Source organism: Cupriavidus agavae (genome assembly GCF_004217045.1).
GTDB classification, from domain to species: domain Bacteria; phylum Pseudomonadota; class Gammaproteobacteria; order Burkholderiales; family Burkholderiaceae; genus Cupriavidus; species Cupriavidus agavae.
The window spans coordinates 56402-517774 of the sequence record NZ_SGXM01000002.1 but is presented as its reverse complement, the minus strand read 5'-3'; the positions used below and the strand labels follow the sequence as shown (position 1 = coordinate 517774).

Below are 461373 nucleotides of genomic sequence, written 5' to 3'. Positions count from 1 at the left end.
CGCAGGCCACCGCCGCCAACTCGTCCTTCGAACCAAAGTGACCGTAGAAGCCGCCATGCGTCAGCCCGGCGTCGGCCATTACCTGCGCCACCGACACACCGTGCAGGCCGTGCTGCCGGAACAAACGTGCCGACGCCTGCTCGATGGCTGTCCTATGCTGGTCAGCGACTGCCCGTGATGCCCTCGCCATGCGGCCTCTCCTTCGGATTGCAACCCCGCCAAGCGGGAAATTTCATGCTTGACCGGAGTTTAGATGACAACCATACTTTAAGCAATAGATGTCGGTCGTCATGCAAAGGACGTATCGGCAGCCCGTTGGTCCCCCGTCGTTGCATCCATCCCATCGCAAGGAGAAACCTGTCATGTTCAATCTGTTCGATCTGTCCGGCCGCGTGGCCGTCGTCACCGGCTCCACCAAGGGTATGGGCCTGGCCATGGTGCGCGCCCTGGGCCAGGCTGGCGCCCGCGTGGTGGTGTCCGGCCGCGACGCCGGGGTGTCAGAGAAAGTGGCCGCATCGCTGCGCGAGGAAGGGCTGGACGTCACCGGCATCGCCTGCGACATCGTCAACCTGGACAGCGTGCGCGCGTTTGCCGATACCGTGCTGGCAAAGTTTGGCCGCGTCGACGCGCTGGTGCTCAACGCCGCCGGCTCCACGGCGGTGGGCTCGATGCTCGACCAGGGCCCGGAGGCGTTTGACGAAGTCATGGCCGGCAACGTGCGCGGCAACCTCGTGCTCGTGAATGCGCTGGCGCCGCAAATGATCGAACGCCGCGATGGCTCGATCCTGTTCATGTCGAGCATTGCCGCGCGGCGCGGCTCGGCCATGCTGGCGCTCTACAGCATCTCGAAGGGTGCCACCGACCTGGCCATGCGCAACCTGGCGCAGACGCTCGGCCCGCACAACATCAACGTGAACAGCATCAACCCCGGCCCGGTGCGCACCGACTTCTCCCGCGATGCGCTGTGGGGCGACCCCGAGCGCGAGAAGATGCTCTCGGCCGGCATTCCGATGCGGCGCATCGCCGAGGCCACGGACGTGGCAGGGCTGGCCGTGCTGCTGGCCTCGCCGGCCGGGCGCTATATTTCGGGCCAGACGATCGGCGTGGATGGCGGGGCAACGGCCTGAGCCGGCGTGCGTGCAAGTTCGTAAGAATCCGATGTCATGCGGCGCGCAAACCGTGCGCAGTCGGTGAGGGTGTTCCGGCTGGCCGCGTGAGCCAGCCGCCCGGGCTTTCTCCCCTCGCCCGCCGCGCGGGAGAGGGGAACGCATGACTACGGCAATCCCCGGCGATTACCAGCCGTTGAACCCCGCCCCGGCCGCCGAGGTCGCGTCCTGCCGCTGGACGCGAATGTTGTTTTCCACCTCGTTCACGCCGAACGTGTTGTCCGCCATGTCCTCGATGTCGTACTTCTGGCTGCGGCGCTGCACGGTGCCGCCCAGCGTGACCTTGCCGTTCTCCACGTCCACCGTGACCTCGCTGACATCGACCCCACTCGTGAAGGTCAGCCGCTCGCAGATTTCGTCGCGGATGCGGTCGTCGGTGCGGGTGTAGCCGCGCGGGCCGCTACGGCGCTCGGTGTCGTCATCGGTGCCGAACCAGTCGCTGAACGCCTGCCCGATCCGATGGCCGATGTTGTAGAGCATGCCGTGGTCTTCGTCGTCGTCGCCGTAGCGGTCGCGGCGATCGTCGCCGTAGCGGCCGTCATCGTCGTTTCGCCAGGTTCCGCCGCGTGCGGCGTAGCCACGGGCCCCTTCATGGCGCCGGTCGTCCGACTGGGAGCCAAGGTAGTCGCGCCCATAGCTCTGCGCGCGCGATGGGCGGCTTTCGCCCCATTCGTCGGTCGACTCGGTCCAGTAGCGGGTGTCACTGCGCAAATCGTTGAAGTACGAGCCCTGCCGGCCCGATCCGCCGCCGTAGCGGGGCTCGCGCTGCTCGGCGCGGCGCAGCCATTCCTGATCGGCGTTGCCGAAGCCCTGCTGGCGCTGGCCGGACTGGCCGTAGCCACCGTAGCTGCCGCCGTAGCCAGCGTCATTGCCGTAGCTGCCGCCGGCGCCACCATGGCGGCGCACACCACCCTGGCGTTCGAAGTCGCCGCCATCGCCAAGGTCGCCGTAGTCGCCAACTTCGCTGGCGTAGCTGCGGCTCTGGTATTGCTGCCGGCTGCGCCACGCCTGATCGTCTTCCGGAGAATTGCCATAGCCGCCATTCAGGCCATAGCGCAGATCGCTGCCATATTCGTTGCCCTGGTCGCCACGGCGATAGCCGCTCGGTGCCGGTCCGCCGTCACTGGTCTGTCCCGGCGCCAGGCGCTGGCGCTGGCGGGCGTTTTCCCAGCGATCGTCTGAGGATTCGGGCAGCCAGTCGTCCTGGCCCATCCAGCGCGAGCCGCGCTCGTCGTCCCAGGGATCGCCCAGATCGTCGTCGCGGAGGTTTTCGGTAGCCCGCCAGGTGTTGCCCCGGCGATAGCGCTCGGTACGGTAATCGGCCATGTTACGCTCCTGTTGGTTACGGGTTTGCCAGGCGCCACCTCCCCGGTGGAGGCGAGCGTCGTCTCTGGCAATTCCCGAACAGGCGCAAATTCCGTACCGCGCTGCAAAGCCACCTGCCTGCTGGGCTGGCGGGAGGCGCAGAGGTAGCCGGTGTGCAAGCCTTGCGCCGATGCATGTAAAGACTGCACCAGCGCCCGGCCTTGGCCGGCTATCGGGCGTTGACGCGACGCAGGCTGGCGGGCGGCGGGGTGAGGGGTGTGCGTGGTGTGGCTTGTGATGCGCTTTCAGCGGGCGCGGCGCGGTCGCCCGGCGTAGCGCGTTCAGGCCGGACTGGCGCGATGCCTTCCACGGCATGGAATAGCTGGCTGTTCGCGTAGTCCGCCGCGACGGCATCCAGGAAATTCGGGCTGGCCGGCGGTGGCGGCAGCGCTTTGTCGGCCAGCGCGGCGGTGTGGAAGCAGAGCATCAACACCCGCAGCAGCACGATCAGGCCGCGAATGCGATAACGGATGACGGGAGGATGACTGGGACGTGGCGGCGCGACGACGCCCGGCCGCAGTTGGGGCGGGATCAACATGGCAGTTCTCCGAGAAAACAGGACGCTTCAGCAGGGCATCGGGCGGTGGCGCCACGTCCGATGCAGTCATGCGTCTATTCGCAGAGAACATGCCACCCGCCGGCGGCGGGTTAGCGGCACTTCTACAGGCAAAACAAGGGAAATACGGTGTCTTGGCCCCAACACCACGAGGCAGAACCGTCCGCCGCCAGCCAACAGCACTGGCGGCCGCGCTAGTGCGTATGGGGGTGCTCTCCGCCTCGGTGGGTGGCATGGCCATGGCCCGCGCCCGGTGGCGGCATCTGGATATCGGCACTGCAACTCGGGTGCTCGGCGTCATGCTCGTGCGGCTCCAGCGCCCCCGGCACCCGCCGGCTGCCCAGCCCCTCGGCACGCAGCCACGCCAGCGTGGCCTCTGCGGCGCGGTCGATCAGCTCGCCGCACCGCGTGTAATCGTACGGGGAGACATCGAGCGGACACAGCGGCGGCACCACGGCGATATGCGCGTGGTCGCCCCAGCGTTCCAGGTCATGCACGAGTTGCCGCGCTACGAGCAGGGACAGCGCGTTGAATGCATGCTCCATTGCGCCGCGCGGGGGACGCCGCTCGGCGCATGCAAAGCCGGCCGGCAGCACCACGATACGCGTGGCGCCAAGCCGGATTGCCGTGGAGACCGGCGTATTGTTGGCCACGCCGCCATCGATCAGCTTGCGCCCCTCGACCTCCACTGGCGGAAACACGCCCGGAATGGCCGCGCTCGCCAGCACGGCGCTGACCATGCTGCCCGACGACAGCACGACCTCCTCGCCGCTATGCATGTCGGTGGCCACCACATGGAGCGGAATGCTGGCGTTCTCGACGCGCGCATCGCCAAAGTGGCGGCTCAGCAGCCGTTTCAGGCCGAATGACTCCACCAGATGCCCCCGGTTGCCCATGATCATCCCGAACATGCTGCGCCACGACCACGGCAGGATGTCGTTACGCGTGATGGCGCGCCACAGGCTCTCCAGCCGTGCCGTGCCTTCGATATCGGGATGGCAGGCGAAATAGGCCCCGTTGATCGCACCGGCCGAGGCACCGATCACGAGATCGGGCTTGACGCCCCAATTGACCAGTTCCCGCAGCATGCCAACCTCGATGGCGCCCAGGCTGCCGCCGCCGGCGAATACGAATGCAGTCTTTTCCATGGTGTTCGTCGCGGGGGCGCTCGCCGCCCGTCAGATAGGTTGCGTGTCAGTTGCGTGTCGTCGTGCGGAGAGCATAGGCCACTTCCGGCCGGGTAAAAAGGGGGCGGGAACCCGGGGTGGGAGCCGTCAGGGCGTTGGCCCGGCGACGAGGGCCGCCAGTTCCTGCCGCATGGCCGGCAATAACCGCGCGGCACCGCGGGCCAGATTTACCTGCATGGTCGTATCGGCAATCTCGATCAGCGCCGGATCGACGTCGTAGCTGCCGCGCTCGTCCAGCCAGCGCAGTATGTCCGCCAGATGCCATACCGACGCGGCGCCTTCATGCACTGGCAGCGGGAAGGAACCCGCATGCGTGGTCATGAGCTTGCGCATGTTCTGTCGTGACACTCCGACCGTGTCTGCCACATCGGTCAGACCCACGAAATCCGGCGTGGCTTCGACGAGCCGCGCGCCATGTACGGCATCGCGCACATTGGCGAGCGCACTAATGATGGCTGCGCGCGCGCTGTCGGCCTCCCGCGTGAACATCAACGCTACCCGGCCAGGAATGCCGATACCCACCAGCGCATCATTACAGCCATGGGCATGTCGCGCACTTGGTACCGTCACCAACAAAAAACCCGGCTCGTATCTCGATACGGCGCCGGGTTGGCGGGAGTGAGGGGTGCGGAAGCCGCTGGCGGTCAGGCGGCCAGGATCTCGTTGGCGGCTGCCGGCAGCATGCTGCCGTGGTCACGGTAGTTCAGATGCCAGGAAAAAGCCTCTTCGAGCACATGAGGGGTCTGGCCGCCGCGCAGGCAGGCGCGGCGGTAGTAGTCGAGCAGGCCGTCACGGTAGGCGGGATCGGCGCAGTTCTGGATCACCTGCAGCGCGCGCTCGCGCGGGGCCAGGCCGCGCAGGTCGGCCAGGCCGTGTTCGGTGACAAGGATGTCCACGTCATGTTCGCTATTGTCCACATGCGACACCATCGGCACGATGCTCGAGATCTTGCCGTCCTTGGCCACCGACTTCGTCACGAAGACCGACAAATGGGCGTTGCGTGCGAAGTCTCCCGAGCCGCCGATGCCGTTCATCATGTGCGTGCCGCCCACATGCGTGGAGTTGACGTTGCCGTAGATGTCGCATTCGAGCGCGGTATTGATCGTGATGAGTCCTAGCCGGCGCAGCACCTCGGGGTGGTTGCTGATCTCCTGCGGGCGCAGCACCAGCTTGCGCTTGTAGTGTTCGATGTCAGCCAGCACGCGGTGGTAGACCGGTCCGGACAGGGTCATCGACGAGGCCGAGGCAAAGCGCAGCTTGCCGGCGTCGATCAGCGCGATGGTGCTGTCTTGCAGCACCTCGGAATACATGGTCAGGTCGTGGAATGGCGAATCGGCCAGGCCGTGCAGCACCGCGTTGGCGATGGTGCCGATGCCGGCCTGCAGCGGCTGCAATGACGGCGACAGGCGTCCGGCACGCACTTCGCGTTCGAGCAGGGCGTTCAGGTGGCCGGCGATCTGGCTGGTCTCGGCGTCGGGCGGCAGGGCGTTGGACGGGCTGTCGTCGCGGCCGGTGATCACGATCGCGGCAATCCGCGACGGGTCCACCGGGATGTAGGGCAGGCCGATCCGCTGTTCCACCGCGATCAGCGGAATCGGCTGGCGGTACGGGCGTTGCACCGGGAAGGCGATATCGTGCAGCCCTTCCAGCCCCACGGGCATGTTCAGGTTCAGTTCGACGATGACCTTGCCCGCCATCCGGGCGAAGCTGGCCGAGTTGCCGACCGAGGTGGTCGGCACGATCCCACCCGATTCGGTGATCGCGGCGGCCTCGATCACGGCGATGTCCACCGGGGCGATCTGCCCGCTGCGCAGTTGTTCGACCGTCTCGCCCAGATGCTGGTCGATGAACATGACCTCGCCGTCGTTGATCTTGCGGCGCAGCGTGGAATCGGACTGGAACGGCAGGCGGCGCGCCAGGACATGGCTCTCGGCCAGGATGCGGTCGGTATCGTGGCCCAGCGAGGCGCCCGTGATCAGCGTGATCTGCAGCGGATCGGCGGCGGCGCGGCGTGCCAGCGCCAGGGGCACGGCCTTGCAGTCGCCGGCGCGCGTGAAGCCGCTCATGCCCACCGTCATGCCGTTCCGGATCAGCGCGGCGGCCTGGTCGGCCGACATGATCCGGTCCTGAAGGGCGGGCAGGCGAATGCGATCGCGGTACATCTGGTCTCCTGGATGGGGGCTGTCTGATGACCCGGCGACGGCCCGGAGGCCGGCGGCAGGCGTTGCGTCTTGCAGGCGCGAGGCACAGTGTAGCCAGCGCTTAAAATTCTCACCATGATTTAAAGCGCTGGTACCCAGTCGGTTTTTTCATGGTCCGAGATGCTGCGCGGACAGGTCCGAACGCGCAGGCGCAACCTTACCCGCAGACCGTCCGCCGCTTCATGATCCCGCGCAAGAGCGGCGCAGGCGGGCCGGTCATCCGCATCCTGAAATCGTCATGGGGTTTTCATCCGGGGCGGATTACTATCAAGCCCAGTGTCTGACAAGGGGAGCGGAGCATGGCCATAGCGCAGCAGATGTCGTCGTCCGAAACCGATGCCCACGAGGCGCCCGATGGCGCGCCCGTCGAGACACCGCTCGACGCCCCCTACTCGCAGCTCGAATCGCGCCGCCACCAGATGTTTCCCACGCTGACGGCGGCCGAGGTCGAGCGGGTGCGCCGCTTCGGCACCGTGCGCACCTGGCGCGCCGGCGAGATGATCTTCCAGACCGGCGACACGGGCCGGGGCATGCATGTGATCCTGGCCGGCCGCGTGCGGATCGACCAGCTCGACGGGTTCGGCGACCGGATACCCATTACGGAGGAAGGGCCGGGACAGTTCCTGGCCGAGGTGGGCCAGCTCACCGGCAAACCGGCGCTGGTCGATGCCGAGGCGCTGGAAGACTGCACGATCCTGGTGGTGCCGCCCGACAGCCTGCGCGCGTTGCTGGTGGCCGAGGCCGATCTTGGCGAGCGCATCATGCGCGCGCTGATCCTGCGCCGCGTCGGGCTGATCGAGCAGGGCGGCGGGCCGATCCTGGTCGGCAAGGGCACCCAGCCGCTGCTGCTGGCGCTGCAGGCGTTCCTGCGCCGCAACGGGCATCCGCACCGGGTGATCGATATCGAGACCGAGCGAGATTGCACCTGCCTGCTTGATTTCAGCCACGCGCCGCAGAGCGATTTCCCGCTGGTGATCTGTCCGGACGGCAGTGTGCTGCGCGCGCCCGACGAGGGCCAGCTTGCCAGCTGCCTGGGGCTGGTGCCGGAATTCGATCCCGGCCATGTCTACGACGTCATCGTGGTGGGCGCCGGCCCGGCCGGGCTGGCTACGGCGGTCTATGCGGCGTCCGAAGGGCTGTCGGTGGCCGTGCTCGATTGCCGCTCGCCGGGCGGCCAGGCTGGCGCCAGCGCGCGTATCGAGAACTACCTGGGCTTTCCCACGGGCATCTCGGGGCAGGCGCTGGCCGGGCGCGCGTTCGTGCAGGCGCTCAAGTTCGGTGCGCACCTGGCGATTCCGTTGGAGGCGCGGGCGCTCCATTGCGGAGCCAATCCGATCGAACTGGAACTGGCCGACGGCCGGCGCATCGCCACGCGCACCGTGGTGGTGGCCAGCGGCGCCCAGTACCGGCGCGCCGAGATCGACGCGCTGGATCGCTACGAGGGGCGCGGCGTGTACTACTGGGCCTCGCCCGTGGAAGCCAAGCTGTGCAAGGACGAGCACGCGATGCTGGTGGGCGGCGGCAATTCGGCCGGCCAGGCGGCGGTGTATCTGGCCTCGCACGCGGCCGAGGTGCACATTCTGGTGCGCGGCGAGGGGCTGGAAGCCACGATGTCGCGCTACCTGATCGACCGCCTCAGGAGCCTCGACAACGTGCACCTGCACACGCATGCGCAGATCACGGCCATGGAAGGCGAGGGCTGGCTGTCGACGGTGCGGTACAAGGAGCGCGCCCAGGGGGCCGAGTGCGTGGCGGTGCCGATGCGCCATGTTTTCCTGTTCATCGGCGCGGCGCCGAATACGGAATGGCTGCGCTCGTGCAACGTGACCACCGACGACAAGGGCTTCATCCTGACCGGCTTCGATGCGCACCAGTCGTGCACGGAGCGGGCCGACTACACGCTGGAAACCAGTGTCCCGGGGGTGTTCGCCATCGGCGATGTGCGGTCGGGGTCCACCAAGCGGGTAGCCGCCGCCGTGGGCGAGGGCGCGGCGGTGGTGGCGCAGATCCACAAGTATCTGGCGAGCGTGGAGCAGACCAGCGGCCAGGCCGCAGCCCGCGGCTGATTCCCTGCCGGTGTGGCTCCCCTCTCCCGCGCGCGGGAGAGGGGAGAAAGCCAGCAGTGAGAGACAGGGCCGAGAATGAAACAACCCCGCACAGGACCGCCGTCCCACCAATTCCTGCGCGTTTTCCCCAGTCACCGGGCCTGACCCGGGACTCCCGCCTCATGTGCGCGCACGCGTCGATCTCCACAATTGGCTCCACGGTTCGGCCATCGCCGTCCGTTCTTTCTTTCGGAGTTCCAAGTTGGAGTAATTACGATGTTGAACGCAGCAAAGACCCTCTTCACCGCTTCCGCACTGACCTTCGGGCTGTCGACCGCCGCACATGCCGGCGCCTGGAGCGAGATTTTCATTCCGTCGAGCGCATCCACCCAGCACACCGCCGCGTCGGTGTGCAAGCGTGGCAGCTTCGACTCGTATTCCGAAGGTATGCGGATGGGTCCGCGCGACGCCTTTGTGGATGGCGGCAATCGCCAGGGGCCGCGCGATGCGTTCACCGATGGCGCGCGCAGTGTGGGCCAGCAGGGCGGCTGCGCCTCCCGCGCGGCCTGACCGGCCTGCCGTCCCGGACCGGACGGCTGACTGACGGCAAACTGCCCGGTGCGCATGGCGTGCCGGGCAGTTTTTTCGTCTCCGATCGGCGAGTGGCTTCCCGTGGCGTTCCTGATCCGGCGCGCGCCGCGCGTCCTGCGTCTGGCCTCGCGCACTTTGCGCAGCCGGGAGTGCGCGCCGATGTCGGCGCGATGGGGAACGTTGTCTAAGATAGGTGAGTCGCCCGGCCCGACCGGACGCGGCGCGTCCGGGCCGGCCAAGGGCCGCGGACACGCCGCATCGCACGTCTCCTGCCCCGCGCGCGACGCCGCCATGCCCATGCTCAAGCAGCAGATACGCCTTTGCACCAGCCCGGACCGCGTACGTCTGGCGTATGCGATCACCGGTAGCGGGCCGCCGCTCGTCAAGGCCGCCAACTGGATGAGCCATCTCGAATTCGACGTCGGCAGCCCGGTCTGGAGCCATATGCTGTGCGCGCTGTCCGCGCAGCACACGCTGATCCGCTACGACGAACGCGGCTGCGGCCTGTCGGACCGCCATGTGGACGATCTCTCGTTCGATGCCTGGCTGCGCGACCTGGAAACCATCGTCGATGCCATGGGCGTCGACCGCTTTCCGCTGCTGGGCATCTCGCAGGGCGCGTCGATTGCCGTGGCCTATGCCGTGGCGCATCCGGAGCGGGTCAGCCACCTGATCCTGCACGGCGGCTATGCGCGCGGCCGGCTCAAGCGCAATCCGGGGCCCGAGATGCGCGAGGAGGCCGAGTTGATGATCCGGCTGGCCGAGATCGGCTGGGGTCAGGAGAACCCGGCGTTCCGGCAGTTTTTCACGACCCAGTTCATCCCCGGTGGCACGGCCGAGCAGCACCGCTGGTTCAACGAACTGGAGCGGGTGTCCACCTCGCCGTCCAACGCGGCGCGCTTCATGCGCATCTTCAACGATATCGACGTGGTGGCGCTGCTGCCGCTGGTCACGTGCCCCACGCTCGTGCTGCACGCGGTTTGCGACGCGCGCGTGCCGTTCGACGAAGGGCGGCTGATCGCCAGCATGATTCCCAATGCCCATTTCGTCCCGCTCGACAGCGGAAACCACCTGCTGCTGGAAGCCGAGCCCGCCTGGGACCGGTGGATCGACGAGGTGCGCGCCTTTCTCCCGGCGCCCGCGCCTGCCGCCGACCCGGCATTCGGCACCCTGACCCGGCGCGAGCGCGACATCGTGGTGTTGATCGCGCAAGGCCGCGACAACGCCCAGATTGCCGCGCACCTGGGGCTATGCGAGAAAACCGTGCGCAACCACATCACCAGCATCTTCTCGAAACTCGAAGTCGAGAACCGGTCGCAGGCTATCGTCCTGGCGCGCGAATCGGGCTTCGACCGCCAGCATATCTAGGCGGCTTTTCGGGCTTTCCGGCTTTTTTCTTCCTATATTCCGTGCTTGACAAGACAGGTCTGTCTACCAACAATGATGAGACAGATCTGTATATCGTCGTTTCTCGAATTTCCCTGCTCAAGGAGAGCCTGCATGTCGAATCAGACCGAATCCCGTCCTCCCTTCCCGCCGTTCACCGCCGAGACCGCCGCCGCCAAGGTGCGCGGCGCCGAGGACGGCTGGAACTCGCGCGATCCGGCCCGCGTGGCGCTGGCCTACACCGTGGACAGCGCCTGGCGCAACCGCGCCGAGTTCGTCAACGGCCGCGAGCACATCGTGGCGTTCCTGACCCGCAAATGGCAGAAGGAACTCGATTACCGGCTGATCAAGGAGTTGTGGGCGCACGACGGCAACCGCATCGCGGTGCGCTTCGCCTACGAGTGGCACGACGACTCCGGCAACTGGTACCGGTCGTATGGCAACGAGAACTGGGAGTTCGACGAGAACGGGCTGATGCAGCGGCGCTTTGCGTGTATCAACGACGCGCCGATCAAGGAGGCGGACCGCAAGTTCCACTGGCCGCTGGGACGGCGCCCGGACGATCATCCGGGGCTGAGCGAACTGGGGCTGTAGGAATTTTTCCCCTCTCCCGCAAGCGGGAGAGGGGAGCAAGAAGCCCTTACTGCATCGCCTTCAGATTCCCCACCCGTACCAGCATCTCCGTGAACATCTGCATGTCGAGGTTCAGGTCGGAGACTTCCTTGTACTCCCTGGCGTTGTGCGCGGTGTACTTCTTGCCGGGCATGGCCGGGCCGAAGTTGATGGCGTTGGGCATCAGCTTGGCCGTGGTGCTGCCGGCGGTGGGCACGGGTTTGGCTTCGAGGCCCGTGGTGTCGCCGTAGACGTTCAGCAGCGTCGAGAGCCACGCGCCCTTGGGGTCGCGGGCCATCCAGTCGCCCTGGTCGTGCTGGATCTCCAGCGTGGTGTGGGTGCTGGCCGCCCACGCCTGCACGCGCGCGGCGATCTTCGCGCGCAGTGCGTCGGGCGTGGAACCGCGCGGCATGCGCACGTTGGCCGTGACTTCCAGCTTGCCGTTGCGCTCGCGGATCAGCGTCGGGGAGATCGTCAGCGGGCCCATGAAATCGTCGCGGTAGCCCACCTCGAGCTTTTCGCCGAGGTAGCCGGTGCCATACAGGTCAGTCAGGTAGCGGATGGCGTGCGCATAGGCGTTGTCGGCGAACTGCACGCCGGCGCCCTGCAGGAACAGCGCCAGGCGGGGTACCGGGTTCACGCCTTCCTCGGGGCGCGAGCCGTGCGCCGACGAGCCCGTGACCTTGACGTCGACGGCGTCGCCGTTGCGGGCAATGTCGATGGTGAACTTGCCTTGCGCCGCGTGCTGCGCGATGAATCCGGCGCGGGCCTTGTCCAGTGCCGCGGCGGTGGCGGCGGGATCGCCGCCCGTGATGCGCGCCGTGGCGGTCTGCGGGATGGCGTTGGCCGACGCGGCGCCGGCCATGGCGACGATGGCTGGCAGCTTGCCGTCGGTCGCCTGCACCGGAAAGCGCACCGTCAGCGCGCCCGAACCCTTCTCGGCCACCACGGCCGGGTACTTGCTGTCGAGCACGATGTTGTACTCGGGCAGCGCGGTCTTGTCGCGGTAGTACTTCATGCCGTCGCCGCCGGTCTCCTCGGTGGTTTCGATCATCAGCCGGATCGAGCGCGCCAGCGGTACGCCGCTCTCGCGCACGGTCTTCATCGCGTAGAGCGCGGCGGCAATCGATCCCTTGTCGTCGATCGTGCCGCGCCCGTAGAGGTAGTCGCCCACGCGCGTGACCTTGAACGGGTCGAGCTTCGTGCCATCGTCGAGCACCCACTCGTCGGCCACCACGGGCACCACGTCGGCGTGCGTCAGGATGCCGAACGTCTCCTTGCCCTGGCCGGGCAGCGTCACCTCGAACACGCGGTTGTCGACATTGCGGTACTGCAGGCCGAAATCCTTCGCCATGCGCTCCACGACCTTGCCGAAGTCGACGATCGCCGGGTTCTCGTGCTGCGGCACCTTCTCGTCGCGCACGGTGCGCAGCGCCACCATCTCGGTGATGCTGTCGAGCACGGCCTGGTGGTTGTGCACGCGGTTGTAGACGCCCAGCAGCCGGCCGATGTTCACGAGGTCGTCGCCCTGGAGCGGCTTTCTGGCGCGGTAGGCGCGTACGGCCGGGGCCAGCGTCGGATCGGCCTTGGCGGCGGCGTCCAGGAAGGCGGTGAAGCTGGCTGGCGGGTTGGCGGTGGTGCGCGCCACGAGCTGGTCCAGCGCCGGTTTGGCCAGCGGAGCGGCCAGCGCGCCGGGGATGCCGGCGGCAAGCAGGGCGGCGGCAAGGAGGGCGGCCAGCGGGGTGGCCACGGGCAGCGCTACGGTCAGGCGGGTCATCGGATGGTTGTCCCTTCGTCTTTTTGATGTGCCGGGAATGATAGCGATGGCCGGGCGTCGCTCCAAGCTCACCCGATAGAAAAGAACAATCGTATTTCGTCCATCGATAATAGTAATTACCAATCGAGATGGTTGAAACGATGAATTGTACAAATCACATGCCGGCCGGGAGAATGCACTCCATCGCCACCACACGTGGCACACACCCACCCTCAGGAGTCATACCCATGCTGCAAAACCGTGAAGGCCAACGCGTCCCCAATGTCACTTTCCGCGTTCGTGAAAACAACGAGTGGAAGGACGTGACCACGGCCGATCTGTTCCACGGCAAGACCGTTGCGCTGTTCTCGCTGCCGGGCGCCTTCACCCCCACCTGTTCGTCGACCCACCTGCCGCGCTACAACGAACTGGCCCCGGCCTTCCGTGCCGCCGGCGTGGACACCATCCTGTGCGTGTCGGTCAACGACACCTTCGTGATGAACGAGTGGGCCAAGGACCAGGAGTCCGAGAACATCGTGATGATTCCGGACGGCAACGGTGAGTTCACCGACGGCATGGGCATGCTCGTGGACAAGGCCGACCTGGGCTTCGGCAAGCGCAGCTGGCGCTATTCGATGCTGGTCCGGGACGGCGTGGTCGACAAGATGTTCATCGAGCCGGAAGAGCCGGGCGACCCGTTCAAGGTCTCGGACGCCGACACGATGCTGAACTACATCGCCCCGGACGCAAAGCGTCCGGACCAGGTGGTCGTGTTCTCGAAGGTCGGTTGCTCGCACTGCGCCAAGGCCAAGCAGTTGCTGTCGGACAAGGGCTTCGAGTACATCGACGTGCCGCTCGACAACAAGATCCGCGGCAAGGTGCTGGGCGCCATGGCCGGCAGCATGACCGCGCCGCAGGTGTTCATCAACGGCAAGCTGGTCGGTGGCGCCGAGGCGCTGGAGCAGTACCTGGCCGCCTGATCCGCAACGATCCCCCGCCCGGGCCCGGTTCCCCCGACCGGTGTCCTGGGCACCTTTTCCCCCGCAGCTCCCTCGCGCCCCGGCGCGAGGCGGTCACGGGCCGGCAGTCGCCGGACCCGATGGCACCGGCTTGCCGCAAGCCTGCCCGGTGCCATCCCATCCGCCGATTGGTCAGTGCAGACCACTGAAAGCAGGCATTACCCAGGAAACGCATCATGAAGACGATTCAGACCGACGTGGCAGTGATTGGAGCAGGCACCGCAGGGCTCGCGGCATACCGGGCGGCCATCGCCGCCGGCAAGCGCGCCGTGATCATCGAGGGCGGCGAGTATGGCACCACGTGTGCCCGCGTGGGCTGCATGCCGTCGAAGCTGCTGATCGCCGCGGCCGAGACGGCGCACGAGGCGCGCCATACGGCGGCGTTCGGCGTGCATGTGGACGGCCCGGTGCGGATCGACGGCCGCGCGGTGATGCAGCGGGTGCGCAGCGAGCGCGACCGCTTCGTGGGCTTCGTGGTCCGTGGCGTGGAGAACATTCCCGAGGCCGACCGCCTGCGGGGCTTCGCCCGGTTCATCGACAACACGATGCTGCAGGTGGGCGAGCATACCGAAGTGCGCGCCAGCCGCGTGGTGATTGCCACCGGCTCGCGTCCGGCCGTGCCGGCGGCGTTCGGGGTGTTCGGCGACCGCCTGGTCATCAACGACGACGTGTTCTCGTGGCAAGACCTGCCGCGCAGCGTGGCCGTGTTCGGTCCCGGCGTGATCGGGCTGGAACTGGGCCAGGCGCTGTCGCGGCTGGGGGTGCGGGTGCGCGTGTTCGGCGTGGGCGGCGGCGTGGGTCCGCTGACTGATCCGGAAATCCGCGAATATGCCGCGGAAGCCTTCAACGCCGAGTTCCCGCTGCAGCCGGATGCCACCGTGACCGATATGCGCCGGGAAGGCGACGAGGCCGTGATCTCGTTCGAGACGCCGAGCGGCAACGTGGCGACCGAGCGCTTCGAGTACGTGCTGGCCGCCACGGGCCGCCGGCCCAACGTGGACAACCTGGCCATCGACAACACCGCGCTGAAACTCGACGCGCGTGGCGTGCCCGAGTTCGATCCGGTGACGCTGCAGTGTGGCGACGCGCCCGTGTTCATCGCCGGCGATGCCAACAACGTGCTGCCGCTGCTGCACGAGGCGGCCGATGAAGGCCGCATCGCCGGCGAGAGCGCGGCGCGCTGGCCCGACGTGCGCGCCCTGACGCGCCGTGCACCGATCGCCGTGGTGTTCTCGGACCCGCAGATCGCCATGGTCGGCAAGCGCTTCGCCGACCTGACGCCGGGCAGCTTCGTGACCGGCGAGGTCAGCTTCGAAGACCAGGGCCGCAGCCGGGTGATGCTGAAGAACAAGGGACTGATGCACGTCTACGCCGACCGCGCCACGGGCCGCTTCCTGGGCGCCGAGTGGCTGGGTCCGCGCGCCGAGAACATCGCGCATCTGCTGGCCTGGGCGTATCAGCAGGACCTGACCATCGCGCAGATGCTGGCCATGCCTTACTACCACCCGGTGGTGGAAGAGGGTTTGCGGACGGCGCTGCGGGATGCCGAGGCCAAGCTGGTGCAGTTGGACGAGGCGGCTTGAGGCAGGGAGCAAATCCGCAGCGGGGCAATGTCCCAACAATACAGACCTGTCTCCTATAATCCCGGAGACAACATCCTTTCACGCCAATGAGCACGCTCTCCGCCCGCGACCGCATTCTCGATACTGCCGCCCGGCTGTTCTACCGCCAGGGTTACCGGGCGACCGGCATCGACCGCATCATCGCCGAGTCCGGCGTAGCCAAGATGTCGTTGTATCGGCACTTTCCGTCCAAGAACGATCTGATCTTCGAATACCTGCAGCGCCGGCATGATCAATGGATGGCGTGGTTCGAGACGGGTGTGCGCGGCCGGCTGGCGGAGACGGCGAACCTTGATGTGATTGCCGATACGCTTGGCGAATGGTTCGGCACCGAAGACTTCCGGGGCTGCGCGTTCATCAATATGGTGGCCGAAACCGGCTCCGGCGCGCCGGACGATCCCCGCCTGATGGCGCAGGCGGTCTCGCACAAGGCGGCGCTGGAAGATTTTGTCGCCGCGATCGCCGCAGAACTGGGTCTCGCCGATCCGGCAGCGGTGGCTGCCGAGGCCATCCTCTGCATCGAAGGCATGATCGTTCGCGCGCAAACCACACACGACACGACGATCGTGGATGCCGGACGGCGCACTTTGGCGCGCCTGCATGCTGCCTGCGCCGCCTGATACCCGGTGGCGTAACGCGCTGAAACACAGCGCTACAAGGTAAACCCTGATGTCACGGTAAGATGCTGACCGTCAGTTGCCGGCGGCCGCTATCGTGCTGCCGGCGATGTTCGGGATGCCCTTGTGAATGCAGTCAACAACGCCCGGCGCACCGAGATCGACCTGATTCGCGGCATCGCGCTGCTCTTCATCGTGGTCGATCACGTCAACGGCAGTGTGCTGGCCGACTATACGATCCGAAATTTCCAGCTGTTCGACGCCGCCGAGGTGTTCGTCTTCCTGGCCGGCTATTCGGCCGGCGCCGCCTATCTGGCGATGGAAGCGCGCGACGGTGCCAGCGCCGCGCGCAAGCGCCTGCGCCGCCGCAGCTGGGAGATCTACAAGACCTTCGTGCTGACCGGCGTGCTGATGCTGCTGTTCGGCTTTGTCCTGGCGCTGTGCAAGGTGCCGGCGCCGGCCGTGCGCGCCACCGAGGCGCTCGACTTCATGGCCCAGCCGCTGGCCACCGTGCTGCAGGTGGTGGGGCTGGTGCGCCAGCCGTTCGTGTCCGATGTCTTGCCGATGTACGCCGTCTTCATCGGCGTGGCGCCGCTGGCCATCCGCTGGGCGCGGGCTCAGCCGCTGGCGTTCATCTGCGGCAGCGTGGCGCTGTGGCTGATGTCGCCGTCGCTGCTGCCGTTCCTGCCCAGCAGCGAGCCGCGCGGCTGGAGCTTCAATCCGTTTGCGTGGCAGTTGATGTTCGCCATGGGCCTGCTGGCGCGGCTGCGTCCCGATTTCATCCTGCCGCAGCAGACCATCGTGCGCCGCGCCTTTACCGCTGGCGCGGTGGTGGTGGCACTGGTATGCATGGCGGCGGCCTACCTGTGGATGCGGCCGCATGTCTACGAGGCATGGCTGCCGGCGTGGGTGCCGACCATGGTCTTCCCGCTGCCCAAGCAGAGCCTGGCGGCGCTGCGCGTGGTCAGCTTCCTGGGGCTGGCATGGCTGGTCTACCTGGCGGTGCGCGCGGGATGGATCGGGCGCATGGCCAGCTTCATGGGCCCGGTGGTGCAGATCGGGCGCCACAGCCTGTTCTGCTTCGTGCTGGGCGCCGTGGTGTCGGTCGGCATCGAGGGGCTGACCTACGGCTTCGCGGGCGGCCGCCCCACCCGGCCGGTGGCGCTGACCGGCGACATCGTGGCCGTGGCCGTGCTGCTGCTGGCCGGCGGCTGGTACGGGCGCCGCAAGGAGGCGCGCAAGGTTGCCGCGCGCGCCAAGCCGAAGATCGTTTCCGCCTGAGCGGTCAGGGCGCCTCCGTACGCGTGCGGACCCAGGCGATGGCCCGCGCCAGTTGGGCCGAGGTGTCGCCGGCCCGGTAACTCATGATCACCGGCGAGACAAAGCCCGGTGCTTGCACCGGCACATAGCGCACATCGTCCCGATGCAGGCGCTGCACCGAGGCCGGCACGAGTGTCATCCCCAGGCCCGCCGCCACCAGCCCCAGCGCCGTCTGCAGCTCATTGGCCTCCTGTACGATCCGCGGCTGCAACCCCTGCGCCCGGAACAGCGCCAGCACGTGGTCGGCATAGCTTGGCCGGGGGCGGGCGGGGTAGAGGATCAGCGGTTGCCGCGCCAGCGTACCGGCATCGAACGGCCCTGCCGGGGACGGCGCCGCAGCCGGCATCGCGGCCACCAGCGGCTCGGCCATCACCACCTGCTGGACGATGGCCGGGTCACTGAAGCGCAGCCGGCCGAAGGCCAGGTCGATCCGGCCGGACTTCAGTGCGTCGAGCTGCTGGACGGTGATCATCTCCGTCAGCCCCACTTCGACGCCGCTGTCATCGCCGCGCAACTCGCGGATCAGGCCGGGCAGTACGCCGTACAGCACCGATGGCACGAAGCCGATGCCGAACCAGCGCTTCTCGTTGCGGCCAATGCGCCGCGTGCCTTCCAGCGTCTCTTCCAGCCGCTGGGTCAGTTGCAGCGACTGCTCCAGCAGGAAGCGGCCCGCTTCGGTCAGCCGCAGCCCGCGCCCGACCCGGTCGAACAGCGCCACGCCGATTTCTTCCTCGAACTGCCGGATCTGGCGCGAAAGCGGCGGTTGCGCCATATGCAGCTTCTCGGCAGCCCGTGTCACGTTGAGTTCCTGCGCCACGGCCTGGAAGTAGCGCAAATGCCGGAGTTCCATGGTTCCATACCTTACGGGTATCAATCGAGACATCTTCGGTCTTGGACACCCGCCACGTCAACGGCCATACTCGGTTTCACAATGAATCCGCATGGAAAAGGTATGACCGCGACGATTTCTTCCATTGAGGCCATTCTGGTGGACCTGCCCACGATCCGGGCCCATCAGCTGGCGATGGCCACGATGCAGCAGCAGACGCTGGTCATCGTGCGGATGCGCTGCAGCGACGGCGTGGAGGGCATCGGCGAAGCGACGACGATAGGCGGGCTGTCCTATGGCGACGAGAGCCCGGAAGGCATCAAGCTGACGATCGATACCTATCTGGCGCCGGCGCTGGTGGGCCAGGACGCCACCAATGTGCACGGCGCGATGGCGCGGCTCAACAAGGTGGCGCGCGGCAACCGTTTTGCGAAGTCGGCGCTGGAGACCGCCATGCTCGACGGGCAGGGCAAGCGCCTGGGCGTGCCTCTGGCCACGCTGCTGGGTGGCGCCGTGCGCGACACGCTGCCGGTGCTCTGGACACTGGCCAGCGGCGACACGGCACGCGATATCGAGGAGGCCGAGCGCCTGCTGGCCGAGCGCCGCCACAACACGTTCAAGCTCAAGATCGGCCGCCGCAGCGTGCGCGACGACGTGGCGCATGTTGCGGCCATCAAGCGTGCGCTGGGCGACCGGGCCCGCGTGACCGTGGACGTCAACCAGGCGTGGCACGAGGCCGACGCCGCCCCGGGCATCGCCATGCTCGAAGCGGCGGGCATCGACCTGATCGAGCAACCCACGCCGCGCGACCATCCCGCCGCGCTGGCCCGCCTGGCCCAGCGTTTCGTGGTGCCGATCATGGCTGACGAGTCCGTGGCCGGCCCGGCGGATGCGATGGAACTGGCGCGGCTGGGCGCCGCCGACGTGTTCGCGCTGAAGATCGCCAAGTCGGGCGGCATTTTCGGCATGCTGCGCACCGCTGCCGTGGGCGAGGCGGCCGGCATCGCGCTCTATGGCGGCACGATGCTGGAAGGCGCCGTGGGCACCATCGCCGCCGCGCATGGCTTCTGCACGCTGCCGCAACTGGCGTGGGGCACCGAACTGTTCGGCCCGCTGCTGGTGAAGGACGACATCGTGACCGAACGGCCCGTGTACCGCGACTTTGCGCTGCACCTGCCGCAAGGCCCCGGGCTGGGGCTCGGCATCGACGAAGACAAGCTCGCGCACTATCGCCGCGCCTGAGCCCGGGCCAGGACACCCGGGACACCCAGGACGCCCAACGCCCAACGCCCAAAGCATCGAAAAGACCACGGAGACAACATGAAAACCCTGCTGCCGACACTGGCCATGGCCGCCGCACTGCTCGCCGCCGCGCCGGCCCACGCCGCGTACCCCGACCACCCGATCCGCTGGGTCGTGCCGTTCCCGGCGGGCGGCGCGATGGACAACATCGCGCGCACGCTGGGCGAGGACATGGCGAAGACGCTGGGCCAGGCCATCGTCGTCGAGAACCGGCCCGGGGCCGGCGGCAACATCGGCGCCGAACTCGTGGCCCGCGCGCCGGCCGATGGCTACACCATGATCATCGTGGCCAACGGCATGGCCGTGAACCCGGCGCTGTACGGCAAGCTGGCCTACGATCCGCTCAAGGATTTCGCGCCGGTCTCGCTGCTGGCCGTGGTGCCGAACGTGCTGGTCGCCAACAAGGCCAGGACGCCCGCCAGGACCGTGGCCGAGGTGATCGCCAGCGCCAGGGCGAAGCCGGGCAAGTACACCTACGCGTCGGCCGGCAACGGTACGTCGATCCATCTGGCCGGCGAACTGTTCACGTCGATGGCGCAGGTGGACCTGCTCCATATTCCGTACAAGGGCTCGGGCCCGGCCATCACCGACCTGCTGGGCGGGCAGGTCGACTACATGTTCGACAGCATCACCTCGGCCAAGCCCCATATCGACAGCGGCAAGCTCACGCCGATTGCCGTGACCACCAGCAAGCGCTCGACGGCGCTGCCGAACGTGCCCACGGTGGCCGAGGCCGGTGTGCCCGGCTATGAGTTGTCGCCGTGGTTCGCCGCCTTCGTGCCCGCAAGGACGCCGCAGCCGGTGATCGACACGCTGAACCGCGCGATGGTGGAAGCGCTGAAGAAGCCGGCGGTGCAGCAGAAGCTGGCCGGCATCGGCGCGGAGCCGATCGGCAGCACGCCGGCCCAGTTGAAGGACCATCTGGCGAAAGAAACGGCTAAGTGGGGAACGCTGATCCGCGAGAAAGGGATACGCGGGGATTGAGTGTGGTGGCTCCCCTCTGCCGCGTTGTGGGAGAGGGGAGCCAAGCCCGGCGGGAGTCAGAAACTCAAGGCACCACGGTCAGGAACAGATACGCCGCAAAAATCACCAGGTGCACCACGCCCTGCAGGATCGTCGTGCGGCCCATGCCCAGCGTGAGCGCCGCGACGGTCATCGTCAGGAACAGCAGCAGCATTTCCTTGGCGCCGAGGCCCAGTTCCAGCGGGCGGCCCAGGAACACGAAGACGGCGGCCACGGTGGGGATGGTCAGGCCGATACTGGCCAGCGCGGAGCCCAGCGCCAGGTTCAGGCTGGTCTGGATGCGGTCGGCACGGGCGGCGCGCAGGGCCGCGAGCCCCTCGGGCAAGAGCACCAGCGCGGCGATCACCACGCCCACCACGGCCGGCGGCAGGCCGGCGTCGAACACGGCACGCTCCACGAACGGCGACAGCAGCTTGGCCAGCGCCACCACCGCCACCAGGCAGACGATCAGCAGAATCGCGCTGGCGGCGGCCACCTTCGTCGGCGGCGGCGGCGCGTGCACGTTCTCGTCGCGGCTGCCTTCCACGAGGAAGTAGTCGCGGTGGCGCACGGTCTGCACGAACACGAAGCAGCCGTAGAGCACCAGCGACATCACGCCCGCGAAGATCAGTTGCGACGATGACAGCACCGGGCCCGGCGTGGTGCTGGTGAAGTTGGGCAGGATCATCGTCAGGCCGAGCAGCGTGACCAGGATCGCCATGGCGGCATTGGCGCCCGGCGCCTGGAACGCCTGCTCGCGGTGATGCAGCGCGCCCACGAACAGGCACAGGCCGACGATGCCGTTGCAGATGATCATCACGGCGGCAAACACGGTGTCGCGCGCCAGGCCGGCTTTTTCGGGGCCCGAGGACAGCATCACCGAGACGATCAGGGCCACCTCGATCACGGTCACGGCAATCGCCAGCACCAGTGTGCCGAACGGCTCGCCGACCTTGTGGGCGACAACCTCGGCATGGTGCACCGCGGCAAACACCGCGCCGGCCAGTGCGGCGGCCATCACCGCTACGGTCCATCCCTGATCCGTCAGAAGAATACCCAGGCCGAATGCGACCCAGGCGGCCAGCGGGGACCAGATGGTCCAGGCTGGCAGCTTGTTGGAAGTTGCCATTGCTCTTGATTCCTTGTTATTGGCACCCGCGGGCGCGGGCGCGCGCGCCGCATGGCGCGGGCGCAACAGAGTCAGGCAATGGGATGGGGCCGCAGTTCCCGGCGGGGCGAAGTTTTGCCGCTTCAGTCCCGCCGCGGCGGGCTGGCGGCCGGCGCACCGGGTTCGGCGGGCCGTGGCGGCGGGGCCGGATCGAGGTCGCGCAGTGCCGGGTGGTGCCGGGCGATCCAGCGCGCGGCGACGATGATGACAATCAGAAATGCAACAAAGTATCCGACGAAAGAGACTGCATTCATTGTTCTGACCCCGAGGTTTCGGCTCTGATGGCCGGTGGCCGGTCAGTATGGGCGGCGAAGCCAGCGGCGGACACCCTCTCTCGGAGGGGCGCTCGAATCACCCGAACGGGGGGTCCGCGTGCCCGGTCAGAACAACGAAGGCTGGATGTCGTCGTCTTCGGCTGGTTTGGCGGGGGCGGCGGGAGGCTTCGCGCGGGGCGCCCGGACGATCGGCGCGGGCTCGGCCCGCATCGCACTGGCCGGAAACAGCTTCAGGAAGCTGCGTGCCACCTCGGGATCACGGGTCTGGAGCCACGCATCCCACTCGTCCGGCGGCACGATGACCACCGAGCGCTTCTCGTCGCCGGGCCGGTGCATCCTGTTCAACACCGGGTGCGAGGCCGCGTTGACCGTCAGCATCGTGAACGAGAGCGACTGGTCGGGCCATGCGCGCCACAGGCCGGCGATGCCGAACGCGGGCGCGTCGGGCAGCCAGATTTTCCAGCGCTCGGCCTTGCCCGGCCGCTCGGGCGTGCCGCCTTCGGGATAGGCGTATTCGTAGAAGGCGCTCGCCGGCACGAGGCAGAGCTGGCCCTGGCGCCATGCCGGGGCAAAGGTGGGCTTCTGGCCCACGGTCTCGCTGCGCGCGTTGGTGGTGTCGTAGCGCCGCGCGCCGGGCGGGGTGCGCTGGCGCGGCACCATGCCGAACGTGGCCAGCGCGGCATCGCGCAGCCCGTCGGCGCCGCCACGGATGATGGGCGCGGCATAGTCGGGCCAGGTTTCCTCGGGGTAGACGCCCGGAGGCGGCTCGACGCCGAAGATCTCGCGCAGGATGCGCAGCTGGATGGGGGCGTAGTTGGTACACATGGCGGGCGGGTGCCGGGGGATCGTTCCGCTATCGTCGCGGCAGCCGGCCGGGGCGGTCAACCGGAATCTGCGCGCCCACCCGGCTCAGTAGGTGATGGTGGCCGTCACCGTATCGGTGTAGGCGCCCGGTTGGGGCGTGGTCTGCGGCGGCACGCGGCCGTAGACCGTGAGCGTCTCCGCGGTGCCCAGGCCGGGGCGGGCCACCGTGGAGGTGCCGCGCGAGCCGTCGCCCCACGGCACCGTGCGATTCGAGTCGGAAAACAACTGGTAGCTGACGGTCTGGTTGCCGCCGCCGGTACGCGTCATGCGCCGGCTCGCCACGTTCGCGCCATTGCCGGTACCCGCGTTGAGCGCAATGGAATACGGCGCGCCGCTGGTGCACTGCACGGTGATCTGGCTCGTGGCATCGCGGTTGGCGGTCAGCAGCCCCACCGAGCCGAAATCGAGCGGCGTGGCGGTGATGTTGCAGTCGGCTACCACGGTGGCGCTGGCGGTGAAGGTGATGGGGATGGCGTTGCCGGTGATCTGGCTGCAGTCGGGCGGCAGCAGCAGGTATTCGAGGTAGGTGACCTGGGCGTTCAGGCCCGTGAACTGCGAGGTGTAGGTGCCGGCGCGCGCGCCGGTCTGGTTGGCCAGCACCCGGCCATAGTAATTGGCGGTGGCCGAGCCATTGCCGAGCAGCGCGCCGAAGTCGAGCATCACCGGCGGCGCCGAGGCGCCCGTGCTGCGCGAGCCCCAGACCTGCGAGCGGTCGCTGTTCGCGTAGATGTTGAAGTTCAGCGTCTGGGCGCCGTTGGCCATCACGCGCGGCACCACGGTGGTTCCGGCCGCGCCGGTGCCGATGTTGATGCAGGCCCGCACGCGCACCGATACGGCCAGGCCCGTGCAGGACACCGTGATCGTGCCCTGCACATCGGCCGGGCTGCCGCTGACCGGGCTGTAGTTGCCGAACGCCATCGACGGCGCCGTGGCCGTGCAGACCGCGCGGGCGGCCGGGCTGAAGGTCAGCAGGGCCAGCAAGGCAAGCAGGCCGGGCGGGACCAGCGCGGCGCGCATCATGGCGCGGCGGCCTGGCAGGGCACCGGGCCGAGCCGGGGCAGCGCGTCCGCGGTGGCAGCGTAGTGCAGGCGGGCCGTGCAGACGCCATCGGCGGTCTCGGCGTGGAACGTGTTCTGGTCGTTCAGCGATTCGAAGAACGCCAGGCCGTCGTAGCCCACCACGGTGCGGGTGCCGCTTTCGAGGTGGATGACGACCGTGCCGGCCGGCAGCGGCTGGCCCTCGGCATCCACCAGCACCACCTGTCCGCCGCGATACGACTCGATCGAGAACGCGGCCAGCGCGCCGGACTGCAGCGCCGGGGCGATCGACAGCCGCGTGGAGCTGAGGCGCGTGTTGACCGGCAGCGCCAGCGCGTCGATCTCGATGCGGTTGGCGTCGTAGGGCAGCAGGTTCGGCACGAGGATGTGGCCGCTGGCGTTGGTATTGCCGATGCGGCGGTTCTCCACGAGCACGGGCAGGTCCGCCACGCCGCCCGTGGACACCAGCGCGAAGCTCTGGTCGATGCGCCGGCCCGCCATGACCGTGCCGTCCATGGCCACCAGCGAGCCGCTGGCGCCGAACTGCGTGCTGACGCGCCCCTGCAGGTCCTGCACCGCGCCGTAGGCGTCGCCATAGCGGCCCCGGAAGTTGGCCTGTGCGAAGCCGCGCCATGTGCCGGCACCCTTCTGGCCGCCCAACTGCCAGCCCCAGCCGCCCTCGTACGGCGTGGCATGGCTCACGGTGCCGATCATGGTCGGCTGGCCGTCGTCGCGGCCCACCGTGGCGGAGGCCGTGGTGTCGCTGTCGATCAGGAAGGTCAGCGTCAGCGTGGCGCCGTACGACGACCCGGCCGCGAAATCGCGGTAGGCGCTGGCCGTCATCGACACGCGCCGGCTCCACTGCGAGGTCCACGCCAGCGAGCCGATGCGCGCCGCGCCGTACACGGGGTCGGAGAGATCGACGTAGCTGGCGGCGATATTGCCGTTGCGCCGCACCGGCACCGAGACCGTGGCGCGATACAGCGCATTGGGCATCGGCGCTCCCGAGCGGGCCGCCAGGTCTGTGTAGCTGCCGAACGTGCGCGTACCCTGCAGGTCGATGCTGAACCGGGGCGTGCGCCACTGGTAGCCAAGGCCGAGCTGGTTGCCGCCCGAGGCACTGACGCTGCCCGACAGGTTCAGCACGCCGGTGGCCGGCAGCTTGAACAGCACTCCGCCGCCCGCGATACCCACGCCGCGCGAGGCTTCGGCATGGCCCTCGACGGTCAGCGTGTCGTTGACGCCATAGCGCACCGAGCCATTGGCGGCCGGCGCCGAATCGTAGCGGAACGAATCCACGCCGTACTGGCTGCGCAGGAAGCCCACCTCCACCGAGTAGTCGAACAGCCCGGCCGCCAGCAGGCGGGCATCCACGTAGAGCGGCACCGTGGTGCTGATATCGCGGCCCAGCGCATCGCGCACGACGATGGTGGCCTGGCCGGCCCCGCTCAGCGCCGGCGCGTTGTTGATCACGAACGGACCGGTGGGTACCTGTCCGGAATACTGCCGCACGTTGTTGATGTAGAGGTCGACCGCGCCGGGCACGGCGGCCGAGCCGGCCAGCGCCGGCAGCGGGTAGGTGATCAGGTCGGGCCGCAGCCCGAAGTTGCGGCGCCACTGGAACCCGCCCAGGCGCACCGGGCGCGACCAGGGCAGGGCGCCGGTAATCATGTCACCCACCAGCACCGACTGCATGCCCGTGGGATCGGCATGGCTCCAGTTGGTGTCGAGCCGCACGTAGCGGGTATCGCGCCCGTAGAACGACGCCACGCCCGTGTTGCTGAAGACCCCGCCCGGATGGAAGAAGCGCTGCTCGCTCCAGAGGCCGAGGTCCTGGCCCGAATCGGGCTGGCCATAGGCCTCGTAGTTCAGCACGAAGCCGCGTCCGGGCGTGACCGGCGGCCGCACGCGGCTGCGCGCGCCAAGCTGGGTGGGCATGCGTTGGGTATCGTCGACGGTCAGGTAGACGCGCTGCATGGCCGGCTCATAGCTGTAGGCCACGCCGGGCAGGCGGTCCAGCGGCACCATGCCCTGGGCGTCGGCCAGCGCGGGGTCCGCGCGCAGGCCCAGGTCGCGCAGTTCGTCGAGCGGCGTCAGCAGTTTGCCGTCGCGGTCGGCGAAGCGGGCGACGCTTCCGGTGGACTCGCCATTGACCATGACCTCCAGGTACGCGGTGTGGCCGAGTACCTTGCCGATCCCCTGCGCATGGAGCGCGCTGGTCGCCAGTGCGGCGGTCAGCGCGGAGAGCGCCAGCACCAGGCGGCGCGGCATGGCGCGTGAGAGGGGGGAGCGGGCCGCCATGCATGTCATGTGCCCGCGTCTGGCCGGCCCGATAGCACGTTCGGCACCGGCAGCGACTGTGGCTCGCCGTTGATCGCGGTGTCGAGCCGCAGGCCGGCGGCCGGGGTGAAGCCGGGCGGCACGCGCACCTTCCAGACACGCAGCGCGCCGGGCAGCGCGTAGCCGAGCAGGCCGGCTGTCAGCGGCACGCGCTGGGCGCCGTTGACGAGCGCGGCGTCACTCACGCGCGCGTGGCGCGTGCCGCCGTTGCGCATGCCGAGCCACCACTCGCTGCCGTCGCGCCACAGCGTCAGCGCCAGCGCCGGCGGCGGCGCCTCGGTCGGCGTGCCGGCAAAGACCGGCACCGAGTAGCGCAGCTGCACGCGTACGCCGGACTGGTCCACGGGCGCATCGCGGCGGGGCAGTTCGTCGATCAGCAGGCGGTAGGCGGTCTCGCCCGGCGTCCCGGCCTTGCCAGGCCGCACCACGCGGATCATCTGCTCGGCCTGGCCGCCGATCTGCACGATGGGCGGACTGGCCACGACGTCATCGGCTGGCGCCAGCACGTCGGCGCCATCGGCCTGCGTCCAGCGGAACACGCGCACCTGCGCATGGATCGGGGTGTCGGCGGTGTTGCGCAGCGTGAGCGCGGCGGCGCCGGGGCCGGCGGGCAGGTCCACGCGCACGGGCGAGATCTGCAGCGAGGTGGCGGATGCCGGCAGGCAGCAGCCCAGCAGGGCCAGCGTTGCCGCGGCCCGGACTGGCCATGCCCGCCGCCGCCCGGAGGCGCGGCGGCGCATCAGAAGTTGATGGTGGCGGTGACCGTGGTCGTGTAGGTGCCCGCGGCCGGCGTGGTCTGCGGCGGCACGCGGCCATACATCGTCAGCGTCTGGGCCGCGCCGCTGCCGGTGCCGCCCACGGTGTCGGTGCCGGGGGTGTTGCCCCAGACCTGCGTGCGGTTGCTGTCGCGGTAGATCTGGTATTGCACCGTGGCCGCGCCGGCGTTGGTCATCAGGCGGTTGGCGATGGTGCTGCCGGCGGCGTTGCCGCCGTCGAGCCCCACCTGGTAGGGCGCGCTGGTGCTGCAGGTGACCGAGAGCGTCGAGGTCTGGTCGACGTTGGCGGCCAGCACCCCCTGCGACCCGAAATCGAGATCGCTGGCGGCGATGTTGCAGTCGGCGGTCAGCGTGAGCCGCACCGCGAACGTCGTGGTCTTGGTGGCCGCGCCGAGCCAGGTTGGCGTGAGCAGCGAGGCAAACAGCGCGAGGGAAAGTCCTTTGCGGAAGCGGGTCGTCATACCGGGCTCCATGACAGCCATGACGCCGATGGTAGCGATCACTGCGTCACTCGGCATGCATTCTTACGATGTTCAACGGCGCTTAATGCATACGCGCGTGTGACATAAACATCGCTAAAGACGGCCAGACCGGCGCAATCCCGCGCGGGACAAGCGTTTGCGGCCGGTGAGGGAAACCTTGCGGCACGTTCCTGCCATCGTCCAGGCGGCTGGTGACAGCCGTTTGAAACAGCTTTCGCAAACGCACGGAAGCGGCGCGAGGCCGCGAGGCGACGTTGGCCGGCGGCTTCCTATAATGCCTTGGCGGGCTGTGCGAACGAGCCCGCGCCATGCGTGCTTGCAGGCAGGGGCGCGCTTCCCAACCATCTCCACACCCAATGGGGAGACAACCATCATGTCCAGTAGCGAAGCGGTGCTGACGCAGGCGCGAGCCGCGTTGGCGCGTGTGCCATATCAGGGCCATCAACTCCATCCCACGATCCACCTGCGGCTGTCAGACGGGGCACTGATCCTCGAAGGCGAGGTGGCCGACATCGTCGACAAGACCCGGGCCGCGGCGCAGCTGCGCCGCGTGGACGGCGTGAGTACCGTGATCGACCACCTGCGCATTGCCAATGGCGGACCGGCGGTGGGCGACGGCGACCTGCGCACGGCGGTCTGCGAGCGGCTGCTGAACGCCATCGATTTCCGCAATTGCAAGATCTGCGCGAAGGTCAAGGGTCAGCTGGAGCCCGTGCGCGAGGCGGTGGGCGAGCGCGCCGGCTGGATCGAGGTCGCGGTGCACGAGGGCACGGTGATGCTGAGCGGGCAGGTCATCAGCCTGTCCCATATGCGCCTGGCTGGCGTGCTGGCGTGGTGGACACGCGGCTGCCGCTGCGTGGTCAACGACATCGTGATTGCGCCGGCCGAGGCCGACAGCGACGAGGAACTGAGCGAGGCGCTGCAACTGGTGCTCGAAACGGACCCGTTCGTGGATGCGTCGCGCATCCGCATCCGTACCGAGGGCCGCGTGGTGATGCTCGACGGCTATGCGTCGAGCGACGGCGCGCGCAGGCAGGTGGAGCGCGATGCCTGGTACGTGCACGGCGTGGAAAACGTGATCAACCACATCGCCCTGAGCAGCTAGGGCCACGGCATGGTGTCCGCGCCTGCCCACTTCCCCCCGAATGGCGCAGGCGCTACATTGGAGGTCCCATACCAACAAGGAGACACCATGCCGTTTTTTGTCCGCCAGCTGGCGCTTGCCGCCGCCGCGGCCCTGTCCTGCGGGGCAGCACTGGCCGCCGGCCCCGACGCCGCACTGCTCGATGCCGCCCGCAACGCCCAGCCCGCGGTGGTGCAGTCGCTCAAGGACATGGTGTCGATCGAATCGGGCAGCGCCAATATCGCGGGCCTGAACCGCATGGCGGAATACACCGCGAAGCGGCTGCAGGCGCTGGGGGCACGCGTGGAGCGTCCGCCGATGTCCACCAGCGCGGCGCCGATGGTCAGGGCCACGCTGCAGGGCACGGGCCGCGCCCGGATCATGCTGATCGCTCACCTCGACACGGTCTATCCGGATGGCATCCTGGCCACCCAGCCGATCCGCGAGGACGGCAACCGGCTGTATGGTCCCGGCATCGCCGATGACAAGGGCGGCATCGCGGTGATCCTGCACGCGCTGGAGATCCTCAAGGCGCAGGGATGGAAGGACTACGCCCAGATCACGGTGCTGTTCAATCCGGACGAGGAAATTGGCTCGGGCGGCTCGGGCGAACTGATTGCCAGGCTAGCCGAACAGCACGACGTGGTGCTGTCATGCGAGCCCAACGTGGCCAAATCCGTCGCCAAGTCCGAATCGCTGCTGCTGGCCGCCGCCGGCACCGCCACGGCGACGATGCAGGTCAAGGGCCGCGCCTCGCATGCCGGCGCCGCGCCCGACCTGGGCCGCAACGCGCTGATGGAACTGGCCTACCAGATGCAGCAGACGCGCGACCTGGCCAAATCAGTGCCCGGCTCGCAGTTGAACTGGACACGCGCCAAGGCCGACGGGCCGCTGAACCAGATTCCCGAGACCGCCAGTGCGGTGGGCGATGTGCGCATTACCGTCAGCGGCGCGGCGCAGAAGCTGCAGGCCGCGCTGCAGGAGAAGGTCCACGCCGGCCACCTGGTGCCCGATACGCAGACCACGGTGACGATGGAGGAAGGCCGGCCGGCCTACGTGGCCGACGCCCGCTCGAAGGAACTGGCCGCCCAGGCGCAGAAGATCTACGCCGAACTCGACGGCCGCCCGCTGATCCTGATCCCCGGCACGGGCGGCGGCACCGACGCCGGCTTCGCCGGCCGCTCGGGCAAGGCCGTGGTGCTGGAGAGCTTCGGGCTGTCAGGGTTTGGCTATCACGCCCGCGACGAGTATGTGGAACTGGACTCTATCGTGCCGAGGCTGTACCTGATGACGCGGATGCTGCAGGAGATCGGGAAGCGGTAGGCGGCTATCGCTATCGCGGCTATCGCGGCTGGCTGGCTTCCCTCTTTCGCTTGTGCGGAAGAGGGAAGCCTGGAGCCTCAGGCCGCCAGTTGCTGCGGCGCGGCGCCGAAGTGCGGATGCCGGGAAAAGATCTCGGCGGCCCAGTTCACGAACACACGCACCTTGGCCGACAGATGGCGGTTCTGCGGATACATCGCCGAGATCGGCAGGGTTTCCGTCTGCCAGTCGGCCATCACCTCCACCAGCCGCCCGCTGTTGACGTAGGGCTCGGCCATGGCGCGCGAGATGCGGGCAATGCCGTGTCCTTCCAGCGCGCAGCCGATGTAGACGTCGGCGTCGTTGGTCGAGATCACGGAGGGCAGCAGCACCTCGCTGGCCTCGCCGCCGCGCGACAGCGTCCACGGCATCTCGCGCCCGGTGCGGTTCGAGAGATAGTTGACGGCCTTGTGCTGCCCCAGCTCGGTCAGGTCATGGGGTGTGCCAAAACGCCGCAGGTAGATCGGCGACGCGTAGAACGCCAGTTGCACCTGGCCGATGCGCCGCGCCACCATGGCCTCGTCGAGCGTGCCCACCCGCAGCACCACGTCCACACCTTCCTTGAGCAGGTCGATCGGCTTGCCGTTGATCGTCAGTTCGAGCTTCAGCTCGGGATAGGTGTTGAAGAAATCCTGCAAGTGCGGCATCAGCACGAGCTGGGCGAGCCCGCTGGTGGTATCCACGGCCAGTGTGCCGCGCGGCGAGTTGTTGTGGCGCGTGAGCGACTGTTCGGCTTCCTCCACGTCGGCCAGGATGCGCACGCAGCGTTCGTAATAGGCGGCGCCGTCAGTGGTCACGCTGATGCGGCGCGTGGTCCGGTGCAGCAGCTTGACGCCCAGGTGCGTCTCCAGGTTCTGTATCAGCCGGGTGAGCGTGGCCTTGGGGAGGTCGAGCGACTCCGCCGCGCGCGCAAAGCTGCCGACATCCACCACCCGAGTGAATGCCTGCATTGAGACTAGACGATCCATGATGTTGCTTTCGAAAGGAGGTAAGGCCGGGGCTACGTTCCGAAGGATGGTCTGGCGAGAGTGGTCCGCTGCATGTCAAGTGCGCGGCCTGGATTTGCTGCCGGCGGTCCGCCAGTGGCGGCCGGAGCGGGGACGGGTGGAGGGCGGGGCGCCGGCGTTTGCGCTGTTTCCCCAAGTGCGCAGATGCCGGAGAGACCGGAGTGAATCACATTTCCGGTGTCCATTTCAAGCAGTGTGGATATGCTTTGGCGATTATTCCAACGCAGAAACAGTGCGTTGGCAATAGCTCGCTTTATCCCATCGCGCGCAATCACCATAATTCGCTGCATCGCAATACACCATCGACGGGCTGTATCCGCCGCCAGGAGACCATGACCAAGACCCCGAACCCCCTCGGTTCCCCCGCTGCACCGGCCGCCAGGCATGACGGGCAGGGCGAGCAGCCAGGCCAGGTTCACGTGGTCCAGCACGTGGTGCCCAGCGGCGACCGCGAGATCACGGTCTGCGTGTGCTACCCCGCAGGTTATTGGCCGGTGGCGCCCGGTGCGGCATTGTTGCCATGGCTGGTGTACCTGCATGCGGGCGGATTTGTCGATGGCGGGGTGGAAGCGGCCCAGGAACTGGCGCGGGATCTGGCGGAGTCCGTCCCGGCCGTGGTGGTGACGCCGGCGTATTCGCTGGCGCCCGAGAACCCGTTCCCGGCGGCCCCCGAGGATGCGGTCAGTACCGTGGCGTGGGTGCTGAAGCAGGCGAAGAAGCTCAAGGTCGACAAACTGCGCTTTGCGCTGGTGGGCGAGGAGGCCGGTGGCAACCTGGCCATCGCCACGGCGCAGATGCTGCGCGACCGCGGCCTGGCGCAGCCGGCCGGCCAGTGGCTGATCCGGCCCGTGACCGATCCGTGCCTGATGCACGCGTCGACCGGTGGCAAGGTGCCGATGGAGATGCTGCGCAAGCTGGCCTGCAACTATCGCGACTATCTGCCGACGCCGGCCGCCACGGTGCACCCGTATGCGGCCCCGGCGCTGGCGTCGCGGCTCGGCGGGCTGCCCGCCACGCTGGTGCAGGTGGCGGAGATGGATGCACTGCGCGCCGAGGGCGAAGCCTTCGCCGCCAAGCTCGAAAAGGCCGGCATCCCGGCGCGAGCACTGATCATGCCCGGCGCCTGTGGCGACGGGGTGGAACACTCCCATGAGGACTGTCAGGCATGGGTGACAGAAGGTGCGCGGTTCCTGCGCGATTGTTTCGCGAAGGCCGACGACGCCTCGTAATCCGGTTCGAACGCCGGCCGGTACCGGCAGCTTCTGACGGTACCGCTTCAACAGCCAGCGCCCTTTGAGGCTGGCCCCCTGTAGTTGGCTTTGCCTCGCCCATCCCGGGCGGGTGATCCCTTGTTGTTCCCGTTTTCTGGCCCCAACCGGCCGGCGGGAGGCGTTCGGCCCGAATTTTTGCTTTTCCAGTTGAAGAAAACCCGACGAAAAACGGAGTGAAGAAAGATGAATACCAAGTCTCGACGCACGCTGATCGCCTTTGCCATCGTGGCAATCCTTGGGGCGGGCGTGGCAACCTCGGTACTGCGGCCCTGGCACGGCGGGGAAGCGCAGGCCACCACCCCGCCGCCGGCCCCGGCGGTGGAAGTGGCCTCGGCAGTGGGGCAGACCATCACCGAGTGGGATGAATTCTCGGGCCGCATCGAGGCGGTGGACCGCGTGGAGATTCGTCCGCGCGTCTCCGGCACCATCGAAACGGTGCACTTCCGCGAAGGGTCGATCGTGAAGAAGGGCGACCCGCTGTTCACGATCGACCCCCGGCCGTACGCCGCCGAAGTGGCGCGTGCCGACGCGGCGGTGGCCGCCGCCCAGGTGCGGGCTTCGCTGGCGCAGTCCGAGAAGGCCCGCGCGCAGCGGCTGCTGGACGACAACGCCATCTCGAAGCGCGAGTTCGACGAGCGCATCAACGCGGCCAGCGTCTCCTCGGCCGACGTGCGCGCCGCCCAGGCCGCGCTGGAGGTGGCGAAGCTGAACCTGAGCTACACGCGCATCGTGGCGCCGGTGGCCGGCAAGGTCTCGCGCGCCGAGATCACGGTGGGCAACCTCGTGGCGGCTGGCGCGGCGTCGCCGGCGCTGACCACGGTGGTATCGGTCTCGCCGGTCTATGCGAGTTTCGACGTGGACGAGCAGAGCTACCTGCGCTACACGGCGCCGGGCGCCAGCGGCGGCAAGAACGACCTGCCGGTGTTCCTGGGCCTGGCCAACGAAGACGGCAACCCGCACCAGGGCAAGATCCACTCGGTCGACAACCGGCTCGATACGCGCAGCGGCACGATCCGCGTGCGCGCCATCTTCGACAACGCAGACGGCCGGCTGCTGCCGGGCCTGTACGCGAAGGTCAAGCTCGGTGGTGGTTCGCCGCACCCGGCCGTGCTGATCAACGACCGCGCCATTGGCACCGACCAGGGCAAGAAGTTTGTGCTGGTGGTCGACAAGGCCAACAAGCTGGCCTACCGCGAAGTGGAACTCGGACCGACGTTCGACGGACTGCGCGTGATCCGCAAGGGGCTGAAGCCCGGCGAGAACATCGTCGTGAACGGCCTGATGCGGGTGCGTCCCGGCGATACCGTGGCACCAAAGGCCGTGGCGATGGCATACCGCAGCGAGCTTGAGCCGCGCCCGACCACGCCGGACCGCAAGCAGGCCGCCGACGACGCGAAGGCCGACAAGGCCAAGGTGAGCTGATCCGCGCCCGCGCACAGGCAGTACTGAACTGATATTCCCCCCTGCAGTTCTACATGGCGTCCGCTGCGGCGGACGGCCAGGGGGGCTGCTTTCGCCGAGACCAAGATGAATCTCTCGAAATTCTTTATCGATCGCCCGATCTTCGCGGGCGTGCTGTCGGTGCTGATCTTCCTGATCGGCGCCATCTCGATGTTCAAGTTGCCGATCTCGGAGTACCCGGAAGTGGTGCCGCCGTCAGTGGTGGTGCGCGCGCAGTTCCCGGGCGCCAACCCGAAGGTGATCGCCGAGACCGTGGCCACGCCGCTGGAAGAGCAGATCAATGGCGTCGAGGACATGCTCTACATGAACTCGCAGGCCAACAGCGACGGCACGCTGACGCTGACGGTGACGTTCAAGCTGGGCACCGATCCCGACAAGGCCCAGCAACTGGTGCAGAACCGCGTCTCGCAGGCCGAGCCGCGCCTGCCCGAGGACGTGCGGCGCCTGGGCATCACCACGGTCAAGAGCTCGCCCGACCTGACGATGGTGGTCCACCTCGTCTCGCCGAACGACCGCTACGACATGACGTACCTGCGCAACTACGCGCTGATCAACGTGAAGGACCGCCTGGCGCGGATCCAGGGCGTGGGCCAGGTGCAGATGTTCGGGTCGGGCGACTACTCGATGCGCGTCTGGCTGAACCCGGAGAAGATCGCCGAGCGCCAGCTCGCCGCGTCTGACGTGGTGCGGGCCATCCGCGAGCAGAACGTGCAGGTGGCGGCCGGTGTGATTGGCCAGTCGCCTTCGCTGCCGGGCACCGACCTGCAACTGTCGGTCAACGCGCAGGGCCGCCTGCAGTCGGTGGAGGAATTTGGCGACATCATCGTCAAGACCTCACCCGATGGCGTGGTGACGTACCTGAAGGACATTGCGCGCATCGAACTGGGGGCCTCCGAATACGCGCTGCGCTCGCTGCTGGACAACAAGTCGGCCGTGGCGCTGCCGATCTTCCAGGCGCCGGGCTCGAACGCCATCCAGATTTCGGATGACGTGCGCAAGACCATGGCCGAGCTCAAGCAGAACATGCCCGAGGGCGTGGACTACAGCATCGTCTACGACCCCACGCAGTTCGTGCGCCACAGCATCGAGGCGGTGACCCATACGCTGTTCGAGGCCATCGCGCTGGTGGTGCTGGTGGTGATCCTGTTCCTGCAGACCTGGCGCGCGTCGATCATCCCGCTGCTGGCCGTGCCGGTGTCGATCGTCGGCACGTTCGGGCTGATGCATGCGTTCGGCTTCTCGATCAACGCGCTGAGCCTGTTCGGGCTGGTGCTGGCGATCGGTATCGTCGTGGACGATGCGATCGTGGTGGTGGAGAACGTCGAGCGGAACATCGAGGAAGGGTTGACGCCGAAGGAAGCCACGTACAAGGCCATGCGCGAAGTCAGCGGCCCGATCATCGCCATCGCGCTGACGCTGATCGCCGTGTTCGTGCCGCTGGCGTTCATGTCGGGCCTGACCGGCCAGTTCTACAAGCAGTTCGCGCTGACGATCTCGATCTCGACGATCATCTCGGCGTTCAACTCGCTGACGCTGTCGCCGGCGCTGTCCGCGCTGCTGCTCAAGGGCCACGACGCGCCCAAGGACTGGCTCACGCGTGGCATGGACAAGGTCTTCGGCAAGTTCTTCGCCCGCTTCAACCGTTTCTTCGGCCGCAGCTCCGACAGCTATGGCCGTGGCGTGACGGGCGTGATCCGCCGCAAGGGCTCGGTGTTCGGCGTCTACGCCGTGATGCTGGTGGCCACGTGGGGCGTGTTCCAGATGGTGCCGAAGGGCTTCGTGCCGGCGCAGGACAAGCAGTATCTGGTCAGCTTCGCCAAGCTGCCTGACGGCGCCACGCTGGACCGCACCGAGGACGTGATCCGCCGCATGTCGGAGATCGCGCTCAAGCATCCGGGCGTGGAGTCGGCCGTGGCCTTCCCGGGCCTGTCGATCAACGGCTTTACCAACAGCCCGAGCGCCGGCATCGTGTTTGCCACGCTGAAGCCGTTCGACGAGCGCAAGAGCGCCGAACTGTCCGGCAACGCCATCGCGGCCGACCTGAACCAGAAGTACGGGGCGATCCAGGATGCGTTCATCGCCGTGTTCCCGCCGCCGCCGGTACAGGGGCTGGGTACGATCGGCGGGTTCAAGATGATGATCGAGGACCGTGCCGCGCTGGGCTATGACGCGCTGTTCGACGCGACCAACGCGTTCATGACCAAGGCGCGCGCCACGCCGGAACTGGCTGGCATCTTCAGCAACTACCAGGTCAACGTGCCGCAGCTTGACGTACAGCTCGACCGTACCAAGGCCAAGCAACTGGGCGTGCCGGTGACCGATGTGTTCGAGACGCTGCAGACCTACCTCGGTTCGGCCTACGTGAACGATTTCAACAAGTTCGGCCGGACGTATCAGGTGAAGGTCCAGGCCGATGCGCAGTTCCGCCAGCATGCGGAGGACATCCTGCAACTGAAGGCGCGTAGCTCCACGGGCGAGATGGTGCCGCTGTCGTCGCTGGTGAAGGTCAAGCAGAGCTTTGGTCCGGACAGCGTGATCCGCTACAACGGCTTCACGGCGGCTGACATGAACGGTGGTCCTGCCCCGGGCTTCTCGTCGGGTCAGGCGCAGGCCGCCGCCGAGCGCATTGCCGCGGAAACGCTGCCCAAGGGTATCGGTTTCGAATGGACCGAGCTCACGTATCAGGACATCCTGGCCGGCAACGCGGGGATCTGGATCTTCCCGCTGTGCGTGCTGCTGGTGTTCCTGGTGCTGGCCGCCCAGTACGAGAGCCTGACGCTGCCGCTGGCTGTGATCCTGATCGTGCCGATGAGCCTGCTGGCCGCCATGACCGGTGTCTGGCTGACCCGGGGCGACAACAACATCTTCACGCAGATCGGCTTCATCGTGCTGGTGGGGCTGTCAGCGAAGAACGCGATCCTGATCGTGGAGTTTGCCCGGGAACTGGAGCACCAGGGCCGCACCATCGTGCAGGCCGCCATCGAGGCCAGCCGGCTGCGCCTGCGCCCGATCCTGATGACGTCGTTCGCGTTCATCATGGGTGTGGTGCCGCTGGTGATCTCCACCGGGGCCGGTGCCGAAATGCGCCATGCGATGGGCGTGGCCGTGTTCGCCGGCATGCTGGGCGTGACGTTCTTCGGGCTGTTCCTGACGCCGGTGTTCTACGTGTCGCTGCGGCTGCTGGCTACCCGCCGCGAACGCCGCGAGGCGCTGACCTCCGGGGCCTCGGCCTCGCACGCCGTGGCATCGGCAGAGTAATGGTGAATGACATGAAAGACACGAAAGACGCCAACAATGTGATGAAGCACTACCTGCCAAAGCTCGCGACGCTGGCTGCGGCGCTGGTGCTGGCCGGCTGCTCGCTGGCACCGGCCTACAAGGTGCCCGAGACGCCGACCGCCGCCACCTTCAAGGAGGCCGACGCGGCCGCCACGGAAGGGGCGCAGTGGAAGACGGCAGCGCCGGCCGAGGCCGAGCATCGCGGCGACTGGTGGAAGGTGTTCGGCGATGCCGACCTGGACCGCCTGATCGACGCCGCCAACGGCTATAACCAGGATCTCGCCGCGGCGGCGGCCCGCCTGAAGCAGGCGCGGGCCTTCACCGGCGCCACCGAGGCCGACCTGTATCCGCAACTGAGTGTCGGCTTCGATCCCACGCGCGCACAGCCCTCGGCGGCGTCGCAAGGGCTGCCCGATGGCACGCGGGTGCCGGCGCAGACCGTGCTCAAGGCACGGGCGTTTGCCAGCTACGAGCTCGATCTGTTCGGGCGCGTGGCCAGCAGCGTCAACGCGGCACGCGCCGAGGAGAAGGGCGCCGAGGATTTGTACCGCTCGGTGCAGCTGGCCCTGCAGGCCGATGTGGCCACGGCGTTCTTCGCGCTGCGCACGCTCGACAGCGACCGCGAACTGCTGAACGCGACGATCAGGTTGCGCGAGGATGCGCTGTCGCTGCTGCGCAAGCGTTACGAGGCCGGCGAAACCACCGATCTCGACCCGGCGCGCGCCGAGGCCGAACTGGGTACGGCGCGCGCCGATCTGGCCGGCATCGAACGCCGCCGCGCGGCGCAGGAGCACGCGCTGGCGGTGCTGACCGGCGTGGCCCCGTCGCAATTCGCGCTCTCGGCCAAGCCGTTCGATACCGCGCCGGTGGCCGTGCCGGCAGGTCTGCCTTCCGAACTGCTCGAACGGCGCCCCGATATCGCGGCCGCCGAACGGCAGATGGCGGCCGCCAACGCCCGGATCGGCGTGGCCAAGGCGGCGTTTTTCCCGCGTATCTCGCTGACGGCGCTGTTCGGCTTCGAATCGGCGGACCTGTCGAACCTGTTCAAGTGGTCGTCGCGCACGTGGATGCTCGGGCCCCTGGTGGGCACGACCGTGGCGCAGACCGTGTTCGATGGCGGCAGGAACAGCTCGAACCTGGCTGGCGCCCGCGCCGCGCACGAGGAAAGCGTGGCACGCTACCGGCAGACGGTGCTGGTGGCTTTCCGCGAAGTCGAGGACAGCCTGTCGGACGTGCGCTGGCTGAGCCAGCAGTCGACGGCGCTGGACAGCGCACTGGCCGGCGCCCGCCGAGCACAGCGGATCTCGCGCAGCCGCTATGACGCTGGCGCGGTGGATTACCTGACCGTCATCGACGCCGATCGCACGGTGCTGCAGTCGCAGCGCGACGCCAACGCGGTAGCCGGCCTGCGCGCGGCGGCAACGGTCTCGCTGGTGCGCAGCCTCGGCGGCGGCTGGGGCCCGCTGCCGGAGAGCGTGGCGAGGAATTGAGCGGGAAAGTACCAACGCCCGTCGTTATGCGCTCCCCACTCCCATGCTAGTGGGAGAGGGGAGCAAACAATCCGTGCCATCCGACAAAAACTGGCGCGATATCTCCAGCCTTCTACACTGGAAATATCGCGCCATTTTTGTTGGGAGGGATGCCATGCGAACGATCCTGCTGCTGTGCATGGCGGCGTTGCCGCTGCCCGCCATCGCCCAGCTCTCCACCGCCAGTTCCATCGCCGTGGGCGGCTCGGCGCAGGTCAGGGGGCCATTGACCGTGCAGGGTACGCTCAGTGTCGATGGCAGCGTCCACGCCAGCGGGCCAGTCACGGCCGCATGGTTCGCCTCGCCGGGACGGGGCTATCGGCCCCCGCCGGAGCGCTCGCTGCTCAAGGTCTTCAAGGGGCCGCTGACCGTGGGAGGGTCGATGGTGGTGCATGGCGACCTCCATGTCGACGGTCCGATCACGGTGAACGGGCCGCTGGAGGCCGCCGGCGGGATCGACGCGGCGGGGCCGATGGTGGAGCGTCAGGCGCGCTGATGTAGCACAATGGCGACTTCGCTGACTTCCCGCCTTTCGCCATGGCTCATGCCGGTTCGCCGTTGGGACTCAAGAGTATTGCGCTGTTCGAAGCCGCCAAGGGCGTGCTCGTGATACTGGCCGGGCTGGGCCTGGCCGCGCTGCTGCACCGCGATGCCCAGGCCATTGCCGAGGCCATCGTCGCCAGGCTGCACATCAATCCGGCCAGCCACTACCCGAAGATCTTCCTCGCACTGCTCGACAACCCCTCGGACGGCCGGCTCTGGGCCATCGGCGCCTCGGCCGCCGTGTATGCGCTGCTGCGCTTTGCCGAAGCCTACGGCCTGTGGCACGGCCGCGCCTGGGGCAACTGGCTGGGCGTCTGGTCGGGCGGCATCTACATTCCCGTCGAGTTGTACGAGGCGGTGCGGCATCCCACCTGGCTGCATATCGGGCTGGCCATCGCCAACGCCGTGGTGGTGGCCTATCTCGTGCAGTCCCTGGCGCGGCACAAGGTGAAATAGCCGGCAATCTGCTAAGGTAGCCGCGGCCGCCGCAGGTGCCGGACGGCCCGGCTTGTCAGACAGGCACCGATATCCGAGACACACAGAGACCCATCATGATTCACGAAATTGCACAGATCACGATCAAGCCTGGCATGGAAGCCCAGTTCGAAGCGAACGTGGCCAAGGCCAAGCCGCTGTTCCTGCGCTCGCGCGGGTGCCACGGCCTGAACCTGCAACGCTCGATCGAACAGCCGTCGCAGTACGCGCTCGTGGTGGCCTGGGAGACCGTGGAGGACCATATGGTTCACTTCCGCGAGTCGGACGAGTTCCAGGAGTGGCGCAAGCTCGTCACCGACTGCTTTGCCGCGCCGCCGGCCGTGCACCACGTCAGCACCGTGCTCTGACCGGTGATCCCGCCGGGCCATCCACGCGAGAAGGAGCACGATCCATGTCCACACCTCAGCCGCGCCCCCGGCATTTCTCCATGCTCCGCGACCTTCAGCTCGCGGATTTCTTCACGCTCGCCAACGCCGCCTGCGGCATGGGCTCGGTCTTCTACGCGATGTACTTCGTCGCGGAGCCCGCGCTCAGGTACTTCTACATCGCGGCGGCGCTGGCGCCCGCGGCCTTCGTCTTCGACGTGCTCGACGGCCGCATCGCGCGCTGGCGCCATGCGCATTCGGCGCTGGGCCGTGAACTCGATTCGCTGTCCGACATCATCTCGTTTGGCGTGGGCCCCGCCACGCTGGCATTCGCCGCCGGCATGCGCGGCGGCTGGGACCTCGCCGCGCTGATCTACTTCGTCTGCTGCGGCGTCAGCCGCCTGGCACGCTTCAACGTCACGGCCGAGTCGCTGGCCGAGGGCAGCGCGGCGGGCAAGGTGAAGTATTTCGAAGGCACCCCGATCCCGACCAGCGTGGTGCTGACCGGCGTGCTGGCCTGGTGCGCCTCGGCCGGCCGGCTCGGCGATGCGCTGCCCGGCGGTGCGTGGGAGATCGGGGGCGGCGTCTTCCATCCGCTGGCGTTGCTGTTCGTGCTGAGCGGCAGCCTCATGATCAGCAAGACGCTGCGCATTCCGAAGTTCTGAGCCACCGTGCCCCGGCTTGGGTCCGGGGTCCGGTGGCTGCTTCGTGCCGGATAGCTACACGATATCTGCCACGAGATCGCGCAGCGAGGGCGGCGCAAAGTGCACCGGCTCCTCGGTGGCGGTGAGGATCATGCGCAGGTCGCGTTTCAGGGTGTCGACGTTCTTGTCGGTCACCGTACGCCCGTCCCAGTTATTCAGCATGCGCTGGAACAGTGGCCATGATGCCGAGCGGATGATGCCGAACCACTCGGTATTACCCACCGGCGCGATGCGCAGATCGTTGGTGATGTAGTGCTTGAGCAGGGTGCCAAGCCCCGGGTTCTGGAACGCCCCGGTGTGCATGATCGCGCCCACGCCGATGTCGGGGTTGTGCGTGGCGTAGGCATTGCGGATGCCCAGCGACCCATGGTTGCTGACCTGGTCGCCAAACTTGATGAAGTTGCCCTGCTTGCCGTCGGGAAAGTGCGTGTAGCTGTCGATCTCGCAGCCCGGGGTGATGACGAAGTACGTGTAATTCCACATGGCTGTCTCCCTTATTTCCAGTTTGCGCCGGAGGCGCCCGGCCACCAGCCCGTGAGTTCGATTTCTCCGCGGCCCAGGAACCACGTATTGAGGGGGTTCGAGACGCGCAGCACCTGCGTGGTGCCGGCGGCGAAGGCCATGCGGATATCCACGTTGGTGGCGTCCAGCGGGATGTCGGTGATCTGGCCCGTCAGGCCACCCGAGATGCGGGTCGTGCGCTCATGGCGCTTGCCGCCGCTGGTGTAGGTCACCGTGGCGTTGACGATGTACGAGCCGCTGTTGTGCAGCGACAGGTTCAGCGCCGAGATATCGGCGACGTAGCGCGGAATCACGACCGTCTCGCCGGCAAATGACGAGAACTCGTACGCGTAGGCCACCGGGTCGTTGTGTTCCACGGTGTCGGCCTTGCTCGGGAAGATGCGCTTCTCGACGTTGTCGGCCGTGCTGGTGTTCTTGTACGAGCCCTTGAGCGAAGCCGACTGGTCGCTGCCGGTCATGGCCGAGACACCGTCCACCGAGCCCGTGATGCTGAACTCGCTCTTGTCCTGCCGCGAGCCCAGGTTCACGCAGCCGTCTGTCAGCCACACCTTGGTGATCATGCCGAAGCCCTGCACGATATCGCCGCCGTTGACCTTGTTGACGCTCTTGGCGACGTCGTAGATGGCCTGGTAGTTGTCGAGCATGTACTGCGCGCCGTTCTCGACATAGGCCACGCCGACGCCCGAGCCCTGCGAGGTCAGCGATCCCTTGCTGCCGAACTCCCACTTGCTCTGCAGGCCCACCGTGACCTCCGTGCCCGTGGTGGGGTCGAGGTAGGGCACGTCGAACTGCACGCCGGCGGTGGTCTGCCGGACGTGGCCCTGTTCGAGGTGCCAGTCCACGGCGGCGCGGTGCTCCGTGGGTTGCAGGTCCATCTGGTAGTTGGCCAGCTGGACATGCGTATCGCTGGGATTGAACCAGCCCAGCGCGCCAACCCGGATCGCAGGATCGAGCGTCCAGTTGCCCCACGCGTAGCGCTCGGTATTGCGCAGCAGGTGGGTCAGCTGGACATTCCACTCGGTGCCCTTGGGGTCAAGGATGCCGCTCGGCTCGGCAATGATCGAATAGCCGGAGTTCTCGCTGTCAGACATGGATGGGGTTCCTTTCATAAGGTGGATCAGCAGGTACAGCGAGCGCAGTAGAGACGATTACCGTGTGATCCATCCATGGAAAACACATGGAGCACTTGCTGGCGGGCGCAGCTGACGGCCGCCAGCAGACTTTCCCGGTGGCGACTAGAATCGGCTGCAGTCTCTCCCATAAGGAAAATCCATGTCCCATCTATTCGATCCGTACAAGATCGGCGACCTCGAACTGGCGAACCGCATCGCCATTGCCCCGATGTGCCAGTACTCCGCCGAGGAAGGCTCGGCCACCGACTGGCACATGATCCACCTGGGACATATGGCGCTGTCGGGCGCGGGGCTGTTGATCATCGAGGCCACGGCGGTATCGGCCGAGGGACGGATTTCGCCGGCCGACCTGGGCCTCTACAGCGATGCCAACGAGGCGGCGCTGGCCCGCGTGCTCGGCGCGGTGCGCAAGTACTCGCCGATTGCCGTGGCGATGCAGTTGGGGCATGCCGGGCGCAAGGCGTCGAGCCAGGCACCGTGGGATGGTGGCGCGCAGATCCGGCCCGACCAGCCCACCGGCTGGCAGACCGTGGCGCCGTCGAACGTGCCGCACAGCGCCAGCGAGGCGCCACCCGTGGCACTCGACAAGAATGGCCTGCGCAAGGTGCGCGAGGACTTCGTGGCCGCGGCAAGGCGCGCGGCACGGCTCGGCATCGACGGCATCGAGGTGCACGGCGCCCACGGCTACCTGCTGCACCAGTTCCTCTCGCCGATCGCCAACCATCGCACCGACGAATACGGTGGCAGCCTGGAGAACCGCATGCGCTTTCCGCTGGAGGTGTTCGAGGCGGTGCGCGAGGCGTTTCCGGCCGACAAGCCGGTCTGGATGCGCGTGTCCGCCACCGACTGGGTGCCGGACGGCTGGGATATCGACGGTACGCTGGCGCTCTCGCACGCCCTGAAGGCGCGCGGCTGCGCGGCGGTGCATGTGAGTACCGGCGGCGTGTCGCCCCAGCAGGCCATCAAGATCGGCCCGGGCTACCAGGTGCCGTACGCCCAGCGCGTCAAGGCCGAGGTGGGCCTGCCGACCATGGCGGTGGGCCTGATCACCGAGCCCGAGCAGGCGGAGTCCATCATCGCCAACCAGGAAGCGGACGTGATCTCGATCGCCCGCGCCATGCTCTACGACCCGCGCTGGCCGTGGCACGCCGCGGCGAAGCTCGGCGCGCAGGTGAACGCACCGAAGCAATACTGGCGCTCCCAGCCGCGCGGGCTGGAGCATCTGTTCTTCGATATGAAGCACGGCCAGCGGTAAGGATCGTCTTCCCACCCTGGTTTCCCCCCCTCCCGCAACGCGGGAGAGGGCCGGGGGAGAGGGTCAGCGCATCCAGTCAGGACGCCGCATCTTGTGAGGCTTGCCCTCTCCCCCGACCCCTCTCCCATGTCATGGGAGCGGGGAGCCGATCACATCCCCCCCATTTCTCGCACCCCGCGCCATCGTTAAAACGCCAATAACGGAGGGATAACCATGATTGCCGCGCCCTGACGATGGCGCGACCATCGCCTCAATAGATTGCAGTGGCATTACAAAAGCGGGTGCCCCACGAGCCGGCCCGCCATCACAGAAGTAGTCGTAGAACGAACTCTGGGAGACACCATGCAAGTCTATGACAGCCTCGTTTACATCGTCGCCATGTTGCTGCTGTGCATGTACGCCTATCTGGGCGTGCAGTCGCAGAGCCTGGCTTTCAAGTACGTCTCGCCGGCCATTGTCGGCGTGCTCGTCATGGTTTATTCGTTGCTGCCAATGCGCGCGATCAGCTGAGCTGCCCGGCGTCCGCCGTGGCGGGCGCGTGGCGCAGCAGGACGGTGATGGCCGCGTGGAGTTCGCCGGGCACCACGGGCTTGTGCAGCAGCGCGGTCCCGCCCGCGTGCACATTGCGCAGCCGGTCGGCGGCGGTGTCGCCGGTGATGATGATGGTCGGGATCTGGCGGCCCAGCCGCTCGCGGATCGCGGCCATCGCCTCATGTCCCGTGCGGTGCCCGCGCAGCCGGTAGTCGGCCAGGATCAGGTCCGGCGTAAAGCCGTCGGCGACGATGGCGAGCGCCTCTTCCCCCGATTCGGCTGACCGGTTCGGGCAGTTCCATACCGAAAGCAGTCCCGCCATGGCCTCGCGGATCGCCGCGTCGTCGTCGATCACGAGCACGTGCAGGCCATCGAGCCGCATGGCGGTATCGGGATGGGCAGTCTCCTCGGGCGCGGTCCACGCCAGCGGCAGCCGCAGGCGGAAAACCGACCCGCGCCCTGGCGTGGAATCGAGCGTGACCCGCGTCTGCATCGTGCGCGCCAGCCCCTCCACGATGGCCAGGCCCAGGCCCAGCCCCTTGCGCTGGTCGCGCTCGGGATTCCCGAGTTGGTGGAACTCGCGGAAGATCTCGCCATGCTGGGTTGCCGGAATGCCGATACCGGTGTCCCAGACCTCCACTGACACGTGAAAGCGCCGCATCCGGCACCCCACCAGCAATCCGCCGGTGCGGGTATAGCGGATGGCGTTGGCGATCAGGTTGCGCAGGATCAGTTCGACCAGCGTGGCATCGCCGAACAGCGTGGCCGTGGTGTCACGGGTCCGGTAGATCAGCCCCCGGGCGTCGGCCTGCGGGGCGAACTCGTTTTCGAGCTTGTGCAGGATCGGCTGCAGCCGGAACGGCCGGGGCCGTGGCGTGACCACGCCCGCCTCCAGCTTGGAGAAATCGAGCAGCGTATTGAGCATTTCGCGCGCCGCGCCCGACGACGCCTCGATATGGTCGAGCAGTTGCCGCTGCCGGGTATCGAGCGGCGTGCGGCCCAGCGACACCAGGAACAGGCCCAGCGCGTGCAGCGGCTGGCGCAGGTCATGGCTGGCCGAGGCCAGGAACACCGATTTGGCGCGGTTGGCCTCTTCGGCCTCGCGTTGCGCCTGGCCGGCGCGTGCGGTCTGGTCGCGGAGCTGCGAGATCAGTTCCACGTTCTCGAAGCGCAGCGCAATGGCGTGGCTGGCCACCCGCGCATAGTTGCGCGCGAACACGATCAGCACGAACAGGTAAAGTGGCGTGCCGAGGAACATCGGCAGGTAGGCCACGTCGCGCGTATTCAGGAACGCGGCCCAGACCGGCACGATGGCCGGCACGAAAAAGCCCACCGCCACGGGCAGGCAGGCCGAGAACACCGCCAGCGCGGCGGCGCTCATGCCCGCGATCAGCGACAGCACGCAGATCACCACGGCTGGCGAGCGGATATCGAGATAGAGCCACGCCACCAGCCCCCACAAGCTGCCGATCAGCACCAGCATCGCCGTCATGGCGCGCGCATAGCGGCCCGAGCCGGCCTCGGTCAGCCGGCCCGGCAGCGCCAGTCGTCCAAAGTGAGCAATGGCGCACATGATGACCATGACGACGGCCCACGGCAGGGCGCCCGGGTGGCCATCGGTCATGGCCAGCCCGGCACCCAGGATCAGCGCCGCGAGCGAACAGCCGAGCATGGCCATGCCGAAGCTCTGGTCGATCAGCTCCATCTGCGCCGTGAGCAGGCGCGGCTCGTCGTAGCGCGGGAACAGGGGAGGCAGGGACGGCAGTCGCATCAGCGCTGCGCCTGCACCAGGCCGCGGCGCTGCGCTTCGAGGATGGCTTCCACGCGGCTGACCACGCCAAGGTGGTCGAGGATGGCGGCCACGTGCACGCGCACCGTGTTTTCTGACAGCCCTAGGTGGTAGGCGATGACCTTGTTCGAGCGGCCCTGGTTGAGCTGGTTCAGCACTTCCAGCTGGCGCGGCGTGAGCTGGCTCGGCTGGTAGGCGGCCGTGGCGCCGGCGCGCGGCGCGTCCGCCGGGAAGTGCGTGCCGCCGGCCAGGCAGCCCGCAATGGCCTGCTCGATCTCGCTGGCATCGGCGGATTTGGGCAGGAAGCCGGCAATTTCGCGGCGCGCCTCGGCGGGAATTGCCTCGATGCCCGAGGTGCCCGAGACGATCACGATGCGCGCGGCCGGAAAGTGCCGGCGCAGCACACGCACGCCCTCGATGCCGTTCAGGCCCGGCATCTGGATGTCGAGCAGCACGATGTCCACCGGCTGGTGCCCGTGCTCCTCCACGGCCTGCATGACCGCGCCGGCCTCGATGATCGAGGCCACGCTCGGGCTATCGGCCAGCAGCAGCTTCAGGCCCGTGCGGAACAGGGTGTGGTCGTCGATCAGCAGGAGTCGGGCGCGCAGCATGGGGGCGTTTCGGGGCGGCGGTGGGGCAGGGCGGATGGGTGCCGCAAGCGGCAGGCACCAGATTGGACTGGATTCCAGCCGGCTTGTCCATGCCCGGCCGCCATCGGCCGTGCGATGTAGTCCGGAAAGATTATTGGCGGCGTAGTGTGGCGGTGACAGCATCGGCCCTGGACAATTTCCGCGACTTGTCCATACCACTTCTCTACCCGCTACCTCCCGGCTGCGGGTATTTTTTTGCCTGCAGCCTCATCGGTCGATCAATCGATCAGCCGCCCATCGGCATCGAAAAACGGGTGTAAAGGGCCGTAATCGCCACTTGCGGCGAGGTGCGTGACCAGTCCGTGCGCCGGATGCCACCAATGCAGCAGGTAGCCCGGCGGCTCCATGCGGAAGCGCGACCGGGCCTGCGGGTCGAGGTCCAGCGCCACCTGGTGCGCCGGCCCCGGCGCGGTCATGGCGATGGTGCCGCCGAAGCGGCGCGTGATATGGCGGTGCAGATGGCCGCAGATCACGCGCTCCACCTGCGGGTGGCGGGCGATCACGGCTTCCAGCGCGGCGGCGTTGTCGAGCCCCTGCGCGTCCATGTGGCCGATACCGGTGTGGAACGGCGGGTGGTGCAGCATCACCAGCGTGGGGCGGACCGGCGCGGCGGCCAGCGTGGCGTCCAGCCACGCCAGGCCGTCGGGCGTGGCGCGGCCGCCCGGCTGGCCCGGCAGCGTGCAGTCGAACGCCACCAGCCGCAGCGGCCCGGCGTCGATCGCATAGTGCATGGCCGCCTCGCCGTCGCCGTTGGCGAACAGGTAGCCGTGGTCGTGGAACACCCGGCGCAGCGTGGTGCGGTGGTCGTGGTTGCCGGGCAGCAGCTTCACGGGCATCGGCAGGCGCTGCAGGATGTCGCGCAGGAAGCGGTATTCGTGTTCGTCGCCGAAGTCGACGAGGTCGCCGGTCACCACCACGATATCGGGCACCTGCGGCGCGGCCAGCAGCGTGTCGATCATCGTGTGCAGCGCGCCGGCGGTATCGACGCGGCGGTACGACAGCTTGCCGCCGGCCTTGATGTGCAGGTCGGTCAGTTGGGCAACGAGGTACGGAGTGGGGGTGGCGGCTTGGTTCATGCGGCCTGCGCGAGTGTGATCAGGTGGTCGGTGTCGATGCGCAGGCCCACGCGCTGGCCGGCCTGCCAGGCGTCGCGGCGCGCGGTATCGACGATCAGCGGTGCCGGCGCGCCCACGTCCACCAGCAGCCGCGTGTGGTTGCCGAGGAACAGCGCGGTCACGATGGTGCCCTCCACATGGGCGTGGTCGCCGTGGGCCAGCGCCACGTCCTCGGGCCGGAACATCAGCCGCACCGAGGCCGATACCGGCAGGTCCTGCGGCGGCCCCATCGGCACCGTGCCGCCCGGCACGCGCCAGCGGCCGGCTTCGGCCTGGCCCGGCAGATGGTTCATGGTGCCGATGAAATCGGCCACGAAGGCGTTGGCGGGCTGGCGGTAGATGTCCTGCGGCGTGCCGGACTGGGCGATGCGGCCCCGGTCCATCACGATGATGCGGTCGCCCAGCGCCATGGCCTCGGCCTGGTCGTGCGTGACGTAGACGGCGGTGATGTGCAGGCTGCGCAGCAACTGGTTGATGTCGGCGCGCAGCGTATCGCGCAGCTTGGCGTCGAGGGCGGTCAGCGGCTCGTCCAGCAGCAGCACGCGCGGCTGCACTGCGATGGCGCGCGCCAGGGCCACGCGCTGCCGCTGGCCGCCCGAGAGCTGGTCGATGCGGCGGTCCGCGAACGGCTCCAGGTGCATCATCGCCAGCATCTCGTCCACGCGGCGGCGCCGCGTGGCGGCGTCGGTGCGGCGCACGCGCAGGCCGTAGCCGATGTTCTCCGCCACGGTCATGTTCGGGAACAGCGCGTAGTTCTGGAACACCATGCCCACGCCGCGCCGCTCGATGGGCTGGTCTGTCACACGCGTCTCGCCGAACCAGACCTCGCCGCCGGCGTCGGGTTGCTCCAGCCCGGCGATGATGCGCAGCGTGGTGGTCTTGCCGCAGCCGGACGGGCCCAGCAGCACCACGGTCTCGCCGGCCCCGATGTCGAGGTCGAGCGGCTGCAGCGCGACGGTGCCGTCGGCAAAGGTCTTGGCGCACTGGCGCACGCGGATCGAAGTGGGCTCATGCATGGCGGGTCTCGGCGGCAGGGCGGGTATCGGGGGAGAGGGTTGGCAGGGCGGCGGCCTCGGCAGCGGCGTCCGGGGCATGGCGGCGCGCGCGGGCGCCCAGCGCGCTGAGTGCCTGCATGAACACCAGCAGCGGAATGATCATCACGAAGAAGACGATGGTGTAGGCCGAGCCGATTTCCAGCCGCATCGACGCGTAGCTGTCGGCCAGCCCCACGGGCAGTGTCTGCGTGGTGGGCGTGTGCAGCATCCAGGTCAGGTTGAATTCGCCCACGGACAGCGTCACTACCATCAGCGCGCCGGCCAGGATGCCCTGGCGGCAGTTCGGCAGCACCACCGTGAAGAAGCGCTGCAGCCGGGAGGCACCGAGGCTGGCGGCGGCGTCTTCGAGTGTGCGGATGTCGATGGCGGAGAGGATCGCCAGCACCGCGCGCACCATGAACGGCAGCGTGAACAGCACGTGGCCGATCAGGATGAACACCCAGCTCGTGCGCAGGCCCTGGAAGCTGCCGTAGAGCAGGATCAGGCCCAGCGCGGTGGCCAGCCCCGGCAGCGCCACGGGCAGCATCAGCAGTTCCTCGATCAGCCGCGTCACGCGGTTGCGGCGCAGCGCCATGTAGTAGGCGGCCGGCACCCCGATCACCAGCGTGCACGCCAGGCAGGCCAGCGCGATGCCCAGCGAGAGGAAGATCGTGTTGCGGTACAGCGCCCAGACTTCCACCAGCCAGCGCGTGGTCAGCCCGCTCGACAGCCCGACGAAGATGTTGTTGGTCAGCCCGGCCAGTACCGACAGCACCACGGGCACGGTCATGAACGCGCAGACGGCCAGCGTCAGCGCAAGTTGCAGCCAGTAGCCGGCGCGGCGGGGGGAGGATGTCGTCATCGCGTCGCTCCTTCAGGCCGTGGCGGCGACGGCGTCGCCCGAGTACCAGCGCGCCAGCGCCAGCAGCGCCCACGTGACCGCGCCGAGCAGGATCGACAGCGCGGCGGCCATGCCGAAATTGGCGTAGTTGGTGAATTCGTTGTAGATGGTCAGCGGCAGCACATCGAGCTGGGTGGCCAGCGTGAAGGCCGTGCCGAAGGCGCCCATGCTCGTGGCGAAGCAGATCGCGCCGCTCGACAGCATGGCCGGCATCAACGCGGGCAGCATCACGTCGCGCACCACGCGCCACGGGCTGGCGCCCAGTGAGCGGGCCGCTTCCTCCAGCGAGGTGTCGAGTTTTTCCACGGCGGCCATCACGGTCAGGATCACGCGCGGAATCGAAAAATAGAGATAGCCGACGAACAGCCCGGCCAGCCCGTAGGCGAAGGTCCAGCGCTCGCCGGCCAGCGCGTCGCCGATGGTCGCCAGCAGGCCGTTGCGACCGCCGAGCATGATGACCATGAAGCCGATCACCACGCCCGGGAAGGCCAGCGGAAAGGTCAGCATCGCCACCAGCACCGGCTTGCCCGGCACCGGGTGGCGCTGCAGGAACGTGCCGGCAATGCCGGCAATCACCAGCGTGGCCAGCGTCACCAGCGCCGACAGCACCACGGTCACCAGCAGGCTGTGCAGGTAGCGCGGGCTGGTCAGCACGATCCAGTAGACGCCCGCTCCCTGCTTGCCGGTCAGGCTGACCTCGATCAGGCGCGCCATCGGCAGGCAGAAGAACGCCAGGAACACCACGAGCGCCGGTAGCGCGAACAGGAACAGGGCAGGGGAGCGTTGCGTCATGGCTGGGGTCCGGTCCGCAAACTCAGCGGACTTCCTTCAGGTACTGGTCGCTGAACGCCTTCTGCACCTGTGCCATCTTGCCGAAATCCACCGGCTTGGCGCGTGCGTAGTCGGCGGCGGGCAGGAAGCGCTGCTGCACCTCGGCCGGCATCGGCACGTTGCGCACCGGGCGCAGGTAGGCGTTGGCCCACAGCGCCTGGCCCTGGTCGGACAGCACGAAGTCGAGCACCTTGCGGCCTTCGGCGGCGTGCGGGGCGTTGTTGACCAGGCTCATCACGTAGGGCACCACCAGCGAGCCTTCCTTCGGGATCACGAAGGCCACGTTGGCGCGGTCCTTGTACCTGGCGCGGTAGGCGTTGAAGTCGTAGTCGAGCAGGATCGGAATTTCGCCAGACAGCACGCGGGCGTAGGCGGTCTGCTTCGGCACGATCGGCTGGTTCTTCTGCAGGTCGCGGAAGTACTTGAACGCCGGGCCGAAGTTGTCGAGCGTGCCGCCCATGGCCTGGTTCACGGCCACGGCGCCCACATAGCCCACGAACGCGCTGGCCGGGTCGAGGTAGCCCACCAGCCCCTTGTACTCGGGCTTGAGCAGGTCGGCCCACGACTGCGGCACGGGTTTGCCGCGCAGCGCGTCCACATTGACCATGAAGCCCAGCGTGCCCGAGTGGATGGCGAACCAGTTGCCCTGCGGGTCCTTCAGGCCGTCGGGAATGTCATTCCAGTGCGCCGGCTTGTACGGCTGCGTCACGCTGTCGGCCTTGGCCTGGATGCCGAAGGTCACGCCCAGGTAGGTCACGTCGGCCACGGGGGCGGCCTTCTCGGCCACGAGCTGGGCCAGCGACTGGCCCGAGTTCTTGTTGTCGTGCGGCACGGTGACGCCGGTCTTTTCCTTGATCGCGCGGATCTGCGCGGCCCAGTCGGCCCATTCCGGCGGGCAGTTGTAGCAGATGGCGGTCTGCGCGAAGGCACCCTGGCTGAACGTGGCGGCCAGCGTGGCGGCGGAGGCGGTGAAGGCCAGCCAGCGCAGCGGACGGCGCCAGAAGGATTGCGTCGACATGTAAGGCTCCCGGTGAGATGACGGTTGGGGCGGAGCGGAGTCCGCCGGATGCAGCGACAGCGAAAACAACGAAGACGGGTCAGGCGGGCGGTCCGACAGTGCCGCCCAGGCGCAGCGCGTGGGGCAGGAGCAGCGCCTGGGAGGCGGCGGCATCGGCCAGTTGCGGGGCCCCGGCGCTGCCCAGCCGCCGCAGCAGCCGGGCAATGGCCTGCGCGCCGATGTCGGCATTGGGCTGCACCACGGTTGCCAGCGGTGGCTCGACCAGCCCGCCCAGCGCGATACCGTCGTAGCCGAGCACCGACACATCGGCGGGCACGCGCAGCCCCAGCCGTTTCAGGTCGGAAATCACGCCGATGGCAAGCAGGTCATTGGTGCAGAAAAAGGCGGTAGGCGCCGTGCCGTCCGCCATCAGCCGGCGAATCTGGTCGGCGTTGCTGGCGGTGTGCGAGGGCAGGTTGACCGGCGCCAGCACGGGCAGCCCGTTCGCGCGCATGGCGTCCTCGTAGCCGGCGAAGCGTTGCCGGGCGCGGTCCGAGGCGGTGAACGCGCCCGAAATCACCGCAATGCGCCGGTGCCCGGCCGCGATCAGCGCCTTGACGCCCTCGTCCGCGCTGGTGCGGTTGTCCACCGAAACCGAGTGCCGCTGGCTGCCGGTGCCCTGTGCCGCCACCTGGTTGTAGGCCAGCACATAGGGCACGGCCTCGCGGTCGAGTTGGTCGAGCACGGTGCTGTCGCTGGCGTCGGCCACGGTCAGCACCATGCCGTCGACGCGATGGCGCAACAGATACTCCACCCGCTCGCGCTCGCGCGCCGGCTCGTAGTTGCTGGTGACCAGCATCAGCGAGTAACCTGCCGACATCGCCGATTCTTCAATTCCGCGCCAGCACTCGGCGAACACGGCATTGTCGAGCGTGGGCAGCATCACGCCGATGATGCGCGTCTGCTGGGCCCGGAGCTTGGCGCCGAGCAGGTTGGGGCGGAACGACAGCCGGCGCGCGGCGTCATGCACGCGCTGGGCGGTGGCTTCCCGCACCAGCTGGGGGTGGCTGAAGACGCGCGAGGCCGTGGCCAGCGACACCTTGGCCGCCAGCGCCACGTCGGCCAGCGTCACGCCGTGGCCCGGTTCGGCCGAGGCCAGCCGGGGCGACTGTAGCGAATTGGCGGCGCGGCGGGATGGCGGCATGCATTCCTCGAAGTGGGGGCGAATCCGCAATGAAAACGTTTTCATTGAAGCGCCGAAAAATCAGGCGTCAAGGAAATCTTCTGCTGCAGTGCCGCATCGGAGTGCGGCGAAAGGAAGTCCCGCGCCTGTGGTTGCCGGCATTCTGGGCGGCTTCGATGACAACGCGATGACAGATCGGGCCTGTGGAGAACCCTCCCGAAGCGGGATGCGACAGCGCTCAAGGGATCACTCCGGGCTGCCGATAGACCATTCGTGGAAGAGGCATCGACCCACAGCATGATCCGAACACGATCCATAGCCAGTTTGAGCGCAAAGCCTTGTCACGACCCGAGACGCCCTCCATTGCCGATTGCCTAGCCCATCGATGGCTCCAGCCAGTCTTCCAGCCCATTGGCGCGCTGGCTACCGGCGATGTATTCGGCTATGAGGCGCTGATCCGGGGCCCGGCCGGCACGCCGCTGGAGAGCCCGCTGGCACTGTTTGCCGAAGCCACGCGCGTGGGCCGGCTGGTCGAGGCCGAACGGCTGGCCGCGCGCATGTCGATTGCCGCGTTCGCCGAAGCCGGCCTGCCGGGCAAGCTGTTCCTGAACTACAGCGCCGATTCGATCCGCGACATCGAGGACACGCGCGACGACGTGCGTGCATTCCTGCAACTGCACGGCCTGCCGTCCGACCGCATCGTGCTGGAACTGACCGAGCAGGCGCCGCTGGGCCAGCTGGAATCGCTTGCCAAGGCCGTCTTTGCCATCCGCAGCCGGGGCGCCCAGTTCGCGCTCGATGACTATGGCACCGGCCATGCCAGCCTGGGCCAGTGGATCACGCTGCAACCGGACTATGTGAAACTGGCCCGCGTCATCATCGACGGCGTGGCGTCATCGCCGTTCCAGCGCGAGGCGCTGGAAGGACTCTGCAAGCTCGCCGCCCGCGCGGGCACCCGGCTTATCGCCGAAGGCATCGAACGCGAGGAAGACCTGATCGTGTGCCGCGACATGGGGATCGATTACGCGCAGGGATACCTGCTCGGACGGCCCACCGCGCAGCCGCCGCTGACGTTGTCGGAGCCGGCGCTGCGGGCGCTGCATCGGGGAAGGCTGCGGCTGGCGAAGTAATTCCCCTCTCCCGCGTCGCGGGAGAGGGGAGCAAATCAACAGAGAAGCAACGCCCTCACAGCGCCGCAGGCGCGGAGGCCGGTGCCACCGCCTCGCTCGCCGGCACTTCCGCCCCGGGCGCCGACGCCCCGTCATCGACCACTGCCTCCACCACCTCGCCCGGGTCCAGCGCCAGGCTGTTGTCCCCGAGGGCAGACGGTGACGACGCTGGCGGCAGGGCTTCGGCCTCGGTCGTGGGCAGTACCGGGCGCCGCGGTGCGGGCCGGGGCGCCGACGCCGGCTCCTCGGCCGGCTTCGACGCGAACAGCTTGCCGTACCAGCCGCGTACCGTTTCCGTCAGCCCCGAATACCACGTCTTCCGATCGACCTCCGCGAACCGTGCCCGGCCATCGACCACGCGGGCGCGGATGGCGCGCTGGTAGAAATCGCCGACGATCGGCAGCGCGCTATGGGCGCCCTGGCCCCAGTAGTCGCTGCGCAGCGTCACGCGGCTGTCGTTGAACCCCACCCACGCGCCGGCCACCAGTTGCGGATGCATCAGGATGAACCAGCCATCGGCATTGTCCTGCGTGGTGCCGGTCTTGCCGGCCACGTCGGCGCGGATGCCGTAGCGGCTGCGGATTGCCGTGCCGGTGCCCCGGTCCACCACGTCGCGCATCACGTCGAGCAGCGTCTCGTTGGCCGTGGGCGACAGCGCGCGCTGCGCCGAGGCCGGGCGGAACTGCGCCAGCACGTTGCCCTGGCGGTCCTCGATGCGCGTCAGCATCGACGGGGCGATGTACTGCCCGCCGTTGGCGATGGTGCCGTAGGCCGATACCATCTCGCGCAGCGTGACCGGGCTCGTGCCCAGCGCCAGCGACGGCACTTCTTCGAGCTTGCTGTCGCGCACGCCCATCGCGCGGGCCAGGCGCGCCACGCGCTCGGGCCCCACGCTCTGCACCAGTTGCGCGGTAATCGTGTTCCTGGAGTAGACCAGCCCGTCGCGCAGGCTCATGGCGCGGCCCGAGGCCGGAGATTCGTCGGTGGGACGCCAGACCTCGCCGCCGGCCAGCTGCATTTCCACGGGCTGGTCGACAAAGGTCTCGTCGGGACTGGTGCCGCGTGCGAACGCCGCACCGTAGACAAATGGCTTGAACGTCGAGCCGGGCTGGCGGCGGGCCTGGGCCACGTGGTCGAACGCGTCCACGCTGAAATCGCGGCTGCCCACCCAGGCGCGAATCTCGCCGGTAGCGGGGTCCAGCGCCATGAAACCGGCCTGGACGCGCGTCTTGGTCTGGCGTAGCGCCTGCATGAAGGCGTTGTCGCGCATCAGGTGCTGGAGCACCTCGTCCTCGGGCTGGCCGGCGGCTACCGCGTTGCGGAACTCCGGCGTCTCGCGCACGAAGGACTGCACCAGTGCACGGCTCTCGCCCCAGCCCGCGCGGGGCGCCCAGGCGGCGTTGGCAATCGACTGGAGCTGGTTGCCCTGGCGCGCCACGGCCTGGTTGGCCGCCGCCTGGAGCCGCGAATCGATCGTGGTGCGCACCACGAGGCCATCGGTATAGAGGTTGTAGTCGTTGCTGTCGGCCCAGGAAATCAGCCATTTGCGCAGTTGCTGGGCGAAGTGGGCGGCCGGCCCCGGTTCCTCGACCTGGCGCTCGAAATCGATCCGCAGCGGCCGCTTGCGCAGCGCCTCGAAGCGCGCCGCGTCGAGCTTGCCGCGCTTGACCATCTGCCCGAGCACGATGTTGCGCCGTTCCAGCGCGCGCTGCGGGTTCAGCACCGGGTTGTAGTAGCTGTTGCCCTTGAGCATGCCGATCAGCGTGGCGGCTTCGAGCACATCGAGCTTGCGGGCGGACTTGTCGAAGTACGTGCGCGCGGCCATCTCGATGCCGAACGCGTTGTACAGGAACGGCACCGTGTTCAGGTAGGTTTCGAGGATTTCTTCCTTCGAGTAGAGCGCCTCCAGCTTGAACGCGGTGATCGCCTCCTTGAGCTTGCGCGTCATGGTGGGCGCGCGGCCGATCTCGTCCGGGTAGCGGTTGCGGGCCAGCTGCTGGGTAATCGTCGAGCCGCCCTGGCGGTCGCCCGAGAACGTGTGCACCGCCGCCGAGGCGGTACGGCGCCAGTCCAGCCCGTGGTGGTCATAGAAGCGGTGGTCCTCGGTGGCGATCAGCGCATCCACCACGTTCGGCGAAATTTCCGAGAGCCTGACCCAGTCGCGGTTGGCCCAGCGGTACACCGCCAGCTCCTTGCCATCGGCCGACAACACCTGGGCGGGCTGCTCGGACTTGGCCTTGCGCAGCTCGCTGATGCCCGGCGTAAACGGGATCAGCACCACCACGTACAACAGGAACAGGGCAGGCACGGCGGCGGCGGCCAGCAACACGGTACGGCGGGTGGGGCGTCGCAGATGCTGGCGCAGCGGTGCGAGCCGTGGGGCGATCTTGGTCTGATAGAAATCCGGGCGCATCGATGCGGGCATGGCAGCCGGGCGTGGGCAAACCGCCACGGGACTGTCAAATGCCTTTCACAGAAAGCCTGCATCGTACCAAACCGGAGATCGGGAAAACCCGTATCTTTTGGTGCGGAAAAACAACGACTTGCCCCAGTTTTGACTCACCTGCACCAGTTTGCGCCGATATAGACACATAAGTGTCACATTGGATTGAAACAATTCGCGTGCCCCCAACGGTCATCGTTTCGAAAAGTGACAAGAACGTAATGGTTCCGCACCAACGGACGAGGCGGGGAAGCATCTCAATGTCTTAACAAAACGAGAATCTCACAGTGAAGAAAGCTCTATTTGCCCTGGCGGCCGCGGGTACCTGCGCCCTGTCCGGCGTTGCATCGGCACAGTCCAACGTCACGCTGTACGGTATCGTCGATGCCGGCATCGAATACGCCAACCACACCGGTACCGCCGCCCAGAACGGCAGCTCCGTCAAGGTGAGCTCGGGCAATATGTCCGGTTCGCGCTGGGGCCTGCGTGGCACCGAAGATCTGGGCAACGGGCTGAAGGCGATCTTCACCCTGGAGTCGGGCTTCGACATCGACACCGGCACGTCGGGCCAGGGCAACCGCCTGTTCGGCCGCCAGGCGTTCGTGGGCCTGCAAGGCACGTTCGGCACGGTGACCCTGGGTCGCCAGCAGAACTCGCTGTACGACCTGTTCGGCGCCTACGACCCGATGGGCGTTGGCCCGAAGTACTCGCTGAACTCGGTGGATTCGGCCTTCAACGGCCGCGCTGACAACGCGCTGAAGTACACGGGCAAGTTCGGTGGCCTGACCACCACGGCTTTCTACAGCACGGGCCGCGACAACAACGGCGAAGTGCCGGGCAACTACGAAGCCGGCCGCAACTTCGGCGCCGGCGTGGCCTACACGGCTGGTGGCTTCTCGATCGGTACCGCCTACGACCAGTACCAGGGCGGCGTCGCCCCGCAGGTCTCGGACCGCGCCGTCAAGCGCCTGGCTGTCGGTACGTCGTACGACTTCAAGGTTGCCAAGGTGTTCGCCGGCTACCGCTGGATGCGTGACGATGGCATCGCCACCGTTGCCACCGCTGCTTCGCGCAACAACGTGTACTGGCTGGGCGGTCTGTACCGCGTGACGCCGGCCCTGTCGCTGACGGGCGCCGCGTACTACCTGGACGCCAACAACAGCGACAACGATCCGTGGCTGTTCGTGCTGTCGGCCGACTACGCGTTCTCGAAGCGCACCGACGCCTACCTGAACATCGGCTACACGAAGAACAAGGGTAACGCCGCGCTGAGCATGAGCAGCTCGTCGCCGGTTCTGCCGGGTTCGAACCAGACCGGCGCCGTGGTTGGCGTGCGTCACCGCTTCTAAACGGGAGACACCGGCAGACGGGGCCTTTCCCCCCGCCCCTGCCGGATAACAAACGCCCCTCACCCGGCTTGGCGGGAGGAGGGGCGTTCTGCTTTGGTGGATCGGGAAAGCGCAGCCACTGCCGTCTTGCTCGCGGCATTCGGCGCCAACCATCTAGTCCGAATGTGACTGACAGGGCGCCCTGGCGACACGTTGCCGAAATATTTCATCACCAGAATGTCACGCAGCCGGTTCCGCCGTACAAGTCGGAATTTTCAAGCGACACGTGGTCACAATCGTCGCCGCGGACACTGGCGTGGACCTTTCGCGGACCGCCATGTGTGCCCACAGAGGCGCCAGGCCTGGGAGGTCTATTCACGTACGCGGGGAATCGGGCCGTCCATGAGACGGCTCTTTTTATTGGTGCCCGGCCCCGAGACTGCAACAGTCCTGGCACGATTTGGCGTGTTCGGCGAATGTGATGATTAATATCCATCGCCGCGATCGGAATTTGCAAATGGCCGCCGCCTGACCCCGGACATACCATGCGCGGGCGCCCCCTCACCGATTCGCCCCCCGGCGATTTCCGAGGATCCCCCCAAATGGCAGTGCTCCGACTGACCCCTACCTCCCTGGCCGTGCTCGGCCTCGTTGCCACGCTGGCCGCGCCCGTGGCGGCCCAGACCATGACCCGCGACAACGGCTCGCCGGTTGGCGACAACCAGAACTCGCAGACGGCCGGCCCGAACGGCCCCACGCTGCTGCAGGACGTCCATCTGATCGAGAAACTGCAGCGCTTCCACCGCGAGCGCATTCCCGAGCGCGTGGTGCACGCACGCGGCACGGCAGCGCAGGGCGAGTTCGTCTCGGCCGGCAACTTCTCGGACCTGACCACCGCCAGCCTGCTGGCTGCGCCGGGCAAGGTCACGCCGGTGACGGTGCGCTTTTCCACCGTGATCCATGGCCGCGGATCGCCCGAGACCGTGCGTGACCCGCGCGGCTTCGCCACCAAGTTCTATACCGACCAGGGCAACTGGGACCTGGTGGGCAACCACACCCCGATCTTCTTCATCCGCGACGCGATCAAGTTCCCGGACATGGTGCATTCGCTCAAGCCGTCGCCGGTGACCAACCTGCAGGACCCCAACCGCTTCTTCGACTTCTTCAGCCACGTGCCCGAGAGCACGCACATGCTGACCCAGCTTTATTCGGATCTCGGCATCCCGGCCTCGTACCGCAAGATGCAGGGCAACAGCGTGCACGCCTACAAGCTGGTCAATGCGAAGGGGGAGGTCACCTACGCCAAGTTCCAGTGGCGGCCGCAGCAGGGCGAGGCCTACCTGACCCGGGCCGAGGCCGAGAAGATCCAGGGCATGAACTTCAACAACCTGACCGCCGACCTGTACATGGCGATCGACGAGGGCCAGCACCCGAAGTGGGATCTCTACGTGCAGACGATGAAGCCCGAGGAACTGGCCAGGACCAAGTACGACCCGCTCGACTCCACCAAGGTGTGGCCCGGCGTGCCGGCACGCAAGATCGGCACGATGACGCTGAACAAGGTGCCCGACAACTTCTTCGAGGTGACTGAGCAGTCGGCCTTTGCGCCGTCGAACCTCGTGCCCGGCATCGAGCCCTCCGAGGACCGCATGCTGCAGGGCCTGCTGTTCTCGTACTACGACGCGCAGACCTACCGGCTGGGCGCCAACAAGCAGAAGCTGCCGGTCAATCGTCCGCTCGTGCCGGTGAAGAACTACCAGATCGACGGCTACGGCGATGGCGATGGCACGAAGGGCGACGTCAACTACCAGCCGTCGCGCCGCCCCGGCGCCTATTCCGAGAATCCGCACTATCAATATGTGCGCACGCCGCTGGCCGGCACCACGCAGACCCAGGCCATTGCGCGTACCGATAACTTCAGCCAGGCCGGCGATTACTACCGGGGGCTGTCGGCCACGGGCAAGACCAACCTGATCGGCAACCTGGCCGCCGATCTGGGCGCGGTGAAGAACGCCGAGGTGCGGCAGGTCATGCTGAGCCACTTCTACAAGGCCGACGCCGACTACGGCAAGCGCCTGACGGCGGCGGTCAAGGGCGACCTGGCCGACGTGGAACGCCGCGCGGCCACGCTGAAGGAGTAACACCGCTGTAGGAGCGCGGCCGATGGCAGCGGCGCACGGCCGCTGCCTATACTGGCTGTGTCGCGCGCACGCGCACGTGGAGGGAGCCAACCATGCCCAGAGCCATGCCGAAAGTCGCCGTTCTCCTGCTGGTGCCGGTGCTGCTGGCCGGCTGCGTGTCGTTCAGCAGCAGCGACCCCAATCCTCCCCAACGGACCACGGTCGTCACGCCGCCAGCCGGCAGCTCGACCACCGTCTGCAGCCCCGGCCCCTGCTAGGGTGCTGTATCCGCAACTTCCTGCAACGTACGGACCTGCCGCATGACGCCTTCGGCGAACAGCACGGGGCCGAGGATCGGGATCCCGGCCTCGCGCAACGCGTCGGCTGTCCAGGTGTTGCAGGTGTAGAAGCCGTTGTAGCGGGCGGTTGCGGCGAAATACAGGCCGCCGGGGTAGGGGCCATCGCCCAGGCCCTCGGGCATGCCTGCGCCATCGGTGCGGACCGCGCGGTTCAGGAAGGCGCGCAGGCGATCGAGCCCCGCCGCATCCACGCCCAGCCGTACCACGTTGTCCTTGCCGAACGCCGCGGCGGGGGTGTCGCGCAGGATCGTCAGCAGGATGGCGCCGTCGCCGGGCAGCAGCGCCGAGAGCAGCGTCAGCGGGCCGGGCTCGCGCTGCAGCAGGTAGTGGCGGTCTCCGAAGCCGAAGCACAGGAAATTCGACCCCGTGTAGCCAGCCGTCAGCCGCAGCAGCGCCGCGTCGGCGTCTGCGGTGCGCAGGCAGACATCGGTGTGCCAGTCGCGCTCCACCACGTCGATGGTGGACACCGGCGGCGCGGCGCGCGCCGCGTGCGTGGCGCAGCCGGCCAGCACGCAACTGGCGGCCGCCAGCACCATGGCAAGCGGGCGCAGGGCAGGGAAGGCGGGGCTTACACGCATTGATCCATCCGATCTGTCTGGCTAATCATCCAACTTTTGTCCAGATTCCTGTCCAATCTGCTTTTTCGCCCCGGAGCATCCGATGAAGACCACCAGCTACTACCCCGTCATCATGACCCGCGATGTCGCTGCCACGGCGTCCTTCTATATAGAGCACTTCGGCTTCCGCCCGTTGTTCGAGGCCGACTGGTATGTCCACCTGCAGTCGGCCGGGGACGAACAGGTCAATCTTGCCGTCCTGCACGCCGACCACGAGACCATTCCCGAGGCCGGGCGCGGCCGGACAGCGGCGGGCCTGCTGATCAATTTCGAGGTCGAGGACGTGGACGCCGTCCACGCCCGGCTGTCGAAGGCCGGCCTGCCGATGCTGCTGCCGCTGCGCGACGAGGCATTCGGCCAGCGCCATTTCATCACCGCCGATCCGAACGGCGTCATGCTCGACATCATCACGCCCATTGCCCCGTCCGCCGAATTCTCGGCGAATTACGATGCCGGGGCCTTGCCGGGTCAGTAGTCGCCCCACTGCAGCAGCCAGCCGCCCAGCGCGCAGCCAGCCACCACGAGCCAGGGCGGCGCGCGCCAGACCGCCAGCGCGGCCACCGCCAGCACGGCCAGCGCGAAGTCGGCGGCCGACCGCACCCCGCTGGTCCAGACCGGATCGTAGAGCGCGGCCAGCAGCAGCCCGACCACGGCCGCGTTGACCCCGGCCAGCGCCCCGCGCGCGGCCGGTTGCCGGCGCAGCCTTTCCCAGAACGGCAGCGCGCCGAACACCAGCAGGAACGACGGGGCGAAGATGGCCGCCACGGCCAGCAGCCCGCCCGCCCAGCCATGCGGCGGCTGCGTACCGGCCGCACCGAGGAACGCGGCGAACGTGAACAGCGGCCCCGGCACGGCCTGCGCGGCGCCGTAGCCAGCCAGGAAGGTATCGGCATCGACCCAGCCCGGCGGTACCACGGCCGCCTGCAGCAGCGGCAGCACCACGTGCCCGCCGCCGAACACCAGCGCGCCGGCCCGGAAGAAGGCGTCAAGCAGCGCCACCGTGTGGCTGCCCGAGGCCCGCGCGGCGAGCGGCAGCGCGATCAGCAGCGCAAGGAACGCCAGCAGGCACAGGACCGCGATCCGCTGCCCGGCCGGAATCGCCAGCGGCTCGTGCGCCGTGGCGCCGGCCGCGCGGAACAGGCGCGTGCCGAGCGCACCGGCCAGCACCATGGCCCCCAGCTGGCACCATGGCGACGGCACCAGCAGCACCGCGCCGGCCGTCAGCACCATCAGCGTCAGCCGCGGCGCATCAGGACACAGCGAGCGGGCCATGCCCCAGACCGCCTGCGCCACCACGGCCACGGCGGCCAGCTTCAGGCCGTGCAGCACCCCGGCCGGGATCGCGCTGCCGTACTCGGCCAGGCCGATGGCGAACACGATCAGCGCTACCGCCGAGGGCAGCGTGAAACCGAGCCATGCGGCCAGCGCCCCGCCGTAGCCGGCGCGCGACAGGCCAATGACCATGCCCACCTGGCTGCTGGCCGGTCCGGGCAGGAACTGGCACAGCGCCACGATATCGGCGTAGGCGGCCTCGCCCAGCCAGCGCCGGCGGGTCACGAACGCTTCCCGGAAATAGCCGAGGTGCGCCACCGGCCCGCCGAACGACGTCAGGCCCAGGCGCAGGAACACGGCGAAGACTTCGGCGATGGCGGCGATGGCGGCGACGGCGGTCATGGTCGATGGAAGACGGCAAGGGCGGCGGTGCCGCGAGCGTAGCACCGCGCCGTGGCAGCCGCACGCGCGTGTCAGCGTTTGCCCGACGGCGCAGCCGGGGCAAGTGCCGGTAGACTATGCGCCACGCGCCATTGGGTCACGCGGCAGGCAACATGCGGTTGAAACGGCGCAGTCCGGCATCGATGTCAGTCTCCACCTCGCAAATCGCGCCCCCATGCACGCTGCTACCGGCTGGTTTCCTGGTTCGTCCCCGCTGCGCCGCCGTTTCGGCTGGCTGCTGCTGCCCCCGGCGCTGGTGCTGTCCGCTGCGGCCGAGGCCGACGAGACCACGCTGCCCGACGTGGTGGTCAGCGCCAGCCGCGCCGAACAGCGCCGCTTCGACGCGCCGGCCGCCATCGACAGCATCGCCGTCAACCCGCTCACGGCCACCTCGCCGCTGGTCAGCCTGTCGGAACTGACGCTGACCAGCCCCGGCATCGCCGTGCGCGACCGCCAGAACTACTCGCAGGATCTTCAGATTGCCGTGCGCGGCTTTGGCAGCCGGTCCACGTTCGGCGTGCGTGGCGTGCGGCTGTTTGTCGACGGCATTCCGGCCACGATGCCGGACGGGCAGGGGCAGGCATCCACGTTCGACCTGGCCAACGCCAGCCGCGTGGAAATCCTGCGCGGGCCGTTCGCGCAGTTGTACGGCAACGCGTCCGGCGGCGTGGTGCAGGTCTTCACGCCCGATCCGCCCAGCAGTGGCTTCACCGGGCGCGCCTCGACCGGGTTTGGCTCCGATGGCCAGTGGCAGGCTGGCGTGATGCTGGGCGGCGGCAACGACAAGCTCGGCGCCACGCTCGATGCCTGGACCTACCAGACCGATGGCTACCGCGACCACAGCGCCGCGCGGCGCTACCAGCTCAACGCCAAGGTCGTGGCGCAGCCGACCACGGCCACGAAGATTACCGGCCAGTTCAACTACTTCAGCCAGCCGCTGGCCGAAGACCCGCTCGGGCTGACCCGCGCGCAGGCCGATGCCAACCCGCGCCAGGCCATTGGCGCGGCCACGCAGTTCAACACCGGCAAGGATGTCGAGCAGACGCAGGCCGGCGTGGTGGTCGAGCACCAGTTGACCGAGCGCGACAGCCTGAACTTCCGGCTCTACGGCGGGGGGCGGCAGTTGACCCAGCGGCTCGGGTTCAGCGGCGCGGCACCGACCTCGGCGGGCGGTATCGTCGACCTCGACCGTACCTATGGCGGGGCGGCGCTGGCCTGGACGCGCAAGACCACGGCCAACGGGCTGCCGCTGCAATGGACGGCCGGCATCGAAGCCAACGGCATGCGCGATGCGCGCCACGGCTATGTCAACGACAACGGCCAGCAGGGCGCTCTGCGGCGCGATGAAACCGACGAGGCGGCCGACTATGGCGCGTTCGCCCAGTTCAACTGGACCGTGCATCCGGCCTGGGAGATCGTGGGCGGCGTGCGCGCCAGCATGGTGCGGCTGCGCATCGACGATCACTACATCACGGCGGCCAGCCCCGACGACAGCGGCACCTCGACGTACCACAACGTCAGCCCGGTGCTGGGCGCGGTCTGGCATGCCCACGAGACGCTGAACCTGTACGCCAACCTGGGGCGCGGTTTCGAGACCCCCACGCTGACCGAGGTGGCGTACGGCCCGGGCGGCACCGGCGCCAACCTGGGCCTGCAGGCATCGACCAGCCGCCAGGGCGAGATCGGCATGAAATGGCAGTCGGGCGGCCAGCGGCTCGACGTGGCGCTGTTCGACGCCGACAGCCATGCCGAGGTGGTGCCGCTGGCCAACGACAACGGCCGTACCAGCTACCAGAACGTGGATGGCGTGCGCCGGCGCGGGCTGGAACTGGGCTGGCGCGGCGCGTTCGGCGCGGCGCAGCGGCTCACCGCCGGGCTTGGCTATACCTATCTGTCGGCGTACTTCGGCGAGTCGTTCGTCAACGCGCAGGGCGCCACGGTGGCCGCCGGCAACCGGCTGCCGGGCACCGCGCGGCACAGCCTGGGGGCCGAGGTGGCCTACCGGCCGTGGGGCCAGTGGATGGTGGGCGTGGAGGCGAAGGCCGACAGCCGGGTCTACGCCGACGACCTCAACACGCAGGCCGCGCCGGGCTACTTCATCGTGAACCTGAAGACCGGGTACACGTTCAAGGTGGGCGCCACGCAGCTCTACGTTTTCGGCCGGATCGACAACGTGGCCGACCGCCGCTATTTCGGCTCGGTCATCGTCAACGAGGCCAACGGGCGGTACTACGAGCCGTCGCCGGGCCGGCGCTTCTTCGTGGGGCTCAGGGCGTCGCTGTAGGCGGCCCCCCTCTTGCAAGCCGCGCGGGACGCGCCTAAGGTTGCGGTTCCGGCCGGCGCCTTGCCGGCAGCCCCCCGGTCCGCCATGCCGTCAGTCACGCCCCCCGTAGACGCCCCCTCCACGCTCCCCGATCCCAAGCTGCGCATCATGCTGTGGGTGGTGGCCGTGGGTTTCTTCATGCAGACGCTCGATTCGACGATCGTCAATACGGCGCTGCCGTCGATGGCGCGCAGCCTCGGCGAGAGCCCGCTGCGCATGCAGTCGGTGATCATTGCCTACTCTCTGACGATGGCCGTGGTGATCCCGATCTCGGGCTGGCTGGCCGACCGGTTCGGCACGCGCACCATCTTCCAGACCGCCATCGGGCTGTTCGTGCTGGGTTCGCTGCTGTGCGCCTGGGCGCCGACGCTGCCCTTTCTGACCGCCGCGCGCGTGGTGCAGGGCGCCGGCGGGGCGATGCTGCTGCCGGTGGGGCGGCTCTCGGTGCTGCGCACGTTTCCGCGCGAGCAGTATCTGCAGGCGCTCAGCTTCGTGGCCATCCCGGGCATGGTGGGGCCGCTGATCGGCCCGACGCTGGGCGGCTGGATCACGCAGACGTTCTCGTGGCACTGGATCTTCCTGATCAATGTGCCGGTGGGCATTGCCGGGGCGCTGGCGACCATCCGCTACATGCCCAACGCCCGGCTGCCCGGCATCGGGCGCTTCGACCTGGCGGGCTACGCGTTCCTGGCCATTGCGATGGTGGCGCTGTCGTTCTCGCTCGACGGGCTGGCCGGGCTGGGCTTCCAGCACGCCACGGTGCTGTTGCTGCTGATCGGCAGCATGGCGGCGCTGACCGCCTATGTGTTCCACGCCCGGCGCAGCGCCGCGCCGCTGTTCACCCTGCAGCTGTTCGGCATCCATTCGTTCAGCGTGGGGCTGCTCGGCAACCTGTTCGCGCGCATCGGCAATGGCGCGATGCCGTTCCTGATTCCGCTGACGCTGCAGGTCAGCCTCGGCTATTCGCCGCTGGACGCGGGCATGATGATGGTGCCGGTGACGGTGGCCGGCATGGCGTCCAAGCGCGTGGCCACGCGGCTGATCGAGCGATACGGCTACCGGCGCGTGCTGGTGACCAATACGTTCGTGGTGGGGCTGGTGATGGCGTCGTTCGCGCTGATCTCGCCCAAGGTGCCGCTGGCGATCACGCTGGTGCAACTGGCGTTCTTTGGCGCGGTCAACTCGATCCAGTTCACGGCGATGAACACCGTTGCACTCAAGGATCTGGGCGGCGTGACCGCCAGCAGCGGAAACAGCCTGCTGACGATGGTGCAGATGCTCTCCATGAGCCTGGCGGTCACCTCGGCCGGCGCGCTGCTGGCCACGTTCCAGGCCGGCATCGGTTCGCACCACTTCGAGACGCTGCCGGCCTTCCACGCCACCTTCATCTGCGTGGGACTGATCACGTCGGCCTCGGCCTGGATCTTCATGCAGCTGGACCCGGAGGTGGTGGATGTGGTGAAGCCCGAGCGGGAGGAGGAGGTGTAGCCGCGTTCAGGCGCCGAAATACCCCAGGAACCGCCCCATGATCGGCGACAGCGCGCCTGCGCGGTGCGCCATCAGGATATGGCTGGCCGCATCGGGCCCCGCGATCGGCCGGTACGCCACGCCCCGAATCCCGGTCCGGGCGTAGATCTCCGGTAGCACGGACACCCCCGCGCCGCTCGCCACCAGTCCGATGATCGTGGTGGCTTCGCGCGCCTCCTGCGCGACGTTCGCGGCAAAGCCGGCGCGGTTGCAGAGCGTGGTCACGTGGTCGAACAGGCCGCAGCCCAGGCCGCGCGGAAACAGCAGGAACCGCTCGGCGGACAGCGCGCTGATGTCGAGGTCCACCGGGCTGGCGGCCAGCGGATGGGCCACGGGCAGTACGGCGACCAGGCGGTCCACCAGTACCTCGCGCACGGCGATGCTGGCGGGCGGGCGGAACTGCGGCGACGGACGCAGGAAGGCGATGTCGATCTCGCCCTGTTCGAGTTGCTGCAACTGCTGCCCGGTGGACAGGTGCACGAGTTCGAGCCGCGCGTGGCGGTGCGCCTCGCGGAACGCGTGCACGGCGCGCGGGAAGACGTCCTGCATCGGCACCGATGCGGTAAAGCCCACGCGGATCTCGCCGGCCTCGCCCGAGGCCACCTGTTTCACCACCTCGCGCGCCTCGTCGAGATTGCCCAGCGCGGCGCGCGCCTTCTCCAGGAACAGCGCGCCGGCCGGCGTCAGCGCCACGTGGTGACGCGAGCGTTCCAGCAGTGGGCTGCCCAGTTCCTCTTCCAATGCCTTGATCTGCACGCTGAGCGGCGGTTGGCTCACATGTAGCCGGCGCGCCGCCTCGCTGAAGCTCAACGCCTCGGCGACTGCCACGAAGTAACGGAGTTGGCGAAAGTCCATGATAGGGATTCGAAATAACCAGGCATCTGAAAACGTATTGGACAGTATCACGACCGCCCCACAGAATGCGAGCACGCTTTCAAACAACACACGGAGACAACCATGCTGCGCGGGCTCGCTCGATTTCGATTCTCACAGGGCGGGCTGGCCGCCACGGCGCTGGCGGTCTCGCTGGCGCTGGGCAGTGCCGTGGCGCATGCCGATGCCTATCCCGACAAGCCGATCCGGCTGGTGGTGCCCTATGCCGCGGGCGGGGCCGTCGACATCGTGGCGCGGGCCGTGGGCCAGCACATGAGCCAGGTGCTCAGGCAGCCCATCGTCGTGGACAACAAGCCCGGCGCCAGTACCAATATCGGCCTCGACTACGTTGCCAAGGCGCCGGCCGACGGCTACACGATCATGATGGCCTCGAACAGCCTGGCCACCAACGGCGCACTGTTCGCGAAACTCAACTTCAACCCGGCGGCCGATTTCGCGCCGGTGGCGCGCGTGGGCGAGGCGTCGCTCGTGGTCGTGGTGCCGGCGAAGTCCGCCATCACCTCGCTCAAGGGGCTCGTGGCACAGGCCAGGGCGCAGCCGGGCAAGCTCAACTACGCGTCGGCCGGCAACGGCAGCTCGGGCCATCTGGCCGGCGAACTGCTCAAGGACGCCGCCGGCATCGACGTGCTCCATGTGCCCTACAAGGGCGGCGCGCCGGCCATCACCGACCTGATCGGCGAGCGCATCACGTTCATGCCGATCAACCCGCTGGAAGTGGTTTCGCACATCAAGGCTGGCACGCTGCGCCCGCTGGCCGTGGCCAGCGCCAGCCGCTCGGCGCTGCTGCCGAACGTGCCAACCTCGAAGGAAGAAGGGCTGCCGAACTTCACCGCCTCGGTCTGGTGGGGCCTCGTGGCGCCTGCCAAGACGCCGGTACCGGTCATCCGGCAGTTGAACACGGCGGCCAACGCCGCGCTGGCCGACCCCGAAGTGCGCAAGCAACTGAACCAGCTTGGCGTGACCATCGTCTCGGGCACGCCGGAGCAGTTCGGCCAGTTCGTCAAGGCCGAGACGGCCACCTGGCAGCACGTCATCCGCAAGGCCGGCATCACGGCCGACTGACCCGCACCCCCGACCGAACCTGGAAGTCCCATGCCTGAAACCAACACCCGGCCCTCGATCCTTGTCGTCAGCGCCCACGCGGCTGACTTCGTCTGGCGCGCCGGCGGAGCCATCGCGCTCCATGCCGAGCGCGGCTACCACGTGCGCATCGTCTGCCTGTCGTTCGGCGAGCGTGGTGAGTCGGCCAAGATGTGGCGCCAGCCGGGGATGACGATCGAACGCGTGAAGGCCGCGCGGCTCGAAGAGGCGCAGCGCGCCGCCGACATCCTGGGCGGCACGCTGGAGTGCTTCGACCTCGGCGACTACCCGCTGCGCGTGCCCGACGAGGCGCTGCTGCGGCTGGCCGACATCTATCGCGAGATCCGCCCGGAACTGGTGCTGAGCCATTCGCGCGAGGACATCTACAACTTCGACCATCCGCTGGCCACCCATGTGGCGCAGGAGGCACGTGTGATCGCCCAGGCGCACGGCTACAAGCCCGAGGTGCCGGTGATCGGCGCGCCGCCGGTGTTCCTGTTCGAGCCGCACCAGCCCGAGCAGTGCAACTGGAAGCCCGACGTGCTGCTCGACATCTCGCCGGTCTGGGAGAAGAAGCAGCGCGCCTTCACGACGATGGCCGCGCAGGAACACCTGTGGGAGTACTACACCCGCGTGGCATTGCAGCGCGGCGCCCAGGCCACGCGCAACTCTGAGCGCAAGATCCAGTACGGCGAGGGGTACGCCCGCGTCTTCCCGCAAGTCTCGGAGGTATTGGCATGAGAACCGTGGCTTACCGCAATATCCTGCGCGCCGGGGCGCCCGACATCGAGACGCTCGGCAGGCTCGGCGTGGCCACGGTGCATGAGGCCCAGCGCCGCACGGGGCTGATGAAGCCGTACCTGCGCCCGATCCAGGCCGGCTCGGCCATCGCGGGCAGCGCCGTGACCGCGCTGATGCATCCCGGCGACAACTGGATGATCCACGTGGCCGTGGAGATGATCCGGCCCGGCGACGTGCTGGTGGTGGCGCTGACCAGCGACTGCACCGATGGCGTGTTCGGTGACCTGCTGGCCACCTCGCTGAAGGCGCGCGGCGCACGCGGGCTGATCCTCGATGCCGGCTGCCGCGATGTGGCGGCGCTCAACGCGATGGGCTTCCCGGTCTGGTCGCGGGCGGTCTCGGCGCAGGGCGCGGTCAAGGAGACCGTAGGCGCGGTCAATGTGCCGGTGGTCTGCGCGGGCGCCCAGGTGCGTCCCGGCGACGTGATCGTGGCCGACGACGATGGCGTGGTGGTCGTGGCCCGGCCCCAGGCCGGCGAGATCGCGCGCTACGCGCTGGACCGCGAGGCACTGGAAGCCGGCAAGCGCGAGACGCTGGCGTCGGGCGTGCTCGGCCTCGACATGTACAACATGCGCCCCGCACTGGCCGCCAAGGGGCTGGTCTACGCGGACCAGACCGTGGACTGGTACAGCGGGGCCGACGAGGCCTGACGGCCACCCTGCAACCGGGGCCCTATGCGAACGTATAGCCGGCCCCATGCGTCCACATAGGTTGCCACCAGCCATCGTAGGCTGGTCACGGGCGGGGTCCCTGGCGTAACGTTCAGTCAGCGCCAGAGAACAGGGACCCCACCATGGAAGAACAACCGCTCGGCCGCGGCCAGAAGGTGCTGCGGCTCGGAGCCATCGGGCTCGTCGTGGCCGGCATCGCGGCAGGATTTGCCTGGGTCGGCGGCTGGCTGACGCCGGGCCGGCTCACACAGGCCCGGGTGATCGACGGCTTCGAGGCCGCCAACGGAAGGCATGCCGGCTTCCGGCGCAATCACGCCAAGGGCGTGTGCGCCACGGGCTGGTTCGACAGCAGCGGCGCCGGCCAGCGCTTCAGCAAGGCCACGCTGCTCGCGCCGGGCCGCGTGCCGGTGGTGGCCCGCTTCGCGTTCGCGGGCGGCATGCCGTTCATTGCTGATGCGCCGGGGCTGGTGCGCAGCCTGGCCATCCAGTTCAAGCCCGTGCAGGGTGAGGAATGGCGCACGGCGATGATCGACATCCCGCTGTTCCCGTTCGCCGATGTCGATGCGTTCTACGCCCAGATGGTGGCCGCCACGCCCGACCCGGCCACCGGCAAGCCCGATCCGCGGAAGATGAAGGCCTTCGCGGCCGCCCACCCCGACTTCGTGGCCGCCGGCGCCGTGATTGGCAAGCGCGCCACGTCCTCGGGCTTCGCCAATTCCACCTACAACGGGCTCAATACGTTCCTGTTCGTCGACCGCGACGGCCGGCAGGTGCCGGTGCGCTGGTCGGCGGTGGCGGTACAGCCGTTTGCCCCGGCCGGCGCGCAGGACCGCGCGGACCGGAATTACCTGTTCGACGGCCTGATCGCCGATGCCGCGCGCCAGCCGCTGCAATGGAAGATGGTGGCGACCATCGGCGACGCGGGCGATGCGGTCAGCCCCAACGTGGCCTGGCCCGACGCGCGCCAGCGCGTGGAGCTGGGCACCGTCACGCTCGACCGGCTGGCTTCGGAAGACGGCGGCAGCTGCACCGACATCAATTTCGATCCCACGGTGCTGCCGAGCGGCATCACCACCTCGGCCGACGCCATCCCCAGCGCCCGCTCGGCGGCCTATGCCCGGTCGTTCCTGCTGCGCGAGCGCGAACGGGCGGCCAAGCCGCCCAGCGCGGTGACCGAAACCGAAGTCCGCCAAGGAGGCAAATCGTGAGCGACTCCAGAGAGCAAGTTCAGGCGTTCGCGTGGTCGTCCCGCGTGCTGCACTGGCTGATGGCCGTGCTGATCCTCGCCATGCTGCTGATCGGCATCGGCATGGTGTCGACAGTGTCGGACCGCTACCTGACGCTGGTGTCGTGGCACCGTCCGATCGGCATCGCGCTGCTGGTGCTCGTGATCGTCCGGCTGGTGAACCGCCTCCGCCATCGCCCGCCGGCGCTGCCGGCCTCGCTGGCGCCCGTGCAACGATTCGCCGCGCTGGCGTCGCAGGCCGTGCTCTACGGACTGATGGTGGCGATGCCGCTGGTGGGCTGGGGCATGCTGTCGGCTGCCGGCTATCCGATCGTGCTGGCCGGTCCGCTGCAACTGCCGCCGATCCTGCCGCACAGCCCGCATCTCTACGCGGTACTGCGCGAGGCGCATACCGTTGGCGCGTTCCTGCTGTTTGCCGTCGTGCTGCTGCACATTGCGGCGGCGCTGTACCACGGGCTGATCCGCCGTGACGGCGTGCTGGAGTCGATGACGGGCGGCTAGCGCAAGATCGGGACATTTCCGCGGCCATTTGCAGAAATTTCTGCAACCCGCCGGCCGGGGGCGCGCGCACAATGGGTCCATTCCCGATGGACTTCCCGCCATGCCCAGCACTGCCGCACAGCCTTTGACCACGCCCACGACCACGCCCGCGTCCGCTTCCTCGCCAGCCGCCGGCTGGCCCCGTATCGTGGTGGCCGATGACCACCCGTTCTGCCTCATGGCGCTCGAACAGGAACTCCGGGCCGCCATCGACTGCGAGATCGTGTCCTGCGAGCACGGCCATGCCGCGTGGGCCGCGCTGCGGGCCCGGCCCGCCGCGATGCTGCTGACCGACCTCGACCTGCCCGGCATGGACGGCCTCACGCTCGCCCGTTCGATCCGCAACCTCGAACAGCGCGACGACACCCCACGGCTGCCGATCGTCGCCGTCACAGCCACCGCCGCCGGCGAGAAGGCCCAGGCCTGCCTGACGGCCGGCATCGACGTGGTGCTGCAGAAACCGGTAACGGCGGCGATGCTCGGCGGGGTACTGGGCGAACTCCTGTGAACTGCGCGGGAGTGGGGCGGGGCTGAGCGCCTGCTGGCCTGGACCCCGGCTTTCAAGGTTTAGGCGATTTCCTTTTGTCCGGCGAGATGCGAAGAAGATCCTCCTACTAGTTGGAGGTCTCGTATGTCCGGAATCAGGTATGCGTTGAAGCATGGAGACAGGACGACGTCGGGTGGCATGCTGATGGCATCCGGCGCCGGCTTCATGACGCACCATGGCGTGCTGGTGGGTGTCGAGGGGGACCTCGCCACGTGTCCGGCCTGCAAAGGCCACGGTCGGGTGCAGAACGACTGCCGGCCCAACTTCGATCTGATGGGGCGGCAGTTGTTGGTCAGCGGCGCCCGCGTCTATTGTGGCTGCGCCTCGCCGCCCTTCGTGATCCATTCGCAATGGGACTTCAGGGTCGAGGTGCTTGCCGGCGGCCATGCGCCAGACTCCTCGGGCGGGCAAGACGAGCAAGTCGCCGCTGCGCACCGCCTCACTGCCACCTCTGCGGCTGCAGCCGCATCGCAATTCGACGAGAAAATTCGATGTGTGGATGAACAGGGAACCCCGATTCCGGGCGTCCCTTACTTTATCCGCGACCAGTTCGGAAATACCCACAAGGGCGTCACCGACGAAATGGGATGCTGCCCGCGGATCAAAACCGATGGCCCCGGAACGCTGGATGCAACATTCGGCATCGAAGCCTTGGACCTCTGGGCGCGAGAGGGGCAGTGACATGACCTCTTACAGGATTGCAACGAACGAGACGCCCGAGTCCCGGTTCGATGTGCAGGCGTCGCTGATGCCGGTGCGCGGGTTTTTCTTCGCAGTTGTGGATGAGGTGGGGAAGGATGGGTTTTTGGTGAGGAAGGTTTATGAGGTTGCCACGCCCGAGGCAATAGCGCAGAGCAAGCTTCCGGAAGCTATTTTTCGTCTTGAGATGAATCCGGAGAAGTACGGTGTATTACCGCGTGCGCCAGAATCGAACGTGTCCATAGGATGGCATGTACGAGGGCAAAAGTTCTCACCATATATGTCGTTCAGTGCTACCTACCCTCAAGGGCCATCGCGGCTCATTGGGCGACCCACTTATATCGATATTCGAAAGGCTTTGGGGAATGGCGCTGTGCCGATATCGCAAGCGGAGATCCAGGCAGATCTGGATAGGCACCTGAAAAAATATCCCCACGCTTCGGACACGATCCTGCAATTCAAGAAGTGGTCAGCCTCCGATAGGGAAGTACTGCTGAGAGGAGAGGTCCCACCGGCGGCTGTATTCAACAAGCGCTCTCTGGCCGTCACGCGTTCGGCCGTACGAGTAGGGCGCGTTGTACAAGTCGTAGGCGTGTTCTTCACCGCTTATGATCTGAAGATCGCGGCCGGCGAGTCGACGCGCCTGCATTCAGTCAAGCCAATCTCCAAGGAAGTATTGCGTCAGGTGGGCGGCTGGGGCGGTGCTTTGGCTGGTGCGAAGCTCGGGGCATCGCTTGGCACGACGTTTGGCATTACGACCGGTCCGGGCGTTATCGTTACCGGGTTGGCCGGTGGTTTCATATTCGGCGCATTGGGCTATTTCGGTGCTGACAGCATGACCCGGGAATTCTAGAAAATGCTTCAAAAGATCCGACATCAGCTCCAGGAGTTGTCGCGACGGCGAAGGGAGAAATGGCTGCAACGCGACGTGGTCAAAGCGCGCGAGAAGGCTTACCTCGAAGTTTTCGGTCTGACCACTCGTCAGGTACAGGACTGGTTCGACAAGCCGTTTGATATCAATTTCTCCTCACCCATGCCAACGTATCCGGCTTTTTATCTGATGGACGACGAGAAGATCTTTGCTGTCTCCGGAGCGTTCCAGATTCCCTCGGACCAAGCCGAGGCAATCCTGAAGATTGCGGCGCAGGACTATCGGGTGGTAGGGCAGAACCAGTACATGCAGGCTGAAGACTCCGCTCGCCGTCTGCTTCTTTGGGCAAGGCCAAATCATTTCAACGGCACTCGGATCGGCATCACGACAAACGATCTCGACGTATGTCGTCGAGTGATTGCATATCGCCCGAGCCCGCTGAGACCGTGGGAGGCGTTTCCGGAATTGGCTGATTATGGAATCGGCTTTCTCCAAGGCAACATCGAATACTGGTGGTTGACTGACTGGGACCCTTATTGGGATTCCCTGACCCCGGCCGAACAGGAGGCGTTCATGACCACCGTCCCCGCTCCATGGAAAGCCGCTTTCTGGCGATATTGCGGTGAAGGCCGGGGTCTATTCGAGAAGCGAGGAAATTGAGCTGCTGGCCCTCACCCCCCAGCCCCTCTCCCGCGTGCGGGAGGGGGAGCAAAATCCAGAACCCGAACCCACCTCACATATTCAGCGCCCGTTTCTGCACGGCCAGCGCGGCCTCGCGCATGACTTCGGACAGTGACGGGTGCGGGTGGCTGACCATGCCGATGTCTTCCGAGGCTGCCTTGAACTCCATTGCCAGTACGCCTTCGGCAATCAGGTCCGAGGCGTTGACCGAGATGATGTGCACGCCCAGCAGTTCGTCGGTATTGGCGTCGGCGATCATCTTGATGAAGCCTTCGGGGCGGCCCAGGCCCAGTGCGCGGCCGTTGGCCGACATCGGGAACTGGCCGGTCCGGTAGGCGCGGCCTTCGGCCTTGAGTTGGGCTTCGGTCTTGCCGACCCAGGCGATTTCCGGTGCGGTGTAGATCACCCACGGGATGCAGTTGTAGTCGATGTGCGGTTTCTGGCCGTCGATGACCTCGGCCACCAGCACGCCTTCGTCCTCGGCCTTGTGGGCCAGCATGGGGCCGCGCACCACGTCGCCGATCGCGTAGATGCCCGGCACCTGCGTGCGGCACTGGTCGTCCACGGGGATGAAGCCGCGCGGGTCGGTGCCCAGGCCCACGTCGGCAAGGCCGAGATCGTCGGTGTTGGGCACCCGGCCGATCGAGACGATCAGGCGGTCCGCGTCGAGTTTCTGGTCCTTGCCGTCCTTGTCCTGGTAAGCGATGGTGACGCCCTTGGCCGTCGCTTTGATCTCGCCGATGTTCACGCCCAGGTGGATGGCCAGTCCCTGCTTCTGGAACTGCTTCGCAGCCTCGCGGGCGATGGCCTCGTCCACGCTGCCGAGGAACGTCGGCAGGGCTTCGAGCAGCGTGACCTCGGCACCGAGCCGGCGCCAGACCGAGCCGAGTTCGAGCCCGATCACGCCGGCGCCGATCACGGCCAGCTTCTTCGGCACCGAATCGAAGGACAGCGCGCCCTCGTTGTCGGACACGATGCGGTTGTCCACCGGCAGGTTCGGCAGGTGCCGCGCCTTCGAGCCCGTGGCGATGATCACGTTGCGCGCCGTGTAGGCCTTGGTGTCGGCGTCCTCCACGGCTTCCACGGTGATCACGCCGTCCGGCGCGCGGCTCGTGAAGCGCCCGTGGCCCTTGATCCAGGTCACCTTGTTCTTGCGGAACAGGAACTCCACGCCGCCCGTGAACTTGTCCACGATGGCCGCCTTGCGGCTGATCATCTTCGCCAGGTCCAGCGACACGCCCTTGACGTTGACGCCGTGCTCGGCCAGGTCATGCTGCGCCTGTTCGAAGTGTTCGGACGATGCCAGCAGCGCCTTGCTCGGGATGCAGCCCACGTTCAGGCAGGTGCCGCCGAGCCGGGGCTTGCCCGCCGGGTCTTTCCATTCCTCGATGCAGGCCACGGTCTTGCCGAGCTGGGCCGCGCGGATTGCCGCGATGTAGCCGCCAGGGCCGGAGCCGATCACGATCACGTCGAAATCGGCCTGCGCCGATGCCGGCGCGCCGCCGCCCGCCGCGTGGGCGGCCGGAGTCGGGGCCGGGGCCGCAGCAGCCGGAGCCGGTGCCGGCGCGGCCGCGGGAGAGGGTGCCCCGGCCGCGGGTGCCGCCGCGCTGGCCTTGGCGTCGGTGTCCACCACCGCAATGACCTGCCCGGCCTGCACCGTCGCCCCATCGGGCTGGGCGATGCTTGCCAGCACGCCGTTGGCGGGGCAGGGCACTTCGAGCGTGACCTTGTCCGTTTCGAGTTCGACGAGCGTTTCGTCCACCTTGACCGCCTCGCCGGGCTTCTTCTTCCACTGGAGCAACGTGGCTTCCGAAACCGATTCGGAGAGCTGGGGCACCTTCACTTCAATCGTGGCCATTAGGGTTCCTTGGGTAGCCGTGTGGCGAAAGCTTCCAGTCTAGGAGAGCCCGCCCACGGCCACCCACGGGAACCATAAGGGTTTACCCTCAGTGACCGGCGCTCTGGCCACCGTCCACGTGCAGGATCTCGCCGGTCACGAACGGGGCGGCTTCGAGGAACAGCACGGCGTTGACGATATCGCTCATCTCGCCCATATGGCCCATCGGGTGGAGCGCGCCGAGCGTGGCGTGGGTCTCGGGGGCATGCATCGGCGACTTGATGATGCCGGGCGAGACCGCATTCACGCGAATGCCGCGCTTGGCGTATTCGACAGCCAGCGACTTGGTGGCCGCGTTGATGCCGCCCTTGGTCAGCGAGGCCAGCACCGATGGCACGCCGTCGATGGCATGGTCCACCAGGCTCGTGGTGATGCTGACCACGTGGCCGCTGCGCTGCGTCTCCATCTGGGCGATGGCGAGCTGCGTGATGTGGAAGAAGCCGGCCAGGTTGACCCCGCTCTTGGTGGCGAAATCCTCGGCGGTGTACTGCGTGAACGGCTTGGCGATGAAGATGCCGGCATTGTTGACCAGCGCGTCGATGCGGCCGAACTTGCCGATGGCCTCGGCCACCACGCGGCGCGCGGTGTCGGGGTCGGCGATGTCGCCGGCCACGGCCAGCACGCCGGCATCGTCCGAGGGCTTGATGCTGCGGGCCGTGGCCACCACGCGGTAGCCGCGCTGGCGGTAGGCCTTGACCAGTTCGGCGCCGATGCCCTGCGAGGCGCCCGTGACGATGGCGACCTTGTCGCCGTTGGCGGAGTGGGAGGCGTTGGAAGCGGTGGAAGCGGTGGAAGTGTTTTGCGTGCTCATGATGGATCTCGCTATTGAGTTGACCTTGGCGTCTTGCCAATCGAACCGACGTGGTCGATGGATGCAAATCTAGGTCACGAACCCATTTCGTTGAACGGCCATGGCGCACTAAGAGTTGTGCGCGGCGGTAACAAGTGCCGCGCCGCGTAAACGCAAGAAGGCCGGCGCCTCGCGGCACCAGCCTTCATCGTAAAAACGCCAAAAAGGAGGGGTCAGCGCACGGTGCTGGTCCGCAGCGCCGCAAGCGCGTCGATCGACTCGGCGAGTTCGGCGCTCAACAGGCGCACCAGTTCGCCCGCCGGCAGCGCACGTGCCAGCGGCACCGCCTGGCCGGCCCACTGCGCGGCGAAGGCGGCCGATCCCTGCGCCTTGGCGGCGGCGTGCAGCGCCTTGCCGGCGTCGTACGCAATCGGGTAGTCCGGCGCCAGTGGTGCGTTGGCCGCCGTGCCAAGCGCCGTGAAGCGGTTGGCGAAGCCGCGTGCGGCGCGGCCCGAGATGGCCTGCGTCAGCGTGGTGGGCGGGGTCTGTCCCGAGGTCAGGATCGCACGATAGGCCGGGTCGGCGGCGGTTTCGGGGCACGCCACGAACGCCGTGCCAAGTTGCGCGGCGTCGGCACCGAGCGCCAGCGCGGCCGCAATGCCGGCGCCGTCCATGATGCCGCCGGCAGCGATCACGGGCAGGCGCGTCTCGCGGGCCAGCACGCGCACCAGCGCCATCGTGCCCAGCCCCTCGTCATAGACCTTCGGATCGAAGGTGCCCCGATGGCCGCCTGCCTCGATGCCCTGCGCGACGATGGCGTCGATGCCGGCCGCCTCGATCAGGCGCGCCTCGGCCAGCGACGTGGCCGAGGCCATCAGGTAGATGCCCGCATCGTGCAGCGCCTGGATGCGCGCGGCGTCGGGCAGGCCGAAGTGGAAGCTGACCACGGCCGGGCGCTCTTCGAGCAGCATCTGCAGCATGGCCTCGTCGGTCTGGAACGACTGGTAGATCTCGCGCAGCGCCTCGGGCGGCTTGGCGCCGAATTCGGCGAACACCGATGCCAGATAGTCGAGCCAGGCCGATTCGCGCTGGCTGTCGGCCTGGGCCGGCGTGTGGCAGAACAGGTTCACATTGAGCGGGCCCGAGGTCAGCGCACGGGTATCGACGATGGCGGTGCGCGCGGCGGCGGCGTCCATCGCACCCACGCCGAGCGAGCCGAGCCCACCCGCGTTGCTGACGGCGGCCGCCAGCGCCGGGGTGCTCACGCCGGCCATCGGCGCCTGGATGATCGGCGTGGTCAGGCCCAGTCGGTTCAGGAAAAGCGGGGTGGACGAAGTCATGTCGGGGTCTCCAGGGTAAGCGGGCGTGCCAGTGCGGCCGGCGAGATGCTTTCTATCTCGAAATGAGATGAATGGCGCAAATGAAATGCTGTTTCCGCGATGATAGGGGAAAGCAGCCGCCTTGCGTTATTCCACGATGTATCAAGTCATGTGCCAGGGCACGGCTTTATCGCGCAAAGCGGTCTTTCTATAGTGGGCCACAGCTACGCAACGTTCTCTTCCCCCCTGATCCGACACCCTGGAGACGCACATGGAAACCGTGGAATCGAAACTGGCCGCACGCGGCCTCGCATTGCCGCCGCCGCCCCAGCCGTTGGGCCGCTACACCGCCGTGAGCCGGGCCGGTGATCTGCTGTTCATCTCGGGCCAGCTGCCGTTGCGCGATGGCAGGGTAGTGTGGACCGGGCAGGTCGGCCGAGACCTGACCGTGGCCGAGGGCCGGCAGGCGGCCGAGCTGGCGGCGTTGAACGTACTGGCGCAGATCCATGCACACCTGGGCAGTTTCGACCGCCTCGACCATATCGTGCGTGTGGAGGGCCACGTCACGAGCGCGCCGGGCGTGTTTGACCAGCCGGCGGTGCTCGATGGGGCGTCGGATCTGTTCGCGGATGTACTGGGCGACAAGGCCGGCCACGCGCGGGCGGCCTATGCGCAGGCCCAGCAGCCCGGCAATGCGGCCGTGATCCTGGTGGTGATCGCGCAGGTCAGGGCAGGCTGACGCCAGTCTCGCGGCCCGGGGGCGCCGGCACGGGCGCCCGGGCCGCGTCCGCCTTGCGCGCCTGCGCGGCACACAGCCGCTGCGCGCACACCGAGCCCGCCACGGCCAGCGCCAGCGCGGGCAGCATGTCGTATTGCAAGTGGGTGAATTCGCCGACCAGCACGATGGCGGTCAGCGGCATCTGCATCGAGGTGGCCAGGAATGCGGCAGCCAGCACCACGGCGCAGGCGCCGGCCGGCACCTCGGGCAGCAGGCTGTTCCAGAGTGCCGCGCCGATGATGCCGAGCAGCGCGCCGCAGGCGAGCCCCGGCGTCAGCAGGCCGCCCATCGCGCCGGAACGCAGCGTGGTGCAGAGCACGGTGAACTTGAGCGCCAGCAGCGTGGCGGCGAGGCCGAGCGCGATGTGCCCGGTGAAGCCGAGCAGCGCGGGGCCCTTGCCATTGCCGGGCAATTCCGGAAAGACCATGGCCAAAGCGCCAATCAGCGTGAAGTTCAGCAGGCAGAATGCGGCCAGCCGCCAGCCTCGCGCGGCGTGGGCGCGGGCGGCACTCGTGAATCTGGCGAAAAAGTGCGCCGCAACCCCGGCCACGGGCCCCGACAGCACGGCCCAGGCCAGCAGCGCGGGCGATACCTTGAACGCGGGCAGCGCGTACTGGACTTCAGCGCCCAGCCCGAGCGAGGCCACGAGCGCGGCCAGCGCCGACATGCACAGCGCCAGCGCGGCGGTCACCGGATGAAAGCTCTGCAGCAGCACTTCGAGCGTGAACAGCGCGCCGGCGAACGGCACGTTGTAGACCGCCGCGAGCCCGGCGCCGGCGCCGGCCGCCACGATCTGGCGGCGCAACGGCGCGGGCAGCGCAAAGGCGGCGGCCATGCGCTGGCCAATCAGTGCGCCGATCTCGCGCGGGGCCACTTCGCGGCCCAGCGGCGAGCCCAGCGCCACGGTAACGATCTGCAACAAGGCGTGGCAGACCGTGGAAACGAGGGGCATCCGAGGCGGCAATGCGTCTGCATCCGCCTCGCCAACGGCACGCCGTATGCCCACCAGCGGCCGCCCATAACGGTAGAGCAGGAACCACCCGCCACCGGCCACGATGCCTGCTGTGATCAGCGCGGCCAGCCGGCGCAGCGGCGAAGCGCCCGCCACTCCCGATAGGAAACTCTCCTTGCCGATGACCTCGGCGAGGCTGTAGTGATAGGCCAGATGCTGGATCGCGTGCAGCAGCATGGCCAGGGCCATGCCGCCGAGCCCGGCGCCGACGGCGGTGAGCACTGCCACCAGTGGCAGGCGCCAGCCGACGTTTGCGGGGGCGGGCTCGACGATCAGGTCATGAGGCCGTGCACCCATGCTCAGGCGCCGTCGAAGAACGGGTTGCGCGGCTCGTCGATACGGGGGATCGACGTGGCTTGCAGCGCCTTGCGGCTCACCTGCACCGGCTGCACCGAGGTCTTCGACAGCTTGGCTTCGGCGTGCTCGATGTCCAGCGGGTAGTTCGGCTCGACACGGAACGGGTCATAGCCGGCCTTCTCGACCTTGACCAGGTCCTGGCGCACCTGGGCGCGGGTTTCGGGCTTCGGGGCGCGGATGCCTTCCTCGGCCGAGACCTTGGCTTCGGCGGCCTGCAGGTCGGCCGGGTAGTCGTCGTTCGAGCGGGCCGGATCATAACCGGCCTTCTCGACGGCGATCAGGTCGGCGCGGACCTGGGCACGGGTTTCGGCGCCGTTCTGGACGGTGCTCTGGGCGAAAGCCATGGCGGGCAAGGCGAGGATTGCGGCGCTGGCAAGCAGGGTCAGCTTTTTCATGATGTGCTCCTTTGCAACGGGTTTGAGAACTTCTGCACTGCGACGTTTGGTTGCGTCGGAAGTCATCATGCTCGTGCGAAGGGTCTCCGATTTTCGGAAACGCACGCTAATTGTCCTGTTGTCACGCCTGCAGCCCGGCCGGCGTCTGACGCTGGTGGGGCACCCTATCTACTTGTCCAGGGTCAGCGTACTGTCCGCATGATAGGGCCCCTGCACAAGGTTGCCGCTGACCACGTTGGTCATGTACATCGACGCCACGCCGTCGAGCGTGCGCGGATCGAGTTCGAGCCGCATGGCCGCGAAGCCGGCCGAACTGATCGTGGCCGGCACCTTGCCCTTCGGGAACAGCGCGCGTTTCTCGTCGTCAGGTGGCACATTGCGCACGCCGGCGCTGACCAGCACGTCGGCGATCAGCTTGCCCTCGCGCAGGCGCGCCGAGCCCGTGGCGCCCAGTTCGGCGTCGTCGAGCACCAGCGAGCCCGTGATGGCCCAGTCGCCACTTGGCAGCGCCGTGAAGCCGAGCCGGAGCCTGAACGGGTCGCCCTTGTGTCCGGCCATGCGCATCGACCAGCGCTTCACGCCCACCCACTGCGGCGCCTGCACGGCAGGGGCGGCGGCGAACGGCCCCGGCGGCGCCGAAGGTGCCGGGGTCAGCGCCAGCGCCGGCTGGGCCAGCATCAGCGCGGCCAGCGCTGCCACCACCGGGCGGCGCATCGAGGGGGCGGTCTGCCTGCTATCTCGCATCGTAGTTTCCTTAAGTTGTCAAAGTTTGGCGCGCAGCGTGACCATCACGTTGCGCGGGGTGCCGTAGACGTTGCCGAAGTTGGCCGGGCCGAACGCGCCGGCGGTGCCGAGCCGCGCGTAGTAGCGGCGGTCGAACAGGTTGTTGAGGTTCAGCGCCAGCGACCACGTCTTGTCGAAGCGGTAGCCCGCGCGCAGGTTGAACACCGCGTAGCCGCCCTGCTGCACGCGCACGCTGGGGTTGCCGCCCTGGCTGTAGGTGGCGCTCTGCAGGTCCATGCCGCCGCCCACGCTCCACGCGTTCCAGTCGCGCGGCAGCCGGTAGTTCGTGTACAGCCGCAGCAGGTGCTTCGGCGCGATGCTGCGGAACGGCTGGCCCTCGAAGGTGGCGTCCCTGAGGTACTTCGTCGTGTTGAACGTGTAGCCCGCGCTGACCTGCCAGCCCGGCAGCAGTTCTCCGGATACCTCGGTCTCGAAGCCCTCGCTGCGCACCTTGCCGTTGCTGGCGTAGCAGCAACTGTTGACGATGGTGGGCGTCACGGCGATGGCGCGGTTCGATTCGTCGGTGCGGAACGCCGCCAGCGACAGGTTCAGGCGCCCGTCGTAGTAGGCGCCCTTGACGCCGGCCTCGTAGTTGGCGCCCGTGACCGGCGGCAGGGCGTTGCCGTCCGTGTCGAGATAATTGCTCTGCACGCGGAAGATGTCGGCGTAGCTGGCGTAGGCCGACCAGTGCGGCGTGAGGTCGTAGACCAGGCCCGCGTACGGCGTGAAGCGGCCGCTCTGCCTGTAATCAGAGGTCGTGGCGCCGGTGAGCTGGTTGCGCGCGTTGGTCTGCCACCAGCTGACCCGGCCGCCGAGCAGCAGCGTCAGCGGGTCTGCCAGCTTCAGGCGGGTGGCGCCGTACAGGCCGTACTGCTTGGTGTCGGTGCGGGTGTTGCTGGTCCAGCGCGGCGCGCCGGGGTCGGCAATCGCCGCCGGGCTGAAATCGAACACGTTGACGGGCGTGCCGCCGAAGCCGGGCAACTGGCCGCCCTGCGCGTCGGCCTGGCGGTCGTACCAGCTGGCGCCGAACACCAGTTCGTGGCGCCGGCCGAACGCGCGGAACGCGCCGGTCACGTAGGCGTCGAGCGCGAGCTGCTTGTTGTCGTAGGCGTTGGCGCCGCCGGCCAGCCGCGGGCCGGCCAGCGTGGCACGGTTCACGGCGCCTGACACGTAGGCGTACTTGAGATCGCTGGTTTCGTGGTCGTGCACCGCGCTGAGCTTCAGTTGCCAGTCGCTGTTGAAGCGGTGCGTGATATCGGCGAAGACCTGCGTGGTCTGGAAGTCCCAGTAGGTCCACGGCGTGCTCAGGAACGTGCTGCGCGGCAGGCCGAGGTCGCCGCCGTCGCTGTAGCGGGGCAGGCCCATCATGGCCGGCCGCCAGTCGCGCTTCTGGTAGCCCACGCCGAGCGACGCGGTGGTACGGGGCGCGAGATCGGCTTCGAGAATGCCGTAGAGCGAAGTCTGCTGGCCGTTGGCGTAGTCGATGAACGCATGGCGGTCGTCGTAGGCGCCGGCCACGCGGGCCCGCACCGAACCGCTCTGGTTGAGCGGCGTGCTGTAGTCGAGCTCGGCGCGGTAGGCGTCCCACGAACCGGCGCTCAGTGCGCCCGAGAACTGCCGCGTGGCCGTGGGCCGCTTGCGCACCAGGTTGACCACGCCGCCGGGCTGGCCGGCGCCGTTGAACAGGCCACCCGCACCGCGCAGCACTTCCACGCGGTCGAACATGATCATGTCGGGCTGGCTCCACGACGCCCCGCCGGTCTGGATCGGCACCCCGTCGTACTGGAAGTACTCGACCGGAAAGCCACGGATGTAGAACGCGGGGATCACGGCGGTGCCGCTCAGGTCGGTGGTCACGCCGGGAACCTGCCGCAAGACCTCGTCGAGCGTGGTCAGGTTCTGGTCTTCCATGCGCTGCCGCGTGATGACCGAGATCGACTGGGGCGTCTCCTTGAGCGAGGCGGGCAGTTTGGAGCCGATCGTCGCGGTCTCGGTGGTGTAGGCGCCGGTGGCTTCCGAAGGCGGCTCGGCGGCCTGGCCCGTCACCGAGACGGTCGGGAGGATTGTTTCACTGCCGGCCGCGCCGGCCGGCGGCAGGGCGGCCAGCAGCGCAGCACCAACGGCCACCGCGCGCAGGCGGGCATGAGGAAACGGAGAAGACGGGAACGACCCGGTGGCGGCACGACGCGCAAGCATTGCTGAAACCCGTAATGAGAATTGATCTCAGCGGAGTCTAGGGATGCCGGCGTCTGGCCGCTTACGAAAAAAGCACGATCTCTTCAGCGATCGCCACGATCGCCACGATCGTCGCACCCGCCGCAGCCGGCGAACTGGCTCGGCGCAAAGCCGTAGCGCTTGCGGAACAGTGTGGAGAAGTGGGGGATGGCATAGCCGACGAAGGTCGCCACTTCCGAGACCGAGTAGGCCCGCGTGGCCAGCATCCGGTACGCCTCCTGCAGCCGGTGTTCCTGGATATAGGCGAACACGCTCAGTCCGAAGACCTGCCGGAAGCCGGCGGCCAGCTTGTTGACGTTGGTGCCGGCCTCGCGCGCCAGCGCGTGCAGCGTGAGCGGTTGCTGGTAGTGGGCCACGGCCATGTCGCGGGCGGTCCAGATGCGCTTGAGGTCGGCTTCGGACAGCCGGCCCTGCGGTGCGTCGTGGTGCAGCAGCGCGTCGGTGGCGATGGCAGCCAGTTCCAGCCCCTTGCCGGCCAGGTACACATCGCGCATGGCCCCCTGCAGCGGGCAGGCCAGCGCCTGGGTGGCGATGGCCTTCAGCGCCGGGGTCAGCGGCTGGTGCAGCACGATCACGTCGCCGGCATGCACGCGCCGGGCATGGCTCGCGGCCAGCCGGTCCAGCGGAAAGCCGTTGCGCTCGGCGCTGTCGGGATCGATCGCCACCTTGACGTACTGGCTCAGCGAATCGGCCTCGAAGCGGTCGCGTCCCTCGTGCTGCCCGGCGGCCAGCACCACATAGGCGCCCGGCTCGGCAATCTCGAACGGTGCCGACCCGTCGATGCGCCCGGTCAGCCTGCCGCTCAGCGTCACGATGACCTGCAGGCCCTGGAACACCGGAGAGGTCACCTCCATCGCCTGGCGGTGCTGGATCGAGCCGGCCGACATGGTCAGGTCGGTCGAAAACTGGCGGGTCCACGGCGTGGCGAACATGATGTCTGATTCACAGATGAGAATGATTCGCATTATACTGCGCTGTCTTCTTGTTCCGACAACCAGCCGTGCGCCGCCATGGATTCCATTTTTGTTCCGCCCGAGCAATGCCATGACTGGCACCTGCCCGACCTGCCGCCGTCGTTGTCGCTGTCGGGCGGCGCACTGCGGTTTGCGGCGCCCGCGAACACCACCGAGACCGTCGGACCGGGGCTGAAGCTGGTGGTGGTGCTGTCGGGCAAGCTCACCTACAAACTGCGCGACCAGCGGGAAGTGTCGGTCAGCGGACCGGCCTGGCACCTGAGCCTGACCGGCGAGCCGTTCACGGTGCGGCATCGTTTCGGGGCCGGACAGGCCCTCGAATACGTGGCGGTGCGCATGCCGCAGCAGGCGCTGGAACGCGATTTCGGCGTGGACGCGGGGTGGCTGGCCGCGCGCCTGCGCTGTCCGGCGGACCGCCACGGCGTGCAGGCCGACCAGCGCGCCGACCGCACGCTGCAGGCGCTGGGCCGGCAGATGCTGCTGTGCCCGATGCAGGGCAGCGCGCGCCGGCTGTTCCTGGCCGGCAAGGCGCTGGAACTGACCGCCACGGTAATCGCCAACCTCGAAGCCGAGCACCGGCGCACGCCGGCTGCGCCAGGGGTGCGCGAACTGCGGCAATTGCAGGCGGCGCGCGATGAACTGCTGGCTTCGCTCGAAAACCCCCCGACGCTGCCGGCGCTGGCGCGGTCCAGCGGACTCAACGTGGCCAAGCTGACCGAGGGCTTCCGGCAACTGTACGGCGGCAGTGTCTACGAGTTCGTGCGCGCCCAGCGGCTGGAGCGCGCCTACCGGCTGCTGGCGGCCGGCGATACCAGCGTGGCCGCCGCCGCGCAGGCCTGCGGCTACACCGACTCGCATTTCACCAAGGTCTTCCGCAGGCAGTTCGGCGTCAACCCGCGCGCGCTGCGCTGACCCGGCCGCGCCGGATTCATCCGCGATCGCCACGGATTCATCCGCGATCGCCAAAACCCGCGCGCCGCCAAATCCAGAATGGGCCTTCCACAACAGCACCATTCCGGGTCATGAGGTTCCAACCAGTTTCAATGCCGCGCCGGCGCGGCGCGGCCATTGCCACCGCCGCCCTGCTGGCGGCGCCCGCATGGGCGCAGGACGGCGAGGACGGTCGCGTCGACGCGCAGTTGCCAGCCGTGAAGGTCAGCGCCAGCGCCCCCGCGTCCGACCTCGCCGGCGCCAGCCTGAACCGCCTGACGCCCACGCTCAGGGAGACGCCGCAGTCGCTGACCGTGATCGACCAGCAGCGCATGGCGGCGCAGAACCTGCGCTCGCTCGACGATGTGATGCAACAGGCGCCCGGTGTGACCGTGCAGCCGTACCAGCAACTGACCACGGCTTACTACGTGCGCGGTTTCAAGGTCGACAGCTTCCAGCAGGATGGCGTACCGGTGCTGCTGGGCAGCACGGCCAGCCCGCCGCAGGACATGGCGATGTACGAGCGCGTGGAGATGCTGCGCGGCGCGTCGGGGCTGCTCGGCGGCACCGGCAATCCGGCCGCGACGGTCAACCTGGTGCCCAAGCGCCCGCAGCGCGCGTTTGCCGGCGAGGCCGCGCTGGCCGCCGGCAGCTGGAACCGCTACCGGGGCGAACTCGACCTCGGCGGCCCGCTCAACGCGTCGGGCTCGGTGCGCGCCCGCATGGTGGCCACCTACGACGACCGCGCGTTCTTCTACGATGTGGCCGACCAGCGCGCGGCCAATCTCTACGGCATCGCCGAGCTGGACCTCGCGCCCGGCACCACGGCCAGCCTGGGCCTGCAGCATCAGCGCATCCGCTCCACGCCGAACATGGCCGGCGTGCCGTTCTCGACCACCGGGCAGGACCTGGGGCTGCCGCGCTCGAAGTTTCTCGATACGGCCTGGGGCCGCTTCGACTGGGACACCACGCGCGTGACGGCGGGGCTGGAACACCATTTCGGCAATGGCTGGGAGGCCCGCGTGGCATTCAACCACCTGACGTCTTCGGCGGACATGCGGTACGCAGCCAGCAACGGCGCGGTGAATCCGGCCACCGGTGCCGGCCCGCGCCTGATGGGCGGCGCCTACCAGTTCGACAACGACCAGAACAGCGTGGACGCCTACGCCAAGGGCCAGTTCGGCCTGCTGGGCCGCCAGCATGACGCGATGGTCGGCCTGAACTTCCAGCAGACCGATGCGCGCCAGGCGGCGGCTTCGTTCGTGCCGCCGCTGGCGGTGCCGGTCAATGTCTGGGCCTGGAATCCGTACGGCGTGGCCGAGCCCGGCACCAGCGCGTTTGCCTCGCCGGGCAGCACCAGGACCACGCAGGGCGGGCTCTACGGCATGGTGCGGCTCAGCCTGACGGACCGTCTCAAGCTGCTGGCCGGGGCGCGCGTCACGCGCTGGAAGCAACGCGCGCCGACGTCCAGCGCCGATTTCGACGCCAGGGTCACGCCCTATGGCGGGCTGGTGTTCGACCTGACGCCGCAGTGGGCCGTCTATGCCAGCACCTCGCAGATCCTGCAGCCGCAGACGCAGCTGACCGCCAGCGGCGACACGCTGGCCCCGATCAAGGGCCGCAACGACGAGGCCGGCATCAAGGGCGAACTGGCCGACGGGCGGCTCAATGTCTCGGCGGCGCTGTTCCGCATCCGCCAGAGCAACCGCGCGATTGCCGATCCGGCCTACCCGTGCGCCGGCAGCGCCTGCTACTACATCGCCGATGGCGAAGTGGAGAGCCGGGGCTTCGAGACCGAGGTCAGCGGGCGGATCGGCGCCAGCCTGAATCTCAGCGCCAGCTACACGTTCAACACCACCGAGTACCTGCGCGACGCCACTGCACAGGGGCAGGCGTTCGCCAGCTTCGTGCCGCGCCACATCGCGCGGCTGTGGGCCGACTACATCCTGCCGTTCGACGAGGGCCGCTGGTCGGTGGGCGCGGGCGTGCAGGCCCAGAGCGCCTACACCGTGAAAACGGGCGGCGTCACGCTGCGCCAGGGCGGCTACGCGCTGCTGAACCTGCGCGCGGGGTACCGTTTCAGCCCGAAGACGTCGCTGGCACTCAATGTCGGCAACGTGTTCGACCGGCGCTACTACCAGTCGCTGTCCAGCCTGGCCTGGAACAACCGCTATGGCGAGCCGCTCAGCGCCATGCTGACGCTGCGCACCCGCTTCTGAACCCCGTGGAACCTCTCATGACCACCCAGGACACCACCCCGCGCCGGATCGAGGATTGCCTCGTCGCGCTCTTCCCCGATGCCCGCGTGACGCTGGCCCGCTACGCCGAGCGCGGCCGCCTGGACGCGGACTGGATCGCCGGCATCAAGGGCTTTACCGATGGCGGATCGGTCCACGCCAGCCACTGGGAGCGTCATCCGCGCGGCGAGGAGGTGCTGTGCCTGCTCGAAGGGCGGATCACCGTCACGCTCGGCGCGCCGGACAACGCGGAGCGCTCCGTGCCGCTGGAGCCGGGCCAGTTGATCGTGGTGCCGCGCGGCCACTGGCACCGGCTGGAAGTGCACGCGCCGGGCCGGCTGCTGTTCATCACGCCGAGCGTGGGCAGCGAGGTGCGACGCGTGGACAGCGGGCTCCCGGCGCCGGAGGCGTTCCGATGAACGCGGCGGACGTTTCAACGCAGTCCGCGCCGCCCATGGCGCCGCCACCCACGCCACACCTCTGGCTGCTGATCGCCTGTCTCTACGTGAGCCAGGGCGTGCCGTTCGGCGTGGCCATGGAGGCGCTGCCGGCCATCCTGCGGCGCGAGGGTGCGTCGCTCGCAAGCCTGGCGTTGCTGCCGCTGGTCGGGCTGCCCTGGGTCGTCAAGTTCCTGTGGGCCAGCCTGGTCGACAACCATCACATGGTCGCGCTCGGCCGGCGCCGCAGCTGGATCGTGCCGATGCAGGCCATCGTGCTGGCCTGCCTGATGGTGGCGGCGCTGCTCGGCGTGCGCGAGGCCGGCGTGCCGGTGCTCCTGGCGCTGATGGTGGCGGCCTCTCTCGCCAGCGCCACGCAGGACATCGCCACGGACGGCTTGACCGCCGAGCGATTCGGCCCGGCGCAACTGAGCCGGGCCAACGCGTTGCAGGTGGGCGGCACGATGGTGGGTTTTTTTGCTGGGGGCGCCGGGTGCCTGATGCTGAGCGGATGGCTCGGCACGCGGGGGGCCATCGCGGCGCTGACCCTGCCGGCGGCGGCAAGCCTGGCGCTGGCGATGGCGTGGCCCGAACCACGGCTGCCGGTACCGCAGGTGGCGCGTGCCGGGCGCGCGAGCCTGGCCGGCTTTGTGCGCCGCCGGGGCAGTGTCGCGTTGATGGCGGCGGCGCTGCTCTCCGCGCTGGCGGCGGTCAGCGGCTACGGGCTGTCGCGCCTGTTGCTGGTGGATGGCGGATGGCCGCTGGATCAGGTGGGGCGGCTGGGGATGGCCGGGGGCCTTGTGACCGTGCTGGTTGGCTGCGGGGGCGGTGCGTGGCTCGTGCAGCAGATTGGCGCGCGGCGCGTGTTCTGCCTCGGGCTGGCCTGTGCGGCCGGTGCTGCCGCAATCTGGTTGCTGCTGGCGCGGCAACTGCACGACCTGCCGCTGGCCGGGGTGATCGCCGCCACGCTGCTTGGGTCGTTTGGCGCCGGCAGTGCCTCGGTGGCCGTCATGACGCTGGCGATGCGCTTTGCCCGTGCTGGCACGCAGACGGCCACGGACGTGACCGTGATCCAGAGCACGCGCGATACGGGCGAAATGCTCGGCGGCGCGTCGCTGACGGCGCTGGCCGGCGCAGTCGGGTTTGCGGGCAGTTTCGGCATCGGGCTGGCCATCGCCGGTGTGGCGCTGCTGGGCGCCCGGTATCTGGCGCCCGGTACGCGCGAAAGCCCGCTATGAATGCAACACGGTTGCGTTAATAAGCCTCGGCCCGTACACTGCGAGTCCTTGTTCCGGACTGGCGAATGGCAATGCAGGCAATGCAGGCGACGGAGGTTCAGCAGGCGGATGCGGCGCCCCTGATGGCGCTCGACGGCATCCGCTTTGCCTGGCGGCGCGGTGCCACCCCGGTGCTCGCACTGGACCGCTTCCATATCGACGCCGGCGAGCGCATCTTCGTCTCGGGCGCCAGCGGCAGCGGCAAGAGCACGCTGCTGGCGCTGCTGGCCGGCATTCACCAGCCACAGGCCGGCACCGTGCGCTGGCGTGGCGCGTCTCTGGCCGGCTACTCCGGTGCGCGCCGTGACCGCTTCCGGGCCGACCACATCGGCATCGTCTTCCAGCAACTGAACCTCGTCCCCTACCTGAACGTGCTCGACAATGTGCTGCTGGCCTGCACGTTCTCGGCGGCCCGCACGCGTCGCGCGCGCGAGCAGGGCGCCTCGGTGGCTGAAGCGGCCGGCATGCTGCTGGGGCGGCTCGACCTTCCCGCGCCACTCTGGAAGCAGCCGGCCGGGCGGTTGTCGATCGGCCAGCAGCAGCGCGTGGCCGCGGCGCGGGCGCTGCTGGGCCGCCCCGAACTGGTGCTGGCCGACGAGCCCACCTCGGCGCTCGACGCGGCCCGGCAGGCCGGCTTCATGGACCTGCTGCAGCGCGAGTGCCACGCGGCCGGCGCCAGCCTGGTGTTCGTGAGCCATGACGCGCGGCTGGCCGAGGGCTTCGACCGGCGGGTCTCGATCGACAGCCCGACGGCGGAGGCCACGCCATGACGCTGGCCTCGATGGCGCTGCGCAGCGCCTGGAACCGGCGCTACACGCTGGTGTGGATGGTGCTGGCCGTGGCGCTGTCCACGGCGCTGCTGCTCGGCGTGGAGCGCGTGCGGTCCGAGGCGCGCAACGCGTTCGCGCAGTCGGTGTCGGGCGCCGACCTGATCGTGGGCGCCCGGACCAGCCCGATCCAGTTGCTGATGTATGCGGTGTTCCATGTCGGCGCGGTCCAGCACGACATGAGCTGGGCCAGCGTGCAGCGCCTGCGCGAGCATCCGCAGGTGGACTGGGTGATTCCGCTGTCGCTGGGTGATTCGATGCGCGGGTTTGCCGTGCTGGGCACCACCGCCGCCTATTACCAGCACTACCGTTACGGCGATGCGCGGCCGCTGGCGTTCGCGCAGGGCCAGGCCACGGACGGGCTGTTCGACGCCGTGCTCGGCGCCGACGTGGCGCGCGACCTTGGCTACCGCGTCGGCGACCGCATCACGCTGGCGCATGGCCATGGCGATGCCCATGACCACCACGAGGGGCACGGGCATGACGACGACGAGGCGCCCGCGCACGCCGACAAGCCGTTCACGGTTACCGGCATCCTCGCCCGCACCGGCACGCCGGTGGATCGCACCGTGCACGTCAGCCTGCAGGCCATCGAGGCGATCCACCTCGACTGGCAGGCCGGCGCGCCGATTCCCGGGCTGCACATCCCGCCGCAGTTCGTGCGCAAGTTCGACCTGTCGCCCAAGCACGTCACCGGCGCGCTGGTGGGCCTGAAACTGCGCTCGCGCGTGTTCGAAGTGCAGCGCGATATCGCCGCCGATCCACGGGAGCCGCTGATTGCGGTCATGCCGGGCGTGGTGCTGGACGAGCTGTGGGACGTGGTGGGGCAGGGCGAGAAGGCGCTGCTGGCCGTCTCCGCCATGGTGATGCTGGTGGGTCTGGCCGGGCTGGTGTCGACGATCCTGGCCGCGCTGTCGGAGCGGCGGCGCGAACTGGCCATCCTGCGTGCGGTGGGCGCACGGCCGCTCGACGTGCTGTGGCTGCTGGCGCTGGAAGGGATGATCGTGATGGTGCTTGGCATCGCCGGGGGCTACCTGCTGCTGACCGGCGCGGCGCTGGCGTTCGGCGACCTGACCGCCGCCTGGCTCGGCATCCCGCTCGGCGTGGCTGGCCCGCAGCGCGGCGAACTGGGCATGCTCGGCGCGATCCTGGGCGCGGGCGTGCTGGCCTCGCTGCTGCCGGCGTGGCGCGCCTATCGCATGAGCCTGGCTGACGGGCTGCTGCCCAACACCTGACAACCGCCATGAACCGACGCACCTTCCTCAGTCAAGCCACCGCCCTGCCGCTGGTGCCGCTGGTGCCTTCTTTCGCGCGGGCGGCCGATGGCTACCCCGGCCTGGCGTGGCCGGAACTGATCCCACCGGGCTGGGACCCCGGCAAGCCGCTCGAAGGGCTCAACCTCGACGAGCTGTCCGACGACGACCCACGTGCCCGGCAGGCGCTGGAACGGGCGCGCGCCTACTGGAAGCAGGCGCCGGTCAACCGCGCGGTGGAGGGCCGCCGGGTCACGCTGCGCGGCTTCGTGGTGCCAATGGCGGGCCAGATCACGGTGGTGCGCGAGTTCCTGCTGGTGGCGTACTACGGCGCGTGCATCCATACGCCGCCGCCCCCGGCCAACCAGGTCGTGCACGTGCGCATGGACGAGCCGATGATGCGCCGGCTGCGCGTGATGAACCGCGTGGCGGTCAGCGGGGTGCTGCGCGTGCAGTCGTTCTCGTCGGTGATGGGTGACGCCGGCTACGCCCTGCAAGGGGCATCGGTCGTCGTGCTCTGACGCCCGCTAGAACGGCTGCTTCACGGTCTCGACCACGGCGCCGCCCAGCTGGTAGCCGGCGTCGCCCATCATGGTCTGCGACGCCTTGACGCGCATCGTGCCGCTGACAGTCACCACATCCATCGTCCGGAACGCTCGCGAGGGCTGGCTGGCCACCACATGAACCACCTGGTTGGCCGGCGGCGGCGGCGTGTGGATGCACGCGCCGAAGTACGGCACCAGCAGGAACTCCCGGATTGCCTCGCCCTCGCCGTCGAGCGAGACCACATAGCCCGTCATCCGCGCCGCCCGGCCGTCGAGGGCCGGATTCATCGGCGCGTCCTGCCAGTAGGCGCGGGCTTCCTCCAGCGCGCGCTGGGCGCGGGGATCGTCGTCTTCGAGCGTGGCGATATCGAGGCCCTGGAACGGTTTCATCGGGTCCCAGTCCTTGGGGCGCAGCATTTCCCAGGCAACGGTCTCGATATTCGGCAGCGGGGCCAGCGTGGCCGAGGTGGCCGGCGCCGCCACTGGCTGCGGACGGGCCTTCTGCGCCGGCTTGCCAAGGAACGCCTGTCCGGCGGCCATCAGCGCCAGCACGCCGGCCGTGGCAAAGGCGGCAACGCGGACGGAGCGGGGCAGACGGCGGGGGGCGGGACGGCGAGGCATGGCAAGGCGGGACGGCGGGTGAGGGGGCATTCTAACGCGCCGGGCTTGCTGGAGCCTTTCGAAGCGACACCCGGAAAACTTTGCAACCATTGGCAACCGCCCGCATCACTCTGTATCCGGGCGCCCTCCAGACACACTACGATACAAAACCCGCATGGAAGGCCCCGGGACCGGCTGATATAACGCGATCTCGAACAAGAACAATGCCTGGCCTCCCCTCATGAACCTTCAGTCGTTCGCTTCCCCCGCCTTCTTCGAAAACCCCTACCCGCTGTACGAACAGATCCGCCAGGCCGGCCCGCTGCTGCCGCTGGGTCCCCATGCCTTCGTCACGGGGCGCCATGCCGTGGTGGATGCGCTGCTGCGTGACCGGCGCATGGGCAAGACCTACCTGCAGAGCGTGCAGGCGCGCTACGGCGAGGCGGCAACCCAGTTGCCGGTGTTCCAGGCGCTGAGCCGCACCTGCCTGATGATGAACCCGCCCCAGCACACGCGGCTGCGGGCGCTGTTGATGCAGGCCTTCAACCAGCGGCAGGTAGAGGCCATGCGCGAGATCGTGGCGTCTACCACGCAGCGGCTGCTGGACCGGATCGGGCCGCAGGCCGAGTTCGACCTCGTGGCCGATTTCGCGCTGCCGTTGCCGGTGGAGATCATCTGCCGCATGCTTGATATCCCGCTGGAGGACGGCGAGCGGCTGGGCGCGCACGCGGCGCGGCTGGCATCGGCGCTCGACCTGGCGCCGCTGGAGGCGGACCAGCTCAGGCTGGCCAACGAGTCGGCGCTGGTGCTGGAGGCCCATTTCCGTGACGTGGTGGCGCAGCGGCGCGCCCGGCCCGGCGATGACCTGATCTCGGCGCTGGTGGCGGCCGAGGAAGACGGTGCGACGCTGAGCGTCGACGAGATCGTCTCGAACGTGATCCTGCTGTTCGTGGCCGGGCACGAGACCACCTCGAACATGATCGGGAACGCGATGATCGCGCTGTTCCGCCACCCGGAGCAGATGCGCGCGCTGCGTGCCGATGCCTCGCTGGTGCGCAATGCGGTGGTCGAGTGCATGCGCCTGGACGGCGCGGTGCAGATGGTGGTGCGCACGGCCATGGAAGACGTGGAGGCGGCCGGCGTCAGCGTGCCGCGCGGCGGCATCGTGTTCATGCTGCTGGGCGCCGCCAATCGTGACCCCGAGGTGTTCCCCGAGCCCGACCGGCTCGATATCGAACGCGATGCCACGGCCGCGCTGGGCTTTGGCGGCGGCATCCATTACTGCCTCGGCACGCGGCTGGCGATGCTGGAGATCGAAGTGGCGATCCGGGGGCTGCTGGGGCGCTTTCCGGGCATCGCGCCCGTCGATCTGGACCAGCTTGCCTGGCACCGCCGCAACAACCTGCGCGGGGTAGAGGTGCTGAAGGTCCGCACGGCGGCCCGCTGAACGAGGCAACCGGAAAAGGAAAGGCAAAGGCGGCGGGCCGGACTTGCCGCCTCCCGCCGCCCTGGCATTGCCGTGCGATCCTATTCCTCGCCGTCGTCGTCCCGCTTCGTGCGGGACTGGCCCGGCACGGCGTTCCAGTCGCAGCGATGCGCGGCGCCGCCCAGCTCGGAGGCGAGCGCCGACAACGCCATGGCCACGAGCAGCAGCATCCGGCGCATTGTCATGGCCGCTCCTTAACGCTTGTCCACGTCGAGCACGGCCTGCGCGAAGGCGACCGGTGCCTCCTGCGGCAGGTTATGGCCGATGCCGCCCGTGATGTCGCGGTGCTCGTAGCGGCCCGTGAACTTGCTGGCGTAGGCGGCCGGCTTCGGGTGCGGGGCGCCGTTGGCATCGCCTTCCATCGTGATGGTGGGGATGCTGATGTCCGGCGACTTGGCCAGGCGGGCCTCCAGCGCGTTGAAGCGTGCCTCGCCCTTGGCCAGCCCCATGCGCCAGCGGTAGTTGTGGATCGTGATGGCGACCTGGTCGGGGTTGTCCAGGGCGGCGGCGCTGCGGTCGAACGTGGCGTTGTCGAACTCCCACTTCGGCGAGGCCAGCTTCCAGATCAGCCTGGCGAAGTCGTGCGTGTACTTGCCGTAGCCGATCTGGCCGCGCTCGGTGGCGAAGTAGAACTGGTACCACCACTGCAGTTCGGCCTCGGGCGGCAGCGGCTTGGCGCCGGCGGCCTGGCTGCCGATCAGGTAGCCGCTGACCGAGACCAGTCCACGGCAGCGGTCGGGCCAGATCGCGGCCATGATGTCGGCGGTGCGCGCGCCCCAGTCGAAACCGGCCACCACGGCGGTCTGGATCTTGAGCGCGTCCATCAGGTCGATCATGTCGGCGGCAATGGCGGCCTGCTCGCCGTTGCGCGGCGTCTTGGCCGACAGGAAGCGCGTGGAGCCGTAGCCGCGCAGGTAAGGGATGATCACGCGGTAACCGCGCTGGACCAGCAGCGGCGCCACGTCGACGAACGCGTGGATGTCGTACGGCCAGCCGTGCAGCAGCAGGGCCACCGGACCGTCGGCCGGGCCGACGTCGACATAGCCCACGTCGAGCACGCCTGCCTTGACCTGCTTGATGGTCTCGAAGCGGGTATGGGTGCCGGCGGGCGTGGCGGGCAGCGGCGCCGTCTTGACGATGCCGGAATCCGCATGGGCGGCTTCGGACAGGCCCAGTTGGGCGGCGGCCAGGGTGGCCGCTGCCGTACCGAAGAAACCGCGACGTGACAAGCTGAAGTTTTCCGACATGTTCCTCTCCTGTGTTGGGGTGACAACTGAAGAGGAGTCTAGGAAGCCGGCGCAGCGGGCATGTGTCTGCCGACCACGGGTTTTGTATCGCCGTGTGTCGCGCCGGCCGGCCTTGTACTCGCTGATACAAAAAGCCTGGCCCGCCGTCCGCCCTACAGCACCACGAACAGGAACCACAGCACCACCGGGGCGATCACGGTCACCGCCGCGCCGTACACGAGCAGCTTGCGGAAGAACGCCTGCCGGTCCACGTTCTGGGCATTGGCCAGCACCAGCGCGCCGTTGGTGGAGAACGGGCTGACATCGACGATGGTCGACGCCACGGCCATGGCGGCGATGAAGCCGATGGCGCTGACGTCCGAGCCCTGCTGCAGGAACGGCACCGCCAGCGGGATCAGCGAGCCGAGCACGGCCGTGGACGACGCGAAGGCGGATACCACCGCGCCCACGAAGCACAGCAGCAGCGCCGCCACCAGCGGGGACGTCAGCGCCGCCACGCTGTGGCCGACGAAATCGATCGTGCCCATCTTGTCCAGCACGCCCACGTAGGTGCTGACGCCCACGATCAGCATGATTTCCGGCCACGACACCTGGCCCAGCGCGCGCTTCTGCTGCTCCGGGGCGATCAGCGTCAGCACCACGGCGATCGTCAGCGACACGAAGCCGATATCGAGCTTCATGCCCAGCGTCAGTACGGCCAGCGCCACGAGGCCGAGCACGGTCAGGTACTGGTAGGGGCCGGCCGGCGTATCGGCGGCGGGCGTGCCGGCGTCGCCAAGCAGGGCGCCCGGTTCGCGCGCCATCGTCTTGCGCTCCTCGAAACCGGCCTCGGCCTCGGCGTCGCCGTAGATCTGGGCGCCCTGCGCGGGGATGGTGCGGGCGGCGAAGGGAGCGCTCATGGCCAGCACATCGCCGGCCGGGGCGGGTGCGGCCGCCAGGGCGGGGGCTGGCTTGCGCATCAGCCGCAGGCCGCCGAACGCCACGAACAGCCCGGCCGCCACGGCCAGGTTGACGCCGAAGCTGGCGAACGCGGTGGCCATCTCGTTGAGCGGCAGGCCGGCCTTCTGCACGATCTTGTTGGTGATGCCGCCGTAGATGCTGATGGGCGAGAAGCCGCCGCCCTGCGCGCCGTGGATCACCATCAGGCCCATCATCAGCGGGTTGATGCCATAGCGCGCGGCAAAGCCCAGCGCGATGGGCGCGATGATCGCCACCGCGGCGGGGCTGACCGCGCCCACGGCGGTCAGCACGGCGGCGATCAGGAACATGATCCACGGGATGGCCGCAATGCGTCCGCCCACGGCGCGCACCGCCAGCCTGACCAGCCAGTCGATGGTGCCGTTGTTCTGCGCCACCGCGAACAGGTAGGTGATGCCGACGAGGGTCAGGAACAGGTCGGCCGGGAAACCCAGCAGGATCGACTTGGCCGGCATGGCCGCCACCCACGAACCCACGATGAAGGCGCCCACGAACGCCAGCGCGCCCATGTTGACCGGAAGCACCGTGGCGATCACGAACATCAGCCCGAGCACGGAAATGGATATCAGGTGTTGCGACATGGCGAACTCCAACGCAGGCGGGCAGCGGGGCGCGCCTGACGGTAACAGCGGAAGGGAGGCCGGCGGCGGAAGGCCGCAGCGTGGAGATGCGCCGCTAGGGCGAGGGGAGGGAAAGGGGCATGGCTGTCTCCGGTCTGGCGGTGCCTCGCTCGGGCACCATCCGTTTGCTTGTGTGGAGACAATAGGGCGCGGCGTGCCGGGTATCAATTAAGGCCCGGCGGCGACCCTTACGGAAAGCGGAACGGACCGGCGAGGGCCGGTCCGCGCACGGCAATAGCGCAGACGGCTCAGTTGTGCGACTGGCCGGCGGCGTCCAGGATCAGGTTCGCCACTTCCTGCGGATGCGAGATCAGCGACACATGGCTCGACGGCAGCTCGATGGTGTGCGCCTGCATGCGCTTGGCCATGAAGCGTTCGAGGTCGGGATTGATCGTGCGGTCCTCGGTCGACACCGCGTACCACGTGGGCTTGTCGCGCCAGGCGGCCACCGTGGTTTTCGCCATCGTGATGGCCTTGCCCATCGGCTGCTGCACGGCGTAATAGGCCAGCGCCTCCCTGGGCGGCAGGTCGCCGGCGAAGTCGCTGACGAACGCCTGCTCGGACAGCTTGCCGTAGCCGTCGAACCACTGCAGGCCGGCGGAGGCTGGTGCGGCCGGGAACTTGCGCGTCAGCGCGGGATAATCTTCGCCGGCATCGGGTGCACGGGCGGCAATGTAGACCAGGCCCGAGACCTTGGGGTCGTCGCCGGCCTGCGTGATGACCATGCCGGCGTACGAGTGGCCGACCAGCACGGCCGGGCCGTCCTGCTGGGCCAGCGCGCGCTTGACGGCATCGACGTCGGCGTCCAGCGAGGTGGTGGGGTTCTGTACCGAGGTGACGTGCAGCCCCTTGGCCTGCAGCAGCGGGATGACCTTTTCCCAGCTCGACCCGTCGGCGTACAGGCCGTGGACGAGTACCACGTTCTTCACGGGCGTGGGGTGGGCCGGGGGCGGCGCGGCGTGGGCGGTGAGGCTGGCGGCGGCGGAGAGGGCGGCGATGGCGCTGAGCGCGACGCGCAGGGTGCGGGTGACTTGCATGGAACGATTCCTTCGAGACTTTGAAAAACAGCCGGTTTTCGGACTGGGGCAACGCTTGTTGCTGGCCCGAAGTATGTCGGCCTGCCGGAGGAATCCTTCCGCCGGTACCGCATTGGTTCCGGCTTTGCACGGTGTCATCGAGGCGGTGTTCCCGGGGTGTGCCGCATGGGCCTTGCGGCCTGCCGGGGCCGCGCTCCGGACATCACCCGGCGGGATTGTTGCGATGCAAGAATCAGACAAGCGCCGACACGGGCCGGGCGCCGAAAACGCTACTGTTGCTGGCATGCAGTAGCCTCCGTTTCCGGCCCGGACCATCTCCAGTGGCGGGCTGTTTTTTTTCGCTTCGGCGGGACGCCCTACGCCTGCGGCGTCGCTGCCAGCCCCCTCGCGCTGTCGGCGGTCCGGCTCGGTACTGGTGTACGTGCAGCCCGCATCACCGCCTCGAAGTCGGCGCCCGTGGCCGGCGTGGCCAGCAGGAAGCCCTGCACTTCATCGCAGCCGGCCTCCTGCAGCTTGCGCAGTTGCGTGGCCGTCTCTACCCCTTCGGCCACCACGTCCATGTGCAGTGCATGGGACAACGTGACGATGGCCTGCAGCAGCGCCTTGCCCTCGGCCTCGTGCATGTCCAGTTCGCCGGTGAAGAACCGGTCGATCTTCAGTTGCTTGACGCGGAACCGCTGCAGGTACGCCAGGCTTGAATAACCGGTGCCGAAATCGTCGATGGCCATCTCGTAGCCGTGTGCGTGGAAGCGCGCGATCGTCCCGGCGGTCTTCTCGGCGTCGTGCATCGCCACGGTCTCGGTAATCTCGAACATGAAGCGCGAGGGCGCGACACCGGCCGCGGCCACGATGGCGTCGATGCGGTCAACGAGGTCCGGCATGCCGAACTGCACCGCGGACAGGTTGATCGCGATCTGCGTCACCGGCAGCCGGGCGTCGTCCCAGCGCCGGATCCAGCGGCACACTTCGGCCACCACCCACTCGCCAATCTGCACGATCTGCCCCGAGCGCTCGGCCACGGCGATGAACTCGGGCGCCGGGACCTCGCCATACTGGGGGTGGCGCCAGCGCAGCAGCGCCTCGCCGCCAGTCAGGTGACGGCCGTGGGCCTTGAACTTGGGCTGGAACACCAGGTACAGGCTGCCATCTTCCATGCCGCCCGGGAGGTCGCGCTGCAGCACCATGGTGCGGTCCGCCTTGAGGCTCATTTCGGGGGTGAACACGCGGTAGGCATTGCGGCCGGCGGATTTGGCCGCGTACATGGCGATGTCGGCGTTCTGCAGCAGTTCGTCGGCGGTGGTGCCGTCCTTGGGATAGAACGCGATGCCGAGGCTCGCGGCGGTGCGAAGCCGGGCCCCGCTGGCAGTGCTTTCCTTGCCGAGCGTGCGCAACAGCTTGCCGGCAACGTCGGCGGCGTGGCGCTCTTCGGCGATGGCGGCCAGTACCACCACGAACTCGTCGCCGCCCACGCGCGCCACGAGTCCGTCCGGGCCGACCGACTCGACCAGTCGGGCGGCGCAGCCCTGCAGCAGCAGGTCGCCCACGGCGTGGCCGAGTGAATCGTTGATGCTCTTGAAGCCGTCCAGGTCGACGAACAGCACCGCGAACTGCGCGTGGTCGCGCGCCGCCCGGGTGGCCGTGGCATCGATATGGTGCAGCAGCGAGACACGGTTCGGCAGCCCGGTCAGCGCGTCGTGGGTGCCCAGGTGGTGCAGGCGGTGGTTGGCCTCGCGCAGCGAACTTGCCAGCGTGCTGTTGTGCCAGCCGAGGAAGAACAGCGTGCCGGTCAGTACCAGGAACGAGGCGGTGGAAACCAGCACGGCCAGCCAGTCGGTGCCGATGGCGTTCACGGTCAGGCAGACCGACCCGGGCGCGAAGCTGGCCGCGCTCATGCCGGTGTAGTGCATCCCGGCGATGGCCAGCCCCATGACCAGCGCGCCGGCGAAGCGCTTGCCGATCACGTACTCGTCAGCCGCATTGCGCAGCCGGAACGCGATCAGCAGCGCCGCCATCGACGCGCCGATGGCCAGCAGTACCGACAGCACCACCACGGGCACCGAATAGTCGATGCCGGGCGCCATGCGCATGGCCGCCATGCCGCAGTAGTGCATCGCCGCGATGCCGGCGCCCATGCAGGTGCCGGCCACCAGCAACCGTTTGACGGTCAGCGTGCCGCGCGTGGCCGTGGCCAGTGCCAGGTAGGCGCTGGCACTGGCCAGCAGCACCGAGCCGCCGGTCAGCCAGGCGTCGAACCCGACCGGGATCGGCAGCGTCAACGCCATCATGCCGATGAAATGCATCGACCAGATGCCGATGCCGAGCGCCACGCAGCCGCCCGCGAGCCAGAGCTGGCGCCGGCCGTGCTGGCCATCCCCGGGAATCCGCGCGGCAAGTTCCAGCGCCGTATAGGCGGCAAGCGTGGCCACCACGACGGAAAGGAGCACAAAAAGGGGGTGATAGCTGCCGCTCATGCGTGGTCTGCCGTCAGGGACTTCGGAATCCCCGGAACCGGCGCGCCGTCAGGCGGTGCGACGAGGGGGCCTGCCCAGTATGGGCAGCGGACGTAACGCAGTGAATAACCCGGTTTAGTTATTTTTGGCAATTTTTTCGGGAGGGCCGCGCCGGCTTGCCTTAAGCAAAGTTAATCCTGTTTCGGTGCGGCTTCTTCAATAATGCGTTGCCGGCCCGCAGGCATTCGCTCGTCGTCGTTTCTTGAAAAAATGTGTCCGTTGACACTTCAAATGCGAATGATTCTCATATAGAATTGCGTCCCGGCTGGTACAAAACACATTCCATCCAGCTGGAGGAAAGGGTCGGAATTGGCGGGACGTTGGGAAACAGGGGAGCAGTCATGCGCGTGTTGATTGTGGAAGACGATTCGCGGGTCAGTCACTGGCTGAGCGCCAAGTTGCAACAGAACGGACACGATTGCCGCCTGACCAGCACGGGCGAACATGCGCTGGAACTGATCGGCAGCGAGGCGTTCGACGCGGTCCTGCTCGACCGCATGTTGCCGGGCATCGACGGCATCAGCGTGCTGCACGCGCTGGCCGACTATCCGCATCCGCCCGTCATGGTGCTGTCCGCCGTGGACCAGCCCAGCGACCGCGTGGAAGGGCTGCGCGCCGGGGCTGGCGACTACCTCGGCAAGCCTTTCGATTTCACCGAGCTGCTGCTGCGCCTGGAAGGCATGGTCAAGTGGCGTGCCGCGTCGAACGACGCGGACTGGACCACGCGGCTCGAAGACCTCAGCATCGACTGGCGCGAGCGCCGCGTGACGCGCGGCGGCCAGTTGATCGACCTGACCGAGAAGGAGTTCGCGTTGCTGCAGGTGCTGGCCAACAACATGGGCCGCACCGTCACGCGCGCCATGCTGCTGGAGAAGGTCTGGGGCTACCAGTTCGATCCGCAGACCAACCTGATCGACGTGCATGTCTCGAAGCTGCGCAGCAAGATCGACCGCAACTTCCCGCGGTCGCTGCTGCGCACGGTACGCGCGGTCGGCTATGTCCTGGGCTGAGCGCGCCGCCCACCTGCTGGAAACCAGTACGTTCCGCCATGCCTCGATGGTGGCGTTCATCTTCCTGCTGGTGGCCGTGGGTACCGTGCTGCTGAGCGCCCAGCAGATCGACGCGCTGCTGCACAGCCATGTGCGCGACATGATCCTGGCCGACGTGCGCACCCAGGAGCGCAGCCACCATTTTGCCGATGCCAGCGGGCTGGCCGTGGCGCTCTCGCGCGACGACAGCCGCGAGCGCGAGGGCAACAAATCGCTCGTGATGGCGCCGTCCGGAGACCTGCTGTTCGGCGATCCGCAGGTGCGCACGGCGCTGCAGTGCCAGCCGCCGTGCGGGTTGCAGTGGCGCAATGTCACGGTCAGCGATTCCAGCGCGCGCCTGGCCCAGTTGTTCGGCGTGCAGGTGCCGCTGGCCGATGGCGGGGTGTTCTTCAGCGGCTACGACATCCTGCCGATGCGCGAACGGCTGCGCGTGATTCCGCTGGTGGCTGGCGCCGGTCTGTTCGCGGTGCTGCTGTCGAGCCTCGCCATCGGCCTCTATACCAGCGTGCGCAGCATGCGCCGCGTGGACCGCATTCGCAGCGCTTTGCGCCGCTACGTGACGGGCGAGCGCGATGCGGTGGTGCCGTGCGGCCATGACGGCGACGAATTCGACCTGCTGGGCCGGGACATCAATCACGTGCTGCACCGCGTGAACCGGCTCATGGAAGAGGTCAAGAGCGTGAGCAGCCATCTGGCGCACGAACTCCGCACGCCGCTAACCCGCATGCACCACCGGCTGGAGAACCTGGCGGACAAGGTGGAACCGGACATGCGCGACGACGTGCTGGGCGCGCTGGAGGAAGCCGGCCGCATCCAGCGCATGTTCCGCGCCGTGCTGCGGATCGGCGAGGTGGAGGCGGGGCGCTGCGAGCACGCGTTCGAATGGTTCGACGCGCGCACGCTGCTCGACGATCTGGCCGAGTACTACGGGCCGCTCGTTTCGCTCTCGGAGACAACGCTGCACATCGAGGCCGAGCCCGGCCGCGAGCTGTACGGGGACCGCGCGCTGCTGTTCCAGGCGCTGTCCAATCTGCTCGAAAACGCGATCAAGTACGCGCCGCAGGGCAAGTCACTGGTGCTGCTGGCGCGGCGCCGCGGCGATGGCATCACGCTGGGCGTGGCCGACGAGGGTCCCGGCATTCCGGCCAGCCAGCGCGGCCAGGCCGTCGAGCGCTTCCGGCGCCTGGGCGGGTCCACGCAATCGGGCAGCGGGCTGGGCCTGGCGCTGGTCAATGCGATTGCCCGGCTGCACGGGGCGACGCTTTCGCTCGAAGAGAATGCGCCCAGTGGCCTGCTGGCCGTGCTGCTGCTGGACCGCCGCCACTGGAACGAGAAAACCGGCCTCAAGGACGCGCTCAAGACCTGAGCGTGCCGGGCCGGCCTTCCGTGAGGCAGCGTCAGGCGGTTTCGAACATGTCGGCCAGCAACTGGCCGAAGCGGTCGTAGGCCGCGTTGGCGCCGGCGATCACGGCATCGTGCGTGCCGGGGGGCAACGCGTCGCTGTCGAGCGCGGCGACGAAGTTGCGCCAGGCGGTGGCGCGGCCTTCGGGATAGGCGGCCAGATTGCGCGCGCCGAACTCGGCGGACAGCCCCAGCGTCTCCTTGGCGGCCTTGAACAGGAATGCCGCGCCAAGCGTGGAACCTTCGGACACGTAGAGCCAGCCCAGTGCTTCGGGCATCGCCACGCCGGTGCTGGCGATCTCGGCCACCGGGGCTTCCCAGCCGAGGTCTGCCAGGTCGGCCTGCGAGGCGTCGGCGCGGCCGCGCCCGTCGAGATCGGGCACGGCGGCACGTACGGCCGGATCGGCGAACAGGTGCTCCACGTCGCGCTGGAACAGATACTGCGCCGCCACGAAGCGCGCATAGCCTTCACGGCTGGCAAAGGGGTCGGCGGCTTCCATCAGTGTGTGCATGCGCTCGTGCTGGGCGGCCGTTTCCTGCTTGAGGCGGGCGGACAGCGTGGGGCGGGTGTCGGGCGAGGTGGTCATCTGGACATCGGGTAGACATTGAAGGGCGCGCCGCGCAACGGTGCGCGACACGTCGGCAGGCCCCCTTTTTACGTGATCGCCCGGCCCATGACACGTTAATCTTGCTTCATGTTGCGCCTCACGGGGCGCTCGACACGGTGGCGATGGGTTGCGGGGGCAGTTGCCCCAGCAACTGCTGGTACTGGTAGCGGAACGCGGTGCCGTCCGTGCCGAGCAGGCGCGGCAGCGGCGTGACAAAGTCCTTGCGGATCTCGACCGTCAGGCGCCACACCGGCAACCCCGGCGCGTGCGTGGCGCGGACGGCGGCAGAATCGCCGATGGTGTCGAGCGAGGTGAAGCTTTCCACCGCCACGGTGGCAATATCGCCATCATCGAGGTAGCCATGCGAGGCCGTGGCCATGCGCTGCCGCACCAGCCGCTCCATCTGCCGGGCCTCCAGCGATTCAGGAGGCACGCCCCGGAAACCCTCGACCGCGTGTTCGAGCGCACGGCCGCCCATGTTGATGGCGAGCCCGATATTGCCAAGCTCCATGAACATCATGGCGCCGGCAATGACCACGGGCAGCGCGAACGCGGCCTCGACGGCCAGCGCGCCGCGCGTGCGCGAGAAGAATTGGCGAGGTCGGAGCATGCCGTCAGCCTCGATACAGCACGAACGCCGCACCGGCGGCAATCGCGAAACCATAGGGAATGCCTGACAGCGCATGCGAGCGCAGCGCCATCGGCGTGGGGAATGGCCGACGCAGCCAGCCGCCAAGCTGCTCCACGCGCCGGGCGAGGAACAGTTCGGTGGCGCGCAGCACCGGCATGCCGAGCGCCAGCACGCCGCCGGCCAGCGAGGTCACCACCAGGAATGCGGAGACCTCGTTGCCAAGCCACAGGCACAGCACGGCCACCAGCTTGACGTCGCCGGCGCCAACCCAGCGCATCGCAAACAGGCCGTAGCCCAGCACCAGCACGATCCCCGCCGCCGCCGCGCCCCGCCCAATGGCCGGCCACGGCAACGGCCCGGCGTCGTGCCAGGCCATCCAGCCAAGATGCAGCGCCCAACCGGCCAGCAGCGCAAGCACGAGATGGTTGGCGATGCGGCGGTAGAGCAGGTCGGAAAACACCACCCAGACCAGTACGGGCGGCAGCACCACGGCGGCAAACGTCAACGGCACCGCCATCAGCGTCGCCTTGCGCGGGACGCCGGCGGCACCGCGTGCCACGGATAGCGAGGGTTCATGCAGGACTCCGGAAACAACGCAGATTGCCAATACCGTATTGAGAATCATTGTTGTTTCCGGGGCAAGCGGCCAATCATTAAGAATTGTTCGGGATTGGGGCTAGCCGCCGACCTCGATGCGGGATCGGCAGCTCTTGCGCGCAAAGTTGGAGCATCCCCAGAATGGCCGGTCAACGTTGGTCACCGGACGCATCTGGGCGCCACAACGGCTGCAGGCTGGGCGCCAGTATTCCCCTTCTACGGCAAGGGCAAGGAGAGGCGCCTTGCGATCGGGGGCCAGCGCACGCAGACGCGCCACCATGTCGGCGCCATCGATCGCCATGATTCGCGCCTGGCTGGCTTCCTCGCGGGCGGGACGCGTGAAATCCGACATGGTGACGAATACGCCTTCCCTCACGTTCTCACGTGTCATGACGCCCGCTAGTGCGCGAATGGGTTCCACATCCACCCGCTTCTTGCGCCAGCCCTTGCACTGGATCAGCTTGACAGGCGTGGGAAGGTCCTTGAAATAGAGTCGTATGTCGATCCCGCCGTCGGCGCCATGGCTACGCTGGTCAGCCCGGAAACCATGCGCCGCGAAATAAGCGCCGCAGAGCTGCTCGAACCGGTTCCAGGACAACGCGCGCAGCAATTCGATGGAGAAGTCATCGCGGGCAACCTCGGGCTGCTCGAAATGGCGCAGTTGCCGGAGCCGATTCGTCTTGTCTGTCTCGATCGTCTGCTGCTGGCTGGATTGCAGTGCCTTGCCAGCCTCCATCATGGCGGCCGCAGCGTCCATGGCACGCTGCAACAGTGTGTTTTTGTGACCCATTCTTGCTACCCGAATTTGCTAGTGGATTCGCCAGTTCAGGGCATACGTTGTGCCCCGACCGGTCAGCTCGAAACCTTATATCACCGGGCTCAGCCGCCCGACACCCGATGGGAGTGGGATCTGTCGCGCATTGACGACGGCGCCGGCAGCGGGGCGGTCTGGAACGCCGTAGCGGAGAAATCCGTCGAGAAGCTAATCCAGGAGTTCGGTAGTGGCGCTTCTGGCATCGGATGGCATTTTCTCCATTTTGGATGATTCGGATAGCGGGGAGTAATATGTGCGACCCCTCCACCGCCCCAACCTCCCATGCAAGTCCTCGTCGACGCCGATGCCTGCCCCGTGGTCATCAAGGAAATCCTGTACCGGGCTGCACAGCGCGTGGAGATCTGCGTCACGCTGGTGGCCAACCAGTACCTGCGCACGCCGCCATCGCGCTTTATCCGGTCGGTGCAGGTGCCGGCGGGGTTCGACGTGGCGGATCAGCGCATTGTCGAGATGGCCGAAGCGGGCGATCTTGTGATCACGGCTGATATTCCGCTGGCGGCGGCTGCGCTCGACAAGGGCGCGCATGTGCTCGATCCGCGCGGCAGCTGGTTCAGCCGCGAGAATATCCAGGAGCGGCTGACGATGCGCGAGGTGCTCGACCAGTTGCGCGGCGCCGGCATCGACACCGGCGGGCCGCCGCCGTTCTCGCCGCAGGACAGCAAGGCGTTCGCCAGCCAGTTCGACCGGTTCCTGGCCCGCCAGCGGCCTTAGTCCGGCCGGCGGGGTGCCGCGTCACAGGTGCATGCCGCCCGACACCTCGATCCGTTCGCCGGTCATCCAGCCCATGTCGGAAGACAGCAGCGCCGCCACCGCTCCGCCGATATCGTCGGGCTGGCCCACGCGGCCCAGCGCCGTGTTGGCGGCCACCATGGCATTGACCTGCGGGTTGTCGCGCACCACGCCGTTGCCGAAATCCGTGGCGATGGCGCCGGGCGCCAGCGTGTTGACGCGGATGCCGCGCGGGCCCAGTTCGCTGGCCAGGTAGCGCGACAGCACTTCGATGCCACCCTTCATGGTGGCGTAGGTGGCCTTGCCGGGTGCGCAGAAGCGGGCCAGGCCGCTCGACACATTGAGGATGCGGCCGCCATCGGCCAGCAGCGGCACCAGCGCCTGGGTCAGGAAGAACACGCCCTTGAGGTGGATATTCATCAGGTTGTCGAATTCCTGCTCGGTGGTCTGCATGAACGGCACGTTCGAGCCGTTGCCGGCGTTGTTGAACAGTGCGTCGAAACGTTCGCGGCCGAACTCTTGCGCCAGCGTGGCGCGGAAGGTGTCGGCGAATGCCGCGAAGGTGCCGCTCTTGCCGGTATCGAGCTGCAGGGCGACGGCCTTGCGGCCTGCCTGGGCGACTGCGGCCACCGTCTCCTGCGCGGCGTCGGCGCGCTCGGCATAAGTGATCACCACGTCCCAGCCGCTGGCGGCAAGGTGCAGGGCGGCAGATCGCCCCAGGCCCCGGCTGCCGCCGGTGATGAGGGCAATGCGGGGTGTGGAAGGGGTCGAGGTCGGGGTGGCGTTCATCGCAGGCTCCTGGGTGGTTGGAAAAGTGGTCCGGTCCAGTTACTCTACTGTTCGCGCCAAGCCAGATAAATCAATCAGGAACGACATATCTGGTCGAGAAAATCGACCAATGCGCCCGGCGAACCTTGATTCTTCGAACATGTCCACCGTCCTCCCATCCACCGCAGACCTCAGGGTTTTTGTGCTCGTCGCCCAACTGGCCAGCTTCACGCAGGCTGCGCTCCGGCTGCAGGTGCCGCGCTCGACCGTCTCCACGTCGATCATCCGGCTGGAGAAGCAACTGGGTGCCCGCCTGCTCCAGCGCACCACGCGGCGCGTGGTGCTGACGCGCGAAGGCGAGGAATTGCTGGGGCGCAGCGAGCGGCTGCTCGATGATTTCGAGGAGTTGGCGCAGTTGTTCCGCGCCGATAACCAGCCGCTGCAGGGCCTGCTGCGCGTGGACATGCCGCTTGGCATGGCAACCGGCGTGGTCATGGCCGCGTTGCCGGCGTTCCTGCAGCGCCATCCCGCTTTGCAGATCGAGGTGTCGAGTACCGACCGGCGGGTGGACGTGATTGCCGATGGATTCGACTGTGTGGTGCGCGCGGGCAACGTGGTGGACGAATCGCTGGTGTCCCGGCCGCTGGCGCAGATGCCGCTGATCAACGTGGCAAGCCGGGATTACGTCGGCGCCCACGGCCGGCCCGAGAACCTTGCCGATCTTGCCGCGCACTGGCTCGTCAACTACATGCCGAATCGGTCGAGCACGCCGGCCGGCTTCGAGTATCACGAAGGCGGCAAGCTCGTCAGCGTGCCGATGGCCCACCGGGTCACCGTCAACAACAGCTCCGCCTACAGCGCTGCCTGCCGCGCGGGCTTTGGTATCGCGCAGATCCCTACGGCCACCGCCGCGCCGGACCTGCGCACCGGCCTGCTCATCGAAGTCATGGCGCGGTACCGGCCCGAGCCGATGCCGGTCAACCTGCTGTACCCGCACCGGCGCAACGTACCGGCACGCGTGCGCCAGTTTGGCGACTGGCTGGGCGAGTTGCTGAAGAGCACGATCCAGTAGGGCTGTTGGATTGGCATGTTTCCTGCTGCCTTGCAGCATCGGCACGTTGGCTGTCATGCAAGGAGCGCGCGATGAAAAACCCCTGGCTCAAGAAGAATCCGATGCTGAGCATGTGGCTCAGTGGCGCGAATGCGGTGGCTGGTGCGGCAAGCGGGCGAGCGGTGGCGGAGGGCCGGCGCCAGCAGGCACTGGCTGCCACGGCCATGACCAAGGCGGCCACGGATGCCTGGATTGCGGCGCTGACGCCGCCCGGGCCGGCGCGGAAGCGCACCACCAAACGGCGCGGCAAATAGCGGGATCTACATGGTCCACGCTGGCAAATTGTGCAAGCGAAGGCGCGTATGAGCGACGACAGCCGGCCGGGCCGGCGCACGCGTGAGGCGGGTGGGGTGGCAGAACCTGCCCCGCCGGGGGCGGACAACTTCGTCCGCGTGCGTGGTGCGCGCGAGCACAACCTCAAGAATGTCGATGTCGATATCCCGCGCAACGCGCTGGTGGTGTTCACCGGCGTCTCGGGTTCGGGCAAGTCATCGCTCGCGTTCGGCACGCTGTACGCGGAGGCGCAGCGGCGCTATTTCGAGTCGGTGGCGCCGTACGCCCGGCGGCTGATCGACCAGGTGGGTGTGCCCGAGGTCGACAGCATCGCGGGTTTGCCGCCCGCGGTGGCGCTTCAGCAGCAGCGCGGCACGCCGAATGCGCGCTCGACGGTGGGCAGCGTCACCACGCTGTCGAGCCTGGTCCGCATGCTGTACTCGCGCGCCGGCACGTATCCGGCGCGGCAGCCGATGCTGTACGCCGAGGATTTCTCGCCCAACACGGTAGAGGGTGCCTGCCCCGAATGCCACGGACTCGGGCGCATCTACGATGTCACGGAACGGTCGATGGTGCCGGACGATTCGCTGTCGATCCGCGAGCGCGCCGTAGCTGCGTGGCCGCCGGCCTGGCACGGGCAGAACCTGCGCGACATCCTGGTGACGCTGGGCTACGACGTCGACACGCCCTGGCGCGACCTGCCGAAGAAGGATCGGGACTGGATTCTCTTTACCGAGGAGCAGCCCACCGTGCCGGTCTATGCCGGCTTCACGCCGCGCGAGGTACGTGCCGCGCTCAAGCGCAAGCTGGAGCCGAGCTACCAGGGCACGTTTACGGGCGCGCGCCGCTATGTGCTGCAGACCTTCGCCACCACCCAGAGCGCGCTGATGAAGAAGCGCGTGGCGCAATACATGATCGGGCGCGATTGCCCGGCCTGCCATGGCAAACGGCTCAAGAAGGCAGCGCTCTCGGTAAAGTTCGCGGGGCTGGACATCGGCGAGTTCACGCATCTGCCGCTGGCGCGGGTGGCCGAGATCATGCGTCCGATCGCGCGAGGGGAATCCGGCGGCGCCGCAGAGGCGTCCGGGGCGGTCCTGAGCCGCAAGGCTGCGCGCGCGGACACGGCGCGCCGCGTGGCGGCAGGGGGTTCAGCGCACAAGTCGGCACCCGACGTGCGGCGCACACCGAACCTGTCCGACGAGAAGCGGCTGGCCTCGCAGCGCATCGCCGAAGAACTGATGGAGCGCCTCTCCGCGCTGATCGACCTTGGCCTGGGCTACCTGTCGCTGGACCGCAGCACGCCGACGCTGTCGTCCGGCGAGTTGCAGCGGCTGCGGCTGGCCACGCAGATCTCTTCGCAGTTGTTCGGGGTGGTCTATGTCCTGGACGAACCCTCGGCCGGACTCCACCCCGCCGATGGCGAGGCGCTGCTGGTGGCGCTGCGCCGGCTCAAGGCAGCCGGTAACTCGCTGTTCGTCGTGGAGCACGACACACAGACCATGCGGCAGGCGGACTGGATCGTCGACGTGGGGCCGGCGGCCGGCGAGCAGGGCGGATGCGTGCTCTACAGCGGTCCGCCCGCCGGGCTGGCCGATGTTGCCGCGTCGCGCACGGCGGCCTACCTGTTCGGCGAGCGCAAAGGGCCGCGCGGCGGCAGATCGCCGCGCGAGCCTGTCGGATGGCTGCAACTGGCCCACGTGTCGCGCAATAACCTCCACCGCGTGGATGCCGCCATCCCGCTGGGCTGCTTCACCGCGGTCACTGGCGTCTCGGGTTCTGGCAAGTCCAGTCTCATCGCCCAGGCACTGCCTGAGCTGGTCAACCGGCATCTGGGCCGCGCCGAAGACAGCGACCCCGACGACGAACGCGATCCGCTGTTCGCGGTGACCGACGCCCCGACCGAGGGGCGTATTGCCGGGGGCATGGAGAGCGTGCGCCGGCTGGTGCGCGTGGACCAGAAGCCGATCGGCCGCACGCCGCGCTCGAACCTGGCTACCTACACCGGGCTGTTCGACCACGTCCGCAAGCTGTTTGCCGCGACGCCCGCTGCGCGCAAGCGGCATTACACGGCAGGGCGTTTCTCCTTCAACGTGGCGCAGGGCCGCTGCCCCACGTGTGAAGGCGAAGGCTTTGTCAGCGTGGAGTTGCTGTTCCTGCCGAGCGTCTATGCGCCGTGCTCCGCCTGCCATGGCACGCGCTACCGGCCGCAGACGCTGGAGATCACGTGGCAGGGGCGGAATATTGCCGAGGTGCTCGACCTGACGGTGGATGCCGCCTGCGACGTGTTCGCTGGCGAGGCCCCGGCGATGCGTTCGCTGCAGGTGCTGCGCGATATCGGGCTCGGCTATCTGCGGCTGGGCCAGCCGGCCACGGAGCTGTCGGGCGGCGAGGCGCAACGCATCAAACTGGCGACCGAACTGCAGCGTGCCCAGCGCGGCGACACGCTCTACGTGCTCGACGAGCCGACCAATGGCCTGCATCCCGCCGATGTGGACCGGCTGCTGGTGCAGTTGCAGGCACTGGTGGACGCCGGCAACACGGTGGTCGTGGTCGAGCACGACATGGGCGTGGTGGCACAGGCTGACTGGGTCATCGACATCGGCCCCGGCGCGGGCGATCAGGGCGGGCGGATCGTGGCCGCTGGCCGGCCGCACGAAGTGGCTGCCACGCCAGCCAGCGCCACGGCGAACTTTCTGGCCAGAGAACTCGATTGACCGCCCGATATGTCGGGGATTTCCCGTAGCTTCGCCCAAATACATCATGACATGATGTATTGTCTCGCACTCGTGCAGCCTGAAGCCGCAGCCAGAGGGCCGGCTGCGCGGTAAACGGATACGGGGACTAGGCAATGCAGATACGGAGACAGACGGACTTCCTGTCCGGATTGATGTTCATCGCGGTGGGACTCGCGTTTTCATGGGTCGCACGCGGATACACGATGGGAACGGCCGCGCGCATGGGGCCGGGCTATTTCCCATTCTGGCTGGGCATCGTGCTGGCACTGCTGGGTGTGGCGGTGGCGGTCGGGTCGGTGTCGGCGAAGGCCGAGGCGGACCGCATGGCACGCTGGGACATCAAGACGCTGCTTTGGGTGCTCGGCTCGGTGGTGTTGTTCGGGCTGATCCTGAAGCCGCTCGGCATGGTGCTGTCGGTGCTGGTGCTGGTGCTGGTCTCGTCGATGGCCAGCCACGAGTTCAGCTGGAAGGGCGCGATCCTGAATGCGGTGGTGCTGGTCATCATCAGCACCTTCGCGTTCGTGTACGGCATCAACCTGCAGATGCCGGTGTGGCCTGCATTCCTCGCCAACTAGGAGGCACGCCATGGAACTGTTGAGCCATCTGTCGCTGGGATTCTCCACGGCACTCTCGCTGCAAAACCTTGCCTACGCGTTTCTGGGCTGCGTGCTCGGCACGCTGATCGGCGTGTTGCCCGGGCTGGGGCCGCTGGCGACCATCGCCATGCTGCTGCCCGTCACCTACTCGCTGCCGCCGGTCGCCGCGCTGATCATGCTGGCCGGCATCTACTACGGGGCCCAGTACGGCGGCTCCACGACGGCCATCCTGGTGAACCTGCCCGGCGAATCGTCATCGGTCTGTACCACGCTGGACGGCTACCAGATGGCCCGCCGCGGCCGCGCTGGCGTGGCACTGGCCACCGCCGGCATCGGCTCGTTCTTCGCGGGTAGCGTGGCCACGCTGATCCTGGCGGCGTTCGCCACGCCGCTCTCCGAACTGGCGTTCAAGTTCGGCCCGGCCGAGTATTTCTCGCTGATGGTGCTCGGCCTGATCGGGGCGGTGGTGCTGGCTTCGGGGTCGCTGGTCAAGGCCGTGGCAATGATCGTCCTGGGCCTGCTGCTGGGTCTGGTGGGTACCGACGTCAACTCGGGTGCCGCACGGTTCTCGTTCGACGTGCCCGAGCTGACCGATGGCATCAGCATTACCGCGCTGGCGATGGGCCTGTTCGGCTTTGCGGAGATCATCGCCAACCTGGAGCAGAAGGAGACCCGCGAGACCTTCACCGACAAGGTGACCGGCCTGTTTCCCACGCGCGAGGATTTCCGCCGCATGATCCCCGCGGTGCTGCGCGGGACGATGCTGGGGTCGGCGCTCGGCATCCTGCCGGGGGGCGGCGCCTCGCTGGCATCGTTCGCCGCGTACTCGCTGGAAAAGAAGACGTCGAAGTACGCGCACGAGTTCGGCAAGGGCGCGGTGGAAGGCGTGGCGGGACCGGAGTCCGCCAACAATGCGGCGGCCCAGACCTCGTTCATTCCGCTGCTGACGCTTGGCATTCCGCCGAATGCGGTGATGGCGCTGATGGTGGGCGCGATGACGATCCACAACATCCAGCCCGGACCGCAGGTGATGACCAGCAACCCGTCGCTGTTCTGGGGCCTGATCGCCTCGATGTGGATCGGCAACTTCATGCTGGTGGTGCTGAACCTGCCGCTGATCGGGATCTGGGTCAAGCTGCTGACCGTGCCGTACCGCTTCCTCTACCCGGCCATCCTGGTGTTCTGCAGCATCGGCGTCTACTCGGTGAACAACACGGTGTTCGACGTCTTCGTGGCAGCCGCCTGCGGCATGGTGGGCTACCTGTTCCTGAAGCTGCGCTGCGAGCCGGCCCCGTTGCTGCTGGGCTTCGTGCTCGGGCCGATGATGGAAGAGAACTTCCGCCGAACGCTGCTGCTGTCGCGCGGAGACTTCTCGGTGTTCGTGTCCCGCCCGCTGTCACTGGGCCTGCTGGTGGCCGCGCTGGCGCTGGTGGCGGTGGTGGCGCTGCCGTCGATCAAGGCCAAGCGCGAGGAGGCATTCCAGGAGGAATAGCGCTGCGGGTCCCGGCATATCGGCATATCGGCCGGGACCCGCCGGCATCATTCCGGCATGATGTCGGGGCGGTCGCGCGGGAACTGCGCGAGTGCCTCGGCGCTGATGTTCAGCGTCTGCATCACCATCTCCGGCGGCGTGTGGGTCAGCCAGTCGGACAGCGAGACCTCGGCGAAGTGGTCGGCCTTGAAGACCTCGACGAAGATCAGGTCGGTGTTGCCCACATTCTCCACGTAGTGTCCCAGCCCCTTGCGGACATAGCCGATATCGCCGGCGCGAAAGTCGGCCGTCATCGCCTTCGGGCCGGTGTCGAACACGGTCACGCGACCCTTGCCCTTCACGTAGTATTGCCACTCGTCGGCATTCGGGTGCCAGTGCAGCTCGCGCAGGCCGCCCGGATGCACGGTGACGAGCGCCGCGGCGATGTTCTTCGAGATGTGGAAATTGCGGCTGTCGGCAATCTGCACCTGTCCGCTGCGCGTCTTGCGTACCGGTACCGAATCAGACAGCGAGAACGTCACCGGTACCGCCGGCGGGCCCTTCTTCGACGCTGAAGCACGCTGCGCGGCGGCCAGCGGTCCCGGCTGTTCGCCCTGGAAGATCCAGAGGTTGTCGACGGGAATGTTCTTGAACGTCTCCACGGGCACGCCGAAGTTGGCGGCCAGGATCTCGGGCGGCGTGTGGGCAACCCAGTCGGTCAACAGCAGCGTGTTGAATTCCGACGCCATGCCGCTATCGAACGCGATCAGGAACTCGGCGCCCGTGGTGCCGGCACCCTGCAGCGAATGGGGCAGGCCGGGCGGGAAGTACCAGAGGTCGCCCGCCTTGACGTCCTGCACGGACGGGCGGCCTTCCTCGTCGAGCGTGGTGATGCGGCACTTGCCGTCCAGCATGATGGCCCACTCGGCCTGCTGGTGCCAGTGCATCTCGCGGATGCCGCCGGCCGACAGGCGCATGTTGACGCCCGAGATGTCCTTCGAGATCGCAAAGTCTTCCTGCGTGACCTCGCGCGCCCAGCCGCCGTTCTGCACCCGCTTGTGTGCGTTGTTGAACGACGCCCAGAACTGCGGCATGCCGTTGACATCGGTGGCCGGCGCGTTGCCGGCGGACGGAAACTGCTCGGCCAGCGCACGGTTCTGCGGCCCCGGATCGGTCAGGTCCTGCGGGTTGCGCGCGTTGATGGCCCCTTCGGGGGGGCGGTCTGGGTTGCCGAACGACGCCGCGTGTGCGGTGGCCGCTGCAGCAGCCAGCGCGGTGGTTGCCGCGCCGATCATTACCCTGCGTCTGGCCAGATCTGTCATGGTGTTACCTCGCTACGATAAAACGGCTGGGGGGCGGGCCGGCACACGTCCGCGAGCGCCGGCCCGGGACAACGGCGCGCTCAGGCGCCGTTGAAATTGATCTTCAGGGTCTCGTCCTGCTGGGATTTCTTCACGTGTGCGGCCAGTTTCTGCTTCGGTGCCTTCTTGCATTCCTCGACCACGTGCTCCACCGTGCGCGGCGTGTCCACGGTAATCTGGTCGTTCTCGCGCACGCCGAGCTTGTCGACGCTGGCAATCCAGTACACCACCGCGGGCTTGTACGTATCGCTGACCGACAGGAATTCCTCGCAGGTCATCTTGAACGGCTTGACCGTCCGGACGCCGTCGGCGGGCGCCGCCGAGGCGATCAGCGGCGTGGCCAGCGCGGCGGCGAGAAACAGCATCGAGGTCTTCTTCATGGTGGCTCCTTGTGCCAGGGTTGAGATCGTTGTGCGGTTTGGCGGTGGCTGCATCGCCAGACCATGTGAGCGATCATAGGAGTGCCGCCGGCCCGGACGTTGCCGCAATACACCAGCCTTTTTCGAATCACAGGGTGGGGCGGATCATGCTCTGGCATGAACCCTGCTATATGTTCGGTAACTGAAGCCGGGCATACCTCGCGCACTGCCGGGGTGCGCCGGGACCGGGTATGTGCGCATTGCGGCCGCGCGTGGCCGCAGTACCTTGTCGAAACCGTGATTGAATGGCGCCGCCAGCGCGCCCGCCCCCAATGGATTCACCCGACCGCCTGCTCCGCTGTTTTCTCCGCATCGCCGAACTGAAGTCGCTGTCGCGTGCGGCGGAGGAACTCGACCAGACGCAGTCCGGCGTCAGCCGGCAACTGGCCGCGCTGGAGGCGCAACTGGGCAAGCCACTGTTCGTGCGTACCGGTCGTGGCGTGACGCTGACCGAGGCGGGTCAGAAGCTGCAGGAGGCTATCGGCGGGCCGTACCGGGCCATCGACCAGGCCGTGGAAGGCATCCGGCAGGCGCACGGCACCACCCAGGGCACGGTGCGGCTGGCGATCGTGCATACGGTCAGCTACTACTTCATCGCCGATGTGGTGGCGAGCTTCGTCAGTACGCATCCGAACGTCAACCTGTCGCTGATGGGTCGCAGTTCGGCGGACGTGGTGGCGCTCGTGGAGGCCGGCAAGGCCGATCTCGGCGTGGTCTACGACACGGCCGTCGATACCGCGTCGCTGACCGTCCATCCGCTGTTCGAGGACCAGATGTGCCTCGTCACCCGGCAGCCTGCCGCTGGGCGGCCGCAGGGCGAGGGCATCGACCTGCGCGGGCAGACGCTGCGCCTGGTGGGGTTTCCGCAGGGCTACGCGCTGCGGCGCATGATCGAGAGTGCGGGGCTGCAGCCAACCTGCGTGACCGAGGCGGAGACGGTGGATGCCATGCTCAAGCTGGTGTCGATGGGCGTGGGTGACTGCATCCTGCCGTGCCGCCTCCCCGACCGCCTGCTCAACGACTACGGTCTGCAGAAGGTGAAGATTGCCGCGCCGCTGCTGCGCCGCCGCATGGTGGCCATCACGCACGCGGAGCGCCACGTGATGCCCCTGGCGGATACGTTGCTGGCGTGCGCCCTGCAGGTGGCGCGCTCGCTGGAGCCCTGACTGCAGCAGATAGCTGCTATGCGGCCAGCATCATAGCTCGCACGCGTTCCCGTTTTCATACTTGGACCTGTATCGCCGCTGTCTGCCACGGCGAACGCCCCCAAGGAGAGAAGACATGAACGCCCCCCTCAGAGACAAGTCGTATTTCGATACCCGCGCCACCCAGGAGATGGCGAAGCACCTGCGCAACCGGCCGCGCACCATGCAGGAGACCATGGCCTATGCCTGCCGCATCCTCGCCATGACCGAGCAGGAGGCCGGCCTTGCCGGCCAGATCAGCGTGCGCTCGGAGCGGCCCGGCGCGTACTGGACGCTGCGCTTCGGCCTGGGCTTCGACGAGGCCACGCCGGCGGACTTCATCGAGGTGGACCGCGATCTGAACACGCTGACCGGCGACGGCATGCCCAATCCGGCCACGCGCTTCCATCTCTGGGTCTACGATGCGCGGCCCGATGTGCACTCGATCATCCACACCCACTCGCCGTGGGCGTCGGCACTGGCGGCCGCGCGCCAGCCGCTCGTGATCGCGCAGATGGACATGACGCCGCTGCACGACGACTGTGCCTTTCTCGGCGAATGGCCCGGCGTGCCCATCGCCGACCAGGAGGGCGTGATCATCTCCGGGGCGCTCGGTCCCAAGCGCGCCATCATCCTGGCCCATCACGGCTATCTCACGGCCGGCAAGTCCTGCGAGGAAGCCACTTACCTCTCGGTCTACCTCGAACGTGCCGCGCGCATGCAGATTCGGGCGCAGGCGTTCGGCCCGCTGACGCCCGTGGACGACGCGCTCGCCCGCGAGGCGCACGACTACCTGCTCAAGCCATCCATCGTCAACGCCACGTTCGCGTACTGGGCCCGCCAGACGCACGGCATCGCGCCGCTGCCTCCGGCATGAGCCCACGGCCCCACGGCCCACCCGAACCCAAAGGAGCGTCACGATGAATCCGAAACCTGCCGCACGGTCACCCCGCGCGTATGTCACGGCTGGCCTGGCCAGCATGATGGGTACCACCATCGAGTGGTACGACTTTTTCCTCTACGGCACCGCTGCCGCGCTGATCTTCAACAAGATCTTCTTTCCCGCATTCGATCCGCTGACGGGCACGCTGGCGGCGTTTGCCACCTACTCGGTGGGCTTTTTCGCGCGGCCGCTCGGCGGCATCGTGTTCGGCCACTTTGGCGACAAGGTGGGCCGCAAGTCGATGCTGCTGATCACGCTGTTCATGATGGGAATTCCCACCATCCTGATCGGCCTGATTCCGTCCTACGACAGCATCGGCTACTGGGGTGCGGTGCTGCTGGTGCTGCTGCGCTTGCTGCAGGGCATTGCGGTAGGCGGCGAGTGGGGTGGCGCCGTGCTGATGGCGGTGGAACATGCGCCCGAAGGCAAGAAGGGGTTCTTCGGCAGCCTGCCGCAGGCCGGCGTGGCGCCGGGGCTGGTGCTGTCGTCGCTGGCCATGGGCATGGTGGCGGCATTGCCCGAGCACGACATGCTGACCTGGGGCTGGCGCGTACCGTTCCTGGCCAGCGTGGTGCTGCTGGCCGTGGGCTGGTTCATCCGCGCCCGCGTGGGCGAATCGCCGGACTTCGAGCAGATGCAGAAGAAGGGCGATGACGTGGAGATGCCTGCGCTGGTGGTGCTGCGCCGCTATCCCCGCCAGGTGCTGGCGGTGGTGGGCGGCCGGCTGGCCGAGGTGACGTGGTTCTACACGACGGTCACGTTCGCGCTGGCCTATGCCACCGGCACGCTAGGCATACCGAAGACGGTGATGCTCGATGCCACGGTATGGGGCGCGGCAATCTCGCTGTTCACGATGCCGCTGTTCGGCATGCTGGGCGACCGCATCGGCTTCAAGTGGGTGTTCATGGCCGGGACGATCGGCATCCTGGTGTTCGCGCCGCAGTTCTTCGCACTGCTGCAGACGCTCGATCCCGGCAAGATCACCGTGGCACTGGCGATTGCCATCGGGCTGGTCTACGCGTGCCTGTACGGGCCGGAAGGCAGCCTGTTCTCGGCGCAGTTCCCGGCCGAAGTACGCTACAGCGGCATCTCGATCGCGGTGCAGGTGTCCGGCGCCATCGGCGGCGGGCTGGCGCCGATCGTGGCAACGTCGCTGCTGAAGTACGGCGGCGGCAGTCCCACCTACATCGTCTGGTATCTCGGCGCACTGAGCGTGATCGCGTTCGTCAGCGCGGCCTGCATGCGTGAAGTGACGGTTGCATCGCCGCAATTGTCGCCGGTCCCGGGCAAGCGGGTCTGAACGGCAATGCGGAGCGCGTCCCTCGAAGGGCGCGCTCCGCAGCTTCTGCAACTGGCAGAAAACATGGGCCGAATGACCTTTACCGGCACGGGCCAAGCTCCTACTATCTGACCGGTCAAATAAGGTTGGACATAGCAGGGTGCAGGACGATCAGCAGGACGGCGGCCGCGAAGGCCAGCCACGCGGCGGGGACGCTTTCCTGCGTCCCGTGGCCGCGAGTTACACCGGAATCATGGCATTCATGGCGGTCGCCAGCGAAGGCAGCTTTGCCAAGGCGGGAGACCGGCTCGGCATCGGCCGCTCGGCGGTCAGCCGCAACGTGCAGAAGCTCGAAGCCTATCTGGGCACGCGGCTGTTCCTGCGCAGTACCCGGCTGACCCGGTTGACCAGCGAGGGCCAGCGCTTCCTGGACAACTGCCAGCAGGGCGTGACCCATATCCAGCAGGCCATCGACGACATGCTCGAACTGCGGCGCGGGCCGCCGCGCGGGCCGCTACGCATCGTTTCGAGCGTGGCGTTTGGCCGGGCGATGGTGGCACCGCTACTCGACCCCTTCCAGCGGCGCTATCCGGGCATCGTGCTGGATCTGCGCCTCGACGACGACTGCGCAGACTTCGTTGCGCAGCGCATCGACGTATGCTTCCGGCATGGCAGGCTCGAGGATTCGAGCATCATCGCCCGGCAACTGGTATCGACCCGCATGGTTCTCTGCGCCGCGCCGGCCTACGTGGCGCAGTTCGGCATGCCGCAATCGCCCGACGAGTTGGCCGAGCATCGCTGCATCAACGCACGGGGCGCGAACGGGCGGTTGGTGGAGTGGGAGTTCCGCATGGTCGACCGCATCCATCGCGTACTGCCCGAGGCGAGCCTGGTGTTCAACGATTCCGGCCTTGCGCTCGATGCCGTGCTCGACGGCCGGGGCATGGCGCAACTGCCGTGCTACCAGGTAGCCGACCACATCGCCAGCGGACATCTCAAGGTGGTGATGGCGGACTACCTGCCCGATCCGGTGGTGCACTACATCTGCTACCCGAGCCGCCAGCACCTGCCGGCCCGGATACGCGTCTTCATCGACTTCATCGCCGAGCACATCCCGCGCGCGGCATTTCAATTGCCAATCGAGTAGCGCTGCGCCCCGGACATCTAGCGCAGCGCCTTCTGCACCGCGCTGACCGCGATGGCCAGCACGGCCACCATGGCGAGTCCCCGGAAGTGGTCGAGGTTGGCGAGCAGCACCGACTGCTGCGTCAGCATCTGCGCGATCTGCGCCAGGGCGGCGTCGGCCGCGCGGGCCGGGTCCATCGAGGCCGAGAGCACCGCGGTGATGCGCGCGTGAACCTCCTGGAAGTGCGGGTTGCCGGGATGGATCTCGCCCTGCAGCCGGGTGTAGTGCCAGACCGTGAGCCATTGCTGGCCCACCGTGGCCAGCATGACCCCGAGCGCCTTGCCCACTTCGCCCATCATGTTCTTGGTCTGCTGGGCATGCGAGAAGACGGATTCGTCGCGTCCGAGCGCCATGAACGTGTGCATTGCCGTGGTGGGCATCATGGTCATGATGAAAACGCCATACAGCCCCAGCGCGGGCAGCACGTGCAGCCAGGGATCGGGCGCGGGTGGCAGGCGGCTCAGCAGCCATGCCGACGCGGCAAGCGCGGCGAAGCCCGTCATGAAGTACTTGCGGGGCCCGGGCCAGCGCGGCAGCATCCGCGACATGGCCACCCACGTCAGCACGCCGCCCGCCAGCCCCAGCGCGAACAGGTTGCCGGTGGTGCTCCACGAGTATCCCAGCGAGCGTTGCATGACCAGCGGCAGCAGGTAACCATTCGACCCCAGCGTCATGTAGCAGAACGTGAACAGTGCGAGTCCGGCCAGATAGCGCGGTTCCACCAGGCTGCCCAGCTTCAGCAGGGGGCGGGCGCTGCGGGTCTCGGCCCAGATGAAGCCGCCCAGTGCCGCCACGCCGGCCAGGGCGCCGAGCACTAGTCCGAGCCGGTTGGCGTAGAAATCGTAGTAGGAGCGTTGCAGCACGTAGAGCAGCAGGAAGCTGCCAGCGGCCAGCGCCACCAGCCGCAGCGGATGGGCGCCGGAGCGTTGCCCGGCCGGGACCTTGTCGGCCGGCAGCACGTGCGTGGCCGCCAGCATCGCCAGCACGGCGGCGGCGGTCAGCCAGAAGATCATCGGCCAGCGGTCCGCCGACACGATGGTGGCCGCCAGCCATGGCGCCGAGGCCAGTCCGCAGCAGACGCCCGACGCCAGCGCCGTGATGCCGTGGATGCGGCCCGGCCCCGGTGGTATCAGGTTTACCGCCAGGCGCGCCGACGTCATCATGCCCGCGCAGCCAACCGCCATGACCATGCGACCGGCCAGCAGCGTCTCGTAGCTCCACGCGGTGCCGCACGCCATCGCCCCCACCGCGGCGATGCCCAGCGCACCGCGCACATAGCCGCGCCAGCCCAGCCGTTCCACGCACCAGCGCTGCAGTGCGATGCCGACGATGGCAATGCTGGCGTAGGCGGCGGCGATGAGGCTGAACTCCTCGGGACTGGCGCCGATCTCGCCCATGATCGGGCCGGCGGCAAAGGACACCATGCCGTTCTGGATGAAATCGATCGCCGTCAGTGCGCCGATCAGGAGCAGAAGCAAAGGGTTGGGCATGGCGTTACAGGTTCTCCTGGACGATACGCTCCACCAGCGCGTCGGCGCGGGCCAGTTCGTCGGCAAAGACCGTGGTGCGGTACTGCTGCGCGGCATCGTTGATGGCGACCAGACGCTTGCCATCGCGCGAGCGTGTGTCAACCGACGCCTTCATCGACAGCCCGATCTGCAGCGGATGGGCGGCGACCTCGGCGGGATCGAGCGCAATGCGTACCGGCACGCGCTGCACCACCTTGATCCAGTTGCCGGTGGCGTTCTGCGCGGGCAGCAGTGCGAAGGCGCTGCCGGTGCCGGCGTCCTGGCCCAGCACACGGCCGTTGAAGACCACGCTGTTGCCGTAGAGGTCGGTCGTCAGCCTGACCGGCTGCCCCACGCGAATGTCGCGCAACTGCGATTCCTTGAGGTTGGCGGTGACCCAGAGCTGTTCGAGCGGCACCACCGACATCATCGGCACCCCGGCACCGACGCGCTGGCCCACCTGTACCGAGCGCTTCGTCACCACCCCGCCAACCGGCGCGGCGATCCGCGTGCGCGTGAGGGCCACGCTGGCGTGCCGCAATTGCGAGGCGGCGGCCAGCACATCGGGATGCGAGGCCACCGAGGTACGCTCGACTACCGCCTGGTTGCGCCTCAACTGCTCGTTGGCCACGGCCAGCGAGGCCTGCGCGCTGCGGATGGCATGCCGCGCATGCACCAGTTCCTCGCCCGAGATGGCGCCATTGGTCACCAGCGCCGAACGCCGCGCCATGTCTTCCCGGGCGCGCGCCAGGTCGACACTGCGCAGTTCCACGGTAGCCCGGTCCTGCCGTGCTGCGGCAAACTGGCCGCGAACCAGCCGCACGGTGCGCGCCAGTTGCGCCTGCGCGGCGGCTTCCGCCACCTGCGCGTCGACGCCATTGAATTCCACGAGCAGCTCGCCGGCGGCGACGAGGTCGGTGTTGTCCGCAAGAATGGCCGTCACCACGCCACTGACCTGCGGCGTGACCTGCACCACGTTGCCCTCGACGTAGGCGTCCTCGGTCGATACCCAGTGCCGTCCGTGCTGCCACCAGTAGACGGCCGCGCCAGCCACCGCGAGGGTGCCCAGTGATACGGCGAGGGCGATGCGTAGCGGTCGCCGGCGGGGCGGCGCGGGCACGGCTGCCGCGATGGCCGGCCTGTTCTCGGTGGGGGCGTTCATGAAGGATTCCTTTGGGTGAGGCGCGCGCCGCCGGTATTCGTGGTTTCCCCGTAACCGCCGCCCAGCGCGCGCACCAGTTCGAGATGCAGCGCATGGGCCTGCGTGTCGAGGTCGATCAGCAACTGCTTCTGCTGCAGCACCTGTCCTTCGGCGGACAGAACCTGCAGATAGTTGCCGACACCGTGCCGGTAGCGCGACAGCGCAAGGTCGTACGCCTCCTGGGTCAACTGCAGCGACAGTCGTTGCTCGCCGGTGCGCGTCTCCAGCCAGCCCAGCGCCACCAGCTGGTTGACCACGTCGTGCAGCGCCGTGACCAGCGTGGCGTTGTACTGCTCCACGGCGGCGTCGTACTCCGCATGCCGCACGCCAAGGTTGGCGCGTAGTCGGCCGCCGTCGAAGACCGGCAGCGAGAGCGCCGGCCCGATGCCCAGCGTCCGGCTGCCCGCCGTGAAGAGATCCGACAGGCTCAGGCTCTGCAGGCCCGCGAATGCCGTGAGGCTGATGTTGGGATAGAACTGCGCGCGAGCCGCCTTGATATCCTGCGCGGCGGCTTCCACGCGCCAGCGCTGCGCCACCACATCAGGACGCCGGCCAATCAGTTCGGCCGGCACGTCGGTCGGCACGGCAGCGGAGAAGTGACGCTGCAGCCGTGGCGGTGCGATGTCGCGGCCGGCATCGGGGCCTTTCCCGGCCAGTGCGGCAAGCTGGTTCTGCGTCAGGGCAATCACTTCGTCAATGGCCGCGATCCGTTCGCGGGTCACGGGCAGCGCTGCCTCGGCCTGCTTCATGTCGAGGCGCGAGTCGAGCTGGGCCGCCACGCGGTGCTGGATCAGCGCCAGCGTGTCCTGCCGCTGGCGATAGGTCTCGGTGGCCAGCGCGCGCAGCGCGTGCGCCGCATCGAGCTTCAGGTAGGTACGTACCACGGACGTGGTGAGCATCAGTTCGGCCGCCTGGTACTCCACTTCGGCGGCGCGGGCGCGGTCCAGTGCCGCTTCGAACGTGGCGCGGTTGCGGCCCCAGAAGTCGAGTTCGTAGCCAAGGCCGATCACCACGTCGCTGTTCCACTTCCAGCTGCCGGCCAGCGGCGGAGGGACGGCACCGTTCTCGCTGAAGCGCTGGCGCGTGGTGCGCGCATTGAGGCTGGCCTGCGGGAACAGCCGCGCTTCGGCCTGGCTGGTCAGCGCCTGCGCCTGGCGCACACGCGCCGCCGCCACGCCCAACGTTGGCTGGTTGGCCAGCGCGGTGTCCACGAGCGTGTCGAGCTGGGGATCGCCGAAGTCGCGCCACCAGGCACGCGCCGGCCAGGCGGCTGGCGTGGCGGGCACGTGGCGCAGGCTGGCTGACGCGGCCAGCGCGTCGGCATCGTCGAGCGTGGCGCGGGTTGCGAGCCCGCCCATGCTGGCACAGGCTGACAACAGCAGGGCCGGCACCGACCACGCGACGCGTTGCGCGAGCGCTCCGGCCCGCTTGCTGGGGGAATCCTTCATTGCTGCCTCTCCACTACCGTGTCCGTCATGGCGAAAGCCCCATGACGGCGTTGTGAAGAAGGCTAGCTGCCGCGGTGGCCGGGCGGAAGACACCCGCGCCTGGACATGGTGTTGCCGTGAGGGCACCAATGCGCGCGGGCGGCCGCGCCAGCGGTCAGCCGTTCGGGCCGCGTGCGAGGATCTTGTACAGATGCGAGCGCGAGATCCGCAACTGCGCGGCGGCGCGCTTCTTGTTGCCGTCGTGACGGGCGATGGCGTCGAGCACGGCCGCATGGGCCAGCTCGCGCATGCCGGCGTCGGGGGCGTGGGCCGCCGGCGCGGCCGACGCCGGGGCGGGTGCCGGTTGCGCCGCGGCGTCCGGTGCCGGGCTCACGGCATTGTCGATCTCCGAGGTGGGCAGCCGGCGCGCCGCCTCGCCCCGGGCGAAGTCGGCCACGCGCAGGATCTGGCCGTCGCAGAACACCAGGGCTTCCTCCACGCGTTGGCGCAACTGGCGCACATTGCCCGGCCACGGCTGGCCGGCGAGATGGCGCGCCACATCGTGCTCGATGCGGGGCGGCGGCATGCGATTGCGTGCGCAGAACGCCTCGACGAAATGCTGCAATAGCGCGGGGATGTCCTCGCGCCGCTGCCGCAGCGCGGGAATGCGCAGCACCACGCCGCTGAGCCGGTAGTAGAGATCGAGCCGGAAGCGCCCGGCGTCGATCAGTTCGGAGATATCGCGATTGGTGGCGGACACAAGCCGGAACTCCACACGCTGGGCGCGGCGGCTGCCGAGCCGTTCGACCATGTGGTCTTCCAGCACGCGCAGCAGCTTGACCTGCATTTCCATCGGGATATCGGCCACTTCGTCGAGAAAGACGGTGCCGCCCGCCGCCTGTTCGAGCTTGCCTGCCTGCCCCTGCCGCTGGCTGCCCGTGAACGCCCCGGGTGCGTAGCCGAACAGCTCCGATTCGATCAGCGTGGCGGGCAGCGCCGCAAGGTTGAGGCTGACCAGCGGACGTGCCGCGTCACCGGCGTCGCTGCCGGCGGCATGGATCGCCCGCGCCACCAGTTCCTTGCCCGTGCCGCTCTCTCCGAGGATCAGCACCGGCACGTCGAGCCGCGCCACGGTCTGGATCTCGCGCCGCAGCCGCTGCATCGGGGCGCTCTCGCCGATCAGGCCCAGCGCGGGCGGCTCGCCGCGCAGGCCGCTGAACTCCCGCTGGTAGCGGGCCACCTCCGAGCGCAGCGCCGAGAGTTCCTCGTGCATGCGCACCAGCGCCTCGGGCCCCTTGAACATGACCTGGCCGATGGCGCCCACTACCTCGCCGTGCTCGCGGATCGGGATGCGGTTCACCACGCGCGTCGCACCGTTGAACTGCTGCAACTGCCCGATCTCGGCCTTGCCCGTCGCCACCACGTGCGGCAGGCGCGAGTTGGGAATGACCTCGGCGGCAGGGCGGCCGATACCGGCGCCCGCCTCCAGCCCGAGGAATTTCTCGTGGACGGGGCTCAGGAAGCGCACCTGTCCATTGCGGTCCACCACGGTCACGGCCTGATACGGGCCGTTGAGGAAATAGTCGAGGATGGCGCCCGCGAACGGCACGCTACGCAGGAAATCGAGCAGCACGGTCTCGGCCCCGGCGCGGTGCAGCACGAGGAGCCGGCACGCGTCGTCCTCGAAGCCGAGCCCGAGATAGTGCTGGCCGCCGGCCGCCACGGGGAACAGTGCGCGGGCGGGATCGGTTCTGGCTGCGTGCTGCCAGGCGGCATCCGCCGCAGCGGCAACGGCTGGGTCGGAACAGATGCCGAAGCTGGCGGGCGGGGCACCGGGCGCGCCAAAAACCAGCACGCCCAGCGCCGTCGGTGGTGTTGTCACTGAGGACACCGTGTCTCCTTGCGTGTCCCCGGTGAGGACATCTATATGTCGTTATGGAGGACATCTTAGCGGCGCCCCATCGATTTCTCAATCGAATCAATGGCAGGAGCGCCTGGCATGACTCGTGCGGTACATGTCGCAAACCATCTGACGCGACGAAAGAGAGACACATGAGTTGGCAGCCTGAAGTCGATGAACTGGCGTACCGCAGGCGCCTGGCCGCGCGCATGGGTGGCGAAGACAAGGTCGAACGCCATCGGGCGGCCGGCAAACTCACGGTGCGAGAGCGTATCGGGCAGCTTGCCGACGCGGCGTCATTCCGCGAAGTGGGCGGGCTCAGCGGCAGCGGCCGCTATGACAGCAACGGGCGGCTGGTGGACCTGATTCCGTCGAATCTCGTCATGGGCCGCGCCAGCATCGACGGCAGGCCCGTGGTGCTGGTCGGGGATGATTTCACGGTACGGGGCGGTGCCAACGATGGCGCGGTGGGCGACAAGCTCGTGCACGCCGAGAAAATGGCGCGCGAACTGCGCCTGCCGATGATCCGGCTGGTCGACGGCACGGGCGGCGGCGGGTCGGTGCGCAATATCGAGATCAAGGGCCATACGCTGATTCCGACGATGCGCGTCTGGCAGCACGTGGTCGAGAACATGGCGGCGGTGCCGGTGGTGTCGCTGGCGCTGGGCTCGGTGGCCGGCATGGGCGCCGCGCGGGTGGCGGCCAGCCACTACTCCGTGATGGTCAGGGAGACCTCGCAACTGTTCAACGAGGGGCCGCTGTCGGTCGTGGCGCGCGTGGGGCAGACCGTGACCAAGCACGAGCTCGGTGGCAGCCAGGTACACACGCGCAATGGCGTGGTCGATGACGAGGTACCCACGGAGCAGGAAGCGTTTGCGCGGGCACGGCGCTTCCTGTCGTACCTGCCGGCGTCGGTGCATGACCTGCCGTCGCGCCTTGCGCCCACCGACGATCCCGCGCGGCGTGACGAGTGGCTGCTCGCGGCCATCCCGCGCGACCCACGCGCCGACTATGCCATTCGCCCGATCCTCGAAGCACTGGTCGATCGGGACTCGTTCTTCGAGACAGGCCGGCAATGGGGCGGCGCGGTGGTGACGGGGCTGGCACGGCTCGATGGCTGGCCGGTGGCCGTGATTGCCAGCGACCCGTCGTGCCACGGTGGCAGTTGGGACAACGCCAGCGCCGACAAATTCACGCGCTTCGTCGATCTCGCGCAGACGTTCCACCTGCCGGTCGTCAATCTGGTCGACACGCTGGGGCTGCAGGTGGGCATCGAAGCCGAGGCGGCCGGCGTGATGCGTCAGGGCGTGCGCGCGCTGGCTGCCGTCTACCAGACCACGGTGCCGTGGTGTTCGCTCCTGCTGCGCCGCGCCTACGGGGTGGCAGCGGCCGGCCACCAGCACATGGGGCGCTTCAACTTCCGCTACGCGTGGCCGTCCGCCAACTGGGGCGCGCTGCCCATCGAGGGCGGGCTCGACGTGGCTTACAAGGCCGAGATCGAAGGCGCGGATGACCCTGTGCAGAAACGTGCCGAAATCGAACAGCGCGTGCGCAGCCTGACCTCGCCATTCCGCAGCGCGGAAGCGTTCGTCATCGAAGACATCATCGACCCGCGCGACACCCGCGCGCTGCTGTGCGAGTTCGCCAACCTGGCGGCGCCGTTACGCGAGGCCGGACCGACCCGCTTCGGCATCCGGCCCTGACCGCGCCCCGGCGAGACCAACACAATGACAACGAGGAGACCACGGAATTGAAAAAGCTCTTGATCGCCAATCGGGGCGAGATTGCATTGCGCGTGATTCGCGCGGCGCGCGATCTCGGTATCGGCACGGTGGCCGTGTATTCGCAGGACGACGCCAGCGCGCTGCACCGGGTGCTGGCTGACGAGGCGGTGGCGCTGGAAGCCGCCGGCCCCGCTGCCTATATTGATATCGCCGCGATCGTCGCCGCCGGCAAGGCCACGGGCTGTGACGCGGTGCATCCCGGCTACGGCTTCCTGAGCGAGCGGGCCGATTTCGCCGAAGCCTGCCTGGCCGCTGGCATCGGCTTCGTCGGCCCCGACATCGAACACCTGGCCCTGTTCGGCGACAAGGGCCGCGCGCTGGAACTGGCCGCGCAGAGCGACGTGCCGGTGATGCCCGCCACGCGCGGCAATGCGTCGCTCGAAGAGATCACCGGGTTCTTCGATGCCCAAGGCGGGGCGGGCGTGGTCATCAAGGCCGTGGGCGGCGGCGGCGGGCGCGGCATGCGTGTGGTACGGCGCCGCGAGGAACTGGCCGAAGCGTATGCACGGTGCCGCTCGGAGGCGGCTTCCGCCTTCGGTATCGACGCGCTGTACGCCGAGCGGCTGGTCGTGCGGGCCCGCCATATCGAGGTGCAGATTGCCGGCGACGGCACGCACGTCATTGCGCTGGGCGAGCGCGACTGCACGTTGCAGCGGCGCTTCCAGAAGCTCGTCGAGATCGCGCCGAGCCCTGTGCTGCAGCCGGCGCTGCGCGAGGCAATTCTCCGCGCCGCGCTGCGGCTGGCCCGGCGCGTCAACTACCGCAGCCTGGGCACCTTCGAGTTCCTGGTGGAAGAGACCGAGGCGGGCGAGCAGAAGGGGTTCGTGTTCATCGAGGCCAATCCGCGCCTGCAGGTCGAACATACGATCACCGAGCAGGTCACCGGCGTCGATCTCGTGGCGTTGCAATTGAGCGTGGCCGCCGGCGGCACGCTCGCCGATGCCGGGCTGGACCCCGCCGCGCCGCCGCAACCGCGCGGCTTTGCCATCCAGGCGCGGATCAATGCGGAGACGACCGACGCACAGGGGCTGGCGCGCCCGGCACACGGCCGGCTGGAGCGCTTCGATGTGCCGTCGGGGCCGGACGTGCGCGTGGATTCTCACGGCTATGCCGGCTACGCGCCGTCGCCGAACTTCGATACGCTGCTGGCCAAGCTGATCGTGCGTAGCACCGCGCCGCGTTTCGACGCCGCCGTTCGCCGGTTGCAGCGCAGCCTGGCCGAGTTCCGCATTGCCGGCGTACCGACCAATCTCGACCTGCTGCGCGCACTGGTGCAGCGCGACGACTTCCTGACGCAGGACGTTCATACGCGGCACTTCGAAGCCATCCTGCCCGAGCTGACTGCCGCCGCGGCGGCGCTTGCCGACGCCGACCGCGCCCAGCAGGCGCTGTTCAACGGCGCCGCGCGGCCCCATGCCACGACACCGCAACCCGCGCATCCCGAGGAGACGGTTGACGAAGGGCTGGTAGCCGTCCGCGCTCCGCTGACCGGCCGTGTGGTGGACATCGCCGTGCAACTGAACGACGTGGTCAGGCCCGGCCAGACCGTCGCCGTGCTCGACGCGATGAAGATGGAGCACGCGATTGCCGCCGCGTGCAGCGGCCGCGTGGTGGATCTCCGGCTCGACAAAGGCGCCATGGCGTCGGAGAACCAGATCCTGATCGTGATCGAGCAGGCCGAGGGCGACGGCGTGTCCGTGGATGCCACACGCAAGGTGGACCGGCAGGCGATCCGTGCCGACCTGCAGCGCGTGCTCGACCGCCATGCCTACCTTGAGGATGCCCAGCGGCCGCAGGCCGTGGCGCGCCGCCGCTCGCGCGGGCAGCGCACGGCGCGCGAGAACGTGGCCGACCTTTGCGATGCGGACAGCTTCGTCGAGTATGGCGGGCTGGCGCTGGCCGCGCAGGCATCGCGCCGCGCGCACCAGGACCTCGTGGAGAACACGCCCGCTGACGGATTGATCACAGGCATCGGCAACGTCAACGGCGAACTGGTCGGCCGCGAACACGCGCGCAGCGCGGTGATGGCCTACGACGCCACGGTAATGGCCGGCACACAAGGCAAGCGCAACCACATCAAGACCGACCGCATCGTGGAAGTGGCGCTGCGCGACGAATTGCCGCTGGTGCTGTTCGCCGAAGGCGGCGGCGGCCGGCCCGGCGATGTGGACTACCCCTCGGTGTCGGGCCTGTATCAACCCTCGTTCGCCGCGTTCGCCGAACTGAGCGGCAACGTGCCGGTGGTCGGCATCGTGTCGGGACGCTGCTTTGCCGGCAACGCCGCGTTCCTGGGCTGCTGCGACGTGATCATTGCCGACAAGTCGACCAATATCGGCATGGCGGGACCGGCCATGATCGAAGGCGGCGGCCTGGGCGTGTACCGCCCCGAAGACGTGGGGCCGGCAGCGGTGCAGTACGCCAATGGCGTGATCGACGTGCTCGTGGAGGACGAAGCCGAGGGCGTGCGCGTGGCACGGCACTACCTGTCGATGTTCCAGGGGCGCGTGGCGCAGTGGAGCGCGCCCGACCCGATCGACCTGCGCCATGTGGTGCCGGAGAACCGGCTGCGGGTCTACGACACGCGCAAGGCCATCGAGGGCATTGCCGATGTGGGCAGCGTGCTGCTGCTGCGCGGCGGCTTCGGCGCCGGTATCCACACGGCGCTGGCGCGCGTGGAAGGCCAGCCGGTGGGCATCATCGCCAACAACCCGTACCACCTGGGTGGCGCCATCGACGCCGACGCAGCCGACAAGGCGTCGCGCTTCATGCAACTCTGCGACGCGCACGGGCTGCCGATCGTGTCGCTGATCGATACGCCGGGGTTCATGGTCGGCCCGGAGGTGGAGGCTCGCGCGCAGGTGCGGCATGTCTCGCGCATGTTCCTGACGGCGGCCAAGCTGCGCGTGGCCCTGCTGGCAGTGACCCTGCGCAAGGGCTATGGGCTTGGCGCCATGGCGATGGCTGGCGGCGGCTTCCGTTCGGCAAGCTTCACGGTGTCGTGGCCGACGGGCGAATTTGGCCCGATGGGGCTGGAGGGCGCGGTACGGCTCGGGTTCAAGAAGGAGCTGGAGGCGGTGCCGGACGGCCCCGAGCGCAAGGCCCTGTTCGACCGCCTGGTGGCGCAGTCGTACGAGCGCGGCCACGCGATCAACACGGCAGCCGCCGTGGAGATCGACGCGGTCATCGATCCGGCCCAGACGCGCAAGTGGCTCGTGCAGGGCATCGCTTCGGCGGCGCTGCGCGGGGATCGGCCACGCCGCGGCTTCGTAGACGCCTGGTAGGCCGGGAGGACGCCATGACACCCAACCTTCCCGACCTGGACGGACTCGCGCTCGCCGGATTGCGGGTGCTGGAAATCGGCACCGGCCCGGCGCTGGCCTACGCCGGCAAGCTGTTCGCGGATTTCGGCGCGGAGGTCATCAAGGTGGAAAGCCCGGATGGCGACGCGTGGCGCGGCATGCCGCCGCTGGTGCCGCGGGCCGGATCGGCGCGGCAGGACAGCGCGCTGTTTGCCTGGCTCAATACGAACAAGCGCAGCGTCACCGCGCGCACCGACGAAGCATGGTTGACGCAGCTCGCCCAGACCTGCGATGTCGTGCTCGATGCCCGGGCGCTCGATGCCGGGTTGGCCGTGCTCGACGCGCCGGTGTGGCAGCCCGCCGGAGAGGCCGCCCCGCATCATGCGCCGATCGAGATCGTGCTGACCTGGTTCGGCGAGACCGGCCCATACCGCCACTACGCCGGTTCCGAGGCGGTGTGCCGCGCGCTGGCCGGCGCCGTGCACGGCAGCGGTCCCGTTGACGGGCCGCCGCATATGCCGCACGACCTGCAGAGTGCGATCGTCCTCGGCCTGACGAGTTTCTCGGCGGCCGTCGCCGCGTTGCTGGGCCGCCGGGACGGTAGCCGCCGCTACGTGCTGAGCGCCCATGAGGCGGTGTTCAGCGTGGTGGAGATGGAGGCCGGCATGGTGCAGGACAAGCGCCATCCGCTGCGCCGCCTGGGCGTGAACCGCTTCTGCGGCACGCATCCGGCCGGCATCTACGAGACCGCGCAAGGGTGGATCGGCATCTTCACGCACACGCTGCCGCAATGGCAGGCGCTTTGCCAGGCGATCGGGCGACCCGATCTGGCCGATGATCCGGGCTATGTGAACGGTCCCGAGCGCATGGCCCGCGCGGACGAGATCGATGCGCTGCTGAAGCCGGCCTTCCTGACACGCACCGCCGCCGAGTGGTTCCGGTTGCTCGGCGACCTGAAACATCCCGCGGTGCTGGTGCCGACCATGGAGGAGCTGCTGCAGCAGGCCGTGCATCGCGAGCGCGGGGCCTTCGTGCCGGTGGAAGTCGACGGGAGCCGCTTCGAAGGGCCGGTGGTGCCGCTGCGGCTCGATGCGGCCGGGCCGCTGGCCGGCGGTACGGCGCCGATGCTGGGCCAGCACGACGCGTTCTATCGCGGCGCGGGGCTCGACCGCGCGCCGCAGCCGGCGTTGCGGCGGGCGCGGGCCGGCAAGCTGCCGCTCGAAGGTGTTCGCGTGATCGACCTGACGATGGGCTGGGCGGGGCCGCTGGCGTCGCGCACGCTGGCGGATTTTGGTGCCGAAGTCATCAAGGTGGAGAGCACGGGCTACCCGGACTGGTGGCGTGGCGCGCATTTCACGGAACAGTTCTACCGCGAACGGCTGTACGAGAAGAACACCAACTTCAACCTGATGAACCGCAACAAGCGCGGCATCACGCTGGACCTGACGCGGCCCGAAGGCAAGGCGCTGCTGCTCGACCTGGTGGCGCAGGCCGATGCGGTGATCGAGAACTACTCCGCCGAGGTCTTGCCGAAGCTCGGCCTCGACTACGCCGCGCTGCGGGCGCGCAATGAACGGCTTGTGATGGTATCGATGCCGGCATTCGGCCTCGGCAATGCCTGGAGCAACACGCGCGCCTATGGCGGCACGCTCGAACAGGCCAGCGGCCTGCCGCTCTATACCGGGCATCCGGACGGGCCGCCGGCCATGACCTCGTATGCCTATGGTGATCCGGTTGGCGGCCTCAATGCGGGCGCGGCCATCCTGCTGGCGCTGTTCGACCAGCAAGCCACGGGCAAGGGCCGCCACGTCAATTTGTCGCAGGTCGAGGCCATGCTGTCGATGGCCGCTCCGTTCATCGTCTCGCAGTCGGCGTCGGGCGGCGTGCCGGCACGCCATGGCAACCGCCATCCGGTCAACACTCCGCATGGCTGCTTCCGCTGCGCCGGAGACGACGCGTGGGTGGTGGTCGACGTGACGGACGACACCTGGCCCGGCCTGTGCCGCGCGCTGGCGCGTGGTGACCTCGCGGCGGACGCCGGTCTCGCAAACGCCACCGGCAGGAGGGCGCATGAGCGCCGGATCGGCGCGGTGATCGACGAATGGTGCGCGACGCTGGACGCCGATGAGGCGATGTGTCGGCTGCAGGCCGCCGGCGTGGCGGCAGGCGTGGTGCGCCCGATGTGGCAGGTGCTGGAAGACCCGCATCTGGCCGCGCGTGGCTTCTGGCGCGTGCTCGAACGGGCGCACGGCGGCGCCTACACCGCCAGCACGGCCTGGTTCCGGGAGACAGCCGAGGCAATGCCGGTGCGATGTCCGGCGCCGACGCTCGGCCAGCATACCGACGAGGTGCTGGCCCGCGTGCTCGGGCTGGGCGGGCAGCGGCTTGCCGAACTCGCATCGCAGGACATCACGGGCCAGGTGGCGCGGCGCAAGACCTCGGGAAGCGCTCGCAACGCGGGCTGACGCGCGCTTCGCCATCAGCAATTCGCCAATAACAACGAAGGAGACGAAACATGAGCAAGGCAACGAAGGCAGGCAAGGGAATGGTCGTGGCGTCGCTGCTGGCGCTGGCGGGCACGATGGCTGCGCCGGCCATGGCGCAGAACGGGGGATGGCCCGGCAAGCCGATCCGCATGATCGTGCCGTTCCCGGCGGGGTCGTTCACGGACACCGTCGCGCGTGTGGTATCGGAGCGGCTGACGAAATCGCTCGGCCAGCCCGTGGTGGTGGAGAACAAGGCCGGCGCCAACGGCCTGATCGGTGCGACCGAAGTGGCCCGCGCGGCGCCGGATGGCTACACGGTAATGGTGACCAATTCGAGCAGTGTCACGATCAATCCGCAGGTCTACAAGAAAGGCGGTTACAAGCCGCGCGATTTCGCGCCGGTCACGCTGATCCTGGAAGCACCGTTCATCCTCGTCACGAATCCGGACTGGTCGCAGAAGCACGCCGTGAATACGGTGCAGGAGCTGTCGCGCTATGCGTCGCAGCAGCCGGGCAAGGTCAGCTACGGCTCGGCCGGGCCGGGCAACATCGCGCACCTGAGTTTTGCCATGCTCAACAACCGCGCGAAGATCCAGACCACGCATATCCCCTACAAGTCGGCCGCGCAGGCGCAGATGGCGGTGATCAGCGGCGAACTCGACACCGCCTTCGACACCTGGAGCGCGCTGCCGCAGATCAAGGCCGGCAAGCTCAAGCCCATTGCGGTCAGCGGCACGAAGCGCATGGCCCAGCTGCCCGACGTGCCCACCGTGGAGGAAGCGGGCTACAAGCCGTTCGACTCGACGTTCTGGATTGGCCTGCTGGCGCCGGCCGGCACCCCGCCGCAGATCGTGCAGAAGCTCCACGCCGCCACCCAGGGCATCGTCGACGACGACAAGGCCCGCGCCGCACTGGGCCAGCAGGGCGAGGTGGTGATGATCGACCCGGCCCGCTTCGCCAAGCGGGTGGAACAGGAGGAAGCCAGCTGGGGCGCCGTGATCCAGCGGGAGGGCATTACGCTGGACTGAGCAGAGGCGGGGCTGGCGGTGAAAGGGGGGGCGCATTCCGCCCGCCCGGTCGCTGATCCATCCTTGCGCCCGCGCCAATGTGCGAGAATGAGCGCCACCCTGGCGATGGAGCCCTGCCCAGGGCGATCGAGAGAGGCGTTCGTGGAAGTTTTTCGTTTTTTCCGCAGGAAGCGGGTCAAGCCTGCTTCCGTTCCGAAGTCCAGGCCCGCAGCCGAGCCGGTTGCGGGTGCGGAGACCCGTACGCGGGATTTCCAGGACACGGCGGGCTCGTACGATCGCGTATTCGGGCGGGTGATGGCGACCGTGGAGGGTATTTCGGACGCCGAGGCCGACGAAATCCTGGCGCTCGTGAAAAGCAGCGGCTCCGACGGGCTGAACCTGGCCGGCTACTTCGAGCAGGTTTACGCCCGCTATTTCAAGGGCCGCGCGTGGACCTGGACCGAGTATGACGACTGGGCCCGCATCTTTGCGGAGCTGGGCGCGTTCCCCTCGACCTGGACCGATATCGACAAGCCACGCAAGCCCAAGACGCGCGCCGAGGAGCTGCTCGGGCAGCGCAGCGGCGAGATTCGCGCCTTTCTCGACGCCGAGGGCGTGCAGTACCTGCCTTCGGCCAAGAAGGAGCAACTGGTGGCGATTGCCGAGCTCACGCCCGGGCTCGAAGGCTCGGCGCTCTGGCAGTCGGTGCTGGACAAGCGCCGCGAGGAAACCGTTGCGTCCCTGGAACGCCGCCCCCGGTTGCTCTACGACCTGCTGATGCGCACGATAGCCTACCGGGCCAAGAGCGAGCGCGAGCTGCAGCGCGCCAAGGCGGCCGGGGTCAAGCGTTTCGACGTCATGCTGGCCATCGAGGCCGACCGCAGGTTCGTGGAGATCGCGCGCCAGAAAGATCCCCAGGCGGTGCCGCCGTTCTACCCCAACGATTTCACGCTGCTGCGGCCGATCATCGACAACCAGAAGAACGGCAGATAGTTTTTTTTTGGCCGCCATGGCCGGCCGTCACGCGGGTGGCAGTTACAATTTGGCGATGCATGCTGCATTCCGCCTTCTCCGCCTCCCTTGCCCCCGCTGACCCATGGATCACAACCTGACCCTCATCACCACGCTGGCCGCAGGCTTCGGTATCGCTCTGGTGCTCGGTTTTCTGGCCGAACGCATGAAGATACCGGCCCTGGTGGGCTACCTGGTCTCGGGCATCATCATTGGCCCCGGCACGCCCGGATTCGTCGCCGATGTCCACCTTGCTTCCCAGTTGTCTGAAATCGGCGTGATGCTGCTGATGTTCGGTGTCGGCCTGCATTTCTCGCTGCGCGACCTGCTGGCGGTGAAGCGTATCGCCATTCCCGGCGCCGTGGTGCAGATGGGCATCGCCACCGCGCTGGGCATGCTGATCGCCTGGGCATGGGGCTGGAGCTGGGGCACCGGGCTGATCTTCGGGCTGTCGCTCTCGTGCGCGAGTACCGTGGTGCTGCTCAAGGCGCTGGAAAGCCGCAACGTGCTGGAAACGATGAACGGCCGCATTGCCGTGGGCTGGCTCGTGGTGGAAGACCTGGCCACGGTGCTGGTGCTGGTGCTGATGCCGCCGCTGGCGGGCCTGCTGGGTGGGGCGACCAATGGCGAGGCGCAGACCGCGCAGTCGATCGGCATCACCATCCTGCAGACGCTGCTGCAGGTGGTGGCCTTCATCGCCCTGATGCTGATTGCGGGCCGCCGCGTGTTGCCGTGGCTGCTGTGGCAGATTGCCAAGACCGGCTCGCGCGAGCTGTTCACGCTTTCGGTGGTGGCCGCGGCGATCGGGATCGCCTTCGGCGCCGCGCAGATCTTCAGCGTCTCGTTTGCGCTGGGCGCGTTCTTCGCGGGCATGGTCATGCGTGAATCGGAGTTCAGCCACCGGGCCGCCGAGGAATCGCTGCCGCTGCGCGATGCGTTCTCGGTGCTGTTCTTCGTCTCGGTCGGCATGCTGTTCAAGCCCGCCATCCTGCTGGAGCAGCCGCTGCACGTGCTGGCCGTGGTGGCCGTCATCATCATCGGCAAGTCCCTGGCGGCCTTCGTGCTGGTACTGGCGTTCCGCTACCCGCTGAACACCGCGCTGACCGTGTCGGCCAGCCTGGCGCAGATCGGCGAGTTCTCGTTCATCCTGGCGGGCCTCGGCGTGGCGCTCAAGCTGCTGCCGCCCGATGCCATGAGCCTGATCCTGGCCGGCGCATTGATCTCGATCGCGCTCAATCCGCTGTTGTTCGCGGCGCTGGAACCCGTGCGCAACTGGATCCTGGCCCGCTCGGCGCTCGCGCGCGACCTCGAACAGCGTGGCGACCCCTACGCCGAACTGCCGATGACCACTGAGCGCCGCTTCCTGCAAGGCCAGGTCGTGCTGGTCGGCTATGGCCGGGTAGGCAAGCGGATTGCCCGGGCAATGCAGGAGCGGGGCATTCCGTTCGTGATCGCCGACGAGAACCGCGAGCGCGTCGAGAGCCTGCGGAAAGAGGGCTTTGCGGCGGTGTCCGGCAACGCGGCCGATCCGGCGGTACTGATCCAGGCCCATATCGCCAATGCGGCCATGCTCGTGGTGGCGGTGCCGGAGCCGCTCTACGTGCGCCAGATGGTGGAGACGGCACGCACGCTGAATCCCGGCATCGAGATCGTGCTGCGCACCCACAGCGAGGATGAGTCCGAACTGCTGCGCAAGGAGAATCTGGGCACGGTGTTCTACGGCGAGGAAGAACTGGCCCGGGGCATGGCCGGCCATGTGCTGGGCCGTTTCGTGCCCGCCGGTGCGAGCGCCGGAGGACACTGAGCGCGGACTTGCCGTGACGATGGCGGTGCGGATATCTGCGCCGCCATCACTTTCCTGTCATCTAAGACGTTCATGATGTGCGCCCGTAAGACGAGCCTTGCCAGCGTGGCAGGACCACCGGGCGGCTGAGATGCCGGACCCGTGGCCGAAGACGCGCGGCACTACGGGTCAATCAGAAACAAGCATCAGGGAAGTCTCAATGCGTTACCTCAAGTCTGCAATCGGCATGGCGGCGGCCATGACCGTCGCGTTCGCGTTCTACGGCTGCAACGGCAGCGACGACAACAACGGCAGCAGCAACACCACGCCGCCGGCCACCACCACCCCCTCCACGCCGACCCCGGAAACCCCGTCCAGGCCCGTTGCCGAAGTCACCGGCCGCTGGACCACGGGCGACCTGCACGTGCACACCACCCAGTCCGACGACGCCCGCAGCAAGCTGGCCACGGTGCTGGACGAGGCGCTGGTCAAGAACAACCTCGACTGGACCGCGATCACCAACCATCTGCGCACCACGTTGCGCGACGAGAACGATGTGGCGATCGCCGGCGGTCCGCTGGCCTTCTCGAAGGCCATGGCCGACATCGAGATCCCGGCCGTGCGCCAGATGCAGGCCAGCGGCAACTACCCGAACAAGCTGATCTTCTCGGCGTTCGAGTGGGACATGCCGACGCATGACCACATGAACGTGGGCATCTTCACGGGCGCCCCGCTGGCGACGGCGACCAAGGCCGCCAACCAGTTCGAGTACTACTTCACGAATCGCGCCGATACGCTGTTCGACTCCGCCGATGTGGCCGCATGGAATGCCGCCGGCGTGCGCGCCTACACCACGCACGCCGACGCCGTGAAGGCCGTGGCCTGGCTGCGCGACAACTATCCGGACACCAGCTACGCGCTGATCAACCACCCGTCGCGCAACACCGGCAAGTACAGCGCCGCCGACTACCGGGAGTTCAACGACGCTGCGCCGCGCGTGGTGTTTGCCGTCGAAGGCATGGTTGGCAACCAGATGGAGCCCGATCGCGGCGGCTATACCACGGCCTACGTCGATGCCAACCTGAAGAACCGTGTCTACGGTGGCGTGGATTACGTGGTGGCGCAGGTGGGTGGCATCTGGGACGCCATGCTCGGCGACGGACGCCGCTTCTGGAACGTCGGCAACTCGGACCACCACTTCAAGACGGTCGGCACCAACAGCAGCGGCTACTTCCCCGGCGAGTACTCGAAGACCTACGTCTGGCTCGAAAACAAGTACTCGGGCGTACAGGCCGTGCTGGAAGGGGTCCGTTCGGGCCGCATGTTCTCGGTGTTCGGTGACCTGATCAACGCGCTGGACTTCAACGTGGCAGGCGCCGCCGGCAAGAGCGAGATGGGCGGCGAGCTGAAGGCGAAGGCCGGCGAGACCGTCACGGTGACCATTCGCTTCAAGAGTCCCGAGAAGAACAACTACCAGTACCCGATCGACAGCGGCATCAACGTCAACGTCAAGCCCACCGTGCACCACGTCGACCTGATCGCCGGCGACGTGACGCCGCGCGCCGCAGTGGGTACGCCGGGCTACAGCAAGGAAACCAACGACTCGACCAAGGTCATCGCCACGTTCACGGCGGCTGACTGGAAGCTCGACAGCGAAGGCTATAACGCGGTGACCTACACCTTCAAGGCCGAGAAAAACCAGTACTTCCGCCTGCGCGGCACGAATCTGGGCATGAACGTGGCCGGCGAGACGCAGAACGGCAATCCGCTGCCCGACGCCAAGGTCACGGTGGCCGAAGACCCGGCCCGCTTCAACGCGATCAACGCGCGCAACTACAACGACCTGTGGTTCTATTCCAACCCGGTGTTCGTCACGGTGGGATCGTAAGTCGGGCATACCCGGCAACATCTGCACCACCTGCGATGGGCTCCCTCTCCCGCTGTGCGGCAGAGGGAGCCGACCCGCGGCGCGAACCGATCCGCACCCGCTAGCCCCCCAACCCCAGCCGCAACAGCATTGCCGCGAGCACGAGCATCGTGACGCCGATCAGTGCGTCCAGCACGCGCCATGCGGCCGGGCGCGCGAACCATGGCGCCAGCCACCGTGCCCCGTAGCCAAGCGCCGTGAACCACAGCAGGCTCGCGCCGCTGGCTCCGGCGATGAACCAGCCGCGCAGCGGCGCCGGTTGCTGCGCGCCAATACTGCCCACCAGCAGCAGCGTATCGAGATAGACGTGGGGGTTCAGCAGCGTGAACGCGGCAGCCTGCGCCAGTGCCGCACCCTGCGTCAGCCGCGTGGTGCCAGCCCCGGCCGAGGCCTGCATCGCATGGCGCTGGCTGGCGCGCCGCAGCGCCTGCCAGCCGTAGAGCGCGAGGAACGCGGCGCCCGCGAAGGCCAGCACGCGCGCCAGCCCCGGCCGCTCGCCGAGTGCCTGCGCCATCCCCAGAACGCCGGCGGCGATCAGCAGCGCATCGGCCACGGCGCACCACAGCACGATGCTCCCCACATGTTCGCGGCGCAGGCCCTGCCGCAGGACGAAGGCATTTTGTGCGCCGATGGCGACAATCAGGCCGAAACTGAGCATGAAGCCGTGCAGCAGCACGGGGAAGGCGGAAGGCAGGTCCGGGTAGTTCATGGCGCGCAGCTTGCCATCGGCGGAGTCTGAAGACAAACTATCTTTTCTTTCCGTTCATTAGAGAAACTAAAGTCATGCTCGACTACGCCGCTTTGTCCGCGCTGGCCGCGGTCGTCCGGGAGGGGAGTTTCGAGCGCGCCGCGCGCTCTCTGAGCGTGACGCCGTCGGCCATCTCCCAACGCATACGGGCGCTGGAGGAGCGCGTGGGCTGCGCGCTCGTGGTGCGCGATTCGCCGTGCCGCGCCACCGAGACCGGGCGGCGGCTGTGCCAGCACGTGGACCATGTCCGCCTGCTTGAGCAGTCACTCCATGGCGCGCTGCCCGCCCTGGCCGGGCAGGGCGAGGCGCGCGTGCCGGTGCCGGTTGGCGTCAATGCGGACAGCCTGGCCACGTGGGTGGCGGCGCCGCTCGCCGCGTTCGCCGCGGCGCAGCCGGTGTTGCTGGAGGTATCGGTGGACGATCAGGACCACACGACGGAGTGGTTGCGCAGCGGCGCCGTGCTGGCCGCCGTGACGGCCACGGCGCGGCCGGCAGCCGGCTGCAACAGTTTTCCGCTGGGCGCCATGCGCTACGTGGCGGCCGCCAGTCCGGCCTTCGTCAGGCGGCATTTCGGCGAAGGCGTGGGCGCGGGTTCGCTGGCGCGGGCCCCGAGCCTCGTCTTCAACACCAAGGACGAACTGCAGTCGCGCTGGGCCCGCCGCCTGTGCCATCGTGACGTGCAGTTGCCCCGGCATACGCTCCCATCGCCCCACGCCTTCGTGACCGCCGCGCTGGCGGGCATGGGGTGGGGCCTGCACCCGACGGGTCTGATCGACGCGCATCTGCGGGACGGCTCACTGGTCGAACTGGTGCCCGGCACGCCGTTCGACGTGCCGCTGCATTGGCAGCATGCGCGCGCCGCAGGCGGCATGCTCGATGGCCTGACAAGCGAGGTGCTGGCCGCGGCGCGCAAGGCGCTGCTGCAACCGTAGGCATCGCCGGGTTCAGGCCGCCGCGTCCCGGTAGATGGCCCCCGAGGCCGCGCGCAATGCCTCGGCCATCCGCTCGGCGGCCGGCGACAGCAGCCGGTCGGTGCGTGTGATGATGCCGAAGTCATCCATGTGGCAAGGCACGTCGAGCGGCAGGATCGCCACCATGCCGTGGCTGGCGTAGTACGCGGCCACGTCGGCGGCCAGCACGGCCAGCATGTCGCTCGACTCCACCATCTGCGTGACAAACAGCAGCGCGGCAGTCTCCACGACGTTGGTGGGCGGGATCAGGCTCGCGCGCTGGAACATCAGGTCGAAGCGGTGCCGCAGGACGCTGCCAGCGGGCGGCACGATCCAGCCGGCCGGTTCGAGGTCGGCCAGCGACAGCGCCGGCACCCCCAGCAGCGGATGATCGCGGCGCGCCACCACGCAGACCGGCTCGGCGGCCAGTGGCTCGTAACGCAGATGCAGCTTGTCGTGCTCGGCGAACAGGCGCGCCACCACGAGATCGAGCTTGTCCTGCGCCAGCCGCTCCAGCAGCACGTTGCTGTTCTCGATCTCCAGCGAGATGCGCAGGCCGGGGCTTTCCTGCTTCAGGGCGGCCACGGCCGGCGGCAGCAAGGTCACGCCCGGCGAGGTGATGGCGCCCACCGCCACGTGTCCGAGCCGCCCGGCCTGCAGGCCCATCACTTCTTCCTGTGCCTGGTCGAGGCTGCCAACCACGGCCCGCGCGTGGCGGATCATCGCGTCGCCATAGCGCGTGGGCCGCATGCCGCGCGGCAACCGGTCGAACAGCGGCACGCCGAGCATCTCTTCGAGTTCGCGCAGCAGTTTCGACGCCGCAGGCTGCGTCATGTGCAGCACGGCGGCGGCACGGTGGATATTGCCTTCCTCGGCCAGCGCCACGAGCAACAGCAACTGGCGGGTCTTGAGGCGGGCGCGGATGTACCACGGGGGAGGTGTCGACATAGGGTTACCACCAATGCCTGATTCGATATCGCAGGGACGCGTTTTTTCATTGGAAGCATATCCGATAGGTGCGTAGACTGCCGCTCAGTCGACAAGAAAAATCGCCCGCGCCACCGGCGCGCCGCAGTCAGGAGACACCCTCAACTGCCCACCCGATGCCATGCCGGCGCCAGCCTCCGGGCCGCGCCCGCCCGCATGCGTCCGCCGTATTCAGGAACCCCCATGCCGGATTCGAAACCCAAGCTCCGCTCTGCCCACTGGTTCGGCACCGCCGACAAGAACGGCTTCATGTACCGAAGCTGGATGAAGAACCAGGGTATCCCCAACCACGAGTTCGATGGCCGCCCGATCATCGGCATCTGCAACACGTGGTCGGAACTGACGCCCTGCAATGCCCATTTCCGCAAGATCGCCGAGCACGTGAAGCGCGGCGTCTACGAGGCCGGCGGCTTCCCGGTGGAATTCCCGGTGTTTTCCAGCGGCGAATCGAACCTGCGTCCCACGGCGATGCTCACGCGCAACCTGGCGGCGATGGACGTGGAAGAAGCCATTCGCGGCAACCCGGTGGATGCCGTGGTGCTGCTGGCGGGCTGCGACAAGACCACGCCCGCGCTGCTGATGGGCGCGGCCAGTTGCGATGTGCCGGCCATCGTCGTGAGCGGCGGGCCGATGCTCAACGGCAAGCTCGATGGCAAGGACATCGGCTCGGGCACGGCCGTCTGGCAACTGCACGAATCGCTCAAGGCCGGCGAGATCGACCTGCACCACTTCCTGTCGGCCGAAGCCGGCATGTCCCGTTCGGCCGGCACCTGCAACACGATGGGCACCGCGTCCACCATGGCCTGCATGGCCGAGGCGCTGGGTGTGACGCTGCCGCACAATGCCGCGATCCCGGCCGTGGACGCGCGCCGCTACGTGCTGGCGCACATGTCCGGCATCCGCATCGTGGAGATGGCGCTTGACGGCCTGTGCCTGTCGAAGGTGCTGACGCGCGAGGCGTTCGAGAACGCGATCCGCACCAACGCGGCCATCGGCGGCTCCACCAATGCCGTGATCCACCTGAAGGCCATCGCCGGGCGCATGGGCGTGCCGCTGGAACTGGAAGACTGGACCCGCATCGGCCGCGATACGCCGACCATCGTCGACCTGCAGCCGTCCGGCCGCTTCCTGATGGAAGAGTTCTATTACGCAGGCGGGCTGCCAGCGGTACTGCGCCGCCTCGGGGAGGCCAACCTGCTGCCGCATCCCGACGCGCTGACCGTGAACGGCCGCTCGCTGTGGGATAACGTGCGCGAGGCGCCCAACTTCAATGACGAGGTGATCCGCCCGCTGGACCAGCCGCTGATCGCCGATGGCGGCATCCGCGTGCTGCGCGGCAACCTGGCGCCGCGCGGCGCAGTACTGAAGCCCTCGGCCGCCACGCCGGAACTGCTCAGGCACCGCGGACGCGCGGTGGTGTTCGAGAACCTGGAGCACTACAAGGCGCGCATTGTCGACGAATCGCTCGACGTCGATGCCGACTCGATCCTGGTGATGAAGAACTGCGGCCCCAAGGGCTACCCCGGCATGGCCGAGGTCGGCAACATGGGCCTGCCGCCCAAGCTGCTGCGCCAGGGCGTCAAGGACATGGTGCGCATCTCGGACGCGCGCATGAGCGGCACGGCCTATGGCACGGTGGTGCTGCACGTGGCCCCCGAAGCGGCGGCCGGCGGCCCGCTGGCGGCCGTGCGCGACGGCGACTGGATCGAACTGGACTGCGACGCCGGCACGCTGCACCTCGATATCCCGCAGGAGGAACTGGCGGACCGCATGGAAGGGTTCCAGCCGCCGGGCCCCGATGGCCGGGCCGGGCAGGGCGGCTACCAGCGGCTCTACGTGAAGCACGTGCTGCAGGCGGACGAGGGCTGCGATCTCGATTTCCTGGTGGGCTGCCGTGGCGCCGACGTGCCGCGCCACTCGCACTGAACAACCATAAACACAAGACGAGGAGACAATGATGAACAGTCAATCGGAAGAGTCACGCATCATTGCGATGCTGACGCGCAAGCTGATACCGTTCCTGGCACTGATCTACGTGGTGGCCTACATCGACCGCTCGGTCGTGGGTTTCGCCAAGCTGCACATGAACGCGGCGGCCGGCATCAGCGACGCGGCCTACGGCCTTGGCGCGGGGCTGTTCTTCATCGGCTACTTCCTGTGCGAGGTGCCGAGCAACCTGGCGCTGGAGCGTTTTGGCGCCCGGCGCTGGTTCGCGCGCATCCTGTTCACGTGGGGCGTGATCACGATGCTGATGGCGCTGATCCACAACGCCACCACGTTCTACGTGCTGCGCTTCCTGCTGGGCGCGGCCGAGGCCGGCCTGTACCCGGGCATCCTCTACTTCCTGACCAAGTGGTTCCCGATGCGGCACCGCGCCCGCATCATCGGCCTGCTGGTGCTGGCGCAGCCGATCGCGCTGATCATCACCGGCCCGATTGCCGGCTGGATCCTGTCCACTCCGGGCCTGTTCGGGCTGTCGAACTGGCAGACGCTGTTCGTCATCAGCGGGCTGCCGGCGGTGCTGCTGTGCATTCCCACGCTGCGGCTGATTCCGGAATCGCCGGCCGATGCCAAGTGGCTGGCCGCCGGTGACCGGGCCTGGATCGAGCGCGAACTGGCGGCCGACCAGAAGACTTTCGCGCTGAAATCGCACGGCAATCCGCTGGCCGCGCTCAAGGACAAGCGCGTGCTGCTGCTGTCGCTGCTGTTCCTGCCGTTCCCGCTCAGCATCTACGGCCTGTCGCTGTGGCTGCCCACGATCATCAAGCAGTTTGGCGTGAGCGACGTGGCCACGGGGTGGCTGTCGGCGATTCCCTACCTGTTCGCGGTGGTTGGCCTCTACCTGGTGCCGCGCCACTCCGACCGCAAGGGCGAGCGCTACTGGCACATCGTGGTGGTGTCGGCCGCGGCGGCGGTGACGATGGCGGCCAGCGCCTGGGTGCAGACGCCGGCGCTGCAGTTCCTGTTCATCTGCCTGACGGCCTTCTCGATCTATTCGATCCAGGCCGTGGTGTGGGCACTGCCGGGTCAGTTCCTGACCGGCGCCAGTGCGGCGGTTGGCATTGCCACGATCAACTCGCTGGCCAATCTGGGCGGCTACCTGGGCCCGTTCGGCATCGGCGTGATCAAGGACGCCACCGGCAGCCTGGCCGCCGGGCTCTACTTCCTGGCCGCGATGCTGGTGTTCGCGGTCGTCATGACCTTTGTGGTGCGCGCCGCGCTGGAGCCCCGCTCCGCCGTCGAAGCCGCGCCGCGCACAGCCACCTGAAGGACCTGCCATGCCCAACCTGCAGAACCCGCGCTATCGCGGCATCTTCCCGGTGGTGCCCACCACCTTCGACGAGGCCGGCGAGCTGGACCTCGACAGCCAGAAGCGCGCGGTCGATTTCATGATCGAGGCGGGGTCCGACGGGCTCTGCATCCTGGCCAACTTCTCGGAGCAGTTTGCCGTCACCGACGACGAGCGCGAGGTGCTGACGCGCACCGTGCTCGAACACGTGGCGGGCCGCGTGCCGGTGATCGTCACCACCACGCACTACGGCACGCGCGTCTGCATCGAGCGCAGCCTGCAGGCCCAGCGCCTGGGCGCGGCGATGGTGATGGTGATGCCGCCGTATCACGGCGCCACGTTCCGGGTGCCCGAGGCCGGCATCTACGAGTTCTACGCGCGGCTCTCGGATGCCATCGATATCCCGATCATGATCCAGGACGCGCCGGCCAGCGGCACCGTGCTGTCGGCGCCGTTCCTGGCGCGCATGGCCCGCGAGATCGAGCAGGTGTCGTACTTCAAGATCGAGACGCCGGGGGCGGCGAACAAGCTGCGCGAGCTGATCCGCCTCGGCGGCGATGCGGTGGAGGGGCCATGGGACGGCGAGGAGGCGATCACGCTGCTGGCCGACCTGGAGGCCGGTGCCACGGGCGCGATGACCGGCGGCGGATTTCCGGACGGCATCCGTCCGATCCTGACCGCCCACGCTGACGGCGACGCCGAGCTGGCCTTCGCGCTTTACCAGCGCTGGCTGCCGCTGATCAACCACGAGAACCGGCAGGGCGGCATCCTGACGGCCAAGGCGCTGATGAAGGAAGGCGGCGTGATTGCGTGCGAGGCGCCGCGCCACCCGATGCCGCCCATGCACCCCGACACCCGCAGGGAGCTGATCGCCATCGCGCGCCGGCTCGATCCGATGGTGCTGCGCTGGGGCGGTTGACCCCGGGCCGCAAGCGCGCTCAGTCGAGCGCCCGATTGCGCGACTCGACGTTGACGGCAGCTACCGCAACGGCGGCGGCCAGCAGCATCGCCGAGATCATGGCCAGCGCCAGCGTGAAGTGCGTGGCCATGACCGGGGCGATGATCGACGGCGCGAACAGCCCGCCGAACCGTGCGACAGCGCCGGCCGTGCCCATGCCCGTGGCGCGCAGGCTGGTGGGAAACACCTCGGGCGTGAACGCATACAGCCCGCCCCAGGTGCCGAGCAGCGCAAAGCTCATCAGCAGCGTGGACCCCACCACCACGACGGGCGAGGTACCCAGGCTGTACAGCAGGCAGCCCAGCGCGCTCAACAGCAGGAAGCCGATCAGCGTGGGCTTGCGGCCCCACCGCTCCACGCCATACGCGGCCAGCGCGTAGCCGGGCAACTGGGCCAGTGCCAGCACCACCAGGAAGACCTGCCCCCGCATGAAGGCGAAGCCCTGCGTGCCGAGGCGGATCGGCAGGTAGACGAAGACACCGTAGTACGCGATGGAGATCAGCAGCCAGGCCAGCGCGAGCGCGATGGTCCGGCGGCGCAGCGTGGCGGTGAACAGCGAGAAGACCGATTGCCTGGCGGCGGTATCGGCCTGCAGTGGCGGGATGCTGACCTGCCGGCCGTTCTCCCGTGCCACGCGTTCGAGCACCTGCCGCGCCTTGTCCGATTGCCCGCTGCGGTTGAGGAACAGCGGCGACTCAGGCACATACATCCGCAGCACGATGCCGATCAGCGCGGGAACGCCGGTGGCGAAGAAGATGATGCGCCAGGCGTCGTTGCCATGGTCGGCGGCGGCCAGCGCCAGCAGCGCGAGGCAGATCGTGCCCAGCGCCCAGAAGGTCTCCAGCAGCACCAGCCAGCGGCCGCGCCGGTCTTTCGGCAGGAATTCGGCCATCATCGTGTAGTCCACGGGCAGCGTGCCGCCCACGCCGATGCCGGTCAGCAGGCGCAAGGCCAGCAGCCATGTGAAATCCGGGGCGAAGGCCGAGGCCACGCCGCAGGCCGCATCGATGCAGACCGCCAGCAGCAGCGCGGGCCGGCGTCCGAAGCGGTCGGCCAGGCGCCCGAATGCGAATGCGCCGACCAGCATGCCGATGAAGAAGAACGTCCCGGTCTGGAGTGCCTGCGGCACGGTGATGCCGAACGTCCTGGCGATCGACGGGGCGCTGAAGCCGATGGACAGCACCTGCATCGCATCGGCCGCCCACACCAGCCCGAAAATGACGAAAAGGCGGCGCTGGAACTTGCCCACACCGGCGGTTTCAATGGCCTGGTCGAGGCCCATCAGCGAAGTCGACATTTGGCGGCGGCCTGTCAGGTTGTCACGGCAGGCGGACATTCTAACCGTAGGCCGCCACGGCCGGGTGGCCGGCGCGGACAAGGCCCGCCTGGGGCCAGCCTGAGGCCGCATCCCTCCCGCCGCAGGGTGTGTCGTGGCGGCACACCCCCCTTCGGCGCGCGTGCACCATGGCCGGGCGCGTGCTACTTTCCTGCCCGCCATCCTCCACTATCCGCTGACAATGGTCGCTATCCTGCTGCTGGTTGCCGCATTCCTGTTCATGGCCATGACGCTGCCGCTCAAGGCCACGATCGCCATCGTGGTGGTCACCGTGGTGATCGGTTTCGTGGTCAAGGTGGTGGCCCGCATGGTGACCGGCGAGGACCCCACCGTGACCGAGGCGCTCAAGGCGGTATTCGTGGCGCTGCTGTTCAACGCCATTGCGGCGGCGGCGATGGGCAAGCTGACCGGCGGCTCGATGTCGGGCATCTCTACGCTGCTGACCTGGCTGGTGACCTTCGTCGCCTTCTCGCTGGGATTCGTCGTGATGCTCAAGGCCACCCTCAAGCAGAGCGCGGTGATCTCGCTTGTCTCGTCGCCAATCGCCGCGCTGATCCTGTTCGCTTCGCTGAAGGTCTGACCGCGCCGGTCAGGCCGTGACGCGCACCTTGCCGTCCTCTGACCACAGCAGCTGCACGCGCTGGCCCGGGTAGAAGCTGCCCTCGGAGGCCGGCTGCGTGATTGCCTGCAGCCTGCCGTCAGGCAGCCGCACCGTGATTTCGTAGCCGGGATGGCGCTCCACGTGCGATTCGATCTCGTGTCCCGCCAGCCCGCCGGCCAGGCCACCGGCCACGCCCGCCAGCAACGAACCATGGCCATGGCCGATCGCGCTGCCCGCCACGGCGCCCAGCAGGCCACCGCCCAGCTCACCTACCAGGCTGGAACCCTGGCTGCTGTCGTCGATCTGCACCGCGCGCACGCGCTCGACCGTGGCCATGGTCACGGTTTCGGGCAGCGAGGTCTGCCCGGCACTGTAGACGCTGCCCGGCGGCGCAAAATCGGCGCAGCCGGCGGCCAGCAGCGTGCTGGCCAGCAGCATGGCAGCCAGCGGGAAATGAACGGTGCGGCGGGTGGTGGAAAGCATGAGTGGCTCCAGTCCGGATGTTTGACTGGAGCCACTCTACGGCGGACGGCTGGCCGCCCCTTGCCGGATTGCCGGGCTTTTGCGCGTCCGCCGGGTCAGGCCCCGCTTACGCGCGGCGCGCCGTCAGCCACTTGTCGGACGCCAGCGGTTCCGTGCAAATGCGCACTTCGCCGATCTGGCCGAGGAAGCCGTTCGACGGCACGTTGCCGTAGACGCCGCCGCCCACCAGGAAGCGGCTCGCCGCGCTGACCGCCGCGATGCCGCGCGTGTTCGACGCGTTGCGCAGCACCGGCGCACCTTCCACGTACATCACGGTCTCGTTGTTCGCCGGGGTGTTCACCACGGCTACGTGGACCCACTTGTCGGCGATGATCTCGCCAGACCAGTTCGCGGCCGGGTTCTTGGTGCCGGCCGTGCTCGGCGTGACTTCCCACTGCACTTCGCGCAGGCTGGAGATGGCGAAGATCAGCGTGCTTTCGCTGCCGTCGCCGCTGCCGAAGCCGGTGACCGCGCTGCGCTGGCCCTCGCGCTCCATGATGTTCATCCAGGCGTTGTTGCCCGCCGTCCACGACGCCGGCACCTTGATGAATGCCTCGACCGTGTAGCCGTTGTCGAACGTCATCGCGTTCAGCGCGGCCGTGGTATCGGTGGCGAAGAAGCTCATGCGCTTCGGATTATTCACCGAGTTGGCGAACTTCACGCTGCCCGGCGCGGCCGACAGGTAGTGGTGGTCGTTCGACCACGTCACGTCGCCCAGCTGGGCGGCGCCGCCGTTGGCCAGCGCCTCGCGCGAGAGCGGGTTGGCGCCGGTCACGTCGTCGATCACCTGGCCCACCGGCACCGCCGCGCCATCGGCGCCGCCGAAGAAGCGCCAGTGCGCCACGGTGGATGCCACCTGCGGGTAGTCGTTGGTGTCGGCGGCGGCCTTCTTGTCGGCCACGCTGGGCTCGGTGTAGTTGGCCAGGATGGCGGCCTTGGCGCGGTCGTTGATCGGGTCGTTGCCGGCCGTGGGGATCGCGAAATCGGGGTTGAAGCGCGCGAAGCGCTTGCGGAAGTCGAAGTCGATCTCGAACTGCTGGTTCTTGTCGGTCAGCACCGCCACGTCGAACTCGTTGAGCGCCTCGGTGGGCTTCTGCGGCACCCACGGCGAGAACGAGATGATCTTGATCTTGTTGTGGGTCAGGTCGAACTCGTACAGGCGCATCAGGCCGTTGCCGCCCATGTAGGCCATCTGGTAATCGACCACCATTTCCTCGACGGCGTTGCCGAAGTCGTTGGTCTTGGTCAGATGCGCGGCGCCGTGGTAGTGGCCGTTCAGCGTCATGAAGATCTGGTCGTTGTCCCGGATCAGCTTTTCCCACAGCATCAGGCCGTACGGCACTTCCAGCGGGCTGACGCCGTCCGGGCCGATATTGAGCAGCTGGTGGGTCGAGAGGATGACCGGCACCTTGGGGTAGCGCTTGAGCACGCTGCGCGCCCAGGCGATGGCGGCGTCGGAGGCGCGCCACGACATCGACAGCACCATGAAGCGGTTGCCGTCCACCTCGAAGAAGTGGAACTCGTGGAAGCCCGACGGATCGCGGCCGCCGAAGGTGGCCTGCGCCTGCGCGCGCGTGGTGGGGAATTTCTTGAGGTACGGCTCGCTGGCCAGGTTGCGCTGGGCGTCGGTGTTCGATGCCTGGCTGCCGGCGTTGACGTAGTCCACGTCGGAAATCACGTCATGGTTGCCGGCCAGGATCGAGTAGGGCGCACGCGCGTCTTCCAGCACCTTCATGGCTTCGCCGGCAATGTCCCACTGGGCCTGCTGCCCCTGCTGGTCCACCACGTCACCGAGGTGGATCGTGAACGGGATGCGCAGGCTGGACGCATTCTGCGCGATCCACTTGGTCTGGGCGAGGAACGGCGTGGAGCCGTACTTGCGCTGGAACTGCAGGTTCTCGGCGTTGGTGGCGTAGCGCGAATAGAACTGCGTATCGGGCAGCACGGCCAGCGCGAAGCTCGATACCTTGCCCGAGGGCGTGGTGCCCGGGGTGGTGCCCGTACCGGTGCCCGGCGTCGCCGCCGGCGTGCCCGGCGCGGCATCGTCACCGCCGCCGCATGCGGCGAGCAGGGCCGAGGTGCCGCCGAGTGACACGCCCAGGCCCGCTCTCAGCAGCAGGCGGCGCTGACGGTCTGGAATGCCCTCCAGCTTTACGGTATCGATGGCGGCTTGCGGCTTGCCCGGTGTCTTGCTTTGCATTTCAACTTCCCTGTTGACCCACGAAAAGCCCGTGATTGTGGGCGCCGTCCGTGACAGGGTGTTGATCGAAATGTGACGAGTTGGTTGCGGGAGCGTTTTCCGCTTGCGGTTCCCCTCTCCCGCGGCGCGGGAGAGGGGAGAACACCATCAGCGAGCAGCCCGCTTACTCAGGCTGGATATTCGCCTCCTTGACCACCTTGCCCCACTTGTTCAGGTCCGACTGGATCAGGGTGGCGTACTGCTGCGGCGTGCCGCCCTGCACCTCGATGCCGGCCGCTTCGAGCTTGGCGCGCACCTCGGGCAGTTTCAGCGCCGCGTTGATCTCGGCGTTCAGCTTCGCCACGATCTCCTTGGGCGTGCCGGCCGGGGCGAGGAAGCCGCCGTTGGTGTTGGCGTCGTAGCCCTTGAGGCCCTGTTCGTCGGCGGTGGGCACGTTCGGCAGCGCCTTCGAGCGGTTGCGCGTGGAGACGGCCACGGCGCGGACGTGGCCGGCCTTGACCTGTTCCTGGATGGCGCTGACCGTGTCGATGTAGAGCACCGTGCGGCCCGCCACGAGATCGGGGTGCGCGGCGGCGGAGCCCTTGTACGGCACCAGCAGCGTCGGCGCGCCGCTGACCATGTGGAACATCTCGGCGGCCATCTCCTGCGCGCTGCCGCGGCCCGACGTGGCCACCTTGGCCTCGCCCGGATTGGCCTTCATCCACGTGACCAGCTCCGGCAGCGTCTTGGCGGGCACCTTCGAATAGACCGCGAACACCAGCGGAATCTCGTGCGTGTAGACGATCGGCTCGAAGCTCTTCTGCGGGTCCCAGCCCAGGTTCTTGAACAGGAACTTGTTGATGTTGTGGCTGCCGCCGACGATGCCGATCGTGTACCCGTCAGGCTTGGCGTTGGCCAGCAGCGCCGTGCCGAGGTTGTTCGACGCGCCCGGGCGGTTATCCACGATGAACGGCTGGCCGAGCTTGGTCGAGAGCTTCTCGCCCACCACGCGGGCGATCAGGTCGATGCCGCCGCCGGCCGGCGCGGGCACGATGATCGTCACGGGGCGCGCCGGGTAGTTGCCTTGCGCCGACGCCACGCCGGCCACCATGCACAGGGCGGCCGGAATGGCCAGGGTCTTGATGAGGGGGATGATTCGCATCGTTGTCTCCAATTGCGTTCTGGTCAACTTCTGTCAACTCTGGAAAAAGGGGCCGGGCGGGCTTAGCCGCGTCCGACAAAGGGCATGTGGCTCGCCATCACGGTCATCGTCAGCACGTTGGCGTCGAGCGGCAGCGACGCCATGTGCCGCACCGCGTTGGCCACGTGGCGCGCGTCCATCATCGGCTCCGGCGCCGTGGTGCCGTTGGCCTGCAGCACGCCGCGCGTCATGCGCTCGGACAGCTCGGTCAGCGCGTTGCCGATGTCGATCTGGCTGGCCACGATGTTGTAGGCGCGCCCGTCGAGCGCCAGCGCCTTGGTGATGCCGCTCACCGCATGCTTGCTGGCCGTGTAGGGCGACGTGAACGGGCGCGGCACGTGCGCCGAGATCGAGCCGTTGTTGATGATGCGGCCCCCCTGGGGCGACTGGCGGCGCATCAGGCCAAAGGCGGCCCGGGCGCACAGGAACACGCCGGTCACGTTGGTGTCGATCACGCTGAACCACTTTTCCAGTGGCAGTTCGTCGATCGGCACGGCCGGCGCGTTGACGCCGGCGTTGTTGAAGACCATGTCGAGCCGGCCGAACTCGCGTTCGATGGTGTCGAACAGCGCCTGCACGCTCTCGGGGTTGGTCACGTCGGCGGGCACGGCCATCGCGGTCTGGCCGCGCGTGGCGGCTTCGGCCACCAGTGCCTGCAGCGGCTCGGCGCGGCGCCCGGCCAGCACGACGGTCCAGCCGTCTTCAAGCAGGGCCAGCGCGGTCAGCCGGCCCACGCCGCTGCCGGCGCCGGTCACGAGCGCGATCTTTCGGGATGTGGTCACGGGGTGTCTCCTCGGTTTGTTCTCAGTTGCTTGCGTGGTTCGTCGGATCGGTCAATGGCCCACCGTCATCGCCAGGTCGCCAATGCCGGGGATGCTGGCGGTGACGGTGTCGCCCGGCTCCAGCGCGGCCACGCCGGCCGGCGTGCCGGTAAAGACGAGGTCGCCCGGCAGCAGCGTCACCGAGCGCGACAGCATCGCCACCAGTTCGGGCACGCTCCACAGCAGGCCCGACAGGTCGCCGCGCTGGCGCTCGACGCCATTCACCGCCAGGCGGATGGTCCGTTCGCGCGGATGGCCGCAGACGCTGGCCGGCACGATCGGCGTGCACGGCGCGGAAGCGTCGAACGCCTTGGCCGGCTCCCACGGGCCGCCCACCTGCTTGGCGGCCAGTTGCAGGTCGCGCCGGGTCATGTCCAGCCCCACGGCGTAGCCCCAGACGTGCTCGGCTTCCACGCGCGCCGGATCGATATCGTGTCCGCCGCGGCCGATGGCGACCACCAGTTCCACCTCGTGGCAGAACGATGCCGTGCCCAGCGGATACGGCAGCGCGCCGACTGCCGGCACCACGGCGGTGGCCGGCTTCATGAACCAGGCCGGCATCTCGGTGGGTGCGGGCTCGCCAGGCTGCCAGCGGTAGTTGCGGCCGATGCAGAACACGCGGGCCAGCGGAAAGCGGGCGCTGCTCTCGGCAACGGGCAGCCAGGGCTGCGCGGGGGGCGGAAGCACGAAGTCCGTCATGGTGGATGTGGCCAGTGGCACGTTCGGCTCAGGTGGTCAGGCTCATGGCCGGACGCTCGCCCGCCAGCGCCTGCGCCACGCTGTCGAGCACCATCTGGGCCATTGCGCCGCGTGTCTCCCAGGTGGCACTGGCACGGTGGGCCTGCAGCGTGGTGCGGTCGGAGCCGCGCAGGGCCTGCGGCACGCGCGGCTCGTCCACGAACACGTCGAGGCCCGCGCCGGCAATGCGGCCCGCTTCGATGGCGGCAACGAGATCGGGCTCGTTGACCAGCCGGCCACGCGCCACGTTGACCAGGAAGCCCTGCGGGCCCAGCGCGTCGAGCACGGCAGCATCGACGATGCCTTCGGCCTTGTCGGCGGCGGCGCACAGCACCAGCGCATCGCTGGCACGGGCCAGGTCGCGCAGGTCGGCCACGAATTCATGCGGCACGTCGTCCATGGCGCGCAGGTCGGTGTAGCGGATCGGGCAGCCGAACGCGGCGGCGCGCGTGGCCACGGCGCGGCCCACCCGGCCCATGCCGACGATGCCCACGCGCATGCCGCTGAAGCGGCGCGCCAGCGGAATTGCGCTCGGCTGCGGATGCAGTTCCCACTGACCGTCGCGCACGAAGCGGTCGCCGGCGGCGATATTGCGGCACGCGGCAATCAGCAGCCCGATGGCGAGATCCGCCACGTCCTCGGTCAGCGCGCCCAGCGTGGCCGTCACCGGCAGGCCGCGCTCGCGGCAGTACGCGGTATCCACCGCATCGGTGCCCACGCCGTTCACGGCCACCACCTTCAGCGCCGGCAACTGTTCGAGCATGGCGCGCGAGATGCCGGTGTGGCCGCCCGTGATCACCGCCTCGATGGCGCCGCCGTGCTCGCGCAGCCATGCGGCCTGATCGGCGATCTCGAAGTACTTGTGCACCGTGTACAGCGCGGCCAGTTGCTCGTTGGCGGCGGGGATGAGGATGGGGTTGAGCTGGAGTACCTGAGGTTTCATGTCCGTGTTCGTCCGGTGGCGTTGCACATTGATTGACATGGTAGGTACTACTTGATTGACAGTGCAATATTGATCTATAAAATCAACATAACTTTTTCTCGGGTGGGGTTTTCATGGGTTCCTGGATCACGATGGATGAGGTGTGCAGCCGGCTTGGCGTACGGCCGCAGACCATCTACGCCTACGTCAGCCGCGGCAAGCTCGAAGTGATGTCCGATCCTTCCGACACGCGCCGCAGTCTCTACCGGGCCGAGGATGTGGCCAGCCTGGCCCGCCGCAAGCAGGCCGGACGCAAGCACGAGACGCTGGCCACCAACACGCTGTTCGGCGCCGAGCCGAGCATTCCCACCGCGCTGTCCACGTTCGTGCGCGAGCGGCTCTACTACCGGGGCAAGGATGCGGTGGAACTGGCCGGCTCGGCCAGCGTGGAGGACGTGGCGCAGCTGCTCTGGAATGCCGAGCAGGCGCCGGATTTCTCTTGCGCGGAGCGGATCACGGCGCCGGGGCGCGTGGCCGCGTTCACGATGCTTGGCGCGCTGGCCGCCACGGGGCACTCCACGCACGGACGCATGACGCGCGTGCTGCATCAGGAAGCGCAGGGGCTGGTCGGCAAGATCGCCAACGCGTTTGGCGCGGCGCCGGGTGGCAAGCCGCTGCACCTGCGGTTCGCGCAGGGCTGGAAGCAGCCGGCGCCGGTGGCCGAATTACTACGGACCGCGATGGTGCTGCTGGTCGACCACGAACTGACCAGTTCGGCGTTCGCCGCGCGTATCGCCGCGTCCACCGGGGCCTCGCTGCCGGCCTGCCTGCTGTCGGGCATGACCACGCTGTCCGGCCCGCTGCACGGCGACGCCTCCGGCCGCGTCAAGGCGCTGTTCGACCAGGTGGAGCGCGAGGGCGAAGACCAGGTGCTGGCGCACCACCTGTCCACCGGCGTGCCGCTGGCCGGCTTCGGCCACCACCTCTACCCCGACGGCGACCCCCGCGCAACGGCGCTGCTCGCGCGCATCGAACTGCCCGAAACCATCGCCCGCTTCATCGAGAAAGCCAGCGGCCTGACCGGCCTCCAACCCAATGTCGACGTCGCGCTGGCCGCGCTGGTCACCCACTACGGCCTGCCCGCCGATGCCGCCTTCGGCCTGTTCGCCACGGCCCGCAGCGTCGGCCTGCTGGCGCACAGCCTGGAACAACTGGGAGTGGGGCAGGTGATCCGCCCGAGGGGGCGGTACGTAGGGCCGATGCCGGAGCGCACCAGCTAACCGCGCGTCTTTCTTCCCTCTCCGGCCTGCGGGAGAGGGTCCGGGAGTGAGGGCGAGCGGGTCAAACCGCGCGGCGGCATCCCGGAAATTGAGACGTTTGAGCTAGAAAACCACTGATTTCTAGCTCAAACGTCTCATATCGTCTTGCGCCGGCCTGTGCGGTCAGACCTCGGCCGCCGGCGGTTCGGCCAGCTCGTAGCTCGTGCTCCGGCCACCCCCCTCCGTTTTTCGCAGGACGCCCCGTGCGAGCAGGTCATTGATGTCGCGCAACGCGGTGTCGGCGGAGCACTTGGCGATGGCCGCCCACTTGCTGCTGGTCAGCTTGCCCTCGAAGCCGTCCAGCTGTCGGTTCAATACCTTCACTTGCCGCACGTTCAGCGGCAGCAGTGTCCACTGCCGCCAGAAACGGGCCTTGGCCAGCACGGCGTCCAGCGTCAACTGTGCCTGGCCGACGGCCGCGTGCAGCGCGACGAGGAACCAGTTCAGCCAGCCGGTCACGTCCATCGAACCTTTCTGGGTCCGTTCAAGGATCTCGTAATAGGCCTTGCGTTCGCGCTGGATCTGCGCGGAGAGGCTGTAGAAACGTTGCGGAGAGTTGTCAGCCCGGGCCAGCATCAGATCGCCGATAGCACGGGCCATCCGGCCGTTGCCGTCGTCGAACGGGTGGATGGTCACGAACCAGAGGTGCGCAAGGCCAGCGCGGATCAGCGGCGGCTCCGTCGCAGGCGATTCCACCCACTCGATGAAGCGGCGCATTTCCCGGTCGAGCCGATCCGCAGGGGGGGCCTCGAAGTGAACATGCTGGCGGCCGATCGGTCCCGATACCACCTGCATGGCGCCAGTCGCGTCGTCGCGCCAGTTGGCGACCCGGATCTTCGACAGGCCCGAGTAGCCCGTAGGAAACAGTGCCGCATGCCAGCCGCACAGCCGCTGCTGCGTGACCGGCTTCTTGAAGCCCGCCGTGGCATCGAGCACCATGTCGACCACCCCTTCCACATGGCGGTCGACCGGTGCCAGCGCACCGATATCGACGCCGAGCCGGCGTGCGATCGACGACCGCACCGATGCGACGTTCAGTTGTTCGCCCTCGATCTCGCTGGACTTCACGACATCGTCGGTCAGCGCCGCCAGGCTGGCCTGATGGCGCAGCAGCATGCCGACATCTTCCAGCCGGCCGGCCAACTCGCCCTGTGCGCGGCTGACTTCAGCCAGTGGCAGGGCCAGCGCGGCAAGGTCGTATTGCCAGGCCGGCCAGTCCTGCGCCTGCCAGATGTAGGTGTAATCGCCGTATTTCATGCGGAGATTATGGCCGCTAATCTCCGCAAGCCACAAGCTATTCACCGCAAAATCCGCGGTGAATAGCGCCATCAATCACCGCAAGCCTTCAAAACAGCGTTCAAAGATACTCATGCGGCACTTTTAGGTCCATATCAATAACTCGCCGTCACCCCCAGCCGGAACGACCTCGGGGCGCCGTAGAACGCCGAGCCGGTGCTCGTGTAGTACGTCTTGTCGAACAGGTTGTAGAGGTTCAGCGTCACGGCCACCTTCCTGGTGATCGGGTAGCGGGCCATCAGGTCGACGATGGTGTAGCTGCCCTGGGTGAAGCGCACGCGCTGCGGGCCCTGGTTCTCGGCGTAGATGCGGCTCTGCCAGCGCAGGCCGCCGCCCACGGTCAGGCCGTTGCCGATTGCGGCGATGCGGTAGGTGGTGAACAGCTTGAAGGTGTCTTCGGGCACGGTGGTGTTCAGCGGCTTGCCGTCGCGGTCCGACGAGACGTTGCGCGAGAAGCCGGCGCTGGCCTGCCAGTTGGTGGCGAGCTGGCCCGACATCTCCACTTCGAAGCCCTTGGTCTTGGCGCCCGACGCGCCGTAGTAGGCCTGCGAGCCATCGGGGGCCAGCATGCCCGGGATGGCCACGGCGAGGTTGTCCTGCTTCACCAGGTACACGGCGGCGCTGGCGTTCAGCGCGCCGTCGAAGAAGCTGGCCTTGGTGCCCGCTTCGTAGCCGTTGCCAACCAGCGGGTCGAGGAAGGCGCCGCTGACGTCGCGGTTCGACTGCGGCTTGAAGATGCTCGTGTAGCTGGCGTACGCCGAGAAGTTCTTGCTGATGTCGTAGACGATGCCCACGTACGGCGTGATCTTGCCGCGTTCGGCGCGGTTGCTGTTCTCCGAGGCCGAGCCGTCCAGGTACGACTGGGTGGTGTCGTTCTTCCAGCTCGTGATCCGCGTGCCCAGCAGCACCGAAAGCGAATCGGTCGGGCGCAGCCGTGCGGTGGCGTAGGCGCTGACGGTCTGCTCGAAGAAGTCGTAGTTGCCTTGCTGCGGGTTGTACGGGGCCGCCGGGGTGCGGCCGTCCCAGGTGTAGATGTTCGGCACCGAGCTGTTCCAGCCGTCGAACGACCAGGCGCCGAAGGTCGGGGCGTCGAACACGGTGCGGGCCAGCGTGGTGCCCACCACCAGTTCATGGGTGCGGCCGAACAGCTGGAACGGGCCGGTGGCGTAGAGGTCGAGCGAGGTCTGCTCGGGCTTGCCCATCCAGCGCGAGGCCCACAGGTTCACGCCGGCGCCCGTGGCGCGGTTCGGGTAGCCGCCGCCGGCATAGCCGAGCACTTCGTCGAACGTATTGCGGTCGTGGCTCAGCGTGCCCTTGATCTTCCAGCCGTTGGTGAAGCGGTGTTCGAGCGAGCCGAAGAACGTCTGGTTGGCGCGGTACGAATAGGCCCAGTCCGCGCCGGCCGATTTCGAGCGGGCCCAGCTGGTGGTGCCGCCATCGGCGAAGAACAGCGGCAGGCCGGAGCGGGCATGGCCGGTCAGGTCGAAGCTCTGCCACGAGAAGCCCACGGTTGCCAGCGTACGCGGCGTGAGGTCGGCCTCCACCACGCCGTAGAAGATCTCGCGGCGCTCGTGCAGGCGCTCGATATAGCTGTTGTTCTCCTGGTAGGCCGCCACGAAGCGGCCGCGTACCGTGCCGGACTTGTTGAACGGCGTGGAGACGTCGGCCTCGGCGCGGCGGTAGTCCCACGAACCGCCTTCCACGCTGGCCGACGCCTGGAACCCCGGGGTCGGCTTCTTGCGCACGAGGTTGATCGTGGCGGCCGGCGAGCCGAGCCCGTTCATCAGGCCGGTGGCGCCCCGCACCACTTCCACGTGGTCGTAGATGGCCATGTCGGCGGATTGGAACAGCGAGTTGTAGTTGCTGTTCAACTGCGGCACGCCGTCGATCTGGTAGTTCTCCACGGCAAAGCCGCGCGAATAGATCGGGCTCGAATCGGAGCCCAGGTTGCCGCTCTGGCTGATGGTCAGGCCCGGCGTCTGCTTGACCACGTCGGCCAGTTGCGTCAGGCCCTGGTCCTGCATCTGCTGGCTCGTGATGATGCTGATCGACTGCGGCGTCTCGCGCGGCGAGAGGCCGAGCCGGGTGGCGGTGCTCGAATAATCGCTGGTGTACGAGCCCGTGCCATCGGTCACGCCGTCGCGCAGGCCAGCGGCGCTGACCGTCACGGGCGCCAGCATCACGCCGCCTTCGCCACTGCCGGCGCCGGCATCGTCGGCCGCCGCCACGCCGCTGGCCGTCTCGGTGCGGCGCAGGCGATAGCCACCGCTGGCGCCGTGCACGGCTTCGAGCCGGTGCCCGGCCAGCAGCGCCGACAGGCCCGCCTCCACCGTATAGCTGCCCTGCAGGCCCGTGCTTTGCAGGCCCTGCGTGAGCGTGGGATCGACGGCGATCAGGATGCCGGCTTCCCGGCCGAAGCGTGTCAGCGTCTTGTCGAGCGGACCGGCCTCGATGGCGTACTGGCGCGCGCTGGCTGCCGTGCCCTGGGCCATGGCCACGGCGGGCAGGACGGCAACGCCCACGGGCATGGCCAGCAGCGCGGCCTGCAGGGCGCGCACGATCGGCTTGCGCGCAAGTCCGTGACCGGGAAGTCGATGAAGCATGATGCAGTGTTCCTCTGTGTTTGGGTGTGGGCGACCCGCGTGGCTCCGCTGAGAGGTCGCTATGTACTTGACCCGCGAGCCGGAGAAACCTGCCGAAAAAATCGAAAAGAATGTTGGGAGGGGTGGAACGCCTCAGCGCGGCAGCACCGTGACCCAGTAGCGCGTCAGGCTGCGGGTGCGTACCGGCAGCGCTTCCTGCAGCAGCGCGAGCACCGCGTCGGTGTCCTGCAGCGGAAACGCGCCGGACACGCTGAGCTGCGCGAGCACCGGATCGCAGCGCAGTACGCCCCGGCGGTAGCGGCCCAGTTCCGCGAGGAAGCGGGGCAGCGGCATGTCGCTGGCAACGAGCATGCCGTCGAGCCACGCCGCCTGGGCCGGATCGATCGCCACGGGCGACTCCACGGCGGTCGCCGTGAAGCGCGTCTGCGCGCCGGCGGGCAGCCGCAACGTGTTGCCACCAAGTTTTGGAGAAATTGCTACGGCGCCTTCGCTGACGGCGACGAGTACCGCGTTGTCATGGGACTGCCCGGCGTCCTGTGCCACGTCGCGCACCGTGAAGCGCGTGCCGAGCGGCGCGATACGGCCCAGCCGCGTGGCCACCTCGAACGGCCGCCCGCGCGGGTCGGGCGCGGTCACGATCTCGATCTCCCCTTCGCGCAGCAACAGTTGCCGCAGCGTGGCGCCGAAGCGCACATCGACGGCCGTGGCGGTGTTGAGCGTGACGCGCGTGCCGTCGGGCAGCGCGATCGTGCGGCGCTCGCCGGGCCGCGTGGCGTGGTCGGCCGTCATCTGGCCGAACGGCAGCGGGTCGGCCATGACCCATGCGCCGGCACCGGTCACGGCCAGCGTGCCGAGTCCGGCCAGCGTCTTCATGGCCTGGCGGCGCGAAGCCTGCGCCTTGACGCTGCCGAGCGCATGGCGGGCCATGGCCGGCGGCACCTGGCTCAGGCCGTTGCGCAACTGGTCGCCCAGGCCGGCCATGCGTTGCCAGGCCAGTTCGTGGGCGGCATCGGCGGCGCGCCAGCGGGCGCACGCGTCGTGGTCGGCGGACGATGCCTCGCCCGATTGCAGCACGGCCATCCAGTGCGCGGCCTGCGCGATGACCGAGGGCGCCGGGGCGTTCATCAGCCGTACACCGCGTGGTAGCAGTGCTCGAACGCCTTGCCCATGGCCTTCTGCACCACGTTGACCGTCACGCCGAGTGCTTCGGCGATCTCGCGGTAGGTCAGGCCATCGAGCTGGGACATCAGGAACGCTTCGCGCGTGCGCGGCGGCAGGCGGTCGAGCACGCAACTGACCGCCGTCAGCGCTTCGAGCACGAGCGCGCGGGTTTCGGGTGACGGGGAGGTGGCTTCGGGCTGGAGCGCCAGCGCTTCCAGATAGCTGCGTTCCAGCGCCAGGCGCCGGAAGTGATGCGCGGCGAGGCGGCTCGATACCGTGGTCAGGTAGGCGCGCGGCTCGCGCAGCGCGGCGGCGTCGTCGGCGTGCAGCAGCCGTGCGAAGGTGTCCTGCGCCAGGTCTGCCGCATTGTCGATATTGCCGAGCTTGCGCCACAGCAGGTTCACCAGCCAGTTGTGGTGAGCCCGATAGATCGTGGTGAAAGCTTGCCCCGCGGATGCGGTGCCGAGGTCAGCCAGGGCCATGGCGCACGTAACGTTACCGGCGTCAGGCGCCTGTCGTAATTGAGAATGATTTGCATTTTAATGGCATCGGGGCCAATGCCACAAGCGGCTTTGGCATGGTGTCGCACGTACGTGACAGGTTTTCCGGGCATCCCTGCCGGCGTCAGGGTCATGCCGCCGCGTCGCCGGCGGGGCGCTGCCAGCCGCCGCCGAGCGCCTTGTAGAGCAGCACCACGGCCTGCAGCGCCGAGAGCCGCAGCGTGGCCTGCGCGTCCTCGGCGTCGTGCAGTGTGCGCTGGGCGTCGAGCATGGTCAGCAGCGTCTCGGCCCCGGCGCGGTAGCGGTGCTCGGCCAGCACGAAGGCGCGTTGTGCCTCGCGCAGTTCCTCGTCCTGCTTCACGCGCTGCGCAGCCACGCCGTCGATCGTGTTGAGCGCCAGCTCCACGTCGGCCGTGGCCGCCACGATGGCCGCCCGGTAGTCGGCCAGCAGTTCCTCGCGGCGGGCCTCGGCCTGATCCCTGCCGGCTGCCAGCCGGCCGGCGTTGAAGACCGGCGCCAGCAGTCCGGCCGCCAGCGCGTAGGCCGGCTGGTCGAACATCAGGCGCGGACGCTCCGCCGAACCGGACACGCTGGCGTTCAGCGTCAGGCGCGGCAGCATCAGCGCGCGTGCCACGGCGATATCGGCGCGGGCGGCGGCGAGCCGCGCCTCGGCGGCGGCGAGGTCGGGCCGGCGCGCCATCAGCGCGGCGGGCAGGCCGGCCGAGACGAGCGGCACTTGCAGGCCGTCAAGCGAGGCAGTCTGCATCCCGATGTTGGCCACCGGCTGGCCCAGCAGCGTGGCCAGTGCCACCAGGCTGTCGTTGGCGCGCTGGCGCAGCAGCGCCTCGGCGCGCGCCTGGCGGGCCACGAAGCCGCGTTGCTGCGCGAGTTCGAGCAGCGTGGCCTGGCCCGCCGCGCGGCGCGCCTCGACCACGCCCAGCACGCGCCGCGCGTTCTCGGTCAGCCGCCGGGCGATCTGCACGCGCTCGCGCAGGCTGGCGGTCTGCAGCCATGCCAGCGCCACCTCGCTGGTCAGCGCCAGATGGGTGGCGTCGCGGTCGAAGCCGCTGGCGCGCCACGTGTCGAGCGCGGCGGTGCGGCCCGCGCGCACGCCGCCCCACAGGTCCACCTCGTAGCTGGCCGCGAGCCCGAGCCGGAAGCTGTTGGCCGTGGTGCCCACGGTGTCGGCGCGGTAGTAGTTGCGCTGCGCGCCGGCCTCGGCGTTCAGTTCGGGCCACAGCGGCGCGGCGGCAATCACCACCCCGGCGCGCGCCTGGCGCAGGCGCGCTTCGGCGGCGGCCAGCCCGGGGTTGTCGGCCAGCGCCTGCCCCACGAAGCCATCGAGTTCGGCACTGCCGATCGACTGCCACCAGGCCGCGCTGAGCGCATCGCGCCCGCCCGCGGCGGCAAAGCGCCAGGCGTCGGGCAGCGCCACGGGCAACGGCGCGGGTTCGGTCGGCTGGGTGGCGCAGCCGCCCAGGGCCAGCAGGAGCGCGGTCAGGGCCGCGGGTTTGCGCAGGAACATCGGAGTCAATCTCAATCGCTGTTGAGGGCCTGCACGGGGTCGAGCCGCGCGGCGTTGCGGGCCGGCATGTAGCCGAACACCAGGCCCGTGGCCACGGCGCAGCCGAAGGCGCCCACGATGGCGGTCAGGGAGAGGATGGCCGGAATGCCGGCCAGGCGCAGCGCCACGGCCACCAGCACACCGCCCACCATGCCGGCCACGCCGCCGATCACCGAAACCACCACGGCCTCGGTCATGAACTGGCGCAGGATGTCGCGCTGGCGTGCACCGGTGGCCATGCGGATGCCGATCTCGCGGGTGCGTTCGCGCACCGTCATCAGCATCACGTTCATCACGCCGATGCCGCCCACCAGCAGCGAGATCGCGGCGATCAGGCCCAGCATCATCGTCATGGTGCGCTCGGTCTCGGCGCTGGCGCGGATCGATTCGGCGCGGTTGTAGACGCGTACGTCGCGCTGGCCGCGCTGCACCGCCATGGCGTCGATGATCGCGTTCTCGGTCTGGCGGGCCTGCTGGAGCCTGCGGATCGCCACCGCCACCCAGGTCGGGTACGGCGTGCCGAACAGCCGCGCGCTGGCGGTGGAGTAGGGCACCACCACGCGGTCGTCCTCGTCGGCGTTGCCGGCCAGCGCGCCCTTTTCGGCCAGCACGCCAATCACCTGGAACGGCACGCTGTCGAGCAGGATGGTCTGGCCCACCGGGTCGGTGCCGTCCTCGAACAGCGCCGTGCGCACGCGCTTGCCGATGATCGCCACCTTGGCCAGCGTGCGCTCGTCCTCGGCGTCGAAGAACACGCCCTCGGCCAGCGGCCAGTCCAGCGCCACCTCGAAGTCGGTCGTCACGCCGCCCACCTCGGTGCGGTGGTCCACGTTGCCGCGCCGGGAGATCACGAAGCCTTCCAGGTACGGCATCGCCACCTCCACGTTGGGCAGCTCGCGCATGGTCTCCACATCGGCCAGGGACAGCGGCCCCGTGCGGTCGCGGCTGGTGACCGGCGTGGCGGCCACGTACATCTTGTTGGCGCCGAACACGGCCATCTTCTTCATGACCTGGAACTGCGAGCCGCTGCCGGCCGCCAGCATCACGATCACCGACGCCACGCCGATGATGATGCCGAGCAGCGTCAGCCCGGTGCGGAACGGGTTGATCCAGAGCACGCGCCAGGCCGCGCGCAGGGCTTCGCGCAGGTCGCCGGCCAGGCCGGTGAAGCGGTCCCCGCCGTGGCCCCGGGCGCCGAACAGCGGCGGCCAGGCGTGCGTGGCGCGCCGGGCGGCCTCCGACACCGGCGCGGTGCCGGTATCGGCAATGATCTGGCCGTCGCGGATCTCGATCACGCGGCGCGCCCGTGCGGCGATGTCGCGGTCGTGGGTGATCAGGATCACGGTGTGGCCCGCATCGGCCAGTTCCACCAGCAACTGCATCACCTCGGCGCTGCTGTGCGAATCGAGCGCGCCGGTGGGTTCGTCGGCCAGGATGATGCGCCCGCCGTTCATCAGCGCGCGCGCAATCGACACGCGCTGCTGCTGCCCGCCGGACAACTGGCCCGGCCGGTGGTCGAGGCGCTGGCCCAGCCCCAGCCGCTCCAGCAGCGCCGTGGCGCGCGACTCGCGCTCCGGCGCCGGGGTGCCGGCGTAGAGCGCGGGAATCTCCACGTTCTCGCGCGCCGATTCGGTGGCGATCAGGTGGTAGCCCTGGAACACGAAGCCGAACGCCTCGCGGCGCAGCCAGGCCAGTTCGTCGGCGCCCAGCGCGGCCACGTCGCGCCCGGCCACGTGGTAGGTGCCGGACGTGGGGCGGTCCAGGCAGCCCAGCAGGTGCATCAGCGTGGACTTGCCCGAGCCCGAGCTGCCCACGATGGCCACGAACTCGCCGGCTGCGATATCGAGCGAGACGCCGCGCAGCACCTCGGTGGCGGGCGCGCCGTCGTGCCCGCCGTACTGCTTGCGGAGGCCGCGCAGCGACAGCAGCGGAGTAGCGGCGCTCACAGGCGGAATCCCGGCATGTCGTCGTCGGGCTGGCGCTCGCGCACCACGATGCGGTCGCCCTCGCGCAGGCCATCGAGCACCTGCGCGTGCAGGCGGTCGCGCACGCCCACGCGCACGGTGCGCTCCTGCGTGCGGCCGGCGTCATCGATCACGCGCGCCGTGAACGTGTCGGTGGTGCCGGTAACCGGGCGCAGCGCCACCATCGGCGCCACGGGCACGTCGCGCGCCTCGTCCACCACGAACGAGACCTGCGCGGTCATCTGCGGCATCAGCGCATCGTCGGCGTTGTCCACGTCAAAGAGCGCGGTATAGAGCACCACCTTGCTGGCCGGCGTGGCCGGCTGGGAGGTCTGCGACGCGGCCGCCGGCGTGGCGGCCAGCGGTGGGGCCGGCAACACCTGGCGCACCTTGCTCTCCCACTTGCGCGTGCTGGCGCCGAGCGTGTTGAAGCGCGCCCGCATGCCGGGCCGCACGCGGCGCACGTCGGCCTCGGACACCTCGGTCCAGACCGTCATGGTCGACAGGTCGGCCACGCGCAGCAGCGTGGGCGTCTGGTAGGTGGCGTTCAGCGTCTGGCCCAGGCGGGCTTCCAGCGTGACCACCGTGCCCGACATCGGCGCATAGATCCGCGTGTAGCCCAGCCGCGCGATATCGCCGTTCAGCGTCGACTGGGTCTGGTCGATCTGGGCGCGCAGGCGGTCGATCCGGGCGGCGGCGGCGCGCAGCGTGGCCGTGGCGGTCTGCACGTCTTCCTCGCGCGTGGCGTCGTGGCTGGCCAGCCGGCGCTGGCGGGTCTCCTGCTGCGTGGCCAGCCAGTGCTGGGCCTGCTGCTCGGCCAGCTGGGCCTTGAGGCCGGCCAGTTCGGCGCGGCCGGCGTCCACGGTGGCGCGCGGCACGCTGGGATCGATCTCGGCCAGCAACTGGCCCTTGCTGACCTGGTCGCCCACCTTGACGTGCAGCTGCGTGATCTGGCCCGAGACCTGCGCGCCCACGTCTACATAGCTGAGCGGATGCAGCGTGCCGATGGCGGTCACGCTCTGCGTGACGGTGCCGCGTGCGATGGTGGCGGTGTCGTAGGCGGGACGCTTGCCGTTCTGCCACCAGGCGAAGGCGCCGGCGGCAACCAGCAGGAGCGCGGCGCCTGCGGCCAGGCGAACGATGGTACGGGAGTGTCGGAGTCGAATGTTCTGCATGATGGATCGATCAGGCGGCAAACAGCCATCCGCCACAACTGAGTGCCGCGGCCACGGCACCGGAAAGCGGAACGAGGCGCGGGCACCAGGTCATCAGCGCGGTGGCGGCCAGCGCGCCCACGGACACGCTGCCCACCCAGACGATGGCGCCGATGCTCAGGCCCCAGCCCTGCACGCAGGGCACGGCCAGCACGGCCAGGCAGGCCCACGCGGCGAGCCGCAGCCCGCGGGCGGCGGTGTCCGGCGGGGCCTCGCCGTAGACGCGCTCGTGGTGGCGGTCCATGGCCAGCGCGAAGCACACCATGCCGGCCACGCCGCCGCACAGCACGCTGAGGATGTAAAGCGAGGACGGGCTCATCGGCGGCCTCCGGTTGCCATGCCGGCGGCAGGCGCGCCCACGCCATGCCGGCGCCGCAGGATGGCGGTGGTCCACAGCAGCGCGGCGCCACAGGCCAGCGCGCCCAGTTCCACGCCGGCCGCGCGCCAGTCGCCGTGCCAGACGTAGCGCCCGAGGTGCCAGGGCGTGGTCAGCGCATTGAGCAGGGGCAGGCCGATGCAGAGCAACCCGGCCAGGCCCAGCTGCTGGCGCCAGGCCCGCGCTGGCGGACACGCCGCCGCGTGCAGGGCCGTGGCGGCCCAGATCGCAAAGAAGGCGCCGATCTCCCACTCGTGGCGTTCGTCCAGCGCCACCGGCAACAGCCGGTTGGCCCACAGGTAGCCGATGCAGGCGACGCAGAGCCCGGCCACGGCGGCCACGTTCAGGCGGTCGATGCCGGCGTAGACGCGCGCGCTGTGCCGGCCGAACTCGGCAAGCTTGCGGCTGCGGCGCTTGACCGAGAACAGCAGCAGGCCGGTAGCCATCACGCCGGCGCCGGCCAGCCCGGACACGAAGTAGAGCCAGTCCACCATCGCGCCGCCAAAACGCGCCAGATGCAGCGAGCGCAGCACCGACCCGGCCACGAGCGGCACCGGCGCGTCGCCGCTGCCCACCATCTCGTCGTCGTACTCGGCCGAACGGAATGCACCGCTGGCGGCGTCGTAGTGGTAGTGGTGGGCGGCCACGAAGTCGATGCCGTCGTAGTTGTGCCCGCCGCTGAACTCGACTTGCGCATTGGCGCGGCCCGGGTGCGTGATCGTGACGTGGTCGATGCGGTCTTCGGCATGGCTGTCGCGGGCCAGCCGCGCCTGCGCGTCGGCGTACATCGCCGGCAGGTCCGGCACGGCCAGCGTGCGGGCGGCGGGCGCCGGACCGGCCGCCTCGCGGAAATGCGCGCCGCCCAGCTCGCCGAACAGCGCGCGCTGGTCGGCGTAGAACAGGCGCACGCCGGCCGGCATGGTGTCCGGCCACCAGATCACCAGGCCCGTATACGAGATCACGAACAGGAACGGCAGCACCAGCACGCCCAGCGCGTTGTGAGCGTCGAGCCAGGAACGCTGGCCCTTGCGCGGCCGGAACGTGAAGAAATCGGCGAAAAAGCGCTTGTGCGTGACGATGCCGCTGACCATGGCCACCAGCAGCGCCATCGTGAAGAACGCCACGATCCAGACGCCCACCATGCCGCTGTGCAGCTCGTAGTGGAACGTGATGAAGTGGCGCCCGCCGGCAGTGTCGCGCGCCGGCGGCAGCAGGGCGCCGGTCTGGGGGTCCATGCGGATCTCCGGGCCGCGCTGCCCGGCATAGTGCAGGTGGACGGCGTAGTCCTCCTCGCCCGGCAGTTCGATCGACCACTGGGCGGCGTCGGCCGCGTTCAGCGCCAGCAGGCGCTGGGCGTGTGTCAGTGCGCGCTGCGGGTCGACGGCGGGCCGCGCGGCGGTCTGCCGCTCGGGCTGCATCCAGTGCGTGATCGGCTCGTAGAACACGCTCAGGGCGCCGGTCAGGAAGACCGCGAACAGCAGCCAGCCCATCCAGAGCCCCACCCACGTGTGCAGCCACGCCATGCGCTGGCGAAACCCCCCGGTCATGCCAGCCCCCGGGCGGCCCAGGCCAGGCCGGCCAGCATCAGCAGCAGCGCGGCGGGCGCCAGCAGCCCGAGCCACGCGGCGCGCGTGGTGCGCGCCGCGAAGGTCCAGATCACGGCGGCCGTGTAGATCGCATAGCTGAGCAGGCTCGACGCCATGACGGCGCTGGCGCGGTGGTCCGGCGCCAGCATCGCCGAGGCGACGATGGCCGACGAAGCCAGCAGATAGCCGCCAAAGATGGCGGCGAGCAGCCGGGAGAGGACAGGGAGGGCGGGCAGGGGCGGCATCTCGAAGGTCATGCGGTGCCCGTCGACATGACGGGTCTTACCCTACATGACCCGCGAGATGCCAAAACCTGCCACGGTCAGGCGAAAAAAGTGGCGCCTGACCCGCTTCCCGCCCCCTTCCGCCCCCGCCCGCTGCCCTGGCGCGGCTTACCGCGCCGCGTTGGCGGGCCGTACCGGGCGGAACGCCTCGCGCAGTTCCTCCGCGAACAGTTGCGGCTGCTCCCACGCCGCGAAATGGCCGCCCTTCGCTACCTGATGGTAGTAGTTCAGCGACGGGTAGGCCTGCCGGCTCCAGCTTTCCGGCGCGCGGTAGATCTCGTGCGGGAAGACGCTGATCGCCACCGGGATCTTGATGTCGCGGGTCTTCTGCGCCTCGGCGCTGAAATTGTTGTTGTTGTTCTCCCAGTAGAAGCGCGACGACGCGGCACCCGTGTTGGTGAGCCAGTACAGCGTGATGTCATTCAGGATGGCGTCGCGCCCCAGCACGGTCTCGGGCACGCCGTTGCTGTCGCTCCACTGGGCGATCTTCTCGTAGGTCCAGGCGGCCAGCCCGGCCGGGGAATCGGCCAGCGAGTAGCCGATGGTCTGTGGACGCGTCGCCATCATTGCCCCGTAGGCGGCGTTGCGCCCGAAGAACGTGCTCAGCGACTGGAAGGCGTCGCGTTCGGGCGCCGTCAGCGATGCCGGCGCCGGATCGCCGGCCAGGATCGATTTCATCAGCGGGCCGGGCACGGTGGCGGGCATGTTCAGGTGGATCGCCAGCAGCCCCTTGGGCGCCTGGCGGGCCAGCGCGTCGGAGATCACCGAGCCGTGGTCGCCGCCCTGCGAGACGTAGTGCTGGTAACCCAGCCGCTTCATCAGCACGTCCCAGGCGCGGGCGGTGCGGTCGGGGTTCCAGCCCAGTTCGCGCGGGATGCCCGAGAAGCCGTAGCCCGGAATCGACGGGATGATCACGTCGAAGGCGTCTTCGGCGCGGCCGCCATAGGCGGTGGGATCGGTCAGCGGGCCGATGGTCTTGACGAACTCGAAGATCGAGCCGGGCCAGCCGTGCGTGAGGATCAGCGGCATCGCGTTGGGATGGCGCGAGCGCACGTGGATGAACTGGATGTCCACGCCGTCGATGCGGGTGACGAACTGGGGCAGCGCGTTGAGCTGGGCCTCGGCCTTGCGCCAGTCATAGTCCTTGCCCCAGTACTGCACGAGCGCCTTGACGCGCGCCAGCTGGATGCCCTGCGACTCGTCCTTGACCAGCTCCTGGTCAGGCCAGCGCGTGGCGGCGATGCGCTGGCGCAGTTCGTCGAGCTGGGCCTGCGGCACGTGCACCTTGAACGGGCGGATGCTCTCGTCGCTGGCAGGCACCTGCGAGGCGGGCGGGGTGGCGCTGCTGGCGGGCGCGGCGGCCTTCGCCGGCAGGGCGTGGCCGGCCAGCGCCAGCGCGGCGAGGGCGGCGCTGACGGTCAGGGCGAGGCGGGTGGCAGGCGTGCGCGGCATGCTGCGGGTGGTGGCGTGTGACATCGTAAGGCTCCTTCCTGGACTTCGCGTTCGTATTGGGATCGTTCACGAGGGGTCGTGACCGAACGAAGTCTAGGGAGCCAGTGGTTGCCGAACGTGTCGGGTTCCCGGCGATTTGCACCGGCCTGTATCTGTACCGGTGCCGGATACAGAGCGATACAGGCTCAGCGTTCCCGCAGCGCCTCCGCCGCGCGGTTCAGCGGCTTGAGCAGGTATTCCAGCACCGTGCGCCGGCCGGTGCGGATCTCGGCCGTGGCGACCATGCCGGGCAGGATCGGGTGGCGCTTGCCGTCGTCGGTCTGCAGCCACGCGTGATCGGTCAGCACATAGACGCGGTAGTAGTAGATGCGCCGGTCCACCTGGTCCTCGATGGTGTCCGGCGAGATGCGGTCCACGCGGGCCGGCAGCGTGCCGTAGATCGACGGCTCGAACGCCGTGATCTTGACCGTGGCGGCCTGGTCCGGATGGATGAAGGCGATGTCGCGCGGGCTGATGCGGGCTTCCACCAGCAGTTGGTCGCCCAGCGGCACGATCTCCATGAGCACGCCGCCCGGCGCCACCACGCCGCCGATGGTGGAGATCCGGATGTCCTTGACGATGCCGCGCGCCGGCGAGGTCAGCGCGGTGCGGCGCAGCAGGTCGGCGCGGCCCTCGCGGATCTTGAGCAGCGGGCCGAGGTCGGCCATCGTGGTGGCGTAGTCTGATTTCAGGGCCACGTAGTACTCGCTCTGCGTGGCGGCCAGCCTGGTGGTCAGTTCGGCCGCCTTCTGGCGCAGGCGCAGGATCTCCACCTCGTTGGTGGCGCCGGTCTTCAGCAGCGGCAGCGCGATGTTGAGTTCGCCCTGCGCCAGCCGCAACTGCTCGCGCAGGTTGCCCACGTTCTCGCGGAACGCGCGGCGGTTGGTCAGGAAGGCCTGCCGCTCGCGCTCGGTGACGGCGGGGCTCTTCGCCAGCTCGGCCGGAAACCGGATGGCTTCGGCGTCGTTCATCTCCGCCTGCAGCCGGGCGGCGCGCGCCTGGAGCGCGGTGATCTTCTCCAGCGCCTCTTCCATCGACGAGCGCGCCAGCACCGGGTCCAGCGTGGCAAGCTGCTGGCCGGCCTGCACCACGTCGCCCTCGCGCACCGACAGTTCGGACAGCAGCCCGCCTTCGAGGCTCTGGATGATCTGGCCCTTGGAGGCCGGCGTGACGCGCCCCTCGCCGATCGCCACCTCGTCCAGGCTGGCGAACGCAGCCCAGGCGATGAAGACGGCCAGCGCGCCGATGATGGTCCACAGCAGGTAGCGCGAGCCGAGGGCCGTCCGCTGGCCGATGCGCATCGTGTTGGCAAAGGTTTCCATGCGCGTCACTCCGCCGCGCGCACGTTGGGCGCGGCCGTGCGGGTTGCGGGAGCCGGGCCGCGCAACGTGGCCAGCACCTCGTCGCGCGGGCCGTCGCGCACGATGCGGCCGTGGTCCACCACGATCAGGCGATCCACCAGTTGCAGCACCGGGTAGCGGTGCGTGGCCACCACCAGCGTGCGCCCGCCGAGCCACTCGCCCAACTGGCGGATCACGGCCAGCTCGGTGGCTTCGTCCAGCGATGCGGTGGGCTCGTCGAGCAGCAGCACGCTGGGCGAGCGCAGCAGCGTGCGCGCCAGGATCAACGCCTGCCGCTGGCCGCCGGACAGGCCAACGCCGTTCTCGCGGATGCGCAGGTCCAGCCCGTGCGGCTGGTTCAGCAGCAACTGGTCGGCGCAGGCCAGCCGCAGCGCGGCCAGCAGTGCGTCGTCGGTGGCCAGCGGGCTGGCCACCAGCAGGTTGTCGCGCAGCGTGCCGTAGAACAGGCTGGCCTCCTGCAGCACGACGCCCACGTCGCGCCGCACGTCGGCCACGTCGATCATCGGCATCGGTGTGTCGTTGAAGACCACGCGCCCCTGCTGGGGCGTGGACAGCCCCGCCAGCAGCCGCAGCAGCGTGGACTTGCCGGCGCCGACGCGGCCCAGGATCGCCACGCGCTCGCCGGGCTCGATGCGCAGGTCCGGCACGGTCAGCACCGGTTTCTCGTTGGGATCATAGCCATAGACCACGTTCTCGAAGCGGTAGCGGCCCACCAGCGCGGTGCGGTGGTAGGCGTCGCGGCCCGGCTCGTGGTCCAGCGGCAGCGTCAGCAGCGTGTCGAGCGCCTGCTTGCCGACACGCGCGTTCTGGATGCGCCCGAGCACTGCCGGAATCTGCGCCAGCGGCGCGATGGTGCGGCTGGTCAGGATCGAGCAGGCCAGCACCGCGCCGAACGACAGGTCGCCGTCGAGGATGCCGTAGACGCCCGCCACCAGCACCCCGGCGTAGGCAATCTGCTGCACGGTCTGCGCGAAGTTGACCAGCAGCCCGGCCAGGAAGCGCTGGCGCAGGCCGATTTCGCCGTTGACTTCGTTCGTGTGCTGCCAGATCTTGCGGAAGCGCGGCTCGGCCTGCAGCGCCTTGATGTCTTCCACGCGGTAGATCGACTCCATCAGGATGGCGTTGCGCAGCGCGGATTCGGCCATGCCCTGCGTGGAGAGCTTCGCCAGCGGCACCTGCGCGACCAGCCCCGGCAGCACCAGCAGCGGGATGGCCAGCAGCGGCACCAGCACCAGCCAGCCGCCCAGCAGCCAGATGATGAACAGGAAGGCCAGCACGAACGGCAGGTCGATCAGCACGCCGAGCGTGCTCGACGTCAGCAGCTCGCGCAGTTGTTCGAGGTCGCGCAACTGCGCGACCAGCGTGCCGGGCGACTGGGGCCGCGCGTCGTTGCGGATGTCGAGCACGCGGGCAAAGAACATCGCCGACAGTTTCAGGTCCACCTGCTTGCCGAAATGGTCGGCAATCGCCACGCGCGCCGTGCGGATCGCCAGCTCCAGCAGTAGCGCCAGCGCCACGCCGGCGGCCAGCACCCAGAGCGTATGGATCGAGCGCGCCGGCACCACGCGATCCCAGACCTGCATGGCGAACAGCGAGGTGGCGATGGCGAGCAGGTTGCCGAACAGCGAGCCCACGCCCAGCTCCAGCATGGTCTTCCAGTTCGCGCTGAAGGCGGCGCCGAGCCATTCGCGGGGGCGGGCGGCGAGGTGGGCGTCGAGCCGGTCACTGCGCGGCGTTTCGCGCTCGCGCAGCAGCAACAGCCGCAGCCGGCCGTCAGCCGCGAGCGATGCCAGCGCCGGCGTGCGTTCCACCACGCCGCTTTCGGTCGGCAGGTGAAGCGCGGCCTTGCCGCCCGCCACGGCCACGATCATCCCGACGTGCTGGCCGTCCACGCAGACCAGCGCGGGCAGCAGCACGTCGGTCAGCGCCGTGGCCGGGATCTCGGCGAACTGGCCGTCGAGCCCGGCGGCGGCCGCCATCTCGACGACCGAGCGGGCCGTGTCGCTGGCGTCCGCCCAGCGCGCGGCGCCGCGTACCAGTTCGGGCGAGTTGGCCAGGCCCAGGTGCCGGGCGGCCAGCAGGATGGTTTCGGTCCAGCGGGACAGGTCCGCCACCTCGGGCTGGAAGGCGCGGCCGGACGGTTCAGTGCGAGGCAAGGTCCTGCTCCCGTAGCAGTTCGACAAAGCGGCCCACGGCCACATGCGCCCTGATGCGCGCCAGCATGCTGTCGGCAATGGCCGTCACGCGCTCCTGCTCGGCGATGAAGATCTCGCGCTCAGGGTTGATCACATCGGTCAGCGTGCGCTTGTTGAGCATGTATTCCTGCCAGTACAGGTCGCGCGAGGCGCGCAGCAGGCCGATCACTTCCTCGAAGCTCGCCTTGCGCGCCCAGGCGCCGGCCGCCTCGGTGGCGGCGGCGTTCAGCGCGGTGCGGGCCTGCAGGCGTTCGTTGTCGAGCGAATCGAGCGCGGCGCGCTGCTCGGCCTTGGCGGCGGCGATGCGATGCCGGTTCAGCCCGCCCAGCGAGAAGTCGCCCGCGATCTGCACGCCCACCCAGGTGTCGTCGTTGGCGTTGGTCGGTCCGGTGGAGACCGAGCGGCTCACGCCGACACTGATGGCCGGAAAGCGCTCGGCCTCGGCCTGCGTGACGTGCGCCGAGGCCGCCTCGACGGCGGCGCCGGCTGCCAGTACGGACGGGGTTTGCTCGATATTGCCGCGCTCGTCGCCCAGGCCGCGTACGTCGGCGTCGGCCGTAACGAGTTCGGCCACGCGCTGGGGGCGCACGCCGATCAGTTCGGCGAGCCGTGTGGCGGAGACATCGAAGCGGCTGCGGGCCTTCAGCTCGTCGGCGCGGGCGCGCTGGATCGCCACGTCGGCCATGTTGCGGTCCGACGAGACCGACAGGCCGGCGCGCACGCGGTCGCCGATCTTGCCGCGGATGGCCGACAGGGCCTCGATCTGGCGCTGGGCGGCGATCACGATCTCCTGGCTCGCGGCCAGGTCCACGAACGTGGCGGCGGTGTTGGCGGCCACGGTCTCGATGCTGTCGGCCAGCAGGTGGCGGTTGCGGTTCAGCGTGGCGTCGGCGGCGGCAATTCGGCTCGACGTGCGGCCGAAATCGTAGACCAGCTGGCTCACGCCCACCGACGCCCGCGCGCCGGCACTGTTGCCGCCCGTGCCGAACGTGCCGCCATAGCCGGGCCGCACGCCGTATTCGAGCCGGGGGTACCAGGCCGCCTGCGCCACCGCCACCTCGGACGTGCTCTGCGCAATCACGGCGTTGGCGCGGCTGATGTCGGGATGGCGCGAGATGGCGATGCCCACCGCCTCGCGCATGTTCAGCCCCTGCACGGCCACGTGGCGGACGCCGGCGGGGTCGGCCGGCGCGTCCGCCAGGGCGGGGCGCGGCAATGGCGCCGGTCCCGTCACCTGGGTCAGCATCGGCGGTGCCGCCAGCGCGGGCATGCCGGCCAGTGCGCCCAGGGCCAGCACCAGCAGCGAGAACTCACGGACCGTACCGGCCACGACCCGGCGCGCCGGGCAAATATTGCGTGCTTGCAATCAGAGGCATCCCTGAAGAATCGGTGACGATGGGTCGTACGAGGTACCTCAGACAAGGATCTGTTGATTGGCGAGCAGGGTCTCCAGGTTGGTGGTGACGTTGTTCAGCGTCACCAGCGTTTGCGAGCCGTATGCCCCGCCGGCCCCGTCGCGGTCGATCGACACCACCGTGTTGCCGTTCACATTGGTCACGCTGAGGTAGTTGCGGATCAGGTCCCCCTGGTCGATGGTGGCCACGCCGTTGACGTAGTGGGCCGGGCCGTCGGCGTCGGCCTGGTAGCCGACCAGCAGCGCCGAGACATCGAGCCGGTCCATGCCGGGCTGGTTCGGGCTGGTGCCCACGCTGAAGTCGGTGATCGTGTCGCTGCCGTTGCCGCCGCGGGCATCGGCATTGCTGACCACTTCCCACAGGAACACGTCGCCGCCCGCGCCGCCGATCAGCGTGTCGTTGCCGGCGCCGCCGATCAGCACGTCATTGCCCGCCCCGCCGTTGAGCGTGTCGTTGCCGGTGCCGCCGCGCAGCAGGTCGTTGCCGCCAAGCCCGTTGAGCGTGTCGTCACCGCCATAGCCGTAGATGCGGTCGTCGCCGGCCGATCCGTTGGTGGTGGTGCCCGCCGCCGTGCCCTCGATGATGGCCGATGGCTGGGCGCCGCCCAGCAGGTTGGTCAGCACGCCGGCGCTGATCAGCTGGCTGGCCGTGCTGGTGGTGGTCAGGCCGGTCGTGTCGGTGGCCGAGATCTGCAGCGAGTTGAGCAGGCCGACGTTGATCCCCAGCAGGCCGTTCGACAGCGTGACCGAGCCAAGGAATTCATTGAGCCGCAGGTTGTCGATCGGGCCGCCGTCGAGCGCGGTGACGGTCAGCACCGACGACGCGCCAATGCCCAGCAGGCCCGGATTGTTGACCACGTTGAAGCGCAGCCCCAGTTCGGCGGCCAGCGCCTGGTTGCCGTTGAGCTGCTGCAGCGCCAGCAGGTCCAGCACGCCGCCGAACGAGACACGCACCGACTGGATGTTGTTGTTGTAGTCGCTCGCGGCGAAGAACTGCTGCTGGCCCAGCTCGATCAGGCCGAGCAGGTTGGCGTCGGCGATGCCGAGCAGTCCGCCCGCATCGCGCACGGCCACCTGCGGCGCGACGTTGGTGACGATCGTGAACGACTGGGTCGAGGTGCCGCCCAGGTTGCCGGCCGCATCGATGACCCGCGTGCTGACCGAGTGGCCGCCATCGGCCAGCTGGCCCGGTGCGTACCACTGCCAGCCGGTGCCGTTGACCACGGCGTTGGTCCACGTGGCGCCGCCGTCGAGGCTGACCTGCAGCGTCTCGCCAGCGCCCAGCGCGCCGCTGAGCGTGCCGCCGATGATCGGGGTGTGGTCGCCCGTGATCCAGTCGCCCACGGTGCCGGTGTCGTCCGTCAGCGTGCTGATGGTGGCGGTCACGGTCGGCGCCACGGTATCGACGGTCAGCGTGAACGTGGGCGCCGGGGCGCTGGCATTGCCCGAGGCATCGGTGGCCGTGACCGACAGCGCGTAGGTGCCGTTCGGCAAGCCCGCGGGCGGCGTGAACGACCAGTTTCCGCTGCCGTCGACCAGCGCGGTGCCGAGCAGCGCCGCGCCGTTGAAGATGGCGATCGTGCTGTTGGCCTCGGCGGTGCCGGCCAGCGTGGGCGTGTTGTCGTTGGTGCTGGCGCCGTTGGCCAGCGGCCCGGCCACGGGCGCCACGTTGTCGGTGACGCTGGTGATGACCGGCGCGGCGGGCGCCAGCGCATCGACCGTGGCCGTGGCGGCGCCGCTCGTGTTGCCGGCGGCGTCGCTGGCGGTCACGCTGACCACGATGCCGTTGGCCAGCGCGGGAGAGGGGCCGAACGACCACGCGCCCGCGCCATTGGCGGTCACGCGGGCGTCGGCCACGCCATCGCCGTTCAGGTCGATGTTGACCGTGCTGTTGGCGTCGGCGGTGCCCGTCAGCGCCGTGCCGCTGCTCAGCGTGATCCGCGGCGTGGATGGCGCCACGGTATCGACGGTCAGCGTGAAGGCGGCCGTGGGCGCGCTGGTGTTGCCCACGGCATCGGTGGCGGTCACCGTGAAGCTGTGCGCCGCGTTGGTCAGCGCGGCCGTGGTGAACTGCCAGTTGCCGTCGGCATCGGCGGCCACGGTGCCCAGCAGCGCGCCGCCGTCGAACACGCTGACCGTGCTGCCAGCCTCGGCAGTGCCGGCCAGCGTCGGCGTGGCGTCGTTGGTGGCGGTGCCGCTCGTCAGCGTGCCGGTGACCGGCGCCACGTTGTCGGTCACGCTGACCAGTACCGGCGTGGCCGGCGCGGCGGCGTCGATCGTGGTGCTGGCGCCGTTGCTGGTATTGCCGGCCGCGTCGGTGGCCGTGACCGTGACCACGGTGTTGTTGGCCAGCGGGGTGCCGGGCGTGTAGCTCCACGCGCCGCCCGTGGCGGTCACGGTGGCGTCGGCGGTGCCGTCGCCGTTGAAGTCCAGGCTGACCGTGCTGCCGGCCTCGGCGGTGCCGCTCAGCGTGGCGCCGTTGCCTGGCGCGATCGTTGGCGTGGCGGGCGGTGCCGTGTCCACTGTGAACGTGTAGACCACGCTCGGCCCGCCCGTATTGTTGACCGCATCGGTGGCCACGGCGGTCACGGCATAGGTGCCGTCGGCCAGCGCGGCCGTGGTGAAGCTCCAGTTTCCGGCACCGTCCGCAACGGCCGTGCCGAGCAGCCCGGCCGGCGTGGAGAGCGAGATCACGGCGTTGGGCTCGGCGGTCCCGGTCAGCGTCGGCGTGGTGTCGTTGGTGCTGCCGCCGCTGGGCACGGTGCCGGTGCCCGGCAGCGCATTGTCGCTCACGCTGACGATCACCGGCGGCGGGGGGGCCGCCGCATCGATGACGATGCTGGCGGTCTCGCCGGTGTTGCCGGCGGCGTCGGTGGCGCTCACGTTCACCGTCACGCCGTTGTCGAGCGGCGAGGGCACCACGTAGGCCCAGTTACCGGCCGGATCGGCGGTGACCGTGGCATCGATCGAGCCGTTGCCGTCCAGGTCGAGGTTGACCGTGGAGCCGGCCTCGGCGGTGCCGTTGAGCAATCCGCCGTTCGAGGGCAGCACGGTCGGCACGGCTGGCGGCGTGTTGTCGTCGATATTGACATCGACCACCGTGGTGGCCGGATTGCCGGTGTTGCCCGCCGCGTCGGTGGCCGTCACGGACACCACCACGCCGTTGCCGAGCGGCGTGCCGGGCAGGTAGGACCAGTTGCCGTTGTCGTCGGCGGCCACGGTGGCGTCCACCGAGCCGTTGTTGCCGATGTCGATCGACACCACGGCGCCCGGCTCGGCGGTGCCGGTCAGGGCCGTCCCGTTGGTGGGGTCGATCCCGGGAAGGTCGGGCGCGTCGGTGTCCACCGTGAGCGTGAACGCCGGGCTCGATTCGCTGGCGTTGCCGGCCGCGTCGGTGGCGACAACGGTCAGCGTGTAGCCGCCATCGGCCAGGGTCGGCGTGATCGACCAGTTGCCGTCCGCATCGGCCACGTCGGTGCCGAGCAGCGTGTCGCCGTCATAGAGGGCGACGGCCATGCCGGCCGGCGCCGTGCCGCTGATGACCGGCGAGGTGTCGCTGGTGGCGCCGCCGGAGAAGATCGGCGAGACCGGCGTACCGGCATCGTTGACCACGCTCGTGATGGCCGGCGTGGCCGGCGCCGCCGTATCGACGTTGAGCGCAAACGCGGTGGGCGGGCTGGTATTGCCGGCCGCGTCGGTGGCGGTGAAGGTCAGCGCGTGGTCGCCATCGTCGAGTCCGCCCGGCGTGAAGGTCCAGGCGCCGGTGCCCGGCGCGGCCGTGACCGTGCCGATCAGCGTGTCGCCGTCATAGATGTTGATCGTGCTATCAGGCTCCGCCGTGCCGTTGAAGGTGGGCGTATTGTCGTTCGTGCTGCCGCCGCTGGCGAGCGGCGTGGTGCCGGGTGCGACGTCGTCGGCCACGGTCACGATGACCGGGGCCGGCGGTGCGGCGGCATCGATCGTGGCGGTGTCCGCGTCACCGGTGTTGCCGGCCGCGTCGGTGGCGGTCACCGACGCCACGGCGCCATCCGGCAGGCCGCCGGCCGGCGCGTAGGACCAATTGCCGTCTTCGTCGGCGCTGACGGTCGCGTCGGCCACACCGTCGCCGGTCAGGTCGATGTTGATCGTGCTGCCGGCTTCGGCGGTGCCGGCGAGTTCGGTCGCGCCGTGGACGTCGATCGATGGCGCAGCGGGCGGCGCGGTATCGATCGTGATGACGAAGCCGGTGCTGGCCTGGCCCTCGTTGCCGACGCTGTCGGTGGCCGTGGCGGTCAGCGTGTAGGTGCCGTCGTCCAGCGGGCCGGTGGGTGTGATCGACCAGTTGCCGTCGCCATCGGCCTGGATGCTGCCGATCAGCGTGCCGCCGTTGTAGAGCGCCACCGTGCTGTTGGGCTCGGCGGTGCCGGTGAAGGTGGGGGTCGGATCGTTGGTGCTGCCGCCGGTGGCCACCGGGGTGGTGCCCGGCGCCACGTTGTCGCCGGCCGAGAGCACCACGGGTGCCGGCGGCGGCGCGGCGTCGATCGTCGCGGTCGTGGGTGCGCTGGTGTTGCCGGCCGCATCGGTGGCGGTCACGCTGACTACCGTGCCGTCCGGGAGCGGCGGGGCCGGGGTGTAGATCCATGCGCCGGCGCCATCGGCGCCGACCGTCACGTCAGCCACGCCGTCACCGTCGAGATCGATGCCGATCGTGCTGTCCGGCGCGGCCGTACCGGTCAGCGTCGTGCCGTTGCTGGCCTCGATGGCCGGTGGCGGCGGGGCGGCCGTATCGATGGTGAAGTCGAACGTCGCGCTGTCGGGGCCCGTGTTGCCGGCGGCGTCGGTCGCGGTGGCAACCAGCGAGTAGGCGCCATCGGGCAGCGCCGTGGCGGGCGTGAAGCTCCAGTTGCCGTCGGCGTCGGCCACCGCCGTGCCAATCGGGTCCGGGCCGTCGCCATAGAGGTTGACCGTGCTGCCGGGCTCGGCGGTGCCGCGCAGCGTCGGCGTGGCGTCGTCGAGGCTGCCGCCGCTCGGCAGCGGCGTGGCGCCAGGCGTGGCGTCGGCCAGCACGCCGGCGATCACGGGCGGGGCCGGCGGCGTACCGTCGACGATGACCGTGGCGGGATCGCTGGTGTTGCCGGCCGCGTCGGTGGCGGTCACCGTGACGACGCTGCTGTTCGGCAACGTGGCACCGGGCGTGTAGCTCCAGTTGCCGTCTGCGTCGGCCTCGGTCGTGGCATCGGCCACGCCGTCGCCGTTGAGGTCGATGCCGATGGCGCTGCCGGGGTCGGCCGTGCCGCTGATCTCGGTGCCGTCGCTGGCGGCGATCACGGGCGTGGCCGGCGGCGTGGCGTCAACCGTCAGCGTGAACGGCGCGCTCGGGCCGCTGACGTTGCCCTGCGGATCGGTGGCGGTGACGGTCAGCGAGTAGGCGCCATCGGTCAGGGCCGGCGACGGGATGATCGTCCAGGCGCCGTCGCCATCGGCCACCGTGGTGCCGACCAGCGTCGTGCCGCTGTAGAGGTCGACGGTGCTGCCGGCCTCGGCGGTGCCGGTGAACTCGGGCGTGGTGTCGTTGGTGACATCGCCGCTGGCCAGCGCCTCGGTGGCGCCCATGTTGTCGGTCACCGTGCCGATGGCCGGCGCGCCCGGGACGGTCAGGGGAATGGTTACGGCAACCGGGGCGCTCGGGTTGCCGGCGGCGTCCACGGCGGTCACGATGGCCGTGCCCGGCGGCAGCGGCGTGGCGGACGTGTAGCGCCAGGCGCCGTCCGGATCGGCAGTGACCGTGGCATCCACGGTGCCGTCGCCGTCCAGGTCGAGCTGGATCGTGCCCGACGCGTCGGCCGTGCCGGCCAGCGTGGTGCGGTCAACGGTCTCCACGACCGGCACGCCGGGCGGCACCGTGTCGATGACCAGTTCGAAGGCCGGGCCCGGCAGGCCGGTGTTGCCGGTGGCGTCGGTGGCGGTCACTTCGATGGCGTACTCGCCATCGGGCAGCGCGGTAGCCGGGGTGAACGACCAGTTGCCGTCGCCGTCTGCCGTGGTGGTGCCGAGCGTCGCGCCGGAGTTGGCGTCGGTCAGCGTGATCGTGCTGTTCGGCTCGGCGGTGCCGGCAAACGTGGGCGTGGTGTCGTTGGTGCTCCCGCCGGACGTCAGCGTGCCGGTTACCGGCGCGGCGTTGTCGCTGACGGTCGAGAGGACGGGCGGGGGCGGCGCGGCGGCATCGACGGTGACCGAGATACCGGGGCCGGTGTTGCCGGCCGTATCGGTGGCGGTCACGGTGACGACCGTGCCGTTCAGCAGCGGCAGCAGCGGCGTGTAGCTCCAGTTGCCTTCGTCGTCGGCGGCGGTGGTGACATCGGGCGTGCCGTCGTTGTTCAGGTCGATGTTGACCGTGCTGCCGGCCTCGGCGGTGCCGGACAGCGCGGTGCCGTCCGATGGGTCGAGCGTGGGCGCGGCGGGCGGCGTGCTGTCGACCATGCCCGCATCGATCGTGGTCGAGGCCGGCGCGCTGGCATTGCCGGCCGCGTCGGTGGCTACCACGGTGACCACCGTGCCATCCGGCAGCGGCGTGTCGGGGGCGTAGGACCAGTTGCCGCTGCCGTTGGCGGTGACCGTGGTGTCCGGCGTGCCGTCACCGTCGAGGTCGATGGCGATCGTGCTGCCGGGGTCGGCCGTGCCGGCCAGCGTGGCGCCATTGCTCGGCGCGACGGTCGGGGTGGCCGGCCCGCTGGTGTCGACGATGACCGTGAACGGTGCGCCGGGCTGGCTGGTGTTGCCGCTGGCATCGGTGGCCGTGGCCGTCAGCGCGTGGCTGCCGGTGCCGAGCGGCGCGCCCGGGGTGAAGGTCCAGTTGCCGGCGCCATCGGCAACGGTGGTGCCGAGCGGCGTCGTGCCATCGTAGATGGTGACCGTGCTGCCGCGTTCGGCGGTGCCGGAGAGCGTGGGTGTGCTGTCGTTGGTCGTGCCGCCCCCGGCAATCGGGCCGGTCACCGGTGCCGTGTCGTCGCTGGCCGCGCCGATCACCGGGGCGGCAGGCGCTGCGGAGTCGATGGTCGCGCTGACCGGTGCGCTGGCGTTGCCGGCCGCGTCGCTGGCCGTCACGGTGACCACGGTGCCATCGGGCAGGGCGGGCGAGGGCACGTATTGCCAGTTGCCATCGTCGTCGGCGGTAACCGTGGCGTCGGGCGTGCCGTTGCCGTCGAGGTCGATGGCAACGATGCTGCCGGCAGCCGCCGTGCCGGCCAGCCCCTGCGCGTTGCTTTGCGTGACCACGGGGGAGGCAGGCGCGGCGGTGTCGATCGTCAGCGTGAATGGGTCGGTGGCGGGGCTGACGTTGCCGGCCGGGTCTGTCGCGGTGGCGGTGATCGCGTAGGTGCCGTCGGCCAGCGGCGCCGCGGGCGTGAACGACCAGTTGCCATCGGCGTCGGCCACCACGGTGCCCAGCAGCACGGCGCCGTTGAACAACTGGATCGTCGTGCCCGGCTCGGCGGTGCCGCTCAGCGTGGGCGTGCTGTCGTTGGTGCTGGCGCCATCGGCCAGCGGGCCGGTGACCGGCCCGGCGTCATCGGACACGGCGGCCAGCTCGGGTGTGTCCGGCGCCTGGGTGTCGACGATCAGGTCGATGATCGTCGGTGTGCTCGGCGAGCCATCGGGATTGGTCTGCGTGACCGAGATCTGGTGGCTGCCATCGGGCAGGCGCTGCAGCGTATAGCTCCAGTTGCCGTTGGCGTCGGCCTGTACGGTGGCCAGCGGCTGGCCGTCGAGCAGGATCGTGATCGTGCTGTTGGCAGGGGCGCCGACGCCGCGCAGCGTGGGCGTGGCGTTGGCGGTGGCCTGCGGGCCGCTCTCGCCGATGACATTGCCGATCGGTGCCACCGAGGGCGCGCCGGGCGGGGTGCTGCCCCCGCCGCCCCCGCCGCCGCCGGTCCCGCCGCCGGCGTTGTTGCCGTCGTCACCGCCACCGCCGCTGGCCACGGCCGCGATCAGGCCCGCGCCGGCCGCCAGGCCCAGCAGCCCCAGCAGGGCCTTGGTGGAGGTGCTCGATGATATGGGCGCGTAGGTGACGGCCGCTTCGAGAATCTGGTCGCCGCCGGCCACCATGGCCTGGTCGAACGACACCAGCCAACTGCCGTCGCCCTGCACGAACACCAGATTGTTGTATTGCGCGCCGTTGCTGAAGAAGCCGTTGATGCGCAGCGTGCGGCCGTCCTGGAACGACAGCAGCAGGTCGCTGCCCTCGCGCGCATAGTTGGTCACGCTCTCGCGCGGTGCGGATACCAGGAAGTTGGCAGGACCCTGGGGCGCGGAAACCTGGGTGTCGCCGGCGGCGACAGCAACGTTGGCGTGGTCCTTCAGGACGGCGGGCGATGCCATGCGAGCTCTCCTTGCGGTGACGGTCAAATGCGCCGCGGCACAGCCCGGCGCAACGACTTGCATCCCCCCAACGATCTGCCGCATTCGTGAACCGGCCATCATTGCGACGGCCTTTTTGTCATGGCATCGGCAGTGTCCTGAAAATGTCAGGATCTGCCGAAAATGTTAAGTAGCCGCTACAGAGCAGTATGGCAATTGAAACGCACACTTCACGTCTGCGGTTACTTTTTGTTGCATGTGATAACTACTGCGCTTTCGGCTCGCTGCGCCGCCGTTTCTCCGGGGCGGAGAATTCGGCGAACACGCGCGCCTGCACCCGCTCCATGGCTTCCAGCGTCTGCGCGTCGCTGCCCTCGCTGGCGGTCACGCCGGTGGCATCCTTCGACCTGGCGCCGGCCGGGTGGAAGACGAACTTCGCGCCGGCGTCCTTGCCCAGCTCCGCCTGCAGGCCGCTGTTCAGTGCTTTCAGGTATTTCTTCTTGGTGGCTTTCTTCATGGCTTTCCCTGGTTGGCGGTGGCGGCCCCGATCTGGGCGCGCTCCAGTTCCTGATGGGCGTCGTCGAGCTTGCGCTGACGCTGGTCGATCTTCGACTGGCTCTTGCCGTCGGCCTTTGCCTTGTCGAGATCGCGCTGGCGCTCTTCGACCTTGTCCTGCGCCGCGCGGATCCTTTTCTGCTGGCGGGCATCGAGCGAGGCATCGGTGCAGTTTGCCTTCACGTTGGCAAGCGCCGTTTCCAGGCCGGCCACGCGTTGCGCATTGCCGTGCGCCTTCGCGTAGGCAATCTCCTTTTCCAGCGAGACACGCTTGGCGTCACAACGCTCTCCCTGCGCCCAGACAGGCGCCACCGCAGTGGCGCAAAGCAGGGCAAGGGTGAATCCAAGGGGTTGTTTCACGATCGTCGGGCTCCTGTCGGGTGCTGGGCAACGGTCAGCATATCTGCGATTGGCCCATCTGTGCGCACGAAAGCGGCGCATGAGACGCCTTTTGCCGCCAGTCGGCAACGATCAGGCCGCAGGCGCGACCGTGGCACCGTGGACGTCGTGCGCGCGCAGCGCCTCGGCGACGCGCCCCGACGCCTTCATGTCCTCGACAAAACCTGCCAGGAAGGCCGCGGCAGCGTCGCCGCGCGACTTGGGCACGCCCATCGCCTGGCGAATCACCATGAAGCGCTCGCCAAGCAGCCGCAGGCCGGGCAGCCCGGCGATGTCCGATTCCAGTTGCTGCCTCACGCCAGCGGCCACGTCATGGCTGGCTTCGAGGAACGTCTTCACCACGGTCTGCGAGGAGGGCGCCCGGACGATCTCGGCCTGCTGCAGTTCGCGCGTCAGGTAGAGGTCGTAGGCGCTGCCCTGGCCGACCACCACGCGCGTGCCGGGGCGGTCCACGTCGGCGTTGGTGCGGACCGGGGAATCGTCACGGACCAGGTAGTAGCCTTCGATCAGCACATAGGGCGCCGTGAACGCAATGCTGGCGCCGCGCCGGGGATCGATCGCGAAGAAGCCGATGTCGGCCTCGTCCGCCGCGACGATATCGACGGCGCGGCCCGCCGTGTCGACCACCACCGGTTCCAGCGGCACCCCCAGCCGCGTGGCGAGCGCCGTGGCCAGATCGACCGACACGCCGCCCGCGCTGCCCGCCGTGGTGCGATGGGCGAGGATGGGGTTGCCGAGGTTGATGGCGGCGCGCAGCGTGCCGGTGGGTGCGAAAGCCTGGACGATGTCTTGGGAGGTCATGGACGGCGGCGGGTCACAAGGGATGGCGGCAAGCTTACCGCAATCGCGCCCGCCGCCCGCCGACGGCCCGCCTTCAGTGCGCCTTCAGTGCGCCACGATGGCCGATCCCTTGCCGTCGCCCTTCACCGGCCGGGTGATCCAGATCAGCGGGATGATCAGCAGATAGAGCCCGGCCGAGACGTAGAAGATGTCGTTGAGCCCCAGCATGGCGGCCTGCGCGGTGACGGTGGCGTCGAATAGCGCATGCGCGGAGGCCGGGTTCAGGTGCAGCAGCGCCTGCGCGGCCTCGATCTGGTGCGCGAAGGCCGGATGGCCGATGCTGGCCTGCTCGGTCAGCCGCACATGGTGGAGCACCGTACGGTTGTTCCACTCGTTGCCGGCGATCGACGTGCCGACTGCGCCGCAGAAAACCCGCACGAAGTTGGACAGGCCCGCCGCGTCGGCCAGTTTGCCGGCGGGCTGGCCGGACAGGATGATCGAGGTGAGCGGCACGAAGAACAACGCCATCGGAATGCCCTGCAGCAGCGTGGGCAGCACCAGGTGCCAGGTGTCGATGTTGGTCACGTACGCGGTGCGCATGTAGAACACGCCCGCGAAGCCGAGAAACGACAGCGTGGCGACCATCCGGGCATTGCGCGGCGACAGGAAGCGGCCCACCACCGGCGAGAGCAGCAGCGCGAAGATGCCCAGCGGCGCCGTGACCAGTCCGGCATCGACGGAACGGTAGTTCAGGTACTCCTGCATCCATTGCGGCAGCAGGACGAGGTTGCCGAAAAACACCGCGTAGGCCACCGAGATGGCGATGGTGCCACCCAGGAAGTTGCGCTGCGTGAACAACCGCAGGTCCACGATCGGGTTGGCCTCGGTCAGCTCCCAGATCAGGAACAGCAGGAAGGTGATCACCGCCGTGATGGCCAGGACGATGATCACGGGCGAGCTGAACCAGTCGAGGTCCTTGCCCTTGTCGAGCATGATCTGGAGCGATCCGACCCAGGCGACGAGCAGCCCGAGTCCCACCACGTCAATCGGTGTCCGGCGCGTGGGGCCCTGCCGGTTGCGGTACAACATCCAGGTCACCGAGGCGGCGAAGATGCCGACCGGGATATTGATATAGAAGATCCACGACCAGCTGTAGCTGTCGGTGATCCACCCGCCCAGCAGCGGCCCGGCAATCGGCCCCACGGTGGCGGTCATGCCCCAGAGCGCGAGCGCGGTGGCCGATTTCTCCTTGGGATAGGAGCCGAGCAGGATGGCCTGCGACATCGGGATCAGCGGGCCGGCCACGGCGCCCTGCAGCACGCGTGCCACGAGCAGGACCGGCAGGTTCGGGGCGATGCCGCACAGCCACGACGCCAGCGTGAACAGCAGGATCGAACCGACGAACAGGCGGATATCGCCCAGACGCTGCGTCAGCCAGCCGGTGAGCGGAATCGACACGGCATTGGCCGCCGCGAACACGGTGATGACCCAGGTGCCCTGGTCGACGGAGACGCCCAGGTTGCCCGAGATCGTGGGGATGGCCACGTTGGCGATCGACGTATCGAGCACGTTCATGAACGTGGCAAGCGCCACGGCGATGGTGGCCAGCACGAGCTGGCCGCCCTGCAGCGGCGGGGGTGGGGCGGCGGTCTGTGTCATGTGGCGCTCGCCTTCCTGCGCATCGCCAGGTGCGCGTCTCCTTGCGCTGTGCCCTGTGCCGTGCCCAGCCCCGCGTTGGCGGCGACGATCCGCGCGATCTCCGCATCGGCCTGGTCGCCGTACCTGGCGAAGACATCGGTCTGGTAGGCGGTGGCCTGCTGCGCTTTCGCCAGCGCGCCGCCGGTCTGGTCGTGGATGTCCACGTCCGCCTGCATCGACAGGCCGATGCGGAGCGGGTGCGCGGTCAGTTCGCGCGGATCGAGCGCGATGCGCACCGGCACGCGCTGTACCACTTTGATCCAGTTGCCCGTGGCGTTCTGCGCGGGCAGCAGCGAGAACGCCGAGCCGGTGCCGGCGGAGAACCCGGCCACGCGGCCGTGGTAGACCACGGACGATCCGTACGCGTCGGCCGTCAGCGTGACCGGCTGCCCCACGCGCAGGTGCGCCAGTTCCACCTCCTTGAAGTTGGCATCGACCCAGACGTCCTGCAGCGGCACGACCGCCATCAGCGGCGTGCCCGGCGACACGCGCTGGCCCACCTGTACCGAACGCTCGGCCACGTAGCCGTTGACCGGCGCTGGCAGGAGGTTGCGGGCATTGGCCAGGTAGGCGTCGCGGACCTGCGCCGCGGCCTCCTGCACGTCGGGGTGGGTGGCAATCGTCGTATTGATCGTGAGGGCGCGGTTGGCGGCCAGTTGCTGCCGCGCGGCATCGAGCGCGGCCTGGGCGCTGCGCACGGCGTCATGGGCGTGCGAGACATCTTCCTGCGACACCGAACCGGTCTGCGAGACCGACAGCCGGCGGCGCAGGTCTTCCTGCGCACGGGCGAAGTCGGCTTCGCGCACGGCCACCTGCGCGGCGTACTGGGCATCATCGACGAACAGGCCCTTGACCTGGCGCACGGTCTGGGCAAGCTTTGCCTCGGCCCGTTGCAGGGTCACGCGGGCGTCGGCGGCGTCGAGTTCCACGAGCGGCTGGCCTTCATGCACCGTCTGCGTGTCGTCGGCGCGCACGGCGATCACGGTGCCGGTGACCTGCGGGGTGATCTGTACCACGTTGCCGTTGACGTAGGCGTCGTCGGTAGTCTGGTGGTAGCGCCCCACCAGCCAGTACCAGGCGCCGGCGGCCATGCCGGTGCCGGCGACGGCAAGCGCCAGCAAGGCCAGCATGCGTCGGCGGGGGCCGTGTTTCGTGGTGGGGTCGGCCGCCACGGGCGGCTGGGAAGAGGGTTGCATGGTGGGTCTCCGGATGGGGAATGTCTTAGTGGTGCGCGGCGCCGGGGGGCGATGCCTCGGGTGTCGCCAGCCCTTCGGCCTGCGCGTCGAACCCGCCGCCCAGCGCATGGATCAATGCCATTTGCTGGTCGCGCCGCTGCATGGCGAGATTGGTGGCCGACTGCACGGCGGCGAGCCGCGTCTCATCGGCCTGCAGCACCAGCAGTTGCGGCGCCAGCCCGGCCTTGTAGTTGCCGAAGGCCAGGTCGTATGCCCGTGTGGACGCGGCCTGCGCCTGCCGGGCGTCGGCCAGTTGCCGGTCGGTCGAGCGGATCTTCGAGACCTGCGTGGCCACCTCGGACAGCGCGTTGACCAGGGTCTGGTCGTAGTTCGCCACGTCCGCATCCACATCCGCGTAGCGCCCCTTGAGTTGGGCGCGCAGGGCGCCCGCGTCGAAGATCGGCAGGTGGATGGCCGGGCCCACGCTGAGCTGCCGGCTCGACGCCTTCAGCAGGCGGCCCCAGCCCAGCGCATCGAGCCCCAGGCTGGCCGACAGGTTGACGTCGGGGAAGAACTCGGCCTTCGCCTCCTTCACGTCCTGAAGCGCCGCCTCCACCTGCCAGCGGGCGGCAACGATGTCTGGGCGCCGCGCGAGCAGATCGGCGGGCAGTGTGTCGGGCAGCGCGACGCTCGCGCCAATGCCGAGCGTCGGCTGGGCGATCTTCAGCCCCCGGTCCGGACCCTCGCCGAGCAGCGCACCCAGCTGGTAGCGGACCACCTCGATCTCGCCGTCGTACTGGCTCAGGCTGGCACGGCTGGTGGCCACGTTGCCGCGTGCGGTCTGCTGGTCCACGTTGGTATCGAGCCCTGCGGCCACCCGGTCATCGGCAATCCGGCCCATGGCGGTGCGGTCATCCACTTCGTTGCTGGCGATCTCGCGCAGCGCATAGAGCTGGGCCAGCCGGTTGTAGGTGCGGGCCACCGAGGTGGCCAACGTGACGCGCGCCTGCTGCAGGTCGGCGTCGGCGGCCTTCTGCTGCGACACGGACTGCGCCACCCGCGCGCGGTTCTTGCCCCACAGGTCGAGATCCCACGAGGCACTGGCGAGCGTGCTGAAATCGCTGTACCAGTTGCCACCGAACGGCGGCGGGGCCAGGTTCTCGGACAACCGCAGGCGGGTGGCACTGACGCTGCCGTCGGCCTGCGGGTAGAGCGTGGCGCGCGACGCCGCCACGTACGAGCTCGCCTTGTCGAGCCGGGCCTTGGCCTGCGCCACGGTCGGGCTGCCCTGCAGCGCCTCGGCCACGAGTTGCGTCAACTGCGGATCGCCGAACTGGTCGGTCCATGCCGTGGACGGCCATTGTCCGCCCTGCGCCGGGAGGCTGTTGGCGGTGGCGTACTGGTCCGGCGTGGTGATCTGCCGGTCACTATGGATGCCGCCATAGTTCACGCACCCGCCGAGGGCGAGCACGAGGGCGGCGAGCGCGGGCGTCACGGCGCGCCGGACGGAAGGCGGGCTGGCGAATCCGCGCTTGGCATTCGTCATGGTCAGGGTCATGGCAGGCAACTCCAGGTAGCTGAGCTTTGCGTGTCTCTCGCCGGCCCGTGCTGGATGTCATGGGTTAGCGACAACTGGCCGCAAGATACGCCGCTGCGGCAGACCCGGAATTCCGCTCCGGAAGGGCTTTTGCCGGAAAGCACGTCAACGGCCGGGCGCCGGTGCCCGGGGCCCCCGGGACGGGGCGCAATAGGCGCCCGGGAGCGCCCGGCAGGCCCGGAGCCATGCTGCCGGCGCGCGCTGATTTCGCAGAAATCTTTAAATCACTGGTACCCGAAAGTGCTAAAACGCTGACTTCTGATTGCTGCCGTCCTCTGACACTATGGTTACCGTACTTTCGTGCGGCCTCCGGATGCAGAGGGAATCACTATGGGCGGAAGCGGTAGCGGCATCGATGCGGCGGCGGACCACCGGCGCCCGGGCATGGCAGGGCGCATGGGCGGGCGGATGCGCAGCCAGAAGGCGCTGCTCGCGGCCACGCTCTGCGCCTGCATGGCGTTGGGTGCCGGCGCCTTCTGGTGGTACGCGTCGGGCCGCGCGCCCGCCGTGCCGGCCGTCGTCGTGGGCGATGGGATGTCCGGTCCGGCCGGCATGGTGCGCGTGCCGGGCGGCGAATTCCTGATGGGCAGCGACAGCAAGCAGGCCCAGCCCAACGAGAAGCCCGCGCACAAGGTACGGGTCCACGCCTTCTGGATGGACCAGCACCACGTCACCAATGCCGAATTCCGCAAGTTCGTGGAAGCCACCGGCTATATCTCTACCGCCGAGCGGGCACCCGCCTGGGAAACCCTCCGTGTCCAGTTGCCACCCGGCACGCCGCGCCCGCCCGACAGCGCGATGGTGGCGGGCGGCATGGTGTTCGTGGGCACGCCGGGGCCGGTGCCGCTGCAGGACTACTCGCGCTGGTGGCGCTACGTGCCCGGCGCCGACTGGCGCCACCCGAACGGCCCCGGCAGCTCCATCGATGGCAAGGACAACCACCCGGTCGTGCAGGTTTCGTACGAGGATGCCCAGGCGTATGCCCGGTGGGCCGGCAAACGGCTTCCCACCGAGGCGGAGTGGGAGTTTGCCGCGCGTGGCGGGCTCGAACAGGCCACCTACGCATGGGGCGAACAGTTCACTCCCGAAGGCAGGCAGATGGCCAATGTCTGGCAGGGCCAGCAGCGCCAGCCATTCCCCGTGGTCAGCCCCAAGGCCGGCGGCGCGCTTGGCACCAGTCCGGTGGGCACCTTTCCGCCCAATGGCTATGGCCTGTCCGACATGACGGGCAACGCGTGGCAGTGGGTGGCCGACTGGTACCGGGCCGACCAGTTCCGGCGCGAGGCCGCCAGCGCGCGGCTGATCGAGAACCCGGCCGGGCCGTTGGCTTCATGGGACCCATCCGAGCCCGGCGTGCCGCTCGATGCGCCCAAGCGGGTCACGCGGGGCGGCTCGTTCCTCTGCAACGAGGACTACTGCCTGAGCTACCGGCCCAGCGCGCGGCGCGGGACGGACCCGTACAACAGCATGTCGCACCTTGGCTTCCGGCTGGTCATGGACGAAGGAAGCTGGGCGCAGAAGCGTCAGCAGGCAACACGGAAGACGGGCGCGCCAGGCGTGCCGGACGCAGGTTGAGGCAGTGCAACTACCGGGAGCAGCAATGCAACGAATGAAAGTCTCGATCCCGGCAAGGCGCGATGCGCGTTTTGCCATGGCTGCCGTCGCGATCGCCATGGCGGCGCTGGCGGGCTGCAAGAAGGCCGACGATCCGGCCAAGCCGGCGCCGGCCGCCCAGCAGCCGGCGCCCGCGCCCACGGCAGGCGCGCCCGCCGCGCCCGTGAACACCGCGCCGGCCCAGCCGCCGGCGCAGTCCAACATCCCGGTGGCGCCCGACGCCGCCTCCGCGCCTGCGGCCGTCAACACCTCGGGCAAGAAGCCCAACATCCTGGTGATCTTCGGCGACGACATCGGCCAGACCAATATCAGCGCGTACAGCATGGGCGTGCTGGGCTACCGCACGCCGAACATCGACCGGATCGCCCGCGAAGGGATGATGTTTACCGACTACTACGCCGAGAACAGCTGCACGGCCGGCCGCTCGACCTTCATCACCGGCCAGTCGCCGCTGCGCACCGGGCTCTCCAAGGTGGGCGTGCCCGGTGCCACCGTGGGCCTGCAGGCGCGCGACATCACCATTGCCGAGGCGCTCAAGCCGCTGGGCTACGCCACCGGCCAGTTCGGCAAGAACCACCTGGGCGACCGCGACGAGTACCTGCCGACCAGGCACGGCTTCGACGAGTTCTACGGCAACCTGTACCACCTGAACGCCGAGGAGGAGCCGCAGCGCCCGTACTGGCCGCAAGACAAGAACGACCCGTTCGTGAAGAACTTCTCGCCGCGCGGTGTGCTGCACTCCACGGCCGACGGCAAGATCGAGGACACCGGGCCGCTGACCACCAAGCGCATGGAGACCATCGACGACGAGACGACCGACGCCGCGCAGAAGTTCATCACGAAGCAGGTGCAGGCCGACAAGCCCTTCTTCGTCTGGATGAACACCACGCGCATGCATGCCTACACCCACGTGCGGGAGTCGATGCGGGGCCAGAGCGGCATGCCGGGCAACGAGTACGCCGACGGCATGGTCGAGCACGACGGCGACGTAGGCAAGCTGCTCAAGACGCTCGACGACCTGAAGGTGGCAGACAACACCATCGTCATCTACACCACCGACAACGGGCCGAACCAGTGGTCCTGGCCCGATGCGGCCACCACGCCGTTCCGCAGCGAAAAGGACACCAACTGGGAGGGCGCGTTCCGCGTGCCGGCCATGATCCGCTGGCCCGGCAAGGTCAAGCCGGGCACGGTCAGCAACGAGATGTTCTCGGGGCTGGACTGGTTCCCGACGCTGCTGGCGGCCGTGGGCGACGGCGACATCAAGGACCGCCTGTTCAAGGGCGCCTCGATTGGCAGCAAGAACGCCAAGGTCCACCTGGACGGCTACAACCAGCTGCCCTACCTGACCGGCCAGACCAACAAGGGCGCGCGCAACGAGTTCTACTACTTCAACGACGATGGGGTGCTGGTGGCGATGCGCTTCGACAACTGGAAGGCCGTGTTCTGCGAGCAGACCACGCCGGGCGGCTTCCAGGTCTGGCAGGACCCGTTCAAGTGCCTGCGGGTGCCCAAGATCTTCAACCTGCGCATGGACCCGTACGAGCGCGCGGACATCGTCTCCGACCAGTACAACGACTGGCTGGCCAAGAACGTCTATCTGACGGAGGTGGCGACCATGAAGGCGGCGGCATTCCTGCAGACCTTCATCAACTATCCGCCGAGCCAGCGTCCGGCCAGCTTCAGCATCGACCAGGTGCGCGAGGACGTTGACCGCAAGATCGAAGAAGCGATGAAGAAGAAGTGATGGCGTCACTTCCCATGGTGGCGCAGCGGGACAGGACAGCCGACCCGGCATGGCGCTGGGCCGCCGTCCTGCTGTTCGCGTCGGGTGCGGCCGGACTGACCTACCAGGTGGTGTGGATCCGCCAGTTGTCGCTGGTGGTCGGGGTCGACGTGCATGCGGTCACCACGGCCGTCAGCGCGTTCTTCGCCGGGCTGGCGCTGGGCGGCTGGCTGCTGGGCCGCGTGGCCGACCGCCACGGCCAGCCGCTGCGGCTCTACGCATGGCTCGAAGTGGCCGTGCTGGTGCTCGGCGTCGGCGCCACCGTGGCGCTGGCGCATGCGGCCATGCCGTTCGCCTGGCTGGAGCAGCGCACGGGCTGGCTGGCCTGGGCCGTGCTGTTCGTGCTGGTCATCGTGCCCGCCGCGGCGATGGGCGGGACGCTGCCCGTGCTGATGCGCGCGATGCGCCGGGACGACGACGAGGGTGTCAGCGCGCAGGGCGGGCGGCTCTACGCGGCCAATACCGCCGGGGCGATCGCCGGTACGCTGCTGGCGGGCTTCGTGCTGGTGCCCTGGCTCGGCATCCTCGGCAGCGCCGTGGCGGCCGGCGTGCTCAACGGCGCGGCGGCGCTGGTGGCGTGGTGGCTGGCGGGGCGGGCGCAGCCACTGGCGGCGCCGGCCGGTGCCGTGGCGGGCAAACCGGCTGGCGAGGTGCGCGCCAACGGCCGTCTGGCCCTGGGTTTGTACGCGGCGGCGGGCGGCGTTGCACTGGGCTACGAGGTGGTCTGGTCGCAGGCCATCGTGCAGTTCCTCAGCACGCGCACGTTTGCGTTCACCGTGGTGTTGGCGACCTATCTGGCCGGCCTCGCCCTCGGCAGCGCGCTGGCGGCGCGCCACGCCGCGCGGGCGCGCGATCCGTGGGGCGTCTTCGGCCTGCTGGTGGCCGGCGCCGGCCTGGTGGCGCTGCTGGAATTCGTGCTGCTCGGCGAGTGGCTGCTGCGCGCGCAGGCAAGCGTGTCCGTCTGGGTGCAGGGTATGACGGCCAGCCCGCTGCTGGCCGCCTGCGCGAGCTTTGCGCTGGCCGCGCTGTCGGTGGTGTTCGTGCCGACGCTGTTGCTCGGCGCGGCCTTTCCGTTCGTGCTGCGCGTGAGCGTGGACGGCCGGCGCGTCGGGGCCGGGGTGGGCATGGTCATGGCGCTCAATACGCTGGGCGGCATCGCGGGCTCGGTGCTGGCCGGCTTCGTGCTGGTGCCGCAACTTGGACTGGTCAGGACGCTGTCGCTGCTGGCGGTATCGGCGGCGGTGGTCGGCCTTGCCGCCGTGGCACTGGGCCGGGACGTGCGCCCGGCGCTGCGCTGGACGGTGCCGATGATCGGCGTGCTGGCCGTGGTCGCCGCCGCGCTGGCGCCGGTGGACCGGCTCGCCTCGCTGCTGGCGCGCGCCAGGGGTGGCGAGCTGGTGTTCTACGAGGAAGGGCGCGGTGCGACGGTGGCGGTGGTGGAGCAGGCGTCGTCGAGCAACCGCTTCCGGCGCCTTTACATCCAGGGCGTGTCGAACTCCGGCGACGCCATGACCTCGCTGCGCTACATGCGGCTGCAGGCGCTGCTGCCGCTGATCCTCCACAACGGCACGCCCAGGTCCACGCTGGTGATCGGCCTCGGTACCGGCATCACGGCGGGCGCCACGCTGGCCTGGCCGGGGCTGGAGCAGCGCGTGGTGGCCGAACTGCTGCCGCCGGTGGCCCGCGCCGCCGCCGGGTTCCAGGGCAACTTCGGCGTCGCCAGCGATCCCCGCATGGAGATCCGCCTGCGCGACGGCCGCCGCGAACTGCTGCAGAGCACGCAGCGCTACGACCTGATCACGCTGGAGCCGCCGCCCCCATCGGCGGCGGGCGTGGTGAACCTGTATTCGACCGATTTCTACCGGCTGGCGGCCGCGCGGCTGCAGCAGGGCGGAATAGTCGCGCAATGGCTGCCACTGCCGACGCAGAACGACGAGGACACCCGCATGCTGGTGCGCAGCTTCCTCGACGTCTTTCCGCACGCCACGCTGTGGACCACGGAGCTGCACGAGATGATGCTGGTTGGCTCCCTTTCCCCGCTCGAACTGGACCTCGATCGCATTCGCTCCCGCTTTGCCCAGCCCTCGGTGGCGTCTGCGCTGCAGGCCGTGGGGGTGCGCTCGCCGGCCGCGCTGCTGGCCACGTGGGTCACCGACCGCGCCGGGCTCGAATGGTACGCCGCCGACGCGCCGGCCGTGACCGACGACCGCCCGCGCATCGAGTACGCCGGCTGGGTACGGCGCGACGCGTTCCCCGAAACGCTTTCGAAGCTGCTGGCCTTGCAGGGCGACCCGCCGCTGGCCGGCGCCGACGATGATGCCTGGCGCGAGCTGCGGCACGAGCGCAGCGTGCTGCATACGTTCTATCGCGCCGGACTCGATGCCTACCGTGGTGACCGCGACGCCTGGGCCAGCCACATCCGGCAGGCCGTGCGCGCCGACCCGGACAATCCCTACTACGCGTGGTTCGTCGGCGGCCGGGCCGCGCGTGCCGAGCGGCGGGCCCCGGCCGGAGCCGCCCCATGAGCGCGCGCGACGATGTGCTGGCCCTGCAGCAGCGCATGGGTGAATCGATCGTCGGCCAGGCGCGCATGATCGAGCGCCTGCTGCTGGGGCTGCTGGCCGACGGGCACCTGCTGGTGGAGGGTTTGCCGGGGCTGGCCAAGACGCGGGCCATCAAGATGCTGGCGCGCAATCTGGACGCGGGCCTGTCGCGGATCCAGTTCACGCCCGACCTGCTCCCGGCCGACATCACCGGCTCGGAGGTCTACTTCACCGAGGGCGGCAGGGGCGAGTTCCGCTTCCAGCCGGGGCCGATCTTCGCCAATCTGGTGCTGGCCGACGAGGTCAACCGCTCGCCGGCCAAGGTGCAGGCCGCGCTGCTCGAAGCGATGGAGGAGCGCCAGGTCACGGTGGGCGCCACCACGCACCGGCTGGAACCGCTGTTCCTGGTGATGGCGACGCAGAACCCCATCGAGCAGGAGGGCACCTATCCGCTGCCCGAGGCCCAGATGGACCGGTTCCTGATGCACATCAGCGTGGGCTATCCCGACACGGCGGCCGAGGCCGAGATCGTCAGGCTGGCGCGCGAGGAAGAAGCCGGCGCCGCCGGCCATGGCGCCGCGCCCGCGGTGCGGCTCGCGCCCGAGGCGATCTTCACGGCACGCGCGGAGATCCATGGCATCCATGTCAGCGAGGCCGTGGCGCGCTATGTGGTGGCGCTGGTACAGGCCACGCGCGAACCGGGGCCGGTGGACGACGACCTCGGCAAGTGGATCCAGGTAGGGGTCAGCCCGCGCGGGTCGATCGGCCTCGACAAGGTGGCCCGCGCGCATGCCTGGCTGCAGGGGCGCGATTTCGTCACGCCGGACGATGTGCAGGCGGTGGTCCACGATGTGTTCCGCCATCGGCTGATCCTGTCGTACGAGGCGCACGCGGCCGGCGTCAGCGCCGATGCCGCGCTGGACCGGCTCGTGCAGCGGGTGGCGGTGGCCTGAAGCGGGCCGGGAGACACCGATGCCGCCGATGCGCCTGCCCTTCCGCGCCATCGCCCGTGCCGCGCCGACCGCCGCGCAGACCCATGCCTCCGGCGCCGTGCCCGGCGTCAGTGTCGACGTGGCGGCGCTGGCCGCGCTGGAAGTGGCGGCGCGCGATTTCCACTTCCGGCCGCGCCAGCCGGGGCACAGCGTGCTGGCCGGCCGGCATGCGTCCAAGGTGCGCGGGCGCGGCCTGACCTTCGAGGAACTGCGCCTGTACCTGCCCGGCGACGACATCCGCAGCATGGACTGGCGCGTGACGGCGCGCACCGGCCAGCCGCACGTGCGTGTCTACACCGAGGAGAAGGACCGCCCGGTGCTGATCGTGGTGGACCAGCGCATCAACATGTTCTTCGGCAGCCGCCGCGCGATGAAATCGGTCAGCGCCGCCGAGGCCGCCGCGCTGGCCGCCTGGCGCGTGCTGGCCGAGGGCGACCGCGTTGGCGGCATCGTCTTTGGCGACCAGGACGCCGAGGTCTTCGCGCCGCGCCACAGCCGCGAGTCGGTCCAGCATCTGCTCGGCGGCATTGCGCGGTTCAGCCAGGCGTTGCGCGCCGATTCGCCGGCGCGGCGTTCCGCGGCACAGCTCGACGCGGCGCTGGAGCGCGCCGCGCGCATGGCTGGCCACGACTGGCTGGTCATCGTCATCAGCGATTTCGACGGCCACGACACGCGCACGCGCGACCTGATGCTGGGGATGGCGGGGCGCAACGACCTGCTGACGATCCTCGTTCATGATCCATTCCTCAGCGAACTGCCGGAATCGGGCCAGTTGGTGGTCAGCGACGGCGAGTTGCAGGTGGAGCTGGGCTTCGGCCATGCCGCCACGCGGCGCGGCATCGGCGAGTTCGTCGATGCCCATGCGCGGGCCTTGCTGGATTGGCACCACGCCATCGGCGTGCCGCTGCTGCCGCTCTCGGCGGCCGAGCAGACGGCGCTGCAGCTGCGCCGTCTGCTGGGACGGCCGCTGCAGCAGGCGCCGGTACGCCAGCGCCCGGGAGCGGCGCGATGAGCCTGACGCAGAGCACCGCACCCGGGGCGGCCGATGGCGCTGGCGTGGTCTCGCTGGCGAAGCTGGCCGATATCGTCACGCCGCCGCCGCCGTCCTGGGCGCCGCAGACCATCGGCTGGCCAATCCTGGCAGGCGTGCTGCTGCTCGCGCTGGCGTGGGCTGGCTGGCGGGCCTGGCGGCGCTATCGCGCCAACCGCTACCGGCGCGAAGCGCTGGCGGCGCTGGCCGGCGTGGCGATGCAGGCCGATCCCGCGCGGCAGGCCGCCGCGCTGCGGGACATGGCCGTGCTGCTCAAGCGTACCGCCCTGGCCGCCTGGCCGCGCGCCGAGGTGGCCAGCCTGTCCGGCGCGGGCTGGGCGGCATTCCTGCAGGCGCACGCGGGGCGGGCACGGGACGCGGTGCCGCTGCTCTCCACACTGGTGCACGACGCCGAGTACCGCGACGACGCGGCGCTGGCCCAATGGCCCGCCGCGCAGGTGCAGGCCGTGGCCGCCGCGTGCCGCCGCTGGATCGCCGAACACCATGCTCCAGTTTGACTATCCGTGGCTGTTCGCGCTGTTGCCGTTGCCGCTGCTGCTGTGGTGGTGGCTGCCGCCATACCGCGAGGAAAGCCCGTCCGTGCGCCTGCCGTTCTTCGGCGAGGTAGCCAGCGCCGCCGGCCTGACGCCAGCCAGCGGCGCCGTGGTGCCGCGCCGCAATCGCCTGCAGTGGGTGCTGGCGCCGCTGGCCTGGGCGCTGGTGGTCTCGGCACTGGCGCGGCCCCAGTTCCTTGAAGCCCCGATCGAGAAGGTGCAGCCGGCGCGCGACCTGCTGATTGCGCTGGACCTGTCCCAGTCGATGGATACCCGCGATTTCCGCGACCCGTCCGGTGCGCTGATTCCGCGCGTGGCGGCGGTGCGGCAGGTGGTGAGCGGCTTCGTGGCGCGGCGCCCTGGCGACCGCCTCGGCCTGATCGTGTTTGGCGATGCGCCGTATCCGCTGGCGCCATTCACGATGGATCACCGGCTCGTGCAGACGCTGATCGGCGACCTGCTGCCGGGGATGGCCGGGCCGAGCACGGCGCTGGGCGATGCCATCGGGCTCGGGATCAAGATGTTCGAACACAGCCAGGCGCCCGAGAAGGTGCTGATCGTGCTGACCGATGGCAACGACACCGCCAGCCGGATGCCGCCCGAGCGCGCCGGAGAGATCGCCCGCGCGCGCAAGGTGGTGGTGCACACCATCGGCATCGGCAACCCTGACGCCACCGGCGAGGAGAAGGTCGACCTCGGCGGGCTCCAGCGGCTGGCCGCGCAGACGGGCGGGCGCTATTTCTTCGGCGCCGACCAGGCGGGGCTGGCGACCATCTACGCCACGCTCGACCGCATCACGCCGCACAACCAGACGACGCTGTCGTGGCGGCCGCGCCGCGAACTGTTCATGTGGCCGCTGGGCGCGGCGCTGGCGCTGGTGCTGCTGTACCAGGCGCTGATGTTCGGCTATTCGGCCTGGACGGCGGCGCCGCGCCGCGTGCCGGGGCAGGGCGGTGCGGCGGGCGCGGCGGGCGCGGCAGGGGAAGGGCCGTGATGGAGGCGCTCCCGCACTTCCACTTCCTGCGCCCGTGGTGGCTGCTGGGGCTGGTGCCGGCCATGCTGCTGGTGTGGGCGGTGCAGCGCCGTGGCGACGTGCGGCGGCGCTGGCGGCAAGCCATCGCGCCGCATCTGCTCGACGCGCTGATGATCGGCGAGCGCCGCCGGCTGGCGCTGCGGCCGGTGCATCTGACCGCGCTGCTGCTGGCCCTGGGCGCGGTGGCGCTGGCCGGGCCGAGCTGGCGGCAGGAGGCGCCGCCTTTCCTCGACGACAAGGCCCCGCTGGCCATCGCGGTGGACCTGTCGCGCAGCATGGACGCGGCGGACGTCACGCCCACGCGGCTCGAACGCGCCAAGCTCAAGATCAAGGCGCTGCTGAAGCATCGCGACGGCGGGCGCACGGCACTCTACGCCTACGCGGGCTCCACGCACCTGGTGCTGCCGCTGACCGACGACACCGCCCTGCTGCAGAGCTTTGTCGACGCGCTGCAGACCCGCATCATGCCGGCGCCGGGCCGCGACATGGCCCAGGCGCTGCGCACCATCGACGCCGACCTGGCGCGCGAGCCGGTGCCGGGCACCATCCTGTTCCTGACCGACGCGGTGGACCCCGCCGCGGGCAAAGCCTTCCGCGCGCAGGGCGAGAGCCGCCGCAGCCAGCCCGTGGTGCTGGCGATCGGCACGGAACAGGGCGGCCCGCTGCGCAATGTCGGCGGACCGGCAGGCAGCTTCGTCGAACAGGACGGCGCCCGGGTGTTTGCCCGGCTCGACGTAGCGGCGCTGAAACGGTTCGGCGAGGATAGCGGCGTGCCCGTGGCAACGTTCACGCCGGGCAGCGACGATGACGTGGCGTGGGTGCAGCGCCATGTCGAGTCGCACCTCGAACAGATGCAGGCCGACGACCGGACGCGCTGGCAGGACGAAGGCTGGTGGCTGGTGCTGCCCATCTCGCTGCTGGCCATGCTGTGGTTCCGCAAGGGCTGGACCGTGCGCTGGACCACCGGGCTGCTGCTGGCGGCGCTGGCCATGCCGCCGCCCGACCTGCAGGCGCAGGAGCCCGCCAGCGCGGCGCGGCCGTGGCGTTTTGCCGATCTGTGGCTGACGCACGACCAGCAGGGCCGCCGCGCGTTCGAGCAGGGCGATTTCGCCCGCGCCGCGACGCTGTTCGACGATGCCATGTGGCGCGGCGTCGCGCAGTACCGGGCCGGCCAGTACCCGCAGGCGGTACAGAGCTTCGCGCTGGTCGATTCGCCGCAGTCGGATTTCAACCAGGGCGATGCGCTGGCGCGGCAGGGGCAGTACCAGCAGGCCGCGGCGCGCTATCGGCAGGCGCTGCGGCGCCAGCCGCAGTGGCCGGCGGCCACGGCCAACCTGGCGCTGATGGAGGCACTGCTGGCGCAGCAGAAGCCGGCGGACAAGCCCCGGCCCGATGATCAGGAGGAGCCCCCCGACATCCCGCCCGACGAGATCAGGTACGACGCCGCCAAGCCGCCGGAGCAGGGCGGCCAGTCCATGCGGATCGGCCTGACGCAGGATGCCGAGATGTGGATGCGCGCGATCCAGACCTCGCCGACCGATCTGCTGCAACGCAAGTTCGCGCTGCAGCAGGGCCAGCCGGCCGCGCCGGCAGGGGGGCGATGATGCGCCGCGCAGTGCGGCGTCATGGCGGGTGGCTGGCTGCGCTGTGGCTGGCAGCGGTCATGTTCCCCGTGGTGGCGCGGGCTGCGGCCGCGCCGCTCGTCAGGGTGGAGGTGGCGGCACAGCAGCCGGTGCGCGTGGGGCAGCAGATCGGTATCGATGTCACGATCCTGGCCCCCAACTTCTTCATGTCTGCGCCCGACTTCCCGGCGCTGCAGGTGCCGGGCGCCGTGGTCACGCTGCCCGAGCAACGCGCGCTGAACTCGACCGAGACCATCGGCGGCGTGGCCTACGCCGGCATCCGCAAGCGCTACGCCTTCACGGCCGGACAGGACGGCGATTTCGACCTGCCTACGCCGACCGTGCGCTTCACCTATGCCGGCGAGGACGGCGCACCGCGCGGCGGAAGTGTCACTTTTCCGTCCACGCGGGTCCGCGCCGGCGCCGGCGGGCCGGTCAGGGCTGGCGCCGCCGGCACCACGCCACGGCTGCCCGTCGCGCGGCTCGTCATCACGCAGGCATGGGACCACGGTGCCGCTGACGGCGCCGTGAATCTCCAGGCCGGCGACGCCCTCGTGCGGACCGTCACGACCTTCGCCCCCGACACCCAGGCGATGCTGATCCACCCGCCGCACGCGCCCGCGCCGCGCGGTGTGCGGGTGTTTGCCGCCGACCCCCGCCTGACCGACCGCGCTGACGACCCCGCCGCAGCGGGCGGCACGCGGATCGATGCCGTCACGTACGTGTTCGAGCGGTCCGGCACCTACCGGTTGCCGGCCATGACGGTCGACTGGATCGATCCGGCCACCGGCAAGCCGATGAACTCGGCCGCACCCGGCATCGAGGTGAAGGTGTCGGCCGCCCCTGTGTCGGGCGCGCTGGCACCGTCAGGCAGCTTCGGGGCGGAAGGCGCCACGTCCTGGCGCAATGTGCTGTGGAGCGGGGGCCTGCTGGCGGTGGGTCTGGTGGCGGGTCTGCTGATCTGGCGCGCGTGGCCGTTTCTGATCCGATTGCGGCAACGCTGGGCCGCCCAGCGGCTGGCCCGGGCCGGAAGTGCCGATGCGCTGTTCGAAGCGGTGCTGGAAGCCACCCGGGCCGGGAAGGCGAAAGAAACGTATGAGGCGCTTTTGAGATGGACGCAAACTGCGCACGGTGCCACGCCGACGCAGTGGGCGGAGTCAGCGGAGGACCGCGCCCTGCTCGATGCCGTGACCGCGCTGCAGCGGCAGCTGTTCGGTACCAGCCGCGCCGACAGTGGCTGGAATGCAACGCCCCTGAGCGAGGCTTTGCAGCGAAATATCGGCAGTAAGGCGCTTTTCGCGTCGAAAACCAGTGACTCGGCGCTTCCTTCGCTCAATCCGGGGTAGCCATGTGCAGATCTCCACACCCACTGTTTCGCATCCCGATACGCACTATTACCTAATGCTGCGATGCGACATTCCTTCTGCTACAATTCGGGAAAACCCCATAAGGGTAATCCCTGTTAAGGAAGGAAGCCATGAACACCCAATCCGACATCAAGCTGACCGATCAACTGGAACGTGACCTCATCGAGCGCGAGCTCGGTACCCAGCGCCTGGGTTTCGTGAACGACGCCAAGCGCGTGATCGCCGCCGTTCAGAACGTTTTCACCCGCCTGCAGGCGGAAGCGCGCAAGGCCAAGGTGGTCTACGCGAACGGCTGATCTGCCGTAAGCTGAAATGAAAAAGCGGCGCACCTGGCGCCGCTGGCTGATAAAGAAACCGGTCCGTCGCCCGCTTCGCAAGAGGCGGGCGACGGACCGGTTTTTTGTCGTCCGGAGGAAAGCTCAGCCGTTCAACCGGCCGATTGCTCCTCGATCCATAGCGTCAGCCTGGCCTTGTAGGCCTGCTGGATGTGGCGCCGGGTAATCTGCTCGGCCTGTTCCGGGTTGCGGGCTTCGAGCGCTTCCACCAGCGCCAGATGTTCCTCGTAGGAGCCCCGGGCGCGGCCCGGTACGGCCAGCGTGGAGCGGCCCAGCAGCGCCATCGACTCGTGCAGCGAGCGCAGCGTCTTGAGCAGGTAGCGGTTATGGGCGCAGCGATGCAGCGTCTCGTGGAACAGGCGGTTGTTCATCGCCAGCTTTTCCGGATCGGTGGCAAACGACAGGTCGCGCTCGACGATATCGCGCAGTAGCGAAATCTCCACGTCGGTGGCGTGCCGGGCGGCCAGTGCGGCGGCGGTGGATTCCAGTACCTCGCGCATCACATACAGCTCGCTGACCATGCTGGCGTCGAGCCGCGTGACCATCATGCCCCGGTTCGGCTCGTTGACTACCATCCCCTCGGATTCCAGCCGCGACAGCGCCTCGCGCACCGGGGTGCGGGACAGCCCTAGCGATTCGGCCAGTTCCACCTCCCGCAGGCGGGTGCCGGGTGGGAGCTGGCCGGCCTGGATGGCGGCGCGCAGTTGTTGGTAGGCGCGCTCGGAGCGGGGCAGCGAGGCGCTCTGGTCGCCGTCGGCGCCGGCGAGATCCGTAGGAAGCATGGACAAACGTGATGGGATGATGACTGCAAGGCAGCCATCATACCCGGTCGCGCATGGCTCTCACTAGTGGGCCGGGGTCTGCCCCCGTGCTTTCTCGCGGCGGCGCCGCGCCACCATGTTCAGCGCCTCCACGGCGGTGGAGAACGCCATCGCCGTATAGATATAGCCCTTCGGCACGTGGTGGCCCAGGCCATCGGCGATCAGCGTCATGCCGATCATGATCAGGAAGGCCAGCGCCAGCATGACGATGGTCGGGTTGGCGTTGATGAAGTTGGCCAGCGGCGTGGCCGCGAACAGCATCACGGTGACCGCGGCGATCACGGCGACGAACATGATCGGCACGTGGTCGGTCATGCCCACGGCGGTGATGATGCTGTCGATCGAGAACACCAGGTCCAGTATCAGGATCTGGCCGATGGCTGCGGCAAAGCTGGGTACGGCACGGGCCAGGGTCGATGTCTCGTCGTGCTCCGGCTCCGGCACCACGTGCTGATGGATCTCGCGGGTGGCTTTCCAGACCAGGAAGGCGCCCCCGGCGATCAGGATGATGTCCCGCCAGGAAATGCCCTTGCCAAGGATCGTGAAGACCGGCTCGGTCAGCGCCACGATGATGGCGATGGTGGCCAGCAGGCCCAGACGCAGGATCAGCGCCAGGCCGATGCCGATGCGCCGCGCCTTTTCGCGCGTCTCGGCGGGCAGCTTGTTGGTCAGGATCGAGATGAAGATCAGGTTGTCGATGCCAAGCACGATCTCCATGGCCACCAGCGTGGCGAGGGCGGCCCAGGCGGCCGGATCGCGCGCGAGGTCGAGCAGCGTTTCCATGCGAACTCCGATAGATCAGGGGTAACGCAGGCCGGGGGCGGCTGGCCCGCAAGCGGACAACTGGATACATGGTAGCGCACAGCCAGGCGGTCGCGAAGCGGGCACAGCGGAAATTAGAGCGGCTCAGGGGAATAACGAGGTTGTAGAACCGCGATAGTGAAATATAGTATGTGATATACCAAGGCGGATTGGCTGGCTCCGCCTCCACGGCTTTCGGCTTTCGGCATTCGCAAATCTATAAACCACCATCGAGGAGATCACCCCATGAAGATTTGTATCTACGGAGCGGGCGCCATTGGCGGCTATATGGGCGCGCAGTTGGCGCTGGCCGGCGCCGACGTCAGCTTCATCGCGCGGGGGCCGCATCTGGCGGCCATGCAGTCCCACGGCGTGCGCTTGCAGATCGACGGCGAGGAACGCACGGCGAAAGTCCGCTGTACCAGCGATCCGCGCGAACTCGGGCCGCAGGACTATGTGTTCATCACGCTTAAGGCCCACCAGGTGCCGGGCGTGGTTGACCTGATGCAACCGCTGCTGGGGCCCGACACGGCTGTGGTGACAGGCGTCAACGGCATTCCCTACTGGTATTTCCACGGCCACGGCGGCGAATTTGCCGGCCGGACGCTGGAAAGCGTCGATCCGGGCGGCAAGCAGTGGCAGGGTCTGGGGCCGGAGCGGGCTATCGGCTGTGTGCTGTATCCGGCCGCCGAGATCGTCGCCCCCGGCGTGATCAAGCACGTGTATGGCAAGAAATTCCCGATCGGCGAGCCCGATGGCAGCCGCTCGGCGCGCGTGACGCGCCTCGCCGAAATGATGGCGCAGGCCGACATGGACGCGCCGGTGCGCGACAACATCCGGGACGAGATCTGGCTCAAGCTCTGGGGCAATCTCTGTTTCAACCCGATCAGCGCGCTGACCCACGGCACGCTCGACATCATCACGGCCGATCCGGCCACGCGGGCGTTGTCGAAGCAGATGATGCTCGAAGCCAAGGATATCGCCGAGCGCCTTGGCGTGCACTTCCGCGTGGACGTGGAGCGGCGTATCGACGGCGCCGGCGCGGTGGGCGCCCACAAGACCTCGATGTTGCAGGACCTGGAAGCGGGCAGGGCGATGGAAATCGATCCGCTGCTGACGGTGGTGCAGGAAATGGGGCGGATGATCGGGCAACCCACGCCGATGATCGACGCGGTGCTCGGGCTGATCAAGCAGCGTGACCGGATGGCCCAGGCCAGTCCCGCGAACGCTGCGCCGCCGGCGCGGGAGGTCGCCAAGGCCGCGTGACGCGGGCCTGAAACGCCCGAATTGGACTTAGGCAGTACCGTCTTTGTGATATACCATATACAAAAGGTCGGTCCCGCCCCTTTCTCCGCATCGCGTGCGGTCTTCTGCCAGATTGATGAGCAGAACGCATGGCGCCATGCCAAACTGGACGCAATGAGTTCCAGGAAAGGGGCGGGTAGCTGCGCACGCCAGACCGGCGCGCGGGCCCGGCCATCGACGAGTGCATTCATGTCTGCCCAAAGCGAAACCGAAGTCCAGCCGCACGGCCATCCGCCCATCGGGCTGGCATTGGCCCTGCAACCGATCAATGCCGGCGCCAGCCTGCGCGACCAGGCGTATGCGATGCTGCGCCAGGCCATTGCCGACGCCGACATCTACCAGTCGCGCGAGGAAGTCCGTCTTGACGAGCGCGTGCTATCCGAGGCGCTCGGCGTCAGCCGCACGCCGATCCGGGAAGCGATGACGCTGCTCGAACAGGAGGGCTTCCTGCGCACGGTGCCGCGCCGTGGCATCTATATCACCCGCAAGACCAAGCGCGAGATCGTGGAAATGATCCAGGTCTGGGCCGCGCTGGAGAGCATGGCGGCCCGCCTGGCGACGCAGCACGCCACCGACGAGGAAATTGGCAAGCTGCGGCATATGTTCGACAACTTCCGGGATTCCACGCCGGCCGAGCATATCGAGGAATACTCGGACGCCAACATCGCGTTCCACCAGGCGATCGTGCAGTTGTCGCGCTCCCAGATCATCAAGGACCAGATCCGCAACATCTTCGTGCATGTGCGCGCCATCCGGAAAATGACGATCTCGCAGAGCGATCGCGCGGAGCGCTCGATCGTCGATCACCTGCGGATCATCGAGGCGCTGGAGAAGCGCGACACCGAACTGGCCGAACGGCTGGTGCGCCAGCACTCGCTGGATCTGGCCGAATTCGTCGAGAAGAACTGCGACTTCCTCGACTGACCCCCAGCCTCGCTTTGCCCATCCGAAACCCCGACAGCCGCCCGGCTGGTCGGGGTTTTTTCTTGTCCGTGCGGGCGGCGCCGGCTGGCCGGCGGCCAATTGCTGCGGCGCGCCATCGAAATCGTGCCGGATAGGGGTTTGAACCCCCTTGCGTCTTGGTGATATACCACATACTGTATGTCAAAGCATAAAACTCACACATCAGGAGACGCAGCATGGCCGAGACTCACACCGAACGAAAAGCGCTGGATGGGATTCGCATTCTGGACATGACTCACGTGCAGGCCGGTCCCTCGGCCACGCAGCTGATGGCCTGGATGGGCGCCGACGTGATCAAGGTGGAAATGCCGGGGCGGGGCGATATCACGCGCAGCCAGCTGCGTGACGTGCCGAACGCCGACAGCCTGTACTTCACCATGCTGAACAGCAACAAGCGCAGCCTGACGCTCAACATGAAGACGCCGGAAGGCAAGGCGTTGCTGGAAGACCTGATCCAGCAGAGCGACGTGCTGATCGAGAATTTCGGGCCGGGCGTGCTGGCCCGTGCCGGCTTTGACTGGGACCACATCCAGACCCTGAATCCGCGCCTGGTGTACGCGTCGATCAAGGGGTTCGGACCGGGCCCGTACCAGGACTGCAAGGCGTACGAGAACGTGGCCCAATGCATGGGCGGCTCCGCGTCTACGACCGGCGAGGCCCACGGCCTGCCCACCGTGACCGGCGCGCAGATCGGCGATTCCGGTACGGGCGTGCACTGCGTGGTCGGCATCCTGGCGGCGCTGCTGCAGCGCGAGCATTCGGGCCGTGGCCAGCGCGTGGAAGTGGCCATGCAGGACGCCGTGCTGAACCTGTGCCGCGTGAAGCTGCGCGACCAGCAGCGGCTCGATGCCGGCCCCCTGCGCGAATATCCGAACGTCGAGTTCGACGACCACGTGCCGCGCGCCGGCAATGCCTCGGGCGGCGGCCAGCCCGGTGCCGCGCTGCGCTGCGCGCCCGGTGGTCCGAACGACTACGTCTACATCATCATCCAGCCGCAGGGCTGGGAGCCGCTGATGCGCCTGTGCCGCCGCGAAGACCTGATCACCGATCCGGAGTTCGCCACCCCCGAAGTGCGCCTGAAAAAGCTGGCGGCCTGCTTCGGCATCATCGAGCAATGGACGCTGGGACGGACCAAGTTCGAGGTGATGCAGGCGCTCAACGAGGTGGATGTGCCGTGCGGCCCGATCCTGTCGATGAAGGACCTGATCGAGGACCAGTCGATGTACGAGCGCGGCTACCTCGTGGAGCTGGAGCATCCGACGCGCGGCAGGTACGTGCAGCTGGGCTCGCCCATCACGATGTCAGCGTCGCCGGTCTCGGTCGAGCGCTCGCCGCTGCTGGGCGAGCACACCGAGGAGATCCTCGAATGGCTGGGACGCTCGCCCGCGCAGATTGCGGCGCTGCGCGTGGCCGGGGCCGTCTGATCCAGGGCGCGCCGGCGGCCAGCCGGCGCCTGCCATCACGCCCCTGACCGGGGCCTCCATCTACAGCTGGGAGCGCAGGCGCGGCACAGGCGCCTGCCCCGAGGAGCTCTGCCGTGCAAACCTGGATCCGTTTTCGCCGCCCTGACGGCGCCATCGCTCATGGCCGGCTCGACGCCGCCGAGGCTGACCGTGTCATCGAGTTCGATGGCCCCGGCTATGCCGACCCCCGCCCCACGGGCAACGAATTTCGCTACGCGTCGCTGCAACTGCTCGCCCCGTGCCAGCCCGGCAAGATCGTGGCGCTGTGGAACAACTTCCACGCCCTGGCGGCCCGGCTCGAAAAGTCGGTGCCCGTCCATCCGCTGTTCCTGCTCAAACCGGCCAGTTCGCTGGCCGGCCCCGGCGATGCCATCGAGCGCCCGGCGGGCTACGCCGGAAAGATCGCCTACGAGGGCGAACTGGGCATCGTCATCGGCCGGGAGTGCCGCAACGTGCCGCTCGATGAAGCCGCCTCGCACATCTTCGGCTACACCATCGTCAATGACGTCACGGCGGGCGAACTGCTCAACGCCGACCCGAACTTTCCGCAATGGACGCGTGCCAAGGGTTCCGACACGTTCGGGTGCATCGGCCCGGCCATCGTGACCGGCTTCGACTGGCGCAGCGCCAGCGTGGTGACACGCCTCGACGGCGTGGAGCGGCAGAACTACCCGTTGTCGGACATTGTTTTCTCGCCCGAGGAGCAGGTCAGCCGGCTGTCGCAGGACATGACGCTGATGCCCGGCGACGTGATCGCGGTGGGTACCTCGATCGGTGTCGGGTCGATGAAGCCGGGTTCCGTAGTGGAAGTGTCGATCGGCGGGATTGGCTCGCTGGTCAACCACATGCGCGGCTGACCCGGTCGGCCGGGTCAGTGCTTTCCCTTATTTATGCCGAAACCGCAGGGATTTTCCTTGCTGATCATTGATATATCACATACCGTATTCCAGCGCACATCGAGTACGGCGAACAAAAATTTCCCATCCCGTCAATTTGCATAGGAAGGAAGCAACCATGGCAGAAGTCGGCAACGAACTGCAGCGTCACGCTGCGGAAGAGCACCAGGCACAGACCGATGGCTTTCATCTGGTCATCGACGCCCTGAAGCTCAACGGCATCGAGAACATCTACGGCCTGCCCGGCATTCCGGTCACCGACCTGGCCCGCCTGGCGCAAGCCAACGGCATGCGCGTCATCAGCTTCCGCCATGAGCAGAACGCGGGCAACGCCGCCGCGATTGCCGGCTTCCTGACGCAAAAGCCCGGTGTCTGCCTGACCGTCTCGGCGCCGGGCTTCCTGAACGGCCTGACCGCGCTGGCGAATGCCACCACCAACTGCTTCCCGATGATCCTGATCAGCGGCTCCAGCGAGCGCGAGATCGTCGACCTGCAGCAGGGCGACTACGAGGAAATGGACCAGCTGGCGGTTGCCCGGCCGCACTGCAAGGCCGCCTTCCGCGTGCTGCACGCCGAGGACATCGGTGTTGGCGTGGCGCGTGCCATCCGCGCCGCCGTGTCGGGACGTCCGGGCGGCGTGTACCTCGATCTGCCGGCCAAGCTGCTGGCCCAGTCGATGGAAGCCGAGAAGGGCCGCAAATCCCTGATCAAGGTCGTGGACCCGGCCCCGCGCCAGATTCCGGCGCCGGATGCGGTAGACCGCGCCGTGGAACTGCTCAAGGGCGCCAAGCGTCCGCTGATCCTGCTGGGCAAGGGGGCTGCCTACGCCCGCGCCGATGCCGATATCCGCGCGCTGGTCGAGAAGACCGGCATCCCGTACCTGCCGATGTCGATGGCCAAGGGCCTGCTGCCCGATACGCACCCGCAGTCGGCCTCGGCCGCGCGCTCGTACGTGCTGGCCGAAGCCGACGTGGTGCTGCTGGTGGGCGCCCGCCTGAACTGGCTGCTGTCGCATGGCAAGGGCAAGACCTGGGGCAAGCCGAAGCAGTTCATCCAGGTCGACATCTCGCCGACCGAGATCGACAGCAACGTGGCCATCGCCGCGCCGGTGATCGGTGACATCGGCTCGTGCGTGGCGGCCCTGCTCGACAAGATCGGCAATGGCTTCGCCAAGCCCGGCGCCGAATGGCTCAACGCGGTGGACGAGCGCAAGGACAAGAACCTGGCGAAGATGGCCGAGACGCTGGCGAAGGAAGCCTCGCCGATGAACTTCCACGGCGCGCTGCGCGTGCTCAAGGACGTGGTCAAGGCCAACCCCGGCATCTCGTTCGTCAACGAAGGCGCCAACACGCTGGATTACGCCCGCGCCGTGATCGACATGTACGAGCCGCGCAAGCGCCTGGACGTGGGTACCTGGGGCGTGATGGGCGTAGGCATGGGCTACGCGGTGGCTGCGGCGGTGGAAACCAGCAAGCCGGTGCTGGCGGTCTGCGGCGACAGCGCGTTCGGTTTCTCGGGCATGGAAGTCGAGACCATCTGCCGCTACGACCTGCCGATCTGCATCGTCGTCTTCAACAACAACGGCGTCTACAAGGGCATCGACAAGAACCCCACGGGCGGCAAGGACCCGGCCGTCACGATGTTCGTGCCGGGCGCCCGCTACGACAAGATGATGGAAGCGTTCGGCGGCGTGGGCCACAACGTCACCACGCCGGCGGAACTGGAGGCGGCTGTCAATGAAGCCCTGCGCTCGGGCCGGCCCACCCTGATCAACGCCGTCATCGACCCGGCTGCCGGCACCGAAAGCGGCCGCCTGACCAACCTGAACCCGCAAAGCTCGGCCAGCAAGTAATCCACCCAATTTCACCCCTCTAATCCAATAGGAGAGCGAAAGTGAATCTTCCACTGCATGGCATCAAGATCATCGACTTCACGCACGTCCAGGCCGGCCCCGCCTGCACCCAGCTTCTGGCGTGGTTTGGCGCCGACGTGATCAAGGTGGAGCGCCCGGGCTCCGGCGACGTCACCCGTTCGCAGCTGCGCGACGATCCCGATGCGGACGCGCTGTACTTCACCATGCTGAACAGCAACAAGCGGTCGCTGACGCTGGACACCAAGAAGCCGGAAGGCAAGAAGATCCTCGAACAGCTGATCCGCGAATCGGACGTGCTGGTGGAGAACTTCGGCCCGGGCGCGCTGGACCGCATGGGCTTCTCGTGGGAGCGCATCAATGAACTGAACCCGCTGATGATCGTGGCTTCGGTCAAGGGCTTCAGCGACGGCCACCACTACGAAGACCTGAAGGTCTACGAGAACGTGGCCCAGTGCGCGGGCGGTGCCGCGTCGACCACCGGTTTCTGGGACGGCCCGCCCACCGTGTCGGCCGCCGCCCTCGGTGACTCGAATACCGGCATGCACCTGGCCATCGGCATCCTGACGGCCATCATCGGCCGCCAGCAGACCGGCAAGGGCCAGAAGGTGGCCGTGTCGATGCAGGACGCCGTGCTGAACCTGTGCCGCGTGAAGCTGCGCGACCAGCAGCGCCTGGACCGCCTGGGCTATCTGGAAGAGTATCCCCAGTACCCGCACGGCACGTTCAGCGACGTGGTGCCCCGTGGCGGCAACGCCGGCGGCGGCGGCCAGCCGGGCTGGGTGCTGAAGTGCAAGGGCTGGGAGACCGATCCGAACGCCTACATCTACTTCACGATCCAGGGCCACGCCTGGGAGCCGATCTGCAAGGCGCTGGGCAAGGAAGAGTGGATCAGCGACCCGAACTACAACACGCCGAAGGCCCGCCAGCCGCATATCTTCGACATCTTCCAGACCATCGAGGCGTGGCTGGCCGACAAGACCAAGTACGAGGCGGTGGACATCCTGCGCAAGTTCGATATCCCTTGCGCGCCGGTGCTGTCGATGAAGGAAATCGCGGCCGATGAATCGCTGCGCAAGAGCGGTTCGATCGTGGAAGTCCCGCACAAGGTCCGTGGCACGTACCTGACGGTGGGCAGCCCGATCAAGTTCTCGGAAATGAAGCCGGAAATCACCGGTTCGCCGCTGCTGGGCGAGCACAGCGAGGAAGTGCTGGCGGGCCTGGGCTACAAGGCCGAGGAAATCGCCGCGCTGCGCGAGTCGCAGGTCATCTGAGCGAGGCAGGCCGGGGGGCGTGGGCTGGACCCGCCACGCCCCCCCCGGCCGTGCCGGGCGTGCCAGAATGACAGCCTGGAAACCGGAGCGGTACCCCACGCCGCCCACCATTCCTCAGGAATGACCATGCAGACTGCAATCGACTACGAACAACTGGTGTCGGCCATTGGCGACGCCGTGATCATTTCCGGGCCGGACGGTGCCATCACGCTGTGGAACCCCGCGGCGGAGTACATGTTCGGCTTTACCCCGGAAGAGGCACTGGGAAAATCGCTGGACCTGATCATTCCCGAGCGCCTGCGCGCGCGCCACTGGGAGGGCTATGACAAGACCATGGCCACGGGCCAGACCCGCTACGGCCATGACCTGCTGAAGGTTCCGGCCATCAACAAGAAAGGCGAGGCGATGTCGATCGCCTTTACCGTGGCGTTGCTGCACGGGGAGGGCGGGGAAGTGACCGGCATCGTGGCGGTGATCCGCGACGAGACCGCCCGTTTCCAGGAAGAGCGGGCGCTGCGCAAGCGCATTACCGAACTGGAAGCCAAGGCGGGCGCCGCGGCCTGAGCCGCGTCCCCCGGGCCTTTGCCGCAACCCTTTATCTCATTGCCGCGACCATGGCCGCCCCCAGCTCCGCTGGCGAGGCGGCCATCTTCATGCCGGCCGCACGCAGGGCGTCGGCCTTCGCGCCGGCGGCTTCGGCCCCGCCTGCGTTGACCGCGCCAGCCAGATAGGCCACCACGGGTTTGCGCGAGCCGCTGTCGCGCAGCAACCGGGCCGCGTCTTCCTCTGCTGCGCCATCGAGTCCGCCGATCATGAGGATCGCTTCCGTCTGGTCATCGGCGAGGAACAGTTCCAGGCAGTCGGCCAGGCTGGTGCCGCTGACCGGATCGTCGCCCAGGCCCACGCAGGTGGACTGCCCCAGCCCGGCCGCCGTGGTCTGCGCCGCGGCCTCATACGCCAGCGTGCCCGAGCGCGACACCACGCCGATCCGGCCGGGCGAGTGGACGTGCCCCGGCATGGCGCCGAGCAGGGATTGGCCCGGCGTGATCACGCCGGCGCAGTTCGGACCAACCAGGCGGCTGCCAGACCCGGCCAGCGCCCGCCTGACGCGCACCATGTCCATCACCGGGATGCCTTCGGTCAGGCAGACGATCAGCCCCAGGCCGGCGTCGATGGCTTCGAGGATGGCGTCGGCGGCGAACGGCGCCGGGACGACGATGACCGAGGCGTCGGCGCCCGTGGCGTCCGCGGCGGCGGCCACGGTGTCGAAAACGGGCAGGCCGAGGTGGCAGTTGCCGTCCACGCCGCCCATGCCGCCCCTGCCGGGCGCCACGCCGCCGACGATCTTCGTGCCATACACCTGCGCCTGTCCGGCGTAGAACGTGCCCTGCGCGCCGGTCAGGCCCTGGCAGATCACGCGTGTGTTCCGGTCGATCAGGATGGCCATCTCACCGGTCTCCTTTCTTTTTCATGGCGCGCACGGCGGCCACCAGTTTTGCGGCGGCATCGTCCAGATGGCTGGCGGAGGCAATGGGCAGGCCCGCATCGCGCAGGATCCGCTTGCCCAGGTCGGCGTGCGTGCCTTCCAGCCGCACTACCAGCGGCACGGTGATGTCGAGTTCGCGCACGGCCGCCACCACGCCTTGCGCCACCACGTCGCCGCGCAGCATGCCGCCGAAGAGATTCACCAGGATGCCCTCGACCCCCGGATCGGCCAGCGCCAGCCGGAACGCCGCAACCACGTGCGCGGGCGTGGCGCTGCCGCCAATCTCGATCAGGCTCGCCGGCTCGGCGCCGTGGAGCCTGAACAGGTCGCGTGCGGCCATCGCCATCCCGGCGCCATTGACGATGGCCGCGATACTGCCGTCCAGGCGCACATGGCGCAGCGCGTGGCGGGCGGCCTCGGTCTGGGCCGGGTCTTCCTCGCTCTCGTCGCGCATCGCCTCGATGTCGGGATGGCGGAACAGCGCGCGGTCGTCGAAGCTGAAGCGGGCGTCGAGCGCCATCACCTCGCCGCTGTCGGTCACCGCCAGCGGATTGATCTCGAACACCGACGCGTCGAGTTCGGTGAAGGCGCGATAGGCCGACAGGACAAAGCGCGTGGCGGCGTCCGACTGCCGGCCGGCCAGCCCGAATGCGGACACCACCCGGCGGGCATGAAACGGCTGGATGCCGCTGGCAGGATCGATCGCCACCTTCAGGAGGCTTCCCGGCGCGGTTGCCGCGACGTCCCCGATCTCCATGCCGCCCTCGGTGGAGGCCACGATCGTGACGCGCGCCGTGGCATGGTCCACCCGGATACCCAGGTACAACTCGCGCTCCACCCCGCAGGCTTTTTCGATGTAGAGACGCCGCACCGCGCGGCCCGCCGGGCCGGTCTGCCGGGTGACCAGCGTCCTGCCCAGCATCTGTGCGGCGCTGGCCTGCACCTGGTCTAGCGAGGTCACCACGCGCACGCCCCCCTGGCCCGATTCATCGCCCACAAAGCGGCCCGCGTCGCGGCCTCCCGCGTGGATCTGCGATTTCACGACCCATGCCGCGCCGCCCAGCTTGCGGGCGGCGTGCGCCGCCTCGTCGGGCGTGAAGACCACGCAGCCGGACGGTACCGGCAGGTCGTAACGCCTGAGCAATTCCTTGGCCTGATGCTCGTGGATGTTCACGGGTCTCCTCGCCGGGCGAACGCCGGGTCACAGCTATTTATATGGTATGTAATATATCAGCGTGACAGGGAAGCGGAATTCATGCAAACCCCGAGTGTGGGGCTGGCTTTGAGTGCTTTCTACTGCATTTATGGTCGTTTATTTTCAAATCATAATTTATGGTGCTAGCATAAATGACCATAAACTGTGGCCGCCAAGGCCGTCGGTCTCTCCCGTATCACGATCCTGGGCACGCTCACGCTAGACCTGGCCACCACGGGATTGCCGCCTGGCATCACGCTCACGCAGGCCATCGAGGGCCTGAACAAGGCGACGAGGCGTCCGGTACTGCTGGTGATCGATGAAGCCCAGCATGCGCTGACCACCGAGAAGGGCATGGAGGCGATGTTCGGGCTCAAGGCCGCGCGCGATGCCATGAACGGCTCGGGCGACGCGCCGAACCTCATGCTGGTGTTGACCGGTTCCAGCCGCGACAAGCTGGCGCATCTCGTCATGAACTCCCGCATGCCTTTCTTTGGTTCGCAGGTGACGGCATTCCCCTTGCTGGATCGCAGCTACACCGACGCCTACACGGCCAGCGTCAATCAGGCGCTGGCGCCGGACAATCAGTTGGTGGCGGCAGACGTCCACGACGCCTTCGTGATGGTCGGTAGTCGTCCGGAGCTGCTGCGGCAGTTGGTGGGTGCCATTGCATTGGCCAATGAATCGCCAAGCCTCGGTACGCGATTGCGCGAGGACGCCACGTTGGTGCAGGAACGGATCTGGCACGACGTGGAAAGCGATTTCGCATCGCTGTCACCCTTGCAGCAGGCAGTTGTCCGCGTCATGGCGGCGAAGACCGGGCAGTTTTCCCCGTTTGGCGAAAATGCCATGTCGGCATACCGGTCACTGGTTCCGGAGCACATCGTCGTGAACACCGGCACCGTGCAGACGGCCATCGACGGACTGCGGGAGCGGGAGATTGTCTGGAAGGAATCGCGCGGGGCCTACGAGATCGAGGATCAGGCCTGGCTAAGCTGGTTACGCGCTGCCCAGAAATGACAACGCGGCCGTGACGGCCGCGTGGTATTCGTTCGAGGTCCGGGAGTCAGTTCGCCCCGGCCCCCGCTACCCCTCGCAGGTACTCGTTCTTCTTGTCGAAGATCAGCTGGCTCAGGAACGGCGCGTCGTAGGCGGTGAGCAGGTGCGCGTGGTATTCCTCGATGTAGCGGGCCACGCGGGTCTTCTCGCATTCGATGCCGCAAAGCCATTCGAACATCGGCGCGTCCCAGCGGAACATCAGATGCAGTTCCTCGAACGCGGCGTTATAGGCGGCCAGCTGGACGTCGCGGTCATGATGGCGCGTGTCGTTACCGGCTGACGTGGAAAGGGAGGAGGCGGATTCGCCGGTATGGAGTTGTTGCATGTTCGTCTCCTTTGGGTTTGCACTGCGTGAAGCTTGGGTGAGTGCAGCTTAGGCCGGACGAACGATTTACGATAATTAAAGTTACATCGAAAAACTATAAGTAAAAGCTTATACATTGACGGGCGGGCGCTTGTGGGGGCGAATCAGCCCTTCCACGCCCGTGATCTGCTCGATCAGCGTATGGCCTTCCTCCATCAGGAAATGCTTGAAAGCCAGTGCCACCGGCGGCAGGCGCTTGTTCTTCCGGTGCACGACGTACCAGTTCAGCATCACGGGAAAACCCTCTATATCGAGCACGGCCAGCTTGCCGGCCTGGAGTTCGAGCGCCACCGTATGGGCGGACAGGAACGCGATGCCCATGTTGGCGATCACGGCCTGCTTGATCGTCTCGGTGCTCTTGATCTCCATGGCGATGCGCAGGTTCGAGAGCCGCCCGGCAAATCCTTCCTGCATCGAATTCCAGGTGTCCGAGCCTTTCTCGCGCGAGACAAAGGCCTGGTCGGTCAGTCCCGCCAGCGGGATATTGCGCTGGCCGACCATCGGGTGGTTGGGCGCCGCGACAATCACGTACGGATGGGGGGCGAATGATTCGGCAATGGTATCCATGCCCTCGGGCGGGCGCACCATCACGGCCAGGTCTGTCAGGTTTCCGCCAAGCTGGTGCAGCAGCTCTTCCCGGTTGTGCACCGCCAGGTTGAGCGTGACGCCATCATGCCGATTCATGAATTCGGCCAGCAGCCGGGGGAAGAAATAGTCGCCGGCGCTGATCACCGCGACATTGAGCCGGCCTCCGGATATACCCTTGAGTTGGGCCATCGCGTCCTCGGCCTCGCGGAACTGCTGGATGATGCTGCGGCTGTAATGAAGCATTTCCACGCCGGCCGGCGTCAGGTAGATCCGCTTGCCGAGCTGCTCGAACAGCGGCAGGCCAACGTGGTGCTCCAGCTGGCGTACCTGCGTGGATACGGCCGGCTGGGTCAGGTGAAGCTCCTCGGCTGCGCGGGAAAAACTCAGGTGGCGCGCCACCGTTTCGAAGACTTTCAGCTGGCGCAGCGTGGCATTCTTCATTGCACTGTTTCCTGCAATCTATAAAGGATCGTCAATGATCATAATAAAAAACTTTATGTCGTGCTGATCTAAGTTTGAAGTAGCATCAATGACGAATCCCGTGCCGCAATGTCAGGCGCGCTCATTCAGTAGTGAAAAAAACGGGCGGCTCCCCCATAGGCCAGCCCAGCAGTCGCGCCGCAGAGCGCGAAGACACTAATGCAAGGAGACACGACATGGCGCACATCGATGCGGCAGACACCGCCGCGCGCGATCAGAACGGCGGCCTGTTAGGAAATCGCTGGTTCCAGCTCTTCATCGGCATTCTCTGCATGGGCCTGGTGGCGAACCTCCAGTATGGCTGGACGCTGTTCGTCAATCCCATGAACGCCAAACACCATTGGGGCGACTCTGCAATCCAGGTCGCCTTTTCCATTTTCATCGTGACCGAAACCTGGCTCGTGCCGCTCGAAGGCTGGCTCGTGGACCAGTTCGGCCCCCGGCCCGTGGTGGCGGGCGGCGCCATCTGCGCCGGACTGGCCTGGGTACTGAACTCCTATGCCACCTCGTTGCCGATGCTCTACGCCGGAGCCGTCCTGGCAGGCATCGGGGCTGGCGGCGTCTACGGCACGTGCGTGGGCAACGCGCTGAAGTGGTTCCCGGACAAGCGCGGGCTGGCCGCCGGGCTGACAGCGGCCGGGTTTGGCGCCGGCGCCGCGCTGACGGTGATCCCGATCGCCAACATGATCCAGAAATCGGGCTACGAACATACGTTCTTCACGTTCGGCATCATCCAGGGCGTGCTGATCTTTGCGATGGCGCTGCTGCTGGTGAAACCGCAGCCGCCCAAGGGCGCCAAGGCCAACAAGGCGATCCTGACCAATCCGGTGGAGTTCACGCCGGGACAGATGGTGCGTACGCGGGTCTTCTGGGTGATCTACATCTCGTTCGTGGCCGTGGCGGCGGGCGGCATCATGGCCACCGCCCAGCTCGGACCCATCGCCCGCGATTTTGGCTTTGCGACGATGCCGGTTACGTTGCTCGGCGTGACGCTGCCGCTGCTGACCATGACGCTGTCGATCGACAACCTCTGCAACGGGCTGACCCGTCCGCTGTGCGGCTTCGTCTCGGATCGCATTGGTCGTGAAAATACGATGTTCCTGATCTTCATCGGCGAAGGGCTGTCGCTGATCGGGCTGCTCGAACTGGGCCACAACCCGTACTGGTTCATGTTCTTTGCCGCACTGACGTTCCTGTTCTGGGGCGAGATCTTCTCGATCTTCCCGGCGCTGTGTGCCGATACGTTCGGCAGCCGGTTCGCCGCCGCCAATGCGGGCACGCTCTATACGGCCAAGGGTACGGCGGCGCTGCTGGTGCCGGTGGCCTCGGTGCTGTCGCACTCGGGCGGCTGGAACCTGGTCTTTGCCGTGGCCGCCGTGATGACCGTGGCGGCCGGGCTCTCGGCCAAGTTCGTGCTCCAGCCCATGCGGCAGCGTTTCATTACCGGCCATGTGGCCGCCCAGCCGGCCACCGACGCCGGCGCCTATGGAGCGCGGGCGGTGGCAGGGAAGGGCGATTGACGGATTGACCAGAACACAAGACTTACGACACCAGGCAGCAACGCTTCACAGGCAGGGCACGACAAGAACGATCCCCCAAGCGCAGTACCACTGCAGTTATCCGCCAGCAAGGAGCGGCACCATGAATGTTTCGCTTCCGCAATTGAAGGCATTTGCCGCGGTTGCGCGCCAGAAGAGTTTCACGCGCGCCGCGGCAGAGCTTGGCCTCACGCAATCGGCTATCAGCCGCAGCGTGCGCGAGCTTGAAGAAGAGATCGACCAGCGCCTGTTCGACCGCACCACCCGCCAGGTGGAGCTGACCGACGCGGGCGAGGTCCTGTCCCAGCGCATCTGCCACCTGATCGAGGAGGTTGAGCAGACGCTGCGCGAAAGCCACGGCACGGGCAAGCCGAGCCAGGGCACGGTGCAGATCGCCACCGATCCGGTGATGTCCTCGATGTCGGTGCCGATGTGGGTGGCCGGCTGCCGCCAGGCCTGGCCCGGCATCGGCATCACGCTGCGCGACAAGTCGCACGACAGCGTGCTGCAGAGCGTGCGCAGCGGCGAGGTGGATTTCGGCATCGCCAGCAATCCGGCGCCGAGCGACGATCTGTATTGCGAGCCGCTCTGCGTCGACGCCCTGCAAGCCGTGCTGCCGGCGGACCATCCGCTGGCGGCGCGCGAATCGCTGGGCTGGGGCGAACTGGCCGATGCCTCGGTGCTGACGCTCGATCAGAACTCGGGTGTGCAGCCGGCCGTCGAGCGGGCCTTGTCGACATACCACGTGCGGCCGGGCTCGTTGCAGTTGCTCGGGCATTTCGCCGCGATCTTCGGCATGGTGGCGATGGGGCTGGGCATCGGCGTGGTGCCGTCGCGCGCCCAGGCCAGCGGCATGGCACCGGCTGCGGTACTGCGGCCCCTGCGGCCGCAGGTGACATCCAACGTGATGCTGGTGCGGCGCAAATCCCGTTCGCTCAAGCCCAACGCGGCGGCAATCTGGGACAACCTGCGCGCCCAGGAGTACGACGAGGGGCTGAAGAAAGTTGGTTGACCTGATGAATTTGATTCACGTTTTGCGGCGCACCATGAATTTCGTGATGCATTAAGCAGTTTTTCGCCTGAAAGGGCAGCATTCAGCGCCCTGGCAGCGCTTGATTGTGCCGACCAACGCACCCCACGGGGTGCGTTGTTGTTTTTAGGGACAAAGCTCTACTGATATACCACATACAAAATATTTACAGACCTCGCAGTGCAGCATATAATGAATCCACCTTGATCTTCATCACTTAGGAGTTTTCATGAACGCCACGCTGCTCACCATCCTCTCCCTGGGTCTGGTTTCCCTCGGTGTCACCGTTACCTACATCCTGGCAACCATCACGCCGATGGGCATCCTGGCCACCGCGCAAGATCACGGCCGCTTCGCTGGCCTGGGTTCGGCGGAAAGCGAAACCGGCATCGGCAGCTCGGTCTCGGATACCGTCCTGCAACCGCGCTTCCTGCATGCCTGATCTGCTCTCGGGTTTGTCGTATTTCGTAGTCGTTTGTTGAAGTTCGGGGCCCTGTAGCGGCCGGCAGCCCGAATGGCAGTACCGCTTTCCTCACGGCCGTCTCTTCTCGTTCTCTTCGTTCCACCCCTGCGCCTGCGGATCTCAGGTCCCGACGCAGCGCGGTGCGTCTCTGGCATTTCCGCCATTTTCAGCGCCTGACCGGCTCGGGACTTTCCCTAGCGCGGGTTATCCATTGGCACCTGCGGCAGCGGCTTTTACGCGTTGCCGAAGGGGTCGCCATTGATGCGCCCGGCGCCGCTAACTCGTTGATCTGGAAGGGTGGGGGCATCGAGCGGACGCGGGGTTTGATGCATGCCTTGCACCAGTGTCCGGGCCTGGGCTGCAATGTGTCCGGCCACTGAAGCCGGAACCTGCCGGCTTCCCGCCAAAGACGTCTTGAACTGCGGTGATATACCACATACTGTATAGCACTAGAACGGCTCAGCTGTTCGATCTTCGGCAGTTGACGATAAAAAGCAGTGGCAGCAAAAAACACCACAGGCATCCAACGCAGATGCCATTCCGCAACGGCGGGACACACCGCCAGAAGGAGACACCACCATGGAAAGTCAGCAACGCGCAGGCGCGCAAGCGTCCTGGTTTGGTTCGCCGTGGACGCAGCTTGTCTTCGGCGTGATCTGTATGGCGATGATCGCCAACATGCAGTATGGCTGGACCCTGTTCGTCAACCCCATCGACGAGAAATACGGCTGGGGACGCACCGCCATCCAGGTAGCCTTCACGATCTTCGTGGTGACCGAAACCTGGCTGGTACCGATCGAAGGCTATCTGGTCGACAAATATGGCCCGCGACCCGTCGTGGTCGGCGGCGGGCTGCTGTGTGCCATTGCCTGGGTGCTCAACTCGATGGCGTCGTCGTTGCCGATGCTGTACTTCGCGGCCGCCGTGGGCGGCGTGGGGGCCGGCGCGGTCTATGGCACCTGCGTGGGCAATGCACTGAAGTGGTTCCCGCACCGGCGCGGACTGGCGGCTGGCCTGACGGCGGCCGGGTTTGGCGCGGGTTCGGCGGCTACCGTGGTGCCGATCGCCAACATGATCAAGTCCAGCGGGTACGAGGCCACTTTCCTCTACTTCGGCCTGGGGCAGGGGATCATCGTGGTGCTGCTGGGCCTGGCCCTGCTGCCGCCGCCGGCCAAGCTGATGGCAGACGTCAAGTCGACGCTGAAGTCCGCCGCGGCCTATAACGCCTCGCCCCGCCAGGTGCTGTCGTCGCCGATCTTCTGGGTCATGTACGCCATGTTCGTGATGATGGCGGCCGGCGGCCTGATGGCCACCGCGCAGCTCGGCCCGATCGCCAAGGATTTCGGGCTGCACGACTCCCCGGTTTCGCTGATGGGCCTGACGTTGCCCGCGCTGACCTTCGCCCTGACCATCGACCGCGTGCTCAACGGCCTGACCCGACCGTTCTTTGGCTGGGTGTCCGACAACATCGGTCGTGAAAATACGATGTTCCTGGCGTTCGCGGTGGAAGCGGTCGGCATCGTGCTGCTGTCCAAGTACGGGCACAACCCGGTGGCGTTCGTGGTGCTGACCGGCATCGTGTTCTTTGCCTGGGGCGAGATCTACAGCCTGTTCCCGGCCACCTGCGGCGATACCTTCGGCCCCAAGTTCGCGGCGACCAACGCTGGCCTGCTGTACACGGCCAAGGGCACTGCCGCCTTGCTGGTGCCGTTCTCCAGCGTGATCACGGCAGCCACGGGCGACTGGCACGCGGTCTTCATGCTGGCCTCGGGCATGGCCGCACTGTCTGCGCTGATGGCGATCTTCGTGCTCAAGCCGATGCGCGAGGCCCACGCCCGCAAGACCGTGCAGGACAGCAGCATGCCGATGGGATATCGGGCGGTTCCCGATGACCTGACCTGAAGCCGCCACTGCACGTCGTCCCGTTCCGGAGCCCGCGCCCTGCGCGGGCTTTTTCTGGCCTAAGTACTCAATTAACCGCCAGGATTTTTTTCCGGACAGCGGGGTTGGAGCGTCTGCGGGGCGCTCCAACCATCAAAGAAGGCAATCAGAGGGAAGGGCGTGCGATGGCGGGCCGAGCGGCCAGCGTGGTCACGAACTGCACGATCTGTTCGCGCACCGCATCGTCGCCGAGGATGCGCCGGTGGCCGAGCCCCTCGGTCGTCAGCAGCCGGGCGCCGGGCCAGGCACCGGCGATGGCGGCGCCGTCCTGCCAGCGTACTTCCTTGTCGTCGCGATCATGGACCACCAGCGCCGGCGGCACGGGCCGGGACCGGCCGATGTCCGGCACGTTGAAGCTGGACCAGCTGGCGCCGAGCCAGCCCTCGCTGTTGCGTCGCATCCGCGTGAGCACGTGCGGCGCGACGCCGAGTTGCCAGGCCAGCGTCGAGCAGGCGTCGGTCATGTCGGCCGGCGCCCCGATCGTCACCAGCCCGCGCGCCGGCAGTCCTTCGCGGATAGCCAGCGCGGCCGCCGCGCCGCCGAGCGAGTGCGCCACCACGGCATGCACGGGCCCCACATGCCAGGCCACGGCGAGCAGCGAACGGGCCATTTCGAGTACCGAAGTCTGCCGCGGGCCTCGCGCGCCCGCGTCTGAGGCCCCATGCGAGAGCGCGTCGAAGGCCACGACGCGGCAGCCCGCCGCCAGCAGCTTGCCAACCAGCGGGTGCCACTGGCCGGCGCTGCCACCCCAGCCGTGGGCGAGCAGGACGACGGGGCCCTGGGATCCCCAGCGATAGACACGGACCCGCCGGCTGCCACCCTGGCCGGTCACAAGTGCCCACTCCGACCGCGCGGTATCGAGCAGGCGCAGGCCATCGGCGGTATTTCGCGAGGTGGGTGGTCGGAACCATAGCTGCTCGAACGCCCGGGCCGTGGCCGTGGGGAAGAGCGCGCTGCCCGCTTGCCATCGCAACCGGTGCCAGGCGAACCGGCCTGCCATCAGGAACTGGGTCAGGGAACGCCCGGGCGCCGGGGCGGCGATGGCGGGGTCTTGGGACACGGGGGCGGATGCAGTCGACAACACTTGCGGCACGTCAAAACCCTCCAGCGGCGGCTCCGGGCTTGCCTGTGGCATCCGGACGATGAACTATCTGACTTTTTTGGTCGGTCAAGACCGACCAGTCGTGCTATTTTCTGTGCAAGAAATCGGGGCAAGAATGCCGTTGGATACACTGCGGCCGTCCTGCACAGACTCAGTCTGTACCAGGCCGCGACGCGGCGCGATTCTCCCTGAAGTCATCGACCAGCCGGCCAAATGCGCGGCGCGCCATGGCTGCCGCGTCGTGCCGGCTCATGAGTTTGTAGGAAGACTGGAAGGACATGCCGATGCCCGCCATCTCGAAGGCAAACTGCCGTGGATCGGTGTCGGCGCGGAGTTCGCCTTCGTCCACCGCATCGGTGACCACGCGCACGATCGTGCTGTGCCAATCCTTGAATGCCTGCACCACCTTGTCCCGTATGACGCCGGGTCGGTCGCGGTATTCCTGCGACAACGCCATGAAGACGCAGCCACCCTCGATCACCGTGCCGCCCAGCCAGGCCATGTAGCCGTCGAACAGCTTCGCCAGCCGGGCCGTGCCGCGGGGCTCGCGCATGGCGGGCTGGATCACTATTTCGGAAAACACCTCCATGGCGCGTGCCAGCACAGCCTCCTGGAGCGCTTCCTTGGACTTGAAGTGCGCGTAGAGGCCGCTCTTCGACATGCTGGTGTCGGCGGCAAGCGTGGCCAGCGACAACTGCTCGAAGCCAACCTTGGTGGCTGATTGCAGCGCCTGTTCGATGATCGCGGTACGGGTGACCTGTCCTTTTTGCATGCGCTGGAGAATAGCACGACCGGTCGGTTTGTCAACTTGCCTTGTGCCACACATGGACGATACTGATGTGACGTCAACGCAAAGCGGCCACTACCGTTATGTTGGGGGCGGGAGGAGGATGGTGTGCGCGATCAGCCGTACGGACGAGCGCCGGAAACGCCAGATCAAGCCATCATTAAAAAACTGTAAAAGTGTTCCACAACAGACCTTACGGAACGCTTAACGTGCTCTATACTCGAATGCACGTCCGCGCACTTTTATTTCACTGGTGACTGGAGACCGACATGAACAGTACAGCCGTGCCAAGAGGCGCTAGCGAACCGTTCCGGCAACTGCGGGCGTTGCGTAGAGCGCGCAAGCTCAAGCAGGAGGACGTCGCCCGTAAGGCCGGGATTTCCCGCGAAGCCTATCTGCGGGCCGAATCCGGCCAGGCCGATCCACGCATGTCCACCTTCCTGGCGGCATGCGAGGCCCTGGGCCTTGAAGTCGTGCTTGCGCCACAGCATCTGGCCGCCGATGTCAACGCGTTCATCGCCAGCCGCAATGGCGGCGTGACCGCCGCGTCGATGGCAGGCCAGCCGGCTGCTCCGCAAGCGTCGCCGGCAGCGCCGGCGTCGGGTGGATTCGGTTCCGGCCCGACTTCGGGGGAGGGCCACAAGCCCGTCTGACCGTAGCGCCTTGTAGTACACGGGAGGGCCTCAGCGCCCTCCCGTATCCCATGCCCTTTCGTGGCACCTTTGCTGCCCGCGCGTTCGCCGGGGCGGCGCGTCGCTGTTTCTCCCGCTTTTGGTTCTCCCGTTTTTGTTTCGCCCGTTTTTCCGCCAGTTTTCCCATCCCTGACGTCTCCCACTGCACTCGCCATCCCCGGCATGCCTGAGCACGTCTATTGTTTCTCTGTTCCGTTTGACTTTGCACGGGACCATGATTACGATTTGGTGAATCAATTTCATAATTCGTAATTAGAAGATGGCCGCCGGCTCCATCGGCCAGTGAGAGGACGACACATGACTCAAGCACAACTGCATCCGGCCGAGACCGCGCTGGCGCGCTACATGTCGGGCTTCGCCAACGAGTTCGCCACCGAGGCATTGCCCGGCGCCTTGCCGGTCGGCCGCAACTCGCCCCAACGGGTGGCTTACGGACTCTATGCCGAGCAGATTTCCGGCACGGCGTTCACGGCGCCGCGTGCGCACAACCGCCGTTCGTGGCTTTACCGGATTCGCCCGGCGGCGATGCACAAGCCTTTTGTCGCCATCGGGCAGAGCCGCTGGCTGAGCCGTTTCGATGACGTGCCGCCCACGCCGAACCAGTTGCGCTGGAGCCCGCCGCCGATGCCCGACGCGCCCACCGATTTCGTCGACGGCATCGTCACGATGGCCGGCAACGGCGGCCCGGAGGCCCAGACCGGCTGCGGCATCCATCTCTATATGGCCAACCGGTCGATGGAAGGCCGCTTCTTCTATAACGCCGATGGCGAAATGCTGATCGTGCCGCAGCAGGGGCGGCTGGCGATCGCTACGGAGATGGGCACGCTCGATGTGGAGCCGCAGGAGATCGTCGTGATTCCCCGGGGCGTGCGTTTCCGCGTGAGCCTGCCCGATGGCGAGGCCCGCGGCTATATCTGCGAGAACTACGGCGCGCTGTTCCGGCTGCCGGACCTCGGCGTGATTGGCTCGAACGGGCTGGCCAATCCGCGCGATTTCCTGACGCCGGTGGCCAGCTACGAAGACCGCGAAGGCCAGTTCGAGCTGGTGGCGCGCTTCCAGGGCAATCTCTGGCGCGCCGAGATCGACCACTCGCCGCTCGACGTGGTGGCGTGGCACGGCAACTACGCGCCGTACAAATATGATCTGCGCCACTTCAATACCATCGGCTCGATCAGCTTCGACCATCCGGACCCGTCGATCTTCCTGGTGCTGCAGGCGCCCTCGGACACGCCGGGCGTCGATACCATCGATTTCGTGATCTTCGGGCCGCGCTGGCTGGCCGCCGAGAACACCTTCCGGCCGCCCTGGTTCCATCGCAATATCGCCAGCGAGTTCATGGGGCTGATCACGGGCGTCTACGACGCCAAGGCCGACGGCTTTGCACCGGGCGGCGCCAGCCTGCACAACTGCATGAGCGGCCACGGCCCCGATGCCGAGACATTCGAGCGCGCCTCGGCCTCGGATACGGCCACGCCGCACCACATCACGGACACCATGGCGTTCATGTTCGAAACCCCCGGCGTGATCCGTCCCACCCGCTACGCCGCCGATTCAGCCATGCTCCAGCACAACTACTACACGTGCTGGCAGGGCCTCAAGAAGCACTTCAACCCGAACGTCCGCTGAGCCCGCGCTCGTCCCGATTCCCGGAGCCTCCCCAGAAAATGACCGCCCCCAAGACCAGCTGGATTGCCTCGGCCAACGATGGCCAGACTCATTTTTCGCTGCAGAACCTGCCCTACGGCATCTTTTCCGCCGGCAACGGCTCGCCGCGCGTGGGCGTGGCGATTGGCGACCAGATCGCCGATCTTGCCGCGCTCGACGACGCGGGCCTGCTGCCGGCCGCCGCGCGTGGCGCCTTCGCCGCCCCGTCGCTGAACCGCTTCATCGCGCTCGGCCAGCCGGTGTGGGCCGCAACCCGGGCCGCCCTGGGCGCGCTGCTGGCCGAGGATGGCCGGGGCCTGCAGGACGATCAGGCACTGCGCGACCGCGCGCTGGTGCCGATGTCGGCCGCCACGCTGCACCTGCCAGTCGAGATTCCCGGCTATACCGATTTCTACTCGTCGCGCGAGCACGCCACCAACGTGGGCAGCATGTTCCGTGACCCGGAGAACGCGCTGCTGCCGAACTGGCTCGAAATCCCGATCGGCTACAACGGCCGGGCCAGTTCCGTGGTGGTCAGCGGCACCGACCTGCACCGCCCGAACGGCCAGATCAAGCTGCCTGACCAGGCGCGGCCGCTGTTCGGCCCGTGCCGCAAGCTCGATTACGAACTGGAGATGGGCTTCATCGTCGGCAAACCGTCGGCGTTGGGCGAGCCGGTGGATACCGGGGCCGCCGGGGCGCACATGTTCGGCATGGTGATCCTGAACGACTGGAGCGCCCGCGACATCCAGCAGTGGGAGTACGTGCCACTGGGCCCGTTCAACAGCAAGTCGTTCGGCACGTCGATCTCGCCGTGGGTGGTCACGATGGAGGCGCTCGAACCGTTCCGCCGCGACAACCCGGTCCAGTCGCCCGACCCGCTGCCGTACCTGCAGCAGCAGGGGCGCAACGCCTATGACATCGCGCTGGAGGTGGCCGTGCAACCCGAAGGTGCGTCCGCCACCACGGTCTGCCGCACCAATTTCAAGGCGATGTACTGGACCATGGCGCAGCAACTGGCGCACCACACGGTGTCCGGCTGCAACGTGCGGATCGGCGACCTGATGGGTTCCGGCACGATCAGCGGTACCACGGCCGATTCCTGCGGCAGCCTGCTGGAAACCACGCGCAATGGCGCCCAGCCGGTGGAGCTGGCGGGCGGGGCCCGGCGTGGCTTCCTGGAAGACGGCGATACCGTGACGATGACGGGCTGGTGCCAGGGAGATGGCTATCGGGTGGGATTCGGCGCCGTGACCGGCAAGATCCTGCCGGCGCGACGTTGAAACCGTCGTATTTCGGCCATTTTTCAGCGGTGATCCGGGCATATTGAAGCGCCGGAGGGGCCGGAAAGCCTGCGAGGCGGGGCAGTCTGTGAGGACTGCGCCCGCCTCGTTACATTTGGGCAGGATCGTTACGGTTGCGCCATAGGCGGAGCGCACCCTTTATGCGAGAATTCGGCCCTGACAAAAATGCAGGGCGGAAGTTCGCGCCGCCTGGCGCTGACCCCCTTCGGGAGGGTGCCCGCCGGGGCTTCTGAACCGCCGTCTAACTGCCGATAAGCAGAACAAACGTCGAATCTACCGGATTCGATCTCACTTTTTCAGGGAAAAAAGCGGAACTGTCCCCGGGGTCGCGCGGCGGTGGGCGCCTTGCGCGCGTCATCGCCAGCCGTCATGGCAACGCCTGCGGGCGGGCTCCCCGGGTTCGATCACCCAACGCGCACGGCATGGCAATGGAATTTGGAATTCGCGCATGGGCCGCCATCGCACCGGCATTGCACACGCCTGACCAATGGCAGGCGTGGTGCCGCGCGCCGTGGCTGCCCGACGGCGTTGGCCAGCCCGAGGGCGCCGGCCTGCCGGCGCTCGCCGCCATGGCCCCGATGCTGCGCCGGCGCGTCAATGCCATCGGCAAGGCCGCGCTGCATCCCGCCTACGCCGTCATGGCGTCGGCCAGCGCCGCCGCCGCCGGGGGCGCGCCGCCTTCCCATACGCCTTCCGTCTTTGCCTCGCGTCATGGCGATACCCACCGCGCGTTCGAGATGCTCAGCGAACTGGCGGGCGGCGAGCCGCTGTCGCCCACGGCGTTCGGGCTGTCGGTCCACAACGCCATCGGCGCCATGTTCACGATCGACCGCGGCGACGCCGCCAACCTGCAGGCCGTGGCGGCAGGGCGCGACACCGTGGAAACGGCGGTCGTCGAAGCCTGCGCCCTGCTGGCGGATGGCGCCGACGAGGTGCTGCTGGTCTGCTACGACGCGCCGCTGCCCGACGCCTACGCCGAATTTGCCGACGAGCCCGGCTGCCTGTTCGGCTGGGCCTGGCTGATCGGCCGCCCACGCGCCGGGGAGGCCACGCTGACACTGGATCTCGTGGCGCCCCGGACTGCCAAAGATGCCGATACCGCACATCCGGAGTTGCCGCATGGCCTGGACGTGCTGCGGTTCGTGCTGGCCGGCGAGCCGGCGCTGACGCACCGGGGCGAACGGGCCATCTGGAGGTGGCAGCGCCATGGTTGAGCGACTGGACCGCATGTGGCGCGTCTGCGCCACCGGCTTCTGTTTCTCCAGCTTCGGGGTGGGCGGGCTGCTGCTGCGCGTGCTGGTGTTTCCGGTACTGGCGTTGCTGCCGTGGTCCGACGCCACGCGCCAGCGCGCCTGCCGTGGCCTGATCCACCATGTGTTCCGGCTGTTCGTCTGGCTGATGCACAGCGTGGGCGTGATCCGCTACGAGGTGCGGCACGCCGAGCGGCTGCAGCGCGAGGGGCTGCTGGTGGTGGCCAACCACCCGTCGCTGATCGACACGGTGTTCCTGATGTCGCTGACGCCGCGCCCCGACTGCGTGGTGAAGTCGGCGCTGGTGCGCAACCCGTTCACGCGCGGCCCGGTGCTGGCCACGGGCTGGGTGCGCAACGATTCCGGCGCGGCGATGGTGGAGGACTGCATCGCCTCGCTGCGCGCCGGCAACAACCTCATCATCTTTCCCGAAGGCACGCGCACGCGGCCCGGCCTGCCGCCGGACCTGCGGCGCGGCGCGGCCAACGTGGCCGTGCGCGGCGGCTTCGCGCTGACCCCGGTGGTCATCCGCTGCCACCCGCCCACGCTGACCAAGGGCGAGAAGTGGTATCACGTGCCGGTGCGCCGGCCGCGTTTCGTCATCGATGTCCATCCCGACGTGCCGGTCTCCGCATGGGTGCCGGCCGGTCTGGACGATGCGCTGGCCGTGCGCCAGCTGACGCAATCGCTATCCGAATTTTTCTCCAGGGAGATCCGCCAGTGAAGGCGCTTGAGCAAGAAATCAAGGAACTGATCATCTCGTCGCTGTCCCTAGAGGACGTGGCGGCCGATGACATCGACCCGGCGGCGCCGCTGTTCATCGAGGGCCTCGGCCTCGATTCCATCGACGCGCTCGAACTGGGCCTGGCGCTGCAGAAGCGCTACGGCATCACGATGAACGGCGGCAAGGAAGAGGTGCGCGCGCGCTTTGCCAGCGTGGCGGCGCTTGCGGCCTACGTGGCCGAACAGCGCGGCCAGGCACCGGCCTGACGCCCTTTTTTCCGTCACCCTGCCCAGATACGGAGTCCGACATGACCCATGATGAAATCTTCGCGCGCGTGGCCGCGGTTCTTGAGGAAACCTTCGAGATCGACCCGGCCCGCGTCACGCCCGAGGCCCGCCTCTACGAGGACCTCGACATCGACAGCATCGACGCGGTTGACCTGCTGGTCAAGCTCAAGCCGATGCTGAACAAGCCGATCAAGCCCGAGCAGTTCAAGTCCGTGCGCACCGTGCAGGACGTGGTGCAGGCGCTGGCGCTGCTGATCGATTCCCCGGCCACCGCCTGACGCGCCATGGCCTGGCGCAAGTGGGGGCTGGCGCTGCTCACGCTGTCGTACCCGCTGGTGATCTACCTCGGGCTGCAGCACTTTTCGCCGCGCGTGATGGCGCTGGCGCTGGTGGCGCTTGCGCTGCTGCGCGCCGGTACCAGCCGCCAGGCGGGCTGGCGCGCGCTGGCGCTGCTGGCGGCCGGGCTGGCCGTGGTAGTCATGGCGTCGGACCATGCGCTGCCCCTGAAGCTGTACCCGGTGATCGTCAACGCGGCGATGCTGGGCGTGTTCGGCTGGACGCTGCGCCACCCGCCCACGCTTGTGGAGCGCCTGGCGCGGATGCGCGAGCCGGACCTGCCGGCCAGCGGCGTGGCCTATACGCGCCGCGTCACGCAGGTGTGGTGCGTCTTCTTTGTCTGTAACGGCACGATCGCGGCCATCACGGCGTTTGCCGCCAGCGATCGGGTCTGGGCGCTCTACAACGGCGCCATTGCCTATGGCCTGATCGGCGCGATGTTCGCCGGCGAATGGCTGGTGCGCCAGCGCGTCAAGGCGCGCGGCGCGGAGAATCGTCATGGTTGATCGGAAGCCGGCGTGGACCGGCCTGGGCGGGGTCATGGTGGCGCTGGCCGGTGCGGCGCAAACGCGCGCCGTGGCCGGCGCCGTGGATGCGCGGCAGTTCGTGGCGCGTGCGGCGGCGTGGCGGCGCCTGTTCGCCGGTGCGCCGGGGCAGCGCTGGGCGCTCTACCTGGACGACACCGCCGAGTTTGCCGCCGCGCTGTTCGGCGCGTGGCACGCGGGCAAGCACGTGGTGCTGCCCGGCGATACGCGGCCCGAGACGCTCGCGGCGCTGCGCGGCCAAAGCGACGGCTGGGCCGGCGAACTGCCGGACGGGCTGGTGCCGGCCGCGCCTGGTACCGATGCCGATGCCGGCCCCGATACCAATTGGCCGGTCCTGGCCACGCACGATACCTGGGTCACGCTGTTTACCTCGGGCTCCACGGGCGCGCCCGGCGCCATCGACAAGCGGCTGGCGCAGCTCGATGCCGAGGTCCACACGCTGCAGCAGGCGTTCGGCCGCCATTTCGGGAGCGAGACCCGCGTGCTGTGCACCGTCTCGCACCAGCATATCTACGGGTTGCTCTTCACGGTGCTCTGGCCGCTGGCCGCAGGACGCCCGCTGCCGGCCGCGCGGCTGGCCTTCCACGAGGAGCTGGTGGCCGCGTGCCAGGAAGACGGCAGCGCAGCGGTACTCGTCAGCAGCCCGGCGCACCTGAAGCGGATGCCGGCGGGGCTGGACTGGCCCGCCGTGCGCGGTGCGGTGCGGGCGGTGTTCTCGTCGGGCGGCCCGCTGCCGCCCGAGGCCGCCGCCGACGCGCTGCGCCACCTGGGCCAGTCGCCGATCGAAGTGTTCGGCAGTTCGGAGACCGGCGGCATTGCCTGGCGCCAGCGCGCGGTGCACGCCGACCGCTGGAACGCGCTGCCCGGCATTGCATGGCGGCTGCAGGACGGCTACCTGGCCGTGCGCTCGCCGCATCTGGCCGATGAGAGCTGGTACGTCTGCGCGGACCGCGCCTTGCCGGCCGGCGACGACAGCTTCGTGCTGGGCGGGCGCGCCGACCGTATCGTCAAGATCGAGGAAAAGCGCATCTCGCTGACGCAGATCGAGCAAAGCCTGGCGGCCTGGCCAGGCGTGCGCGAGGCACGCGTGGTGATGGTGGAACTCGACGTCGGCATGCGCGTGGCGGCGGCCGTGGTGCTCGATGACGCGGGCCAGGCCGAACTGGCCGCGCAAGGGCGGGGCGCTGTGACGGCCGCGCTGCGCAGGCATCTGGCGGCGGCCATCGATCCCGTGGCGCTGCCGCGCCGCTGGGCCTTCCTGCCGGCGCTGCCGTGCAACGCGCAGGGCAAGACCACCGAGGCGATGCTGCGCGAGGTGTTCCGCCGTACGGTGCCCGACGTGCGCTGGCTGGCCAGCGATGCCGTGTCTGCCACGGCCACGCTGCACGTAGCGGGTGACCTGGCCGTGTTCGACGGCCATTTCCCGGGTTCGCCCATCGTGCCCGGCGTGGCGCAGGTGGACTGGGTCATGGCGCTGGCGCCGCAGAAGCTGGACGTGCCGCCGCCGCAGCGCTTTGCCCGGCTCGATACGCTGAAATTCCAGTCCGTGATCCGCCCCGACAGCGACGTGCATCTGGCGCTGACCTGGCAGGCCGATACCCGGGCGCTGGGCTTCCGCCTGACCTCGGATGCCGGCCCGCACGCCAGCGGCAAGATCGTCTTCCACCCGGAGGCGCCGTGAGTCACGCCCCCCACGCCAACTTCCGCCCGGTGGTGCTGGTGCCGGTCTACGACCACGAAGGCGCTATCGGGGCGATGGTCGATGCCATCCTGCAGCACCCGCTGCCGTGCCTGCTGGTCGACGACGGCAGCGGTCCGGCCTGCGCGGCGGTGCTGCGCGATATCGCCGCCGCCCATCCGGAGCGCGTCAGGCTGGTGCGCCTGCCGCAGAACCAGGGCAAGGGCGGGGCGATCATGGCCGGTTTCTCGGCCGCAGCCGAACTGGGCTACACCCACGCGCTGCAGATCGACGCCGATGGCCAGCATGACGCGGCCTGCATCCCGCAGTTCCTGGCGCTGGCCGAGGCCGACCCCGGGGCCATGGTGTGCGGCCATCCGGTCTACGACGAATCGGTGCCGAAACACCGGCTCTACGCGCGCTACCTGACCCACGTCTGGGTCTGGATCAACACGCTGTCCCTGCAGATCCGCGATTCGATGTGCGGGCTGCGGGTCTACCCGCTGCCGGCCGTGACGCGGCTGATGCGCGAGGTGCGGCTGGGCCGCCGCATGGAATTCGACACCGAGGTGCTGGTGCATCTGGTCTGGCGCGGCGTGCGGATCGTCAACGTGCCCACGCGCGTCACCTATCCGATGGACGGCGTCTCGCACTTCCAGGCGTGGCGCGACAACGTGCTGATCTCGCGCATGCACACGCGGCTGTTCTTCGGCATGGTACTGCGGATGCCGCGCCTGCTCTGGCGCAAGGTGGCGGCGTGAATCCGGCCCGCCCGTCTTCCAGCGCCTCCGGCGCGGCCCCGGCCGCGGGCCGCTCGCGCCACTGGAGCGCGATCGGCGAGGTGACCTGCGTCTGGGGCGTCTGGTGCCTGTACTTCCTGAACCGGGTCTTCGGCCGCACGCTGTTCCGGCTCGTGGTGTACCCCGTGGTCACCTATTACTGGCTGACGCACCCGCTGGCGCGGCGCTCGTCGCTCGATTTCCTGGGCCGCGTGCAGCGCACGGCGGGCACGATCGGCCGCATGCCCACGTGGCGCCACTCGCTGCGCCATCTGTTCTCGTTTGCCGATACGCTGCTCGACAAGCTGCTGGCCATTGGCGGCCGCTACCGGTTTGGCACGGTGCGGCGCGAAGGCAACGAGGTGCTGCTCGAACAGATTGCGCGCGGACAGGGCGGCGTGATCATGACCGCCCACATGGGCTGCCTGGAGCTGTGCCGGGTGCTGGCAAACCAGCGCCAGGGCCTGCGGCTGACGGTGCTGGTCCACACCCATCACGCGGAACGCTTCAACCGCATCCTGTCGCGTCTGGATCCGCAATCGGGCGTGCAGCTCTATCAGGTGGACGATATCTCGCCCGCCACGGCGCTGGAACTGACGGCGCGGGTGGCGGCCGGCGAATTCGTGGCCATCGCCGGCGACCGCGCCCCGGCCCACGGCGGCCGGGCGGTGCGCGTGCCGTTCATGGGTTCGCCGGCGCGCTTCCCGGTGGGGCCGTACGTGCTGGCTTCGCTGATGCGGTGCCCGCTCTATGCGATGGGCTGCGTGCGGCTGCGCGAAGGCCATCTGCTGCGTTTCACCGAACTGGCGCACGAGGTCGTCCTGCCGCGCGCCAGCCGCGAGGCCGCGCTGGTCTCGCTGGCCACCGCTTACGCTGCCTGGCTCCAGGCCCTGGTGGTGGAGTCGCCGTACGACTGGTTCAATTTCTACGAATTCTGGGCCGACGATCCCGCGAGCGCCGGCCGGCAGGGCGCGGCGCAGCCATGAGCCGCCCGTCCCCTGGCATCGACATGTCCAAGACCTTTCATCACGCCATTACGCTGACGCCGGCCTTCCACGATCTCGATCCGATGAACGTGGTCTGGCACGGCAACTACATCCGCTACTTCGAGGTGGCGCGCTGCGCGCTGCTGCAGCAGATCGACTACGATTATCCGCAGATGCGGGATTCGGGCTACGCCTGGCCCGTGGTGGACCTGCGCGTCAAGTACGTGCGTCCGCTGGTCTACGGGCAGGCCGTTGAGATCCACGCCACCATCGTCGAGTGGGAGAACCGGCTCAAGATCGAGTACGAGGTGCGCGACGTGGCGTCCGGACAGCGCCTGACCAAGGGCTATTCGATCCAGGTAGCCGTCGACATGAACACCCAGGAAATGCTCTATGTGAGCCCGCCGGTGCTGTTCGAGAAGCTGGGGGTCGAGCCATGAAGCGCCGCCAGTTGCTCCGTTGCGCCGCGTTTGCGCTGGCGACGCTGGTGCTGCCGGCCCACGCCGCGGACCTGCTGGGCGGCGTGGCCGCACGGCTGGCCGATGCGCCGGTGATCCGGGGCCAGTTCGAGCAGACGCGCAGGCTGGCCGGCTTCAGCAATCCGCTGGTCTCGCGCGGTGATTTCGTGCTGGCGCGCGGCCGGGGCGTGGTGTGGGCCACGCGCGAGCCGTTCGCGTCGAGCCTGCTGGTCACGCCCGAGCGGCTGGTCATGCGTGGCGCCGATGGCAAGGTGCAGCAGCAGATGCAATCCGACAGCCAGCCCGCCATGCGCGTGGTGGGCGAATCGATGATCGCGGTGCTGCGCGGCGACCTGCGCAGCCTGCAGACGCGCTTCGACGTGCAGGGCAAGCTCGTGGGCAAGGACGGCTGGGCACTGACGCTGACGCCGACCGATGCCGGCCTGCGGCGCGTGTTCGCCCGCATCGAACTGGCCGGCGACCGCTTCGTGCGCAACGTGCGGCTGGAGGAAGCGGGCGGCGACAGCACGGTGGTGCGGATGATCGATCCGGCCCCGGCGCAGAAGCTGACCCCGGCCGAGGAGCAGCGTTTTGAGTGAGATGGCTGGCGTGGCGATGCGCGGCGGACTGACCCGGCTGGAGCGCTGGCTCGCGGTTGGCTGGCTGCTGCTGGTGCTGGCGCTGGTGGCGCACCAGTTGCAGTTCTGGCGCGCCTCGCGGCTCGACACCGATGTCATGGCCCTGCTGCCGACCAGCGAGCGCACCGCCACGGCCGACCGTGTACTGCGGCGGCTGGCGGACGGCGTGGCGCAGGAAGTGGTGGTGCTGGTGGGTAGTCCCGACTGGGCCCGCACGCGCGCCGCCGCGCAGCGCTTCAGCGCGGCCACGGCGCCGCAGGCCGCGCTGCTGCAGCCGGTGGACAAGATCGCCACGTTCGATTTCGATGCCGCGCTGGCGTTCTACCGCCCGTGGCGCGACCGCCTGCTGACCGATGCGCAGCGCGCCGGGTTGCAGTCCGCCGCGCCGGAGGCGCTGGCGCAGCAGGCGTTGACCAGGCTCTACCAGCTTTCCACCGGCCCGCGCCTGACCGACTGGGCGGCCGATCCGCTCGGGCTCTGGCAGGACTGGTGGCTGTCGCGGGCGGCGGTGACGCGGGTGCACGAGCGCGACGGGCTGGCCTCGGTCAGCGGCGACGGCCGCGAGTGGGCGCTGCTCTCGTACCGCATCACCCGGCCCGCGTTCTCGGTCAGCGGCGCCACCGACTACGGCGACCTGCTCAAGGCCGCCGAGGCCGCGGCGCGGCAGGGCGACGACGGCGTGCGGGTGATCGCGGCGGGCATTCCGCTGCACGCCGAGTCGGCGGCTGCCCAGGCCAACTTCGAGATGAACGTGATCGGCTGGGGCTCGCTGGCGGCGGTGCTGCTGCTGGTCTGGCTGGCATTCCGCTCGCTGCGGCCAATCGTGCTGGTGGGCCTGTCGCTGGCCATCGGCACGGCGGCGGCGATTTCCGCCACGGCCATCGTTTTCGACCGCGTGCACCTGATCACGCTGGTGTTCGGCGCCAGCCTGGTGGGCGTGGCCGAGGATTTCGGCATCCATTACTTCGTGACGCGGCAGTCGATGCCGCGCGCCACGCCGCCGTCTGTGATGCGCTTCCTGCTGCCCGGCCTGGCGCTGGCGCTGCTGACCAGCGTGGTGGCGTACCTGGCGCTGGGCGTGGCGCCATTCCCGGGGCTGCGGCAGATGGCGCTGTTCTCGGCCGTGGGGCTGGTGTCGGCCTTCCTGACCGTGGTGTTCTGGTTCCCGCTGCTGGATCGGGGCACGCTGCGCCAGACGCGGCTCTCGAACTGGCTGGCCGGCAGCCTCGCGCGCTGGCCGCGCGTGCGCAACGACCGCCGCACCTGGCTGGCGCTGGCCGCGCTGGCCCTGTTCATCGTGCCGGGCGTCTGGCAGGTGCGCATCGTCGACGATGTGCGGCAACTGCAAAGCTCGCCGCCGGCGCTGGTGGACGCGCAGCGCGCTGCCGGGCGGCTGCTCGGCACGCCGAGCCCGGCGCAGTTCGTGTTGGTGCGCGGCGCCACATCGGACGCGGTGCTGGCCGGCGAGGAGGCGGTCAAGGCGAAGCTGGCCGATGCCATCGCCCGGGGCGACCTGCAGGGCTTCGTGTCAGTTTCTGACTGGGTGCCATCCGCCGCCCGGCAACGTGCCGACGCGGCGCTGGCGGAACGCCAGGAACTTGCGGTACGCCAAAGCGTGGCCCGTGCGCTCGGCGGTACCATCGCGGCGCCGGCCACGGCTGCGGCAAGCGCCGACAGCGTGCTGACGCTGCAGGCGTGGCTGGCGAATCCGGTGTCCGGCACGCTGCGGCATCTCTGGCTCGACCGCGAAGGTAGCGGCTACGCCAGCGTGATGCTGCTGCGCGGGCTCGAAAAACCGGCCGTGATGCCCGGCATCGCCCGCGTCGTGGACGAGGTGCCCGGTGCCGAGTGGGTCGACCGTATCGCCGATCTCTCGGGGCTGCTGCACCACTACCGCGTGCTGATGAGCTGGCTGCTGCTGGCCGGCGCGGGCGGGGTGGCGCTGCTGCTGGCCTGGCGCTATGGCCGGGCCGGGTGGCGGGCGCTGGTGCCGACGCTGCTGGCGGCGGCCATCAGCGTGGCCGTGCTCGGCTGGCTGCACGTGCCGCTGCAGCTGTTCTCTGTACTGGCGCTGGCGCTGCTGCTGGGCGTGGGCGTGGACTACGGCATTTTCCTGCTGGAGCATCCCGGCGATGGCGTGTCGTGGACCGCGATCGTGCTCGGCGCGGCCAGCACGCTGCTGGCTTTCGGGCTGCTGGCGCTGTCCTCGACACCGGCGCTGCACGCGTTCGGCATGACCATGCTCTCGGGGGTGGGTGCCGTATGGTTCCTGTCGCCGTGGTTCCGCCCGGCGGCCGGGCCATCCCATAACAATGTTGAACAGGGTTGATCCAGAATGAAGAAGGAACAGGTTGATGTGCTGATCGTCGGCGCCGGCCCGTCGGGTTCGGTGGCGGCGGGGCTGCTGCGCAAGCGTGGCATTGGCGTGCTGGTGATCGAGAAAGAGGTGTTTCCGCGCTTCTCGATCGGCGAGAGCCTGCTGCCGCAGAGCATGGAGTACATCGAGGAAGCCGGCATGCTGCGGGCCGTGGTCGAGGCCGGCTTCCAGTACAAGAACGGCGCGGCGTTCTCGCACGCCGGACGCCATACCGCGTTCGACTTCCGCGACAAGTTCTCGCCGGGCTGGGGCACCACCTACCAGGTGCAGCGCGCCGACTTCGACAACGTGCTGATCCGCGAGGCCGAAAAGCAGGGCGCCGAAGTGCGCTTCCGCCATGTGGTGGAGGCCGTGGACGTCAGCGGTGCCCGGCCGCTGGTCACGGTACGCGATCCCGAGGGCCAGGCCTATCAGGTGGAGCCGGGCTTCCTGCTCGATGCGTCGGGCTTCGGGCGCATCCTGCCGCGGCTGCTGCAGCTGGAATCGCCGTCCAACTTCCCGGTGCGCTCGGCCATCTTCACGCACGTGGAAGACCACATCCCGGTTGGCGATGCCAGCCAATTCGACCGCAACAAGATCCTGATCAGCGTGCATCCCGAGCATCAGGACGTCTGGTACTGGACCATCCCGTTCTCGAACGGCCGCTGCTCGCAGGGCGTGGTGGCGGAGAAGGCGTTCCTGGACCGCTATCCCGGCGACGAAATGACCAGGCTCAAGACGCTGGTGTTCGAGGAACCGGGGCTGGCGAAGCTGCTCGGCAACGCGGGCTGGGATACCCCGGCGCGCCAGATCGTGGGCTACTCGGCCAACGTCAGTTCGCTGTGGGGCAAGGGCTACGCGCTGCTCGGCAATGCCGGCGAGTTCCTGGACCCCGTATTCTCGTCGGGCGTGACCATCGCGTTCAAGTCGGCCAGCCTGGCGGCCGGCTGCGTGGCACGGCAACTGGCCGGCGAGACGGTGGATTGGGATGCTGACTACGCGCAGCCGCTCAAGGGTGGCGTGGACTGCTTCCGGACCTATGTGGAAGCCTGGTACGACGGGCGCTTCCAGAAGGTGATCTTCCATCCCGATGGCGCGCCGGAGATCCGCCAGATGATCTCGTCGATCCTGGCTGGCTATGCCTGGGACCGCAAGAACCCGTTCGTGGCGGAGTCGAAGCGCCGCCTGAATGTGCTGGAGCAGCTTTGCGCGGCTTGAGTCTCGCCTCTTGCGTGGTGGTGGCCGGGCTGCTGGCGCTCGGCGGCTGTGCCACGCCCGCGCCGCAGGATGCCGGCGCGCCTGCCGTGCAGAGCGCCCAGCCGTCCGCGACGGTGCCGCTGCTGCGGCTGCCGCCGGCCTCGCTGGGCCGTACGCTGCACCTGCAGCAGCAGATCACGGTGCAGTATCCCTCGCCCCAGGGCGAGCAGTCGCGCGACCTGCTGGCGTTGCTCGAAGCCGATGCCAGCCACACCCGGCTGGCGGCGGTGGCCGGCGGCCAGGTGCTGGCCCGGCTCGACTGGGACGGCACCGACCTGCGCGTGACGCGCGCCCCGTGGGCGCCCCCGGAACTGCTGCCCGAGCGTATCCTCAATGATCTGCAGCTCTCGCTGTGGCCGGTGGCAGCCATCCAGGCGGCGCTGCCGGCTGGCTGGCGGCTCGAAGCCACGGCGGACAGCCGCCAGTTGCGCGCAGGCGCCGAGGTAGTGGCCGAGATCCGCTATCCGGACGCCCGCACGACGCAGTTCGTGCAACGCCGCGACGGCTACCGGCTGACGATCCGGACGCTGCAGGAAGGAGGCACGCGATGACGGTCTACCTCAACGCGATGAACGTGATCTGCGCGCTCGGCAGCGGGAATGATGCGGTGCGCGCGGCGCTGTGGCGCACTGACGGCCCGAGCGGCGGAGAAACCACTGACCGCTACACGCCCGGCACGCCGCTGCACCTCGGCACGGTGCGCGAGCCCATTGCGGCCAATGACCTGCCGCCAGGCGTGGCCCCGGGGCTGTTCAGCCGCAACAACGCGATGCTCGACCGCACGCTGGCCGCGCTGCGGCCCGCCGTGGAAGCGGCCATCGCGCGGGTGGGTCCGACGCGCGTGGCCATCGTGCTGGGCACCAGCACCTCGGGTATCAGCGACGGCGAACTGGCCGTGCGCGAGCGCCAGCGGACCGGCAACTGGCCGGCTGCCTTCCACTACGGGCAGCAGGAACTGGGCTCACCGGCGCAGTACCTGGCGCTGGCGCTCGGCGTGGCCGGACCGGCCTACACGATCTCCACGGCCTGCTCGTCGAGCGCCAAGGCGCTGGCGGCTGCCGGCAGGCTGCTGGAGCAGGGCGTGGCCGACGTGGTGGTTGCCGGGGGCGTCGATACGCTCTGTGCGTTTACGATCGCCGGGTTCCGCTCGCTGGAATCGGTCAGCGCCGAGCGCTGCAATCCGCTGTCCGCGCATCGCCACGGCATCAACCTGGGCGAGGGGGCGGCGTTGTTCCTGATGTCGCGCGAGGCCGGCCCGGTGAGGCTGGCGGGCTGGGGCGAGACGTCCGACGCGCATCACATGTCGGCCCCCGACCCGGTAGGCCGGGGTGCCCGCACGGCCATGGCGCAGGCGCTGGCGCGCGCCGGCCTGCAGCCGGGCCAGATCGACTACCTGAACCTGCACGGCACCGCGACCGAGCAGAACGACGCGATGGAGTCGCGCGCGGTCACAGACCTGCTCGGCGCCGCTGTGCCGGTCAGTTCCACGAAGCCGCAGACCGGCCATACGCTGGGCGCGGCCGGTGCCGTGGAGGCGGCGCTGCTGTACCTGACGCTGACCGACAATCCGCAGGGCCGCCTGCCGGCGCACTGGTGGGACGGCGTGGCCGACACCACGCTGCCCGCGCTGCACGTGGTCGGTGCCGACGAAACGCTGGGCCGCCCGGTACGCAACGCGATGAGCAATTCGTTCGCGTTCGGCGGCAGCAACAGCGTGCTGGTGCTGGCCGGGGGGTAAAGATGACGACAACCGAACCGATATCGAAGTTACCGCTGCCGCCCGTGGGCGAGGTGGTGCCGCATGCGGGCGCGATGCGCCTGATCGACGAACTGGTGCAGGCCGACGCCGAGCGCTGCGTGGCGCGGGCCACGGTGCGCGCCACGCAGTTGTTCGTCGGCGACGATGGCATGCCGGGCTGGGTGGGCATCGAGTACATGGCCCAGACCATCGCCGCCTGGGCCGGCGTGAAGGGCCGCGCTGCCGGGCAGGGCCCCGGCATCGGCTTCCTGCTCGGTTCGCGCCGCTATGCGTGCGACGTGGCGGCGTTTCCGGTGGGCAGCGTGCTGACGATCGCCGTGCAGGCCGAACTGGTGGGCGACAACGGCCTGGGCATGTTCGCCTGCACGCTGGCGCTAGATGGCCGCGAGGTGGCGCGCGCCAATGTTTCCGTTTTCCAGCCTGCCGACGCGGAGGCTTTTCTCCAGGGGCAGCAAGCATGACGAACAAGACCGTGCTGGTCACGGGGTCCTCGCGCGGCATTGGCCGTGCCATTGCGCTGCGGCTGGCGCGTGACGGCTACGACGTGGTGGTGCACTGCCGTGCGCGCCGCGACGAGGCCGAATCGGTGGCCGACGCCGTGCGCGCCTTCGGCCGCAACGCCCGCGTGCTGGCCTTCGACATCGCGCGCCGCGACGCGGCCGCCGAGGCGCTGCTGGCCGATGTGGAGAGGCACGGCTGCTACTACGGCGTGGTCTGCAACGCCGGCATCGCCCGCGACGCCGCGTTCCCGGCCATGACGGGCGAGGAATGGGACGAGGTGGTGCATACCAACCTCGACGCGTTCTACAACGTGCTGAACCCGCTGGTCATGCCGCTCGTGCAGCGGCGCCAGCCGGGGCGGATCGTCACGCTGTCGTCGGTGTCGGGGCTGGTCGGCAACCGCGGCCAGGCCAACTACAGCGCGGCCAAGGCGGGCATCATCGGCGCCACCAAGGCGCTGGCGATCGAACTGGCCAAGCGCCAGATCACGGTGAACTGCGTGGCGCCGGGCCTGATCGACACAGAGATGGTGGAAGAACACGTGCGCGAAGAGGCGCTGAAGATGATACCGGCGCGCCGCATGGGTACGCCGGACGAGGTGGCTGCCACGGTGGCCTTCCTGCTCTCGCCGGATGCCGGCTACATTACACGGCAGGTGATTTCGGTGAACGGGGGGATGTTCGGATGAAGCGGGTTGTCGTAACCGGCGCGGGCGCGGTCAGCGCCCTGGGCAATGACTGGGCCACCGTGCGCGAGCGCCTGGCCAGCGGGCGCAATGCCGTGGTGCACATGTCCGAATGGGACGATATCCGGGGGCTCAACACACGCCTGGGCGCGCCGGTGCCGCCCTTCGCGCTGCCGCCGCACTACACGCGCAAGCTGACCCGCTCGATGGGCCGCGTCTCGCTGATGGCCGTGATGGCGAGCGAGGCCGCGCTGGCCGACGCCGGGCTGGCCGGCAGCGCGCTGGTGACCGGGGGCAAGCTCGGCATCGCCTACGGTTCGTCCACGGGCACGCCGTCAGCGGTGCAGGATTTCGGGCGCATGATGAACGAGCGCACCACCGAGGACATCAGCGCCACCACCTACATCCGCATGATGCCCCACACCACGGCGGTCAATATCGGCGTGTTCTTCGGCATCACGGGGCGCATCCTGACCACGTCGAGCGCGTGCACGTCGGGCAGCCATGGCATCGGCTACGCGTTCGAGACGATCCGCATGGGCCGCCAGCTGGCGATGCTGGCCGGCGGGGCCGAGGAACTGGACGCCACCGAGGCGGCGGTGTTCGACACGCTGTTCGCCACCAGCACGCGCAACGACGCGCCGCAGACCACGCCGCGTCCGTTCGACGCCAACCGCGACGGCCTGGTGCTGGGCGAGGGCGCCGGCACGCTGGTGCTGGAGGAACTGGAGCACGCCCGGGCGCGCGGCGCGCGCATCCTGGCCGAGATCGTGGGCTATGGCACCAACAGCGACGGCGCCCATGTCACCCAGCCCCAGGCGCCCACCATGGCCGAAGCCATGCGGCTGGCGCTCGAGGATGCCGGCCTGCCGCCCTCGGCCATCGGCTACGTCAACGCCCACGGCACCGCCACCGACCACGGCGACGTGGCGGAATCCCATGCCACGTACGAGGTGCTGGGCGGGCAGGTGCCGGTCAGCTCGCTCAAGAGCTACATGGGCCATACGCTGGGGGCCTGCGGCGCGCTGGAAGCCTGGATGACGATCGAGATGATGCGCGACGGCTGGTTCGCGCCGACCGTGAACCTGACCGAACCTGATCCGCGCTGTGCGGCGCTGGACTACATCGTCGGTGCAGGGCGCCGGATCGACACCGACCATGTCATGAGCAACAATTTCGCGTTCGGCGGCATCAATACCTCGCTGGTGTTCCGCCGCTGGACCGAATAAGCGGTCTTGTTTTCCGTCGTACCGTCGCTTTTCAAGAACCCGATTTACAACCAGAAAAAGGAAGGTCAATGAAATTCGCTCACCTCGCTCCGCTGGCCGCCGTGGCCTGCGCCGCCGCCCTGCTCTCGGCCCCGGCCGCCGCCCGCGACACCAAGTACATGCTGCCGCTGGCCGGCGTGCTGGAAATGCCCGAGGCCAAGGAAAAGCTCGACGGCTCGGTGCAGTTCTTCCTGTCGGGCGCCAAGACCCCCAAGGTGCTCGAAACGAAGGACAGCGACGTCTCGAACAAGAAGACCAACGGCGTGGGCAAGAGCGACGAGGAAGCCTGCCGCTGGGCCGCGCTGTCGGCTCTGATCGCGTTCCAGGACAAGGCCAAGTCGCTCGGCGCCAACGCCGTGGTGGACATGGTGAGCTACTACAAGAAAGACACCAACGCGAACCCCACCGAGTACGAGTGCCACGCCGGCGCCGTGGTGGTGGGCGTGACGCTGAAGGGCACCTATGCCCGCGTGGCCAACTAAGGCAGGCAAGCCGAGGCAGCCGAACGAACCGTCACCCATGCCGCTCGCCCTGCGTACCGGATCGGTCATGGCCTTCGCTGCCATGGCGCCGCCCGTCAGCCGGTGGATGTCGCCGGAGGAACTGGCGCGCCTGGCGCAGATGCGGGCACAGCAGCGGGCCGAGCAGTTTGCCGCCGGCCGCTGGCTGGCGCGGCGGCTGCTGGCGGTAACGCTCGGCGGCGATGCCTCCGAGTGGCTGCTGTCGGCCGCCGAGGACGCGCCGCCGGTTGCCACCCACACCGGCGGGGCCGTGGGCATGCCGATCTTCGTGTCGATCGCCCACTCGGGCGATCACCTGGCCTGCGCGGTGTCCGACATGCCGGTGGGCGTCGATATCGAGGCGCTGCAGCCTCGCCAGCACCTTGGTACGCTGATCGAGGCGACCACCACCGACGCCGAGCGCGCCGCGCTGCCGGCGCTGCTCGACCAGTCCGACGCCGAGGCGCGCATGGTGGCGTTCTTCCAGCTCTGGACGCTCAAGGAAGCCTGGATCAAGTGCCACGGCGGCAGCCTGTTCCCGACGATGATGGGAAATCTGGTCGAGGCCGTGCCGGCACCGCTGGCCAGTGCCAACGGACTCACATGGCGCCGCAAGGACGCCGTGCTGGCGCTGGCCGCCGCCGCGCCGGTCGATGAAGTGGACCTGCCCGACGCGCAGGGCTGGCGGCTCGAAGCGCGCGAAACGGTCGGCTAGGTCTTTTCCAGCGAGGCGCAGGCCGCGCGCAGGATGGCCGCGTAGCGCTCCAGATGAGGCTCGATCCGGTAGATCGGCCCGGCAATCGAAATCGCATAGCACTCGCCCGACAGCCGCACGGGCCACGCCAGTGCACCCACATCGGGCATCGACTCGCTCAGGTTCACATACGCACCCCGGGCGCGGGCCGCCTGCAGGTCGGACTCCAGCGTGGCCGGCGTGGTCAGCGTGCGCGGCGTGAACGGCTGGAACGCCAGTTGCGGCAGCACCGCGCCGCGCTCGGCATCTTCCATCGCGCCCAGCAGCGCCTTGCCGATGGAGTTGGCATGCAACTCGCGGCGCTCGCCGGCCGTGGCGATATAGCGGATGGCGTGGGGCGATTCCATGACATCGAGATAGACCACGGCCACGCCTTCGTGCAGCTTGCCGATGACGATGGTTTCGCCAGTGGCGTCGCGCAGCTCGCTCATGGTGCCGTGCACGCGGTCGAGCACGGGATCATGGCGGGCGATCTGCTGCGCCATCGCCAGCAGCCGCCCGGTCGGGTAATAGCCCTGCCGGCGCGCGGTTTCGTAGAGGTAGCCCAGCGAGGTCAGCGTCCGGATCAACGCATGGCAACTCGACGCCGGCACCGCCAGCAGCCGGGCCAGTTCGGACAGCGACAGCGCCCGCCGCTCCCGCGCGAAGGTCTCGATGATCTCGATCACGCGCAACGCGGTCTTGACGTTCATGGAGGCGGGCCTGGCAGGGGAGTCTTGACGCTCGGGCATGGGCGTGGAAAGGGCGGTTCCGGTCAGTGGCGGGTGGTGGCCGGACTGTAGCACGCCGCTCCCGGGCGCCGCGTGCTTTGTATCGTTCTGTATCCAGTCGCGCCCCCGATACGTCCGCATACCGATTCCCGTTTTCGCCACATGGATCCGATACGTCGGCGCCGTCCAATACAGCCATGGCAGGGCGACAACCGCCCGCACCCTCCACTGAAAGGATCGTCATGCTGAAACGAACGTTTGCCTCGCTGGCCATCGCGGCCCTGGGCCTGACCGCAACGGGCGCCGCGTCGGCTGCCCCGGCTGCCGACAAGTCGCTGCCGTCGGTGGTGATCGTGCACGGCGCGTTCGCCGATGGCTCGGACTGGGCCAAGGTCATTCCGCTGCTGCAGGCCAGGGGCGTGCACGTGCAGGCCGTGCAGAACGGTCTCGAATCGCTGGCCGGCGACGTGGCCGCCACGCGCCGCGCCATCGACAACCAGTCGGGCAAGGTCGTGCTGGTAGGGCACTCGTGGGGCGGTACCGTGATTACCGAGGCGGGCGCCAACGACAAGGTGGCCGCGCTGGTCTATGTCAACGCGTTCGCTCCCGATGCGGGCCAGGCGACTGGCGAGATCGGCAAGAACTACCCGCCTTCGCCCGGCATCGGCAAGCTCGTGGCCGACAAGGACGGCTACCTGTCGCTGCCGCCGGAGGCGTTGGCCGCCGACTTCGCGCAGGATGTGCCGCCCGCGCAGGCACGCGTGATGGCCGCCACGCAGGGTCCGATCCAGTCGAAGGCGTTCGGCGAGAAGACCACCGTGGCCGCCTGGCAGACGCGCCCGTCGTGGTTCATCGTGGGGTCGAACGACCGCATGATCCAGCCGGCGCTGGAGCGCGAGATGGCGCGCAAGATCGGCGCCAAGGTCACCGAACTGCCAACCAGCCACGTGCCGCAGCAATCGCGCCCGGCCGATGTGGCCAAGGTCATCCTTGACGCGGTGCAGACCGTGCAGCGCCAGTAGGCTGGCGAGGCAGTACGTTTTACGGGACGTCAGCCGAGGCGGTGTCCCGGTTTCACCGGCTGGAGGCAAGACATGTTGATCGCGGTAATTGGCGCAGGCGCCGTGGGCTGTTTTTTCGGCGGCATGCTGGCGAAGGCGGGCGAGGAGGTGGTCCTCGTTGGCCGGAAACGGCATGTCGATGTGATCCAGGCCGAGGGGCTGCGTTTCGAGTCCAGGGCGTTCGACATGCGCGTGGACATCGGCGCCACCACCGATCCCGCCGCCGTGGCAGATGCCGATATCGTGCTGGTCTGCGTCAAGTCAGTGGACACCGAAGACGCGGCGCGGCAGATGCTGCCCTACCTGCGGCCTGACGCGCTGGTCGTCTCGCTGCAGAACGGCATCGACAACGCCGCCCGGCTGGAGGCGGCTCTGGAGCGGCCCGTGATTGCCGCGGCGGTCTACGTGGCGAGCGAGATGGCCGGCCCGGGACACCTGCGCCACCACGGGCGCGGCGACCTGATCATCGGCATGGCCCCGGGCAGCCAGATCGTGGCAAAGGTGTTCAGCCATGCCGGCGTGCCGACCGTGGCTTCGCCCGATGTCGGCGCCGCGCTCTGGGGCAAGCTGATCCTGAACTGCGCCTACAACGCAATGTCGGCTATCGTGCAACTGCCGTACGGCCAGATCCGCGACGTGCCGTCCGCCAACGCGGCAATGACCGCCATCGTGGCCGAATGCCTGGCCGTGGCCCGCGCCGAAGGGGTGACGATTGCCAGCGACGCCGCCAGCCAGGTGGACCATATTCGCGGCACGATCCCGTTGGGCCAGCAATCGTCGATGGCGCAGGACTTCGCGCAGGGACGCCCCAGCGAGATTGCCTCGCTCAACGGCGAGATCGTGCGCCGGGGCGCGGCGCTGGGGATCGATACCCCGGCCAACCAGGTGGTGGTGGCGCTGGTGGAACTGTTGGAGAAGGGGCGGGGCGTCAGCGGCGGCTGAGCGTGGCGCCGGGCGGGCGCTGCATAATAGGGCATTGCCAACCGCGCCCCAGCCCAATCCATGCGTATCCCGCCCATGAAGGCCATCGTTGCCTTCGAAAGCGTTGCCCGGAACAAAAGCGTCAGCAAGGCCGCCGAGGAACTTGGGTTGACCGCGTCGGCCGTCAGCCACCAGGTAGCGAACCTGGAGGAGGCGATCGGGCAGTCGCTGTTCTTTCGCCAGGGCCGGGGCCTGGTGCTCACGCCGGTGGGCGAGCAGTACGTGCACGAGGTGACCGGCGTGCTGGCGCAACTGAACCGTGCCACCGAGCGCGCGGCGAATCCGTCCGGCATCGATATCCTGCGCGTCCATACCAGCCCCAGTTTCGGCCTGATGTGGCTGTTGCCGCGGCTGCAGTCGTTCCAGGCCGACAACGGCGACATCCAGCTCAATCTTTCCTGCTCCTACGAGGATATTTCGTTCACGGCCGGCTTCTACGATGTGGACGTACGGCACGGGCACGCGCACTGGCGCGACCTCGAGGTCAGGACGCTGCGGCACGAGCGCATCCTGCCGCTCGCCTCGCCCGAATACCTGCGCAATCACCCGGTGCGCGACCCCCTCGACCTGCTGCAACGCCGGTTGATCAACTCCGAGACGCCGCTGGTGCGCTGGCAGCAGTGGTTCGCCCGCTTCGGCATCCCGGGGGCGCAGAAATCCTTCGACTTCTCGTTCGACCGTTCGTACATGTCGCTGGAGACGGCGGCGCTGGGTCTTGGCGTGGCGCTGGAAAGCTCGTTGCTGGCTTCGGTGCTGCTCCAGAAGGGCGCGCTGGTACCGGTCTTCGAAGGCCAGTACGGCGTGGAAGTGGCCGGACACCACGTCGTGTATCCGGCGCAAAACGCCGACCTGCCGCGCGTGGAACGCTTCCTCACCTGGCTCTCGCGCGAGGTCAACCGGCCGCACGAGGGTCAGCCCTCCTGAGCGGATACCTCGGGTTTCCACTGACCCGAGCGTGTCGATCGCTGAAAATTTCTCAACCATAGTTGAGGCCGACTGCATTGATCGGGAGCCTTCCAGAGACAAAACTCGACCCATCCACACAACGCAGAAACAAGGAGACATGCGATGCTGGTCGAGAACAAGGTAGTCATCGTCACCGGAGCCGCTTCACCGCGCGGAATTGGCAAGGCCACCGCCCGGGCGCTGGCGGGGCAGGGCGCTCGGGTCGTCATCGTGGACCTGCAGCTCGACGCGGCGCAGGCCGCTGCCGCCGAACTGGGGGAAGGCCATCTGGGCCTGCGCTGTGATGTGACGAACAAGGCATCGTGCGATGCCGTGGCACAGGCGGTGATCGAGCGCTACGGCCGCATCGACGGGCTCGTCAACAATGCCGGCATCACGCAGCCGGTACGCACGCTGGACATCGGTGCCGCCAACTTCGACGCCGTGGTCGACGTGAACCTGCGCGGCACGCTCTACATGTCGCAGGCGGTCCTTCCGCAGATGAAGGAGCAGAAGCACGGCAGCATCGTCTGCATGTCGTCGGTGTCCGCGCAGCGCGGCGGCGGCATCTTCGGCGGTCCCCACTACAGCGCGGCCAAGGCCGGTGTACTGGGCCTGGCCAAGGCCATGGCGCGCGAGTTCGGCGGTGACCGGATCCGCGTGAACTCGGTGACGCCGGGGCTGATCCAGACTGACATCACCGGCGACAAGCTCACGCCCGACATGCGCGCCGACATCATCAAGGGCATTCCACTGGGGCGGCTTGGCGATGCCGGCGACGTGGCCAACGCGTGCCTGTTCCTGGTCAGCGACCTGTCCTCGTACCTCACGGGCATCACGCTCGACGTGAACGGCGGCATGCTGATCCACTGAAGTCCCACGGCCGGTTGCGGCCGCCATACCATGTCAACGCACCCGGGACCACCCGGGGCACCGGCAGGAGACAACCATGAAGACCAAATATGCAGCGTCGGCCATTGCCGCCGACGTGGCGGGGCCTCGCGCCGATGCGGCGAGCTTCGAGTCGCGCACTTACGGCAAGGTCGTACGCCGGCTGATCCCGTTCCTGATGCTGTGCTACCTCGGTGCCTACCTGGACCGCGTGAACGTAGGCTTTGCCAAGCTGCAGATGCTCAGCGACCTCCAGTTCAGCGAGACGGTCTACGGCCTGGGCGCCGGCATCTTCTTCCTCGGCTACTTCATCTTCGAGGTGCCCAGCAACGTCATCCTCCACAAGGTAGGCGCCCGCAACTGGCTGGCGCGCATCATGCTGACCTGGGCCGTCATCTCGGCCGGCTTCGCCTTTGTCAGCACGCCCACGCAGTTCTATGTGCTGCGCTTCCTGCTGGGCGTGGCCGAAGCGGGCTTTGCGCCGGGCGTGATCCTCTACATGACGTACTGGTTCCCGTCGGAGCGGCGCGCCAAGGCCCTGTCGATGTTCTTCATGGCAATTCCGCTCGCCGGCATGGTGGGCGGGCCACTGTCGGGCTGGATCATGCACGCTTTCCATGGCGCACATGACCTGGCTGGCTGGAAGTGGCTGTTCCTGATCGAGGCCGTGCCGTCGCTGGTGCTGGGCGTGGCGATCCTGTTCTACCTCGATAACGGCATCAAGGACGCGAAGTGGCTGACCGACCAGGAAAAGGCGCTGCTGCTGCGCAACGTGGAGGGCGATAACGCGCAGAAGGTGCAGCACGTGTCGATCCGCGCCTTCATGGCCGACCGGCGCCTGTGGCTGATGGCGGCCATTTACTTCTGCGTGGTGCTGGGCCAGTACGGCCTGACCTTCTGGCTGCCGACCATCATCCGCAAGGCCGGCGTGGCCGATCCGCTGTGGGTGGGCGTGCTGACTGCGGTGCCGTACCTCTGCGCCATCGTCGCACTGCCGCTGGTGGGCCGTTCCGCCGACCACCGCCGCGAGCGCCGCTTCCATCTGGCGGTGCCGATGCTGGTGGCCGCCGTGGGCTTTGCCACGCTGCCGCTGCTCGGCAGTGTGCCGGCGGCCATCGTCTGCCTGTCCGTGGCCGCCGCCGGCATCATGGCTTCGTCGTCGCAGTTCTGGTCGTTGCCCACGGCACTGCTGGGCGGGATGTCGGCCGCCGCGGGGATTGCCGCCGTGAACTGCGTGGCCAACCTGGCAGGCTTCTTCTCGCCAGCCATCGTCGGCTGGCTCAATGACCTGACCGGCAAGTCCACGGCGGGCCTGATGTTCATCTCGGCCACAGTCGTGCTTGGTGCGCTGCTGGTCTTCCTGGTGCCGGCCAAGGCCGTCAACCGCTGATCCAAGGTATTCAACGCATCCAATCTGGAGTCATCATGAGTCGAACCAATCTCGAGGCGCCCGTCTCGCTGGCCGAGCGCGCCTACCGCATCCGGCGCAACGCCATCCTGATGGGCGAAGTGCAGGGGCAGGGCTACGTGGGGCAGGCGCTCGATATCGCCGATGTGCTTGCCGTGGCGTACTTCGGCGCCATGAAGTACCGGCCCGAGGACCCTGCATGGGAGGCGCGCGACCGCTTCCTGCTGTCCAACGGGCACTACGCGATTGCCCTCTACGCGGCACTGCTGGAGGCCGGCATCCTGCCGGCCGAGGAACTCGAAACCTACGGCAGCGACGACAGCCGGCTGCCGATGTCCGGGATGGCCAGCTACACGCCGGGCATGGAGATGTCGGGCGGCTCGCTGGGCCAGGGCCTCACCATTGCGGTGGGCCGCTGCCTGGGCCTGAAGCGCAAGGGCTCCGACGCCTTCGTCTATACGCTGTTCTCGGACGGCGAACTTGACGAAGGCGCGATCTGGGAGGGCCTGATGTCGGCCAGCCACTGGAAGCTCGACAACCTGATCGCCATGGTCGACGTCAACAACCAGCAGGCCGACGGCCCTTCGACGCAGATCATGGCGTTCGAGCCGCTCGTGCCGAAGCTGGAAGCGTTCGGCTGGTACGTGCAACGCGTGGACGGCAACGATATCGATGCCGTGGCTGCCGCCTTCGACAACGCCCGCGCCCACCGGGGCGCCCGACCGCGCATCATCGTCTGCGATACGCGCATGGGCTGCGGCGTGCCATTCCTCGAACAGCGCGAGAAGAATCACTTCATCCGGGTGGAAGCCCACGAATGGCAACTGGCGCTGCAGGCGCTGGAAGCCGGGAGACAAGCATGAGCAACGCCGCCACCAGCGGGAAGACCCGCCTCAAGACCTCGGCGATGATCGCCTCGATTGCAGGGGAAGGGCAGGCCACGCGCGCCGCCCCGTTTGGCCACGCCTTGACGGCGCTGGCGGCCGAACGCCCGGACGTTGTCGGCATGACGGCCGATCTCGGCAAATATACCGACCTCCACATCTTCGCCAAGGCCTACCCGGAGCGCTATTACCAGATGGGCATGGCGGAGCAACTGCTGATGGGAGCCGCCGCCGGGCTGGCGCACGAGGGCGCGGTGCCATTCGTGACCACCTACGCCGTGTTCGCCACGCGCCGCGCCTACGACTTCATGCACCAGACCATTGCCGAGGACAACCTCGACGTGAAGATCGTCTGTGCCTTGCCCGGGCTGACCACCGGCTACGGACCGAGCCACCAGGCCGCCGAGGACCTGGCGCTGATGCGCGCCATGCCGAACATGACAGTGATCGATCCGTGCGACGCGCTCGACATCGAGCAGATGGTCCCCGCCATTGCCGCACACAAGGGACCGGTCTACGCCCGGCTGCTGCGCGGCAATGTGCCGGTGGTGCTCGACGAGTACGGCTACAAGTTCGAACTCGGCAAGGCCAAGCTGCTGCGCGACGGCGCCGACGTACTGGTGATCGCGTCGGGCATCATGACGATGCGGGCGCTCGAAGTCGCCAAGGCGCTGGAGGCTGACCGCATCGGCGTGGCGGTGCTGCACGTGCCAACCATCAAACCGCTGGACACCGAGACCATCGTGCGCGAGGCGCGCCGTTCCGGTCGGCTGGTAGTCGTGGCCGAGAACCATACCGTGATTGGCGGCCTGACCGAGGCGGTGGCCGCGACGCTGATGCGCGAGGGGGTGGCGGTGCCGTTCCGCCAGATCGGCCTGCCCGACGCCTTCCTCGACGCCGGCGCGTTGCCAACGCTCCACGACCGCTACGGCATCTCCGCCGAACGGATGGCGGGCAGCATCAAGGGTTGGCTGTAGGGCGGGGCCGCGCCCGCGGGGGCGGGCGCTCGGCTTTCCCGCCGCCGCTCAACGCAAGGTTCGAAACGCCGTCCGCAGCTCCTCGCTCAGCGCCTGGGGCTGCTCCCACGCGGCAAAGTGCCCGCCCTTTTCCATGCGGCCGTAGTGCAGCAGGTTCGGGAACGCTTGCCGCACCCAGCTCCGTGGCGCCTGATAGAGCTCGTCGGGGAACGCACTCACCGCCACGGGGATTTTCACTCCCTTCGGCGCAAAGAACGCGAGCTTGTTCTCCCAATACAGGCGCGCCGACGATACGCCGGTTCTGGTCAGCCAGTAGAGCGTGATGTTGTCGAGCACATCGTCGCGCGTCAGCCCTTCCGGTTGTCCGTCGAACACGCGGGCGATCAGTTCATAGCTGCGGGCGTCGTGGTCCAGCATCCAGGCGGCCAGCCCCACTGGCGAATCGTCGATCGCGTACAGCGTCTGCGGCCGGTTGGTCATCTCCTGAGCGTAGGCCAGGCCGTGCTTGTAGAAGAAATCGAGCTGGTCGTAGGCACGTTTCTCGTCGGCTGGCAGGCCGGCGGGCGCCGGGGCGCCGGCTTGCAGCAGCTTCTCGATGGCCGGAGGCACCGCGCCGGGCATGGTCGTATGGATACCGATCAGTTCGGGCGGCGCCTGCACGGCCATCTGCTCGGTGACCGCGTCGCCCCAGTCGCCGCCCTGCGCCACATAGCGCGGATAGCCGAGGCGCTTCATGAGAAGGTTCCAGGCCCGCGCGATGCGCACCGGGTCCCAGCCCACCTGTTCCGGCGTACCGGAGAACCCGTACCCCGGCAATGACGGGATGACCACGTCGAAGGCGTCGGCCGCACTGCCGCCGTGCGCGGTGGGATTCGTCAGCGGCTCGATCAGCTTCAGTTGCTCGACGATCGAACCGGGCCAGCCATGCGTGATGATCACGGGCAATGCGTTCGGATGGCGCGATCGTACGTGGATGAAATGGATGTCCACGCCGTCGATGCGCGTCACGAACTGCGGCAGGGCGTCGAGCCGGGCTTCGAACCGGCGCCAGTCATAGTCGGTGGCCCAATACCGCGCGAGCTTCTGCATCGTTGCCAGTTGCACGCCCTGCGTGCCGTCGGCGACGAGTTCGCGGGCAGGCCAGCGGACGGCCGCGATGCGCTGGCGCAGGTCGGCCAGATCCTGGTCCGGGGCGCGGTAGTGGAACGGGCGGATGGCTGCGTCCTCTCCAAGCCCCCGGCCGGCGGCGCCGGGGGCTTGCGTGGCGGTCTGTGCGAGGGCGGCCAGCGGCGTCATGGCGAGCACGACACCGCCGCCAAGGGCGCCGAGGGTTGCGCCGAGCATGGCGCGGCGGCTTGCGAAACGATCGGGATTGGGCATGTCCGGATTCCTTGTGCGTCGAGCCCTGCGATGCGCTGGCTCGGGAACCGGCAAGGTATCCGCCCGATGTATCCGTTTTGTTCTGCCCCGGCGAGCGCTTTGTATCGCTCTGTAGTGAAGCGCCCGCCAGCCCTTGCAGGTGGCCGACCCGCCGCACTTGTTCCGCCGTGTATCAATTCATGTTCGGCCCGGGTCGTTTATCCGGTGCGGCGCCGCTCCTATAGTCCATTGCACGCCAAGGGCGCAACGGTAATACGGACAGACGCAGGAGATGACATGAAGACGACGACAAGACGACCCGGGATCTGGATGGGCCTGGCGGCCGCAGTGCTGGCAGCGGGTGCCGCGCACGCGGCCGGGATTTCGCCCCACGCCACGGGCTCGATCCTGCGGGAGGACATCCGGTGGTCATCGTTCCCGGCCTTCCCGAAGCGCGCGCAGCTGGCGGTGCTGGTGGGCGATCCGGCGGCGGCCGGGCCGTATGTGGTGCGGGTCAGCGTGCCGGCCGGCGTCAAGCTGATGCCGCATGTCCATCCCGAAGACCGCATCTACACCGTGATCGAGGGCGTGTTCTATATCGGCATCGGCGACGAGTTCAACCCCCAGCGCCTCGTGGCCTATCCGCCGGGCAGCGTGGTCGTGCTGCCAGGCGGCACGCCGCATTTCCACTGGGCGCGCTCGGGAGGCTATGTCACGCAGGTCAGCGGCACCGGGCCGCTCGGCGTGCAGTACGTGCACGCCGAGGACGACCCCCGCCACAAGTAGGCGTCGCCGGTCAGTCGGCGAACTTCTCGACCAGGAAGTCCACGAAGGCCCGCACCCGGCTCGACATGTGCCGTGCGTGCGGGTACAGCAACATGAACGGGCGCGAGCTGCCGCCGAACGCCTGCATGATCTCGACCAGCGCGCCACTGCGCAGGTCATCCTCCACGACGAAACGGTAGGTCTGGAACAGGCCGGCACCGGCGCGCGCCAGCGTGGCGCCGCCGAGGTAATCCTCCGAGGCCGCATACGCGCCCGTCGTCATCAGCTCTACCTGCTCGCCATCCTGGCGCAATAGCCACGGCAGCCGCCGGCCGCTGCTGGGCACGTCGAACTGGATGCACTCGTGCGCCAGCAGGTCTTCAGGCGATGCGGGCGTGCCGTGGCGCTTCAGGTAGGCTGGCGTGGCCACCACCACCAGTTCGGCATCCTCCAGCTTGCGGGCGATCAGTCCCGAGTCGTCAGGCGCGCGGCCGCGTACCGAGAGGTCGTAGCGGTCGTCGGCGAAGTCGACGTTGCGATTGCTGATGTGGACGTCGATCTCGACCTCGGGATAGCGCTCGCGGAAGGCCGGCAGCACCGGCAACACACGATAGTGGGCATAGGGCGTGGGCAGGCTGATGCGCAGGCGGCCGGCGGGCGCGGCGTGCTGGCCGCTGATCTGCCGTTCCGCCTCCACCAGTTGCGCAAGCGCGATCCGGCTCTGTTCGAAGTAGGCGCGGCCTTCGTCGGTCAGGCGGATTTGCCGCGTGGTACGCACGAACAGCCGCACGTTAAGCCGTTCCTCCAGCCGCGAGACGCTGCGGCTGACTGCCGCCGGTGTCACGCCGGCGGCCACGGCGGCCGACGTGAAGCTGCTCAGTTCGGCCGCCAGGCAAAAGAGTTCGATGCTGCCAAGTTGCAGGTCGTCGAATTGACGCTTCATGATGGGTCGTTACCGTGCCGAAACTATCTGGCGCTGCGCCGGTTGGCCGCGCGGTCGGTCAGCCACTGGACGACCTGCCCGCCGTAGGCGGCAGGGAGCTTCTCCGTGGTGCGCTCGGCGATGTCGGCCAGCGTGTGGTTCTTCAGTTCGGCACGCATGGCCTTCTCGGCGGCCAGCATGACGGCGTGCACCGTGCACGTGCCGCGCGTGGCCCAGGCGGGCGGGCAGCCGTCGAACACCGCATTGCGGTCGCGAATCTCCCGGCACTCGAACAGCGGCTTGTCGCCGTCGATGGCCTCGACCACGTCGAGGACCGTGATGCGCGAGGGCGACCGCGCGAGCCGGAACCCGCCCTTGATGCCCTCGGTGGCCACCACCAGCCCGGCTTTCGCCAGCTTGGTGAACAGCTTGGCGAGGAACTCGGTCGGGATGCCCTGCAGCTCGGCCAGGTCTCGCACGCTGGCTTCTTCCACGGCCATGTTGGACCGTGACAGATAGAGCAGGCAATGCAGCCCGTACTCGACGCCTGTACTGATATGGGACATTTTTAACTAGGACTCAGGAAATCGTAGTTGCAAGCCTATACCACCGGCCGCCCCGCAGCAAGACACCCCCGGCGCCCCGGCACGGCTGTGTGACGTGCCGGTGTCTTCGTCCGGCGTGCCAGCGCCGGTGGGCATTGGCGAACCGGGCTCGCCCATCCGGACCACTGGTTGATCGCGCTGCGCCAAGAAAAACACTGCATTGTTGAGTGCGAATCAACAAACATTCGCGCCATTGGGCCTTAATCGGCCCTGGCAAAGCCGTCACACTGGCCTCCATCGACACTTTCTCCCTGATGGAGCGCCACAATGTCCCGCACCCCGAATCCCTTGTTCCAGCCCTACGCGTTCGGCAGCCTGCAACTGCCGAACCGCATCGTCATGCCGCCGATGACGCGCTCCCGCTCCAGCCAGCCCGGTGATGTGCCCAACGCCCTGATGGCCGAGTACTACGCCCAGCGCGCCGGCGCCGGTCTGATCGTCAGCGAAGGCACGTGGATTTCGCCGCTCGGCAAGGGCTACGCGTGGACGCCGGGCATCTGCACGCCCGAGCAGGTTGCGGGCTGGCGCAAGGTGACCGATGCCGTGCACGCCGCTGGTGGCCGCATCTTTGCGCAACTCTGGCATGTGGGGCGGCTGAGCCACGTCAGCCTGCTGGGCGGACAGGCGCCGGTATCGTCGTCGGCGATCCAGGCCACCGGCGTCAACGTGTTCGTGGCCGACAACGATGGCAAGCCGGGCTTCGTCCAGGCGTCGATGCCGCGTGCGCTCGCCGTCCCGGAGATCCAGGAGATCGTCGGGCAGTTCCGCCAGGCAGCCCGCAACGCGATGGAAGCCGGTTTCGACGGGGTGGAGCTGCATGCCGCCAACGGCTATCTCGTCAACCAGTTCATCGACTCTGGCGCCAACGACCGGACTGACCAGTACGGCGGGTCGGTCGAAAACCGGCTGCGCTTCCTCGGCGAAGTGGCCAACGCGCTGGTGGAAGGCACGGGCAGCAAGGATCGCGTTGGCATCCGCCTGGCGCCGCTGACCACGCTCAATGGCTGCGTCGACGCCGACCCCGAGACCACGTACACGGCCGCCGCGAAACTGCTGGGCGAAATCGGCGTGGGCTACATCCACATTGCCGAGGCAGACTGGGAGGACGCGCCGGATATGCCGATGGCATTCAAGCAGCGCCTGCGCGCGGTCTACCCCGGTACGTTGATCTACGCCGGCAAGTACACCGCTGCGCGTGCGGAGGCTGCGCTGAGCGAAGGCTGGGCCGACCTGATCGCGTTTGGCCGTCCGTTTGTGGCCAATCCTGACCTGCCGGAACGGCTGCGCACCGGCGCGATGCTCAACCCGACCGACCGCGATACGCTGTTCGGCGGCGGCGTGCACGGCTACACCGACTATCCGGCGCTGCCCGCCAAGGCGGCCTGAGCACGGCGCGACGCGGATCAGCGGGGCTTGAAAATCAGCCCCTGCTGCGCCACACCGACCGGGCCGAGTTCGTCGTGAAGGGTAGTACGCGCCAGCCCGATGCCATTGGGCTGCGCGATGGTTTCCGATTCGGCGGCCACCCATTCGCCTTGCGGCAGGCGATGCAGGTACACGGTGAGGTCGGCATTGGCGAAGGCGAACCGGTGCAGCGGCACCGCCCAGCTGATCCCATTGCCGAAGTCGGCCGCCGCGATGGCCCGCGCGGCTGGGGTGATCGGCCAGTCCGCCACCACGGGCACGGCGATGCGGAACCAGACGGCGGCCGGGCCGGGCTCGCGCACGGTACCGGCGGCCACGCGGCTTTCCATGGCCGTGTAGTGGAATGACGTCTGCGGCTCCATGCCCGGAATCAGCAGCGGGGTATCGCAGGCATCGGGCGGGGGGAGGGTGGGCGCCAGAGGCGTGGCGGCCAGGTCGAGCGGCCGTTCGCGCATGTAGACCGCCGTGCCGTGCACCACGGTCACGCCGTCATGCTGCAGTTCCACGCGTACGCGCCGCACGGCGCCGCCCGGCTGCGGCGTCACGATGGCCCGGAGCGTCGCCACGGGCACGGGCCGCACGAATTCGAGCGTGAGGCGGGACATCGCCCAGCCCGGCTCCCCGGCCATCGCGCGGTCGGCCATCACGGCCAGCAGCGCACCGGGCGCACCGCCATGCTGGGCGCCGGGGTTCCATGGGCCGCGCGACAGGACCGTGGATTCCACGGTGTCGCCCGATACTTCGAAGATGCTGCGGGGAAGGGACACAGCACACCTCTGCAGTCGAAATAGAGTGGCTGCATGGTACCGCAGGATGCCCCCGCCCGCGCGGCCCCGGTCCTAGGCGTGACCCTGCCCGGTCTCTGGGGAATCGACTTCGGTCAGCGTCTGTTCCAGTTCGTCGAACACGCGCTGCGTGGCGCCCCGCGTGGCCAGCGAGAACAGCAGCAGCGAGTGTCCCGTGACCTGGTAGGTGTCGCCGGACTGGAATGCCGGCAACTCGTCGCGAGCCGGGGCATTGGTGTCGATCAGGCAGGTCCAGCGGTCATCCCCGGGAATGTCGGGCAGCGTGAAGTTGACCACGTCATGGTGGGCATTGAACACGAGCAGTACCGTGGCGTCGGAAGCGGGCTGGCGAATGCCGGAAGACCGCGCACGGCCGTCCAGCACCATGCCGAAGCAGCGCATCGCGCCATCGTCCCACTGTTCGGGCGTCAGGTCGTCGCCGGACGGCGAGAGCCAGCGCACTTCTGCCACGCCAAGCGATTCGTCGAGTGCTCCGCTCAGGAAGCGGCTGCGGCGCAGCACCGGCAACTTGCGGCGCAGCGTGATCAGGTTCTGCACGAACGAGGTCAGCGCCTGTCCCGCCTCGTCGCGCTCCCAGTTCACCCAGCTGATCTCGTTGTCCTGGCAGTAGGCGTTGTTGTTGCCGTGCTGGGTGCGGCCGAACTCGTCGCCGGCGCACAGCATCGGCGTGCCTTGCGAGAACAGCAGCGTGGCCAGCAGGTTGCGTTTCTGGCGCTCGCGCAGCGCCACGATGTCGGCATCGTCGGTGGCCCCCTCGGCGCCGCAGTTCCAGGCGTTGTTGTCAGAGCTGCCGTCGTTGTTGTCCTCGCCATTGGCCTCGTTGTGCTTGTCGTTGTAGCTGACAAGGTCGTTGAGCGTGAAGCCATCGTGCGCGGTGATGAAGTTGACGCTGGCCCAGGGGCGCCGGCCCCGGTGGTCGAACAGGTCGGCCGAGCCGGTCAGCCGCGTTGCCAGTTCGGCGGCCATGCCTTCGTCGCCCTTCCAGAAGCGGCGCGTCGTGTCACGGTAGCGGTCATTCCATTCGGCCCAGCCCGGCGGGAAGTTGCCCACCTGGTAGCCGCCCGGGCCGCAGTCCCATGGCTCGGCAATCAGCTTGACGCTGGAGAGGATCGGGTCTTGCCGGCAGGCTTTCAGGAACCCGCTCTGGTAATCGAATCCATCGGGCTCGCGGGCGAGGATGGTGGCAAGGTCGAAGCGGAAGCCGTCGATCTGCATCTCGCTGACCCAGTAGCGCAGGCTGTCGGTCACCATCTGCAGCACGCGCGGATGCGACAGGTTCAGCGTGTTGCCGGTGCCGGTATCGTTGATGTGATAGCGCTTCTGGTCGGGCAGGAGCCGATAGTACGACGCGTTGTCGATGCCGCGGAACGACAGCGTCGGCCCGCGCTCGCTGCCCTCGGCGGTGTGGTTGTAGACCACGTCCATGATGACTTCGAGCCCGGCCTCGTGAAAGCGGTCGATGGTCTGCTTGATCTCCTGGATGTCGCCGGCCCGGCCCGACAGGAAGCGCTGGTCGGCGGCAAAGAAGCCGATCGTGTTGTAGCCCCAGTAGTTGGTCAGGCCCTTGTCGAGCAGATGGCTGTCGTTGACGAAGGCGTGGATCGGCAGCAGCTCCACCGAGGTGATGCCGAGGCTCTTCAGGTAGTCGATCACCGCGCGCTGTCCCAGCCCGGCGAATGTGCCGCGAAGCTTCTCGGGGACGTGCGGATGCAGGCGCGTCAGACCCCGCACATGGGCTTCGTAGATCACGCTCTGGTCCCACGGCACGCGGTTGCCCAGCGGGTGTTCCCACGTGAAGCCCCGGTCCACCACGACGCATTTCTGGACGAAGGGCGCGCTGTCGCGCTCATCGAACGTCAGGTCGTCACCCTCGGCGCCGATCGTGTAGCCGAACACCGCATGATCCCAGCGCAGTTCGCCGGCATACGCCTTGGCGTACGGGTCCAGCAGCAGCTTGTTCGGGTTGAAGCGGTGGCCGTTCTCCGGCTCGTAAGGACCGTGCACCCGGTAGCCGTAGACGGTGCCGGGGCCCAGCCCGTCGATCCGGACGTGCCAGACTTCGTCGGTGTACTCGGGCAGGTCGATCCGCTCGATCTCCTGCTTGCCATCGGCATCGAACAGGCACAACTCGACACGCGTGGCATGGGCCGAGAACAGCGCAAAGTTGACGCCGCTGCCGTCCCAGGTGGCGCCAAGGGGAAAGGGATTGCCCTCGCTGATTCGCGGGTCGCGCATGGTTTTTTTCTCCGCATGGAATATCTGGCTCTGGGGTGGCGGTAAAGCAGGAGCCGTGCCGGGGCGCGGGGGGCGGCGCGATGCGGGATGGCGGGGAGGGAGGGAAAAGTTTGCCGGGTGCGGTGGCGGCAGGGCGGTAAATTTTGCGATGGCGTCTTGTTCCGCTCTCCCGCGCCGCGAGAGAGCGGAGCCAACGGCGGCGGATGCTAAAGCACGCCCTTGGCTCTCAACCCGGCCACCGCGTCGGCATCCAGCCCCAGACACTCGCGCAACACTTCCTCGGTATGCTGCCCCAGCGCAGGCGGCGCATGGCGCAGCGTTGGCGGGGTGTCCTGCAGCCGCAAAGGGCTGGCCGTCGTGCAGACCCGGTTCACGGGGTCCGTCGCCCCCTCGCCAGCCGCGTACCGGTACTGCTCCACCCGCAGCCCGCGCGCCTGCACCTGCGGGTCGGCAAACGCCTGGCCGATGTCGTTGATCGGGCCGCAGGGCACCGTTGCGGCTTCCAGCAGGCGGATCCACTCGGCGGTAGGGCGGGTCCGCGTGATGGCGGACATCGCCGGAATCAGCGTGTCCCGATGGGTCACGCGGCTGCTGTTGGTGGTGTAGCGGGCGTCGCGGGCCCAGTCCACGTCGGCCACCTCGCAGAAGCGGGCAAACTGGCCGTCGTTGCCGATCGCCAGCAGCATGTCGCCGTCCGCGGTGGGAAAGTCCTGGTAGGGGACCACGCTCGGGTGCACGTTGCCCTGGCGCGAGGGCACCACGCCGGCGTTGAGGTAGCCGGCGCCCTGGTTGGCCAGTACCGCCATGGCGACGTCGAGCAGCGCGATGTCGATGCGCTGGCCGCGCCCGGTATGGTGGCGCGCCTCGATGGCGCCGAGGATTGCCGTGGTCGCGTACATGCCCGTAAACACGTCGATGACGGCCACGCCCACCCGCATCGGCCCGGCGCCGGGTTCGCCGTCTGGCTGCCCGGTGATGCTCATCAGGCCGCTCATCGCCTGCACCAGCAGGTCGTAGCCGGGGCGGGCCGCGTACGGCCCGGTCTGGCCGAAACCGGTGATCGAACAGTAGACCAGACGCGGATTGAGTGCCGCGAGCGCGTCGTAGTCGAGCCCGTAGCGCTTGAGGCCGCCGGTCTTGTAGTTCTCGATGACGACATCGCTCTGCAGCGCCAGGTCGCGCACCAGTTGCTGGCCGTCCGGCGTGGCGATGTCCACCGTGACCGAGCGCTTGTTGCGGTTGCACGCGGCGAAATAGCTGGCCTGGGGCGTCGGGCCATCGGTGCCGTCGAGGTACGGCGGACCCCAGTGGCGCGTATCGTCGCCGGTGCCGGGCTTCTCGATCTTGATGACATCGGCGCCCATGTCGGCGAGGTTTTGCGAGCACCAGGGGCCGGCCAGCACGCGCGACAGGTCGAGCACGCGCAAGTGGCTCAGCGCGCCGGTCTGGCGCGACGGCGGCGGGAGCGGGGCGGCGCCGGCCATCGTCATGCCGCCTCGACCGGTGCGAAAACCGGCACGGGCGCGCTGCCGTCGCCATCGGTGGGCGCGAAGCGGACCCTGACCCGCTGGCCGATGCGCACACGGTCGAGGTCGGTGTCGACGATATGGGTCATCATCGTGACCCCTTCGTCCAGGCGCACGTAGGCGATGCAGAACGGATTCGGCCCGGCGCGGCGCGTGATGCTGAACGAATAGATCTCGCCCAGCCCCGAGGCCGTCTTCCATTCGGTGTCGCCCATGCAGAACGGGCAGAGCGTGCGCGGATACCAGTGCGGCTTGCCGCAGCCGGTGCAATGGCGCACCAGCAGCCGGCCCTCGCGCGCGGCCTGCCAGAAGGCGGCGTTGTCCGGCAGTTCGTCCGGGGCCTTGTAGGGCGTGGGTACGTAAGGCGTGGTCATCGCTGTCTTCCTTTATTCGCGTTCGAGGATCAGGGTGGCCGAGCCGTGGCGCGACCCCATGTAGCCGCCCGTGCCCTGGGCCAGCGCCAGTCCGCAGTCCCGGACCTGCACGGCCGGGTGTGCCTCGCCGCGCAACTGCCGCACGGCCTCGATCACCTTGGTGATGCCGCCACGGTTGGCCGGATGGTTGTTGCAGAGGCCGCCGCCATCGGTGTTGATCGGCAGCTTGCCGACGCCGGAGATCAGGTTGCCGTCCATCACGAACCGGCCGCCTTCGCCCTTCTTGCAGAAGCCGAGATCTTCCAGCTGCATCAGTACCGTGATCGTGAAGCTGTCGTAGATCGACGCGTACTGGATATCGGAGGGGGTCACGCCGGCCTCGGCGAACGCTGCCGCGCCCGAGATCTTCGCGGCGGACCACGACAGGTCCACCTGTCCGCCGAGCAGGCCCTTGACGTGCTCGCCGGCCCCCAGCACCTTGATCCTCGGGCGCTTCAGCGTGGCCGCGATCTCGGGGCGCGCCACCACCAGTGCACCGCCGCCGTCGGACACCACGCAGCAATCCAGACGGTGCAGCGGGTCCGAGATCATCGGCGAGTTGACCACGTCCTCGACCGTCACCAGCTCGCGCAGCATGGCGTTGGGGTTGTGCTGTGCGTGGTGCGATGCCGCCACCTTGATCCATGCAAGCTGTTCGGGCGTGGTGCCGTACTCGTACATGTGGCGTTGCGCGACCATGGCATACAGGTTGACCGTCACCGGGTTGAACGGCGCCTCGAACGGCTGGTCGGGCAGGTTGGCGCCCCAGTTGCGCGCCTGCGTGCCGCTCGACCCCTCCGAGCGGGGCCGGCCCGCCAGCGTGATCAGCGCCACGTTGCACTTGCCGGCGGCGATGGCCTGCGCGGCGTGCGAGACGTGCGCGATATACGAGGAGCCGCCCATTTCGCTGGAGTCGACGTGGCGGGCGTTCAGGCCGAGATAGTCGACCATGTTGACCATGCCGAGCCCGGGGGCGTCGCCCGCGCAGAAATAGCCGTCGACATCGGCCAGCGTCAGGCCGGCATCCTCCAGGGCGCCGCGCGCGCTTTCGGCGTGCAACTGGGCGACGGTCTTGTCCGGTGCCTTGCGGGTCGGGTGCTCGTAGGCGCCTACGATATAGGCCTTGCTGTGGATCGTCATGAAGTTCCTTCGGTCTTGTCGGTCACGCCGCCATGGCGGCGGTGTAGCGTTCGAGATGCAGGTCGGAGTCGCCCAGCAGTACGTCCGCCATGGCCAGCGCCTTGAAATAGTCGCCAACCTCGAGTTCGTCGGTCATGCCCATGCCGCCGTGCAACTGTACCGCCTGTTGGCCGACGAAGCGCGCGGCGCGTGCGGTCACCACCTTGGCGGCGGAGACCTTGCGCCGGCGTTCGGCCACGTCGGCGGCATCGAGGCCCTGCGCGGCCACATAGGCCATCGACAGCGCCAGCTCCTTCTGCATGACCATCTCCGCCACGCGGTGCTGCAGCGCCTGAAACGAGGCCAGCGGCTTGCCGAACTGCCTGCGGGTGTCAAGGTATTCGGCAGTGATCTCGATCAGCCGCTCCATCGCGCCGGCCGCCGCCGCGCACTGCGCCGCGATGCCGTGGTCAAGGCCGAGTTCCAGCGCTTCGAGTCCCTGCACGGTGAGCAGCGTGGCGGGCGTATCGGCCAGCGTCAGGTCGGCACCGGCGAGGCGGTCGATGGTCGGGTAGCCCGCAACGGTCAGCCCGGGTGCGTCGCGCTGCACCACGAACAACGCCAGTGCGCCATCGAGCCATGCCGAGACGATATAGGCGTGTGCCGCCGCCCCATGCCAGACAGCGGATTTGGCGCCGCTCAGCACATAGGCCCCGGACGCTTCCCGGCGCGCCTGTGCGCGGGCGGCTTCCGCGCGATAGCGGGTGCCGGGTTCCAGATAGGCGATGGCGAAGATTGTCTCGCCGCTCGCGACGGCGGGCAGGCAGGCCGCCTGCATCTCGGGCGGCGCGAAACCGCGCAGGATGGCCGGGGCGATGACGCCGCCGGGAATCACGGGCTCCTGCACCAGTGCGCGGCCCAGTTCGCGCTGCACCACGGCCTGCGTGGCGGGGCCTTCGCCGAATCCGCCATGTTCGGCCGGCACCGACAGGCCGGCCACGCCCATTTCGGACAAGGCAGACCAGATATGGGGGTCGAAGCTGCCATGCTCGCGCGCGTTGCGGCGTCGGGTGTCGAACGTGTATTCGGTCGAGACAAAGCGGCGCAGGCTGTCGGTCAGCATCTGCTGTTCTTCGCTATAGGTGAAATCCATGCCGTCGTCCTCAGAAGCCGATGATCATCTTGGAGATGATGTTCTTTTGCACCTCGGTGGAGCCGCCGTAAATCGAGGCCTTGCGCATGTCGAAGTACGTGGCGGCGGCGGGCGTGGCCCAGCCCGGGCCGCTGGCCGGGCGCGGCGCGCCGGCATCAAGCCAATCGGCTGCATAGGGCCAGCCGTCCGGGCCGGCCACCTCCATCTGCAGCATGGCGATGTCCTGCTGCAACTCCGAGCCACGGATCTTGACCAGCGATGCCTCGGGGCCCGGCGTGCCGGCGGCCTGCGTGGCCACGCGCAACAGCAGCATTTCCAGCGCCAGCAGGTCCATCTCCACGCGGGCGATGCGGTCGCGCATGCGGGGATCCTCGACCAGCGGCCGGCCCCGGCCGTCGCTGACTTCCGCAGCATAGTGTTTCAGCTGGCGCAGTTCGCGGTAGCAGTGGCCGATGCCGGCAATGCCGGTCCGCTCGTGGCCGAGCAGGTACTTGGCGTAAGTCCAGCCACGGTTCTCCTCGCCGAGCAGGTTGGCCACCGGCACCTCGACGTCCTCGAACCAGGTTTCATTGACGTCATGGCCGCCGTCGAGCGTCTTGATCGGCCTGACCGTCACGCCCGGCGATTTCATGTCGATCAGCAGCATCGAGATGCCTTCCTGCGCCTTGGCCTCGGGGTCGGTGCGGACGAGGCAGAAAATCCAGTCGGCGAAGTGGGCCATGGTGGTCCAGGTCTTCTGCCCGTTGACGATGAACTTGTCGCCGCGCCGCTCCGCGCGGGTGCGCAGCGATGCCAGGTCAGAGCCGGCGCCGGGCTCCGAATAGCCCTGGCACCAGAAATCCTCCACGGTGGGAATGCGCGGCAGGAACCGCTCCTGGTGTTCCTGGCTGGCGTATTTCATCAGCACCGGGCCGATCATGGTCAGCCCGAACGGCAGCAGGCGCGGCGCGCCGGCCTGCAGGGTCTCGATCTCGAAGATCAGGCGCTGCAGCGCATTCCAGCCGGTGCCGCCCCATTCGGTGGGCCAGGTCGGCGCGCCCCAGCCCTGTGCGTGCAGGATGCGGTGCCAGCGCACGTAGTCGTCCTTCTCCACCCGGCGGTGGCCCAGCACCTTGTCGCGGATGTCCGCTGGCAGGCTGGCCTGGACAAAGGCGCGGACTTCCTGGCGGAAGTGGTCTTCTTCTTTTGAAAAACGCAGGTCCATGGGGTTGTCTCCTCGGTGCTACCGATTCTAGGGGCGGCCCCGCCTCGCTGGTTCAGGTTTGCCGAATCCGGGCTTTAGCTATGCGGAATGCGGCGGCCGGCCCGTACCGCAGTGCGGTTTCAGCGAAGCAAAGGCGGGCCTTGCGATTTACGAATGGCGCGGCCCCGGCTTTGCGCTCATGCTGCGCCCACCACTTCCAAGGATTGAAAAAGGATGGCCAGCGTGACCCAGCGTATTCATCACCTGCTTGACCACTGGTTGACCGAGGCGCCCGACCAGCCGTTCATCCACCTGCCCGATGGCCGCTGCGTCACGTTCGCCGAGCTTGGGGCGCTGGCGTACATTGCCGAGACCGAACTGCGGGCGCTGGATGTACGCCCCGGCGACCGCGTGATGGTGGTGGCGGAGAACTGTCCCGAGCATGCCGCGCTGATCGTGGCGTGCAGCCGCGTCGGCGCCTGGTCTTGCGGCGTCAACGCGCGCATGGCCCCCGGCGAGATCGAGGCGTTTGCCGAGCGGGCCGACGCCCGCGTGGTGTACTTCACGGCCGCGGCGTCGCCGACCGCCGCCGCGCACGCCGCGCGTTTCGACGCCACACTGTCGGCGCTGCCCGGCATGCTGCGTTCGGCGGTGCGCCCGGAGGCGCAGATCGAGCCCGGCCCGCTGCGCGACGCCGTGGCCGCGCTGATCTTCACGTCCGGCACCACGGGCGAGCCGAAAGGCGTGATGCTGACCCACGACGCGCTGATCCACTTTGCACGCGTCACGCGCGATGCCCGCGCGCTGACCCCGGCGGACCGCAGCTACGCCTTCGTGCCGATGACGCATATCTTCGGTCTCGGCACGGTGCTGATCAGTTCGTTGCTCTCGGGTGCCCAGCTCGTGATGCGCCCCCAGTTCGATCCCGACGACCTGCTCGACGCGCTGGCCCACCACGGCGTGTCGCAACTGCAGGGTCCGCCGACGCTGTTCTCGCGCCTGATGGCACATCTGCAGCAACACGGCATCACCAAGCCGGTGGCGCCGGCGCTGCGCTACCTCTATACCGGTGCGGGTCCGCTCGACCTCGCGCTGAAACAGCGCGTGGAGGCGATGTTCGGCCTGGCGCTGCACCATGGCTACGGACTCTCCGAGTACGCCGGCTCGGTTCACGTGACACGCCTGGGAGAGCAGCGCCCCGACACCAGCGCTGGCTACGCGGTGGCGGAAGCCGAGGTGCAGGTCACTGACCCGGCCACCGGCCGGCCGCTGCCGCTTGGCGAGCGCGGCGAACTCTGGTTGCGGGGCAGGGGGCTGATGCCGGGCTATTTCCGCGATCCGGAGGCCACGGCCGCCGTGATGCGCGACGGCGGCTGGTATGCCAGCGGCGATCTCGGCGAGATGCACGCGGACGGCGCGCTGTTCGTGGTGGGCCGGCTCAAGGAAATGATCATCCGCTCGGGCTTCAACGTGTATCCGGCCGAGGTGGAGACGGCCCTGAACACGCACCCGAGCATCCAGCGCTCGGCGGTGGTGGGGCGCCCCGAGGGTGACGGCAACGAGGAAATCGTCGCTTTCGTCGAGCTGCGCCCCGGCGCGCCGCTCGAACCCGCCGCGCTGCGCGAGCACCTGCGCAGCCGGCTCGCCCCCTACAAGCGCCCGGCCCGGATCGTGGCGCTGGCCGAACTGCCCACCAACAACAACGGCAAGATCCTCAAGCGCGTGCTGCGGGAGCAGGCCGGTTCGATGATGTCCCAAGGAGACTAGCCATGACCCGTTCTTCCCACTCCGCCATGCGTCGGCGGCTACTCGGCGCCGGCCTGTTGGCCGCGGCCGCGCATCCGCTTGCGGTGCTGGCGCAGGACACCTGGCCCGCCAAGCCGGTGCGGCTGATCGTGCCGTTTCCGCCTGGCGGTCCGGTGGACAGCACCGCGCGCATCTTCAGCCAACGCCTTGGCGAGATCTGGAAGCAGCCGATCGTCATCGACAACCGCGCGGGGGCGGGCGGCACCATTGGCGCCAGTATCGCGGCGAAGGAGGCACCCGACGGCTACACGCTGTTCCTCGGCTCGATCCACCACGCGGTCAATCCTTCGCTGATGGGCAAGCTGCCGTACGACATCGAGAAGGACTTCGCGCCGGTGAGCTTTGCGGCGATGTTCCCGGTGTTCGTGGTGGCTCACCCGTCGGTGCCGGCCAGCAACATCAAGGAACTGATCGCCTACGCGAAGCAGCCCGGACGGACGCTGTCGTACGGTTCGTCCGGCAATGGCGGCGGTACCCATCTGGCCGGCGAACTGTTCAACATGGAAGCCGGCACGAAGCTGCAGCACGTGCCTTACAAGGGCAGTGGCCCGGCGATGAATGACCTGCTCGGCGGCCAGGTGCAGCTGATGTTCAGCGACGCCCCGACTGCCCTGCAGCACATCAAGACTGGCCGCATCAAGGTGCTGGGCGTGGCCAGCCGCCAGCGCTCGGGCATGCTGCCGGACGTGCCGACGGTCGCGGAATCGGGTCTGCCGGGCTACGAGGCATACTCCTGGGCCGCGCTGTTCGCGCCCGCCCAGACTCCGAAAGCGGTGCTCGACAAGATCAACGCCGATTTCAACGTGGCGATGGGCGACGCCAGCGTGAAGCAGCGCCTGCTGCAGGCCGGCGCGGAAGCCGATCCCGGCACGCAGGCGCAGATGCGGCAGCGGCTCCATGCCGAGATCGTCAAGTGGGGCAAGGTGATCAAGGCCGCGGGGATCACGGCGGGGTAAGGGTTACTCCCCGCTCCTGCTTTGCGGGAGCGGGGAGCCATGAACGGTTGGGCTACGTCACCGCCCACTGGAACAACGGCGCCTCCTTCTCCTTGAAACGCCGCACGGCCTCCTTGTGATAATCGGTCGTGAACGCGATGCCCTGGCCGAGCGCTTCCAGTTCCAGCATGGCCCGCAGATCGCTGTCCAGCGACTGGTTCAGCGCGCGTTTGGTCAACGCATAGGCTGCAGGCGAGGCGCTGGCGAGGCTGCGCGCCAGCTGGTCGGCACGGCTGAAGAGCCGGTCCTGCTCCACGATCTCGAACACCACGCCCATCTGGCGCGCTTCCTCGGCCTGGATTTCGCGCGCGCTGAAGACCAGCTCGCGGGCGCGGGCCATGCCCACCACGCGCGGCAGCGTGTAGAGCGCGCCGCAGTCCGGCACCAGTCCTACCTTCATGAACGGCATGCAGAAGCGGGCGCGCGGCGAGGCCACGATGAAATCGGCCAGCAGCGCGAGGCTGAAGCCGGCGCCGTACGCCACGCCGTCTACCGCCGCGACCACCGGGCGATCGAGGTCGGCCAGCATGGCAACCCAGCCGTGCAGGTCGTCCATGCGGTTGCGTCCGGCGTCGGCATCGGTGACGTTCATCGAACGGATATCGCCGCCCGAGCAGAAGTCCGTGCCGGCGCCGCGCAGCACTACCGCGCGTACCGTGCGGTCGGCGCGGATCTGCTGCACGGTCTCGCGCAGCGCGTCGCGGATGGGCGGGTTCAGGGCGTTCTTCTGCTCCGGCCGGTTCAGCGTCAGCGTGGCGACGCCGTCCTCCAGCGTCACGCGCAACGTATCGGGCTCTGCCATGTGGGGTCTCCGGGGAATGATGGGCAATGGCACAGCATACCCAAGCGCGGCGGTTCGGATCTTGCTGTGTCTGGAAGCCGGCGTTCGGCGCACCGGAAGGCCACGCTCCGGGGTTGCCAGAATGGCGCGGCGCAGCGCAATCGGGGGATAATCGCCGATTATCCTGGAGACAACGACATGCGCTTCGATCTGGTCGATCTGAATCTCTTCACGCATATTGCGGAAGCCAGCAGCCTGACCCGCGGTGCAGAACGTTGTCACCTGTCGCTTCCCGCCGCCAGCACGCGCATCAAGAACCTGGAGGAACAGGTGGGTGTCAAGCTGCTGAGCCGCAGCAGCCAGGGCGTCAAGGTCACGCCGGCCGGCGAGACCTTGCTGGCCCACGCGCGCCGGGTGCTGCGCCAGATCGAGCAGTTGAGCGGCGACCTGCAGGAATACGCTTCGGGCATCAAGGGCCACGTGCGCGTGTTCGCCAACACCACCGCCATGAGCGAGTTCCTGCCCGGCGTGCTGCGCACATACCTCGTCAACCACCCCGATGTGACGGTCGATATCCGCGAACGGCTCAGCCCCGATATCGTGCGCGCGGTGCAGGAGGGCATGGTCGACATCGGCATAGCGGCCAGCGGCGTCAACATGGATGGCCTCGAAGTGATGCCGTATCGGCTCGACCGCCTGGTGCTGGCCACGGCGTTGAGCCATCCGCTGGCGCAGCGCAAGCGGGTGCGGTTCGTGGAGACGCTCGACTACGACTTCATTGGCCTGCCCGAGGAAAGCGCGATCCACAACTTCCTGAAGCGGGCCGCCGCCGATCTGCAGCGCACCCTGCACTGGCGCATCCAGGTCAGCAACTTCGAGACGGCGGGGCGGATGATCGAGGCCAATGTCGGCATCGGCGTGCTGCCCGAGAGCACCGCGCGGCGCCATGCGAAGACCATGGCGCTGAATATCGTCCAGATCGAGGATGACTGGGCCGAACGCAAGCTGCAGATCTGCGTGGCCGACCGCGAGGCGCTGCCGGTATTCGCGCGCAAGCTGGTGGACCTGCTGGTGGCTGACGGCGTGGGTGATCCGGCCTGACGTGGCCCGACGCGCTGCCGGTCAGGCCAGTTCGGCCACCATGCCGCGCAACTGGTGCTTGTGCAGCTTGCCGCTGGCCGTGGTGGGGATTGCCGCCACGCGCACGATGCGGGCCGGACGCTTGTACGGCGACAGCCGCTCGGCCAGATAGGTCTGCAAGGCCGCCGGATCGAACGGTTCCCCCTCCCGGATTTCCACGAACGCCACGATCTCCTCGTTGCCGTCCGCCGCAGGATGGCCAACCACGGCCGACAGCCGCACCGTCGGGTGGGTGTTGATGACCGATTCCACCTCGATCGGATAGACGCTGAAGCCCGAGCGGATGATCAGGTCGCGCGTGCGGCCCACGATGAACAGCGCGCCGTCGGGGCCGAGCCGGCCGATATCGCCGGTGTTGAGCCAGCCGTCCGGGCGCAGCGCCTCGGCGGTCTGTTCCGGTGCGTGGTAGTAGCCGCGCATCACGCCGGGCCCCCGAACCCACAGTTCGCCGGGCGTGCCTGCTGGCGCGGGCTGGCCGTCAGCCCCCATCACGCGCAACTCCGCACCCTCCACAATCTCGCCGGCGGAGCAGTCGTCGCGCGGACGGTCCGGGCGCGTGATGAACAGCGACCCCGCGTATTCGGTCATGCCGTACCCGTGGTGCAGCGGCTGTCCGAAGACCGTCTCCACGTTGCGCTTGAGCGCCGGGTCGAGCGGGCCGCCGCCCGTATACATATAGCGCAGCCGGGGTGCGTCGAGGCGGCTCACGCCCTGCCGTGCCAGTTGGGCGAGCAGGCGGCTGAACATCGCCGGCACGCCTTGCAGGATCGAGATGGCGCCGTGCTGCAGCGCGTCGCAGGCATCGTTGACATTGAACCGGGCTACCAGATGCAGGCTGCCGCCGCCCTGGAACGTGGCCAGCAGCAACGTGGCGAGGCCGAAGATGTGGGACATCGGCATCACGGCGTAGGCGCAGTCGCCGGGTCCGATGGCGCGGCTCTCGGCGGTGACGCGGGCATAGTGCAGCAGCCCGCGATGCGTGACCATCACGCCCTTGGGGCTGCCGGTGGTGCCCGAGGTATAGATCAGCGCGGCCACCTCGCGGGCCAGCGCCTCGGGTTCGGATTCGCTGCGCGGGTCGACCTCGGCCGCCATCAGCGGCCCAAGCCCGGCCGGGGCGATCTCCCTTGCGCGGTACAGCAGGCCGTGGCGCAGCGCATCGGGCGACGCCGCCAGCGTGAACAGCATCAGGCGGGGCCGGCAGTGCGCGCGGATTTCCTCGATCTCGCGCGGCGTGAGGCGCGCGTTGGTCACCACGGGCCACGCGCCCAGTTCTGACAGCGCGAACACCAGCGTGATCAGTGCAAGGCAATTCTCGCCGATGATCATCACGCGGTCTCCGGCGCCCACGCCTTGCGACGCCAGATACTCGCGCGCCAGTCCGATACCGTCCCAGAGCTGCCCGTACGTCACGCGGCGTTCGCCTTCGTGGACGGCCACCCGTTCGGGCGCCTGGTTGGCCCAATGGCGAGGAATATCGCTGATCCTGTCCTGCGGCATGTCGCTGAAGTCCCGTTATTCCACTTCGATATTGGCAGTCTTGACCACATTGCCCCAGAGCGCCAGTTCCTTCCTGATCCGGTCCTGCAGCGGTGCCGGGCCGGTCACGTTGAGGTCGTAGCCCACATCCGACATGCGGGTGCGGAATGCCGGGTCCTGCCCCACGGCCTGCTGCGCCTTGACGAGTCGATCGGTCACGTCGGCCGGCAGCCCGAGCGGGCCGACCAGACCGTACCAGCCGGTCAGGTCGTATTGCCTGAGGCCCGATTCCACGAGCGTCGGCACGCTGGGCAGCGCGGCGTTGCGGGTTTTGGAGGTGACTGCCAGCGCGCGGACCTTGCCGCCCTGGATGTGGCCGATGGCCGTTCCGGTGATATCGAACATGAACGTGACCTTGCCGCTGATGACATCGGCCATGGCCGGCGCATTGCCCTTGTAGGGGACATGCAGCATCTTCACGCCGGTCATCTGGGCCAGCAGTTCGGCGGAAAGGTGGTTCGACGCGCCCACGCCGGCCGAGCCGAAGCTCACGTCGCCGGGGTGCTTGCGCGCGTAGGAGACCAACTCCTCGACGTTCTTCGCCGGGAAATCCTTGTTGATCAGCAGGACGTTGGTGTAGTCGGTGATCAGCCCCACGTAGCTGAAATCCTGTGCGGGCCTGAAGCTGACCGATTTCTGGATCAGCGGGGTCATCGTCATCGTGGGGCTGGCCACGAAGTAGAGCGTGTAGCCATCTGGCCTGGCGCTGGCCGTCATGCCGGCCGCGATGGCTCCGCTGGCGCCGGCGCGATTATCCACCACCACCGGCTGCTTCAGTACGCGGCCGAGGTTGTCCGCGTAGATGCGGGCGGCGGTATCCACCGGGCCGCCCGGCGCGTAGCCGACCAGAAGCCGGATCGGCCGCGAGGGAAAGGTATCGGCCAGCGCCGCCCCGTGCGCCAGCGCCAGCACCATGCCGGCGAGCATGATTCGCACCATGGTCTCCTCCTGTTGTCAGGTTCTTGTTGGAGACCACTGTGGGGCACGCCAGCCGCCCCGGCAATTTGCATTTGTTTAAGGTGGGCTTCGAGGAAGCGATAGCGGCGCGAAGATGGTGCGGCGCCGCATCCCCGCGGTTCAGGCCTGCCGCTCGCCGAGAGTGGTGGTGCCAGCGGCGGCCAGCGCGTCGATCCGTGCGTCGTCGTAGCCGAGGGCGGACAGGATTTCGCGGCTCTGCCCGCCCAGCGGCTCGCCCGCATGCCGGTAGGCGGCCGGCGTGGCCGAGTAGCGTACCGGATGGGCGATCTGGCGCAGCGCCTGCCCTGTGCCGGGCACGGGCACGTCCACCACCATGCCGCGCGCCTGCATCTGGGGATGGGTGGCGGCTTCCTCCAGCGTCAGTACCGGCTCCACGCAGCAGTCCACCCCGGCAAAGACTTCGCACCAGGCGGCGAACGGGCGGCTGGCGAACGCGGCGGCGATGCCGCGCTTCAGCGCCGGCATGTCGGATCTCGCCAGCGCAAGCCATTCCGGGTGTTCCATCGCCTCGCAGAAGCGCTCCAGGAACTGCGGTTCCAGGCTGCCCACCGAGAAATGACGGCCATCGGCCGTGGCGTAGTAGTCGTAGAAAGTGCCACCGTTGAGCCCTTCGGCGGCGGGGCGCGGCGCGCGGCCGCCGGCAAGACAGGCAGCGCCGGACAGCGCATTGAGGCTGAAGGCCGCGTCGGTCATGCTGACGTCGATGGCCTGCCCGGCGCCGCTGCGGTCCCGGTGCACGACCGCGGCCAGGATGGACAGCGCGGCATGCAGGCTGCCGCCCGCCACATCGGCCACCTGGATGCCGAGTGGCGCCGGCGCATCGCGCCCGCTGTAGCTTGCCGTACCGGCGATCGACAGGTAGTTGATGTCGTGGCCCGCGCGGTCGCGGTATGGGCCGTCCTGGCCGTAGCCGGTGATCGAGCAATAGATCAGCGCCGGATTGTGCTCGCGCAACTGCGCGTAGCCGAGTCCGAGCCGCGCCATCACCCCGGGGCGGAACTGCTCGACCACGATGTCATGCGTGGCGATCAGTTGCCGCACGATCTCCGGCGCCTCGGGGTGTTTCAGATCGAGTGCCAGCGAGCGCTTGTTGCGATTGAGCCAGGCGTGCGCGGCCGACGCGCCGTGGCGCTGCGGGGCCAGGCGCCGCACGGCGTCGGGGCGCCCGGGCGCTTCCACGCGGATCACGTCGGCGCCCAGGTCGGCCAGTGCCAGCGTGGCGAACGGCCCGGGCAGCAGGGCGGAGAAATCGAGGATCTTCAGGCCAGCCAGGGGTCCGCTCATGGTCGTCAGGGGGAAGGTGGGCAATGTGGCCGATTGTTCCACCGGCCGTCGCGCGCGTCGTGGTCCGTTCGGACCAATCGGGCCGTGCCACGCAAATTGGTTCGTTTGGCGCACGACATGCCCGTGCGTGCTCCGTAGAGTCTGGTTCAGGCGGTTGCCGGCAGCGGCGGTCCATCCGGGGCACGCCAGCCGTGAACCGGGCATCACATCGAGGAGACGAGCAATGTATCTGACGCAAGGGCTGCATCGCTGCATGCAGCAGACGCCGGACGACCGCGCCACCGTGTTCCAGGGCCGCACCCAGACGTTCCGGACGCTGCATGGCCGCGTGTCACGGCTGGCCGGCGCGCTGCAGGCGCAGGGCATGGCGCCCGGCGACCGTGTCAGCATGCTGGCGCTGAACTCGGACCGCTATATCGAATACATGCTGGCGGTCTGGTGGGGCGGTGGCGTGCTGAACCCGGTCAATATCCGCTGGAGCGTGCCCGAGATCGTCTACTCGCTGGACGACTGCGATACCGGCATCCTGATCGTGGATGACCAGTTCCTGCCCATGGTGCCCGGCATCCTGGCCGGCGCGCGGCGCCCGCCGTGCGTGATCCATGCCGGCGAGCAGCGCGCGCCGGACGGCCTGCTCGGCTACGAGGCACTGATCGCGGCCGCCACGCCGGTGCCCGACGCGTTCCGCGGCGGCAACGACCTGGCGTCGATCATGTACACCGGCGGCACCACGGGCAAGCCCAAGGGCGTCATGCAGTCGCACCTGAACCTGTGGGCATCGGCGGTCTCGCGCATGGCGCAATACCGCGAAGGGTCGGGCGCCTTTGTCTCGCTGCAGGTGGCGCCGCTGTTCCACACCGCCGCCATGGCGCGGGCGGTCGGCCATATCGTGATGGGCGACGTGCAGGTGATCCAGCCCGGCTTCGTGCCGGCGGCGGTGCTGGCGGCCGTCGAGCAGGAAAAGATCGAAGAGCTGCTGCTGGTGCCGACCATGCTGCAGGCGCTGCTCGCCGATCCGGCGTTCGGCCGGCACGACCTGTCCAGCCTGCGGCGCATCTCCTATGGCGCCTCGCCGATCTCCGCCGGCCTGCTCGATCGGGCGCTGGCCGCGCTGCCCGATATCGATTTCTTCCACGCCTACGGCATGACCGAGGCGAGCCCGCTCATCACGGTCAACCCGCCCGGGAACCATCGCCACGCGGGGCGTCAGAGCGGCCTGTACCGCTCGGCGGGCCGCGCCAGTGCAGGCGTGACGATGCGCATCGTCGATCCGGAGGGCAACGAGGTGCCGCGCCACACCGTGGGCGAGATCATCGTGCGCGGCGCCAATGTCTTCAGTGGCTACTGGAACCGCCCGAAGGAAACCGCCGAGGCGCTGCGCGACGGCTGGCTCTACACCGGCGACGGCGGCTACATGGACGACGAAGGCTACCTGTTCATCGTCGACCGTCTCAAGGACATGATCGTCACTGGCGGCGAGAACGTCTATTCGGCCGAGGTCGAGAGCGTGCTGTCGCTGCACCCCGATGTGGCGTCCTGCGCGGTGATCGGCATTCCCGATGCCGACTGGGGCGAGGCAGTGCACGCGGTGGTGGTGCCGCATGCGGGCCGGAACCCGGACGAGGCAGCCTTGCGCGAGCACTGCCGGGCGGCGCTGGCCCACTACAAGTGCCCCCGGAGCATCGAGTTCCGGGCCGACTTGCCGCTGTCGGCCGCCGGCAAGATCCTGAAGCGCGACCTGCGCGACGCGTACTGGCGCGGCCAGGCGCGGCAGGTTGGCTGAACCCTTATCTCCACGAACGAGGAAACGAGCATGAGCAGAACTGTACTGGTGGCGGGTGTCGGCATGATCCCGTTCACGAAGCCGGGCGCGAGCGACGACTATCACGTGATGGGCGCCAACGCCGCGCGTGCCGCGCTGGCGGACGCAGGCGTGGACTACGCGCTGGTGGAACAGGCCTATGTCGGCTATGTCTATGGCGACTCCACGGCGGGACAGGCCGCGATCTACGGCGTGGGCCTGACCGGCATTCCCGTCGTCAACGTCAACAACAACTGCGCCACGGGCTCTACGGCGCTGTTCCTGGCGCGGCAGGCGGTGGCCAGCGGCGCCGTGGAATGCGCGATTGCCCTCGGCTTCGAACAGATGGTGCCGGGCGCGCTCAAGGGCGCCTATGAGGACCGCCCGGCGCCGCTCGCGCGCTTTGTCGACGTGATGCGCGATATCCAGGGCGTCGACGCAGCCGCGCCGCGTGCCGCCCAGTTCTTCGGCGGCGCGGCGCGCGACTATCTCAAGGAGTACGACATCCGCCCCGACACGTTCGGCCGGATCTCGGTCAAGGCACGGCAGCACGCCGCGCGCAACCCGTTTGCGGTGTTCCGCAATACGGTGACGCTCGACCAGGTGATGGCGTCGCCGGCCGTCTTCGACCCGCTGACGCGCCTGCAGTGCTGTCCGCCCACATGCGGCGCAGCCGCCGCGATCGTGTGTTCCGAGGCGTTCGCGAAGAAGTACGGCCTCGACACCCGTGTGGCGATCCGCGCGCAGGCCATGACCACCGACCGCAACAGTACGTTCGACGAGGGCGACATGCGCAAGGTGGTGGGCTACGACATGACACATGCCGCGGCGCAGACGGTCTACGAGGCCGCCGGGGTGGGGCCGGAGGATATCGACGTGGTGGAGCTGCACGACTGCTTCACCGCCAATGAACTGATCACTTACGAGGCGCTGGGCCTGACGCCCGAGGGCACGGCCGAGAAATTCATCCTCGACGGCGACAACACCTATGGCGGGCGTGTGGTAACCAACCCCTCGGGCGGCCTGCTGTCGAAAGGCCATCCGCTCGGCGCTACCGGACTGGCCCAGTGCGCGGAACTGGTCTGGCAACTGCGCGGCCAGGCGCAGGACCGCCAGGTCAGCGGCGCGAAGCTGGCGCTCCAGCACAACCTCGGCCTCGGCGGCGCCTGCGTGGTGACGCTGTACGAACGCCAGTAAGCGGAGGCATCCATGCTCGATACCCGACATATCGGCACGGTGGTCTCGCGCCACACCGTGGAGGTCGAAGCCGGCCGGCTCCGCTTCTTCGCCAAGGCCACCGGCCAGGCGGATCCGCGCTACGCCGACCACGCTGCGGCGGCCGACGCGGGCTACCCGGCGCTGCCGGTGCCCCCCACGTTCCTGTTCTGCCTGGAGATGGAGGCGCCCAACCCGCGCGCCACGCTCGACCTGCTCGGCATCGACATCGGCCGCATCCTGCACGGCGAACAGGGTTTCCAGTATCACCGCATGGCGTTTGCGGGGGAGCGGCTGACCTTCGAGATGCGCATCGCCGACATCTACGAGAAGAAGGGCGGCGCGCTGGGCTTCGTGGTGCGCGAGACACGCGTGACCGGCGCCGATGGCGGCCCGGTGGCTGACCTGCGCAGCGTGGTGGTGGTGCGCAATACCGGAGAGACACGATGAGCGAGATCCGCTTCGAGGCGCTGGAGGTCGGCAGCCAGTTGCCGCCGTTCGACACGGAGCCGCTGAGCCGGCTGGCGCTGGCGCTCTACGCGGGGGCGTCCGGCGACCACAACCCGATCCATGTCGACATCGACTTCGCGCGCCGCGCCGGCATGCCCGACGTTTTCGCCCACGGCATGCTGTCGATGGCCTACCTGGGGCGGCTGCTGACCAACTGGGTGCCGCAGGAGCAGATCCGCGCGTTCTCGGTGCGCTTCGCGGCCATCACCCATGTCGGCGACGTCGTGACGTGCAGCGGCGTGGTCACCGGGAAGGACGCGGCGGCCGGTACCGTGCGCGTGGCGCTGTCCACGTGCAACCAGCAGGGCGAAATCAAACTGGCCGGCGAGGCGCTGATCGCGCCCACGGCCTGACAACCACAGAGGAGACACCCATGAGCAAGTTGCAGGACAAGGTAGCCATCGTATCGGGTTCGGGCCGGGGCATCGGCCGCGAGATCGCACTGAAGCTGGCCAGCGAAGGCGCGGCCGTGGTCGTGAACGACCTCGACGCGGAGCCGGCCAATGCCGTGGTGCGCGAGATCCAGGCCGCTGGCGGCCGGGCTGTTGCGTGCACGGGCAGCGTGACCGATGCCGATTTCGCTGACCGGTTCGTGCAGACGGCGCTGCAATCGTTCGGCGGTCTCGACATCATCGTGAACAACGCCGGCTACACCTGGGACAACGTGATCCAGAAGATGTCGGACGAACAGTGGTCGACCATCATGGACGTGCACGTCACCGCGCCGTTCCGCATCCTGCGCGCGGCGTCGGACCATTTCCGCGAGACCGCCAAGGCCGACGCCGCGGCGGGCCGGGAAGTATTCCGCAAGGTGGTCAACATCTCGTCGGTGTCGGGCGTGACCGGCAATGCCGGCCAGGCCAACTACTCGGCGGCCAAGGCGGCCATCAACGGCCTGACGCGCGCGCTGGCCAAGGAGTGGGGCCGCTACCGCGTCAACGTCAACAGCGTGGCGTTCGGGCTGATCAAGACGCGCCTGACCGAGGCGGTGGCAGGCGACAACGCCACGATCGACATCGCGGGCCGCGAGATCAAGGTAGGCGTCAACGCGCAACTGATGAAGAACGTCGAGGCCACCATCCCGGTGGGCCGTGGCGGCACGCCGGCCGAGGCCGCCGGCGCGGTCTACCTGCTGTGCATTCCCGAGTCGAACTACATCAGCGGCCAGGTGCTGGTGGTCAGCGGCGGCCGTACCTGATCCGCGCCACTACGAGAGGATAGCCATGTCGAACCAGAGCCCATGGATTACCGAGGACCTGTCGATCTTCCAGGACGCCATCCGCAAGTTTGTCGAGCGCGAACTGGTACCGAACGAGGAGCGCTGGGGCAAGCAGCAGCACGTGGACCGTGAAACCTGGCGCAAGGCCGGCGAGATCGGCATGCTGTGCGCCAGCATTCCGGAGGCGTACGGCGGAGGCGGGGGATCGTACGCGCACGATGCCATCATCGCCTACGAACAGGCTCGCGCCATGGCCACGAGCCTGGGAACGGGCGTGCACAGTGCCATCGTGGCGCACTACATCCTGCGCTATGGCTCCGAGGCGCAGAAGCAGCGCTGGCTGCCGAAGATGGCGACCGGCGAGTTGGTGGGCGCCATTGCCATGTCCGAGCCGGGCGCGGGGTCGGACCTCAAGAACGTCAAGACGCGCGCCGTGCGCGACGGCGACCACTACGTGATCGACGGTTCGAAGACGTTTATCTCGAACGGGTTGCTGGCCGACCTGATCTGCGTGGTGGTCAAGACCGACCCGACGCAGGGTGCCCGGGGCGTGTCGATCATCGTGGTGGAGACGGCAGGGCTGGCAGGTTTCCGGCGCGGCCGCGTGCTGGAGAAGATCGGCCAGAAGGGGCAGGACACGGCCGAACTGTTCTTCGACGGCGTGCGCGTACCGTGTGGCAACCTGCTTGGCGACGAGGAAGGGCGCGGCTTCTACCAGTTGATGCAGCAGTTGCCCCAGGAGCGCATGACCATCGCGCTTGGCGCGCTCGGCTCGATGGAACGGGCGCTGGAAACCACGGTGGCCTACGTGCGTGACCGTCAGGTGTTCGGCACGGCGCTGCTGGAACTGCAGAACACGCGTTTCCGGCTGGCCGAATGCAAGACGCACGTAGCCGTGGCCCGCGCCTTCGTGGACGACTGCATGGCGAAGGTGTTGCGTGGCGAACTCGATGGCGAGACGGCGGCGATGGCCAAATGGTGGTGCACGCAGAAAAGCTGCGAGATCATCGACGAGTGCCTGCAACTGCACGGCGGATACGGCTACATGGCCGAGTATCCGATTGCCCGGCTCTACGTCAACGCGCGCGTGGGCAAGATCTATGGCGGCTCCAACGAGATCATGAAGGAGTTGATTGCCCGTACGCTGTAGCGCCGCCGCGTCACGTTACGTCACGTCTCGGCGGGAAGCGGGGCCTGCGTCAGTCGAGCAGGCCCCGTTGCCGGGCGATCGCCACCACTTCGGTGCGGCTCTGCGCTCCCAGCTTGGCGCTGATCCGGCGCAGGTGGGACTTCACGGTGAGTTCGGAGACGAACAGCTTCTCGGCAATGGCCCGGTTGCGGTGGCCATGCGAGAGCATTTGCACCACATCGCGTTCGCGCAGCGTCAGCGCATCGGGGCCCGCGTCCGGCGTCGTCGGTGGCGGCGCGGCTGCCGTGGCCCCGGCGCCCATGCGCGCCAGCAGCCCCGGCACGAAGCCCGGCGCCACGCCGTGGGCCTGGCTTGCGGCACCACGGGCCTGCTGCCAGCGCTGCAGCAGCACGACCAGGGCCGGTCCTTCGTCGAGAAAGCTGCGCACGAGTCCTTCATGGCTTGCCAGGCGCAGCGCGTCGGTCAGTGTGTCCAGCGCGGTGTCGGCCTGGGCCGCGCCATCGAGCGCCATCGCGTGCAGCAGCCGGAGCTTGAGCAGCCGCCAATGACGCTGCTGCGCGACTGCCACGGCGATGGCGCCGGCCAGCGCCACGCTGGCCGTGCGATGCTGGCCGCGCGCGATATCGAGCCGCCAGCGTGCCACGGCAGGGATGTCGACCTCGTTGCCGTAGCCGGCGTCGTCGAGCGCTTCCCAGGCGCCGTGCTGTTCCGCGGCGCGCAGCGCCTGCGCGGCGGCGTCGAGGGCACCGTCCAGCGTGGCGACGCGGGCGCGTTCGAGCCAGGCCGAACAGACCGCGCGTGGCGACGGCATCTGGCCACCCAGTTCCTCCAGTTCGAGCAGGCGGCGCTGCCAGAGGTCGCGGTCGCCGCGCGCCAGCGCGATGCGGGCGCTCAGGATGTGGCAGGTGGTCATCGAATCGACCGGTCCTGTCATCTTGGCGAACGGCAGCGTGTCGTTGACGAGCCGCCCGATGCTCAGGATCGCGCCAGCGGTGGAATCAGTGATGTAGAGCGTCTTGCGGTCCGCACCGCCAAAGGCGAGATTGGTCAGCGAGTGGCCGGCAGGCCCCCGGATCACTTCGACCGGTTCGGCACGGTGGTTCAGCACCCAGACATAGGCCAGCCCGGGGTTGGCCACCAGCAGCCGGCCGGACTGGTCCATCGCCAGCCCGTCGGGGCCGCTCGGACCATGCGAGGTAAAGAACTGGCCGGTCTTGGAGACATTGCCGTCCGCCTGCAATGGCATGCGCCAGACGCAGTTGCCGCGCGTGACTGCCACGAACAGGAAGCGCTCGTCGGGCGACAGCACGATGCCGTTCGGGCTGGGCACGTTGTGCAGCAGCAGGTCCAGCCGGCCTTCGGGCGTCAGCCGGTACACGCGCCCGGTGGGATCGTGCAGGCCGGTCTGGCCCTGGTCGGTGAAGTACACGTTGCCGCGCGTATCGAGCGTAAGGTCGTTGACGCCCTTGAAACTCTCGGTATTGCGCCGGCCCAGATGCGGCCGGACGCTGCCGGTGCGGGTATCCACGCGCATCAGCCCGTTGCGGTAATCGGTCACCAGCAGTTCGTGCTGGCCGAGGAACTTCATGCCGTTCGGCTCGCCGTCCCATTCGGCCACCAGCTCCCATGCGCCAGCGGCATCGATCCGGAAGATGCGGCCGTTGGGAATGTCGCTGACGTAGAGGTTGCCGGCATCGTCCACCACCGGGCCTTCGAGGAACGAGTCGATGGCCCGCCCGCCCTGGTTGGCGTCGGACCAGTCGGTCCGGCGGGCATCGCGGTAGCGCGCGGGCAGGCTGCTGAACAGCGTGGCTTCGCGGACGACGGGTGGATGCAGAAGGAACATGGTTACTGTTTCTCGAAACCGGTCTTGCTGGCAACCTTACCCCAGAATGCCGTGCGCTCGCCCATCTCCTTGCGGAATGCGGTGGCGTCCCAGTAGCCGGCGTCGGCGCCGATGCCCTGCGCGTAGTTGCGCATGTCAGGCGTGGCCATGGCGGTGGAGACTTCCTTCTGGATGCGCGCCAGCACGTCAGGCGGCGTGCCCTTGGGCGCCCACAGGCCGGTGAAGTTGGTCACGCCGTAGTCGCGCACGCCGGCCTCGGCGAACGTGGGGACGGTGGGCAGCGCCGGCAGGCGCTTGTCGCCGCTGACGGCCAGCACGCGCAGCTTGTTGCCCTGTACCTGGCCGATCACGCCCGAGATCGAGGCCATCTGGAAGTCCACGGTGCCGCCCAGCAACGCCACGGTGGCCTCGCCAGCGCCCTTGAACGGCACGTGCATGAAGTGCGCGCCCGTGGCGATGCCCAGGGCCTCGCTGGCAAAATGCGGCGTCGAGCCCGGCCCTCCCGAGCCGTAGCTGACCTTGTCCTCGGCGGCCCTGGCGGCGGCCAGCAGGTCGTTCAGCGTCTTGTACCGGCTCTCGGCCTTGACCACCACGCCCATCGGCGCGAATACATAGGCACAGACCGGCTGCAGGTCCTGCGCGTAGTCGAACGGCAGCTTGCGGAAGATGTGGGGCAGCAGCGCGTAGGTGGTGTCGTTGGCCAGCAGCGTGTAGCCGTCCGGCGCGGAGCGGGCCACCTGCTGCGAGCCGATCGTGCCCGTGGCGCCGGCCTTGTTCTCGACGAAGAAGCTCTGGCTGGTCTGTTCGGTCAGGCGCTGGGCCATCTTGCGCGTGACCGCGTCCACCGCGCCGCCCGGGGGGTAGGGGACGATGATCTTCACGGGCTTGGCCGGCCAGGTTTCGGCATGGGCGCCGAAGGAGAGAATGGCGAGCGCCGCCAGCGCCAGCCAACGGCGCTGCGTGACCCAGGTTTGCTTGGTTGTCATCGTGTGTCTCCTGCTCATGTATCGGCTTTTGTCCCGGCCGGTGTCTTACTGCTTTGCGAGTTCGGGCTGACGGGCGCGCGCCAGCGCGGCCACGACATTCCTGGCGGCGGCAATGCCCATGTTCACGTAGGCCGCGCTGGTCACGCCGCCGATATGCGGGCTCAGGATAATCCCGGGCTGCCCGTGGAAGATATGGGGGGCCGCCATCGGCTCCACGGCGAAGCTGTCGAGCCCCGCGGCGCCCACCTGTCCGGAGCGGATCGCGTCGAGCAGCGCCGGTTCGTCGACCAGGCCGCCGCGTGCCGTGTTGACGAGGATGACGCCGGGCTTGCAGCGCGCCAGCACCTCGGTGTTCAGCAGCTTGCGGTTGTCGTCGGTCAGCGGGCAGTGCAGCGAGATCACGTCCGCCTGAGCCCAGACGGTGTCCAGATCCACCGCGTCGATGTATTCCGGCAGGTTTCCGGCATACGGGTCGAAACCGATCACGCGCATGTCCATGGCGTGGCAGATCCGGGCCAGGCGCAGGCCGATGGTGCCGAGCCCGACCAGCCCCACGGTGCGGCCGCTCAGTTCCACGCTCTTGTGCGTGGCCTTGTCCCAGTGTCCGGCGTGCATGCGCGCGTCGAGCGGCACGATGGATTTGGCGCACGCCAGCATCAGCGCCAGCGCGTGCTCGGCCACGGCCGCCGCGTTGGCGCCGATGGCTGCCAGTACCTCGATATTGCGGGCGGCGGCGGCCGGCTTGTCGATGGTGTCGGTGCCGCTGCCGTGCTTGGCGATCACGCGCAGCGACGGGGCGGCGTCCATGACCTCGGCCGGCACGCTGCCGTAGCGCACGATGATGCCCACCGGGTCGTGCTCGCGGGCCAGCGCAGTCAGGTCTTCGGGCCGGGGCGTCTTGCCGGCGTAGACGATCGAGAAGTCGCGCAGGATCTGCAGCGCTTCAGGTGCCAGGTCGGCGCCGGTGACAAGAATGGCGGGCCGCTTGCTCACAGCGTTTCTCCCTGCTTCAGTACCCCGGCGGTGACCAGCGAGGCCAGCAGCCACGGCGCCTGGGTGTTGCCCTCCTGGATCTGGGCAATGCGCTTGGCTTCCGCAGCTTCCTTGTGCTCGGCGGCGGCCAGCAGCGATTCGATCTTGTCGCGCTCCACCACCACCACGCCGTCGGCGTCGCCGCAGACATAGTCGCCCGGATAGACCGTCACGCCGCCCACGCAGACCGGATGGCCGAGCCGGCCGCCCACTTCCTTGGTCGGGCCGTTCGGATTGGTGCCCACGGAGAACACCGGAAAGCCCATTTCCTCCAGTTCGAGGCTGTCGCGCACGGCGCCGTCGATCACCACCCCGGCCAGCCCGCGCTGCCGCGCCGCGTTCATCATGATGGTGCCCATCAGCGCCGAAGTCTGGTCGCCCTTGCCATCGATCACCAGCACGTCGCCCGGCTGGGCCAGTGCCAGCGCGGCGTGGATCATCAGGTTGTCGCCGGGGCGCACCTCCACGGTAAAGGCCGTGCCGGCCACTTTCATATTGGGGCGCAGCGCCCGGATGCGGCCGTGCAGTGCGCCACGGCGGCCCGCCACGTCGGCCAGGATGGCCGGCTGGAACCTGGCGGCCTGGGCCACGATGGCGGGTGCAACGCGCTCGAACGATGGATTGATGTTGGGCAGGGCCATGGCTTGTCTCCGGAAAACGTAGGAATAACTTTGAATTTGGAAGGGGGTAGGGCTCAGTCCAGCTTGGTGCCGGACTCCTTGACGATGGCGGCCCAGCGGGTGATGTCCTGGCGGATGCGCGCGCCAAACGCTTCGGGCGTACCGCCCAGCACCACGGCGCCCTGGTCACTGAGTTTCTTCGCGAGGTCCGGGGTCTGGAGCGCCTTGTTGAACTCGGCATTCAGCCGGGCGATGACGTCCTTGGGCGTCGCGGCCGGCGCCACGAAGCCGAACCACGTGGCGGCCTCGAAGCCGGGGTAGCCGGACTCGGCGATGGTCGGGACCTGCGGCAGGTCATCGACGCGCCGGGCCGAGGTCACCGCCAGCGCGCGGACCTTGTTGTTGCGGATATGGGCCAGCAGCGTCGGCACCGACGAGAAGTAGAGGTCCACTTGTCCGCCAATCAGGTCGTTGACCGCCTGCGCGGTGCCCTTGTACGGGACATGGGTGAACTTCACGCCGGCGGTCTTCTGCAGCAGTTCGCCCGAAAGGTGGGCCACCGTGCCATTGCCTGGCGAGGCGATATTGAGCTTGCCCGGCTTGGCCTTGCCGGCCTGGACCAGGTCCGCCACGGTCTTGTAGGGCGAGTTGACCGGCGTCGCCAGCACCAGCGGCGCGCTGGCCACAAGGCTGATCGGCGCCAGATCCTTGAGCGGGTCGTAGGGCAGGTGGCTGAACAGCGTGGGATTGATCGCCAGGTTGCTGGTCTGGCCCAGCACGATGGTGTAGCCGTCGGCGGGCGCCTTGGCGGCAGCGTCCACGCCGAGGTTGCCGCCCGAACCGGGCTTGTTGTCGACCACGAACGTCCAGCCGGTGGCCATCGCCACCTTGTTGGTGACCTCGCGGGCAATGATGTCGGTGCCGCCGCCGGCCGGGAACGGCACGATCACGCGGATCGGCTTCGAGGGGTATGCCGGGGCCGCATGGGCGCCGGTAGCAACGGTGGCAACTGGGAGCACGGCGGCGATGCCGAGGGCGAGGGTGAACAGGTTGCGGCGAACCGAGCGGATGGCGCTCATGACTGTGTCTCCGAATATCGTTGTGTTGTGAGACAGATTGTTGTTGAGCGTTTCACCGCATACAATACCGTTTCGCACGACGAAACATGTTCCGCGCCATGAACCAGAATAGTGATGAATTTGCCGCTTCAAGTGCCGAGTCAGGCAGCGGCGTGACAGCCGTCACCCGGGCACTGCGCGTGCTCGAAGCGTTCGGCGTCAACGATCCACAGCTGTCGCTGGCCGAACTGAGCCGCCGGACCGGCATCCACAAGACCACCGTGTTGCGGCTGGCCCGCACGCTGGCGGCGGACAACTACCTGGTGCAGAAAGAGGATGGCAACTGGCGGCTGGGGCGCGCCGCCGGGTGGCTCGGTGCCTGTTACCAGGCCACGTTCAACGTGCAGGAGGTAGTGGAGCCGGTCTTGCGCGAGCTGACGATCGCCACCGGTGAAAGCGCCTCGTTCTACGTGCGCGAGGGGCAGCAGCGGACCTGTCTCGTGCGGGTGGAGGGGCCGCAGGCGATCCGCCACCACGTGCGGATTGGCGCGGCGCTGCCGCTCGACAGCGGCTCGCCGGGGCGGGTCATCCTGGCGTTCTCCGGAGAATCGGGCGAGCTTTACGAGTCGATCCGCCGGCGCGGCTTCCACCTGTCGCTCGGCGAGCGCGAGCCGGAGGTGTCGAGCGTGTCGGCGCCGGTGTTCGGCCTGCACTGGCGGCTGCTGGGCTCGATGTGCATATCGGGTCCGACCGCCCGGCTCGACGAAGCCCGCCTGCTCGATCTGGCGCAAACCGTGGTCGATGCGGCCAACCGGCTCTCGTACGCGATGGCCGGCAGCCAGCGGCCCCCGATGGCTGTCGAGAAGCCCTCGACCTGGCACCCGTGACCGCTCCCGGCCGGCAATGAAAAAAGGGCCGCGCAAGGCGGCCCCAGTGCTACAGGTTGCGGCAGGCGCCGCGTTTGTCTTACTTGTTCGGCTTCGCGGCCGGGCCTGCCGGCAGCGGCTCCACGCCGTCGCGCTTCACGTACGTGACCGACGTCACGTAGCTGACCGCCGTGAATTTCTCCACGCCGTTCGCGCCCTGGCGCTCGCCCGGGTTCGGGTCGTTGTGCGCAACCTCCGCCACGTACATGCCCTTCCATGGCATGTCGAACGTGACCACGCCCTGCTCGTCGGCATGCGCCTCCTTGGCCCAGCCCGATTGCGTCACCAGTGCCACCTTGGCCTTGTGCAGCGGCTTGCCCTGGAAGAACACCTTGAACTGGCCCGGCGTGCCAGCCGGCACGAGGTCCAGCGCCAGCTTGGGCTGCTGCGGGGCGAAATCCGACACCCAGCGCGCGGCCGGGTAGTAACGGTTGGTGACTTCCTTGTCGCCACGCTTGAACGTGGAGAGCGGATAGCGGGGGTCTTCCGCCACGATCGCGTCGCGTTCGCCGGCCGTGAACGGCAGCGTGTAGCCCGTGGCGGTCTTGACGCCGGCACCGGTCTTCTCGCCGCTGGCGGAGATCAGCGTGGCCGTGGGCGCGCCGAACTTGTCGAGCAGGCCCGGCGAAACCTCGCGCAGGTTCTCGCCGTACTCGCCGAAGCGCAGCACGGCGCCCTGGCCGGCCGGCTGTTCGATCCAGACCTGGTGGGCTTGCGCCGTGGCAGCCAGGCCGAGCAGGGCGCCGGCGAACGCGGCGGACTTGACGGAAGATTTCATGACAGTCTCAGGGTAAGGGTGGATCAGAAGTCGAATTGCGCGGACAGCAGCACCGTGCGGGGTGCCGCAACAGTAGCGTAAGTCCCGCTCACGAGCCAGTAGTTCGAACCAAACAGGTTCTCGATATTGGCACGGAAAACGACAGATTTGCCCATAACCTTGGTGCGATAGCGGGCACCGATGTCATAGCGCGTCCAGCTCGGCATGCTCAGCGTGTTCGCGGCGTTGAAGTAGACCGACGAGGTATGGATGATCCGCCCGTTCAGGCTCAGGCCCGGCACCCACGGCATGTCCCAGTCCGCGCCAAGGTTGAAGGCGTAGTCGGGCACGCCGTTGGCGTCCTTGCCGTCGTTCACGCCGCCGGCCGTCTTCTTGAGCTTGGCGTCGTAGAACGTGGCGCTGGCCATCATGCGCAGGCCCCGCGCCACCTCGCCATAGGCCGACAGCTCCACGCCCCGGTTGCGCTGCTCGCCATCGAAGCTGTAGGTGTTGGTGGCCGGATCGGTCACGGCACCCGGGCGTTCGAGCTGGAACACCGAGACCTGCGTCATGACCTTGCCCCAGTCGGCCTTGACCCCGGCCTCGTACTGGTTGCTCTTGTACGGCGCGAACACCTGGCCGGCGTTGGCGGTGCCAACCGGCGCGACGCCGCCCCGCGACAGGCCCGAGGTGAAGTTGCCGTAGACCGAGACGTTCTGCAGCGGCTTGACCACGATGCCGGCCACCGGCGACACGGCGCTCTGGTCGTACGCGCCGGTCTGGGCGCCCGTGGCGGTGCTGTAGTTGTCGAGCACCACGCGCTGGTGGCGGAAACCCCCGGTCAGCAGCAGGCGGTCGTCGAGCATCGACAGCGTGTCGGTCAGCGTGAAGCTGGTCTGGGCCGATTCGGACTGGCGGGCGGAATCGAGGCGCGTGCCGACCACGGGCACCAGCGGCGTCGGGTTGTAGATGCTCGACGGCAGGCCGGCCGCCGTCGACGGCGTGTAGGCGCTGCCGGTTTCCTGCTCCAGCCGCGTGAAACTGGCCGTGACCAGGTGGCCGATGCCGAAGGTATTGAAGTTGGCGCGCGCGCCCACATCGGCGGTCCAGGTCTTGCTGTACGAGTCGTAGTACGAGTTCGACGGCGTGAACGCGCCCTGCGCGTTGGCAAAGCCCAGCGGGAAGGTCTGGTAGGCCGAGCCCTCGCGGTAGCCGCCGGCCGCGTAGACGGTCAGGTTTGGCGAGAGGTCGTATTCGAGGCGCGACATGACAGCCGTGTCATGCAGCCACAGTTCCGTGCCCGGGTAGAAATTGCGGTGTGCCGAGGGCGCCGACGGCATCGACGTCACGCCGGCCAGGAAGCCCACCTGCGGACGGAAGTTGTCGGTGCCTTCGTGCTGGGTGTAGGTGTCCAGCGTCCAGCGCAGCTTCTTGCCGCGATAGTCGAGCGCCAGGGCGCCCACGCCGAGCTTCTGGCGGCCATCGTCGATGGTGGTGTCGCCGCCCTTGAACACGCCGTTCACGCGCACGCCCCACTCCTTGTTCTCGCCGAAGCGGCGGCCCACGTCGGCCTGCACGCCGAACAGCGACTTGCTCTCGTAGGTGGTGGTCAGGCGCGTCAGCGGCTCGTTCTCGGCGCGCTTGGTCACCACGTTGATGGCGCCGCCGATGCTGCCGTTCGGGCCGATGCCGTACATCAGCGTGCCCGGCCCCTTGAGCACCTCCACGCGCTCCATGATCGCCGCCGGCAGCCGGCTCGACGAGGCCATGCCGTACAGGCCATTGACGCCTACGTCGCCGCTGGACACGGTGTAGCCACGGATCTGGAAGTCCTCGCCGAAGCCGCCGCGCGAGGTCAGCACGCGTACCGATGAGTCGTTGATGACCACGTCGGCCAGTGTCTTGGCCTGCGTATTGTCGAGGAATTCGGCCGTGTAGTTGGTGGTGCTGAACGGCTGGTCCAGCACGTTGGCCGTGCCGAGCACGCCCAGGCCGCCGCCGCGCGCCACCTGGCCGCCGGCGTAGGCGGGGGGCAGGCTGTCTCCCGCCGCCGTGACCGTCACGGCTGGCAGCATCGCGCCGCCCTCGGCCGTGCCGCTGCTGACCGGGCCATTGATCAGGTAGCTGCCGTTCGGCTGCCGGGTGACTTCCAGCCCGGTATTGGCCAGCAGCGTGTCGAGTCCACCGCGTGCGGTGTAGGTGCCGTCCAGGCCCGCACTGCGCTTGCCCGCGGTGATTTCGGGCTTGAACGACAGCATGATGCCGGCGTCACGGCCAAAGCGGCTCAGCGTGTCTTCGAGCGAGCCGGCGGGGATGCTGTAGCTGCGCGCGGCCTGGGCGTGCGCGGCCAGCGGCAGCGCACCGAGCGGGGCGGCGACGATGGCGCCGAGCGCGACGCGGCCCACCAGCGATGCCAGCAGCTTGCGGCGGAAAACAGGAATTGCTTGACGCTTGCGCGCCTGGACCGGACCCATGATCTGACCTTTTGAATGGAAGGGAATGAATGTGCTTACCCTCCCTGACACGCGAGATCGGAAAACAGATCAGCCTTCCCGAAAAAAGTTGGGCTAGGGGCCCGCGCTCAGCTTCGGCGCCCGGGCAGCAGGCGGATCTGGTCCTGGCCCCAGAGCCGGGTCACCGTCTCCTTCTGCAGGAACAGCGTGGTGGCGAGGGTCTCCAGCACCTTGCCGGGATCATCGAGCGGGAAGGAACCCGAGACGCGCAGGCCGGCAATCGACGGCTCGCACGACAATGCGGCCGGGCTGTAGCGTCGCAGTTCGGCCAGAAAATCATCGAGCCGCATGCTGCGCGCCACGATGAAGCCCTCGGCCCAGGCCACGCGTGACGACTCGGCGGGCACCGGCGGTTCGATCGCGAGCCGGTTGTAGCGGGTGCAGGCCCCGGCCGGCAACACGAGCGTGTTGCCGGTGCCGTCGCGGGGACGGACCTCGACGGCGCCGGCGAAGACGCAGACCTCGGTGGCGCTGTCCCCCTCGCGTACCGAGTAGCGTGTGCCAAGCGCGCGGGCCGTGCCCTGGGCGGTTTCCACCAGGAACGGCCGCGCCGCGGCTTGCGGGTCTTTGGCCGTGGTCACCAGGATCTCGCCGGCCAGCAGCCGGACGCGCCGTTCGGCGCCGTCGAAGGCGATGTTGACCGCGCTGTCGGTGTTCAGCAACAGCTCGGTGCCATCGGACAGCATCACGGTACGGCGCTCGCCCACGGCCGTGCGGTGGTCGGCGGTCCACTGGCGCCACGGCGAATACTCGCGCGCCGCCATCGTCAGTCCCGCCGCGAATCCGAACGTGACCAGTGCCTTGAGGACTTGGCGGCGCGGCGGACGGGGCGGGGCGGCGGGCACGCTGGCCAGCGCGGTGCGGGCGATATCGGCTGCGACCGGGGAGGCCAGCGGCTGCAACCGGCCGCGCACCGATTCAATCCGCTGCCAGGCGCGCTCGTGGTCGGGATGTTCGGTGCGCCAGCGCTGCCACGCCTCGGTGACTTGCGGCGAGGCGCCGGTGTCCTGCAGTTCCACGAGCCATTCGAGTGCACGTTCGGCCACGTTGGGCGGGATCGTCGCGGCTTCCGTGGTGGCGCGATACCAGGAGGAGGTTGGCACGCTGGGTCAGGCCACGAAGGAGAGATCGGCGAAATAGCACTGTTGCAGGCCCTTGACCACGTAGCGCTTGACGGTCGGCACTGACACGCCCAGCGCCTCGGCCACCTGCGCGTGGGTCTGTCCGTCGAGTTGGGTCAGCAGGAACGCCTCGCGCACGGCAGGCGGCAGGCCGTCGAGCAACTGGTCGAGCTCCAGCAGGGTTTCCAGCAGGATCGCGCGGTCCTCGGGCGAGAGTTCGAACTGGTACGGCGCCTGGGCCAGCGCTTCGAGGTAGGCGGTTTCAAGCTGTTCGCGACGCCAGTGGTTGGATACCAGGTTGCGGGCCACCGTGGTGAGGTAGGCGCGCGGCTCGTCGAACTGTGCGGGGACGCGCTCGCTGTTGAGCAGGCGTACAAACGTATCGTGGGCGAGATCGGCCGCCTGCTCGGCACTGCCCAGCCGGCGCTGCAGCCAGCGCTTGAGCCATGCATGGTGGTCGCAGTAGAGCGATTCGATCGAGGAGGGAAATATGGCGCCCGGCGTACTCATGGATCTGACCCGTCATCGGTGACTACAAGCTTCCCGTGAGCAGATCCCGGCTAGCCGTGCAGTGGTATCCATCTGGATAAATGAGAACGGTTATTAATAACAGGGCGCCCGGCCGGTGTCAATTTGCGGGCAGGGCCGCCGCGCCGGGACGTTGCGCCCGCAACACAGGCAAGCCGCCCTGCGCGAAGTGTGACGAAATCTGCATGGTCCGGAGCTTTGATGATTTTTATCGTCCATATTCTCGATTACTCCGTATATTCCCGGCTTTCTGACAGGATTGTAATCAAATAATCTAGAGAAAACCCTGAAGGCGGTTATTTTCGCCAATATTCCGGCGCAAGTTCGGCTATAAATACGGCACGTGTTGCGAACTGGTGTCACGCTCCACGCCTCTGCCCGCTTGTGCTAGCCTGCGGGCTTTTTTTTGCCTGCAAATTACGCATTTGATAATCCATCATTCCAGATTCTTTTAAATCCAAGCATTGATTCGTCATCGGAATGAGTGGATGACGACCCGAATGGTGAAAACCCTGCCGTGCATTTACCTTGACTCTGCTGGCATATCACATACCTTATATCCAGTTCCTCGCCGCATTACGTCCGGATTACAAGGGAACATCACGTTGAAGATTACAGAATTGTCATTCATTCAGCGGATTCTAGAATAGGAGACTTTTCAGATGGTTAAAGAATAAGACCGGTTCCCCCATTATCTCCGGCAGGCGCCAGCCCTTGCCGACACTAGCCAGGCCGTTCGCCATCATGGTGCGCGGCGCATGGATCTTCACCCCATACCCCCAAATGAAGCCCGATAAGAACTAGAAACAGGAGACACGAAATGCTTGCGAAGATTTTCGAAAGCGGATGCCGGTTACCAATGCGTCGACGCATATCCCGTGAATATGTTCACCCATCGATCAAAGGGAGCGCACTATGACTCAGGCATCAACGGGGACCCTGCGCCCCAATAAGGAAATTTCCGAAAGCACGCGCTGGAAACAGCTGCTGGTGGGCGTGGTCTGCATGATCGCCACGGCCAATATCCAGTACGCGTGGACCCTGTTCGTTCCCGAGATCCAGGACGAGTTCGGCTGGTCGCGCGCCAATATCCAGATTGCCTTCACCATTTTCGTGCTGGTGCAGACCTGGCTGGCGCCGATCGAGGGGTATTTCATCGATAAATTCGGGCCACGCCTGATGGTGGCGTTTGGCGCGCTGTTTATTGGTGCCGCGTGGGTGATCAATTCGCAAGCCACGACGCTGATGGGCTTCTATTTCGGCGCCTGCGTGGGCGGTCTCGGGGTGGGTTCGATCTACGCCACCTGTATCAACAACGCGATCAAGTGGTTCCCGGACCGTCGCGGCCTGGCAGTGGGCCTGACGGCCGGCGGCTACGGCGCGGGCTCGGCGGCCACGATCCTGCCGATCGCGGCGATGATCGAGTCGCAGGGCTTCCAGCACACGTTCCTGTTCTTCGGCCTGCTGCAAGGGTCGCTGGCGTTCGTGGCGGCCTGGTTCCTGCGCGCGCCGCAGCACAGTGGCGAAGTCAAGGCGTCGACCAAGATCTACCAGTCCACGCGTGACTTCACGCTCAAGGAGGCCCTCAGCACCAAGCTGTTCTGGCTGATGATGGTCATGTTCGTGCTGGTGGTGACCGGCGGGATGATGGCCGTGGCCCAGCTCGGCGTGATTGCCAAGGATCTCGGCGTCAAGGACTTCAAGGTCGACCTGCACTTCTTCGTGATGGCCGCGCTGCCCCTGGCGCTGATGCTGGACCGCGTGATGAACGGGATCTCGCGCCCGCTCTTCGGGTGGATCTCGGATCACATCGGCCGCGAGAAGACGATGGTGATCGCATTCACGCTCGAAGGGATCGGGATTATCGCGCTGGGCTACTTCGGCAGTAACCCGTACGCCTTCCTGTTGCTGTCCGGCCTGGTGTTCCTGGCATGGGGCGAGGTCTACTCGCTGTTCTCGGCCCTGGCCGGCGACGCCTTCGGCACCAAGCACATCGGCAAGATCTACGGCGTGCTGTACACGGCGAAGGGGATTGGCGCGCTGTTCGTGCCGATCGGCAACCTGCTCATGGAAGCCACGGGCACGTGGTCGACCGTGCTCTACACGGTGGCGACGATGGACCTGATCGCGGCGTTCCTGGCCTTCACCGTGCTCAGGCCGGTGTTCGCGGGACACGTGGCGGAGTCGAAACGGCAGTTCACGGAAGAGCAGCGCGGGGCGACTCAGGTTCCGGCCTGACGCGTCAATCCGGTTCTTCAGGTGTTCCTTGCTCCCGCGTGCGGGAGCAAGGCGGGGGTGAGGCGGGGGTGAGGGCGGGGCGCTCAAGATGCCAGCGTGGCAATCTCGACTGCTTTCCCCTCACCCCCAGTCTCTTTGCCGCCCGGCGGGAGAGAGGAGCCGGCCGGCGCCCCGCCCGGCCGGCGTCCCATCGTCAGCCTCCGATACCTCCCCAGTGCCCACAGCGGAAAGTACGCGGTATAGCCGTGGTACTTCAGGTGGAAAATGCGCGGAAAGCCGGGTGCGTTGTGGAACGGATGCATCCAGAATCCATCGGCCTGCTGCGTGCGGATCAGGTAATCCACGCCGCGCCGCACCGAGTCGGAATCGGCTTCGCCCAGCGCCAACTGTCCCAGCAGGCCCCAGGCGGTCTGGTCGGACTGGCTGCCGAATGCGTGGGTGCCGGCCAGCGCCGGATCAATATAGCTGTCATTGGTCTCGCCCCAGCCGCCGTCGGCGTTCTGCTTGCCGCGCAGCCAGGATACGGCACGCCGCACCATCGGCTGCTGGCGGTCCACGCCAGCCAGCGCCAGCCCGGCCAGCACGCTCCACGTCCCATAGATATAGTTGGTGCCCCAGCGGCCCCACCAGCTGCCATCGCGCTGCTGGGTGCGGCGCAGGTAGTCGATGCAGCGTTCGCGCACGGACAGGTCCTGCGGCCGGTTGGTCACGCCCAGCGCCAGCAGCACCCGGCCCGAGACATCCTCGGTAGGCGGGTCGAGCAGGGCGCCGTGGTCGGCAAACGGAATCGCGTTCAGGTAGCCCCGGTCGCAATCGGCGTCGAAGGCGCCAAAGCCGCCGTTCTTCGATTGCAGTCCGATCGACCAGTCCATGGCGCGGTCCACGTGCGGCCTGAAGCGCGCTTCCTGCCCGGTGCGCCGGCCGTGGGCGTGCAGCATGGCCAGCACCACGGCCGTGTCGTCGATGTCGGGGTAATAGGGGTTCGCATACTGGAACGCCCAGCCGCCGGGCCTGGTGCCGGGCACGGCGTTCTGCTCCCAGTCGCCGGACTGGTCGAGCACCTGGCGCTCGGCCAGCCAGTCGTAGGCACGGGCGATGGCCGATGCGGAGCGCTCGCTGGCCGGCGCCTGTTCCAGCGCCATCAGGCTCCACGCGGTATCCCAGACCGGCGAAAGGCACGGCTGGCAGTAGGCGCTGCCGTCCGGCCGCTCGACGATCAGCTTCTTCAGGGCCCGCTGGCAGTCGAGGCGCATCGGATGGTCGGCGGGGTAGCCCAGCAGCACCATCATTTCGTAGCTGTAGACCATCGGCGGGAAAATGCCGCCGAAGCCGTCTTCGCCGTTCATGCGCTCTTCGCTCCACTTCACGGCGCGGGCGATGGCCTTGCGGCGCAGTGCCGGCGGAATCAGCGGTTCGAACGGGCGCACCAGCCGGTCCAGCACCAGGAACACGTCCTTGAGTCCGCCCTTGCGCGGGAAGTAGTTGCGCTCCAGCTCGGGCGGCGTGACGAACAGCTCCTGCACGTGGATGCCGAGCGGATTCTTCGCCCTGGCCTTCAAGGCGCATAGCACCAGCAGCGGCACCATGGTCGTACGTGCCCAGTACGCCACCTTGTCCATGTGGATCGGCGCCCAGCGTGGGAACAGCACGAACTCGACCGGCATGAACGGCGTGGCACGCCATGGCACTTCGCCGAACGTGGCCAGCAGGATGCGCGTGAAGACGTTCGACTTTGCCGCGCCGCCGCGCTGGAGGATGACCTCGCGGGCGCGCACCATGTGCGGCGCGTCGGGCGAGTCACCGGCAGCCTTGAGCGCAAAGTACGCCTTGACGCTGGCAGACATGTCCACGTCGCCGCCGAGATAGAGATCCCAGGCGCCGTGGCCGTCCAGCCGCTGCGTGGCGCGCAGGTAGCGGGCCATGCGCGCCTGCAGCGCGGTGTCGATCTCGTCGACGAAATGCATCATCAGGATGTATTCGGCCGTGATGGTGGCATCGGATTCGAGCTCGAAGCACCAGTGGCCGTCGGGATGTTGCTGTGCCAGCAGCGCGTCGCGCGCGCGGGTCAGTGCGGCGTCGAGATCCGACGCCGGAAAGGCTTGTGCGGTCATGCTTGTTCGGGGAACTCCGGGTGCATCAGCAGCACCATTGCGGTCCGCCAGAGTTGGCGCTCGCGGGTTTCGGACGAACCGGCGGCCGGGGCCCGCTGGGGGCGGCGGTGGGCTTCACTCATGGCGGCGGAAGATACCATTCCGACGCATCCTTGGCAATCCGGGGGCGCTGGCCGGACTGTTCGCCAATCGGGACGGGGTTACCGGCCGGGCGTTTCGCGCTGCGCCGCCAGCGCCGCCACGTGCGCTGCCAGCCGCGCGATGCCGGCTTCGGACAGGTCATTGGCCGGCACCGCCACACGGTTGTCCCAGGCGTGGAAATGCTTGCGCTGCGAACGCTCGTACGACGGGTCGTAGTGGCGCAGCGCCAGTTCGGTGAACAGGGCGGGCAGGTCACGCGCATGGGCCAGCGCCTGCCATTCGGCGATGGTCTTGCGGCCGAGCAGCGGGGTCAGGCGTCCCAATTGGGTGGCAAGCCAGTCAGGGCGGTCGCCGAGGTAGGCGTAATCCTGCAGCAGATAGGCGAGCCGCGCCGGCCAGGCGGCCTGGATTTCCATGCACGGGCTGGCGCGCATGCGTGCCACCAGCGGCACCGGCAGGTTCAATTGGCCGATCCGGGCACCTTCGCCTTCCACGAACACCGGCCGCGTCAGGTCGAACGTGTCGATGCGGTCCGCCAGCGCCGTTTCGAAGGCGGTCTGCGACGGCTGGGCGATATCGGGCAGTGCGCCCAGCAGCGAACCCTTGTGGCGCGCCATGCCTTCGATGTCGAGCACCTGCTCGCCCAGCGCCGCCAGCGCCTGCAGCAGGCGGGTCTTGGCGCTGCCGGTGGCGCCGCAGATCATGACCAGCGCCAGTTGGGGCACTTGTGACTCGAAGGTGTCCAGTACATGGCGGCGCCACGACTTGTAGCCGCCGGCCAGTTGCTGGGCGTCCCAGCCCACCATGCGCAGCCAGGTGGTCATCGATCCGCTGCGCAGGCCGCCGCGCCAGCAATAGACCAGCGGGCGCCAGTTGGCGGGGCGTTCGGCAAACGCGCCCTGCAGATGGCGCGCCAGGTTGGCGGCTACCATGGCGCCGCCCACGCGGCGGGCCTCGAACGGGCCGGACTGTTTGTAGAGCGTGCCAACAATGCGGCGCTCCTCGTTGTCGAGCACCGGGCAGTTGATGGCGCCGGGCATATGGTCGAGTTCGAATTCGGCGGGCGACCGCGCATCGACGATCGTGTCAAAGGCGTGGCGATCTCCCACGCGTGCAAACGGCTTCATACGGTAACGGTGAGCCCCGGCGCGCCGGCCTCCATGCGGCCGACCACGCTGGCCTGGCCGAAGCCCTCGTTGCGGAAAATGGCCATGACCTGTTCCACCGCGCCGGGCGCGCAACTGACCAGCAGGCCGCCGCTGGTCTGCGGGTCGGTAACCAGCGCCTGGGCAATGTCGGGCAGGCCGGCGTCGAGCTGCACCTCGGCGCCGTAGCCTTCCCAGTTGCGCCGCGAGGCCCCCGTGACATGGCCCTGTGCCGCCAGCGCCGCCACCTCGGGCAGCAGCGGCAGGCGTGGCCATTCGAGCACGGCACGCAGGCCGGCGCCACGCGCCAGTTCCAGCGTATGGCCGGCCACGCCGAAGCCGGTGACATCGGTCAGGGCATGGACGCCGTCGAGTTCGGCCAGCGCCACGCCGGGCGTGTTGAGCCGCGTGGTGGTGTCGATCATCCGTGCGTAGCCGGCATCGCCAAGCAAGCCCTTCTTGAGCGCGGCGGACAGCACGCCCACGCCCAGCGGCTTGCCGAGCACGAGCACGTCGCCGGCGCGCGCATCGCGGTTGCGCCGGATACGCGAGGGGTGCGCCAGGCCCATCACCACCAGCCCGTAGATCGGCTCGACCGAATCTATCGTGTGGCCGCCGGCAATCGGTATCCCGGCTGCCCGGCACACGGCCTGGCCGCCTTCGAGCACGCGGCCGATGACGTCCAGCGGCAACTGGTTGACCGGCATCGCTACCAGCGCCAGCGCCATGATCGGCCTGCCGCCCATGGCGTAGACGTCGCTGATGGCGTTGGTGGCGGCAATGCGGCCGAAGTCGAACGGATCGTCGACGATCGGCATGAAGAAATCGGTTGTGGCGATCAGCGCCTGGTCGTCGTTGAGCTGGTAGACGGCGGCGTCGTCGGAAGTCTCGATGCCGACCAGCAGCTCGGACGGGATCGGCAGGCCCGTGCTGCCGCGCAGGATTTCGGTCAGCACGCCGGGCGCGATCTTGCAGCCGCAGCCGCCGCCATGGGAAAAACTCGTCAGCCGCACCGGCGCGGCGGCGCCGGATGTCGTGGTCAGTTGGCTCATGGTCGGCGGGGCCCGGACGGGCGCGGTGGCAGATAAGCGCGTACTTTACACCGCTGCCGGACCTACCTCAGCCAAGCGGCACAAAGCGCAGCCGCTCGTCCTCCAGCCTGCCGTGGAACATTTCGGCCGGACGCGCCCAGCCGCCGGTTTCGTGGGGCCAGAGGTGAACGTATACCGTCAGCACGTCACCGGTTTCGCTGTGTTTCGATTCGAAGAGTCGCCGGTAGAGGCCGCCTTTGTAGTGGCGATGCGTGGCGAGCTGCAGCGCTTCGGCTTCGGTGGTGACTTTGTATTGCGGCTCGGTTTGCTGGGTAAAGGCGGTGACGAGGTCGAAGGCGTCGCGGATGGCGGCGAGGGTGGGCTGTTGCATGGGGGGACCTTGGCGGAATGCTGAGGTCCGAATTCTACTGCTGGTTTGCAATCTGCTACCCCGCCACCACCCTTCTCGCAAACCTTTCCAGATAGTCCATCAGCTGATCCGCCCCGCGCGCCGCGTCGGCCTCGTTGCCGGATGCAATGGCCTGCGCCATCACCAGATGCGCCTGGGCGCCCTCGGCAATCTCGCCCTCGTGCTGGTAGGCGTACCAGAAGCGCCGGCACTGCACGATCAGCGGCACCACGGCCTTCACGGCGGAGCGGTTGCGGCAGGCGGCGTGGTTGATATGGTCGAGCGCCTGGTCGGCGGCCATGTATTCGTCGAGGTTGCCGCGCTGGGCCGCCTTGACCATCTTCTGGGCGCTGGCCAGCAGCGCCTTGCGCTGGACGTCGGTGGCGCGGCGGGCGGCGTGGGTCGCAATCAGCCGTTCGAGCACACGCCGCGTGGCGATGACGTCCAGGTGGTCCATGACGTCGATGGTCGAAACCATCAGGCCGCGGCGCGGCTGCTGGACCACGAGCCCGATCGACACCATGCGCATCAGCGCCTCGCGTACCGGCGTGCGGCCGAGTTCGGTCAGTTCGGCCAGTTCGGCCTCCACGACCGGGCTGCCCGGGGCGATCTCCAGCTTGGAGATCAGGGTCTCGATCTTGTCGTAGGCAACGTCTGCGGCGCGCCGCTTGCCGATGTCGGCGGCGGGCGCGCCATTGCCGGGAGTCTTGGGTGTAGGCATCTCGTACAGGAAAGCCGCGTGGCGCACGCGTGGCGGGCGCACCGCCCCGTCGGGCGGCGCTGACATTATGCCGTAGCGCGCGGCGCCACCACGGACGGGCTCAGAGCGTGGCGCCGATCTTGCGCAGTTCGGGAATGGCCGGGGCCTTGGCCACCCACATGGCATCGAATTTCTGGATCGCGGGCTGCGGATCGTAGTTCGACGCGCTCTTGAAGGTCACCGACGACTGCTTGAGCTTCTCGATCAGGCCGGCCTCGGTGGTCACGATGTCGTTGATCTGGTTGTTCAGGGCCTGCGTCACCAGCGCGCGCACGAGATCCTTGTCCCGGGCGTCGAGCGTGGCCCAGATGCGTCCCGACACCAGCGGCGCGAACGGCATGAACAGCGCGTTCATCGGCAGCAGCGATTTCGAGATCTTGTCGTAGCGCTGGTTCCAGGACAGTTCGATGTCGGCCTCCAGGCCATCCACCTGGCCGTTGGTCATGGCGTCGAAGACCGCTGGCGTGGGAATCGGCGTCGGCGCGGCGCCCAGCATCGAGTAGAAATCGCGGTAAACCGGCGTCGGGTTGATCCGCAGCTTCATGCCCTTGAGGTCGTCCGGCGTGTTGATGTCGCGCGTGGCAAACACCACGCGCATGCCCGTGATGCCCCAGCCCAGGCCGATGGTGCCCGTCTCGCGCGGCAGCGCATCGAGCAGCTTCAGGGCCGCCGGTGTGCGCACCAGCCTGGCCACGCTGCCCGTGGAGCGCACCAGGTAAGGCGCGTTGATGGCGGCCACGCTGGACACACGCGAGCCAAGCTCGGCGGCCTGGATCCAGCCCATGTCGAGCGCGCCGGACTGGAGCTGCTGCATCATCGCGGCTTCGTTGCCGAGCTGGCCCGAGTGGAACACCGTGGCGCTGAGGCGGCCCTGGGTCTCTTTCTTCAGCGATTCGCCGAACGCCACGGCGGCACGGTTCCACGAGTGCCCGGCCGGCGTGATCAGGCCCAGGCGGAACTCCTTCTGCGTGGCGGCGCGCGTGGTGGATGTGATCACCATGGGTGCGGCGGCCGTGGCCACGGCGGCGGTCTGGAGGAAACGGCGGCGGGTGAAGAGGGCGGTCATGGCAGGCTCCTGGGCTTTCGGTTCGACGGGGGGATGCGGCGAAGGGTTGAAGGTGGACGGACTCAGTTCAGCAGTCCGATGGAAAGGCTGGGGAACAGCGACAGCAGTACCAGGCCGACGCACGAAATCACGAAAAACGGCATCGTGATCATGAACATCTTGCCGGGCTTGGCGCCGGTGACGGCGGAGGCAACGAAGAAACTGAGGCCCACGGGCGGCGACATCAGCCCGAGCACCAGGTTGATGACGATCACCACCCCGAAATGGCGCGGGTCGATGTGGTAGACCTCGGTGGCCACCGGCAGCAGGATCGGCACGGTCATGATCAGGCCCGGAATGCCGTCGATCACGGTGCCGATGATCAGCAGGATCACGTTGGCCAGCAGCAGGAACTGGACCGGGTTGTGCGCCACCGTCTGGATCCACGCCGCCACCATCTGCGGGATCTTCCCGTAGATCAGCAGCCACGAGAACACGGCGGCGGCGGCCACCAGGAACAGCACGATGGCCGAGTAGATGGCCGAGCGCAGCAGGATGGCCGGTAGCGTGCGGAAGTCGAACTCCTTCGTCACGTAGCGGCCCACCAGCGCGGCGGCCACGGCGCCCACGGCGGCGGCTTCGGTCGGGTTGGCCACGCCGCCGAGGATGGAACCGACGATCACGATCGGGATCAGCAGCGTGGGGCTGGCCGTCAGCACGGTCATGGCCCGCTCGCGCAGGCTCTTGCGGGCGCTGCGCGGGTAGTTGTAGAACAGGCCCATGATGGCGATGATCACGAAGAACAGCACGGTCAGCAGCACGCCGGGCAGGATGCCGGCGATCAGCATGTCGCCCACGGCCACCTGCGCCAGCACGCTGTAGACCACGAACATCACCGATGGCGGGATGATCGGGCCCAGCATGCCGCCGTAGACGGTCAGGCCGGCGGCGAAGGTCTTGTCGTAGCCCTGTTTCTCCATCTCGGGCACCATGACCTGCGCCATGATTGCCACCTGCGCCGTGGCCGAGCCGATGATCGACGACACCAGCATGTTGGCCAGGATGTTCACGTAGGCCAGCCCGCCCTTGACCGAGCCGACGAAGGCCATCGACAGGTCCACCAGCCGGCGCGTGATGCCGCCGCTGTTCATGATCTCGCCGATCAGGATGAACAGCGGGATGGCGATCAGGCCGTAGCTGTCCACGCCCGCGAACATCTGTGTGGGGAATGACTGCAGCAGCACGGTATCGCCGGTGGCGAAGATGAAGGCCAGCCCGGACAGGCACAGGCAGATGCCGATCGGCACGCCGGCCAGCAGCACGGCGCAGAAGAAGAGGGTGGTCACCATGTCAGTTCACCGCGTCGGAGTTGCCGACCTGGAATTCGGGGAAGGTGCGGCGCGGCGCCAGCTCCAGGTCTTCGAGCAGGTTGGCCAGCGCGTGCAGGCTGATGGTCAGCGCGCACAGCGGCATGATCAACTGCAGCACCCATACCGGCCATTCCAGCGTCTGCGTGTGTTCGGTGTAGAGGAAGTTGAAGGTCTCGGCCGCGAACTCCTTCGCGTCGAAGTGGTAGCGCGCGATGCCCAGCGGGTCCATCCAGAGCCAGCACATCCAGGCAAGCGCCAGCCCGAACACGAGCACGCCGCCCGTGGAGAGCACCTTGGCGGCTTTGGCCGCCTTCGGGCCGAGGTGGTCGGTCAGCAGGCCCACGGCGAAGTCGAGCCGCAGCCGCGTCATGACCGAGGCGCCCACGAACGTGAGCCACACCACCGCGTAGACCGAGGCCTCGTCCACCCAGTAGAGCGGCAGCCCCGCGTAACGCGTGACCACGTTCAGCAGGATCAGCACCACGAGCAGCGTCATCAGTCCGCCCAACAGATAGCGCTCCACGGCCAGCACGCCGTCCGACAGCGCGAGCAGGCAGCGCACGGGCAGGGCTACCGGCGGGCTGGCGGGTGCTTCGGCATCCGCTGTGAGGGAGGGGTCGGGCATTGCGGGAGGCTCCATGTCGGTGGCCGCCGGGCGCCCCCCGCCATGTGCCGGTGCAGGGATGCGCGGCAGCGGGGCATGGGCGGGCGATTGGCGGATATTTCAAATATATTTGCGAGGACTGCAGCAAGTTGGGTGCCAGTGGCCGTGTGGACGGCCACCGGGCCACCGGCCCGGCTTGCGGGCGCTCAGGGCACCGACTGGTACTGCGTGGGGCGCGTCTCCAGCGCCTGGCGCACCACGCGCTCGACAAACGCGCGCTCCTCGCCCACCAGCGGCAGGCGCGGGCGGCGCATGTGCTCCGTGCCCACGCCGACCAGCGCATCGATCAGCTTCAGGTTCTGCACGAGCTTGTTGGAGACATCGAGATGGAGCATCGGTGTCATCCACTGGTAGAGCTTGAGTGCCTTGCCGAATTCACCGGCCTTCATCAGATCGAACAGGGCCACGGTCTCGCGCGGGAAAGCGCAGCCCACGCCCGCCAGCAGGCCATCGCAGCCGAGCGCCAGCCCTTCGTAGGCCAGGTCGTCCACGCCCATGAAGATCTGGTAGCGGTCGCCCACGGTGTTGCGCAGGTCGGTCACGCGGCGGATGTCGCCGGTGCTCTCCTTGACGGCCGCCAGCCACTTGCAGTCGGCCAGTTCGGCCATGTGCTCGGGCTTCAGGTCCACGCGGTACGCCACCGGGTTGTTGTAGACCATGACCGGCTGCTGGGCGGCCTCGGCCATGGCGCGCACGTTCTGCATCGCCTCGCGCGCATCGGCGACGTAGATCACGGACGGCATCACCATGAAACCGGCCACGCCCAGCTTGTTGGCGCCATCGATATAGCGCAGCGCGTCGCGCGTGCTGGTCTCGGACACGTTGGCCAGCACCGGAATGCGGCCGTCGGCGGCTTCCAGCGCGATCCGGGCCACGTCGAGTTTTTCTTCCGGCGAGAGCGTGCTGGCCTCGCCCAGCGAGCCGCAGGTCACCAAGCCATGGATGCCATTGCGGATCTGGAAGTCAATGTGACGCATGGTGCCTTCGGCGTCGATGCGCTCGTCGGCATGGAACTTGGTGGTGATGGCCGGGAAGATGCCGGTCCAGCGGGGATTGCTCATGAAAACTCCTCGGGTGAAAACACAGGGGAACGCGTCGCAAATATCCTGTAAATATATTTAGGATATCTTGCGAGAAAGTTCTAGCAAGAGCAATGCCAGTGAAATCCCTGATTGGCGGGATGGGGGAAGGGTGGTCGAGCGCGACGCCGGTGCGCGTCTTGCACCGCACCGGCGAACGCGGCACCGAAGCCGTGCCGGACTAGCGCCCGGCCCAGAACCGCTGCTGGAGCCCGGCGATCTCGGCTTCCATCTCTGGTACCGGCCCGATCAGTTCAACCGGCTTCTGGCAGTGATCGAACACATAGCGCGAAGGCACGCTCATGGTCGGATTCTCGGCGTGGCTGCCCGTGACCTGCAGCAGCGCATGTTCGGTCATGCCGAACACCACCCGGCCGATATTGGCCCAGTACGCCGTGCCGGCGCACATGCAGCAGGGCTCCACGGTCGTGTACAGCGTACAGCCCCACAGGTACTCCGGCGTGAAGTTGGTCGCGGCCACCCGCGCCAGCGTGGATTCGGCGTGATTGACCGTGTCGATGTTGCACTGTTCCAGCAGCACGGTTTCCTGGTCTGGACCGACCAGGATGGCGCCGAACGGGTGGTGACCCAGGCCGATGGCTCGTTCGGCCACGGCCTGCGCGCGGCGCAGGTGCCGGCGGATCTGGTCGGCGGAGGGGGGCAGGCCCTGGGCGGGCAGCGTGGAATCGGTCATGGTGGTCGTCCTCGGATGGGGCAGCGGAAAGGGCTGGAGGTCAGCACGCATCGTGCCAGATGGCAGGAAAGCTCTGCGGTGCCACGGCGCATGGCATCATGCGCGATCCCATCTTCCCCTATTCATCATGAAATCCGCCCTGATCGTCATCGATGTCCAGCAAGGCCTCTGCGAAGGCGAACACGCCGGGGTGGGCTGGCAGGAAATGGTCGGGCGTATCAACGGGGTGGCTGCCCGGGCCCGGGCGGCTGGAATGCCGGTGATCTTCGTCCAGCATGAATCGGCGTCTGATTTCCTGAAATTCGGATCGCCGCGGTGGCAATTGGCGCCGGGGCTGGCGGCGCAGGCATCCGATCTGCGCGTGCGCAAGACCACGCCCGACTCGTTCCATAACACCGAGCTGGCGGCCCGGCTGGAGCAGCACGGGATAGAGGAACTGGTGATCTGCGGCATGCAGAGCCAGTTCTGCGTGGATACCACCACGCGGCGCGCGCTGGCGCTCGGTTATCCGGTGACGCTGGTGGAGGACGGCCACACCACGGTGGCCGGCGATGACCTGAGCGCGGCGCAGATCGTCCGCCATCACAACCAGACGCTCGCCGGGATCGTCAGTTTTGGCCCGCGTGTCACGCTCAAGCCGGCCGCCGCTGTGTTTGCCGGCGGCGCCTGACCGGTATGACCCGCTTATTCCGCCTTGATGCCCGCGCGCTGTGCCACGGCGCGCATCTTCGGCAGTTCGGATTCGATTTGCGCCTGCGCCTGTGCCGGCGTGCCGTAGCGCGGCTCGAAGCCGGCGTCTTCCAGTTGCTTGCGCGTCGACGGGTCGGCCAACGTGTCGCTGAACGCCTTGGTGAGCTTCTGGCGCACATCGTCGGGCAGGCCGCGCGGAGCGGCGAGGATCGACCAGGCGTCGATGTCAACGCCGGGGATGCCGGCTTCGGCAGCGGTCGGCACGTTCGGCAGTTGCGCCGAACGGCGTGCCGTGGTGACCGCCAGCGCCTGGATCTTGCCGGCCTTGATCTGGGGCGCCACGGCCGTCACTGTGTCGATGGCCAGCGGAATCTGTCCGCCGAGCAGGTCGTTCATCGCCGGTGCGCTGCCTTTGTACGGCACGTGCACCAGCTTCACACCGGCGCTGTTCCAGAGCAATTCACCAGCGAAATGCGCCGTGCTGCCTTGCCCGAACGAGCCGTAGCTGTACTTGCCCGGCTCTGCCTTGGCCTTGGCGACGAGGTCGCGCAGGTTGTGGATGCCAGCCTTCGGATTGGCAACCAGCACCAGCGGCAGGCGCGTGGCGAAGCCGATCGGCTCGAAGCTCTTGATGGGATCGTAGGGCAGGTTCGACTGCAGCGCCGGGTTGATCGTGAAGGTGGTGGTGCCGGCGGTCAGCAGCAGCGTGTAGCCATCCGGCGCCGCCTTGGCGACGTATGCCGCGCCGATCACGGTGCCGGCGCCCGCGCGGTTCTCGACGACCACCGGCTGGCCCAGGCGGTCGCCCAGCTGCTTGCCGAGCAGGCGCGCCAGCACATCGGTGGCGCCGCCGGGCGGGTAGGGGGCGACAAGACGGATCGGCCGGGAGGGGTAGGTCTCGGCAGCCGCGCCGCCGGAAACGGTGACGCCGAGCGCCAGGGAGAGCAGGGTACTGCGCAGAACGAAGCGGGAAGACATGGGGACGACCGTACTGAGAGGCCGTGCAGGTTACCCCGACTCGCGCCAGGGTCAAACGACCGATCCGCAATATGGATATAACGGCAGTCCGGTCGCCCCGTCAGTTCCCAAACGCTTCACCCGAACACCACCAGCGGCACCCCCGCATGCACCGGCGAGGGCAGCACGCTGGCCGGCATGCCGTAGACCCGGGCCAGATTCTCGGGCGTCAGCACGTCGGCCGGCGCGCCGTAGGCGGCGGTACGGCCCTCGGCCAGCAGCAGGAGGCGGTCGCACCAGCGCGCGGCCAGGTTCACGTCATGGAGCACGACGAGTACGGCCAGCCCATCGGTGCGGCTCAGCGTCTTCACGGCATCGAGCAGCAGCAACTGGTGCCGGGGATCGAGGCTGGAGATCGGCTCGTCGAGCAGCAGCGCGCGATAGGCGCCAACGTCGCGGCAGGCCAGCACCTGTACCAGCGTGCGGGCAAACTGCACGCGCTGCTGTTCGCCGCCTGACAGGCTCTGGTAGTCGCGCGTGGCCAGCGCCAGCACATCGGCCAGCCCCAGTGCGCGGCGGATCAGCGCATCGAGCGCCGGACGGCCGAGCTCCGGGAACGGATAGGCGCCCATGGTGACCACCTCGGTCACATCGAGATCGAAACCGAGACCTGGCGATTGCGGCAGCACGGCGCGCGTACGGGCCAGATCGGCCACGTGCCAGTCCTGCAACGGCCGCCCGCCGAGCGAGAGCGCGGCATCGTCGGCCGGAATTTCCCCGGCGAAGGTGCCGAGCAGCGTGCTCTTGCCGGCCCCGTTGGCACCCAGCACGCCGAGCACCTCACCGGCCGGCAGTTGCAGGTCGATGCCGGACAGCACCTCGCGCCGCCCGCGTTTGCAACGTAGATTGTCTGCGCGCAGCATGTCAGCGTCCTTTCCGTATCAGCATCCAGAGCAGGAATGGCCCGCCCACGAGGCTGGTCACGATGCCGATCGGCAGTTCGGCCGGCACGACCACGGTGCGCGACAGCCAGTCGGCCAGCGTCATGGCGATGGCGCCACCGGCCAGCGTGTTTGGCAGCAGCCAGCGATGGTCGGCGCCCAGCGGCATGCGCACCAGGTGCGGCACCACCAGCCCGACGAAGGAAATCGTGCCGGTCACGGCGACGATCGGCCCCACCAGCAACGCGGTCAGGACGATCAGCCGGCGGCGCAGCCGTTTCAGGTTGAAACCCAGATGCTGCGCCTCGCGCTCGCCGAGCAGCAGCGCGTTCATGGCGCGCCAGTCGCGCAGCAGCAGTGCACACAGCACGGTGACCAGCGGTACCAGCCACGCCAGCATCGACCACGTGGCGCCGGCCAGGCTGCCCATGTTCCAGAACGTGAGGTTGCGCAACTGTACGTCGCTGGCCTGGTAGGTAAAGAAACCGACGATGGCCGCGCAGATCGCATTGATGGCGATGCCGGCCAGCAGCAGGTTGGCGGCGCCGCCCCGGCGCGAGCCCAGGCGGTAGGCGAAGGCGGTGGCGACGAGGCTGCCGACGAATGCCGCCGGCGCTACGCCGGCCAGCCCTTCGGCGCCCAACACGATGGCCGCCACGGCACCGGCCGCGCCGCCGAGCGAAATGCCGATCAGGCCCGGTTCTGCCAGCGGGTTGCGGAACAATGCCTGCATGACGGCGCCAGACAGCGCCAGCGCGGCGCCCACGGTCACCGCCAGCACGATGCGCGGCAGCCGTACTTCGATCAGCACGTTGCGCCACATGGCGTCCTCGCCATCGACGGAGGCCGACCAGAGCAGCGGCAGCAACTTGCCATGCGGAATGGACAGCGCGCCGCTGGCCGCCGCCCACAGGGCGGTGAAGACCAGCATCGCGCACAGGGCGGTGAAGACGCCCAGCCGGTGCGCCCGCATCAGCGCGCCGCCGTCTGCGGCATGGCCAGGCCGGTCTGCAGCAGGCGCAGCGCTTCGGGCAGGCGGGGGCCGAAGCCGAGCAGCAGCAGGTCGTCCATCACCACGATGCGCTTGTTGCGCGCGGCAGGGGTGGCGTTGATGCCGGGCTGGGCGAGGAATGCGGCCGCGCTGCCGCTGGCGCCGACCGACATCGTCGTGGTGACGATGACATCGGGCTTCAGCGCGGCGGCCGCCTCGGCCGAGAATGGCTTGAAGCCGGTCTGGTTGCCGAGCACGTTGGTTGCGCCGGCCAGCCGGAGCATGGCGTTGCCGGCGGTGTCGCTGCCCACGGCCTGCATCTTGCCGGTGTGGCTGCTGACCATCAGCACGCGCACCGGGGCGGTCACGGGCTTGATCTCGCGCAGTTCGGCATGGAGCTTGTCTACCAGGGCGCGGCCCCGCTCGGGCACGTCGAGCGCGGCGGCGGTGCCGAGGATGCGCTGGTCCAGCGCTTCGAGCGTGGGTTCGGATGGCAGCGTCACCACCTTGCTGCCGAGCTTCCTGACCTGTTCCAGCGCCTGCGGCGGGCCGCTCTGGTCAGAGGCCAGCACGAGGTCGGGCTTCAGGCTGGCGATGCCCTCGACCGAGAACGAGCGGTAGTAACCGACCTTCGGCAGCCTGGCGGCCGATGCCGGGTAGATGCTCGACGAATCGGCGCCCACCAGGGTCTGGCCGGCGTCGAGCGCATAGACGATTTCGGTGACCGCACCACCCAGCCCGACAACGCGGGCAGGCGGCGCGGCCTGGGCAATACCTGCCGCGCACAGCAGGGACAACAGCGCAGGGCGCAGCAGTTTCATCTTGCTTCCTTGGTTCCTTGGTTCCTTGTTGCAGCGACAGCCGATGCCGTCAGGCGGCCAGTGCCACCGGGCACAGCGATTCGAGCAGCGCCCGCCAGGCCGGCAGTTCCGGCTTGCCGGGCTTGCGCTCGCCGAAGAACTGGACGATCAGCTCGCCGCTGGCGCCATAGAGCTCCAGCGACGTGACCCACCCGTCGACCGTGGGCTTGTTGACGACCCAGCTCGACACCACGGCCTCGGTGTTCAGGTGCAGGTTGAACTTCTCGTCCAGCACGTTGAACCAGGGGCCGGTACGCACCAGTTTGTGCACCGGGCCGGTGTGGATCTGCACGATGCCGCGGTTGGCGACGAAGCACATGATCGGCAGTCCCGAATCGGCCGCACGCTGCAGCACCGTTTCCACGGCCACGTTGTCCACCTGTTGCGCCAGGTCGTTGCCCGCCGTGCGCAGCGCGCCGAGACGGGACACCTTGAACTGCCGCAGCATGGCGAAGAAATCGTGGGTGTCCTTCAGGCCGCGCCAGTGCGAGCGGAAGGCCTCGCCATCGGCGGGCGCGTCGGCTTCCTCGGCGGCCGTGACACGTTCCACCGTGACCGGGGCCACCCCGTCCACGGCGTGGCGTGCGATGAACGCCTGCCACGCCTCGGCGTTGCTGGACTCGGTACGGTAGACCTTGTGCACCGCCTCGCCGGCCTTGTCGAAGAACTGGATGCTTTCGCGCCCGTTCTCGGTCACCGCATAGAAGTGGCGCCACGCGCCGAAGAACATGCGCAGGTCGATGTCCGGACCGAGCACGATACCCATCGGGCCCTCGGCCTCGATCCCCTGGTACTCGCCATGCCGCTCGTGCACGGCATTGTCGTTGCGCGACAACGCCATGACCGGGCCCAGCGTGGCGAGGTCACGGAACAACTGCTGCGCCGTGCCACCAAGCTGCCGCGTGGTGACGCCACAGCCGGCGGCCACCAGCTCGGCCTCGCTCACGCCGAGCCGCTGGGCGCGGTCGCGGATGCGAAGCCTGGGCTGGGCCTCGCTCAGTTCCTGATGACGCTGGCGCAGTGCGTCGATGCCTTGTTGTTCCATGTCAGGGGTTCCGTTGCGTCAGTCTCAGGGCTGGACGTCGAAGTTGATGGTCCAGGTTTGCTGGCTCGTGTTCACGTTCGGATCGGCGTAGGCGATCTTCGTGAGATGGAAGCGGGCGTAGGTGCTGCCCTCGCCACCACGGATCAGGCCGCCTGCGTCGGGGTTCGCCGAGATCAGGTGAGCCACCGCCGGGAGGCCGGCTGCGGCGGCTGCCGTCGTGGTCGGGTAGTACGTGAACCAGCCGTAGTTCAGCGGGCTCGGGTAGGTGCCCGTGTAGTTGGCCGGGTTCAGGGCCGATGCCGTGGCGTCCTTCTTCCACTGCGCTGCCGAGGCCGGCAGGGCCATGTCCGACGCGGTCAGGTCGGCCAGCGTGGTGGTCAGGGCATTCACGTTGGTAAAGGACGAGGCAACCGGCTTGCCGGCGGTGTCGTAGAAGCCAGCCGGCGTCTTGCCGAGGAAGCCCGCGACCGTGCCCGAACCCGACTCGCCGCCGTTGAGCTTGACGTTGTAGCGGTTGAACGCGATGTGCCAGGTGCCCGTCGAGGTGGTGGTCGTGCGGTTGACCAGGTCGTAGTAGACCCAGTCAGCCGACGCGTTGACGTTGGCCGTGTACACGTTGCCCGGGGCGTTGCGGTCGACGAAGCGGAAGCTCGGGTAGCCGGACGTGGTGCCGCCCGCGCCGCCGTAGTAGCCCGTCACCTGCAGGGCGAAGACGGTGGACGGCGTGGCGCCCGTGGCATCGGCGTTCGCGCTGTTGGTGGTGATGAGGAAGGTCCGGAACGTCGGGTACAGCGAGTGGTCGGTGGCCGCGCCGGTCACGCCGTATTCGAAGATGGCCGAGGCGATATCGTTGCTGCCCGAGAACACGCTGCTGGCGGAATCCTTCAGGAAGACGGTGGCGGGCAGGGCGCCGCTGACGGGGTCGGTCGTGGCGTTCTTCCAGTCCGACAGCTGCGTCCAGGTGTGGTCGAACGGGCCGCCGAAGGCGCCGCCGTTGCCGGTGCCGCTGGTGCCGCTGTTGGTCCAGAGCTTGGCGGTGCGGCCGCCCGTGTCGGTCTTGACCATCAGGTCCCAGGCCGTGCCCGAGCAGGCGATCTGCGCCTTGGCGTTGAAGTCGTAGCACAGCGAGCCGCCGGCGGCCGGCAGCGCGAAGCTCCATTCCGCCGATTGCGTGAACGCCGTGGTTGCTGCCGGCGGGGTCGTGGTGCCGCCGCCGGTATTGGTGTTGCCGCCGCCGGTTGCCGGTGCGGTCGTGCCGCCGTCATCGCCACCGCCGCCGCAGGCAGCGAGGGCCAGTGCCAGCGTGGCGACGCCGAGCGCGCCGAGCGCGCGGCGGTGCAATACGAGAGTATCGTTCTTCATGGTGCTTCCCCGTTGGTTTCTTGTTAGCGGACGACGTCGACCTTGAAACGTGCGCCCAGGTAGATAAAGCGCCCCGCCACGGGCCCGAAGTCACTGGCATTCGCAAAATCGCGTTGGCGATCGAACAGGTTGTTGACGCCAACGAAGGCGGTCACGCTCTTGCCGATCTTCTGGTTCAGCACCAGGTCCACCGTGCCCCAGCCCGGCGACCGCGCGCCGGTGGCGGAATCGGTCAGTTCGCTGCTCTGGAAGCGGGCGCGGGTAGTCAGTTCGGTGGACGGAAAGATGCGCCAGTCGGCGCCCAGGCGGCCCATGTGGCGCGGGCGGCGGGTCAGCTCGGTGCCGGTGTTCAGGTCTTCGGTGTCCGTGAAGGTGTAGGCAGCGGTCAGGTTCAGCGTGTTGGTGGCGCGCCAGCGCAGCGACGTCTCGGCGCCCTGTGTCTTGGCGCGGGCCACGTTGCGGTAGGTGTAGACGGCAATCCCGTTGACCATCGCAAAGTTGGTCATGTCGGTCTGGATCAGGTCCGAGACGCGGTTGTAGAACAGGTTCACGTCGGCCGTGACACGTTCGCGCCAGGTCAGCTGGCCACCGAACTGGAAGCTGTTCGACGACTCGGGCTTGAGGTCCGGATTGCCCAGCACGATGTAGCCCAGCGAGCTGTGGTCGAACAGGTAGTGGCGTTCCTTGAGGTTCGGTACGCGGTAGCCCTGGCCGTAGTTGGCGCGCAGCACGCCCTTCCAGTCCTCGCTCGACAGCAGGTTGGCACGCACGCCCACCTTGGGCGCGAAATGGCTGCCAAAGTCCGAATCGTGCTGGCCCCGCAGCCCGAAGACCATTTCCCAGGTGTCGTTCAGGATGACGTCGTTCTGCAGGTACAGCTCGCCGGCCGTCCGCTCGGCACTGCCCGCGCCAGCCAGTTCCGAGGCGCCATTGACGGTCTGGTTCAGCGTCTCGCGATGGAAATCGCCGCCGAACTGCCACAGTTGGCGATACCAGGCCGGCAGGTCGAACTGGGCCGAAACGTGGTCGGTCTGCTGCGCCGAATTCCGCTGCGAGGTCTGGAAGCCGTTCGAATACTCGCGCGAGGTGCTGTCGTAGGTCTCGTGTACGCCGGCCAGCCGGGCGCGTACGCCGTTATCGAAGGCCCACTGGCCGCCATAGGTATAGCGGTTGCGGTCGATGTCCTCGGTCTTGCGCTGCGGCACATAGGCGGGCGGCGCGTAGTAGCGGTAGCGCTGTTCGTCGGTCTCGCGGTAGGCGCTGGCGTCGAACCAGAACTTGCCGGCCTTGCTCGGCAGCCATTCCAGGCGGCCGGCGTACTGCTCGCGCCGGATCTTGTCGCCGTGGCGTGTCCAGCCGTCCGAGTCGACGGCGAACCCCTTGTTGTCGAGCGCATCGGCGCTGATGCGGGCACGGATCTGCTCGGTGCCGCCTTCGAGCCGTATATTGCCGTGCAGCGCGCCCGGCGAGCCGTCGGCATTCTGGCCGCCGTACGTACCGGCATCGGCGGTGACGGCGCCGGAGAAGCCCTTGGCGATCGGGCGTGTAATCACGTTCACCACGCCACCCATGGCCGAACTGCCGTACTGCGCCGAGCTTGCGCCCTTGACCACTTCGATATGGTCGACTTCGGTGAGCAGGTATTGCGAGACATCGACCGTGGAGCCGGTGCTGGCGGTAATGGGCAGGCCATCGATCAGGATCAGCACCTGGTCGGCCGTCATGCCCTGCAGCGTGACTTCGTAGCCCGATTTGCCGTGAATCTCGCGCAGTTGCAGGCCGGGCACGTTTTCCAGCGCGTCCTTGAGCGTGCGGGCATGGGTCCGCTCGATCTCCTGGCGGTCCACCACTTCGGTGCGGATCGGGGTTTCGTCGAGCGTCTTTTCCGAACGCGTGCCGGTGACCACCACCGTCGACAGGGACGTGTCCGCAGCAACTGGCTGGGCTCGGAGATGCGGCGCGGTGGACAGCAAAGTGCCGGCGACGACGGCAAGGTATTTCAGACGCATGAAGGGGGCGGACCTGCTCGTTTGAGAACAGACACGAATGATAATGATTCTGATCCGCAGTTGTATTAACTTTCCTTAACCCTGTAAAAGTGTCCGAAACGTCGGTTTTCGGTAGTACAAAGCGCCTCATGCTGCGCTTTAAACGCGTCTCTTTCGCAACAACTTGTAAGCGCGTGCACCAAAAAGTGATGCGTGACATCCGTGCAAACTGTTACACTCCGAGCGCTTTTCTTACAAAGCGTCTGCTGTCAAAACGAAAATAATTGCTCGGGGTGTCAGGTATGCGTTTCGCAATTCCGCTGTCTTTTTCGTCAATTCTGATGCTTCTGGCCTGCGCGCAGACGCCCGCCGACCAGCTCGCTCCGCGCTCGCAGACGGTTCGCATCTGCAACGGCAACGCCTGTACCGACCAGGACCGGCGCATCTCCACCTGGCAGGACGTGCCGGCCACGGAGGCCGAGCGCCGCATGCAGGCGCTGGCGCAGAAAGCCGAAGGCAATCCGAATGCAGCGTATGACCTCGGGCTGCGCCTGCTGCGCGGCGACGGGGTGGAACGCAACACGTACCAGGCGCTGGAATGGCTGCGCAAGGCCGGAGACAACGGCCACATGCAGGCACAACTGGCGCTGGGCCGCATCTACCTGATGGGTTTCGAGGAAATGGGTTCCGACCCGGCCGAAGCCGAGGGTTGGCTGATCCGTGCCGCCGCCAAGGGCAGCAAGGAGGCCGAGCGGCTGATTCCGCAGGCGCAGGCCGCCAAGAAAGACGAACAGAGCCTGTATCAGGTGCGCGAGGCGTACCGGAAGTCCTGGATCACCTGGTACAGCAGCTATCCGTACTACTGGGCATGGGGTCCTGCCGGCTGGTATCTCCGCTAGCCGCCCCGCCCGTTCTCTTTCCACCCATCAATCGAAACGTTATGCCCAAGATCACTTCCTTGCGCGCGGCCGCCCTGGCTGCCTCCATGTTCATGGCCGGCTGCGCCGGCATGCCGGGCGCTGGCGGCAGCATCAGCACCGGAACCGCCCCGACGGCCGCGACGGGCGCCGCGGGTGGCGCAACCAGCGTGAATGCCAACCCGTCCCTGGAGCGCTGCGATGCGCCGCTGGGCACGCTGGCGGTGGATGACGGCCGCGGCAAGGAGTGGTACGCAAGCTTCGGCGCGGCAACCAAGATCACGACGATCGAGCCGCTGATCCGCCTGGCCGTGCAGCAGTCGAACTGCTTCGTGATCACGTCGGTGGGTAACAACCGCACGGAAAGCAAGCTCTCGGCGATTACCGACAAGCAGCGCAACTCGGGCGAATTCCGCGCGGGCTCGAAGCAGCAGAAGGGCCAGCGCGTGGCAGCCGATTTCTACATGGAGCCGGCCATCATCATCGACAACGACGCCACGGGCCAACTGGCCGTGGGCGTGGGCAGCCTGTTTGGCGCGGCCGGCGCACTGGTGGGCGGTGCCATGGCGAGCAAGGCTTCGGTGGTGACGCTGACCACGTTCGACATTCGCTCGGGCGTGCAACTGTCGATCTCGGAAGGCAACGCCACGGCTACCAACTTTGGCGCCGCGATGGGCGCCTTTGGCGGCGGCGCGGCCGGCGGCCTCGGCGGCTTCTCGCGCACGCCGGAAGGCAAGGCCACCGTGGCAGCGTTCATGGACGCCTACAACAACATGGTGATCTCGCTGCGCAACTACAAGGCGCAGGAAGTGAAGGGCGGCCTGGGACGCGGCGGCCGCCTCAAGGTGGGTTCGTAACCCTTCAAGGAAGGCTGCTCCGGTGTTTGCGCCGGAGAGGGCAACAAGAAAGCTCCGGTTCTCCGGAGCTTTTTTGCATTGCGCGCCACACGGCCAGACGGGTGTGCGTTCGTGCGGCCGTGCGCGGCATCAGGGCAGCACGATCTTGCGAATGATGTTGTTGCCCAGTTCGGCGGCGTACAGGTTGCGGGCGCTGTCGATGGCCAGGCTCCACGGGGACCAGAAGGTTGCCGAAGGGCCATCTCCATCGACGCTTCCGTTGGACAGGCCCCCGGCGATCGTCGTGACCACGCCGGCCGGCGTGATCTTGCGGATCGTGCTGTTGCCCTTCTCGGACACATAGACGTTGTTGTCGCTGTCCACCGCGATGCCCTGTGGCAGGTAGAACTGCGCAGCAGTGCCAGTGCCGTCGGCACGTCCCAACGTCGTCGAGCCCGCCAGCGTCGTGACCACGCCGGCCGGCGTGATCTTCCGGATCATGTGGTTGTTCATGTCGGCCACATAGACGTTGCCGGCGCTGTCGACCGCGATGCCGGACGGCGTATAGAACGACGCAGCGGCTCCCGTGCCGTCGGCATGCCCGTAGAGCGTGGTTCCCGCTACCGTGGTGACCACGCCGGCGGGGGTGATCTTGCGGATCATGTTGTTGGCGCTGTCGGCCACGTAGAGGTTGCCCGCTGTGTCGATGCAGATTGCAAAGGGTTCGCGGAAGCCGGCGGCCGCGCCGGTGCCGTCGGCGGAGCCAAACGTGGTCGAGCCTGCGAAGGTCGTGACGGCGAGGGAGGTATCGATCTTCCGGATCTGATGGTTCATCTGGTCCGCCACGTAGAGATTGCCGGCCGCATCGATGGCCAGACCCGACAGGTACCTGAAGCTTGCTGCCGTACCTGTGGCGTCAACGGACCCGGGTCCGGAGCCCGCGATCGTTGTCACCACGCCAGACGGCGTGATCTTCCGGACGCGGTGGTTGGCGTTGTCGGCGACGAAAACATTGCCGAGTGCATCCACGGCCATGCCGGCTGGCTGGCTGAAGCGCGCCGCGGTTCCCGTCGCATCGAGGTAACCCATGATTCCGCTGCCTGCGAGCGTGGACACCTGGGCCGCAGCCGGCGGATTGTTGACACAGTCCACGCTGACGTCCGTCACGTCGGCGGCTGCGGTACCACTGCCGTGGGTCACTGTGCAGGTCTGGCCGGTTGGCTGTGTACCGACGGTGACAGCGTAGAGGTCCGTCACGGCGGTCGAGAACTTGAACGCGCCATTGGCGGACAGCGTGAGGGCGTCAACGCCGTTGTTCTGCAGCACGACCGATGCAGCGGCGGCGAGACCGGAGAGCGTGCCGCCCACCGTGTAGGTGACGGGAACGGGTACCGCGGGAACGACCGGGACGACCGGGGTCGTGTCGGTTTGGGGGGCAGGGGTGCTGGCGGACGGATTGTCGCCACCACCGCAACCGGACAGAACGGCAATACCAAGTACGAGCGTCAATGCCCGCGTGTGCTGCTTGAGGCGGCTGTTTGCTTCCATGATTTCGTTGTGCGAGAGAGCGGATAGGGCTTGGGCTTCTGGCCCCACGGGCCATCGCTCTTTATCGGCACAACGCCAGAGGATCTTGATGCGGCCAGACAGGACGCCAGGCCGTGCAACCCGGCAGCCACACCCGTGCACGATGACCGGGACTTCGGCGCGAAACACGCCAAGGTGTTACCATGCGTCGGGCTTGCCTCACGTCGCCAGTTCGACGCCAAGGGCATTCGCCGCATCTTTTGACCCACGGCGCGACCGCTTGCGCGCACCCATACCGGTGCCTCCCCTGCGCACGCAGGGTCAATCCCCGCCAGTCATCGTCCCCCCTGACCGGGACCTTGCCTTCCTCCACACCGGCTACCGCGACATCCCTGCACTGGCATCCGTGCCAAGTGGCGTTGCTCGACCGTCCGTAGCCTACCGAGAACTTTTTGAACAACGACAACACTTCATTCACCGTATCCGTCTACCCGATCCAGCAGGAACCGGGTCTCTGGTTCGCCAGCTACATGATCTCCGAGTACCGCAACGGCGCCGAACGTGTGCTCGCCAATGTGTCGATGCGACACGCCACGTTCGGGTCGGAAGCCAAGGCCAAGCATGCCGCGCGGCATGCCGGCGACAGTGCCGTGGCACGCATGCGCCGACGCTCGTCGGCAAAACGCAATCCGTCCATCCCGAAACTGGCCCCGGCCGCCTGAAGACCCAGGAGAGATCATGGCAAAAGAAGAACTCGTCGAATTCGGTGGCAAAGTCTCCGAAGTCCTGCCCGACAACCGGTTCCGCGTCATTCTGGAGAATGGCTTCGAGGTGTGGGCGTACTCGTCCGGGCGCCTGAAGAAGAACCGCATCCGCGTGCTCGCCGGAGACCGCGTGACACTGGAAATGTCGCCCTATGACCTGACCAAGGGGCGCATCAACTACCGCCACAAGAACTGACGCGCCGGCATTCACGGTGCCGGATAGCGGCGAACAGCTTGTCGCATCATGACGAACTCCTCGGCGACGGTCGGATGCACGGCCAGCGTGGCATCCAGATCCGCCTTGCGCGTGCCGGCCTGCATTGCGGCGGCGATCAGCTGGATCAGTTCGCCTGCCTCGGGGCCCACCATGTGGGCGCCGATTACGCGATCGGTCGGCCGATGCACGACGAGCTTCATCAGTATCTGGCCGCTGCGTCCGGACAATCTGGCCTTCATCGGGTGAAAGCGCGACACGAACACGTCGATGTCACGCGGAAACTCTGCCAGCGCGGCCTCTTCGGAGTGGCCCACCGTTCCCACCTCGGGGGTCGTGAAGACCGCCGTCGGCGTGAACCGGGAGCGGTTCGGCAGTAATCCGGAGCCGAAGAGCCTGTCGGCCAGCGCCTGTCCGTCCTGGATGGCAATGGGCGTCAGTGCGGCAGCGTTGGCGACATCGCCCACCGCATAGATGCCCGGCGCCGTCGTACAGGCCTGGTCGGAGACAACGACGGCGCCCCGCGCGTCTGCCTGCACGCCCGCATTGCCGAGCCGCAGATCCGCGGTGTTGGGACGACGACCGGTGGCACCGAGCACGGCGTCCGCTGTCAGGACCATGCCGTTGGACAGATGTACCGACAGGATGCCAGTGGCAGCACAGCGATCCAGCCGCGCAAGCTCTGCTTCCGCCACGATGTGTATGCCCGACTCGATCAACGCGGCCTGCAGATGCGCCCTGACTTCACCGTCGAACCCCCGCAGCACCTGCGCGCCCCGCATCACCAGCGTGACCTCCGAGCCGAGCAATCGCAGGATGCTGGCGAACTCCAGCGCAATATAGCCAGCGCCCTGGATGACCACGCGCCGGGGCTGCGTTGTCCACCCAAAGAACTGGTTCGAGTTCTCGATCCACTGGCCGCCGGGAATGTCCTGCGGTCCGGCGGGCACCGCGCCCGTGGCTACAAGAATGTGGTCGGCCTGTATTGTCGCGCCGCTGCGTGCGAGTTCCACCGTATGAGGACCCGCAAACACGGCACGGTCGCGGACCACCTCCACGCCGGCACGTTCGAGCATGCCGCCGTACAAGGCTTCCAGCCTGTTCACTTCGCGGTTGACGGCCGCCCCAAGTACACCCCAGTCGAAACGGGTGGCACCGATCTCCCATCCGAATCCCGCAGCGTCCTGCATCTCCGCGGCAAAGCGTGAGGCATACACCATGAGCTTCTTTGGCACGCAGCCGCGAATGACGCATGTTCCGCCGAGACGGTGTTCTTCGACCAGCATCACGCGCGCGCCATGGCCGGCCGCGACCCGTGCAGCCCGGACGCCGCCTGAGCCGCCCCCGATCACCAGCAGATCCTTCTTGATTGTCGACATGCAAGCTTCTCATGACTACCGGTTGCCACGGCGCAGTGCGCGCATGGCGGCCGATGAAAGGCGTCGACCCGCTTACCGGGCGACGCAGTCCCCTGGTTTTTAGCGCTGTGCGCTCAACCCCACCTCTTCGTAGCCGCCGCCGGATTCGTCCGGCCAACTCGTGGCGATCTTGAAAGAGGGGCGCGCGGATAGCGCCGCGTACCATGCGTGCACCCGGGGGCGCTTCGCGGCCGACCAGAAGCCGTCCTGTCCCAGCGCCGACAGCCGGAACATGAAGGGTGCGGCGCAGATGTCGGCCAGCGAGAATTCGCCGACAAGCCACTGTCCCGGGACGAGCCTCTGTTCGAGCTGGTCCAGGAATGTCTCTATCCTCGCGCGCGACGCGGCCAGTTCGGTTTCGCCGATTTCCCCGCGAACCGCTCGCGAATGAAGATCCTGCAAGAACTTCGACGGCCGGCGCGCCGCCTGCTCCCGGAGCGCCTCGTCGCCCCAGCGATTGCGCAGCTTGGGCAGGATGTATTTCACCATCGTCAGCTTCACGATGGCTTCGAAGCCGTCCTCGCAATCCTTGACGAAGCCGCGTACGCGCGCCGCTTTCAGCGGATCTTCCGGCATCAGGGCGATACCCGGAAACGCTGTCTCGATGTATTCGTTGATCACGTTCGAGTCGCGGATGATCTCGCCATCATGGACCAGCGTTGGCACTACGCCCTCCGGGTTGATGGCCAGGTACTCGGGGCGCAACTGGTCGAACTTGAAGAGGTCCACGTACCGGCTGGTCCACGGTACCTTCTTTTCTTCGAGTGCCATGCGCACCCGGACGGAACAGATGGAACTCCAGAAGTGATAAAGCTCGACCATAAAACCTCCACGAGAAAATCGTCAGTGAGATTGAAGACGGGTGTGGCCAATCAGGCGACGCTGGCTGGCGATGGCGCGGGGCGACGCTGTTCGCCGCCCTGTCCTGTGGCGGGATAGGGGTACTGGCGCGGCAGGCGTCCCAGGAACCACGCAGCGCAGGCCAGCACCAGGACGAACGTGGCGAGCGCTGGCCGATAGGAGCCCAGTGCGTCGAAAGCGGCGCCCATCATGAACGGTCCGAGCCCGCTGCCAATCGTGAAGATGGCGAACAGGTAGCCATAGATCTGGCCGAATGCGCGCAGGCCAAAGTATCGGCTCTGCAGGTAAGCGATCAGGTCCACTTCCGCGCCCAGGCCCAGGCCGACGAAGACCGCACCGAGCGCCGTGAGCATGGGGTCACTGCTGAAGAACAGCGTGAGCACGCCGATGGCTGGCAGCGCGACAAAGCCGATCGCCACATACGGACCGAAGAAGCGGTCGAGCAGATAGCCGCACAGCAAACGCCCGACAATCAGCGACGCACCCACGCCGGCAAACAGCTCGACGGCTCGGTTGGCTGGAATGCCCCGATCGGTCAGCAGGGGCACGAGATGCACGATGACCCCATTGGCGACGAGCGGAATACAGAAAAACGTGATGGCAAGTTGCCAGAAATGACGGTCACGCAGGGCCATGCGTGCGTCCATCCCCGGCAGTCCCCCGTCGCAGCTTGCTGTCTGCGCGCTGCGACGCACGTCGGACCCATCGCGGATGAACAGTGCAACCGCGCTGAACGCCACCACGAAAACGGTCAGCCCCACTGCGACATACGCACCGCGCCACCCGAACGTGTCGAGGTAGAGTTGGGTGAGCCGCGGCACGAGGGCGGCGCCCAGACCAACCCCGGTCATGGCCACACCCATCGCAAGGCCCCGCCGGTGGTCGAATGCCGCGGCAACCGCTTTCGCATACGGCAGCGGCGCCTGGCCTGCGCTGAACAAGCCAACCAGCGAGAACATCGCCAGGAACGCATAGGGATTGGCGGGGGCCATCGACATCGCGGCGATGGCCAAGGCAAACAGCGTGATGGCGGTGAGGGTGACGCGCTTGACGCCGCGGCGGTCCATCAGCCTGCCGGCGATCGGCGTACCGATCGCCGCGCACAACGAACCGAGCATGACGGCGGCGGAGACGAGGCTGCGGTTCCAGCCCAGCTCCGCCATGATTGGCTTCATCAGTACGGAAGCCGAGAACTGCAGGATGGTGACATTGCCCACCATCAATCCGATGACGGAACCGAACACGATCCACCATCTGTTCGCGAACACGCTGCGCATTGGTCTCCCCCATCTCGTATTTTTTGTACGGTTGTATAAACAACCATTAGCCTCATTAAAGCGGATAATGTTTGGTTTTGCAACTTAATGGGCGCGGAGTTTGCATAGAGATTTACCCGCATGGAGGGCGGCAGCGCTGGCGTACGAACCACCGCGCAAACCGTCGGGCAAGCGCGGTGGCGGATCTCCACCGGCCGTCAGGCAGCCATGCGCCGATAAGGCGCGGGGGCCAGCGCGAGTGCGTCGGCAAGGTGCGCCAGCAGCGCCGGCAGTTGCGCCGGGTCGCTGACGCCGCCATAGACGTAGTAGTCCGGGCGTACCACGATCAGCCGGACGCCGTGCTCGGCAAAGAAGCGTGCGTAGCGTCCGCTGACGTCGCGCAACACGCGGCCGGGGCGGACCTTTGACGGATCGGTCGTCACGCCCAGCGTGCGTGCGCCGAGGCGGGTGAGCAGGGCGGCGGCGTCCGCGTCGATAAACGCACCGGGATCGGCATCGAGGGCGATCACCTGGAAGCCCGGCGGCACCAGTTCGTCGAAGCGTGCGGTACGCCCGCCGTCCTCGATCTGCCCGTGCACGCCGAGTTGCCCGGCGATGCCCTGTACACCGTAGCCGGTGCTCACGGCGCCGCCGGCGAGTCCGGGGAACGGTGGCAGCGGCGGCACCTCGCCCGCCAAAAATGCGGCGTCGCGGACTGCGGCGGCTTCGGCGTCGGCGATGCAGACGACACGTCCCATCGCGATCGATGCCTCGATCACCGCACGTACCTGTGGCAGGCGCTCGGCGGTGTAGGAGTCGAGCAGCGCATCGGTGGCGATGCCGCGCAACAGCAGGTCCAGGCGCCACGCCAGGTTCCACGCGTCGCGGATACCGGAGCACATGCCCTGGCCCATGAAGGGCGGCATCAGATGCGCCGCGTCGCCGGCAAGCAGCACGCGGCCCTGCCGCCACTGCGACGCCAGCAGCGAACGGAACGTGTAGACCGCGTGGCGCACCAGGCTGGCGTTGCCGGGATGGACCCACGGCGACAGCAATTCCCAGACTTTCGCGGGCTGCTGCAGGTCGTCGATGGTCTCGTGGGGCAGCCGCATGAACTCCCAGCGGCGGTAGCCGGGGCCGCCCGGCACCATCGTCGTGGGCCGGGCCGGATTGCACCACTGACCGATGTCCGGTACGTCGAGCGTCACGCCGGGATTGGGCTGGATATCGACCACGAGCCAGTCTTCCTGGAAGCCAAGGTCTTCCTGGCTGATACCCACGGCCTTGCGCACGAAGCTGTTGGCGCCATCGGCCCCGATCACGTAGCGGGCGCGCACTGTGCGCGTCTGCCCGTCCGGGGTCCATTGGCCATCCCGCATGACGCCGTGCCGCAGTTGCAGCTCGCAGTGGTTGTCGTGCTGCACGAGCGCGGTGACCTCCCAGCCCTGGTTGATCTCCACCGAGCGCTGCGCGCGGGCCTTGCCGTCGAGCAGGGCCTCCAGCAGCGGCTGGTTGAACAGGTAGCCCACGGGACCGTCGCTGATCGATTCGGCGGACCAGTCGATCTCGACCAGCGTGTCCCAGGCGGCGTTGAACCACTGGTAGCGGGCCGAGGGCTGCGAAATCGCCGCCACGTCGTCGCCGATGCCCATGGCGTGGAAGACCCGGCGGATCTCGTGGTCGTGGAACACCGCGCGCGGCAGCGGGTAGAGCGACGGCCAGCGGTCGAACGCTGCCACGCGGTAGCCACGCGCGCCGAGCAGGATGGAGAGGGTCTGGCCCACCGGGCCGTAGCCGACGATGGCCACGTCGAGGGTCTGGGTATCGGTCATGGTGCGTTCCGTAGCGTGGGCGCGCACGCTTGCCTGGCGGCCGACGCGGGTCGGCTGCCATACGGGGGCGTGACGCCAGGAGTGGTTGAATCAGCGCGCGGCGGTGTCCGGCGCTTCGGTGTTATGGATGAAGTCGGGCGGCACGTCCGGGCCCCACTGGTAGAGCGAGTCCTCCGGCGCGAAATCGCCTGCGGGCCACGGGTGGTCGGCGGCCACGAAATCGATGTCGGCCGAGTACTCGTTGAATGAGCCCCACGGATCCTGCACGTAGTGGAAGTAGTTGGAGCCCAGTACGTGGCGGCCCGTGCCCCAGCCGCGCGTGTACCCGGCCGCGGCCATCTGGGCGGCACCCTGGCCGACCATGTCGAGATCGCGCACGTCCCACGCTGCGTGGTGCCACCCGCGCGCGGCACTCCGGGCGAACGCCACGAGGTGATGGTCGCTGCCGTGCGGGGCGTGCGTGAAGGCGATGATGTCGAGCGACTTGTCGGACAGGCGCAGTCCGATGGCCCTGGCGTAGAAATCGATGGCCCGCAGCACGTCGGGCGTGAACAGCAGCACGTGCGAGAGCCGGTCCGGGCGCACCGTCTGCACCTGCGAGCGCACCACCGCACCCCGCGCGTTGGCGCCAGCGCCCACCGTCACGTGCGGGGCCTTGGCGCTGGGGGTCGTCTTGGGGCCCACGCGTACCTGCAGCAGGTTGCCATCGGGATCGTGGAACCAGAGCCCATCGGGTTCGGCGCCCGGCGGCGCGTCGGCCGGCGTGGCGCCTGCCTGGGTTACCTGCCGCGCGAGCGTGTCGAAATCGCGTGCGTAACAGTTGAAGCTCAGGTAGGCGAGGGACTTGGCAGCCGCAGGCAGGATCCGCGCCCACCGGTGGCCGTCGCCGGCGCGCAGGTCGAGTTGCGTGCCGTCGGCAGCCGGTTCCACGCCGAGGCCGAACGCGCGGTAGAACCGGGCGGCATCGGCCAGGGACGGCACGTTCAGCGCGAAATGATCGATCGAATGCACGGCCGCTCGGGTGTCGGTCATGGCTGTCTCCGGGTATGCCGCCGGCTCGTTGTCGCCGGCGGTCGGTTCTGGAAGGTCTACCGCACTTCGTCGATGATCGGGTTCGACAACGTGCCAATCTTCTCGACGATCACCTCGCAGACATCGCCGTGCTTCATCAGCAGCTTCGGCTCGCGTGCCCAGCCGATGCCGGCCGGGGTGCCCGACACGATCACGTCGCCGGCCTCCAGCGTGATGGCCTCGGAGATGATCGAGATCAGCGTCTCGACATCGAAGATCATGTCGTCGGTGCTGGCCGACTGCACGACCTGGCCGTTCAGTTTCGTCTGCAGAAGCAGGCCGCGCGCGCCGGGCGGCAGTTCGTCCGCCGTGACCAGGTCGGGGCCGAATGCGCCGGTACCGTCGAAGTTCTTGCCTACCGTCCACTGTGGCGCCTTGAACTGGTACTCGCGCACCGAACCGTCGTTGAACAGCGAGTAGCCCGCCACGTGCGACAGCGCGTCGGCCCTGGCGATATGGCGTCCGCCCTTGCCCAGGATCACGGCCACTTCGCCCTCGAAATCGAGGCCGGCGCAGTCGTCGACGGCGGGGCGGACCAGCGGTGCAGCATGGGCCACCAGGCTCGTATGGACGCGGAAGAACAGGGTGGGATAGTTCGGCTGCTCGTACGGACTTTCCTTGGTGTGGTCGGCGTAGTTGAGCCCCACGCAGATGATCTTGGGCGGGCGCGACAGCGGCGGCAGCAGGGTCACTTCGGCCGCGTCCAGCAGTTCGCCAGCCGTCTCGCGGGCGTAGGCGGACAGGTTCGCACCACGTGCCAGCAGGGCTTCGAGCGGTTCGTTGCCGAGCACGCGGATCTGGTTGCCTTCACGCACGCCCACTGCGCGCCTGCCCTGGAATTCAAAACTGACGAAACGCATCCTGCTGTCTCCTGATCTCATCTTGACGAACTTGTCAGGACGAATTCTAGTCAAGTTGACGAATTCATCAATATGAAATTGCCCTAGGACAAACCCGAGGTCCACTCACTGCTAGAATCCAGTCCATCACATGGATTGACAGATATGTCAGGCAAGCCCGAAACCGACGAGATCGACGCGGCCGCCGGGACCCTCCCGGAAGACCACCGCACGCGCGTGGCAGCACTGCGCCGGGAGAAGACCCGCAACCGGCTGATGGAGTCGGCCCTGGCCGTCTTCGCCGAAAAGGGGCCGGACGGCGCGATGATCGATGACTTCATCGCCGCCGCCGGCGTGGCGCGCGGCACGTTCTACAACTACTTCCGCACCACGGGAGAGCTGCTTTCGGCAGTGGCCGGGGAGGTCAGCGACGAGGTGCTGGCGGTGATCGATCCGGTGGTGCGCCGGTTCGACGACCCCGCCATGCGCATGGCGGTTGGCTGCCGGCTCTACATGCACATGGCCATCCGCTATCCGCTGTGGGGCGCGTTCATCACGCGGGTGGGTACGCGGCGGGGGTCGCGCGGGCGGTTGCTCGACGCCTACATGACGCGCGATCTTGCCGTCGGCATCGAAAGCCGGCGTTTTCCGATCGCTCATGTCGAGGTGGCGCGCGACCTTTCTCTCGGGGCACTGGTGTACGGCATCGGCACCATGCTGCGCCCCGGCGCGCCGGCCGATTATCCCGAGCAGGTGATCCTGGCCGTGCTGCGTGCGCTGGGACTGCCCGAGACCGAGGCTGACGCACTGGCACACGCGCCATTGCCCGAGACGCAGACCCCGCAGGGTGTCATCTTCGAGCGCATCGGCGCCAATCCCCCGGCCGCCGACTGAGCGTTTGGACTAATCGGACGGCAGCCGCACGCGCTGGCGGGCATAGTGGCCGGCTTCGCGCTCGAACAGGTTGGCCAGGTGCGAGGCGGCGGGCGTCAGCGGCAGCCCGGCACGTGCAATCCGCACGATATCGGCACTGTCCATCCGTTCCGCGATCGGAATGACCTCCACCACGCCGGCGAACAGTGGCGAGTCGATCCACTGCCGCGGCAGCAGCGCAAGCGCATCGGTCATCGACAGCAGCGCCGCCACGCCGATCATCGACTCGGCTTGCACCATCGCCACGGGTGGATTCAGGCCGTAGCCGGCAAAGACCTCGGCAAACTCGTGCTCGAGCGGCTCGCGGGCGCCGGTCAGGATCCACTCGGCGGCGACCAGGTCAGCCAGCCGCCGTGAGCGCCGCAGCGGATGCCCCTTGCGCCCGGACACGACCCGGTCGTTCCTGAACAGCAGGTTCACGCTGTAGCGGTCCGTATCGATGCGTTCGGGGCGCGGGCCGATGTAGAAATCGAGTGTCCCGTCCGCCAGCCGTCCTTCCAGCGCGGGAAAGAAGCCTTCCACCATCCGCAGCCGCACGGCAGGATGCGACTTGCGAAACGCCGGGAAGACCTCCGGAACGAGCCCCAGCCACGTGGCGCCGGACAGACCCACCGCCACGCGCCCGGTCTGGGTGCCAAGCAACTGGGCCACTTCCTCCTGGGCCCGGCGGATTTCCTCCATCGCGGCATGGGCGCGCCGCAGGAAGGCTTCGCCGATCGCCGTGGGCACCACGCCACGTGCGTGCCGCTCCAGCAGCGGCGCACCCAGTTCGGTCTCCAGTTCGCGCAGGCTGCGCGTGAGCGCCGGCTGGGTCAGGCCAAGCTGGCGCGAGGCGCCCCGGATGCTGCGGGTCTCCGCGATCGCGACGAAATCGCGCAGGTGATGAAGTTTCATGGCCATTCCCCGCTTTATCGGTGAGTGATGCCATCCAGGCATCGGTGGGGCAATTCTGCCATCTGTTGCATGGCAGTGGGTCTTCCTACGATGTCGTCACACACCTACAAGAATCACACGGAGACAATTCATGACCCGCCCCCATGCTGGCCGCATCGCGCCGGCCGGCGCCGTTACGCCGGTTGCTTTCTCACCTTTCCTGTGGCCCAGCGGCTGGCGCGCCCTCCCGGTGCTGTCGGCCTGCGTCGCCCTCGCTTGCCTGGCCACGGCCACGACCGTGCGGGCCGACACCTTCCCGTCGCGCGCCGTCCGCCTGATCAGCCCGTTTCCGGCTGGCAGTGGCCCGGATGCTGTCTCGCGCCTGCTCGGCGAGCGGCTCGGCAAGGAGTGGGGCCAGCCTGTCATCGTCGATTCGCGGCCGGGCGGCAACGGCTTCATCGCCATGGAGGCGGGCAAGCGCGCACCGGCCACCGGCCACGAGCTGGTGGTGGCCGACGTAGGCCACCTGGCAATCAATCCCGGTCTCTTCAAGCGGCTGCCGTATGACCCACGCCGCGATTTCGTGCCGGTGACCGGGCTGTACCGCACCGCGTTCTTCATCGTGGTCTCGCAGCAAAGCCAGATCCGTACCGTGCCCGATCTGATCGCAGCCGCCCGCAAGGCGCCCGATGCCGTGACCTACGGCTCCTGGGCGGTTGGCAGCTCAGGCCATCTTGGCGCGGCGCAGCTTGAGGCGGCCACGGGCACGCAGATGCTCCATGCGCCATACAAGGACACCGCGCAGCTCTATACGGCCGTGGCCAATGGCGAGGTGACGTGGGCGCTGGGCACCTATGCCACCGCCGGTCCGCTGATCCAGGCGGGCAAGTTGCGCGTGCTGGCAGTGGCCGACAGCGTGCGGTCGCCGGTACTGCCGAACGTGCCGACGCTCGCGGAAGCCGGCGGCCCGGCGGGCGTCGAGGCTTCGAGCTGGGTGGCGCTGCTCGCGCCCGCCGCCACGCCGCCGGCAACGGTGACGGCGATTGGCCGCGCCGTGCGCACCGCGCTCGGCGACCCTGAGGTCAAGGCCAAGCTGGCGACCTTCGGCTTCACGCCGGCCGGCAGCACCAGCGAGGACGTAGCCGGATGGATGGCGCATGACTCGCAGCGCTACACCGAGCTGATCCGGCGCACCGGCGCCACCGTCAATTGATCCCGAGCCAACAGATCAACAAGTCAACAAGTCAACAGGAAGGCCAGCTGTGAACACGTCCGTTGCAAACACCGTGGAAACCGATGTCGTCATCGTGGGAGGCGGCCCGGCCGGGCTGATGCTGGCCATCGAGCTGGGCTGCCGCGACGTGCGATGCCTCGTGCTGGAGGAGGACGTGGACCCGCCCGACTTTCCCAAGGCCAATGCCACCTCGGCCCGCACGATGGAGCACTACCGGCGGCGCGGTTTCTCGGCCGACGTCCGCGCGCTGGGCCTGCCGCCCGACTACCCGCAGGACCTGGTCTACTGCACGCGCCTGGCGCATGCCGAACTGTCCCGCTTTCGCGTGCCTAGCCGCGCGCAGGCCGCCAGCCGCGAGGCCTTCGGCGACTACGGCGCCGCGGCATGGCCGACTCCCGAACTGCCGCACCGCGCGCAGCAGATGTTCATCGAGCCCATCCTGCGGCGCGAGGCCGCAAAGTATCCGAGCGTCGACCTGCGCTTCGGGGCACGCGCGGTCCGCGTTGCCGACCATGGCGATGGCGTGGAGGTAGACGCCGTGCAGCCTGACGGCGGCGCGCCGTGGCGCGTGGCGGCAAGCTATGTCGTGGGCTGCGACGGCCCGCGCAGCATGGTGCGCAAGACGCTAGGCATTCAGTACGCCGGGCAGGGCGGCGAGAAGCGCGACTTCTTCGGCGGCCAGATGCTGTCGATCTATTTCCGCTCCAGCGATCTGTACGACGTACTGGGCAAGGAGCGGGCGTGGCAGTACTGGGCCGTCAACGCGAGCCAGCGCGGCCTGCTGATCGCCATCGATGGTGTCGACACCTTCCTGCTGGCGGTGCAGCTGAAAGACGGCCAGCAGCCCGGCGACATCGATGCACGCGCCACGGCGCTGGCAGTCGTGGGCGCGCCGCATGACTTTCGGCTGATTGGCAGGATGCCCTGGGTGGCGGGCTACACGCTCGTTGCCGAGCGGCTGGCTGCGGGCCGGGGCTTCCTGGCTGGCGACGCCGCCCACCTGTTCACGCCCACGGGCGGCATGGGCTACAACACGTCGATCGACGACGCGGTCAACCTGGGCTGGAAGCTGGCGGCCGTGCTGAACGACGGCGCGCCACCGGCACTGCTCGACAGCTACGACCTGGAGCGCCGCCCGATGGCCGTGCGCAACACCACGTTCGCCCGCCGCATGGCCGACAGCATCGGCAATGTGCCGATCTCCGCGAGCCTCGAAGCGCAGGGGGCTCCCGGCGACGCGGCGCGCGCCGAACTGGGCTGCGCGCTGGCCGCGCACGTGGTCACGGAAATCAATATCCCCGGCCTGCAGTTGGGCGTGCGCTATCTCGACAGTCCGATCGTCGCCCGCGAGCCGGGTGCGGCGCCGCCCGACGATCCCAATCACTACATCGCGGGCGGCTGGCCGGGCTCCCGGGCGCCGCACGCGATGGTAGACGGCGTGCCGCTGTTCGACCGCTTCGGCCGCGATTTCACGCTGCTGTCGTTCGATGGTGCCGATGCCACGGCGTGGCAGGCGTCAGCGCGGCGACTCGGCATCGCGCTTGACGTGCTGCGGGTGGACGACCCCGAGGTCCGCGCGCTTTACGGCGCGCCGGCCGTACTGATCCGGCCCGATCACCATATTGCGTGGCGGGGAGAGGCTGGCGCCGACGCCGCCGCCGTGCTGGCGGTAGCCACGGGAGGCGCGCGGCCCGACTGAAGTTTCCGCGCTGGAGCGGTTCCCGCAGTTTCCGGCCTCGCTGCCGGCACAACGACAACGAAAACAGAAGGAGGAGACCCATGAAGTTCCGCAACCTGGTGCTGGCCTGTGCCAGCGCCATGCCCGCACTCGCCTGCGCGCAGGCCGCGCCCTCGTCCGTCACGCTGTATGGCGTGGTCGATACCGGCATCGAATACGTCAACCACGTGGGCGCGGCGGGCCACAGCGTCGTGCGCATGAACTCGCTGTCGGGCATGGTGCCGTCGCGCTGGGGATTGCGCGGCACCGAGGACCTGGGCGGCGGTACGAAGGCGAACTTCGTGCTGGAGTCGGGCTTTGCCGCCGACTCGGGCGTCATGAACCAGGGCGGCCGGCTGTTCGGACGGCAGGCGTGGGTAGGGCTCTCGGGCAACTGGGGCCAGGTGTCGCTCGGCCGCCAGTACACGATGCTGTTCTGGGCCATGCTCGATCCCGACATCCTCGGTCCGAACACGTTCGGCTCGGGGTCGCTCGACAGCTACATTCCCAATGCGCGGGCCGACAACGCGATTGCCTACAAGGGAAAGGTCGGCGGCCTGACGCTGGGCGCCACGTACAGCCTTGGCCGCGACGTGGCCAACGCCGGCCCGAGCCCGGCCGGCACGAACTGCGCCGGCGAGAACCCGGCGGCGAAATCCGACTGCCGGGAGTGGTCGGCAATGATCCAGTACGAGACGCCGCGTTTCGGCGTGGCGGCGGCCTATGACTCGCTTCGGGGCGGCCCGGGTGCGTTTGGCGGGCTGAACTCAGGTGGCAAGTCTGACGACCGGCTGTCGCTGAACGCCTACGCGCTGTTCGACCGCACCAAGCTCGGGGCAGGCTGGCTGCGCCGCGACAACGACGGCAGCGCCACCCGGCTCAGCGATCTCTGGTACGCCGGTGCTTCCTACGATCTCACGCCCGCCTTCAACGTGGCTGGCCAGGTCTACTACCTGCGCTACCACGGCAGCGACAACAAGGCGTTCCTCTACGCGTTGCGCGGTACCTACAGCTTCTCGAAGCGGACCGCTCTCTATGCCACGGCCGGCTACCTGAACAACGACGGCCAACTCGCGCTCTCGGTCAGCAGTGGATCGGGAGGGGCCAATCCGGTGCCGGGGGCGTCGCAATTGGGCGCAATGGTCGGCGTCCGGCACGTGTTCTGATGGCTCGCCGCGCGGACCGCTGCTGTTTGACAGCGGCAAGTCCCACAACATGCCCACGCAGCTGGCGGCCGTCGGCCACCGGGACGCCGCCGACTGCTGCTGAATCCGCATCCACCCCCAACGTTTCCAATCTTCCATGCAAGCCCAACCGATTGACCCGACAGACCATCATGCCGACGATGCCGACCGCCAGGAGACCGGCGAATGGCTCGACGCCCTCGCGGGCGTTGCCCGCCACGGAGGCGCCGAACGCGTCGACTTCCTGCTGCGCCGCATGGCCGAGCACGCCAGCCACCTCGGCGTGGCGCCGTCGTCCCACCCGTACCAGCTCTACCAGAACACCATCTCGCTGGAGGATCAGCCGGCCTATCCCGGCGACCTGGCGATGGAAGAGCGCATCACGTCGATCCTGCGCTGGAACGCGCTGGCAATGGTGGCGCGCGCCAATCATGCGTATGGCGAACTGGGCGGACATATCGCCAGCTACGCGTCAGCCGCCGAGATCTTCGAGATCGGGTTCAATCACTTCTTCCGGGCCGACAGCGATCAGGGCAAGGGCGATCTGGTCTACTTCCAGCCCCATTCCGCGCCCGGCGTCTATGCGCGCGCCTTCCTCGAAGGACGGCTCGACGAGGCCCATCTGGGCCGCTACCGGCAGGAGGTGAGCGGCGGCGGGCTCTGTTCGTATCCGCATCCGTGGCTGATGCCCGAGTTCTGGCAGTTTCCCACCGGCTCCATGGGCATTGGCCCGATCAGCGCGATCTACCAGGCGCGCTTCCTGCGGTACCTGGAGCACCGCGGCATTGCGGACACGGCCGCGCGCCGCGTGTGGGGAGTGTTTGGCGATGGCGAGATGGACGAGCCGGAATCGATCGCGGCCCTGTCGCTGGCCGCGCGCGAGAAGCTTGACAACCTGACCTTCGTCATCAACTGCAACCTCCAGCGGCTGGACGGCCCGGTGCGTGGCAACGGGCAGATCATCCAGGAGCTCGAATCGCTGTTCGCCGGCGCGGGGTGGAACGTGATCAAGGTGGTGTGGGGCTCGGACTGGGACCCGCTGTTCGCGCGCGACCACAACCACGCGTTGCTGCGCCGCTTCGCCCACACCGTGGACGGCCAATACCAGACGCTGGGCGCCAACGACGGCGCCTACAACCGTGCCCACTTCTTCGACCTCGATCCCGAACTGCGGGCGCTGGTCTCGCACATGACGCCGGAGGAGATCGACGGACTGCGGCGGGGCGGCCATGACTTCCGCAAGCTGTACGCCGCGTTCGATGCCGCGCGCCGCCACACGGGCCGGCCCACCGTGATCCTTGCCAAGACCAAGAAGGGCTACGGCATGGGCCAGGCGGGCGAGTCGCGCAATACGTCGCACCAGCAGAAGAAGCTCGACGTGGAGGCCCTGCGCGCCTTCCGTGACCGCTTCCACCTGCCGCTGAGCGACGAGGCCGTGGACACCATGCAGTTCCTGAAGCCTGCGGCCGACAGCCCGGAGATTCGCTATCTGCAGGCCCGCCGCACCGGGCTGGGTGGCCACCTGCCGCGCCGCGTGACCACCGCGCCCGCCGTGCCGGTGCCGGCGCTGGAGAGCTACGCGCAGTTTGCGTTGCAGCCGGATGGCCGTGAGGTCTCGACCACCACCGCCGTGGTCCGGCTCTTCACGAACCTGCTCAAGGACAAGACGCTCGGACCGCGCATCGTGCCGATCGTCGCCGACGAGGCGCGGACCTTCGGCATGGCCAACCTGTTCCGGCAGGTGGGGATCTACTCGCCGCACGGCCAGCTCTACGAGCCCGAGGACGCCGGCTCGATGCTCTACTACAAGGAGTCCCGCGACGGACAACTGCTGGAGGAGGGCATCACCGAGGCGGGCGCGGTGTCATCGTGGACGGCGGCCGCCACGTCTTACAGCGTCAATGGCGTGGCCATGCTGCCGTTCTACATCTACTACTCGATGTTCGGCTTCCAGCGTATCGGCGACCTGATCTGGGCCGCGGCGGACCAGCGGGCGCGCGGCTTCCTGATCGGCGCCACGGCGGGGCGGACCACGCTGTCCGGCGAGGGCCTTCAGCACCAGGACGGCACCAGCCACCTGATTGCCTCGACCATCCCCAACTGCCGCGCCTGGGACCCCGCCTTCGCTGGCGAGGCCGCGGTCATCATCGACCATGGCGCGCGCCGCATGCTCGAAGCGCAGCACGACGAATTCCACTATCTGACCGTCACCAACGAGAACTACGCGCAGGCGCCGATCGATCCGGCCCAGCATGCCGACATCCTGCGCGGCATGCGCCGTTACGCGGCGGTGGGCCAGGGCCCCGCACGCGTGCGCCTGCTGGGGTCCGGCGCGATCCTGCGCGAAGTCATCGCCGCCGCGCAGGTGCTGGCCGACGACTGGGGCATCGGCAGCGAGGTGTGGAGCGTGACGAGCTTCTCCGAACTGGCGCGCGAGGCGCAGGCGGTGCAGCGCGAACGGCTGTTCGCGCACGGCACGGCGACGCGCAGCCACCTGGAGATCTGCCTCGCCGGCGAGACGCCGGTCGTGGCCGCCACCGACTACGTGCGGGGCTACGCCAACCTGATCGCTCCCTATGTCGAGGCGCCCTATACGGCGCTGGGCACCGATGGCTTCGGACGTAGCGATACCCGTACGGCGCTGCGCGGCTTCTTCGAGGTGGACCAGCGCCACATCGTGCTGGCCGCGCTGGCCGCCGCCGACCCCGACAAGCACCGCGAGGCACTGGCGCGCCAGGGGGCGTCCGACCTGCCGCCCGCGCCGTGGCAATGCTGATCCTGAAGAACGAATCCATGCAGACTCTCAACATCCCCGACATCGGGGACTACAGCCAGATCCCGGTGATCGAAGTGCTGATCCGTGCCGGCGACGCCGTGCTGGCGGAACAGCCCATCATCACGCTCGAATCCGACAAGGCAACGCTGGACGTGCCCAGCGAGCGCGCCGGCACCATCCGCGAAGTGTTGCTGAAGCCGGGCGACCTCGTTTCGAAGGGCACGCCGATTGCGCGGATCGAGTTCGGCGAAGTACCGGGGGTGGGCGCGGCCATCTCCGCACCCGCACCCGCGCCCGATGCCGAGCCGCCCCAGGCGGAGGCCCTCGTGGCCGCTCCGGTGGCTGCTCCGGTCCGTCCGGCAGCGGAAGCCGCCGACGCCCGGCCTCCGGCAGTCGTCGTGGCGCACACGGCGCCGGGCGGTGGGGTCTCGCATGCCGGTCCTTCGGTTCGCAAGCTGGCCCGCGAACTGGGCGTGACGCTGTCCGAGGTGCAGCCGAGCGGTCCCAAGGGGCGGGTGCTGCGGGCCGATGTGCTGGCTCACGCCCGGGCGCTGGTGTCGCGACTGCCGGCCGCCACGCCGGCGTCTGGTGGCGAGCTTGACCTGCTGCCCTGGCCCAGGGTCGATTTCGCGCGTTTTGGCGCGGTGGAGCGCCAGGCGCTGTCGCGCGTCCGACGGATCTCGGGGGCAAATCTGCATCGCAACTGGGTGCGTATCCCACACGTCACCAACTTCGACCAGGCGGATATCTCGGATCTCGAAGCGCTGCGTGTCGCACTGAACGGCAAGGCCGGCCCCGATGCCGCGCGGGTCACGCTGCTGGCGTTCCTGGTGCGCGCGGCCGCCGCCGCGCTGCGCGCGTTCCCGCAGTTCAACGTGAGCCTCGACGGGCAGGACGTGATCCGCAAGCATTACGTCCATATCGGGTTCGCCGCGGACACGCCCAACGGACTGGTCGTGCCGGTGATCCGCGACGCCGACACGAAGGGCGTGCTCGCGATCGCCGCTGAAATGGCCGCGCTGGCTGCCGCGGCGCGCGCCGGGCAGCTCAAGCCGGAGCAGATGCAGGGCGGTTGCTTCTCGATCTCGTCGCTCGGCGGTATCGGCGGTTCGCATTTCACGCCGATCATCAACGCGCCGGAGGTGGCGATCCTGGGCGTCGGGAAGGCCGCCATGCAGCCGGTGTGGGACGGCAGTGCGTTTCAGCCGCGGCTGCAACTGCCGCTGTCGCTCTCGTGGGACCACCGTGCGGTGGATGGCGCCGAGGCTGGCCGCTTCCTCGCCCATCTTGCCGGCCTGCTCGCCGATTTCCGCCGTGTACTGCTCTGACGGCGGCCTGCACAACATTCAAGGAGACTCACCATGACCACCCTGCAAGCGGCGCAATCCGACCGCGTCGTACCGTTCAAGATGGCTCACCTCGTGTACCGCTGCGCGCGGCGGGCCGAGACCGTCGCCTGGTACCTGGCGGTCTTCCAGGCCCGGCTGGTGTTCGAGGACAGCGTGCTGACCTTCATCACCTATGACGACGAGCACCATCGCCTGGCGTTCTTCAACATGCCCGGCATCCCGGACAAGCAGCCCGAGGCGGCCGGCGTCCATCACGTTGCCTATAGCTACCACTCGGTGGGAGAACTGCTAGGTACGTACAAGCGGCTGAAGGAAGGAAACATCCTGCCGGTCTGGTGCATCAACCACGGGCCGACCACCTCGCTGTACTACCGCGATCCCGAAGGCAACAACATCGAGTTGCAGGTCGACAACTACGCCGATCCGGCGGAATGCTCGAACTTCTTCCAGACCGAGACGTTCGCGAACAACATCATGGGCATCGAGTTCGATCCCGATGCGATGGTGGCAATGTGGGAGGCCGGCGCCAGCGACGCGGAGCTGTGCGCGCTCGGCGCGGCCCGCGCCGCCGTGCAGAAGGGTCCGCAGTAACGACACGCATACAGGGAAACACATCGATGAAACTCGCCACCTACAAGAGCCCCGCGGGCACTACCCATCTTGGTCTCGTCGTGCAGGGAGGCATCGTCCAGATCGACGCGGCCCTGCCCGACGCGCCGCGCGACATGATCGGCCTGATCGAGGCGTTCCCCACGTGGCGCGACCGGCTGGAAGCGCTGGCCGCCAGTGGCCGCGTGGACGCGTCGCTGGCTACCGTCACACTGCTGGCGCCGATCCCGCGTCCCGGCAAGATCATGGCAATCGGGCTCAACTATGCCGACCACGTGGCCGAGTCTGGCATGGCGAAGCCGGCCGAGCAGCTCTGGTTCGCCAAGATGCCGACCGCCGCCACCGGACCCTACGCCCCGATCGAGCGTCCGCGTGTCTCCTCGCAGCTCGACTACGAAGCCGAGCTGGCTTTCGTGATCGGCAGCCGCTGCAAGCATGTCAGCCGCGACCACGCCCGTGACGTGATCTTCGGCTATTGCGTGTCGAACGACGTCAGCGTGCGCGACTGGCAACTGCGTACGTCGCAGTTCACGCTCGGCAAGTCGTTCGACACCCACGCACCGTTCGGCCCGTGGATCGTCACCGCCGACGAGGTGCCGGACCCGCACAAGCTGGGTATCCGCTGCTTCGTCAACGGCGAGAAGCGCCAGGACTCGACCACCGCACAGCTGATCTTCGACTGCTACGACCAGGTGGCACACCTGTCGGCGGCAATGACGCTGGAGCCGGGCGACGTGGTGATGACCGGTACGCCGGGCGGGGTGGGCGTGGCGCACAAGCCGCCTTCGTGGCTGCGTGCCGGGGACCGCGTGCGCGTGGAAATCGACGGGCTTGGCGAGATCGAGAATCTGGTGGCGGAGGAGGCGGCACGATGAACGCGAGCGAGAAAGACCTGAAGGCGGCTGCGGTGGCGATGGAGATCGGCCGGCTCGAAGACGAACGCTGCCGTGCATTGGTGGCGGGAGACGTGCAAGCGCTCGACGCGCTGGTGAGCGATGACGTGATCCACGTTCATGCGAACGGCAAGGTCGACGACAAGCCGGCTTACCTGGCGATGGTGCGCGACCAGATCACGTTCCTGAGCGCCGTACGCGAGAGCCTGGAGGTGCGCGCAGAGGGCGACATGGTGGTGTCAGTGGGGCGCCTGCTGCAGTCGATCGAGATGCGGGCAACTGGCCAGCGACTCGACATGGACGTGATGACCACGCAGGTCTGGCGCCGCGAGGCTGACGTCTGGCGACAGGTTGCCTTTCAGGCGACCAACCGCTGAATGCCACTGCCGTGCCGGGCCATCGCAAACGTGTCGCGCAAGGCAGCGCGTGACCACGCGGGCAGCGCGCTGGCTCAGGCCGCCGAGGTATCGACCTGATGGGCCAGGATGACCTGCCCATCCCGTCATGTCACGTCCAGCCCGGCATGAACGGATGTCTGCGGGGGGAGGCGCTTGGGTGCGGTTCTTGCATGGGACGGGTCATGACGACTGTAAAAGGAGCGACGATGAAAGCCAAGGACAACGCTACGCCGGCGCCGGGCGCGGACAATTCCGAAGCCCAGGAAATCAAGGTCAGTGGAGAAGGCAACGGGCTGGTAGATGACGAGGTTTCTGGCGGCGCGGAACTGCTGCGCCCCGATTCCCCGCCTGATGACAGCAAGACGGCCAATGAATCGAATGCAGGCGAGGGCGACGAAGACGCCACCAGCCAATAGTTCTGGCGGGGCGCCGGCCGTTGTAAAGCCTTCACGGCACGGCGCGAAGGGGAGTGCCGATTTACAGTTGGCCATCAGTACCACGCCGGAGTGCCGGGGGCGACGCCGTGCATTTCCGATAACGCTTGCTGTACTCCGCAATGCGGTCCGCGCGGGCAGCGCTATGGTCCAAGTCACCAACAAGGAGACATTATGGACCGACCCGACATCTACGCCCGCCTCAAGACACTCGGCATCACGCTACCCGCTGCCGCGTCTCCTGCTGCGGCGTATACCATGTGCACCCAGAGCGGCCAGCTCGCCTATCTCTCTGGCCACCTTGCCAAGCGGGGCGGGGCCGTATGGACCGGGCGGCTGGGAGACACGCTGACGACGCAGGACGGTCGCCAGGCCGCGCAGGCCGTGGCGGTCGACCTGCTTGCCACGCTGCACGCCCAGCTCAATGACCTGAATCTGGTCCGGCGCGTCGTGAAGCTGACGAGCCTCGTCAACTCCACGCCCAGCTACACCGACCAGCATCTGGTGACCAATGGCGCGTCGGAATTCCTTGTCGAGGTATTTGGCGAGAGCGGCAGGCATGCGCGTAGTGCGTTCGGCGTGACGCAGCTTCCGCTCGACGCCTGCCTGGAGATCGAACTGATTGTCGAACTGCACTGACCGGGGAGCGCAATCATGAACGAACTCTGGCGCCTGAGCGCCACTGAAGTGGCAGCGCTGGTCCGTAGCCGAGAAGTATCCGCAAGCGAGGTGGCTGCCTCCGCGTTGCAACGCCTCGACGCAGTCAATCCGTTGATCAATGCCGTGGTTGCCCATCGACCCGAGTGGGTGATGGCGCAGGCGGCCGGGGTCGACCAGGCCCTTGCACGAGGCGAGGACCCTGGCCCGCTGGCGGGAGTGCCTGTCACCACCAAGATCAACACCGACCATGCGGGATATGCCACCACCAACGGCACGCGCCTGCAGGAGGACGTGATCGCCAAGGTGAGCAGCCCTGCCGTGGAGAATCTGGCCCGGGCCGGCGCCGTCCTGCTCGGGCGCAGCAATTCGCCCACTTTTGCGCTGCGCTGGTTCACCAGCAACCTCGTGCACGGCAAGACGCAGAATCCGCGCAATGCCGCGCTGACGCCTGGCGGGTCGAGTGGCGGCGGTGCGGCGGCGGTGACGGCGGGCATCGGCTGTATCGGGCTGGGTACCGATATCGGTGGGTCCATCCGCTACCCCGCCTACGCCTGCGGCATTCACGGACTGCGGCCATCGTTCGGCCGCGTGCCGGCCTTCAACGCGGCCTTGCCGGAACGTCCCATCGGGGCGCAACTGATGTCGGCAACCGGTCCGATGGCACGTAGCGTGGCCGACCTCGAAGCCGCACTCATGGCGCTGTCCGCACCCGATGTGCGGGACCCCTGGTGGGTTCCCGCACCGCTGTCGGGTCCGGAAGTGCCGCTGCGCGCGGCCATCTGCCTGCGGCCGGGCGGCATGGCCGTCAGCCCCGAGGTGGAAGCCGCAATGCTCGATGCCGGCCGCCGGCTGGTCGACGCGGGCTGGACCGTGGAGGAGATCGATGACACGCCACTGATCCGCGACGCAGCCGAGGTCCAGGAGCGCCTGTGGCTCGGCGATGGTTTCGCTGCCTTCGCCGATGCCGTGGCCCGCGATGGCGACCCCGGTGCCGCCGCAGTGGTGGAACGGGTGCGCCACAAGGTCAGCGCCATGCCCGCCGATGTCGTCAACAGTTCGCTGGTGCGCCGTACGACGCTGATGCGGCAGTGGCGGCTCTTCCTCGCGAGGTATCCTGTGTTGCTGCTGCCAGTGTCCGGAGAACTGCCATTCCCCGATGGGCTCGATCTGCAGGGTGAGGAGGGCTTCGCCAGGGTATGGGAAGCGCAACTGACGATGCGTGCCTTGCCGGCAATGGGTCTGCCGGGGCTGGTTGTATCGACCAACCTGATCGACACCGTGCCGGTGGGAGTGCAGATTGTCGCGAGCCATTTCCGCGAGGATCTTTGCCTGCTGGCAGGCAAGGCGATCGAGGCGCGCGGCACGCCGCCATCCCCAATCGATCCCCGCCTTGGACAGGGCGCTTCCGCTGCGCTTCGATAGCGGATTCGGGCGCAATGGACCAGCCCTGGCCGCCTGTCACACATACCTTGGTATGAACGGGCACTACGAACGTTTGGTCTGCCGCGTGGATACTGCACCGGCGTGCCGGTCAATCATGGGTTCGTATGGCCCGGCATATGCCTCGGTCTGATGGCTCGGCGGCGGAACCCGTGGTGTCATGCCGCAGCGGGTTCCGCTTCGCTTACGGAGACAAGGCTGCGTCATGCTGCACGTGAGTTTGCCAGGCGACGCGAGACCCGTGGAAACATGTCTTTCCGCCGGAGCCCACTGTTCGGCCCTAACCAAGAGATGAGGATGATGCTGAAAAAGACCCTATCGACGCTGACCGTTGTTGCGCTCGCCGCCTTTGGCGCTGCGCAGATGGCCCATGCCCAGAACACCTACAAGAAGGTCGATCCGTACACCGACGGTGCCAAGACCGGCAAGCCCGATCCGTACCTGGACGGTGCCAAGTCCGACAAGAAGTTCGATGCGTACTCCGGTGGCGCCAGGAAATCCACCCGCACCGACCTCGCTCCCCGGAAGGTCGATCCGTACACCGATGGCGCAAAGGTCGGCAAGCCGGACCCGTATCTGGACGGTGCCAGGTCTGGCAAGGCCGATCCTTACACCGACGGCGCGAAGAAGTAATCCCTGTCCGCCTGCAGTACGGTCGGGCGGCGCCGGAGTTGGTGACGCCGCCCGTGCCTGGCCGATGCGCTCCCGCGCTATGCCGTTCCCTGCGCGTCCCGCAGGCGGGGCTTGAGCAACGGCGTGAGTATCAGCAAGACAAGCGCCGCGGCCACCAGCAAGCCATATGATGCGCGAAACGTCCCCGTGACATCGCGAAGGAAGCCGAACGCGAATGGCCCCGCTGCGGCGACGAGGTAGCCGATCAACAGCATGAACGCGGTCCATTGGCTGGCTTCATGATGGGAGCCGGTGTTGTCCAGCGGCAGCGTCATGGCCAATGCGAAGCACACGCCCTGGCCTGCGGCAATGGCCAGCACGGGAAGCGCACCACTGGTTCCCGGAGACAGCCAGAGCAATGCCGCGCCACCGACCGACAGCACCGCGGACCATGCCAGCCACGCCCGGCGATCCAGCGACCTGTTCGTGACCATGCCACCGAGGAAACTGCTGAGCGCGATCATCGCGGCGAACAGCCCCAGGTTGACCCCGGAACTCAACGCATTGATATGCAATTCCCGGCTGCTTTCTCCCACCCACGCAAAGCATGCATAGCAGATGAACTGATTGATGCCAAAGTACGCGGCAATCAGCCAGGCCCGGCCGGATCGCAGCGGCGAATGGGCTGGCGCGGCGCGGACGTGCGTGACGTTGGGCGTCGACGGATAGGCCGAAGTCAGTCGCTTCCAGCTCACGATGGCCAACACGCAGACCACCGCCCAGATGCCGACGCCCAGCCGCCATCCGCCACTGGCCACCGCGATGGCTTCGCTGCCCATTGCGGCCAGCGTGGCACCTACACCGAGCCCCGCCGCATAGATGCCCATGAAAAGTGCCGCTTCTCCTGCGAAATGGGTCTTGATCCAGCCGCCGATCAGCGGCCCCGACATCGCCACGCCAATCCCGACCAGCAACGTCGCCAGCAGCAGGCTGGACGGGGATCCCGCGAATGCGCGCAGCACCAGCGCCACGCCGAGCAGCGCCAGCGAGATCAGCACGACCCGGTCACTGCCGATGCGGCGGGCGAGCGTCGGCACGAGAATGGCGAAGACGGCCATGCAGATGTCAGGAATCGCTGTCAGCAACGCGGCTTCCGCGTGTTTCATGCCAAACTCCGCCTGAATCGCATGCACCAGCGGACCGATGGACACGATGCCCGGCCGCAACGACAACGCCATGATGAAAAGCCCCAGGCCGGCAAATACCCTGAGCGACTTCGATTTCTGTCTTTCCTGTCCGATCTCGGCTAACACTGGCTTCTCCCTGTAGACGGTCCGATGAGGGCTTGCTTTCCGTGACCAGATCGTAGGCGCGCTTCCAGAGAGCAAGAACCGCATGAATGCCAAGATTCGTCGCCAAAGTGACATCCCTAGCGCGGAAGGTCGCAGCGATAACTACCACGACTATCAGGAAGTCCCGCGTGTCATTACCGCCTTTGCGAGCGAGAAGAAAGCGGGCAGCTACAACGTGCCGCACAGCCACCCGCGGGGGCAGTTGCTCTACGCCAGCAAGGGCCTCATGCGCGTGGCAAGCGCCAACGGCATCTGGTTCATCCCGCCGCAGCGCGGCCTGTGGATTCCGGCGGACATCGTCCACGATCAGGCAATGCTCACCGAGACCCGGATCCGGACGATCTACATCGACCGCGAAACGGCGCGCCAGTTTGGAGATCGCGTCAAGGTCGTGGAGGTGGATGCGCTGCTGCGGGAGCTGATCCTCGCGCTGGTGGAGCAGCCCATGCTGTATCCCGACGATGCACGCAACCGCAGCATCGTCACGCTGATCCTCCACAAGCTCAGCACCGCGCAGACGCTGCCGATCGAAATTCCATGGCCGCGCGACAGACGCCTGGTGTCGATTTGCGAACGTATCCTGGCGTCGCCGGGAGACTCCCGCACGATGGAGCAATGGTCGGAAGGGGTGGGCGCCAGCAGCCGCACCCTGATCCGCCTCTTCATCAGGGAGACGGGCATGACCTATCGGCACTGGGTTCAGCAGGTCCGCCTGGCCCGGGCACTCACGATGCTGGAGGCGGACGCGCCAGTCAACTACATCGCTGACGAATTGGGCTTTGCGAGCCCCAGCGCCTTTTCCGCCATGTTCAGGCGCATGCTGGGGATGGCGCCCAAGGACTATCGCAGGGGGGTGTGACCGGGACGGCCGTCGGCGGCCGCGCCGGTCACGCCGCCCGCCGGGTAACGCGCGCTACGCCGCAGCCTGCTCGCGCATGCGGCGGGCTTCCTCGCGCAGGAACTGCTGGTAGTCGTCCAGATCGCCGTCGAACGGTTCCACCCCGCCGGCGGTCACCAGCCAGAACTCGTCGCACACCGCGCGCAGCAGGGCGCGGTCGTGGCTGACCAGCATGACGGTGCCCTCGAACTCGTTGAGCGCCATGCCCAGCGCCTCGCGGGTGGCCAGGTCCAGGTGGTTGGTCGGTTCGTCGAGCAGCAGCAGGTTGGGGCGCTGCCAGACGATCATGCACAGCACGAGCCGCGCCTTCTCGCCGCCGCTCATCGTGCTGACGGCCTGGTGCACCATGTCGCCGCTGAAGTTGAACGTGCCGAGGAAGGTGCGCAGCGATTGTTCGGTGCCGCTCTGGCCCGGTGCGCGCATGTTCGGCGGCGTGTCCCGTGCCAGGCGGATCATGTGCTCCATCGGCGTGTCGTGCGGGCGCAGCACGTCGAGTTCCTGCTGGGCGAAGTAGCCGATGTTCAGGCCCTTGCCTTCGCTGATCTCGCCGGCAATCGGCGCCAGGGCGTGCGCCACGGTCTTCACCAGCGTCGACTTGCCCTGGCCGTTGGCGCCCAGGATGCCGATGCGCTGGCCAGCCATCACGGACCGGTTGATGCCGCGCACGATCACGGTGGGCGGCGTACCTGCCGGGGCCTCGGCCGGGGCGGGGTAGCCAAAGCTTGCGTCGAGCATCGACAGCAGCGGGTTGGGGACGTTCAGCGGCTCCTTGAACTCGAAGTTGAACTCGGCGTCGGCCAGCACCGGCGCGATCTTCTCCATCCGTTCCAGCGCCTTGACCCGGCTTTGCGCCTGCTTGGCCTTCGACGCCTTGGCCTTGAAGCGGTCGATGAACTTCTGCAGGTGGGCGATCTTCTCGGCCTGCCTGGCCATGGCGGCCTGTTGCAGCACGAGCTGTTCGGCGCGCATGTCCTCGAACTTGCTGTAGTTGCCGCCGTAGCGCACGAGCTTGGCGTTGTCGACGTGCACGGTGACCTGCGTCACCGCATCGAGGAACTCGCGGTCATGGCTGATGACGATCAGCGTGCCCTGATAACGCTTGAGCCACGCTTCGAGCCAGACCAGTGCGTCGAGGTCCAGGTGATTGGTGGGTTCGTCGAGCAGCAGCAGGTCGGAGGGGCACATCAGCGCCCGCGCCAGTTGCAGCCGCATGCGCCAGCCGCCCGAGAAGCTGTTCACGGGCTGGTCGAGCTGGGCGGCGCTGAAGCCGAGGCCCAGGATCAGTGCCTGGGCACGGGCGGGTGCATCGTGCGCGCCGGCATCGTGCAGCGCCATGTAGGCTTCGGCCATGCGCATGCCGTCATCACTGGCCTCGGCGGCGGCCACTTCGGCCTGCGCGGCCAGCAGCGCGGTGTCGCCCTCGACCACGAAGTCCGTGGCGCTCTGCTCGGTCTCGGGCATGTCCTGCGCGACCTGGCCCATCTTCCACGCGGCGGGAATCGAGAACTCGCCGCTGTCCTCATGCCACGAGCCGTTCAGCAGGCCGAAAAAGGACGACTTGCCGGCGCCGTTGCGGCCGACCAGGCCGATTTTCTCGCCGGGGTTGAAGGTAACGGACGCGCGGTCGAGCACGACATTGACGCCACGGCGCAGCGTGACATTACGGATGGAAATCATAGGGGCCACTTCGGAGGGGAGTGGCATGATAGCCGACCTGCGTGAACGGCCTGCGGAAATTCGCGGCGCATGCTCCGATTGGACGCACCGCATTTTCCGCAGGCAACAGGAAAGTTACATATTCGCCACATCCGGCCAGCGGTGCCGTGCCGGTCCCCGTCGGCAACCCTCAGAACTTGTAGCTCACCGTTCCCAGTACGCTGCGCCGGCTGCCGTAGTAGCAACCCGTGGACGAGATGCACGTGCTGACGTAGCGGCGGTCGAACAGGTTCGTGGCGTTGAGGGCGACCTTCACGCCGCGCAGTTGCAGGGGCGATTTGCCAAGGTCGTAGCTGATCGCGGCGTCGAACACCGTGGCGGCAGGCACGCGATAGACGTTGGCGGCGTCGCCATAGGAACGGCCGATGTAGCGGACCCCCGCACCCATGCCAAAGCCCTGCAGCGCCGTGTTGTAGAACTGGTAGTACATCCAGAGCGAAGCCTGGTGCTGCGGCACGAAGGGCAGGGCGTTGCCGAGCGTGCTCGCGCCGCGCGCATTGGCATTGGCTTTGAGGACTTCGGTGTCGGAGTAGGCATAGGAGGCCACCACATCGAGCCCGCGCGCCAGGCTGGCCTTGCCTTCCAGTTCCACGCCCCGCACGCGCGCTTCGCCGCTCTGGGTGTTGAAGTTGGTGTTCAGCGGATCGGGCGTCAGGACGTTGGTCTGGCGGAGATCGAAGGCCGACAGCGTGACGAAGGCATTGACGCCCTTCGGCTGGTACTTGACCCCCACTTCGGTCTGGCGCCCGCGCGTGGGTTCGAACGGCGTACCGGTGCGCCCGGTGCCGGCCTGCGGCTGGAACGACGTGGCGAAGCTGGCATAGGGTGCAATGCCGTTGTCGAACTGGTACACCACGCCGGCGCGCCCCGTGAAGGCGTTATCACTCTGCCGCGTGGAAACGGTGTTGCCCGTTTGCGCGGTCAGCGTGTCGGTATCGCTGCCGGCCCAGTCGTAGCGGCCGCTGAGCAGGAACGTCCAGCGGTCGATGGCGAGGCTGTCCTGAATGTAGCCGCCTACCTGATGCCGGCTCTGGTCCACCCGCGTGCCGAGCGGCGGACGCGAAACGGGCGCCCCGTACACCGGATTGAAGACGTCGATGGCCCGCACCATCACCAGCTGCGATTCTTCGTAGCGCGCATCCTCGTACTGGTAGTCCACGCCCAGCAGCAGTGTGTGTTGCACCGGGCCAGTGCGGAAACTCGCCTCGGCCTGATTATCGATCGAGAACACGCCGCTGCGTTCGGGGAAGGCCCATCCGTACCGGCTTTCCGTGCGCAGGTCCGGATTCATCGCCAACCCCTGCACGCGCTGGGTGTCGGTGTCGATGTAGCTGTAGCGTGCGTTCTGCCGGAACTGCCACGTCTCGTTGGCCCGATGGGCGAACTTGTAGCCGAACAGCATCTGCTCGCTTTCGAACTTGTCGTAGGCGGGCTCGCCGATGAAGCGATTGCTTGGAATGCTGCCATTCGGGTTCGGAAGCAGCGTGCCCGCCGCTGGCAAGGCCGGCGAGGCGCCGCCGCCGTCGGACCGGATCTTCTGGTACTGCGCCATCAGCGTCAGCGAGGTATCGGTGCTGGGCCGCCACGTCAGGCTGGGCGCCACCATGACGCGCCGCTCGTCCAGATAGTCGATCTCGGTGTTGGTGTCGCGCGCCAGCGCCACCACGCGGTACAGGAGCTTGCCGTCCTCGTCGACCGGGCCGGTCAGGTCGAAGGCGCCTTGCGCGCGGTCATGGCTGCCGGTCTGGAGCACGACTTCGCGCGAGGTCTGCGCCTGGGGCAGCTTGCTGACCAGGTTCAGCAGGCCGCCGGGCGAGCTTTGGCCATACAGGACCGAGGCGGGCCCCTTCAGCACTTCCACGCTCTCCAGCGCGTAGGGGTCGATACGCGGCTGCGAATAGCCGCGCGCGCCATAGGGCAGCCGCAGGCCGTCGAGGTAGCGCAGCGGCACGAAGCCGCGCACGGCCAGCCAGTCGTAGCGCAGGTCGGTGTCGCCATACTGGTTGACCACGCCGGGCGTGTACTGCAGCGCCTGCATCACGCTCTGCACGCCTTGCTCGTCCATCTGCTCGCGCGTCACCACGTTGATGGTCTGAGGCGTATCGATCAACAGCGTGCCCGTCTTGGCGCCACCCGCGCGGCGTGCCACCACGCCGTCCACGCCCGCAGTGCGGTCCATGGCATCCGTACGGACGGTCACCAGCGGCAGCGTGGCGGCGCTGGAATCGACCGGGGCCTGGACGATGGAGAACGTGCGCGGCCCGTTGCTGACCACCCGTAGCCCGGAACCGGCCAGCATGCGTGCCAATGCGTCTTCGATGGTCAGCGTGCCGCGCACGGCCGGCGCCCGCAGGCCATCGGCCAGATCCGACGCGAAGAGGATCTGTGCGTCCGACTGGCGTGCCAGCGCCGCAAGCGACTGGGCCAGCGGCTGGGCGGGAATATCGATGGGACGCGCCGCGACTTGCGCGATGGCGCCGGCGGCAAGCATGGCCGCGACCAGCGGAACAAGTACGGCAAGCGGCCGCATGGCACGACGGGGGGCGGGGACAGCAGACCGCCGACGAACGGTGAACATCACAAAGGCTCCTGATGGCAGGCCGATCGATTCGGCCGGTTCATGGAGTTACCGTTCGACGCAGCAGGTTTGTACACCTTCTGCGAAAGAAATTTTCCGGGATATGTCAGCGGGCGGACAGATGCACGGCGCCATCGGCCGTGCGTCGCACCGTTACAGGAAGAATGCCGGGCAACAGTTGGAGGATGGCCGCTACCTGTTCGCGGTCGAATTCGCCAGACAGGCGCAACGGCGCGATGCGGGGATCGTCGATAACGATCGGTGCGGTCGAGCGCGCCTGCATCTCGGCAACGGCGTCGGCCAGCGTCACGCCATCAAAAGAGAACCGGTCGCGCTGCCAGGCCAGCGCCCGCTCGGTGTCGACGGTCGTCGCCGCGTCGGGCAGCCGGCCATCCGGGCCCACGTCGACCTGCTGGCTGGCACGGAGCTGGCGGAACCGCCCGCCGGCTTCCACTTCCACCGCGCCTTCGATCACGGTGACCCGCGTACGCTGCGGCCACTGCCGGACATCGAAGACGGTGCCGATGTCGCGCACCCGCGTCTGCCCGGCCGTGACGACGAACGAACGGAACCCGTGGGCGACCGTAAACTGCGCTTCGCCGTTCTCCAGTGTCAACTGGCGCGAACGCAGGCGCCACTGGACCGTCAGGCCGGTTCCCTTGTCCAGCGTGACTTCGCTGCCATCGGCAAGCTGTGCGGTGCGGGGCGCGCCGGCGTCGGCCTGGAGGTGTTCGGTCCGATAGGCGGGATCGGCCAGCCAGATGCCGCTGGCGAGCAGCAACAGCGCGGCGGCCGCACCGGCGCGGACCCGGCGACCGCTGCGCCGCCGGGCGGCAGCCGCCGCCGTGATCGCCTCTACCGAGGGAAAGCGCTCGCGCAGCTCCTGCTGGTAGGGCGCCAGGGCGTCGTCCTGTGGAACGTGGTGTTCGGGCATTGGCGAGGAGACGCGGTGGGGGCTCATGGCGAAGCGGCAGGCGGCGCGGAAACGGCTGGCGTCGCTACGCTCGCCGCTTCGAGTTCAGGCGCCAGCAATGTCATGGCCCGGGCCATATGACGTGCCACCATGCCGCGCGATACGCCCAATCTTAGCGCGACTTCGTGTTGCGGCAATTCATGAAGGCGGTGAAGGATGAAGACTTCCCGGCATCGCTGCGGCAGCGTGGCGATGCATTGTTCCAGATGGTCGACGATCTGCCGGTGCGCGATGGTCTCCGCCACATCGGGGGAGAGCAGGCTGCTTTCGGACGGGTCTGCCTGTCCTGCCTCGGCATGGTTCTGGCGGGTCCGCTGCGCTCGATAGCTGTCGATGGCGCGGTGGGTGGTGACATGCCGGAGGAAGGCCAGCGGCTGGGTCACCTCGCCGGCCGGGGGGCGTTCGAGCAACTGCACGCACACGTCCTGCAGCACGTCCCGCGCGAAATGCCGGTCACCGAAGCGCCTGCGAACGTGATCGACCAGTTCGTCGTAGTGACGCAGCAGGGCGGCGAACAGCGGAGGATGGGCGGGGTCGCGCAGCACGGCCAGGGACGATGACGACAGGAGGGCGGGGGCAGGAACAAGGCTGCCGCGAGTATAAATGCAAGTGATTCGTATTTGCAAGCACGCAGCCCCACCTCGCCGCCCTGACTACCCTGACTACCCTGGCGTGTTGCGCCTGTCGCGGCGTCAACTGCCGGTCAGCATCCGGACCTTGACCTTGCGGCCCTTGACCTTGCCCTCGTTGAGCCGCTTCATGGCTTCGCGGCCGATGGTGCGGTCCACGGCGATGTAGGTCGACATCTCCATCACGTTGATCTTGCCGACCTGCTCCTTGGTGAAGCCGGCCTCGCCGGTCAGCGCGCCGAGGATGTCGCCGGGGCGGATCTTTTCCTTGCGTCCGCCCAGCATCTGCAGCGTGACCATCGGCGGCAGCAGGCGGGCCCCGCCCGCCGGCGTCAGTTCGGCGAGCGCATGCCACTCGAATTCGCCCCCCTGATGCTGCTCGATATTGCCCACACGGCCCATTTCGTCGAGGCTGACCAGGCTGAATGCCTGCCCGGCCTCGCCCGCGCGCCCGGTGCGGCCAACGCGGTGCACGTGGACTTCGGGGTCAGGCGTGACATCGACGTTGATCACGGCTTCAAGCTGCGCGATATCGAGCCCGCGCGCGGCCACGTCGGTGGCCACCAGCACCGAGCAACTGCGGTTGGCAAACTGCACCAGCACCTGGTCGCGCTCGCGCTGGTCCAGGTCGCCATGCAGTTCGAGCGCCGCATAGCCCTGCGCATGCAGGCGCGCCGCGAGATCGCGGCAGCGCGCCTTCGTGTTGCAGAAGGCGAGGGTGGTGGCCGGGCGGAAATGGTCCAGCAACAGGCCGACGGCATTGAGACGCTCGCCTTCCTCGATTTCGTAGAAGCGTTGCGTGATGGTGCCGGCGTCATGCGCCTGCTCTACCTTGACCGTCTTCGGTTGGCGCAGGAAGCGATGGGCCAGCTTGTCGATCGCCGCCGGGTAGGTGGCCGAGAACAGCAGCGTCTGGCGCTCCTTCGGCACGTGGCTGGCGATGAACGAGATGTCGTCATGGAAACCCATGTCGAGCATGCGGTCCGCTTCATCGAGCACCAGTGTCCGGATGGTGTCGAAGTTCAGGCTGCCGCGATCGAGGTGATCGATAATGCGCCCGGGTGTGCCGACAATGACGTGGGCGCCGTGCACGAGGCTTTCGGCCTGCGGACGGATCGGCGTGCCGCCACACAGCGTCAGCACCTTGACGTTGTCCTCGGCGCGGGCCAGGCGGCGGATTTCCTGCGTGACCTGGTCAGCCAGCTCGCGCGTGGGGCACAGCACCAGCGCCTGGACATCGAACTGGCGCGGATCGAGGCGGTGGAGCAACGCGAGCGCGAACGCGGCGGTCTTTCCGCTGCCGGTGCGGGCCTGGGCAATCAGGTCCTGGCCCGCCAGCGCCAGCGGCAGGCTGGCGGCCTGGATCGGCGTCATGGTGTCGTAGCCAAGCTGGGCGAGGGTCGCCTGCATGGCCGGAGACAGCGGCAAGGTGGCGAAAGAGGTAGGGGAGGTGGAAGTCATGCCGGATTATAGAGGCAAGCACCCTTGGCGCATCGGTGGCGGATTGTTTACGATGCTGACGCCGGAATCCTGACTACTGGAGCACACTTTTCATGGCCAACGCTCGAAAGAGGGCCCGCGCGGGGTGGTATGTCCTGCTCGCCGTCATCGTGACCGCGCTCGTCGGCATCGTGGCGTACAACCTGCTGGGTGGCGAGAAGCGGATCGAACACCGTCTGGAACGGCTCTACGGCATCGAGGACCCGCAGTTCGCGCGGGAACTGGGCGTGCTGCTGGGCCCGCCCGTGATCGGCGGCAACGCCTACCGCGTGCTCAGGAATGGCGACGAGATTTTCCCGGCGATGCTGGGCGCCATCCGGGGTGCGCAGCGCACGATCACCTTCGAGTCCTATATCTACTGGTCCGGCGACATCGGCAGGGAATTTGCCGAGGCGCTGGCGGAGCGGGCCCGGGCCGGCGTCAAGGTGCACGTGCTGCTGGATTGGGTAGGCAGCCAGAAAATCGATGAAGCCGTGCTGGCCGTCATGACCGATGCCGGTGTCGCGGTGCAGCGTTATCACCCGGTGCGCTGGTACACGCTGGGCAAGCTCAACAATCGCACGCACCGCAAGCTGCTGGTCGTCGACGGGAAGGTCGGCTTCACCGGCGGGGTTGGGATTGCGCCGGAATGGACCGGCCACGCGCAGGACCCCCAGCACTGGCGCGACACGCATTTCGAGGTCAAAGGCCCGGTGGTGGCGCAGATGCAGTCGGTGTTCCTCGACAACTGGATCAAGGTGAGCGGCCAGGTGCCGCACGGCGACGCGTACTTTCCGGCGCTGCCGGACGCCGGCCAGGGCATGGCGCAGATGTTCAGCAGCTCGCCCACCGGGGGCAGCGAGAACATGGCACTGATGTACCTGCTGGCGATCACCGCGGCAACGCGGTCCATCGACCTCTCCGCCGCCTACTTCGTGCCCGACGACCTGACCCGCAAGGCGCTTTTGGCGGCCTTGCAGCGCGGCGTGAAGGTGCGCATCGTCGTGCCCGGCGAGCACATCGACTCCGAAACCGCGCGGTCGGCCTCGCGCGCCCAGTGGGGCGAGGCATTGGCGGCCGGCGCGCTGATCGCCGAGTACGCGCCCACGATGTACCACTGCAAGGTGCTGATCGTGGACGGCTTCCTGGTGTCGGTGGGCTCGACCAACTTCGACAACCGCTCGTTCCGTCTCAATGACGAAGCAACGCTGAATATCCTCGACCGCGATTTCGCGGCAGAACAGACGCGCATCTTCGAAGAGGACCTGGCGCTGTCCAGGCCGATCTCGCTGGAGGCGTGGGCCAACCGCCCATGGCGCGAAAAGCTTCTCGACCGGGTCAGCGCGCTGCTGGCGCCCCAGCTCTAGGTTGTGGGGCGGGTACCGGGCGTGCGTTCGCGGAAGAACCGTGTCGCGCCGAAACCGTCCGCCGGTCGCCGGCGCTAGCATGGCTGCCACCGTTGCCACCGACGCCTTGTGCGAGCGCCACCATGCCACGCCGAACCATGCTGCAGACCTCCCACGGACAGATCGCGATGGAGGAGACGGGCCACGGCACGTTGCCTGTGCTGCTGATCCATGGGAATTCGTCGAGCCGGGCCGTCTTCGCGCATCAATTGCACGGGGCGCTCGCTGAACCGTACCGCTTCATCGCCTTCGACCTGCCCGGCCATGGCGATTCCTCCAACGCCACCGCGCCGGCCCGCACCTACACGCGTCCTGGTTTCGCGGACGTCACGGTCGAGGTCCTCGCCCAGCTTGGGATCGAAGAGGTCGTGCTGTTCGGCTGGTCCCTCGGCGGGCATATCGCGCTGGAAGTCGCGGCGCGATTCCCTGGCGTACGTGCCATCATGATCAGTGGCACGCCGCCGGTCGGGCGCGACATGTCGGCGGGTTTCATCCCCGCGCCGCACATGCGGCTCGGCAGTCAGCAGACATTCTCCGCTGACGATGTCGAGACGTTCGGCCGTGCGATATTCGGAACCCACTTCAGCCCGGAGCTGCGCACGGCGATCACACGGGCCGATGGCGTCGCGCGCAGGACCATGTTCGAGGCCGCGCGGGCCGGTGCAGGCATCGACCAGCGCGCCTGGGTGGAATCGTCGCCAGTGCCGCTCGCGGTCGTCAACGGGGCCGATGATCGCTTCATCAACCTCGACTACGTCGACAGCGTGGCCTATGCCAACCTGTGGAGCGGGCGTTGCCTGCGCCTGCCCGATACCGGCCATGCGCCATTCCTCGACGCGCCGTCATCATTCAACCCCGTGCTGGAGCGCTTTCTCCGGGACGTCAGTCACGCCTGAGCCGCCGGCGCCATTTTCTTCGCCTCCCGCCGCAGGGTTTCGATGAACTTGAGCAGCGTCTCGTCGCCGCCGCCACGCCGCCACACCACGCCGACCGGGCCAAACGATCCCACATCGGTGAGCGGCAGACGCCGGACCAGGTCACGGTCGACGAGGTGGCGGGCCATCGCCCCCGAACAGACACCGATGTAGTTGCTGGCGTGGAGCACCGACTCCAGCACCATCACCGATCCGGTCTCCAGCACCGGCACGATGCCTGCGCCGCCGCGTTCCAGCAGCGTGTTTTCCAGGCGCACCCGCATCAGCGTGTCGCGCGGCGGCATGGCCCAGGGATATGCGTAGAGATCGGTCCAGCCGATCTGGGCGGCGTCCGCCAGCGGATGCGCAGGCCCGACCACGAGCGCAATATCGTCCTCGAACAGCACCTCGTGCTCCAGCGTGGGTCCGTAGGCGCGGGCGTCGATGGAGCCCACGATCAGGTCGAAGTCGCGCTCTTCCAGCCGGCTCAGCAGCGTATTGAAAACGCCTTCCGAGACCTGGAAGGCCACATTCGTCTCTACCTGCTGGAAGGCCAGGATTGCCTGCGGCAACAGGTGCGCGATCCCGGCGGTCACGCTGCCGATATGGAGCCGCGAGACTTCGCCGCGCTCGATGGACGCCAGTTCGTCATTGGTGCGGCTGACCTCCCCAAGCACCCGCAGCGCCAGCTTGCGGACGGCCTCGCCGGCCGGCGTCAGGCGCACCTGCTTGCCGCGCAGCACCAGCCGGGTACCGACCAGATCCTCCATTTCGCTCAGCCAGTGCGAGACGGCCGACTGGGTCATGTGGAGCCGGTCAGCCGCCAGCGTCAGCGTGCCTGCCTCGATGAGCACCAGGAACGATTCCAGGTGCCGCATACGGAGCCGGCGCGCCCACGCCACGGCGTCTTGGGGCGAGTTCATGAGCAATTCCTCATGGTTGATTGGGAAGTTTTCATTGGCGATCGCAGCAGGACCGTGGTGATAATGCGCAAGCAGCGGCCGAACTGCAACCACGACACGACTGATGACAAGGATACGACATGAGGAAAATCTCCGTTCGAGAGAGGGTGTTTGCTGCTGCACTGGCATTGGGGGCTGCCGCGCCGGCCTGGGCATGCGGCGAGGCAGGCAATACCCGGCCGATCCGGCTGGTGGTCTCCCAGCAGGCTGGCGGCGGCACCGATACGCTGGCGCGGATGTGGGCGGAATCGGCCAGCCGCGAACTGGGTACGACGATCGTCGTCGAGAACAGGGCTGGTGCGGGCGGCGTCATCGCCGCGAAGTACGTGCTCGGCCAGCCGGCTGACGGTTGCACGCTGTTCCTGGCGGGCGTGTCGCAGATGGTGCTGAACAAGTTCGCCTACGCGCCGCTGGCCTACAAGCCCGAGGTCGACTTCGCACCGGTGGCGGTGCTGACGACCACGCCGTTCGTGCTCGTGGCCAACCCGCAGTCCGGTATCCGCACGCTGCAGGACCTGGAAGCCATGGCACGGGCGAAGCCCGATGCGATCAACTTTGCCTCGTCCGGCAGGGGGAACTCCACGCATGTCATCGTCGAGCTGTTCCAGAAGAACCAGAAGCTCCGCATGACGCATGTACCGTACAAGGGCGAGCCGGATGGCATCGTGGGGACGGTCAGCGGGCAGACCCAGGTCATGGCGCCCACCGTGTCCTCCGCGACGCCGCAGATCCAGGCCGGCAAGCTGGCACCGCTGGTTCTGTTCTCGCCCAAGCGGGTGCCAGAGCTTCCCAACGTTCCCACCGCCTCGGAACTGGGACTGACCGGCTTCGACGATCTGGGCTGGATGGGCATTGCGGCCCGGGCCGGCACGCCGGCCGAGACAATCCGTCGCCTGCACGCCGCGTCGCAGACGTTCCTGACCGACAAGGCCGTGCTGCAGAAAATGAAGACGATGCAGGTGATCCCGATGCCGGGGCCGTCGAACCTGCTGATGCAGCTGACGGAGCGCGATACCGCGCGCCTGCAGAGCGCCATGTCCGACGTCGATTTCAAGGCGAACTGACCATGAGCACGCGCGGAATGGTGGTCTGCCCGCAGCCCGAGGCGGCGGAATCGGGGGCGGAAATCCTGAAGGCCGGCGGCAATGCCGTGGATGCGGCAGTGGCGTGCGCGCTGGCGCAGACCGTGGTGGACCCGCTCATGTGCGGGATTGCCGGGTTCGGCACGGCGGCGGTCTACATGCCGGGCAGCAAGGCGCACGAGTACTTTGATTTCCATGCGACGGCGCCTGGCGCAGCGCGCCCGGACATGTGGGCGGACTTGCTCGAAGGCGAGGCGCGCGATGGCTTCGGCTTCTTCATCCGGGACCGGCTCAACGATATCGGCTACCAGTCCATCGCCACGCCCGGCACGTTGCGCGGCCTGGAGGCGATGCACAGCGCGCACGGCAGGCTGCCATGGGCCGAGGTTGTGGCGCCGGCGGTGGACTGGGCGCGGAACGGGTATTTCGTCCGCCCTGGCATGTATGCGTTCTGGAATGACGAGGCAACGCTGGGGCGTGCCAGCAATCGCGAGCGGCTGGCCTTCAGCGCCTCTGGCCGGGCCCTCTACTGCCGCGAGGATGGCAGCCCGAAACCGATCGGCACGCCCATCGTCAACGGCGACATGGCCAACGTGCTCGAACGCATTGGCCGGGCGGGGGCAGGCGATTTCTATCATGGTGAAATCGCCGCCGCTATCGTCGAGGACATGCGGCGCCATGGCGGGTTGATCTCGACGTCCGACCTCGAAGCCTATCAGGTGGTGCGGCAGAAACCGCTGTTCGGGCGCTACCGCGACCGTATCGTGGCAACCAACCAGCCGCCCGGCGGTGGCGCCATGCTGCTGGAAATGCTCCATGCGCTCGATCAGTTCGACCTCGCGTCGGTGCCGCACAATTCGCCCGCGTATATTACGCTGCTATGCGAGGTCATGAAACAGGCCACCGTCGACAAGGACCGCCATATCGGCGATCCGGCGTTCGTTGACGTGCCGCTTGACCAGCTTCTCTCGGCCGAACGTGCGGCAGCCACGGCGGAGGCCATCCGGCGCGGGCATCGCGTGGAAGTCACGCGCGTGAACCCCGGGCACGCGGTGCCGCGCGACACGACCCACCTTTCGGTGGTGGATGGCGAAGGCAATTGCGTCTCGCTGACCCATTCGCTCGCCATGCCGGCGGGGGCCATCACCCCTGGGCTCGGGTTCATGTACAACGGCTGCATGGGCGTGTTCGATCCCCGGCCGGGGCGCGCCGGCAGCATTGCCCCGGGCAAGCGGCGTTTCACGTCGTCGTGCCCGACAATCGTGTTCCGCGACGGCAAGCCGGAGATTGTCCTGGGCGCGCCGGGGGGCACGCAGATCGCCATGGGTGTGTTGCAGGCCATCCTGAATGTGGTGGACCGTGGCATGACGATGCAGGATGCCGTCTCGGCACCACGCTTCTCCTCGACCAGCAACGCCATCGATATCTGCAACCGCGTGCCGCGCGCGGTGGCCCGCGAGCTCGAACAGGCCGGCTATGAAGTGATCCGCAACCCGTACAACTACACGATCGGATGGGTGCACGCAGTGCGGATCGACGAAGGTCGTCTCGAAGGCGGCGCCGACCCCGGCCGCGACGGGGTGGCGTACTCGGTGGAATCGTTGGGGTAGGTTTGTCGCAGGGGAGCCGGGCCGCATCGCCGTGACATTGCGATGCGGCCCGTGCGAACTTGCAATACGGGGGGCGGCCCTCGGAACTAGTCTTGCGCCTGCGCCGGCCCGACCTGCCGTGCGCCCGGATCGTGCCCCATCAGCGCGATTGCAGGCCAAGGACCAACCTACTTCGGGGATTGCCGCCATGAAGCTTTACTACCATCACCTGTCTGGCCATTCGCACCGCGTGCGCCTGCTCTTGTCGCTGCTCGACGTGGATCACGAGGCGATCGAAGTCGATCTCGCGGCCGGGGCGCACAAATCTCCGGAGTACCTGAAGCTGAACCGCTTCGGACAGGTGCCGGTGCTGGTCGACGGACAGGATGTCATCGCCGATTCGAACGCAATCCTGGTCTACCTGGCGAAGAAGCTTGGCAAGACGGATTGGCTGCCCGAAGCGCCGCTGCCGGCCGCCGCCGTGCACCGCTGGCTGTCCATCGCGGCCGGTGAAGTGGCCTACGGGCCCGCCGCAGCGCGGCTGATCACGGTCTTCGGCGCGCGCTACAACGCAGACGAAGTGATTGGCCGGTCGCACGCGATCCTGAAGCTGATCGATGCGGAGCTTGAGGGCCGCACCTTCCTGGCGCTGGACCATCCCACCATCGCCGACGTGGCACTGTATGGCTACATTGCACGCGCGCCGGAAGGAAACGTCGATCTTTCGGGCTATCGGAGCGTCAATGCCTGGCTGCAGCGGATCGAATCCCTGCCCGGCTTCGTGCCGTTTGCCAAGACGCCGGTCGGGCTTGCGGCCGAAAAGTAAGCCTGCCCGAGTCGAACACACCCGCAACCCGATGGAGGCCGGCGATGGCAACCGATACCGCGAACGAGACGGCTTCGCCCTGGCATGCGGGCGAGCTGACCATGCAACGGACGCTTGGCGTCGCCGAACGGATGCTCGACGTCGGCCGGCGGGTGATCCGTGACTACATGCCTGACCAGCACCGGCAGTTCTTCACGGGGCTTCCGTTTCTCGTGCTCGGCACCGTGGACGAAGCTGGCGCGCCCTGGGCCACCGTGCTCGCCGGCCCGCCGGGCTTCACGCAGTCTCCCACCAGCACAACGCTGCATGTCGAGGTGATGACGGACCCGCGCGATCCGGCCAGTGCTGGCTTGGCCGAGGGGGCCGGGATCGGGCTGCTCGGCGTGGAATTCCAGACCCGCCGGCGCAACCGGATGAACGGCGCGGTGGCGAAGCGGACAGCGACAGGCTTTGATGTGAAGGTGTCGCAAAGCTTTGGCAACTGTCCGCAGTACCTTCAACTGCGTGAGCCTGCGTTTGCGCGCGACCCGTCGGAGCCGTCGCCCGCGCCCGTGCAGCGGCTGGGCGAACTGGGGCCGCGCGAGCGCGCGCTGATTGCGGCGGCAGACATGCTGTTCGTGGCATCGTATGTCGAAGGCGAGGGCGGCGGCGTGCGGCAGGTTGATGTATCGAGCCGGGGCGGCAAAGCCGGATTCGTACGTGTGGGCGCCGATGGCGTGCTGACCGTGCCGGACTTTGCCGGCAATCTGTTCTTCGCCACGCTGGGCAACTTCGTCGTCAATCCCGTCGCGGGCATCGCGTTCGTCGATTTCGAGACCGGCGACATGCTGCAACTGAGCGGAACCGCCTCGGTCACGCTCGACCACCCCGAGATCGGCGCCTTCCAGGGCGCCGAGCGACTGTGGCACTTCACGCCGCAACAGGTCGTGTTCCGCCCCGCAGCGCTCCCGCTTCGCTGGAAGTTTCTGCCGGACGGCTGGTCGCCCAACTCGTTGATGACCGGAAGCTGGGAACAGGCCGCGGAGCGGATCCAGGCGGCGGCCCTGGCCAACGCGTGGCGGCCGTTCCGCGTCATCGACATTGTCGACGAGTCGTCGACGATCCGGTCGTTCCATCTGCAGCCCGCCGATGGCGCCGGACTCGTCCCGCACCTGGCCGGGCAGCATCTGCCGATCCGGGTTACGCCGCCGGCGTGTGGCAAGCCTGTCATCCGGACCTATACGATCTCGGTCGCGCCCTCGGACGGCCACTACCGGATCAGCGTGAAGCGTGAGGGGCTGGTTTCTGCGTTTCTTCACGACAGCTTGCAGGTGGGCAGCGTGATCGACGCGCGTGCGCCGGCCGGACAGTTCGTCGTGGATGCTGCCGAGCGCCGGCCCGCGGTGTTCCTCGCTGCCGGGGTCGGCATCACGCCGCTGCTGGCAATGCTCCGGCACGTGGTGTATGAAGGGCTGCGCAAGCGCAGGGTGCGCCAGACGTGGGTGTTCCAGTCCGCAAGGTCGCTCGGCGAGCGCGCGTTCACCGGGGAACTGCGGCGTCTGGCTGAAGCGGCCGAGGGCAAGGTGCGTGTGGTGCAGGTGTTGTCCGAAGCTGGGGACGCCGTGGAAGGCATGGATTACGACATCGCCGGACGCATCGACGTGGCGCTGTTGCGGCGCACCTTGCCGTTCGACGACTACGACTTCTATCTCTGTGGACCGCCCGGATTCATGCAGGCCACGTACGAAGGGCTGCGCGACCTCAACATTGCCGATTCGCGCATTCACGCTGAGGCATTCGGGCCCGCTGGCCTCGCGCGGCGGCAGGACGCCGCCGCCCCGCAGACAGCGCCGGTCCGCCGCCCCGCACAGGTGCCCACGCCGGTCGCGTTCGTCCGCTCCGGCAAGGAGGCGCGCTGGAGCCCCGCCGATGGCACGCTGCTGGATCTTGCCGAGTCTCGCGGCCTGAGCCCCGAGTTCAGCTGCCGTGGCGGCACTTGCGGCACTTGCCGTACCAGGATCGTCGAGGGCGCGGTGGCCTATCTGACGGCGCCGGCCTTCAGCACCGGCAACGATGAAGCGCTGATCTGCTGCGCCGTGCCGGCTGACCAGGCATCGGGCGGCGCGGCGCGCCTGCTGCTCGACCTTTGACGGCTGGCTCGCCTGCCACGCTGAGGTAAGCTAGTGCCCGCGCCTTCGGCGGGAGACAAACAGACATGGGCATACGCGAGATCGAGATTTTCCGGGCGGTGATGACATCGGGCAGCATGAGCAAGGCGGCCGTCCTGCTCGGCGTCTCCCAGCCGGCCGTCAGCCAGGCCATCCGCAAGCTCGAAACCGCCGCCGCCGTCAGCCTGTTTTCCAGAACGCGCGGCCGGCTCGAACCCACGTCGGCGGCCAGCGCACTGATGAACGACGTCGACCGGTTCTTTGCCGGCTACGAATACATCGAACATCGCATCCGGAGCCTTCGGTCCTACGGGCTCGGGCGCCTGACAGTCGCCATCAATCCGGCCTTCGGCCTCGGTTTCATCTCGCGCACGATTGCCGCCTTCGAAGCAGCAAAGCGGGGCGTGCAGGTGTCGCTTCAGGTCATGAACACGCACCAGGTTCACGAAACGGTGTCCGCCGGCAAGGTGGATTTCGGACTGATGGCGGCCGGCATGTCCATGGCCGGGTTGGAGCATTCGCCATTCGCCCAGCTACACGCGGTAGCGGTGATGCGCGATGGCCACCCGCTGGCCCGGCGCCGGACGGTGGCTCCGCAGGACCTTGAGCGGCAACCGTTCATCGCGCTGAACTCGGCGGACCCGACGCGCATTTCACTCGAGGCCCGCTTCGGCGAAACTGGTGTTTTCCTGAAACCGCTGGTGGAAACGCCCAATTCGCACACGGTCTGCGAGCTGGCGCTGGCAGGGGTGGGCGTCGGGGTATCACACCCGCTGGTGGCTGCCGACTATCTGGACAGGGGGCTGACAATCCGGCCGCTGTCGGTGGACGTGGTGCTGAACAGCGTCATCGCCTTTCGCGCCGGCTCGCCGCTCTCTGAACACGCCAAGGGCGTGATCCGGCAGATGCGCCTCCAGCTTGCGCAGGAGTCTTCCGCATTGGCCGCCAGGATGGCCGCCTGAGGATATAAGCACAGCTTATCGACCACCTCGGCCGGCCATATTGCGTTGCGGCGAGGGGTTTACCAGAATGGCTGGGAACCCAACCTATAAGCCCAGCCTATGGACCTGTCTTCCGTCCGTGTCGATGCCATTGCCCCGATCGCCGCTCACCCGCACGCCGCATCCGCTGGCGAAGACGCTGCGTGGCGCAGGCATTCGCGCCTGCTGCGCGACGGCAGGGTGCCAATGTGCGCCTGGGGCAGATGGATCGACCGGCGCCGCGAGCCCCGCACCCTGACGTCGCCGCTGCTGAACGCGCACTACACGATCGAGATCCTGCTTTCCGATACGGTCGTCGACTATCACATGGGTGGGGCAGCCGTTTTCACACGGGGCGGCCAGTTCGGCGCCGCGCAGGTGACGCCACCGGGAGAGCGGGTGCGGTGCCGGTTCGAGCGTCCGGTGGAATCGGTGCTGCTCTACGTACCTGCTGCCACGATGCATGACACGCTGCACCGGTGCGGCCAGCACATTCCGGCCGGATTCACGCTGGAGGACCCGAGTTTTCGTGCCGACCCGATCCTCGGACGTTTTGTCGGCGCGCTGTCTGAAGCGGCGAGCCTGCAGGATGCCTCGGCCACGCCGTTCATCGACCACGCCTGTCAGACCGTCATCACCTATCTCGTGCGCGCCCAACTGCAATCGCAAGCCACGGACAGGCATGCCGGGCTGCAGACCTGGCGGCTGCGCAAGGTGTTGGACTTCATCGGCGAGAACGTTGCCGAGACGGTTTCGCTACAGGCCATGGCCGATCAGGCCGGACTCAGCCGCATGCACTTCGCCGCGCAGTTTCTGCTCGCAACCGGCATGACCCCACATACCTATCTCACTGAAGCCCGGCTGGACATCGCCCGGCGGCTGCTGACGGAAGGACGTCTCGCCCTGGCAGACGTCGCCATGCGGACCGGGTTCCACTCGCAGGCGCATTTCACCAACGTCTTCCGCAAATCCACGGGCACCACCCCCGGGCGATGGCGGGCGCAGGTGAGGGAGGCCGAAGGCGAGAGGGCGGGGCAGACCTATCTGTCCTGACTTGCACGCTTCAACAATCGCCGTGAACCGCCGTCAGGCCGTTTCGCTGGTAGCCTCGCCGGCCAGCACGAGGTCCGAATCTTCCGTCGCCATGGCTACCGCCGTTGCATTCTCGCCTTCGGCGGCAATGTCGCCGAGACCGATGACCACCGTGATGTTCGGCGTCCAGTTCTTGCGGTCGGCGCTGGCTTCGGCGAACGTGGTGACCGTTGCGGTGTAGCCCTGCGCGCGGAGGTCGTCTGCCAGCCGATGGGCGCGTGGCTCCAGAGCCGTCTCGGGATTCTCGTCGCTGATATCGAGGATCAGGGTGGTCTCGAACTCCTCCTTCCCCTTCAGGATAGCCGTCTGCATTGCCTTGAGTTGCTTGTTCGCGAGCGCGACGAGTTTGCTGTATTTGGCTTCTTCCTGGCTGGCGCGCAGTGCCTTGGCGGCGTTGAGGATTTCGGTGCGGTCCACGAACATGATGGCCTTTCGAGATTAGGGAGAGGAAGCGTGTCGCCGCACTGGTCTGCCTCGGGGCAGATTTTTCGGAGTCGCGACGACAACTGTATAAATATACAGTGGTCGTCCGCCAGACCGCAAGCAATATGGCGCGGCAGTTCGTGCGCCACGATCGCGGCGCCCGACATGGCGACAGTCAGCGGGGCGCCGACAGAGCGGGCGCCATCGTCGTGCGAAAATCCGCGCTTACCTTGCCCTGTCGATCGCCCGATGAAGACCATTCGCCTCTCCCTCGTCGCCTTGCTGACCGCTTCGGCATTCGTGGCCGCCTGCTCGGACCGAAGTTCGTCCTCCAGTAAGCCTGCGGAGGGCACGCCCGTTTCGGCCAGCGCACCCCACACCGACGAATGGCTCGGCAAGTGGACCGGGCCGGAAGGTACGTTCCTTGAATTGGCGGGCGGCCATGGCAAATACGAGGTCACCGTGCAGAATCTCGACGGTCCGCGCAGGTTCGAGGGCCGGTATGCCGACGGCGGCATCGAATTCGAGCGCGACGGAACGCGGGAAGTGATCCGCGCCAGCGATGGCGCCGGGACCGGCATGAAATGGCTCGCCGGCAAGAAGAACTGCCTGACCGTTCGCTCCGGCGAAGGCTACTGCCGGGACTGAGCACCGCGACCCCGGCTCGCGACGCTCAGCCGCGTGCGGTCAGACCGAGCGCATCAATCCACCGTCGACCCGGATGTTCTGGCCCGTGATGTAGCCAGCGCCGTCTGACAGCAGGAAGGCGATGGTCGCGGCCACTTCCTCGGCCTTGCCATAGCGTGCCATCGGCACCGATTCCCGGCGCGCATCGACTTCCGGAAGGCTGTCGATCCAGCCGGGCAGTACGTTGTTGATGCGGATATTCTTCGGTGCGTAGGTGTCGGCGAACAGCTTCGTGAAACTGGCAAGTCCCGCGCGGAAAACGGCGGAAGTCGGGAACATGGACGCCGGCTCGAACGTCCACGCGCTGGAGATGTTGACGATCGAACCGCCGCCCTGGGCTTCCATGACCGGCGTCACCAGCCGGATGGCGCGAACCGCGCTCAGGAAATACACGTCCATGCCGGCATGCCAATTCTCGTCGGTCAGCTCCAGCACAGGGCCGCGTGGCCCGTGGCCGGCGGAATTCACGAGGGCGTCGATCCGGCCCCACTTCTCCATGGCCAGCGCCACCAGGCGTTTTACGTCGTCGTCGGACTGGTTCGATCCGGTCACCCCGATCCCGCCCAGTTCCTTGCCAAGCGCCTCGCCTTTCCCGGACGAGGACAGTACGGCCACGTGGTATCCATCCTCCGCGAGCCGACGCGCTGCGGCCGCGCCCTGGCCGGAGCCTCCGGCAGTGATCAAGGCAACCTTGGAAACGGTCATTGTTGTTCTCCTTCGATGATGGCGGGATGGTAGCGCCATTTTTCCTTTGCAGCAGGGCCATCAGATTGGCCCCGATGTCATCTACCACCAAGGTCGTATGGTCTTTGTGTCTGGCTTCAGGCACAACGGGCACTCGTTTCCAACGGCCGCCATCGACCCGGGAGCGGGCCAGTCCCTTGCCAGGCTACGCCGTCCCGCACCACTACGTTCAGACATGCTGGAGAAACTGGATACCACAACGGCCATGGCCTGGACGCGAGCTATTGCAGGGCAACTCGATGCGGGGGATGTCATCGGGGCCATGTTGTCGGCGGCGTTCGAAAGATTTGGCGCCGAGCAGGCGGGGATGATCCAGTGCGATGCGGACGGTTTGGCCTTCCTTCCGGACGCGCACGTGCTTTCAACGACAGGGATGTCTCGCCTGGCGACTCGGAGCCCCGATGTTCCGCTGTCCGCGGCGCTGGACATCCTGAAGGCTGGCGCGCCGTGGGTACCCGCACCTGAAGCCCAGCGTCACGGCGACGCGGGAAGCACTGTCCTTTGCACCGCCGTCGAGTCGGGCAGCGCACTCCACGGCGTGCTGTTCGTGAAAAGGCGAGGGCGGCTTACCGCGGCCGGCCTTGCCGAACTGCGTTTCCTCAGTGGGCTGGCCGGTACGGCGCTGCGCAATGCCAGGGCTCATGCGTCCGTGGCGCGGGGCTCGCAGGTCCGCGAGGTCCTGAACACGAACATCCTTGGTATCTTCATATGGGAACGTGGCGGCCGGATCCTTGAGGCCAACGAAGCGTTTCTGAGAATCGTTGGCTATGGCGGCGGTTTCGGCCTGCCAGCGTCGCTGGATGTGCTGACGCCCGAGGAATGGAAGCCGGCCATCGCGCGTCGGGAAGCGCAATTCAGCAGTGGCGAGGTGCTTCCTCCGTTCGAGCGGGAGTTCCTGCGCCGCGACGGCAGTCGTGCGCCGGTACTGGTTACCGCCACGAGACTGGACGAGGACTCCCGTCAGCGCGTCACGTTCGTGCTGGATCTGACCGAGCGTCGACGCATCGAGGAAACGCTCGAACGCACGAAGGCGGAACTGGAACACGTCTCGAAAGTGACCGCACTCACCGCGCTGACAGGATCGATTGCCCATGAGATCAACCAGCCGCTTGCTGCCATCGTGGCCAACGGCAGCGCGGCGATTCGCTGGCTGGATCGTCCCCGGCCCGTGGTGGCGGAGGCATTGGAGTCCGTCGAGCGCATGGTCTTCGACGGTCACCGGGCCGGCGCGATCATCGCTGGCATCCGGTCGCTGCTGACCAGGCATCCGACCCGGCGGCAGCCTGTCGACATGAACTCGCTGATCGAGACGACCGTGCTCAATCTCCGGCGGGACGCCGCTCGTTCGAAGGTGCAGATACGCTTGCACCTTGAACCGGGTATCCCGATGGTCATGGGGGACGAGGTGCAGCTTCAGCAGCTGTTGGGAAACCTGCTGGTCAATGGCATCGAGGCCATGCTGCCCCTCTCACCGGAAGCGCGGTCATTGTCGATCCGATCCTCCTTGGCCGGCGAATGCGTGGAAGTGTCGGTTCACGACGCGGGTTCCGGCATGGATGCGAGTATCGCGGCGAAAGTGTTCGATCCGTTCTTTACCACGAAGCAGGAGGGCCTCGGGATGGGGTTGAGCATCAGCCGGCTGATCGTGGAAGCGCACCAGGGAAGGCTATGGGTGGATCGCGACGAGAAGGAACAGACAACGTTCCATTTCGCGCTTCCCGTGGCCAGGGCGGGCTCGACGGAATAAGGCCGGCTACTGGATCTCCGGATACCCGAGGGATTGGACCGCATCGCTCGCCAGGCGTGCGTAGGCGGCAAGGTCGGGCCGCTCGAATCGATTCACGGCGACGGCTGCGAGCAGGGCCGCGTAGTCCGAGCGCTCGTGCAAGCGACCCAGCCAGTCCACCAGATCGGTACGCGCGCGCTCAGGCAGGCCGGCTGACGCGACCAGGAGCGGATTCGGCGTCCAGGGAGTGGTGGCGACAGTCCGCAAACCATCGAGCCATGCAGGGTCGTGCAGGCGCAGCAGGTCGAGAAAGAACGAGTCCAGCGCGGTGACATCGATCTCGCCATCACGCAGCGCGGACAGCGCGCGCATCGGTGTATCGAGCGGGCCGATGGATGCCGCAAAAAGGCGCTTGCCTCCATGTGCCAACGGCGCCAGCAGCCTGCGTGCCGCGTGATAGCCGGACTGCGAGTGCTGTGCCATCCAGCCGAAACGCGTTCCGCGCAGATCCTCCAGTGTGTGCAATGGGCTCGCATCCCGCACCAGCAGCTCGCTGCGGTAGCGGGCGTGGCCCGCGTACCCGGCTGGCGCCGGCACGGGCGCGGCCAGGGCCACAACGGGTGCCATGCCTTGCGCGAAAGGCAGGCCACACATGAAGCCGCAGGTCAGGTCAGGACGTTGCCACAGGGCCGGAAGCGGGGCTGGCCATGCGTGCGGGATGACCTCGACCGTCCAGCCCAGATCGTCGAAGACACGCGACAGCAGTGCGTGCCACGCCTGCGCAACCGCTGGCGTGGCGTTGTACATGCGCGTTGAGGCGATGCCCGCTGCCATGTCAGGCGAACCGTAGCGTTTGGCCCAGCCCGAGGTTGCGCGCCTTGGTCAGCATGGCGTGCCCGAGCGCTATGTCGGTCGTGGAGAGCCCGCGATGCCAGAACAGGATCGTTTCGTCGTCGCGCTCGCGTCCCGGCTTGAGGCCAGCGACGATCTGGCCCAGCTCCGCGTGGAGGTTCTCTTCGTTCAGGCGTCCGCTGTCCACGTGCTGGCGCAGCGCGCCGTAGGGCAAACCCTTGCGGCACTGGCCCCAGTCGTCCACCACCATCTTGCTCATGATGTCGGTCAGCGACAATTCCACCGCACTCATCGTGCCGTACGGAATGACGAGCGCGCCTGGCTTGATCCAGCTGGTCAGCAGCTTGGGCTCCGGCCTGGGCAGGCGGGACGCCTCGACCACGATGTCGGCGCCACGCACGCACGATTCCCAATCTTCGGTGACGATGACCGGCTTGCCCAGATCGCGCGAGAGCCGTTCGGCAAACGCAGTGCGGCTCTCGGGCCGACGCGAGTGCACGCGGATCTCGTCGAAATCGAAGATCGAATCGAGCAGCCGCACATTCCAGTACGACGTGCCGCGCGCGCCCACGTGCCCGAGCACCTTGCTGTTCCGGCGGGCCAGGTGCCGTGCGCCGAGCGCGGTCACGGCACCGGTGCGCATGTCGGTGATCGCCGTGGCATCGATGACAGCCAGCGGCACGCCGTTGTCCGGATCGAACAGGTTCAGCAGCGCCATTTCCGAGGGCAGACCGTGCTTGTAGTTGTCGACATAGTCCGACACCACCTTGACGCCTGCCACATGCAGCGGCTGGATAAAGCCGCGCAGGACATTGAAATGTCCCTTGTCCGACGATTCCGGCACCAGATGCACGCGCGGTTCGATCACGGTCTGCTTGCGTCCCTGCGCGGCGAGCGCGCCTTCCACGGCGGCGAGGATCTCGGCATCGGTCAACGCCAGGGCGGCCACATCGGGCCCGTTGAGGTAGGTCAGGTAAAGCTCTTGCATGGCGGCTCCTTACTGCAACGGGGAAATGTTGGCGCGATGCACGATGGCACGCCATTTGGTGGTCTCGCTGGCGATGGTTTCGCCGAATGCCTGGCTGGAACTGCCAACGGGCTCAAGGCCCAGGGCGTCGAGCTTCTGGCGCACATCGGGGTCGCGCAGCACGCGTGCCACGTCGGCCTGCCACTTGCGCACCACGGCGTCAGGTGTTCCCTTCGGAGCAACCAGCCCGTACCAGGAGGTGACGTCGAAGCCCGGATAGCCGGATTCCGCCACGGTCGGTACGTTGGGCAACTGCGGCAGCCGATGCGGGCCCGCCACCGCGAGCGGCACCAGCTTGCCAGTGCGGATGTGCTGGAGCACCGTGGAGATGCCGCCGAACATCATCTGCACCTGGCCGCCGAGCACGTCGTTCAGTGCCGTGGCCATGCCGTTGTAGGGTACGTGCACGGTCTTGATGCCGGCGTCGAGATTGAACAGTTCGCCCGCCAGGTGTGCGCCGCTGCCACTGCCCGGCGAAGCAAAATTGAGTTCGCCCGGACGTGTCCGCGCATAGGCGACCAGTTCCTTGAGCGAGCGGGCCGGCACGGACGGATTGACGACCAGCACGTTTGGCGACGCCGCCAGCATCGTCACCGGCACGAAGTCGCGCGTATCGAACGTGAGCTTGCGGAACAGGATCGGATTCACGGTCAGGTTGCCCGCGGGCGCCAGTCCGAGCGTGTAGCCGTCAGGCGTCGCGCGCGCCACGGACTCCATGCCGATGTTGCCTGCGGCGCCCGGCTTGTTGTCGATGACGACCGGCTTGCCCCACGCCTCGGACAGCTTCTGGCCGATCAGGCGCGGCAGGGCATCGGCCACGCCGCCGGCCGCGAACGGCACGATGATCCGCACCGGGCGCGCCGGATAGTCGTCGGGCTGGGCCAACGCCAGGCGCGGCAGGGCCGACATCGACAGGGCCGCCAGCCCCATCGCCAGGAACAGCAGCCGTTCGCCGGCCGATTTGCGCAGAATACGCTTCACGCGAGACTCCCCGTCCATCCACATTCGAAACATTGACCCGACATTCCCGCGTCGTCGATCTTGTACCCGACGTCGAGTTGTATAGACTGATGTTACGCAGGCCGGTCGTTACTGTATAGACAACTTTTCGCATAAGGCAAAGCGGTTTCCGCATATGCGAGCGTCAGGCGCGTTAGCGCACGGCCACGGTGCGGCTGGCACGAGTGCCGTGCAAGGCCATGCCCCGTTGCGTGGCATCATTCCGTCGTTCACAACTTCGTCAGGGAGTCAGACCGCCATGCGCCCGCACGTCCAGGAAGATCCGTCAGTACCGGCGTTCGCGCGCATCAAGCAGTACGTGCTGGCGCAGATCGGCGCGGGCACATGGAAGGAAGGCGACGCGATACCGGCCGAGATTGCGCTGGCCGGCACCTTCGGGGTCTCGCGCATGACCGTGAACCGTGCGCTCAATGAACTGGAGGCCGAGCAGGTGCTGGTGCGGCGGAAGGGTGCGGGCACCTTTGTGGCGCAGCAGCGTTATCAGGCCACGGTGGTCGAGATCCGCAGCATTGCCGAGGAGATTCGGGGGCGCGGCCATCGGCATCGCAGCGCGCTCCACCGTCTGGAGCGGCAACGTGCCACGCGCGCGCTGGCCGCGCAGTTCGGCATTGCCGAGCGCAGCACGTTGTTTCACTCGGTGATCCTGCACTTCGAGGACGATGCACCCATCCAGGTGGAAGACCGGTGGGTCAATCCTGCCCTGGCACCTGACTACCTTGATACGGAGTTCGCCAGCACCACGCCCAACGAGCACCTGATGCGCGTGGCGCCGCTACAGCGGGCGGAGTACTGGATCGAAGCGCGGGTGCCCGCCGAAGAGATTGCCGACATGCTTGCGCTTGGCCCGGCGGAGCCATCGCTCGTGCTGCGCCGGCGCACCTTCTCGCACGACGCGGTGGCATCGGTTGTCGTGCTCTGGCATCCGGGCCAGCGCTATAGCTTTGCGGGCGCTTTGGGCGCGGCGTTGCCCGGGTAGGGACTTTCCGCACGATGCAAGCGTGTGAGGAAGTTGGAAGTGCGCAAGGCCTGCGTGGCAAGCGCGAGCGCCTGCGTGCTCGCAATCAGCGCGGATATGCTCGCAGCGGCGTTATCGGGCGGTACGGCGTGGCCGGAACGCGAGAGATGGCGGTGGTGGGCAGTCAGAATCAAGGCGGTTCTTCGCTCAACAGGGTCAGCCTCAACGTTACCGCCGCGAGGATTGCCGACGAATCGTCCTTTCTCTTAACTCGCTGTCATCGAATCGGGAATCGCTGTCGTAGGCGGACCGCCGACGCTGCGCGCCGCCGCTGACTTTGGCCGGCAGCGCGGCCGATACCGATCAGGATGCCTTCCTCGCTCCCCTTCCGGCCCTGGACAGCGGCAGATCGGCCAAACGCTCGGCGATGACATGACGCAACGCGGGCGAGGCATCCATCTCCTCCAGCAGACCAGGCCAGTGGGCGTGTGCCAGCGACACGGCCTCCTTGACCGCCGCCGTAGCGATCCGCTTGGGAATGCCGGCTTTTCCAGCGATCTCTTCATACAGATCGAGGGTCTCGTTGCGCTGGAACGCGTCAATGGCGACGTTCTGGCCATAGGACGTGAAATTGGGCAGGGCGGCGACGCACACGATGTCGTAGGCAGGCGAGAGTTCGGGCAGTTTCCGGTCCGCGTAGATCACCGAGAAATTCTTGAGATGTGCGTCGCTGTTGCCGAGGAGTGTATTGACGGCCTGGCGCACGAAAAACTGCCGTACGTTCTCGAATCCATTCGGGCTAAGCCGGTACAGTGCGGCCACCAGCCGGATGTATTCGTCAAGCTTGGCGTACTTCCTGCCCGGCATCCGGCCAAGCATCTGGCACCCGTCCTCTGCATGGACGCGCCCGCCGGTGGCGGTGCGGTCGAAGCGCTCCACCGCAAGGTAGTGCAAGCCTTTTCCCATCCAATCCGCCAGGTCGGGCACGTCGATGCTCGACATCGGAAGTACCTGGACCGGGGCGATGTTCACGCCGGCAGCCGCCGCCAGATGCATCGAGACATATTCGTTGAACACCTGAGAGTCGTCATTCCTGGCCGGCAGCTTCGCAATGATGTCCGATACCTTGTCGCTGGTGGGCAGCGTGTAACGCTCGCCCCGGCGCATTGTCGACAGCGCCAGCTTGTTCTGCACGCCCGAGACTGACGCGGCGCCTTCCGTGGCGCCCTCGACGACAGCAATCTCCAGGTTATCCGCCCCGCCCGTCACGCCGTAGGTGCGGACGTACTCGGGCAGGGCGCCAATGTTGGCGGGCTTCACCACGACAGCGCCCGGCAAATCATTGCCGGCGGAGGCAAGGACACCAAAATCGTCCTTGTCCTCCGGGTTCTTTCGGGTGGCCTCCAGACGGTTGCGCAGTTCGCCTTCCGGCAGCAGCCCGGCGAAGTAGGGGGGCAGCTCTCCGCCCGTGTTGTAGATAGCCGGGTGGAATGTGTTGTCGAACACTTCCGAGGTGGCCTCGCGGCCAATCTCGGTCGGGAGGGTAATGGAGAGACTGAGCGTGTCGCGATCGTTATTGCCCCGGTATTCCTCGGTCGGAACGAAGCGCGTATTCCCGCCGGCTTCGCAGAGGAAGCCGCAAAGCCGACCGTGAAGGTGGACTTCCAGATAGCGTGGATGGAGTTCAAATCCCATTACTTGTCCAGCAGATAGTCCAGCGTGGAACGGGCACTGCGGTCGGGACCGCTGCCTTTGCCCTCAAGAATCTGGCGCACTTCGGCCAGATTTTCCCTCGGTACCATCACCCATTCGGCGCCCATCGCAGCCGCCAGTGCCTCGAACGTCGAGGCGCGACTATCCTTCTCCCCGCGAAGAATGGCCGACAAATTCTGGTGCGCCATGCCGATCATCCGACCCAACTGGGAGATGGAAAGCTGGCGCCGGATACGCATCGCCTGAGACTCGGAAAGTAATGACATAGCATGCATGAAATGCGGTTTGACATGCTTTAGTATGCAACTCGCGGCTGCCGAAAACAAGGTTCTGCATCTTAAAATATGTATTTATCGCGTAATGCATTCCATCGTATGCATGTGAAGAAAAGGTGCGGGCGGCTAGGAAGGCGCACATGCAGTTGCGGTAACACGACCAGCTTGCGGCCGACGGACAAGGCACACGCCAGGAGAACGGTGATATATTACATATCACACCACGCCCCCTCACTCCCGCCATGTTCGATCCCTCTCTGCTAGGCCGGATAGCTTTCACGCCCCCCGATCCCTCACAGGCCCATTTCCCGCCGGGGCGCCATCGGCTGGGAATTGCCGACGAGCGGGACGCCGTGCTGTACGTACCGGCCGGGATCGGTACCGGGCCCGTTCCCTTGCTGGTCATGTTCCATGGCGCCGGCGGTTTTCCGGAGAAGGTGTTGCCGTTCATCGAGCCCCATGCGGACGCACATGGCTTTCTGGTACTCGCGCCGCATTCGACTTTTCCCACGTGGGACATTGTGATCGGGGGCAACGGGCCCGACCTGGAAAACCTCAACAGGGCGTTGACCGCCGTCTGCACCCGTTATCGGATTCGGCGCGACCGGCTGGCGTTCGCCGGCTTCTCCGATGGAGCGAGCTACGCGCTTTCGATCGGTATCACGAATGGCGACATTGCCAGCCACGTCATCGCGTTCTCAGGCGGCTTCATGTCAGTCTTCATGCAGGAAGGAACACCAAGAGTCTTCATTGCACATGGTCTGGCAGACGAGCAGTTGCCCGTGCAGACCAGCGGCCGTACCAATGCCGCCAAGCTGAGAGCCGCTGGCTACGACGTCGAGTATGTCGAATTCAACGGCATGCATGCGATCCAGCCGCCAATCGTGACCGAGGCTATCCGTTTCTTCCTGGCCTAGCCCCCTGTCGTGGTAGCCGCAGGAATTGCTGCTAACGGAGTGCCATCCATGAATTTCGAGATTCCGCAGTCCCTGATTCATCCGCTGCTTGCCATGGTCGACGCCGAGTCGCCGCTGGCCCGGCAATTGAAGGAGCACGGCATCTGTCATGGCAGCATGTCAGTGTCGGCCCGCCTGTTCGATGCACAGTCCTTGAGCTCGCTTTACACGCTGAGCAAGGCGCAGAACGAGCGGGAGCTGCTGTTCCAGATGCTTGCGCTCGACAACATCTACAACGCACCCCAGGCGCGCACCATCCCGGGGCTGGAGTTGCTGGTGGCAGGGCTTGTCGCCTACCTGTCGCGCGATGTGATTGACGGCTGGCTCTACCAGCGCAGCCGTGACGGCGTACTGCTGCCGTGGCTGGTTCAACGCATCCGCCACGTACAGCCCGAGCAGGGCATGCCGTACGTTGCCATCGACATGCTGGCGAACACCATGCTGTCGGCCAACTCGGAACTGACCGACCCCGCCCGGCGCCGGGCAGGCATGACGACCTCGATCATCATCACGAAAGACGAGATCGTCGACCGCACCATTCCCCAACTGCTGGCCGAGTTCGGCTTTTTCAAGGAATGCGCGGAGTTCCGGCAGGAGTACGACCGGCATGCGCAACTGTTCCTGCGCTACCAGCGCAGCTTTGGCGCGCAGTATCTCGCCAGGGGCGCTGCGTTCACCGTGGAAGGCAAGGGCGGCGTGGCGCTGGCACGCCTTGGCAACGGCGTGGCGGCGCGTTGCATCAATGACGAGGAGCGGCTGGAGCGCCGCTTCGAAGTGACCTGCGATGCGGAATTCTGGCGCCGGGCCGGCATCGCCACGGGCTTCGAAAGACTGCCGCTGCACTGCTACGTGCACCTGTTCCATCTTGAGTGGCACCGGAACGTCTGGGTCCATGTGCAGCACCTCGCTGAGTACCAATACCGGCCGGAGCTGCGCGATAAGCTGGTGCTGCCCGACCACCACCGGGACTTGATCGACATCCTGACCTCGCACATGGATGTCCTGGTGGAGGATTTCGTGCCGGGCAAGTCGGGCGGCACGACCATCCTCTGCCAGGGCGCGCCCGGCCTGGGCAAGACGCTGACCGCGGAGGTCTATGCTGAAATCGTCCGCAGGCCGCTTTACCGCGTGCATTCCGGGCAGTTGGGAACGACCGCCGCATCGGTCGGGGCCCACCTCATGGAGATACTCCGGCGGGCCATGCGCTGGAATGCGGTGCTGCTACTCGACGAGGCGGACGTCTACATCCGGCGCCGCGACAATGATCTGGAGCACAACGCGATCGTTGCCGAATTCCTGCGCACCCTCGAATACTTCAGCGGCCTGCTGTTCATGACGACGAACCGTACCGGCGATGTCGACGATGCCATCCTGTCGCGGTGTATTGCCACCATCCAGTACGAGACGCCGGACCGCCACGATGCGTCGCGACTGTGGCGTCTGCAAGCGGAGCAGTGCGGCGCATTGCTGGACGATGAACTGGTGAATCAGCTCACCGCTACTTACCCGAAAGCCAGCGGACGCGACATCAAGGAACTGATGAAACTCGCGACCCGCTATGGCAAGGCCAAGCAGAAGGCATTGACCCCGGAGGTGTTCAGGCTGTGCGCGCAGTTCCGGGAAATCGAGACCCGGGGGTAGCAGCTCAGCCGCGCCTCCATCACAAGCCGACATGGCTGGCCGCCACCTTTCGCAGCAGCGCCCCAAAAGCGGTTTCGATCGGCGTGCGAGGCCGCCCGCTGCTGTAGATCAGGCCCGTAGTGCGCGTCGGGCGCGGACTTTCCAGGGGAACGGCCTTGAGGGTGGAGTCCGGCGGCAGCGCATGCCGTGAAAGGATGGTGGGAGCGTGCGTCTCGCGCACGAGGGTCAGCAACGATGGAATGGTGCCGGATTCGATGATGACATTCGGCACGGTGCCGGCCGAGGCGAACGCCTCCTCGATGATCTGGCGCGTCTTGAAACGCTGCGGCAGCATGACCATGTCGCGGCCGTGCAGTTCGATCATGCGCACGCGCTTGCGCCGCGCAAGGACATGATCGGTGCGGGTCACCAGCACGAGTTCCTCGTCGCACAAGGGCTCGAACTCCATGTCGCGATCTTCCGTCGGCTGATAGGCGATGGCCAGATCCATGTCCCCGTCGCGCAGGGATTGGGTCATGTCTGCAAGCGTAAGCTCTTCGATGGTCACCCGCACGCCTTCGTGCTGTTGCCTGAACAGTAGCACCGTGCGAGGCACGATCACGATGTTGAAGGTCTGGGATGTTGCGATGCGCAGGTGCCCCGTGAGCGAGCCTGTGGACGCCTTCAACAGCGCCGTGCCCCCGTCCAGCACCCTGAGCGCCTCGATGACCCTGGGCAGGAAGAGCATGCCTGCGGCGGTGAGGCTTACCCGGCGTTCGTTGCGTTCGAACAGCGCGAGATCGAGTTCGTTCTCGAGTTGCTTGATCTGATGCGACAGGGTGGGCTGCGTGACATGCACCTGTTCGGCAGCCGCCGTGAAGTTCAGGCGCTCCGCGAGCGCCACGAAATACCGCAGGTGCCTCAGTTCCATATCCACGCCCCGCTATAGATGGTGTCGATGATTAAGATTCAAATTATCTACTTTGTCAATTCCTTTCCGCTCCGTAGAATCGTTTCGACGACAAGAAAGGGGGAAGACAATGAGAATCGGAAGACAGGCTTCACCGCATACCGCCATTTCCACGGCCGACGCCCACAGCATCACCATCCGGGGGAAAGACCTTTGCAGCGAGTTGATGGGCAAGTACGACTTCGTCGACTTCTATCACTTTCTGCTGACCGGCGCGGACGCCACGCCCGCCCAGAGTCGTCTGTTGAACGCGGCGCTCGTTGCCATCGCCGAGCACGGGCTGACGCCGACTGTGCAAGCCGCACGCATGACCTACGACGCTGATCCTGCGGCGCTGCAAGGGGCCGTGGCGGCGGGCATCCTGGGGGCAGGGACAGTCGTGATGGGAACGTCCGAGCTTTGCGGCCGGTTCCTGCATGACATCGTTTCGACCCAGCAGGCCACGGGCGAGCCATTGGCGGCAGTGGTTGCCGAGAAGCTTGCGCAGCACAAGGCCGCAAGGCAGACCGTGCCCGGTTACGGCCATCCGCTGCACGGCGCTGGTGACCCGCGCACCGCGCGGCTGCTCGAACTCGCGGCGGAACTTGAGGTGCGCGGCCCCTATCTCGATGCGCTATTCGCGGTGGAAGAGGCCATTCCGGCAGTCTATGGGCGCAAGTTGCCCATCAACGCCTCGGGTTCCATTCCTGCCGTGCTTCTTGCCGCCGGGTTTCCGCTTGGCGCGTTGAAGGGCATTCCGATCCTCGCCCGCACGGCTGGTCTGCTCGCCCATCTGTTTGAAGAGGCCTCGCGCCCCATCGGATTCCTCATGGCGGAGCACGCCGATCAGGCCATCGGTTATGACGGGCCGCCAGCGTCTGCCCGATAGCCGCGCGCAATGCCAAGCCGTTGTCGTCATGCAGCAAACCAATTCGACGCAAAGATGGGCGCATAGACGCCTTACCTACATCATCACGGAGACAAGCCTCATGGCGAACCACCTTCTCAACGCTGCGTTGGCAGCGTGCATTTCGGCAGTTGTGGCGGGACTCAGCGGCCCGGCGCTCGCCGCCGACTCTGGCAAGACTGCACAGATCATCGTGCCCTATTCAGCAGGCGGCACCACCGATCGTATCGCCAGGCTGGTGGCCAATGGACTCACGCAGGAACTGGGAGAAACGTTCGTCGTGGTCAACAAGCCGGGCGCTGGCGGCACGCTGGGCACCGCGGAGGTGGCGCGAGCCAAGCCCGACGGATACACGCTGGGCGTGGTATTCGACTCCCAGGCCGTGAATCAGTACATGTTCAAGTCGTTGCCGTATGACACCTTCAAGTCCTTCACCTACGTGACGTTGGTGGTGTCCGCGCCTCACGTGCTGGTCACCAGCAAGAAGTACGGCTCGTTGCCGGCACTGCTGCAGAACGCCAAGGCCAAGCCTGGAACGGTGTCGTTTGGTTCAACCGGACAGGGCACTTCGAACCATCTCTATCCGCTGCTGCTTGGTAACCTGGCGGGCGTGGATCTTCTTCCGGTGCCTTATCAGGGTGGAGGCGGATCCTTCCTCCCAGACCTGCTGTCCGGACGCTACGACATGGCGTCCGGCACGTTGGGCTACTTCCTTCCCTATATCAAGGATGGCCGTCTTCATGCGATTGCTACTGGCGGGGTCAAGCGTTCGCCGTTGCTGCCGAACGTGCCGACGGTGGCAGAGAGCTATCCCGGCTTCGAAGCGTCGTCCTGGGTTGGCCTGATCGCCCCGGCTGGATTGCCGAAAGACAAGGCCGACCGATTGCGCAATGCCCTGCGTAGTTCATTCAACTCGCCGGCAATGAAGGAGCAACTGCTGGCCGAAGGCTACGACATCGAGGTCGGCACGTCTGAAGCCTTCGTCACGCGCGTGCGTCAGGAGTCCGAACGGCTCGGGGCGATCATCAAGGAAAAGAACCTCGGCGAACAATGAAGAAGGCCACCACTATGACGGAATTTTCCACGCAGTCGGCACTGTACTCGGCAGGAGGCACAGGCGACATGATCGTGAATGCGCTGGAGCGCCACGCCGGGCGGACCGCGTTCGTCTGTCAGGGTAAGCCAATCAGCTACGCCCATGTTGCAGAGCAGATCAGCCGTACGCTACAGCATTTCGAGGCGATTGGCCTGCGGCCGGGCGACGTCGTGATGCAGCTTACCGGTAACCGCTACGAGATGTTCGTGGTCATGGCGGCCGCGTTCATCGGCGGATATGTCTCGGTCATACCGAACTATTCCGGGAGCCTGGACGATCATCGATACATGCTGGAAGACAGTGGCGCCGTGCTGCTTGTCGTCGATGGTGCGCGCGTGGAGCGTGGCCAGCAGCTACTGGCGGCCGCGCGACAGCCCCTTCGGCTCGCGTCGCACGACACCCATCCGGCCATCTCCGACTTCTGGCTTGCGGTAGCGGCCTACGCCCCGAAGCCGCTGCAGGCCAGGGACGACCCTGCAGCCAATATCCGGCTCATCTATACAGGGGGCACCACCGGTGTGCCGAAGGGCGTCATCACGGAAAGCCGCGCACTGGCGTTTGCATCGCTGCTGCATATCGCGGAGCAGAACCTTGATACGGGCACCAGACTGCTGGTGTCTTCACCGCTGTCTCACGGGGCCGGCGCGCTGCTGATACCAGTGCTCGTCAAGGGCGGAACCGTGGTGATTCACGATGGCTTCGATGCCGGGCGGATTATCGAGGCCATCGAGAACGGGCAGGCCACGACACTGTTCGTTGTACCCACCATGCTGTACACACTGATGGACCACCCTCGCATCGGCGGCGTGGATCTGGGCGCGCTCCGGCGCATCATCTACACGGCCGCGCCAATCTCGGAACGTCGCTTGGCACAGGCGCTGGCGCTGTTCGGGCCGATCCTCCACCAGAACTACGGACAGACGGAGGTCCCAGGCACCATCCTGTCGCTGACAGCGGAAGACCATCTGCACCCCCGGGGAGACAAACTCACATCGGCCGGGAAGCCGTATCCCTGCGTGTCAGTCCGCCTGGTCGACGATCACGGCAACACACTGGCGCGCGACGGGGGCATTGGCGAATTGTGCGTACGGGCCCCGCATGTCACCCGCGGCTACTGGAACAAGCCGGAAGCCACCGAAGAACTGCTGCGTGACGGGTGGCTGCACACGGGCGACATGGCCTATCAGGACGGCGATGGATATTTTCATATTGTCGATCGCAAGAAGGACATGATCATCTCCGGTGGCTTCAACGTGTACCCCCAGGAGATCGAGAATGTCCTGGCCAGCCATCCGGCGGTGGCAAGCGCTGCCGTGATTGGTGTGCCGGACGAGAAGTGGGGCGAAGCCGTCAAGGCCATTGTTGTGCTGCGAGTTGATGCGAGCACAACCGAACAGGAACTGGTGTCGTTTGTCCGCGCCCGCAAAGGCGCTGTCATGGCACCGAAGTCAGTAGCGTTCACGGACGCTCTGCCCATGACCCCCCTCGGCAAGATCGACAAGAAGGCATTGCGGGCCGGCTATTGGGAGGGACGTAAAACCGCCGTGGTCTAGCGGAGCGCAAGGCATTCCGCTTGTCGCGCGCCAAGCCGCATCCGCACGAGCTTTGCCCTCAAGCAGGTGCTCTACAGCAGGGTGCTGCCTCATCATGTCCCTGTCGTCGGAAGACAGCCCCGTCGCCACGCCGGATTCCTTCCACGGTCATGTTTTGCGCTACTTGCCGGTTCGCTCGAACTGCGGAAGCTTCCAGGCGCCCGAGATGACCGCGTCCTTCGGCTGGTAGATGCGCAGGATCGCGTAGAAACCTCCGCTTGGCGAAGGCAGCCAGTTGCCGCCTTCTGCCGGCCGTCGCGGCGACACGGTTACGGAAAAGCTGCCATCGGCATTTTTGCGAATGCCAGGAGTATCGCTGCCAAACTTGTAGCGATTGATGGGATTCTCGATCAGCATTTTCGTCTTCGCGTCGTAGATCGTGAGCGACCAGAACGCATCGTTCGGCGGGTCGCCGGTGAAGCGCACCACATAGTCATTCGCCCCGTCGAGTGGCTGGCCCGACTCGTCCGTATAGCGAATGGGGTAGACCGCTTCCTTTTCACCCTGTCCGCCCAGGTACGGGCCGGCAACTACCGCGCGCAATGGATAGTCGTATCCGAAGCTGTCCAGTCCTCGCACGTAGTTCCAGCCCTGACGCACTTCCGATGCCTGGGCGATGGCCGAGACAGGGATCATCGGTGCATCGTTGATAGCGCGCGTCAGGCCCTTGCGCTGGCTTTCATTGAGCTTGCTCGGGTCGAACCCCTTTTCCGTGAGGCCAATCCGGGCGAACTGCTCTGCGAGCGCCTTGTCTTCGACGCGAATCGGGTTGTCCTTCAGCGCCGCGCCCAGGTGCTTGTAGAACCCAAGAGGATCGGTTCCGATATCCGGCAGCGGCGCGAGCGAGGCGGCAGGTGCCTTCCAGTCCTTCTTGCCCACCGCCGACAGCGGTCGGAGGTCGAACGCATCCTGCAGGGCGTGGAGCTTTTTCATGTCCTCGCCAGGGGATACCCGCATGCGGCCCCACAGCCATACCTTGCTGGTCTTGATATCCAGCCGCTTGACACCGGCCGGCAGCTTTCCGTTCCAGCCCGGGCCGACAAGGGCAAAGCGACCGGCCTTGGTGCCTGTCACGCGGCGGCCGATGTAGTGCTCCAGCTCCTGCCACATGTTGAACGTATCCACTACGTAGTAGCGGCCGCCTGTGTCCGGAACCGAGAGGATGTAGGGCTCCCGGGACAGGTCCACTACCGCGCTCAGGTACGTGGTGTCGTTGTTCGCGGTTGGCATGTCCAGCGCCGAAGGCGTAGCCAGATCGCGCGCCCAGCCGACCTGGTTCAATGGGGCCCGATAGCTGGTGGAGGGCTTCGGATGGGGCACATCGATGTAGTCGCGGGACACACGCTCCATTCTGACCAGCGGATAGCCCCAGACGTATGCCGACAGGCCGAGCTGGTACGCGTCGTACTCATTTCCCTTCGCAACGTTTTCCGGCGTACCGGCTGCTTCCAGCAACGGGTCAGGCCAGTCCGCGGCCTGACTCGCCGGAATCACCACAATAACAGCGGCCGCCGCCAGACTCACGCTGAGACGCTTCGAGAGGCATTTCATTGGGATGCTCCTTTAGCCAGGCAGGGGTCGATATCGGCCCCTGCTCCATCTGACCGAGTATGCCGACTCAGCCGTCCGGAATGCTGCCGCCTCCGCATTTCTCGCAAAGTTTCAGATCGGTTGCAGAATCATTCACTTCGCGAGGGAAGTCGTTCCGCGGGGGCGGAAGAAGCGGACCCAGAAGGCCAGGGACGAGGGCTGAAGGGTTGTACAGTCAGCGTTCCACCCCGACAACCGTCCCCACCGGGCGAGCCCGCGCATACCTCTCCGTAAACTTCACGGCGCCCCACAGCGCCGCCACTGTCAGAGCCACGCCTGCTTTCGCATGATTCTCCATGACGATGTCGGCCAGCGTCATGACACCGAACGCGGCAGCCCAGCAGGCCGTGATCACATAGTTCTTGCGCAGGAATGCCGGGTGCCGGACCGCCTCCGGTGCCCCGCGCTCAGCTGCGTATTGCATCGTGAAAGGCATGCGAACCAACATCGAGGCCAGCACGATGGCCAGCAGGCCGCCATCCACCAGCAGGCGTACATGGGCCAACGACCAGTCGGGCCCGGAGCGCAGCGCGTAGAGTGCGAGCCCGCCGAACAGGATGGCTGCGCCGATCTCCAGCAGCTTGATGTGGCGTCCGGTCATGGCATCGCGCACCAGCAGCGCGAAGGCTGCCAGCGCGCCGGCGGCAAGCCCGTGCGCGGTGCCGGCAACGTGCGCCACGACAGCAAAGGCGAGAAAGGGGAGGAAGCCGAGTAGCAGGTTCATGTTGTGTCTCCAGGAATCCGGGGTGTCGATGCATGGAAGCGTAGCGGCGCAGAATGAGCCGAAAATGAGCGCCCGCGCGGCACCGTGCGCTTAGTCCGTGGAAGAGGTGGAAGAGGTGGAAGAGGTGGAGGGGAGGGACGCGGCGGGGCGCAGCGGGAACAGCCAGATCGCGGCCGCGCAGCCCACCGCGCCGCCGAGTAACGTTTCCCATGCACGCGCCGCGAGCAGTGGGATGGAATGCACACCCGCAGCGGCGAGCGTGATCACCAGTGCGAACGCAAAGGCACCGCAGGCGATGTCGTAGCGTTCGGGCAGCGCCATCGCGTAGGCCACCATGGCGATGGAAGCCGCGATCCAGATCAGCAGCGGATCATGGGCGGCCAGCGGCAGGAACAGCAGCCCCAGCGGCACGCCCACGAGCGTGCCGGCGATGCGTCGCCGAACGCGGTCGAGCGTGCCGTCGGCGGTGCCCGCCACCACATACACGCAGGCAGTTACAGCCCAGGCCGATTCGGTCAGCCCGAACGCGCTGTTCAGGAACACCACCAGTAGCGAGCCAGTCGCCGCCTGCAGCCCCATCACGAACTCGGGCGACAACGAGGCGCCGCCACTGACGATGACGGCCACCCGTTGCGCGGTTGGTGGCGGGCATTCGGCCGGTCCGCTCAGCAGGCGCGGCACGATGCATGCCACGGCGGCAACCAGAAAGGACGCGCCCACGGCGCCCAGCTCGGGCGGCCCGAGCGCGGCCCCATAGCCGAGCAGTTGTCCGATAAAGACCTGTGAGCCCACCCCGGTGCCCAGAACGCCGAAGCGCCGGCAGTAGCCCGCCAGAAAGGCGCCGCTTACGAGGATCCATTCGGGGCCGGTACTGCCCACGGCAGCCAGCACCGGAGAAAGCAGGGCGAACGATGCAGCACCTAGTGCCGCCGCCAGGCAAAGCGCGGCAAGGTCGCGTGTCGACTCCAGCCGAGAATGCCGGGCCTCCGATACGCTGGCCCAAAGCGCGAAGCCCGCGGCCAGCAGGGCAATCCGCCGGCCGCCGGTAATGCCGTGCGTCACGGCCGGCAAGGCCCCGAGGGCGGCGGCGATACCGTATGCCGTCACCAGCCGCAGACCCTTGATGCGCCGATGAACGCCCGGGTCCATCCGTTCGAGCCAGGCCGCGAAACGCGCCAGCCACCGGCAGGTGCCGGTAACGGCCACGTGGGTGAAGCTCGTAACGTTTGGGTCCGTGCGCATCGTGCATCCTCGGCGGACAGCGGCGCCCGCCTACTTCCAGCCGCCACCGGGCAGGCGGCCATGGTACGGCGTATCGCGGCAGTGTCCCCACGGGCCGCGCCAGTAGCCAACGGGGCAGCCGTTGGGGCGGACCGTGACAACCGGCAGCGTCATCACGGGTTCGACGGGACGGTAGACGACGGCCGGGCCGGCGAAGTGGCAGTGCCCCCAGGGGCCGCGCCAGCCATTGGGGCCGCAGCCTTCGGCAGCATAGGATGCCGACGTCGATACCAGCAAGACGCCTGTGACGGCCAGTACGGTTGCAAGGGTTCTCATGATGGCTCTCCCGGTGGTGGAGTTTCAGTAGGCGTGGCTGCTGGCGGTAGCAGCGGCGGCTTCCATTTCAGCCTGCGCCTGGTGGAGCAGGGCGATGGCCCGGCCAGCGTGGCCGCCCAGTGCGTAGTGGTTGGCCCGTTGCGCGGCCTGCATCCGCTCGATGGCCTGCTCGGCGTGGACGCTGGCAGCCTCGATGTTGGGATGCCGTTCGGCGTAGTAGCCAACATCGGCCACGGCACAGCCGGATACCAGCGAAAGGGCCAGGGCGCTGGCGGCGATGAATCCAATACGGTTCTTCATGATGTTCTCCTGAATGTTTGCTTGTAGAGACTTGGGCGGCTCAGTGGTGCCAGTAGCCAAAGCCGACATGCCACGGGTGATACGGCCGCCCGTACCAGCCCGGGCCGGCGATGTAGCCAACCGGCGTGGCCGGCACGTAGGCTGGTGCGGCGTAGGCGGGCACCGGCGGGTAGTAGACGGGCGGCGGATAGGCGACCACGGGTGCGGCGGGCACCGCCACGACCGGGGCAGAGAATCCGACGCCGAAACCGACAAACGTGTGCGCCTGGGCCATTCCCACCAGGCCACAGCTCAATGCCACGGCGACGACGGCTTGCTTGGTGAAGGTCATGATCAGCTCCTCTTTTCGGGGATTCGGGTCAGCGTGATTGCGGGCTCGGATGCCTGGAGTGTGGTACCCGAGAATGAGCCGAAAATGAGATCGGCCACGCGCCACTTCTGCGAGCGGGGGATTGGCAGAACGCAGGCAGCCACGCACACTGCACCCCACGTCCCGGCAAAACGATGGCACGCACACCAAATCGCCCGGGCGGACGGGAGAATCCATGAGCTTGCTTATCAATCGCGCTGCCGTGCGGTCGTTGCACGGCCGTCTGAGCCTGTCGCTGGGCGCGCTGGCGCTGCTGGTCGGATTGCTCGGGGCGCTCGGCGCGGGGCTCGTGGTGCAACAGATGGGCCGCCAGTTCAACCAGGATCTCCAGGCGGCCGCCGCGTCGATCCATCCCGCGCCTGCCCAGATGCCGCTGCGTGCAGATGCCTCGCATCCCATGCCGCATGTCGTGATCCAGACCTGGCGTCCCGGGGATGGCGCGTTGCCCGGCCACACCAGCGATGCCACGGTGCTGCTGCCGCGCGCCCGTGAGGGCTTCTCTTCGGTGCAGGGCGCCAATGGCAATCTGTGGGACGTCTTTGCCCTGCAGGCCGGCGATGCCTACGTCCAGATCGCCGAGCAACGCGCGGTGCGAAACGACAATGCCTGGCGCGTAGCGATGTGGACCGCCGTGCCGGTGCTGCTATTGCTGCCGGTGTTGATCTGGCTGATCCGGGCCAGCGTGCGGCTGTCGCTGCGGCCGCTCGGTGCGATGGGCGCGCGCGTGGCGCAAGCTGACCTGAATCACCTGGAGCCGGTGGACATTCGCACCGCGCCCGAGGAACTGCATCTGTTCCTCGCCTCGATCAACCACATGATGGCGCGGCTAGTCACGCTGATCCAGACCGAACGCACCTTCATCGCCAACGCGGCGCATGAACTGCGCTCGCCCATCACGGCGTTGCAGTTGCAGGTGGATAACCTTCGCAACGCGCCCGCCGATGCGCAGGACGAGCGGCTGGACGCCCTGCAGCGCGGCATACGGCGCACGGCGACGCTGGTGACGCAGCTGCTGGGCCTGGCGCGCGCCGAGATCGGCGCCGAATCGCCGCCAGTGGCGGTGGCGCTGCCGCAACTGGTGACCGATGTCGTGGCCGATCTGCTGCCGCTGGCCCTCGATCGCGGCGTCGACCTCGGCGTGGAGCAACTCGACGACGCCACGGTACAGGCGCAGGAAACCGACCTGCGCATGCTGGTCTAGAACCTGATCGAGAATGCCATCCGCTATGGCGGACAGGGCTGCCGCATCGACGTCAGCGTGCGGCGCGGCGGCAACCATGTAGAAATCGAAGTCGCCGACGACGGCCCGGGCATTCCGGAGGACGAACGCACCCGCGTGTTCGACCGCTTCTATCGCGGCGCCGCCACCGACGAGGAAGGCAGCGGCTTGGGGCTGGCGATCGTGCAGACCGTGGTGCAGAACCTGGGCGGCGAAATCCGCCTCGCCGGCCGCGACGATGGCCACAGTGGCCTCGTGGCGCGCATACACTTGCCAAGGCGGAGACAGCCATGAGGATCCTGCTGATCGAGGACGACGCGCAGATCGGCCAGAGCCTGGCCCGCGCGCTCAAGGACGCGCAGTGCAGCGTCGACTGGGTGCGCACCGGCGAGCTGGCCCGGTCGGCCATTGCCGATGGCTCGTACACGGCGATGCTGCTGGATCTGGGCCTGCCCGACGCCGAGGGGCTCGACATCCTCAGGTGGCTGCGTCAGCGCCAGGACGAGACGCCGCTGCTGATCATCACCGCGCGGGACGACGTCGATACCCATATTTCCGGGCTCGACCTGGGCGCCGACGACTACGTCATCAAGCCGTTCGAGGCGCGTGAGTTGTTGGCGCGCATCCGTGCCGTGGTCCGGCGCAAGGCGGGCTCGGCATCGGCCACGCTGACCCACGGATCGGTCACGCTTGACCTGAACCTGCGGAAGCTTACCTACGGCGAGCATGGCGAGGTGCTCAGCGCCCGCGAGTACGCCCTGATGCTGGCGTTGCTGGAGCGGCCTGGCGCCATCCTGTCGCGCACGCAGCTGGAAGAGCGGCTGTATGGCTGGGGTGAGGAGGTCGAAAGCAACGCGGTGGATGCGGTGATCTACGGCATCCGCAAGAAATTTGGCAGCGCGATTGTGCGGAATGTGCGCGGCCTTGGGTGGACGCTGCCGGCGACGATTGCCTGAGGGGTCGGCTGCCAGACTCTCAGACGACATTTGAACTTGGTAGCGGGGCCATGGATGTGCGCATCGTATGTGCAGATTGCGCGGTATATCCACGGCCTATACCCGCATATCGAGACACTATTTTTTCTTTGTCGCTGCGCCGCCCACACTGACTCCAGCCCAATCGGGCAAGCAAACGGAGAAAGTGATGGCAAAGTTGATTTACAGAGTGGTATCGGCCTGCGGCGCACTCGGATATGGCTTCCCGGAGGCGTCCCTTGCGCGCGCGCTGGAAGGTCGCATCGACGCCGTGATTTCGGATGCGGGATCGATGGACGCGGGTCCGTACTATCTGGGCACCGGGCAGGAATACTTCGAACGCGAGGCGGTCAAGGCCGATTTCCGCAAGATGGTGGCGGCTGGCGAACGCATCGATGGTCCCGTGATTCTTGGCAGTTGCGGCATGGCGGGTGGCCGTCGAAACGTCGAGTGGATGCTTGAGGTTGCGCGCGAGGTGTTCGAGGAATTGGGTGTCCGCGATCGGCAGGTCGCCGTGATCGACGCCGAACTCGATCCGGCCGTGGTACTGCAGGCACTGCATGACGGCCAGTTGCAGGCTACCGGCAAGGGCCCCGAACTCGACGCGACCGCATTGCGCGAGAGCACGATCGTCGGCCAGATGGGTATCGCGCCGCTGATCACCGCGCTGGAGGGCGGCGCCAAGTATGTGTTCGCGGGCCGCTCCTGCGACGTGGCGCTCTTTGCCAGCGACATGATCCGACACGGCATCGATGCGGGCCTCGCATACCACGTCGGTCATGTGCTCGAATGCGGGGCGCTCGCCTGCGATCCCGGTTCGCCGTCGGATTGTCTCGTCGCTGAGATCTACGATGATGGCACTGCCGTGTTCGTGCCGCTCGATCCCGCCCGTCGCTGCACACCCTATTCGATCGCTGCGCATTCGCTCTATGAGGAGAGCCATCCGCAGTTGCAGTACTACCCCGAAGGCGTCCTCGCGATGGCGCAGACCGAATTTTTCGCTCGCGACGAACGGACCGCTGGCATTCGCCATAGCCACTTTGTCCATGCCGGCAAGCCCTGGCCTCTGAGCATCAAGCTCGAAGGCGCACGCCGCGTGGGTGCGCGGCGGGTATCGCTGCTGCGTCTGGCGCCGGAAGATCTCGCCCGCGTTCCCGCCGATGTTCCGGTCTACGGCCGCAACGGCGTGCAGAACCAGCCCGTGCCGAAGAGCACGCACGAACTCGGCATTTTGATCGAAACGCGTGCGGACACGCGCGAAGGGGCCGAAACGCTCGCGAGCCTGCTGACCCATTACCTGATTCACTACGGCTATGCAGGACGCAAGGCCACGGCTGGCAATATCGCATACCCGCTCTCGCCGAACCTGATCGGCTTCCAGCGCGACGACGGCAGCTACGGCGCGGTGGTACCGAGCGGCACACGGGACCCGGTGTTCCTTGAAAACTATGCGCGCATCAAGGCGGCCGTGATTGCGCTGGTACGGGAGGAGTTTCCGAATGCGCTCGAACATGCCACGTTCGAATTCGTCGAGGCCGATGCCGAGCGTCCGGTAGCGCTGGTGCGCACCGTCGATCGTGATCCGGTACGTTTGGCGCAGCGGCATGCGGCTGACGTGGCTCGCGCCTTGAACGGCGCCACGGCCGGTGCGGATTCGCTGCGCGACCTCGATGCCGCCGACGCCTACGAATGGACGCTCTATCATCTGCTGCTCGACGAACATGTGATCCGCGACACAATGTTTCCGATCACGTATTACCGCGTCGACGGGAAGACATGGGTGCGCGCAGGTGAAGCACGTCCGGTGTATCGCGAGATCGGCGAGCGTGGCTATTGTGGCAATCTCGACGACCGCACCTTGTCGCTGATCGCCGATGTGCCGCCAGCAGGCGAGGGCGCAGCCGCGCAACGGTTGCTGGACATGGCGCTCGTTATCCGTAGCAAGGATGCCGGCATCAACCGGCTGACGCTCGATGTGGTGTTCCGGTCGACGGCGCAGTACGAGACGGCCTTGCGGTCGAACGCGTTCTACGCGTCTAACGTGGCCGCAGTCCTCGGCCTGCCGGCCAGTGCAATTGTCGGCACGTACTTCGTGGATAGTTGCCAGGCCATCAAGATCACGGTCGACCGCCCCAATATCTCGGCCTCGCTCGATGAACACGATGTCTTTGGCGCCCAGCAGCAGGCTGCGCTCGAAGCCATGATCATTTCAGGAGGTTGATTCCACCAGCACCGTATCCTGGCATGAAAGGCCGCTCAGGTAGTCGCGCATGAACGCGGCCAGAACCTTGCGCACCGCCGTGGCCGCGGGCGTCAGCGGCGTGGCGCCGGGGGCCAGGATCGCGGCCGTGAGGAACAACGGCGGCTCGATCGGTATGGCGACCAGTGCCTCGTGGCCGGGTGTGATCGACAGATCGCTCGCGGGAATTGCGGCGACACCCACTCCCGCGAGCACGGCAGACATCATGCCGCTGAACAATTCCGTCTCGGCGACGATCTGCGGCGTCAGTCCCCGCGCCGTGAAGGCGCGATCAAGCAAGGTTCGCGTGACATTGGGCCGGATCGCCAGCACCAGCGGCAGAGCGGCCAGCGTCTCGATGGAAACCGCCGCCTGATCCGCATCGTCGCCGGCTCCACCATCGCTTCCCGTTGCCCCACGTCTTCGGATCAGCGACAACCTGCGGCGGAAAAGCGGCAGGTGGTGGAGGCCCGTATTCACATTGGCGCCGTCGTCGTCCTCGAAGGCCAGCGCAATGTCGAGCGATCCGGCATGCAAGCGCTCCCGTAACTGAAGGCTGTTGGCCGCAGTGAACTGCAAAGTGACCTTCGGCAACTGCGCGCGGCAAGTTTCGATCAGACTACCGGCCAGCACCGATGCCAGCGTCGACGACATGCCCAGCCGCACCACGCCCTGCGGCGCCGCGCCCAGCGAGCGAAGCAGGTCGGGCAGCCGATCCATCTGTTGCAGGATCGCGCTGGCCTCCTTGTACAGCAGTTCGCCGGCAGGGGTAGGGCGCACGCCGCGGGCGCTGCGATGAAGCAGGGTCACTCCAAGCTCCTGCTCAAGGTCTGCAATCTGCTGGCTCAACGCTGGTTGCGCTACGTGGATGAGTGTGGCCGCGCGCGAAAAGCTCCCCGCATCGACGATCCCGACGAAGTAGCGCAGATGTCTCTGATGCATGGCCTTGGCCACTCGTCAGGAAAGAACGGACATCGGGTTGCCGGTGCGATCGATGTCGTGCACCGGTCCGCTCCCAATATTGATGCGCTGCCGCAGAGGTGGTCCGCTACGGGTCACCTCTGCGGCAGCGTAGAAATTGATGAACTCGCTATCCGCGATATTGCTGGCATCCACATCCATGGTGTCCTCTCCCAGCCAAGCGACCCAGTGCACACCTCGCGTCATGACGCCGTTGCGGCGCCACATTTCAATCAGCCTCTCGTCATCGACGGACAGGCCGAGTACTGGAGCCGTCCGGCCCGTCCGGCCCGTCCAGCACGTGCGGCCCGTAGGCAACCGTGTCGAGGCTCGCGGAGCGCTCGAATGTAGCATAGCCGCCAACCTCGGGAGGGGCCTCCTGAATGAGAGATCGGCTCGGTCGGCCACCTGTGCGATTCGTCGCGCTTTACCCCCAGACGGGGGGGAAGCATTGAGTCCAGGAGAATCTGCAAAAAGACCACGAATGTTTGCAAATTCTGTCATTGCGACAATTACACCATTTGTAGTTATCTGATTAAAAATTTCATTCGATCGACGTCAATTTGTAGTTAGACTCCGTATCGTTGTGATCTGGGCCAACTATGGCCTGCGCGCATCTATCTGGCCATGCTGCAGACCGTGCGGCGCCGAGGAAGGTACTGAACGAAGCCATGCCAGGCAGGGACACTGAGCCGACGACGCAGTCGGGTGGCACCATGACACAAGCGGGGGACGCGCCGATCGCTGTCGGATGGCGCATCGTGGCCTTCCGCGTATTCCGCAATGCGTACTTGACCTATGCGGTATGGATGGCGTTCTTCATCCATTACGGCATGACCGTCGAACAATTTTTCTGGCTCGACGCCATTTTCTTTGGCGCCAAGTTCGTTTTCGACCTGCCTACCGGCTATCTGGCAGACCGCATTGGACGCAAGCGATGCCTGGCCGTTGGTTGCGTCGCTGCAGCCGCGTCGCACGCGGCGATGCTGGTCCACCCCGGATTCTGGACATTTGCCACGGCCCTGGTGGCACTGGGCGCGGCACAAAGTTCGGTGAACGGCGCCGATGCAGCGTTGCTCTACCAGAATCTTGCACGTCGGGGCGAACTGGCCGAGTACCCGCGATGGGAATCGCTCAGCCGTGCTGCCGGCTCACTGTCCTTTGCCATTGCGCCATTGGTGGGTGGATGGCTACATGCAACCGGCGGGTATGCTGCGGTATGGCTGGGAACGGCGGTCGCGATGTTGCTTGGTGCGATAGTGTTGTTCAGGGTGGACGACCGTGCGTCTCGCGCTCCGGGTGATGGGATGGTGCAAATGTGGCGGGCCTTGCGCAGCGTGTTGCCGCAACTGATGTTCCTGCTGCTGTTGTTTGGTCTGTTCTTGTCAATCGTGCGATTTGGGTTTCTCGCGCAGCAATGGCTGCTGATCCAGCACGGCGTGGACTCCGCAATCAAAGGCTGGCTGATGGCGGCGGATCTGGGCATCGGCGCCGTCGCCAGCCTGGGCATCCGTCGTGCACTGGCCACCCTGTCGCGCGCCGCTATCTACAAGCTGCTTGGCCTCGCGATTACGACTTTGGCGCTTCTGGCCGTCGCCGCGGCAGCCGGATCGGATTGGAGGCTGCCTCTTGGCGCAGCCATCCTCGCCCATGGATTGCTGTATGGGTCGTTCGTGCCGATGCTGACCTCGGAGGTTTGCAGGGTGGCTCCCGATTCGGTCAGGGCGACTGCGGTGTCGGTCGTGACGTGTGGCGGGAGTATCGCGTGGGCGATCCTCTCACCGGTTGCCGGCACCGTTCTGCAGAGAGAGGGCACACCGGCCGGCATGGGGATTCTCGCCGGCGTGTTGTCTGCGCTGGTCGTGATCCTGGCGGTACTGCATCGGTGCCGGCGGGAGCCTACGAAAATCATTAACAATCAAGTGGATTCTGCCGCTGGCGATGCTCACGGGTAGCTTCGTGGGCCACAAGCTCCGACCAGGCGCGCCGTATCGGCTGCCTGTTGCCGCAGAGTCGCGATCTGGCTTGAAGCGGAATACTATTTGTGGTCAACACGCTACCTTAGGTCGAATACATCTTATGTTAAATAACATCAGCCAATCCCCGCTCCACTAAATAATCCCCCATCCCTTTCGTCCAACACTGTGATGCCGCCCGACAGGCGGCGCTGACACATGTACCGCCGAAAGGGAGACCTGCATGAGTTTCGACCGCGACGACGCCACGTTCCTGGTTCTCGTCAACCACGAGGAGCAGTACTCGATCTGGCCCGATTACAAGCCTGTGCCGGGCGGCTGGCGCGCGGCAGGATTCAGCGGCGGCAAACAGGCTTGCCTGGACTACATCGAGCGTACCTGGACGGACATGCGCCCGCTGAGCCTGCGCCGGTTCATGGAGGAGCCATCCCGGGCGGATGCCTGATCATGGCGACTCAGCAGTTGTTCTGCCTTCCGCACGCCGGATCCAGCGCCATGGCCTATCTGCGTTGGCGTCGCCAGTTTCCGGCTGACGTCTCGCTGATTCCGCTGGAACCGCCGGGCCGCGGCGCGCGCCTGGATGTGCCGCTGCTGCGCGATTTCGAGGCGCTTGCGCTGGAACTGGCCGATCAGTTGTGCAGCCGTCGCGTTGCGCACGCGTCGTTCGATATCTTCGGTCACAGCATGGGCGCCCTGCTCGGCTGGCGCATCTGCCATCTGTTGCGGGCGCGCGGCCTCCAGCTTCCGCAACGGCTCATTGTGTCCGGCTGTGCCGCGCCAGGCCGGCGCGACTCCGCCCGGCTGGCCAACCTCCGCGGCGATACCGCGTTGCTGGCCGATCTGCGCAAGCTCGGCGGTACGCCGGAAGCCGTTTTCGCCGATCCGGAACTGCTGCGCCTGACGCTCGACGTGCTCGATGCCGACTACCGCGTCTGCGAGAGCTTCCGCCGCGCCGACGTGGCACCGCTGCCGATGCCGATCCACGTATTCGCGGGCCATGACGACCAGATCTCGCCGGCCGATCTGGAAGCCTGGGGCAGCGAGACCAACGCCGGCCACACGCTCGACTGGTTTTCCGGCGGGCATTTCTTTCTCCACGAGAGCCAGGCGGACGTGATCCAGCGCCTGCTCCGGCGCCTGAGCCTTCCCGCCACGGCCTCTTCTTCGCTCGCGCCAGCCTGACCACAGCCTCCGCGCACCGTCCTACGCCAACTGTCCTTCTGGAAAGCAGACGCCATGCAGTCCGACCCGAACGTCCCGGCCACGCTGGTGGCCCATCTCGACCGTCTGGCCGCGCAGCGGCCCGACGACACGGCGCTGATCATCGTCGAGGCCCACGGCGAAACCTGCCATGGCTACGGCGCGCTGCATGCACGTGTTCGCGCGCTGGCCGCACAGCTGTCCGCGCAGGCCGCGCCGGGTGATCGCGCCCTGCTGCTGATGGATAGTGGCATCGATTACGTCACCGCTTTCTTCGCCTGCCTCTACGCCGGCCTGATCGCCGTGCCGGCCTTCGAGCCAGGCGCCGTGCGTTCGGCACAGGTAGCGCGGCTGCATGCGATGGCCGCCGATGCCGATCCCACCGTGCTGATCACAACCGCCGTGCACGCGGAGGCCCATGCCGAGGCGCTCGCCGCCATCGCGCCGTCGGCCCGCATCGTCCACGCGGACGCCGCCCATCGAGCCGCGCCCGAGGATTGGGCGCCTTACCTGCCGCATGCGGACACGCTCGCTTTCCTGCAGTACACGTCCGGCTCCACGGCGTCGCCCAAGGGCGTCATGGTCAGCCATGGCAACGTCATGGCCAACGAACTGGCCATCACCGCTGGCATGGGGATCGGCCCGGACGACGTCATTGCCACGTGGCTGCCGCTCTACCACGACATGGGCCTGATCGGCGGCCTGCTCCAGCCGATCTTTGTCGGTGTGCCGGTCGCCCTGATGTCGCCGCAATATTTCCTGGAACGTCCCGTGCGCTGGCTCCAGGCCATCAGCCGATACCGTGCAACGGTGTCGGGCGGTCCCGATTTCGCCTATCGGCTCTGCGTGGAACGCGTACGCGACAGCCAGCTGGATGGCCTGGACCTGTCGAGCTGGGCGGTTGCCTACTCGGGTGCGGAGCCAGTGCGCGCCGATACGCTGCGCGCTTTCGTCGAGCGCTTTGCCGGAGCGGGCTTCCACCAGCAGGCGCTCTACCCCTGCTACGGCCTCGCCGAATCCACGCTGTTCGTCACCGGTGGACAGCGCGATGGCGGCATGCGCAGCACAACGTTCGACGCCGCCGCGCTGGCGCAAGGTCGCGGCGAGGCGGCCCACACGGGCCTGGAACTCGTGGGATGCGGCTTCCCTCGTGCCGGCCATGCCGTTCGGATCGCGGACGCGGACGGCACGGCGCTGCCGGACGGCCTCGTGGGAGAGATCGAAGTGGCCGGCGCCAGCGTGACCCATGGCTACTGGCGCAACGCAGCGGCCACGGCGGCCACGTTCGGCCCCGCATCGTCAGGCTGGCTGCGAACGGGTGACGTGGGGCTGCTGCGCGGCGGTCAGCTCTTCATCGCTGGCCGCCGCAAGGACCTGATCATCGTGCGCGGCCAGAATCTCTATCCCCAGGATATCGAGCGCGCCGTCGAGGCCCAGGTGCCGGCGGCACGGCGCGGTCGCGTAGCGGCCTTTGCCGTGCAGACGCCCGAAGGCGAGGCCATCGGGGTTGCTGCCGAAATCTCGCGGCCTGACCAGAAGCGGCACGGCCACGCCGCACTCGTGCAGCAACTGGCGCTGGCCGTTGGCGACGCCTGCGGCGAGCCGCTGGCCGTGGCGCTGCTGCTCAATCCGGGCGGCCTGCCGAAGACCACCAGTGGCAAGCTGCAGCGCAGCGCCTGCCGGCAGGGCTGGCTCGACGACAACCTCGATGCCTGTGCGGTCTGGGCGCATGGCCAATTCACACGCGGCGGCATCGGCACCGCAGGCAAACCGGCGGAAGCGCCGCGCGGCGAAACGGAAATCGCGCTGGCCGCACTCTGGCAGGAACTGCTCGGCGCGGCGCCAACCGATCGGCACGCCCACTTCTTCGCCAGCGGTGGCAGTTCGTTGATCGCCGCGCAATTCGTGTCCCGCCTGCGTGAGCGATACGGTGCTGGCATCGCACTGCGGCTGCTGTTCGATCATCCCACGCTGGCGTCCTGCGCCACCGCGCTCGATACGTATCGCGCTTCAGCCCCCTCTGCCACCGAAGCGCCGATCCAGCCCGCCGCGCGCTCCGGCCCCCTGCCATTGGCGCCCGCCCAGCATCGCCTCTGGCTGACCGACCGCATTGCCAGTCCGGACGACCGCTGGACCTACAACATGGCGGGCGGGCTGCGGCTCACGGGCACGCTGAACGTGCAGGCGCTGCACGCCAGCCTGAACGCGGTCGTCGCCCACCATGAGATCCTGCGCACCGGCTATCCGGCCGATGCCAATGGTTCGCCCGTCGCCAGCATCGTCCCGGCGCTGGCCATCGACATGCCGAACCACGACCTTTCCGCGCTGAGTCCCATACGGCGCGACGCGGCGTTGCAGGAGCTGGCCGAAGGACAGGCCCGCGAGCCCTTCGACCTGGCCCAGCCGCCGCTGCTGCGCGCCCGGCTGGTACGGCTGACCGAGACCGAGTACGTGCTGCTGGTGACGCTGCACCATATCGTCGGAGACGGCTGGTCGATCGGCATCCTGCTCGACGCCCTGGCCACGGGCTACAACGCGGCACGCGCCGGGCTTCCCGTGACCTTCGTCCCGCTGCCTATCCAGTACGTGGACTACGCCGCACACCAACTGGCCGAATCCAGTGGCTCGCGCAGCCAGGCCGATGCCGGCTACTGGCGCACGGCGCTGCACGGCGCGCCGCGCCTGCCCACGTTGCCCACGCCCAAGCGCCGCCCGCCCGTGGCGACATCCGCCGGCGCCGCCTGCCATGCCGACCTGCCGGCTGCGTTGCTGGCACAGGTCGATGCCCTCGCCCACCGGCATGGCGCCACGCGCTACATGGTGCTGCTGGCTGCGTTCCACCTGCTGCTGCACCGGGCGAGCGATGCGCGTGACCAGTTAGTCGGCATCGATGTGGCCGGGCGCACCCGGCGCGAGCTGGAAGGGCTGATCGGCTTCTTCGTCAACGTGCTGCCGCTGCGCGCCGAGCTGCGTCCCGAGATGGCTTTCGGCGAATTGCTCGACCAGATCCGCACCCGCACGCTGGCGGCCTTCGACCACCAGTCGCTCCCGTTCGACCGCATCGTCGAGGCGGCCGGCGTGCCGCGCGAGCGCGCCTGGCATCCGCTGGTGCAGGTGCTGTTCGTGCTGCACAACACGCCCGCTGCCGTACGCCCATTCGACGATCTGGCTGCCGACCGCCTGCCAGCACCGGTACATGCGGCCAAGTTCGACCTGGCGGTGTTCCTCGACCCCCACGCCAACGGACTGCGGGCCGAATGGATCTATGCCACCACCCTCTTCCCGCACGCCACGGTGCAGCGCCTCGCCGACACCTATGGCGCCGTGCTGGCGCAGGCCGTGGCCGATGCTGCCCGCCCGCTGTCCGGCTTTGATCTGCCGGCCGGTCTTTGCGATCCTGTTACCGAGACGCCCGCCATGACCACCGCCCAAGTGTCCAGTCCCAGCAAGCTCGACAAACTCGCCAGGCTCGGCAAGCTGGCCCGCCAGCCGCAACGGGCGGCTGAACCGGCCGCAGCCGTACCGCCCGTGCGCACCTCGTTCCTGTCTCCGGACCGGACCTTCCCGATCGTGATCGAGCCCGCCACCCCGGACCTCGACCCCGTTGCCTGGGCGCTGGGCCATCGTGACGAGATCGAGGCCACGCTGTGCAGGCATGGCGGCATCCTGCTGCGCGGCTTCGGACTGCGCACGCCGCAGGAGTTCGAGGCGTTCGCCGAGTCGATCGAACCGGGCCTGTACGGCGCCTACGGCGACCTGCCCAAGAAGGAAGGCGGGCGCAACACCTACCGCTCCACGCCATACCCCGAGCGCGAGATGATCCTCTATCACAACGAAAGCGCGCACCTGTCGCGCTGGCCGCGCAAGCAGTGGTTCTTCTGCGAGCTGCCGTCGCCCGTGGGCGGCGCCACGCCAATCGTCGATTGCCGCGAGATGTACCGCCGCCTGCCGGCAGACCTCGCCGCCCAGTTCGAGGCCCGGGGGCTGCGCTACGTGCGCACGTTCAACGACAAGCTCGACGTCAGCTGGCGCGACTTCTTCAAGACCGATTCGCGCGCCGAGGTGGAAGCTCGCCTGAGCGCCTCGGGAACCGAATACGCGTGGCTCGATGCCGACACCCTGCAAACGCGCGAACGCTGCCCTGCGGTGATCGCCCATCCCGTCACGGGCGAGCGCAGCTTCTTCAACCAGGTGCAACTGCACCACACCGCCTGCCTCGACCCGGAAGTGCGCCGCGACCTGCTCGACATCGTCGGCCCGGATCGCATGCCGCGGCAGGTCACGTTCGGTGACGGCACACCGATCGGCGACGAGGTGATGGCGCTGATCGGATCGCTGTACGAAGCCTGCGCCGTCCGGTTCGACTGGCGCCAGGGCGACGTCGTGATGCTCGACAACATGCTGGCTGCACACGCCCGCGACCCGTTCGAAGGCCCGCGCAAGATCGTGGTGGCGATGGGCGACATGTTCGAGCGCCGCGACTTGCCGGCGCTCAATGACAGTGCGGCCCAGACGCAGCCCGTCACCGCCGCCATGGAGGGTTGAGCCATGAGCGCCATCCTGAACACTTTTGCCACACTGGACGGCCATGCCCAACCGCTGGGCCGCGAGCAACGCGCGCTGGAAGCGCATGCCGCCGCGCCAATCACGCTGACCGCCCTGGTCGACGGCGCGCTCGACGCGGCACGGCTTGAACAGGCGCTGGCGAGCGTTGCGCAACGCCACCCGGCAACCGGCCTGGTGTTCGGCCGCGTCGAGGGCCTGCGCGGCCTGCGGCAGCACTTCGCCGGAACGGCGCCGCGTGTTGCGGATATCCACGCAGGACCCGACATGCCGGCCCTCACCGTCAGCGTCAGCGCGCCGGACCCCGCCCGCACCGCTGTCACGCTGGCCGCCCATCCGCTGGCCCTCGACGGCACAAGCCTGGCTACGCTGCTACGCGAACTGGCTGCGGCCTACGCCAATGACGGCCACGCCGCGTCAGACGAGCCGCCGCTCTCTTACGCCGACTACCTTGACTGGACGGCCGGGCTCGCACAGGACAATGTGGAACCGGCGCGCGACTACTGGCAAGGCGTCCGAGACCGTCTTATGCCGCTTGATGCCCCACGGCTCCCCTGGCGCCAGCGCGCCCACGGCGTCACGGGGCATCAGGTGGTTGCCGTGGACCTTGGCGAGGAGGAGGCCGCGGCTATCGTCGGCTGGGCCGGCAAGCTCGGCGTGCCAGCCGTTCAGGCCATGCAGGCCGCGTGGTGGCTGTTGCTGGCTCGGCTCGACCCCGCTGCACCGTTCTGCGCGGGCTGGCGCAATGATTGCCGCGACGACTTCGAGGCACTGGCCGGGGCGGTGGGCTGCTACACCTCGGTGCTGCCGGTCGTGGTGCATCCCGACCCGGCGCAGACCTTCGGCGGATGGCTCGCTGGCTTCGCCGCGCAACTCCAGCATCACGTCGACTGGCGTGAACACGCGCCGGCCGACATCGCCGCCGGGGCCGCGTCGCGCGTTACCTTCGCCGTGACCGGCGCAGCCGGCCAGCCGCCAGTAGCCGGCTGGGAGCTGGGCACGACGCCGCTGTTGCTGCCGGATGCGGAACTCGTGCTCGCGGTGCGCCTGGACAGCGCCGGCCAGCCGCAAAGCCTGGCGCTGCACCACAGCGCCCACTACCCTGACGACGCAGCCGCCTGCCTGCTCGACCAGTACCGCACGCTGCTGCGCACGCTGCGCGCGCAGCCGGCCACTGCTGTCGGTGAACTCCCGCTGGCCACCGCAGCCGATCTGGCCCGGGCCCGCGCCCTGCATGCACCGGCGCGCGATTTCGGTACCGAAATGCTGCCGCAGCGGCTCGCGCACTGGGCGCGCGAGCGTCCGCAGGCCCCGGCGCTGTCGGCGCAGGACCAGATGTGGACCTATGCCGAACTGGCCACCCGCGTCGATGCCATCGCCGCGCGGCTGCCCGCGCTGGGCCTGCAGCCGGGCCAGCCGGTCGGACTGTGCCTGCCGCGCTCGGCAGAACTCGTGATCGCGCTGCTGGCGGTCATGCGCGCCGGGTCCCCATATCTGCCGCTCGATCCCGCCTGGCCCGCGCAACGCCGGGCGCAGATCGTCGCCGATGCGGGCGCCCCGCTTGTGCTCGACGGCAGCGCCATGGCTCCGTTAATGGCAGCCGATCCCGACTGCAGCGCCTCCCTGCCCCGGATCGAACCTGCCAGCAACGCCTACGTGCTCTACACCTCCGGCTCCACCGGTACGCCCAAGGGCGTGCCGATCACGCATGGACAACTGCTGAACTACGTGGCGGCCGTAGGCGAGGCGCTCGCTCTCAACTCTTGCACGCGCTTCGCGCTCACTTCTACCGTTGCCGCCGACCTCGGCAATACCACGCTGTTTGGCGCGCTCTGGCAAGGCGCCTGCCTGAGCGTGGCCGACGACCGCGACATGCAGCAGGCCGCCAGCTTCCGCGCGTTTCTCGCCCGCGAGCAGGTGGATTGCATCAAGATCGTCCCGTCGCACCTGGACGCCCTGCTCGACGGCGCCGATGGCCAGCTGCCCTTGCCGCCGCATGCGGTGGTCGTGATGGGTGGCGAAGCGGCTTCGCCGGCCTTCCTCGATCGCCTGCGCGAGCAGGCCCCCCAGGCACGGCTGTGCAATCACTACGGCCCGACCGAAACCACGGTCGGCATTCTTGTCCACGATGCCCGGCGCGCCGCCGATCTCGCGGGACATCTGCTGCCGCTGACCCGGGTGCTCGCCAACTGCGAAGCGCAAATCCGCACGCCGGCAGGCCATCCGGCCACGGCCGGCGAAACGGGCGAGTTGTATCTGGGCGGAGCGCAGCTGTGCACGGGCTACCTCAATGGCCCGGCTGACGCCTTTGTCACGCACCCGGAGCATCCCGCCCGCCGCCTGTACCGCACCGGAGACCTTGCGCGTTACCGGCCGCAAGGCGGTATCGAACTGGTCGGACGTGCCGACAGCCAGGTCAAGGTGCGCGGCTTCCGCGTGGAGTGCGGGGAGATCGAGCAGGTGCTGGCGATGCTGCCCGGCGTGCGCCAGGCAGTGGTCCTGCCGCTCACCGCTGCCGGGGGCGCCACACAGCTGGCCGCGTGGCTGGTGCCGGACGCCCCCGCCAGCGCCGTTGCGGGCGCGCACCGCAGTGCGCTCAGGCAGGCGCTGGCCGAACGGCTGCCGGACGCCATGATCCCCTCGCAGTGGTTCGTCGTCGCCGAGCTGCCACGTCTGCCAAATGGCAAGGTGGACCGCCGGGCGCTGGTCCAGGACGCCATGACAGCGCAACCCGAGACCAGGGAACCGGCACGCGAGCCGGCCACGGCGCTGGAGGCCCTGCTGCTTGACCAGATGCGCGACCTGCTCGGCGAATCGAGCCTCGGCGTTACCGGCGATCTGTTCGAGGCTGGCGGCCATTCGCTGCTGGTCATCAAGCTGGTAGCGCGCGTGCGCAAGCTGCTGAAGATCGAGATCGCCCCGGCCGTCGTCTTCGACGCGCCCAACGCCGCCGCGCTGGCCGTGGCGCTGCAGGCCGCCAGTTCCGACCCCGCCGCGCTTGAAACGTTGGCCGGACTCCACCGCCAACTCGCCGCGATGTCGCCCGAAGCACGCGCCGCACTGCGCGCCACGGCCAGCGCGGCCGCCTGACGCGTCAAGCCATTCATCCAGGAACGCCATTCATGACCCCATCGCCCTCCGCCGAGCAAGCCGCCTTGCTGGCGCTGCTGCTCGAACAGGATGCCGACGCCCCGCCGGCGTCCGGTACCGCCAGCCCTGCCGGCGACGATGTTCACGACGCGCCGCTGTCGTTCTCCCAGCAGCGGCTGTGGTTCCTGTTGCAGTACGAACCCGGCAGCACGGCCTACAACCAGACACGCGCATTCGTGCTGCGTGGCGCGCTGGACCGCACGGTGCTCGCCGCCGCGCTCCGGGCGGTGGTGGCCCGGCATCCGGCGCTGCGCACGCGCTTCGTCGCCAATGCCGCCACGCCCGGCGCGCTGCCCCGGCAGGTGGTTGAAGCGGCCCCGGTGTTCGCGCTGGCCGAAGCGGCGCTGGCGCCCGGCATCGAAGCATTGCACGCCCGCATCGACGCCGAAGCCGCACGACCGTTCGATCTGGCCGAGGCGCCGATGCTGCGCGCCACGCTGCTGACACGGGGCGCAGACGACCACGTGCTGCTGCTGTCGCTGCATCACATCGTCTCCGATGCCGTTTCGAACGCCGTGATTGCACGCGACCTCTCCACTGCCTATGGCCAGGCGCTGGCGGGCGACACCGCGCAACTGCCCGCACCGGCGGGCAGCTTCGCCGCCCACGCCCGGCGCCAGCACGAACGGCTCGCCAGCGGCGCGCTCGACGCGCAACGAGACTGGTGGCGGCGACTGCTCGGCAGCCATGTCCCCGCGCTGCAGCTGCCGACCGATCGCCCCCACGGCGCGCAGCCCGAACGCACCGCGCGGCGTGTCGATGCTCCGTTGCCGGCCACGCTCGCGAACGCGCTGCGCGCCTTCTGTACGGCGCAACGCTGCACGCCGTTCGTGGCGCTGCTGGCGGCATGGCAGGCGGTACTGGGCCGCTACGCGGGCCAGGATGACTTCGCCGTTGGCGTGCCGCACGCGGGCCGCGATGGCCACGGGCTTGATGACGTGGTCGGATTCTTCGCCAACACCCACGTCTACCGCTCGCGCGTAACCCCCGGCATGACCGGTCGCCGGCTCTGCGAGGCGCTGCGCGCCGATGCGCTCGGCGCGCTCGGCCACGCCGATCTGCCGTTCGAGGTGCTGCTCGACGGCATGCAGGTACCGCGCGATGCCGGCCGCACGCCGCTGTTCCAGGTGATGTTCAACCTGCGTACCGTGGCCAACGCCGCCGCGCCGGCCACGCTGACGCTGCCCGGCTTGCGCATCGAGGCCATCGAGGCACGCGAGACCGGAGCCAAGTTCGACCTGATCCTCGATGTGGAGCACGCGCCAGACGCCACTACGCTACATCTGGAGTACGACTGCTCGCTGTACGATGACGGCACCGCGCAGCGGCTTCTGCGGCACTACGTGGCCCAGCTTGCCGGAATGCTGCGCGATCCCGATCTGCCGATCACGGCCGCCCCGCTGCTCGATCCGGCCGATGCCGACGATGCAACCGCGCTGGCCCGGCAACATGTCGCGGGAGTGCCGCTGCAGCGCGTGGCTTCGCCCGAGCCCGCGCACCATCAGATTGCACGGCACGCTGCCCATCGCCCCGACGCAATTGCCCTGCGCCATGGTGAAGCCGTCATGACATATGGGGAACTTGACCGTCGCGCCAACCGCCTCGCACATCGACTGATCGCGCTCGGCGTGCGGCCCGAAGGCCGCGTCGGCATCGCGCTGGAACGTTCGCCTGCGATGATCGTCGCGATGCTGGCCATTCTGAAAGCCGGCGGCGCTTACGTGCCCTTCGATCCCGCCTATCCCGCCGAACGGCTGGCCTACCTGTTTGACGACAGCGGCATTGCGGCGCTGCTCACGCAGGCCAGCCTGCGGCACCTGCTCCCGGAGCGCGACGGCCTGCCGGTTCTGCTGCCCGACAGCGACTACCCGGCGAACGACGCCTGGCCGGACAGCGCGCCGGCCGTCACGGTCGGCCCCAACAATCTCGCCTACGTCATCTACACCTCGGGCTCGACGGGACGCCCCAAGGGCGCGCAACTGGAGCACGGCAACCTGTCCCGGCTGCTGGCCGCCACGCAGCACTGGTTCGGATTCGGCGCCAGCGACGTCTGGACGCTGTTCCACTCGTACGCGTTCGACTTCTCGGTGTGGGAGATCTTCGGCGCGCTGTGCCACGGCGGCGAACTGGTGATCGTGCCGTTCCACGTCAGCCGGTCGCCGCAGGATTTCATCGCGCTGCTGCGCCAGGACCGCGTGACGGTGCTGAACCAGACGCCGTCCGCGTTCCGCGCACTGCTGGCCCAGCCGGAGCTGTATGAAGCGCCGCTGGCGCTGCGCCACGTGATCTTCGGCGGCGAGGCGCTGGACCCGCAGGCGCTGCAGCCGTGGATCGACCGGTTCGGCGATGCCGCGCCGCGCCTGATCAACATGTATGGCATCACCGAAACCACGGTGCATGTCACCTACCGTCCGATCACGCGTGCCGACCTCGCACCCCGGGCCGGCACCCGCAGCCCGATTGGCGAGCGGATTCCCGATCTTGGCGTGCGCGTGCTCGATCCCGGCCTGAACCCTGTGCCGCCCGGCGTGGCCGGCGAACTCTACATTGCCGGCGACGGCCTGGCGCGCGGCTACCTGAATCGGCCGGGCCTGACCGCCGGGCGCTTCATTCCCGATCCGTTCGGTGGCGATGGGGCGCGGCTCTACCGCACGGGCGATCTGGCGCGCTGGCTGCCGGACGGAGAACTCGAATACCTGGGACGGATCGACCAGCAGGTCAAGGTGCGGGGCTTCCGCATCGAGCCCGGCGAGATCGAGGCGCGCATCATGGCGCACGGCGGCATCGGCAACGCCGCCGTCGTGGCCCTGGACGGCCCGTCCGGCGCGCGGCTGGTGGCCTACGTGGTGCCGGTAGCGGGCGTGATGCCCGACATCGCCGCCCTGCGTGCCGCCCTGGCCGAACTGCTGCCCGACTACATGGTGCCGGCGGCTTTCGTGGTGATCGATGCGCTTCCGCTGACCCCCAACGGCAAGCTCGATCGCCGCGCACTGCCCGCCCCGGCCTTCGACCATGCGCAGGACTTCGTCGCGCCCGAAGGCGATGCCGAGACCGCACTCGCCGCGATCTGGGCCGAGGTGCTGGGCCTGCCGCGTGTGGGCCGCGCCGACAACTTCTTTGAACTGGGCGGCGACTCGATCCTGAGCCTGCAGATCGTCGCCCGCGCCCGCGCGGCCGGCTGGACCCTCACGCCGCGCCAGTTGTTCGAACGGCAGACGCTGGCCGAGCTTGCAGCCGTGGCGGCCCGCGCCGCGCAGGATTGCAACGACGATGCCGTACCGCCCACGGGACAGGTGCCGCTGCTGCCGATCCAGGCCGACTTTTTCGCCATGCCGGTAGCGCATCGCCATCACTGGAACCAGTCGGTGCTGCTCGACTGCCAGGCCGCTCCCGATCCTGACGCGCTGGCGGCCGCACTCGGCGATCTCGCCGCCCATCACGATGCCTTGCGGATGCGTTTCACCGAACAGGCTGGCGGCTGGCAGCAATCCTATGCAAGCCTTGAACGCCACCCCGATCTGTTGTGGGAGCGGCAGGCGCGCAGCGAAGCGGAACGGCTCGCCCATTGCGAGGCCGCCCAGCGCAGTCTCGACCTCCAACGCGGTCCGCTGCTGCGCGCTGTCACGTTGCAGACCGGCGATGCCTGTCAGTTGTTGCTCGTGATTCACCATCTTGTGGTCGATGGGGTGTCATGGCGCGTGCTGGTCGAGGATCTGCTGTCGGCTTACCAGTCGCGGCTGCGCGGCGCCGCACCGGCCCTGCCGGCCCGCACCGCGTCGTATCAGCGCTGGTCGCTGGCGCTGCGCGAACACCTCGCAGACCGTACGGACGAGATGCCGCACTGGCAAGCGCTGGCCGGCGTCGAAGCGACCCTTCCTGTCGACACGGCCGGCGCGCCGCCGACCCTCGCGGCGCGCGGTGACGTCACCGTGACGCTGCCGGCCGATCTCACGCAGGCGCTGCTGCAGCGTGCGCCGGCTGCCTATCGCACGCGGGTCAACGATCTGCTGCTGACAGCGGTGGCCCGCGCCGTCTCCGGCTGGACCGGACGCACGCGGGTGCTGGTCGACCTCGAAAGCCACGGCCGGGCCACGGGCGTGGACGACACCATCGACCTGAGCCGCACCGTCGGCTGGTTCACGACGCTGTTCCCGGTGGCGCTCGACGCGAACGGCGAAATCGGCGACGCGATTCGCGCCGTCAAGGAACAACTGCGCGCCGTGCCCGGAGAAGGCATCGGCTTCGGCCTGCTGCGGCACTTCGGCACGCCGGCGCAGCGGCAGGCGCTGGCCGCCGTGCCGCATCCGGAGATCGTCTTCAACTATCTTGGACAGTTCGACGCCACGCTGGCTGCCGGTAGCCCCTGGCGGCGTTCGGCCGGCGTCATGGGCGCCACGCAGGACCCCTCGGCACCGCTGTCGCACCCGTTGTCGATCAGCGGACAGGTCTGCGACGGTCAACTCCAACTGACGCTGGCGTTCAGCCGCACCCGCCATCACGCGGCGACCATCGAACGGCTGGCCGACACGATCCGCACGGAACTCGATGCCGTGGTGCGCCACTGCACGTCCGGGGCGCAAGGCGTCACGCCGTCCGATTTCCCGCTCGCGGGGCTGACGCAGGCCGGGCTCGACGCACTGGGCCTCGACGCCGCGCAGGTGCATGACCTCTATCCGCTCTCGCCGATGCAGGCGGGCATGTTGTTCCACTGCCTGTACGCGCCCGATGGCAGCGCCTATACCAACCAGTTGCGCGTGGACGTGGCCGGGCTCGACCCGGCACGATTCATCGCCGCCTGGAACGCGGCGCTGGCACGCCACGACAGCCTGCGCAGCGGCTTCCTGCCGCGCGGGGAGCAGCCGCTGCAATGGGTCGCCCGGGACGTGCCGCTGCCGGTCATCGCCGAAGACTGGACGGGCCGCAACGCCGCCGAGATCGATACGTTCGCCCGTGCGCAACTGGCGCAACGCTTCGATCTGGCGCACCCGCCCCTGATGCGCCTGGCATTGCTGCGCACCGGCGCCGACCAGCATCATCTGGTCTGGACGGTCCACCACCTGCTGCTCGACGGCTGGAGCACGGCCCAGTTGCTGGGCGAGGTGCTGCGCCACTACGCAGGCGAGCCGCCCGCGCCGGCCGGCGGCCGCTTCGCCGACTACATTGGCTGGCTGCAGGCGCGCGATACCACCGCCAGCGAGACGTTCTGGCGCGCCACGCTGCAGCCGCTGGATGAGCCGACGCGGCTGATGGCGGCGTTGCCGGCACCCGCGTCCGGCGAGGGTCACACCGAACAGCACCTGCTGCTCGATGCTGCCGAGACGGCCGCGCTCGCCACTTTCGCGCGCAACCAGAAAGTCACGCTGAACACGCTGGTGCAGGCCGCATGGCTGCTGGTCCTGCAACGCTGCACCGGCCAGCAGTGCGTAGCGTTCGGCGCAACGGTGGCCGGCCGCCCGGCCGACCTGCCGGCCGCCCAGCAGATGCTGGGCCTGTTCATCAACACGCTGCCGGTCGTGGCATCGCCCGCGCCGGAACAGACGGTAGGCGACTGGCTGCGCCACGTACAGGCGCTGAACCTCGCCCTGCGCGAGCACGAGCAGACACCGCTCTACGACATCCAGCGCTGGGCGGGCCACGGCGGCCAGGCGTTGTTCGACTCGATCGTGGTCTTCGAAAACTACCCGGTAGACGCCGCACTGCGCACCGCGCCCGGCGGGCTGGCGTTCGGCAACGTGAGCAATCGGGCCGAAACCAACTACCCACTGACGCTGGTGCTGGCCCAGACCGATGTGCTGCGGCTGACCTGCCGCTTCGATCGGGCCCGGCTGGACGAAGCGCTGGCGGCCCGGCTTGCCGACAGCCTGTGCCACGTCATGCGTCAGATGGCCGGCGATCCAGGCCGGCTACTCGGCCAGATCGGCCTCACCGCTGGGGCCCCAATGCCGGCCGTCACCGACGAGCCGGGCCAGCCGCTGGCCCACTATCGCTTCGAGGCGCACGCCGCCACCACGCCCGACGCCATCGCGCTGGTCGCGGACGGTCACACGCTGAGCTACCGGGACCTCAACCGCCGCGCCAACGCGCTGGCGGCGCGCCTGATGGCACATGGTGTCGGGCCGGACGTGCCGGTGGGCGTGCTGGCCGAGCGCTCGGTCGAACTGGTTGTCGGGCTGCTGGCTGTCCTCAAGGCTGGCGGCGTGTACGTGCCATTCGATCCTGACTACCCGGCCGACCGCCTCGCCTTCATGGTGGAAGACAGCCGCGTGGCGCTGCTGCTGACGCGGCATGCGGACAGCGCGCTGATCGATGCCTGCACCGTCCCGGTCATCGATCTCGACGAGCCGACGCCAGACGCGGCCGAGGCAGCCAACCCCGCCGTCGATCTGCATCCCGCCCATCTGGCCTACGTGATCTACACGTCCGGCTCCACGGGCCGGCCCAAGGGCGTCGGCGTGTCGCACGCCGCGCTCGCGCACTATCTGCACGGCGTGCTGGCGCCGCTGGCACTGCCGCAGGGCCTGCGCATGGCGATGGTGTCCACGCCCGCCGCCGACCTGGGCCACACGGTGCTGTTCGGCGCGCTGGCCAGCGGCGCGGCGCTGCACCTGCCCGAGCGTCGCTGTGTCTTCGATGCGGCAGCGTTCGGCCGCTACATGGCCGAACACGGCATCGGCGTGCTCAAAATCGTGCCAAGCCATCTGCGCGCGCTGCTCGACGGCGCCGCCGCAGCCGGCGTGGCCGAGGCCGACCTGCTGCCGGCGCACACGCTTGTGCTGGGCGGCGAAGCCACCGATGCCACGCTCCGGGCGCGCCTCCATGCGGCCCGGCCGGCCTGCCGGCTGTTGAACCACTACGGACCGACCGAAACCACCGTTGGCGTCCTTGTGCACGCTGCGGGCACCACGCCTCACCCAGGCGCGGGCCTGCCGCTGGGCCAGCCGCTGGCCGGCACCAGCGCCTACGTGCTCGATACCGAACTGTCCCCGCAGCCCACCGGCGTGGCGGGCGAACTGTATCTCGGCGGCCCGGCACTGGCACGCGGCTACCTTGGCAGGGCGGCGCTGACCGCTGACCGCTTCGTGCCCGACCCGTTCGCAGGCGGCGCGCGTCTCTACCGGACCGGTGACCGGGTGCGCCGCCATGCCGATGGACGGTTCGAGTACCTTGGCCGGATCGACGATCAGGTGAAGATCCGCGGCTTCCGCGTGGAGCCGGGCGAAGTGGCCGCGCAGCTTGCGGCCCTGCCCGGCATCCGGCAGGCCGCCGTGGTCGCGGATCTGGCCGGGACCGGCATGCAGCTGGTTGGCTACGCCGTGCCCGATGATGGCATGCAGCCTGATTCCGCCGACCTCCGGCGCGCGCTGGCCGCGGTGCTGCCGGGGCATATGGTCCCGGCCACGATCTGCCTGCTCGACACGCTGCCACTGACCGCCAACGGCAAGCTCGACCGCCGCGCGCTGCCGAAGCCCGACGCCCCGGCTGCCACGCCCGGCGAGGCGCCGCAAGGCGAACTCGAAACCCGGTTGGCTGCCATCTGGCAAGACCTGCTACGGGTACCGGCGGTGCACCGCCACGACAACTTCTTTGCCTTGGGCGGCCACTCCCTGCTGGCCGTCCAGCTTCTGTCCCGCATTCAGGGCGAACTCGGCATCGACGCACCGCTGGCCCTGCTGTTCGGCGCTGCCACGCTGGCCGAACTGGCCGCCGCGCTGCCGCAGCAACAGCGCCATGCCGATGAAACCGCCCTGCTGGAGCTGGAAGCGTTTGCCAATTCCCTGGAGTCTGTCTGAATGATCGAAGCCAACACCGCGGCCCGCCTGGCCGCGCGCTTTGCCACGCTGGCGCCGGCCCAGCGCCGTGCCTTCCTCGACAAGATGGCCGAGCAGGGCATCGCATTCACGCAGCTGCCGATTCCCGCGCTGCCGCGCCCGGACGCCGGCGCCGCCCATGACGCGCCGCTGTCGTACGCGCAGCAGCGCCAGTGGTTCCTGCACCGCTTCGAGCCGGACAGCGCGGCCTATCACATCAGCAGCAGCGTGGAACTGCGCGGCACGCTCGACGTAACTGCGCTGCACGACGCGTTCGCGGTGCTGGCCCGCCGGCACGACGCGCTGCGCACGGCCTTCATCGCCGATGCCGATGGCCGCGTGACGCAGCGAATACACCCCGGTGTCGCCATCGAACTGCCGGTGACCGATCTGTCGGCGAACCCTGCCCTTGCCGATGCCCAGGCCGCCGCCATTGCCGAAGCGCCTTTCGATCTCGGCGCCGCGCCGTTGCTGCGGGTACACCTGCTGAAGCTCGGCGAACAGGCGCACCGGCTGGTGCTGGTGATGCACCACATCGTTTCGGATGGCTGGTCGATGCAGTTGCTGATCGACGATCTTGCCGCCGCCTACCGCGCCCGGCTTTCCGGGCAGGCACTGGCACTGGCGGACACGCCCATTGGCTATGGCGACTTTGCCGCATGGCAGCGCAACTGGCTGGAGGCCGGCGAGCGGGAGCGCCAGCTTGCCTGGTGGATCGACACCCTGGCCGGCGCGCCTGACGTGCTGGCCTTGCCGACCGATCGTCCGCGACCGGCTGCCGCTGCCTACGTGGCCGAGCGGTGCGAAATCGTCGTGCCGGACGCCCTGGCAGCCACGCTGCGCGCACGTGCGCAGGCGCAGGGCGGTACGCTGTTCATGGCGCTGCTGGCCGGCTTCCACGCGCTGCTGCACCGATACACCGGTAGCGCAGACATCTGCGTCGGCATGCCGGTGGCGGGCCGCAACCGCATCGAGACCGAGCGCGTGGTCGGCCTGTTCGTCAACACGCAGATCGTACGAGGCCGCATCGACGGGCGGCAGCCACTGTCGACGCTGCTCGATCACCTCCGCCACGCCGTGCTGGGCGCGCAGGCGCATCAGGACCTGCCGTTCGAGCAACTGGTGGAGGCACTGCAGCCGGCGCGCAGCATGAGCTATCACCCGCTGTTCCAGGTGGTGCACAACCATCGCCGGGGCGACCGCGCTGCGCGCGTCACGTTGCCCGGCCTCGAACTGGAAAGCGCACCGGTCGGCGAACGGACCACGGCGCTGGAACTGACGCTCGACACGCGCGAGGATTCTTCCGGACGCATCCACGCCTGTTTCCACTATGCACGCGAACTGTTCGACGCCAGCACGGCGCAACGGCTGGCGCGTCACTACCTGCGGCTGCTGGAACAACTGGCCGATGATCCGGCCGTTGCGCTTGACGCGGTAGACCTGCTCGACCTGCCCGAACGCCATCACCTGCTGGCGCTCGGCCAGGGCACCGCACCCGCCGACGATTGCCTGCCGGTCCACGCCCATATCGCCCGCCACGCCGCCGCGCAGCCCGATTCCGTGGCCGTCATCTGCGGCAACCAGACCCTGCGATACGGCGAACTGCTCGCCCGCGCCGACCGCCTCGCGGCCACGCTGCACGCGCGTGGCATCGGCGCCGAGGACCGCGTGGGGATCGCCCTGTCCCGCTCGCCCGACATCATCGTGGCCCTGCTGGCCGTGATGCGCGCGGGCGCGGCCTACGTGCCGTTCGACCCCGCCTATCCCAGGGACCGCCTCGCCTATCTGTTCGAGGACAGCGCCATCCGCCTGCTCGTCACCGAGCCCGCCCTGCTCGATACGCTGCCCGCACCGGCGTCGCTGCCGGTGCTCACGCCCGACATGGTGGCCCCGGACACTGCCCCGCTTGCCGGGGCGACCGTGCACCCGGACCAACTGGCCTACGTGATCTACACCTCGGGCTCGACCGGGCGGCCCAAGGGCGTCTGCGTCTCCCACGGCCCGCTGGCGATGCATGTCGCGGCCACCATCGACGCCTACGAGATGGGGCCGGACTCCCGCGAACTGCACTTCCTGTCGTTCGCGTTCGATGGCGCCCACGAGCGCTGGCTCTGCGCGCTGGCCTGTGGCGGCTCGCTGGTGCTGCGCGACGACACGCTCTGGACCCCCGAACAGACCGCCGCCGCCATGGCGCGCCACGGCGTGACCAATGCCGGGTTCCCGCCCGCCTACCTGCGCCAGCTTGCCGAGCATTGCGAGCAAGCCGGCCAGCATCCGCCGGTCGCGCTGTACTCGTTCGGTGGCGAAGCCATGCCGCGCGGCGCATTTGCGCAGGCCCGCCGGGCGCTCGGCGCGCAGACCTATATCAATGGCTACGGGCCAACCGAAACGGTCGTCACGCCAATGGTCTGGAAGGTGCGCGCCGAGGCCGCCGACTTTGCCGGCACCTATGCCCCGATTGGCCGACCGGTAGGCGACCGCCGCTGCTACCTGCTCGACGCCGAACTCAATCTCGTGCCGCCCGGCGTGGCGGGCGAGCTCTACATCGGTGGCCAGGGGCTGGCGCGTGGCTACCTCAACCGGCCAGCGATGACCGCCGAACGCTTCGTTCCCGACCCGTTCGCCGACGATGGCGCGCGGCTCTATCGCACCGGCGACCTCGCGCGCTGGCTGCCGGACGGCCAGCTCGAATACCTGGGCCGGATCGACCAGCAGCTCAAGATCCGCGGTTTCCGGATCGAGCCGGGCGAGATCGAGGCGCGCATTCTCGCGCAGGATGGCGTTGGCGATGCGGCGGTGCTGGCGGTCGAGGGGCCGTCCGGCGCCCGGCTGGCGGCCTACGTGGTGCCCGCCGCCGGTGCGCAGGTCGATCTCGAAGCCATCCGCGCGGTGCTGGCCGCCGAACTGCCCGACTACATGGTGCCGGCGGCTTTCGTGCGGCTCGACGCGCTGCCCATGACGCCCAACGGCAAGCTCGACCGCCGCGCGCTGCCCGCGCCCGCCTTCGGCAGTGCGCAGGCGTTCGTGGCGCCGGAGGGCGAGCCCGAGACTACACTGGCCGCCATCTGGACCGATGTCCTTGGCGTGCCGCGCGTTGGCCGCGCCGACAACTTCTTCGAACTGGGCGGCGATTCGATCCTGAGCCTGCAGATCGTGGCGCGCGCCCGTGCCGCCGGCTGGGTGCTCACGCCGCGCCAGTTGTTCGAGCGCCAGACGCTGAGCGATCTCGCCGCCGTGGCCGTCCCCGTAGAGGTCGGTGCGTCCTCTGACGATGTGCCCCACGGGGCTGTACCGCTGCTGCCGATTCAGGCCGACTTCTTCGACCAGCCGATGGCCCGCCGCCATCACTGGAACCAGTCGGTACTGCTCGACTGCCGTGACGGCCTCGATGCCGATAGCTTGCGCCTGGCATTACGCGACATCGTCACGCATCACGATGCGCTGCGCCTGCGCTTCTTCGAGGAGACCGGCGATTGGCGGCAATCGTACGCAGAAGGCGAACCCGGCGGCGACCTGCTCTGGACGCGGGAAGCGGCCTCCGAAGCCGAGCGGCTGGCCCATTGCGACGCGGCCCAGCGCAGCCTCGATATCGAACGGGGTCCGTTGCTGCGGGCGGTAGCACTGCAGACTGGCGGCGCGTGGCAATTGCTGCTGGTTATCCACCACCTGGTGGTGGATGGCGTGTCGTGGCGCGTGCTGGTCGAGGACCTGCTGGCCGCCTATCAGGCACGGCTGCAAGGCGCCGCGCCAATGCTGCCCGCACGTACCGCATCGTTCCAGCGCTGGGCGCTGGCATTGTGCGATGCCGCCCGGACGCGCGCCGACGAACTGCCGCACTGGCAGGCGCTGGCCGGTCTCGACGCCGCGCTGCCGGCGCGCGACACCGGAGCGCCGCTGACGATGGCGGCGCGCGCGCACGTCCATCTCTCGCTGCCCGCCGACCTGACGCAAGCTCTGCTCCAACGTGCACCGGCTGCCTATCGCACGCGCGTCAACGACCTGCTGCTGACCGCGCTGGCCCGCGCGGTGTCAGGCTGGACCCAGCGCGCGAACGTTCTGATCGCGCTGGAGAGCCATGGCCGCGCGGCCGGCGTGGACGATGGCATCGACCTGAGCCGCACGGTCGGCTGGTTCACGACACTGTTCCCGGTGGCACTCGACGCCAGCGGCGTGGTCGGCGACGCCATCCGTGCGGTCAAGGAGCAACTGCGCGCGGTACCGGGCGAAGGCATCGGCTTTGGTCTGCTGCGGCGCTTCGGCACGCCGGCCCAGCAACAGGCATTGGCCGCCCTGCCCCGGCCCGAGATCGTCTTCAACTATCTGGGCCAGGTGGATGGCACGCTGGCCGAGGGGCCGTGGCAGCGCTCGCCTGCCGCCACGGGCGCCAACCAGGACGCCGCCACGCCGCTGTCGCATCCGCTGTCCGTGAGCGGACAGGTGCAGGACGGCCAGTTGCGGCTCTCGCTGGCCTATGCCCGGGGGCGCTATCGCCCCTCGGATATCGAAGATCTCGGTGCCGCGTTACGCGCGGCACTGGAGGACGTGGTCGCCCATTGCACATCGGGTGCCAGCGGCCTGACGCCGTCAGACTTCCCGCTCGCCCGGCTCTCGCAGAGCGAACTCGACGCGCTGCGGCTCGACCCGGCCACGACAGCCGACCTGTACCCGCTGTCGCCGATGCAGACCGGCATGCTGTTCCACAGCGTGTTTGCCGACCAGGGCAGCGCCTACACGAACCAGTTGCGCGTGGACGTCGCAGGGGTCGACCCGGCGCGCTTCACGGCGGCATGGCAGGCGGCGCTGGCACGCCACGACAGCCTGCGCTGCGGCTTCCTCCACCGCGCCGGTCATCCGCTGCAATGGGTGGCCCGCGACGTGGCGCTGCCGATCGTGATCGAGGACTGGACCGGCCGTGGCGCTGCGGACATCGACGCCTTCGCCGCCAGCCAGCGCGCCATGGGCTTCGACCTCGCCCGGCCGCCGCTAATGCGCGTGGCGCTGCTGCGCACCGGACCGGAGCGCCATCACCTGATCTGGACCGTCCACCACCTGTTGCTCGATGGCTGGAGCACGGCCCAGTTGCTGGGCGAGGTGCTGCGCCACTACGGCGGCGAGGGATTGCCGCCCACGGTGGGTCGTTTCGGCGACTACATCGGCTGGCTGCAGTCGCGCGACGCCGGGGCGAGCCGCGCTTTCTGGGAGGGCCTGCTCTCCGTGCTCGATCAGCCTACCCGTCTGCTGGCCGCGCTACCGGCGCCTGCAGACGGCGATGACGCAGGCCAGGGCGAGCACCATCATCGGCTGGATGCCGGCGAGACCGCCACGCTGGCCGGCTTCGCCCGCGCGCAGAAGGTAACGCTGAATACACTGGTGCAGGCCGCGTGGCTGCTGGTGCTGCAACGCTGCACCAATCAGTCCAGCGTGGCGTTCGGTGCAACCGTGGCCGGCCGCCCCGCCGACCTGCCGGCCGCGCAGCAGATGCTGGGGCTGTTCATCAATACGCTGCCCGTGGTGGCCGCACCGCGCCCCGACACCGCCGTGGGCGACTGGCTGCGCGACCTTCAGGCGCGGAACCTGGCCATCCGCGAGCACGAGCACACGCCGCTCTACGACATCCAGCGTTGGGCCGGACACGGCGGACAGGCGCTGTTCGATTCCATCGTGGTCTTCGAGAACTACCCGGTCGATGCCGCGCTGCGCCGCACCCCGGGCGGTCTCGCCTTCTCGAACGTGCGCAACCTCGCCGAGACGAACTACCCGCTGACGCTGCTGTTCGCGCAGAACGGCGCCGACCCGCTGCACCTGACCTGTCGCTTCGACCGCGCGCTGCTGGCCGATGCGCAGGCGCGCCAGTTGGCCGCCAGCCTGTTCTCCGTGTTGCGCCAGATGGCGGCCGATGCGGCGCGCCCGCTCGCCGGCATCGGCCTGCTGGCGCCGGCCGATGCGCTGGCTGCGCTCGCGCAAGGCACGGCATGCGCGACCTATCCACCGGCCGAGCCGGTGCACCGGCTGTTCGAAGCGCAGGCCGCCGCCCGGCCTGATGCCATCGCGCTGTGCATGGGCGATCAGTCGCTGACCTACGCCGCGCTGAACCGCCGCGCCAACGCGCTGGCGCACCGGCTCATCGCACGCGGCGTGGGCCCGGACGTACCCGTGGGCGTGCTGGCCGAGCGCTCGGTCGAAATGGTGGTGGCGCTGCTGGCCGTCCTGAAGGCCGGCGGTGCCTACGTACCGTTCGATCCCGACTATCCGGCCGATCGTCTCGGCTACATGATCGGGGACAGCGGCGTGGCGCTGGTGCTGGTGCAGCGGCTTGACTCACTGCCAGCGCTGCCGCCGCTGTCACGCGCCATCACGCCCATCGATCTCAACGCCGCCGCGCTGCATGACGAGGGCGACGCCGGCAATCCCACCCCCGCGCTGTCGCCGGAGAACCTGGCCTACATCATCTACACGTCCGGCTCGACGGGCCGGCCCAAGGGCGCGGCCAACCGGCACGGGGCGCTGTTCAACCGGCTCTGGTGGATGCAGCAGCAGTACCGCCTCGACGCCGCCGATACGGTGCTGCAGAAGACGCCGTTCAGCTTCGACGTCTCGGTCTGGGAGTTCTTCTGGCCACTGATGACCGGCGCCCGGCTGGCGATGGCCGCGCCGGGCGATCACCGCGATCCGCAACGGATCGCCGCCCTGATCGCGCAACACCGGGTCACCACGCTCCATTTCGTGCCGTCGATGCTGCAGGCGTTCGTGGCCGATGCGGGCGTGGCCGCCCACTGCGGCAGCCTGCGGCATATCGTCTGCAGCGGCGAGGCACTGCCGGCCGACCTTGCGCGGCGCGCGATGGCCCTGCTGCCCCACGCCGGACTGCACAACCTCTACGGCCCCACCGAAGCCGCCATCGACGTCACCCACTGGACCTGCCGCGCCGACCTCGGCCATTCGGTGCCGATCGGGCGCCCCATTGCCAACGTCAGTGCCCATGTGCTGGATGCCGCGCTGCAGCCCGTACCCGATGGCGTGGCGGGCGAACTCTATCTGGGCGGCGCCGGCCTGGCGCGCGGCTACCTCGGCCGCGCGGCGCTGACGGCCGAGCGCTTCGTCGCCGACCCGCATGGCACCCACGGGGACCGTCTGTACCGAACCGGTGACCTGGCGCGGCGCCTGGCGGGCGGAAAGATCGAGTACCTGGGCCGCCTCGACCATCAGGTAAAGATTCGTGGCCTGCGGATCGAACCCGGCGAAATCGAGGCGCGGCTGCTGGCCCACGAGGGCGTGCGGGAGGCCATCGTGATCGCGCAGACGCAGGACGGCCCGGCGCGGCTCGTGGCGTATGTGGTGCCATCCGCCGGAGTGGCCCCGCAGCCCGATTCGCTGCGCCACTGGCTGGCGCAGACGCTGCCCGACTATATGGTGCCGGGGGCGGTGATCGTGCTCGAACGCATGCCGGTCACGCCTAACGGCAAGCTCGATCGCCGGGCGCTGCCGTCGCCCGGGTTCACCGGCACCGCCGCGTACGAGGCGCCGGGGGCCGGTGTGGAGACGCTTCTGGCCGGCGCGTGGTCCGATGTGCTGAAGGTGGCGCGCGTGGGCCGGGCCGACAACTTCTTCGAACTGGGCGGCGATTCGATCCTGAGCCTGCAGATCGTGGCCCGACTGCGCGCGGAGGGGTGGCACCTGACGCCGAAGCACCTGTTCGAGTTGCAGACGCTGGCTGCCGTGGCCGCTGCGGCGATTCCGCTCGCCACGGCGGAGGCCATGCAGCAGCGAGGCGAGCCATTGCCACGGCCGCGCCGCGACACGCTGCAGAGCGCGGATTTCCCGCTGGCGCGGCTGACCCAGCCGCAACTTGACGCGCTCGCGCTGGACGCCGCGAGCGTGCAGGACATCTATCCGCTCTCGCCGATGCAGGCGGGCATGCTGTACCACAGCGTGGCGCGCGCCGACGCCGGCAGTGCCTATATCAACCAGTTGCGCGTCGATATCGACGGTCTCGACCCGGCCCGCTTCGCGCAGGCGTGGCGCGATACGCTGGCTGCCCACGACACGCTGCGCACCGGCTTCGTGCCGCGCGGCGACCAGCCGTTGCAATGGGTGGCGCATGACGTGCCGCTGCCCTTCGAGGCGGCAGACTGGTCCGGCCGCGACGATCAGGCGGCCGCACTCGACGCGCTGGCGGCTGCCGAACTGGCGCGCGGCTTTGATCTGGAGCGGCCGCCGCTGATGCGGCTGATGCTGGTGCGCACCGGCGCGGGGCGCCACCATCTGGTCTGGACGGTCCACCATCTGCTGGTGGATGGCTGGAGCACCTCGCAACTGCTCGGCGAAGTGCTCCAGCGCTACACCGGTGAGCACGTGGCAGCCCCGGCCGGGCGCTTCGCCGACTATATCGGCTGGCTGCAGTCGCGCGATGCCGGCGCGGCCCGCACGTTCTGGGCCGGCGCGCTCGACGGCTTCGACACGCCGACACGGCTCGCGGAGGCGCTGCAGGCGCCTTCGGCCGGCAAGGGCTATGGGCTGCTGCAACACGCGTGCAGCCCGGCCATGACGGAACGGCTGGCCGCGTTCGCGCGCACGCAGAAAGTAACGCTCAATACGGTGGTGCAGGCCGCGTGGCTGCTGCTGTTGCAGCGCTACACCGGCCAGCGCCGCGTGGCGTTCGGCGCAACGGTGGCGGGCCGCCCTGCGGAAGTACCCGGCGCGCAGCAGATGCTGGGGCTGTTCATCAACACGCTGCCGGTCATCGCCGCGCCGCAGCCGGACCAGCAGATTGGGGATTGGCTGCGCGACCTGCAGGCGTTCAATGTGTCGGCGCGCGAGCACGGGCACACGCCGCTGTCCGACATCCAGCGCTGGGGCGGCCAGGCCGGCCAGCGGCTGTTCGACAGCATCCTGGTGTTCGAGAATTTCCCGCTGGAAGACGCACTGGAACCGGCCGCGCGCAGCGGGCTGCGGTTCGAGACGCAGGGCAGTACCGGGCTGACCGAGTACGAAATGGACGTGGAAGTGAGCCTGCGGCAGACGCTGCGGCTCGGTTTCACGTACATGCGCCGCGCATTCGATGCCACGCAGGTGGAACGGCTCTGCGCGCAGATGATGGCGTTGCTCGACACCATCGACACGGCCGGCTCGGTCGGCCAATGGAGTTTGCTGGATGCCGGGGATCGGGCCGCGCTGCAGCAACTCGGCCAGGGCACCCCGCCAGCCGACGATTGCCTGCCGGTCCACGCCCATATCGCCCGCCACGCGGCCGCGCAGCCCGATTCCGTGGCCGTCATCTGCGGCGACCAGACCCTGCGCTACGGCGAACTGCTCGCCCGCGCCGACCGCCTCGCGGCCACGCTGCACGCGCGCGGCATCGGCGCCGAGGACCGCGTGGGGATCGCCCTGTCCCGCTCGCCCGACATCATCGTGGCCCTGCTGGCCGTGATGCGGGCGGGCGCGGCCTACGTGCCGTTCGACCCCGCCTATCCCAGGGACCGCCTCGCCTATCTGTTCGACGACAGCGCCATCCGCCTGCTCGTCACCGAGCCCGCCCTGCTCGATACGCTGCCCGCACCGGCGTCGCTGCCGGTGCTCACGCCCGACATGGTGGCCCCGGACACTGCCCCGCTTGCCGGGGCGACCGTCCACCCCGACCAGCTGGCCTACGTGATCTACACCTCGGGCTCGACCGGGCGGCCCAAGGGCGTCTGCGTCTCCCACGGCCCGCTGGCGATGCACGTCGCGGCCACCATCGACGCCTACGAGATGGGGCCGGACTCCCGCGAACTGCACTTCCTGTCGTTCGCGTTCGATGGCGCCCACGAGCGCTGGCTCTGCGCGCTGGCCTGTGGCGGCTCGCTGGTGCTGCGCGACGACACGCTCTGGACCCCCGAACAGACCGCCGCCGCCATGGCGCGCCACGGCGTGACCAATGCCGGGTTCCCGCCCGCCTACCTGCGCCAGCTTGCCGAGCATTGCGAGCAGGCCGGCCAGCATCCGCCGGTCGCGCTGTATTCGTTCGGTGGCGAAGCCATGCCGCGCGGCGCGTTCGCGCAGGCCCGCCGGGCGCTGGGCGCGCAGACCTATATCAATGGCTACGGCCCGACCGAAACGGTCGTCACGCCGATGGTCTGGAAGGTGCGCGCCGAGGCCGCCGACTTTGCCGGCACCTATGCCCCGATTGGCCGACCGGTAGGCGACCGCCGCTGCTACCTGCTCGACGCCGAACTCAATCTCGTGCCGCCCGGCGTGGCGGGCGAACTCTACATTGGTGGCCAGGGGCTGGCGCGTGGCTATCTCAACCGGCCAGCGATGACCGCCGAACGCTTCGTTCCCGACCCGTTCGCCGACGATGGCGCGCGGCTCTATCGCACCGGCGACCTCGCGCGCTGGCTGCCGGACGGCCAGCTCGAATACCTGGGCCGGATCGACCAGCAGCTCAAGATCCGCGGTTTCCGGATCGAGCCGGGCGAGATCGAGGCGCGCATTCTCGCGCAGGATGGCGTTGGCGATGCGGCGGTGCTGGCGGTCGAGGGGCCGTCCGGCGCCCGGCTGGCCGCCTACGTGGTGCCCGCCGCCGGTGCGCAGGTCGATCTCGAAGCCATCCGCGCGGTGCTGGCCGCCGAACTGCCCGACTACATGGTGCCGGCGGCTTTCGTGCGGCTCGACGCGCTGCCCATGACGCCCAACGGCAAGCTCGACCGCCGCGCGCTGCCCGCGCCGGAGTCGGCCCCGGCCGATCACTACGTGGCGCCGCGCACCGAGGCACAGCGCTGGCTGGCGCAGGTCTGGCAGGACGTGCTCGGCGTGGAGCGCGTGGGACTGGACGACAACTTCTTCACCCTCGGCGGCGACTCGCTGCTGAGCCTGAAAGTCATCTCCCGCGTGCGGGCCAATTCGGCGGCAGGCGTCGACCTGAAGCTGCGTGACCTGATGCGTACGCCAACCATCGGCCAGTTGCTGCCGGACGGCGAGGTTGCGCAGGCGGCGCCCGCCGCGACACCTACGGCGCTGCGCGTGCTGGCGCAGGGGCCGGCCGATGGCGGCTTGCCGCCCGTGGCCTGCGTGCACGCGGCGCTCGGCACGCTGTTCGACTACGACGCCATCGTGGCGCAGTTGGGCCGCCGCCGCACCGTGTATGGCTTCCAGTCCCGCGCGCTCGGGGACCCGGCATGGCGCGATGCCTCGCTGGCTGCGCTGGCCGCCGACTATGTGCGCGAATGGCGTGCCGTGCAGCCGCAGGGGCCTTACCTGCTGCTGGGCTGGTCGGTTGGCGCGACGGTGGCCACGTGGATGGCGCGCGAACTGGAACGCCAGGGGGAGACCGTGCAGTGGCTGGGCCTGGTGGACCCGTTCGTTCCCGAGGCCACCGCGCAGGACGGCGCTTCGCCTGGCTGGCCGGCGGCCCTGCAGGCGCTCGCCGCTCGCCTGTTGCCCGGCACACCCGCGCTCGCGGTGCCGGAACCGGTCGCGGCCACGCCCGATGTGGCAGGAGTGGCCGCACTGCTGGCACCACTCGTGGCCAGGACGGAGGCATCGGCGGTGGTCCCCGGCGCCGACGAACTGGCGCAGATGTTCGTGGCCGGGCACCGTTTGAGCGCGCTGGTTTCGGCCGAAACATCGGTGCCTGTCGTACGGGCACCACGCTCGACGTGGTGGCGGGCGGGCCGGGATTCAGCCATCGCGCGCCTCGCCGGATGGCAGGGCGAACCCGCACGGCAGGCCGTGCTGGATGGTGTAGACCACCACGCAATCGTCCGGGATTCCCGGCTGCTGGCCGATCTCGGGGATCTCGCCGGCACTCACCCGGGCGAGCCGTCCGCCAGTGTGTCCGGCCATGCGGCGGAAAGCGTTGCGGACTTCCCTGCCGCAACCCTTCCGACGTAGGTATTCCACAGCACAGTTGTCATAGAAATGCGAATGATTTGTATTTAGAATGTGCCGCGCCATCAAAAAAATGCACAAATCAGGAGAAATATGAAAAGGGTGAGAAGCGGTGGGTCTGCCCAGACCCAGGGGAGCCGTCAACCGTTCGCGCTGACCGCGCTGGCATTGGCCGTATCGATGCAGGCCGCGTACGCGCAGACCAGCGCCACGCCGCCCGGCGGCGAGACCACGCTGCCGACCGTCAGCGTGCGGGCCGATACCGTGGTGGAGAACTATGGTCCGGCGGGCAAGAAGTCAGTGTCGGCCACGAAGTCCGACATCTCGATCGAAGACACACCGCAGTCGGTCAGCGTGATCACGGCGGACCAGATCCGCAACCAGGGTTCCACCAGCGTCGAGGAATCGCTGCGCTACAGCGCCGGCGTGCGCGTCCAGCCGATCGTCGATACGCGGCGCGGCACCTACTACATCCGCGGCTTCAACGCGGCGCAGAACGGCCAGTACTGGGACGGCCTGAAGCTGCCCTGGTCGGGCGGCTACGCCTACTGGGACATCGAGCCGTACAGCCTGGAGCGCGTGGACATCGTGCGCGGCCCGTCGTCGGTGCTTTATGGCCAGACGTCGCCGGGCGGCCTGGTGAACCAGGTCAGCAAGCGCCCGCAGGCCGAATCGTCGAACGAGATCAACCTGAACTTCGGTAACTACAACCGCAAGGAAATCAGCGGCGACTTCACCGGCGCGCTGGACAAGGACGGCAAGGTGCTCTACCGCCTGACCGCGCTGGCGCGCGACAGCGGCACCCAGACCGACCACGCCGACGACAACCGCCTGTTCATCGCGCCGCAGATCACGTGGCGCCCGAGCGCGGACACGAATTTCACGGTCTACACGCAGATTTACCACGACGACGCGGGCAACGCCGCCAACTTCCTGCCGGCGCTGGGCACGATCACGCCGCTGGCGAACGGCTCGAAGATCCCGACCAGCCTGTTTACCGGCGAGCCCGGCTTCGACCGCTTCAAGCGCGAGCAGTACATGGCGGGCTACGAGTTCTCGCACCGCGTCAACGACACGGTCACGCTGCGCCAGAACCTGCGCTACGCGCACCAGTACGTGAGCTACGAGAACATCGGCAGCAACAGCGGGCTGGTGGCCAACCCGCCCAACGGCCCGTACCTGCTGCGCCGCCTGGGGCTGCGCTCGACCGAATCGTTCGACGTGTTCTCGGTGGACAACCAGGCGCAGATCAAGGTCAGGCATGGCATGTTCGACCACACGATCCTGGCTGGCGTGGACTACTCGTGGTCGCACTTCGACCGCCAGTTGGGGCAGACACCCGTGACGCCGGCCTCCGGCATCCCGACTGCCACCACCGAGCCGCCGTTGAACGTCTTCAACCCGGTCTACGGCCGTTTCGTGCGCACCGCCTACCAGACCGACAGCGACGTGCGCCGCAGCCAGATCGGCTTCTACCTGCAGGACATGCTGCGCGTGGCGGACCGCCTGGTGTTCCAGGCCGCCGGGCGCTACGACAAGGCCCGCGTGGATACCGACACGAAGACGCTCGCCACGGGCGCCGTGGCCAACACCGGCACCAACGACGGCCGCTTCACCGGCCGCGCGGGCGTGCTGTGGGAAGGTCCGTTCGGCCTGTCGCCGTACTTCGCGTACTCGACGTCGTTCGAGCCGACCGGCGTGACCACGCTGTTTGGCGGCGGTGTGCCCAAGCCCACCACCGGCAAGCAGTACGAGGCCGGCCTGAAGTTCCAGCCCGCCAACAGCCGCAGCTTCGCCCAGCTTTCGCTGTTCAACCTGACGCAGCAGAACGTGCTGACCACCTCGCCGGTGCTGGGCCAGTTCTCGCAGCTTGGTGAAGTGCGCTCGCGCGGCGTGGAGCTGGAAGGCACCTGGGCCGTGACGCCGAACCTCAACGTGCTGGCCTCGTACACGTACACGGACGCCGAAGTCACGGCGGCTGGTCCGAGCGCGCCCAATGCAGGCAAGACGCCGCAGTACATCCCGAAGCACATGGCGTCGCTGTGGGCAGACTACCGCCTGGGCAGCAGCTTCGGCTTCCTGCAGGGCGTCTGGCTCGGCGGCGGCGTGCGCTACGTCAGCAAGACCTACGACCAGACCAACGTGACCGAGGTGCCATCGTTCACGCTGTTCGACCTGGCCGCCAGCTACTCGTTTGCCAAGCATTACACGCTGCGCCTGAACATCAACAACCTGTTCGACAAGACGTACGTGGCAGCGTGCGACAGCGCGACGAACTGCTACTACGGCCGCCGCCGCACGATCATCGGCACGGCCAGCTACCGCTGGTAAGCGGCGCAACACCGGCAGGCACGGCCCCGCTCCCGGCATTCCGGGGCGCCGGCCGTGCCGCTGGGAAGTGCTTAGGAGTCCGGAATCATGAAAGCCCCCACGCTTCGCGTCTGGTACGCCATCCACCGCTGGACCAGCCTGCTCTGCACGCTGAACCTGCTGGTGCTGTGCGTGACCGGCCTGCTGCTGATCTTCCACGAGGACATCGACGCCCTGCTCGGCCAGGAGCACCATGGCATGGTGGCCGCCGAGCGCACCGTGGCCGTGCCCGCCCGGCGGCCGGCGCTGCAAGCGCTGGTGGATGTCGCCCAGGCGGCGCATCCGGGACAGGTGGCCAAGTCGATCTCGTTCTCCGACGAAGATGCCGATGCCGTGGGCGTGCGCGTCGGCCCGCCGGGCGAGCCGAAGCTGCGCAACGGCACCACCACCCAGTTCGACGCCGCCACCGGTGCCACGCGCAAGCCCGGCCCGCCGGGCGAGACCTTCAGCGGCTTCATCCTGAAGCTGCACCTGAACCTGTTCCTGGGCCTGCCGGGGCAGTTCTTCATCGGCTTCATCGGCGTGCTGTTTGCGCTGAGCCTGATCAGCGGACTGGTCGTGTACGGCCCGTTCATGCGCAAGCTCGCGTTCGGGCTGGTGCGCTTCGGCAAGCCCGTGCGCATCGTGCAGGCCGACCTGCACAACCTGTTCGGCATCGTCGTGATGGTGTGGGCGCTGGTCGTGGGGCTGACCGGCACCTTCCTGTCGTTCTCGCCGCTGATCATCGGCGTGTGGCAGAAGACCGAACTCCAGCACCTGATCGCCACGCTGCCCGGCCCCACGCCTGCCGCATTCGTGCCGGTCGACCGGGCGCTGGAACAGGCGCACCGGATGGTGCCGGGCAAGGACCCGGCGTTCGTGTTCTATCCGAACACCGAATTCTCGACCGGCCGCCACTACGGCGTGGTGCTGCGCGGCCATACCGAGTTGCAGAAGCGCGTCTATGCCATCGTGCTGGTCGATGCCGGCGACGGCACGGTGGCCGCCGTGCGCGGCATGCCGTGGTACCTGCAGGTGCTGCTGCTGTCCGCGCCGTTCCATTTCGGGGACTATGCGGGACGGCCGCTGCAGATCCTGTGGGCGCTGCTGACCCTTGTCACGGCCGGCGCCACGGTGACGGGCTTCATCTTCTGGCTCAAGCGTCCGCGCCGCAGCCGCGAGGACGCCCGCGCGCCGCTGCCGCCGCAACTGTCGGGAGACCAGGCATGAGGCTGATCGACGATACGTGGCCGATGCCGGTGCTGCTGGGCGTGCTCTCGCTGGGCGGGCTGGCGGCAGGCATCTTTGGCGATGGCGCGTGGGACGCGCTGTGCTGGGTGGGGCTTGGCGTGCCCGTTGCCGTCACGACGTGGTGGCTGTGGCGCCAGTGGCGAGGTCGCCAGGACTGACCGCCACGCGCGGACAGGTGCCGCAGTGGCCCTCCGCCGGCAGGCGGTAGTTCAGGCAGCAGATGCGCCGCACGGGTGCAACGCCCGGGATGCCCGGCTCCGCGCCGGGCCGGAACGCGCCATACAGCGGATTAGGAAAGCCATCGGCCGATTCGGCGCGGCGGATCCACGTCATCACATCGTCGCGCACGCCAGCCTTCAGCGCCGGATGCACGGCCAACTGGCGCGCGATGCCGGACGCCGCCACGCCACCCGTACACCAGAGCAGCCGCGGCGACACCCTGCCCGCCGTGCCGAGCGCCGCCACCACATGGCGCATGTGATCGAGCAGCGGGGACAGGATCGCCGGCAACGATGCGCCGGCCGGCGCCGGCACGCCGTCATCGGGCAGCGCCAACTGGCCGAGCCATCCGTCTTCCGCAACCTGCAGCACCGCCCGGTCGAACGGCAGGCGCCGGCGGTGCACGGCTGCCGCCACCAGCGCGCCCGGCAGGACCGCCTTCGTGTAATCCCGGAACCATGCTGCCGCCAGCGGGCGGAGGTCAGCACACCCTGTCGTGCGCGACATGCGCGCCAGGGCTTCGGTGGCCCAGGGCTGCCCCGCACGGGCGTCCGGCGCCGCGACGCTCAGGCGGTCGGCGAAGGGGCGTAGCGGGCCGGGGAAGTAGGGAGCCAGGAAGTCGAGCATGTGGTGTTGGGGTTCGGTGGGTGAGGCCCAGCGTTCGATCCGCCACCCCGCCATCCGGAAAGACGAACACCCCGTCGCAAGATTTACCCCTCCCCCCGCGCCCTAACTTTTCGCCGTTGCCGCACGTCTTCAGACAGTGTCGATCCCAACCTCCTCCCGCATGTCGCTCATCGCCTCCTTGCCGCGCCAGCTGCGGCTGACCATCGTCCTGGCCGCCGCGGCCAGTCTTGCCGCTGGCCTGTGCGCCGTGAGCATGGTCGCGCTGATCAACCGCGTGCTGGCCACGCAGGGCGCCGACGCGCCACGGCTGGCGCTGCCGTTCGCGGCGCTGGCCATCGCCGTGCTGGCGTGCCGCACGCTGGCGTCGACGCTGTTCGTGCGCGTGAGCCAGAGCGCGCTGGCCCGCATCCGCGCCCAGATCTGCGAGCGCTTCATCGGCGCGCCGTACCCGCACATCGAGCAGACCGGCAGCGCGCGGGTGCAGGCGGCGCTGGCCGACGACAGCCAGCACGTGGCGAATGGCCTCTCGGTCATTCCCGTGGTCCTGACCAATGCGATGGTCGTGCTCGGCTGTCTCGGCTATCTGGCCTGGCTGTCGCTGCCGACGTTCGGCATCGCCTGCGCGATCCTCGGCGTCGGCTCCTGGGTATATCACCTGAACCACCGCCGCGCGCTGGTGCACCTGAAACAGGCCGGCGCGGCCCAGGACGCGCTGCACGGCCAGTTCAAGGCACTCGTCGCCGGCGCGCGCGAGCTCAAGCTCAACCACGGCAAGCAGCGCAGCTTCCTGCGCGACAGCCTCGGTACGACGCTCGAAGCGGTGCGCAGCGCCCGCACACGCGGGCTGTCGATCTTCTTCGTGGCGCTGGGCTTCGGCAGCTTCCTGTTCTTTGCCGTCATCGGCGGCGTGCTGTTCTTCCCGCGCGCCACGCCGCTTGACCCGGCCGTCATGACCGGGTTCACGATCATGTTCCTGTACATCATGTCGCCGCTGGAATCGCTGCTCAATGCCTTGCCGGCGTTGAGCATGGGGCGCGTGGCCTACGCGCGCATCGAAGCGCTGGGCGCCGATGCCGAGCCCGAGGCGCCGCCGCGTGCGGTGCCTGCCACGCCGTTCGCGTCGGTGGCGCTGCGCGGGGCGAGCCATCGCTATTTCCACGAGGCCGAGAACAGCTTCTTCGCGCTCGGGCCGGTCGATCTCACGCTGCACGCGGGCGAGATCGTCTTCCTGGTGGGCGGCAACGGCAGCGGCAAGACCACGCTGGCGAAGCTGATCGCGGGGCTGTACCCCCCGCTCTCGGGCCATCTGCTGCACAACGGGCGCCCCGCCGACGCCGGCCACCTGGCCGACTATCGCGCGCTGTTCTCCGCGGTGTTCTCGGACTTCCATCTGTTCGACACGCTGCTGGCCCACGACCCCGAGGACGAGGCGCTGGCCAACCGGATGATCCAGCGCTTCCAGCTTGGACACAAGGTCAGCGTGCGCGACGGACGCTTTACCACGCAGGCGCTGTCGCAAGGCCAGCGCAAGCGGCTGGCGCTGATCGTCGCGTGCCTGGAACGCCGGCCCGTGCTGATCCTCGACGAGTGGGCGGCCGACCAGGACCCGCTGTTCAAGGACATCTTCTACCGCGAGGTCTTGCCGGAGCTGCGCGCGCAGGGCAAGGCCGTGCTGGTGATCTCCCACGACGACCGCTACTTCGACCTGGCCGACCGCATGATCAAGATCGAGAACGGCCAGATCGTTGCCGACTCCGCTGCACAGGCATCGCCCGCGCCCCTGGCCGTGGCATCGGCCGCCTGACGACAACCCGCCCTGCCAGATTCCCATGCCCCTGCATCCCGACCTCGAAGCCCTGCTCGACATGGTGGAAATCGCCACCGCCACCGGCAAGCGCCCGGTCATCCATGCGTTGACGCCGGCGCAGGCGCGCCGCGAGTTCGACGATGCCTCCACGGCACTCGACCTGCCGCCCGCCACGCTGGCCCGCGTGGAGCCGCTGACCATCCCGGCACGCGACGGGCAGCGCATCGACGCCCGGCTCTACGCACCCCGGCTGCGCGGCGAAGGCGAACCGTTGCCGGTGCTGCTGCACTTCCACAGTGGCGGCTTCACGGTCGGCAGCCTCGATTCCCATGCCGCGCTGTGCAGTGCGCTGGCCGCCCGCACGCCGTGCGCCGTGATATCGGTGGCATACCGGCTCGCGCCGGAGCACAAGTTCCCCACCGCCGTCCATGACGCCCTCGACGCCCTGGCGTGGGCAGGCGACAACGCCGCCGCGCTGGGGCTCGATGGCACACGCCTTGCCGTGGGCGGCGACAGCGCGGGCGGCACGCTGAGCGCCGTGCTGGCGCTGGCGGCGCGCGATGATGCCGCGCTTCCCCAACCGTGCCTGCAGGTGCTGTGCTACGCGGGGCTGGGCGGCACCACCGACACCGCTTCGCACCAGCGCTACGGCCAGGGCCATCTGCTCGATACCGACACGATCGAGTGGTTCTACAGCCAGTACCTGCGCGACGCGCCTGACCGGGCGGACTGGCGCTTCGCGCCGCTGCGCGCAGCGGACCACGCGGGCGTGGCGCCAGCGTGGATCGTGCTGGCCGAATGCGATCCGCTCTGCGACGAAGGGCATGCCTATGCGCGCAAGCTGGCCGGCGCCGGCGTGCAGGTGACCGTGCGCGAGTACCCCGGCATGGTTCACGAATTCCTGCGCATGGGGAACATCGTGGCCGAGGCCGGGCACGCGCTGGACGAGATCGCCGGCGCGCTCGCGCAGCGTTTCGAGGCGGTGTCTGCCGAGACCGCCGACGCGCAGTAAATCCCGCTCCGGCTGCATCGTCACAACAGGCAAACCGATCCACGCTGTCAACGAAACCCACCCGATGCCGACTCCGCTTCCTGCCTTCACGCACCACGCGTTCGCCGCCCAGCCCGCGCTGCATTGCACGGTCCGCCACGATGGCCATTGCCTCACGGTCACGCAGCGCGAGCGCCAGATGGCGCGTTTCGCGCTGGACCAGGACGCGCTGCATCTGCTCGAAGGCGATGCCGATGCGCTGGTACCCACGTCGATGGCCGCGCTCGACGCCGTCTTCGCCCATGGCCCGGCGCGCGCCCTGCGCCCGCGGCTCGAAGCGCGCGACGCCGGGCGCCAGCTTGCCAGCCTGGGCGTGCTGGACGATGCAGGCGTGGCCCATGCGAGCCAGCTCTGGCAGCGTCCCGAGCTGTATCTGGCGCCCTCCCCGGGGCCCTATCCGCTGCAGTACGCGATGACCGACGGCAAGCGCCATCCGCGCCGGCCGCCCAAGCCGGCCGGCGTGGTCTATGCCAGGCACATCCCGTGGCTCGGCCAGACGCTGACGCTGCGCGCCGCCGAACTCGAGCGCGACCTGCCGCTGCTGCACCGCTGGATGAACGATCCCGACGTGGCCTACTTCTGGAACGAGGAAGGCGACGAAGCCAGACATCGCGCCTATCTGCAGGGCCTGATCGACGATCGCCACATGCTGCCGCTGATCGCGGCATTCGATGACACGCCGTTTGGCTACTTCGAGGTCTACTGGGCCAAGGAAAACCGTATCGCCCCGTTCTACGACGCGCAGGACCATGACCGGGGCTGGCATGTGCTGATCGGCGAGCCCGCGTTTCGCGGCAAGCAGTTCCTGACGGCATGGTTCCCGGCCATCCAGCATTACCAGTTCCTGGACGACCCGCGCACGCAGCGCATCGTCGGCGAGCCGCGTGCGGACCATGTCCGCCAGATCGCCAATCTCGACAAGGCGGGGTTCTCCAAGATCAAGGAGTTCGACTTCCCGCACAAGCGCGCCATGCTGGTGATGCTGCTGCGCGAGCGCTTCTTCGGGGATCACCTGCTGCTGCCGGCGCCGCCCGCCGCATGACCGCCCCGCCCTTTCCACAGACCTGAGCCAAGGACCGCACCATGACGCTTCGAGACATCTCACCCGCCGTTCACGACGTGGTTGGCATCGGCTTCGGGCCGTCCAACCTGGCGCTGGCCATCGCGCTGCAGGAGCAGGCCGACGCCGGCCGCCCGCTCGATGCCCAGTTCCTGGAGAAACAGCAGCAGTACCACTGGCACGGCAATACGCTGGTATCGCAGAGCGAGATGCAGATCTCGTTCCTGAAAGACCTGGTATCGATGCGTAATCCGACCAGCCCCTACAGCTTTGTGAACTACCTGCACCGTCACGGACGGCTGGTCGATTTCATCAACCTGCGCACGTTCTATCCGAGCCGGATGGAATACAACGACTACCTGCGCTGGGCCGCCAGCCACTTTGCCGATCAGTGCAGCCTGGGCGAGGAAGTGCAGCGCGTGGAGCCGGACGCACCGCACGCCGACGGCCGGATCGACCGGGTGCGCGTCGTCTCCCTCGACGGCCAGGGCCGCGAGCGCGTACGCGTGGCGCGCTCGGTGGTGCTGTCCACCGGCGGCACGCCGCGCATTCCCGAAGCGTTTGCCGGGCTGCGTGACGACGCCCGCATCACGCACCATAGCGGCTATCTGGGCTGGGTCCGCCAGCAGCCCTGCGCATCGGGCGAACCGATGCGCATCGCCGTGGTGGGCGCCGGCCAGAGCGCCGCCGAAGCGTTCATCGACCTGCACGACAACTATCCATCGGCCAAGGTGGACTGGCTCGTGCGCGGGGCCGCGCTCAAGCCCGCCGACGACAGCCCGTTCGTCAACGAGATCTTCGCGCCGGCCTATACCGATGTGGTGTTCGAGCAGACCGAGGCGGGCCGCAACCGCCTGATCGACGAATACCTGAACACCAACTACTCGGTGATCGACGCCGACCTGATCGAGCGCATCTACGCGATGCTGTACCGCCAGAAGGTGAACGGGCAGTTCCGCGTGAACCTGCTGACCTGCAAGGCCGCGCTGGCGGCCCACGCGGGCGCCCATGGGGTGGAGTTGACGATTGGCTCGACGGCGCCGACTTCGGCGTCCGGGATTGGCCAGTCGGGTGGCGCCGACACGGAAACGCGGCGCTACGACGCCGTGGTGCTGGCCACCGGCTACGAGCGCGAGAGCCATCGGCGGCTGCTGGAACCGCTCGCGCGCTATCTCGGCGATTTCTCGGTGGATCGCAACTACCGGATGCTGGCATCGCCCGAGCTGGCGGTGCCGGTCTATCTGCAGGGCTTCTGCCAGGCCAGCCACGGCCTGAGCGACACGCTGCTGTCAGTGCTGCCCGCCCGAGCGGAAGAAATCGCCGGCGCGCTTCATGACGCCCTGCGCCCGGGGCATTGGGCGACCCAACCGGCTGGCGCCGTCGTCAGCCAGGCTGCAGCGGCCTGAGCGCCCGGTGCCGGGACCGGCACTCGGCTTCATCCACGGCGTGGCGCAAGGTCCACGCCGTTTTTCTTCCCGCCTCACGGGGCAGGTTGCCAGCTTTCCGGTCACCCAATCTTTTTCAGACGAACACCTGGCCCTGGAATTTAGGTCGCACGCCATGCCACGGCCGATTGCCTGGACGAATGGCCGTTCGCGCAATTTAGTGGCTCCCACATCCCGAAATCGTGACAAATCCCGCTTCTGAAGTAACAACAGGGTTACATTTTAGTTAATTGACTATCATTCTCATTCTTATTACTTTAGCGACTCCCGATGCCTCAGCTTCTCAGGAGCCGCCCCCGTGATTCCCGCATCAGAAGTTGGCAGTTGCCCCGCCGCACGCGCGGGTGCAGATACGCTGTTGGACCTTTTCGTGGAGAACCGGCGCGCACTGGTAGGCGCCGCCGCGCGGATCGTCGGCTCGCGCGATCTGGCAGAAGACGTGGTGCAGGACGCGTTCCTGCGGCTACGCGACCTGACCGACGACGGCGCGATCCGCTGCCGCCTGAGCTATCTCTACCAGGTGGTGCGCAACCTCGCCATCGACACCTACCGGCGCCAGTCGCTGGAGCAGAAGTGGATGACCGGAGAGGACGAGGGCGTCAATGCGGCATCCCCGACGACCGCGCCCGACCTGATCATGATCGGCCGGCAGGCACTGTGCGCGCTGGCGCTCGCGCTGGCGGAACTTCCCGAGCGGACCCAGCAGGCTTTCGAGATGTGCCGCGTACAGGGAATGGCGCAGAAGGACATCGCTTCGCAGCTCGGTGTATCGCCGACACTGGTCAACTTCATGGTCCGCGACGCTTCGATCCACTGCCGGGCCAGGCTGACGCGCCAGCAGGCCATTTGACCACAGGCCGCCCTACCCCTTGGGATGCGGAAATGCCAGATCGAACTCGGTGAACTCGTGCTCGACGGACTGGCAGGAGATCGAAGCCTCCCAGCTGCGCAGTACGTCGCGGCAGAACGCGAGCCCGATGCCCGTGCCCCGGTGGGCCGGGTACGAGAAAAACGGCTGGAACATGCGGGCGAGAACCTGCGGCGGTACGCCCGGGCCGGTGTCGCGGAACAGCACGTGGATGCCGTCCGCCCGGATGTCGCAACGGATGCGGATGTCGCCCTTGCCGGCGCGCTTGATCGCTTCCAGCGCGTTCTTGGTCAGGTTGGTGATCACCAGTTCGAACAGCTGGGCGTTGCCCATGACCAGCGCCGGTTCCACCACCTCGATCTTCACCACGTCCTGATAGGCCGGCTCGAACGGGAACCGCTCGATGCTGTCGTGCAGGGTCCGCCCAACCTCGAACAGCTCCTGCCGGGCGGAGTGAGGGTCCTTGGAGTTGGCCACCAGCAGCTCGATGCTGCTGTTCACGTGGGCGAGGTCAGCCTGCAGGCGGCCGATGGCCTGCAACAGCCCGTCGCGCTGGGGCGACGCCGGATCGAGCGCGGTCGGCAGCCGCCCCTTGAGCGCGTTCGCCGTCATGGTCAGGCTGGTCAGCGGGGTACGCAGTTCGTGGGCCACGGTGGCCAGTGCCACGGCCATGCCCCGGCGCTTCTGCTCGATCATGAGCTGGCGGTCCAGCTTGATCACGACCAGCACCGCGATCACGAACGCCAGGATCGGAATCTGCAGCAGCAGCGAATCCCACGGAATGCCGGCCATCGAATGGCCCGCCACGGCAAAGAGCCCGAAGGCGCCCGCAGCCCCGGCGACGAGCGCGATGGTCGCAAACGCCGAGTTGAAGTGGTAGAGCACCACCACGGCGATGATCACCGATTCGGCCCAGACCAGCGAGGCGTGGTTCTCCAGGTAGAAGAAGATGAAGGCGAACGGCATGCCGACCGTGATGGCGAACAGCGCATAGGCCGGCAGCCAGCGCTTGTGCGACAGCGAGGACGCGAACAGCAGCGGCACGAACAGCGCCGTGCAGACCAGGCGCAGCCAGATATTCTCGTAGGGCTGGGGAAAGATATAGGACCAGATGACGAAATACAGCGGATGCCCGATGACGCCGAGCGCCCCCACCATCTGGATCCGGCGCAGGCGCATCACACTTTCTTCGTCCAGCAGCGTCGTGCGGGACGCCGTCTCGAAAATCGCGCGCCATGACTCCCTGGCCAGCCGGCCGACGACAGATTCGCTGCGTGCTTGCTCTTGCGTTGCTTCCATCGCCAGCCCTGGCTCCCTTATGGTGTGGGTGTGTCGCCATGTGTCGGTGACGATGCGGGAGAGGCCCTGCCCGCCCGTCGCGTCGATGACCACGTATCCAGCCGTACTTCGTCCCGGATGGCGGCCAGCGTGTCGACCAGCCGCCCGATGTCGGAGGCAGTGAGTTTCGCATGCAGCGTCAGGCGCATCAATGCCCTATTCTTCGGGGTTGCGGGCGAGCAGAACACGGCCCCGAAAATGCCCCGCCGCTGCAGGGCGTCGCGCAGCACCATGACCTGTGGCTCGCTGCCGGCTTCCAGGCCGATGATCTGCTCGGTGCCGTCGCTGATGTTGTAACCGAGCGCCGAGATGGCGTCGCGGGTGGTTCGGGTAATGGCGTGGAGCTGTTGCCGGCGGTCGTCGGCGGCGGCAATGAAGTCGGTGGCGGCATCGAACCAGGCGATTTCATGGCGCAGCAGGCCCGAACTGAAGATCGCCGGCCGGGCTTCGACTGCAAAAAATTCCTTGAACGCCGTGCTACACGTGACAAAACCGGCCCGGCCCGCGAACGCCTTGGCCAGCGACGCTGTGCGGAAGTGCACGCGCGCCGAGAGTCCAAGCTCGGGCACCAGCCCCCCGCCAGCCGGCCCGTGCGTGCCCAGCGCGTGCGATTCGTCGACCACGAGCACCGAACCGGTGCGCTCCGCCACCTCGACATACTCCTTCAGTGGGGCAACGCTGCCCGTGGTGCTGTAGACCGAATCCACCATGACCACGCCGGGGCCATGTTTCCCGATCTGGCGCAGCGCATGTTCGGCATCGTTGTGGCGCACCGGCACGGCCTGCGCACCGGCCGCGCTGATGCCCTCCCAGAGCGACGCGTGGCCGTTCATATCGATATAGACCGGGATGCCCGGACCAGCAATGCATTGCACCAGCCCGACATTGGCCGCCCAGCCGGACTGGGCCACCAGCCCGTCCTCGGCCTGCATCAGCGTGGCGAGCTTGCGTTCGAGCCGTTGCTGCGGCGAATCCCCGTGGCGGAAGACCGATGACATCAGCAATTCCGGGGCCTCGTCGAGCAGCGCCCTCGCCTGCGCCTGCACCAGCGGCGCCTCCCCCAGCAGGCAAAGATAGTCGTTGCTGCTCAGATGCAGCGCGTCCGGGCCCGGTGTCCGGCCGTGGAGCAGGTGGTCGCCGCCCCAAAGCTTGCCCATCCGGTCGATGAAATGGGCGTCCATGCGCTTGTGGATCCAGTCGGGCAGGCGTGCAGTGTTGTCAAAACTGACAGATTTTGTCAGTGCTTGCTGGGGGGCCGGGAACGACATCGGTAGTGCTCCGTTCGGGAACTGCTGGATGAAAGGGAATAAAGCGTCTGGGGAAAGCAGATGGACGACAGGGCAAACGCAGGGCGCTCGTCCGGCAGCGATGCAAATTGCATGCGGGAGGGAGAAGCGCCTGAACAGCGCGACAGCAGCGTCGCGCGCGGCTGCGCGACAGGTGGGAGTCTACCGAGGGTTGGGGAAAAGGCCGTTGCGGATGCGCGGAATTCCGTGCGCCGCCAAAGGGGGATTGAAAAACCGAGGGATTGAAAAACCGGGCCGCAGCGGTGTCGGCCCGGCGATGCCGGAAACGCAGCAATGTGGCGGGGCGCCGCGGCAACGGCCTGCCGCGCACCCCGGGGACGGTTATTCCGGCACGACGCCGGCGGACTGGATGATCTTGCCCCACTTGGAGACTTCGGCACGCTGGAAGGCCGTGAAGTCGGCGGAGGTCTTGCCTTCGGGTTCCACCCCCAGGCCGCGCAGGCGCTCCTGCACCGCCGGCGTGGCCACCACGGCGGCGATCTCCTTCGCAAGGCGATCGACAATCGGCTTTGGCGTGCCGGCCGGCGCGAAAACACCCTGCCATGACTGCATCTCGAAACCCTTCAGGCCCTGCTCGGCAAGCGGCCTGACACCCGGCAGCCCCGGCAAGGCATGGCGGGAGGTCACGCCGATGGCGCGCACGCGCTTGCCGTCCAGCATCGGCTTTGCCGCAGCCACGGTTTCGAAGACCAGGTCGATCTGGCCGCCGATGAGGTCGGTCATGGCGGCCGCGCCGCCCTTGTAGGAAATCTGCTGCAACTGCGTGCCGGTGATGCTCTGGAACAACTGGCCGGAGAGCTGCTGCGAGCTGCCCGGACCGGCGGTGCCGAAGGTCAGGCCGCCCGGCTTTTGCCGGAGCGCGGCCACGATCTGCTCGACCGAGTGGTACGGACTGTTGTTCGCCACCACCAGCACGTTGCTGACCGTCCCGATCAGGTTCACCGCGACGAAATCCTTGACCGGATCGTAGCCGGGCTTCTTGTAGAAGAACGGGTTGACGGCATGCGTGGTGATGGTGCCGCCCATGATCGTGTAGCCGTCCGGCTCCGCGCGGGACACCAGCTGGGTGCCGATGATGCCCGACACACCGGGCTTGTTGTCGATCACGACCGGCTGGCCGAGTCGCTGCGACAAGCCTTCCGCCACGATGCGCGCGGTGGCATCGGACACGCCGCCCGGCGAGAACGGCACCACATACTTGATCGGCTTGTTCGGCCAGGTGTCGGCAAAGGCGGCCAACGGCGCGGTTGCCAGCGAAAGGCCGGCCATGGCCAGCGCGGCGCAGAGCGTACGGCGAGTGTGGGAATGCATGGTCTGTCTCCAGTTTCTTGTTCTATCGGGCGAGGCGCTGTGGTCGACGCCGGTTCAATACCGCAATGCCGGTGCCTGCGTCTGGCCGCCGGCGGTGGCGGCCTGCCGCAGCGCCTGCGTGATGACGCTGGTAGCCACCGTGGCGAAGTAGCGGGCGCCAAAGCCGCCATAGAGGTTCTCGTCCTCGACACCGAGCGCGATAATCCCGCCGCACTTGCCCGCCGCGTCGATGGCCCGCAGCGTCTGTTCGATCGCCGTGGCCACGGCCGGCGCCTTCCAGTCGTTGCCATGGCCCATCGCGTGCGCGAGATCGTTGGGACCGACGAACACCGCGTCGATGCCGGGGACGGCGGCAATCTCGGCGACGTTCCTCACGCCTTCCGGTGTCTCGATCATGGCGATCAGGGCCACGCCGTCATTGCTCCGCGCGGTATGCCCCGCGCCCGGAAACGCACCGTACCCGGCCGCGCGACCGCTGAACGCGCTGCCGCGCCGGCCCGTACCGGGATACCGCACGCGCTGGACGAGGTCGCGTGCATCGTCGGCGGTCTCGATCATCGGCACCTGCACGCCGCTGGCGCCCATGTCGAGCACGCGCGGAATGTCTTCGAGGAAGCAGCGCACGACGGGAAGAATGCCCGTGGCACGCGCGGCGCGCAGCATGTGCTCGGTGGTCTCGAAATCGGCCGCGCCGTGCTCGTTGTCGATAATCACGAACGTGAAGCCGGCATAGGCGCACATCTCCACGATGGCCGGGCTGGGCAAGGCGGTGAAGATGCCGCGCAGGGGGTTGCCGCTGCGCAGCAGGGCGGGCAGGCGGTCGTCGATCGGGTGCTGGATGGTCATGTCTCGGGCGTGGTTGTGTTCCCCGGCTCATGATCGGTCGGGTCCAGCCATTCTGCGGGCGCGCGAGTTATAGTGCCAATATTACTTATGTATCTGACTTATACAGACCCTGTATATGTACTCGCCGCTTGAACTACGTGTCCTGAGTTCGTTCCTGGTCCTGGCCGACGAGCTGAATTTCACGCGCGCCGCACGGCGCCTGAACATGACCCAGCCGCCGCTGAGCCTGCAGATCAAGCAGTTGGAAACGCAGATTGGCGCCCAGCTTTTCGAGCGCAACAAACGCAGCGTCCGGCTGACGGCGGCCGGGCAGGTGCTGCGGGCCGAAGCCGAGAAGCTGTTCGACATCGAGCATCGTGCCCGCCAGATGGTGGCGCAGGCGGATCGGGGCGAGAACGTGGGCCATCTCGGCATCGGCCTCACGGCGATCTCCGCCATCGAACTGGTGCCGCAGATCCTGCGCAGCTTCACGGCCCGCACCCCGGGCATCCTCTACTCGCTGCGCGAATACAGTTCCGACGCCATGCTGCAGTCGCTGCTGAACAATGAACTGGACGTGGCCATCCTGCGGCCGCCGGTCACGGACCCCCGGCTGCAGGCGCGGCGCCTGATGTCCGAACCGTACGTGCTGGCGGTGCCGGCCGCCCATCCGCTGGCCACCAAGCCAAAGGTGCAGGCCCGCGATCTGCACGGCCAGACCATGGCCACGCCCGAGCGGCGCTACGGGCAGTACGCCCATGACACGATGATGTTCTGGCTGGCCGAACAGAATGTGGTGCCGGCGCGCATCCACGATGGGGCCCGGCATCATGCGGTGATGTCGATGGTGGCCGCCGGGCTGGCGGTCTCGCTGGTGCCGGCTTCGGCGGCGGCACAGCCGGTCAGGGACGTGGTGTTCCGGCGGCTGGCGAACCGCGATGTGCCATCGCTCGAACTATGGGTGGCGTTCCACCGCGAGATCGTCAATCCGATGACCCTGCCTTTCGTCGAACAGGTGGTCGAAAGCGCGGCGCGCTACAAGCTCGACGAGCGCTGCTTCGCCCGCCCGTCCTGACCCGCTCAGGCTATTGGCGCCAGCCGTTCGATCATGCCCCAGCCGCCGCTCTGCAGTTCTTCCTTCATCAGCGCGGCAATCTGGCGCCGCCTGGCCTCGTCCATGCGCGAGCGGATGGCGCCCACGCTGATCGCCGCGTAGGTGCCCGGCGTGACCTGGAAGGCCATGCCCACGCCGCTGACGCCGCTGGCGACGAGGTTGTCCGTGCACGCGTAGCCCTGCTGGCGGATATGCGCCACCTGCTTGCGCAGCAGCGAGAGCGATCCGCGCTCGGTGGGCAGTTCCGCGGCATGTCGCGCATGGAAGGCTTCCAGTTCGGCATCGGTCAGCGTCGACAGCAGCGCCGTGCCGGCCGATCCCACGCCGAGCAGGCGCAAGCCGCCTACCTGCAGCACCAGCGCCTTGATCGGGAATGCGCCCTGCTCGTAGTGGACACAGTGGGCGTAGTCGCCATTGCGGATCACCAGATAGACGGTGTCCTCGGTGCGGCGGGCAATACGGATCATCGTCGGGCGGCAGCGTTCCATGATCGGCACGCGGCTCATGGTCGCCAGGCCAAGCTGCATCGATTCGAGCCCCAGCCGGTACAGCTTGCTCTCGTCCCGGGCCACCATGCCGCTCTGCACGAGCGAGCCGAGCAGCCGGTACGCGGTGGCACGATCGAGCCCGGTCGCTGCCACCAGCGAAGCGAGCGAAATGCCCTTCTCGTGGTTCAGGCCCACGAGCTTGAGCAGGTCGATGGCGCGAAACACGGCCTGGGCGCCCCTGGTGCTGCGCGAGGCGTCCTCGCGCGACGCGTGGGTATTCACAATATGAACTCCGGTAAACCCTGATTTTCGCCGTAGACCGCCCGTCCATGGGAAGCTCGGCCACATTGGCGTTCACATTATGAACGAATGCGCATCCGATGTTTTGCCTTCGGAAGCCGGGCTGGGGATACTGTGTCCAGATCGCACAACGACACGGATACACCAGGAGACAACATGCCACGCGCCCAGCAACTCGCCCTAGCCTGCCTTGCCCTGCTCGCCCCGTTTGGCGCGCTGGCGCAGCCCGATGACTACCCGGCCAGGCCGGTCAAGATACTGGTGGGCTACCCGCCCGGTGGCGCATCGGACACCATCAGCCGGATCATCGGCCAGGAGCTTTCCAGGCTCAACGGCCAGTCCTTCGTGATCGAGAACCGTCCCGGCGTGGGCGGCATGCTCGCCATGGGGCTGGTTGCCAAGGCACCGGCTGACGGCTATACGCTGGGGCTTGCGGTCAGCGGCACGCTCACCACCGGTCCGCATCTGCAGGCCACGAAGATGTACGACCCGCTGACTGACTTCCAGCCGCTGGGCATGGTGGCCAAGGCGCCGATGGTCCTGCTGGCCGGGCCCGCTGCCGGCTACGAGAATGTCGATGCCGTGGTGCGCGATGCGAAGAAGCGCCCCGGCCAGGTGATGTTCGCGTCGGGCGCCCAGGCGTTCGAGCTGGCACTGCAACTGTTCAAGTCGAAGGCCGATGTCGATATCACGACCGTGTCGTATCAGGGCGGCGCCCCGGCGTCGATCGACGTGATGTCGGGCCGAGCGCAACTGATGGTCGATACGCTCGGCGCGCAGCAGGAGAACATCAAGGCCGGCAAGCTCAAGGCGCTGGCCGTGCTCGACAGCACGCGCTCGCCCATCGCGCCCGACGTGCCGACCATGGCCGAGGCCGGCGTCAAGGGCTACGAAGCGCTCGGCTGGACCGCCCTCGTGGCGCCGAAGGGCACGCCTGCGGCGGTTGTCCAGAAGCTCAACGGCCAGTTGCAGGAAGTGCTGAAGATGCCGCAGGTCAAGCAGAAGCTCGACGCACTCGCTTTCGAGCCGTGGCCCAGCACGCCGCAGTTCATGCAGAAGACGGTCTCCACCGAATACGCCAAGTGGGGCGAGGTGGTCCGCACCTCGGGCATGAAAGCGAAGTAGCCGCCCCGCCCGGCACGCCGGGCACCCCCGATCCAGTCGATTCCATCCCCGCCCGCCGTCCGCGCGACGGCGGCCTGGCCCCCTGTTGCCCGAAATCCCGAAGAAAACAATGACCTCGAAGCCCGATACCCAATGGTTGGCCCAACTCGACGCCGCGCTGCCTGCCGCCAATGTGCCCACGCTGCTGATGGTGCTGCTCCATCTGACGGGAGACCGAAAATGGCTCTCCGAACGCTATCAGTGCACCCATATCCGTGGCATTGACGATCACGACTCTGGCGGACTCCCCCCCGAGGTCCAGCAGGAAGTGCGCACCGCCGCGCGCGAGGCGCTCCATGCCTGGAAGGCCGGCCAGCCCGCCGCGCTGCCGGACCCCGGCATCGACGAACTGGTGGAGATGATGCGGCGCAGCGTGGGCGAGGAGGTGCCAGCCTCTTATGGGCCGATGGTTGGCGCCTGGCTCGGACTCGATCCGGCCTTCCGCATCGACCAGGCAGACGCGTATCGCGTACCGGCGGGCTTCCACGTCGTGGTGATCGGGGCCGGCGTGGCGGGCCTGTGCGCGTCGATCCGGCTGCAGGGCGCCGGCATTCCGCATACCGTGATCGAGAAGAATGGCGAAGTGGGCGGCACCTGGTATGAAAACCGCTACCCCGGTGCCGGCGTCGACACGCCCAACCATATCTACTCGTACTCGTTCGCCCGGGCCGACTGGAGCCGATACTTCGCGCTGCGCGAGGAGATCCAGGCCTACTTTGTCGAGGTCTCGCACCGCTTCAACGTGCGCCGCCATATCCGCTTCCATACCAGCGTGGAGTCGGCCGTGTACGACGAGCGCGCGATGCGCTGGGCCGTCCGCGTCACGGAGGCCGGCGGCAAGAGCGAGGTGATCGCCGCCAATGTCGTGATCAGCGCCGTCGGGCTGCTCAACGTGCCGAAGATGCCGGCGATTCCGGGGCTCGACACGTTTGACGGCCCGTGCTTCCACAGCGCGCGCTGGCCCGAGGGGCTGGATGTGCGCGGCAAGCGGGTGGCGGTGATCGGCAACGGCGCGAGCGCGATGCAGATCGTGCCGGCCATTGCGCCGCTCGTTGCCAGCATCACCGTGTTCCAGCGCTCCCGGCAGTGGGCCGCCCCGTTCGAGCGCTTCCAGAAGCCCGTGCCGGAAGCGGCGCGCTTCCTGCTCCGGGAGGTGCCCTACTACCAGCCGTGGTACCGGCAGCGCCTGGCATGGATCTTCAACGACCGTATCCACGCGTCGCTCCAGGTGGATCCGCAATGGGCGCATCCGCAGCGCTCGATCAACCATCGCAACGACAAGCACCGCGAGTTCTTCGTCGACTACGTCAGGAAGGAACTGGGCGAGCGCCAGGACCTGCTGCAGGACGTGCTGCCCGACTACCCGCCGTTCGGCAAGCGGATGCTGATGGACAACGGATGGTTCCGCACGGCGACGCGCGACAACGTGCGCATCGTGAACACCGGCATCGGGAAGGTCGACGGCAACGCCGTGGTGACCGCCGACGGGACGCGCCACGAGGTGGACATCCTCGTGGTCTGCACCGGCTTCGACGCGGTGAACCTGCTGTCGTCGTTCCGCCTGGTCGGCCGGGGCGGCCGCAATGTACGCGACCACTGGGACGCACACGGCGCGCAGGCGTACCTTGGCGTGGCAACACCGGGATTCCCGAACTTCTTCATGCTGGCCGGCCCCAACACCGCGCTCGGCCATGGCGGCAGCGTCGTGGCGCTGCTCGAAACGCAGGTGCAGTATGTGATGTCGCTGCTCAAGGCGGCACTGGACGAGGCGGGCGACGGCTTCGAGGTGGAGGTCCGGCAGGATGTGCACGACCGCTACAACGCGCGGGTGCAGGAGGCGCATGGCCGCATGATCTGGACCCACAAAGGCATGTCGAACTGGTACCGCAACGCCCAGGGCCGCGTGGTGGCGCCGACGCCGTTCCGCAACGACGACTACTGGCACATGACCCGCAACTCCGGGCTGAAAGACTTCATGGTGCGCCTGGGCCGCGATGAAGACACCGAACCCCAGGCCGTCGAGAGGGCTGCATGATGACACCACGAGACACCCCAACGGGCCGCGCACCGGGCCCGCACATGCTGAGCGGCCTGCGCATCCTCGACCTTGGCACGATGGTCGCCGGGCCGGTGGCCGCCACGTTGTTCGGCGATTTCGGCGCCGAGGTGATCAAGGTGGAGGTGCCCCGCCGGGGCGACACCGTGCGCGACCTCGGCCCCTTCGTCGACGGCAAGTGCCTGTACTGGAGCGTGGAAAACCGGAACAAGAAGTCGATCACGCTTGACCTGCGCAAGCCCGAGGGGCGCGACCTGCTGCTGCAACTGGTGGAACAAGCCGATGCCGTGGTGGAGAACTTCCGCCCCGGCACGCTCGAAAAATGGGGGGTGGGCTGGGAGGCGCTCAAGGCGCGCAATCCGCGGCTGATCATGCTGCGGATCTCGGGCTTCGGCCAGACCGGCCCCTATCGGGAGCGGGCCGGCTACGACCGGATCGCGCTGGCCTTCGGCGGGCTGATGGGCATTACCGGCTTTCCCGATCGTCCGCCGGTGCGCATCGGCACGTCGATTGCCGACTACCAGTCGGCCATCCTTGGCGCGTTCTCGCTGATGATGGCGATCTACCACCGCGACATGCACGGTGGCGAAGGCCAGCAGATCGACCTCGCCATGTACGAATCGATCATCCGCTTTACCGAGGTACTGGTGCCCGCCTACGACCGGCTCGGCACCATCCGCGAGCGGCGCGGCAACACCCATTTCGCGGCGGCGCCCGGCGAGCATTTCCGCACCTCGGACGGCCGCTACATGATCCTGACGGTCTCGGCCGATGCCGGATTCCAGCGCCTGGCGCAGGCCATGGGGCGCGCGGACTGGCTGACCGAGCCGCGCTTCGCCACCCACGAACTGCGCTGGCAGCATGTGGCCGAGCTCAACGCCGTGCTGGCCGAGTGGATCGAATCCCAGCCGGTCGACGAGCTCTGCGCCAAGCTTGATGCGGCCAAGCTGGCCTACTCGTTCATCTTCAGCATCGAGGACATCATGAACGACGCGCACTACCGCGAGCGCGGGACCATTGCGTCGGTGCCGGACCCCCAGATCGGGCCGGTCAGGATGGCGGGCGTCATCCCGAAATTCCCGGACAGCGAGGAGAAGCCGATCGAGCCCGCGCCCGACCTGGGCCAGCACAACGCCGAGATCTACGGGGAGATGCTGGGCATGTCGGCCAGCGATCTCGATGCGTTGACCGAGGCGGGCGTGATATGAGACGCGCCGTCGTATTGGGGGGTGGCGGTGTGGCGGGCATCGCCTGGGCCACCGGCGTGGCGGCGGGCATGGCGCGGCGCGGCGTGGATATCACGCATGCCGAGGCCATCGTCGGCACCTCGGCCGGTTCGGTGGTCGGGGCGCAGATGGCCGCCGGTATCGGGCTGGAAATCCTGCTGGCGGGTCAGCTCGTGCCGGCCACGCAGACGCGCGAGCTGAACCGCCGCTACTCGCAGGCCGAAGCGGATGCACGCAACCGCGAACTGATGCAGAAGGTGTTCGGAGATATCGGCGCCGCGCGCCGGCGGATCGGCGCGTACGCGCTGCGCAGCGAAACCGTCTCGCTCAGGCAGCGGCGCGACATCATTGCCGCGCGCCTGCCCGCCACCCACTGGCCGCAGCGCGACCTGCGCGTGGTTGCCGTGGATACCGCAACGGGCGAGCATGTGGTCTTCCACCGCCACAGCGGCGTGGAACTGGTCGACGCGGTGGCCGCCAGTTGCGCCGTGCCGGGCAGTTGGCCCGCGGTGCCGCTGAACGGCCGCACCTACATGGACGGCGGCATCCGCTCGCTGACCAACGCCGACCTGGCGTGGCCGGCCAATACGGTACTGGTGATCGCGCCGCTCGGCTATGGTGATGGCAATCCGGTCAGCGGCCACCTGCGCGCCGAAGTGGCCAGCCTCCAGAGCCGGGGCGTGCGGGTGGAGGTCATCGTGCCCGACGATCATTCGCGCGAAGCGATGACCGACAATGTGCTCGACCCTTCCCGCTGCGTGCCGAGTGCCCATGCCGGCGTGGCGCAGGGCGAGCGCATCGCGGAACACGTCGCCCTGACGTGGCTGGACCCATAGCGCCGGATTATCCGGCCATCACGCCGGCCATCACGCCGGCTGGCGCGCCCTGCCCGGCTTCCGCCCGGGCTCGTCGTCGCGCCTCGCCACTGTGCCCCGCTCCATCAGCACACAGGGCACGTCGATGCTGCGGGCCATGACCTGGCCGCCGAGTTGGTCGAACAGCAGGTTGCGCGTGGCATCGACCATCTCGTCGATGTTCTGCTGCACGGTCGTCAGATCGAATGAGGGCCAGGCGGCCTGCGGGACATTGTCGAAGCCCACCACCGACACATCGTGCGGCACCCGCAGGCCGAGTTCGGTGCGCAGCGTTTCCAGCGCCGCGATGGCCATATGGTCGTTGGCGGCGAACAGCGCGTCGGGGCGGCTGGCCGGGTCCCGGAACAGCAGGTGCACGGCCCGCCGTGCCTCGGCGAAGTCGTAGTTGCCGACGCCGCGTGCGTGGAGGGCCAGCCCCGCCGCCGCCAGGGCGTCGCACAACCCTGCCTCCCGGTCGCGGCTGGTCGAGGTCTTCTCCGCGCCAGCGAGCCAGGCAATGCGGCGGTGGCCGGTGCGCAGCAGCAGTTCGCCCACCATGCGGCCGCCCTCCCGGTTCTGCGACGTCACCGAACTGGTCGAGTACGCGCCCATCGCCCCCAGTTGCGCCACGCGGTTGAACAGCACCACGGGAATGCCAGCGTTCTGGCAGTCGCTGGCAAGCGCCGATGACAGCGTGGTCGATGCCATGACAATGCCATCAACCTGGTACTGCAGGATGTCCGTCAGCACCTCGTCGGCGTCCTCGGTCTGACTGATGAACAGCAGCACATGGTAGCCGTCACGCTGCAACGCCTGGCAAAGCCGCTCGATCACCACCGGGTAGAACTGGTTTTCAAGGTAGCTCATCACCAGCCCGATGATGCGGCTGCGTCGGGTGATCAGGCTCCGCGCAATGGCATTGGGGCGATACCCGAGCTTGCGCGCGGCCTTCTCGATACGCTCGCGCGTGTCCGGCGCCACGCTGGCACCGGGCGTGAACGCCCGGCTGACGGCGGACTGCGACACCTCCGCAAGCCGGGCCACGTCATGCGCGGTGACCTTCTTCATGCCGCCGTCCACCCGCCGTCGAGCATCAGCGCACTGCCCGTCATCAGGCTCGACGCATCGCTGGCAAGAAACACCATCGGCCCCATCACCTCGTCGATGCGGCCAAGCCGCCCGAGCGCGATCCTGTCGAGCACGAAGCTGCGGAACGAGCGGTCCTCGAACATCGGCGCAGTCAGCGCGGTCTCGATGAAGGTCGGGCACAGCGTGTTGACGCGAATGCCTGCCGGGCCCAGCTCCCACGCCAGCGCCTTGGTCATGCCCTCCACCGCGTGCTTGCTCGCGCAGTACAGCGTGCGGCGCGGGCTGCCAACATGCCCCATCTGCGACGAGACATTGATGATGGAACCGGGCAGGCCCGCCGCCTGCAGGCTGCGCGCCACTTCCCGGCAGAGATAGAACGTGGCCTTGACGTTGAGCGTGAAGACGGCATCGATATCGTCGTCCGGCGTCTCCGTCAGCAGGCGCGGACGGTTCATGCCGGCGTTGTTGACAAGGATCTGGTACGGCGCGCGGCTGGCGATCTCGCGCGCCACGTTGCGCGCGTCGGTCACATCGAGCACCATGACATCAGCCTTGCCGTCCTGGGCGCGGATTGCGGCGCAGGCCGCTTCCAGCTCCGCGCCCGAGCGGGCGGCCAGCGTCACCGCCGCGCCCGCCTGGGCCAGCGCCACCCCGGCGGCGAGCCCGAGGCCGCGGCCCCCGCCGGTGACGAGCGCCCGCTTGCCGTCGAGGCGGAAGCCGCCAAACGTTGGCAGTGCGATCATTGCCGTCACGCCTCCAGCGCCGGCACCGGCTCGTACCAAGGCACGTCGGGCCGGGTGCCGTAGCGGCGCACGCGGATATTGGCCTGCTCGCCATGCCCGGCGAAGTTCTCCATATGGCACAGCCGCGAGCAGTATTCGCCGATCTCCGCGCTGGCCGCATCGGTGGTCACGCGCTGGAACGTGCAGGTCTTCAGGAACTTGCCCACCCAGAGCCCGCCCGTATAGCGCGCCGCCTTGTTGGTCGGCAGCGTGTGGTTGGTGCCGATGACCTTGTCGCCAAAGGCCACGTTGGTACGCGGGCCCAGGAACAGTGCGCCGTAGTTGCTCATGTTGTCCAGGAACCAGTCCGGATCGCGCGTCATGACCTGCACGTGCTCCGAAGCAATCTCGTCGGCCTTCTGCAGCATTTCCTCGCGGGTGTCGCACACGATGACCTCGCCAAAATCCTCCCATGCCTTGGCGGCGATCTGGGCGGTCGGCAGGATACCGAGCTGCCGCTCCACCTCGGCCATGGTGGCGTGCGCCAGTGCCTCGCTGTCGGTCAGCAGCACCGCCGGCGAGGTCAGGCCATGCTCGGCCTGCCCCAGCAGATCCACGGCGCAAAGCTCGCCGTCAACCGAATCGTCGGCAATCACCAGCGTTTCGGTGGGCCCGGCGAACAGGTCGATGCCGACGCGGCCGAACAACTGGCGCTTGGCTTCCGCCACGAACATGTTGCCCGGGCCCACCAGCATGTCCACCGGGGCGATCGACGGCGTACCCACGGCCATGGCGACCACCGCCTGCACCCCGCCGAGTACCAGGATCTCGTCGGCGCCGGCCATGTGCATGGCCGCGACGATGGCCGGGTGCGGCTCGCCATGGAACGGCGGCGCCGTGGCCACCACGCGCTTGACGCCGGCCACCTTGGCCGTCAGCACGCTCATGTGCGCCGACGCCAGCAGCGGGTACTTGCCGCCGGGAATGTAGCAGCCCACGGCATTGATCGGCACATGGCGATGCCCGAGGAACACGCCCGGACGCGTCTCCACCTCCACGTCGAGCATCGAATCGCGCTGGATCTGGGCGAAGTTGCGTACCTGGGCCTGTGCGAAGCGGATATCTTCCAGTTCGCGCGCCGAAAGGCTCTTCATGGCCTTTTCGATCGCCGCCTGCGACAGGCGGAAGTCCTGGGGGTCCCAGTTATCGAACTTCCGGCTGTACTCGCGCACGGCCGCGTCGCCGCGCGACTCGATATCGCGGATGATGCCTTCCACGGTCTTCCGGACGGCAGTATCGTCTTCGGCACGCGCTTGCACGTCGCGGCCACGCTTGAGGTATCGAATCATCTGGGTTTTCCGTTGAGGGGTTGTTGCATACGTATGCAGGCTAACTTTCTTGCATTCGTATGCAAACTCAGCGTTTTCCCTTACCCGCGCGAGAGCAGATGGTGCAGCAGCGCCAGACGGTGCCGGCCGTCAAACCAGAGGTCGTCCCAGACGATGGCCGCGATCAGCCACGAGGCCGCCACCACGATCAGGTCGCAGCGCCCGCTGTTCCACAGGTTCAGGGAGTGCCGGCCGAAGATCCACGGCACGCCGCGCGGATTGGGCCAGTCGGCCAGCAGGTGCATGATGCCGCCGCAGGCGAAGCCGAAGGCCGGCCCCGCGATGGCATGCGTACCGAGTGCGCTGTAGGACCAGACCAGCAGGCCGACCCACGCCACGCCCCAGTGCGTCCATGTGCGATGCGTGATCCAGAGCCGGCGCGACTTTGTCCACCACGCCACCTCCAGCCAGTCAGGCGCCGTGCTGCCCAGCCATGCCGCCAGGAACACCACCGCACTGCGCCAGTGCAACGGGTCGCCGCCATGCCGGACGGTCACCACCACGGCGATGCACGCGGCGGCCCAGCCCGTCGCATGGTGTGCTTTTCGTGATGCCATGATGAACCGCGATCCTGCCAAGGTGTTGAAGGGGGCGCAATCTTGGCAGAGTCGCAGCGGGAACGCCAGCGCCGTTGCGAGCGGAAACTTATTCGCCGGGACGCTTCAGCACGTTCCTGGCGTCTTCGATGTTCTGTTCGGCCCGTTTCGAGATTACGGCCAGCGCCTCGGCCTGCGATTTCTGCGCCATTTCCGCCAGTTCACGCATGTTGTTCAACGCGGCCTGAATGCCTTGCTGCACGAACTGTCCCTGCTGTGCCATTGCGTCGGCCGGGTTGCCGCCGGCGCTCATCTTCTGCACGGTGGCCTGGATCTCCTGCATGCTGCGGCTCAGGATCTCGGTCTGCTTCTGGACCAGCGCCTGCATGCCCTCGTAGGCAATGCGGTTCGCCTCGGTGATCGCCTCGATGTCTTTCCGGCGAGCTTCGATCACCGAAGACATGTCGACGCCGGGAACCTTGTACTGCTCCAGCAGCTTGGTGAAATCGGTGAAGGGGTTGGACGGGTTGGCCATGTGGGGTCTCCTCGGCTGCGCGATGCGGCGAATCCGTATCGCCTGGTCAAATGTAGTCGCTGATTCTCACTGCTCCGCATAGTTCCAGAGCAGCCCGCCGTCGATGAACAGCGTGGCGCCGGTCATGTAGTCGGCGTCGGCGCTGGCCAGGAAGGCCGCCACGCCCGCCACATCGTCCGGCAGACCCATCCGTCCGAGCGGGATGTTGGCCAGCAGCGCCTGCTGTTTCGCCGCATCGGCCATCAGGCGCCGGTTGATCGGTGTCTCGATGGCCCCGGGCGCGATGTTGTTGACGGTGATGCCGGACGCGGCCAGCTCGATGGCCAGGTTGCGCATCATCATCCGCAGGCCGCCCTTGCTGGCGCAGTAGCTCGTGAAATGCGGAAATGGCAGCTCCTCGTGCACGGAGCTGATATTGATGATCTTGCCGCCGCGCCCCAGTTCGAGCCGCTGGCGCACGAACCGCTGGGTCAGGAAGAACGGGCCTTTGAGGTTGGTGTCGAGCACCCGGTCGTAGTCGGCCTCGGTGACCGCCACGAACGGTGCGTTGACCTCGACCCCGGCGTTGTTGACGAGGATGTCGATGCCGCCTGGCATCGCCCGGACCGCCGCGTCCATGACGGCGAACGCCTGTGCGACGTTGCCGATATCGCCGGCCACGACCGCCGCGCGACGTCCGGCCGCCTGGACGGCCGCCGCGGTTTCATCGGCCCGGTCATCGTGGCGGTGAACCGCAACCACGATGTCGGCGCCCTCCTGGGCCAGCCGCAGCGCGATGCCGCGTCCGATGCCGCCCGAACTGCCCGTGACCAGTGCTGTCTTGCCTTGCAGCCGCATGTGAGACCTCCACGAGTTTGGCCCTGAACCGGTCAGAGCCGCGCCAGCGCCGGAAAGTTCAGTGCTGTAGGACAGCCACCGTCAGGCGTCCTTCGCGGTGCTGCCCGCCAGCCGCTCGATCTTGCTCGTGAGGCCGGACACCACGAGCAGGTCGCCCGGCAGGATCATGGTGTCGGCCGTGGCATGCTCGAACTCGGTGTTGCCTCGCTTGAGGCCCACCACGGTCACCCCGAAGTGCTCCCGCACGCGCGACGTCAGCAGCGTCTTGTTATGGGTGCAGGCGGGCGCATGGATGCGGGCGATGGCAAAGCCATCGTCGAACTCGATGAAATCGATCATCCGGCCCGTGATCAGGTGGGCCACGCGGGCGCCCATGTCGGCTTCCGGGTAGACCACGTGGTGCGCGCCGATGCGTTGGGCGATCTGGCCGTGCTCGGCGGTGAACGCCTTGACCCAGATATCGCGGATCTGGAGTTCGGTCAGCGCCATCAGCGTCATCAGGCTCGACGACATGTCGGTGCCGATGCCCACGATGGCGTGCGAAAAGTCCGCCACGCCGAGTTGCCGCATCACGTTGACGTCGGTCGAATCGGCCTGCACCGCGCAGGTCAGCACGTTGGACCATTTCTGGACCAGGTCGGAATCGCGATCGATACCCATGACGTCGTGCCCCAGCCGCATCAGCGATTGCGCCACGGAGCCCCCGAAGCGTCCCAGCCCGATCACGACGATGCTGTCGCCGGCCGAGAACGCGAACTGCTCGGAAAAGAGTCTAGCCAACAATTGGATGCTCCTCGGGATAGCGGTAGGCCGTGCGCCGCTCGCTCATGGCCAGCGACACCGCCAGCGTGATGGTGCCGACCCGCCCCGTATACATCAGCAGCGCCAGGATCAACTGGGCGGAGGCCGGCAGGTCGGCCGTGATGCCGGTGGAGAGCCCGGCCGAGCCGAAGGCCGCGATGACCTCGAAAATGACCTGGTCGGTCGGAAATTCGGTCAGGTAGAGGATGGCGAGCGTGCCCACGGTGGTCAGCGCGCTGCCAAGCACCAGCACCGTGATGGCCTGCCGCTGCGCCGAACTGCTGACGCGGCGGCTGAAGGCTTCGCTGTCGCCCCGCCCCCGGATCTCGGCGATGACCAGCAGCGCCAGGATGGCAATGGTGCCCACCTTTACCCCGCCGGCCGTGCTGGCGCTGCCGCCGCCCACGAACATCAGGAAGTAGTGCAGCGCCATGCTTTCGTGCGAGAGCCCGCCGATATCGACCGTGTTGAAGCCCACCGTGCGGGCCGAAACCGAGGCGAACGCGGCCGACCACAGCTTCTCGGCGGCCGGCATCGGCCCGAACGTACGCGGATTGCTCCACTCGAACATGGCCAGCCCGATCAGGCCCACCACGAACAGCACGCCCGTGGCGGCCAGCGTCAGCTTGCTGTGCAGGGACCAGCGGCGGGGCTGGAGCGGCTTGTTGCGCAGGTCGTGCAGCACCGGAAAACCGATCCCGCCGATCACGGCCGCCAGCATCACCGGCGCCAGCACCCACCGGTCGGCGGCGTAGCGCATCAGGCTGTCGGCGTGGGTGGAGAAACCGGCGTTGTTGTAGGCGGAAACTGCGTGAAAGAGGCCATTCCAGGCGGCGTTGCCCCAGTTCGCACCGTAGTCAAGGTGGAACCGCCCGGCCAGCCACACCGCCAGGCCCACCTCCACCGCCACGGTGACCACCAGCACGAGCTTGGCCACGCCCACCACATCGCCCAGTCCGATGGCATGCGTCTCGGCCTGCGTCATCAGCCGGGTGCGCAGCCGCAGCGAACGGTTGACCATCAGCCCGAGCAGCGTGGACGCGGTCATCATGCCGAAGCCGCCCAACTGGAACAGCACCATGATGACCGACTGGCCGAAGGCCGACCAGTACGTGCCCGTATCCACCACCACCAGCCCCGCCACGCAGACGGCCGAGACTGCCGTGAAGAATGCCGTCAGCCACGGCACGCCGGCACCGTCGGCTCGCGACCAGGGCAGCATCAGCAACGCGCTGCCCACCACGATGGCCAGCAGGAACCCCATGGCGACGGCGCGAGCAGGATGCATGGTTGCTCTCATGCAAGGATTGTGTGGCGAAGTGCGCCACAAATCCAGGGTTGCCGCATGGGGAGCCCGGGGGCGGGCGTGCCGCGCCCCCTCCCTGTCAGGATCGATCTACCAGTGGCTCAGGCCCGGCCCGCCGCCATGATTGCCGGCGGACGCGCCACGCAGAACAGGCTCATGGCGGCCTGCGGCGTGCCCGGCGCGATGCCGGAGAGCCGCTGGGCCACCCGGATCTTGAGCGGCGCGTCGCCAATATCTCCGCTAAGTGCCTGCGAGCCGACATAGTGGTTGTGCGGAAACACCCCCACGTTCCAGCCCATCGCGTCGAACACGCTATGCGCCAGCGCCTCGGTCATGCCATCGCCGGGACGATGGTGCAGTTCCGTGGCCAGCGCCCATTGCTGCTCGTTGTCGGCGGCGGCATGTCCACCCCGGTTCAGCCAGCGGTAGACCGGCACGCGCAGCCGCCACAGCGCCATGGCGATGCCGCGGAAATGCCAGGCGCTGCGCTGGGGGTCGTGGTCCGTCACCAGCACGCCGCCCGGCTTGACCAGCCGCGCCGCCTCGCGCAGCACCGCCGCCATGTCGTCGCAGTGATGCAGCGAGCCGTTGATCGCCACCACGTCGGCAATGCCGGACGCCAGCGGCATGTCGTGCGCATCGGCCAGCAACGGCACGTAGCCCACCGACGCCGCCCGCACCAGGCTGCCCTCCGCAATATCCACGCCAATGGCGATCCGCGGCTTGCCGCCCAGCGTGGCCAGTACATTGCCGGGGCCGCAGCCCACGTCCACCAGCACCTTGCCGTCGAGCGGCCCGGTCACGGACAGCCAGCGCTCGCGCAGCTCCGGGTAACGGTGCACTTCAGCCAGCCAGTTGTCCATCCACTTGGGATGGCTGAAGTAATGCGCGTTGGCGAGCATGCCGCGCGTGAACTGGATGGTCGCTTCGGGAAACTTGCCGGCGCCGACGCGGGCATCGGGCTTCAGGTAGGGCTGCAGGCGGTCCAGATAGGTCCGCGCGGTGTGTGTTGACGGGTCATGCCGGGCTGCCATGGGCTGCCCGGCTTCCGGTTCGGCTACGTCCAGCAGCCCCCCGGTTGTCATGACAGGCAGACATTGACAGGCGGACGTGTGCGGCTGATCCATGTACTTCCCCCCCTTCCTAAGGCAAATTTGCCCGATCGCCATCGACGGGCAGGCGCCCGCCTTCGTTGGCGTTGAAAGATGGATGGCGGCCAGAAGACGCAAGGTCTGGCGGCCGGACGGCGATCGTCTAGGGAGTTAAGCAGACTCCTGCAACGCAGCAAATCGTTAGTTCGTTTCGATTTGTGAGTTTTGGTGCGTTGGACCACACAGTCATGGCCGGGGGACCCCGGTCCCGACCCCGCAAGCGGCGCCCGCGGGGCTTAGAGCGGCTCGGCCCTGGTGCCGGGACGCATCGTCGCGTTTTCGAGCAACTGCTCGTGGATATAGGAATGGAGCAGCAGCGCCTCGCGCTCGCCGTAGGCGTCGAACGCCACGCCGACATGATGATAGGGCTCGGCGGGATCGGCGTCCGGGTCCTCGCGGGTATAGCCCTCGACCGAGAACTTCGTCTTCAGCCCGGCCGCCCGCAACGTGAAATCGAGTTTCACGTGGACGCCCGGCTGGCCCAGCTCGCTCGATGCCGTCGACACCGAGGCGCCGCCAAGGCTCAGGTCGGTAATCAGTACGGTCTGGGACATGCCGCCACCCTCGGCCGGCGCGAGCGCACCCACCAGCCGCACCGGTACGCGGATGCTGCCACGCATTTCGCGTGCGTCCAGATGCTGGATCTCGCTCAGCATCCAGTAGGGGAACGGTGTCGGCGAGGTGGCCTGGACCCGCGCCGAGAAGCTATGGATGCTGGTCCCGGAGAACCCGCGGAACAGCACCGTCTCGCCATCGGCAATGCCGTCGACCGGAGCGCCGGCCAGGCCCGGCCAGGCCACGAAGACCGCGCCGTCGCTGTACCCGATCAGCCGGCTGACTGCCGCCCGGTTCGGATCGGCCGGGCGCTTGACGTGCAGCAAGGTGCCGATCAGCAGCCCGTAGCGGTCGTGCCACTGGCTGCCCGGCGCATCGGCGCGCAGCGGCGCCATGTCGCCCTCCCAGAAGCAACGGCCAGCCTGCAGCACCAGCGCGCGCTCCTGGTCGGTGCGGAACACGGTCCCTTCGTCCGCCACCGGAAAGCCCAGCGCGTCGACCAGCGCCGACTTCAGCGGACGGCCCAGTTCGATATCGTCTGCATGTACTTCCCTGCGCATTGGCTGCACCATGTCTTCCTTTCGGTCAATCAGTTACTCTAAATACTCTTTGTGTCTTTGTCAGGTGCGGCATTTTGAACGCTGCCCTGCCGCGCGTTTCAATCAGCCGAACGCAGACTCCATCTGGCGTGCCCGCTTGACGCTGTCGCCGTGCAGATAGAGCGATGTGGTCGAGACCGACGCGTGGCGCAGGTTGTCGCGCACCGTCGTCAGTTCCGCGCCCCGCGCCAGCGCATGGGTGGCATGGGTATGGCGCAGCCAGTGCGGGCTGGCCTTGCGCAGCTTCCCGGCCGTGGCCGGGCGCTCCGCCTCCAGCTGAGCGGCCGCCGTGGCGAAAAATCGCTTCATCACCATCCAGAGCCGCGCGCCCGTGATGCCGCCGCTGTCATCGGCCGCCAGGTTGCCCACCAGCGGCGTGCCCGGCTCCCAGAGTGCACGCGTTACCGGTAACTGACGCTCGACCAGATAGCGGTCCAGCGCGTTGCGCGCCATCGGCGGCAGCGCCACCCGGCCGGCCCTGGCGCCCTTGCCCACCAGTTGCAGCCAGTGGTCGCCGTGGATATCGGTTTCGATGTTGCGCAGCGTGGCGCCCACCAGTTCGCTGGCCCGCAGCCCCGTGGCGTACGTGAAGTCCAGGATGAAGCGCAGCCGCTGGGCGGCCGGCGCCTCCCAGCCGTAGGACCATTCCAGCCCGTCGGCGATGCTGCGCGTCAACATCCACTCGCCTTCCGAGAACGCATGCGAGACATCGAGCGCCGCCGTGCGGCTTCCCCCGCGCACCTTGAGGCCGGCGAACGGGTTGGCCAGCACATAGCGTTGCTGCACCAGCCAGCGGAACAGCGCCCCGATCACCTGTAACGCATAGGCGGCCGATCGCGGCGACAAGCCATCGGTAAACGGTTTCCAGTCCGGGGCGCTGCGCGGGCGCGCGGGGCCAACCCAACGCTCGCGCGGCGCCGGCTGGCGCAGGAAATTGCGATAGGCCGTGGCGTCCTCGGTGGTCAGCGACGAGAGCGGACGGCCAGTCTCGATGATGGCCCACAGGATCAGCCGCTCGGCTTCCTTGCGGTAGGCGCGCTGCGTGGCCGGCGATTCGTGCAGCGCCAGCCAGGCCTGCACGGCGGCGTAGTCGTTGTCGGCGGCCAGCGCGCAGGTCTCGCGCGGCGCCCGGAACTGCCCCAGCGACCCGTCCACCTGATGCGGCAGCCGCCCCATCTGCTCCCACGGCACGATCATGCCACGTGGCTCGGCGGCGATCAGCGCCCGGGCACGGTCCGTCAGTGCGGGGTGCGCCGCGAAGAATGCCTCGATGCGCCGGGCGCCATGGCGCCCCAGCCCCGGAATGGCGGCCCACCATTGCTTGCGGCGCGGAATCCGTACGGTCAGGTCGGCCAGCGTGTGGATGTCCTCGGCCCGCAGGGCTTCGACCGCCGCAGGGGCAATCCACAGCGCGATATCGTCGGAAATGGCGGGCACCGGCGGCGGCAGCTTGCGCAGCGTCTCGATGGCCTGGTCGGCAGCCCTGCCCTGCTTCTCCCGCCCGGCGGCGCCAATCTCGAACAACACCGCCAGATCCTCGCGCAGGCGGTACCGCGCGTAGGCTGCCAGCCGGCGGCGGATGCCGCCCAGGATGCCGCGCGATGACTGGCCGTGCGACCGCACCGCGTCCAGGTACTGCGCCACGGCCGCCCGGGTGGACAGGCCGGCGTGCCAGGCCCGCAGCGCGGCCAGTTCGTCGGCGTCGGGGAAGTCGAGAGGGTGCGGGCGATTTTCCATGGCGCGGAGTTTAGCATCGGGCTCTTACGCTTGCGATAAGAAAAGTTATCGCAATGCGTTCGAAGATGCACGCATCCTGGGCGGCTCATCGGGCGTCATGGCGAAGACCAACCGATGCGCCGGGGAGCGCGTCGGTTCAAGACCCGAAAGGCCGTTTCACGATACGAAAAATGGGGAGGGTTCGGGCGGCACCACCCTTCCCGTTGCCTGAAAAATCATTCCACATCGCAAAACGCAACAACTAACTATATGAAAGATAAGGAAAAATTAAGTCTTATGTCTTATATAAGACCTTGTTGCGACGCACCAGTCCGCAGCTACAATTTTCTCCATGCAGTCGCTTCCAGAAACGACAGCGACAAGCTCAACGGTTTATTCAAACGCGCTTGGCCCCTAGGAGAGACAAATGGCCCAATATCAAGACGACATCAAGGCAATTGCTGGTTTGAAGGCAGAACACGGCAGCGCGTGGGACGCGATCAATCCCGAATACGCCGCCCGCATGCGCGCCCAGAACCGCTTCAAGACCGGCCTGGACATCGCCCGCTACACGGCAAAGATCATGCGTGCCGACATGGCCGCCTATGACGCCGACCCGTCGAAGTACACCCAGTCGCTCGGTTGCTGGCACGGTTTCATCGGCCAGCAGAAGATGATCTCGATCAAGAAGCACTTCAAGAGCACCGAGCGCCGCTATCTCTACCTGTCGGGCTGGATGGTTGCCGCGCTGCGCTCGGAGTTCGGCCCACTGCCGGACCAGTCGATGCACGAGAAGACCTCGGTCAGCGCACTGATCCGCGAGCTGTACACGTTCCTGCGCCAGGCCGACGCCCGTGAGCTGGGCGGCCTGTTCCGCGAGCTGGACGCCGCCGAAGGCCCGGCCAAGGCCGCGATCCAGGAGAAGATCGACAACCACGTGACCCACGTGGTGCCCATCATCGCCGATATCGACGCCGGTTTCGGCAACGCCGAGGCCACCTACCTGCTGGCCAAGCAGTTCATCGAAGCCGGTGCCTGCTGCATCCAGATCGAGAACCAGGTGTCCGACGAGAAGCAATGCGGCCACCAGGACGGCAAGGTCACCGTGCCGCACGAGGACTTCCTGGCCAAGGTGCGCGCCATCCGCTACGCGTTCCTCGAACTGGGCGTGGACGACGGCATCATCGTGACCCGCACTGACTCGCTGGGCGCCGGCCTGACCAAGCAGATCGCCGTGACCCACACCCCGGGCGACCTGGGCGACCAGTACAACTCGTTCCTCGACTGCGAGGAAATCTCGTCGGCCGAGCTGGGCAACGGCGACGTGGTGATCAAGCGCGAAGGCAAGCTGCTGCGTCCGAAGCGCCTGCCGAGCAACCTGTTCCAGTTCCGCGCCGGCACGGGCGAGGCCCGCTGCGTGCTGGACAGCATCACGTCGCTGCAGAACGGCGCCGACCTGCTCTGGATCGAAACCGAAAAGCCGCATATCGAGCAGATCGCCGGCATGGTCCGCGAAATCCGCAAGGTCATCCCGAACGCCAAGCTGGTGTACAACAACAGCCCGTCGTTCAACTGGACGCTGAACTTCCGCCAGCAGGCCTATGACGCGATGAAGGAAGCAGGCAAGGACGTCTCGGCCTACGAGCGCGGCCAGCTGATGAGCGTGGAGTACGACGAGACCGAGCTGGCAAAGCTGGCCGACGAGAAGATCCGCACCTTCCAGGCCGACGCGGCCCGCGAAGCCGGCATCTTCCACCACCTGATCACGCTGCCGACGTACCACACGGCCGCACTGTCGACCGACAACCTGGCCAAGGAATACTTCGGCGAACAGGGCATGCTCGGCTACGTGGCTGGCGTGCAGCGCAAGGAAATCCGCCAGGGCATCGCCTGCGTCAAGCACCAGAACATGTCGGGCTCGGACATCGGCGACGACCACAAGGAATACTTCAGCGGCGAAGCTGCCCTGAAGGCGGCCGGCAAGGACAACACGATGAACCAGTTCTGATCCGGAACCTGCCGTAACGAAAACGCCAACCCATCGCGGGTTGGCGTTTTTACGATGTAGCGCCGCTCAGATCTCGCCGCCCGCCCCGGCCAGCTCGCGCCGCAGGCGCAACGCCGCACCAAGCCCCCGGACCGGCTCCGGCGGAATCCAGCTGGGCCGGCTGTTGGCGAGGATATAGTCGACCTCCGCACCACCCTGCCCGGCCATGTACTCAGCCATGTAGTGCCCCAGGTAGGTCCCCTTGGCCACGCCCACTCCGTTGCAGCCCACCACGCTGAACAGGTTCTCGTCCTCGCGGCGAAACACGGAATGATGGTTCAGCGTCATGCTGATCAGCCCGCCCCACGTATAGGCAAACGGCTTGCGGGCCAGCCGCGGGAAGCGTGCTTCGAACGATTGCCGGTGGCTGGCGGCCGCCGCGCGCAGGTCCGCCGGGCTGGCGTGCATCGCCGGCCGGTAGTGGAACGTGTTCCGGACAAAAATCCGCCCGTCGGGCGTGTAGCGCACCGTCGTGCCGGCCGGATGGGCCGAGGTACTGCCCCATGGCCGGACGTTGGCGAAGTGCGCCCGCTCGGCATCGTCCAGCGGCTCGGTCAGCGACGCATAGGTAAACAGCGTGGCCAGCCGGTTGCGCACCTGGCCGAACGCCTCGCTGAAGCTGCCGGCCGTCAGCACGAGCGTATCAGCGACCAGCGTGCCCGGCGCGAATGTCAGCGCGTGCGGCTTGCCGTAGCGGATCGCCGTCACCGCGCTGTTGCGGAAGACCGTCACCGATGCCGGCAGCGCCGCCGCCAGTCCGCGCACCAGCGATGCCGGGTTGACCAGTACGTTGCCCGGCGTGTAGATCGCCGCCTGGTAATAATCGGTGCCCAGCCGCTCCGCGAGTGCATTGCCCGACACGAACTCGTGGGCAAACCCGGCGGCCTGCAATCCGGCGGCGAACTGCTCCAGCGCACCGATATGGGCGGTCTCGTGCGCCGACATGTACTTGCCGGCGTCCTGCCAGTCGCAGTCGATGCCGTGGGCGTCCCTGAGCCCCCGCAGCCGCTCGATCGCCGACAGGTTCAGCGCGTGCAGTTGCCGGTTGGCCTCCGCATCGGCCTCGCCGCCATCCACGTTGTGGGGAATGTCGATGATGAAGCCGGCATTGCGCCCGGAAGCGCCCTGCCCGACCTCCAGCGCCTCGACCAGCGCGATCCGCGCGCCCGGATGCAGTTCGGCCAGCCGCCGCGCCAGCGCCACGCCCGTAAACCCGGCGCCGATCACCGCAAAATCGAACTGATGCCGGCCCTGCAGGGGCTGGCCAATGGCCGTGTGGCGCGAGGGGGAGGTGTCGAACCAGCCAAGCTGGCCGTCGATGGCGGGGCGTTTGCGAATCGGTTGCATGGGCGCGATTCTAGCGTGGCCGGTCGCGCCCGCCCCCGCCTGACGGTCAGGCCGGGGCTGCCGCCAACGCTTCCAGCGCCTGTTGCAACCCCGCCCGCGCTGCCGCCACCCGGCCACCCACTGTCGCCATCGCTTCCCGGTCGCGCGCCACTTCGCCCAGCTGAGCCGCCACCTGCTCCCGCACCAGCACCGGCGCCGGTCCGCCGGCGGCCAGGCGGGCGGCAACGCCCTGTACCGGGTCAAGGCAGCGCGCCACGGTTTCGGCCTCCACCTGAAGCGCCCGGCCAGTCACCTGCAGCGCAGCGCGGTTCACCATGGCGCTGTCGATCTCGCAGGCCGGCAGGTGGCGGTCCAGCGCCTCGCGCACCACGGCGCCCACCACGTGGTGCGCCTCGCGGAACGACATCGCGGCATCGCGCACCAGCATGTCGGCGAGGTCGGTGGCCGACGAGAAATCGCGCCGCGCCCGTGCCAGCATGGCCGCGCGCTGCGGCTCGGCATTGTCCAGCACCAGCCGCAGCAGGCTGGCGCAGCGCTGGCTTTCCTCGATGGCCTCCCAGAAGCCGCGCATGGTCTCGCGGTTGCCATCCCCCGAATGGGTGAAATGCGAGCCCTTGAGTGCCCCCAGCGTGGCGGTAAGCAGGCCGATCATCGTCCCGCCCTTGCCTTTCAGATATTCGAGCACGACCGGGTTCTTCTTCTGCGGCATGATGCTCGACGTGCCGGCCACGCTGTCCGGAAAATCGATCAGGCCGAACTCGGGCGTGGCCCACACATACAGATCCTGCGCCACCCGGCCCCAGGTCACCGTGGCCATCGTGATGGCCGACTGGATTTCCCAGGCGAAGTCTCGCGAGGCCACCGCGTCGAGCGCATTCGGGGCGAAGCCGGAAAAGCCGAGCCAGCGGGCCGTGGCCGAGCGGTCGATCGGAAACGCGGTACCGGCCAGCGCCCCGGCGCCGAGCGGGCAGGCATCGAGTGTATCCAGCGCGCGCAGCAGCCGGCCCATGTCGCGCCCGAGCGCCTGGGCCACGCCGGCCAGGTAGTAGCCGTAGGTAATCGGCTGCGCGGCCTGCAGGTGCGTGTAGCCGGGCATCACGGCATCGGCATGGGTGTCCGCCTTGTGCAGCACGGCCTCCCGGGTCTCGGCCAGCACGGCCAGCAGCGCCAGCACGGCGTCGCGGGCGCGCAGGCGGTCGAGCGTGGCCAGGATGTCGTTCCGGCTGCGCGCCACATGGAGCCGGCCCCCGGCGTCGGCGCCCGCCACCTCCATCAGCCGGGCTTCGTAGTTGAAATAGGCGTCCTCGCGCTGGGGATCGAGCCGCACCGCCCCGGGCCCTTCCTCGTCCACCCGCAGCAGCGCGCGGGCCAGCGTGGCGGCTACATCGGACGGCACCAGCCCCGTGCCGTGCAGCATCAGCAGGTGCGCCGCGTTGATATCGGTCAGGTAGCGGAAGCCCGGCGCGAAGTCGCGGTCCAGGCGGGGCTGGTAGATGAACTGGCAGACCTCGGGGGCGGTGGCCTGCGTCAGGCGGCGGCTGACTTTCGATTCCATGGGGGCGTTCTCCTCTTGATGGAGCCAGTATCGGAACCGCCAGCCCATACCGTCAAATCAGAAAATCGGGGTCGCCCATACGGTTTTGATATACCATCGACGCAACCCTGGCCCCCCGTCTCATCCACCGACCATGAAGTTCAAGGAAATCGACGCGTTCCGCGCGGTCATGCGCTCCGGCTCCATGACGGCCGCCGCCACCGAGCTTTACACCTCGCAGCCCAACGTCAGCCGCCTGATCGCCCAGCTCGAATACGCCACGGGCCTGACGCTGTTCACGCGCAGCGCCGGCCGTCTGACGCCCACCGAGGAAGGGCTGGCCTTCCTGCGCGAGGTGGACCGCGCGTTCGTCGGGCTCGATGCGCTCAAGGACGCCGCGCGCAATATCCGCCAGTTCGGCAAGGGGCGGCTGCGCATCGCCACGGTGCCGTCGCTGGCGATGACCGTGCTGCCGCTGGTGCTGCAGCGCTTCCACGCCGACCACCCCGATGTCTACGTGGCAATGGAAACCGGCAGCACCCAGCTGGTGGCCGACTGGGTCGGCAGCCGCTATTGCGACCTTGGGCTGGTGTCGTACCTGCCGCCGGCGGCCGTGACCGAGGCCGAGCCGATTGCCGATCTGGCCGGCTGCTGCGTGCTGCCGCCCGGCCACCGGCTGGCCGCGCTGGACGTGCTGACCCCGGCCGACCTGGCCGGCGAGTCCTTTATTTCGATGTCCCACGGCGACGGCCTGCGCTCGACCATCGACGCCGCGTTCGCCGACGATGACCGGCGCATCATGCACTTCGAGACCCCCTATGGCGCCACCATCTGCCGCATGGTCGGGCTCGGGCTCGGTGTGGGCATCGTCAACCCGCTGGTGGCGCGCATGCATGCCAGCGACGTGGTGATCCGCCCCTTCGCGCCCCGCATTCCGTTCGTCAGCTACCTGTTGCTGGCCCGCAACCGGCCCGCCAACCTGCTGGTGGAGCGCTTCACCGGGCGGATGGTGGAAGTGCTCGCCGCCGAAACCGGCGCCCTGCCGGCCTGACCGGGCACCCGCTTCCCCGGGCGCCGGGGCCATACGGTTTTCGTATGGGCGCCTGACAGACTCGTATTTGCGCTGGCAGGGGCGTCTTCCGCATACTCGTTCGGACCGCAAGGCATTCCAGCGAGCAAGCGACATGACGCAGAACAGGGCCCAAGGCCCGCACACCCCACAAGACTGTTCCCGGAGGCCCGGCTGATGGCTGGCGCCCCCGCCCACACCGCACTGCCGGTCTTCGACGTCGCCGTGGTCGGCGGCGGCCTGGTCGGCTCGGCCATCGCCTACGGGCTGCGCGACAAGGTTGCCTCGATTGCCGTGCTGGACGAGGGCGACGTGGCCCTGCGTGCCTCGCGCGGCAACTTCGGCCTGGTCTGGCTGCAGAGCAAGGGCTTCGGCATGGGTGCCTACAGCCGCTGGACGCTCGGTTCCACGCGCCTCTGGCCGGGGCTGGCCGCGCGGCTGCAGGCGGAAACCGGCATCGACGTGGCGCTCGAACAGAAAGGCGGCCTGACGCCGCTGATGGGCGACTACGAGGTGGAGGCCCGCCTGGCCTGGGTGCAGAAGCTGATGGCCCAGCCCGGCGTGGAACCCTACGAGTGGAAGCTGCTCGACCACCACCAGGCCGCCTCGCTCGTACCGGGACTCGGCCCGGACGTGACCGGCGCCATCTGGACCCCCCACGACGGCATCGTCAACCCGCTCAAGCTGCTGCGCGCCTTCCACACGGCTTTTGGCCGGGGCGATGTCCGCTATCTGCCCCACCACGGCGTCACGGCCATCGCGCAATCGTCGTCGGGCGAGTTCTCGCTGGCCACGCCCAACGGCACGGTCCGTGCGAAGAAGATCGTGCTGGCCTCGGGCCTGCGCAATGGCGAACTGGGCGCCATGGTCGGCATCGACCTGCCGATGGCCCCGCAGCGCGGCCAGATCCTCGTGCTGGAACGCACGCGCCGGCTGCTCGATACCCCGCTGGTCACGCTGCGCCAGAACGACGAGGGTAGCTGGCTGGTGGGCGATTCGCAGGAGGACGCCGGCTACAACGACCAGGTGACCACGCTGCCCGTGCTGGCCACGCTGGCCGACCGCGCCGTGCGCACGCTGCCCGCGTTGCGCGATGTGCGGGCGGTGCGCGCGTGGTCGGCACTGCGGGTACGCGCCCAGGACGGTTTCCCGGTCTACGAGCAGTCCGCCAGCCATCCCGGCGCGTTCATCGTCACCTGCCACAGCGGCGTGACGCTGGCCGCCGCGCATGCCGACACGCTGGCCCCGATGATTGCCGCAGGCGCGCTGCCGTCGGAGCTGGATATTTTTTCGACCCGGAGATTCCATGTTCAGAAGACTTGACGCCGCCGCGGTGCCGGCCGCCGGCGCCACGGTACGCGTGACCGTGGACGGCACTGCACTGGAATGCCGCGAGACCGATACCGTCGCCGCCATCCTGTTCGCCGCCGGCATGGCGGCCTGCCGCGACACCGCCGTGTCGGGCGCGGCGCGCGGGCCGTTCTGCATGATGGGCGTCTGCTATGACTGCCTCGTCAGCATCGACGGCCGCCCCAACCAGCAAGCCTGCATGACGCGCGTGCGCGACGGCATGCGCATCGAACGCCAGCCCGGCGCACGCGAGGTGGCCGCATGACCATGACCAGCCTCCCGATCCCTGACATTGCGCAATGCGACCTGCTGGTGGTCGGCGCCGGCCCCGCCGGGCTGGCCGCCGCCACGCGCGCCGCCGGACTGGGCCTGCGCACCCTGCTGCTCGACGAACAGCCAGCCCCGGGCGGCCAGATCTACCGCGCGATCAGCACCACGCCGGTGCAGGACCGCGGCATCCTGGGCGCCGACTACTGGCACGGCCTGGACCTGCTCGAACCGTTCCGGCGCAGCGGCGCCGACTACCTGGCCTCTGCCACGGTCTGGTCGGTCAACCCTCGGGAGCCGCTGGCCGATGGCACCCCGGGCGGATTCGAAGTGGCCTATTCCGTGACCGGAAACGGCCCCGATCCGCAGGCGGGCCTGCTGCATTGCCGCCACATCATCCTGGCCACGGGCGCACAGGAACGGCCGTTCCCGGTGCCGGGCTGGACCCTGCCCGGCGTGATCACCGCCGGCGCGGCACAGATCCTGCTGAAGACCTCGGGCGTGGTGCCCGAGGGCCGTACCGTGCTGGCTGGCGGCGGGCCGCTGCTCTACCTGCTGGCCTACCAGTACCTCAATGCCGGCGTGAAGATCGAGGCCATTCTCGAAACCACGCCGTCCGGCCAGTGGCTGCAGGCGCTGCCGCACGCGTGGGGCTTCCTGCGCTCGGCCTATCTCGGCAAGGGTCTGAAGCTGCTGCGCGCGGTGCGCAAGGCGGTGCCGATCATCAGCGGCGTCAGCGCGCTCGAAGCGGTGGCCGGCGCCAACGGGCAGGTGGCCGAGGTGCGCTACACCGCCGATGGCCAGAGCCGGGCGATGCCCGTGGATCAACTGCTGCTGCACCAGGGCGTGGTGCCGAACACGAACCTGTCGCGCGCCCTCGGCGCGGAACACGCGTGGAACGAGCGTCAGGATTGCTGGGAGCCCGCCGTGGACGCCTGGGGCGCCACTTCGGTGCCGCACCTGACCATCGCCGGTGACGGCGCGGGCATTGCGGGCGCCATCGCCGCCGAACACCGGGGCCGGGTGGCCGCGATCCAGGCCGCCACGGCGCTGGGCCGCCTCGATGCCGCCGGCCGCGACCGCGAGGCCGCGCCCCATCTGGCCGCCCTGACCCGCGCCACGCGCGGCCGCGAGTTCTTCGAGGTGCTGTACCGCCCGCAGCCGCAGTTCCGGCGGCCGGTGGGCAACACCATCGTCTGCCGCTGCGAGGAAGCCACGGCCGAACAGGTGCGCGAGGCCGCGCGGCTGGGCTGCCAGGGTCCGAACCAGCTCAAGGCGTTCCTGCGCTGCGGCATGGGCCCCTGCCAGGGCCGGTTCTGCGGCCTGACCGTGACCGAACTGATCGCCGACGAGCAGCAGCGGCACCCGCGCGAGGTTGGCTACTACCGGCTGCGCTTCCCGACCAAGCCGGTCACGCTTGGCGAAATTGCCACGTTGCCGCAGACCCAGGCTTCGCGCGAGGCCGTCGTACGTTTCAAGAAGTAAAACACTGGAGACTGAAGCGAGAACCGGCGCGCCGCACCGCGGCATCCAGACCAGCGGCAACGCGCCGGCCTTCTCAATGACCACCCAGCACAGCGACACCCTGAGAGGACTCCCCCAACCTATCTCGATGCAAGGATCTACCATGGCGTTTTTCAAGATCGTTCCCGCTGTTGCCCTGGCGCTGTTCGCCACGCAGGGTTTGTCGCAGGAGCTGCCCCCTGCCCCCCTCCGCATGCTCGTCGGGTTCGCCCCGGGCGGCGGTAATGACGTCATTGCGCGCACCGTCGCCACGCAGTTCCAGATCAACACCAAGACGACGATGGTGGTCGAGAACAAGCCCGGCGGCGGCAGCACCATCGCCACCGGCGAAATGGCGCGTGCCAAGCCCGACGGCTCGGTCCTGCTGCTGGGCTCGGTCGGCGGCCAGGCCATCGCACCCTCGATCTACAGCAAGCTGCCCTACGATCCCGTCAAGGGCGTGCAGCCGGTGTCGCTGGTGGCGAAATCCGCCAACGCGCTGGTGGTGAACGCCGCGCTGCCGGTCAAGAACGTGCAGGAACTGCTGGCCTACGCCAAGGCGCACCCCGGCGAGCTGAACGTGGCCTCGCCCGGCAACGGCACGATCTCGCACCTGTCCGCCGAACTGTTCAAGAGCATGGCCGGGGTCTTCATCACCCATATCCCGTATCGCGGCGACGCTCCCGCCATGCAGGACGTCATGGCCGGCCAGGCGCAGCTGACCTTCGCCAGCCTGCCCTCGGCCAAGGCCGGCGTGGACAGCGGCAAGGTGCGCATCCTGGCCGTGACCAGCAGCAAGCGCGTGGCCACCATGCCGAACGTCCCGACCATTGCCGAATCGGGCGTGCCGGGCTACGAGGTGGTGTCGTGGTACGGGGTGTTCACCACGGGCGGCACGCCGATGCCGACGGTCAACCGCCTGGCGCAGGAAATTGCCGCGGTGCTGGCCCAGCCCGCCATCCGCGAGACCATCAGCAAACAGGGCATGGAGCCCAGCGCGCTGGGGCCGAACGAGTTCGCGCAACTGGTCAACAACGATTCGCAGAAGTGGGAGAAGGTGGTCAGGAAGGTCGGGATCAAGCTCGACTGACGGACGGCTGGAAACGCCGGGGCGCCCGCGCAGGCCGGGGCGCCCCGGCGCTCAGTGCACGGTGTCGCCGCGGATCAGCAGCACCGGCCTGGCCGAACGCGCCACCACGCCTTCGGACACACTGCCCATGATCAAGCGCCGCACGCCGCGCCGGCCGTGCGTGCCCATCACCACGAGATCGGCCGGCCACTG

386 protein-coding genes and 1 pseudogene (2 of these 387 only partly in view) are annotated in these 461373 nt (G+C 68.0%); 202 read left to right on the top strand and 185 right to left on the bottom strand.

The annotated features are described in order from the left end of the window. On the bottom strand, positions 1–190 hold the 5' portion of the coding sequence (locus EV147_RS13330) for a TetR/AcrR family transcriptional regulator (protein ID WP_130391646.1). Its footprint begins 428 nt before the window's first position; only the first 190 of its 618 coding nucleotides appear in the window; its start codon is at positions 188–190; its stop codon lies off the left edge, out of view. A gap of 172 nt (positions 191–362) precedes the next feature. On the opposite strand from EV147_RS13330, the gene EV147_RS13325 reads away from it, so the two are divergent. Further along, positions 363–1127 carry an SDR family NAD(P)-dependent oxidoreductase gene (locus tag EV147_RS13325; protein ID WP_130391645.1) on the top strand — a complete coding sequence of 255 codons (765 nt, stop codon included), beginning with the start codon at positions 363–365 and terminating at the stop codon, positions 1125–1127. A 165-nt stretch (positions 1128–1292) separates the two neighbouring features. On the opposite strand, the gene EV147_RS13320 is transcribed toward EV147_RS13325, so the two are convergent. The 5 genes from EV147_RS13320 to EV147_RS13300 form a co-directional block, all read right to left on the bottom strand. Beyond that, positions 1293–2492 (bottom strand): BON domain-containing protein, encoded by a 1200-nt coding sequence (locus tag EV147_RS13320; RefSeq protein WP_130391644.1) that lies wholly within the window; start codon positions 2490–2492, stop codon positions 1293–1295. Positions 2493–2700: 208 nt separating this feature from the next. Continuing rightward, positions 2701–3069, bottom strand: coding sequence for a hypothetical protein (locus tag EV147_RS13315; RefSeq protein ID WP_130391643.1), 369 nt, complete (start codon positions 3067–3069; stop codon positions 2701–2703). 212 nt (positions 3070–3281) lie between these two features. Continuing rightward, positions 3282–4235: a patatin-like phospholipase family protein gene (locus tag EV147_RS13310; RefSeq protein ID WP_130391642.1), complete on the bottom strand. Its 954-nt coding sequence runs from the start codon at positions 4233–4235 to the stop codon at positions 3282–3284. 126 nt (positions 4236–4361) lie between these two features. Beyond that, entirely contained in the window at positions 4362–4796 is a 435-nt protein-coding gene (locus EV147_RS13305; RefSeq protein ID WP_198680237.1) for a helix-turn-helix transcriptional regulator, read from the bottom strand. A 122-nt stretch (positions 4797–4918) separates the two neighbouring features. After that, positions 4919–6436: an acetyl-CoA hydrolase/transferase family protein gene (locus EV147_RS13300; protein ID WP_130391641.1), complete on the bottom strand. Its 1518-nt coding sequence runs from the start codon at positions 6434–6436 to the stop codon at positions 4919–4921. Positions 6437–6774: 338 nt separating this feature from the next. On the opposite strand from EV147_RS13300, the gene EV147_RS13295 reads away from it, so the two are divergent. The 4 genes from EV147_RS13295 to EV147_RS13280 all read left to right on the top strand — a co-directional run bounded on the left by EV147_RS13295 (position 6775) and on the right by EV147_RS13280 (position 11091). Next, positions 6775–8541, top strand: a complete 1767-nt coding sequence (locus EV147_RS13295) for an FAD-dependent oxidoreductase (protein WP_130391640.1) — start codon at positions 6775–6777, stop codon at positions 8539–8541. A gap of 255 nt (positions 8542–8796) precedes the next feature. Beyond that, entirely contained in the window at positions 8797–9090 is a 294-nt protein-coding gene (locus EV147_RS13290; RefSeq protein WP_130391639.1) for a hypothetical protein, read from the top strand. A 312-nt stretch (positions 9091–9402) separates the two neighbouring features. Further along, on the top strand, positions 9403–10479 hold the full coding sequence (locus EV147_RS13285; protein WP_130391638.1) for an alpha/beta fold hydrolase: 1077 nt from the start codon (positions 9403–9405) through the stop codon (positions 10477–10479). 132 nt (positions 10480–10611) lie between these two features. After that, positions 10612–11091, top strand: a complete 480-nt coding sequence (locus EV147_RS13280; protein ID WP_130391637.1) for a nuclear transport factor 2 family protein — start codon at positions 10612–10614, stop codon at positions 11089–11091. A 46-nt stretch (positions 11092–11137) separates the two neighbouring features. Here the strand turns inward: EV147_RS13280 and EV147_RS13275 are convergent, their stop codons facing one another. Further along, positions 11138–12886: a dipeptidase gene (locus EV147_RS13275; RefSeq protein ID WP_130391636.1), complete on the bottom strand. Its 1749-nt coding sequence runs from the start codon at positions 12884–12886 to the stop codon at positions 11138–11140. Positions 12887–13113: 227 nt separating this feature from the next. Between EV147_RS13275 and EV147_RS13270 the strand changes: the two genes are divergently transcribed. The 4 genes from EV147_RS13270 to EV147_RS13255 all read left to right on the top strand — a co-directional run bounded on the left by EV147_RS13270 (position 13114) and on the right by EV147_RS13255 (position 17404). Then, entirely contained in the window at positions 13114–13845 is a 732-nt protein-coding gene (locus tag EV147_RS13270; protein WP_130391635.1) for a glutathione peroxidase, read from the top strand. Positions 13846–14060: 215 nt separating this feature from the next. Beyond that, a complete protein-coding gene (locus EV147_RS13265) occupies positions 14061–15467 on the top strand; it encodes a dihydrolipoyl dehydrogenase (RefSeq protein ID WP_130391634.1) in 1407 nt (468 codons plus the stop codon). 86 nt (positions 15468–15553) lie between these two features. Further along, the gene (locus tag EV147_RS13260; protein WP_130391633.1) at positions 15554–16126 is read left to right on the top strand and encodes a TetR/AcrR family transcriptional regulator; all 573 of its coding nucleotides are present in this window, start codon (positions 15554–15556) and stop codon (positions 16124–16126) included. Positions 16127–16249: 123 nt separating this feature from the next. Beyond that, entirely contained in the window at positions 16250–17404 is a 1155-nt protein-coding gene (locus EV147_RS13255) for an OpgC domain-containing protein (protein WP_130391632.1), read from the top strand. A 4-nt stretch (positions 17405–17408) separates the two neighbouring features. Here EV147_RS13255 and EV147_RS13250 read toward each other — a convergent pair whose 3' ends face one another. Next, on the bottom strand, positions 17409–18293 hold the full coding sequence (locus EV147_RS13250; protein WP_130391631.1) for a LysR family transcriptional regulator: 885 nt from the start codon (positions 18291–18293) through the stop codon (positions 17409–17411). A gap of 102 nt (positions 18294–18395) precedes the next feature. Here EV147_RS13250 and EV147_RS13245 point away from each other — a divergent pair, with 102 nt between their 5' ends. Both EV147_RS13245 and EV147_RS13240 read left to right on the top strand, forming a co-directional pair. Next, on the top strand, positions 18396–19514 hold the full coding sequence (locus EV147_RS13245; protein ID WP_130391630.1) for a muconate/chloromuconate family cycloisomerase: 1119 nt from the start codon (positions 18396–18398) through the stop codon (positions 19512–19514). A gap of 78 nt (positions 19515–19592) precedes the next feature. Then, positions 19593–20558, top strand: a complete 966-nt coding sequence (locus EV147_RS13240) for a tripartite tricarboxylate transporter substrate binding protein (protein ID WP_130391629.1) — start codon at positions 19593–19595, stop codon at positions 20556–20558. A gap of 64 nt (positions 20559–20622) precedes the next feature. On the opposite strand, the gene EV147_RS13235 is transcribed toward EV147_RS13240, so the two are convergent. The 6 genes from EV147_RS13235 to EV147_RS13210 all read right to left on the bottom strand — a co-directional run bounded on the left by EV147_RS13235 (position 20623) and on the right by EV147_RS13210 (position 27497). Beyond that, complete coding sequence (locus EV147_RS13235) at positions 20623–21705, bottom strand: calcium:proton antiporter (RefSeq protein WP_130391628.1); 1083 nt, start codon at positions 21703–21705, stop codon at positions 20623–20625. Positions 21706–22124: 419 nt separating this feature from the next. Next, complete coding sequence (locus EV147_RS13230) at positions 22125–22844, bottom strand: SOS response-associated peptidase (protein WP_130391627.1); 720 nt, start codon at positions 22842–22844, stop codon at positions 22125–22127. Positions 22845–22928: 84 nt separating this feature from the next. Continuing rightward, positions 22929–23903 (bottom strand): Csu type fimbrial protein, encoded by a 975-nt coding sequence (locus EV147_RS13225; protein ID WP_235844721.1) that lies wholly within the window; start codon positions 23901–23903, stop codon positions 22929–22931. After that, positions 23900–26221 carry a fimbria/pilus outer membrane usher protein gene (locus EV147_RS13220; RefSeq protein WP_198680236.1) on the bottom strand — a complete coding sequence of 774 codons (2322 nt, stop codon included), beginning with the start codon at positions 26219–26221 and terminating at the stop codon, positions 23900–23902. The genes EV147_RS13225 and EV147_RS13220 overlap by 4 nt, the downstream gene beginning before the upstream one ends. A 5-nt stretch (positions 26222–26226) precedes the next feature. After that, positions 26227–27000, bottom strand: a complete 774-nt coding sequence (locus EV147_RS13215; RefSeq protein ID WP_130391625.1) for a fimbrial biogenesis chaperone — start codon at positions 26998–27000, stop codon at positions 26227–26229. Further along, a complete protein-coding gene (locus EV147_RS13210; RefSeq protein WP_130391624.1) occupies positions 27000–27497 on the bottom strand; it encodes a Csu type fimbrial protein in 498 nt (165 codons plus the stop codon). The genes EV147_RS13215 and EV147_RS13210 overlap by 1 nt, the downstream gene beginning before the upstream one ends. 394 nt (positions 27498–27891) lie before the next feature. Between EV147_RS13210 and EV147_RS13205 the strand changes: the two genes are divergently transcribed. Continuing rightward, positions 27892–28623, top strand: a complete 732-nt coding sequence (locus EV147_RS13205) for a BON domain-containing protein (protein ID WP_130391623.1) — start codon at positions 27892–27894, stop codon at positions 28621–28623. Positions 28624–28710: 87 nt separating this feature from the next. Then, positions 28711–29964: a M20/M25/M40 family metallo-hydrolase gene (locus tag EV147_RS13200; protein WP_130391622.1), complete on the top strand. Its 1254-nt coding sequence runs from the start codon at positions 28711–28713 to the stop codon at positions 29962–29964. Between the two features lie 77 nt (positions 29965–30041). Here the strand turns inward: EV147_RS13200 and EV147_RS13195 are convergent, their stop codons facing one another. After that, positions 30042–30968 (bottom strand): LysR family transcriptional regulator, encoded by a 927-nt coding sequence (locus EV147_RS13195; protein ID WP_130391621.1) that lies wholly within the window; start codon positions 30966–30968, stop codon positions 30042–30044. 371 nt (positions 30969–31339) lie between these two features. On the opposite strand from EV147_RS13195, the gene EV147_RS13190 reads away from it, so the two are divergent. The 8 genes from EV147_RS13190 to EV147_RS13155 all read left to right on the top strand — a co-directional run bounded on the left by EV147_RS13190 (position 31340) and on the right by EV147_RS13155 (position 40615). Continuing rightward, on the top strand, positions 31340–32236 hold the full coding sequence (locus EV147_RS13190; RefSeq protein ID WP_235844720.1) for an alpha/beta hydrolase: 897 nt from the start codon (positions 31340–31342) through the stop codon (positions 32234–32236). Positions 32237–32461: 225 nt separating this feature from the next. After that, positions 32462–33700, top strand: coding sequence for an efflux RND transporter periplasmic adaptor subunit (locus EV147_RS13185; protein WP_130391620.1), 1239 nt, complete (start codon positions 32462–32464; stop codon positions 33698–33700). Positions 33701–33805: 105 nt separating this feature from the next. Continuing rightward, a complete protein-coding gene (locus EV147_RS13180) occupies positions 33806–36997 on the top strand; it encodes an efflux RND transporter permease subunit (protein WP_130391619.1) in 3192 nt (1063 codons plus the stop codon). A gap of 41 nt (positions 36998–37038) precedes the next feature. Next, positions 37039–38508, top strand: coding sequence for an efflux transporter outer membrane subunit (locus EV147_RS13175; RefSeq protein ID WP_130391793.1), 1470 nt, complete (start codon positions 37039–37041; stop codon positions 38506–38508). A gap of 154 nt (positions 38509–38662) precedes the next feature. Then, the gene (locus tag EV147_RS13170; protein ID WP_130391618.1) at positions 38663–39043 is read left to right on the top strand and encodes a hypothetical protein; all 381 of its coding nucleotides are present in this window, start codon (positions 38663–38665) and stop codon (positions 39041–39043) included. A 41-nt stretch (positions 39044–39084) separates the two neighbouring features. After that, complete coding sequence (locus EV147_RS13165; protein WP_130391617.1) at positions 39085–39546, top strand: DUF2127 domain-containing protein; 462 nt, start codon at positions 39085–39087, stop codon at positions 39544–39546. Positions 39547–39641: 95 nt separating this feature from the next. Further along, the gene (locus EV147_RS13160; protein ID WP_130391616.1) at positions 39642–39932 is read left to right on the top strand and encodes an antibiotic biosynthesis monooxygenase family protein; all 291 of its coding nucleotides are present in this window, start codon (positions 39642–39644) and stop codon (positions 39930–39932) included. Between the two features lie 44 nt (positions 39933–39976). After that, a complete protein-coding gene (locus EV147_RS13155; RefSeq protein ID WP_130391615.1) occupies positions 39977–40615 on the top strand; it encodes a CDP-alcohol phosphatidyltransferase family protein in 639 nt (212 codons plus the stop codon). A 54-nt stretch (positions 40616–40669) separates the two neighbouring features. On the opposite strand, the gene EV147_RS13150 is transcribed toward EV147_RS13155, so the two are convergent. Continuing rightward, positions 40670–41137 carry a hypothetical protein gene (locus EV147_RS13150; protein ID WP_130391614.1) on the bottom strand — a complete coding sequence of 156 codons (468 nt, stop codon included), beginning with the start codon at positions 41135–41137 and terminating at the stop codon, positions 40670–40672. Between the two features lie 11 nt (positions 41138–41148). Next, complete coding sequence (locus tag EV147_RS13145; RefSeq protein ID WP_130391613.1) at positions 41149–42267, bottom strand: hypothetical protein; 1119 nt, start codon at positions 42265–42267, stop codon at positions 41149–41151. Between the two features lie 181 nt (positions 42268–42448). Between EV147_RS13145 and EV147_RS13140 the strand changes: the two genes are divergently transcribed. Continuing rightward, positions 42449–43564 (top strand): NADH:flavin oxidoreductase/NADH oxidase, encoded by a 1116-nt coding sequence (locus EV147_RS13140; protein ID WP_130391612.1) that lies wholly within the window; start codon positions 42449–42451, stop codon positions 43562–43564. Positions 43565–43906: 342 nt separating this feature from the next. Then, a complete protein-coding gene (locus tag EV147_RS26100) occupies positions 43907–44074 on the top strand; it encodes a hypothetical protein (protein ID WP_198680235.1) in 168 nt (55 codons plus the stop codon). On the opposite strand, the gene EV147_RS13135 is transcribed toward EV147_RS26100, so the two are convergent. From EV147_RS13135 to EV147_RS13100, 8 genes are all read right to left on the bottom strand, one after another. Next, a complete protein-coding gene (locus tag EV147_RS13135) occupies positions 44067–45866 on the bottom strand; it encodes an ATP-binding response regulator (protein ID WP_130391611.1) in 1800 nt (599 codons plus the stop codon). The genes EV147_RS26100 and EV147_RS13135 overlap by 8 nt on opposite strands. Continuing rightward, positions 45866–46495, bottom strand: a complete 630-nt coding sequence (locus EV147_RS13130; RefSeq protein WP_130391610.1) for a response regulator — start codon at positions 46493–46495, stop codon at positions 45866–45868. The genes EV147_RS13135 and EV147_RS13130 overlap by 1 nt, the downstream gene beginning before the upstream one ends. A 257-nt stretch (positions 46496–46752) precedes the next feature. Next, entirely contained in the window at positions 46753–47610 is an 858-nt protein-coding gene (locus tag EV147_RS13125; protein ID WP_130391609.1) for a phosphodiesterase, read from the bottom strand. Next, a complete protein-coding gene (locus EV147_RS13120) occupies positions 47607–48665 on the bottom strand; it encodes an ABC transporter ATP-binding protein (RefSeq protein WP_130391608.1) in 1059 nt (352 codons plus the stop codon). Before EV147_RS13120 ends, EV147_RS13125 begins: the two co-directional genes overlap by 4 nt. Beyond that, a complete protein-coding gene (locus EV147_RS13115; RefSeq protein ID WP_130391607.1) occupies positions 48658–49545 on the bottom strand; it encodes an ABC transporter permease in 888 nt (295 codons plus the stop codon). The genes EV147_RS13120 and EV147_RS13115 overlap by 8 nt, the downstream gene beginning before the upstream one ends. A gap of 12 nt (positions 49546–49557) precedes the next feature. Continuing rightward, positions 49558–50376, bottom strand: coding sequence for an ABC transporter permease (locus EV147_RS13110; RefSeq protein ID WP_130391606.1), 819 nt, complete (start codon positions 50374–50376; stop codon positions 49558–49560). 22 nt (positions 50377–50398) lie between these two features. Beyond that, the gene (locus EV147_RS13105) at positions 50399–51433 is read right to left on the bottom strand and encodes an ABC transporter substrate-binding protein (protein WP_130391605.1); all 1035 of its coding nucleotides are present in this window, start codon (positions 51431–51433) and stop codon (positions 50399–50401) included. A gap of 79 nt (positions 51434–51512) precedes the next feature. Then, positions 51513–52616 carry a substrate-binding domain-containing protein gene (locus tag EV147_RS13100; RefSeq protein ID WP_130391604.1) on the bottom strand — a complete coding sequence of 368 codons (1104 nt, stop codon included), beginning with the start codon at positions 52614–52616 and terminating at the stop codon, positions 51513–51515. Between the two features lie 317 nt (positions 52617–52933). Here EV147_RS13100 and EV147_RS13095 point away from each other — a divergent pair, with 317 nt between their 5' ends. Next, positions 52934–53725 carry an EAL domain-containing protein gene (locus tag EV147_RS13095; protein ID WP_130391603.1) on the top strand — a complete coding sequence of 264 codons (792 nt, stop codon included), beginning with the start codon at positions 52934–52936 and terminating at the stop codon, positions 53723–53725. A 55-nt stretch (positions 53726–53780) separates the two neighbouring features. Here EV147_RS13095 and EV147_RS13090 read toward each other — a convergent pair whose 3' ends face one another. After that, a complete protein-coding gene (locus EV147_RS13090; RefSeq protein WP_407923228.1) occupies positions 53781–56189 on the bottom strand; it encodes a transglycosylase domain-containing protein in 2409 nt (802 codons plus the stop codon). 305 nt (positions 56190–56494) lie between these two features. Here EV147_RS13090 and EV147_RS13085 point away from each other — a divergent pair, with 305 nt between their 5' ends. The 3 genes from EV147_RS13085 (at position 56495) to EV147_RS25935 (ending at position 59933) form a co-directional block, all read left to right on the top strand. After that, complete coding sequence (locus EV147_RS13085; RefSeq protein ID WP_130391602.1) at positions 56495–57556, top strand: porin; 1062 nt, start codon at positions 56495–56497, stop codon at positions 57554–57556. Positions 57557–58137: 581 nt separating this feature from the next. Continuing rightward, entirely contained in the window at positions 58138–59676 is a 1539-nt protein-coding gene (locus EV147_RS13080) for a catalase (RefSeq protein ID WP_130391601.1), read from the top strand. Between the two features lie 92 nt (positions 59677–59768). Further along, positions 59769–59933, top strand: coding sequence for a hypothetical protein (locus tag EV147_RS25935; RefSeq protein ID WP_157994684.1), 165 nt, complete (start codon positions 59769–59771; stop codon positions 59931–59933). Here the strand turns inward: EV147_RS25935 and EV147_RS13075 are convergent. Continuing rightward, entirely contained in the window at positions 59930–60592 is a 663-nt protein-coding gene (locus tag EV147_RS13075; protein WP_130391600.1) for a DUF2459 domain-containing protein, read from the bottom strand. The genes EV147_RS25935 and EV147_RS13075 overlap by 4 nt on opposite strands. Positions 60593–60674: 82 nt before the next feature. On the opposite strand from EV147_RS13075, the gene EV147_RS13070 reads away from it, so the two are divergent. Continuing rightward, positions 60675–61106, top strand: a complete 432-nt coding sequence (locus EV147_RS13070; RefSeq protein ID WP_130391599.1) for a VOC family protein — start codon at positions 60675–60677, stop codon at positions 61104–61106. Here the strand turns inward: EV147_RS13070 and chrA are convergent. Beyond that, positions 61100–62305, bottom strand: coding sequence for a chromate efflux transporter (chrA, locus tag EV147_RS13065; protein ID WP_130391598.1), 1206 nt, complete (start codon positions 62303–62305; stop codon positions 61100–61102). The two genes, EV147_RS13070 and chrA, sit on opposite strands and share 7 nt — an antisense overlap. A gap of 214 nt (positions 62306–62519) precedes the next feature. Between chrA and EV147_RS13060 the strand changes: the two genes are divergently transcribed. Continuing rightward, positions 62520–64628, top strand: coding sequence for a TonB-dependent receptor family protein (locus EV147_RS13060; protein WP_130391597.1), 2109 nt, complete (start codon positions 62520–62522; stop codon positions 64626–64628). Positions 64629–64712: 84 nt separating this feature from the next. After that, positions 64713–66155, top strand: a complete 1443-nt coding sequence (mdtD, locus tag EV147_RS13055; RefSeq protein WP_130391596.1) for a multidrug transporter subunit MdtD — start codon at positions 64713–64715, stop codon at positions 66153–66155. 6 nt (positions 66156–66161) lie between these two features. On the opposite strand, the gene EV147_RS13050 is transcribed toward mdtD, so the two are convergent. Next, the gene (locus EV147_RS13050; RefSeq protein WP_130391595.1) at positions 66162–67049 is read right to left on the bottom strand and encodes a LysR substrate-binding domain-containing protein; all 888 of its coding nucleotides are present in this window, start codon (positions 67047–67049) and stop codon (positions 66162–66164) included. A 102-nt stretch (positions 67050–67151) separates the two neighbouring features. On the opposite strand from EV147_RS13050, the gene EV147_RS13045 reads away from it, so the two are divergent. The 9 genes from EV147_RS13045 to EV147_RS13005 all read left to right on the top strand — a co-directional run bounded on the left by EV147_RS13045 (position 67152) and on the right by EV147_RS13005 (position 74203). Further along, positions 67152–68150 (top strand): Bug family tripartite tricarboxylate transporter substrate binding protein, encoded by a 999-nt coding sequence (locus tag EV147_RS13045; RefSeq protein ID WP_130391594.1) that lies wholly within the window; start codon positions 67152–67154, stop codon positions 68148–68150. 30 nt (positions 68151–68180) lie between these two features. Then, a complete protein-coding gene (locus EV147_RS13040; RefSeq protein WP_130391593.1) occupies positions 68181–68909 on the top strand; it encodes a PIG-L deacetylase family protein in 729 nt (242 codons plus the stop codon). Beyond that, a complete protein-coding gene (locus EV147_RS13035) occupies positions 68906–69619 on the top strand; it encodes a 4-carboxy-4-hydroxy-2-oxoadipate aldolase/oxaloacetate decarboxylase (protein ID WP_130391592.1) in 714 nt (237 codons plus the stop codon). The genes EV147_RS13040 and EV147_RS13035 overlap by 4 nt, the downstream gene beginning before the upstream one ends. A gap of 143 nt (positions 69620–69762) precedes the next feature. Further along, entirely contained in the window at positions 69763–70848 is a 1086-nt protein-coding gene (locus tag EV147_RS13030; RefSeq protein WP_130391591.1) for a catalase family peroxidase, read from the top strand. After that, on the top strand, positions 70845–71387 hold the full coding sequence (locus EV147_RS13025) for a cytochrome b (protein WP_268907421.1): 543 nt from the start codon (positions 70845–70847) through the stop codon (positions 71385–71387). Before EV147_RS13030 ends, EV147_RS13025 begins: the two co-directional genes overlap by 4 nt. A gap of 100 nt (positions 71388–71487) precedes the next feature. Then, positions 71488–71934, top strand: coding sequence for a response regulator (locus EV147_RS13020; RefSeq protein ID WP_130391590.1), 447 nt, complete (start codon positions 71488–71490; stop codon positions 71932–71934). Between the two features lie 123 nt (positions 71935–72057). After that, a complete protein-coding gene (locus EV147_RS13015) occupies positions 72058–72654 on the top strand; it encodes a PAAR domain-containing protein (protein ID WP_130391589.1) in 597 nt (198 codons plus the stop codon). Position 72655: 1 nt separating this feature from the next. Continuing rightward, positions 72656–73525 (top strand): glycine zipper family protein, encoded by an 870-nt coding sequence (locus tag EV147_RS13010; protein WP_130391588.1) that lies wholly within the window; start codon positions 72656–72658, stop codon positions 73523–73525. Between the two features lie 3 nt (positions 73526–73528). Continuing rightward, the gene (locus tag EV147_RS13005) at positions 73529–74203 is read left to right on the top strand and encodes a hypothetical protein (RefSeq protein WP_130391587.1); all 675 of its coding nucleotides are present in this window, start codon (positions 73529–73531) and stop codon (positions 74201–74203) included. A 73-nt stretch (positions 74204–74276) separates the two neighbouring features. Here EV147_RS13005 and lpdA read toward each other — a convergent pair whose 3' ends face one another. The 3 genes from lpdA to EV147_RS12990 form a co-directional block, all read right to left on the bottom strand. Then, positions 74277–76082 carry a dihydrolipoyl dehydrogenase gene (gene lpdA / locus EV147_RS13000; RefSeq protein ID WP_130391586.1) on the bottom strand — a complete coding sequence of 602 codons (1806 nt, stop codon included), beginning with the start codon at positions 76080–76082 and terminating at the stop codon, positions 74277–74279. 88 nt (positions 76083–76170) lie between these two features. After that, entirely contained in the window at positions 76171–76932 is a 762-nt protein-coding gene (locus EV147_RS12995; protein WP_130391585.1) for an SDR family NAD(P)-dependent oxidoreductase, read from the bottom strand. A 212-nt stretch (positions 76933–77144) separates the two neighbouring features. After that, a complete protein-coding gene (locus EV147_RS12990; protein ID WP_130391584.1) occupies positions 77145–78251 on the bottom strand; it encodes an NAD(P)H-dependent flavin oxidoreductase in 1107 nt (368 codons plus the stop codon). A 250-nt stretch (positions 78252–78501) separates the two neighbouring features. Between EV147_RS12990 and EV147_RS12985 the strand changes: the two genes are divergently transcribed. Next, positions 78502–78969 (top strand): RidA family protein, encoded by a 468-nt coding sequence (locus EV147_RS12985; RefSeq protein WP_130391583.1) that lies wholly within the window; start codon positions 78502–78504, stop codon positions 78967–78969. On the opposite strand, the gene EV147_RS12980 is transcribed toward EV147_RS12985, so the two are convergent. From EV147_RS12980 to EV147_RS12960, 5 genes are all read right to left on the bottom strand, one after another. Further along, entirely contained in the window at positions 78956–80317 is a 1362-nt protein-coding gene (locus EV147_RS12980) for a chloride channel protein (protein ID WP_130391582.1), read from the bottom strand. The two genes, EV147_RS12985 and EV147_RS12980, sit on opposite strands and share 14 nt — an antisense overlap. Positions 80318–80319: 2 nt before the next feature. After that, positions 80320–80772, bottom strand: coding sequence for a DUF4148 domain-containing protein (locus EV147_RS26425; RefSeq protein WP_130391581.1), 453 nt, complete (start codon positions 80770–80772; stop codon positions 80320–80322). 168 nt (positions 80773–80940) lie between these two features. Continuing rightward, on the bottom strand, positions 80941–81516 hold the full coding sequence (locus EV147_RS12970; RefSeq protein WP_130391580.1) for a hypothetical protein: 576 nt from the start codon (positions 81514–81516) through the stop codon (positions 80941–80943). An 18-nt stretch (positions 81517–81534) separates the two neighbouring features. Then, the gene (locus EV147_RS12965) at positions 81535–83751 is read right to left on the bottom strand and encodes a TonB-dependent siderophore receptor (RefSeq protein WP_130391579.1); all 2217 of its coding nucleotides are present in this window, start codon (positions 83749–83751) and stop codon (positions 81535–81537) included. 83 nt (positions 83752–83834) lie between these two features. Beyond that, a complete protein-coding gene (locus EV147_RS12960) occupies positions 83835–84722 on the bottom strand; it encodes an AraC family transcriptional regulator (RefSeq protein ID WP_157994683.1) in 888 nt (295 codons plus the stop codon). Positions 84723–84800: 78 nt separating this feature from the next. Between EV147_RS12960 and EV147_RS12955 the strand changes: the two genes are divergently transcribed. The 7 genes from EV147_RS12955 (at position 84801) to EV147_RS12925 (ending at position 92246) form a co-directional block, all read left to right on the top strand. After that, positions 84801–85676 carry a helix-turn-helix transcriptional regulator gene (locus EV147_RS12955; protein WP_130391577.1) on the top strand — a complete coding sequence of 292 codons (876 nt, stop codon included), beginning with the start codon at positions 84801–84803 and terminating at the stop codon, positions 85674–85676. Positions 85677–85786: 110 nt separating this feature from the next. Continuing rightward, complete coding sequence (locus EV147_RS12950) at positions 85787–87913, top strand: TonB-dependent siderophore receptor (protein WP_235844719.1); 2127 nt, start codon at positions 85787–85789, stop codon at positions 87911–87913. Positions 87914–87930: 17 nt separating this feature from the next. Next, positions 87931–88350, top strand: coding sequence for a cupin domain-containing protein (locus EV147_RS12945; protein ID WP_130391575.1), 420 nt, complete (start codon positions 87931–87933; stop codon positions 88348–88350). 35 nt (positions 88351–88385) lie between these two features. Then, complete coding sequence (locus EV147_RS12940; RefSeq protein ID WP_130391574.1) at positions 88386–89606, top strand: RhtX/FptX family siderophore transporter; 1221 nt, start codon at positions 88386–88388, stop codon at positions 89604–89606. Positions 89607–89671: 65 nt separating this feature from the next. Beyond that, positions 89672–90415, top strand: coding sequence for an ABC transporter ATP-binding protein (locus EV147_RS12935; RefSeq protein WP_235844718.1), 744 nt, complete (start codon positions 89672–89674; stop codon positions 90413–90415). Beyond that, positions 90412–91707 (top strand): ABC transporter permease, encoded by a 1296-nt coding sequence (locus tag EV147_RS12930; protein WP_130391573.1) that lies wholly within the window; start codon positions 90412–90414, stop codon positions 91705–91707. The genes EV147_RS12935 and EV147_RS12930 overlap by 4 nt, the downstream gene beginning before the upstream one ends. A gap of 8 nt (positions 91708–91715) precedes the next feature. Further along, positions 91716–92246 carry a DUF3299 domain-containing protein gene (locus EV147_RS12925; RefSeq protein ID WP_130391572.1) on the top strand — a complete coding sequence of 177 codons (531 nt, stop codon included), beginning with the start codon at positions 91716–91718 and terminating at the stop codon, positions 92244–92246. Between the two features lie 6 nt (positions 92247–92252). Here the strand turns inward: EV147_RS12925 and EV147_RS12920 are convergent, their stop codons facing one another. Then, positions 92253–92891: a DUF3299 domain-containing protein gene (locus EV147_RS12920; RefSeq protein WP_235844717.1), complete on the bottom strand. Its 639-nt coding sequence runs from the start codon at positions 92889–92891 to the stop codon at positions 92253–92255. A 220-nt stretch (positions 92892–93111) separates the two neighbouring features. On the opposite strand from EV147_RS12920, the gene EV147_RS12915 reads away from it, so the two are divergent. Further along, positions 93112–94317, top strand: a complete 1206-nt coding sequence (locus EV147_RS12915; protein ID WP_130391571.1) for a cytochrome P450 — start codon at positions 93112–93114, stop codon at positions 94315–94317. An 80-nt stretch (positions 94318–94397) separates the two neighbouring features. Here EV147_RS12915 and EV147_RS12910 read toward each other — a convergent pair whose 3' ends face one another. The 5 genes from EV147_RS12910 to EV147_RS12890 all read right to left on the bottom strand — a co-directional run bounded on the left by EV147_RS12910 (position 94398) and on the right by EV147_RS12890 (position 100709). Continuing rightward, positions 94398–94541, bottom strand: coding sequence for a MarR family transcriptional regulator (locus tag EV147_RS12910; RefSeq protein ID WP_235844716.1), 144 nt, complete (start codon positions 94539–94541; stop codon positions 94398–94400). A gap of 9 nt (positions 94542–94550) precedes the next feature. Beyond that, entirely contained in the window at positions 94551–95603 is a 1053-nt protein-coding gene (locus EV147_RS12905) for an alpha/beta fold hydrolase (RefSeq protein WP_130391570.1), read from the bottom strand. 152 nt (positions 95604–95755) lie between these two features. Then, a complete protein-coding gene (locus tag EV147_RS12900) occupies positions 95756–97162 on the bottom strand; it encodes an SLC13 family permease (protein WP_130391569.1) in 1407 nt (468 codons plus the stop codon). Between the two features lie 287 nt (positions 97163–97449). Next, positions 97450–98238, bottom strand: a complete 789-nt coding sequence (locus EV147_RS12895) for an alpha/beta hydrolase (protein WP_130391568.1) — start codon at positions 98236–98238, stop codon at positions 97450–97452. A 356-nt stretch (positions 98239–98594) separates the two neighbouring features. Continuing rightward, a complete protein-coding gene (locus EV147_RS12890; protein ID WP_130391567.1) occupies positions 98595–100709 on the bottom strand; it encodes a putative bifunctional diguanylate cyclase/phosphodiesterase in 2115 nt (704 codons plus the stop codon). A gap of 380 nt (positions 100710–101089) precedes the next feature. Between EV147_RS12890 and EV147_RS12885 the strand changes: the two genes are divergently transcribed. Together EV147_RS12885 and EV147_RS12880 are read left to right on the top strand one after the other, a co-directional pair. Continuing rightward, positions 101090–101758, top strand: a complete 669-nt coding sequence (locus EV147_RS12885) for a response regulator transcription factor (protein WP_130391566.1) — start codon at positions 101090–101092, stop codon at positions 101756–101758. Beyond that, positions 101745–103163 (top strand): sensor histidine kinase, encoded by a 1419-nt coding sequence (locus EV147_RS12880; protein WP_198680234.1) that lies wholly within the window; start codon positions 101745–101747, stop codon positions 103161–103163. Before EV147_RS12885 ends, EV147_RS12880 begins: the two co-directional genes overlap by 14 nt. A gap of 31 nt (positions 103164–103194) precedes the next feature. On the opposite strand, the gene EV147_RS12875 is transcribed toward EV147_RS12880, so the two are convergent. The 4 genes from EV147_RS12875 to EV147_RS12860 all read right to left on the bottom strand — a co-directional run bounded on the left by EV147_RS12875 (position 103195) and on the right by EV147_RS12860 (position 105791). Beyond that, complete coding sequence (locus tag EV147_RS12875) at positions 103195–103785, bottom strand: biliverdin-producing heme oxygenase (RefSeq protein ID WP_130391564.1); 591 nt, start codon at positions 103783–103785, stop codon at positions 103195–103197. 118 nt (positions 103786–103903) lie between these two features. Next, positions 103904–104416 (bottom strand): hypothetical protein, encoded by a 513-nt coding sequence (locus tag EV147_RS12870; RefSeq protein WP_130391563.1) that lies wholly within the window; start codon positions 104414–104416, stop codon positions 103904–103906. Between the two features lie 4 nt (positions 104417–104420). Continuing rightward, a complete protein-coding gene (locus EV147_RS12865; protein ID WP_235844715.1) occupies positions 104421–105062 on the bottom strand; it encodes an A24 family peptidase in 642 nt (213 codons plus the stop codon). Positions 105063–105113: 51 nt separating this feature from the next. Further along, positions 105114–105791, bottom strand: a complete 678-nt coding sequence (locus EV147_RS12860) for a restriction endonuclease (protein ID WP_157994682.1) — start codon at positions 105789–105791, stop codon at positions 105114–105116. 339 nt (positions 105792–106130) lie between these two features. Here EV147_RS12860 and EV147_RS12855 point away from each other — a divergent pair, with 339 nt between their 5' ends. Beyond that, on the top strand, positions 106131–106580 hold the full coding sequence (locus EV147_RS12855; RefSeq protein WP_130391561.1) for a YaiI/YqxD family protein: 450 nt from the start codon (positions 106131–106133) through the stop codon (positions 106578–106580). Between the two features lie 21 nt (positions 106581–106601). On the opposite strand, the gene EV147_RS12850 is transcribed toward EV147_RS12855, so the two are convergent. Further along, entirely contained in the window at positions 106602–107387 is a 786-nt protein-coding gene (locus EV147_RS12850) for an SDR family NAD(P)-dependent oxidoreductase (protein ID WP_130391560.1), read from the bottom strand. A 139-nt stretch (positions 107388–107526) separates the two neighbouring features. Here EV147_RS12850 and EV147_RS12845 point away from each other — a divergent pair, with 139 nt between their 5' ends. The 5 genes from EV147_RS12845 to EV147_RS12825 all read left to right on the top strand — a co-directional run bounded on the left by EV147_RS12845 (position 107527) and on the right by EV147_RS12825 (position 113573). Next, positions 107527–108438, top strand: a complete 912-nt coding sequence (locus EV147_RS12845) for a LysR family transcriptional regulator (RefSeq protein ID WP_130391559.1) — start codon at positions 107527–107529, stop codon at positions 108436–108438. A 71-nt stretch (positions 108439–108509) separates the two neighbouring features. Further along, entirely contained in the window at positions 108510–108731 is a 222-nt protein-coding gene (locus tag EV147_RS12840) for a hypothetical protein (RefSeq protein ID WP_130391558.1), read from the top strand. A gap of 48 nt (positions 108732–108779) precedes the next feature. After that, on the top strand, positions 108780–111464 hold the full coding sequence (locus tag EV147_RS12835) for an excinuclease ABC subunit UvrA (RefSeq protein ID WP_130391557.1): 2685 nt from the start codon (positions 108780–108782) through the stop codon (positions 111462–111464). Positions 111465–111598: 134 nt separating this feature from the next. Next, complete coding sequence (locus tag EV147_RS12830) at positions 111599–112060, top strand: tripartite tricarboxylate transporter TctB family protein (protein WP_130391556.1); 462 nt, start codon at positions 111599–111601, stop codon at positions 112058–112060. A gap of 10 nt (positions 112061–112070) precedes the next feature. Next, positions 112071–113573: a tripartite tricarboxylate transporter permease gene (locus tag EV147_RS12825; protein ID WP_130391555.1), complete on the top strand. Its 1503-nt coding sequence runs from the start codon at positions 112071–112073 to the stop codon at positions 113571–113573. 47 nt (positions 113574–113620) lie between these two features. On the opposite strand, the gene EV147_RS12820 is transcribed toward EV147_RS12825, so the two are convergent. Continuing rightward, entirely contained in the window at positions 113621–114874 is a 1254-nt protein-coding gene (locus EV147_RS12820; protein ID WP_130391554.1) for a cupin domain-containing protein, read from the bottom strand. 80 nt (positions 114875–114954) lie between these two features. Further along, on the bottom strand, positions 114955–115293 hold the full coding sequence (locus EV147_RS12815) for an HdeA/HdeB family chaperone (RefSeq protein ID WP_130391553.1): 339 nt from the start codon (positions 115291–115293) through the stop codon (positions 114955–114957). Positions 115294–115604: 311 nt separating this feature from the next. On the opposite strand from EV147_RS12815, the gene EV147_RS12810 reads away from it, so the two are divergent. The 4 genes from EV147_RS12810 to EV147_RS12795 all read left to right on the top strand — a co-directional run bounded on the left by EV147_RS12810 (position 115605) and on the right by EV147_RS12795 (position 119885). Continuing rightward, complete coding sequence (locus tag EV147_RS12810) at positions 115605–116498, top strand: LysR family transcriptional regulator (protein WP_130391552.1); 894 nt, start codon at positions 115605–115607, stop codon at positions 116496–116498. Positions 116499–116613: 115 nt separating this feature from the next. Continuing rightward, complete coding sequence (locus EV147_RS12805; RefSeq protein WP_130391551.1) at positions 116614–117393, top strand: aldolase; 780 nt, start codon at positions 116614–116616, stop codon at positions 117391–117393. A 43-nt stretch (positions 117394–117436) separates the two neighbouring features. Further along, positions 117437–118759: an MFS transporter gene (locus tag EV147_RS12800; RefSeq protein WP_130391550.1), complete on the top strand. Its 1323-nt coding sequence runs from the start codon at positions 117437–117439 to the stop codon at positions 118757–118759. Positions 118760–118898: 139 nt separating this feature from the next. Then, the gene (locus EV147_RS12795) at positions 118899–119885 is read left to right on the top strand and encodes a LysR family transcriptional regulator (RefSeq protein ID WP_407923226.1); all 987 of its coding nucleotides are present in this window, start codon (positions 118899–118901) and stop codon (positions 119883–119885) included. A gap of 17 nt (positions 119886–119902) precedes the next feature. Here the strand turns inward: EV147_RS12795 and EV147_RS12790 are convergent, their stop codons facing one another. The 4 genes from EV147_RS12790 to EV147_RS12775 form a co-directional block, all read right to left on the bottom strand. Beyond that, positions 119903–121414: an MFS transporter gene (locus EV147_RS12790; protein WP_130391549.1), complete on the bottom strand. Its 1512-nt coding sequence runs from the start codon at positions 121412–121414 to the stop codon at positions 119903–119905. A 4-nt stretch (positions 121415–121418) separates the two neighbouring features. Next, positions 121419–122594, bottom strand: a complete 1176-nt coding sequence (locus tag EV147_RS12785) for an HlyD family secretion protein (RefSeq protein ID WP_130391548.1) — start codon at positions 122592–122594, stop codon at positions 121419–121421. After that, positions 122591–124081: an efflux transporter outer membrane subunit gene (locus EV147_RS12780; RefSeq protein ID WP_130391547.1), complete on the bottom strand. Its 1491-nt coding sequence runs from the start codon at positions 124079–124081 to the stop codon at positions 122591–122593. Before EV147_RS12780 ends, EV147_RS12785 begins: the two co-directional genes overlap by 4 nt. Before the next feature lie 154 nt (positions 124082–124235). Continuing rightward, positions 124236–125951, bottom strand: coding sequence for a sigma-54 interaction domain-containing protein (locus tag EV147_RS12775; protein WP_130391546.1), 1716 nt, complete (start codon positions 125949–125951; stop codon positions 124236–124238). Positions 125952–126112: 161 nt separating this feature from the next. On the opposite strand from EV147_RS12775, the gene EV147_RS12770 reads away from it, so the two are divergent. The 7 genes from EV147_RS12770 (at position 126113) to EV147_RS12740 (ending at position 139218) form a co-directional block, all read left to right on the top strand. Then, positions 126113–127663: an acyl-CoA carboxylase subunit beta gene (locus EV147_RS12770; RefSeq protein WP_130391545.1), complete on the top strand. Its 1551-nt coding sequence runs from the start codon at positions 126113–126115 to the stop codon at positions 127661–127663. Positions 127664–127710: 47 nt separating this feature from the next. Then, positions 127711–131025: an acetyl-CoA carboxylase family protein gene (locus EV147_RS12765; protein WP_130391544.1), complete on the top strand. Its 3315-nt coding sequence runs from the start codon at positions 127711–127713 to the stop codon at positions 131023–131025. 14 nt (positions 131026–131039) lie between these two features. After that, entirely contained in the window at positions 131040–133508 is a 2469-nt protein-coding gene (locus EV147_RS12760; RefSeq protein WP_130391543.1) for a CaiB/BaiF CoA transferase family protein, read from the top strand. A gap of 50 nt (positions 133509–133558) precedes the next feature. Next, positions 133559–134557, top strand: a complete 999-nt coding sequence (locus tag EV147_RS12755) for a Bug family tripartite tricarboxylate transporter substrate binding protein (RefSeq protein WP_130391542.1) — start codon at positions 133559–133561, stop codon at positions 134555–134557. An 87-nt stretch (positions 134558–134644) separates the two neighbouring features. After that, a complete protein-coding gene (locus EV147_RS12750; protein WP_130391541.1) occupies positions 134645–135529 on the top strand; it encodes a hypothetical protein in 885 nt (294 codons plus the stop codon). 103 nt (positions 135530–135632) lie between these two features. After that, complete coding sequence (gene ybaL, locus EV147_RS12745) at positions 135633–137351, top strand: YbaL family putative K(+) efflux transporter (protein WP_130391540.1); 1719 nt, start codon at positions 135633–135635, stop codon at positions 137349–137351. 199 nt (positions 137352–137550) lie between these two features. Next, positions 137551–139218 carry a CehA/McbA family metallohydrolase domain-containing protein gene (locus EV147_RS12740; RefSeq protein ID WP_235844713.1) on the top strand — a complete coding sequence of 556 codons (1668 nt, stop codon included), beginning with the start codon at positions 137551–137553 and terminating at the stop codon, positions 139216–139218. 100 nt (positions 139219–139318) lie between these two features. Here the strand turns inward: EV147_RS12740 and EV147_RS12735 are convergent, their stop codons facing one another. Further along, complete coding sequence (locus EV147_RS12735) at positions 139319–139966, bottom strand: LysE/ArgO family amino acid transporter (RefSeq protein WP_130391784.1); 648 nt, start codon at positions 139964–139966, stop codon at positions 139319–139321. A gap of 74 nt (positions 139967–140040) precedes the next feature. On the opposite strand from EV147_RS12735, the gene EV147_RS12730 reads away from it, so the two are divergent. Further along, positions 140041–140937, top strand: a complete 897-nt coding sequence (locus EV147_RS12730) for a LysR family transcriptional regulator ArgP (RefSeq protein ID WP_130391539.1) — start codon at positions 140041–140043, stop codon at positions 140935–140937. Positions 140938–140949: 12 nt separating this feature from the next. Here the strand turns inward: EV147_RS12730 and EV147_RS12725 are convergent, their stop codons facing one another. After that, complete coding sequence (locus tag EV147_RS12725; protein ID WP_130391538.1) at positions 140950–141903, bottom strand: LysR family transcriptional regulator; 954 nt, start codon at positions 141901–141903, stop codon at positions 140950–140952. 222 nt (positions 141904–142125) lie between these two features. Between EV147_RS12725 and EV147_RS12720 the strand changes: the two genes are divergently transcribed. From EV147_RS12720 to EV147_RS12710, 3 genes are read left to right on the top strand one after another with little or no spacing between them, the layout of a single operon-like run. Further along, positions 142126–143868 (top strand): IlvD/Edd family dehydratase, encoded by a 1743-nt coding sequence (locus EV147_RS12720; protein ID WP_130391537.1) that lies wholly within the window; start codon positions 142126–142128, stop codon positions 143866–143868. 28 nt (positions 143869–143896) lie between these two features. After that, entirely contained in the window at positions 143897–145210 is a 1314-nt protein-coding gene (locus tag EV147_RS12715; protein WP_235844712.1) for an MFS transporter, read from the top strand. 10 nt (positions 145211–145220) lie between these two features. Then, entirely contained in the window at positions 145221–146150 is a 930-nt protein-coding gene (locus EV147_RS12710; protein WP_130391536.1) for a dihydrodipicolinate synthase family protein, read from the top strand. A 19-nt stretch (positions 146151–146169) separates the two neighbouring features. Here the strand turns inward: EV147_RS12710 and EV147_RS12705 are convergent, their stop codons facing one another. After that, entirely contained in the window at positions 146170–147486 is a 1317-nt protein-coding gene (locus EV147_RS12705; RefSeq protein ID WP_130391535.1) for an MFS transporter, read from the bottom strand. 133 nt (positions 147487–147619) lie between these two features. Here EV147_RS12705 and EV147_RS12700 point away from each other — a divergent pair, with 133 nt between their 5' ends. After that, positions 147620–148105, top strand: a complete 486-nt coding sequence (locus EV147_RS12700; protein WP_130391534.1) for a hypothetical protein — start codon at positions 147620–147622, stop codon at positions 148103–148105. 9 nt (positions 148106–148114) lie between these two features. On the opposite strand, the gene EV147_RS12695 is transcribed toward EV147_RS12700, so the two are convergent. The 6 genes from EV147_RS12695 to EV147_RS12670 form a co-directional block, all read right to left on the bottom strand. Next, positions 148115–148609: an outer membrane lipoprotein gene (locus EV147_RS12695; protein WP_130391533.1), complete on the bottom strand. Its 495-nt coding sequence runs from the start codon at positions 148607–148609 to the stop codon at positions 148115–148117. 106 nt (positions 148610–148715) lie between these two features. Next, positions 148716–150848: a LamG-like jellyroll fold domain-containing protein gene (locus EV147_RS12690; protein ID WP_130391532.1), complete on the bottom strand. Its 2133-nt coding sequence runs from the start codon at positions 150846–150848 to the stop codon at positions 148716–148718. A gap of 163 nt (positions 150849–151011) precedes the next feature. Then, the gene (locus EV147_RS12685; RefSeq protein ID WP_130391531.1) at positions 151012–151989 is read right to left on the bottom strand and encodes a Bug family tripartite tricarboxylate transporter substrate binding protein; all 978 of its coding nucleotides are present in this window, start codon (positions 151987–151989) and stop codon (positions 151012–151014) included. A gap of 62 nt (positions 151990–152051) precedes the next feature. Continuing rightward, the gene (locus EV147_RS12680) at positions 152052–152810 is read right to left on the bottom strand and encodes an SDR family oxidoreductase (protein WP_130391530.1); all 759 of its coding nucleotides are present in this window, start codon (positions 152808–152810) and stop codon (positions 152052–152054) included. 51 nt (positions 152811–152861) lie between these two features. Beyond that, the gene (locus EV147_RS12675; RefSeq protein WP_130391782.1) at positions 152862–153548 is read right to left on the bottom strand and encodes a fumarylacetoacetate hydrolase family protein; all 687 of its coding nucleotides are present in this window, start codon (positions 153546–153548) and stop codon (positions 152862–152864) included. A gap of 28 nt (positions 153549–153576) precedes the next feature. Then, on the bottom strand, positions 153577–154530 hold the full coding sequence (locus EV147_RS12670) for a 2-hydroxyacid dehydrogenase (protein WP_130391529.1): 954 nt from the start codon (positions 154528–154530) through the stop codon (positions 153577–153579). A gap of 113 nt (positions 154531–154643) precedes the next feature. On the opposite strand from EV147_RS12670, the gene EV147_RS12665 reads away from it, so the two are divergent. Further along, complete coding sequence (locus tag EV147_RS12665; RefSeq protein WP_130391528.1) at positions 154644–155789, top strand: citrate/2-methylcitrate synthase; 1146 nt, start codon at positions 154644–154646, stop codon at positions 155787–155789. Positions 155790–155951: 162 nt separating this feature from the next. Here the strand turns inward: EV147_RS12665 and EV147_RS12660 are convergent, their stop codons facing one another. The 21 genes from EV147_RS12660 to EV147_RS12560 all read right to left on the bottom strand — a co-directional run bounded on the left by EV147_RS12660 (position 155952) and on the right by EV147_RS12560 (position 189336). Next, positions 155952–157085, bottom strand: a complete 1134-nt coding sequence (locus EV147_RS12660) for a Fic family protein (RefSeq protein WP_130391781.1) — start codon at positions 157083–157085, stop codon at positions 155952–155954. Between the two features lie 134 nt (positions 157086–157219). Beyond that, on the bottom strand, positions 157220–159727 hold the full coding sequence (locus EV147_RS12655; RefSeq protein ID WP_130391527.1) for a TonB-dependent siderophore receptor: 2508 nt from the start codon (positions 159725–159727) through the stop codon (positions 157220–157222). 132 nt (positions 159728–159859) lie between these two features. After that, entirely contained in the window at positions 159860–160852 is a 993-nt protein-coding gene (locus EV147_RS12650; protein ID WP_130391526.1) for a FecR domain-containing protein, read from the bottom strand. Continuing rightward, on the bottom strand, positions 160852–161370 hold the full coding sequence (locus EV147_RS12645; protein ID WP_130391525.1) for a sigma-70 family RNA polymerase sigma factor: 519 nt from the start codon (positions 161368–161370) through the stop codon (positions 160852–160854). The genes EV147_RS12650 and EV147_RS12645 overlap by 1 nt, the downstream gene beginning before the upstream one ends. Positions 161371–161518: 148 nt before the next feature. Next, a complete protein-coding gene (locus EV147_RS12640) occupies positions 161519–162913 on the bottom strand; it encodes an efflux transporter outer membrane subunit (RefSeq protein WP_130391524.1) in 1395 nt (464 codons plus the stop codon). An 11-nt stretch (positions 162914–162924) separates the two neighbouring features. Further along, positions 162925–164898, bottom strand: a complete 1974-nt coding sequence (locus EV147_RS12635) for a MacB family efflux pump subunit (RefSeq protein ID WP_130391523.1) — start codon at positions 164896–164898, stop codon at positions 162925–162927. Next, positions 164895–166091, bottom strand: coding sequence for an efflux RND transporter periplasmic adaptor subunit (locus tag EV147_RS12630; RefSeq protein WP_130391522.1), 1197 nt, complete (start codon positions 166089–166091; stop codon positions 164895–164897). Before EV147_RS12630 ends, EV147_RS12635 begins: the two co-directional genes overlap by 4 nt. A gap of 10 nt (positions 166092–166101) precedes the next feature. Beyond that, on the bottom strand, positions 166102–166449 hold the full coding sequence (locus EV147_RS12625; protein WP_130391521.1) for a DUF3325 domain-containing protein: 348 nt from the start codon (positions 166447–166449) through the stop codon (positions 166102–166104). Then, positions 166446–168053 (bottom strand): PepSY-associated TM helix domain-containing protein, encoded by a 1608-nt coding sequence (locus tag EV147_RS12620; RefSeq protein WP_130391520.1) that lies wholly within the window; start codon positions 168051–168053, stop codon positions 166446–166448. The genes EV147_RS12625 and EV147_RS12620 overlap by 4 nt, the downstream gene beginning before the upstream one ends. Next, a complete protein-coding gene (locus tag EV147_RS12615) occupies positions 168050–168349 on the bottom strand; it encodes a hypothetical protein (protein WP_130391519.1) in 300 nt (99 codons plus the stop codon). Before EV147_RS12615 ends, EV147_RS12620 begins: the two co-directional genes overlap by 4 nt. Before the next feature lie 135 nt (positions 168350–168484). Next, positions 168485–169852 (bottom strand): epoxide hydrolase family protein, encoded by a 1368-nt coding sequence (locus EV147_RS12610; protein WP_235844711.1) that lies wholly within the window; start codon positions 169850–169852, stop codon positions 168485–168487. Between the two features lie 161 nt (positions 169853–170013). Further along, the gene (locus tag EV147_RS12605) at positions 170014–171189 is read right to left on the bottom strand and encodes an HlyD family efflux transporter periplasmic adaptor subunit (RefSeq protein ID WP_198680233.1); all 1176 of its coding nucleotides are present in this window, start codon (positions 171187–171189) and stop codon (positions 170014–170016) included. 5 nt (positions 171190–171194) lie between these two features. Next, positions 171195–173384, bottom strand: a complete 2190-nt coding sequence (locus tag EV147_RS12600) for a type I secretion system permease/ATPase (protein WP_235844710.1) — start codon at positions 173382–173384, stop codon at positions 171195–171197. Beyond that, on the bottom strand, positions 173371–174789 hold the full coding sequence (locus EV147_RS12595; protein WP_407923222.1) for a TolC family protein: 1419 nt from the start codon (positions 174787–174789) through the stop codon (positions 173371–173373). Before EV147_RS12595 ends, EV147_RS12600 begins: the two co-directional genes overlap by 14 nt. Before the next feature lie 48 nt (positions 174790–174837). Beyond that, positions 174838–183192 (bottom strand): Ig-like domain-containing protein, encoded by an 8355-nt coding sequence (locus tag EV147_RS12590; RefSeq protein ID WP_130391517.1) that lies wholly within the window; start codon positions 183190–183192, stop codon positions 174838–174840. A gap of 244 nt (positions 183193–183436) precedes the next feature. After that, a complete protein-coding gene (locus tag EV147_RS12585) occupies positions 183437–183688 on the bottom strand; it encodes a hypothetical protein (RefSeq protein WP_130391516.1) in 252 nt (83 codons plus the stop codon). Beyond that, entirely contained in the window at positions 183685–184086 is a 402-nt protein-coding gene (locus EV147_RS12580) for a DUF1090 domain-containing protein (protein WP_235844709.1), read from the bottom strand. The genes EV147_RS12585 and EV147_RS12580 overlap by 4 nt, the downstream gene beginning before the upstream one ends. Before the next feature lie 111 nt (positions 184087–184197). After that, positions 184198–184926: an ABC transporter substrate-binding protein gene (locus EV147_RS12575; RefSeq protein WP_130391514.1), complete on the bottom strand. Its 729-nt coding sequence runs from the start codon at positions 184924–184926 to the stop codon at positions 184198–184200. An 84-nt stretch (positions 184927–185010) separates the two neighbouring features. Further along, on the bottom strand, positions 185011–186564 hold the full coding sequence (locus tag EV147_RS12570; protein WP_130391513.1) for a DHA2 family efflux MFS transporter permease subunit: 1554 nt from the start codon (positions 186562–186564) through the stop codon (positions 185011–185013). Further along, positions 186561–187799: an HlyD family secretion protein gene (locus tag EV147_RS12565; RefSeq protein WP_130391512.1), complete on the bottom strand. Its 1239-nt coding sequence runs from the start codon at positions 187797–187799 to the stop codon at positions 186561–186563. The genes EV147_RS12570 and EV147_RS12565 overlap by 4 nt, the downstream gene beginning before the upstream one ends. 25 nt (positions 187800–187824) lie before the next feature. Then, positions 187825–189336, bottom strand: coding sequence for an efflux transporter outer membrane subunit (locus EV147_RS12560; protein ID WP_407923221.1), 1512 nt, complete (start codon positions 189334–189336; stop codon positions 187825–187827). Positions 189337–189759: 423 nt separating this feature from the next. Between EV147_RS12560 and EV147_RS12555 the strand changes: the two genes are divergently transcribed. From EV147_RS12555 to EV147_RS12510, 10 genes are all read left to right on the top strand, one after another. Then, a complete protein-coding gene (locus EV147_RS12555; RefSeq protein ID WP_130391776.1) occupies positions 189760–190950 on the top strand; it encodes a formylglycine-generating enzyme family protein in 1191 nt (396 codons plus the stop codon). Positions 190951–190975: 25 nt separating this feature from the next. Then, positions 190976–192736, top strand: coding sequence for an arylsulfatase (locus EV147_RS12550; RefSeq protein WP_130391511.1), 1761 nt, complete (start codon positions 190976–190978; stop codon positions 192734–192736). A 14-nt stretch (positions 192737–192750) separates the two neighbouring features. Next, complete coding sequence (locus tag EV147_RS12545; protein ID WP_130391775.1) at positions 192751–195300, top strand: fused MFS/spermidine synthase; 2550 nt, start codon at positions 192751–192753, stop codon at positions 195298–195300. Continuing rightward, on the top strand, positions 195297–196271 hold the full coding sequence (locus tag EV147_RS12540; RefSeq protein WP_130391510.1) for an AAA family ATPase: 975 nt from the start codon (positions 195297–195299) through the stop codon (positions 196269–196271). Before EV147_RS12545 ends, EV147_RS12540 begins: the two co-directional genes overlap by 4 nt. Positions 196272–196299: 28 nt before the next feature. Beyond that, complete coding sequence (locus EV147_RS12535) at positions 196300–197322, top strand: DUF58 domain-containing protein (RefSeq protein ID WP_130391774.1); 1023 nt, start codon at positions 196300–196302, stop codon at positions 197320–197322. Beyond that, positions 197319–197858: a DUF4381 domain-containing protein gene (locus EV147_RS12530; protein ID WP_130391509.1), complete on the top strand. Its 540-nt coding sequence runs from the start codon at positions 197319–197321 to the stop codon at positions 197856–197858. The genes EV147_RS12535 and EV147_RS12530 overlap by 4 nt, the downstream gene beginning before the upstream one ends. Further along, the gene (locus EV147_RS12525) at positions 197845–198888 is read left to right on the top strand and encodes a vWA domain-containing protein (protein WP_130391508.1); all 1044 of its coding nucleotides are present in this window, start codon (positions 197845–197847) and stop codon (positions 198886–198888) included. The genes EV147_RS12530 and EV147_RS12525 overlap by 14 nt, the downstream gene beginning before the upstream one ends. After that, positions 198888–200531, top strand: coding sequence for a VWA domain-containing protein (locus EV147_RS12520; RefSeq protein WP_130391773.1), 1644 nt, complete (start codon positions 198888–198890; stop codon positions 200529–200531). The genes EV147_RS12525 and EV147_RS12520 overlap by 1 nt, the downstream gene beginning before the upstream one ends. Next, complete coding sequence (locus EV147_RS12515) at positions 200528–201895, top strand: BatD family protein (protein WP_130391507.1); 1368 nt, start codon at positions 200528–200530, stop codon at positions 201893–201895. The genes EV147_RS12520 and EV147_RS12515 overlap by 4 nt, the downstream gene beginning before the upstream one ends. Before the next feature lie 131 nt (positions 201896–202026). Continuing rightward, on the top strand, positions 202027–202212 hold the full coding sequence (locus tag EV147_RS12510; RefSeq protein WP_130391506.1) for a hypothetical protein: 186 nt from the start codon (positions 202027–202029) through the stop codon (positions 202210–202212). Positions 202213–202343: 131 nt separating this feature from the next. Here EV147_RS12510 and EV147_RS12505 read toward each other — a convergent pair whose 3' ends face one another. Next, a complete protein-coding gene (locus EV147_RS12505) occupies positions 202344–203033 on the bottom strand; it encodes a GntR family transcriptional regulator (RefSeq protein WP_130391505.1) in 690 nt (229 codons plus the stop codon). A 63-nt stretch (positions 203034–203096) separates the two neighbouring features. Then, positions 203097–203855, bottom strand: coding sequence for a TerC family protein (locus EV147_RS12500; protein WP_130391504.1), 759 nt, complete (start codon positions 203853–203855; stop codon positions 203097–203099). 264 nt (positions 203856–204119) lie between these two features. Here EV147_RS12500 and EV147_RS12495 point away from each other — a divergent pair, with 264 nt between their 5' ends. From EV147_RS12495 to EV147_RS12465, 7 genes are all read left to right on the top strand, one after another. Next, on the top strand, positions 204120–205139 hold the full coding sequence (locus tag EV147_RS12495; protein WP_130391503.1) for a 2-dehydropantoate 2-reductase: 1020 nt from the start codon (positions 204120–204122) through the stop codon (positions 205137–205139). A 228-nt stretch (positions 205140–205367) separates the two neighbouring features. Beyond that, a complete protein-coding gene (locus EV147_RS12490) occupies positions 205368–206102 on the top strand; it encodes a GntR family transcriptional regulator (RefSeq protein ID WP_130391502.1) in 735 nt (244 codons plus the stop codon). A 215-nt stretch (positions 206103–206317) separates the two neighbouring features. Next, positions 206318–207565: a formyl-CoA transferase gene (gene frc / locus EV147_RS12485; protein ID WP_130391501.1), complete on the top strand. Its 1248-nt coding sequence runs from the start codon at positions 206318–206320 to the stop codon at positions 207563–207565. Positions 207566–207678: 113 nt separating this feature from the next. Further along, complete coding sequence (locus EV147_RS12480) at positions 207679–208461, top strand: fumarylacetoacetate hydrolase family protein (protein WP_130391500.1); 783 nt, start codon at positions 207679–207681, stop codon at positions 208459–208461. 157 nt (positions 208462–208618) lie between these two features. Next, the gene (oxc, locus tag EV147_RS12475) at positions 208619–210352 is read left to right on the top strand and encodes an oxalyl-CoA decarboxylase (RefSeq protein ID WP_130391499.1); all 1734 of its coding nucleotides are present in this window, start codon (positions 208619–208621) and stop codon (positions 210350–210352) included. 41 nt (positions 210353–210393) lie between these two features. Further along, a complete protein-coding gene (gene frc / locus EV147_RS12470) occupies positions 210394–211644 on the top strand; it encodes a formyl-CoA transferase (protein WP_130391498.1) in 1251 nt (416 codons plus the stop codon). 126 nt (positions 211645–211770) lie between these two features. Then, complete coding sequence (locus tag EV147_RS12465; RefSeq protein ID WP_130391497.1) at positions 211771–212208, top strand: PAS domain-containing protein; 438 nt, start codon at positions 211771–211773, stop codon at positions 212206–212208. A gap of 31 nt (positions 212209–212239) precedes the next feature. On the opposite strand, the gene EV147_RS12460 is transcribed toward EV147_RS12465, so the two are convergent. Both EV147_RS12460 and sucC read right to left on the bottom strand, forming a co-directional pair. Then, positions 212240–213091, bottom strand: a complete 852-nt coding sequence (locus EV147_RS12460) for a succinate--CoA ligase subunit alpha (RefSeq protein WP_130391496.1) — start codon at positions 213089–213091, stop codon at positions 212240–212242. Between the two features lies 1 nt (position 213092). Continuing rightward, a complete protein-coding gene (gene sucC / locus EV147_RS12455) occupies positions 213093–214304 on the bottom strand; it encodes an ADP-forming succinate--CoA ligase subunit beta (RefSeq protein ID WP_130391495.1) in 1212 nt (403 codons plus the stop codon). 186 nt (positions 214305–214490) lie between these two features. On the opposite strand from sucC, the gene EV147_RS12450 reads away from it, so the two are divergent. Then, a complete protein-coding gene (locus EV147_RS12450; protein WP_198680231.1) occupies positions 214491–215345 on the top strand; it encodes an ATP-binding protein in 855 nt (284 codons plus the stop codon). Between the two features lie 46 nt (positions 215346–215391). On the opposite strand, the gene EV147_RS12445 is transcribed toward EV147_RS12450, so the two are convergent. Further along, entirely contained in the window at positions 215392–215709 is a 318-nt protein-coding gene (locus tag EV147_RS12445; RefSeq protein WP_130391494.1) for an HAD family hydrolase, read from the bottom strand. 108 nt (positions 215710–215817) lie between these two features. Further along, the gene (locus EV147_RS12440) at positions 215818–216777 is read right to left on the bottom strand and encodes a LysR family transcriptional regulator (protein ID WP_130391493.1); all 960 of its coding nucleotides are present in this window, start codon (positions 216775–216777) and stop codon (positions 215818–215820) included. A gap of 215 nt (positions 216778–216992) precedes the next feature. Between EV147_RS12440 and oxlT (EV147_RS12435) the strand changes: the two genes are divergently transcribed. The 4 genes from oxlT (EV147_RS12435) to oxlT (EV147_RS12420) all read left to right on the top strand — a co-directional run bounded on the left by oxlT (EV147_RS12435) (position 216993) and on the right by oxlT (EV147_RS12420) (position 221749). Then, entirely contained in the window at positions 216993–218336 is a 1344-nt protein-coding gene (gene oxlT, locus EV147_RS12435) for an oxalate/formate MFS antiporter (RefSeq protein WP_130391492.1), read from the top strand. A gap of 121 nt (positions 218337–218457) precedes the next feature. Further along, complete coding sequence (locus EV147_RS12430) at positions 218458–219366, top strand: LysR family transcriptional regulator (protein ID WP_130391491.1); 909 nt, start codon at positions 218458–218460, stop codon at positions 219364–219366. Between the two features lie 247 nt (positions 219367–219613). After that, positions 219614–219826 carry a hypothetical protein gene (locus tag EV147_RS12425; protein WP_130391490.1) on the top strand — a complete coding sequence of 71 codons (213 nt, stop codon included), beginning with the start codon at positions 219614–219616 and terminating at the stop codon, positions 219824–219826. A 600-nt stretch (positions 219827–220426) separates the two neighbouring features. After that, complete coding sequence (gene oxlT, locus EV147_RS12420) at positions 220427–221749, top strand: oxalate/formate MFS antiporter (protein WP_130391489.1); 1323 nt, start codon at positions 220427–220429, stop codon at positions 221747–221749. Between the two features lie 145 nt (positions 221750–221894). Here oxlT (EV147_RS12420) and EV147_RS12415 read toward each other — a convergent pair whose 3' ends face one another. After that, positions 221895–222788 carry an alpha/beta fold hydrolase gene (locus EV147_RS12415; RefSeq protein ID WP_235844740.1) on the bottom strand — a complete coding sequence of 298 codons (894 nt, stop codon included), beginning with the start codon at positions 222786–222788 and terminating at the stop codon, positions 221895–221897. Between the two features lie 253 nt (positions 222789–223041). Further along, positions 223042–223662, bottom strand: coding sequence for a TetR/AcrR family transcriptional regulator (locus tag EV147_RS12410; protein WP_130391487.1), 621 nt, complete (start codon positions 223660–223662; stop codon positions 223042–223044). Positions 223663–223946: 284 nt separating this feature from the next. Here EV147_RS12410 and EV147_RS12405 point away from each other — a divergent pair, with 284 nt between their 5' ends. From EV147_RS12405 to EV147_RS12300, 22 genes are all read left to right on the top strand, one after another. Further along, on the top strand, positions 223947–224330 hold the full coding sequence (locus EV147_RS12405) for a helix-turn-helix domain-containing protein (protein WP_130391486.1): 384 nt from the start codon (positions 223947–223949) through the stop codon (positions 224328–224330). A gap of 336 nt (positions 224331–224666) precedes the next feature. Further along, on the top strand, positions 224667–225995 hold the full coding sequence (hmgA, locus tag EV147_RS12400; RefSeq protein ID WP_130391485.1) for a homogentisate 1,2-dioxygenase: 1329 nt from the start codon (positions 224667–224669) through the stop codon (positions 225993–225995). A gap of 38 nt (positions 225996–226033) precedes the next feature. Further along, the gene (gene fahA, locus EV147_RS12395; RefSeq protein WP_130391484.1) at positions 226034–227296 is read left to right on the top strand and encodes a fumarylacetoacetase; all 1263 of its coding nucleotides are present in this window, start codon (positions 226034–226036) and stop codon (positions 227294–227296) included. Between the two features lie 449 nt (positions 227297–227745). Then, positions 227746–228531: a beta-ketoacyl synthase chain length factor gene (locus EV147_RS12390; protein ID WP_235844708.1), complete on the top strand. Its 786-nt coding sequence runs from the start codon at positions 227746–227748 to the stop codon at positions 228529–228531. Then, complete coding sequence (locus EV147_RS12385) at positions 228524–229291, top strand: lysophospholipid acyltransferase family protein (RefSeq protein ID WP_130391482.1); 768 nt, start codon at positions 228524–228526, stop codon at positions 229289–229291. Before EV147_RS12390 ends, EV147_RS12385 begins: the two co-directional genes overlap by 8 nt. Beyond that, entirely contained in the window at positions 229288–229557 is a 270-nt protein-coding gene (locus tag EV147_RS12380) for a phosphopantetheine-binding protein (protein WP_130391481.1), read from the top strand. Before EV147_RS12385 ends, EV147_RS12380 begins: the two co-directional genes overlap by 4 nt. A 41-nt stretch (positions 229558–229598) precedes the next feature. Next, positions 229599–229856, top strand: a complete 258-nt coding sequence (locus EV147_RS12375; RefSeq protein WP_130391480.1) for an acyl carrier protein — start codon at positions 229599–229601, stop codon at positions 229854–229856. Positions 229857–229862: 6 nt separating this feature from the next. Continuing rightward, positions 229863–230420 carry a COG4648 family protein gene (locus tag EV147_RS12370; protein WP_130391479.1) on the top strand — a complete coding sequence of 186 codons (558 nt, stop codon included), beginning with the start codon at positions 229863–229865 and terminating at the stop codon, positions 230418–230420. Continuing rightward, positions 230413–232140 carry an AMP-binding protein gene (locus tag EV147_RS12365; RefSeq protein ID WP_235844707.1) on the top strand — a complete coding sequence of 576 codons (1728 nt, stop codon included), beginning with the start codon at positions 230413–230415 and terminating at the stop codon, positions 232138–232140. The genes EV147_RS12370 and EV147_RS12365 overlap by 8 nt, the downstream gene beginning before the upstream one ends. After that, positions 232137–232898: a glycosyltransferase family 2 protein gene (locus EV147_RS12360; protein ID WP_130391478.1), complete on the top strand. Its 762-nt coding sequence runs from the start codon at positions 232137–232139 to the stop codon at positions 232896–232898. Before EV147_RS12365 ends, EV147_RS12360 begins: the two co-directional genes overlap by 4 nt. After that, positions 232895–233902, top strand: coding sequence for an LpxL/LpxP family acyltransferase (locus EV147_RS12355; RefSeq protein WP_130391477.1), 1008 nt, complete (start codon positions 232895–232897; stop codon positions 233900–233902). Before EV147_RS12360 ends, EV147_RS12355 begins: the two co-directional genes overlap by 4 nt. Positions 233903–233925: 23 nt before the next feature. Further along, a complete protein-coding gene (locus EV147_RS12350; protein ID WP_130391476.1) occupies positions 233926–234342 on the top strand; it encodes an acyl-CoA thioesterase in 417 nt (138 codons plus the stop codon). After that, the gene (locus EV147_RS12345; protein ID WP_130391475.1) at positions 234339–234959 is read left to right on the top strand and encodes a LolA family protein; all 621 of its coding nucleotides are present in this window, start codon (positions 234339–234341) and stop codon (positions 234957–234959) included. The genes EV147_RS12350 and EV147_RS12345 overlap by 4 nt, the downstream gene beginning before the upstream one ends. A gap of 1 nt (position 234960) precedes the next feature. Further along, positions 234961–237327: an MMPL family transporter gene (locus tag EV147_RS12340; RefSeq protein ID WP_235844738.1), complete on the top strand. Its 2367-nt coding sequence runs from the start codon at positions 234961–234963 to the stop codon at positions 237325–237327. A gap of 6 nt (positions 237328–237333) precedes the next feature. Then, positions 237334–238572 (top strand): NAD(P)/FAD-dependent oxidoreductase, encoded by a 1239-nt coding sequence (locus EV147_RS12335; RefSeq protein WP_130391474.1) that lies wholly within the window; start codon positions 237334–237336, stop codon positions 238570–238572. Next, positions 238569–239162, top strand: a complete 594-nt coding sequence (locus tag EV147_RS12330) for a DUF3261 domain-containing protein (RefSeq protein ID WP_235844706.1) — start codon at positions 238569–238571, stop codon at positions 239160–239162. The genes EV147_RS12335 and EV147_RS12330 overlap by 4 nt, the downstream gene beginning before the upstream one ends. Next, positions 239159–240349 carry a beta-ketoacyl-ACP synthase gene (locus tag EV147_RS12325; RefSeq protein WP_130391472.1) on the top strand — a complete coding sequence of 397 codons (1191 nt, stop codon included), beginning with the start codon at positions 239159–239161 and terminating at the stop codon, positions 240347–240349. Before EV147_RS12330 ends, EV147_RS12325 begins: the two co-directional genes overlap by 4 nt. A 2-nt stretch (positions 240350–240351) precedes the next feature. Next, positions 240352–240831: an ApeP family dehydratase gene (locus EV147_RS12320; RefSeq protein ID WP_130391471.1), complete on the top strand. Its 480-nt coding sequence runs from the start codon at positions 240352–240354 to the stop codon at positions 240829–240831. After that, on the top strand, positions 240828–241559 hold the full coding sequence (gene fabG / locus EV147_RS12315) for a 3-oxoacyl-ACP reductase FabG (protein ID WP_130391470.1): 732 nt from the start codon (positions 240828–240830) through the stop codon (positions 241557–241559). The genes EV147_RS12320 and fabG overlap by 4 nt, the downstream gene beginning before the upstream one ends. Next, positions 241556–242785: a beta-ketoacyl-ACP synthase gene (locus EV147_RS12310; protein ID WP_130391469.1), complete on the top strand. Its 1230-nt coding sequence runs from the start codon at positions 241556–241558 to the stop codon at positions 242783–242785. The genes fabG and EV147_RS12310 overlap by 4 nt, the downstream gene beginning before the upstream one ends. A 68-nt stretch (positions 242786–242853) precedes the next feature. Then, entirely contained in the window at positions 242854–243306 is a 453-nt protein-coding gene (locus EV147_RS12305) for an excinuclease ATPase subunit (RefSeq protein WP_130391468.1), read from the top strand. Positions 243307–243343: 37 nt separating this feature from the next. Further along, positions 243344–244039: a 4'-phosphopantetheinyl transferase family protein gene (locus tag EV147_RS12300; protein ID WP_130391467.1), complete on the top strand. Its 696-nt coding sequence runs from the start codon at positions 243344–243346 to the stop codon at positions 244037–244039. Here the strand turns inward: EV147_RS12300 and EV147_RS12295 are convergent. Then, positions 244036–244770: an IclR family transcriptional regulator gene (locus EV147_RS12295; protein ID WP_130391466.1), complete on the bottom strand. Its 735-nt coding sequence runs from the start codon at positions 244768–244770 to the stop codon at positions 244036–244038. The genes EV147_RS12300 and EV147_RS12295 overlap by 4 nt on opposite strands. Positions 244771–245030: 260 nt before the next feature. On the opposite strand from EV147_RS12295, the gene EV147_RS12290 reads away from it, so the two are divergent. The 7 genes from EV147_RS12290 (at position 245031) to EV147_RS12260 (ending at position 251935) form a co-directional block, all read left to right on the top strand. Continuing rightward, positions 245031–245810: an alpha/beta fold hydrolase gene (locus EV147_RS12290; RefSeq protein WP_130391465.1), complete on the top strand. Its 780-nt coding sequence runs from the start codon at positions 245031–245033 to the stop codon at positions 245808–245810. A 72-nt stretch (positions 245811–245882) separates the two neighbouring features. After that, positions 245883–246791, top strand: a complete 909-nt coding sequence (locus tag EV147_RS12285; RefSeq protein ID WP_130391464.1) for a ketopantoate reductase family protein — start codon at positions 245883–245885, stop codon at positions 246789–246791. Positions 246792–246851: 60 nt separating this feature from the next. Beyond that, positions 246852–247754: a LysR substrate-binding domain-containing protein gene (locus EV147_RS12280; RefSeq protein ID WP_130391463.1), complete on the top strand. Its 903-nt coding sequence runs from the start codon at positions 246852–246854 to the stop codon at positions 247752–247754. 144 nt (positions 247755–247898) lie between these two features. Further along, positions 247899–248648, top strand: coding sequence for an SDR family NAD(P)-dependent oxidoreductase (locus EV147_RS12275; protein ID WP_130391462.1), 750 nt, complete (start codon positions 247899–247901; stop codon positions 248646–248648). A 76-nt stretch (positions 248649–248724) separates the two neighbouring features. Next, positions 248725–250056 (top strand): MFS transporter, encoded by a 1332-nt coding sequence (locus EV147_RS12270; RefSeq protein ID WP_130391461.1) that lies wholly within the window; start codon positions 248725–248727, stop codon positions 250054–250056. A 35-nt stretch (positions 250057–250091) separates the two neighbouring features. Continuing rightward, entirely contained in the window at positions 250092–250937 is an 846-nt protein-coding gene (locus EV147_RS12265; protein ID WP_130391460.1) for a transketolase, read from the top strand. After that, complete coding sequence (locus EV147_RS12260; RefSeq protein WP_130391459.1) at positions 250934–251935, top strand: transketolase family protein; 1002 nt, start codon at positions 250934–250936, stop codon at positions 251933–251935. Before EV147_RS12265 ends, EV147_RS12260 begins: the two co-directional genes overlap by 4 nt. Positions 251936–251983: 48 nt before the next feature. Here EV147_RS12260 and EV147_RS12255 read toward each other — a convergent pair whose 3' ends face one another. Beyond that, on the bottom strand, positions 251984–253315 hold the full coding sequence (locus tag EV147_RS12255) for an epoxide hydrolase family protein (RefSeq protein WP_130391458.1): 1332 nt from the start codon (positions 253313–253315) through the stop codon (positions 251984–251986). A 276-nt stretch (positions 253316–253591) separates the two neighbouring features. Here EV147_RS12255 and EV147_RS12250 point away from each other — a divergent pair, with 276 nt between their 5' ends. Further along, the gene (locus EV147_RS12250) at positions 253592–254080 is read left to right on the top strand and encodes a cupin domain-containing protein (RefSeq protein ID WP_198680230.1); all 489 of its coding nucleotides are present in this window, start codon (positions 253592–253594) and stop codon (positions 254078–254080) included. 10 nt (positions 254081–254090) lie between these two features. Here the strand turns inward: EV147_RS12250 and EV147_RS12245 are convergent, their stop codons facing one another. Then, positions 254091–255002 carry a LysR family transcriptional regulator gene (locus EV147_RS12245; RefSeq protein ID WP_130391457.1) on the bottom strand — a complete coding sequence of 304 codons (912 nt, stop codon included), beginning with the start codon at positions 255000–255002 and terminating at the stop codon, positions 254091–254093. A gap of 23 nt (positions 255003–255025) precedes the next feature. Further along, a complete protein-coding gene (locus EV147_RS12240; protein WP_130391456.1) occupies positions 255026–255547 on the bottom strand; it encodes an RrF2 family transcriptional regulator in 522 nt (173 codons plus the stop codon). Between the two features lie 306 nt (positions 255548–255853). On the opposite strand from EV147_RS12240, the gene EV147_RS12235 reads away from it, so the two are divergent. After that, the gene (locus EV147_RS12235) at positions 255854–256972 is read left to right on the top strand and encodes an alkene reductase (RefSeq protein ID WP_130391455.1); all 1119 of its coding nucleotides are present in this window, start codon (positions 255854–255856) and stop codon (positions 256970–256972) included. A gap of 17 nt (positions 256973–256989) precedes the next feature. Here EV147_RS12235 and EV147_RS12230 read toward each other — a convergent pair whose 3' ends face one another. From EV147_RS12230 to EV147_RS12200, 7 genes are all read right to left on the bottom strand, one after another. Continuing rightward, on the bottom strand, positions 256990–257778 hold the full coding sequence (locus EV147_RS12230; RefSeq protein ID WP_157994681.1) for a thioesterase family protein: 789 nt from the start codon (positions 257776–257778) through the stop codon (positions 256990–256992). 72 nt (positions 257779–257850) lie between these two features. After that, complete coding sequence (glgX, locus tag EV147_RS12225; RefSeq protein ID WP_130391453.1) at positions 257851–260052, bottom strand: glycogen debranching protein GlgX; 2202 nt, start codon at positions 260050–260052, stop codon at positions 257851–257853. A gap of 206 nt (positions 260053–260258) precedes the next feature. Further along, positions 260259–261536, bottom strand: a complete 1278-nt coding sequence (locus EV147_RS12220) for a CaiB/BaiF CoA transferase family protein (RefSeq protein WP_407923232.1) — start codon at positions 261534–261536, stop codon at positions 260259–260261. Between the two features lie 2 nt (positions 261537–261538). Then, on the bottom strand, positions 261539–261952 hold the full coding sequence (locus EV147_RS12215; protein WP_130391451.1) for a Zn-ribbon domain-containing OB-fold protein: 414 nt from the start codon (positions 261950–261952) through the stop codon (positions 261539–261541). A gap of 12 nt (positions 261953–261964) precedes the next feature. Then, entirely contained in the window at positions 261965–263131 is a 1167-nt protein-coding gene (locus EV147_RS12210) for a thiolase domain-containing protein (RefSeq protein WP_130391450.1), read from the bottom strand. Positions 263132–263153: 22 nt separating this feature from the next. Further along, positions 263154–264263 carry an acyl-CoA dehydrogenase family protein gene (locus EV147_RS12205; protein WP_130391449.1) on the bottom strand — a complete coding sequence of 370 codons (1110 nt, stop codon included), beginning with the start codon at positions 264261–264263 and terminating at the stop codon, positions 263154–263156. Between the two features lie 10 nt (positions 264264–264273). Continuing rightward, entirely contained in the window at positions 264274–265467 is a 1194-nt protein-coding gene (locus tag EV147_RS12200; protein WP_130391448.1) for an acyl-CoA dehydrogenase family protein, read from the bottom strand. Between the two features lie 222 nt (positions 265468–265689). Here EV147_RS12200 and EV147_RS12195 point away from each other — a divergent pair, with 222 nt between their 5' ends. Further along, positions 265690–267213, top strand: coding sequence for a class I adenylate-forming enzyme family protein (locus EV147_RS12195; RefSeq protein ID WP_130391447.1), 1524 nt, complete (start codon positions 265690–265692; stop codon positions 267211–267213). Positions 267214–267215: 2 nt separating this feature from the next. Next, a complete protein-coding gene (locus tag EV147_RS12190; RefSeq protein ID WP_235844705.1) occupies positions 267216–268208 on the top strand; it encodes a tripartite tricarboxylate transporter substrate binding protein in 993 nt (330 codons plus the stop codon). A gap of 52 nt (positions 268209–268260) precedes the next feature. Here EV147_RS12190 and EV147_RS12185 read toward each other — a convergent pair whose 3' ends face one another. Beyond that, positions 268261–269049 carry an enoyl-CoA hydratase/isomerase family protein gene (locus tag EV147_RS12185; protein ID WP_130391446.1) on the bottom strand — a complete coding sequence of 263 codons (789 nt, stop codon included), beginning with the start codon at positions 269047–269049 and terminating at the stop codon, positions 268261–268263. A gap of 177 nt (positions 269050–269226) precedes the next feature. On the opposite strand from EV147_RS12185, the gene EV147_RS12180 reads away from it, so the two are divergent. Next, positions 269227–270129, top strand: a complete 903-nt coding sequence (locus EV147_RS12180; RefSeq protein ID WP_130391445.1) for a LysR family transcriptional regulator — start codon at positions 269227–269229, stop codon at positions 270127–270129. A gap of 21 nt (positions 270130–270150) precedes the next feature. Here the strand turns inward: EV147_RS12180 and EV147_RS12175 are convergent, their stop codons facing one another. The 3 genes from EV147_RS12175 to EV147_RS12165 form a co-directional block, all read right to left on the bottom strand. Continuing rightward, a complete protein-coding gene (locus EV147_RS12175; RefSeq protein ID WP_130391444.1) occupies positions 270151–271668 on the bottom strand; it encodes a class I adenylate-forming enzyme family protein in 1518 nt (505 codons plus the stop codon). A 15-nt stretch (positions 271669–271683) separates the two neighbouring features. Further along, positions 271684–272646 carry a Bug family tripartite tricarboxylate transporter substrate binding protein gene (locus tag EV147_RS12170; RefSeq protein WP_130391443.1) on the bottom strand — a complete coding sequence of 321 codons (963 nt, stop codon included), beginning with the start codon at positions 272644–272646 and terminating at the stop codon, positions 271684–271686. 138 nt (positions 272647–272784) lie between these two features. Then, positions 272785–273969 (bottom strand): CaiB/BaiF CoA transferase family protein, encoded by a 1185-nt coding sequence (locus EV147_RS12165; protein ID WP_130391442.1) that lies wholly within the window; start codon positions 273967–273969, stop codon positions 272785–272787. A 223-nt stretch (positions 273970–274192) separates the two neighbouring features. On the opposite strand from EV147_RS12165, the gene EV147_RS12160 reads away from it, so the two are divergent. Genes EV147_RS12160 through EV147_RS12135 form a run of 6 tightly spaced genes read left to right on the top strand, consistent with a single transcriptional unit; the run spans position 274193 to position 279864 of the window. After that, entirely contained in the window at positions 274193–275752 is a 1560-nt protein-coding gene (locus EV147_RS12160; protein ID WP_130391441.1) for a long-chain-fatty-acid--CoA ligase, read from the top strand. A 30-nt stretch (positions 275753–275782) separates the two neighbouring features. Further along, on the top strand, positions 275783–276967 hold the full coding sequence (locus EV147_RS12155; RefSeq protein WP_130391440.1) for a lipid-transfer protein: 1185 nt from the start codon (positions 275783–275785) through the stop codon (positions 276965–276967). 12 nt (positions 276968–276979) lie between these two features. Then, positions 276980–277435 carry a MaoC family dehydratase N-terminal domain-containing protein gene (locus tag EV147_RS12150; protein WP_130391439.1) on the top strand — a complete coding sequence of 152 codons (456 nt, stop codon included), beginning with the start codon at positions 276980–276982 and terminating at the stop codon, positions 277433–277435. Further along, a complete protein-coding gene (locus tag EV147_RS12145) occupies positions 277432–277848 on the top strand; it encodes a MaoC family dehydratase (RefSeq protein WP_130391438.1) in 417 nt (138 codons plus the stop codon). The genes EV147_RS12150 and EV147_RS12145 overlap by 4 nt, the downstream gene beginning before the upstream one ends. Before the next feature lie 20 nt (positions 277849–277868). Then, a complete protein-coding gene (locus EV147_RS12140; protein WP_130391437.1) occupies positions 277869–278693 on the top strand; it encodes an SDR family NAD(P)-dependent oxidoreductase in 825 nt (274 codons plus the stop codon). Between the two features lie 25 nt (positions 278694–278718). Then, a complete protein-coding gene (locus EV147_RS12135) occupies positions 278719–279864 on the top strand; it encodes an acyl-CoA dehydrogenase family protein (RefSeq protein WP_130391436.1) in 1146 nt (381 codons plus the stop codon). 49 nt (positions 279865–279913) lie between these two features. Here the strand turns inward: EV147_RS12135 and EV147_RS12130 are convergent, their stop codons facing one another. From EV147_RS12130 to EV147_RS12105, 6 genes and pseudogenes are all read right to left on the bottom strand, one after another. Next, on the bottom strand, positions 279914–280777 hold the full coding sequence (locus EV147_RS12130; protein ID WP_235844737.1) for a LuxR C-terminal-related transcriptional regulator: 864 nt from the start codon (positions 280775–280777) through the stop codon (positions 279914–279916). Positions 280778–280840: 63 nt separating this feature from the next. Beyond that, a pseudogene (locus tag EV147_RS12125) lies at positions 280841–281710 on the bottom strand (SMP-30/gluconolactonase/LRE family protein); the annotation flags it as partial. A gap of 2 nt (positions 281711–281712) precedes the next feature. Further along, the gene (locus EV147_RS12120; RefSeq protein ID WP_130391435.1) at positions 281713–282696 is read right to left on the bottom strand and encodes a Bug family tripartite tricarboxylate transporter substrate binding protein; all 984 of its coding nucleotides are present in this window, start codon (positions 282694–282696) and stop codon (positions 281713–281715) included. Positions 282697–282741: 45 nt separating this feature from the next. Further along, positions 282742–283689: a hydroxyacid dehydrogenase gene (locus EV147_RS12115; RefSeq protein ID WP_130391434.1), complete on the bottom strand. Its 948-nt coding sequence runs from the start codon at positions 283687–283689 to the stop codon at positions 282742–282744. Further along, entirely contained in the window at positions 283686–284369 is a 684-nt protein-coding gene (locus EV147_RS12110) for an RraA family protein (protein WP_130391433.1), read from the bottom strand. The genes EV147_RS12115 and EV147_RS12110 overlap by 4 nt, the downstream gene beginning before the upstream one ends. Positions 284370–284422: 53 nt before the next feature. Further along, a complete protein-coding gene (locus EV147_RS12105) occupies positions 284423–285427 on the bottom strand; it encodes a Bug family tripartite tricarboxylate transporter substrate binding protein (RefSeq protein WP_130391432.1) in 1005 nt (334 codons plus the stop codon). 98 nt (positions 285428–285525) lie between these two features. Here EV147_RS12105 and EV147_RS12100 point away from each other — a divergent pair, with 98 nt between their 5' ends. Continuing rightward, on the top strand, positions 285526–286293 hold the full coding sequence (locus tag EV147_RS12100) for an IclR family transcriptional regulator (protein ID WP_130391431.1): 768 nt from the start codon (positions 285526–285528) through the stop codon (positions 286291–286293). Positions 286294–286372: 79 nt separating this feature from the next. Here the strand turns inward: EV147_RS12100 and EV147_RS12095 are convergent, their stop codons facing one another. The 4 genes from EV147_RS12095 to EV147_RS12080 form a co-directional block, all read right to left on the bottom strand. Beyond that, on the bottom strand, positions 286373–287110 hold the full coding sequence (locus tag EV147_RS12095) for a DUF4198 domain-containing protein (RefSeq protein WP_130391430.1): 738 nt from the start codon (positions 287108–287110) through the stop codon (positions 286373–286375). A gap of 23 nt (positions 287111–287133) precedes the next feature. Next, positions 287134–289563, bottom strand: coding sequence for a TonB-dependent receptor (locus tag EV147_RS12090; protein WP_130391429.1), 2430 nt, complete (start codon positions 289561–289563; stop codon positions 287134–287136). 107 nt (positions 289564–289670) lie between these two features. Then, a complete protein-coding gene (locus EV147_RS12085) occupies positions 289671–290705 on the bottom strand; it encodes a FecR domain-containing protein (protein ID WP_130391428.1) in 1035 nt (344 codons plus the stop codon). Positions 290706–290711: 6 nt separating this feature from the next. Beyond that, positions 290712–291233: a sigma-70 family RNA polymerase sigma factor gene (locus tag EV147_RS12080; protein ID WP_198680229.1), complete on the bottom strand. Its 522-nt coding sequence runs from the start codon at positions 291231–291233 to the stop codon at positions 290712–290714. A gap of 933 nt (positions 291234–292166) precedes the next feature. Here EV147_RS12080 and oxlT (EV147_RS12075) point away from each other — a divergent pair. Continuing rightward, positions 292167–293489 carry an oxalate/formate MFS antiporter gene (gene oxlT, locus EV147_RS12075; protein WP_130391427.1) on the top strand — a complete coding sequence of 441 codons (1323 nt, stop codon included), beginning with the start codon at positions 292167–292169 and terminating at the stop codon, positions 293487–293489. An 83-nt stretch (positions 293490–293572) separates the two neighbouring features. Here the strand turns inward: oxlT (EV147_RS12075) and shc are convergent, their stop codons facing one another. The 10 genes from shc to EV147_RS12025 all read right to left on the bottom strand — a co-directional run bounded on the left by shc (position 293573) and on the right by EV147_RS12025 (position 303938). Further along, positions 293573–295600 carry a squalene--hopene cyclase gene (gene shc, locus EV147_RS12070; protein WP_130391426.1) on the bottom strand — a complete coding sequence of 676 codons (2028 nt, stop codon included), beginning with the start codon at positions 295598–295600 and terminating at the stop codon, positions 293573–293575. 200 nt (positions 295601–295800) lie between these two features. After that, a complete protein-coding gene (gene mnmH / locus EV147_RS12065; RefSeq protein ID WP_130391425.1) occupies positions 295801–296868 on the bottom strand; it encodes a tRNA 2-selenouridine(34) synthase MnmH in 1068 nt (355 codons plus the stop codon). After that, positions 296865–297938, bottom strand: coding sequence for a selenide, water dikinase SelD (gene selD, locus EV147_RS12060; protein WP_130391424.1), 1074 nt, complete (start codon positions 297936–297938; stop codon positions 296865–296867). Before selD ends, mnmH begins: the two co-directional genes overlap by 4 nt. Positions 297939–298005: 67 nt before the next feature. Then, entirely contained in the window at positions 298006–298203 is a 198-nt protein-coding gene (locus EV147_RS12055) for a DUF1653 domain-containing protein (RefSeq protein ID WP_235844736.1), read from the bottom strand. A gap of 160 nt (positions 298204–298363) precedes the next feature. After that, a complete protein-coding gene (locus EV147_RS12050; protein ID WP_130391766.1) occupies positions 298364–299047 on the bottom strand; it encodes a GntR family transcriptional regulator in 684 nt (227 codons plus the stop codon). A gap of 100 nt (positions 299048–299147) precedes the next feature. After that, on the bottom strand, positions 299148–300152 hold the full coding sequence (locus tag EV147_RS12045) for a TRAP transporter substrate-binding protein (protein ID WP_130391422.1): 1005 nt from the start codon (positions 300150–300152) through the stop codon (positions 299148–299150). Positions 300153–300214: 62 nt separating this feature from the next. Further along, positions 300215–301480, bottom strand: a complete 1266-nt coding sequence (locus EV147_RS12040) for a TRAP transporter large permease (protein ID WP_130391421.1) — start codon at positions 301478–301480, stop codon at positions 300215–300217. A 1-nt stretch (position 301481) separates the two neighbouring features. After that, a complete protein-coding gene (locus EV147_RS12035; protein ID WP_130391420.1) occupies positions 301482–302126 on the bottom strand; it encodes a TRAP transporter small permease in 645 nt (214 codons plus the stop codon). A gap of 185 nt (positions 302127–302311) precedes the next feature. Continuing rightward, complete coding sequence (locus EV147_RS12030; protein ID WP_130391419.1) at positions 302312–303226, bottom strand: dihydrodipicolinate synthase family protein; 915 nt, start codon at positions 303224–303226, stop codon at positions 302312–302314. Positions 303227–303425: 199 nt separating this feature from the next. Next, positions 303426–303938 (bottom strand): nucleoside deaminase, encoded by a 513-nt coding sequence (locus tag EV147_RS12025; protein WP_130391418.1) that lies wholly within the window; start codon positions 303936–303938, stop codon positions 303426–303428. Between EV147_RS12025 and EV147_RS12020 the strand changes: the two genes are divergently transcribed. Further along, entirely contained in the window at positions 303937–304608 is a 672-nt protein-coding gene (locus EV147_RS12020) for a cysteine hydrolase family protein (protein WP_328591115.1), read from the top strand. The genes EV147_RS12025 and EV147_RS12020 overlap by 2 nt on opposite strands. Before the next feature lie 14 nt (positions 304609–304622). Here EV147_RS12020 and EV147_RS12015 read toward each other — a convergent pair whose 3' ends face one another. From EV147_RS12015 to EV147_RS11985, 7 genes are all read right to left on the bottom strand, one after another. Next, the gene (locus EV147_RS12015; protein ID WP_130391417.1) at positions 304623–305606 is read right to left on the bottom strand and encodes a Bug family tripartite tricarboxylate transporter substrate binding protein; all 984 of its coding nucleotides are present in this window, start codon (positions 305604–305606) and stop codon (positions 304623–304625) included. A 116-nt stretch (positions 305607–305722) separates the two neighbouring features. Continuing rightward, on the bottom strand, positions 305723–306508 hold the full coding sequence (locus EV147_RS12010; RefSeq protein ID WP_130391416.1) for a heme ABC transporter ATP-binding protein: 786 nt from the start codon (positions 306506–306508) through the stop codon (positions 305723–305725). 1 nt (position 306509) lies between these two features. After that, entirely contained in the window at positions 306510–307499 is a 990-nt protein-coding gene (locus EV147_RS12005; RefSeq protein ID WP_130391415.1) for a FecCD family ABC transporter permease, read from the bottom strand. Then, positions 307499–308338 carry a heme/hemin ABC transporter substrate-binding protein gene (locus EV147_RS12000; protein ID WP_130391414.1) on the bottom strand — a complete coding sequence of 280 codons (840 nt, stop codon included), beginning with the start codon at positions 308336–308338 and terminating at the stop codon, positions 307499–307501. The genes EV147_RS12005 and EV147_RS12000 overlap by 1 nt, the downstream gene beginning before the upstream one ends. 49 nt (positions 308339–308387) lie before the next feature. Continuing rightward, a complete protein-coding gene (locus EV147_RS11995) occupies positions 308388–309422 on the bottom strand; it encodes a hemin-degrading factor (RefSeq protein ID WP_130391413.1) in 1035 nt (344 codons plus the stop codon). A gap of 24 nt (positions 309423–309446) precedes the next feature. Beyond that, complete coding sequence (locus tag EV147_RS11990) at positions 309447–310784, bottom strand: HmuY family protein (RefSeq protein WP_130391412.1); 1338 nt, start codon at positions 310782–310784, stop codon at positions 309447–309449. Positions 310785–310807: 23 nt separating this feature from the next. Further along, positions 310808–312793 (bottom strand): TonB-dependent receptor plug domain-containing protein, encoded by a 1986-nt coding sequence (locus tag EV147_RS11985; RefSeq protein ID WP_130391411.1) that lies wholly within the window; start codon positions 312791–312793, stop codon positions 310808–310810. A 320-nt stretch (positions 312794–313113) separates the two neighbouring features. On the opposite strand from EV147_RS11985, the gene EV147_RS11980 reads away from it, so the two are divergent. Together EV147_RS11980 and EV147_RS11975 are read left to right on the top strand one after the other, a co-directional pair. Next, positions 313114–313671: a tetratricopeptide repeat protein gene (locus tag EV147_RS11980; RefSeq protein ID WP_235844704.1), complete on the top strand. Its 558-nt coding sequence runs from the start codon at positions 313114–313116 to the stop codon at positions 313669–313671. Positions 313672–313712: 41 nt separating this feature from the next. Then, entirely contained in the window at positions 313713–314546 is an 834-nt protein-coding gene (locus tag EV147_RS11975) for a hypothetical protein (protein ID WP_130391409.1), read from the top strand. 129 nt (positions 314547–314675) lie between these two features. On the opposite strand, the gene EV147_RS11970 is transcribed toward EV147_RS11975, so the two are convergent. Further along, on the bottom strand, positions 314676–316241 hold the full coding sequence (locus EV147_RS11970) for an NHL repeat-containing protein (RefSeq protein WP_130391408.1): 1566 nt from the start codon (positions 316239–316241) through the stop codon (positions 314676–314678). A 263-nt stretch (positions 316242–316504) separates the two neighbouring features. Here EV147_RS11970 and EV147_RS11965 point away from each other — a divergent pair, with 263 nt between their 5' ends. Beyond that, positions 316505–316774, top strand: a complete 270-nt coding sequence (locus EV147_RS11965; RefSeq protein WP_130391407.1) for an isochorismatase — start codon at positions 316505–316507, stop codon at positions 316772–316774. A 16-nt stretch (positions 316775–316790) separates the two neighbouring features. Beyond that, positions 316791–317012, top strand: coding sequence for a translation initiation factor IF-1 (gene infA / locus EV147_RS11960; protein WP_101682497.1), 222 nt, complete (start codon positions 316791–316793; stop codon positions 317010–317012). 11 nt (positions 317013–317023) lie between these two features. Here the strand turns inward: infA and gorA are convergent, their stop codons facing one another. The 6 genes from gorA to EV147_RS11930 form a co-directional block, all read right to left on the bottom strand. Then, the gene (gorA, locus tag EV147_RS11955) at positions 317024–318409 is read right to left on the bottom strand and encodes a glutathione-disulfide reductase (RefSeq protein ID WP_130391406.1); all 1386 of its coding nucleotides are present in this window, start codon (positions 318407–318409) and stop codon (positions 317024–317026) included. A 99-nt stretch (positions 318410–318508) separates the two neighbouring features. Then, positions 318509–319270 carry a glutathione S-transferase family protein gene (locus EV147_RS11950; RefSeq protein WP_130391405.1) on the bottom strand — a complete coding sequence of 254 codons (762 nt, stop codon included), beginning with the start codon at positions 319268–319270 and terminating at the stop codon, positions 318509–318511. A 50-nt stretch (positions 319271–319320) separates the two neighbouring features. Then, on the bottom strand, positions 319321–320586 hold the full coding sequence (locus tag EV147_RS11945) for an MFS transporter (protein ID WP_130391404.1): 1266 nt from the start codon (positions 320584–320586) through the stop codon (positions 319321–319323). A 197-nt stretch (positions 320587–320783) separates the two neighbouring features. Then, positions 320784–322397: a bifunctional 3-(3-hydroxy-phenyl)propionate/3-hydroxycinnamic acid hydroxylase MhpA gene (gene mhpA, locus EV147_RS11940; protein WP_130391403.1), complete on the bottom strand. Its 1614-nt coding sequence runs from the start codon at positions 322395–322397 to the stop codon at positions 320784–320786. A 90-nt stretch (positions 322398–322487) separates the two neighbouring features. Beyond that, positions 322488–323429, bottom strand: a complete 942-nt coding sequence (locus EV147_RS11935; protein ID WP_130391402.1) for a VOC family protein — start codon at positions 323427–323429, stop codon at positions 322488–322490. A gap of 56 nt (positions 323430–323485) precedes the next feature. Continuing rightward, the gene (locus EV147_RS11930; RefSeq protein WP_130391401.1) at positions 323486–324328 is read right to left on the bottom strand and encodes a fumarylacetoacetate hydrolase family protein; all 843 of its coding nucleotides are present in this window, start codon (positions 324326–324328) and stop codon (positions 323486–323488) included. Between the two features lie 144 nt (positions 324329–324472). Here EV147_RS11930 and EV147_RS11925 point away from each other — a divergent pair, with 144 nt between their 5' ends. Next, on the top strand, positions 324473–325201 hold the full coding sequence (locus EV147_RS11925; RefSeq protein ID WP_130391400.1) for a TetR/AcrR family transcriptional regulator: 729 nt from the start codon (positions 324473–324475) through the stop codon (positions 325199–325201). Positions 325202–325210: 9 nt separating this feature from the next. On the opposite strand, the gene EV147_RS11920 is transcribed toward EV147_RS11925, so the two are convergent. Further along, positions 325211–326134 carry a LysR substrate-binding domain-containing protein gene (locus EV147_RS11920; protein ID WP_130391399.1) on the bottom strand — a complete coding sequence of 308 codons (924 nt, stop codon included), beginning with the start codon at positions 326132–326134 and terminating at the stop codon, positions 325211–325213. A gap of 130 nt (positions 326135–326264) precedes the next feature. On the opposite strand from EV147_RS11920, the gene EV147_RS11915 reads away from it, so the two are divergent. The 12 genes from EV147_RS11915 (at position 326265) to EV147_RS11860 (ending at position 339440) form a co-directional block, all read left to right on the top strand. Further along, positions 326265–327326 carry a Bug family tripartite tricarboxylate transporter substrate binding protein gene (locus tag EV147_RS11915; protein ID WP_130391398.1) on the top strand — a complete coding sequence of 354 codons (1062 nt, stop codon included), beginning with the start codon at positions 326265–326267 and terminating at the stop codon, positions 327324–327326. Between the two features lie 49 nt (positions 327327–327375). Then, a complete protein-coding gene (locus tag EV147_RS11910; protein ID WP_235844703.1) occupies positions 327376–329046 on the top strand; it encodes an FAD-dependent monooxygenase in 1671 nt (556 codons plus the stop codon). Between the two features lie 80 nt (positions 329047–329126). Then, a complete protein-coding gene (locus tag EV147_RS11905) occupies positions 329127–330230 on the top strand; it encodes a porin (RefSeq protein WP_130391397.1) in 1104 nt (367 codons plus the stop codon). A 136-nt stretch (positions 330231–330366) separates the two neighbouring features. Next, a complete protein-coding gene (gene mdeB / locus EV147_RS11900) occupies positions 330367–333024 on the top strand; it encodes an alpha-ketoglutarate dehydrogenase (protein WP_130391396.1) in 2658 nt (885 codons plus the stop codon). A 17-nt stretch (positions 333025–333041) separates the two neighbouring features. Further along, the gene (locus EV147_RS11895; protein ID WP_130391395.1) at positions 333042–334352 is read left to right on the top strand and encodes a 2-oxo acid dehydrogenase subunit E2; all 1311 of its coding nucleotides are present in this window, start codon (positions 333042–333044) and stop codon (positions 334350–334352) included. Between the two features lie 33 nt (positions 334353–334385). After that, entirely contained in the window at positions 334386–334964 is a 579-nt protein-coding gene (locus EV147_RS11890) for a VOC family protein (protein WP_130391394.1), read from the top strand. Positions 334965–334990: 26 nt separating this feature from the next. Next, positions 334991–335857: a fumarylacetoacetate hydrolase family protein gene (locus EV147_RS11885; protein WP_130391393.1), complete on the top strand. Its 867-nt coding sequence runs from the start codon at positions 334991–334993 to the stop codon at positions 335855–335857. Then, a complete protein-coding gene (locus EV147_RS11880; protein ID WP_198680228.1) occupies positions 335854–336252 on the top strand; it encodes a nuclear transport factor 2 family protein in 399 nt (132 codons plus the stop codon). The genes EV147_RS11885 and EV147_RS11880 overlap by 4 nt, the downstream gene beginning before the upstream one ends. 227 nt (positions 336253–336479) lie before the next feature. Beyond that, positions 336480–336689 carry a hypothetical protein gene (locus EV147_RS11875; RefSeq protein WP_130391392.1) on the top strand — a complete coding sequence of 70 codons (210 nt, stop codon included), beginning with the start codon at positions 336480–336482 and terminating at the stop codon, positions 336687–336689. Positions 336690–336881: 192 nt separating this feature from the next. Continuing rightward, entirely contained in the window at positions 336882–337346 is a 465-nt protein-coding gene (locus EV147_RS11870) for a RidA family protein (protein WP_130391391.1), read from the top strand. Between the two features lie 15 nt (positions 337347–337361). Continuing rightward, positions 337362–338789 carry an amidase family protein gene (locus EV147_RS11865; RefSeq protein ID WP_130391390.1) on the top strand — a complete coding sequence of 476 codons (1428 nt, stop codon included), beginning with the start codon at positions 337362–337364 and terminating at the stop codon, positions 338787–338789. Between the two features lie 315 nt (positions 338790–339104). After that, complete coding sequence (locus EV147_RS11860) at positions 339105–339440, top strand: hypothetical protein (RefSeq protein WP_407923220.1); 336 nt, start codon at positions 339105–339107, stop codon at positions 339438–339440. A 77-nt stretch (positions 339441–339517) separates the two neighbouring features. Here EV147_RS11860 and EV147_RS11855 read toward each other — a convergent pair whose 3' ends face one another. Continuing rightward, positions 339518–340732: an MFS transporter gene (locus EV147_RS11855; RefSeq protein WP_235844702.1), complete on the bottom strand. Its 1215-nt coding sequence runs from the start codon at positions 340730–340732 to the stop codon at positions 339518–339520. A gap of 82 nt (positions 340733–340814) precedes the next feature. Here EV147_RS11855 and EV147_RS11850 point away from each other — a divergent pair, with 82 nt between their 5' ends. After that, positions 340815–341630: an AraC family transcriptional regulator gene (locus EV147_RS11850; protein WP_130391389.1), complete on the top strand. Its 816-nt coding sequence runs from the start codon at positions 340815–340817 to the stop codon at positions 341628–341630. A 54-nt stretch (positions 341631–341684) separates the two neighbouring features. Here the strand turns inward: EV147_RS11850 and EV147_RS11845 are convergent, their stop codons facing one another. The 5 genes from EV147_RS11845 to dbpA all read right to left on the bottom strand — a co-directional run bounded on the left by EV147_RS11845 (position 341685) and on the right by dbpA (position 349026). Further along, a complete protein-coding gene (locus EV147_RS11845) occupies positions 341685–343346 on the bottom strand; it encodes an ABC-F family ATP-binding cassette domain-containing protein (RefSeq protein ID WP_130391388.1) in 1662 nt (553 codons plus the stop codon). A 169-nt stretch (positions 343347–343515) separates the two neighbouring features. Next, entirely contained in the window at positions 343516–345915 is a 2400-nt protein-coding gene (locus EV147_RS11840; protein ID WP_130391387.1) for a TonB-dependent siderophore receptor, read from the bottom strand. 154 nt (positions 345916–346069) lie between these two features. Further along, on the bottom strand, positions 346070–346924 hold the full coding sequence (locus tag EV147_RS11835) for a FecR family protein (protein ID WP_130391386.1): 855 nt from the start codon (positions 346922–346924) through the stop codon (positions 346070–346072). Continuing rightward, the gene (locus EV147_RS11830; protein WP_130391385.1) at positions 346921–347481 is read right to left on the bottom strand and encodes an RNA polymerase sigma factor; all 561 of its coding nucleotides are present in this window, start codon (positions 347479–347481) and stop codon (positions 346921–346923) included. The genes EV147_RS11835 and EV147_RS11830 overlap by 4 nt, the downstream gene beginning before the upstream one ends. A gap of 147 nt (positions 347482–347628) precedes the next feature. Continuing rightward, on the bottom strand, positions 347629–349026 hold the full coding sequence (gene dbpA, locus EV147_RS11825; RefSeq protein ID WP_130391384.1) for an ATP-dependent RNA helicase DbpA: 1398 nt from the start codon (positions 349024–349026) through the stop codon (positions 347629–347631). Positions 349027–349118: 92 nt separating this feature from the next. On the opposite strand from dbpA, the gene EV147_RS11820 reads away from it, so the two are divergent. Together EV147_RS11820 and EV147_RS11815 are read left to right on the top strand one after the other, a co-directional pair. Next, complete coding sequence (locus tag EV147_RS11820; RefSeq protein ID WP_130391383.1) at positions 349119–350411, top strand: phospholipase D-like domain-containing protein; 1293 nt, start codon at positions 349119–349121, stop codon at positions 350409–350411. A gap of 137 nt (positions 350412–350548) precedes the next feature. Beyond that, positions 350549–351346 (top strand): alpha/beta fold hydrolase, encoded by a 798-nt coding sequence (locus tag EV147_RS11815; RefSeq protein ID WP_198680226.1) that lies wholly within the window; start codon positions 350549–350551, stop codon positions 351344–351346. Here EV147_RS11815 and EV147_RS11810 read toward each other — a convergent pair. Continuing rightward, the gene (locus tag EV147_RS11810) at positions 351337–352287 is read right to left on the bottom strand and encodes a LysR family transcriptional regulator (protein ID WP_235844701.1); all 951 of its coding nucleotides are present in this window, start codon (positions 352285–352287) and stop codon (positions 351337–351339) included. The two genes, EV147_RS11815 and EV147_RS11810, sit on opposite strands and share 10 nt — an antisense overlap. A gap of 119 nt (positions 352288–352406) precedes the next feature. On the opposite strand from EV147_RS11810, the gene EV147_RS11805 reads away from it, so the two are divergent. The 6 genes from EV147_RS11805 (at position 352407) to EV147_RS11780 (ending at position 360003) form a co-directional block, all read left to right on the top strand. After that, positions 352407–353390, top strand: a complete 984-nt coding sequence (locus tag EV147_RS11805; RefSeq protein ID WP_130391381.1) for a tripartite tricarboxylate transporter substrate binding protein — start codon at positions 352407–352409, stop codon at positions 353388–353390. Between the two features lie 2 nt (positions 353391–353392). Beyond that, positions 353393–355018 (top strand): gamma-glutamyltransferase, encoded by a 1626-nt coding sequence (gene ggt, locus EV147_RS11800; RefSeq protein WP_130391380.1) that lies wholly within the window; start codon positions 353393–353395, stop codon positions 355016–355018. Between the two features lie 187 nt (positions 355019–355205). Further along, the gene (locus EV147_RS11795; protein ID WP_130391379.1) at positions 355206–355823 is read left to right on the top strand and encodes a glutathione S-transferase family protein; all 618 of its coding nucleotides are present in this window, start codon (positions 355206–355208) and stop codon (positions 355821–355823) included. 44 nt (positions 355824–355867) lie between these two features. After that, a complete protein-coding gene (locus EV147_RS11790) occupies positions 355868–357952 on the top strand; it encodes a 2Fe-2S iron-sulfur cluster-binding protein (protein ID WP_130391378.1) in 2085 nt (694 codons plus the stop codon). A 65-nt stretch (positions 357953–358017) separates the two neighbouring features. Further along, complete coding sequence (locus EV147_RS11785; RefSeq protein ID WP_130391377.1) at positions 358018–358932, top strand: LysR substrate-binding domain-containing protein; 915 nt, start codon at positions 358018–358020, stop codon at positions 358930–358932. Positions 358933–359031: 99 nt separating this feature from the next. Further along, a complete protein-coding gene (locus EV147_RS11780) occupies positions 359032–360003 on the top strand; it encodes a helix-turn-helix domain-containing protein (protein WP_130391376.1) in 972 nt (323 codons plus the stop codon). A 33-nt stretch (positions 360004–360036) separates the two neighbouring features. Here the strand turns inward: EV147_RS11780 and EV147_RS11775 are convergent, their stop codons facing one another. Further along, positions 360037–360465 (bottom strand): hypothetical protein, encoded by a 429-nt coding sequence (locus tag EV147_RS11775; RefSeq protein ID WP_130391375.1) that lies wholly within the window; start codon positions 360463–360465, stop codon positions 360037–360039. A gap of 249 nt (positions 360466–360714) precedes the next feature. On the opposite strand from EV147_RS11775, the gene EV147_RS11770 reads away from it, so the two are divergent. Next, entirely contained in the window at positions 360715–361113 is a 399-nt protein-coding gene (locus EV147_RS11770; protein ID WP_130391374.1) for a hypothetical protein, read from the top strand. A 39-nt stretch (positions 361114–361152) separates the two neighbouring features. Here the strand turns inward: EV147_RS11770 and EV147_RS11765 are convergent, their stop codons facing one another. Continuing rightward, a complete protein-coding gene (locus EV147_RS11765; RefSeq protein WP_130391373.1) occupies positions 361153–361857 on the bottom strand; it encodes an SDR family oxidoreductase in 705 nt (234 codons plus the stop codon). A 214-nt stretch (positions 361858–362071) separates the two neighbouring features. Between EV147_RS11765 and EV147_RS11760 the strand changes: the two genes are divergently transcribed. Continuing rightward, a complete protein-coding gene (locus tag EV147_RS11760; RefSeq protein WP_198680225.1) occupies positions 362072–363643 on the top strand; it encodes a sensor histidine kinase in 1572 nt (523 codons plus the stop codon). Between the two features lie 6 nt (positions 363644–363649). Here EV147_RS11760 and EV147_RS11755 read toward each other — a convergent pair whose 3' ends face one another. The 3 genes from EV147_RS11755 to EV147_RS11745 are packed head-to-tail and all read right to left on the bottom strand — an operon-like array spanning position 363650 to position 366482. Then, the gene (locus EV147_RS11755) at positions 363650–364456 is read right to left on the bottom strand and encodes a phosphate/phosphite/phosphonate ABC transporter substrate-binding protein (RefSeq protein WP_130391371.1); all 807 of its coding nucleotides are present in this window, start codon (positions 364454–364456) and stop codon (positions 363650–363652) included. A gap of 1 nt (position 364457) precedes the next feature. After that, positions 364458–365462, bottom strand: a complete 1005-nt coding sequence (locus EV147_RS11750) for an ornithine cyclodeaminase family protein (protein WP_130391370.1) — start codon at positions 365460–365462, stop codon at positions 364458–364460. A 9-nt stretch (positions 365463–365471) separates the two neighbouring features. Then, positions 365472–366482 (bottom strand): Bug family tripartite tricarboxylate transporter substrate binding protein, encoded by a 1011-nt coding sequence (locus EV147_RS11745; RefSeq protein WP_235844700.1) that lies wholly within the window; start codon positions 366480–366482, stop codon positions 365472–365474. A gap of 277 nt (positions 366483–366759) precedes the next feature. On the opposite strand from EV147_RS11745, the gene hutC reads away from it, so the two are divergent. After that, positions 366760–367497 carry a histidine utilization repressor gene (gene hutC / locus EV147_RS11740; RefSeq protein ID WP_130391369.1) on the top strand — a complete coding sequence of 246 codons (738 nt, stop codon included), beginning with the start codon at positions 366760–366762 and terminating at the stop codon, positions 367495–367497. Between the two features lie 342 nt (positions 367498–367839). On the opposite strand, the gene EV147_RS11735 is transcribed toward hutC, so the two are convergent. Beyond that, positions 367840–369171 carry a type II toxin-antitoxin system HipA family toxin gene (locus EV147_RS11735; protein ID WP_130391368.1) on the bottom strand — a complete coding sequence of 444 codons (1332 nt, stop codon included), beginning with the start codon at positions 369169–369171 and terminating at the stop codon, positions 367840–367842. Further along, entirely contained in the window at positions 369171–369428 is a 258-nt protein-coding gene (locus tag EV147_RS11730) for a helix-turn-helix domain-containing protein (RefSeq protein ID WP_235844699.1), read from the bottom strand. Before EV147_RS11730 ends, EV147_RS11735 begins: the two co-directional genes overlap by 1 nt. A gap of 278 nt (positions 369429–369706) precedes the next feature. Here EV147_RS11730 and EV147_RS11725 point away from each other — a divergent pair, with 278 nt between their 5' ends. Then, positions 369707–370381 (top strand): alpha/beta hydrolase, encoded by a 675-nt coding sequence (locus EV147_RS11725; protein WP_130391366.1) that lies wholly within the window; start codon positions 369707–369709, stop codon positions 370379–370381. Between the two features lie 48 nt (positions 370382–370429). Continuing rightward, positions 370430–372061, top strand: coding sequence for an ATP-binding protein (locus EV147_RS11720; RefSeq protein ID WP_130391758.1), 1632 nt, complete (start codon positions 370430–370432; stop codon positions 372059–372061). A gap of 19 nt (positions 372062–372080) precedes the next feature. Here the strand turns inward: EV147_RS11720 and EV147_RS11715 are convergent, their stop codons facing one another. After that, the gene (locus EV147_RS11715) at positions 372081–372971 is read right to left on the bottom strand and encodes a LysR family transcriptional regulator (protein WP_130391365.1); all 891 of its coding nucleotides are present in this window, start codon (positions 372969–372971) and stop codon (positions 372081–372083) included. Positions 372972–373080: 109 nt separating this feature from the next. Between EV147_RS11715 and EV147_RS11710 the strand changes: the two genes are divergently transcribed. From EV147_RS11710 to EV147_RS11700, 3 genes are all read left to right on the top strand, one after another. Further along, complete coding sequence (locus EV147_RS11710) at positions 373081–373878, top strand: citryl-CoA lyase (RefSeq protein ID WP_130391364.1); 798 nt, start codon at positions 373081–373083, stop codon at positions 373876–373878. 100 nt (positions 373879–373978) lie between these two features. Continuing rightward, positions 373979–374950, top strand: a complete 972-nt coding sequence (locus tag EV147_RS11705) for a Bug family tripartite tricarboxylate transporter substrate binding protein (protein WP_157994680.1) — start codon at positions 373979–373981, stop codon at positions 374948–374950. Beyond that, positions 374947–376545, top strand: a complete 1599-nt coding sequence (locus EV147_RS11700) for an AMP-binding protein (RefSeq protein ID WP_130391362.1) — start codon at positions 374947–374949, stop codon at positions 376543–376545. Before EV147_RS11705 ends, EV147_RS11700 begins: the two co-directional genes overlap by 4 nt. A 159-nt stretch (positions 376546–376704) precedes the next feature. Here the strand turns inward: EV147_RS11700 and EV147_RS11695 are convergent, their stop codons facing one another. The 6 genes from EV147_RS11695 to EV147_RS11670 all read right to left on the bottom strand — a co-directional run bounded on the left by EV147_RS11695 (position 376705) and on the right by EV147_RS11670 (position 381086). Beyond that, positions 376705–378135, bottom strand: coding sequence for a DUF1254 domain-containing protein (locus EV147_RS11695; RefSeq protein WP_130391361.1), 1431 nt, complete (start codon positions 378133–378135; stop codon positions 376705–376707). 214 nt (positions 378136–378349) lie between these two features. Continuing rightward, positions 378350–378898, bottom strand: coding sequence for a hypothetical protein (locus EV147_RS11690; RefSeq protein ID WP_130391360.1), 549 nt, complete (start codon positions 378896–378898; stop codon positions 378350–378352). Positions 378899–378988: 90 nt separating this feature from the next. Then, the gene (locus tag EV147_RS11685; protein ID WP_130391359.1) at positions 378989–380140 is read right to left on the bottom strand and encodes an FUSC family protein; all 1152 of its coding nucleotides are present in this window, start codon (positions 380138–380140) and stop codon (positions 378989–378991) included. Positions 380141–380170: 30 nt separating this feature from the next. Continuing rightward, positions 380171–380455: a GCG_CRPN prefix-to-repeats domain-containing protein gene (locus EV147_RS11680; RefSeq protein ID WP_198680224.1), complete on the bottom strand. Its 285-nt coding sequence runs from the start codon at positions 380453–380455 to the stop codon at positions 380171–380173. 24 nt (positions 380456–380479) lie between these two features. Then, a complete protein-coding gene (locus tag EV147_RS11675) occupies positions 380480–380755 on the bottom strand; it encodes a hypothetical protein (protein ID WP_130391358.1) in 276 nt (91 codons plus the stop codon). Positions 380756–380795: 40 nt separating this feature from the next. After that, the gene (locus EV147_RS11670) at positions 380796–381086 is read right to left on the bottom strand and encodes a hypothetical protein (RefSeq protein WP_130391357.1); all 291 of its coding nucleotides are present in this window, start codon (positions 381084–381086) and stop codon (positions 380796–380798) included. A 214-nt stretch (positions 381087–381300) separates the two neighbouring features. Here EV147_RS11670 and EV147_RS11665 point away from each other — a divergent pair, with 214 nt between their 5' ends. From EV147_RS11665 to EV147_RS11655, 4 genes are all read left to right on the top strand, one after another. Beyond that, positions 381301–382326 carry a sensor histidine kinase gene (locus tag EV147_RS11665; protein ID WP_235844698.1) on the top strand — a complete coding sequence of 342 codons (1026 nt, stop codon included), beginning with the start codon at positions 381301–381303 and terminating at the stop codon, positions 382324–382326. A 3-nt stretch (positions 382327–382329) separates the two neighbouring features. Continuing rightward, complete coding sequence (locus EV147_RS26240; RefSeq protein WP_328591118.1) at positions 382330–382638, top strand: sensor histidine kinase; 309 nt, start codon at positions 382330–382332, stop codon at positions 382636–382638. Further along, the gene (locus EV147_RS11660) at positions 382635–383300 is read left to right on the top strand and encodes a response regulator transcription factor (protein ID WP_130391356.1); all 666 of its coding nucleotides are present in this window, start codon (positions 382635–382637) and stop codon (positions 383298–383300) included. Before EV147_RS26240 ends, EV147_RS11660 begins: the two co-directional genes overlap by 4 nt. Before the next feature lie 187 nt (positions 383301–383487). After that, a complete protein-coding gene (locus EV147_RS11655; protein ID WP_130391355.1) occupies positions 383488–385539 on the top strand; it encodes a DUF4387 family protein in 2052 nt (683 codons plus the stop codon). Here EV147_RS11655 and EV147_RS11650 read toward each other — a convergent pair. Together EV147_RS11650 and EV147_RS11645 are read right to left on the bottom strand one after the other, a co-directional pair. Next, positions 385528–386499, bottom strand: a complete 972-nt coding sequence (locus EV147_RS11650; RefSeq protein ID WP_130391354.1) for a LysR family transcriptional regulator — start codon at positions 386497–386499, stop codon at positions 385528–385530. The genes EV147_RS11655 and EV147_RS11650 overlap by 12 nt on opposite strands. A gap of 15 nt (positions 386500–386514) precedes the next feature. Beyond that, the gene (locus EV147_RS11645) at positions 386515–386745 is read right to left on the bottom strand and encodes a hypothetical protein (RefSeq protein WP_130391353.1); all 231 of its coding nucleotides are present in this window, start codon (positions 386743–386745) and stop codon (positions 386515–386517) included. 488 nt (positions 386746–387233) lie between these two features. Between EV147_RS11645 and EV147_RS11640 the strand changes: the two genes are divergently transcribed. From EV147_RS11640 to EV147_RS11595, 10 genes are all read left to right on the top strand, one after another. Beyond that, positions 387234–388472 carry an MFS transporter gene (locus EV147_RS11640; protein ID WP_157994679.1) on the top strand — a complete coding sequence of 413 codons (1239 nt, stop codon included), beginning with the start codon at positions 387234–387236 and terminating at the stop codon, positions 388470–388472. Between the two features lie 244 nt (positions 388473–388716). After that, a complete protein-coding gene (locus tag EV147_RS11635; protein ID WP_130391351.1) occupies positions 388717–388938 on the top strand; it encodes an MbtH family protein in 222 nt (73 codons plus the stop codon). A gap of 2 nt (positions 388939–388940) precedes the next feature. After that, the gene (locus EV147_RS11630; RefSeq protein ID WP_130391350.1) at positions 388941–389675 is read left to right on the top strand and encodes a thioesterase II family protein; all 735 of its coding nucleotides are present in this window, start codon (positions 388941–388943) and stop codon (positions 389673–389675) included. Positions 389676–389729: 54 nt separating this feature from the next. After that, positions 389730–394238 (top strand): condensation domain-containing protein, encoded by a 4509-nt coding sequence (locus EV147_RS11625; RefSeq protein ID WP_130391349.1) that lies wholly within the window; start codon positions 389730–389732, stop codon positions 394236–394238. Positions 394239–394241: 3 nt separating this feature from the next. Beyond that, a complete protein-coding gene (locus EV147_RS11620; RefSeq protein WP_130391348.1) occupies positions 394242–397346 on the top strand; it encodes a non-ribosomal peptide synthetase in 3105 nt (1034 codons plus the stop codon). Positions 397347–397378: 32 nt separating this feature from the next. Further along, positions 397379–405196 carry a non-ribosomal peptide synthetase gene (locus EV147_RS11615; protein WP_130391347.1) on the top strand — a complete coding sequence of 2606 codons (7818 nt, stop codon included), beginning with the start codon at positions 397379–397381 and terminating at the stop codon, positions 405194–405196. After that, positions 405197–417082, top strand: a complete 11886-nt coding sequence (locus EV147_RS11610; RefSeq protein ID WP_130391346.1) for a non-ribosomal peptide synthetase — start codon at positions 405197–405199, stop codon at positions 417080–417082. Positions 417083–417172: 90 nt separating this feature from the next. Beyond that, positions 417173–419410: a TonB-dependent siderophore receptor gene (locus tag EV147_RS11605; RefSeq protein WP_130391345.1), complete on the top strand. Its 2238-nt coding sequence runs from the start codon at positions 417173–417175 to the stop codon at positions 419408–419410. Positions 419411–419497: 87 nt separating this feature from the next. Next, on the top strand, positions 419498–420658 hold the full coding sequence (locus tag EV147_RS11600; protein ID WP_130391344.1) for a PepSY-associated TM helix domain-containing protein: 1161 nt from the start codon (positions 419498–419500) through the stop codon (positions 420656–420658). Then, positions 420655–420837: a hypothetical protein gene (locus tag EV147_RS11595; protein ID WP_130391343.1), complete on the top strand. Its 183-nt coding sequence runs from the start codon at positions 420655–420657 to the stop codon at positions 420835–420837. The genes EV147_RS11600 and EV147_RS11595 overlap by 4 nt, the downstream gene beginning before the upstream one ends. On the opposite strand, the gene fhuF is transcribed toward EV147_RS11595, so the two are convergent. After that, complete coding sequence (fhuF, locus tag EV147_RS11590) at positions 420791–421525, bottom strand: siderophore-iron reductase FhuF (RefSeq protein ID WP_130391342.1); 735 nt, start codon at positions 421523–421525, stop codon at positions 420791–420793. The genes EV147_RS11595 and fhuF overlap by 47 nt on opposite strands. A 160-nt stretch (positions 421526–421685) precedes the next feature. Here fhuF and EV147_RS11585 point away from each other — a divergent pair, with 160 nt between their 5' ends. From EV147_RS11585 to EV147_RS11565, 5 genes are all read left to right on the top strand, one after another. After that, complete coding sequence (locus EV147_RS11585) at positions 421686–423329, top strand: cyclic peptide export ABC transporter (protein WP_130391341.1); 1644 nt, start codon at positions 421686–421688, stop codon at positions 423327–423329. Positions 423330–423354: 25 nt separating this feature from the next. Further along, complete coding sequence (locus EV147_RS11580; protein ID WP_130391340.1) at positions 423355–424344, top strand: alpha/beta hydrolase; 990 nt, start codon at positions 423355–423357, stop codon at positions 424342–424344. Between the two features lie 64 nt (positions 424345–424408). Next, on the top strand, positions 424409–425425 hold the full coding sequence (locus tag EV147_RS11575; protein ID WP_130391339.1) for a GNAT family N-acetyltransferase: 1017 nt from the start codon (positions 424409–424411) through the stop codon (positions 425423–425425). A 41-nt stretch (positions 425426–425466) separates the two neighbouring features. After that, entirely contained in the window at positions 425467–426849 is a 1383-nt protein-coding gene (locus EV147_RS11570) for a lysine N(6)-hydroxylase/L-ornithine N(5)-oxygenase family protein (RefSeq protein WP_130391338.1), read from the top strand. A 397-nt stretch (positions 426850–427246) separates the two neighbouring features. Beyond that, on the top strand, positions 427247–427738 hold the full coding sequence (locus EV147_RS11565) for an RNA polymerase factor sigma-70 (RefSeq protein ID WP_235844695.1): 492 nt from the start codon (positions 427247–427249) through the stop codon (positions 427736–427738). Positions 427739–427750: 12 nt separating this feature from the next. Here EV147_RS11565 and EV147_RS11560 read toward each other — a convergent pair whose 3' ends face one another. From EV147_RS11560 to EV147_RS11545, 4 genes are all read right to left on the bottom strand, one after another. Beyond that, positions 427751–429055, bottom strand: coding sequence for a sensor histidine kinase (locus EV147_RS11560; protein WP_130391336.1), 1305 nt, complete (start codon positions 429053–429055; stop codon positions 427751–427753). A gap of 17 nt (positions 429056–429072) precedes the next feature. Then, complete coding sequence (gene cqsA, locus EV147_RS11555; protein WP_130391335.1) at positions 429073–430362, bottom strand: alpha-hydroxyketone-type quorum-sensing autoinducer synthase; 1290 nt, start codon at positions 430360–430362, stop codon at positions 429073–429075. 360 nt (positions 430363–430722) lie between these two features. Further along, positions 430723–431712 (bottom strand): Bug family tripartite tricarboxylate transporter substrate binding protein, encoded by a 990-nt coding sequence (locus EV147_RS11550; RefSeq protein ID WP_130391334.1) that lies wholly within the window; start codon positions 431710–431712, stop codon positions 430723–430725. A gap of 54 nt (positions 431713–431766) precedes the next feature. Then, positions 431767–432558 carry an HpcH/HpaI aldolase family protein gene (locus EV147_RS11545; protein ID WP_130391333.1) on the bottom strand — a complete coding sequence of 264 codons (792 nt, stop codon included), beginning with the start codon at positions 432556–432558 and terminating at the stop codon, positions 431767–431769. Positions 432559–432673: 115 nt separating this feature from the next. Between EV147_RS11545 and EV147_RS11540 the strand changes: the two genes are divergently transcribed. After that, on the top strand, positions 432674–433612 hold the full coding sequence (locus EV147_RS11540) for a LysR substrate-binding domain-containing protein (protein WP_130391332.1): 939 nt from the start codon (positions 432674–432676) through the stop codon (positions 433610–433612). A gap of 5 nt (positions 433613–433617) precedes the next feature. On the opposite strand, the gene EV147_RS11535 is transcribed toward EV147_RS11540, so the two are convergent. Then, complete coding sequence (locus EV147_RS11535; protein ID WP_235844694.1) at positions 433618–434421, bottom strand: IclR family transcriptional regulator; 804 nt, start codon at positions 434419–434421, stop codon at positions 433618–433620. A 174-nt stretch (positions 434422–434595) separates the two neighbouring features. On the opposite strand from EV147_RS11535, the gene EV147_RS11530 reads away from it, so the two are divergent. The 4 genes from EV147_RS11530 to EV147_RS11515 all read left to right on the top strand — a co-directional run bounded on the left by EV147_RS11530 (position 434596) and on the right by EV147_RS11515 (position 439721). Further along, a complete protein-coding gene (locus EV147_RS11530) occupies positions 434596–435564 on the top strand; it encodes a Bug family tripartite tricarboxylate transporter substrate binding protein (protein WP_157994678.1) in 969 nt (322 codons plus the stop codon). A 109-nt stretch (positions 435565–435673) separates the two neighbouring features. Next, on the top strand, positions 435674–437638 hold the full coding sequence (locus EV147_RS11525; RefSeq protein ID WP_130391329.1) for a flavin-containing monooxygenase: 1965 nt from the start codon (positions 435674–435676) through the stop codon (positions 437636–437638). Further along, entirely contained in the window at positions 437635–438867 is a 1233-nt protein-coding gene (locus EV147_RS11520) for a CaiB/BaiF CoA transferase family protein (RefSeq protein WP_235844693.1), read from the top strand. The genes EV147_RS11525 and EV147_RS11520 overlap by 4 nt, the downstream gene beginning before the upstream one ends. Next, positions 438864–439721 carry a patatin-like phospholipase family protein gene (locus EV147_RS11515; RefSeq protein WP_130391328.1) on the top strand — a complete coding sequence of 286 codons (858 nt, stop codon included), beginning with the start codon at positions 438864–438866 and terminating at the stop codon, positions 439719–439721. The genes EV147_RS11520 and EV147_RS11515 overlap by 4 nt, the downstream gene beginning before the upstream one ends. Positions 439722–439751: 30 nt before the next feature. Here EV147_RS11515 and EV147_RS11510 read toward each other — a convergent pair whose 3' ends face one another. The 11 genes from EV147_RS11510 to EV147_RS11460 form a co-directional block, all read right to left on the bottom strand. Beyond that, positions 439752–440807: a LacI family DNA-binding transcriptional regulator gene (locus EV147_RS11510; RefSeq protein WP_130391327.1), complete on the bottom strand. Its 1056-nt coding sequence runs from the start codon at positions 440805–440807 to the stop codon at positions 439752–439754. Next, positions 440804–441571 carry an SDR family NAD(P)-dependent oxidoreductase gene (locus EV147_RS11505; RefSeq protein ID WP_130391326.1) on the bottom strand — a complete coding sequence of 256 codons (768 nt, stop codon included), beginning with the start codon at positions 441569–441571 and terminating at the stop codon, positions 440804–440806. The genes EV147_RS11510 and EV147_RS11505 overlap by 4 nt, the downstream gene beginning before the upstream one ends. A 5-nt stretch (positions 441572–441576) precedes the next feature. Continuing rightward, positions 441577–442899 (bottom strand): histidinol dehydrogenase, encoded by a 1323-nt coding sequence (hisD, locus tag EV147_RS11500; RefSeq protein ID WP_130391325.1) that lies wholly within the window; start codon positions 442897–442899, stop codon positions 441577–441579. An 80-nt stretch (positions 442900–442979) separates the two neighbouring features. Next, on the bottom strand, positions 442980–443495 hold the full coding sequence (locus EV147_RS11495; protein ID WP_130391324.1) for a metal-dependent hydrolase: 516 nt from the start codon (positions 443493–443495) through the stop codon (positions 442980–442982). An 88-nt stretch (positions 443496–443583) separates the two neighbouring features. Beyond that, positions 443584–444009 (bottom strand): phasin family protein, encoded by a 426-nt coding sequence (locus EV147_RS11490; RefSeq protein ID WP_130391323.1) that lies wholly within the window; start codon positions 444007–444009, stop codon positions 443584–443586. A 66-nt stretch (positions 444010–444075) separates the two neighbouring features. Further along, positions 444076–444846: an SDR family NAD(P)-dependent oxidoreductase gene (locus tag EV147_RS11485; protein ID WP_130391322.1), complete on the bottom strand. Its 771-nt coding sequence runs from the start codon at positions 444844–444846 to the stop codon at positions 444076–444078. 81 nt (positions 444847–444927) lie between these two features. Continuing rightward, on the bottom strand, positions 444928–445626 hold the full coding sequence (locus EV147_RS11480) for a potassium channel family protein (protein WP_235844692.1): 699 nt from the start codon (positions 445624–445626) through the stop codon (positions 444928–444930). Then, positions 445619–446947 (bottom strand): TrkH family potassium uptake protein, encoded by a 1329-nt coding sequence (locus EV147_RS11475; RefSeq protein WP_130391320.1) that lies wholly within the window; start codon positions 446945–446947, stop codon positions 445619–445621. Before EV147_RS11475 ends, EV147_RS11480 begins: the two co-directional genes overlap by 8 nt. A gap of 107 nt (positions 446948–447054) precedes the next feature. Next, positions 447055–447987 carry a class I SAM-dependent methyltransferase gene (locus EV147_RS11470; RefSeq protein ID WP_130391319.1) on the bottom strand — a complete coding sequence of 311 codons (933 nt, stop codon included), beginning with the start codon at positions 447985–447987 and terminating at the stop codon, positions 447055–447057. Between the two features lie 353 nt (positions 447988–448340). Continuing rightward, on the bottom strand, positions 448341–449219 hold the full coding sequence (locus EV147_RS11465) for a flagellar brake domain-containing protein (RefSeq protein ID WP_130391318.1): 879 nt from the start codon (positions 449217–449219) through the stop codon (positions 448341–448343). Positions 449220–449321: 102 nt separating this feature from the next. Further along, on the bottom strand, positions 449322–450995 hold the full coding sequence (locus EV147_RS11460) for a site-specific integrase (protein ID WP_130391317.1): 1674 nt from the start codon (positions 450993–450995) through the stop codon (positions 449322–449324). A 406-nt stretch (positions 450996–451401) separates the two neighbouring features. Here EV147_RS11460 and EV147_RS11455 point away from each other — a divergent pair, with 406 nt between their 5' ends. After that, positions 451402–452982 (top strand): isocitrate lyase, encoded by a 1581-nt coding sequence (locus EV147_RS11455; RefSeq protein WP_130391316.1) that lies wholly within the window; start codon positions 451402–451404, stop codon positions 452980–452982. Between the two features lie 66 nt (positions 452983–453048). On the opposite strand, the gene EV147_RS11450 is transcribed toward EV147_RS11455, so the two are convergent. After that, positions 453049–454368: an NAD(P)/FAD-dependent oxidoreductase gene (locus EV147_RS11450; RefSeq protein ID WP_130391315.1), complete on the bottom strand. Its 1320-nt coding sequence runs from the start codon at positions 454366–454368 to the stop codon at positions 453049–453051. A gap of 46 nt (positions 454369–454414) precedes the next feature. Beyond that, on the bottom strand, positions 454415–455923 hold the full coding sequence (gene argH, locus EV147_RS11445; protein ID WP_130391314.1) for an argininosuccinate lyase: 1509 nt from the start codon (positions 455921–455923) through the stop codon (positions 454415–454417). Positions 455924–456056: 133 nt separating this feature from the next. Between argH and EV147_RS11440 the strand changes: the two genes are divergently transcribed. The 5 genes from EV147_RS11440 (at position 456057) to EV147_RS11420 (ending at position 461181) form a co-directional block, all read left to right on the top strand. Next, positions 456057–456953 (top strand): LysR substrate-binding domain-containing protein, encoded by an 897-nt coding sequence (locus EV147_RS11440; protein ID WP_130391313.1) that lies wholly within the window; start codon positions 456057–456059, stop codon positions 456951–456953. A gap of 195 nt (positions 456954–457148) precedes the next feature. Then, entirely contained in the window at positions 457149–458294 is a 1146-nt protein-coding gene (locus EV147_RS11435; protein ID WP_130391312.1) for an NAD(P)/FAD-dependent oxidoreductase, read from the top strand. Continuing rightward, positions 458278–458586, top strand: coding sequence for a (2Fe-2S)-binding protein (locus EV147_RS11430; RefSeq protein ID WP_130391311.1), 309 nt, complete (start codon positions 458278–458280; stop codon positions 458584–458586). Before EV147_RS11435 ends, EV147_RS11430 begins: the two co-directional genes overlap by 17 nt. Continuing rightward, positions 458583–460073, top strand: coding sequence for an FAD/NAD(P)-dependent oxidoreductase (locus EV147_RS11425; protein ID WP_221344638.1), 1491 nt, complete (start codon positions 458583–458585; stop codon positions 460071–460073). Before EV147_RS11430 ends, EV147_RS11425 begins: the two co-directional genes overlap by 4 nt. 142 nt (positions 460074–460215) lie before the next feature. Beyond that, positions 460216–461181 (top strand): Bug family tripartite tricarboxylate transporter substrate binding protein, encoded by a 966-nt coding sequence (locus EV147_RS11420; protein ID WP_235844690.1) that lies wholly within the window; start codon positions 460216–460218, stop codon positions 461179–461181. Positions 461182–461232: 51 nt separating this feature from the next. Here EV147_RS11420 and EV147_RS11415 read toward each other — a convergent pair whose 3' ends face one another. Continuing rightward, positions 461233–461373 carry the end of a universal stress protein gene (locus EV147_RS11415; RefSeq protein ID WP_130391310.1) on the bottom strand. The gene runs 315 nt beyond the window's last position, so only the last 141 of its 456 coding nucleotides appear in the window; its start codon lies off the right edge, out of view; its stop codon occupies positions 461233–461235.

Excerpts from the sequence above, each read along its gene's own strand:
- EV147_RS11775 (WP_130391375.1), bottom strand. The coding sequence starts at position 360,465 with ATGTTCGTGGACCGCACCGAAATCCTCAACGCCGCCAAGGCACTGCGC.
- EV147_RS11610 (WP_130391346.1), top strand. The coding sequence starts at position 405,197 with ATGATCGAAGCCAACACCGCGGCCCGCCTGGCCGCGCGCTTTGCCACG.
- EV147_RS13140 (WP_130391612.1), top strand. The coding sequence starts at position 42,449 with ATGTCCCATCTATTCGATCCGTACAAGATCGGCGACCTCGAACTGGCG.
- EV147_RS11835 (WP_130391386.1), bottom strand. The coding sequence starts at position 346,924 with ATGAGCCCCCACCGCGTCTCCTCGCCAATGCCCGAACACCACGTTCCA.
- EV147_RS11645 (WP_130391353.1), bottom strand. The coding sequence starts at position 386,745 with ATGTGGCGCCGCAACGGCGTCATGACGCGAGGTGTGCACTGGGTCGCT.
- EV147_RS13120 (WP_130391608.1), bottom strand. The coding sequence starts at position 48,665 with ATGCATGAGCCCACTTCGATCCGCGTGCGCCAGTGCGCCAAGACCTTT.
- EV147_RS11820 (WP_130391383.1), top strand. The coding sequence starts at position 349,119 with ATGGCCAACGCTCGAAAGAGGGCCCGCGCGGGGTGGTATGTCCTGCTC.
- EV147_RS12650 (WP_130391526.1), bottom strand. The coding sequence starts at position 160,852 with ATGAACGCCCCGGCGCCCTCGGTCATCGCGCAGGCCGCGCACTGGATG.
- EV147_RS12120 (WP_130391435.1), bottom strand. The coding sequence starts at position 282,696 with ATGACAACCAAGCAAACCTGGGTCACGCAGCGCCGTTGGCTGGCGCTG.
- EV147_RS12405 (WP_130391486.1), top strand. The coding sequence starts at position 223,947 with ATGAACAGTACAGCCGTGCCAAGAGGCGCTAGCGAACCGTTCCGGCAA.
- EV147_RS12550 (WP_130391511.1), top strand. The coding sequence starts at position 190,976 with ATGCAACGAATGAAAGTCTCGATCCCGGCAAGGCGCGATGCGCGTTTT.
- EV147_RS12210 (WP_130391450.1), bottom strand. The coding sequence starts at position 263,131 with ATGACGATCCACAGCAAGGCCTATATCGTAGGCGCCTACGAGCACCCG.
- EV147_RS12460 (WP_130391496.1), bottom strand. The coding sequence starts at position 213,091 with ATGGCCATCCTGATCGACCGGAACACACGCGTGATCTGCCAGGGCCTG.
- EV147_RS12390 (WP_235844708.1), top strand. The coding sequence starts at position 227,746 with ATGGAATTTGGAATTCGCGCATGGGCCGCCATCGCACCGGCATTGCAC.
- EV147_RS12615 (WP_130391519.1), bottom strand. The coding sequence starts at position 168,349 with ATGACCTTCGAGATGCCGCCCCTGCCCGCCCTCCCTGTCCTCTCCCGG.
- EV147_RS13245 (WP_130391630.1), top strand. The coding sequence starts at position 18,396 with ATGACCGCGACGATTTCTTCCATTGAGGCCATTCTGGTGGACCTGCCC.
- EV147_RS13110 (WP_130391606.1), bottom strand. The coding sequence starts at position 50,376 with ATGACGCAACGCTCCCCTGCCCTGTTCCTGTTCGCGCTACCGGCGCTC.
- EV147_RS12320 (WP_130391471.1), top strand. The coding sequence starts at position 240,352 with ATGACGACAACCGAACCGATATCGAAGTTACCGCTGCCGCCCGTGGGC.
- EV147_RS11660 (WP_130391356.1), top strand. The coding sequence starts at position 382,635 with ATGAGGATCCTGCTGATCGAGGACGACGCGCAGATCGGCCAGAGCCTG.
- EV147_RS12090 (WP_130391429.1), bottom strand. The coding sequence starts at position 289,563 with ATGGGTCCGGTCCAGGCGCGCAAGCGTCAAGCAATTCCTGTTTTCCGC.
- EV147_RS12770 (WP_130391545.1), top strand. The coding sequence starts at position 126,113 with ATGAGTTGGCAGCCTGAAGTCGATGAACTGGCGTACCGCAGGCGCCTG.
- EV147_RS12990 (WP_130391584.1), bottom strand. The coding sequence starts at position 78,251 with ATGACTTCGTCCACCCCGCTTTTCCTGAACCGACTGGGCCTGACCACG.
- EV147_RS11860 (WP_407923220.1), top strand. The coding sequence starts at position 339,105 with ATGATGCTGAAAAAGACCCTATCGACGCTGACCGTTGTTGCGCTCGCC.
- EV147_RS12915 (WP_130391571.1), top strand. The coding sequence starts at position 93,112 with ATGAACCTTCAGTCGTTCGCTTCCCCCGCCTTCTTCGAAAACCCCTAC.
- EV147_RS11615 (WP_130391347.1), top strand. The coding sequence starts at position 397,379 with ATGACCCCATCGCCCTCCGCCGAGCAAGCCGCCTTGCTGGCGCTGCTG.
- EV147_RS12370 (WP_130391479.1), top strand. The coding sequence starts at position 229,863 with ATGGCCTGGCGCAAGTGGGGGCTGGCGCTGCTCACGCTGTCGTACCCG.
- EV147_RS11435 (WP_130391312.1), top strand. The coding sequence starts at position 457,149 with ATGGCTGGCGCCCCCGCCCACACCGCACTGCCGGTCTTCGACGTCGCC.
- EV147_RS12105 (WP_130391432.1), bottom strand. The coding sequence starts at position 285,427 with ATGAGCGCCATCCGCTCGGTTCGCCGCAACCTGTTCACCCTCGCCCTC.
- EV147_RS11665 (WP_235844698.1), top strand. The coding sequence starts at position 381,301 with ATGAGCTTGCTTATCAATCGCGCTGCCGTGCGGTCGTTGCACGGCCGT.
- EV147_RS12270 (WP_130391461.1), top strand. The coding sequence starts at position 248,725 with ATGAAGACCAAATATGCAGCGTCGGCCATTGCCGCCGACGTGGCGGGG.
- EV147_RS13015 (WP_130391589.1), top strand. The coding sequence starts at position 72,058 with ATGTCCGGAATCAGGTATGCGTTGAAGCATGGAGACAGGACGACGTCG.
- EV147_RS12280 (WP_130391463.1), top strand. The coding sequence starts at position 246,852 with ATGCGTATCCCGCCCATGAAGGCCATCGTTGCCTTCGAAAGCGTTGCC.
- EV147_RS12365 (WP_235844707.1), top strand. The coding sequence starts at position 230,413 with ATGGTTGATCGGAAGCCGGCGTGGACCGGCCTGGGCGGGGTCATGGTG.
- EV147_RS12675 (WP_130391782.1), bottom strand. The coding sequence starts at position 153,548 with ATGACGGACTTCGTGCTTCCGCCCCCCGCGCAGCCCTGGCTGCCCGTT.
- EV147_RS13030 (WP_130391591.1), top strand. The coding sequence starts at position 69,763 with ATGGAAGAACAACCGCTCGGCCGCGGCCAGAAGGTGCTGCGGCTCGGA.
- EV147_RS12790 (WP_130391549.1), bottom strand. The coding sequence starts at position 121,414 with ATGCCCAACCCTTTGCTTCTGCTCCTGATCGGCGCACTGACGGCGATC.
- EV147_RS11905 (WP_130391397.1), top strand. The coding sequence starts at position 329,127 with ATGAAGTTCCGCAACCTGGTGCTGGCCTGTGCCAGCGCCATGCCCGCA.
- EV147_RS13315 (WP_130391643.1), bottom strand. The coding sequence starts at position 3,069 with ATGTTGATCCCGCCCCAACTGCGGCCGGGCGTCGTCGCGCCGCCACGT.
- EV147_RS13300 (WP_130391641.1), bottom strand. The coding sequence starts at position 6,436 with ATGTACCGCGATCGCATTCGCCTGCCCGCCCTTCAGGACCGGATCATG.
- EV147_RS12295 (WP_130391466.1), bottom strand. The coding sequence starts at position 244,770 with ATGAACGTCAAGACCGCGTTGCGCGTGATCGAGATCATCGAGACCTTC.
- EV147_RS13155 (WP_130391615.1), top strand. The coding sequence starts at position 39,977 with ATGTCCACACCTCAGCCGCGCCCCCGGCATTTCTCCATGCTCCGCGAC.
- EV147_RS12335 (WP_130391474.1), top strand. The coding sequence starts at position 237,334 with ATGAAGAAGGAACAGGTTGATGTGCTGATCGTCGGCGCCGGCCCGTCG.
- EV147_RS12900 (WP_130391569.1), bottom strand. The coding sequence starts at position 97,162 with ATGTCGCAACACCTGATATCCATTTCCGTGCTCGGGCTGATGTTCGTG.
- EV147_RS11440 (WP_130391313.1), top strand. The coding sequence starts at position 456,057 with ATGAAGTTCAAGGAAATCGACGCGTTCCGCGCGGTCATGCGCTCCGGC.
- EV147_RS12830 (WP_130391556.1), top strand. The coding sequence starts at position 111,599 with ATGCAGATACGGAGACAGACGGACTTCCTGTCCGGATTGATGTTCATC.
- EV147_RS11420 (WP_235844690.1), top strand. The coding sequence starts at position 460,216 with ATGGCGTTTTTCAAGATCGTTCCCGCTGTTGCCCTGGCGCTGTTCGCC.
- EV147_RS13265 (WP_130391634.1), top strand. The coding sequence starts at position 14,061 with ATGAAGACGATTCAGACCGACGTGGCAGTGATTGGAGCAGGCACCGCA.
- chrA (WP_130391598.1), bottom strand. The coding sequence starts at position 62,305 with ATGACCGCCGTCGCCGCCATCGCCGCCATCGCCGAAGTCTTCGCCGTG.
- EV147_RS12540 (WP_130391510.1), top strand. The coding sequence starts at position 195,297 with ATGAGCGCGCGCGACGATGTGCTGGCCCTGCAGCAGCGCATGGGTGAA.
- EV147_RS12845 (WP_130391559.1), top strand. The coding sequence starts at position 107,527 with ATGTCCACCGTCCTCCCATCCACCGCAGACCTCAGGGTTTTTGTGCTC.
- EV147_RS12175 (WP_130391444.1), bottom strand. The coding sequence starts at position 271,668 with ATGCCGCAGGACAGGATCAGCGATATTCCTCGCCATTGGGCCAACCAG.
- EV147_RS12780 (WP_130391547.1), bottom strand. The coding sequence starts at position 124,081 with ATGAAGGATTCCCCCAGCAAGCGGGCCGGAGCGCTCGCGCAACGCGTC.
- EV147_RS13190 (WP_235844720.1), top strand. The coding sequence starts at position 31,340 with ATGACCAAGACCCCGAACCCCCTCGGTTCCCCCGCTGCACCGGCCGCC.
- EV147_RS13185 (WP_130391620.1), top strand. The coding sequence starts at position 32,462 with ATGAATACCAAGTCTCGACGCACGCTGATCGCCTTTGCCATCGTGGCA.
- EV147_RS13240 (WP_130391629.1), top strand. The coding sequence starts at position 19,593 with ATGAAAACCCTGCTGCCGACACTGGCCATGGCCGCCGCACTGCTCGCC.
- EV147_RS13225 (WP_235844721.1), bottom strand. The coding sequence starts at position 23,903 with ATGATGCGCGCCGCGCTGGTCCCGCCCGGCCTGCTTGCCTTGCTGGCC.
- EV147_RS13045 (WP_130391594.1), top strand. The coding sequence starts at position 67,152 with ATGCTGCGCGGGCTCGCTCGATTTCGATTCTCACAGGGCGGGCTGGCC.
- EV147_RS12880 (WP_198680234.1), top strand. The coding sequence starts at position 101,745 with ATGTCCTGGGCTGAGCGCGCCGCCCACCTGCTGGAAACCAGTACGTTC.
- EV147_RS12735 (WP_130391784.1), bottom strand. The coding sequence starts at position 139,966 with ATGAACTACCCGGACCTGCCTTCCGCCTTCCCCGTGCTGCTGCACGGC.
- ybaL (WP_130391540.1), top strand. The coding sequence starts at position 135,633 with ATGGATCACAACCTGACCCTCATCACCACGCTGGCCGCAGGCTTCGGT.
- EV147_RS13205 (WP_130391623.1), top strand. The coding sequence starts at position 27,892 with ATGTCCAGTAGCGAAGCGGTGCTGACGCAGGCGCGAGCCGCGTTGGCG.
- EV147_RS11560 (WP_130391336.1), bottom strand. The coding sequence starts at position 429,055 with ATGGAAGCAACGCAAGAGCAAGCACGCAGCGAATCTGTCGTCGGCCGG.
- EV147_RS12345 (WP_130391475.1), top strand. The coding sequence starts at position 234,339 with ATGAAGCGCCGCCAGTTGCTCCGTTGCGCCGCGTTTGCGCTGGCGACG.
- EV147_RS12590 (WP_130391517.1), bottom strand. The coding sequence starts at position 183,192 with ATGGCATCGCCCGCCGTCCTGAAGGACCACGCCAACGTTGCTGTCGCC.
- EV147_RS13320 (WP_130391644.1), bottom strand. The coding sequence starts at position 2,492 with ATGGCCGATTACCGTACCGAGCGCTATCGCCGGGGCAACACCTGGCGG.
- EV147_RS11550 (WP_130391334.1), bottom strand. The coding sequence starts at position 431,712 with ATGCATTCCCACACTCGCCGTACGCTCTGCGCCGCGCTGGCCATGGCC.
- EV147_RS13285 (WP_130391638.1), top strand. The coding sequence starts at position 9,403 with ATGCCCATGCTCAAGCAGCAGATACGCCTTTGCACCAGCCCGGACCGC.
- EV147_RS11700 (WP_130391362.1), top strand. The coding sequence starts at position 374,947 with ATGAAGAAGGCCACCACTATGACGGAATTTTCCACGCAGTCGGCACTG.
- EV147_RS12200 (WP_130391448.1), bottom strand. The coding sequence starts at position 265,467 with ATGGACCTGCGTTTTTCAAAAGAAGAAGACCACTTCCGCCAGGAAGTC.
- EV147_RS12710 (WP_130391536.1), top strand. The coding sequence starts at position 145,221 with ATGCCCAACCTGCAGAACCCGCGCTATCGCGGCATCTTCCCGGTGGTG.
- EV147_RS11640 (WP_157994679.1), top strand. The coding sequence starts at position 387,234 with ATGACACAAGCGGGGGACGCGCCGATCGCTGTCGGATGGCGCATCGTG.
- EV147_RS13090 (WP_407923228.1), bottom strand. The coding sequence starts at position 56,189 with ATGCCCGCATCGATGCGCCCGGATTTCTATCAGACCAAGATCGCCCCA.
- EV147_RS12690 (WP_130391532.1), bottom strand. The coding sequence starts at position 150,848 with ATGCAAAGCAAGACACCGGGCAAGCCGCAAGCCGCCATCGATACCGTA.
- EV147_RS12720 (WP_130391537.1), top strand. The coding sequence starts at position 142,126 with ATGCCGGATTCGAAACCCAAGCTCCGCTCTGCCCACTGGTTCGGCACC.
- fahA (WP_130391484.1), top strand. The coding sequence starts at position 226,034 with ATGACCGCCCCCAAGACCAGCTGGATTGCCTCGGCCAACGATGGCCAG.
- EV147_RS12800 (WP_130391550.1), top strand. The coding sequence starts at position 117,437 with ATGAATCCGAAACCTGCCGCACGGTCACCCCGCGCGTATGTCACGGCT.
- EV147_RS25935 (WP_157994684.1), top strand. The coding sequence starts at position 59,769 with ATGCCCAGAGCCATGCCGAAAGTCGCCGTTCTCCTGCTGGTGCCGGTG.
- EV147_RS11985 (WP_130391411.1), bottom strand. The coding sequence starts at position 312,793 with ATGCGTCTGAAATACCTTGCCGTCGTCGCCGGCACTTTGCTGTCCACC.
- EV147_RS11890 (WP_130391394.1), top strand. The coding sequence starts at position 334,386 with ATGACCACCCTGCAAGCGGCGCAATCCGACCGCGTCGTACCGTTCAAG.
- EV147_RS11505 (WP_130391326.1), bottom strand. The coding sequence starts at position 441,571 with ATGATCGCACTGCCAACGTTTGGCGGCTTCCGCCTCGACGGCAAGCGG.
- EV147_RS13105 (WP_130391605.1), bottom strand. The coding sequence starts at position 51,433 with ATGTCGACGCAATCCTTCTGGCGCCGTCCGCTGCGCTGGCTGGCCTTC.
- EV147_RS12015 (WP_130391417.1), bottom strand. The coding sequence starts at position 305,606 with ATGTCTTCCCGCTTCGTTCTGCGCAGTACCCTGCTCTCCCTGGCGCTC.
- EV147_RS11895 (WP_130391395.1), top strand. The coding sequence starts at position 333,042 with ATGCAGACTCTCAACATCCCCGACATCGGGGACTACAGCCAGATCCCG.
- EV147_RS12185 (WP_130391446.1), bottom strand. The coding sequence starts at position 269,049 with ATGGCAGAGCCCGATACGTTGCGCGTGACGCTGGAGGACGGCGTCGCC.
- EV147_RS12995 (WP_130391585.1), bottom strand. The coding sequence starts at position 76,932 with ATGAGCACGCAAAACACTTCCACCGCTTCCACCGCTTCCAACGCCTCC.
- EV147_RS12905 (WP_130391570.1), bottom strand. The coding sequence starts at position 95,603 with ATGTCGGAAAACTTCAGCTTGTCACGTCGCGGTTTCTTCGGTACGGCA.
- EV147_RS12670 (WP_130391529.1), bottom strand. The coding sequence starts at position 154,530 with ATGAAACCTCAGGTACTCCAGCTCAACCCCATCCTCATCCCCGCCGCC.
- EV147_RS12410 (WP_130391487.1), bottom strand. The coding sequence starts at position 223,662 with ATGCAAAAAGGACAGGTCACCCGTACCGCGATCATCGAACAGGCGCTG.
- EV147_RS11585 (WP_130391341.1), top strand. The coding sequence starts at position 421,686 with ATGTCGCTCATCGCCTCCTTGCCGCGCCAGCTGCGGCTGACCATCGTC.
- EV147_RS13035 (WP_130391592.1), top strand. The coding sequence starts at position 68,906 with ATGAGAACCGTGGCTTACCGCAATATCCTGCGCGCCGGGGCGCCCGAC.
- EV147_RS12030 (WP_130391419.1), bottom strand. The coding sequence starts at position 303,226 with ATGAGCAATCCCCGCTGGACCGGCATCTTCCCGGCCATCACCACCAAG.
- EV147_RS11570 (WP_130391338.1), top strand. The coding sequence starts at position 425,467 with ATGACGCTTCGAGACATCTCACCCGCCGTTCACGACGTGGTTGGCATC.
- oxlT (WP_130391427.1), top strand. The coding sequence starts at position 292,167 with ATGACTCAGGCATCAACGGGGACCCTGCGCCCCAATAAGGAAATTTCC.
- EV147_RS12150 (WP_130391439.1), top strand. The coding sequence starts at position 276,980 with ATGCTCGATACCCGACATATCGGCACGGTGGTCTCGCGCCACACCGTG.
- EV147_RS12505 (WP_130391505.1), bottom strand. The coding sequence starts at position 203,033 with ATGCTTCCTACGGATCTCGCCGGCGCCGACGGCGACCAGAGCGCCTCG.
- EV147_RS11875 (WP_130391392.1), top strand. The coding sequence starts at position 336,480 with ATGAAAGCCAAGGACAACGCTACGCCGGCGCCGGGCGCGGACAATTCC.
- EV147_RS11460 (WP_130391317.1), bottom strand. The coding sequence starts at position 450,995 with ATGGAAAATCGCCCGCACCCTCTCGACTTCCCCGACGCCGACGAACTG.
- EV147_RS13165 (WP_130391617.1), top strand. The coding sequence starts at position 39,085 with ATGGCTCATGCCGGTTCGCCGTTGGGACTCAAGAGTATTGCGCTGTTC.
- EV147_RS12755 (WP_130391542.1), top strand. The coding sequence starts at position 133,559 with ATGAGCAAGGCAACGAAGGCAGGCAAGGGAATGGTCGTGGCGTCGCTG.
- mhpA (WP_130391403.1), bottom strand. The coding sequence starts at position 322,397 with ATGACCGATACCCAGACCCTCGACGTGGCCATCGTCGGCTACGGCCCG.
- EV147_RS11950 (WP_130391405.1), bottom strand. The coding sequence starts at position 319,270 with ATGGTCGAGCTTTATCACTTCTGGAGTTCCATCTGTTCCGTCCGGGTG.
- EV147_RS13080 (WP_130391601.1), top strand. The coding sequence starts at position 58,138 with ATGGCAGTGCTCCGACTGACCCCTACCTCCCTGGCCGTGCTCGGCCTC.
- infA (WP_101682497.1), top strand. The coding sequence starts at position 316,791 with ATGGCAAAAGAAGAACTCGTCGAATTCGGTGGCAAAGTCTCCGAAGTC.
- EV147_RS12960 (WP_157994683.1), bottom strand. The coding sequence starts at position 84,722 with ATGTTCGCCACGCCGTGGACCCGCCAGTTTTCGACCGACCTGACCATG.
- mdeB (WP_130391396.1), top strand. The coding sequence starts at position 330,367 with ATGCAAGCCCAACCGATTGACCCGACAGACCATCATGCCGACGATGCC.
- EV147_RS12495 (WP_130391503.1), top strand. The coding sequence starts at position 204,120 with ATGAAGATTTGTATCTACGGAGCGGGCGCCATTGGCGGCTATATGGGC.
- EV147_RS11725 (WP_130391366.1), top strand. The coding sequence starts at position 369,707 with ATGTTCGATCCCTCTCTGCTAGGCCGGATAGCTTTCACGCCCCCCGAT.
- EV147_RS12165 (WP_130391442.1), bottom strand. The coding sequence starts at position 273,969 with ATGAGCGGACCCCTGGCTGGCCTGAAGATCCTCGATTTCTCCGCCCTG.
- EV147_RS13215 (WP_130391625.1), bottom strand. The coding sequence starts at position 27,000 with ATGCGCCGCCGCGCCTCCGGGCGGCGGCGGGCATGGCCAGTCCGGGCC.
- EV147_RS26425 (WP_130391581.1), bottom strand. The coding sequence starts at position 80,772 with ATGAAAAAGCTGACCCTGCTTGCCAGCGCCGCAATCCTCGCCTTGCCC.
- EV147_RS11545 (WP_130391333.1), bottom strand. The coding sequence starts at position 432,558 with ATGACCATCCAGCACCCGATCGACGACCGCCTGCCCGCCCTGCTGCGC.
- hutC (WP_130391369.1), top strand. The coding sequence starts at position 366,760 with ATGCGCCCGCACGTCCAGGAAGATCCGTCAGTACCGGCGTTCGCGCGC.
- EV147_RS12730 (WP_130391539.1), top strand. The coding sequence starts at position 140,041 with ATGCTCGACTACGCCGCTTTGTCCGCGCTGGCCGCGGTCGTCCGGGAG.
- fabG (WP_130391470.1), top strand. The coding sequence starts at position 240,828 with ATGACGAACAAGACCGTGCTGGTCACGGGGTCCTCGCGCGGCATTGGC.
- EV147_RS12465 (WP_130391497.1), top strand. The coding sequence starts at position 211,771 with ATGCAGACTGCAATCGACTACGAACAACTGGTGTCGGCCATTGGCGAC.
- EV147_RS12425 (WP_130391490.1), top strand. The coding sequence starts at position 219,614 with ATGAACGCCACGCTGCTCACCATCCTCTCCCTGGGTCTGGTTTCCCTC.
- EV147_RS11595 (WP_130391343.1), top strand. The coding sequence starts at position 420,655 with ATGAGGCTGATCGACGATACGTGGCCGATGCCGGTGCTGCTGGGCGTG.
- EV147_RS13220 (WP_198680236.1), bottom strand. The coding sequence starts at position 26,221 with ATGGCGGCCCGCTCCCCCCTCTCACGCGCCATGCCGCGCCGCCTGGTG.
- EV147_RS12110 (WP_130391433.1), bottom strand. The coding sequence starts at position 284,369 with ATGGCCCTGCCCAACATCAATCCATCGTTCGAGCGCGTTGCACCCGCC.
- EV147_RS12930 (WP_130391573.1), top strand. The coding sequence starts at position 90,412 with ATGACGCTGGCCTCGATGGCGCTGCGCAGCGCCTGGAACCGGCGCTAC.
- EV147_RS12440 (WP_130391493.1), bottom strand. The coding sequence starts at position 216,777 with ATGAAGAATGCCACGCTGCGCCAGCTGAAAGTCTTCGAAACGGTGGCG.
- EV147_RS12385 (WP_130391482.1), top strand. The coding sequence starts at position 228,524 with ATGGTTGAGCGACTGGACCGCATGTGGCGCGTCTGCGCCACCGGCTTC.
- dbpA (WP_130391384.1), bottom strand. The coding sequence starts at position 349,026 with ATGACTTCCACCTCCCCTACCTCTTTCGCCACCTTGCCGCTGTCTCCG.
- EV147_RS11885 (WP_130391393.1), top strand. The coding sequence starts at position 334,991 with ATGAAACTCGCCACCTACAAGAGCCCCGCGGGCACTACCCATCTTGGT.
- EV147_RS11465 (WP_130391318.1), bottom strand. The coding sequence starts at position 449,219 with ATGCGCAGGGAAGTACATGCAGACGATATCGAACTGGGCCGTCCGCTG.
- EV147_RS12530 (WP_130391509.1), top strand. The coding sequence starts at position 197,319 with ATGAGCCTGACGCAGAGCACCGCACCCGGGGCGGCCGATGGCGCTGGC.
- EV147_RS12180 (WP_130391445.1), top strand. The coding sequence starts at position 269,227 with ATGCGCTTCGATCTGGTCGATCTGAATCTCTTCACGCATATTGCGGAA.
- EV147_RS12250 (WP_198680230.1), top strand. The coding sequence starts at position 253,592 with ATGAAGACGACGACAAGACGACCCGGGATCTGGATGGGCCTGGCGGCC.
- EV147_RS13295 (WP_130391640.1), top strand. The coding sequence starts at position 6,775 with ATGGCCATAGCGCAGCAGATGTCGTCGTCCGAAACCGATGCCCACGAG.
- EV147_RS11705 (WP_157994680.1), top strand. The coding sequence starts at position 373,979 with ATGGCGAACCACCTTCTCAACGCTGCGTTGGCAGCGTGCATTTCGGCA.
- EV147_RS13270 (WP_130391635.1), top strand. The coding sequence starts at position 13,114 with ATGCTGCAAAACCGTGAAGGCCAACGCGTCCCCAATGTCACTTTCCGC.
- EV147_RS13250 (WP_130391631.1), bottom strand. The coding sequence starts at position 18,293 with ATGGAACTCCGGCATTTGCGCTACTTCCAGGCCGTGGCGCAGGAACTC.
- EV147_RS12665 (WP_130391528.1), top strand. The coding sequence starts at position 154,644 with ATGGGTTCCTGGATCACGATGGATGAGGTGTGCAGCCGGCTTGGCGTA.
- EV147_RS12020 (WP_328591115.1), top strand. The coding sequence starts at position 303,937 with ATGGTGGTCGTCCTCGGATGGGGCAGCGGAAAGGGCTGGAGGTCAGCA.
- EV147_RS11715 (WP_130391365.1), bottom strand. The coding sequence starts at position 372,971 with ATGGAACTGAGGCACCTGCGGTATTTCGTGGCGCTCGCGGAGCGCCTG.
- EV147_RS13125 (WP_130391609.1), bottom strand. The coding sequence starts at position 47,610 with ATGAACCAAGCCGCCACCCCCACTCCGTACCTCGTTGCCCAACTGACC.
- EV147_RS11735 (WP_130391368.1), bottom strand. The coding sequence starts at position 369,171 with ATGGGATTTGAACTCCATCCACGCTATCTGGAAGTCCACCTTCACGGT.
- EV147_RS12645 (WP_130391525.1), bottom strand. The coding sequence starts at position 161,370 with ATGGCCCTGGCTGACCTCGGCACCGCATCCGCGGGGCAAGCTTTCACC.
- EV147_RS11675 (WP_130391358.1), bottom strand. The coding sequence starts at position 380,755 with ATGAAGAACCGTATTGGATTCATCGCCGCCAGCGCCCTGGCCCTTTCG.
- EV147_RS13070 (WP_130391599.1), top strand. The coding sequence starts at position 60,675 with ATGAAGACCACCAGCTACTACCCCGTCATCATGACCCGCGATGTCGCT.
- EV147_RS12520 (WP_130391773.1), top strand. The coding sequence starts at position 198,888 with ATGGAGGCGCTCCCGCACTTCCACTTCCTGCGCCCGTGGTGGCTGCTG.
- oxlT (WP_130391489.1), top strand. The coding sequence starts at position 220,427 with ATGGAAAGTCAGCAACGCGCAGGCGCGCAAGCGTCCTGGTTTGGTTCG.
- EV147_RS11620 (WP_130391348.1), top strand. The coding sequence starts at position 394,242 with ATGAGCGCCATCCTGAACACTTTTGCCACACTGGACGGCCATGCCCAA.
- EV147_RS13260 (WP_130391633.1), top strand. The coding sequence starts at position 15,554 with ATGAGCACGCTCTCCGCCCGCGACCGCATTCTCGATACTGCCGCCCGG.
- EV147_RS12955 (WP_130391577.1), top strand. The coding sequence starts at position 84,801 with ATGGATTCCATTTTTGTTCCGCCCGAGCAATGCCATGACTGGCACCTG.
- EV147_RS13130 (WP_130391610.1), bottom strand. The coding sequence starts at position 46,495 with ATGCTGCGCGCCCGACTCCTGCTGATCGACGACCACACCCTGTTCCGC.
- EV147_RS12235 (WP_130391455.1), top strand. The coding sequence starts at position 255,854 with ATGTCCCGCACCCCGAATCCCTTGTTCCAGCCCTACGCGTTCGGCAGC.
- EV147_RS12570 (WP_130391513.1), bottom strand. The coding sequence starts at position 186,564 with ATGACACAGACCGCCGCCCCACCCCCGCCGCTGCAGGGCGGCCAGCTC.
- EV147_RS11770 (WP_130391374.1), top strand. The coding sequence starts at position 360,715 with ATGAAGACCATTCGCCTCTCCCTCGTCGCCTTGCTGACCGCTTCGGCA.
- EV147_RS11920 (WP_130391399.1), bottom strand. The coding sequence starts at position 326,134 with ATGAAACTTCATCACCTGCGCGATTTCGTCGCGATCGCGGAGACCCGC.
- EV147_RS12100 (WP_130391431.1), top strand. The coding sequence starts at position 285,526 with ATGAACCAGAATAGTGATGAATTTGCCGCTTCAAGTGCCGAGTCAGGC.
- EV147_RS12705 (WP_130391535.1), bottom strand. The coding sequence starts at position 147,486 with ATGTCGACTTCGCTGATGGGCCTCGACCAGGCCATTGAAACCGCCGGT.
- EV147_RS11625 (WP_130391349.1), top strand. The coding sequence starts at position 389,730 with ATGCAGTCCGACCCGAACGTCCCGGCCACGCTGGTGGCCCATCTCGAC.
- EV147_RS11785 (WP_130391377.1), top strand. The coding sequence starts at position 358,018 with ATGGGCATACGCGAGATCGAGATTTTCCGGGCGGTGATGACATCGGGC.
- mdtD (WP_130391596.1), top strand. The coding sequence starts at position 64,713 with ATGCCGTCAGTCACGCCCCCCGTAGACGCCCCCTCCACGCTCCCCGAT.
- EV147_RS13275 (WP_130391636.1), bottom strand. The coding sequence starts at position 12,886 with ATGACCCGCCTGACCGTAGCGCTGCCCGTGGCCACCCCGCTGGCCGCC.
- EV147_RS12245 (WP_130391457.1), bottom strand. The coding sequence starts at position 255,002 with ATGAAGCGTCAATTCGACGACCTGCAACTTGGCAGCATCGAACTCTTT.
- EV147_RS12565 (WP_130391512.1), bottom strand. The coding sequence starts at position 187,799 with ATGCAACCCTCTTCCCAGCCGCCCGTGGCGGCCGACCCCACCACGAAA.
- EV147_RS12515 (WP_130391507.1), top strand. The coding sequence starts at position 200,528 with ATGATGCGCCGCGCAGTGCGGCGTCATGGCGGGTGGCTGGCTGCGCTG.
- EV147_RS12630 (WP_130391522.1), bottom strand. The coding sequence starts at position 166,091 with ATGCAGAACATTCGACTCCGACACTCCCGTACCATCGTTCGCCTGGCC.
- EV147_RS11495 (WP_130391324.1), bottom strand. The coding sequence starts at position 443,495 with ATGGCATCACGAAAAGCACACCATGCGACGGGCTGGGCCGCCGCGTGC.
- EV147_RS12725 (WP_130391538.1), bottom strand. The coding sequence starts at position 141,903 with ATGTCGACACCTCCCCCGTGGTACATCCGCGCCCGCCTCAAGACCCGC.
- EV147_RS12715 (WP_235844712.1), top strand. The coding sequence starts at position 143,897 with ATGATGAACAGTCAATCGGAAGAGTCACGCATCATTGCGATGCTGACG.
- argH (WP_130391314.1), bottom strand. The coding sequence starts at position 455,923 with ATGGAATCGAAAGTCAGCCGCCGCCTGACGCAGGCCACCGCCCCCGAG.
- EV147_RS11580 (WP_130391340.1), top strand. The coding sequence starts at position 423,355 with ATGCCCCTGCATCCCGACCTCGAAGCCCTGCTCGACATGGTGGAAATC.
- EV147_RS12275 (WP_130391462.1), top strand. The coding sequence starts at position 247,899 with ATGCTGGTCGAGAACAAGGTAGTCATCGTCACCGGAGCCGCTTCACCG.
- EV147_RS12095 (WP_130391430.1), bottom strand. The coding sequence starts at position 287,110 with ATGAAATCTTCCGTCAAGTCCGCCGCGTTCGCCGGCGCCCTGCTCGGC.
- EV147_RS12950 (WP_235844719.1), top strand. The coding sequence starts at position 85,787 with ATGAGGTTCCAACCAGTTTCAATGCCGCGCCGGCGCGGCGCGGCCATT.
- EV147_RS12490 (WP_130391502.1), top strand. The coding sequence starts at position 205,368 with ATGTCTGCCCAAAGCGAAACCGAAGTCCAGCCGCACGGCCATCCGCCC.
- EV147_RS13280 (WP_130391637.1), top strand. The coding sequence starts at position 10,612 with ATGTCGAATCAGACCGAATCCCGTCCTCCCTTCCCGCCGTTCACCGCC.
- EV147_RS12290 (WP_130391465.1), top strand. The coding sequence starts at position 245,031 with ATGCTGAAACGAACGTTTGCCTCGCTGGCCATCGCGGCCCTGGGCCTG.
- EV147_RS12000 (WP_130391414.1), bottom strand. The coding sequence starts at position 308,338 with ATGAAACTGCTGCGCCCTGCGCTGTTGTCCCTGCTGTGCGCGGCAGGT.
- EV147_RS12620 (WP_130391520.1), bottom strand. The coding sequence starts at position 168,053 with ATGACCGGGGGGTTTCGCCAGCGCATGGCGTGGCTGCACACGTGGGTG.
- EV147_RS12610 (WP_235844711.1), bottom strand. The coding sequence starts at position 169,852 with ATGTCACACGCCACCACCCGCAGCATGCCGCGCACGCCTGCCACCCGC.
- EV147_RS12840 (WP_130391558.1), top strand. The coding sequence starts at position 108,510 with ATGAAAAACCCCTGGCTCAAGAAGAATCCGATGCTGAGCATGTGGCTC.
- EV147_RS11780 (WP_130391376.1), top strand. The coding sequence starts at position 359,032 with ATGGACCTGTCTTCCGTCCGTGTCGATGCCATTGCCCCGATCGCCGCT.
- EV147_RS13180 (WP_130391619.1), top strand. The coding sequence starts at position 33,806 with ATGAATCTCTCGAAATTCTTTATCGATCGCCCGATCTTCGCGGGCGTG.
- EV147_RS11670 (WP_130391357.1), bottom strand. The coding sequence starts at position 381,086 with ATGACCTTCACCAAGCAAGCCGTCGTCGCCGTGGCATTGAGCTGTGGC.
- lpdA (WP_130391586.1), bottom strand. The coding sequence starts at position 76,082 with ATGGCCACGATTGAAGTGAAGGTGCCCCAGCTCTCCGAATCGGTTTCG.
- EV147_RS11650 (WP_130391354.1), bottom strand. The coding sequence starts at position 386,499 with ATGCATCAGAGACATCTGCGCTACTTCGTCGGGATCGTCGATGCGGGG.
- EV147_RS12850 (WP_130391560.1), bottom strand. The coding sequence starts at position 107,387 with ATGAACGCCACCCCGACCTCGACCCCTTCCACACCCCGCATTGCCCTC.
- EV147_RS12575 (WP_130391514.1), bottom strand. The coding sequence starts at position 184,926 with ATGACCTCCCAAGACATCGTCCAGGCTTTCGCACCCACCGGCACGCTG.
- EV147_RS11840 (WP_130391387.1), bottom strand. The coding sequence starts at position 345,915 with ATGCGGCCGCTTGCCGTACTTGTTCCGCTGGTCGCGGCCATGCTTGCC.
- EV147_RS12145 (WP_130391438.1), top strand. The coding sequence starts at position 277,432 with ATGAGCGAGATCCGCTTCGAGGCGCTGGAGGTCGGCAGCCAGTTGCCG.
- EV147_RS12305 (WP_130391468.1), top strand. The coding sequence starts at position 242,854 with ATGAAATTCGCTCACCTCGCTCCGCTGGCCGCCGTGGCCTGCGCCGCC.
- EV147_RS13135 (WP_130391611.1), bottom strand. The coding sequence starts at position 45,866 with ATGCGACTGCCGTCCCTGCCTCCCCTGTTCCCGCGCTACGACGAGCCG.
- EV147_RS12260 (WP_130391459.1), top strand. The coding sequence starts at position 250,934 with ATGAGCAACGCCGCCACCAGCGGGAAGACCCGCCTCAAGACCTCGGCG.
- EV147_RS12375 (WP_130391480.1), top strand. The coding sequence starts at position 229,599 with ATGACCCATGATGAAATCTTCGCGCGCGTGGCCGCGGTTCTTGAGGAA.
- EV147_RS11980 (WP_235844704.1), top strand. The coding sequence starts at position 313,114 with ATGCTTCTGGCCTGCGCGCAGACGCCCGCCGACCAGCTCGCTCCGCGC.
- EV147_RS12835 (WP_130391557.1), top strand. The coding sequence starts at position 108,780 with ATGAGCGACGACAGCCGGCCGGGCCGGCGCACGCGTGAGGCGGGTGGG.
- EV147_RS12155 (WP_130391440.1), top strand. The coding sequence starts at position 275,783 with ATGAGCAGAACTGTACTGGTGGCGGGTGTCGGCATGATCCCGTTCACG.
- EV147_RS11540 (WP_130391332.1), top strand. The coding sequence starts at position 432,674 with ATGTACTCGCCGCTTGAACTACGTGTCCTGAGTTCGTTCCTGGTCCTG.
- EV147_RS12545 (WP_130391775.1), top strand. The coding sequence starts at position 192,751 with ATGGTGGCGCAGCGGGACAGGACAGCCGACCCGGCATGGCGCTGGGCC.
- EV147_RS12080 (WP_198680229.1), bottom strand. The coding sequence starts at position 291,233 with ATGAGTACGCCGGGCGCCATATTTCCCTCCTCGATCGAATCGCTCTAC.
- EV147_RS12585 (WP_130391516.1), bottom strand. The coding sequence starts at position 183,688 with ATGAAGAAAGCCACCAAGAAGAAATACCTGAAAGCACTGAACAGCGGC.
- EV147_RS13230 (WP_130391627.1), bottom strand. The coding sequence starts at position 22,844 with ATGTGTACCAACTACGCCCCCATCCAGCTGCGCATCCTGCGCGAGATC.
- EV147_RS13150 (WP_130391614.1), bottom strand. The coding sequence starts at position 41,137 with ATGTGGAATTACACGTACTTCGTCATCACCCCGGGCTGCGAGATCGAC.
- mnmH (WP_130391425.1), bottom strand. The coding sequence starts at position 296,868 with ATGAAGCCGTTTGCACGCGTGGGAGATCGCCACGCCTTTGACACGATC.
- EV147_RS12510 (WP_130391506.1), top strand. The coding sequence starts at position 202,027 with ATGAACACCCAATCCGACATCAAGCTGACCGATCAACTGGAACGTGAC.
- EV147_RS12785 (WP_130391548.1), bottom strand. The coding sequence starts at position 122,594 with ATGAACGCCCCCACCGAGAACAGGCCGGCCATCGCGGCAGCCGTGCCC.
- EV147_RS13040 (WP_130391593.1), top strand. The coding sequence starts at position 68,181 with ATGCCTGAAACCAACACCCGGCCCTCGATCCTTGTCGTCAGCGCCCAC.
- EV147_RS12500 (WP_130391504.1), bottom strand. The coding sequence starts at position 203,855 with ATGGAAACGCTGCTCGACCTCGCGCGCGATCCGGCCGCCTGGGCCGCC.
- EV147_RS12035 (WP_130391420.1), bottom strand. The coding sequence starts at position 302,126 with ATGCCCGACCCCTCCCTCACAGCGGATGCCGAAGCACCCGCCAGCCCG.
- EV147_RS12625 (WP_130391521.1), bottom strand. The coding sequence starts at position 166,449 with ATGAGCCCGTCCTCGCTTTACATCCTCAGCGTGCTGTGCGGCGGCGTG.
- EV147_RS11865 (WP_130391390.1), top strand. The coding sequence starts at position 337,362 with ATGAACGAACTCTGGCGCCTGAGCGCCACTGAAGTGGCAGCGCTGGTC.
- EV147_RS11845 (WP_130391388.1), bottom strand. The coding sequence starts at position 343,346 with ATGATTTCCATCCGTAATGTCACGCTGCGCCGTGGCGTCAATGTCGTG.
- EV147_RS12910 (WP_235844716.1), bottom strand. The coding sequence starts at position 94,541 with ATGACAATGCGCCGGATGCTGCTGCTCGTGGCCATGGCGTTGTCGGCG.
- EV147_RS12760 (WP_130391543.1), top strand. The coding sequence starts at position 131,040 with ATGACACCCAACCTTCCCGACCTGGACGGACTCGCGCTCGCCGGATTG.
- cqsA (WP_130391335.1), bottom strand. The coding sequence starts at position 430,362 with ATGTCGTTCCCGGCCCCCCAGCAAGCACTGACAAAATCTGTCAGTTTT.
- EV147_RS11815 (WP_198680226.1), top strand. The coding sequence starts at position 350,549 with ATGCTGCAGACCTCCCACGGACAGATCGCGATGGAGGAGACGGGCCAC.
- EV147_RS11765 (WP_130391373.1), bottom strand. The coding sequence starts at position 361,857 with ATGACCGTTTCCAAGGTTGCCTTGATCACTGCCGGAGGCTCCGGCCAG.
- EV147_RS12160 (WP_130391441.1), top strand. The coding sequence starts at position 274,193 with ATGTATCTGACGCAAGGGCTGCATCGCTGCATGCAGCAGACGCCGGAC.
- oxlT (WP_130391492.1), top strand. The coding sequence starts at position 216,993 with ATGGCGCACATCGATGCGGCAGACACCGCCGCGCGCGATCAGAACGGC.
- EV147_RS13160 (WP_130391616.1), top strand. The coding sequence starts at position 39,642 with ATGATTCACGAAATTGCACAGATCACGATCAAGCCTGGCATGGAAGCC.
- EV147_RS11690 (WP_130391360.1), bottom strand. The coding sequence starts at position 378,898 with ATGAACCTGCTACTCGGCTTCCTCCCCTTTCTCGCCTTTGCTGTCGTG.
- EV147_RS12040 (WP_130391421.1), bottom strand. The coding sequence starts at position 301,480 with ATGGTGACCACCCTCTTCTTCTGCGCCGTGCTGCTGGCCGGCGTGCCG.
- EV147_RS12965 (WP_130391579.1), bottom strand. The coding sequence starts at position 83,751 with ATGCTTGCGCGTCGTGCCGCCACCGGGTCGTTCCCGTCTTCTCCGTTT.
- EV147_RS12825 (WP_130391555.1), top strand. The coding sequence starts at position 112,071 with ATGGAACTGTTGAGCCATCTGTCGCTGGGATTCTCCACGGCACTCTCG.
- EV147_RS13290 (WP_130391639.1), top strand. The coding sequence starts at position 8,797 with ATGTTGAACGCAGCAAAGACCCTCTTCACCGCTTCCGCACTGACCTTC.
- EV147_RS12415 (WP_235844740.1), bottom strand. The coding sequence starts at position 222,788 with ATGGCAGGCCGGTTCGCCTGGCACCGGTTGCGATGGCAAGCGGGCAGC.
- EV147_RS12215 (WP_130391451.1), bottom strand. The coding sequence starts at position 261,952 with ATGACCACGCCTTACGTACCCACGCCCTACAAGGCCCCGGACGAACTG.
- EV147_RS12140 (WP_130391437.1), top strand. The coding sequence starts at position 277,869 with ATGAGCAAGTTGCAGGACAAGGTAGCCATCGTATCGGGTTCGGGCCGG.
- EV147_RS12310 (WP_130391469.1), top strand. The coding sequence starts at position 241,556 with ATGAAGCGGGTTGTCGTAACCGGCGCGGGCGCGGTCAGCGCCCTGGGC.
- EV147_RS11755 (WP_130391371.1), bottom strand. The coding sequence starts at position 364,456 with ATGGCAGCGGGCATCGCCTCAACGCGCATGTACAACGCCACGCCAGCG.
- EV147_RS11455 (WP_130391316.1), top strand. The coding sequence starts at position 451,402 with ATGGCCCAATATCAAGACGACATCAAGGCAATTGCTGGTTTGAAGGCA.
- frc (WP_130391501.1), top strand. The coding sequence starts at position 206,318 with ATGGCCGAGACTCACACCGAACGAAAAGCGCTGGATGGGATTCGCATT.
- EV147_RS11485 (WP_130391322.1), bottom strand. The coding sequence starts at position 444,846 with ATGCGGCTGCAAGGCAAGACAGCACTGGTCACGGGCAGTTCGGGCGGC.
- EV147_RS11935 (WP_130391402.1), bottom strand. The coding sequence starts at position 323,429 with ATGACCGACACCCGAGCGGCCGTGCATTCGATCGATCATTTCGCGCTG.
- EV147_RS12220 (WP_407923232.1), bottom strand. The coding sequence starts at position 261,536 with ATGGCCGGCGCCGCCCCGCTCCCGCCGCCGTCGCGCCAGACCGGCGCG.
- EV147_RS12205 (WP_130391449.1), bottom strand. The coding sequence starts at position 264,263 with ATGGATTTCACCTATAGCGAAGAACAGCAGATGCTGACCGACAGCCTG.
- EV147_RS12655 (WP_130391527.1), bottom strand. The coding sequence starts at position 159,727 with ATGCTTCATCGACTTCCCGGTCACGGACTTGCGCGCAAGCCGATCGTG.
- EV147_RS13235 (WP_130391628.1), bottom strand. The coding sequence starts at position 21,705 with ATGGCAACTTCCAACAAGCTGCCAGCCTGGACCATCTGGTCCCCGCTG.
- EV147_RS11810 (WP_235844701.1), bottom strand. The coding sequence starts at position 352,287 with ATGAACTCGCCCCAAGACGCCGTGGCGTGGGCGCGCCGGCTCCGTATG.
- EV147_RS12695 (WP_130391533.1), bottom strand. The coding sequence starts at position 148,609 with ATGCTTTCCACCACCCGCCGCACCGTTCATTTCCCGCTGGCTGCCATG.
- EV147_RS12815 (WP_130391553.1), bottom strand. The coding sequence starts at position 115,293 with ATGAAGAAGACCTCGATGCTGTTTCTCGCCGCCGCGCTGGCCACGCCG.
- EV147_RS11515 (WP_130391328.1), top strand. The coding sequence starts at position 438,864 with ATGAGACGCGCCGTCGTATTGGGGGGTGGCGGTGTGGCGGGCATCGCC.
- EV147_RS11510 (WP_130391327.1), bottom strand. The coding sequence starts at position 440,807 with ATGAAGAAGGTCACCGCGCATGACGTGGCCCGGCTTGCGGAGGTGTCG.
- EV147_RS13005 (WP_130391587.1), top strand. The coding sequence starts at position 73,529 with ATGCTTCAAAAGATCCGACATCAGCTCCAGGAGTTGTCGCGACGGCGA.
- EV147_RS11720 (WP_130391758.1), top strand. The coding sequence starts at position 370,430 with ATGAATTTCGAGATTCCGCAGTCCCTGATTCATCCGCTGCTTGCCATG.
- EV147_RS11730 (WP_235844699.1), bottom strand. The coding sequence starts at position 369,428 with ATGCGTATCCGGCGCCAGCTTTCCATCTCCCAGTTGGGTCGGATGATC.
- EV147_RS12925 (WP_130391572.1), top strand. The coding sequence starts at position 91,716 with ATGAACCGACGCACCTTCCTCAGTCAAGCCACCGCCCTGCCGCTGGTG.
- EV147_RS12525 (WP_130391508.1), top strand. The coding sequence starts at position 197,845 with ATGCTCCAGTTTGACTATCCGTGGCTGTTCGCGCTGTTGCCGTTGCCG.
- EV147_RS12970 (WP_130391580.1), bottom strand. The coding sequence starts at position 81,516 with ATGCGAGATAGCAGGCAGACCGCCCCCTCGATGCGCCGCCCGGTGGTG.
- EV147_RS11490 (WP_130391323.1), bottom strand. The coding sequence starts at position 444,009 with ATGGCCAACCCGTCCAACCCCTTCACCGATTTCACCAAGCTGCTGGAG.
- EV147_RS11630 (WP_130391350.1), top strand. The coding sequence starts at position 388,941 with ATGGCGACTCAGCAGTTGTTCTGCCTTCCGCACGCCGGATCCAGCGCC.
- EV147_RS12980 (WP_130391582.1), bottom strand. The coding sequence starts at position 80,317 with ATGGGTGCACGGCCTCATGACCTGATCGTCGAGCCCGCCCCCGCAAAC.
- EV147_RS11945 (WP_130391404.1), bottom strand. The coding sequence starts at position 320,586 with ATGCGCAGCGTGTTCGCGAACAGATGGTGGATCGTGTTCGGTTCCGTC.
- EV147_RS13175 (WP_130391793.1), top strand. The coding sequence starts at position 37,039 with ATGAAGCACTACCTGCCAAAGCTCGCGACGCTGGCTGCGGCGCTGGTG.
- EV147_RS12135 (WP_130391436.1), top strand. The coding sequence starts at position 278,719 with ATGTCGAACCAGAGCCCATGGATTACCGAGGACCTGTCGATCTTCCAG.
- EV147_RS11805 (WP_130391381.1), top strand. The coding sequence starts at position 352,407 with ATGAGGAAAATCTCCGTTCGAGAGAGGGTGTTTGCTGCTGCACTGGCA.
- EV147_RS12870 (WP_130391563.1), bottom strand. The coding sequence starts at position 104,416 with ATGCTCCGACCTCGCCAATTCTTCTCGCGCACGCGCGGCGCGCTGGCC.
- EV147_RS13195 (WP_130391621.1), bottom strand. The coding sequence starts at position 30,968 with ATGGATCGTCTAGTCTCAATGCAGGCATTCACTCGGGTGGTGGATGTC.
- glgX (WP_130391453.1), bottom strand. The coding sequence starts at position 260,052 with ATGCGCGACCCGCGAATCAGCGAGGGCAATCCCTTTCCCCTTGGCGCC.
- EV147_RS11850 (WP_130391389.1), top strand. The coding sequence starts at position 340,815 with ATGAATGCCAAGATTCGTCGCCAAAGTGACATCCCTAGCGCGGAAGGT.
- EV147_RS12805 (WP_130391551.1), top strand. The coding sequence starts at position 116,614 with ATGAACGCCCCCCTCAGAGACAAGTCGTATTTCGATACCCGCGCCACC.
- EV147_RS12885 (WP_130391566.1), top strand. The coding sequence starts at position 101,090 with ATGCGCGTGTTGATTGTGGAAGACGATTCGCGGGTCAGTCACTGGCTG.
- EV147_RS12685 (WP_130391531.1), bottom strand. The coding sequence starts at position 151,989 with ATGCGAATCATCCCCCTCATCAAGACCCTGGCCATTCCGGCCGCCCTG.
- EV147_RS11655 (WP_130391355.1), top strand. The coding sequence starts at position 383,488 with ATGGCAAAGTTGATTTACAGAGTGGTATCGGCCTGCGGCGCACTCGGA.
- EV147_RS12265 (WP_130391460.1), top strand. The coding sequence starts at position 250,092 with ATGAGTCGAACCAATCTCGAGGCGCCCGTCTCGCTGGCCGAGCGCGCC.
- gorA (WP_130391406.1), bottom strand. The coding sequence starts at position 318,409 with ATGTCGACAATCAAGAAGGATCTGCTGGTGATCGGGGGCGGCTCAGGC.
- EV147_RS26100 (WP_198680235.1), top strand. The coding sequence starts at position 43,907 with ATGCAAGTCTATGACAGCCTCGTTTACATCGTCGCCATGTTGCTGCTG.
- EV147_RS11635 (WP_130391351.1), top strand. The coding sequence starts at position 388,717 with ATGAGTTTCGACCGCGACGACGCCACGTTCCTGGTTCTCGTCAACCAC.
- EV147_RS11530 (WP_157994678.1), top strand. The coding sequence starts at position 434,596 with ATGCCACGCGCCCAGCAACTCGCCCTAGCCTGCCTTGCCCTGCTCGCC.
- EV147_RS12050 (WP_130391766.1), bottom strand. The coding sequence starts at position 299,047 with ATGCCTACACCCAAGACTCCCGGCAATGGCGCGCCCGCCGCCGACATC.
- EV147_RS12920 (WP_235844717.1), bottom strand. The coding sequence starts at position 92,891 with ATGCCTCGCCGTCCCGCCCCCCGCCGTCTGCCCCGCTCCGTCCGCGTT.
- EV147_RS12740 (WP_235844713.1), top strand. The coding sequence starts at position 137,551 with ATGCGTTACCTCAAGTCTGCAATCGGCATGGCGGCGGCCATGACCGTC.
- shc (WP_130391426.1), bottom strand. The coding sequence starts at position 295,600 with ATGACCGCACAAGCCTTTCCGGCGTCGGATCTCGACGCCGCACTGACC.
- EV147_RS13050 (WP_130391595.1), bottom strand. The coding sequence starts at position 67,049 with ATGGACTTTCGCCAACTCCGTTACTTCGTGGCAGTCGCCGAGGCGTTG.
- EV147_RS11425 (WP_221344638.1), top strand. The coding sequence starts at position 458,583 with ATGACCATGACCAGCCTCCCGATCCCTGACATTGCGCAATGCGACCTG.
- EV147_RS13100 (WP_130391604.1), bottom strand. The coding sequence starts at position 52,616 with ATGCCGCCATCCCGCCGCGCCGCCAATTCGCTACAGTCGCCCCGGCTG.
- EV147_RS12535 (WP_130391774.1), top strand. The coding sequence starts at position 196,300 with ATGCGCCTGCCCTTCCGCGCCATCGCCCGTGCCGCGCCGACCGCCGCG.
- EV147_RS13210 (WP_130391624.1), bottom strand. The coding sequence starts at position 27,497 with ATGACGACCCGCTTCCGCAAAGGACTTTCCCTCGCGCTGTTTGCCTCG.
- EV147_RS12560 (WP_407923221.1), bottom strand. The coding sequence starts at position 189,336 with ATGACCCTGACCATGACGAATGCCAAGCGCGGATTCGCCAGCCCGCCT.
- EV147_RS13310 (WP_130391642.1), bottom strand. The coding sequence starts at position 4,235 with ATGGAAAAGACTGCATTCGTATTCGCCGGCGGCGGCAGCCTGGGCGCC.
- EV147_RS11710 (WP_130391364.1), top strand. The coding sequence starts at position 373,081 with ATGAGAATCGGAAGACAGGCTTCACCGCATACCGCCATTTCCACGGCC.
- EV147_RS13145 (WP_130391613.1), bottom strand. The coding sequence starts at position 42,267 with ATGTCTGACAGCGAGAACTCCGGCTATTCGATCATTGCCGAGCCGAGC.
- EV147_RS11975 (WP_130391409.1), top strand. The coding sequence starts at position 313,713 with ATGCCCAAGATCACTTCCTTGCGCGCGGCCGCCCTGGCTGCCTCCATG.
- EV147_RS12285 (WP_130391464.1), top strand. The coding sequence starts at position 245,883 with ATGTTGATCGCGGTAATTGGCGCAGGCGCCGTGGGCTGTTTTTTCGGC.
- EV147_RS11605 (WP_130391345.1), top strand. The coding sequence starts at position 417,173 with ATGAAAAGGGTGAGAAGCGGTGGGTCTGCCCAGACCCAGGGGAGCCGT.
- EV147_RS11600 (WP_130391344.1), top strand. The coding sequence starts at position 419,498 with ATGAAAGCCCCCACGCTTCGCGTCTGGTACGCCATCCACCGCTGGACC.
- EV147_RS13075 (WP_130391600.1), bottom strand. The coding sequence starts at position 60,592 with ATGCGTGTAAGCCCCGCCTTCCCTGCCCTGCGCCCGCTTGCCATGGTG.
- EV147_RS11915 (WP_130391398.1), top strand. The coding sequence starts at position 326,265 with ATGACCCGCCCCCATGCTGGCCGCATCGCGCCGGCCGGCGCCGTTACG.
- EV147_RS12445 (WP_130391494.1), bottom strand. The coding sequence starts at position 215,709 with ATGCAACAACTCCATACCGGCGAATCCGCCTCCTCCCTTTCCACGTCA.
- EV147_RS13010 (WP_130391588.1), top strand. The coding sequence starts at position 72,656 with ATGACCTCTTACAGGATTGCAACGAACGAGACGCCCGAGTCCCGGTTC.
- EV147_RS13020 (WP_130391590.1), top strand. The coding sequence starts at position 71,488 with ATGCCCAGCACTGCCGCACAGCCTTTGACCACGCCCACGACCACGCCC.
- EV147_RS11575 (WP_130391339.1), top strand. The coding sequence starts at position 424,409 with ATGCCGACTCCGCTTCCTGCCTTCACGCACCACGCGTTCGCCGCCCAG.
- EV147_RS12340 (WP_235844738.1), top strand. The coding sequence starts at position 234,961 with ATGGCTGGCGTGGCGATGCGCGGCGGACTGACCCGGCTGGAGCGCTGG.
- EV147_RS11990 (WP_130391412.1), bottom strand. The coding sequence starts at position 310,784 with ATGAAGAACGATACTCTCGTATTGCACCGCCGCGCGCTCGGCGCGCTC.
- EV147_RS12875 (WP_130391564.1), bottom strand. The coding sequence starts at position 103,785 with ATGACCACCTCGCCCGACACCCGCCCCACGCTGTCCGCCCGCCTCAAG.
- EV147_RS11880 (WP_198680228.1), top strand. The coding sequence starts at position 335,854 with ATGAACGCGAGCGAGAAAGACCTGAAGGCGGCTGCGGTGGCGATGGAG.
- EV147_RS13115 (WP_130391607.1), bottom strand. The coding sequence starts at position 49,545 with ATGACGACATCCTCCCCCCGCCGCGCCGGCTACTGGCTGCAACTTGCG.
- EV147_RS11760 (WP_198680225.1), top strand. The coding sequence starts at position 362,072 with ATGCTGGAGAAACTGGATACCACAACGGCCATGGCCTGGACGCGAGCT.
- EV147_RS11870 (WP_130391391.1), top strand. The coding sequence starts at position 336,882 with ATGGACCGACCCGACATCTACGCCCGCCTCAAGACACTCGGCATCACG.
- EV147_RS11680 (WP_198680224.1), bottom strand. The coding sequence starts at position 380,455 with ATGAGAACCCTTGCAACCGTACTGGCCGTCACAGGCGTCTTGCTGGTA.
- EV147_RS13170 (WP_130391618.1), top strand. The coding sequence starts at position 38,663 with ATGCGAACGATCCTGCTGCTGTGCATGGCGGCGTTGCCGCTGCCCGCC.
- EV147_RS12010 (WP_130391416.1), bottom strand. The coding sequence starts at position 306,508 with ATGCTGCGCGCAGACAATCTACGTTGCAAACGCGGGCGGCGCGAGGTG.
- EV147_RS11925 (WP_130391400.1), top strand. The coding sequence starts at position 324,473 with ATGTCAGGCAAGCCCGAAACCGACGAGATCGACGCGGCCGCCGGGACC.
- oxc (WP_130391499.1), top strand. The coding sequence starts at position 208,619 with ATGGCAGAAGTCGGCAACGAACTGCAGCGTCACGCTGCGGAAGAGCAC.
- EV147_RS12300 (WP_130391467.1), top strand. The coding sequence starts at position 243,344 with ATGCCGCTCGCCCTGCGTACCGGATCGGTCATGGCCTTCGCTGCCATG.
- EV147_RS11430 (WP_130391311.1), top strand. The coding sequence starts at position 458,278 with ATGTTCAGAAGACTTGACGCCGCCGCGGTGCCGGCCGCCGGCGCCACG.
- EV147_RS12940 (WP_130391574.1), top strand. The coding sequence starts at position 88,386 with ATGGCGCCGCCACCCACGCCACACCTCTGGCTGCTGATCGCCTGTCTC.
- EV147_RS13060 (WP_130391597.1), top strand. The coding sequence starts at position 62,520 with ATGCACGCTGCTACCGGCTGGTTTCCTGGTTCGTCCCCGCTGCGCCGC.
- EV147_RS11750 (WP_130391370.1), bottom strand. The coding sequence starts at position 365,462 with ATGCAAGAGCTTTACCTGACCTACCTCAACGGGCCCGATGTGGCCGCC.
- EV147_RS12350 (WP_130391476.1), top strand. The coding sequence starts at position 233,926 with ATGTCCAAGACCTTTCATCACGCCATTACGCTGACGCCGGCCTTCCAC.
- EV147_RS12660 (WP_130391781.1), bottom strand. The coding sequence starts at position 157,085 with ATGAAATACGGCGATTACACCTACATCTGGCAGGCGCAGGACTGGCCG.
- EV147_RS12325 (WP_130391472.1), top strand. The coding sequence starts at position 239,159 with ATGACGGTCTACCTCAACGCGATGAACGTGATCTGCGCGCTCGGCAGC.
- hisD (WP_130391325.1), bottom strand. The coding sequence starts at position 442,899 with ATGATTCGATACCTCAAGCGTGGCCGCGACGTGCAAGCGCGTGCCGAA.
- EV147_RS11450 (WP_130391315.1), bottom strand. The coding sequence starts at position 454,368 with ATGCAACCGATTCGCAAACGCCCCGCCATCGACGGCCAGCTTGGCTGG.
- EV147_RS12810 (WP_130391552.1), top strand. The coding sequence starts at position 115,605 with ATGGATTCACCCGACCGCCTGCTCCGCTGTTTTCTCCGCATCGCCGAA.
- EV147_RS12555 (WP_130391776.1), top strand. The coding sequence starts at position 189,760 with ATGGCAGGGCGCATGGGCGGGCGGATGCGCAGCCAGAAGGCGCTGCTC.
- EV147_RS12935 (WP_235844718.1), top strand. The coding sequence starts at position 89,672 with ATGGCAATGCAGGCAATGCAGGCGACGGAGGTTCAGCAGGCGGATGCG.
- EV147_RS12170 (WP_130391443.1), bottom strand. The coding sequence starts at position 272,646 with ATGGTGCGAATCATGCTCGCCGGCATGGTGCTGGCGCTGGCGCACGGG.
- hmgA (WP_130391485.1), top strand. The coding sequence starts at position 224,667 with ATGACTCAAGCACAACTGCATCCGGCCGAGACCGCGCTGGCGCGCTAC.
- EV147_RS11795 (WP_130391379.1), top strand. The coding sequence starts at position 355,206 with ATGAAGCTTTACTACCATCACCTGTCTGGCCATTCGCACCGCGTGCGC.
- EV147_RS12640 (WP_130391524.1), bottom strand. The coding sequence starts at position 162,913 with ATGTTCCTGCGCAAACCCGCGGCCCTGACCGCGCTCCTGCTGGCCCTG.
- EV147_RS12820 (WP_130391554.1), bottom strand. The coding sequence starts at position 114,874 with ATGACAGATCTGGCCAGACGCAGGGTAATGATCGGCGCGGCAACCACC.
- EV147_RS12255 (WP_130391458.1), bottom strand. The coding sequence starts at position 253,315 with ATGCCCAATCCCGATCGTTTCGCAAGCCGCCGCGCCATGCTCGGCGCA.
- EV147_RS12865 (WP_235844715.1), bottom strand. The coding sequence starts at position 105,062 with ATGATTCTCAATACGGTATTGGCAATCTGCGTTGTTTCCGGAGTCCTG.
- EV147_RS12890 (WP_130391567.1), bottom strand. The coding sequence starts at position 100,709 with ATGAGCGGCAGCTATCACCCCCTTTTTGTGCTCCTTTCCGTCGTGGTG.
- EV147_RS11930 (WP_130391401.1), bottom strand. The coding sequence starts at position 324,328 with ATGCGTTTCGTCAGTTTTGAATTCCAGGGCAGGCGCGCAGTGGGCGTG.
- EV147_RS12005 (WP_130391415.1), bottom strand. The coding sequence starts at position 307,499 with ATGCGGGCGCACCGGCTGGGCGTCTTCACCGCCCTGTGCGCGATGCTG.
- EV147_RS12025 (WP_130391418.1), bottom strand. The coding sequence starts at position 303,938 with ATGACCGATTCCACGCTGCCCGCCCAGGGCCTGCCCCCCTCCGCCGAC.
- EV147_RS11685 (WP_130391359.1), bottom strand. The coding sequence starts at position 380,140 with ATGCGCACGGACCCAAACGTTACGAGCTTCACCCACGTGGCCGTTACC.
- EV147_RS12045 (WP_130391422.1), bottom strand. The coding sequence starts at position 300,152 with ATGACCGCCCTCTTCACCCGCCGCCGTTTCCTCCAGACCGCCGCCGTG.
- EV147_RS12985 (WP_130391583.1), top strand. The coding sequence starts at position 78,502 with ATGGAAACCGTGGAATCGAAACTGGCCGCACGCGGCCTCGCATTGCCG.
- EV147_RS11470 (WP_130391319.1), bottom strand. The coding sequence starts at position 447,987 with ATGGCAGCCCGGCATGACCCGTCAACACACACCGCGCGGACCTATCTG.
- EV147_RS11995 (WP_130391413.1), bottom strand. The coding sequence starts at position 309,422 with ATGGAACAACAAGGCATCGACGCACTGCGCCAGCGTCATCAGGAACTG.
- EV147_RS13200 (WP_130391622.1), top strand. The coding sequence starts at position 28,711 with ATGCCGTTTTTTGTCCGCCAGCTGGCGCTTGCCGCCGCCGCGGCCCTG.
- EV147_RS12605 (WP_198680233.1), bottom strand. The coding sequence starts at position 171,189 with ATGGAAACCTTTGCCAACACGATGCGCATCGGCCAGCGGACGGCCCTC.
- EV147_RS12130 (WP_235844737.1), bottom strand. The coding sequence starts at position 280,777 with ATGACCACCTGCCACATCCTGAGCGCCCGCATCGCGCTGGCGCGCGGC.
- EV147_RS11695 (WP_130391361.1), bottom strand. The coding sequence starts at position 378,135 with ATGAAATGCCTCTCGAAGCGTCTCAGCGTGAGTCTGGCGGCGGCCGCT.
- EV147_RS11525 (WP_130391329.1), top strand. The coding sequence starts at position 435,674 with ATGACCTCGAAGCCCGATACCCAATGGTTGGCCCAACTCGACGCCGCG.
- EV147_RS11475 (WP_130391320.1), bottom strand. The coding sequence starts at position 446,947 with ATGAGAGCAACCATGCATCCTGCTCGCGCCGTCGCCATGGGGTTCCTG.
- EV147_RS11790 (WP_130391378.1), top strand. The coding sequence starts at position 355,868 with ATGGCAACCGATACCGCGAACGAGACGGCTTCGCCCTGGCATGCGGGC.
- EV147_RS12855 (WP_130391561.1), top strand. The coding sequence starts at position 106,131 with ATGCAAGTCCTCGTCGACGCCGATGCCTGCCCCGTGGTCATCAAGGAA.
- fhuF (WP_130391342.1), bottom strand. The coding sequence starts at position 421,525 with ATGCTCGACTTCCTGGCTCCCTACTTCCCCGGCCCGCTACGCCCCTTC.
- EV147_RS13325 (WP_130391645.1), top strand. The coding sequence starts at position 363 with ATGTTCAATCTGTTCGATCTGTCCGGCCGCGTGGCCGTCGTCACCGGC.
- EV147_RS12240 (WP_130391456.1), bottom strand. The coding sequence starts at position 255,547 with ATGTCCCATATCAGTACAGGCGTCGAGTACGGGCTGCATTGCCTGCTC.
- EV147_RS11520 (WP_235844693.1), top strand. The coding sequence starts at position 437,635 with ATGATGACACCACGAGACACCCCAACGGGCCGCGCACCGGGCCCGCAC.
- EV147_RS12860 (WP_157994682.1), bottom strand. The coding sequence starts at position 105,791 with ATGGACGCTGCGGCCGCCATGATGGAGGCTGGCAAGGCACTGCAATCC.
- EV147_RS12945 (WP_130391575.1), top strand. The coding sequence starts at position 87,931 with ATGACCACCCAGGACACCACCCCGCGCCGGATCGAGGATTGCCTCGTC.
- EV147_RS12430 (WP_130391491.1), top strand. The coding sequence starts at position 218,458 with ATGAATGTTTCGCTTCCGCAATTGAAGGCATTTGCCGCGGTTGCGCGC.
- EV147_RS12750 (WP_130391541.1), top strand. The coding sequence starts at position 134,645 with ATGAGCGCCACCCTGGCGATGGAGCCCTGCCCAGGGCGATCGAGAGAG.
- ggt (WP_130391380.1), top strand. The coding sequence starts at position 353,393 with ATGAGCACGCGCGGAATGGTGGTCTGCCCGCAGCCCGAGGCGGCGGAA.
- EV147_RS12190 (WP_235844705.1), top strand. The coding sequence starts at position 267,216 with ATGACCCGTTCTTCCCACTCCGCCATGCGTCGGCGGCTACTCGGCGCC.
- EV147_RS12895 (WP_130391568.1), bottom strand. The coding sequence starts at position 98,238 with ATGCAAGTCACCCGCACCCTGCGCGTCGCGCTCAGCGCCATCGCCGCC.
- selD (WP_130391424.1), bottom strand. The coding sequence starts at position 297,938 with ATGAGCCAACTGACCACGACATCCGGCGCCGCCGCGCCGGTGCGGCTG.